General features: G+C 64.7%; 416 protein-coding genes, 1 tRNA gene, 1 pseudogene and 1 riboswitch (2 of these 419 running past the window's edge). Of the genes and pseudogenes, 196 read left to right on the top strand and 222 right to left on the bottom strand.

The window, feature by feature from the left end; translation table 11 throughout:
- The 7 genes in view from L0962_RS06725 to napF are tightly spaced (at most 29 nt apart) and all read right to left on the bottom strand, a layout consistent with a single transcriptional unit that may run on beyond the window.
- Positions 1 to 73, bottom strand: the 5' portion of a protein-coding gene (locus L0962_RS06725; RefSeq protein ID WP_234085586.1) for a NapC/NirT family cytochrome c. It extends 587 nt beyond the left edge of the window; only the first 73 of its 660 coding nucleotides appear in the window; its start codon is at positions 71 to 73; its stop codon lies beyond the left edge, outside the window.
- A gap of 25 nt (positions 74 to 98) precedes the next feature.
- The gene (locus tag L0962_RS06730) at positions 99 to 560 is read right to left on the bottom strand and encodes a nitrate reductase cytochrome c-type subunit (RefSeq protein WP_234085587.1); all 462 of its coding nucleotides are present in this window, start codon (positions 558 to 560) and stop codon (positions 99 to 101) included.
- Positions 557 to 1414, bottom strand: coding sequence for a quinol dehydrogenase ferredoxin subunit NapH (gene napH / locus L0962_RS06735; protein ID WP_234085588.1), 858 nt, complete (start codon positions 1412 to 1414; stop codon positions 557 to 559). The genes L0962_RS06730 and napH overlap by 4 nt, the downstream gene beginning before the upstream one ends.
- Positions 1411 to 2274 carry a ferredoxin-type protein NapG gene (gene napG / locus L0962_RS06740; protein WP_234085589.1) on the bottom strand — a complete coding sequence of 288 codons (864 nt, stop codon included), beginning with the start codon at positions 2272 to 2274 and terminating at the stop codon, positions 1411 to 1413. Before napG ends, napH begins: the two co-directional genes overlap by 4 nt.
- Before the next feature lie 29 nt (positions 2275 to 2303).
- The gene (gene napA / locus L0962_RS06745) at positions 2304 to 4874 is read right to left on the bottom strand and encodes a nitrate reductase catalytic subunit NapA (protein ID WP_234085590.1); all 2571 of its coding nucleotides are present in this window, start codon (positions 4872 to 4874) and stop codon (positions 2304 to 2306) included.
- A 2-nt stretch (positions 4875 to 4876) separates the two neighbouring features.
- Positions 4877 to 5137, bottom strand: coding sequence for a chaperone NapD (locus L0962_RS06750; protein WP_234085591.1), 261 nt, complete (start codon positions 5135 to 5137; stop codon positions 4877 to 4879).
- The gene (gene napF, locus L0962_RS06755; RefSeq protein WP_234085592.1) at positions 5134 to 5655 is read right to left on the bottom strand and encodes a ferredoxin-type protein NapF; all 522 of its coding nucleotides are present in this window, start codon (positions 5653 to 5655) and stop codon (positions 5134 to 5136) included. Before napF ends, L0962_RS06750 begins: the two co-directional genes overlap by 4 nt.
- Before the next feature lie 219 nt (positions 5656 to 5874).
- Between napF and L0962_RS06760 the strand changes: the two genes are divergently transcribed.
- The 3 genes from L0962_RS06760 (at position 5875) to L0962_RS06770 (ending at position 9159) form a co-directional block, all read left to right on the top strand.
- A complete protein-coding gene (locus tag L0962_RS06760) occupies positions 5875 to 7740 on the top strand; it encodes a histidine kinase (protein ID WP_234085593.1) in 1866 nt (621 codons plus the stop codon).
- Complete coding sequence (gene narL / locus L0962_RS06765; RefSeq protein ID WP_234085594.1) at positions 7737 to 8381, top strand: two-component system response regulator NarL; 645 nt, start codon at positions 7737 to 7739, stop codon at positions 8379 to 8381. The genes L0962_RS06760 and narL overlap by 4 nt, the downstream gene beginning before the upstream one ends.
- 79 nt (positions 8382 to 8460) lie before the next feature.
- Positions 8461 to 9159 (top strand): hypothetical protein, encoded by a 699-nt coding sequence (locus tag L0962_RS06770; RefSeq protein ID WP_234085595.1) that lies wholly within the window; start codon positions 8461 to 8463, stop codon positions 9157 to 9159.
- Positions 9160 to 9217: 58 nt separating this feature from the next.
- Here the strand turns inward: L0962_RS06770 and L0962_RS06775 are convergent, their stop codons facing one another.
- The 4 genes from L0962_RS06775 to clpB all read right to left on the bottom strand — a co-directional run bounded on the left by L0962_RS06775 (position 9218) and on the right by clpB (position 13861).
- Positions 9218 to 9637 carry a DUF4395 family protein gene (locus tag L0962_RS06775; protein WP_234085596.1) on the bottom strand — a complete coding sequence of 140 codons (420 nt, stop codon included), beginning with the start codon at positions 9635 to 9637 and terminating at the stop codon, positions 9218 to 9220.
- Positions 9638 to 9709: 72 nt separating this feature from the next.
- On the bottom strand, positions 9710 to 10399 hold the full coding sequence (locus tag L0962_RS06780; protein ID WP_234085597.1) for an MgtC/SapB family protein: 690 nt from the start codon (positions 10397 to 10399) through the stop codon (positions 9710 to 9712).
- A 110-nt stretch (positions 10400 to 10509) separates the two neighbouring features.
- On the bottom strand, positions 10510 to 11292 hold the full coding sequence (locus L0962_RS06785) for a DUF1684 domain-containing protein (protein WP_234085598.1): 783 nt from the start codon (positions 11290 to 11292) through the stop codon (positions 10510 to 10512).
- Complete coding sequence (gene clpB, locus L0962_RS06790; RefSeq protein WP_234085599.1) at positions 11282 to 13861, bottom strand: ATP-dependent chaperone ClpB; 2580 nt, start codon at positions 13859 to 13861, stop codon at positions 11282 to 11284. The genes L0962_RS06785 and clpB overlap by 11 nt, the downstream gene beginning before the upstream one ends.
- A 169-nt stretch (positions 13862 to 14030) precedes the next feature.
- On the opposite strand from clpB, the gene L0962_RS06795 reads away from it, so the two are divergent.
- Positions 14031 to 15659 carry a methyl-accepting chemotaxis protein gene (locus L0962_RS06795; RefSeq protein WP_301332251.1) on the top strand — a complete coding sequence of 543 codons (1629 nt, stop codon included), beginning with the start codon at positions 14031 to 14033 and terminating at the stop codon, positions 15657 to 15659.
- Between the two features lie 73 nt (positions 15660 to 15732).
- Here L0962_RS06795 and moaE read toward each other — a convergent pair whose 3' ends face one another.
- The 16 genes from moaE to L0962_RS06875 form a co-directional block, all read right to left on the bottom strand.
- Positions 15733 to 16185 (bottom strand): molybdopterin synthase catalytic subunit MoaE, encoded by a 453-nt coding sequence (gene moaE, locus L0962_RS06800; protein WP_234085600.1) that lies wholly within the window; start codon positions 16183 to 16185, stop codon positions 15733 to 15735.
- Positions 16186 to 16198: 13 nt separating this feature from the next.
- Positions 16199 to 17773 carry a peptide chain release factor 3 gene (locus tag L0962_RS06805; RefSeq protein ID WP_234085601.1) on the bottom strand — a complete coding sequence of 525 codons (1575 nt, stop codon included), beginning with the start codon at positions 17771 to 17773 and terminating at the stop codon, positions 16199 to 16201.
- A gap of 70 nt (positions 17774 to 17843) precedes the next feature.
- A complete protein-coding gene (locus L0962_RS06810; RefSeq protein WP_234086219.1) occupies positions 17844 to 18269 on the bottom strand; it encodes a DUF411 domain-containing protein in 426 nt (141 codons plus the stop codon).
- A 64-nt stretch (positions 18270 to 18333) separates the two neighbouring features.
- Positions 18334 to 18708, bottom strand: a complete 375-nt coding sequence (locus L0962_RS06815) for a hypothetical protein (protein ID WP_234085602.1) — start codon at positions 18706 to 18708, stop codon at positions 18334 to 18336.
- 20 nt (positions 18709 to 18728) lie between these two features.
- On the bottom strand, positions 18729 to 21830 hold the full coding sequence (locus tag L0962_RS06820; RefSeq protein ID WP_234085603.1) for an efflux RND transporter permease subunit: 3102 nt from the start codon (positions 21828 to 21830) through the stop codon (positions 18729 to 18731).
- A 10-nt stretch (positions 21831 to 21840) separates the two neighbouring features.
- Positions 21841 to 22968: an efflux RND transporter periplasmic adaptor subunit gene (locus tag L0962_RS06825; protein ID WP_234085604.1), complete on the bottom strand. Its 1128-nt coding sequence runs from the start codon at positions 22966 to 22968 to the stop codon at positions 21841 to 21843.
- Positions 22965 to 23513 carry a hypothetical protein gene (locus L0962_RS06830; RefSeq protein WP_234085605.1) on the bottom strand — a complete coding sequence of 183 codons (549 nt, stop codon included), beginning with the start codon at positions 23511 to 23513 and terminating at the stop codon, positions 22965 to 22967. The genes L0962_RS06825 and L0962_RS06830 overlap by 4 nt, the downstream gene beginning before the upstream one ends.
- Before the next feature lie 11 nt (positions 23514 to 23524).
- A complete protein-coding gene (locus L0962_RS06835) occupies positions 23525 to 24874 on the bottom strand; it encodes a TolC family protein (RefSeq protein WP_234085606.1) in 1350 nt (449 codons plus the stop codon).
- A gap of 101 nt (positions 24875 to 24975) precedes the next feature.
- On the bottom strand, positions 24976 to 25371 hold the full coding sequence (locus L0962_RS06840; protein WP_234085607.1) for a hypothetical protein: 396 nt from the start codon (positions 25369 to 25371) through the stop codon (positions 24976 to 24978).
- Between the two features lie 56 nt (positions 25372 to 25427).
- Complete coding sequence (locus L0962_RS06845) at positions 25428 to 29360, bottom strand: cobaltochelatase subunit CobN (protein WP_234085608.1); 3933 nt, start codon at positions 29358 to 29360, stop codon at positions 25428 to 25430.
- Positions 29347 to 29685, bottom strand: coding sequence for a DUF2149 domain-containing protein (locus L0962_RS06850; RefSeq protein ID WP_234085609.1), 339 nt, complete (start codon positions 29683 to 29685; stop codon positions 29347 to 29349). Before L0962_RS06850 ends, L0962_RS06845 begins: the two co-directional genes overlap by 14 nt.
- The gene (locus L0962_RS06855) at positions 29663 to 30244 is read right to left on the bottom strand and encodes a MotA/TolQ/ExbB proton channel family protein (RefSeq protein ID WP_234085610.1); all 582 of its coding nucleotides are present in this window, start codon (positions 30242 to 30244) and stop codon (positions 29663 to 29665) included. The genes L0962_RS06850 and L0962_RS06855 overlap by 23 nt, the downstream gene beginning before the upstream one ends.
- Entirely contained in the window at positions 30244 to 32397 is a 2154-nt protein-coding gene (locus L0962_RS06860) for a TonB-dependent receptor (protein WP_234085611.1), read from the bottom strand. The genes L0962_RS06855 and L0962_RS06860 overlap by 1 nt, the downstream gene beginning before the upstream one ends.
- Positions 32398 to 32861: 464 nt before the next feature.
- Positions 32862 to 34514 carry an ABC-F family ATP-binding cassette domain-containing protein gene (locus tag L0962_RS06865; RefSeq protein ID WP_234085612.1) on the bottom strand — a complete coding sequence of 551 codons (1653 nt, stop codon included), beginning with the start codon at positions 34512 to 34514 and terminating at the stop codon, positions 32862 to 32864.
- 73 nt (positions 34515 to 34587) lie between these two features.
- On the bottom strand, positions 34588 to 35085 hold the full coding sequence (locus L0962_RS06870) for a hypothetical protein (RefSeq protein WP_234085613.1): 498 nt from the start codon (positions 35083 to 35085) through the stop codon (positions 34588 to 34590).
- Positions 35086 to 35249: 164 nt separating this feature from the next.
- On the bottom strand, positions 35250 to 36266 hold the full coding sequence (locus tag L0962_RS06875) for a LysR family transcriptional regulator (RefSeq protein ID WP_234085614.1): 1017 nt from the start codon (positions 36264 to 36266) through the stop codon (positions 35250 to 35252).
- 138 nt (positions 36267 to 36404) lie between these two features.
- Here L0962_RS06875 and L0962_RS06880 point away from each other — a divergent pair, with 138 nt between their 5' ends.
- Genes L0962_RS06880 through L0962_RS06895 form a run of 4 tightly spaced genes read left to right on the top strand, consistent with a single transcriptional unit; the run spans position 36405 to position 43153 of the window.
- Positions 36405 to 37241 (top strand): alpha/beta hydrolase, encoded by an 837-nt coding sequence (locus tag L0962_RS06880; protein WP_234085615.1) that lies wholly within the window; start codon positions 36405 to 36407, stop codon positions 37239 to 37241.
- A gap of 11 nt (positions 37242 to 37252) precedes the next feature.
- Positions 37253 to 38473 carry an efflux RND transporter periplasmic adaptor subunit gene (locus tag L0962_RS06885; protein ID WP_301332254.1) on the top strand — a complete coding sequence of 407 codons (1221 nt, stop codon included), beginning with the start codon at positions 37253 to 37255 and terminating at the stop codon, positions 38471 to 38473.
- Positions 38474 to 38499: 26 nt separating this feature from the next.
- Positions 38500 to 41703 carry an efflux RND transporter permease subunit gene (locus L0962_RS06890; protein WP_234085616.1) on the top strand — a complete coding sequence of 1068 codons (3204 nt, stop codon included), beginning with the start codon at positions 38500 to 38502 and terminating at the stop codon, positions 41701 to 41703.
- Positions 41704 to 41707: 4 nt separating this feature from the next.
- The gene (locus L0962_RS06895; RefSeq protein WP_234085617.1) at positions 41708 to 43153 is read left to right on the top strand and encodes an efflux transporter outer membrane subunit; all 1446 of its coding nucleotides are present in this window, start codon (positions 41708 to 41710) and stop codon (positions 43151 to 43153) included.
- 54 nt (positions 43154 to 43207) lie between these two features.
- Here L0962_RS06895 and L0962_RS06900 read toward each other — a convergent pair whose 3' ends face one another.
- On the bottom strand, positions 43208 to 43777 hold the full coding sequence (locus L0962_RS06900) for a DNA-3-methyladenine glycosylase I (protein ID WP_234085618.1): 570 nt from the start codon (positions 43775 to 43777) through the stop codon (positions 43208 to 43210).
- Positions 43778 to 44141: 364 nt separating this feature from the next.
- On the opposite strand from L0962_RS06900, the gene L0962_RS06905 reads away from it, so the two are divergent.
- The 3 genes from L0962_RS06905 (at position 44142) to L0962_RS06915 (ending at position 45659) form a co-directional block, all read left to right on the top strand.
- Positions 44142 to 44528: a hypothetical protein gene (locus L0962_RS06905; RefSeq protein ID WP_234085619.1), complete on the top strand. Its 387-nt coding sequence runs from the start codon at positions 44142 to 44144 to the stop codon at positions 44526 to 44528.
- A gap of 91 nt (positions 44529 to 44619) precedes the next feature.
- The gene (locus L0962_RS06910; protein ID WP_234085620.1) at positions 44620 to 45030 is read left to right on the top strand and encodes a hypothetical protein; all 411 of its coding nucleotides are present in this window, start codon (positions 44620 to 44622) and stop codon (positions 45028 to 45030) included.
- A 116-nt stretch (positions 45031 to 45146) separates the two neighbouring features.
- The gene (locus tag L0962_RS06915) at positions 45147 to 45659 is read left to right on the top strand and encodes a hypothetical protein (protein WP_234085621.1); all 513 of its coding nucleotides are present in this window, start codon (positions 45147 to 45149) and stop codon (positions 45657 to 45659) included.
- 173 nt (positions 45660 to 45832) lie between these two features.
- On the opposite strand, the gene L0962_RS06920 is transcribed toward L0962_RS06915, so the two are convergent.
- The 5 genes from L0962_RS06920 to L0962_RS06940 form a co-directional block, all read right to left on the bottom strand.
- Positions 45833 to 46276: a YaiI/YqxD family protein gene (locus tag L0962_RS06920; protein ID WP_234085622.1), complete on the bottom strand. Its 444-nt coding sequence runs from the start codon at positions 46274 to 46276 to the stop codon at positions 45833 to 45835.
- Positions 46277 to 46339: 63 nt separating this feature from the next.
- Positions 46340 to 46918 carry an NTP transferase domain-containing protein gene (locus L0962_RS06925; RefSeq protein WP_234085623.1) on the bottom strand — a complete coding sequence of 193 codons (579 nt, stop codon included), beginning with the start codon at positions 46916 to 46918 and terminating at the stop codon, positions 46340 to 46342.
- Positions 46915 to 47916 (bottom strand): XdhC family protein, encoded by a 1002-nt coding sequence (locus tag L0962_RS06930; protein WP_234085624.1) that lies wholly within the window; start codon positions 47914 to 47916, stop codon positions 46915 to 46917. Before L0962_RS06930 ends, L0962_RS06925 begins: the two co-directional genes overlap by 4 nt.
- A 1-nt stretch (position 47917) precedes the next feature.
- On the bottom strand, positions 47918 to 50173 hold the full coding sequence (locus L0962_RS06935; RefSeq protein WP_234085625.1) for a xanthine dehydrogenase family protein molybdopterin-binding subunit: 2256 nt from the start codon (positions 50171 to 50173) through the stop codon (positions 47918 to 47920).
- 10 nt (positions 50174 to 50183) lie between these two features.
- Positions 50184 to 50642 carry a (2Fe-2S)-binding protein gene (locus L0962_RS06940; RefSeq protein ID WP_234085626.1) on the bottom strand — a complete coding sequence of 153 codons (459 nt, stop codon included), beginning with the start codon at positions 50640 to 50642 and terminating at the stop codon, positions 50184 to 50186.
- 120 nt (positions 50643 to 50762) lie between these two features.
- Here L0962_RS06940 and L0962_RS06945 point away from each other — a divergent pair, with 120 nt between their 5' ends.
- A complete protein-coding gene (locus L0962_RS06945) occupies positions 50763 to 51830 on the top strand; it encodes an AraC family transcriptional regulator (protein ID WP_234085627.1) in 1068 nt (355 codons plus the stop codon).
- Between the two features lie 12 nt (positions 51831 to 51842).
- Here L0962_RS06945 and L0962_RS06950 read toward each other — a convergent pair whose 3' ends face one another.
- Positions 51843 to 52739 carry a LysR family transcriptional regulator gene (locus tag L0962_RS06950; protein ID WP_234085628.1) on the bottom strand — a complete coding sequence of 299 codons (897 nt, stop codon included), beginning with the start codon at positions 52737 to 52739 and terminating at the stop codon, positions 51843 to 51845.
- A gap of 107 nt (positions 52740 to 52846) precedes the next feature.
- On the opposite strand from L0962_RS06950, the gene L0962_RS06955 reads away from it, so the two are divergent.
- Complete coding sequence (locus L0962_RS06955) at positions 52847 to 54013, top strand: mandelate racemase/muconate lactonizing enzyme family protein (protein WP_234085629.1); 1167 nt, start codon at positions 52847 to 52849, stop codon at positions 54011 to 54013.
- A 72-nt stretch (positions 54014 to 54085) separates the two neighbouring features.
- Here the strand turns inward: L0962_RS06955 and msrA are convergent, their stop codons facing one another.
- The 9 genes from msrA to L0962_RS07000 form a co-directional block, all read right to left on the bottom strand.
- Positions 54086 to 55399, bottom strand: a complete 1314-nt coding sequence (msrA, locus tag L0962_RS06960) for a peptide-methionine (S)-S-oxide reductase MsrA (RefSeq protein WP_234085630.1) — start codon at positions 55397 to 55399, stop codon at positions 54086 to 54088.
- Between the two features lie 267 nt (positions 55400 to 55666).
- Positions 55667 to 55927 (bottom strand): hypothetical protein, encoded by a 261-nt coding sequence (locus L0962_RS18290; protein WP_367398021.1) that lies wholly within the window; start codon positions 55925 to 55927, stop codon positions 55667 to 55669.
- A 548-nt stretch (positions 55928 to 56475) separates the two neighbouring features.
- Positions 56476 to 58110, bottom strand: a complete 1635-nt coding sequence (locus L0962_RS06970) for a phosphoethanolamine transferase (RefSeq protein WP_234085632.1) — start codon at positions 58108 to 58110, stop codon at positions 56476 to 56478.
- 17 nt (positions 58111 to 58127) lie between these two features.
- The gene (flgB, locus tag L0962_RS06975) at positions 58128 to 58658 is read right to left on the bottom strand and encodes a flagellar basal body rod protein FlgB (protein ID WP_234085633.1); all 531 of its coding nucleotides are present in this window, start codon (positions 58656 to 58658) and stop codon (positions 58128 to 58130) included.
- A 62-nt stretch (positions 58659 to 58720) separates the two neighbouring features.
- Positions 58721 to 61885: a CusA/CzcA family heavy metal efflux RND transporter gene (locus tag L0962_RS06980; RefSeq protein WP_234085634.1), complete on the bottom strand. Its 3165-nt coding sequence runs from the start codon at positions 61883 to 61885 to the stop codon at positions 58721 to 58723.
- A 16-nt stretch (positions 61886 to 61901) separates the two neighbouring features.
- Positions 61902 to 63506, bottom strand: a complete 1605-nt coding sequence (locus L0962_RS06985; RefSeq protein ID WP_234085635.1) for an efflux RND transporter periplasmic adaptor subunit — start codon at positions 63504 to 63506, stop codon at positions 61902 to 61904.
- Positions 63507 to 63515: 9 nt separating this feature from the next.
- Complete coding sequence (locus L0962_RS06990; protein WP_234085636.1) at positions 63516 to 64838, bottom strand: TolC family protein; 1323 nt, start codon at positions 64836 to 64838, stop codon at positions 63516 to 63518.
- A 131-nt stretch (positions 64839 to 64969) separates the two neighbouring features.
- On the bottom strand, positions 64970 to 65314 hold the full coding sequence (gene czcI / locus L0962_RS06995) for a cation efflux protein, CzcI family (protein WP_234086233.1): 345 nt from the start codon (positions 65312 to 65314) through the stop codon (positions 64970 to 64972).
- Positions 65315 to 65358: 44 nt separating this feature from the next.
- The gene (locus tag L0962_RS07000) at positions 65359 to 67599 is read right to left on the bottom strand and encodes a cation-translocating P-type ATPase (RefSeq protein WP_234085637.1); all 2241 of its coding nucleotides are present in this window, start codon (positions 67597 to 67599) and stop codon (positions 65359 to 65361) included.
- 84 nt (positions 67600 to 67683) lie between these two features.
- Between L0962_RS07000 and cadR the strand changes: the two genes are divergently transcribed.
- Positions 67684 to 68106 carry a Cd(II)/Pb(II)-responsive transcriptional regulator gene (gene cadR, locus L0962_RS07005; protein ID WP_234085638.1) on the top strand — a complete coding sequence of 141 codons (423 nt, stop codon included), beginning with the start codon at positions 67684 to 67686 and terminating at the stop codon, positions 68104 to 68106.
- A 113-nt stretch (positions 68107 to 68219) separates the two neighbouring features.
- On the opposite strand, the gene L0962_RS07010 is transcribed toward cadR, so the two are convergent.
- The 9 genes from L0962_RS07010 to L0962_RS07055 form a co-directional block, all read right to left on the bottom strand.
- Positions 68220 to 68693 carry a GNAT family N-acetyltransferase gene (locus tag L0962_RS07010; protein WP_234085639.1) on the bottom strand — a complete coding sequence of 158 codons (474 nt, stop codon included), beginning with the start codon at positions 68691 to 68693 and terminating at the stop codon, positions 68220 to 68222.
- Positions 68684 to 69817: a ribonucleotide-diphosphate reductase subunit beta gene (locus L0962_RS07015; protein WP_234085640.1), complete on the bottom strand. Its 1134-nt coding sequence runs from the start codon at positions 69815 to 69817 to the stop codon at positions 68684 to 68686. Before L0962_RS07015 ends, L0962_RS07010 begins: the two co-directional genes overlap by 10 nt.
- Positions 69814 to 71001, bottom strand: a complete 1188-nt coding sequence (locus L0962_RS07020; RefSeq protein WP_234085641.1) for a PepSY domain-containing protein — start codon at positions 70999 to 71001, stop codon at positions 69814 to 69816. Before L0962_RS07020 ends, L0962_RS07015 begins: the two co-directional genes overlap by 4 nt.
- Entirely contained in the window at positions 70998 to 72641 is a 1644-nt protein-coding gene (locus tag L0962_RS07025; RefSeq protein ID WP_234085642.1) for an adenosylcobinamide amidohydrolase, read from the bottom strand. Before L0962_RS07025 ends, L0962_RS07020 begins: the two co-directional genes overlap by 4 nt.
- A complete protein-coding gene (locus tag L0962_RS07035; protein ID WP_301332255.1) occupies positions 72638 to 76597 on the bottom strand; it encodes a cobaltochelatase subunit CobN in 3960 nt (1319 codons plus the stop codon). The genes L0962_RS07025 and L0962_RS07035 overlap by 4 nt, the downstream gene beginning before the upstream one ends.
- A gap of 4 nt (positions 76598 to 76601) precedes the next feature.
- On the bottom strand, positions 76602 to 76943 hold the full coding sequence (locus tag L0962_RS07040) for a DUF2149 domain-containing protein (protein WP_234085643.1): 342 nt from the start codon (positions 76941 to 76943) through the stop codon (positions 76602 to 76604).
- Entirely contained in the window at positions 76921 to 77520 is a 600-nt protein-coding gene (locus L0962_RS07045; RefSeq protein WP_234085644.1) for a MotA/TolQ/ExbB proton channel family protein, read from the bottom strand. The genes L0962_RS07040 and L0962_RS07045 overlap by 23 nt, the downstream gene beginning before the upstream one ends.
- Positions 77521 to 77532: 12 nt before the next feature.
- Positions 77533 to 79548: a TonB-dependent siderophore receptor gene (locus L0962_RS07050; protein WP_234085645.1), complete on the bottom strand. Its 2016-nt coding sequence runs from the start codon at positions 79546 to 79548 to the stop codon at positions 77533 to 77535.
- Positions 79549 to 79816: 268 nt separating this feature from the next.
- Positions 79817 to 82594 (bottom strand): ribonucleoside-diphosphate reductase subunit alpha, encoded by a 2778-nt coding sequence (locus L0962_RS07055; RefSeq protein WP_234085646.1) that lies wholly within the window; start codon positions 82592 to 82594, stop codon positions 79817 to 79819.
- A gap of 153 nt (positions 82595 to 82747) precedes the next feature.
- A riboswitch (cobalamin riboswitch) is annotated at positions 82748 to 82949 on the bottom strand.
- A gap of 280 nt (positions 82950 to 83229) precedes the next feature.
- On the opposite strand from L0962_RS07055, the gene L0962_RS07060 reads away from it, so the two are divergent.
- The 5 genes from L0962_RS07060 to ilvN all read left to right on the top strand — a co-directional run bounded on the left by L0962_RS07060 (position 83230) and on the right by ilvN (position 87677).
- Complete coding sequence (locus tag L0962_RS07060) at positions 83230 to 83751, top strand: flavodoxin (RefSeq protein WP_234085647.1); 522 nt, start codon at positions 83230 to 83232, stop codon at positions 83749 to 83751.
- Positions 83752 to 83845: 94 nt separating this feature from the next.
- A complete protein-coding gene (locus L0962_RS07065; RefSeq protein ID WP_234085648.1) occupies positions 83846 to 84898 on the top strand; it encodes a 3'-5' exonuclease family protein in 1053 nt (350 codons plus the stop codon).
- Positions 84899 to 84911: 13 nt separating this feature from the next.
- Positions 84912 to 85373: a CreA family protein gene (locus L0962_RS07070; protein WP_234085649.1), complete on the top strand. Its 462-nt coding sequence runs from the start codon at positions 84912 to 84914 to the stop codon at positions 85371 to 85373.
- Between the two features lie 294 nt (positions 85374 to 85667).
- A complete protein-coding gene (ilvB, locus tag L0962_RS07075) occupies positions 85668 to 87362 on the top strand; it encodes an acetolactate synthase large subunit (protein ID WP_234085650.1) in 1695 nt (564 codons plus the stop codon).
- 3 nt (positions 87363 to 87365) lie between these two features.
- Positions 87366 to 87677 (top strand): acetolactate synthase small subunit, encoded by a 312-nt coding sequence (gene ilvN / locus L0962_RS07080; RefSeq protein ID WP_234085651.1) that lies wholly within the window; start codon positions 87366 to 87368, stop codon positions 87675 to 87677.
- Between the two features lie 45 nt (positions 87678 to 87722).
- Here ilvN and L0962_RS18235 read toward each other — a convergent pair whose 3' ends face one another.
- Together L0962_RS18235 and L0962_RS07095 are read right to left on the bottom strand one after the other, a co-directional pair.
- The gene (locus L0962_RS18235; RefSeq protein ID WP_301332256.1) at positions 87723 to 88844 is read right to left on the bottom strand and encodes a methyl-accepting chemotaxis protein; all 1122 of its coding nucleotides are present in this window, start codon (positions 88842 to 88844) and stop codon (positions 87723 to 87725) included.
- A 123-nt stretch (positions 88845 to 88967) separates the two neighbouring features.
- Positions 88968 to 89300, bottom strand: a complete 333-nt coding sequence (locus tag L0962_RS07095) for a PilZ domain-containing protein (protein WP_234085652.1) — start codon at positions 89298 to 89300, stop codon at positions 88968 to 88970.
- Positions 89301 to 89505: 205 nt separating this feature from the next.
- Here L0962_RS07095 and nifN point away from each other — a divergent pair, with 205 nt between their 5' ends.
- The 7 genes from nifN to L0962_RS07130 are packed head-to-tail and all read left to right on the top strand — an operon-like array spanning position 89506 to position 93308.
- Entirely contained in the window at positions 89506 to 90909 is a 1404-nt protein-coding gene (nifN, locus tag L0962_RS07100; protein WP_234085653.1) for a nitrogenase iron-molybdenum cofactor biosynthesis protein NifN, read from the top strand.
- Positions 90872 to 91351, top strand: a complete 480-nt coding sequence (locus tag L0962_RS07105) for a NifB/NifX family molybdenum-iron cluster-binding protein (protein WP_234085654.1) — start codon at positions 90872 to 90874, stop codon at positions 91349 to 91351. The genes nifN and L0962_RS07105 overlap by 38 nt, the downstream gene beginning before the upstream one ends.
- Complete coding sequence (locus L0962_RS07110; protein ID WP_234085655.1) at positions 91351 to 91806, top strand: SoxR reducing system RseC family protein; 456 nt, start codon at positions 91351 to 91353, stop codon at positions 91804 to 91806. The genes L0962_RS07105 and L0962_RS07110 overlap by 1 nt, the downstream gene beginning before the upstream one ends.
- A 3-nt stretch (positions 91807 to 91809) precedes the next feature.
- Positions 91810 to 92268 (top strand): NifX-associated nitrogen fixation protein, encoded by a 459-nt coding sequence (locus tag L0962_RS07115; protein ID WP_234085656.1) that lies wholly within the window; start codon positions 91810 to 91812, stop codon positions 92266 to 92268.
- Between the two features lie 31 nt (positions 92269 to 92299).
- The gene (locus tag L0962_RS07120) at positions 92300 to 92509 is read left to right on the top strand and encodes a CCE_0567 family metalloprotein (RefSeq protein WP_234085657.1); all 210 of its coding nucleotides are present in this window, start codon (positions 92300 to 92302) and stop codon (positions 92507 to 92509) included.
- Between the two features lie 9 nt (positions 92510 to 92518).
- Positions 92519 to 92866, top strand: a complete 348-nt coding sequence (locus L0962_RS07125; protein ID WP_234085658.1) for a hypothetical protein — start codon at positions 92519 to 92521, stop codon at positions 92864 to 92866.
- 7 nt (positions 92867 to 92873) lie between these two features.
- A complete protein-coding gene (locus tag L0962_RS07130) occupies positions 92874 to 93308 on the top strand; it encodes a hypothetical protein (RefSeq protein ID WP_234085659.1) in 435 nt (144 codons plus the stop codon).
- Here L0962_RS07130 and L0962_RS07135 read toward each other — a convergent pair whose 3' ends face one another.
- A complete protein-coding gene (locus L0962_RS07135; RefSeq protein WP_234085660.1) occupies positions 93309 to 93902 on the bottom strand; it encodes a glutathione S-transferase family protein in 594 nt (197 codons plus the stop codon).
- Positions 93903 to 93919: 17 nt separating this feature from the next.
- Positions 93920 to 94468 carry a pyridoxamine 5'-phosphate oxidase family protein gene (locus L0962_RS07140; RefSeq protein WP_234085661.1) on the bottom strand — a complete coding sequence of 183 codons (549 nt, stop codon included), beginning with the start codon at positions 94466 to 94468 and terminating at the stop codon, positions 93920 to 93922.
- A 105-nt stretch (positions 94469 to 94573) separates the two neighbouring features.
- Between L0962_RS07140 and L0962_RS07145 the strand changes: the two genes are divergently transcribed.
- The 4 genes from L0962_RS07145 (at position 94574) to nifS (ending at position 98135) form a co-directional block, all read left to right on the top strand.
- Positions 94574 to 95470, top strand: a complete 897-nt coding sequence (locus tag L0962_RS07145; RefSeq protein WP_234085662.1) for a LysR family transcriptional regulator — start codon at positions 94574 to 94576, stop codon at positions 95468 to 95470.
- 139 nt (positions 95471 to 95609) lie between these two features.
- Complete coding sequence (locus L0962_RS07150; protein ID WP_234085663.1) at positions 95610 to 95933, top strand: iron-sulfur cluster assembly accessory protein; 324 nt, start codon at positions 95610 to 95612, stop codon at positions 95931 to 95933.
- A gap of 11 nt (positions 95934 to 95944) precedes the next feature.
- Positions 95945 to 96841 carry a Fe-S cluster assembly protein NifU gene (nifU, locus tag L0962_RS07155; protein WP_234085664.1) on the top strand — a complete coding sequence of 299 codons (897 nt, stop codon included), beginning with the start codon at positions 95945 to 95947 and terminating at the stop codon, positions 96839 to 96841.
- Positions 96842 to 96929: 88 nt separating this feature from the next.
- Entirely contained in the window at positions 96930 to 98135 is a 1206-nt protein-coding gene (nifS, locus tag L0962_RS07160) for a cysteine desulfurase NifS (RefSeq protein WP_234085665.1), read from the top strand.
- Positions 98136 to 98390: 255 nt separating this feature from the next.
- On the opposite strand, the gene L0962_RS07165 is transcribed toward nifS, so the two are convergent.
- The 5 genes from L0962_RS07165 to L0962_RS07185 form a co-directional block, all read right to left on the bottom strand.
- A complete protein-coding gene (locus L0962_RS07165) occupies positions 98391 to 99029 on the bottom strand; it encodes an SMI1/KNR4 family protein (protein ID WP_234085666.1) in 639 nt (212 codons plus the stop codon).
- A gap of 71 nt (positions 99030 to 99100) precedes the next feature.
- Positions 99101 to 99379, bottom strand: a complete 279-nt coding sequence (locus tag L0962_RS07170) for a hypothetical protein (protein ID WP_234085667.1) — start codon at positions 99377 to 99379, stop codon at positions 99101 to 99103.
- Positions 99380 to 99610: 231 nt separating this feature from the next.
- Positions 99611 to 100456, bottom strand: a complete 846-nt coding sequence (locus L0962_RS07175) for an alpha/beta fold hydrolase (protein WP_234085668.1) — start codon at positions 100454 to 100456, stop codon at positions 99611 to 99613.
- Positions 100453 to 101307 carry an alpha/beta fold hydrolase gene (locus L0962_RS07180; protein ID WP_234085669.1) on the bottom strand — a complete coding sequence of 285 codons (855 nt, stop codon included), beginning with the start codon at positions 101305 to 101307 and terminating at the stop codon, positions 100453 to 100455. The genes L0962_RS07175 and L0962_RS07180 overlap by 4 nt, the downstream gene beginning before the upstream one ends.
- Before the next feature lie 39 nt (positions 101308 to 101346).
- Complete coding sequence (locus L0962_RS07185; RefSeq protein WP_234085670.1) at positions 101347 to 103698, bottom strand: DNA internalization-related competence protein ComEC/Rec2; 2352 nt, start codon at positions 103696 to 103698, stop codon at positions 101347 to 101349.
- Between the two features lie 65 nt (positions 103699 to 103763).
- Here L0962_RS07185 and L0962_RS07190 point away from each other — a divergent pair, with 65 nt between their 5' ends.
- Positions 103764 to 104294, top strand: coding sequence for a DUF2062 domain-containing protein (locus tag L0962_RS07190; RefSeq protein WP_234085671.1), 531 nt, complete (start codon positions 103764 to 103766; stop codon positions 104292 to 104294).
- 6 nt (positions 104295 to 104300) lie between these two features.
- Here L0962_RS07190 and L0962_RS07195 read toward each other — a convergent pair whose 3' ends face one another.
- The 6 genes from L0962_RS07195 to L0962_RS07220 all read right to left on the bottom strand — a co-directional run bounded on the left by L0962_RS07195 (position 104301) and on the right by L0962_RS07220 (position 112011).
- Positions 104301 to 104981 carry an ABC transporter ATP-binding protein gene (locus L0962_RS07195; protein ID WP_234085672.1) on the bottom strand — a complete coding sequence of 227 codons (681 nt, stop codon included), beginning with the start codon at positions 104979 to 104981 and terminating at the stop codon, positions 104301 to 104303.
- Positions 104974 to 106221 (bottom strand): lipoprotein-releasing ABC transporter permease subunit, encoded by a 1248-nt coding sequence (locus L0962_RS07200; protein ID WP_234085673.1) that lies wholly within the window; start codon positions 106219 to 106221, stop codon positions 104974 to 104976. Before L0962_RS07200 ends, L0962_RS07195 begins: the two co-directional genes overlap by 8 nt.
- Positions 106222 to 106300: 79 nt before the next feature.
- The gene (locus L0962_RS07205; RefSeq protein WP_234085674.1) at positions 106301 to 107554 is read right to left on the bottom strand and encodes a TolC family protein; all 1254 of its coding nucleotides are present in this window, start codon (positions 107552 to 107554) and stop codon (positions 106301 to 106303) included.
- The gene (locus L0962_RS07210; protein WP_234085675.1) at positions 107551 to 107853 is read right to left on the bottom strand and encodes a DUF3240 family protein; all 303 of its coding nucleotides are present in this window, start codon (positions 107851 to 107853) and stop codon (positions 107551 to 107553) included. The genes L0962_RS07205 and L0962_RS07210 overlap by 4 nt, the downstream gene beginning before the upstream one ends.
- Positions 107846 to 110941 (bottom strand): efflux RND transporter permease subunit, encoded by a 3096-nt coding sequence (locus L0962_RS07215; RefSeq protein WP_234086221.1) that lies wholly within the window; start codon positions 110939 to 110941, stop codon positions 107846 to 107848. The genes L0962_RS07210 and L0962_RS07215 overlap by 8 nt, the downstream gene beginning before the upstream one ends.
- Entirely contained in the window at positions 110941 to 112011 is a 1071-nt protein-coding gene (locus tag L0962_RS07220; protein WP_234085676.1) for an efflux RND transporter periplasmic adaptor subunit, read from the bottom strand. The genes L0962_RS07215 and L0962_RS07220 overlap by 1 nt, the downstream gene beginning before the upstream one ends.
- 167 nt (positions 112012 to 112178) lie before the next feature.
- On the opposite strand from L0962_RS07220, the gene L0962_RS07225 reads away from it, so the two are divergent.
- Together L0962_RS07225 and L0962_RS07230 are read left to right on the top strand one after the other, a co-directional pair.
- The gene (locus L0962_RS07225; RefSeq protein WP_234085677.1) at positions 112179 to 113867 is read left to right on the top strand and encodes a phosphoethanolamine transferase; all 1689 of its coding nucleotides are present in this window, start codon (positions 112179 to 112181) and stop codon (positions 113865 to 113867) included.
- Positions 113860 to 114588 (top strand): phosphatase PAP2 family protein, encoded by a 729-nt coding sequence (locus L0962_RS07230; protein ID WP_234085678.1) that lies wholly within the window; start codon positions 113860 to 113862, stop codon positions 114586 to 114588. The genes L0962_RS07225 and L0962_RS07230 overlap by 8 nt, the downstream gene beginning before the upstream one ends.
- Here the strand turns inward: L0962_RS07230 and L0962_RS07235 are convergent.
- From L0962_RS07235 to L0962_RS07265, 7 genes are read right to left on the bottom strand one after another with little or no spacing between them, the layout of a single operon-like run.
- Entirely contained in the window at positions 114554 to 115927 is a 1374-nt protein-coding gene (locus tag L0962_RS07235; RefSeq protein ID WP_234085679.1) for an ATP-binding protein, read from the bottom strand. The two genes, L0962_RS07230 and L0962_RS07235, sit on opposite strands and share 35 nt — an antisense overlap.
- Entirely contained in the window at positions 115924 to 116586 is a 663-nt protein-coding gene (locus L0962_RS07240) for a response regulator (protein WP_234085681.1), read from the bottom strand. Before L0962_RS07240 ends, L0962_RS07235 begins: the two co-directional genes overlap by 4 nt.
- 2 nt (positions 116587 to 116588) lie before the next feature.
- Entirely contained in the window at positions 116589 to 117224 is a 636-nt protein-coding gene (locus L0962_RS07245; protein WP_234085682.1) for a hypothetical protein, read from the bottom strand.
- 16 nt (positions 117225 to 117240) lie between these two features.
- Positions 117241 to 118029 carry an SDR family oxidoreductase gene (locus L0962_RS07250; RefSeq protein WP_234085683.1) on the bottom strand — a complete coding sequence of 263 codons (789 nt, stop codon included), beginning with the start codon at positions 118027 to 118029 and terminating at the stop codon, positions 117241 to 117243.
- Entirely contained in the window at positions 118020 to 118685 is a 666-nt protein-coding gene (locus L0962_RS07255) for a TenA family transcriptional regulator (RefSeq protein WP_234085684.1), read from the bottom strand. Before L0962_RS07255 ends, L0962_RS07250 begins: the two co-directional genes overlap by 10 nt.
- Positions 118672 to 120150, bottom strand: coding sequence for an AMP-binding protein (locus L0962_RS07260; protein ID WP_234085685.1), 1479 nt, complete (start codon positions 120148 to 120150; stop codon positions 118672 to 118674). The genes L0962_RS07255 and L0962_RS07260 overlap by 14 nt, the downstream gene beginning before the upstream one ends.
- Positions 120143 to 120745: a thermostable hemolysin gene (locus L0962_RS07265; protein WP_234085686.1), complete on the bottom strand. Its 603-nt coding sequence runs from the start codon at positions 120743 to 120745 to the stop codon at positions 120143 to 120145. Before L0962_RS07265 ends, L0962_RS07260 begins: the two co-directional genes overlap by 8 nt.
- A gap of 120 nt (positions 120746 to 120865) precedes the next feature.
- On the opposite strand from L0962_RS07265, the gene L0962_RS07270 reads away from it, so the two are divergent.
- Together L0962_RS07270 and recJ are read left to right on the top strand one after the other, a co-directional pair.
- Positions 120866 to 121891 carry a hypothetical protein gene (locus L0962_RS07270; protein WP_234085687.1) on the top strand — a complete coding sequence of 342 codons (1026 nt, stop codon included), beginning with the start codon at positions 120866 to 120868 and terminating at the stop codon, positions 121889 to 121891.
- Entirely contained in the window at positions 121888 to 123576 is a 1689-nt protein-coding gene (recJ, locus tag L0962_RS07275; RefSeq protein ID WP_234085688.1) for a single-stranded-DNA-specific exonuclease RecJ, read from the top strand. The genes L0962_RS07270 and recJ overlap by 4 nt, the downstream gene beginning before the upstream one ends.
- Positions 123577 to 123664: 88 nt before the next feature.
- On the opposite strand, the gene L0962_RS07280 is transcribed toward recJ, so the two are convergent.
- Complete coding sequence (locus L0962_RS07280; protein WP_234085689.1) at positions 123665 to 124759, bottom strand: NAD(P)-dependent alcohol dehydrogenase; 1095 nt, start codon at positions 124757 to 124759, stop codon at positions 123665 to 123667.
- A gap of 209 nt (positions 124760 to 124968) precedes the next feature.
- Between L0962_RS07280 and L0962_RS07285 the strand changes: the two genes are divergently transcribed.
- Positions 124969 to 126129 carry a GGDEF domain-containing protein gene (locus L0962_RS07285; protein ID WP_234085690.1) on the top strand — a complete coding sequence of 387 codons (1161 nt, stop codon included), beginning with the start codon at positions 124969 to 124971 and terminating at the stop codon, positions 126127 to 126129.
- Here the strand turns inward: L0962_RS07285 and L0962_RS07290 are convergent.
- Entirely contained in the window at positions 126126 to 128276 is a 2151-nt protein-coding gene (locus L0962_RS07290) for a GGDEF domain-containing phosphodiesterase (RefSeq protein WP_234085691.1), read from the bottom strand. The two genes, L0962_RS07285 and L0962_RS07290, sit on opposite strands and share 4 nt — an antisense overlap.
- Before the next feature lie 227 nt (positions 128277 to 128503).
- On the opposite strand from L0962_RS07290, the gene prfB reads away from it, so the two are divergent.
- Positions 128504 to 129608 (top strand): peptide chain release factor 2 gene (gene prfB, locus L0962_RS07295; protein ID WP_234085692.1). Its coding sequence is split into 2 segments (ribosomal slippage): positions 128504 to 128584 and positions 128586 to 129608, totalling 1104 coding nucleotides; the frame shifts between segments, so codons are not numbered across the junction.
- A gap of 18 nt (positions 129609 to 129626) precedes the next feature.
- Here prfB and L0962_RS07300 read toward each other — a convergent pair.
- Positions 129627 to 131897: a response regulator gene (locus tag L0962_RS07300; RefSeq protein WP_234085693.1), complete on the bottom strand. Its 2271-nt coding sequence runs from the start codon at positions 131895 to 131897 to the stop codon at positions 129627 to 129629.
- Between the two features lie 135 nt (positions 131898 to 132032).
- Here L0962_RS07300 and lysS point away from each other — a divergent pair, with 135 nt between their 5' ends.
- The 6 genes from lysS (at position 132033) to L0962_RS07330 (ending at position 138844) form a co-directional block, all read left to right on the top strand.
- Complete coding sequence (lysS, locus tag L0962_RS07305) at positions 132033 to 133538, top strand: lysine--tRNA ligase (protein ID WP_234085694.1); 1506 nt, start codon at positions 132033 to 132035, stop codon at positions 133536 to 133538.
- A 124-nt stretch (positions 133539 to 133662) separates the two neighbouring features.
- Positions 133663 to 134463 (top strand): hypothetical protein, encoded by an 801-nt coding sequence (locus L0962_RS07310; protein ID WP_234085695.1) that lies wholly within the window; start codon positions 133663 to 133665, stop codon positions 134461 to 134463.
- A 3-nt stretch (positions 134464 to 134466) separates the two neighbouring features.
- On the top strand, positions 134467 to 134976 hold the full coding sequence (locus tag L0962_RS07315) for a hypothetical protein (protein WP_234085696.1): 510 nt from the start codon (positions 134467 to 134469) through the stop codon (positions 134974 to 134976).
- Positions 134977 to 135001: 25 nt separating this feature from the next.
- Entirely contained in the window at positions 135002 to 136924 is a 1923-nt protein-coding gene (gene mnmC, locus L0962_RS07320; RefSeq protein ID WP_234085697.1) for a bifunctional tRNA (5-methylaminomethyl-2-thiouridine)(34)-methyltransferase MnmD/FAD-dependent 5-carboxymethylaminomethyl-2-thiouridine(34) oxidoreductase MnmC, read from the top strand.
- Between the two features lie 44 nt (positions 136925 to 136968).
- Positions 136969 to 137439, top strand: a complete 471-nt coding sequence (gene eco / locus L0962_RS07325; protein WP_234085698.1) for a serine protease inhibitor ecotin — start codon at positions 136969 to 136971, stop codon at positions 137437 to 137439.
- Positions 137440 to 137560: 121 nt separating this feature from the next.
- Positions 137561 to 138844: an O-acetylhomoserine aminocarboxypropyltransferase/cysteine synthase family protein gene (locus L0962_RS07330; RefSeq protein WP_234085699.1), complete on the top strand. Its 1284-nt coding sequence runs from the start codon at positions 137561 to 137563 to the stop codon at positions 138842 to 138844.
- 48 nt (positions 138845 to 138892) lie between these two features.
- Here the strand turns inward: L0962_RS07330 and L0962_RS07335 are convergent, their stop codons facing one another.
- From L0962_RS07335 to L0962_RS07350, 4 genes are read right to left on the bottom strand one after another with little or no spacing between them, the layout of a single operon-like run.
- Positions 138893 to 139192 carry a putative DNA-binding domain-containing protein gene (locus L0962_RS07335; protein WP_234085700.1) on the bottom strand — a complete coding sequence of 100 codons (300 nt, stop codon included), beginning with the start codon at positions 139190 to 139192 and terminating at the stop codon, positions 138893 to 138895.
- On the bottom strand, positions 139165 to 139953 hold the full coding sequence (locus L0962_RS07340; RefSeq protein ID WP_234085701.1) for a DUF692 domain-containing protein: 789 nt from the start codon (positions 139951 to 139953) through the stop codon (positions 139165 to 139167). The genes L0962_RS07335 and L0962_RS07340 overlap by 28 nt, the downstream gene beginning before the upstream one ends.
- Positions 139954 to 139984: 31 nt before the next feature.
- Positions 139985 to 140242, bottom strand: a complete 258-nt coding sequence (locus tag L0962_RS07345; protein ID WP_234085702.1) for a hypothetical protein — start codon at positions 140240 to 140242, stop codon at positions 139985 to 139987.
- A 41-nt stretch (positions 140243 to 140283) separates the two neighbouring features.
- Positions 140284 to 140811 carry a DUF3455 domain-containing protein gene (locus L0962_RS07350; protein WP_234085703.1) on the bottom strand — a complete coding sequence of 176 codons (528 nt, stop codon included), beginning with the start codon at positions 140809 to 140811 and terminating at the stop codon, positions 140284 to 140286.
- A gap of 201 nt (positions 140812 to 141012) precedes the next feature.
- Between L0962_RS07350 and L0962_RS07355 the strand changes: the two genes are divergently transcribed.
- The gene (locus L0962_RS07355) at positions 141013 to 141669 is read left to right on the top strand and encodes a sigma-70 family RNA polymerase sigma factor (protein ID WP_234085704.1); all 657 of its coding nucleotides are present in this window, start codon (positions 141013 to 141015) and stop codon (positions 141667 to 141669) included.
- Positions 141666 to 142469 (top strand): cupin domain-containing protein, encoded by an 804-nt coding sequence (locus L0962_RS07360; protein WP_234085705.1) that lies wholly within the window; start codon positions 141666 to 141668, stop codon positions 142467 to 142469. Before L0962_RS07355 ends, L0962_RS07360 begins: the two co-directional genes overlap by 4 nt.
- A gap of 55 nt (positions 142470 to 142524) precedes the next feature.
- Here the strand turns inward: L0962_RS07360 and L0962_RS07365 are convergent, their stop codons facing one another.
- From L0962_RS07365 to L0962_RS07420, 12 genes are all read right to left on the bottom strand, one after another.
- The gene (locus L0962_RS07365; protein ID WP_234085706.1) at positions 142525 to 143322 is read right to left on the bottom strand and encodes a secretin N-terminal domain-containing protein; all 798 of its coding nucleotides are present in this window, start codon (positions 143320 to 143322) and stop codon (positions 142525 to 142527) included.
- A gap of 10 nt (positions 143323 to 143332) precedes the next feature.
- The gene (zapE, locus tag L0962_RS07370) at positions 143333 to 144451 is read right to left on the bottom strand and encodes a cell division protein ZapE (protein WP_234085707.1); all 1119 of its coding nucleotides are present in this window, start codon (positions 144449 to 144451) and stop codon (positions 143333 to 143335) included.
- A 202-nt stretch (positions 144452 to 144653) separates the two neighbouring features.
- Positions 144654 to 146075, bottom strand: a complete 1422-nt coding sequence (gene lpdA / locus L0962_RS07375; protein WP_234085708.1) for a dihydrolipoyl dehydrogenase — start codon at positions 146073 to 146075, stop codon at positions 144654 to 144656.
- A 77-nt stretch (positions 146076 to 146152) separates the two neighbouring features.
- Positions 146153 to 147397, bottom strand: a complete 1245-nt coding sequence (gene odhB / locus L0962_RS07380) for a 2-oxoglutarate dehydrogenase complex dihydrolipoyllysine-residue succinyltransferase (protein ID WP_234085709.1) — start codon at positions 147395 to 147397, stop codon at positions 146153 to 146155.
- Positions 147398 to 147421: 24 nt separating this feature from the next.
- Positions 147422 to 150262 (bottom strand): 2-oxoglutarate dehydrogenase E1 component, encoded by a 2841-nt coding sequence (locus tag L0962_RS07385; RefSeq protein WP_234085710.1) that lies wholly within the window; start codon positions 150260 to 150262, stop codon positions 147422 to 147424.
- A gap of 112 nt (positions 150263 to 150374) precedes the next feature.
- A complete protein-coding gene (gltA, locus tag L0962_RS07390) occupies positions 150375 to 151673 on the bottom strand; it encodes a citrate synthase (RefSeq protein WP_234085711.1) in 1299 nt (432 codons plus the stop codon).
- Between the two features lie 83 nt (positions 151674 to 151756).
- A complete protein-coding gene (locus L0962_RS07395; RefSeq protein WP_234085712.1) occupies positions 151757 to 151999 on the bottom strand; it encodes a succinate dehydrogenase assembly factor 2 in 243 nt (80 codons plus the stop codon).
- Positions 151999 to 152709, bottom strand: coding sequence for a succinate dehydrogenase iron-sulfur subunit (locus L0962_RS07400; RefSeq protein WP_234085713.1), 711 nt, complete (start codon positions 152707 to 152709; stop codon positions 151999 to 152001). The genes L0962_RS07395 and L0962_RS07400 overlap by 1 nt, the downstream gene beginning before the upstream one ends.
- Before the next feature lie 12 nt (positions 152710 to 152721).
- Entirely contained in the window at positions 152722 to 154506 is a 1785-nt protein-coding gene (sdhA, locus tag L0962_RS07405; protein ID WP_234085714.1) for a succinate dehydrogenase flavoprotein subunit, read from the bottom strand.
- Between the two features lie 2 nt (positions 154507 to 154508).
- Entirely contained in the window at positions 154509 to 154856 is a 348-nt protein-coding gene (gene sdhD, locus L0962_RS07410; protein ID WP_234085715.1) for a succinate dehydrogenase, hydrophobic membrane anchor protein, read from the bottom strand.
- Positions 154853 to 155239 (bottom strand): succinate dehydrogenase, cytochrome b556 subunit, encoded by a 387-nt coding sequence (sdhC, locus tag L0962_RS07415; protein WP_234085716.1) that lies wholly within the window; start codon positions 155237 to 155239, stop codon positions 154853 to 154855. Before sdhC ends, sdhD begins: the two co-directional genes overlap by 4 nt.
- 133 nt (positions 155240 to 155372) lie before the next feature.
- A complete protein-coding gene (locus L0962_RS07420) occupies positions 155373 to 156128 on the bottom strand; it encodes a GntR family transcriptional regulator (protein WP_234085717.1) in 756 nt (251 codons plus the stop codon).
- 195 nt (positions 156129 to 156323) lie between these two features.
- On the opposite strand from L0962_RS07420, the gene L0962_RS07425 reads away from it, so the two are divergent.
- The 3 genes from L0962_RS07425 (at position 156324) to L0962_RS07435 (ending at position 159175) form a co-directional block, all read left to right on the top strand.
- Positions 156324 to 157319 carry a malate dehydrogenase gene (locus L0962_RS07425; RefSeq protein ID WP_234085718.1) on the top strand — a complete coding sequence of 332 codons (996 nt, stop codon included), beginning with the start codon at positions 156324 to 156326 and terminating at the stop codon, positions 157317 to 157319.
- Between the two features lie 103 nt (positions 157320 to 157422).
- Positions 157423 to 158406: a CoA ester lyase gene (locus L0962_RS07430; RefSeq protein ID WP_234085719.1), complete on the top strand. Its 984-nt coding sequence runs from the start codon at positions 157423 to 157425 to the stop codon at positions 158404 to 158406.
- Positions 158399 to 159175, top strand: a complete 777-nt coding sequence (locus L0962_RS07435) for a pseudouridine synthase (protein WP_234085720.1) — start codon at positions 158399 to 158401, stop codon at positions 159173 to 159175. The genes L0962_RS07430 and L0962_RS07435 overlap by 8 nt, the downstream gene beginning before the upstream one ends.
- Here L0962_RS07435 and L0962_RS07440 read toward each other — a convergent pair.
- From L0962_RS07440 to L0962_RS07455, 4 genes are all read right to left on the bottom strand, one after another.
- Entirely contained in the window at positions 159169 to 159609 is a 441-nt protein-coding gene (locus tag L0962_RS07440; protein ID WP_234085721.1) for a cyclic nucleotide-binding/CBS domain-containing protein, read from the bottom strand. The genes L0962_RS07435 and L0962_RS07440 overlap by 7 nt on opposite strands.
- Before the next feature lie 174 nt (positions 159610 to 159783).
- The gene (locus tag L0962_RS07445; protein ID WP_234085722.1) at positions 159784 to 160218 is read right to left on the bottom strand and encodes a hypothetical protein; all 435 of its coding nucleotides are present in this window, start codon (positions 160216 to 160218) and stop codon (positions 159784 to 159786) included.
- Between the two features lie 3 nt (positions 160219 to 160221).
- Complete coding sequence (locus tag L0962_RS07450) at positions 160222 to 161433, bottom strand: hypothetical protein (protein WP_234085723.1); 1212 nt, start codon at positions 161431 to 161433, stop codon at positions 160222 to 160224.
- Positions 161434 to 161523: 90 nt separating this feature from the next.
- Positions 161524 to 162780 carry a nitronate monooxygenase gene (locus L0962_RS07455; protein ID WP_234085724.1) on the bottom strand — a complete coding sequence of 419 codons (1257 nt, stop codon included), beginning with the start codon at positions 162778 to 162780 and terminating at the stop codon, positions 161524 to 161526.
- Between the two features lie 163 nt (positions 162781 to 162943).
- Here L0962_RS07455 and L0962_RS07460 point away from each other — a divergent pair, with 163 nt between their 5' ends.
- Positions 162944 to 164101, top strand: coding sequence for an NnrS family protein (locus tag L0962_RS07460; protein ID WP_234085725.1), 1158 nt, complete (start codon positions 162944 to 162946; stop codon positions 164099 to 164101).
- Between the two features lie 10 nt (positions 164102 to 164111).
- Here L0962_RS07460 and L0962_RS07465 read toward each other — a convergent pair whose 3' ends face one another.
- Positions 164112 to 164417: an antibiotic biosynthesis monooxygenase gene (locus L0962_RS07465; protein WP_234085726.1), complete on the bottom strand. Its 306-nt coding sequence runs from the start codon at positions 164415 to 164417 to the stop codon at positions 164112 to 164114.
- Positions 164418 to 164496: 79 nt separating this feature from the next.
- Between L0962_RS07465 and L0962_RS07470 the strand changes: the two genes are divergently transcribed.
- Positions 164497 to 164955, top strand: coding sequence for a hypothetical protein (locus tag L0962_RS07470; protein WP_234085727.1), 459 nt, complete (start codon positions 164497 to 164499; stop codon positions 164953 to 164955).
- Positions 164956 to 165043: 88 nt separating this feature from the next.
- On the opposite strand, the gene L0962_RS07475 is transcribed toward L0962_RS07470, so the two are convergent.
- From L0962_RS07475 to L0962_RS07485, 3 genes are all read right to left on the bottom strand, one after another.
- Positions 165044 to 167125 (bottom strand): c-type cytochrome, encoded by a 2082-nt coding sequence (locus tag L0962_RS07475; RefSeq protein ID WP_234085728.1) that lies wholly within the window; start codon positions 167123 to 167125, stop codon positions 165044 to 165046.
- Between the two features lie 96 nt (positions 167126 to 167221).
- Complete coding sequence (locus L0962_RS07480; RefSeq protein ID WP_234085729.1) at positions 167222 to 168637, bottom strand: tetratricopeptide repeat protein; 1416 nt, start codon at positions 168635 to 168637, stop codon at positions 167222 to 167224.
- 55 nt (positions 168638 to 168692) lie between these two features.
- Positions 168693 to 170405, bottom strand: coding sequence for an ATP-binding protein (locus tag L0962_RS07485; RefSeq protein WP_234085730.1), 1713 nt, complete (start codon positions 170403 to 170405; stop codon positions 168693 to 168695).
- A 157-nt stretch (positions 170406 to 170562) separates the two neighbouring features.
- On the opposite strand from L0962_RS07485, the gene rlmF reads away from it, so the two are divergent.
- The gene (gene rlmF, locus L0962_RS07490) at positions 170563 to 171519 is read left to right on the top strand and encodes a 23S rRNA (adenine(1618)-N(6))-methyltransferase RlmF (protein WP_234085731.1); all 957 of its coding nucleotides are present in this window, start codon (positions 170563 to 170565) and stop codon (positions 171517 to 171519) included.
- Between the two features lie 122 nt (positions 171520 to 171641).
- On the opposite strand, the gene L0962_RS07495 is transcribed toward rlmF, so the two are convergent.
- Complete coding sequence (locus L0962_RS07495; protein WP_234085732.1) at positions 171642 to 171911, bottom strand: amine oxidase; 270 nt, start codon at positions 171909 to 171911, stop codon at positions 171642 to 171644.
- Between the two features lie 247 nt (positions 171912 to 172158).
- On the opposite strand from L0962_RS07495, the gene asd reads away from it, so the two are divergent.
- Genes asd through L0962_RS07510 form a run of 3 tightly spaced genes read left to right on the top strand, consistent with a single transcriptional unit; the run spans position 172159 to position 174329 of the window.
- A complete protein-coding gene (gene asd / locus L0962_RS07500) occupies positions 172159 to 173019 on the top strand; it encodes an archaetidylserine decarboxylase (RefSeq protein ID WP_234085733.1) in 861 nt (286 codons plus the stop codon).
- Positions 173016 to 173309 carry a hypothetical protein gene (locus L0962_RS07505; protein WP_234085734.1) on the top strand — a complete coding sequence of 98 codons (294 nt, stop codon included), beginning with the start codon at positions 173016 to 173018 and terminating at the stop codon, positions 173307 to 173309. The genes asd and L0962_RS07505 overlap by 4 nt, the downstream gene beginning before the upstream one ends.
- 57 nt (positions 173310 to 173366) lie before the next feature.
- Entirely contained in the window at positions 173367 to 174329 is a 963-nt protein-coding gene (locus L0962_RS07510; RefSeq protein ID WP_234085735.1) for an MBL fold metallo-hydrolase, read from the top strand.
- 27 nt (positions 174330 to 174356) lie between these two features.
- Here the strand turns inward: L0962_RS07510 and L0962_RS07515 are convergent, their stop codons facing one another.
- Together L0962_RS07515 and L0962_RS07520 are read right to left on the bottom strand one after the other, a co-directional pair.
- Positions 174357 to 174773, bottom strand: coding sequence for a hypothetical protein (locus tag L0962_RS07515; protein WP_234085736.1), 417 nt, complete (start codon positions 174771 to 174773; stop codon positions 174357 to 174359).
- 210 nt (positions 174774 to 174983) lie between these two features.
- The gene (locus tag L0962_RS07520; protein ID WP_234085737.1) at positions 174984 to 177581 is read right to left on the bottom strand and encodes a bifunctional aconitate hydratase 2/2-methylisocitrate dehydratase; all 2598 of its coding nucleotides are present in this window, start codon (positions 177579 to 177581) and stop codon (positions 174984 to 174986) included.
- 333 nt (positions 177582 to 177914) lie between these two features.
- On the opposite strand from L0962_RS07520, the gene tal reads away from it, so the two are divergent.
- From tal to L0962_RS07535, 3 genes are all read left to right on the top strand, one after another.
- Positions 177915 to 178952, top strand: a complete 1038-nt coding sequence (gene tal / locus L0962_RS07525) for a transaldolase (RefSeq protein WP_234085738.1) — start codon at positions 177915 to 177917, stop codon at positions 178950 to 178952.
- A gap of 7 nt (positions 178953 to 178959) precedes the next feature.
- On the top strand, positions 178960 to 182190 hold the full coding sequence (locus tag L0962_RS07530; RefSeq protein WP_234085739.1) for an ABC transporter substrate-binding protein: 3231 nt from the start codon (positions 178960 to 178962) through the stop codon (positions 182188 to 182190).
- A gap of 69 nt (positions 182191 to 182259) precedes the next feature.
- Complete coding sequence (locus tag L0962_RS07535; RefSeq protein ID WP_234085740.1) at positions 182260 to 183912, top strand: diguanylate cyclase; 1653 nt, start codon at positions 182260 to 182262, stop codon at positions 183910 to 183912.
- On the opposite strand, the gene L0962_RS07540 is transcribed toward L0962_RS07535, so the two are convergent.
- Genes L0962_RS07540 through L0962_RS07550 form a run of 3 tightly spaced genes read right to left on the bottom strand, consistent with a single transcriptional unit; the run spans position 183909 to position 185910 of the window.
- Positions 183909 to 184223: a YkgJ family cysteine cluster protein gene (locus tag L0962_RS07540; RefSeq protein ID WP_234085741.1), complete on the bottom strand. Its 315-nt coding sequence runs from the start codon at positions 184221 to 184223 to the stop codon at positions 183909 to 183911. The genes L0962_RS07535 and L0962_RS07540 overlap by 4 nt on opposite strands.
- Positions 184224 to 184233: 10 nt before the next feature.
- Positions 184234 to 184899, bottom strand: coding sequence for a tRNA (guanosine(46)-N(7))-methyltransferase TrmB (locus L0962_RS07545; RefSeq protein WP_234085742.1), 666 nt, complete (start codon positions 184897 to 184899; stop codon positions 184234 to 184236).
- A gap of 3 nt (positions 184900 to 184902) precedes the next feature.
- On the bottom strand, positions 184903 to 185910 hold the full coding sequence (locus L0962_RS07550) for a tRNA-dihydrouridine synthase (RefSeq protein ID WP_234085743.1): 1008 nt from the start codon (positions 185908 to 185910) through the stop codon (positions 184903 to 184905).
- A 149-nt stretch (positions 185911 to 186059) separates the two neighbouring features.
- Here L0962_RS07550 and L0962_RS07555 point away from each other — a divergent pair, with 149 nt between their 5' ends.
- From L0962_RS07555 to L0962_RS07600, 10 genes are all read left to right on the top strand, one after another.
- Positions 186060 to 186782, top strand: a complete 723-nt coding sequence (locus tag L0962_RS07555; RefSeq protein WP_234085744.1) for a hypothetical protein — start codon at positions 186060 to 186062, stop codon at positions 186780 to 186782.
- A 4-nt stretch (positions 186783 to 186786) separates the two neighbouring features.
- Complete coding sequence (locus tag L0962_RS07560; RefSeq protein WP_234085745.1) at positions 186787 to 187218, top strand: putative toxin-antitoxin system toxin component, PIN family; 432 nt, start codon at positions 186787 to 186789, stop codon at positions 187216 to 187218.
- Between the two features lie 263 nt (positions 187219 to 187481).
- Positions 187482 to 187955 (top strand): Dps family protein, encoded by a 474-nt coding sequence (locus tag L0962_RS07565; protein WP_234086222.1) that lies wholly within the window; start codon positions 187482 to 187484, stop codon positions 187953 to 187955.
- Positions 187956 to 188043: 88 nt separating this feature from the next.
- Positions 188044 to 188529, top strand: coding sequence for an acyl-CoA thioesterase (locus tag L0962_RS07570; RefSeq protein WP_234085746.1), 486 nt, complete (start codon positions 188044 to 188046; stop codon positions 188527 to 188529).
- Positions 188530 to 188594: 65 nt separating this feature from the next.
- Entirely contained in the window at positions 188595 to 189131 is a 537-nt protein-coding gene (locus L0962_RS07575) for a GbsR/MarR family transcriptional regulator (protein WP_234085747.1), read from the top strand.
- Positions 189132 to 189222: 91 nt separating this feature from the next.
- Positions 189223 to 189609 (top strand): hypothetical protein, encoded by a 387-nt coding sequence (locus tag L0962_RS07580; RefSeq protein ID WP_234085748.1) that lies wholly within the window; start codon positions 189223 to 189225, stop codon positions 189607 to 189609.
- Complete coding sequence (locus L0962_RS07585; RefSeq protein WP_234085749.1) at positions 189597 to 190838, top strand: SDR family oxidoreductase; 1242 nt, start codon at positions 189597 to 189599, stop codon at positions 190836 to 190838. Before L0962_RS07580 ends, L0962_RS07585 begins: the two co-directional genes overlap by 13 nt.
- On the top strand, positions 190835 to 191305 hold the full coding sequence (locus tag L0962_RS07590) for a DUF2269 domain-containing protein (RefSeq protein WP_234085750.1): 471 nt from the start codon (positions 190835 to 190837) through the stop codon (positions 191303 to 191305). Before L0962_RS07585 ends, L0962_RS07590 begins: the two co-directional genes overlap by 4 nt.
- 30 nt (positions 191306 to 191335) lie before the next feature.
- Positions 191336 to 191536: a PIN domain-containing protein gene (locus L0962_RS07595; RefSeq protein ID WP_234085751.1), complete on the top strand. Its 201-nt coding sequence runs from the start codon at positions 191336 to 191338 to the stop codon at positions 191534 to 191536.
- 7 nt (positions 191537 to 191543) lie between these two features.
- Entirely contained in the window at positions 191544 to 192182 is a 639-nt protein-coding gene (locus L0962_RS07600; protein WP_234085752.1) for a YceH family protein, read from the top strand.
- Between the two features lie 78 nt (positions 192183 to 192260).
- Here L0962_RS07600 and L0962_RS07605 read toward each other — a convergent pair whose 3' ends face one another.
- The 4 genes from L0962_RS07605 to L0962_RS07620 all read right to left on the bottom strand — a co-directional run bounded on the left by L0962_RS07605 (position 192261) and on the right by L0962_RS07620 (position 197193).
- Entirely contained in the window at positions 192261 to 193310 is a 1050-nt protein-coding gene (locus tag L0962_RS07605) for a bifunctional nicotinamide-nucleotide adenylyltransferase/Nudix hydroxylase (protein ID WP_234085753.1), read from the bottom strand.
- A 10-nt stretch (positions 193311 to 193320) separates the two neighbouring features.
- The gene (locus tag L0962_RS07610; protein WP_234085754.1) at positions 193321 to 195027 is read right to left on the bottom strand and encodes an NAD+ synthase; all 1707 of its coding nucleotides are present in this window, start codon (positions 195025 to 195027) and stop codon (positions 193321 to 193323) included.
- Positions 195024 to 196241, bottom strand: coding sequence for a nicotinate phosphoribosyltransferase (gene pncB / locus L0962_RS07615; protein ID WP_234085755.1), 1218 nt, complete (start codon positions 196239 to 196241; stop codon positions 195024 to 195026). The genes L0962_RS07610 and pncB overlap by 4 nt, the downstream gene beginning before the upstream one ends.
- A 91-nt stretch (positions 196242 to 196332) precedes the next feature.
- A complete protein-coding gene (locus L0962_RS07620; RefSeq protein WP_234085756.1) occupies positions 196333 to 197193 on the bottom strand; it encodes a cysteine hydrolase in 861 nt (286 codons plus the stop codon).
- Between the two features lie 292 nt (positions 197194 to 197485).
- Between L0962_RS07620 and L0962_RS07625 the strand changes: the two genes are divergently transcribed.
- Entirely contained in the window at positions 197486 to 198175 is a 690-nt protein-coding gene (locus tag L0962_RS07625; RefSeq protein WP_234085757.1) for a hypothetical protein, read from the top strand.
- Positions 198176 to 198365: 190 nt separating this feature from the next.
- On the opposite strand, the gene L0962_RS07630 is transcribed toward L0962_RS07625, so the two are convergent.
- Together L0962_RS07630 and L0962_RS07635 are read right to left on the bottom strand one after the other, a co-directional pair.
- Entirely contained in the window at positions 198366 to 198632 is a 267-nt protein-coding gene (locus tag L0962_RS07630; protein WP_234085758.1) for a DNA-binding transcriptional regulator, read from the bottom strand.
- A 4-nt stretch (positions 198633 to 198636) separates the two neighbouring features.
- On the bottom strand, positions 198637 to 198954 hold the full coding sequence (locus L0962_RS07635) for a transcriptional regulator (protein WP_234085759.1): 318 nt from the start codon (positions 198952 to 198954) through the stop codon (positions 198637 to 198639).
- 95 nt (positions 198955 to 199049) lie between these two features.
- Here L0962_RS07635 and L0962_RS07640 point away from each other — a divergent pair, with 95 nt between their 5' ends.
- Genes L0962_RS07640 through L0962_RS07650 form a run of 3 tightly spaced genes read left to right on the top strand, consistent with a single transcriptional unit; the run spans position 199050 to position 200811 of the window.
- Positions 199050 to 199796, top strand: coding sequence for a cyclopropane-fatty-acyl-phospholipid synthase family protein (locus tag L0962_RS07640; RefSeq protein WP_234085760.1), 747 nt, complete (start codon positions 199050 to 199052; stop codon positions 199794 to 199796).
- Between the two features lie 16 nt (positions 199797 to 199812).
- Positions 199813 to 200205: a VOC family protein gene (locus tag L0962_RS07645; protein ID WP_234085761.1), complete on the top strand. Its 393-nt coding sequence runs from the start codon at positions 199813 to 199815 to the stop codon at positions 200203 to 200205.
- 12 nt (positions 200206 to 200217) lie between these two features.
- Entirely contained in the window at positions 200218 to 200811 is a 594-nt protein-coding gene (locus tag L0962_RS07650; protein WP_234085762.1) for an NAD(P)H-dependent oxidoreductase, read from the top strand.
- On the opposite strand, the gene L0962_RS07655 is transcribed toward L0962_RS07650, so the two are convergent.
- Both L0962_RS07655 and L0962_RS07660 read right to left on the bottom strand, forming a co-directional pair.
- On the bottom strand, positions 200808 to 201518 hold the full coding sequence (locus L0962_RS07655) for a nucleotidyl transferase AbiEii/AbiGii toxin family protein (protein WP_234085763.1): 711 nt from the start codon (positions 201516 to 201518) through the stop codon (positions 200808 to 200810). The two genes, L0962_RS07650 and L0962_RS07655, sit on opposite strands and share 4 nt — an antisense overlap.
- Complete coding sequence (locus tag L0962_RS07660) at positions 201511 to 202002, bottom strand: helix-turn-helix domain-containing protein (RefSeq protein WP_234085764.1); 492 nt, start codon at positions 202000 to 202002, stop codon at positions 201511 to 201513. The genes L0962_RS07655 and L0962_RS07660 overlap by 8 nt, the downstream gene beginning before the upstream one ends.
- Before the next feature lie 169 nt (positions 202003 to 202171).
- Between L0962_RS07660 and L0962_RS07665 the strand changes: the two genes are divergently transcribed.
- Positions 202172 to 202849, top strand: coding sequence for an NUDIX domain-containing protein (locus L0962_RS07665; RefSeq protein WP_234085765.1), 678 nt, complete (start codon positions 202172 to 202174; stop codon positions 202847 to 202849).
- Positions 202850 to 202940: 91 nt separating this feature from the next.
- Here the strand turns inward: L0962_RS07665 and yaaA are convergent, their stop codons facing one another.
- A complete protein-coding gene (gene yaaA / locus L0962_RS07670) occupies positions 202941 to 203714 on the bottom strand; it encodes a peroxide stress protein YaaA (protein ID WP_234085766.1) in 774 nt (257 codons plus the stop codon).
- Positions 203715 to 203878: 164 nt separating this feature from the next.
- On the opposite strand from yaaA, the gene L0962_RS07675 reads away from it, so the two are divergent.
- Genes L0962_RS07675 through L0962_RS07690 form a run of 4 tightly spaced genes read left to right on the top strand, consistent with a single transcriptional unit; the run spans position 203879 to position 208510 of the window.
- A complete protein-coding gene (locus L0962_RS07675; RefSeq protein WP_234085767.1) occupies positions 203879 to 204862 on the top strand; it encodes an AAA family ATPase in 984 nt (327 codons plus the stop codon).
- Positions 204863 to 204904: 42 nt separating this feature from the next.
- Positions 204905 to 206077: a DUF2863 family protein gene (locus L0962_RS07680; RefSeq protein WP_234085768.1), complete on the top strand. Its 1173-nt coding sequence runs from the start codon at positions 204905 to 204907 to the stop codon at positions 206075 to 206077.
- 10 nt (positions 206078 to 206087) lie between these two features.
- A complete protein-coding gene (gene bioA / locus L0962_RS07685; protein ID WP_234085769.1) occupies positions 206088 to 207431 on the top strand; it encodes an adenosylmethionine--8-amino-7-oxononanoate transaminase in 1344 nt (447 codons plus the stop codon).
- A complete protein-coding gene (locus L0962_RS07690) occupies positions 207428 to 208510 on the top strand; it encodes an FUSC family protein (protein WP_234085770.1) in 1083 nt (360 codons plus the stop codon). Before bioA ends, L0962_RS07690 begins: the two co-directional genes overlap by 4 nt.
- Position 208511: 1 nt before the next feature.
- Here L0962_RS07690 and L0962_RS07695 read toward each other — a convergent pair whose 3' ends face one another.
- The gene (locus L0962_RS07695) at positions 208512 to 209939 is read right to left on the bottom strand and encodes a DHA2 family efflux MFS transporter permease subunit (protein WP_234085771.1); all 1428 of its coding nucleotides are present in this window, start codon (positions 209937 to 209939) and stop codon (positions 208512 to 208514) included.
- 64 nt (positions 209940 to 210003) lie between these two features.
- On the opposite strand from L0962_RS07695, the gene L0962_RS07700 reads away from it, so the two are divergent.
- From L0962_RS07700 to bioD, 5 genes are all read left to right on the top strand, one after another.
- Positions 210004 to 210441: a MarR family winged helix-turn-helix transcriptional regulator gene (locus L0962_RS07700; protein WP_234085772.1), complete on the top strand. Its 438-nt coding sequence runs from the start codon at positions 210004 to 210006 to the stop codon at positions 210439 to 210441.
- A 73-nt stretch (positions 210442 to 210514) separates the two neighbouring features.
- Positions 210515 to 211687, top strand: coding sequence for an 8-amino-7-oxononanoate synthase (gene bioF / locus L0962_RS07705; protein WP_234085773.1), 1173 nt, complete (start codon positions 210515 to 210517; stop codon positions 211685 to 211687).
- On the top strand, positions 211684 to 212391 hold the full coding sequence (locus L0962_RS07710; RefSeq protein ID WP_234085774.1) for an alpha/beta fold hydrolase: 708 nt from the start codon (positions 211684 to 211686) through the stop codon (positions 212389 to 212391). The genes bioF and L0962_RS07710 overlap by 4 nt, the downstream gene beginning before the upstream one ends.
- Positions 212388 to 213149 carry a methyltransferase domain-containing protein gene (locus L0962_RS07715; protein WP_234085775.1) on the top strand — a complete coding sequence of 254 codons (762 nt, stop codon included), beginning with the start codon at positions 212388 to 212390 and terminating at the stop codon, positions 213147 to 213149. Before L0962_RS07710 ends, L0962_RS07715 begins: the two co-directional genes overlap by 4 nt.
- Positions 213146 to 213805, top strand: coding sequence for a dethiobiotin synthase (gene bioD, locus L0962_RS07720; RefSeq protein ID WP_234085776.1), 660 nt, complete (start codon positions 213146 to 213148; stop codon positions 213803 to 213805). The genes L0962_RS07715 and bioD overlap by 4 nt, the downstream gene beginning before the upstream one ends.
- Here bioD and L0962_RS07725 read toward each other — a convergent pair.
- Positions 213794 to 214138 (bottom strand): Hpt domain-containing protein, encoded by a 345-nt coding sequence (locus L0962_RS07725; protein ID WP_234085777.1) that lies wholly within the window; start codon positions 214136 to 214138, stop codon positions 213794 to 213796. The two genes, bioD and L0962_RS07725, sit on opposite strands and share 12 nt — an antisense overlap.
- Before the next feature lie 2 nt (positions 214139 to 214140).
- Positions 214141 to 215193: an HD domain-containing phosphohydrolase gene (locus L0962_RS07730; RefSeq protein WP_234085778.1), complete on the bottom strand. Its 1053-nt coding sequence runs from the start codon at positions 215191 to 215193 to the stop codon at positions 214141 to 214143.
- A 47-nt stretch (positions 215194 to 215240) separates the two neighbouring features.
- Here L0962_RS07730 and L0962_RS07735 point away from each other — a divergent pair, with 47 nt between their 5' ends.
- From L0962_RS07735 to L0962_RS07770, 8 genes are all read left to right on the top strand, one after another.
- Positions 215241 to 215849, top strand: coding sequence for a septation protein A (locus L0962_RS07735; RefSeq protein WP_234085779.1), 609 nt, complete (start codon positions 215241 to 215243; stop codon positions 215847 to 215849).
- On the top strand, positions 215849 to 216151 hold the full coding sequence (locus tag L0962_RS07740) for a YciI family protein (RefSeq protein WP_234085780.1): 303 nt from the start codon (positions 215849 to 215851) through the stop codon (positions 216149 to 216151). The genes L0962_RS07735 and L0962_RS07740 overlap by 1 nt, the downstream gene beginning before the upstream one ends.
- Complete coding sequence (locus L0962_RS07745) at positions 216151 to 216420, top strand: BolA family transcriptional regulator (protein WP_234085781.1); 270 nt, start codon at positions 216151 to 216153, stop codon at positions 216418 to 216420. Before L0962_RS07740 ends, L0962_RS07745 begins: the two co-directional genes overlap by 1 nt.
- 35 nt (positions 216421 to 216455) lie before the next feature.
- Positions 216456 to 217238, top strand: coding sequence for a peptidyl-prolyl cis-trans isomerase (locus L0962_RS07750; protein WP_234085782.1), 783 nt, complete (start codon positions 216456 to 216458; stop codon positions 217236 to 217238).
- A 103-nt stretch (positions 217239 to 217341) separates the two neighbouring features.
- The gene (locus tag L0962_RS18295) at positions 217342 to 218640 is read left to right on the top strand and encodes an HDOD domain-containing protein (protein WP_234085783.1); all 1299 of its coding nucleotides are present in this window, start codon (positions 217342 to 217344) and stop codon (positions 218638 to 218640) included.
- Positions 218637 to 220454 carry an adenylate/guanylate cyclase domain-containing protein gene (locus tag L0962_RS07760; protein ID WP_234085784.1) on the top strand — a complete coding sequence of 606 codons (1818 nt, stop codon included), beginning with the start codon at positions 218637 to 218639 and terminating at the stop codon, positions 220452 to 220454. The genes L0962_RS18295 and L0962_RS07760 overlap by 4 nt, the downstream gene beginning before the upstream one ends.
- Positions 220451 to 220948, top strand: coding sequence for an SH3 domain-containing protein (locus L0962_RS07765; protein WP_234085785.1), 498 nt, complete (start codon positions 220451 to 220453; stop codon positions 220946 to 220948). The genes L0962_RS07760 and L0962_RS07765 overlap by 4 nt, the downstream gene beginning before the upstream one ends.
- Positions 220945 to 221844: a M48 family metallopeptidase gene (locus L0962_RS07770; protein WP_234085786.1), complete on the top strand. Its 900-nt coding sequence runs from the start codon at positions 220945 to 220947 to the stop codon at positions 221842 to 221844. The genes L0962_RS07765 and L0962_RS07770 overlap by 4 nt, the downstream gene beginning before the upstream one ends.
- Positions 221845 to 221868: 24 nt before the next feature.
- On the opposite strand, the gene L0962_RS07775 is transcribed toward L0962_RS07770, so the two are convergent.
- Positions 221869 to 222810, bottom strand: a complete 942-nt coding sequence (locus tag L0962_RS07775; protein WP_234085787.1) for a CysB family HTH-type transcriptional regulator — start codon at positions 222808 to 222810, stop codon at positions 221869 to 221871.
- Positions 222811 to 222892: 82 nt separating this feature from the next.
- On the opposite strand from L0962_RS07775, the gene L0962_RS07780 reads away from it, so the two are divergent.
- The 10 genes from L0962_RS07780 to cysN all read left to right on the top strand — a co-directional run bounded on the left by L0962_RS07780 (position 222893) and on the right by cysN (position 235464).
- Positions 222893 to 223669 (top strand): sulfite exporter TauE/SafE family protein, encoded by a 777-nt coding sequence (locus tag L0962_RS07780; RefSeq protein ID WP_234085788.1) that lies wholly within the window; start codon positions 222893 to 222895, stop codon positions 223667 to 223669.
- 20 nt (positions 223670 to 223689) lie between these two features.
- Positions 223690 to 225375, top strand: a complete 1686-nt coding sequence (locus tag L0962_RS07785; protein ID WP_234085789.1) for a nitrite/sulfite reductase — start codon at positions 223690 to 223692, stop codon at positions 225373 to 225375.
- Entirely contained in the window at positions 225376 to 225888 is a 513-nt protein-coding gene (locus L0962_RS07790; RefSeq protein WP_234085790.1) for a DUF934 domain-containing protein, read from the top strand.
- A gap of 14 nt (positions 225889 to 225902) precedes the next feature.
- Positions 225903 to 226622: a phosphoadenylyl-sulfate reductase gene (locus L0962_RS07795; protein ID WP_234085791.1), complete on the top strand. Its 720-nt coding sequence runs from the start codon at positions 225903 to 225905 to the stop codon at positions 226620 to 226622.
- A 78-nt stretch (positions 226623 to 226700) separates the two neighbouring features.
- On the top strand, positions 226701 to 229031 hold the full coding sequence (locus tag L0962_RS07800) for an acetate/propionate family kinase (RefSeq protein ID WP_234085792.1): 2331 nt from the start codon (positions 226701 to 226703) through the stop codon (positions 229029 to 229031).
- Positions 229032 to 229182: 151 nt separating this feature from the next.
- A complete protein-coding gene (locus L0962_RS07805) occupies positions 229183 to 231084 on the top strand; it encodes a bifunctional diguanylate cyclase/phosphodiesterase (RefSeq protein WP_234085793.1) in 1902 nt (633 codons plus the stop codon).
- Positions 231085 to 231111: 27 nt separating this feature from the next.
- Positions 231112 to 232200 carry a tRNA (uridine(54)-C5)-methyltransferase TrmA gene (gene trmA, locus L0962_RS07810; protein ID WP_234085794.1) on the top strand — a complete coding sequence of 363 codons (1089 nt, stop codon included), beginning with the start codon at positions 231112 to 231114 and terminating at the stop codon, positions 232198 to 232200.
- A gap of 40 nt (positions 232201 to 232240) precedes the next feature.
- Positions 232241 to 233116: a universal stress protein gene (locus L0962_RS07815; RefSeq protein ID WP_234085795.1), complete on the top strand. Its 876-nt coding sequence runs from the start codon at positions 232241 to 232243 to the stop codon at positions 233114 to 233116.
- Positions 233117 to 233236: 120 nt separating this feature from the next.
- Positions 233237 to 234190, top strand: a complete 954-nt coding sequence (gene cysD, locus L0962_RS07820) for a sulfate adenylyltransferase subunit CysD (protein WP_234085796.1) — start codon at positions 233237 to 233239, stop codon at positions 234188 to 234190.
- Positions 234190 to 235464 carry a sulfate adenylyltransferase subunit CysN gene (cysN, locus tag L0962_RS07825; RefSeq protein WP_234085797.1) on the top strand — a complete coding sequence of 425 codons (1275 nt, stop codon included), beginning with the start codon at positions 234190 to 234192 and terminating at the stop codon, positions 235462 to 235464. The genes cysD and cysN overlap by 1 nt, the downstream gene beginning before the upstream one ends.
- Positions 235465 to 235655: 191 nt before the next feature.
- Here cysN and L0962_RS07830 read toward each other — a convergent pair whose 3' ends face one another.
- Positions 235656 to 236618, bottom strand: a complete 963-nt coding sequence (locus tag L0962_RS07830; RefSeq protein WP_234085798.1) for a helix-turn-helix transcriptional regulator — start codon at positions 236616 to 236618, stop codon at positions 235656 to 235658.
- A 160-nt stretch (positions 236619 to 236778) separates the two neighbouring features.
- Between L0962_RS07830 and L0962_RS07835 the strand changes: the two genes are divergently transcribed.
- Together L0962_RS07835 and L0962_RS07840 are read left to right on the top strand one after the other, a co-directional pair.
- Positions 236779 to 237951 (top strand): lipase family protein, encoded by a 1173-nt coding sequence (locus tag L0962_RS07835; protein ID WP_234085799.1) that lies wholly within the window; start codon positions 236779 to 236781, stop codon positions 237949 to 237951.
- 42 nt (positions 237952 to 237993) lie between these two features.
- The gene (locus L0962_RS07840) at positions 237994 to 238968 is read left to right on the top strand and encodes a hypothetical protein (protein ID WP_234085800.1); all 975 of its coding nucleotides are present in this window, start codon (positions 237994 to 237996) and stop codon (positions 238966 to 238968) included.
- Positions 238969 to 239142: 174 nt separating this feature from the next.
- Here the strand turns inward: L0962_RS07840 and L0962_RS07845 are convergent, their stop codons facing one another.
- A complete protein-coding gene (locus L0962_RS07845; RefSeq protein ID WP_234085801.1) occupies positions 239143 to 240462 on the bottom strand; it encodes an MFS transporter in 1320 nt (439 codons plus the stop codon).
- A 141-nt stretch (positions 240463 to 240603) separates the two neighbouring features.
- Between L0962_RS07845 and L0962_RS07850 the strand changes: the two genes are divergently transcribed.
- The 3 genes from L0962_RS07850 to pbpC all read left to right on the top strand — a co-directional run bounded on the left by L0962_RS07850 (position 240604) and on the right by pbpC (position 249414).
- Entirely contained in the window at positions 240604 to 241167 is a 564-nt protein-coding gene (locus L0962_RS07850; protein ID WP_234085802.1) for a DUF4124 domain-containing protein, read from the top strand.
- A 76-nt stretch (positions 241168 to 241243) separates the two neighbouring features.
- Positions 241244 to 246928, top strand: a complete 5685-nt coding sequence (locus L0962_RS07855; protein WP_234085803.1) for an alpha-2-macroglobulin — start codon at positions 241244 to 241246, stop codon at positions 246926 to 246928.
- A complete protein-coding gene (gene pbpC / locus L0962_RS07860; RefSeq protein ID WP_234085804.1) occupies positions 246925 to 249414 on the top strand; it encodes a penicillin-binding protein 1C in 2490 nt (829 codons plus the stop codon). The genes L0962_RS07855 and pbpC overlap by 4 nt, the downstream gene beginning before the upstream one ends.
- A 43-nt stretch (positions 249415 to 249457) precedes the next feature.
- Here the strand turns inward: pbpC and L0962_RS07865 are convergent, their stop codons facing one another.
- Entirely contained in the window at positions 249458 to 249973 is a 516-nt protein-coding gene (locus L0962_RS07865; RefSeq protein ID WP_234085805.1) for a YfiR family protein, read from the bottom strand.
- Between the two features lie 6 nt (positions 249974 to 249979).
- Positions 249980 to 251944 carry a TonB-dependent siderophore receptor gene (locus tag L0962_RS07870; RefSeq protein ID WP_234085807.1) on the bottom strand — a complete coding sequence of 655 codons (1965 nt, stop codon included), beginning with the start codon at positions 251942 to 251944 and terminating at the stop codon, positions 249980 to 249982.
- A gap of 96 nt (positions 251945 to 252040) precedes the next feature.
- Between L0962_RS07870 and L0962_RS07875 the strand changes: the two genes are divergently transcribed.
- The 3 genes from L0962_RS07875 (at position 252041) to L0962_RS18300 (ending at position 256636) form a co-directional block, all read left to right on the top strand.
- On the top strand, positions 252041 to 253693 hold the full coding sequence (locus L0962_RS07875; protein ID WP_234085808.1) for a CorA family divalent cation transporter: 1653 nt from the start codon (positions 252041 to 252043) through the stop codon (positions 253691 to 253693).
- A gap of 79 nt (positions 253694 to 253772) precedes the next feature.
- On the top strand, positions 253773 to 254564 hold the full coding sequence (locus L0962_RS07880) for a transporter substrate-binding domain-containing protein (RefSeq protein WP_234085809.1): 792 nt from the start codon (positions 253773 to 253775) through the stop codon (positions 254562 to 254564).
- 8 nt (positions 254565 to 254572) lie between these two features.
- Positions 254573 to 256636 (top strand): ATP-binding protein, encoded by a 2064-nt coding sequence (locus L0962_RS18300; RefSeq protein ID WP_234085811.1) that lies wholly within the window; start codon positions 254573 to 254575, stop codon positions 256634 to 256636.
- A gap of 12 nt (positions 256637 to 256648) precedes the next feature.
- Here L0962_RS18300 and L0962_RS07890 read toward each other — a convergent pair whose 3' ends face one another.
- Positions 256649 to 257266 (bottom strand): TetR family transcriptional regulator, encoded by a 618-nt coding sequence (locus tag L0962_RS07890; RefSeq protein ID WP_234085813.1) that lies wholly within the window; start codon positions 257264 to 257266, stop codon positions 256649 to 256651.
- Positions 257267 to 257390: 124 nt separating this feature from the next.
- Between L0962_RS07890 and L0962_RS07895 the strand changes: the two genes are divergently transcribed.
- The 3 genes from L0962_RS07895 to L0962_RS07905 are packed head-to-tail and all read left to right on the top strand — an operon-like array spanning position 257391 to position 263149.
- Positions 257391 to 258596 carry an efflux RND transporter periplasmic adaptor subunit gene (locus tag L0962_RS07895; RefSeq protein WP_234085815.1) on the top strand — a complete coding sequence of 402 codons (1206 nt, stop codon included), beginning with the start codon at positions 257391 to 257393 and terminating at the stop codon, positions 258594 to 258596.
- Between the two features lie 9 nt (positions 258597 to 258605).
- Entirely contained in the window at positions 258606 to 261728 is a 3123-nt protein-coding gene (locus L0962_RS07900) for an efflux RND transporter permease subunit (RefSeq protein WP_234085816.1), read from the top strand.
- Positions 261725 to 263149, top strand: coding sequence for an efflux transporter outer membrane subunit (locus L0962_RS07905; RefSeq protein ID WP_234085817.1), 1425 nt, complete (start codon positions 261725 to 261727; stop codon positions 263147 to 263149). The genes L0962_RS07900 and L0962_RS07905 overlap by 4 nt, the downstream gene beginning before the upstream one ends.
- A gap of 154 nt (positions 263150 to 263303) precedes the next feature.
- Here L0962_RS07905 and rlmB read toward each other — a convergent pair whose 3' ends face one another.
- The 3 genes from rlmB to rnr form a co-directional block, all read right to left on the bottom strand.
- Positions 263304 to 264035: a 23S rRNA (guanosine(2251)-2'-O)-methyltransferase RlmB gene (rlmB, locus tag L0962_RS07910; protein ID WP_234085818.1), complete on the bottom strand. Its 732-nt coding sequence runs from the start codon at positions 264033 to 264035 to the stop codon at positions 263304 to 263306.
- A gap of 66 nt (positions 264036 to 264101) precedes the next feature.
- The gene (locus L0962_RS07915) at positions 264102 to 264644 is read right to left on the bottom strand and encodes a bacteriohemerythrin (protein ID WP_234085819.1); all 543 of its coding nucleotides are present in this window, start codon (positions 264642 to 264644) and stop codon (positions 264102 to 264104) included.
- Between the two features lie 81 nt (positions 264645 to 264725).
- Positions 264726 to 266972, bottom strand: coding sequence for a ribonuclease R (rnr, locus tag L0962_RS07920; protein ID WP_234085820.1), 2247 nt, complete (start codon positions 266970 to 266972; stop codon positions 264726 to 264728).
- Positions 266973 to 267012: 40 nt separating this feature from the next.
- Here rnr and L0962_RS07925 point away from each other — a divergent pair.
- Both L0962_RS07925 and L0962_RS07930 read left to right on the top strand, forming a co-directional pair.
- Positions 267013 to 267097 (top strand) — tRNA-Leu (locus L0962_RS07925).
- Positions 267098 to 267311: 214 nt separating this feature from the next.
- Complete coding sequence (locus L0962_RS07930) at positions 267312 to 267698, top strand: hypothetical protein (protein ID WP_234085821.1); 387 nt, start codon at positions 267312 to 267314, stop codon at positions 267696 to 267698.
- Positions 267699 to 267746: 48 nt separating this feature from the next.
- Here the strand turns inward: L0962_RS07930 and L0962_RS07935 are convergent, their stop codons facing one another.
- The 20 genes from L0962_RS07935 to L0962_RS08030 form a co-directional block, all read right to left on the bottom strand.
- Positions 267747 to 269054, bottom strand: coding sequence for an adenylosuccinate synthase (locus tag L0962_RS07935; protein WP_234085822.1), 1308 nt, complete (start codon positions 269052 to 269054; stop codon positions 267747 to 267749).
- Between the two features lie 5 nt (positions 269055 to 269059).
- On the bottom strand, positions 269060 to 270214 hold the full coding sequence (locus L0962_RS07940) for an ATP phosphoribosyltransferase regulatory subunit (protein ID WP_234085823.1): 1155 nt from the start codon (positions 270212 to 270214) through the stop codon (positions 269060 to 269062).
- Complete coding sequence (locus L0962_RS07945) at positions 270211 to 270396, bottom strand: DUF2065 domain-containing protein (RefSeq protein WP_234085824.1); 186 nt, start codon at positions 270394 to 270396, stop codon at positions 270211 to 270213. The genes L0962_RS07940 and L0962_RS07945 overlap by 4 nt, the downstream gene beginning before the upstream one ends.
- Positions 270397 to 270408: 12 nt before the next feature.
- A complete protein-coding gene (hflC, locus tag L0962_RS07950; RefSeq protein WP_234085825.1) occupies positions 270409 to 271278 on the bottom strand; it encodes a protease modulator HflC in 870 nt (289 codons plus the stop codon).
- The gene (hflK, locus tag L0962_RS07955) at positions 271278 to 272570 is read right to left on the bottom strand and encodes an FtsH protease activity modulator HflK (protein WP_234085826.1); all 1293 of its coding nucleotides are present in this window, start codon (positions 272568 to 272570) and stop codon (positions 271278 to 271280) included. Before hflK ends, hflC begins: the two co-directional genes overlap by 1 nt.
- A 20-nt stretch (positions 272571 to 272590) precedes the next feature.
- Complete coding sequence (gene hflX, locus L0962_RS07960; RefSeq protein WP_234085827.1) at positions 272591 to 273760, bottom strand: GTPase HflX; 1170 nt, start codon at positions 273758 to 273760, stop codon at positions 272591 to 272593.
- A gap of 60 nt (positions 273761 to 273820) precedes the next feature.
- Positions 273821 to 274057: an RNA chaperone Hfq gene (gene hfq / locus L0962_RS07965; protein ID WP_121458428.1), complete on the bottom strand. Its 237-nt coding sequence runs from the start codon at positions 274055 to 274057 to the stop codon at positions 273821 to 273823.
- A gap of 73 nt (positions 274058 to 274130) precedes the next feature.
- Positions 274131 to 275462, bottom strand: coding sequence for a ribosome biogenesis GTPase Der (gene der / locus L0962_RS07970; RefSeq protein WP_234085828.1), 1332 nt, complete (start codon positions 275460 to 275462; stop codon positions 274131 to 274133).
- On the bottom strand, positions 275459 to 276622 hold the full coding sequence (bamB, locus tag L0962_RS07975) for an outer membrane protein assembly factor BamB (protein ID WP_234085829.1): 1164 nt from the start codon (positions 276620 to 276622) through the stop codon (positions 275459 to 275461). The genes der and bamB overlap by 4 nt, the downstream gene beginning before the upstream one ends.
- Positions 276622 to 277263, bottom strand: a complete 642-nt coding sequence (locus L0962_RS07980; protein ID WP_234085830.1) for a tetratricopeptide repeat protein — start codon at positions 277261 to 277263, stop codon at positions 276622 to 276624. The genes bamB and L0962_RS07980 overlap by 1 nt, the downstream gene beginning before the upstream one ends.
- 5 nt (positions 277264 to 277268) lie before the next feature.
- Positions 277269 to 278558: a histidine--tRNA ligase gene (hisS, locus tag L0962_RS07985; protein ID WP_234085831.1), complete on the bottom strand. Its 1290-nt coding sequence runs from the start codon at positions 278556 to 278558 to the stop codon at positions 277269 to 277271.
- Positions 278555 to 279787, bottom strand: a complete 1233-nt coding sequence (ispG, locus tag L0962_RS07990) for a flavodoxin-dependent (E)-4-hydroxy-3-methylbut-2-enyl-diphosphate synthase (RefSeq protein WP_234085832.1) — start codon at positions 279785 to 279787, stop codon at positions 278555 to 278557. Before ispG ends, hisS begins: the two co-directional genes overlap by 4 nt.
- Positions 279788 to 280696, bottom strand: a complete 909-nt coding sequence (locus L0962_RS07995) for a RodZ domain-containing protein (RefSeq protein ID WP_234085833.1) — start codon at positions 280694 to 280696, stop codon at positions 279788 to 279790.
- Positions 280693 to 281526 carry a type IV pilus biogenesis/stability protein PilW gene (gene pilW, locus L0962_RS08000; RefSeq protein WP_234085834.1) on the bottom strand — a complete coding sequence of 278 codons (834 nt, stop codon included), beginning with the start codon at positions 281524 to 281526 and terminating at the stop codon, positions 280693 to 280695. The genes L0962_RS07995 and pilW overlap by 4 nt, the downstream gene beginning before the upstream one ends.
- The gene (gene rlmN / locus L0962_RS08005) at positions 281523 to 282617 is read right to left on the bottom strand and encodes a 23S rRNA (adenine(2503)-C(2))-methyltransferase RlmN (RefSeq protein ID WP_234085835.1); all 1095 of its coding nucleotides are present in this window, start codon (positions 282615 to 282617) and stop codon (positions 281523 to 281525) included. The genes pilW and rlmN overlap by 4 nt, the downstream gene beginning before the upstream one ends.
- Before the next feature lie 9 nt (positions 282618 to 282626).
- Complete coding sequence (ndk, locus tag L0962_RS08010) at positions 282627 to 283055, bottom strand: nucleoside-diphosphate kinase (protein WP_234085836.1); 429 nt, start codon at positions 283053 to 283055, stop codon at positions 282627 to 282629.
- A gap of 72 nt (positions 283056 to 283127) precedes the next feature.
- Positions 283128 to 283802: a hypothetical protein gene (locus tag L0962_RS08015; RefSeq protein WP_234085837.1), complete on the bottom strand. Its 675-nt coding sequence runs from the start codon at positions 283800 to 283802 to the stop codon at positions 283128 to 283130.
- A 103-nt stretch (positions 283803 to 283905) separates the two neighbouring features.
- Positions 283906 to 285189: a TRAP transporter large permease gene (locus L0962_RS08020; RefSeq protein ID WP_234085838.1), complete on the bottom strand. Its 1284-nt coding sequence runs from the start codon at positions 285187 to 285189 to the stop codon at positions 283906 to 283908.
- A complete protein-coding gene (locus tag L0962_RS08025) occupies positions 285186 to 285887 on the bottom strand; it encodes a TRAP transporter small permease (protein WP_234085839.1) in 702 nt (233 codons plus the stop codon). Before L0962_RS08025 ends, L0962_RS08020 begins: the two co-directional genes overlap by 4 nt.
- A 68-nt stretch (positions 285888 to 285955) precedes the next feature.
- A complete protein-coding gene (locus L0962_RS08030; RefSeq protein WP_234085840.1) occupies positions 285956 to 286960 on the bottom strand; it encodes a TRAP transporter substrate-binding protein in 1005 nt (334 codons plus the stop codon).
- A 99-nt stretch (positions 286961 to 287059) separates the two neighbouring features.
- On the opposite strand from L0962_RS08030, the gene L0962_RS08035 reads away from it, so the two are divergent.
- The 6 genes from L0962_RS08035 to L0962_RS08060 all read left to right on the top strand — a co-directional run bounded on the left by L0962_RS08035 (position 287060) and on the right by L0962_RS08060 (position 293566).
- On the top strand, positions 287060 to 289063 hold the full coding sequence (locus tag L0962_RS08035) for a PAS domain S-box protein (RefSeq protein WP_234085841.1): 2004 nt from the start codon (positions 287060 to 287062) through the stop codon (positions 289061 to 289063).
- Positions 289060 to 289662, top strand: a complete 603-nt coding sequence (locus L0962_RS08040; protein WP_234085842.1) for a response regulator transcription factor — start codon at positions 289060 to 289062, stop codon at positions 289660 to 289662. The genes L0962_RS08035 and L0962_RS08040 overlap by 4 nt, the downstream gene beginning before the upstream one ends.
- Positions 289663 to 289760: 98 nt before the next feature.
- On the top strand, positions 289761 to 290087 hold the full coding sequence (gene trxA / locus L0962_RS08045) for a thioredoxin TrxA (protein WP_234085843.1): 327 nt from the start codon (positions 289761 to 289763) through the stop codon (positions 290085 to 290087).
- Between the two features lie 161 nt (positions 290088 to 290248).
- Positions 290249 to 291508 carry a transcription termination factor Rho gene (gene rho, locus L0962_RS08050; RefSeq protein ID WP_234085844.1) on the top strand — a complete coding sequence of 420 codons (1260 nt, stop codon included), beginning with the start codon at positions 290249 to 290251 and terminating at the stop codon, positions 291506 to 291508.
- Between the two features lie 155 nt (positions 291509 to 291663).
- The gene (gene rpmE, locus L0962_RS08055) at positions 291664 to 291885 is read left to right on the top strand and encodes a 50S ribosomal protein L31 (RefSeq protein WP_234085845.1); all 222 of its coding nucleotides are present in this window, start codon (positions 291664 to 291666) and stop codon (positions 291883 to 291885) included.
- A gap of 61 nt (positions 291886 to 291946) precedes the next feature.
- Complete coding sequence (locus tag L0962_RS08060; protein WP_234085846.1) at positions 291947 to 293566, top strand: glycosyltransferase family 39 protein; 1620 nt, start codon at positions 291947 to 291949, stop codon at positions 293564 to 293566.
- Positions 293567 to 293598: 32 nt separating this feature from the next.
- Here the strand turns inward: L0962_RS08060 and orn are convergent, their stop codons facing one another.
- Positions 293599 to 294144 (bottom strand): oligoribonuclease, encoded by a 546-nt coding sequence (orn, locus tag L0962_RS08065; RefSeq protein ID WP_234085847.1) that lies wholly within the window; start codon positions 294142 to 294144, stop codon positions 293599 to 293601.
- A gap of 53 nt (positions 294145 to 294197) precedes the next feature.
- Between orn and L0962_RS08070 the strand changes: the two genes are divergently transcribed.
- The 6 genes from L0962_RS08070 to L0962_RS08095 are packed head-to-tail and all read left to right on the top strand — an operon-like array spanning position 294198 to position 303071.
- Positions 294198 to 295448 carry a M48 family metallopeptidase gene (locus tag L0962_RS08070; RefSeq protein WP_234085848.1) on the top strand — a complete coding sequence of 417 codons (1251 nt, stop codon included), beginning with the start codon at positions 294198 to 294200 and terminating at the stop codon, positions 295446 to 295448.
- Positions 295445 to 295759: a cytochrome c gene (locus L0962_RS08075; protein ID WP_234085849.1), complete on the top strand. Its 315-nt coding sequence runs from the start codon at positions 295445 to 295447 to the stop codon at positions 295757 to 295759. Before L0962_RS08070 ends, L0962_RS08075 begins: the two co-directional genes overlap by 4 nt.
- Positions 295759 to 296619 carry a ribosome small subunit-dependent GTPase A gene (rsgA, locus tag L0962_RS08080; protein WP_234085850.1) on the top strand — a complete coding sequence of 287 codons (861 nt, stop codon included), beginning with the start codon at positions 295759 to 295761 and terminating at the stop codon, positions 296617 to 296619. Before L0962_RS08075 ends, rsgA begins: the two co-directional genes overlap by 1 nt.
- Positions 296620 to 296668: 49 nt before the next feature.
- Positions 296669 to 297790 (top strand): HD-GYP domain-containing protein, encoded by a 1122-nt coding sequence (locus tag L0962_RS08085; RefSeq protein WP_234085851.1) that lies wholly within the window; start codon positions 296669 to 296671, stop codon positions 297788 to 297790.
- 7 nt (positions 297791 to 297797) lie between these two features.
- Positions 297798 to 300860, top strand: a complete 3063-nt coding sequence (locus L0962_RS08090; RefSeq protein ID WP_234085852.1) for a PAS domain S-box protein — start codon at positions 297798 to 297800, stop codon at positions 300858 to 300860.
- Between the two features lie 6 nt (positions 300861 to 300866).
- Positions 300867 to 303071, top strand: a complete 2205-nt coding sequence (locus L0962_RS08095; protein WP_234085853.1) for an ATP-binding protein — start codon at positions 300867 to 300869, stop codon at positions 303069 to 303071.
- Here L0962_RS08095 and L0962_RS08100 read toward each other — a convergent pair whose 3' ends face one another.
- The 4 genes from L0962_RS08100 to L0962_RS08115 form a co-directional block, all read right to left on the bottom strand.
- Positions 303072 to 304289, bottom strand: a complete 1218-nt coding sequence (locus L0962_RS08100) for a TIGR03862 family flavoprotein (RefSeq protein WP_234085854.1) — start codon at positions 304287 to 304289, stop codon at positions 303072 to 303074.
- A gap of 2 nt (positions 304290 to 304291) precedes the next feature.
- The gene (locus L0962_RS08105) at positions 304292 to 305251 is read right to left on the bottom strand and encodes a transglutaminase family protein (protein WP_234085855.1); all 960 of its coding nucleotides are present in this window, start codon (positions 305249 to 305251) and stop codon (positions 304292 to 304294) included.
- Position 305252: 1 nt separating this feature from the next.
- Positions 305253 to 307775 (bottom strand): circularly permuted type 2 ATP-grasp protein, encoded by a 2523-nt coding sequence (locus tag L0962_RS08110; protein ID WP_234085856.1) that lies wholly within the window; start codon positions 307773 to 307775, stop codon positions 305253 to 305255.
- An 81-nt stretch (positions 307776 to 307856) separates the two neighbouring features.
- Positions 307857 to 311240, bottom strand: a complete 3384-nt coding sequence (locus L0962_RS08115; protein WP_234085857.1) for a transglutaminase family protein — start codon at positions 311238 to 311240, stop codon at positions 307857 to 307859.
- A 1003-nt stretch (positions 311241 to 312243) separates the two neighbouring features.
- On the opposite strand from L0962_RS08115, the gene L0962_RS08120 reads away from it, so the two are divergent.
- The 3 genes from L0962_RS08120 (at position 312244) to L0962_RS08130 (ending at position 321377) form a co-directional block, all read left to right on the top strand.
- Positions 312244 to 315624, top strand: a complete 3381-nt coding sequence (locus L0962_RS08120; protein ID WP_234085858.1) for an ATP-binding protein — start codon at positions 312244 to 312246, stop codon at positions 315622 to 315624.
- The gene (locus L0962_RS08125) at positions 315611 to 316534 is read left to right on the top strand and encodes a response regulator transcription factor (protein WP_234085859.1); all 924 of its coding nucleotides are present in this window, start codon (positions 315611 to 315613) and stop codon (positions 316532 to 316534) included. The genes L0962_RS08120 and L0962_RS08125 overlap by 14 nt, the downstream gene beginning before the upstream one ends.
- 232 nt (positions 316535 to 316766) lie before the next feature.
- Positions 316767 to 321377, top strand: a complete 4611-nt coding sequence (locus L0962_RS08130; protein WP_234085860.1) for an EAL domain-containing protein — start codon at positions 316767 to 316769, stop codon at positions 321375 to 321377.
- 24 nt (positions 321378 to 321401) lie between these two features.
- Here the strand turns inward: L0962_RS08130 and L0962_RS08135 are convergent, their stop codons facing one another.
- Positions 321402 to 322124, bottom strand: coding sequence for a uracil-DNA glycosylase family protein (locus L0962_RS08135; protein ID WP_234085861.1), 723 nt, complete (start codon positions 322122 to 322124; stop codon positions 321402 to 321404).
- A 194-nt stretch (positions 322125 to 322318) separates the two neighbouring features.
- On the opposite strand from L0962_RS08135, the gene L0962_RS08140 reads away from it, so the two are divergent.
- Together L0962_RS08140 and L0962_RS08145 are read left to right on the top strand one after the other, a co-directional pair.
- Positions 322319 to 322993 carry a thiopurine S-methyltransferase gene (locus L0962_RS08140; RefSeq protein WP_234085862.1) on the top strand — a complete coding sequence of 225 codons (675 nt, stop codon included), beginning with the start codon at positions 322319 to 322321 and terminating at the stop codon, positions 322991 to 322993.
- Positions 322994 to 323046: 53 nt separating this feature from the next.
- On the top strand, positions 323047 to 323922 hold the full coding sequence (locus L0962_RS08145; protein ID WP_234085863.1) for a transglutaminase family protein: 876 nt from the start codon (positions 323047 to 323049) through the stop codon (positions 323920 to 323922).
- A 22-nt stretch (positions 323923 to 323944) separates the two neighbouring features.
- Here L0962_RS08145 and L0962_RS08150 read toward each other — a convergent pair whose 3' ends face one another.
- The 3 genes from L0962_RS08150 to L0962_RS08160 all read right to left on the bottom strand — a co-directional run bounded on the left by L0962_RS08150 (position 323945) and on the right by L0962_RS08160 (position 326844).
- Positions 323945 to 324673 (bottom strand): SDR family oxidoreductase, encoded by a 729-nt coding sequence (locus tag L0962_RS08150; protein WP_234085864.1) that lies wholly within the window; start codon positions 324671 to 324673, stop codon positions 323945 to 323947.
- 58 nt (positions 324674 to 324731) lie between these two features.
- Positions 324732 to 326012 (bottom strand): HD-GYP domain-containing protein, encoded by a 1281-nt coding sequence (locus L0962_RS08155; protein WP_234085865.1) that lies wholly within the window; start codon positions 326010 to 326012, stop codon positions 324732 to 324734.
- 133 nt (positions 326013 to 326145) lie between these two features.
- A complete protein-coding gene (locus L0962_RS08160) occupies positions 326146 to 326844 on the bottom strand; it encodes a 2-phosphosulfolactate phosphatase (protein WP_234085866.1) in 699 nt (232 codons plus the stop codon).
- Positions 326845 to 326942: 98 nt separating this feature from the next.
- On the opposite strand from L0962_RS08160, the gene L0962_RS08165 reads away from it, so the two are divergent.
- The 3 genes from L0962_RS08165 (at position 326943) to urtA (ending at position 330467) form a co-directional block, all read left to right on the top strand.
- A complete protein-coding gene (locus tag L0962_RS08165) occupies positions 326943 to 327398 on the top strand; it encodes a cytochrome c (RefSeq protein WP_234085867.1) in 456 nt (151 codons plus the stop codon).
- Between the two features lie 10 nt (positions 327399 to 327408).
- Positions 327409 to 329040 carry an NAD(P)/FAD-dependent oxidoreductase gene (locus tag L0962_RS08170; RefSeq protein WP_234085868.1) on the top strand — a complete coding sequence of 544 codons (1632 nt, stop codon included), beginning with the start codon at positions 327409 to 327411 and terminating at the stop codon, positions 329038 to 329040.
- A 164-nt stretch (positions 329041 to 329204) separates the two neighbouring features.
- Complete coding sequence (gene urtA, locus L0962_RS08175) at positions 329205 to 330467, top strand: urea ABC transporter substrate-binding protein (protein ID WP_255680731.1); 1263 nt, start codon at positions 329205 to 329207, stop codon at positions 330465 to 330467.
- Between the two features lie 108 nt (positions 330468 to 330575).
- Here urtA and L0962_RS08180 read toward each other — a convergent pair whose 3' ends face one another.
- From L0962_RS08180 to dctP, 15 genes are all read right to left on the bottom strand, one after another.
- Positions 330576 to 331262, bottom strand: coding sequence for a DUF799 domain-containing protein (locus tag L0962_RS08180; RefSeq protein ID WP_234085869.1), 687 nt, complete (start codon positions 331260 to 331262; stop codon positions 330576 to 330578).
- Positions 331259 to 331633 (bottom strand): DUF4810 domain-containing protein, encoded by a 375-nt coding sequence (locus L0962_RS08185; RefSeq protein ID WP_234085870.1) that lies wholly within the window; start codon positions 331631 to 331633, stop codon positions 331259 to 331261. The genes L0962_RS08180 and L0962_RS08185 overlap by 4 nt, the downstream gene beginning before the upstream one ends.
- A 12-nt stretch (positions 331634 to 331645) precedes the next feature.
- On the bottom strand, positions 331646 to 332323 hold the full coding sequence (locus L0962_RS08190; RefSeq protein ID WP_234085871.1) for a CsgG/HfaB family protein: 678 nt from the start codon (positions 332321 to 332323) through the stop codon (positions 331646 to 331648).
- A 106-nt stretch (positions 332324 to 332429) separates the two neighbouring features.
- On the bottom strand, positions 332430 to 333263 hold the full coding sequence (locus tag L0962_RS08195) for an alpha/beta fold hydrolase (RefSeq protein WP_234085872.1): 834 nt from the start codon (positions 333261 to 333263) through the stop codon (positions 332430 to 332432).
- A gap of 113 nt (positions 333264 to 333376) precedes the next feature.
- The gene (locus tag L0962_RS08200) at positions 333377 to 334363 is read right to left on the bottom strand and encodes a bile acid:sodium symporter family protein (RefSeq protein ID WP_234085873.1); all 987 of its coding nucleotides are present in this window, start codon (positions 334361 to 334363) and stop codon (positions 333377 to 333379) included.
- A gap of 17 nt (positions 334364 to 334380) precedes the next feature.
- The gene (locus L0962_RS08205; protein ID WP_234085874.1) at positions 334381 to 335301 is read right to left on the bottom strand and encodes an acyltransferase domain-containing protein; all 921 of its coding nucleotides are present in this window, start codon (positions 335299 to 335301) and stop codon (positions 334381 to 334383) included.
- A complete protein-coding gene (mdcB, locus tag L0962_RS08210) occupies positions 335298 to 336197 on the bottom strand; it encodes a triphosphoribosyl-dephospho-CoA synthase MdcB (protein ID WP_234085875.1) in 900 nt (299 codons plus the stop codon). The genes L0962_RS08205 and mdcB overlap by 4 nt, the downstream gene beginning before the upstream one ends.
- 10 nt (positions 336198 to 336207) lie before the next feature.
- Positions 336208 to 336867 (bottom strand): malonate decarboxylase holo-[acyl-carrier-protein] synthase, encoded by a 660-nt coding sequence (gene mdcG, locus L0962_RS08215; protein ID WP_234085876.1) that lies wholly within the window; start codon positions 336865 to 336867, stop codon positions 336208 to 336210.
- A 2-nt stretch (positions 336868 to 336869) separates the two neighbouring features.
- The gene (gene mdcE / locus L0962_RS08220) at positions 336870 to 337580 is read right to left on the bottom strand and encodes a biotin-independent malonate decarboxylase subunit gamma (RefSeq protein WP_234085877.1); all 711 of its coding nucleotides are present in this window, start codon (positions 337578 to 337580) and stop codon (positions 336870 to 336872) included.
- Positions 337577 to 338479, bottom strand: coding sequence for a biotin-independent malonate decarboxylase subunit beta (locus L0962_RS08225; protein ID WP_234085878.1), 903 nt, complete (start codon positions 338477 to 338479; stop codon positions 337577 to 337579). Before L0962_RS08225 ends, mdcE begins: the two co-directional genes overlap by 4 nt.
- Positions 338476 to 338790, bottom strand: a complete 315-nt coding sequence (mdcC, locus tag L0962_RS08230) for a malonate decarboxylase acyl carrier protein (protein WP_234085879.1) — start codon at positions 338788 to 338790, stop codon at positions 338476 to 338478. The genes L0962_RS08225 and mdcC overlap by 4 nt, the downstream gene beginning before the upstream one ends.
- A gap of 5 nt (positions 338791 to 338795) precedes the next feature.
- A complete protein-coding gene (gene mdcA, locus L0962_RS08235; RefSeq protein ID WP_234085880.1) occupies positions 338796 to 340448 on the bottom strand; it encodes a malonate decarboxylase subunit alpha in 1653 nt (550 codons plus the stop codon).
- 18 nt (positions 340449 to 340466) lie between these two features.
- On the bottom strand, positions 340467 to 341807 hold the full coding sequence (locus L0962_RS08240) for a TRAP transporter large permease (protein WP_234085881.1): 1341 nt from the start codon (positions 341805 to 341807) through the stop codon (positions 340467 to 340469).
- The gene (locus tag L0962_RS08245) at positions 341804 to 342388 is read right to left on the bottom strand and encodes a TRAP transporter small permease subunit (RefSeq protein WP_234085882.1); all 585 of its coding nucleotides are present in this window, start codon (positions 342386 to 342388) and stop codon (positions 341804 to 341806) included. Before L0962_RS08245 ends, L0962_RS08240 begins: the two co-directional genes overlap by 4 nt.
- Positions 342389 to 342436: 48 nt before the next feature.
- Positions 342437 to 343462, bottom strand: coding sequence for a TRAP transporter substrate-binding protein DctP (gene dctP / locus L0962_RS08250; protein WP_234085883.1), 1026 nt, complete (start codon positions 343460 to 343462; stop codon positions 342437 to 342439).
- 189 nt (positions 343463 to 343651) lie between these two features.
- Here dctP and L0962_RS08255 point away from each other — a divergent pair, with 189 nt between their 5' ends.
- Positions 343652 to 344332: a GntR family transcriptional regulator gene (locus L0962_RS08255; protein WP_234085884.1), complete on the top strand. Its 681-nt coding sequence runs from the start codon at positions 343652 to 343654 to the stop codon at positions 344330 to 344332.
- 39 nt (positions 344333 to 344371) lie between these two features.
- Here the strand turns inward: L0962_RS08255 and L0962_RS08260 are convergent, their stop codons facing one another.
- The 4 genes from L0962_RS08260 to L0962_RS08275 all read right to left on the bottom strand — a co-directional run bounded on the left by L0962_RS08260 (position 344372) and on the right by L0962_RS08275 (position 351534).
- Positions 344372 to 346429, bottom strand: a complete 2058-nt coding sequence (locus L0962_RS08260) for a bifunctional diguanylate cyclase/phosphodiesterase (RefSeq protein ID WP_234085885.1) — start codon at positions 346427 to 346429, stop codon at positions 344372 to 344374.
- A 4-nt stretch (positions 346430 to 346433) separates the two neighbouring features.
- Positions 346434 to 349229 carry an ATP-binding protein gene (locus tag L0962_RS08265; RefSeq protein WP_234085886.1) on the bottom strand — a complete coding sequence of 932 codons (2796 nt, stop codon included), beginning with the start codon at positions 349227 to 349229 and terminating at the stop codon, positions 346434 to 346436.
- A 328-nt stretch (positions 349230 to 349557) separates the two neighbouring features.
- Positions 349558 to 350784: a spore maturation protein gene (locus L0962_RS08270; RefSeq protein ID WP_234085887.1), complete on the bottom strand. Its 1227-nt coding sequence runs from the start codon at positions 350782 to 350784 to the stop codon at positions 349558 to 349560.
- Positions 350785 to 350856: 72 nt separating this feature from the next.
- Positions 350857 to 351534, bottom strand: coding sequence for a L,D-transpeptidase (locus tag L0962_RS08275; RefSeq protein ID WP_234085888.1), 678 nt, complete (start codon positions 351532 to 351534; stop codon positions 350857 to 350859).
- 205 nt (positions 351535 to 351739) lie between these two features.
- Here L0962_RS08275 and L0962_RS08280 point away from each other — a divergent pair, with 205 nt between their 5' ends.
- The 5 genes from L0962_RS08280 to L0962_RS08300 all read left to right on the top strand — a co-directional run bounded on the left by L0962_RS08280 (position 351740) and on the right by L0962_RS08300 (position 360124).
- Positions 351740 to 352267: a sigma-70 family RNA polymerase sigma factor gene (locus L0962_RS08280; RefSeq protein ID WP_234085889.1), complete on the top strand. Its 528-nt coding sequence runs from the start codon at positions 351740 to 351742 to the stop codon at positions 352265 to 352267.
- The gene (locus tag L0962_RS08285) at positions 352264 to 353262 is read left to right on the top strand and encodes a FecR family protein (RefSeq protein ID WP_234085890.1); all 999 of its coding nucleotides are present in this window, start codon (positions 352264 to 352266) and stop codon (positions 353260 to 353262) included. Before L0962_RS08280 ends, L0962_RS08285 begins: the two co-directional genes overlap by 4 nt.
- Before the next feature lie 154 nt (positions 353263 to 353416).
- Positions 353417 to 356260 carry a TonB-dependent siderophore receptor gene (locus L0962_RS08290; protein ID WP_234085891.1) on the top strand — a complete coding sequence of 948 codons (2844 nt, stop codon included), beginning with the start codon at positions 353417 to 353419 and terminating at the stop codon, positions 356258 to 356260.
- A gap of 48 nt (positions 356261 to 356308) precedes the next feature.
- Positions 356309 to 357409 carry a cytochrome-c peroxidase gene (locus L0962_RS08295; protein ID WP_234085892.1) on the top strand — a complete coding sequence of 367 codons (1101 nt, stop codon included), beginning with the start codon at positions 356309 to 356311 and terminating at the stop codon, positions 357407 to 357409.
- Between the two features lie 3 nt (positions 357410 to 357412).
- Positions 357413 to 360124 carry a pitrilysin family protein gene (locus tag L0962_RS08300; protein WP_234085893.1) on the top strand — a complete coding sequence of 904 codons (2712 nt, stop codon included), beginning with the start codon at positions 357413 to 357415 and terminating at the stop codon, positions 360122 to 360124.
- A gap of 127 nt (positions 360125 to 360251) precedes the next feature.
- Here L0962_RS08300 and katG read toward each other — a convergent pair whose 3' ends face one another.
- Both katG and L0962_RS08310 read right to left on the bottom strand, forming a co-directional pair.
- Entirely contained in the window at positions 360252 to 362432 is a 2181-nt protein-coding gene (gene katG, locus L0962_RS08305) for a catalase/peroxidase HPI (protein WP_234085894.1), read from the bottom strand.
- A gap of 126 nt (positions 362433 to 362558) precedes the next feature.
- Positions 362559 to 363443, bottom strand: a complete 885-nt coding sequence (locus tag L0962_RS08310) for a LysR family transcriptional regulator (RefSeq protein ID WP_234085895.1) — start codon at positions 363441 to 363443, stop codon at positions 362559 to 362561.
- 92 nt (positions 363444 to 363535) lie between these two features.
- Here L0962_RS08310 and L0962_RS08315 point away from each other — a divergent pair, with 92 nt between their 5' ends.
- Positions 363536 to 364300, top strand: a complete 765-nt coding sequence (locus L0962_RS08315; RefSeq protein ID WP_234085896.1) for a sulfite exporter TauE/SafE family protein — start codon at positions 363536 to 363538, stop codon at positions 364298 to 364300.
- A 1-nt stretch (position 364301) separates the two neighbouring features.
- Here L0962_RS08315 and L0962_RS08320 read toward each other — a convergent pair whose 3' ends face one another.
- The 6 genes from L0962_RS08320 to L0962_RS08345 are packed head-to-tail and all read right to left on the bottom strand — an operon-like array spanning position 364302 to position 370408.
- A complete protein-coding gene (locus L0962_RS08320; RefSeq protein WP_234085897.1) occupies positions 364302 to 365630 on the bottom strand; it encodes a sigma-54 dependent transcriptional regulator in 1329 nt (442 codons plus the stop codon).
- Entirely contained in the window at positions 365623 to 365985 is a 363-nt protein-coding gene (locus L0962_RS08325) for a 5-carboxymethyl-2-hydroxymuconate Delta-isomerase (RefSeq protein WP_234085898.1), read from the bottom strand. Before L0962_RS08325 ends, L0962_RS08320 begins: the two co-directional genes overlap by 8 nt.
- The gene (locus tag L0962_RS08330) at positions 365966 to 367786 is read right to left on the bottom strand and encodes an ATP-binding protein (protein ID WP_234085899.1); all 1821 of its coding nucleotides are present in this window, start codon (positions 367784 to 367786) and stop codon (positions 365966 to 365968) included. Before L0962_RS08330 ends, L0962_RS08325 begins: the two co-directional genes overlap by 20 nt.
- Before the next feature lie 31 nt (positions 367787 to 367817).
- Positions 367818 to 368612, bottom strand: a complete 795-nt coding sequence (locus tag L0962_RS08335) for an ABC transporter ATP-binding protein (protein ID WP_234085900.1) — start codon at positions 368610 to 368612, stop codon at positions 367818 to 367820.
- 1 nt (position 368613) lies between these two features.
- Complete coding sequence (locus tag L0962_RS08340) at positions 368614 to 369426, bottom strand: ABC transporter permease (RefSeq protein ID WP_234085902.1); 813 nt, start codon at positions 369424 to 369426, stop codon at positions 368614 to 368616.
- 7 nt (positions 369427 to 369433) lie between these two features.
- A complete protein-coding gene (locus L0962_RS08345) occupies positions 369434 to 370408 on the bottom strand; it encodes an ABC transporter substrate-binding protein (RefSeq protein ID WP_234085903.1) in 975 nt (324 codons plus the stop codon).
- A 315-nt stretch (positions 370409 to 370723) separates the two neighbouring features.
- Between L0962_RS08345 and ccoN the strand changes: the two genes are divergently transcribed.
- The 3 genes from ccoN (at position 370724) to L0962_RS08360 (ending at position 373174) form a co-directional block, all read left to right on the top strand.
- Positions 370724 to 372145 (top strand): cytochrome-c oxidase, cbb3-type subunit I, encoded by a 1422-nt coding sequence (gene ccoN, locus L0962_RS08350; RefSeq protein ID WP_234085904.1) that lies wholly within the window; start codon positions 370724 to 370726, stop codon positions 372143 to 372145.
- Between the two features lie 8 nt (positions 372146 to 372153).
- The gene (locus tag L0962_RS08355) at positions 372154 to 372333 is read left to right on the top strand and encodes a CcoQ/FixQ family Cbb3-type cytochrome c oxidase assembly chaperone (RefSeq protein ID WP_234085905.1); all 180 of its coding nucleotides are present in this window, start codon (positions 372154 to 372156) and stop codon (positions 372331 to 372333) included.
- 133 nt (positions 372334 to 372466) lie between these two features.
- Positions 372467 to 373174 (top strand): superoxide dismutase, encoded by a 708-nt coding sequence (locus L0962_RS08360; RefSeq protein ID WP_301332259.1) that lies wholly within the window; start codon positions 372467 to 372469, stop codon positions 373172 to 373174.
- A gap of 50 nt (positions 373175 to 373224) precedes the next feature.
- Here the strand turns inward: L0962_RS08360 and L0962_RS08365 are convergent, their stop codons facing one another.
- A complete protein-coding gene (locus L0962_RS08365) occupies positions 373225 to 374106 on the bottom strand; it encodes a LysR family transcriptional regulator (RefSeq protein ID WP_234085907.1) in 882 nt (293 codons plus the stop codon).
- 105 nt (positions 374107 to 374211) lie between these two features.
- On the opposite strand from L0962_RS08365, the gene L0962_RS08370 reads away from it, so the two are divergent.
- The 4 genes from L0962_RS08370 to L0962_RS08385 are packed head-to-tail and all read left to right on the top strand — an operon-like array spanning position 374212 to position 376743.
- Positions 374212 to 375003 carry a class III extradiol ring-cleavage dioxygenase gene (locus L0962_RS08370; protein WP_234085908.1) on the top strand — a complete coding sequence of 264 codons (792 nt, stop codon included), beginning with the start codon at positions 374212 to 374214 and terminating at the stop codon, positions 375001 to 375003.
- An 11-nt stretch (positions 375004 to 375014) separates the two neighbouring features.
- The gene (locus L0962_RS08375) at positions 375015 to 375551 is read left to right on the top strand and encodes a cytochrome b (RefSeq protein WP_234085911.1); all 537 of its coding nucleotides are present in this window, start codon (positions 375015 to 375017) and stop codon (positions 375549 to 375551) included.
- Positions 375552 to 375579: 28 nt separating this feature from the next.
- Entirely contained in the window at positions 375580 to 376149 is a 570-nt protein-coding gene (locus L0962_RS08380) for a YceI family protein (protein WP_234085912.1), read from the top strand.
- A 24-nt stretch (positions 376150 to 376173) separates the two neighbouring features.
- On the top strand, positions 376174 to 376743 hold the full coding sequence (locus L0962_RS08385; RefSeq protein ID WP_234085913.1) for a YceI family protein: 570 nt from the start codon (positions 376174 to 376176) through the stop codon (positions 376741 to 376743).
- A 112-nt stretch (positions 376744 to 376855) separates the two neighbouring features.
- Here L0962_RS08385 and L0962_RS08390 read toward each other — a convergent pair whose 3' ends face one another.
- The 8 genes from L0962_RS08390 to kdpA are packed head-to-tail and all read right to left on the bottom strand — an operon-like array spanning position 376856 to position 385806.
- A complete protein-coding gene (locus L0962_RS08390) occupies positions 376856 to 377587 on the bottom strand; it encodes a response regulator (protein WP_234085914.1) in 732 nt (243 codons plus the stop codon).
- A gap of 19 nt (positions 377588 to 377606) precedes the next feature.
- Complete coding sequence (locus L0962_RS08395) at positions 377607 to 380300, bottom strand: sensor histidine kinase KdpD (protein WP_234085915.1); 2694 nt, start codon at positions 380298 to 380300, stop codon at positions 377607 to 377609.
- Positions 380290 to 380577, bottom strand: a complete 288-nt coding sequence (locus L0962_RS08400) for a hypothetical protein (protein ID WP_234085916.1) — start codon at positions 380575 to 380577, stop codon at positions 380290 to 380292. The genes L0962_RS08395 and L0962_RS08400 overlap by 11 nt, the downstream gene beginning before the upstream one ends.
- Before the next feature lie 7 nt (positions 380578 to 380584).
- On the bottom strand, positions 380585 to 380887 hold the full coding sequence (locus L0962_RS08405) for a hypothetical protein (protein ID WP_234085917.1): 303 nt from the start codon (positions 380885 to 380887) through the stop codon (positions 380585 to 380587).
- A 19-nt stretch (positions 380888 to 380906) separates the two neighbouring features.
- Complete coding sequence (locus tag L0962_RS08410; RefSeq protein ID WP_234085918.1) at positions 380907 to 381383, bottom strand: PTS sugar transporter subunit IIA; 477 nt, start codon at positions 381381 to 381383, stop codon at positions 380907 to 380909.
- Positions 381380 to 382036: a potassium-transporting ATPase subunit KdpC gene (gene kdpC, locus L0962_RS08415; RefSeq protein WP_234085919.1), complete on the bottom strand. Its 657-nt coding sequence runs from the start codon at positions 382034 to 382036 to the stop codon at positions 381380 to 381382. Before kdpC ends, L0962_RS08410 begins: the two co-directional genes overlap by 4 nt.
- 10 nt (positions 382037 to 382046) lie before the next feature.
- The gene (gene kdpB, locus L0962_RS08420) at positions 382047 to 384086 is read right to left on the bottom strand and encodes a potassium-transporting ATPase subunit KdpB (RefSeq protein WP_234085920.1); all 2040 of its coding nucleotides are present in this window, start codon (positions 384084 to 384086) and stop codon (positions 382047 to 382049) included.
- A gap of 10 nt (positions 384087 to 384096) precedes the next feature.
- The gene (kdpA, locus tag L0962_RS08425) at positions 384097 to 385806 is read right to left on the bottom strand and encodes a potassium-transporting ATPase subunit KdpA (RefSeq protein WP_234085921.1); all 1710 of its coding nucleotides are present in this window, start codon (positions 385804 to 385806) and stop codon (positions 384097 to 384099) included.
- A 274-nt stretch (positions 385807 to 386080) separates the two neighbouring features.
- Between kdpA and L0962_RS08430 the strand changes: the two are divergent.
- Positions 386081 to 386200, top strand: a pseudogene (locus tag L0962_RS08430) (polyisoprenoid-binding protein); the annotation flags it as partial.
- A 766-nt stretch (positions 386201 to 386966) separates the two neighbouring features.
- Here L0962_RS08430 and L0962_RS08435 read toward each other — a convergent pair.
- The 8 genes from L0962_RS08435 to L0962_RS08470 all read right to left on the bottom strand — a co-directional run bounded on the left by L0962_RS08435 (position 386967) and on the right by L0962_RS08470 (position 392796).
- Positions 386967 to 388352 carry an ATP-binding protein gene (locus L0962_RS08435; RefSeq protein WP_234085922.1) on the bottom strand — a complete coding sequence of 462 codons (1386 nt, stop codon included), beginning with the start codon at positions 388350 to 388352 and terminating at the stop codon, positions 386967 to 386969.
- A gap of 369 nt (positions 388353 to 388721) precedes the next feature.
- Complete coding sequence (locus L0962_RS08440; RefSeq protein WP_234085923.1) at positions 388722 to 388937, bottom strand: zf-HC2 domain-containing protein; 216 nt, start codon at positions 388935 to 388937, stop codon at positions 388722 to 388724.
- Entirely contained in the window at positions 388931 to 389524 is a 594-nt protein-coding gene (locus L0962_RS08445; protein WP_234085924.1) for a sigma-70 family RNA polymerase sigma factor, read from the bottom strand. Before L0962_RS08445 ends, L0962_RS08440 begins: the two co-directional genes overlap by 7 nt.
- Complete coding sequence (locus tag L0962_RS08450; RefSeq protein WP_234085925.1) at positions 389506 to 390036, bottom strand: DoxX family protein; 531 nt, start codon at positions 390034 to 390036, stop codon at positions 389506 to 389508. Before L0962_RS08450 ends, L0962_RS08445 begins: the two co-directional genes overlap by 19 nt.
- Positions 390033 to 390773 carry a DUF2063 domain-containing protein gene (locus tag L0962_RS08455; RefSeq protein ID WP_234085926.1) on the bottom strand — a complete coding sequence of 247 codons (741 nt, stop codon included), beginning with the start codon at positions 390771 to 390773 and terminating at the stop codon, positions 390033 to 390035. Before L0962_RS08455 ends, L0962_RS08450 begins: the two co-directional genes overlap by 4 nt.
- On the bottom strand, positions 390773 to 391618 hold the full coding sequence (locus L0962_RS08460) for a DUF692 domain-containing protein (RefSeq protein WP_234085927.1): 846 nt from the start codon (positions 391616 to 391618) through the stop codon (positions 390773 to 390775). The genes L0962_RS08455 and L0962_RS08460 overlap by 1 nt, the downstream gene beginning before the upstream one ends.
- Before the next feature lie 61 nt (positions 391619 to 391679).
- Entirely contained in the window at positions 391680 to 392000 is a 321-nt protein-coding gene (locus tag L0962_RS08465) for a hypothetical protein (protein ID WP_234085928.1), read from the bottom strand.
- A gap of 121 nt (positions 392001 to 392121) precedes the next feature.
- Positions 392122 to 392796, bottom strand: coding sequence for a carboxylesterase (locus L0962_RS08470; protein WP_234085929.1), 675 nt, complete (start codon positions 392794 to 392796; stop codon positions 392122 to 392124).
- Positions 392797 to 392993: 197 nt separating this feature from the next.
- On the opposite strand from L0962_RS08470, the gene L0962_RS08475 reads away from it, so the two are divergent.
- From L0962_RS08475 to L0962_RS08505, 7 genes are all read left to right on the top strand, one after another.
- Positions 392994 to 393953, top strand: a complete 960-nt coding sequence (locus L0962_RS08475) for a TerC family protein (RefSeq protein ID WP_255680733.1) — start codon at positions 392994 to 392996, stop codon at positions 393951 to 393953.
- Positions 393954 to 394082: 129 nt separating this feature from the next.
- On the top strand, positions 394083 to 395675 hold the full coding sequence (gene urtB / locus L0962_RS08480; protein ID WP_234085930.1) for an urea ABC transporter permease subunit UrtB: 1593 nt from the start codon (positions 394083 to 394085) through the stop codon (positions 395673 to 395675).
- 10 nt (positions 395676 to 395685) lie between these two features.
- Positions 395686 to 396837 carry an urea ABC transporter permease subunit UrtC gene (gene urtC, locus L0962_RS08485; RefSeq protein ID WP_234085931.1) on the top strand — a complete coding sequence of 384 codons (1152 nt, stop codon included), beginning with the start codon at positions 395686 to 395688 and terminating at the stop codon, positions 396835 to 396837.
- Entirely contained in the window at positions 396834 to 397664 is an 831-nt protein-coding gene (urtD, locus tag L0962_RS08490) for an urea ABC transporter ATP-binding protein UrtD (RefSeq protein WP_234085932.1), read from the top strand. Before urtC ends, urtD begins: the two co-directional genes overlap by 4 nt.
- A gap of 614 nt (positions 397665 to 398278) precedes the next feature.
- The gene (gene urtE / locus L0962_RS08495; protein ID WP_234085933.1) at positions 398279 to 398971 is read left to right on the top strand and encodes an urea ABC transporter ATP-binding subunit UrtE; all 693 of its coding nucleotides are present in this window, start codon (positions 398279 to 398281) and stop codon (positions 398969 to 398971) included.
- Positions 398972 to 399134: 163 nt separating this feature from the next.
- Positions 399135 to 400121, top strand: a complete 987-nt coding sequence (locus L0962_RS08500; RefSeq protein WP_234085934.1) for a LysR substrate-binding domain-containing protein — start codon at positions 399135 to 399137, stop codon at positions 400119 to 400121.
- Positions 400122 to 400336: 215 nt separating this feature from the next.
- Positions 400337 to 401257, top strand: coding sequence for a polysaccharide deacetylase family protein (locus tag L0962_RS08505; protein WP_234085935.1), 921 nt, complete (start codon positions 400337 to 400339; stop codon positions 401255 to 401257).
- A 76-nt stretch (positions 401258 to 401333) separates the two neighbouring features.
- On the opposite strand, the gene uraD is transcribed toward L0962_RS08505, so the two are convergent.
- On the bottom strand, positions 401334 to 401867 hold the full coding sequence (uraD, locus tag L0962_RS08510; protein WP_234085936.1) for a 2-oxo-4-hydroxy-4-carboxy-5-ureidoimidazoline decarboxylase: 534 nt from the start codon (positions 401865 to 401867) through the stop codon (positions 401334 to 401336).
- Positions 401868 to 402075: 208 nt separating this feature from the next.
- Here uraD and uraH point away from each other — a divergent pair, with 208 nt between their 5' ends.
- Together uraH and L0962_RS08520 are read left to right on the top strand one after the other, a co-directional pair.
- A complete protein-coding gene (gene uraH / locus L0962_RS08515) occupies positions 402076 to 402429 on the top strand; it encodes a hydroxyisourate hydrolase (protein ID WP_234085937.1) in 354 nt (117 codons plus the stop codon).
- Positions 402429 to 403628: a urate hydroxylase PuuD gene (locus L0962_RS08520; protein ID WP_234085938.1), complete on the top strand. Its 1200-nt coding sequence runs from the start codon at positions 402429 to 402431 to the stop codon at positions 403626 to 403628. Before uraH ends, L0962_RS08520 begins: the two co-directional genes overlap by 1 nt.
- Before the next feature lies 1 nt (position 403629).
- Here the strand turns inward: L0962_RS08520 and gpt are convergent, their stop codons facing one another.
- Positions 403630 to 404151, bottom strand: coding sequence for a xanthine phosphoribosyltransferase (gene gpt, locus L0962_RS08525; protein ID WP_234085939.1), 522 nt, complete (start codon positions 404149 to 404151; stop codon positions 403630 to 403632).
- A 59-nt stretch (positions 404152 to 404210) separates the two neighbouring features.
- Between gpt and puuE the strand changes: the two genes are divergently transcribed.
- The 6 genes from puuE to L0962_RS08555 all read left to right on the top strand — a co-directional run bounded on the left by puuE (position 404211) and on the right by L0962_RS08555 (position 409143).
- Positions 404211 to 405137, top strand: a complete 927-nt coding sequence (puuE, locus tag L0962_RS08530; protein ID WP_234085940.1) for an allantoinase PuuE — start codon at positions 404211 to 404213, stop codon at positions 405135 to 405137.
- A 9-nt stretch (positions 405138 to 405146) separates the two neighbouring features.
- Complete coding sequence (gene alc, locus L0962_RS08535; protein WP_234085941.1) at positions 405147 to 406178, top strand: allantoicase; 1032 nt, start codon at positions 405147 to 405149, stop codon at positions 406176 to 406178.
- Positions 406175 to 406669, top strand: a complete 495-nt coding sequence (locus L0962_RS08540; protein WP_234085942.1) for an ureidoglycolate lyase — start codon at positions 406175 to 406177, stop codon at positions 406667 to 406669. Before alc ends, L0962_RS08540 begins: the two co-directional genes overlap by 4 nt.
- Before the next feature lie 101 nt (positions 406670 to 406770).
- Positions 406771 to 407403, top strand: coding sequence for a uracil phosphoribosyltransferase (gene upp / locus L0962_RS08545; RefSeq protein WP_234085943.1), 633 nt, complete (start codon positions 406771 to 406773; stop codon positions 407401 to 407403).
- The gene (locus L0962_RS08550; RefSeq protein ID WP_234085944.1) at positions 407400 to 408629 is read left to right on the top strand and encodes a uracil-xanthine permease family protein; all 1230 of its coding nucleotides are present in this window, start codon (positions 407400 to 407402) and stop codon (positions 408627 to 408629) included. Before upp ends, L0962_RS08550 begins: the two co-directional genes overlap by 4 nt.
- A gap of 70 nt (positions 408630 to 408699) precedes the next feature.
- Positions 408700 to 409143 carry a PACE efflux transporter gene (locus L0962_RS08555; RefSeq protein WP_234085945.1) on the top strand — a complete coding sequence of 148 codons (444 nt, stop codon included), beginning with the start codon at positions 408700 to 408702 and terminating at the stop codon, positions 409141 to 409143.
- A gap of 18 nt (positions 409144 to 409161) precedes the next feature.
- On the opposite strand, the gene ccoG is transcribed toward L0962_RS08555, so the two are convergent.
- Positions 409162 to 410568: a cytochrome c oxidase accessory protein CcoG gene (ccoG, locus tag L0962_RS08560; protein WP_234085946.1), complete on the bottom strand. Its 1407-nt coding sequence runs from the start codon at positions 410566 to 410568 to the stop codon at positions 409162 to 409164.
- 92 nt (positions 410569 to 410660) lie between these two features.
- On the opposite strand from ccoG, the gene L0962_RS08565 reads away from it, so the two are divergent.
- The 4 genes from L0962_RS08565 (at position 410661) to L0962_RS08580 (ending at position 413069) form a co-directional block, all read left to right on the top strand.
- A complete protein-coding gene (locus L0962_RS08565; RefSeq protein ID WP_234085947.1) occupies positions 410661 to 411110 on the top strand; it encodes an Rrf2 family transcriptional regulator in 450 nt (149 codons plus the stop codon).
- Positions 411103 to 411300 (top strand): hypothetical protein, encoded by a 198-nt coding sequence (locus tag L0962_RS08570; RefSeq protein WP_234085948.1) that lies wholly within the window; start codon positions 411103 to 411105, stop codon positions 411298 to 411300. The genes L0962_RS08565 and L0962_RS08570 overlap by 8 nt, the downstream gene beginning before the upstream one ends.
- Complete coding sequence (locus L0962_RS08575; protein ID WP_234085949.1) at positions 411297 to 411860, top strand: HPP family protein; 564 nt, start codon at positions 411297 to 411299, stop codon at positions 411858 to 411860. The genes L0962_RS08570 and L0962_RS08575 overlap by 4 nt, the downstream gene beginning before the upstream one ends.
- A gap of 81 nt (positions 411861 to 411941) precedes the next feature.
- Entirely contained in the window at positions 411942 to 413069 is a 1128-nt protein-coding gene (locus L0962_RS08580; protein WP_234085950.1) for a VIT1/CCC1 transporter family protein, read from the top strand.
- A gap of 164 nt (positions 413070 to 413233) precedes the next feature.
- On the opposite strand, the gene L0962_RS08585 is transcribed toward L0962_RS08580, so the two are convergent.
- On the bottom strand, positions 413234 to 414259 hold the full coding sequence (locus L0962_RS08585) for an adenosine deaminase (protein ID WP_234085951.1): 1026 nt from the start codon (positions 414257 to 414259) through the stop codon (positions 413234 to 413236).
- A 208-nt stretch (positions 414260 to 414467) separates the two neighbouring features.
- Between L0962_RS08585 and L0962_RS08590 the strand changes: the two genes are divergently transcribed.
- Together L0962_RS08590 and L0962_RS08595 are read left to right on the top strand one after the other, a co-directional pair.
- Positions 414468 to 415019, top strand: a complete 552-nt coding sequence (locus L0962_RS08590; RefSeq protein ID WP_234085952.1) for a DUF4124 domain-containing protein — start codon at positions 414468 to 414470, stop codon at positions 415017 to 415019.
- A gap of 4 nt (positions 415020 to 415023) precedes the next feature.
- A complete protein-coding gene (locus tag L0962_RS08595) occupies positions 415024 to 415725 on the top strand; it encodes a nuclease-related domain-containing protein (RefSeq protein ID WP_234085953.1) in 702 nt (233 codons plus the stop codon).
- 266 nt (positions 415726 to 415991) lie between these two features.
- On the opposite strand, the gene L0962_RS08600 is transcribed toward L0962_RS08595, so the two are convergent.
- Complete coding sequence (locus tag L0962_RS08600; protein ID WP_234085954.1) at positions 415992 to 418361, bottom strand: hypothetical protein; 2370 nt, start codon at positions 418359 to 418361, stop codon at positions 415992 to 415994.
- Positions 418362 to 418463: 102 nt separating this feature from the next.
- Between L0962_RS08600 and L0962_RS08605 the strand changes: the two genes are divergently transcribed.
- Positions 418464 to 419678, top strand: coding sequence for a hypothetical protein (locus L0962_RS08605; protein WP_234085955.1), 1215 nt, complete (start codon positions 418464 to 418466; stop codon positions 419676 to 419678).
- Positions 419679 to 419881: 203 nt separating this feature from the next.
- Here the strand turns inward: L0962_RS08605 and L0962_RS08610 are convergent, their stop codons facing one another.
- Positions 419882 to 420955, bottom strand: coding sequence for a BMP family ABC transporter substrate-binding protein (locus L0962_RS08610; RefSeq protein WP_234085956.1), 1074 nt, complete (start codon positions 420953 to 420955; stop codon positions 419882 to 419884).
- Positions 420956 to 421120: 165 nt separating this feature from the next.
- On the opposite strand from L0962_RS08610, the gene L0962_RS08615 reads away from it, so the two are divergent.
- From L0962_RS08615 to L0962_RS08660, 10 genes are all read left to right on the top strand, one after another.
- Complete coding sequence (locus tag L0962_RS08615) at positions 421121 to 421615, top strand: nucleoside deaminase (RefSeq protein ID WP_234085957.1); 495 nt, start codon at positions 421121 to 421123, stop codon at positions 421613 to 421615.
- Between the two features lie 93 nt (positions 421616 to 421708).
- The gene (xdhA, locus tag L0962_RS08620; protein WP_234085958.1) at positions 421709 to 423202 is read left to right on the top strand and encodes a xanthine dehydrogenase small subunit; all 1494 of its coding nucleotides are present in this window, start codon (positions 421709 to 421711) and stop codon (positions 423200 to 423202) included.
- On the top strand, positions 423199 to 425556 hold the full coding sequence (xdhB, locus tag L0962_RS08625) for a xanthine dehydrogenase molybdopterin binding subunit (protein ID WP_234085959.1): 2358 nt from the start codon (positions 423199 to 423201) through the stop codon (positions 425554 to 425556). The genes xdhA and xdhB overlap by 4 nt, the downstream gene beginning before the upstream one ends.
- Position 425557: 1 nt before the next feature.
- Complete coding sequence (gene xdhC / locus L0962_RS08630) at positions 425558 to 426571, top strand: xanthine dehydrogenase accessory protein XdhC (protein ID WP_234085960.1); 1014 nt, start codon at positions 425558 to 425560, stop codon at positions 426569 to 426571.
- A gap of 3 nt (positions 426572 to 426574) precedes the next feature.
- Positions 426575 to 428113: an ABC transporter ATP-binding protein gene (locus L0962_RS08635; protein ID WP_234085961.1), complete on the top strand. Its 1539-nt coding sequence runs from the start codon at positions 426575 to 426577 to the stop codon at positions 428111 to 428113.
- Positions 428100 to 429164 carry an ABC transporter permease gene (locus L0962_RS08640; RefSeq protein ID WP_234085962.1) on the top strand — a complete coding sequence of 355 codons (1065 nt, stop codon included), beginning with the start codon at positions 428100 to 428102 and terminating at the stop codon, positions 429162 to 429164. The genes L0962_RS08635 and L0962_RS08640 overlap by 14 nt, the downstream gene beginning before the upstream one ends.
- Positions 429165 to 429167: 3 nt before the next feature.
- Positions 429168 to 430088: an ABC transporter permease gene (locus tag L0962_RS08645; protein ID WP_234085963.1), complete on the top strand. Its 921-nt coding sequence runs from the start codon at positions 429168 to 429170 to the stop codon at positions 430086 to 430088.
- Between the two features lie 7 nt (positions 430089 to 430095).
- Positions 430096 to 431469 (top strand): 8-oxoguanine deaminase, encoded by a 1374-nt coding sequence (locus tag L0962_RS08650; protein WP_234085964.1) that lies wholly within the window; start codon positions 430096 to 430098, stop codon positions 431467 to 431469.
- A gap of 23 nt (positions 431470 to 431492) precedes the next feature.
- Positions 431493 to 432827: a guanine deaminase gene (guaD, locus tag L0962_RS08655; protein ID WP_234085965.1), complete on the top strand. Its 1335-nt coding sequence runs from the start codon at positions 431493 to 431495 to the stop codon at positions 432825 to 432827.
- A 180-nt stretch (positions 432828 to 433007) separates the two neighbouring features.
- Positions 433008 to 433397: an HNH endonuclease gene (locus L0962_RS08660; RefSeq protein ID WP_234085966.1), complete on the top strand. Its 390-nt coding sequence runs from the start codon at positions 433008 to 433010 to the stop codon at positions 433395 to 433397.
- Positions 433398 to 433408: 11 nt separating this feature from the next.
- On the opposite strand, the gene L0962_RS08665 is transcribed toward L0962_RS08660, so the two are convergent.
- From L0962_RS08665 to L0962_RS08680, 4 genes are read right to left on the bottom strand one after another with little or no spacing between them, the layout of a single operon-like run.
- Positions 433409 to 436687: a type I restriction endonuclease subunit R gene (locus L0962_RS08665; RefSeq protein ID WP_234085967.1), complete on the bottom strand. Its 3279-nt coding sequence runs from the start codon at positions 436685 to 436687 to the stop codon at positions 433409 to 433411.
- A 32-nt stretch (positions 436688 to 436719) separates the two neighbouring features.
- A complete protein-coding gene (locus tag L0962_RS08670) occupies positions 436720 to 438033 on the bottom strand; it encodes a restriction endonuclease subunit S (protein ID WP_234085968.1) in 1314 nt (437 codons plus the stop codon).
- Positions 438030 to 439040 (bottom strand): YhcG family protein, encoded by a 1011-nt coding sequence (locus L0962_RS08675; protein WP_234085969.1) that lies wholly within the window; start codon positions 439038 to 439040, stop codon positions 438030 to 438032. Before L0962_RS08675 ends, L0962_RS08670 begins: the two co-directional genes overlap by 4 nt.
- Complete coding sequence (locus L0962_RS08680) at positions 439037 to 441361, bottom strand: class I SAM-dependent DNA methyltransferase (RefSeq protein ID WP_234085970.1); 2325 nt, start codon at positions 441359 to 441361, stop codon at positions 439037 to 439039. The genes L0962_RS08675 and L0962_RS08680 overlap by 4 nt, the downstream gene beginning before the upstream one ends.
- Before the next feature lie 137 nt (positions 441362 to 441498).
- On the opposite strand from L0962_RS08680, the gene L0962_RS08685 reads away from it, so the two are divergent.
- Entirely contained in the window at positions 441499 to 441936 is a 438-nt protein-coding gene (locus L0962_RS08685; RefSeq protein WP_234085971.1) for a nucleoside deaminase, read from the top strand.
- Between the two features lie 84 nt (positions 441937 to 442020).
- On the opposite strand, the gene arsB is transcribed toward L0962_RS08685, so the two are convergent.
- Genes arsB through L0962_RS08700 form a run of 3 tightly spaced genes read right to left on the bottom strand, consistent with a single transcriptional unit; the run spans position 442021 to position 443840 of the window.
- Positions 442021 to 443097 carry an ACR3 family arsenite efflux transporter gene (arsB, locus tag L0962_RS08690; protein WP_234085972.1) on the bottom strand — a complete coding sequence of 359 codons (1077 nt, stop codon included), beginning with the start codon at positions 443095 to 443097 and terminating at the stop codon, positions 442021 to 442023.
- 3 nt (positions 443098 to 443100) lie between these two features.
- Positions 443101 to 443511 (bottom strand): arsenate reductase ArsC, encoded by a 411-nt coding sequence (locus L0962_RS08695; protein WP_234085973.1) that lies wholly within the window; start codon positions 443509 to 443511, stop codon positions 443101 to 443103.
- Complete coding sequence (locus L0962_RS08700; protein WP_234085974.1) at positions 443508 to 443840, bottom strand: helix-turn-helix transcriptional regulator; 333 nt, start codon at positions 443838 to 443840, stop codon at positions 443508 to 443510. Before L0962_RS08700 ends, L0962_RS08695 begins: the two co-directional genes overlap by 4 nt.
- A gap of 265 nt (positions 443841 to 444105) precedes the next feature.
- Here L0962_RS08700 and L0962_RS08705 point away from each other — a divergent pair, with 265 nt between their 5' ends.
- The 4 genes from L0962_RS08705 (at position 444106) to L0962_RS08720 (ending at position 445446) form a co-directional block, all read left to right on the top strand.
- Positions 444106 to 444309, top strand: coding sequence for a cold-shock protein (locus L0962_RS08705; RefSeq protein WP_234085975.1), 204 nt, complete (start codon positions 444106 to 444108; stop codon positions 444307 to 444309).
- A 155-nt stretch (positions 444310 to 444464) separates the two neighbouring features.
- Positions 444465 to 444827 carry a hypothetical protein gene (locus L0962_RS08710; protein ID WP_234085976.1) on the top strand — a complete coding sequence of 121 codons (363 nt, stop codon included), beginning with the start codon at positions 444465 to 444467 and terminating at the stop codon, positions 444825 to 444827.
- A gap of 32 nt (positions 444828 to 444859) precedes the next feature.
- Entirely contained in the window at positions 444860 to 445114 is a 255-nt protein-coding gene (infA, locus tag L0962_RS08715; RefSeq protein WP_234085977.1) for a translation initiation factor IF-1, read from the top strand.
- Positions 445115 to 445197: 83 nt separating this feature from the next.
- A complete protein-coding gene (locus L0962_RS08720; protein ID WP_234085978.1) occupies positions 445198 to 445446 on the top strand; it encodes a VF530 family DNA-binding protein in 249 nt (82 codons plus the stop codon).
- Positions 445447 to 445510: 64 nt separating this feature from the next.
- Here the strand turns inward: L0962_RS08720 and L0962_RS08725 are convergent, their stop codons facing one another.
- Positions 445511 to 446704, bottom strand: a complete 1194-nt coding sequence (locus L0962_RS08725) for an MFS transporter (protein WP_234085979.1) — start codon at positions 446702 to 446704, stop codon at positions 445511 to 445513.
- Between the two features lie 97 nt (positions 446705 to 446801).
- Here L0962_RS08725 and L0962_RS08730 point away from each other — a divergent pair, with 97 nt between their 5' ends.
- Positions 446802 to 447776, top strand: coding sequence for a LysR family transcriptional regulator (locus L0962_RS08730; RefSeq protein WP_234085980.1), 975 nt, complete (start codon positions 446802 to 446804; stop codon positions 447774 to 447776).
- Positions 447777 to 447823: 47 nt separating this feature from the next.
- On the opposite strand, the gene L0962_RS08735 is transcribed toward L0962_RS08730, so the two are convergent.
- From L0962_RS08735 to L0962_RS08750, 4 genes are all read right to left on the bottom strand, one after another.
- Entirely contained in the window at positions 447824 to 448600 is a 777-nt protein-coding gene (locus L0962_RS08735; RefSeq protein ID WP_234085981.1) for an ABC transporter permease, read from the bottom strand.
- A 10-nt stretch (positions 448601 to 448610) separates the two neighbouring features.
- Positions 448611 to 449390, bottom strand: a complete 780-nt coding sequence (locus L0962_RS08740) for an ABC transporter ATP-binding protein (protein ID WP_234085982.1) — start codon at positions 449388 to 449390, stop codon at positions 448611 to 448613.
- An 81-nt stretch (positions 449391 to 449471) separates the two neighbouring features.
- A complete protein-coding gene (locus tag L0962_RS08745; protein ID WP_234085983.1) occupies positions 449472 to 450500 on the bottom strand; it encodes an ABC transporter substrate-binding protein in 1029 nt (342 codons plus the stop codon).
- A gap of 34 nt (positions 450501 to 450534) precedes the next feature.
- Complete coding sequence (locus L0962_RS08750; protein ID WP_234085984.1) at positions 450535 to 450861, bottom strand: hypothetical protein; 327 nt, start codon at positions 450859 to 450861, stop codon at positions 450535 to 450537.
- Between the two features lie 34 nt (positions 450862 to 450895).
- On the opposite strand from L0962_RS08750, the gene L0962_RS08755 reads away from it, so the two are divergent.
- Positions 450896 to 451759 carry a hypothetical protein gene (locus L0962_RS08755; protein WP_234085985.1) on the top strand — a complete coding sequence of 288 codons (864 nt, stop codon included), beginning with the start codon at positions 450896 to 450898 and terminating at the stop codon, positions 451757 to 451759.
- A gap of 121 nt (positions 451760 to 451880) precedes the next feature.
- Entirely contained in the window at positions 451881 to 452720 is an 840-nt protein-coding gene (gene queF / locus L0962_RS08760) for an NADPH-dependent 7-cyano-7-deazaguanine reductase QueF (protein WP_234085986.1), read from the top strand.
- Between the two features lie 5 nt (positions 452721 to 452725).
- Here queF and L0962_RS08765 read toward each other — a convergent pair whose 3' ends face one another.
- Positions 452726 to 453367 (bottom strand): GDSL-type esterase/lipase family protein, encoded by a 642-nt coding sequence (locus L0962_RS08765; protein ID WP_234085987.1) that lies wholly within the window; start codon positions 453365 to 453367, stop codon positions 452726 to 452728.
- A gap of 94 nt (positions 453368 to 453461) precedes the next feature.
- On the opposite strand from L0962_RS08765, the gene L0962_RS08770 reads away from it, so the two are divergent.
- The 6 genes from L0962_RS08770 to ureE are packed head-to-tail and all read left to right on the top strand — an operon-like array spanning position 453462 to position 457542.
- A complete protein-coding gene (locus L0962_RS08770) occupies positions 453462 to 454325 on the top strand; it encodes an urease accessory protein UreD (protein WP_234085988.1) in 864 nt (287 codons plus the stop codon).
- Positions 454326 to 454334: 9 nt separating this feature from the next.
- Positions 454335 to 454637 (top strand): urease subunit gamma, encoded by a 303-nt coding sequence (gene ureA, locus L0962_RS08775; protein ID WP_234085989.1) that lies wholly within the window; start codon positions 454335 to 454337, stop codon positions 454635 to 454637.
- 10 nt (positions 454638 to 454647) lie between these two features.
- Complete coding sequence (locus L0962_RS08780) at positions 454648 to 454953, top strand: urease subunit beta (RefSeq protein WP_234085990.1); 306 nt, start codon at positions 454648 to 454650, stop codon at positions 454951 to 454953.
- Entirely contained in the window at positions 454953 to 456659 is a 1707-nt protein-coding gene (gene ureC / locus L0962_RS08785) for an urease subunit alpha (RefSeq protein WP_234085991.1), read from the top strand. The genes L0962_RS08780 and ureC overlap by 1 nt, the downstream gene beginning before the upstream one ends.
- A gap of 5 nt (positions 456660 to 456664) precedes the next feature.
- Positions 456665 to 456997 (top strand): multidrug efflux SMR transporter, encoded by a 333-nt coding sequence (locus L0962_RS08790; protein WP_234085992.1) that lies wholly within the window; start codon positions 456665 to 456667, stop codon positions 456995 to 456997.
- Between the two features lie 5 nt (positions 456998 to 457002).
- The gene (ureE, locus tag L0962_RS08795) at positions 457003 to 457542 is read left to right on the top strand and encodes an urease accessory protein UreE (RefSeq protein WP_234085993.1); all 540 of its coding nucleotides are present in this window, start codon (positions 457003 to 457005) and stop codon (positions 457540 to 457542) included.
- Positions 457543 to 457557: 15 nt separating this feature from the next.
- Here ureE and fliL read toward each other — a convergent pair whose 3' ends face one another.
- Entirely contained in the window at positions 457558 to 457914 is a 357-nt protein-coding gene (gene fliL / locus L0962_RS08800; protein ID WP_234085994.1) for a flagellar basal body-associated protein FliL, read from the bottom strand.
- A 194-nt stretch (positions 457915 to 458108) separates the two neighbouring features.
- On the opposite strand from fliL, the gene L0962_RS08805 reads away from it, so the two are divergent.
- The 3 genes from L0962_RS08805 to L0962_RS08815 are packed head-to-tail and all read left to right on the top strand — an operon-like array spanning position 458109 to position 459673.
- A complete protein-coding gene (locus tag L0962_RS08805; protein ID WP_234085995.1) occupies positions 458109 to 458801 on the top strand; it encodes an urease accessory protein UreF in 693 nt (230 codons plus the stop codon).
- 7 nt (positions 458802 to 458808) lie between these two features.
- A complete protein-coding gene (ureG, locus tag L0962_RS08810) occupies positions 458809 to 459414 on the top strand; it encodes an urease accessory protein UreG (protein ID WP_234085996.1) in 606 nt (201 codons plus the stop codon).
- Positions 459415 to 459469: 55 nt separating this feature from the next.
- Positions 459470 to 459673: a hypothetical protein gene (locus L0962_RS08815; protein ID WP_234085997.1), complete on the top strand. Its 204-nt coding sequence runs from the start codon at positions 459470 to 459472 to the stop codon at positions 459671 to 459673.
- Here the strand turns inward: L0962_RS08815 and L0962_RS08820 are convergent.
- Positions 459670 to 460284, bottom strand: partial view of an MFS transporter gene (locus L0962_RS08820; protein ID WP_234085998.1) — the 3' portion only. The gene runs 555 nt beyond the window's last position; only the last 615 of its 1170 coding nucleotides appear in the window; its start codon lies off the right edge, out of view — the gene reads right to left on this strand; it ends in the stop codon at positions 459670 to 459672. The genes L0962_RS08815 and L0962_RS08820 overlap by 4 nt on opposite strands.

Genomic DNA, 460284 nt, shown 5'->3' on the forward strand with positions numbered 1-460284 from the left:
CGATACCCTTGAGCCAGGCCCAGGCGCGTGCGGTCAACCCGCGCTTGCCGGCGTTTTTGTTGTCGTTTTCCATGATTTTTCTCCGTTGACCGCAGGAATCAGCGCATGCCCTGCGCCGGTTTGAACTGATTGCCGACCAGCGGCTTGGCGTCGACCTGCGGTACGTGGCATTGCTGGCAGAAATAGCGGCGCGGCGAGATGTTCGACAGTTCCTGGCCGTCGCGCGTCTTGAAGTGGGTCAGCGAGACCTTGGTCGCACCGGTTTCCTTGTAGCGGTTCCAGGCGTGGCAATCCATGCACTTGTTGTATTTCATGGTCACCGTGTAGCCATCGACCTTGTGCGGGATCAGCGGCGGCTGCTGCACGTAGTTGCGTTCGATCGGCGTGCTGTCCTTCATGTTCTTGAAGGGATCGGCCGCTTCGGTTTCCGGCGCCTGGATGGCGGCGCCGCGCAGCGACTGCAGTCCGCCGTCGGCCGCCCGGACGGGCGACGCAAGCAGGCAGAGGACGGTAAGCGCCGCGCCCAGGGCGGCAGGGAACAGGCGGCTCGGGTTTTTCATGAATCGCTCCTTTGATCGAACCGATGAGTAAAACGGAAGACATCCTTGTCGCAGACATCGATGCAGCGGCCGCAGGCCGTGCAGTCGCGATCAAGGATCAGCGGACTGTCCTGCCCCGCCCGCTTGAGTGCCGGGCGGATGACCTGCGGCTCGGGGCAGACGGCAAAACAATCCAGACAATCGTCGCAGCGGCCGCGGGCGGCCGCGCTGACGCGCACCAGCGACGCCTGGCCGAGCAGCCCGTAGAAGGCGCCCATCGGGCACAGGTGGCCGCACCAGCCGCGGCTGGCGACCAGCAAATCGTAGGCAAAGAGGGCCAGCACCACGGCAAGGCTGCCGGACAGGCCGAAAATCAGGCTGCGCTGCACGATGCTGACCGGATTGACCCATTCCCAGACCAGCGTGCCGGACAGCGCGGCGGCGAGCAGCGAACCGGCCAGCACCCAGTAACGCGTCGCGGCAGCCGGCGCGCGGCCGGATTTCAGGCCAAGCCGGCGGCGCAGCCAGGCGGCGGCATCGGTCAGCGGGTTGACCGGGCAGACCCAGGCGCAATACAAGCGGCCACCGAACGCGGCATAGAAGGCGACGACGATGGCCGCACCGAGCAGCGCCGAGGCACCGGGCAGGAAACCGGCGGCCAGGCTCTGCAGGAAAAGATAGGGATCGGTCAGCGGCAGCACGCCCAGGGTCAGCGACGAGGCCAGGTTGCCCTTGGCGATCCACAGCCCGAACCACGGGCCGCTGACGAACAGCGCGAGTACGGTCAACTGGCTCAAACGGCGCAAAATCAGCCAGCGATGCGCAGCCAGCCAGCCCTTGCCGGCGCCCCGGGAGACAGACGCGGGCGCGTTCATGGCTGCCACCGCGAATTCATGCCGGACGGTGCCGACGGCGCGTCGAGCGGCGGCGCAGCGACGCGAACATCGCCGTAGGCCTTGTCTTCCAGACCGCGTACCGGCAGTTCGAGTTGCTCGCCGATCAGCGAGCCGCCATGTTTTTCCTTTTCTTCCCAGCCCTTGCGGTAATGCTCGGGCAAGGCGCCGCGGGCCAGTTTGACCGGCATCACCTTGATCGCCGCTTCGGGCAGCACGCAGGCTTTCTCGCACTTGCCGCAACCGGTGCAGTGCTCCGAATGCACGGTCGGCAGCAGCAGCGCGTGACGGTCGGAACGCGGGTTGTGCAGTTTTTCCAGCGTGATCGCCTTGTCGATCACCGGGCAGACGCGATAGCAGACATCGCAGCGCAGGCCGAGGAAGTTCAGGCAGCTTTCGTGATCGGAGAGCACGGCAAGCCCCATTTCGGCCTGCTGGATGTCGGTCAGCTTCGGGTTCAGCGCGCCGGTCGGGCAGGCCTTGACGCAGGGAATGTCGTCGCACATCTCGCACGGCACGTCGCGCGCCGTGAAGAACGGCGTACCGGGCGCCACGCCGTCACCTTGCGGCGCCAGCTTCAGCGTGTCGTAGGGGCAGTCGCGCACGCACAAGCCGCAGCGTACGCAGGCCGACAGGAACGCCGCCTCGCCCAGTGCGCCGGGCGGGCGCAGCGCCAGCGCCGGATTGGCCGAGGCCGGCCGCACCGCCAGCCACGACGCGGCGGTCAGCAAGACGCCGCCGCCGGCCGCCGCGGCGATGCCGTTGAGGAACTTCCGGCGCGCCGCCGAAGCAGGCGACGCACCGGCGGTTTCCGGCGGCTGGGCGGTGGGTTTCCGGGCCATTGCGGTCGACGTCCGTATTTACCGGAAAATCAGGCGCGGGCGACCTTGACGGCGCACTTCTTGAAGTCCGTTTCCTTGGAAATCGGACAAGTGGCGTCGAGTGTCAGCTTGTTGACCAGCTTGCCTTCGTCGAAGAAGGGAATGAACACCAGGCCGATTGGCGGCTTGTTGCGCCCCTTGGTCTCGACACGCAACTGGATCTCGCCGCGCCGTGAATTGACCTTGACCTTCATGCCGCGCTGGATGCCGCGCTTGCGGGCGTCTTCCGGATGCATGTAGATCAGCGCTTCCGGGACTGCGCGGTGCAGTTCCGGCACCCGCCGGGTCATCGAGCCGGTATGCCAGTGTTCGAGCACGCGACCGGTGCACAACCACAGGTCGAACTCGGCGTCGGGCTTTTCCGGCGGGTCCTGGTAGGGCAGCGCGAAGATCACCGCCTTCTTGTCCTTGTGGCCGTAGAAGGCGAAGTCCTCGCCGGCCTTGACGTAGGGATCGTAGCCTTCGCGGAAGCGCCACAGCGTTTCCTTGCCGTCGACCACCGGCCAGCGCAGGCCGCGCGCCTTGTGATAGGTATCGAACGGCGCCAGGTCGTGGCCGTGGCCGCGGCCGAACATCGCGTATTCCTCGAACAGGCCCTTGTGCAGGTAGAAGCCGAGTTCCTTCGATTCGTCGTTGGTGTAGCCCTTGATCGCGTGGCCGTTGGCCTTCTCCAGGTCGGCCAGCGGGAACTTGTTCACCTGGCCGTTCTTGTAGAGCACGTCGAACAGCGTCTTGCCCTTGAGCTCCGGCTTCTTGGCGATCAGCTCGGCCGGCCAGACCTCCTCGACCTTGAAGCGCTTGGAGAATTCGATGTACTGCCACAGGTCGGACTTGGCCTCGCCCGGCGCCGCCACCTGCTGGCGCCAGAACTGGGTGCGCCGCTCGGCGTTGCCGAAGGCGCCCTCCTTCTCGGTCCACATCGCCGACGGCAGCACCAGGTCGGCGGCCATCGCCGAGACCGTCGGGTAGGCATCCGACACCACTACGAAGGCCGCCGGATTGCGCCAGCCGGGATAGATTTCCTCGTTGACGTTGGGACCGGCCTGCATGTTGTTGGTCGTCGTCGTCCAGTAGACCTTGAGCTTGCCGTCCTTCAGCGCCCGGCTCTGGGCCACGGCGTGGAAACCGATCTTGCCGCTCAGCGTACCTTCCGGCAGCTTCCAGATTTCCTCGGTGTGCTTGCGATGCTCGGCATTGGTCACCACCATGTCGGCCGGCAGGCGATGGGCGAAGGTGCCCACCTCGCGCGCCGTACCGCAGGCCGACGGCTGGCCGGTCAGCGAGAACGGACCGCTGCCCGGCGTCGAAATCTTGCCGGTCAGCAGGTGCACGTTGTAGATCATGTTGTTCACCCAGGTGCCGCGGGTGTGCTGGTTGAAGCCCATGGTCCAGAAGGAGACGATCTTCTTCTTCGGATCGGCGTACAGCTCGGCCAGCTTCTTCAGCCGCTCGGCCGGCACGCCGGACAGCTTGGCGGTCTTTTCCAGCGTGTATTCGGAAACGAACTTCTTGAAATCCTCGAAGGCGATCGGCTTGGCGGCACCGGTGTCGCCCTTCGGCTTGCCGTCGGTGCCGGGATAGCCGTTCGACTTGGCATCCTTTTCCAGCGCGTGGTTCGGGCGCAGGCCGAAGCCGATGTCGGTTTCGCCCATCTTGAAATTGACGTGTTTCTTGACGAAGTCCTGGTTGACCTTGCCGCTCTGGATGATGTGGTTGCAGATGTAGTTGAGGATCGCCAGGTCGGTTTGCGGCACGAAGATCATGCCGTTGTCGGCCAGTTCGAAACTGCGATGCTCGAAGGTGGACAGCACGTGCACCTGGGCGTCGGTATGGGTCAGCCGGCGGTCGGTGATGCGCGACCACAGGATCGGGTGCATTTCCGCCATGTTCGAACCCCACAGCACGAAGGCGTCGGCGTTCTCGATGTCGTCGTAGCAGCCCATCGGCTCGTCGATGCCGAAGGTACGCATGAAACCGGCGACGGCCGAGGCCATGCAGTGGCGGGCGTTGGGGTCGAGGTTGTTGGAGCGGAAACCGGCCTTCCACAGCTTGCTGGCGGCGTAGCCCTCGAAGATGGTCCATTGGCCGGAGCCGAACATGCCGATCGACGAGGTCATTTCGGTGACTGGCTTGCCGGCGTTGGCCTTCATGTCGGCGGCCAGCGCTTCCTTCCACTTCACTTCCATGATGTCGAAGGCCTGCTTCCAGGAAATCGGCTGGAATTCGCCGTCCTTGTCGTACTTGCCGTTCTTCATGCGCAGCAGCGGCTTGGTCAGGCGGTCGGCGCCGTACTGGATCTTCGACAGGAAGTAGCCCTTGATGCAGTTCAGGCCGCGGTTGACCGGCGCATCCGGATCGCCCTGGGTGGCGACGATGCGACCGTTCTGGACGCCGACCAGCACCGAGCAGCCGGTGCCGCAAAAGCGGCAGGCCGCCTTGTCCCAGCGGATGTCGGTGCTGCTGCCGCCCTTCGCCGCCTCAGCGGCGAACGGGATACCGGCGGTTGCGGCGGCGGCGGCCACCGCCTGGGTCTTCAGGAAATCACGGCGATTCATGGTCATGGTCAAACCTCCTCGAGTTCTAGTGCTTCAAGCGCTTCGTCGCAGTATTCGTAAGCCAGCGTCACCGACATCAGGTGCGGCGCACGATGGACCTGGATGATCGAATCGGACACGGCGTAGCCGTCACCGTCCTCGATCAGCACCAGCATCCGGCCGTCGCCGTGGTCGTGGGCGACACTGGTGCCGGGCACCGCCTCGACGGCGGCGCGGATTTCGGCGGCATGCGCCGGCGGAAACTTCAGGACGAGACTGACGATCTTCATGACGCGACTCCGGAAGAAACGGCCGCCGCCGGATCGGCGACGATACGGATGGCCCGCGTCGGGCAATCGGCCAGACAGGCGCCGCAGCCGTTGCAGGCGGCGGCGTCGAGCAACGGTCGAGCAACGCCGCCGAGACGCGGGGGAAAATGGATGGCATCGACCGGACAGCGTTCGCCGCAGGTCCGGCAGACGACGCCGCGACTGGCCAGGCAGTCGTCGCCGAAACCGGCGACGCGCCGCCACGGCGGATCGATCGCGGCGCTCAGCGCACCGCTGGGACAGGCCGCGCGGCAGGCGCCGCAGAAGGTGCAACCGTCCGGCGCATGGCCGGGCGTGAAATCGGTTTGCGGATAACCGCCGTCGCCGCGGACCAGCAAGCCCGTCGGGCAGGCAGCGACACAGTCGCTGCAGCGCGTACAGGCGGCGGTGAAGTCCGCTTCCGGAACGGCCCAGGGCGGCCGCAGGCTGCTGCGGTCGACGCGGGAAAATCCGAAAAAAGCACGACGGGAAGGATTCACGACGAAACTCGAAATACACTTGATGCAGCGCATCCTAGCCAGCCCGAGGGCAGGAAAACAGGCCCGCCGCCAGCCCATCACTCTACGGTTCTACCTCCAAATAGGTAGAGAGACATCGACAATAAATCCATTAAAATCAGTCCCATGCAAAAACATTCGCCCATCCGGGACAACACCGCCGGCTACGCCGAACGGTCGGCCGGCTAATCCGGAATACCCGTGAAAATACGGACCGCCGATACCCTCCTGCAGACGCTGCGCAACTCGCTGCTGGTCCAGCTCGGGCTGGCGGTCGGGCTGCTTGCCACGCTGTCCTTCCTGTCCATCGTCATTTCGGCCGTCGTGGCCGAGAACATCAGCGGCAAGGCCAACGCCATCAACATCGCCGGCTCGTTGCGGATGATGAGCTTCCGCATGCTCAGCGAAACGGCACAGCCGGAAAAACGCCCGCAGGTGGCCGACAGTGCTGCCCAATTCGAACGGCGCCTGCTCGGCCTGGACCATTTCCTGGCCACCAAATCGGCGGGCGACACGGCATCGCAACGCGCGGTGTCGCAGATCGTCGACCGCTGGAGCGCCTACATCCGGCCGCTGCTGCTGGCCGCGGCGACCGGCGAAGTCGACGCCTTCGCCCAGGCGGCGCGCGACATCCCGGTCTTCGTCGGCCAGATCGATCAACTGGTGCTGGCCATCGAGGAAGACCTGGAAAACAAGGTGCGCTGGCTGCGCATCACCCAACTCGTGCTGCTGGCGGTGATCATCGCCGTGTGCCTGCTGACCAGCTGGATTCTTCGCCAGCGCCTGGCACAGCCGCTGGCGCACCTGCTCAAGGCGGCCAACACGGTGGCCGGCGGTTCGTTCTCGACGCGCGTCAGCCATGTCTCCGACGATGAACTGGGACGTCTCGGCCAGGCCTTCAACACGATGGTCGGGGAAATCGCCAACATGTACGCCCACCTGGCGGACAAGGTCGACGAGAAGACCCGCGAACTGACCCGCTCCAACCAGTCGCTCGAACTGCTGTACCGGACCAGCCAGCGACTGTCGGCCAGCGACCTGACGCTGGACCAGATCGAGGCGGTGCTGCGCGATATCGAACAGGCGCTGGAGCTCGGCCACAGCATGATCTGCATCAGCGAACACGGCCAGTTGCCGGCCCAGCCGGTGATCGGGGACCTCGACGAAGCCGAGCGCCGGGCCTGGTGCGGTCAACACGACTGCGCGACCTGTTTTGCCCATGCCGGCCGCGATCTTGCCGAGCAGCACGGCGACATGCTGATCCTGCCGATCGGCGACAGCATGCCGCTGCAGGGCACGCTGCCGATCCGTCTGCGCGGCGACGCGCCGTTGCCGCGCGAAAAGCTGCGGCTGATCGAAACGGTCGGCCACCATGTCTCGAACGCCCTGGCCAACATGCGGCGGGCCGAGGAAAAACACCGGCTGGCGGTGCTCGAGGAACGCTCGGCGATCGCCCGCGAACTGCACGACTCGATCGCCCAGTCGCTGTCCTATCTGAAAATCCAGGTCACCCGGCTGGAGAAAACCATCGAGAGCGGCGGCGATGCGCGCACCATCACCGACGAACTGAAACGCGGCCTGAACGCGGCCTACCGCGAACTGCGCGAACTGATCACCACCTTCCGGCTGCGCATCGACGAGCGCGGTTTTGCCGTCGCGCTGCAGGAAACCGTCGTCGAGTTCTCGGCCAAGCTGGGCTTTCCGGTCGGCCTGAACAATCCGCTGGCCGGCATCGCGCTGTCGGCCAACGAGGAGATGCACGTCATCCGCATCGTCCGCGAGGCGCTGTCGAACATCGAACGCCACGCCGACGCGAGCTCGGCCGAGGTCGATATCGAGATCGGTCCGGAACGTCGGGTCCGCGTGCGCGTGCGCGACGACGGCCGCGGCTTCGACCCGGCCGACACGCCGGCCAACCATTTCGGCACCAGCATCATGCGCGACCGCGCGCAACTGCTCGGCGGCCGGCTCGACATCGCCAGCCGGCCGGGCGCCGGCACCGTCATCGAACTCCAGTTCCTGCCGCTGCAATACCGGCAGACCGCTCCCGAAAGAAACCCCGCATGACCGACCCGACCCGCGTCCTCGTCATCGACGATCACCCGCTGTTCCGCCGCGGCGTCTGCCAGTTGCTCGAACTGGCGCCCGGCTTCTGCATCGTCGGCGAAGCCGCCGGCGGCCAGGAAGGCATCGCCCGCGCCCACGAACTGGACCCCGACCTGATCCTGCTCGACCTCAACATGAAGGGCATGAACGGGCTGGAAACATTGCGCGTGCTGCGCGATCTGGAGATCGACGCACGCATCATCATCCTGACCGTCTCCAACGCGCCCGACGACCTGATCGCCGCCATCCGCGCCGGCGCCGACGGCTACGTGCTGAAGGACAACGATCCGGACGACATCCTGCAGTTGATCGACAGCGCGATGCACGGCCGCACCGCGATCAGCCCGGAACTGACCAGCCTGCTGGCCAGCGCGCTGCGCCAGGAAACGGTGATCGAAAATCGCCACCAGGCCAGTCTGACCGAGCGCGAAACGACGATTCTCAAATGCCTGGCCGCCGGCATGTCGAACAAGCTGATCGCCCGCGAACTGGACATCATGGAAAGCACGGTCAAGGTGCACATCCGCAACCTGCTGAAGAAACTCAAGTTCCGCTCGCGGGTCGAAGCCGCCGTCTGGGCCGTCGCCAACCATCTCGCCTGAACGGCGCCGTCATCGAACGGTAACGAAGCGGTCATAGCATGCCGCTTTTCCGCGTTCGCCACCATCAAGCCGCCCATCCATGTTGCGCACCGCCACCCGACTGCTGCCCCTGTTGCTCGCTTCCCTCGCCTTCGACGCGCTGGCCGCCCGGCCGATGGCGACCGACGACGCACGCCTGACCACCGCCGGCAGCTGCCAGTTGGAAAGCTGGGGCAAGTTCGCGCCCGGCCTGCGCGAATACTGGGTGGCACCGGCCTGCAATCCGTTCGGCAATCTCGAACTGACGCTGGCCGCCAACCGCATCCGCCAGGACGAGCAAGCGACCTCGCACGACACCCAGTTCCAGTTCAAGACGCTGTTCCGCGAACTGGATGGCGACGGCTGGGGCTGGGGCATGGCGCTCGGCACGCTGCGCCACCCGACCGGTGCGCCGGACGACCGCGGCTACCATTACGCCTACCTGCCGCTGTCCGTGGCGCTGGCCGAGCAGCGCGTCGTGCTGCACCTCAATCTCGGCTGGCAGCGCGACAAGCACGGCCGCCAGTTGACGACGACCTGGGGCGCCGGCAGCGAGATCAAGCTGCACGAACGCCTGCTGGCCATCGCCGAGGTCTACGGCGACGATCGGCAATCGGCCGCCTGGCAGGTCGGCGCGCGTTTCGCCATCGTCCCGGAACGTTTCCAGATCGATGCAACGCTGGGCCGGCACGTCGACCAGCCGTGGGCGAACCACTGGTTCTCGCTCGGTCTGCGCCTGACGCCGGACCAGTTTTTCTGAAAAAAAGGCGGTTGACCGCAGGCTTGCGGTCAACCACCCCGACCGAGGTTTTTCCGGCTCAGGCCTGGCGCAGCTTGTACCAGGCGCCGTAGGCCCAGCAGGCGGCGCAGAAACCGGTGGCCAGGTCGATGAAGGCGAAGATCAGGATGGCGTAGGCCGGCACCGCACCGATGCCGGAGCCGAGCAGCCAGGTCACGAACATCGCCGTGCCGGCGATGCCGGCGATCTTGTCGGCAAACATCTTGGAGCCGGCATTCTGCGACCGGACCAGCCCGAAGCGCTGCATCGCGCCGGCAAAAGCCTTGTAGGAGAGGCATTTGTGCGGCGACACGAAGCCGCGCAGCAGACCGCCCACCGCCAGCAGCAGCGACACCCACTGGTAGGGCGTATACAGATAGATCGCAGCGATGGTGAAGCTCATCGCCGCCTGCAGGCGATAGGCATTGGCACAGACCGGGGGAATGTCGAAACGCAGCATCGGGGAAACTCCGAAAGAATTAACAATTTCTAATATTCTAACAAAATTTCCCGGTGCCCTCACCGGCCGGCATCAATCCCCGGTCGGCGAGATGCGGAAGGCACGCACCTCGGCATGGCCGCGCAAGGCTTCGGCGTAGCGCGAAATATTGGCCGGATCGATCGTGCGCAGGATCATCTTGTAGTCGAACCAGGCGCCGTCGTCGGACAGCCGGTAGCTCATGTTGGCGATGGTGAAGCCGGCATCGGTGACGAAACGGCGCAGCTCGGCCTCCGGCATCGGCGCCGCGCGGTCGAAGCGGATCGAGTGATGGGCGTAGAAATGCGACGGCAGCCGGGCCTCGATCCAGCGGAACAGCGACAGCGTGCCGATGGTCAGCACGGTGCCGACCGCCGCCGGAAAATAGAAACCGACGCCGATCAGCACGCCGATCGCCGCGGTGATCCAGATCGACGCCGCGGTAGTCAGCCCGCGCACGCTGAGCCCTTCCTTGAAGATCACGCCGGCACCGAGAAAGCCGATGCCGGTCATGATGCCCTGCGCCATCCGCGTCGGATCGGTGCGCACGGTATCCATCGGCACGCCGGGCAGCCATTTCCACTGGTACAGCGTGACCAGCATCAACAGACTGGACGCCAGACAGACCAGCGCATGCGTCCGGAAACCGGCCGGTCGCCCGTGGTAGCTGCGTTCCAGGCCGATGACGCCGCCGGCGACCAGGGCGCCGAGCAAGTGGATGCTGATGGTTTCGAGATCGTCCATGGCGCACTCCTTTTCGGGCAGGAAACGTTGAAACGGTATATACGGTTTAAAAACCATATATACCGTTTTATGCCGGGAATGCAAGCGGCGATGGCCGCCGGTTCAAACGATCAGTGAGCGCCCTGCCATTTCCGCTCACCGGCCGGCACCGCGAAGGGCAGCCAGTTCTCCGGCGGCGGCAGCGGACAGGTGGCGAACGGCGTGAACGCGCAGGGCGGGTTGAAAGCGCGGTTGAAATCGAGGCGGATACGGCCGTCGACCGCCGGTTTCGCCTTCAGGAAACGGCCGGCACCATAGGTCTCGCGGCCGCTCGTGCGGTCGCGGAAGACGAAGAAGACCTCGCGCTCGCCGACCGCCATCGGCAAAAGTTCGACCTTTTGCCCGTCGACCGCAAACACCGCCTTGAAGGCAACCGTCACCGGCTTCAGTTCGCCGGTGACGTTGGGCACCTCCATGCTCACCGGCGGCGCCAGCGGCAACCACTCGGCGTCGACGACCCAGGCCGGATCTTCGGGAAAATGCTCGATGCCGGCGAACGGCTGGCGCATCGCCCAGGCGCGGTCGCGCACGCGGGCGGCGAAACGGCCGTCACGGTCGACGATGAAAAACGACAGATTTTCGTGGTCGACCGTAGACGGCTGGCCGTCGCGGTCGGTCGCCAGCGGCCTCGCCTCGCCGCCGGCCGGCTGCCAGAAGACCTCGCCGTCGCGGCACAGCAGGTCGCCGAGATGCGCCGGCCCGGACGGCAGGCGGACGACGCAATTGTCGCCGCTGCCGACCTTGCTGATTGCATCCTCCAGCCAGAACAGGCCGACCAGGCCGAGCCAGCTGTCCGGCCCGGCCAGTTCGGCGTGGCGGGCCTGCCGCCACTGATCGAGGGTCTTACTTGGCAAAACGCAGCACTCCGTTCTCGGCACTGACCCGAATCGTGTCCTTGGCGGCGAACTTGCCTTCGAGGATGGACTTGGCCAGCGGATTCTCGATCTGCTGCTGGATCGCCCGCTTGAGCGGCCGCGCCCCGAACACCGGATCGAAGCCGGCCTGGGCGATTTCGCTCAGCGCCGAATCCTCGACGACAATGCCCATTTCCAGTTGCGCCAGCCGCTTTTCCAGATAGCCGAGCTGAATCCTGGCGATGCCGGCGATGTTCTTCTCGTCGAGCGCGTGGAAGACCACCACCTCGTCGATGCGGTTGATGAATTCCGGGCGGAAATAGGTTTTCACCTCGCCCATCACCGCCAGCTTGATCAACTGGTAATCGTCGCCCTGCATCTGCTGGATCATCTGGCTGCCGAGGTTCGACGTCATGACAATCACCGTATTCTTGAAGTCGACCGTGCGACCCTGGCCGTCGGTCATGCGGCCGTCGTCGAGCACCTGCAGCAGCACGTTGAAGACGTCCGGGTGCGCCTTCTCGACCTCGTCGAGCAGGATCACGCTGTACGGCTTCCTGCGCACCGCCTCGGTCAGGTAGCCGCCTTCCTCGTAGCCGACGTAACCCGGCGGCGCGCCAATCAGGCGGGCGACCGAGTGCTTCTCCATGAACTCGCTCATGTCGATGCGGATCAGGTGTTCCTCGCTATCGAACATGAACTCGGCCAGCGCCTTGCACAGTTCGGTCTTGCCGACGCCGGTCGGGCCGAGGAAGAGGAATGAGCCGTAGGGCTTGTTCGGGTCGGCGAGGCCGGCACGCGAACGGCGGATGGCGTCGGCAACCAGCGTCACCGCTTCGTTCTGGCCGACGACGCGCTGGTGCAGCTTGTCTTCCATGTGCAGCAGCTTGTCGCGCTCGCCCTGCATCATCTTGCTGACCGGGATGCCGGTGGCGCGGCTGACCACCTCGGCGATTTCCTCGGCGCCGACCTGGGTGCGCAACAGCTGGTTTTTCGGCTTTTCAGCCCCGTCGACCGCATCCGCTGCCTTCAGCTGGGCTTCCAGTTGCGGCAGCTTGCCGTACTGCAGCTCGGCCACCTTGTCGAGCTTGCCTTCGCGCTGGAAGCGGGCGATATCGGCCTTCAGATGGTCGATTTCCTCCTTGATCTGCGCCGAACCGAGCACGGCCGACTTCTCGGCCTTCCAGATTTCCTCGAGATCGGAATATTCCTTGGTCAACCGGGCGATTTCGTCCTCGATCAGCGCCAGACGCTTCTGCGAGGCTTCGTCCTTTTCCTTCTTGACCGCCTCGCGCTCGATCTTCAACTGAATGATGCGGCGGTCGAGCTTGTCCATGACTTCCGGCTTGGAGTCGATTTCCATCTTGATGCGGGCGGCGGCCTCGTCGATCAGGTCGATGGCCTTGTCCGGCAGGAAGCGGTCGGTGATGTAGCGGTGCGACAGTTCGGCGGCGGCGACGATGGCCGGGTCGGTGATGTCCACGCCGTGGTGCAGCTCGTACTTCTCCTGCAGGCCGCGCAGGATGGCGATGGTCGATTCGACGCTCGGCTCGTCGACCAGCACCTTCTGGAAGCGGCGTTCGAGCGCGGCGTCCTTCTCGATGTACTTGCGGTATTCGTCCAGCGTCGTCGCGCCGATGCAGTGCAGTTCGCCACGCGCCAGGGCGGGCTTCAACATGTTGCCGGCGTCGATGGCGCCTTCGGCCTTGCCGGCGCCGACCATGGTGTGGATTTCGTCGATGAACAGGATGATGCGGCCTTCGTCCTGCGCCACTTCCTTGAGCACCGCCTTCAGGCGCTCCTCGAACTCGCCGCGGTACTTGGCACCAGCCAGCAGGCCGGCCATGTCGAGGACCAGCACCTTCTTGCCCTTCAGCGTCTCCGGCACCTCGCCATTGACGATGCGCTGCGCCAGGCCTTCGACGATGGCCGTCTTGCCGACACCCGGCTCGCCGATCAGTACCGGGTTGTTCTTGGTGCGCCGTTGCAGGATCTGGATGGCGCGGCGGATTTCGTCGTCGCGGCCGATCACCGGGTCAAGCTTGCCCATGGCGGCGCGCTCGGTCAGGTCGATGCAGAACTTCTTCAGCGACTCGCGCTGGCCCTCGGCTTCCTGCGAATCGACATTCTGGCCGCCGCGCACGGCCATGATCGCCGCTTCCAGCGCCTTTTTCTGCAGGCCGTGCTGCCTGGCGATGCGACCACATTCACCTTTGTCGTCACAGAGGACGAGCAGGAACATTTCGCTGGCGATGAACTGGTCGCCACGCTTCTGCGCTTCCTTGTCGGTGAGATTCAACAGATTGCCGAGATCGCGGCCGACCTGCACGTCGCCGCCGTGGCCTTCGACCTTGGGCAGGCGGGTCAGCGCCCCTTCGATGTCGCGCTTGAGGGCCGGCACATTGACGCCGGCACGCGCCAGCAGCGAAGCGGTGCCGCCATCGTCCTGGCCGAGCAACGCCAGCAACAGGTGCTGTGGCTCGATGAATTGCTGGTCGTTGCCGTTGGCCAGACTCTGGGCGTCGCCCAGGGCCTGCTGGAATTTGGTGGTCAGTTTGTCGAGTCGCATGGTGTTCTCCAATCGCGCTGAATGCCGAATGTTTCAGAAATGAGGGTCGACCCGGAATTTTCAAGACGCACCCTGGCGAATACGCGTATATCCCTATTGCTCCGCGGGAATTTGCGGGTAAGCTACGCCCACCAAAAAAACCATATTCGCAATGCAAGGGGAAGCTCTCATGACGGGAATGAGCCTGCGCGGCAAGTTGACCGCGATGACATTGACCACCATCGGTGCCTTGATCGTATTGTTCGTCGTTCTGCTGATCGACGGCAAGAACAGCATGATGGAAGACCGCAAGAACAAGGTGCGCAACCTGGTCGAGGTCGCCGAAGCCACGGTCGCCCACTTCGAGGCCATGGCCAAGGCCGGCAAGATCGGCGAGGACGAAGCCAAGCAACTGGCCGCCGAAGCCCTGCGCGACATGCGCTACGACAAGGTCGAATATTTCTGGATCAACGACCTGAGCGACACCATGGTCATGCATCCGATCAAGCCCGAACTGCAGGGCCAGAAGCTCGACAAGATCAAGGACAAGAACGGCAAGCTGCTGTTCCTTGAGTTCAACCGCACGGTCAACGAAAGTGGTTCCGGCTTCGTCGACTATCTATGGCCGAAACCGGGGGCCGAGGAAGGCGTGCCGAAGATTTCCTACGTCACCGGCTTCAAGCCCTGGGGCTGGGTGATCGGTTCCGGCATCTACATCGACGACGTCGAGGCCAGGTTCCGCCACAATGCCCTGTGGCTGCTTGCCTGGGGCATCGGCCTGGGCGGTTTCATCGCCGTGTCGCTGTCGCTGCTGTCGCGCAACATCATCCGCACGCTGGGCGGCGACCCGGCCGTCGCCTCGGCGATCACCCGGCGCATCGCCGCCGGCGACCTGTCGACGCCGGTCGAATGCGCCGCCGACGACAAGGGCAGCCTGCTCGTCGACATCCGCAGCATGCAGGACACGCTGCGCACGATGATCGCCACCATCACCGGCAATGCCGAACAGGTGGCGAGCGCCGCCGAACAACTGCTGACCGCCTCCGAGGAAGTGGCCAGCCGGGCTCGCCAGCAGAGCGATGCCGCGTCGTCGATGGCCGCCTCGGTCGAGGAAATGGCAGTCAGCATCGACCAGGTCAAGGAAAACGCCGGCGAGGCGCACGGCATCTCCCGCGAATCCGGTACCTTGTCCGAGGAAGGCGCGGCGGTCATCCACAGCGCGGCCACCGAGATGCGCAAGATTTCCGAAGCGGTGCAGGCCTCGTCCGGCATCATCGAGGACCTCGGCAAGCAGTCCGACCAGATCACCTCCATCGTCAATACCATCCGCGACATCGCCGACCAGACCAACCTGCTGGCGCTGAATGCCGCCATCGAGGCGGCTCGCGCCGGCGAACAGGGCCGGGGCTTCGCGGTGGTGGCCGACGAAGTGCGCAAACTGGCCGAGCGGACCAGCCTGTCGACCACCGAGATCGCCGACATGGTCGGCAAGATCCAGAACGGTACCCGCAGCGCCGTGACCAGCATGCAGGCCGGCGTCGTCCAGGTCGGCAACGGTGTCGAGCTGGCCAACCAGGCCGGCGACTCGATCAACCGCATCCGCGACGGCGCGCTGCGCGTCACGCACGTGGTCAACGGCATTTCCGATTCGATCGCCGAGCAGAGCATCGCCAGCAACGACATCGCGCAGAAGCTGGAGACCATCGCCCAGATGTCCGAGGAAAGCGCCATCGCCGTGCGCCACACGGCCGACGCGGCGCGCCGGCTGCAAAGCCTGTCGCACGAACTGCACGAGGCGGTGGCCCGCTTCCGCACCTGATCGGGAAGCATCCCGGGAAAAACGAAGGGACGCCGCGGCGTCCCTTTTTCGTGGCTGCGGCCGGTCGACCGCGCTAGTCCTGCCAGCGCGCCGCGGCGCTGTCGTCGGACTCGCGGGCGTCGACCCAGCGACCGCCGTCGGCCGTCGCTTCCTTCTTCCAGAACGGCGCCTTCGTCTTCAGGTAGTCCATGATGAACTCGCAGGCGGCGAAGGCCTCGCCGCGGTGCGCCGAGCTCACCGCGACCAGCACGATCTGGTCGCACGGCGCGAGCGGACCGACGCGGTGGATGACCAGCGCGTCGAAGATGTCCCAGCGCCCTTGCGCGTCGGCGACGATGGCCTCGAGCGCTTTCTCGGTCATGCCCGGGTAGTGTTCCAGCGTCATGCCGGACACGCTGGCGCCGTCGTTGATGTCGCGCACCAGGCCGACGAAGCTGGCCAGCGCGCCGATGCGCGGGTCGTTGGCGCGCAGTGCGGTCAACTCGGCACCGACGTCGAAATCCGCTGTCTGCACGCGCACGCTCATCGCCGGGCCTCCGTCACGCCACTTCGCGCGCTTCGAGGAAGCGCAGGTTCGGGTACTTTTCCTGGACCATGTTCAGGTAAACGTTGTTCGGCGCCAGATAGACCGGATCGTCCGCGCCGTCGAGCGCGACGTTGGCGCTGTAGCGGTCGGACAACTGGCGCAGTTCGCCGGCATCGCCGGTGATCCAGCGCGCCGTCGCGCAGTTGTAGTGCTCGAAGATCACCTGCACGCCGTATTCATGTTCCAGACGGTGCGCCACCACGTCGAACTGCAGCGAACCGACCGCGCCGAGGATCATGTCCGAACCGGACACCGGCCGGAACAGCTGCGTCGCGCCCTCTTCCGCCAGCTGCTGCAAGCCCTTCTGCAACTGCTTGATCTTCAGCGGATTGGCGATGCGCGCCAGCTTGAAGATTTCCGGCGCAAACGACGGGATGCCGGTGAAACGCAGGTCCTCGCCTTCGGTGAAGGTTTCGCCGAGACGGATCGTGCCGTGGTTGGGGATGCCGATGATGTCGCCCGACCAGGCCTCGTCGGCGGTCGACCGGTCGCGCGCCATGAAGGTAATGGCGTTGTTGATCGCCAGCGTCTTGCCGGTGGCCACCTGCCTGACCTTCATGCCGCGGTCGAAGCGGCCCGAGCAGACGCGCAGGAAGGCGATGCGGTCGCGGTGCTTGGGGTCCATGTTGGCCTGGATCTTGAACACGAAACCGGAAAACTTCGGCTCGAACGCGTCGACCGTACGACTCACCGCCGGCCGCGCCTTGGGCGCCGGCGACAGGTCGACGACGGCGTCGAGCAGGCTCTGCACGCCGAAGTTGTTGACCGCCGAACCGAAGAACACAGGGCACTGCTTGCCGGACAGATAGGCCTCGGCATCGAAGGCGTGCGACGCGCCGCGCACCAGTTCGATGTCGCTGCGCAGTTCGTCGGCCTGGGCGCCGATCAGTTCGTCGAGGCGCGGGTTGTCCAGGCCCTGGATCATTTCCGCCGTGCCCTTCTCGGCCTGCGGGTCGAAGAAGGCGACGGTGTCGTCGTACAGGTGATAGACGCCGCGGAAACGCTTGCCCATGCCGATCGGCCAGGTCATCGGCGCGCACTGGATGCCGAGCACCGACTCGATTTCGTCGAGCAGGTCGATCGGCTCCTTGCCTTCGCGGTCGAGCTTGTTGATGAAGGTCAGGATCGGCGTGTCGCGCATGCGGCAGACGTTGAGCAGCTTGATCGTCTGCGCTTCGACGCCGTTGACCGAGTCGATGACCATGGTCGCCGAATCGACGGCAGTCAGCGTACGGTAGGTGTCTTCCGAGAAATCCTCGTGGCCCGGCGTGTCGAGCAGGTTGATCATGCACTCGCGGTAGGGGAACTGCATCACCGACGAGGTCACCGAGATGCCGCGCTGCTTTTCCAGTTCCATCCAGTCCGACGTGGCGTGGCGCGAGGCCTTGCGGGCGCGGACTTCGCCGGCCACCTGAATGGCGCCGCCGAACCACAGCAGCTTTTCGGTCAGCGTCGTTTTACCGGCGTCGGGGTGGGAAATGATCGCAAAGGTGCGACGGCGGGAGATTTCTTCGTCGAGCTGGCTCACGGCGGGAAAATGGAAAGCGGGGAAAGGGCGCGATTATACCCGCAGCCCCCGCCCGCCCCCCTCGCCTCGCTCAGCGATTCGACGCAAAAACCGTGGCCCGGCCGTCGCGCCGGACCAGCAGCACGTCGTAAGGATCGCGCCGGCCGCGGTAGGCCGGCCCGTCCATGCCCGGCGAACCGACCGGCATGCCGGGCACGGCCAGGCCGATGGCCGCCGGCCGTTCGGCCAGCAGGCGATGGATGTCGCTCGCCGGCACATGGCCTTCCAGCAGGTAGCCGTCGATCTGTGCGGTATGGCACGACGCGTAGCGCGCCGGCATGCCGAGCCGGCGCCGGGCACCGTCGAGGTCATCGACCTCGTGCACGCGCACCGCGAAACCCGAGGCCTCGAGATGCGCCACCCAGTCCTTGCAACAACCGCAGTACGGACTTTTCCAGACCTCGACGAGCGCGCGCCGCGGCGCCGCGGCCAGCTGCCCGGCCAGACCGCCGGCCAGCGCCGCCAGGGCGAATTTCAGCCAGCCGCGCCGGCCGGCGTTCAAGGGATTCACGCGGCGCTCCTCACGGCGCCACGGCCCGAGCCTGCATCAGCTTCTGGCCCGGGAACTGGACGCTGATCAGCAGACGGGCGCCGGCCGCGACCTCGCCCTTGCCTTCCAGGCGGTCGCCACCGGCCGGCTTCAGGTCGATTTCGCGCTTGTCGGTACCGGCCAGCACCGTCAGTTTGCCGCTGGCGCCGGCGGTGTCGAGCGCCTCACCGTGCTGGCTGGCATGGACGACGACCTGGCCGCCGCGGGCGACGATCTCGAACTGCGCGTGGCCGGCTTCGGCGACGACGCCGCCGAACTGCGGCTGACCGTGGGTTTCGTGGGCCAGCGCGGCGGGTGCTGCGGTCAACGTCAATGCGAGGCAAAAAATGGAAGCGAAGGTTTTCATCGGTTTCTCCTGGATTGAAATCAAAGGGCTTCGACGGAAGCGTCGTGACACAGCCGCTCGGCCGAGCGGCGGCCGAATAGCAGGAACAGGGCGGGCGTGACGAAGGTGTCGAGCAGCGTCGCGCCGATCAGCCCGGAAAAGATCACCACCGCCACCGGATGCAGGATCTCGGTACCCGGCCGGCCGGCTTCGAATAGCAGCGGCGCCAGCGCGAAAGCGGCAACCAGCGCGGTCATCAGCACCGGCGTCAGCCGCTCCAGCGAGCCGCGCACGATCATCGGCACGCCAAAGGCTTGGCCTTCCAGGCGCATCAGGTTCAACCAGTGGCTGAGCTTGAGGATGCCGTTGCGCGTGGCGATGCCGGCCAGCGTGATGAAGCCGATCAGCGCGGCGATCGACAGCGGCTGGCCGGACAGCCACAGGCCGACGACGGCGCCGACCAGCGCCAGCGGGATGTTGACCATCACCAGCCCGGCCAGCAGTGCCGAGCGGTAACGCCCGTACAGCACCAGAAAAACCAGCGCCGCCGACACCAGCGCTAGCCCCCCGATCAGCCGGGCCGCCTCTTCCTGCGCCTGGAACTGCCCGCCGAGCGTGACGAAGTAACCGGCCGGCAGCGGGAAATCGGCAATTGCCGCCCGCAGGTCGGCGACCACCGCCGACAGTGCCCGGTCCTGCGCGTTCAGCGAGATGACGATGCGCCGTCGGCCGTCGTCGCGGGCGATCTGGTTCGGCCCGTCGGCATCCTCGATGCTGGCCAGTTTTTCCAGCGGCACCGGGCCGAGCGGCGTCTCGATCAGCAGGCCGCGCAGCCCGTCCACCGCCCGGCCGCGCTCCGGCAGCCGCAGCAACAGGTCGAAGCGGCGGTTGCCGTCGATGATCTGGGCGACCTTTTCGCCGTCGACCAGCCGTTGCAGCCGGTCGAGCAAGGCCGCCGGCGACAGCCCGTAGGCGGCCAGCGCATCGAAATCGACATGCACCTTGATCTGCGGCGCCAGCACCTGCTTCTCGACCTCCAGATCGGCAACGCCGGGAATGCCGGCCAGCCGGGCGCGCAGCGCGTGCGCCTGGCCGCGCAGCACGTCGAGGTCGTCGCCGAAGATCTTGATCGCCACCTGGGCACGCACGCCGGACATCATATGATCGATGCGGTGCGAAATCGGCTGGCCGAGGTTCAGGCTGCCCGGCAGGTCCTTCAGCCGGCGGCGGATGTCGGCCAGGATTTCCTCCTTGTCGCGACCGTCGCGCAGGCGCAGCTCCAGTTCGGAGACGTGCACGCCTTCGGCATGTTCGTCGAGTTCGGCACGCCCCGAGCGGCGGCCGATGTGCACGATCTCCGGCACGCCGAGCAGCTTCGTTTCGGCCTGGGCGGCCAGACGAACCGACTCGGCCAGCGTCACGCCCGGGTCGAGGCGCAGGCCGACGGTGATCGACCCCTCGTTGAACGGCGGCAGGAAAGTGGTCGGGAACAGCGGCACGCTGGCCGCCGCCAGCAGTACGGCGACGGCCGCGACGATGGCCGGCCGGCGCGGCGCAGCAAGCACCGTTTCGAGCGCCCGCCGATAACGCGCCTTGAGCCAGGCGACCAGCCGCGTATCGGCATGGCCGGCGCGCGCCAGCGGCGGCAGCAGCCAGGCGGCGAGGACCGGCGTGACGGTCACCGAGACCAGCAACGAGGCCAGGATGGAAACGATGTAGGCGATGCCGAGCGGCACGAACAGCCGCCCCTCGATGCCGGGCAGCGCGAACAGCGGCACGAAGACCAGGGCGATGATCGCCGTCGCGTAGACGATGGCCGAACGCACCTCCAGCGAAGCGCGCACGACCAGTTCCCGGATCTCGAAGGCGACGCCGTCGCGTGCCGCCTCGCGCAGCCGGCGCAGGATGTTCTCGACGTCGACCACCGCATCGTCGACCAGCTCGCCGATGGCGATCGCCAGCCCGCCCAGCGTCATGGTGTTGATCGACAGGCCGAAGGCCTTGAAGACCAGCACGGCGATCAGGATGGACAGCGGGATCGCGGTCAGCGAGATCAGCATGGTGCGCAGGTTGCCGAGGAAGCAGAACAGCACGCCGGCGACCAGGCAGGCGGCGAGCAGCAGCTTGACCTGCAGGTTGTGCAGCGAGGCTTCGATGAAATCGGCCTGGCGGAAGATCACCTGCGGCTCGCCGACGCCGTCGGGACGGCCGCGGGCGATGTCGTGCAGCGCGCTTTCCAGGCGCCGGGTCAGGTCGACCGTATCGGCCGTCGGCTGTTTCTGGATGCTCAGGATCACCGCCGGCTCGCCGTTGAAACCGGCATCGCCGCGTTTGACGGCGGCCGCAAAGGCCACCTCGGCAACCTGGCGGAGCAGCACCGGCTGGCCGTTTCTTGCGGTCAACGCCAGGTTTTGCAGGTTTTCCAGCCGGGCGCTGCGGCCCAGATGGCGGATCAGGTATTCGCGCCCGTTCACTTCCAGGAAGCCGCCCGAGGTATTCGCCGAATAGCCGCGCAGCGCCGTTTCCAGCGTATCGAGCGAAATGCCCAGTTCGGCCATCCGGCGCGGATCAGGCTGCACCTGGAACTGCCGCACCTGGCCGCCGATCGGGATCACCTGGGCGACGCCGCTGACCGCCATCAGCCGCGGCCGCAGCACCCAGTCGGCGTACTCGCGGGCGCGCATCGCGTCGCCCTGCGCCGCATCGAGCGGAATCGCCAGCATCATGATCTCGCCCATGATCGACGACACCGGCCCCATGCGCGGCACGATGCCGGCCGGCAATTCGCCGGGCAAGGCGGCCAACCGCTCCGAGACCATCTGCCGGGCGCGGAACAACTCGGTATCCCAGGCAAAGGAAACGTAGACGAAAGACAGCCCGGCCGACGACACCGAACGCACGCCGGTCACGCCGGGCAGTCCGTTGAGCGCCGTCTCGATCGGGAAGGTCACCAGTTGCTCGACCTCCTCCGGCGCCATGCCGCCGGTTTCGGTCATCACCGTCACGGTCGACTTGTTCAGATCGGGAAAAACGTCCACCGGCAGCCGGTTCGCTTCGAACGCGCCCCAGGCCACCAGCAAGGCCGCCGAGACGAGCACGAACAGGCGGCTCGCCAGACTCTTGGTCACCAGCCATTGAAACATCGCGGCCTCCTCAGCGGATCTGGTTGACCAGCGCCGCGCCGTCGACGACGACACGGTCGCCCGGCTGCAGCCCGTCGACGATCAGCACCCGCGCGCCGTCCAGCGGCTGCGTGCGAACCAGGCGCGGCACGAAATGCTCGGGCGACTGCTTGACCCAGACGGTCGGCGCGTTGGCCGGACTGCGCACCAGCGCCCGGCTGGGCAGCGCAAAACCGGGTTTTTCGCCGACGGCTGCGGTCGACCGCAGCTGCAGCCGGATTTTCACCGGCTGGCCGAGCGGCAGCGCCAGCCCGGCCTGCTCGCCGCGATGCGCGAACAGCAAGGGCAGCGCCTGCTCGCGCAACTGGCGGGCGGCACCGAGCAACTGCATCGGCCAGGTTCGCTCGCCGACCGCCAGCGTCGCGCCGACGATGTCATCCACCGCCAGCGTCTCGTAGGCCAGCGCCTCGACCACCAGGCTGTCCGGATCGACGATCTCGAACAGCGTCGCGCGCGCCTCGACCACTTCGCCGAGCCGCACATTGCTCGCCGCGACGACGCCAGCGACCGGCGCCCGCAACAGTTCGCGCCCGTTCAGCCCCTGGCCGAGCGCGGCGACCCGGCCGGTCAGCGCCTTGAGCTCGCTTTCCGCCGCCTCGATTTCCTTGCCCGGCACCGTGTCGGCCAGTTCGCGCAGCCGCGCCAGCCGCTTCTCGGCCAGCCCGCGCGCCGCCTGCAGTTCGGCCAGTTGCGCCGCCGAACCGCCGGCATCGAGCGGCGCCGCCGCCGGCACCACCTCGGCCAGCACCTGGCCGCGTTTGACCCGCATGCCGGCCATCGGCAGACCGCCAGCACCGGCCGCCTCGATGCGCCCGCCGAGTTGCGTCTGCACCCGCCCGCCGCGCTGCGGATCGCCGACCACGCGTGCCGCCAGTTCGACGCTCGGCGCCGCATCGCCGGCCAGCGCCGGCTGCGTGCGCACGCCGATCAGCCGTTGCGCCGGCTTGGGCAGGAACACCGAACCGTCGGCCCGGCGCTGCGGCGTATCGCCGGATTCCGCCAGCGCCTTTTTCTCGTCGCCATGGTCGTGGCCTTCATGCGCCAGCACCGGGCCTGCGGTCAACACCGTCAGCAGCAGAAAAACCGGTAGCGCGTTCATGCGGCACCTCCGCGACGGCGGCGAACGATGGCAAAGGCACCCAGTCCGAGCAGCGCCGCGCCGCCGGCCAGCGGCCAGACAAAACGGCCGGCACGGTCGCCGGCCTGCGCCGCCTCGCCGTCGACGACCAGCTCGCCACTCAACAGATCGCCGTCGTCGCCGGCAACCAGCGTGAAAGCCAGCGGATGTTCGCCGGCCGCCCGCAGCGGCGCCAGCCAGTCGGCATCGGCCACCAGATAATCGCCGCGTTCGCTGCGGAACGCCGCATTGGCGCTGCGTCCGGCAGCCTCCACCTGGAGCGTGGCGCCGAGCACCGGCGCGTTGTCCGGCGCGCGGTCGACATGCAGCACCAGGCCTTCGGGATAGAGCCGGCCGACGATCTCGAACGCGTCGCTGTCGGCGACGACGGCCGGAATCGCCACGACCGGGCCTTCCGCCGCCAACGCGGCCGAACCGACGAATGCTGCGGTCGACAGACCGATCAGCGCTTTTTTCAGCCACCCGGAGGGATGGCGGGAACGATCATGGGAAAGATTCAGGAACACGGGGTTCTCCTTCATTCGGGCAACAGGCCGAGTGCCTGGCGCTGCGCCGAAACGGCGGCGGCCAGCTGGATGCGGGCGCGGATCAGCGCCCGCTCGGCGGTAAAGGCTTCCTGCGCGATGCGCAGCCGGGTCGGCAGGTCGGCCTCGCCGAGCCGGAAGGCCTTGTCGTAGAAAACGGCGGTTTCGCGCGCCAGCCGGGCACGGGTTTCGGCGGCGGTCAGGCGCTCGCCGGCGGCCAGCCGCTGGCGCCGGGCCAGTTCGGCGGCCTCGGCCAGCCGTTCGCGCTCGCGCTGCAGCAGCGCCTCGCTTTCCATGCGCACGGCAGCCGCCTCGGCCTGTGCCGCGACGTGCCGGTCGGACGACGACAGCGGAATGCGCACGCCGAGCGCCCAGGTCTGCTCGATGGCGTCGCCGCGTGCGCCGCGTTCGCGCCGCGTGCCGACGGTGATCTCCGGGTTGGCACGGCTGCGCACGCGCGCCAGCGTTTCGCCCTGGCGTGCCGCTTCGCCGAGCGCGGCGAGTTCGCGCAACTGCGGGTGAGCCTCCAGCCAGCCGGCATCGGCCGGCAGCGGCGTTTCCGGCTCGCCGGCAGCTTCCGTGGTGCCGGCGGCGAGCACGGCGGAATCGCCGGCTGGTGCGGTCGGCGCGCCTGCACCGCGCACCGCCGCGCCATCGGCACCTGCGTCGCCCGGCAATCTCCCGGCCACCGGCAAGGAGGCCGGCGCTTCGCCGGTCAGCATGCGCAGTTGGAAACGCGCTTCGTCGCGCCGTTGTTGCGCCATCGCCAGTTCCTCGCGCAACGCCGCCCAGGCGCCTTCGGCCTGATGGCGGTCGGCACGCGCCAGATCGCCGGCGGCAACGCGCCGGGCGACGTCGTCGCGCAGGCGGCCGGCACTCGCCACATTGCCTTCGGCAGCCTGCCATTCGGCCTCGGCCAGCTGCCAATCCCACCACGCATTGCGCAGCCGGCCGGCCAGGTCGAGACGCAGCAGGGCCGCCCGCGCCGCCTGGGCATCGGCTTCGGCGGCGGCCTGGGCGCGCGCGCCGCCGCGTTCGCCGGGCAGCCACAGCGGAATGGCGAGGCCGGCCTCGCCTTCGTCGGCGCCCTGATTGCGGTTCAGACGGTCGCTACGGGCGCCGAATTCGACGGCCGGCGGTTGCGGCGTCCACGCCGCGGCGGCGGCGTTGCGGGCGGCTGCCGCGCGTTCGCGCTCGGGCAGGCCTTGGGCCGCCGGCAGACGGGCCCAGGCGGCGGCGAAGGCCTCGCCGAGGCGTTTGGTGCCGACCCCGGGGTCGGCATGGGCAACCGGTTGAACGGCGGCCAGCAAGACAGAAAGTGCAATCCGGATCGAGGGATGCATGAACGGTACTCCAGTGGCATTGATCTCCAGCCGGCGTATCGTCCACACGGACCGCTGCGGTCCACGATGGAAAAATGGGAAAAATCAGGCGACGCCGGCGCTCAGGCGACGGCGGCTCTGGGCGGGCGTTCGAGCCCTTCGGGAATGCGCGAGGAAAAACGCGGATCGACGCCGTCGACCGCAACATCGGCCGCCGCTTGCGGCAGGCTCAGACCGCCGTTGAGGCAGCCCGACAGATGGCCGAGTACATGGCCCGGACAACAGTGATGCGACACGTCCTGGCAATCGGCGGCAGCGGCATCGGCCTGGTGCGACGGATGTCCGTCGTGCGTCGCATGCCCGTCGTGGCCGTCGTGCGCATCGGCCATCGCCACCAGTGCCGACAGGTCGTGCGCTTCCGCCCCGCCGGCGGCTTCCCAGCCGAAACCGGGCGCCAGCACGGTGGCCAGCATGATGGCCAGCAGCAGTCGAGCAAGAGGACGGAAAAGCGATCGCATGGGCCGGACTATAGCCGAGAAGGCAAACGACGCAAAATCATCGGGCCGGCAGCAGGTCAGCGAACCCCCCGGTTTTCCGAGCTCCGCTGCCGGATGAACCAGCCTGCCGCCATCAAAGCGAACAACAGCAGTGCGAGCCAGACCGAAGCCTGATGCTCTTGCGGCTCGGACTTTGCCAATGTCCGCTCCTCCATCTGATACCCCTCAACCGTATCGTTGTTCACAACGCTTGCGGCAGTATTGGCCGGTCGCGCATCCCGGATACCGTCGCCGGAATGATCCGCCCGGGCCCGCCCCGCCGGCGGCTGGCCGCCAGCAGGAGTACCGGCAGACTTCGCCTGCGCAGCAAGCCGGGCATCCTGCTGGCGGGCAATATCAGCAATCTCGGGGCTCGAACAGGTATCCCGGTAGCAGGCCACGCCCGCCTCGGCGATGGTCTCCCGATTGGCCTGCTGCAGGGCCGCCACGGTTTCGGCCGAAGCCTTCCAGTAACCCTTGTTCACCGCCGTCAGCATGCGGTCGACCATGGCCTGGTAGGCCAGCAGGTTCTTGGCCTCGCGGAACTTGTCCTTGATGCCCAGATGATGGCGGTCGGCCACATAGGTCTCGTACATTTCCTGCCACTTGGCATCGTCGATCTTGTCCGGCGTAGTCACCGTCCAGCCCCACAGGTTCTCGACCACCTTGTTGACGAAACGTGCGCCGGCATAACCTTCCTGCAGCATGGCCTCGATCCAGCGCGGATTCAGGTAGCGGCTCCGCATCTCGCGCCCCATGTATTTCTCCAGGGTTTCCGTCCGGGCCTCTTTGGGGTTGGCCATGTTGGTCACCAGCACTTCCGGTGTCGCCCCGTTGACCTGCCGCACGGCCATCGCCGTGCCGCCCAGATACTGGTAGAAATCGTCGTTGTCCAGCGTCGCGTAAATATTCGACGAACGGCTGTGGATGGCGCCTTCGGCGCCCTTCATGGCCATTTTCAGCAGATCAACGCCAAGGTGCGGCGCGACTTCCTGAGTGACCTTGCCGTCCTTGATCAGCCGGCCGCCCCACAGGCCCTGACCGTAGGGATGCCCCATGCGCATGAAGTAAACATCGGCAACCTGCTTCTCGCTGTCCCAGGTATTGGACAGCGGCACCACCTTGTCGAGGTTAGTGCCATAGGCGCCCGACGGCACCGAGAACAGGCGCACACCGGCCAGGCGCTCGGCTTCGTCCTCGGGCACGCCCTTGGCGAGCAGCGCGGCCTTGGCCTGGCGTACGTGCTCGCGCATCGGGTTGTCGGTCTCGGGCGCGTTGCGCGCGGCGGTGGCGGACTCGTCGAGCAATTTCATCAGCGGCGCGAAGAGATCGCGATAGAGCCCGGAAGGCACCACCGTGACATCGACACGGGGACGTTTCATCTCGGCGCGCGGCACGGCCGTCACACCGATCACCCGCCCGCGCCCGTCCCAACTCGGCCGGATGCCCCATAGCGCCATGATCTGCGCCTCCATGACGCCCTCGTGGCGCGAGGATTCGACGCCCCAGAGATTGAAGACCAGCCGGCGCGGCCATTGTCCATGACGCTTCTTCCAGTCAGCGACCAGTTCCTCGGCCAGCCTGGCGCCGGCCGCATAGGTCGCCGGCGTCGGCAGACGCGAGGGATCGAAGCCGTAGAGATTGCGCCCGGTCGGCAGGGAATCGGGATTGCGCATCGGATCGTTGCCCGGCCCGGCCGCCACGTAGCGCCCGGACAAACCGGCCACCAGTGCCGACAGTTCGGCCTCGCCGCTGCGCAGCAAAGCTTCGTCCAGTTGCCGCAGGCGCTCGGCGCGCACTTCCGGATTCAGTTGCGGCTCCAGCGACAGCACCGCCTCGGCCGTGCCACGCCGTCGTTCTGGCGACTGGGCGACGCCGAAGGTATGCATCCCGAAGGGGCTGCGCTTCTCTTCGATTTCCTTGATGTAATGCTCAATGGCGTCGATGCCGTGATCGTCCAGCTCGTTCAGGCCGATATCCTTGAGCAGGCCCATCCTGGCCGCCCGCGCGGCGATATCGGCACGAATCGCTGCCGGTGCCAGATCGCCCTTTTCCTTGGCGACCGCGTAGTCGGAAATCAGCCCGACCAGTTCATTCAACTCGGGATTGAGGCCGCCCTTGTCGAGCGGCGGCGTCTGGTGCGAGATCAGCGTCGCCATACCGCGCCGCTTGGCCTGCAGCCCCTCGCCGATGTCGTCGACGATGTAGGGATAGAGCTGCGGCACCGCCCCGACGAAAAGTTCGCCAGGATCGCTGGCCGTATAGCCGACCTCCTTGCCGCTGTGCCATTCGTGTGTCGCGTGCGTGCCGACGTGCACCATGGCGTTGACACCTTGTTCATGCTGCAGCCAGAAGTAGAAAGCCAGGTACTGGTGATGCGGCGGCACGGTAACGTCGTGGTAGAGCTTCTTGACGTCCTGCTCCCAGCCGCGCGTCGGTTGGGGCGCGAAGATCAGGTTGCCCCAGCGCTGGGCGGGAAAGAGGAAATACGGCACGCCCTGCGCATCGCGCCAGATCGAGACGGCGGACTGTTCCGGACGGCCCCAGGCTTTTTCCATGTTTTCCCGGAACCCGGCAGGCAGCCGTTCGTAATGCTTGCGATACTCGGCGACCGGCCACAACACCGCCCTGCCGCTGCGCACCAGTGCGGCAATGGCCCCCGGCTGCCAGTTTCCAAGATTGGCCCCGTGTTCCCGGATGGCCTCGAACAGCCCGTCCTCGCTGGTCGGTGCGCCCTTGGCCCAATAACCCTCGCGGCGCAAACGCTCGAGAATCTGCCAGAGCGAACGCGGCAGCACATTGAGGTAAGAGGCACCGATATTTTCCTTACCCGGCGGATAGTTGTAATAGATGACGGCGACCTTCTTGCCCGGCAGCGGCGTACGACGGAGATCGAGCCAACGGCGGGCCCGCTCGGCGAGTCGCTCGACCCGCTCCGGAATCGGCGTTTCGACAACCAGAGGCAAGCCTGTCGCCGCATCCGTGACTTTTTCCTTGGAGGACACCACCGTCGGCGCAACGGCCCCGGCAAACTCGGCCGAAGCAACCTGCCAGGCCCGTTCGGTGATATCGAGACCGACCGGCGAAGCTTCCCATTGGGCACGGCTCTGCCCATACAGCGAAATGGCGTTGAGCACCGGCACATCCAAGTGCTGCAGTACCGGAACGGTCTTGTCCGGCGTCGTTCCGATCTTCAACCCGAGCGCCACCAGTGCGGCGATCCGCGGCTTGCCTTGCGGATCGAACATGAACCGCTCCAGAGCCTGTTCGTTCGGATAGCCGTAAACGGGCAGCGCATTCAGGCCCCGCTTCTCAAGTTCCCGGGCAATTGCCGCAACCGTGCCGATCTGGCCGGACATTGCGTTGCCTCGATAGAAGAGGATACCCACCCAGGGAGCGCCTTCGCGAGCCCGATAAAGGCGGCGAAACTCGTCGTAGCTTTCCGTGACCCGACCGCTAACGGGATCCATGAACGCCATTTCGGGGATCGCCACGGGACGGGACGGCCGCTTGCCTATTTTCAAGTCCCGGGCCAATGCAAAACGAACCATGTTGGCCACATTGCCGACCCCGCCTGCCTGCATGTATTCCCGCATCGTTTCGTCGCGAATCAGGCCAAGGCCGGCAAAATCCTCGTCCCAGGTCGTACCCACCGCATAAGCCCGCTGCCCTTGCCGGGCCTGCATCTGCAAGATCGGCCCGAGGCGCGTTGCCAGCGTTCGCCCCTGGGTCAGCACGAATACCAGACGGGAAGCACGCAAAGGCTCAAGGTCGCTGGCCGGCAGGTCGATGGTCGGGAAAATCGCAAACTTCACGTCGCGCAAGGCCGGATCGGCATGCAGTTGCCGCACCGCGGCCACCGCTGTCTGCGAGTCGAGGTCACCAAGCACCAGGCTGACCGTGGTCGGCGCGCCCCAGGCCAGTAAACTCCAGCCGCAGAACAACAGGACAAGCAGTTTATTCCGGTACATAGATCGTTCGACCATCGTTGAGGCGGTAGGCCGTGCCAAGTTTCTCGCCCTGGCCGGACAACTTCCGGTCAGTCACCTTCTGTGCCTTGATCTCGCTCCCCCGCTTGGTGATCACTTCGATCTGTCCATCGGCGCTCTGCTTGGTAATGGTCACCTCGGCTTCCGGATTGAGCAGATCAATCATGTTGTAGGCCATGAATAGCGCAATCATCATCGAGACGATGAACACGATCGAAGCGTCGAACAGGTTGGCCACCCCGGAAATCGGATCTTCCAGCGCCTCCTGTCCGTAATCCGTACGCCTACGCCGCTTCAGATAGCGCATGACCGCCCTCCGCCGAAATGCAGCCATGCTCGCGGGCCGCCACCTCGGTCAGGAACTCCATGCGGCGAATGTCGTCACGCAGCCATTTCTCGCGCACCAGAGCAACCAGATAAGCCACCACGCCGCACCCCAGACCGGCAACGGTAGCGGTAAATGCAGTAACCATGCTGCCGGCCATCTTCGGAATGTTTCCCTCGGCCAACGCAGCAAGTGAGATGCCCATCGGGATCAGCGTCCCCATCAGACCAAGCGCCGGCCCGACCTTGATAACGAAACGCACCCGGTCGAGGCTACGCGCGACGTCCAGCTCAGCCCCCTGCAGCAAGGTTTCCAGACGCGCATCAAGATGCGGCGTCGCAGCAGCCAGTTCCAGTGCCAGCCTAGCCTCGTAGGTTGCCACCGACCGGGCGAGCCGACGACGTTCCCAAGCTTCGTGTGCCAGCGCGCCCAGCGTCAGGGCGATATAGATGACCAGCGCGGAGACCGCGGCGATTACCGGCAGATAAAGCACGTTCGATACCTCGAACAGAAATTGCTCAAGCATTTGCAGTATGGGCATCAAAAATCTCCCGACAGTTCAAGGAACCAGCTGCGTCCCGGCGCCCGGTAAGACGCGTAATAGTCCCTGTTGGTCAGGTTATCGATCGATAACGAAGCCTTCAGGTGACGGCTGATCCGGTAACTACCGCGCAGATCAACCAGGGTGTAAGGGTCATAAGCGCTGGGAACGCCATTGACCGTATCGGTATTGGCGTCGGTGTTATAGCGCCTGGCCACATGACGTACGTTTCCCGACGCCGACCAGTCACCCATCTGCCATTCCAATCCCAGGGATGCCATCTGGCGGGGAACCTGCGTGAAGGCCTTGCCGGTCGACGCCGGATTCACCGGGTTTTCCCTGATTTCGGTGTCGTTAAAGGTATATCCCCCAAATACCGTCCAGTTGGCATTGATGACCTGGCGCGCCGAAACCTCGACACCGCGGCTGCTTGCCTTGGCGGCATTGCTCCAGACCTGGCACGCCAGCGCTGCCGAGCCACAGACCGAGAGTTTCTCGGCATTGTCGGTCACGGTCCGGCGATAGATCATGTCGTCGAAATCGTTATGGAAATAGGTCAGCTTCCACTCTGCTCCGCGCCATGGCTTGAAATCGCCGCCGATGTCATAGCTGGTCATGGTCTCCGGATCGACCTGGGGATTACCGGCATAAACCGTGGTCGAGGATTTCCAGGTCCGGTACAAATCGTAGATGCTCGGGGCCCGGAACGCCTTGCCGGCGCTGGCCCGCAAGGTAACCGCGGGGATCAGGTTCCAGGCTACGCCGACACGCGGGGAGAACGCCTTAGCCGTCTTGCCTGCATAGGTTTGCGAAAAGCCCCCCGGTGCGTAGTTATGCGCATAACCATCACTGGCTTCCCAACTGTCATAGCGGGCACCGATGAAGGCATGCAGCCCACTCACCAATTCGAGGTCGAGTTGGGAAAAGAGACCGAGGGTTTCGGCTTTGCCTCCGGAATCGGCGACCAGTGCCGTACGCGATTCGGGCGATCGCCAGTCGGCCAGATCGTATTCGCTGGTATCGGCTTTCTCGCCACGCCAGGAGGTTCCCAGGACCAACAGATGACGATCGCTCAACGGCATATTCAACGTTGCCTCGAACAGGGCTGTGCGCGAAGGTGTCTGCGAATATCCCGAACTGACCGGGCCGCCAGCGCGGGTTGCCGTCGTCGAACTTGAACTGATGCTCGTATACCAGTTGGTTCCGACATTGATGATGCCGCCCTGCAAACGGAGCGTCGCCCCACTGATCCGGGTCTCCAGACCCATGTTGTAGATGTCGCGAACGTACTCGCCTTGCCCGGGCAAAAAACTCGCCTCCCGCACCGTTCCATAACTCCATACTTCGGCACCAGCCGGATTGCGCAGATAGGTTCGGTAATGACTGTAATCGTAGCGGTAGGCTGCGCGCGTATAGCTGGCGCTCAATGCTGTGCTGTCGGTCACGCGGAACCTGCCGCGCAAGGAAAACTGCTGGTCGCGCCAGCCATTCTCACCCCGGTCGCCGAGAATGTAGGTAGTGCCTCCGGAAGTCGTCTGCGTCGGCTGTGCGCCTGTGATACCGGCAGTCGGCGCGGTCGTGGACGTTACCTGATCGGAGACATATCCGTCAGTCATGGTCCCGGCAATCGATGCAATCAGCGAAAGCCCGTTTTCCCACGCATTGCCTGCCGAAAAGTAGGCACGCATCAGATTCGCCGGTGCCCGATCGGTTCCCAGGCCATCACCGTAACCGATCTTGAAACGGTACTCCTCGGCCTTCGGCATGCGGGAGGTGAAACTGACAACGCCACCCATTGCACTGGAGCCGTAGAGACTGGACGCCGGCCCCAGAGCGACTTCGATACGCTCGATATCATCCGGAGCAAAGCCGCCCAGTTTTACCGAATTATCGTAGGCATCGTTGAGGGGCAAACCATCGAGCATGATCAGCGAGCGCTTTCCACCCGGCACGCCGCGAAGACTGATTTCACTCAAGGTATCCATGTATCCCTTGCCACGCCGCTGGAAAACACCAGGTATCAGATTGACCGCTTCATCGAGCGTCTTGATGTTGCGCCTCGCCATCTCAGCCGAAGTCACCAGATAGGTAGCAACCGGCGTTTCATCCACAGCCTTGGCAGATCTCGTTGCGCTGACGACCACTTCCGGCATGCTATCGATTTCCGCGGCTTCACTTCCGAGGGAGATCAGGCTGAAAGCCAGTAATGAAAACCCGGGCCAGAAATGTGTGCCGACACCAAAATATGAATCTAATTTTTTTCTTCTTACCATGAGATCCTAAAAAAGCCGGTCTCCCGGCCTCCTCCTGTTTCATTCAGCCGCAGCCTGAGCCGCCCCCAACTCATCCTGGCATCATGGTCCGCGACCTCAAACCGGCCAATCACAAAAGCACGAACCCAAAATGTGATGAATTTTAAAAATCATCATACAAACTTCGTGCCAAGCCTATAAGTCATTGTTCGTATTGCCGAACAAAAAAAATTGCACCTTAAAACGGAAAGATATCTACCAGACAGGCGAAAAACGAGTTTCCAGGCCGTGAAAACCGCCCCAACAACCGGCGCCGCGGTATCTCGCCCAACCCGGCTTCCACACCGGGCCGATCCCTCGCCGACTCAGCCGGCTTCGCGGGCCCGCCGGGCTTCTTCGAGCAGGTAGCGCTGGTAGTCGTCGAGGTCGCCGTCGAAGGGGCCGACGCCGCCGCGCGAGACCAGCCAGAATTCGTCGCACACCGAACGCAGCAGCGCCCGGTCGTGGCTGACCAGCATCACGGTCCCTTCGAATTCGTTGAGCGCGACGCCGAGCGCCTCGCGGGTCGCCAGGTCGAGGTGGTTGGTCGGCTCGTCGAGCAGCAGCAGGTTGGGCCGCTGCCAGACCAGCATGCACAGCACCAGGCGCGCCTTTTCGCCGCCGCTCATCGTGCCGACGGCCTGCTTGACCATGTCGCCGCCGAAATTGAAGGTACCGAGGAAGTTGCGCAATTCCTGCTCGCGGCCCGGCACGTTGCTGCGGCCGGCGGCAATCGCTTCCTTGGCCAGCCGGACCATGTGTTCGAGCGGCGTGTCCTGCGGCCGCAGCACGTCGAGTTCCTGCTGCGCAAAGTAGCCGATGTTCAGGCCCTTGCCCTCGGTGACTTCGCCGGCAATCGCCCCGAGGTCGCCGGCGATGGTCTTGACCAGCGTGGACTTGCCCTGGCCGTTGGCGCCGAGGATGCCGATGCGCTGGCCGGCCATCACCGAGCGGTTGATGCCGCGCACGATGACGGTCGGCGGCGAGCCTTCCGGCGCTTCTTCAGGCGGCGGATAGCCGATGGCGACATCCACCATCGAGAGCATCGGGTTGGGCAGGTTCTGCGGTTCCTGGAACTCGAAGGTGAATTCAGCGTCGGCCAGTACCGGCGCGATCTTTTCCATACGGTCGAGCGCCTTGACCCGGCTCTGCGCCTGCTTGGCCTTGCTCGCCTTGGCCTTGAAGCGGTTGATGAAGGACTGCAGGTGGGCGATCTTCTCGGCCTGACGCGCGGCAGTCGCCTGCTGCAGCACGATCTGCTCGGCGCGCATGTCCTCGAACTTGCTGTAGTTGCCGCCGTAGCGGACCAGCTTGGCATTGTCGATGTGCAGCGTGACGCCGGTAATCGCATCGAGGAATTCGCGGTCGTGGCTGATCATCACCAGCGTGCCCTGGTAACGCTTCAGCCAGGCTTCGAGCCAGACCAGTGCGTCCATGTCCAGGTGATTGGTCGGTTCGTCGAGCAGCAGGATGTCGGACGGGCACATCAGCGCACGCGCCAGTTGCAGGCGCATGCGCCAGCCGCCGGAGAAGCTGTTGACCGGGTTGTGCAGCTCGGACACCTTGAAGCCGAGGCCGAGGATCAGCGACTGGGCACGGGCCTCGGCGTCGTGTTCGCCGGCGTCGTTGAGCGCCATGTAGGCTTCGGCCATGCGCATGCCGTCGTCGCTGGCCTCGGCAGCGGCGACCTCGTTACGCGCGGCGAGCAGCGGCGTGTCGCCGTCGATGACGAAGTCGGTGGCCGATTGCTCGGTTTCCGGCATGTCCTGGGCCACCTGGCCCATGCGCCATTGCTTGGGGATGCTGTAATCGCCGCCATCTTCGTGCAGCGTACCGTTCAACAGCGCGAACAGCGTCGACTTGCCGGCGCCGTTGCGCCCGACCAGGCCGACCTTCTCGCCGGGATTGATGGTGACCGAGGCCTTGTCGAGCAGGACCTTCGAGCTGCGACGCAGCGTGACGTTCTTGAGCGTGATCATGGAGAGAGCTTTCCGGCACCCGGCCGCCGGCGACGCCAGCCTGGCCCGGGCGCCTCATGGCGCGAAGAAGGACTCAGCGCTTGCGCGCCTTGGCCGGCGAACGACCCAGCGGCTTGCGCTGACGCTGGCCGGGACGGGCCTGGCCGGCCTCCGGTTTCGGTTTGTCGACCAGCAGGTTGCGGGCGCCGCTGGCGGCGACAGCCCGATGGGCCAGGATCGCCGCCCGCAAGGTTTCTGCAAGCAGCACGACGGGAACGCCATCGGCCGCCGGTCGGGCATTGGCCAGCAAACCCTTCAGTTCGAACAGACGCTCGGCAGGCGCGGCCTTGCGCGGCAGGCTTTCGATCAACGCTTCGGCGGCTGCGGTCAACGCCACGCCGGCCGGATTTCCCTGCAGCAGACCGTGACTGCCGAGCCGGACAAAGGCCTCGCTGAGCTTTTCCTCACCGGGAACGTTGCCCTGGATCAGGTCGATGGCGGCGACGATCTCGCCGGGTTCGGCCGGACGCCGCTTGGCCGCCAGCGAAGTGGCGAGCAGCAGGAGAACGTCGACATCATGGACGGAGGACATGGATGACCTTTGCAGAGAAATACGCCTGGGCGGCAGGGCCGGCAGTGTAGTGCCGAAATGCCCGGCGTGTCCGCCCGGCGCAACAATAAATCCCGCCGCGGCCGGCCGTTGCCCTGCCGAAAAACGCCGGAAGCCGCCCCCCGGCGGCAATCCGGCCGACGCCACTAAAACGCGCTTTCGGCCAGGTTGCGCTGCTCGATCAGGTCGCGCACGCTGGCGTTGGCCGGCGGATCGATACCCAGCGTACAGACGCCCGGCACATATTCCTCGTCACGCCCGCTGAGCAGCGGGCATTGGGCGAACAGTTCGGCGGCCCAATCGGAAAACGCCCGCACCTTGGGCGACAGGTGGCGGTTCTGCGGATAGAGCACCGAGATCGGCAAGGGTTCGGGCCGCCACTGCGGCAGGATTTCAACCAGTTCGCCGCGCTCCAGGTAAGGCAGTGCCATGAAGCGCGCCGCCTGGACCAGGCCGAAGCCCTGCAGCGCCAGCGCCATGTAGGCTTCGGCGTCGTTGACGGCGATCGAACCGGGCACCTTGACGTGCTGCAACTGGCCGTCGACCACGTGGTCCCAGTCGATGATGCGGCCGGTCCGGGCCGAGAAGTAATGGACCGCCTGGTGGGCGTCCAGGTCTTCCAGCGTCTGCGGCGTGCCGCAGCGTTCGAAATAAGCGGGCGCCCCGCAGGTGACGAAGTTGATGCTGCCGATGCGCCGGGCGACCAGCGTGGAATCGATCAGCTCGCCGCCGCGGATCACGCAATCGACCGCCTCCTGCACCAGATCGACCGGCCGGTCGCTCATGCCGATGACCAGGTCGATGTCAGGATAGCGCTGGCGGAACTCGCACAGCTTGGGAATCAGGATCAGCCGCCCGATGATCGTCGGCACGTCGATGCGCAGCCGTCCCTGAGGTCGTTGTGCAACGTCGCGGAAGGCGGCCTCCATTTCTTCCAGGTCGCCGAGCAGGCGCGCGCAACGCTCGTAGTAGGCGGCGCCGTCCGGCGTCAGGCTGACGCTGCGCGTGGTGCGGTTGAGCAGGCGCACGCGCAGCAGGTTCTCCAGCCCCTGGATGGTCGTCGTCACCGTGGCGCGCGGCAGACCGAGATTGTCGGCGGCACGGCTGAAGCTGCGCGCATCGACAACGGCCAGATACACCTTCATGGCTTGAAAACGGTCCATCGCGGGTTTCCTTTCCGGAGAAAAACATCACGGGAAACATTATTCGCCCAAACCGAATAGTGTTGTCAAACTGCGTGTATTTATTCATATCAATATAACACCCAGAATGCATCCACCCCAACCGCCCCTGCGCTTGCCATGGATGCCACCCCCACCAACAACGACCGGAATGCTGCGGTCCACGTCGAAGACCGGCTGATTTCCGGCTACCTCGACAGCCTGTCGGCCCGCCTCTACCGGCCGGCCGGCGACGAAAGCCTGCTGCCGGCCGTGCTCTACCTGCACGGCGGCGGCTTCGTCGCCGGCTCGCTCGACGAGGCCGACGTCACCGCCCGCGCCCTCGCCGCGCAAGCCCGGATCGCCGTGCTCTCGCTCGACTACTCGCTGGCCCCGCGCCACCCCTTCCCTGCTGCGCCGGAAGACGCCCACGCCGCGCTGCGCTGGCTGGCCCGCCACGCCGCCGACCTGCGCCTCGACGCGCAGCGGCTGGCCGTGGCCGGCGACGATGCTGGCGGCAACATCGCCGCCGCCGCTGCGCTGATCGCCCGCGACCGCAACGGCCCGGCGCTGGCCGCCCAGGTGCTGATCGGCCCGATGCTCGACCCGAGCATGACGCTGCTCGGCGACGCCGAGCGCCTGCGCTCCGACCTCAAGCCGCAGACCTGCGCCCAGCGTTACGCGCAATACCTGCCACGCACCCAGGAACGCCTGCACCCCTACGCCTCGCCGCTGACCTCGCGCCGCCTGCACGAGTTGCCGCCGACCTACCTGGCGACCGCCAAGTGCGACGTGCTGCATTGCGAGGCCGAGCACTACGCCACAGCGCTGATCGCCGCCGGCGTGCCGACCCAGATCACCCGCTTCGACGTCCGTCACGAAGAACTGGCACAGCACCCGCCGCTGCTCGTCGAAGCCGCCGGCTTCCTGCGCCAGCGCCTGCACACCGCTTCTGTCTCTCCCTTATCCCAGCCCTGAAGGAAAACAAAATGTCCCTCCCCAACTTCTCCCGCCATCATCCCAAGTCCAGAAGGACGACCATCTGCCTGGCACTGGCCGGCATCGTCGCCGTCACGGCCGCCGCCTGGGGCCTCTCCGGCGGCAACGAGGCGCACGCCAACGCCCCGGCCGCCGCCCAGGCCACGCCGGTCGACGTCGCCAGCGTGGTCAGCCGCAACCTCGTCGACTGGCAGTATTTCTCCGGCCGTCTGGAAGCTGTGGATCGCGTCGAGATCCGCCCGCAGGTCTCCGGCATCCTGACCGCCGTGCATTTCAAGGACGGCGCCATCGTCAAGAAGGGCGACCTGCTGTTTACCATCGACCAGCGCCCCTACGCCGCCGAGGTCGCCCGCGCCCAGGCCCAGGCCAGCGCCGCCGAGGCGCGCGCCACCTACACCGCCTCCGAACTGGCGCGCGCCGAGCGCCTGCTGGCCGACAACGCCATCGCCAAGCGCGACTTCGAGGAAAAACAGAACGCCGCGCGCGACGGCGCCGCCAGCCTGCAAGCCGCCCAGGCCGCGCTGCGCGTGGCCAAGCTGAACCTCGAATACACGCAGATCGTCGCGCCCATCGGCGGGCGCATGTCGCGTGCCGAAATCACCGTCGGCAATCTGGTCACCGCCAACGGCGGCCCGGCGCTGAGCACCGTCGTCTCGTCGGACCGCATCTACGCCGCCTTCGACGTCGACGAGCAGAGCTTCCTGCGCTACGTCAATCCGGCCCGCACGGCAAAGGGCACTGCCCTGCCGGTCGGGCTCGGCCTGGCCAACGAGGACGGCTACCCGCTGGAAGGCCAGATCCACTCGGTCGACAACCGCCTGGACACCACCTCCGGCACGATCCGCGTGCGCGCCGTCTTCGACAACGCCGACGGCCGCCTGGTGCCCGGCCTCTACGCCCGCATCCGCCTGGGCGGCGGCCAGGAACGGCAGGCCCTGCTGATCAACGAGAAGGCCGTCGGCACCGACCAGGACAAGCGCTTCGTGCTGGTCGTCGGCCCGGACAACAAGACCGAGTACCGCGAAGTGCACACCGGCGCCACGCAGAACGGCCTGCTCATCGTCGACCGCGGCCTGCAGGCCGGCGAACGCATCGTGGTCAACGGCCTGCAGCGCGTGCGCCCCGGCGACGCCGTCAGCCCCAACGCCGCCGAGATGAGCGGCGGCGCGGCCAAGGCCGCGGCTGACGGCACGGCAAAACAAGCCGGCTGAACCATGCATAAAAACGAAAGCAAGCCATGAACATCTCAAAATTCTTCATCGACCGGCCGATCTTTGCCGGCGTGATCTCGATCCTGATCCTGCTGGCCGGCATCCTTGCTGCCTTCAAGCTGCCGATCTCGGAATACCCCGAGGTCGTGCCGCCCTCGGTGGTCGTCCGCGCCCAGTACCCGGGCGCCAACCCCAAGGTGATCGCCGAAACGGTGGCGGCGCCGCTGGAAGAGTCGATCAACGGCGTCGAGAACATGCTCTACATGCAGTCGCAGGCCAACAGCGACGGCAACCTGACTGTCACGGTCAACTTCCAGTTGGGCGTCGATCCCGACAAGGCCCAGCAACTGGTGCAGAACCGCGTCTCGCAGGCCCTGCCGCGCCTGCCCGAGGACGTGCAGCGCCTGGGCGTGACGACGATCAAGAGCTCGCCGACGCTGACCATGGTGGTGCACCTGACCTCGCCGGACGACCGTTACGACATGACCTACCTGCGCAACTACGCGGTGCTCAACGTCAAGGACCGGCTGGCGCGCATCCAGGGCGTCGGCGAGGTCGGCCTGTTCGGCTCCGGCAACTACGCCATGCGCGTCTGGCTCGATCCGGGCAAGGTGGCCCAACGCAACCTGAGCGCCGCCGAGGTGGTACGCGCCATCCGCGAGCAGAACGTGCAGGTCGCCGCCGGCACCCTCGGCGCTTCGCCGACCCTCGCCGACGTGCCGCTGCAACTGAACGTCAATGCCCAGGGCCGGTTGAAGAGCGCCGAGGAATTCGCCGACATCATCCTGAAGTCTTCGTCCGACGGCGGCATCACCCGCCTCGGCGACGTCGCCCGCGTCGAACTGGCGGCGGCCGAATACGGCCTGCGCGCACTGCTCGACAACAAGCAGGCGGTGGCCATCCCGATCTTCCAGGCACCCGGCGCCAACGCGCTGCAAGTCTCCAGCGGCGTGCGCGAGGCGATGAAGGAGCTGGCCAAGGATTTCCCGGATTCGGTCAAATACGACATCGTCTACGACCCGACGCAGTTCGTGCGTGCCTCCATCGAAGCCGTCGTGCATACGCTGCTCGAAGCCATCGCCCTGGTCGTGCTGGTAGTCATCGTCTTCCTGCAGACCTGGCGGGCCTCGATCATCCCGCTGCTGGCCGTGCCGGTGTCCATCGTCGGCACCTTCTCGCTGATGCTCGGCTTCGGCTACTCGATCAACGCGCTGTCGCTGTTCGGCATGGTGCTGGCCATCGGCATCGTCGTCGATGACGCCATCGTCGTCGTCGAAAACGTCGAGCGCAACATCGAGGCCGGGCTGACGCCGCGCGAGGCCACCTACCGGGCCATGCGTGAAGTGTCCGGACCCATCGTCGCCATCGCCCTGACGCTGGTCGCGGTGTTCGTGCCGCTGGCCTTCATGACCGGCCTGACCGGCCAGTTCTACAAGCAGTTCGCCATGACCATCGCCATCTCGACGGTGATCTCGGCGGTCAATTCGCTGACCCTGTCGCCGGCCTTGGCCGCGCTGCTGTTGAAGGGCCACGGCGAGAAGCCGGACTGGCTGACGGTGCAGATGGACCGCTACCTCGGCGGTTTCTTCGGTGCCTTCAACCGCTTCTTCAACCGTTCCTCGGAGCGCTACGGTCACGGCGTCACCGGCATCATCTCGCACAAGGCCGGGGCCATCGGCGTCTACCTGGTGCTGATCGCCGGGGCCATCGGCCTGTCCTACGTCGTGCCCGGCGGCTTCGTGCCCGGCCAGGACAAGCAGTACCTGGTCAGCTTCACGCAACTGCCGAATGGCGCCTCGCTGGACCGCACCGAAGCCGTCATCCGCAAGATGAGCGAGATCGCCCTCGAACAGCCCGGCGTCGAGCACGCCATCGCCTTCCCCGGCCTGTCGATCAACGGCTTCACCAACAGCTCCAGCGCCGGCATCGTCTTCGTCGGACTGAAGCCCTTCGACGAGCGCAAAGGCAAGGAACTGTCGGCCGGCGCCATCGCCGGGGCGCTGAACCAGAAATTCTCGGCCATCCAGGAAGGCTTCATCGCCACCTTCCCGCCCCCGCCGGTGATGGGCCTGGGCACGGTCGGCGGTTTCAAGATGCAGATCGAGGATCGCGGTTCGGTCGGCTACGCCGAGCTGAACGAAGCGGCCAACGCCTTCATGGCGGCCGCCGCCAAGGAACCGGCGCTCGGCCCGATGTTCTCCAGCTACCAGATCAACGTGCCGCAGATCGACGTCGATCTCGACCGCACCAAGGCCAAGCAGCTAGGCATCTCGGTCACCGACGTCTTCGACACCATGCAGATCTACCTCGGCTCGCAGTACGTCAACGACTTCAACCGCTTCGGCCGCGTCTATCAGGTGCGCGCCCAGGCCGACGCGCCCTTCCGCGCCCATCCGGAAGACATCGGCCAGTTGAAGGTCCGCAACGCGGCCGGCGAAATGGTGCCGCTGTCCTCGCTGGTGCAGGTGAAGAAGACCTTCGGGCCGGAAATGGTCGTGCGCTACAACGGCTACACGGCGGCCGACATCAACGGCGGCCCGGCCCCCGGCTATTCCTCGTCACAGGCCGAGGCGGCGGCCGAGCGGGTGGCGGCGGCGACGCTGCCGCGCGGCGTCAAGTTCGAATGGACCGACCTGACCTACCAGAAAATCCTGGCAGGCAACGCCGGCATCTGGGTGTTCCCGATCAGCGTGCTGCTGGTCTTCCTGGTGCTCGCCGCGCAATACGAGAGCCTGACGCTGCCGCTGGCCGTCATCCTGATCGTGCCGACCAGCCTGTTCGCGGCGCTGACCGGCGTCTGGCTGACCGGCGGCGACAACAACATCTTCACCCAGATCGGGCTGATGGTGCTGGTCGGGCTGGCCTGCAAGAACGCCATCCTCATCGTCGAATTCGCCCGCGAGCTGGAAATGCAGGGCAGCACGCCGGTGCAGGCGGCGATCAACGCCAGCCGCCTGCGGCTGCGCCCGATCCTGATGACTTCCATCGCCTTCATCATGGGTGTCGTGCCGCTCGTGCTGTCCTCCGGCGCCGGTGCCGAGATGCGCCACGCCATGGGCATCGCCGTGTTCTTCGGCATGCTCGGCGTGACGCTGTTCGGCCTCTTCCTGACGCCGGTGTTCTACGTGCTGCTGCGCACGCTGGACAAGAAGCACAAGCTGCATTCCGCCGCCCATCACGACGCCCCGCTGGTGGCCGGCCCGTCCGCCTACCACGCGCCCCAGGAGTAAGACCATGAACCAGAAACCCATCCTGACGAGCGCCCTGCTGGCCAGCCTGCTGATCCTCGCCGGCTGCTCGCTGGCCCCGACCTACCAGCGCCCCGAAACGGCCGTTCCCGCCGCGTACAAGGAAGCCCCGGCGGCCGACGCCACCGTCGGCGAGCAGTGGAAGCTGGCCCAGCCGTCCGATGCCGCCGCGCGCGGCGAGTGGTGGCAGGTGTTCGGCGACGCCACGCTGAACGACCTTGAACAGCAGGCGCTGGCCGCCAACCAGAGCCTCAAGGCCGCCGCCGCCCGCCTCGGCCAGGCGCGTGCGCTGGAACGAAACGCCCGCGCCGCGCTGTTCCCGCAGGTCGGCGTCGGCTTCGGGCCGACCCGCCAGCAAGCTTCGCCGGCCTCGCAAGGCCTGCCGGCCGACGCCGATACCAGCGCCACCACGCTGTGGCGCGGCCAGGCGACCTTCGCCTGGGAAGCCGACCTGTTCGGCCGCCTGGGCAGCGCCGCCGACGCCGCGCGGCTCGACGCCGAGCGCGACGAGGCGCTGTTCCGCTCGACGCTGCTGAGCCTGCAGGCCGACGTGGCACAGGCCTATTTCCTGGTGCGCGAACTGGACGGCCTGCGCGCGCTCTACGCCGACACCGTCAAATTGCGCCAGGAAACGCTGCAATTGTTCCAGCGCCGCTACGACGCCGGCGACATCGGCGAGCTGGAGCTGGCGCGCGCCCGCACCGAACTGGCCTCGGCCGAGGCCGAAGCCGACGGCGTGGCACGCCAGCGGGCGGTCGCCGAACACGCGCTGGCCATCCTGCTGGGCAAGACGCCGGCCGAGTTCAGCCTGCCGCCGCAAGCCATCGTCCGCCTCAAGGTCGGCGTGCCGGCCGGCCTGCCCTCGGCCCTGCTCGAACGGCGTCCGGACATCGCCGCCGCCGAGCGCAGCATGGCCGCCGCCAACGAACGCATCGGCGCCGCCCGTGCCGCCTACTTCCCGCGCATCAGCCTGACCGGCAGCTACGGTTACGAGTCGGCCGGCCTCGGCGACCTGTTCAAGACAGCCAGCCAGGCCTATGTGCTCGGGCCGCTGGTCGGCACCCTGCTCAGCCTGCCGATCTTCGACGGCGGCGCCCGCGCGGCCGGTGTCGAGCGGGCCAATGCGGCGCACCAGGAAGCGGTCGCCAATTACCGCCAGTCCATCCTGCAGGCCTTCAAGGAAGTCGAGGACAACCTCGCCCACCTGCGCATCCTGGACGGCCAGAACGCCGCGCAGGACCGCGCGGTCAGCGCCGCCGGACGGGCCGCCCAGCTATCGCACATCCAGTATCGCGAAGGGGCGATCAGCTACCTGAGCGTGATCGATGCCGACCGCAGCGTGCTGCAGCAGCAACGCGCCGCGGTAACGCTGGACGGCGAACGGGCGCGCGCCACGGTCAATCTGGTCCGGGCGCTCGGCGGCGGCTGGTAGCGCGCGAGGAAAACCGGCGGTGCGGGCACCGGCGCCCCACCGCCGCAGGCGGCGTCAGGCCGCGCCGGCTGCCAGTCCGCGATGCAGGAAACAGCCGGGAAGATGATCGTCGATCATGCCGACCGCCTGCATCCAGGCATAAACGATGGTCGGCCCGACAAACTTGAAGCCACGCCGCTTCAGATCCTTTGAAATCCGCTCCGACAACGCCGTCTGGGTGGCCTTGCCATCCCCGCGCAAGGTCTCGCCACCGGTGAAGGACCAGCAGTAATCGGCAAAATCCTCGCCGCGCGCCTGCATCTCGTTGAATATCCGCGCTCCGCCGATGGTCGCCACGATCTTGGCGCGCGCCCGGACAATCCCCGGATTGCCCATCAAACGCTCGACATCGCACTCATCGAAAGCCGCCACGCGCAGCGGATCGAACCCGGCAAAGGCCTCACGAAACGCCTCCCGCTTGCGCAGGATCACCTGCCACGACAGCCCCGCCTGAAAGCCCTCCAGCATCAAGGTCTCCCACAACATCCGCGCATCGCGCACCGGCACGCCCCACTCGGTATCGTGATAGTGGCGCATCAAGGGATCGCTCTCGGCCCAGCGGCAACGGGCTTGGGTAGGGGTCATGGGGGTTCCTGACGGGAGATGGACAGGGGCGTATGGTAGCGAGGAACAAAGGAGAACGAAGGGAAAATCCACGGCCCGCTAATCGGCCATCCCTGCCCGTCATGCTGTTGATAACTGGCAGTTACCGGCCAACTGCCGCTGTTCAAAAAATTCTGCAAGGCAGACGCTCGACGAGATGTCTATTGCATGAATGGCATCAGTACAATGACAAGCTGTCCGGTTTCAGTCTCTCGCCAACATGCTGCATAAAACACATTTTTCTGAAAAGCCCAACGGGCAAAGACTACGGCCTGTCTCGTGTTCCAGCTTATTGGACAGGGGTCCAGCTTATTGGACACTCCTGTCGTCTACTAGTTAGGCTCATATGGCCGGATACGCTTGGGTTTGTCACTCGTGCAAAGCGGTAAATAATCCCGGCGAAAGCACTTGCCAGTATTGCGGCTTTGCTTCCGTAGCAACCGGTGCTGAGATTGAAGAAGCTGTTACCGGTATCAAGCAACCACCGGCACTCAGCAAAAAGGAGTTGCAGCATCAACGGCATGCGGAATTTTCAGCCCTCCCTCTCTGGAAAAAACCTTTTGCATATTCCCTGCGCATGGTCCAATTTATCGGCAGCGTCGTCTTTGGGTTAGGCATATTCAGCCTATCTCTGCAACAGATACTATTCGGCCTTGCGTTAGCTTTTTTTGCTGAGGTGTTTTTCCAAATTCTGAAGGGCAAGTCAGGTGCTCAGCAACACATTCCACAGTAGCCACTTCCCGTTGCCTAACATTCCGATCCACCGGACCTCCGGCAAGCTACGCTTGCCTGCGTCCGGTGATTTTCAACGGTAGGGTCATACAGTGACCATCGTCAGTCGTATTGTCGGTTCCGCCGTGCGTGCAAGCGCCTTGCTTATTGTTGCCACTCTCACTGCCTGCTCCAATAACTGTAGTGACGACGATCCCGCGCTGACGGCAGTGGCGAATAAGGCATCTCAAGGTGACATCACCGCTATCGCGACGCTTTACGAAAGGTACGCCACATACGAGAAGATTCCGCCACTTGCCGACTACTGGCTATTTCGTGGCGCCGTAGCGGGAGATCCTGAGCTTCGACGCAAACACATCGCCGCCTATCGCGCAAACTATTCGCCGGAACGACAAGCCAGAGAACTGGAGGTGCTTAAGACCGAACCACAGACTCCAGCAGTTTTGTGTCTCATCTCAGCACTGAAAAACCCCGAAGGTAACCCAAATGCGTGCCGGTCCTAACTGCGCCATGATGCTGCTCAGAAGAACAATGTCACTTCCAATCATGGCATTCCGTTTGGTTATAGATACGATCCTGGCATGAAGACAATTTTTATACAGCATCATTAGAAATCATCATGCACTCAGCATTCAAAATCCTACTTTTTGCATCTTTCATTGCACCTGCGTTAGCCGGAGCAGCTACTTCTGAAATCTCTCCGCAAACTGAGAAACCTGCGCTAGCAATGAACGCATATTCCGAGGAAGCGCGAATTCGTAGCAGCCTATTTGAATCTATAGCGCATCGTTACGGATTCAGCGTGATTGAGGGACGGTTTGGCGGTGAGTACAACAACGACCAGTTGGCGCTTAAAGAGCAGAACGGAAGAACCCTCCTACTACTGGGCTTGAAAGCCACCGGCCCGAAGGGTGACTTACAACTTGATCAAATGTCGATGGGGCCTTTTTTGCAGTTCTCCTCGGAATGGCTTTCAGCGGTAATACAGAGCTTAAAACTCAGCCGGTCGCAATACGCTAATGCAGCGGCTATCGAGCAAGCACGCAACTCAAAAAGCCTCGACTTGGTTGTCCTACTATTTACCAAAGGCACCGAAGACGTAAAGTTCTTGGGAATAACTACCCCAGAATGATGATTTCTAAGCTCTACTCCAGCCGATCGTCAGCCAGCTACGCTGCCTGCCGTCGGCTGAGCTTGCTCGTTCCGAACGACCGCTTCTCCAAACTAGCTACGCCTGCTTTGTCGATAGCCGCACCCATCAAATCAGTGCGACATCGGCATTGAACGGCAGTTACAAGCGCCCCCTCACCCCCTCGCCAGCCAACGATCCAGCTGATTCGCAAAAGCCTGCCGGTCGGCGGCCGAGTGGGCGCTTGGGCCGCCGGTTTCGACGCCGCTGCTGCGCAGGCTTTCCATGAAGTTGCGCATGCTCAGGCGTTCCTGGATGTTCCTCTGGTCGATCCGTTCGCCGCGCGGGTCGATCACCGTGGCGCCCTTGGCAATGACCAGGGCGGCGAGCGGGATGTCGGCGGTGATGACCAGGTCGCCGGGCGCGGCTTCATCGACGATGCGCCGGTCGGCCACGTCGAAGCCGGCGGGCACCTGCAGCGCCTTGATCCACGGCGATGGCGGTACGCGCAGCATCTGGTTGGCGATCAGCGTGAGCGGGATCTGGGCGCGGTTGGCGGCGCGGTAGAGGATTTCCTTGATCGCGACGGGGCAGGCATCGGCATCGACCCAGAGGTTCATGGCGGTATTCGGCGAGTGGTGGCGGTGCGCATCTTAACCGGCATGCGGCGTTCTCGCCGGAGTTCAGCCGCCGGCCGGGTTTTCGTCGAGGTCGAGCAGGATGCCGGGGTCGTCCACCGGGCACAGTTGCAGCGCATCGCGCTGCGCGGCGAGGATGCCGCGCCCGCCTTCGTCGCCGGATAGCGCGAGCAGCGCTGCACGGTGAGTGGCGGCAAAGCCGACCGGGTGACCGGGGCGCCCGGCGTATTGCGGGCGGGCGATGCCGGCGCCGGCGGCCAGCGCGGCGAGGACGGCACGGTAGCTGGCCGGGGCGATGTCGGGCATGTCGGCCAGCGCGACCAGCCAGCCGGCAGCCTCGCGGCAGGCGGCAACGCCGGCGGCCAGCGTGTGGCCCATGCCGAGCCGGGCGTCGGCGCAATGCACCACGTCCAGCCCGAGTTGTCGAAACGCGGCGGCGAGTTCGTCGTCTTCGGGGCGGACGACGGCAATGCTGTGCGGACAGGCGGCCAGCAGCCGGGCGCCGGCAGCCAGCGCCATCGGCGTGCCGTCGGCCAGCCGGTGCCAGCGCTTGTCGCTACCGAAACGCCGCCCGTAGCCGGCGGCCAGCAGGATGCCGCTCACCGCCGGCGTGTCGTCGCTCATGCCACGCTGCAGGCGTAGGGATCAGACACCGCTGCTGCGGTCGACCGGCCGGCCTGGCCATTTTTGACAGCGGTCATCTGGGCCAGGATGGAGACGGCGATTTCCGGCGGCGTGCGGCTGCCGATCGGCAGGCCGACCGGGCCGTGCAGACGGTCGACTTCGGCCGGCGTCAGGTCGAAATACTGCAGCAGCCGTTCGCGCCGCTTGCCGTTGTTCACCCGCGAACCGAGCGCGCCGACGTAGAAGGCGGGCGACTTGAGCGCTTCGAGCAGCGCCAGGTCGTCGAGCTTGGGATCGTGGGTCAGCGCCACCACCGCGCTGCGCGGATCGAGCGCCAGTTCGGTCACGGCATCGTCGGGCATGGCCGCCACCTTGATCGTGCCGGGCACGTTCCAGCCGTCGGCATATTCGCTGCGCGGGTCGCAGAGATAGACGCGGTAGCCGAGGGCCTGGGCCATGCTCGCCAGGTAATGCGACACCTGGCCGGCACCTATGATCAGCAGCCGCCAGGCCGGGCCGTGCAGCGTGATCAGGGTTTCGCCGTCCCAGAACAGGCTGTCGGTGGCGCTGCCGGGCAACAGGTCGACCTGGCCGCTGGCCAGCGCCACCCGCCGTTGCGCCAGCTGGCCGCCGGCCAGTCGCGCCGCCAGATCGGCGAGCAGCGCCGGGTCGGGGGCCGGTTCCAGCAGCAGTTCGAGCGTGCCGCCGCACGGCAGGCCGAAGCGGTGCGCCTCGTCCGCAGTCACGCCATAGCGCAGCGCGCGCGGCCGGGTTTGGCCGGCGAATTCGCCGGCCGTCACACGGCGTACCAGATCGTCCTCGATACAGCCGCCGGAGACCGAGCCGACCACCGCGCCGTCGTCGCGCACGGCCATCCAGGCGCCGGTCGGACGCGGCGCCGAACCCCAGGTGCGGGCCACGGTGACCAGCACGTAGGCTCGCCCGGCCGCCGCCCAGTTGCGGGCGGCGTCGAGTACCTGCATGTCGAGATCGTCCATGTCACACCGCCAGGCTGCGGGTATCGAACGGCAGGTTGCGCAGGTGCTTGCCGGTGGCGGCGGCAATGGCGTTGGCCACCGCCGGCAGCACCGGCGGCACACCCGGTTCGCCGACGCCGGTCGGCGCCGCCTGCGACGGCACGATATGCACTTCGACGGCCGGCATGTCGGCGATGCGCAAGGGGGCGAAGCCGTCGAAATTGCCCTGCTCGACCACGCCGTCCTTGAGGGTGATCGCCAAACTCATCGCGCCCAGGCCGAAACCGATGCCGCCTTCGATCTGCGCCCGGATGTTGTCCGGGTTGATCGGCGTGCCGCAATCGACGGCGCTGACGATGCGGTCGACCTTGACCGAACCGTCTTTTGCCACCGTCACTTCGACGACGTGGGCAACATAGGAATTGAACGATTCATGCACCGCCACGCCGCGCCCGCGCCGTTCGCCCGGCTTGGCCGGCAGCGGCGTGTGCCAGCCGGCCTTGTCGGCGGCCAGGCGCAGCACGCCGGCGTGGCGCGGATGCTTGTCGAGCAACTGCAGGCGCAGCGCCACCGGATCCTGGCCGGTCGCCGTGGCGACTTCGTCGAGAAAGGCTTCGGTCGAAAAGGCGGTGTGCGACGAGCCGACCGAACGCCACCACAAGACCGGCACGCCGATATCGGTCGGCGTATGCAGGTCGACCGTAAGATTGGGAATCGCATACGGCAGGTTGGCGGCACCTTCGACCGAGACGCCGTCGATGCCGTCCTTGACCAAAAAGGCCTCGAACGGCGAACCGATCAGGATCGACTGGCCGACCAGCCGGTGACGCCAGCCGGTCAGCTTGCCGTCGGCATCGATGGCGGCCTGCAGCGCGTGGTGGAACAGCGGCCGGTAGTAGCCGGCGCGCATGTCGTCCTCGCGCAGCCAGACCAGCTTGACCGGCGCCCGGCCGCCGATCGCCTTGGCGATGTGCGCCGCTTCGATCAGGTAATCGGCATCCTTGCAGGCACGGCGGCCGAAGCTGCCGCCGGCGTACAGCATGTTCAGCCTGACCTGTTCCGGCTTCAGGCCGAGCACAGCCGCCACCTTGATCTGGTCGATGGTCTGGAACTGTTCGCCGTTCCACACCTCGGCGCCGTCGGCATCGAGCCGGATGACGCAGTTCATCGGCTCCATCGCGGCATGCGCCAGATAGGGGAAGTCGTAGCTCGCCTCGATGACGCGGGCGGCACCGGCAAAGGCGGCATCGGCATTGCCTTCCTGACGCGCCACCTTGCCCGGCGTCCTGGCCAGCGCCTTGTAGCGGGCGAGGATTTCGTCGCTGCCCAGCTTGAAGGCGGCGCTGTCGTCCCAGACCACGCTCAACGCGTCGCGCCCCTTCTTGGCGCTCCAGGTATCGCGGGCCAGCACGGCCACGCCCTGCGGAATCTGCACCACGTCGACCACGCCCTTGACCTTGCGCGCCCGGCTCGCGTCGAAGGATTTGACCTGACCGCCGAAACGCGGCGGATGGGCAACCACGGCAACCAGCATGCCCGGCAGATGGACGTCCTGCGTGAATTGCGCGCTGCCGTCGGTCTTCGCCGCGCTGTCCTTGCGGTTGGCACGCTTGCCGACCAGTTTGAAGTCCTTCGGGTCTTTCAATCGCGGTTCGGCCGGCACCGTCTCGTTGGCGGCATCGGCGGCCAGTTCGCCGAAGGTGGCGCGACGGCCGCTGCCCGCGTGGCTGACCACGCCGCCGGCCACCGCGATCTCGCCGGCCGGCACCTGCCAGCGGCGGGCGGCGGCGGCAACCAGCATGGCGCGACCGGCGGCGCCGGCCTTGCGCAATTGTTCCCAGGAATTGGCCATCGCCGTACTGCCGCCGGTGCCCTGCGTCGGCCCCCAGAACAGGTTGTTGTAGCGCTTGGCGTCGGCCGGCGCGCCCTCGACGCGGACCTGCGCCCAGTCGGCGTCCAGTTCCTCGGCGAGGATGGTGGCCAGGCCGGTATAGGTGCCCTGCCCCATCTCCAGATGCTTGGAAAACACCGTGACGCTGTTGTCGGCGCCGATGCGCAGGAAAGCGTTGGGCTCGAAGGTGACTGCGGCGGCCAGGCCTTCGCCGGCCTTGCCCGGCCCGGCGGCAGGCAGCTTGCCGGCGGCCAGCGCGGCGCCGGCCGGCAGCATGAAGCCCAGGGTCAACGCCGTTCCACCCTGCAAAAAGCGGCGGCGGCTGACGTTCTCGAGGCGGATTTCGGCAACGCCTTCGACGGCGGACGGATTCAGTTTGGCGTTCATCGGGGACTCCTCAGGCCAGCGTCTGCGCGGCTTCGTGGATGGCGGCGCGGATGCGCACGTAGGTGGCGCAGCGGCACAGGTTGCCGGACATCGCGGTATCGATGTCGGCATCGCTCGGCGCCTTGTTGTCGCGCAACAGCGCAATGGCGCTCATCATCTGGCCGGACTGGCAGTAACCGCACTGGACGACGTCGAGCTTGCGCCAGGCATCCTGCACGGCCTTGCCGACCTTTTCGGCGTCGGCGGCTTCGATGGTGGTGACCTTCTGGCCAACCGCCGCCGACACCGGCAGCGAACAGGAGCGTACCGGCTGGCCGTCGAGATGCACGGTACAGGCGCCGCACAGCGCCTGGCCACAGCCGAACTTGGTGCCGGTCAGTTGCAGGGTGTCGCGCAAGACCCAGAGCAGAGGCGTGTCGGGATCGACATCGACCTTGACCTGCTTGCCGTTTACGTTGAGTTTGATCATCTGCTGCTTCCTCGCTGAAAAGGGGCGGCAAACGCTGCCGCCGCCCGAGTGGCCTGTCTTTTACGCTGCCCAGTGTCGGCGAACGCGGTGCCGGTCCGATAACCCAAAAGTTCTAACTTATTGCCTGATCGTCCAAATCTGCGCGAACCCCGCTCGCCGGCCGCGGTCGAAAACGCTACCCTGCCGGACCACGACGATTTTCCCGAACCCTGCGCCATGGACGCCTCCGCTCAGACCTTGCCCCGCGCCGAAAATTCCGCCGACGCCACCTTCGCCGCCCAGCGCAGCGAAATGGCCCGGCTGATCGACCGCCATTGCCCGACGCTCGGCCGGCGCGAAACGCCGCTGCCCGGCCTGGTCCTGTTCCGCGGTTGCGTCGCCGACAAACCGAGCTGCACCGTGGTCACCTCGGCCTTCGCGATGATCGCCCAGGGCGCCAAGCGCATCCTGGTCGGCAACGAAACCTACGAGTACGACGCCGAGCACTACATGCTGGCCACCGTCGACCTGCCGATCTCGTCGAGCGTGATCACTGCCAGCCAGAAGGAACCCTACCTCGGCGTGGCGGTCGAGCTGGACCCGCTGAAGATCGCCGAGCTGGCCGCCGGGCTGCGCAGAAATCCGCCTTCCGGCGCGGTCGACCGCAGCTTCGGCATCGGCCGCGTCGATGTGGATCTCCAGAACACCGTGTTACGGCTGTTGCGGCTGCTCGACACGCCGGACGATTTCCCGGTGCTCGGGCCGATCATCGAACGCGAACTGCTCTACCGCCTGCTGACCGGCGAGCTCGGCTCGCGGCTGCAGCAGGCGACCACCGCCGGCAGCCACAGCCAGCAGATCGTGCGCGTCATCCAGTGGATGCGCAGCCATCTCGAACAGCCGGCCAGCATCGACGACCTGGCCGAACTGGCCAACATGAGCCGCTCGTCGCTGCACCACCATTTCAAGGCGCTGACGTCGATGACGCCGGTGCAGTACCAGAAGCAGTTGCGCCTGCACGAAGCCCGCCGGCTGATGCTGACCTGCCGGCACGACGCGGCCAGCGCCGCGCATCGCGTCGGCTACGAAAGCCCTTCGCAGTTCAGCCGCGAATACCGGCGGCTGTTCGGCGCCCCGCCGGCCAGCGACGTCGCCGGCCTGATCGCCGCCTCGGGCGGCGTGTACAACGCCAATGCCGAAGCCCGCTGAGGGCGGGCTCGCTCAGCGCGCGGCCAGTTCCTCGACCAGGAAATCGATGAACACGCGCACCCGGGCCGGCAGGTGCTGGCGCCCCGGGTAGTAGGCGTAAAGATCGGCGGCCGGCAGCGTGTAGTCCGGCAGGATGCGGCGCAGGTGGCCGCTGTCCAGATAGCGGGCAACATCCCATTCCGAGCGGATGACGATGCCCTGCCCGTCGAGCGCCCAGCCCTGGACGATGTCGCCGTCGTTGCTCGACAGCACGCCGTGCACCTTGACGATCTCGCTGCGGCCGTCGGCAATGAAGCGCCAGACGCCCCAGGCATCCTCGTTCTGGCGATGGACGATGCAGCGGTGGCCGGCCAGGTCGGCCACCGTCTTCGGCGTGCCGTGCTTTTCCAGGTAGGCCGGCGAAGCGCAGATGAAGCGCCGGTTGGACATGATGCGCCGGGCGTTGATGCGCGTGTCGGGCAACTCGCCGAAGCGCACGGCGAGATCGAAGCCACTGTCGATCAGGTCGAGCGGCCGGTCGCTGACTTCCAGCTGCACCTCGAGCTCGGGATGGCGGGCGGCGAAGACCGAGAGCAGCGGCGCGATCACCGTGCGGCCGAAACCGAGCGGCGCATTGACACGCAACTGGCCGCGCGGCGCCTGGCGGTTGCCGCTGACCAGTTCGTCCATCTCGCGCAGTTCGGCAAGCAGCCGGGCGGCGTGTTCGAGATAGGTCTCGCCCTCCGGGGTCAGGCTGATCTTGCGCGTGCTGCGGTTGAGCAGGCGCACGCCGAGCCGTTTTTCCATCGCCGCCAGGCGCATGGTCGCCGCCGGCGGCGTGATGTCCAGCGCCCGCGCCGCCGCCGACAGGCTGCCGAGACGGACGAGCAGGACGAAGAATTCCAGTTCGGCAAAGGTCGAAGTTTTCAATTTATTTGAATAATGAAGTCAATTTTCGCTGAAACACGCGGTTCAAATTTAACCATATTCTGGCGGCGTTCCGGCAGAAAGCCCTGCCGACCCACCAGGAGACCCAGATGAAAATCGTCGAAATCCGCGAAAAGACCGTTCCGATCAGCTCGCCCATCCGCAATGCCTACATCGATTTCAGCAAGATGACGCTGAGCGTCGTCGCCGTCATCACCGACGTCGTGCGCAACGGCAAGCCGGTGATCGGCTACGGTTTCAACTCGAACGGCCGCTATGGCCAGGGCACGCTGATGCGCGAACGCTTCATTCCGCGCATCATGGCCGCCGACCCGGACAGCCTGCTCGACGCCAGCGGCAACAACCTCGATCCGCACAAGATCTGGAACTGCATGTTCACCAACGAAAAACCGGGCGGCCACGGCGAACGTTCGGTGGCCATCGGCACCATCGACATGGCGATCTGGGATGCGGTCGCCAAGATCGAGGACAAGCCGCTGTACCAGCTGCTCGCCGACCGCTACGGCAACGGCCGGGCCGACACGAAGATCTTCGTTTATGCCGCCGGCGGTTACTACTACCCGGGCCAGGACCACGGCAAGCTCAAGGACGAGATGAAAAGCTACATCGACCGCGGCTACACCGTGGTCAAGAAGAAGATTGGCGGCGCCTCGCTCGACGAGGACCTGCGCCGCATCGATTCCATCCTCAGCGTGCTGCAGGACGGCCAGAAGCTGGCGGTGGACGCCAACGGCCGCTTCGATCTCGATACCGCCATCCAGTACGCCAAGGCCTTATCCCAGTACGACCTGTTCTGGTACGAAGAACCGGGCGACCCGCTCGACTACGAACTGCAGGCGACGCTGCGCAACTACTACGACAAGCCGATGGCCACCGGCGAAGACCTGTTCTCGATGCAGGACGCGCGCAACCTGATCCGGCACGGCGGCATGCGCCCGGACCGCGACTGGCTGCAGTTCGACTGCGCGCTCAGCTACGGCCTGGTCGAATACCTGCGCACACTGGACATGCTCAAGCAGCACGGCTGGTCGGCCAAGCGCTGCATCCCGCACGGCGGCCACCAGATGTCGCTGAACATCGCCGCCGGCCTGGGCCTGGGCGGCAACGAGTCCTACCCGGACCTGTTCCAGCCCTATGGCGGCTTCCCGGACGGCGTCAAGGTCGTCGACGGCCACGTCGACCTGCCGGCGCTGCCGGGCATCGGCTTCGAAGGCAAGGCCGACCTGATCGCCGAAATGCGCAAGATCGCCGGGTAAACCCGTCGGCAACGCAAAAAAACGGCCGGGGGTTTGTCGCCCCCGGCCGTTTTTTTTCAACCTCGCACCGCTTCACTTGCCCTGGTCGGGCACGAACTGGAGGACATTGCCGTTGATGCAGTAGCGCTTGCCGCTCGGCGGCGGGCCGTCGTCGAAGACGTGGCCGAGATGGATGCCGGAACTGGCGCTGCGCACCTCGACCCGGCGCATGCCGTGGCTGACATCCTCGTGCAGCGTGATCGAACCGGGCAGCGGGTTGAAGAAGCTGGGCCAGCCGGTGCCGCTGTCGAACTTGGTGTCGGAGCGGAACAAGGCGGCGCCGGTGATCGGGTCGACGAAGGTGCCGGGGCGTTTTTCGTCGAGGTGCGAGCCGGTGCCGGGACGTTCGGTGCCCTGCTCGAAGGCGATCTTCTGCTGCGCCGGCGTCAGCAGGTGGAAACCCAGCCATTTCCAGAAACGCGCCTGGTCGCCGTTGTAGCCGGTGTAGCGCGAGACTTCCTTGCCTTTCTCGAAGAGGACAATGGTCGGCGTCGCGAACAGCGGCTTCTCCAGCGTCCAGCCGGTCGGCGCTTCGGGCGCCAGCGTACGCACGACCGGCACCGGCGACTTCCAGCGGTCGAGCACCTCGGCCTTGAACTGGCGGCAATAGGCGCAATCCTCGGCTTCGAAGACGACCAGCTGGCGCTGCTGGTTGAGCCGGGCGCCGTCGAGCGGGCGAACCCTGGCCGGCGCCTTGGCCATCGGTGTCGCGTCGCTGCCCGGATATTTGACGCCGGTGCCGCCGAGGCCGCAGTAGCCGTCGGGATTCTTCACCAGGTAATCCTGGTGATAGTCCTCGGCGCGGAAATAGGCTTTCAGCGGCGCGATCTCGGTGGTGATGCGGCCGCGGCCGGCGGCGCTCAAGGCCTTCTGGTAGGCGTCTCGGGTCTTCAGCGCGAGCGCCTGCTGCGCCTCGCCGGCGGTGTAGATGGCGCTGCGGTAGTTGCTGCCGACGTCATTGCCCTGGCGGTCGCCCTGGGTCGGATCGTGGTTTTCCCAGAACTGGATCAGCACCTTTTCCAGCGTCGTCTTTGCCGGATCGAAGGTCACCTTGACCACTTCGGCGTGATTGCGCTTGTTGCTCTGTCCGGCGCGGATCGCCTTCTCCTGCGCGAGGATGGCGTTGTAGCCGCCCTGGATGTCGCCGTTGGCGTAGCCGCTTTCGACGTCGAGCACGCCGGGCACCGCCGCCATGCGTTTCTCGGCACCCCAGAAACAGCCCATGCCGAGCACGATGCTTTCGCTGCCGCTGCGAGCGGCCGGCGGCTTGTCGGCCGCGCCGGCAGCGACGGCGGATACGGTGAGGATGGCGCAGACAGCGCTGCGCAGGATGTGACGCAGGTTCATGAATCGGTTCTCCGGGCTTGGCGCCGACGAGGATAAGGGATGCACCGGTCGGCTGCGGGTAGACCGCGCAGCATCGGCCGGGTTTCCATTGGTCGGCGAGCGCAGGAATTTCTTACACTTTTTCGGTAAAACCTGCGGTCGACCGCAAGAATTCGCGATTTTCGCTGCGAAATATCGACGGCGTTGCCCCAAAGCGCAATCGCCTCATGTCCGCTAAAGGTCGGCTGTCGTTCGGCTTTGACTAGTCAAGTTGACGATTTCGTATGCTCAGGTCGAATGCGATTCAGCGGCCAACACCGCGCGATTACGCATTTCGCCAGCGCGACGCGTACCCGCTGATATGGTGGCGGATTCGCGCATCGCGTAGCCGAGCGTCCGGCAGATGTCACGGGCGGCGTCGTGCAGGTCCTGCCGCTGCGCCTCGGCCAGCGCGGCCCGGAACAGTTGCCGCGCCCGCCCCTGGCAGCGGCAACCGGCGCTGACGCTGGCACCCAGTTCGGCGAAGTCGTCGAAGCGTGCCAGGTGGATGAAGCCGGACAGTTCACCGTCAGCTTTGACACTGCCGAAGCAAAATGGCTATTTACCGCCCATTACTTCACTTGCCACAACGCCCTCGACATATTCTTCTGGTCAACAATTTTGAATACGAAAGTCGATTTTTTCGATAGCTTAGATGGCGCTCCAGAAGCCAGAATCCGAAAAAAACCACAACAATCAACCCCCAGACAACTAAAACCTTAGTCGACACCGGTAGCCCAATAATTAAATTCATCTGCATTTAAACCACCTAAAAAAAGCAACAAATTAAAACAAAACAATACATAAAACACATTTAAAAAATAAACTTCACTGTATTTTACATATATCCTTTAAACCCTTAAAAAACTTAAATTTCGAAAACATTTTTAACGGATTAGAAAACAACCACATAACAATATTAAATTATTCAAAATTTACAACTTCGCACGCCACCACTCGCTATAAAAAACCGCCGCAATGCAGGAAAACACATCGCAAACACATGAAATATAAACAAAACGCTGAAATTAAAAACACCGACACTCACGCCTTAAAAATCAATCACAATTTCTCGCAAGATCAAAGACTGGATCATAGATGTGACTCTTGACATCGAACAAACCGAGCAGGGTGTGCACTAAACTATCGTGATTAGCAGCTTGTTTTGCCCGCTGCGTCACACAGGCCAAACTCACATCATGACTTCGCTGAAACTCATCGGAAAACCACATAAAAAATGGAACCTTGATTTGTTCCCTAGGCGCCATCGAATATGGAAGCCCGTGCAAGTAAAATCCTTTTTCACCCAAAGACTCACCATGATCGGATACATAGGCCATTGCCGAATCATGGGTTTTGACGCTCAAAAGCTCATCAATCAAACCATCGAGAACCGAATCGGCATATAAAATTGTATTATCGTAAGTATTTACCAATGAAGTTCTTGAACACTTGGAAAGATCAGTTGTATCGCATGTCGGAACGAATTTTCGGAAGCCATCAGGATATCTTTGATAATAGGCAGGACCATGCGAACCCAGCATGTGCAGAACAATCAATACGTCTTTCTCCGTTTTCTCAATCGTATTTCTGATATCCCTTATCAGTATTTCATCAAAACATCGGCCGCCTTTACACAATAAATCGTCTTTGACATTCTGAAAGTTTTCGAATGACAGACCCGAGCAGGTTCCCTTGCAGCCTGACTGATTATCCCGCCAAATAACAGAAACCCCGGATCGATCCAGAACATGCAGCACGGATTCTGTTGTCCGGATGTCTCCTTCGTCATAGTTTCTCCGCCCCTGAAATGAGAGCATGCAAGGCAAAGAAGTCGCAGTATCGGTACCGCAACTCGAGAAATCGGTGAAATTAATGACATTCCGTTGCGCCAGCTTGGGCGTGGTCTGCCTAGCGTAACCACTTAACCCCCAATTTTCGGCACGAACAGTTTCACCGATTACAAGTACAAAAGCTTGCGGTTTACTGTGGGTCGAGTGGATTAATCGTCGCGCATCCTGCCCGACTATTGTCTTGACTATCAATCCATCGGTTTTTTCTTTAGCCAAAAAAAGTCGGGCTGTCGAGAATAAAAAATTACTCGGCGTTACCAGATAGCGAATCTCTTTATGCGCCCTCATCATCGGAACGAGACTGCTGCTCGTCATCCAAAAACTTCCGGCAATTAGTAACAGTGCAAAACCAACACACGTTCCACGTACATAAAAAGCCTTGCGAAAACCGAACCTTTCAACCTTTATTAGACAAACCAGTAGCGAAGGAACCAATCCATACGCCAAAACGTAATACAGCAAGCGCCAATCGAGAAGCTCTATGCTTTCCCTGAAATCCGTTTCAAACACATTGCGAATCATGGACCTGTCAAAATATACGCCATAACTATCCATGAAATAAACAGCCAATGCCGTAATAATAAACATCCCCGTAAATACTGGCTTGAATGTCCACCTATTAATGATCAACAACAAAAAAAGCCATTGAACAGAAAACACCATCAGACCGTAAAAAAACACATCGACCCACATGGAGACGATCGGCCTTGAGGCCAACAACGAAAAAACAGAGTTCCAGAACGATTTATTGCAGAAAAACAGAAAAAACAAACTTGCCAGAAAAGTCAAAACCTCCGTTCCAGGAATTTTTTTACCCAAGGCAGATTTCAAACCAATCATCTCAAATTCCCCGAACCTTATTTGATCGAACTGAACAGTTCTTTCATATCTCTAAATTCACCACCAACCCGGTCCAATGAAAACTGATACATCAGAGAATTGTCAGCGTACTTTTGCCGCTCAATATCCATTTCCACGGTATTTCCATCCACACTGCTCTGATACGGAATCTGATACTTCAAACGGAAAATCTGACTTTTATCCTCCACTCCACTCAGATGTCCCTGAGCGGAAGTTTTCATTGAAAGAGAATTCATTGCTAGCTGATTGGCAATTTCGGCAATATCAACATCTACCGATTTATACCCCGGTGTATCAGCATTCGCTATATTTGATGCAATCAACTGCTGCCGATAAGCACGCACTCCCAGCATCTTTTGTTGCAGATCAATTTTTGTTTTTTCAGCCTCTGTGCGCGTCGAGGCTTCATTAACTTTCATCTCCAAGATTTTGGAAAAACCACTCGCGGAAGTGGTTTTTCCATCGTTTTTTGAATCGCGGTTTTTAATAACAGACTGCATACGGTCAATTTTTGGAAAATCGCTCATCTTGAAACCTCTGAAATTCAGAAACTCATGTTGGTCATTTCAGTATTTTCAAAACCTGCGACCTACTGGTTATCCGATTTTTCCAGCGTTTTTTCCCTGCCATGAACCATGCGGTACAGCAAAGGCAATACGAGCAGCGTTAACGCAGTCGACGACAAAATCCCACCGATCACCACCGTGGCAAGTGGGCGCTGGACTTCAGCACCGGTTCCCGTGGCAATGGCCATGGGAACGAAGCCGAGAGACGCCACCAACGCGGTCATCAGCACGGGACGCAGGCGTGTCAGCGCCCCTTCGTGAATGGCATCGTCGACGGAACGTCCTTCTTCACGCAAATTGCGGATGAAGGAAATCATCACCAGACCATTCAGTACGGCCACGCCGGACAAGGCAATGAAGCCGATACCGGCTGAAATCGAGAGCGGAATACCTCTCAGCCAAAGTGCAACGACACCACCTGTGAGGGCAAACGGAATACCGGTAAACACCAGCAACCCGTCCTTCACGTTGCCGAACATTGCAAACAGCAGCGTGAATACCAGTAGCAAGGCCACAGGCACAACGATCTTGAGGCGTTTGGAAGCAGACTCCAGTTGTTCGAAAGTTCCGCCCCAGGCAGTCCAGTAACCGCTCGGAATCTTGACCTCGGCCAGACGAATCTGCGCCTCGCCAACGAAGGAACCGATGTCCCGGCCACGGACGTTGGCGCTGACGACGACTCGACGCTTGCCATTTTCCCGGCTGACCTGATTCGGCCCCGGTGCGGTTTCTAGACTGGCGACCTCACTCAAAGGAATGTAGGCCGTACGCGCGTCGCCCGCATTGCCAACAATTGCCGCTTTTGGCAAAGCGATTGGCAAACGCCTCAGCGATTCGAGATCCGAGCGCAAGTTCTCCGGTAGACGCACGACAATATCGAAACGACGGTCTCCCTCGAACATCGTTCCAGCTTCCCTGCCACCGATCGCGGTCGAAATCGCATCCTGCACATCGCCGATGTTGAGTCCGTAGCGAGCAGTCTTCTCGCGGTCGATGTTGACGGTCAGCATGGGCAACCCCGTCGTCTGCTCGATCTTGACTTCGGAAGCGCCAGGAATTGTCTCCAGTACCGCCGAAATCTTGCTGGCCGTATCATTCATCACGTCCATGTCATCGCCGAATATTTTGATGGCCACATCGCTGCGGACCCCGGAGATCAACTCATTGAAGCGCAACTGGATCGGCTGGGAAAACTCATAGCTGTTCCCCGGCAGCTTGGAAACCGTCTCCTGGATAGACGCCAGCAGTTCGTCGCGTGACCTTTTCGGTTCCGGCCATTCTTCCTCAGGTTTCAGCATGATGTAACCATCGGAAATGTTGGGTGGCATCGGGTCCGAGGCAATCTCGGCCGTACCGGTTCTGGCAAAAACCCTTTCGATCTCCGGATACTCATCCTTGAGATGTCTCTCCAATTGCTGTTGCATGGCCAGCGATTGAGAAAGACTGGTTCCCGGAATACGTAGCGCCTGGATCGCCAAATCTCCCTCATTCAGACTCGGAACGAATTCGCTTCCCATGCGCGTTGCAAGCAAACCGGAGAGAAGAACCATCACGGTCGTGAAAACCAGTACCACCGGTTTGTTTGCCATAACGCAAGCCAGTACCGGCTCATACCAGTGCTTGGCTGCCCGCATCAGGAAATTTTCTTTTTCATCCACCTTGTCCCCGATGAACAATGCGATGGCCGCAGGGATGAAGGTAACGGAGAGGATCATGGCACCGACGAGCGCGGTGACCACGGTGAAAGCCATGGGGTGGAACATCTTGCCTTCGACGCCAGTGAGCGCAAAGATCGGCAGATAGACGATCATGATGATGAGTTGACCGAACAACAGCGCTCGGCGAGCCTCTCTGGAAGCGGCAAAGACTTCGTGGAACCGCTCGTTCCGGGTCAACGGTCGTCCGGATTGCGCTTGGGCATGGGCTAATCGGCGAACACAGTTTTCGACGATGACGACAGCGCCGTCGATGATGATCCCGAAGTCGAGGGCCCCAAGGCTCATCAAGTTGGCGCTGACACGATAATTGACCATGCCAGAGAAGGTAAACAGCATGGAAAGCGGGATCACCAGGGCGGTAACGATGGCCGCCCTGATGTTGCCGAGAAACAGGAAAAGAATGACGATCACCAACACGGCACCTTCAAGAAGGTTCTTCTTGACGGTATTGATCGCCTTATCCACCAAGACAGTCCGGTCATAAACGGTAACCGCCCTGATACCGTCCGGCAGATTGCGGTTTATTTCAGCCATTCGCTGGTCGACCGCACGAGAAACAGTACGACTGTTCTCGCCGATCAACATGAATACCGTACCCAGCACAACTTCCCGTCCGTTATCGGTCGCAGCACCGGTGCGAAGTTCACGACCGATGCCGACATCCGCCACATCGCGGACGCGAATCGCCACCCCCTGGACATTGGCCAGAATAACGTTCCGGATATCCTCAATGCCGCGCACCTGGCCCGGCGCGCGAATCAGGTACTGTTCTCCACGCTTCTCGATGTAACCTGCGCCGACGTTGCTGTTATTGCGGTCGATGGCAACAACCACATCCTGAAGCGTCAGGCCATAAGAGGCCAGTTTTTCCGGACTGGGTGCGACCTGGTATTCCTTGGCAAAACCACCGATCGAATTGATCTCGGTGACGCCTGTCACGTTACGCAATTGCGGCTTGATGATCCAATCCTGAATCTCACGCAAATCGGTTGGTGTATAGGGCGTACCGTCTGCTTTTCTCGCGTTATCCTCGGCTTCGACGGTCCACAAGTAGATTTCACCCAGACCGGTGGAAATCGGTCCCATGGCTGGCGCAATTCCGGCCGGGAGTTTCTCCTTGGCTTCCTGGATACGCTGATTGACCAGTTGACGGGCAAAATAAATGTCCGTTCCGTCCTTGAAAATCACCGTAACCTGCGACAAGCCGTAGCGCGAAAGCGAGCGGGTCTGTTCCAGGTGCGGCAATCCAGCCATAACGGTCTCAACCGGATAAGTCACCCGTTGCTCGACTTCCAGCGGCGAATAGCCGGGTGCTGCCGTGTTGATCTGGACTTGAACATTGGTGATATCCGGTACGGCATCGATCGGTAAGCGCTGGTAGTTATAGATACCCAACGCGGCCATGCCGAACACGGCCAACATAACCAGCCACCGATGCTCGATGGCGAGACGAATGATGCGTTCAAACATGTCGTGCTCCCTCGCCTTAGTGGCTATGCTCGGCGCTACCCTTGCCGAGTTCCGACTTCAGAATGAAGCTGCCTGAGGCGGCATAAGCGGTTCCGGCCTTCATTCCGCTAAGCACTTCGATGTATTTGCCATCGGAACGTCCCAGAATCACCGGCTGTGCGACAAAGCCATCCGCCACCCTGGTAAAAACGATGCTTTTGTTGTCAATTGTCTGGACAGCCTCAGAAAGCACGCTGACGGGAACCTCGGCTTCGCTGGAAATAAGTTCGATGCTCACGAACAGACCGGGGCGCCACGCCATCTTGGGATTAGCTAAAGTAACTCGGGCCTTGGCGGTGCGAGTGTCCTGGCCGAGCAACGCTCCAACATAGGAAATGCTGCCTTCGGCTCGAGAATCGAAGGCGGTGGCCTTGACAACGACTTTTTCACCGACCCGGACGATATTGAGATCCTTGGCCGACACAACGATCTCCGCCCAGACGGAAGACAAATCGGAAATCGTGAAAATATTGGCATCTTCCTTGACGGCTTCGCCCAACGCGATATGTTTCTCAACCACCATGCCGTCGAACGGAGCACGGATTTCATAGCGATTTAGACTGCCTGAAACCGTGGCACTCGCGCCAAGCGCAACCAATTTCTGCTGACCGTTGGCAACAGCAATTTCAGCCTCCCTGAAAGCTTGCTGGGCTTGCAGGTAATCTTGTTCAGCAGAGATTTTTTCTTCCCAGAGCTTTTTTTCGCGCTCGTAGGTCGATTTGGCCAGCGAAAGGCGCTTTTGCGCCGCCAGCAGTTCGCTGCGTTGCTCGGAAAGGCTGCTGCTGGCGATCACCGCCAGTACCTGGCCTCGTTTGACCATCTGCCCGAGATTAGCGGGAACGCTTTCGACAACACCGGCTAAACGAGGGACAACATGCGCTGTACGGTCTTCGTTAAAGCGAATTTCACCAGGGAGTTGGCTCGCTGTCTTGATTTTGGCAGGAGCAGACTTTTGAATGTCGATGGCGGCAGCCTTGAGTTGCTCATCCGTCAGTTCGACCTTTCCCTCCTCCCGTGAATCGATGAACATGAAAGAGCGCTCGCCCAGACGTGCCGTGATCGCTACTTCGAATACGTGGGGTTCAGCAATTGGAGCGGTACTTTTCAGGTACTCCTTCTCGGCGACAAACGGAATTTCCTGCTTTTCTCCATCCGGCCGCGTCAGCGTGATCGATACTTTGCCTGCACCGGGTGTGAGCGGCATGTCTTTCTGGAACAGCCAGACACGGAAACTCGGTTCACCACCCTCCTCGAATAACAGCAACTCCAGGCCGAAACCACCTTCGGAAAAAACCTTCCCGCCATGTGGCCCCGATCTCGGGGCATCCTCATGATGCTCAGAATCATCATGTTCCTTTGCATGGTCGTGTCCATCGCCGCCCTTGCTACCGTGATGCTCGGCATCGCCATGCTCCCCGGCCTCTGCATGGCTGGCATGCGCATGCGGTTCTGCCCCCGGCTTCGCGGCACTGCTTCCCATTATCCAGGCGCCAGCAACGACTCCGAGCAACAGGATCGCGGCAATGGCACTCGCTTGTTTTTTAGTTAGATTGAAAACCGATTTAGTGAATTTAATTTTCACGACGAGCTCCTAAGGACGGCTGAGTACGTTGGAGGGTGTTGAATCGACAGAGCCCAGAATGCGCTCCAACTCGGCAGCGGTCCGATGCGCATCGGACAGGCTTCTCAGGTATTGAGCTCTCGCTTGAAAAAAGGTCCGCTGGGCATCCAGAACCTCCAGAAAACTGAATTTCCCCAGTTCGAATCCTTTGCTGGCGGCTTCATAGGCACTGCGTGCCCCCGGTACGATTTCGTCTTGCAGGGTTTGCGCTTCGACGACCAGTGCCCTCAAGCGCTCTTGGTTCTGTGCCACTTCGGTTCCTAGGCGAAGCTCGGCTGCAACAAGTTCGTCGCGCGCCTTGTCGGCACGTCGCTGTGCTTCAAGCACGTTGCCCCGGTTTCGATCAAAGATCGGAAAAGGCATCGAGAGTCCGACAGTGGTTTGATTACGCCCAATCTCTTCAGCCTTTTTTGAGCCCAGGCTGACGGTCACGTCTGGAATCCGTCGCGCACGCTCCAGGTCGGCAAGCGCAGAAAAACGCTCCATTTCATGGCGGGCACGGAGCAACGCGGGGGAGCTATTCAAGCTGCTATCGATATCTTCAGCAGAGCGAAGCGCCGGCAAAATTTCGGTACGTCCTTCTGCCTTGTCGAATCTTGGCATCGAGCTTCCCCAACTGGCCGCCAAACGTTTACGGGTTGTCAACAGCTCCCGTTGCGCTTGGTTTAATTCGACCCGTGCGGAAGCTTCTGCTACACGAGCCTTGGTTTCTTCCACTGGAGAAATTTTTCCCGCGACGACACGTCTTGAAGTTGCCTGACTGACACGCTGAGCAAGACGCAACAAGTCCTCTGCTTGCTGAACCCGCTCCTGTGCAACGAGGACATCAAAGAAGGCAGCCGTCACGGTTGCGCGTACATCCAGGCGTTTTGCAGCAAGATCTGCGGTTGCGACGTCACGCCACCGCTCTGCAGAGGCAATTCGGGCGGAACGTTTACCACCTAACTCGATCCGTTGGCTGAGCTGGATGCTCGTAGTCCGAGTCGCTTTGTTCTGTGTATCTTCGACGGAAGTGGAAATTTCCGGATTGGGCAAAGCCCCCGCCTGAAGCACAACGCCTTCGATAGCACGCAGCTCATTGTCGGCCGCGGACAATTCCGGATTAGAAGCCAGCGCGAAATCGATAGCCGCTGACAGCGTCAATGAGCCTGCCGGTTCCTTGCCGAGCACGGACGAAAATGTCGTTGCGGACAGCGCGTCGGGCATCTGCGCTGAAAGATTACTGCAGGCAAAAAGGCTGACTCCGAAAAGGCTCCGGAGCAGCAACGAGGCTACTATTTTTTTGGGGTACATCCGATTCTCCAATGATGAAACACACGTTGGGGAATCGGCGGGGCGCTATCCGTTAACGAATGGCACGGTACGCATGCGACTCTCAGGCCGCAGCAAACAGAAGTTGGGAGAAAAACGCCCAGCCCCGCCGATCAGGCGGAGATCAGCCAATTGGGGCGTTCAGGTTCCTCACCTGGCGGTGAGGCAAGGAAGCGTACGAGCAGCGTGCTCGCATCGATTGCTTCAACCCTGGGCAGAGCACAACCGACGGCGGTTAATGCAGCAACACAACCCGCATGGCAGACGGCGCAATCGTTGTCCACGCTAAGGCTGGGGCTTTTTCCTGACGACTCGCCATCCCCGGCCTGGTGTTTGTGATCGTGATGACCGAAGTGCTGTCCAGTCCCTGCTTCATGCTGGCAATAGACGGCAGCAGCTGCCCACGAAACCTGGAGCGGCAGAATGATCAACAGGAAAATAGAAACCCAGCGACGCATGCGACGAATGGTAACAGAACAAAAGTGATTCAAAAAAACAGGTTTCAATCCCCCGAGCGCGGAGTAGCGACTCTCGACATCCGCAACCCGTTGACGACGACCAGCAGGCTGGCGCCCATATCGGCAAAAACAGCCATCCACATCGTTGCGCTGCCGAAAAGTGCCAATCCCAGAAAGACGATCTTGATACCCAATGCCAAGGCAATGTTCTGCCACAGAACAGCGTGCGTACGTTGCGACAAGCGAATCGTTTCAGGAATCCGCCGCAGGTTGTCGTTCATGATGACAATATCCGCCGCCTCCATCGCCGTATCCGTTCCGGCCGCTCCCATGGCCACCCCGATATCGGCTCGTGCCAAAGCAGGTGCATCGTTGATTCCATCGCCGGTCATGGCCGTCGAGCCATAGCGTTCTCGCAATTCCTCGATGGCCGCCAGTTTGTCCTCCGGCAAAAGATTTCCGCGGGCATCGTCAATGCCGGCCGCCTGCGCGATGGCCATTGCCGTAGCCGTGTTGTCGCCCGTCAGCATTACGGACACGACACCCAGTCGACGCAGTTCGGCAACCGCCGTGCGCGAGCTTTCCTTGATGGTATCGGCAACCGCAAAAATGGCCAGCACCTCACTCTCCGAAGCAAGCAGCGTCACGGTCCGCCCTTGGTTTTCGTGCTCGCTGAGCCGAGCTTCGATCGCCGGTGTGCATAGCTGGCGTTCCTCGATCAGGCGATGATTTCCCAACATCAGCAATTGCCCGCCCGCAGTGCCCTCGATGCCGCGGCCCGGTAAAGCCCGGAAATTCTGCAAGTCATCATCCGAAGGAGGTAAGGCAGCAGCAATGGCCCTGGAGACAGGGTGATCGGAATGTCCGGACAAACTGGCGGCCCAGGATAGAATTTTCGCTTGCGCGATGGTCGACGGCATGATTTCTCGAGCCACCAATTCGGGCTTACCGGCGGTAATGGTTCCTGTCTTGTCGAGGGCGACGGCGCGCAACTTTCGAGCTTCTTCCAGATAAACCCCACCCTTGATCAGCACACCTCGACGGGCTGCCGCGGCCAAACCACTAACCACGGTTACCGGCGTTGCGATGACCAAAGCGCAAGGACATGCGATGACCAGTAGGACAAGCGCCTTGTAGATAGCCTGTAAAACACTCCAGTCAAACAGCCACGGTCCCAGCAAAGCAACGGTCAGGGCTACAACGAAAACAGCCGGGGTGTAGATTTCGGCGAATCGGTCAACAAAACGCTGCGTCGGTGCCCGGGCGCCTTGAGCTTGCTCGACCGCGGAGATGATGCGGGACAAGGTCGTATTGCCGGAAAGGGCAGTGACTTCGAAAACCAGCATCCCGGTCTCGTTGATGGTGCCGGCGAACAGAAAATCCCCCATCGACTTGTCGACCGGGATGCTCTCGCCGGTAACCGGTGCTTGATTGACCGCACTGTTTCCGGCAATGACGCGACCATCCAAGGGAATGCGTTCCCCCGGTTTAACCCTGACCTGGGCACCAAGAAAAACCTGGTCTGCGGGCATTTCACGCCATGCACCATCCATCTGACGAACTTCTGCCGTATCCGGCGCCAGGGCCAGCAAGCCCTGAATGGCATTGCGCGCCCGGTCCACCGAACGCGCCTCGATGAGTTCGGCGATTGCATAGAGCGCCATGACCATCGCCGCTTCCGGCCATTGGCCGATCAGGAAGGCACCGGTCACGGCAACCCCCATCAAGGCATTCATGTTCAACTGACCGCGCCGCAAGGCCACCAAGCCCTTGCGGTAAGTCGAAAATCCGGAGAAGGCAATCGCCACAGCCGCCAGCACCATACCCAACCCCTTGAACGGCAAGGTGTCGGGTGCAAAGTAATCCAGCGCCTCGGCGGCGACGGCGAGACACAGGGCAAACACCGCCTTGCCGATTTCGCCGAACCCCGATGGTATTTCGGCGACGGCCTCTTCCACCACGAACTCGGCCTCGAAACCAAGTTCGCGAATGGCCAGCAAGGCTTGATCCTGAGCGGATTGCGCAGCATCGAACGATAGATTTCGGGCTGTCAGTTCAAAACGCAGCCCACGGATGCCATCGATACCCACCAACGCCTGGCGAATGAGGTTTTCTTCATTCTGGCAATCCATCGCGGGAATGCGCAATGTGCATCGCTTGCCCTGCCGAGTCGATTGGGTTGCCAAACCAGAGGTCGCACCTGCCGCCGCGACAGCGGCCTCCTCTCGATGACCTCCTGACTCAAGATTCTCCGTGGAAGGAGGCTGTTCATTGATTGGTTGCATAACGATCTCCAAGTGATGGCACTATTTGAAACCTTAAAGTCACTTCAAGGTCAACTTCCTCATCACCCGTACCAGGAAAAGTCCATGAAAATCGGAGAAATCGCCAGACAAGCGGGCACGACTACGGAAACGATCCGTTACTACGAGCAGATCGGACTACTCCCGAAAGCCGTTCGCAGCGAAAGCAACTACCGCGTCTACACCTCGACACATCTCGAACGCATGACTTTCATTCGCCATTGCCGCAGTCTGGACATGACACTCGACGAGATTCGCATTCTGCTGCACTTCAAGGCTTCGCCGGATGAAAACTGCCGCGGTGTGAATCGCTTGCTCGACGAGCATATCGGACATGTCGGACGACGTATCGCCGAACTGCAGGAGTTGGAACGACAACTCCGGGCATTAAGGCAGTGCTGCCCCGAGGAGAATCTGACGCAACACTGCGGCATCCTTGCCGGACTGTCACAGACAAACGATGGTGAGCCAGCACCGCACAGGATGTAACGCTGTTGGCGGTATATCGCCGCTCCCGGCTTGACGCCGGCGATAGCAAGGATGCACCGGCCGGCAACGGCGAAGATGTCATGGATTTTCCGCAAAACCTGCGGTCGACCGCGCTAATCCGCGATTTTCGCCAGCGCGACGCGTACCCGCGGATAGGTGGCAGATTCGCGCATCGAGTAGCCGAGCGTCCGGCAGATGTGGCGGGCGGCGGGGTGGCCGGCGGCGAGATGTATCTCGCGCAGGCCCTGCCGCTGCGCCTCGGCCAGCGCGGCCCGGAACAGTTGCCGCGCCCGCCCCTGGCAGCGGCAACCGGCGCTGACGCTGGCACCCAGTTCGGCGAAGTCGTCGAAGCGTGCCAGGTGGATGAAGCCGGACAGTTCACCATCGGCTTCGACGCTGCCGAAACAGAGGTCCTGCGCGAAGTCGATGCAATCGACGTAGGCGGCAATCGCGGCGTCGGCGAGCGGCGTTGCGAAACGGCCGAAGCGGTCGTCGCCGTCGAGCGCCAGCAGGTGACGCAGCACCTTGCGGCGTTGTCGGCCGTCGAGGCGCAGCGGCTGTTGCCAGGCGCGCTCGATCAATCCCATGCCAGCGCCCCGCCGGTCTGGTACTCGGTGACGCGGGTTTCGAAGAAGTTCTTTTCCTTGCGCAGATTGGCTTGTTCATCGAGCCACGGCAGTCCATTCTCCGCGCCTGGGAACGGTTCTTCCACACCCACCTGCCGCGCCCGCCGGTTGGCGATGAAGCGGAACTGCTGCACGTGCAGGTCGGCGTTGTAGCCGAGGATGGGGTCGCGCAGGATGTAGCTGGCGTAGGCGCGTTCGGCGGCTTCGGCTTCGTCCCATAGCTCGCGCAACGCCTGCGGGTCGAGTTCCAGGCCCTCTTCCTTCAACAGTTCGCGCACGACGCGGATGCCAAAGGCGCAGTGCAGGACTTCGTCGCGCATGATGTATTGCAGTTGTTCGGCGGCGCCCTTCATCAGGCCGCGCCGTTGCAGCGCGAAGATCGGGGTGAAGCCGTTGTAGAACCAGCAGCCTTCGAAGATCACCGCGAAGAAGAAGTAGGAGAGCGCGAATTCGTGCAGGTTGGCGCGGTCGGTGAGGTCGAAGTCGGCGCGCATGACGCGCTCCAGGCGCCGGTTGGCGAGCGCGATCTTGCCGTGGATCTGCGGCACGACGCGGTAGCGGTTGTAGATTTCCTGCTGGTCGAGGCCGATGCTTTCGATGCAGTGCTGGTAGGTCCAGGTGTGCAGCGCTTCTTCATAGACCTGGCGGGCCTGGTAGATCTGCAGTTCGGGCGCGCTCATCTTTTCCATCACCGCCAGGCCGATGTTGCGCATGGCCAGGATGTCGGAGGTGGTCAGGTAGGCGAGCACGTTTTCGAAGACGTGGCGCTCGGCCGGGCTGAGCTTGTGGTGGTAGTCGTGCACGTCCTGCGCCATGCTGATTTCTAGCGGCGTCCAGTGGTTGCGGTTGGCCTTGAGGAAGAACTCCCAGGCCCACGGATACTTGAACGGCGCGAGCTGGTTGATGTCGGCCTGGCCGTTGACGATGCGCTTGTCGGCGGCGTTGATCGGCGCCAGCGACGGCGTTGCGGGAATGTTGCGGTCGACCGCGGTTTTTGCCGAATTTCCGGCGTCGACCGCAGGCATGGCCGGCCGGGCGGCGGTTGCCGGCGTATCCCAGTCGTCGAAGTGGTGTGCGCTGTTCATCGTGGGGCCTTTCGGGTTCGAGGGAAGAATTCGGAAGCGGGACGACGGCCGGCCGACGAGCGCCGGCGCCAGACGAGAAAACCGCTGACGCAGCTGAGCACCGCGGCCAGCCCGCCGAGCGCGACCGCGATGCGGCCGGGCAGGCCGAAGGCGCTGCCGGTGTGCAGCGGCGTCTGCCAGTCGAGATAGGTGTCGCCGGCGGCGGCGCGGGTCGCGTCGTAGACCTTCAGCGGCCGGCCATCGCGGCTGTCGACCCAGACCGTGCTGCGCGCCGTCGATGGCCGGCGGACTTCGCCGGGCAGCCGGATCGACACCGCGTAGGCATCGCCCGGCCGGCGCGGCAGGCCGATCCGGCGCAGTTCGCCGTCGGGAAAGACATCGCGGGCAACCTGCAGCGCCGCATCGGCGTCGATCTGCGCCGGCCCGTCGGCGCGCGGTATTTTTGGCGCGACGTTGCCGTCGACCGCAAGAACCGTCCCGACCAGTTGCCGGACCTCGCCCGGCCAGGCCATGTAGATGCCGCTCAGCGTCACGGCGGCGATCACCGGCGCGCTGTAGAAACCGGCGACGCGGTGCAGGTCGAAATTGCGCCGGGCCGGGCCGAGGTCGCGGCGAACGGTCAGCCCCAGGCGCAGCTTGCCGCGGCCGGGCCACCACAGGAACAGGCCGAGCGGCAGGCTGAGCAGCCAGACGATGGCGACGATGCCGAAGCAGCGGCGCCCGGCATCGCCGAGCAGCAGCTTGCCGTGCACTTCGCTGATCAGGTTCATCAGGCCGGGACGGTCGGCGCTCAGCCGGGTCCGTTCGCGCTGGCCGAGGACGCGGGCGGTGTAGGGATCGACCAGCACCTGGCGCCAGAAGAAGCCGTCGGTGCGCGTCGGATCGTGGTGGCGAAAGAGCACGCCGGTGGCGCCGTCGACGTGGCGTCCGGGAATCAGCGACACCGGCTGCCAGGCTTCGGGCTCGTCGGCCTGGCTGGCGACCGCCGCCGCCAGTTGTTCGGTGTAGGGCCGGGAACGGCCGTCGGCCGGCACTGCGACGCGCAGCAGGCCGGGATTGAGCCAGCGGTCGATCTCGTGCGAGAACACCAGCAGGCTGCCGGTCGACGCCGAAATCAGCACGAAAACCAGCAGCAGCAAGCCGCTGTAGCGATGGACCAGGGCCAGCGAGCGACGCAGCGTCAAGGCTTCACCTCGCGGAAGCGTCGGGCGCGGTCCCAATCGACGAAGAAGATGCCGCCGGCCGGCGCATTGAAGCTGAACAGCCGCCGGCCATCGACCGACACGGCGCTGACGCCGGTCGAGAAATCGAGTTCGGGTTCCGTGCCGCCGCGATTGACAGCGATCAGCGGCAGCCCGGTTTCCCGGCTGCGCTGCTCCCAGACGTCGCCCGGGCCCATGCCGTCAACCGGCGGCCAGTTGGCCGGCGAGAGCAGGATCTGCGCACCGCGCCCGGCGAGCCTGGCGGCAGTGTCGGGCCGCCAGGCGTCGGCGCAGATCAGCGTGCCGACCTGGATGCCGTCGACGGTGAACGGCTTGCCGTCGATGCCGGCCACCGACCACGCCTCGGCGCGGCCGACCGGGCGCTGCTTGCGATAGGCGCCGAGGATGTTGCCGGCGCGGTCGATGGCGGCGACGCTGTTGTGCAGCGTGCCGCTGCCCTTCTCGCGCTCGGCGAAGCCGACGAAGAGCGCGATGCCGTTGTCGCGGGCGATCGCCGCCAGCGTGTGCATCCAGGCATCGGGGAAAGGCGCGATCCAGCCGGTGCCGACGCGCTTGGCGAAGTTGTAGCCGGTTTCGGCCAGCTCCGGCGTCACCACCCAGTCGGCACCCTGCCGTGCCGCGGCACGGATGCCGGCCTCGATGCGGGCGCGGTTGCCGGCGATGTCGCCGGGCGCCGGGTCGAGATGGAGCAAGGCGATGCGCAGGTCGCCAGCGGCCTTGGCCGGGCCGGCGGCGGCATCGGGGAAGCGTTTGGCGCCGGGCAGGAAGTAGCCGTTCTGCTTGCCCAGCGCCTCGATCACCGCGGCGTGGGTGGCCTTGCCGATCAACTCGCCGATGCGGCTGTGGCCGCCGGTGTAGGTGGCACGCGGCGCCGCCGTGCCGGAGACGACGATGATGCTGTCGGTACCGGTGCCGGTCGCCTGCACGCCCGGCGTGTAGGTGCTGGCCACCTTGAGGTCTTCGAGCGCCGCCGTCTTGCCTTCGGTGACGGTGATCAGCGCGCGCGCCAGCGCCGCGTCGCTGAGTTCGATGTTGCTCAGCACCAGGATATTGATCGTGCCGGCCGGCTTGTCGTCATCGTCGAGTCCTTCGATATGGCTGCCGCTATCGACGCCGGTACGGATCGCGTTGCTGCGCGCGCCGGCGGTGGCCAGCACGGTCACCGTCAGCGGCCCGTGGCTGCGCGTGACGACGGCCAGATTGTCCATGTCGGCGGCGGTCGCCATCTGCGCCACCGCCGCGCGGGCGAGGCCCAGGCGGTCGGCCAGCGCATCGCGCACGCCCTCGCTGTAGGCCTTGCCGGCGGCGCCGAGCTTGCCCCAGAGCAGCGGATGCGCCGCGTGGTTGAGCGCGGCGCGGGCATCGACCAGGCCGTCACTGGTCGACAACGCGCGGCGCACGGTCGGGAAGCGGACCAGCAGCGTCTTTTCCCAGAAGCCGTCGCGTTCGCCGTTAACCAGCTCGGCGCTGGCCGCCAGCGACTCGGGCAGGACCGGCGCCGGCGGCGCGGCGGCCGAGGCCGACGCGGCGAGCAGCAACCCGGCCAGGCCGGACAGGAAGTGGCGCCGGGCAAGCGCGGCGAATCGGGCGAACGGGGTCATGCTTTTCTCCGGAAACGGGCCCGCGACAACACGCCGAGGGCGACCAGCAGCAAAAACCCGAACAATGCCGCGTAACGGGCGCTTTGTGGCAACGGCGATGGACGATTGTCCTGTTCCTTGACCTCGAAGCCTTCGACGACGTCGCTGTTCGCGCTCGACGGCGTGGCCTCGGCAGCGGCTTCCGCTTGCCGTACAGCGGCCTGCGCCGGGCCGGGCTGGGCCGCCTGCGCCGCCCGGGCAGTTTGCGCCGGGCGCGCCGCGGCCGGCGGCAGCGCCGACTGACGGCCCATGTCCGGCGCCGACATCGCCAGCGCCTCGGCCATCGCCTGGCGGTCCTGCGCCTGCGCCAGTTCGCTGACCTCGCGGCTGCTGCACGACGCCGCGTTGCAGGCGACGCCGGCTTCGGCGATCACTTGGCGATTGACCTGCTCGAGCTCGGCCTTGACCTTGGGATCGGCCTGCCAGTAGCCCTTGTTGATCGCCACCAGCATCTTGTCGACGATGGCCTGGTAGGCCAGCAGGTTCTTCGCCTGGCGGAATTTCTCCTTGACGCCGATCCGGTTGCGGTCGACCACGTAGGTTTCGTACATTTCCTGCCACTTGGCCCCGTCGACCGCCTCGGGCACGGTGACTTGCCAGCCCCACAGGTGCTCGGTGACCTTCATCACGAAGCGGGCGCCGGCGTAGCCTTCGTCGAGCATCGCCCTGACCCATTGCGGATTGGTGTAGCGGGTGCGCATTTCGCGGCCCATGAACTGGTCGAGCGTCTCGTGCTTGCCACCCTTGGCATCGGCCAGGTTGAGGATGTAGGTCTCCGGCGTCTTGCCGTTGACCTGGCGGATGGCCATCGCCGTCGCCCCCAGGTACTGGAAGACGTCGTCGTTGTCGAGCGTGCCGAAGACGTTGCTCGAACGCGAGTGGATCGCCGCCTTGGCATCCTTCAGCGCCATCTTGAACAGGTCGACGGCAAGCGCCGCGCCGCCCGGCCGGTCGCCCCAGTAACCCTGGCCGAACAAGTGGCCGACACGGTTGAAATAGACATCGGCGATCTGGCTTTCCTTGTCCCAGGTATTGCTCGCCTGGACCACGTTGTCCACGCCGGTGCCGTAGGCGCCGGACGGTTCGGTGAAGATGCGCACCGCCGCCAGGCGCTCGGCCTCGGCCGCCGGGATGCCGCGCGCTTCGAGCGCCTGGCGGGTCCGGCGGACGTTGGCGCGGATCGGGTTGTCGGCTTCGTCGAGGTCCTTGACCGCGCTGACCGCCTGGTCGAGCAGCAGCATCAGCGTCGGCAGCGCATCACGGTAAAGGCCGGAGGGCACGATGGTGACGTCCACGCGCGGCCGTCCGAGCTCGCCGCGCGGGATGACCTGCAGCCCGTCGACCCGGCCGCGCTCGTCCCAGGTCGGCCGGACGCCGATCAGCGCCAGGATTTCCGCCTCGGTGACGCCCTCGTGGCGCATCGCCTCGGTGCTCCACAGGTTGAACACGACGCGGTCGGGAAACTGGCCGTGACGCTGCCGGTAGTCGGCGATGAACTTGTCGGCCAGCGCCCTGCCCTGCTCCCAGGTACCGGGCGTCGGCAGGCGCGACGGATCGAAGCCGTAGAGATTGCGGCCGCTCGGCAGCGCGGCCGGGTTGCGCAGCGGATCGTTGCCCGGCCCGGCGGCGACGTGGCGGCCGGCCAGGCCGGCGACCAGCGCGTCGAGTTCGGCGCGGCCGCTGGTTTCGAGCAAGGCCATCAGTTCGTCGACGCGGCGCGCCCGCTCGGTCGGCGACAGCTTGCCGTCGAGCGCGACGATCGCCTCGGCGGTGGACCGGCGCAGCTTTTCCGGCGGTGCCACGCCGAAGGTATGCAGGCCGTAGGGCGTCTGCGTCTCGCCGATTTCCTTCAGGTAATGCTCGATCAGTTCGACGTCCTCGCCGTCGACCAGCGCGCTCTTGCCGATGTCCTTGAGCACGCCGAGCTTGCCGGCCTGTGCATTGATTTCGGCGAGGCGGGCGGCGGCAGCCGATTCGCTCTTCTGCGCGGCGACCAGGTAATCGTCGATCAGCCCCTTGAGCATCACCAGTTCGCTGTTCAGCGTCGCCTTGTCGAACGGCGGCGTCAGGTGCGAGATGATCGTCGCCATGCCGCGCCGCTTGGCCTGCAGCGCTTCGCCGATGTCGTCGACGATGTAGGGGTAGAGCTGCGGCACGTCACCGACCATCGCTTCGCCGGGATCGGCGGCGGTGAAGCCGACTTCCTTGCCGGACAGCCATTCGTGCGTCGCATGCGTGCCGACGTGCACCATCGCCTGCGCCTGGAAGCCCTGCTGCAGCCACAGGTAGAAAGCCAGATACTGGTGATGCGGCGGCAGCGCCACGTCGTGATACATCTTCTTCGGATCGCCTTCCCAGCCGCGCGACGGCTGCGGCGCGAAAACCAGGTTGCCGAAGCGCTGCGCCGGGAAAACGAAGTGCGGCTTGCCTTTGGCGTCTTTCCACAGCATCACCGTCGACTGCTCCGGCTCGCCCCAGGCCTTGACCATCGCCTCGCGCAACGCCTTCGGCTGCTGGTCGAACCACTTGCGGTAGTCGGCCACCGGCAGCAGCATCGCGCCACCGCCGCGCACCAGCTTCTCGAGCGCGCCGGGCGCCCAGTTGCCGATGTTGGTGCCGTGCTCGCGCAGGCGGTCGAACAGCGCTTCCTCGGTCGCCGGCCGGCCCTGCGTCGCGTAGCCCTCGCCTTCCAGGCGGCCGAGGATCTGCCACAGCGAACGCGGCAGTACGTTGAGGTAGGCGGCGCCGATGTTCTCCTTGCCCGGCGGATAGTTGTAGTAGATCACCGCGACGCGCTTGTTGCGGTTCAGTTCGTAGCGCAGCGCCACCCACTTCCGGATGCGGTCGGCCAGGCGCTCGATGCGCTCGGCAATCGGCGCCTCGTTGACGTATTCGAGCCCGGTCGCCGGGTCGCGCAGGCGCTCCTTGCTGGCGACCACGGTCGGCGCGATGGCGCCGGCGAACTCGGCGCCGGAAATCTGCCAGGCGCGCTCCATCAGCGTCAGCCCGAGCGGCGACGCCTCCCACTCGGCGCGCGACTGGCTGTACAGCGAGATCGCATTGATCGTCGGTACGTCGAGCTTCTGCATCACCGGGATGGTCTTTTCCGGGACGTTGCCCATTTTCAGCGCCAGGCCGACGACGGCGACGACGCGCGACTTGCCGCCGGCGTCGATCAGGTATTTCTCGACGGCCAGTTCGGACGGATAGCCGAAGGCCGGCAGCACGTTGAAACCGCGCGCCTCGAGTGCCTCGACCATCGCCAGCAACAGCGGCGAGCGGCCGGACTGGGCGGTCACCCGGTTGAACAGCAGGCCGACCCACAGCCGCCCTTCGCGGTCGGGACGGCCCTGCAGGTAGTCGCTGCGGAACGCGTCGAAATCCTCGAAGGTCCGGCCGTTGCGCGGATTCCACAAGGCCGTCTGGGGATAGGCGCGGGCCGGCGCGGCGGTGACGCGCAAGCCGAAATCGCGGGCCAGCACGCGCCGCACCATCGCCGCGTAGTTGTCGACGCCGCCGGCCTGCGCGTACTCGCGCAACATCTCGTCGCGCGTCAGGCCAGCCTGCTTCTCGCCCTCCTCGAACGGCGCGCCGACCGCGTAGGCCTTGGCGCCGCGCGCCTGCAGCCGGGCCACCGCCGGGGTGATCGCGTTGGCCAGTTCGCGGCCCATGTTGTAGATCAGACCGAGATCGGCACTGCCCAGCGCCGCCAGATCCTCGGCCGACGGCCGCGACGACGAGGCGATGCGGAAACTCACGTCCTTCAGCGCCGGATCGCGGCGCAACTGCTGCACCGCGTTGACCGCCGTCAGCGTCGCCGGGTCGCCGGGAAAGAGCACGACCGACAAGGGCCTGGCCTGGACCGATGTCACGGTCGACCACAGAAAAAGCAGAAAAACCGCTCGCAGCCAGACCATAAAGTTACTCCGCCGGCACATAGACCACCTTGCCGTCCGGCAGCTTGTAGGCCGTGCCCAGGCGCTCGCCCTTGCCCGACAATTTCTGGTCGGTCACTTTCGAGGCTTTGATCTCCTTGCCCTTCTTGGTGATGATCTCCATCTCGCCGTTGGCGTTCTTCTTGACCATCGTCACCTCGGAGCTCGGGTCGAGCAGGTCCATCATGTTGTAGGCCATGAACAGCGCGATCATCATCGAGACGATGAAGACAATGCTCGCGTCGAACAGGTTGGCGACCCCGGCGATCGGGTCTTCGAGGGCTTCGCCGTCGAGGGCAAAGCGCCTACGCCGCTGCAGCAATCGCATCGTCGGCCTCCGCCTGCAGGTGATGTTCAACGGCGCCGTGACCGACGCCGGCAATTGCCAGTTCGGCGGCATGCGCCATCTCGCGCACGTCCTCGCGCGCCCAGCGCTCGCGCGACAGCGCGATCAGGTAGGCGAGCACGCCGGCGCCCAGGCCGGCCACCGTCGCCGTAAACGCGGTGACCATGCTGCCGGCCATCTTCGGGATGTTGCCCTCGGCCAGCGCGGCCAGCGAGATGCCCATCGGGATCAGCGTGCCCATCAGGCCGAGCGCCGGACCGACCTTGATCACGAAACGGATGCGGTCGAGCCGGTGCGACAGCGCCAGTTCATGCGCCTGCAACAGGCGCTCGACCTCGATCGGCAAGGTTCCGGCGGCCGGCCGGATCCGCGCCAGCGCGGCGAAGAACGCCGCCCGCTCGGGGAAACGGCCGCGCCAGCGCTGCCAGGCGTCGAACAGCGTGATCCCGAGCTGCACCGGCGTGTAGGCGACAAGCAAGGCGCAGCCGCCGATCACCGGCAGGTAGAGCGCGGTGGAAACCTCGTAGAGCAGGTGCTCGATCAGTTGAATCAGGTCCATGACGCTTCTCCGTCAGAAATCGTAGCGATAGGCCAGTCGGCCGTTACGGCCGGGCAGCGGGTAACCCGCCTTTTCCCAATAGAACCGGTCGAACAGGTTCTCGACCTGCAGCGACACCGACTGATGGCGGTCGATGCGGTAGCGCACGGCCAGGTCGGCGACGGTGAACGGTTCGTAGGTCACGATGTTGGCGCTGTTGCCGTTCCAGTCGTTGTCGTTCATCCGGCCGACATAGCGGGCGCCAAGGCGGCCGCTCCAGGCACCGTGCTGGACATCGGCCGCGACCCGCCAGACGTTGCGGGCGACGTTGCGGATGTTCGACGTGGCGCCGGCGATGTCCTCGACACGCTTGAAGTAATGCGTGCCGGACACCGACAGGGTCAGGAATTCCGCCGCCTGCCAGCGGCCGTCCCACTCCAGGCCTTCCATGCGCGCGCTGTCGGCGTTGGTGTAGGAGAAGTAGCGGTTGTCGACATCCTCGCCGACCTGCACGCGGGTGATCTTGTCCTTGACCCGCGTCCGGAACACGGTCAGATCGGCGAACAGCTTGCCGGCCGACCATTCCAGGCCGAGGTCCCAGGTCATGCTGGATTCCGGCCGCAGGCCCGGGTTGCCCGACAGCACGTCGTCCTTGCCGGCCTTGACGGTCACTGCCGAGCCGGTCAGTTCGGTCGCCGACGGCGGCACGAAGCCCTTGCCGGCGGTGGCATGCAGGCGCAGGCCGTCGATCAGCCGCTGCTTGAAGCCGATGCTCGGATTGGTCGTGGTGAACGCCGCCTCGCCCGGCGTGAAGGTGGTCATCAACGGCGTCGAGAAGGTTTCGGTAGTGATCCGGTCATGCCGCAGGCCGAAATCGATACTCGTCGCACCATCGTTGAGGAACAGCGAGTTCTGCGCGTATAAGCCCAGCGAGCGGCGCTCGTTGTTGGCGCTCGACGGCGCCTTGCCGGTTCCGTTGGCGTTGTAGCTGCGCGTTTTCTGGCGGGCATTCTCCTGATCGACGCCGAACACCGTCATGCCCCAGTCACTCCACGCCCACTGGTCCTGCAGTTGCCAGCCGTGGAAGCGGAGTTCCTCGTCGAAACTGCGGAACGGCAGGTAGGGCTGGTCGGCCAGCGTGGTGCTGCTCTTCTTGTACAGCTGGTAGGACTGCTCGCCGGCAAAGGCGCGCGCGGTCAGGCGATGGGCGCCGAGACGGCCGGTCAGCTTCAGGTCGTGGCTGTTGCGATCCATGTCCTTGTTGCTCTGCGCATTGGTGCCGTTGGCCAGATCGCCCGGCGTGGCAATGTTGCGACCGCGGTACAGGTCGCTGTTGAGCACCAGGCGCCAGTCCTCGGTCAGGTTGAAACCCAGGCGCAGCGCGTGGTTCTGCTGCGTGTAAGCGGTATTCGGGCGGTCGACGCCGTTACCCATGCGAAAATCGTCGTTCTGGTCGAAATAGGAACCGCTGTAGTCGAAGTCGAACCACTTCGACAGCGCGCCGCCGACACCGCCGCGCAGTTCGCGCGTGTCGAAACTGCCGTAGCCGAGTTGGGCGAAACCGCCCAGCGCGCCGCGGCTTTCCCGGGTGATCAGATTGACCACGCCGCCCATCGCCGACGAACCGTAAAGCGCCGACGCCGGCCCTTTCAGCACTTCGACACGCTCCAGCCGGTCGATGTTGACCAGGCTGAGGTTGGTGGCCATCGCCGGCCGGCCATCGACCAGCAGCAGCGAACGCTTGTTGATGCCGGAAAACTCGGGCCGGAAACCGCGGATGCCGATCCCCGACGAATTGCCCGGATACTGGATGATGTCGACGCTGCTGTTCTTCTTCAGCAGATCGCTCAGTTCGCGGGCCGGCGTGCGCTCGATGTCGGTCTTGCCGATCACCTCGATACGCTGCGGCGTATCCTCCAGCCGCGCCTCGGCACGGCGGCCGGTCACCACCACCGTTTCCAGGTTGGTGACGTCGTCGGCCAGGGCGCCGATCGGCAATGCCGCCAGCGTGACGGCCCAGAAACTGCGTTTGCGTAAGAATCGATTCATGAAAAACTCGAAAAGGCGGGGAAAAGTGACGCAAGAAGGTGGAGCGGCCGATCATCAAAGGCCGGTGCCGCTTCCGTCACGTGAATTACGGTTATCGATCGCCGGGTAACGTTAAAAACCGGGCAATAACGTCTTGCAGATCAAGGGGATGGCGATCACTGGCAGGCCTCGCACTCCGGATTGTGGCTACGGCCGCTCGCCGTCGCTCGCTTGACCCGGCAAGCCGGGTCAGCCTGCACCGCAATCCGTCGAACGAGCTTGGCGGGTTTCACTGACATGCCTCGCACTCCGGATTGTCGATCGAGCAGAACTTCGGCGCTTCCTCCTGCGTCACGGCATCGTCGCGACCGCCGGCCTTCTCGGCCTGACTGGCGCCCAGCGTGCGCAGGTAGTAGGTGGTCTTGAGACCGCGTTTCCAGGCCAGCTTGTAGATTTCGTCGAGTTTCTTGCCGGAGGGCAGCGCCAGGTAGAGGTTCAACGATTGCGCCTGGTCGATCCATTTCTGGCGGCGAGCGGCGGCTTCGATCAGCCATACCGGGTCGATCTCGAAGGCGGTGGCGTAGCGGGCCTTGAGTTCGTCGGGCACGCGCTCGATGCGGGCGAGCGAGCCGTCGAAGTACTTGAGGTCGGAGACCATCACCTCGTCCCACAGGTCGAGCGCCTTGAGGTCGCGAACCAGCGCCTCGTTGACCACGGTGAATTCGCCGGACAGGTTGGATTTGACGTAGAGGTTCTGGTAGGCCGGCTCGATGCTGGCCGAGACGCCGACGATGTTGGAGATGGTCGCCGTCGGCGCGATGGCGACGCAGTTGGAGTTGCGCATGCCGTACTGCGCGATGCGCGCTTTCAACGCCGGCCAATCCAGCGCCACCTGGCGGTCGACCGCCACCACCTCGCCACGGCCGGCTTCGAGCAGTTCGATGCTTTCGTGCGGCAGAATGCCGCGATCCCACAGGCTGCCGGTGAAGCTGGAATAGCGGCCGCGTTCCTTGGCCAGCTCGGTCGACGCCCAGTAGGCCTGGTAGCAGACGGCTTCCATGCTGCGGTCGGCGAATTCGACGGCTTCCGGCGAGGCGTAGGCGATACCCAACTGGTACAGGCAATCGGCAAAACCCATGATGCCCATGCCGACCGGGCGGTGGCGCAGGTTGGCGTTGCGCGCCTTGGGCGTCGCGTAGAAGTTGATGTCGACGACGTTGTCGAGCATGCGCATGGCGGTCGACACCGTTCTGGCAAGCTTTTCCCGATCCAGCGCCCCATCCTTCAGATGCGCCGGCAGATTGACCGAACCAAGGTTGCAGACGGCCGTTTCATCGTCCGAGGTATTCAGCGTGATTTCGGTGCACAGATTGCTCGAATGGACGACGCCGACGTGCTGCTGCGGCGAGCGCAGGTTGCAGGCGTCCTTGAAGGTGATCCACGGATGCCCGGTCTCGAACAGCATGGTCAGCATCTTGCGCCACAGCTGCACCGCCGGCACTTTCTTGTGCAGCTTCAACTGGCCGGCGGCGGCCCTGGCTTCGTAGGCTTCATACGCCTCGACGAAGGCGCGGCCGGATTTCTCGTGCAGGTCCGGGACGTCGACCGGCGAGAACAGCGTCCAGTCGGTCCCGGCGATCACCCGTTGCATGAACAGGTCGGGAATCCAGTTGGCGGTGTTCATGTCGTGCGTGCGGCGACGCTCGTCGCCGGTGTTCTTGCGCAGTTCGAGGAATTCCTCGATGTCCAGGTGCCAGGTTTCCAGGTAGGCACAGACGGCGCCTTTGCGCTTGCCGCCCTGGTTCACCGCCACCGCCGTGTCGTTGACCACCTTGAGGAAGGGAATGACGCCCTGGCTCTGGCCGTTGGTGCCCTTGATGCGGCTGCCCAGCGCGCGCACCGGCGTCCAGTCGTTGCCGAGGCCGCCGGCGTACTTCTGCAGCAGCGCGTTTTCCTTGATCGATTGGTAGATGCCATCGAGGTCGTCGGCCACCGTGGTCAGATAGCACGACGACAGTTGCGAATGCAGCGTGCCGCTGTTGAACAAGGTCGGCGTCGAGCACATGAAATCGAAGCTGGAAATCAGGTCGTAGAACTCGATGGCGCGCGCTTCACGGTCGATTTCGTTCAAGGCCAGACCCATCGCCACGCGCATGAAGAAAAGCTGCGGCGTCTCGATGCGGCGGCCGTCGATGTGCAGGAAATAGCGGTCGTACAGCGTCTGCAGGCCGAGGTAGCCGAACAACTGGTTGCGCTCGGGCTTCAAAGCGCCGGCCAGGCGCTCCAGGTCGTAATCGGCCAGGCGCGGGTCGAGCAGTTCGGCGGCGATGCCGCGGGCGATGAATTTTGCGAAATAAGCGGCGTCGACCGCAGCATCCTGCGCCGCGCCAACCCCCGCCGCTTCCTCGTTCAGGCTGGCCAGCAGCAGGCGGGCGGTGGCGTAGTCGTAGCCCGGTTCGCGCTCGATCAGCGTGCGCGCGGCGAGAATCAGCGCCTGATAGACATCGCTCAGCGCGACGCCGTCGTACAGGTTCTTCAACGCGTGATCGAGGATCACCCGCGCCGAAACGCCGTCGCCCAGGCCGTTGCAGGCCGCTTCGCAGCGCTGCAGCAAGGCGGCGACGTCGAGCGGACGGCGTTCGCCATCGACCGTCACGTGCAGTTGCGGCACGCCCTGCACTTCCGCCAACCGGGCCGCCTGCTCGGCGCGTTCTGCGGCGCGACGCTCGCGGTAGAGCACGTAGGCGCGGGCGACGTCGTGTTCGCCGGCACGCATCAAGGCCAGCTCGACCTGATCCTGGATGTCCTCGATATGCACCGTGCCGCCGTCGGGCAGGCGGCGGGTCAGCGAGCGGACAACGACCTCGGTCAGCCGCGCAACGATCTCGCGCACCCGCGACGACACCGCGCTCTGGCTGCCTTCGACGGCGAGGAAGGCCTTGGTCAGCGCGACCGAAATCTTCTCGGGATGAAAATCGACGACGGCGCCGTTACGGCGGATCACCTGCAGGGCGGCGGTGCTGTGGGCGGAAAGATCGGCGAGGCTGCTCAGGGCGTTCGAGGACACGACGTTGCTCCGTATCGGGGGGCGGAGCAAAGCCGGCGCGTGCCGCACGCGAACGGACGCACGCCGGCCACGGCCGGTTGCGGTCGACGATCACGAACGAGCAAAAATGCGGTCACGCAAACACCTTTCGCCAGGGACACCCCGCCCCATCGTTGGTTGGAAGGACGTTGCGGCAGGTCTCCTGGCTCTCGGCTCGACGCGCTCCGTCCGCCTTCCCGGTACAAACCAGTGGCCAGATTGGCGAAGCGCTCGCCGATTACAGTTGCGGGGGCAGCCCCGGGATTCGCGTCGTGCAACGCGTCACCGGATTCCCGTTTTAATCCCCGGGCGGGGAACCATCAACGGGGCGCAGTGTAGGCGGGCCGGGATTCGCCTGTCAAGAAGCGGACACAATCGGTAGTAAGCGAACCCATCCCGACGACTATATCTAGTTGGCCGCGGCAAATGCAGCCGTCCGCCGAAGCTTGTCGCAAAGCCGACAGACGACCGACACGCCAGCCCCGGACGACCGGTTTTCAAGGCTTTCCGCCTTGGCGTTTTTCTTGCTTACCCACACTTCGGGCAGGGTCTTGCCCGACCGCGGCCGCATGGGAGGTGGCCGACGGAACAACACTCTCGGACAGAAAGGAAACCTCATGGCCAGCATCGGCATCTTCTACGGCAGCAGTTCCGGCGTCACCAAGGCGGTGGCCGAGCAAATCGCCGAAGCCTTCGACGTCGAGGACTTCAACGTCTTCAACATGGAAGAGGACTTCACCGACTTCGACGACATGCTGGCTTTCGACGTCCTGATCTTCGGCTGCTCGACCTGGGGCTCGGGCGAAGTGCAGAACGACTGGCGCGATCCGCTGCTTGACCTCGACAACGACAAGCCGTCCTTCGCTGGCAAGACCATCGCCGTGTTCGGCGCCGGCGACTACAAGGCGCACGGCGAACAGTTCGTCAGCGCGCTGGGCATCCTGCACGACAAGTTCAAGGCACGCGGCGCCACGCTGGTCGGCAGCTTCCCGACCGACGGCTACACCTACACCTACTCCTTCGCCGAGCGCGACGGCAAGTTCGTCGGCTTCCCGTTCGACAACATCAACGAGGAAGACAAGACGCCGGCCCGCCTGGCCGCCTGGATCGACAGCCTGAAGGGCGAACTCGACCTGTAAACCGACTGCGGCGCGCCCGGCCGGACAGCCCGGCGCGCCGCGTTTTTGCCCGCCATCTGCGGTCGACCGCGGCAATCGTGAGAAAATGCCGGGCATGCAGCCCATCGCCTTCGTCGACCTCGAAACCACCGGCGCCACCGCCAGCATCGACCGCATCACCGAAATCGGCATCGTCGAAGTCGACGCCGACGGCAGCGTTCGCGAATGGCAGCAGCTGGTCAATCCGCAGATCCGCATCCCGCCCTTCATCGAAAACCTGACCGGCATCAGCAACGCGATGGTGGCCACCGCGCCGACCTTCGCCAGCGTTGCCGACGATACCCTGCAACGCCTGCGCGGCCGCACCTTCATCGCCCACAACGCGCGTTTCGACTACGGCTTCCTGAAGAACGAATTCAAGCGCATCGGCATCGATTTCCGCGCGCCGGTACTGTGCACCGTCAAGCTGTCGCGCGCGCTCTACCCGAGCCACACGCGGCACAGCCTGGATGCCTTGATCGAGCGCCACGCGCTGCACGCCGAAGCCCGTCACCGGGCGCTGGCCGACGCGCAGCTGATCCATCAATTCTGGGAAAAACTGCACGTCGACCGCGACAGCGCCGAGATCGCCGACGCCATCGCCGAACAGAACCCGCCGCGCACCCTGCCGCCGCAGCTCGATCCCGGCCTGGCCGACGAACTGCCGGAAACCCCGGGGGTTTTCGTGCTGCACGATGGCGACGACCGCGTGCTGTGGATTAGCAAGGCCGGCAACATCGCCCGCCAGGTGTTCCAGCACTTTGCCGCCAAGCCGCGCACGACGCGTGACCGCGACGCGCATGCCCGGGTACGCCGGATCAGCTGGATCGAGACCGCCGGCGAACTCGGCGCCCGCCTGCAGGAAGCCCGCCTGCGCCGCGCCTCGCCACCGGCGCTGCAGCGGCCGCGTCGCCCGGCCGACGTCGGCCCGCCGCCGCGCTGGCCGTTCGCCGGCCCGGCCGCCCTGCGCGAACTGTCGACGCTGCACCTGATCGATCAGTGGCGCTATCTCGGCACCGCCGAAACGCCGGATGCGGTGCCGGTGCTGCTGGCGGCCGAACGCCCGCCCTTCGACGCCGACATCTATGCCATCCTGAGCAAATACGCCGACCAGCTGACGCCGCTCTAACCGGAAGAAGACCATGACCAGACTGCTGCCCCTGCTCCTCGCCTTGCTCGCCCTGCCCGCCGCCGCCGAGGAAATCGGCTGCGTGACCACGGCCTGGAAGCTGCTCGGCGCCAATCACCGCGTCTGCATCTACGCTTTCGACGATCCGGACATCCCCGGCGTCACCTGCCACGTCAGCCAGGCACGCACCGGCGGCATCAAGGGCAGCCTGGGGCTGGCCGAAGACCCGTCGCAGTTTTCGCTGGCCTGCCGCCAGGTCGGGCCGATCGTGCTGCCGGCCAAACTCGCCGACAAGGACACCGTGTTCAGCGACAGCACCTCGCTGATCTTCAAGGAAACCAAGGTCAGCCGGCTGATCGACCGCAAGCGCAACGTGCTGGTCTATCTGGCGATCAGTCGCCGGGTGATCGACGGCGCGCCGACCAACGCGATCTCCAGCGTGCCGGTCCAGCCCTGGCAAACGACGACGAAATAACCCCACAACGCAAGGTGTTGATATTCGCCGGAAATTCGGCGATATTGGCGAACCCGTTTTTTTCCGGACCCGATTCCATCATGACCGAACGCCATACGATCCGTGCTGCTGCCGCGCTGCTGGCCGCCATCGTATCCGTCGTACGCGTCATTGTCGTAGGCGTCGTTGTACCCGCGCCGTCGCGGATCGGATAAAGGCAGCAGCAAGCAGATTTCCGAAAACCCCGCCGGCGCAACCGGCGGGGTTTTTTCTTGGGCCCCGCCGGCAAAACCGGAAACCGAAAGGAGTGCCCAGATGTCAGACCAACCCAATTCAACCGCCAACGAAGCCTTGACCGGTGCCCAGATCACCGTGCGCCTGCTGGAACGCCAGGGCGTACGCCTGGTCACCGGTTATCCCGGCGGCGCGATCCTGCCGATCTACGACGCACTCGGCCAGTCGACCGCGATCCGCCACGTGCTCGCCCGCCACGAACAGGGCGCCGGTTTCATCGCCCAGGGCATGGCCCGCGTTTCCGGCGAAGTCGCCGTCTGCATGGCCTCCTCCGGCCCCGGCGCGACCAACCTGCTGACCGCCATCGCCGACGCCAAGCTCGATTCGATCCCGCTGGTCGCCATCACCGGCCAGGTGCCGAAGGCGATGATCGGCACCGACGCCTTCCAGGAAGTCGACACCTACGGCCTGTCGCTGCCGATCACCAAGCACAACTTCCTGGTCGGCTCGACCGAGGAATTGCTGGAAATCATCCCGCGCGCCTTCGAGATCGCCGCCTCCGGCCGCCCCGGCCCGGTGCTGATCGACATCCCGAAGGACGTGCAAAGCCGCGCCATCGAGGTCGCCGCCTGGCCCGAGCCGGGCCGCCGCGTCATGCCACCGCCGGCCGACGGCCCGGCGCTGGCCGAAGCCGCATCGCTGATCGCCGGCGCCCAGCGCCCGCTGCTCTACCTGGGCGGCGGCGTGATCCACTCGGGCGCCGCCGACCTTGCGGTCGACCTCGCCGAAAAGGCCAATTTGCCGACCGTGATGACGCTGATGGCGCTCGGCGCGATGCCGGTCGACCATCCGCTGTCGCTCGGCATGCTCGGCATGCACGGGGCGCCCTACACCAACCTGGCGCTCGACGAATGCGACCTGCTGATCGCCGTCGGCGCCCGCTTCGACGACCGCGCCACCGGCAAGGTCGCCGCCTTCTGCCCGCAGGCGAAGATCATCCACATCGACATCGATGCCGCCGAACTGGACAAGATCAAGGCCGCCCACGTCGGCATCGTCGCCGATGTCGCCGAAGCGCTCGGCCGGCTGCTGCCGGCTGTGCCGCAAAATCCGCGCAAGACCTGGGTCGACCGCATCAATGCACTGAAGGCGGCCCACCCGCAACCGCTGCCCGGCCTCGACGACCCACGCTCGCACTTCGGCCTGATCCAGGCGGTCGCCGCCTGTCTCGACGACGACGCCATCGTCGCCACCGACGTCGGCCAGCACCAGATGTGGGCAGCGCAGGCCTACCCGCTGCGCCGGCCGCGCCAGTGGCTGACCTCCGGCGGCCTCGGCACGATGGGCTTCGGCGTGCCGGCGGCGATCGGCGCTGCCCTCGCGGCACCGGAACGCACCGTCGTCTGCTTCACCGGCGACGGCTCGATCCTGATGAACATCCAGGAACTGGTCACCGCCGCCGAGCAGCGCGCCAACGTCAAGATCGTGCTGATGAACAACGCCGTGCTCGGCCTGGTGCACCAGCAGCAGACGCTGTTCTACGGTCAACGGCTGTTTGCGTCGGAATTCCAGGCCATGCCCGATTTCGTCGCCGCCGCCCGCGCGCTGGGCATTGCTGCGGTCGACCTCGATCAGGCGGCAAATCCCTGCGCTGCGCTGGCCGACGCCTTCGCCCGCCCCGGTCCGTGCCTGATCCACGCCGGCATCGACGCCGAACAGAAGGTCTATCCCATGGTGCCGCCCGGCGCCGCCAACCGCGACATGATCGGAGCCTGAACGATGAACGCCATCAACCGCAACGAACAACGCGCGCTGTCGCGCGCCGTGCTGGAAATCGACGTCGCCAACCACGCCGGCGTGATGTCGCACGTCGTCGGCCTGTTTTCGCGTCGCGCCTACAACGTCGAAGGCATCGCCTGCCTGCCGGTCGGCGACGGCACGCACAGCCGGATCTGGCTGCTGGTCAACGAAGACCAGCGGCTGCCGCAGATGATCCGCCAGCTGGAAAAGCTCGAAGACGTCGCCGCAGTCCGCCGGCACCACGCGGATCACGCGGTGTTCGGTCAGCTGGAAGCGTTTTTCCAGCCCTGAAAAAAAACCGGCCTCGGCCGGTTTTTTTTCAACGCCCGCGGCGGATCAATGCGAGATGCAGAGCACCCGCGGATCGTCGTGAGCGCTGTCGGCCATTCGCTGCAGATTGTCGAGCACCAGGAAACTGGCGCGCTCCATCGCCTCGACATGCCGCAGCATCTGGTCAAAATCGCCGCCCTGCTGGCACTTGAGCGCTTCGATGCCGTAGCGATGCACGTCGACATGCGGCGGTTCGATCTCGCGATAGCCATCCAGCCGACTGAAGCAATCGCGTCCTTCGCCTTCGTAGTACCACTTGCCGAGCCGGCAAGTGGTGTGCGATGCGACATTCGCCGGATCAATACTCTCCAGGCCGAACAAGCCCATGTAGATGCGGAACTTGAAGACCAGGTGGTCGACCTTGGCGACTTCGACGAAGCTCTTCAGCGCACTGCCGGCGATGACCTGCTCCATCTTGTGTGACAGGCCGATCAGGCGATTCATGTCGTCGGTCGCCCGGTTGCCGCGCTCGCTGTATTCGTCGGCGGTCTGCGCCAGGGTTTCCATGGCGGTCTTGGCCTGCGTCGAATCCTGCCGGATGCCGGTGACCAGCGCGTCGATGTCCTTGGTCGCCTTGGCCGTGCGCTCGGCCAGCTTGCGCACTTCGTCGGCCACCACCGCGAAACCGCGCCCGGCCTCGCCGGCCCGTGCTGCCTCGATCGCCGCATTGAGGGCCAGGAGGTTGGTCTGGTCGGCGATTTCGTGGATCAACTGGACGATGGCGCCGATCTGCGTCGCCTGCTCGGCGAGCACTTCGACATCGCGCGCGGCGCGCGCCGAATCCTCGGCCAGTCGATGCAGGTTGGCGGCGATCTCGGTTGTCGTCTGCCCGCTGCTGGTCGATACTTCGGCCGCTTCCACCGCCTGCTGCTTTTCTTCCTTCAACAGATTGGCCATATCCCCCAGGCTGCCCTGGGAACTGCCCAGCGACTGGCTGAACAACGCCAGATTGCGCAACGTGGCGCGCAGGATTTCACACTCCCGTTCCTTGTCGCGCGCTGCTTGCTCGATCGCGCCGGCATCCCGGCGCAGGTTGTCCAGTTCGTTGGCCAGCGCCGTCTCGCGTTCGCGTGCCTGCTGCAGCGCCGCTTCCAGTTGCGCGAGCTGCCTGCCATTACCAAAAATCATCCCGAAACTCTCCGCTTTTTCGACTGTGCGACGTTGGGATTCTCACAGCCGGTCTCTTTTGGCACGCCGACACCGGCAATGCCTTTTTGTTTATATTAATTTTATTATTTTTGCCGGTTTAACTCAAGCCACCCCGCTCAACTGGTAACGCCGGATCAACTCAAGCTGCTCGTCATCGATCGATTCGAAGCGCAACCCAAGCAGGTATTGCTGCCCGACGTGGCGGATACGCATCACGCTGACGTAGGCTTCGATGGCTTGCGGCAAGTCCGGCGACTCGATCCGGCACAGGCCAACTTCGCCGGCCGGCTTGGGGCCGAAAACCGCCACGTCGAGTTGTACGCCGACCCCTGAAACGGAGATGTCGGCAGCCGGGAATTCATGAAGTTTCTGCCCCAGTTGCAGGGTGACCTTGCCGCTCAGATGACGGCGAAGGGCGCGGCGGCGTTCTCTCACGGTGTGCGGTCGACAATGATGAAGCGGCCATTTTCACATGCCGCCGAAACCTTTTGCAAAACATCCCGACGACAACGCGAAAGCCCCTGCAATTTGTCGGACAACCGACAAAACAGGATTTTCCAACCCATTGATTCATTAACAGTTTATCAATGGCGCGGTCCTTGCTAAGACATGAACACAGTCACTCTCCTGTCCACGCAAAATGGCCGAGATCATCCAAAGCAAGAAGGCACTGGCGGTCAATCCGCTGAAGGTCAGCCAGCCGATCGGCGCATCGCTCGCCTTTCTCGGGCTCGGCCGCAGCATGCCGCTGATGCATGGCTCGCAAGGCTGCACGGCCTTCGGCAAGGTGTTCTTCGTCCGCCATTTCCGCGAACCCATCCCGCTGCAGACGACGGCGATGGACCAGGTGTCGACGATCATGGGCGCCGACGAGAACATCATCGAAGCGCTGCGCACGCTGTCCGACAAGAACAAGCCGGACATCATCGGCCTGGTCACCACCGGGCTGTCGGAAACGCAGGGCACCGACATCCACCGTGCGGTCAAGGATTTCCGCACGCAGTACCCGCAATACGACAACGTCGCCGTGGTGCCGGTCAACACGCCGGACTACCTCGGCTGCCTGGAAAGCGGCTACGCGCTGGCCATCGAAGCCATCGTCGATACGCTGGTGCCGCGTTCGCAGAGCGCCGGCAAACGGCCGAAACAGGTCAACGTACTGGCCTCCGGCATGCTGACGCCGGGCGACATCGAGGCGATCAAGGACTGGATCGAGCTGTTCGGACTGCGCCCGGTGGTCTTGCCGGACATCGGCGATTCGCTGGACGGCCACCTGACCGATGCCGAAACTTCGGCGCTGACCATCGGCGGCACGCCACGCGGCGAAATCGAGAGCATGGGCGAGTCGACCGCAACCCTGGTCGTCGGCCCCTCGCTGTACAAGGCCGCCGACAAGCTCAAGGAACGCACCGGCGTGCCCGACTGGCGTTTCGAAGGCCTGATGGGGCTCGACGACTGCGACGCCTTCACGCAAGCGCTGGCCGACATCTCCGGCAAGCCGGTTCCGGCAAAGGTCGAGCGTCACCGTGCCCAGTTGCAGGACGCCATGGTCGACAGCCACTTCATGATCGGCTTCGCCCGCGTGGCGCTGGCCGCCGACCCTGACCTGCTCGGCATGCAGGTGCGCTTCCTGAGCGGCATGGGCGCCGAGATCGTCGCCGCCGTCTGCCCGCACAAGCACGACAGCCTGAACGGGCTGGCCATTCCGCAAGTCATCGTCGGCGACCTCGAGGACCTCGAAAAGCAGGCACGCGCCAACGATGCGCAGTTCCTGATCGCCAATTCGCACGCCGCGGAGACCGCCCAGCGGCTCGCGCTGCCGCTGCTGCGCGCCGGTTTTCCGCAGTACGACCACGTGGGCGGTTATGCCCGCACCTGGGTGGGCTACCGGGGATCCCGGCAAGCCCTGTTCGATCTCGCCAACCTGATGCTGGGACAACACCATGAACTCGAAGCCTATCGATCAATTTACTGGGCAGACGACCGCGACAGCCACGGCAACCAACATGTCATCTCGACGTCTGCGCCTGGTCTGGTCCATTAAGCAGGAGCCGGAAGCCGTGCTCAAGGTGGCCTTCGCCTCGACGGACCGCACGCGGGTCAATCAGCACTTCGGCGCCGCCGAAGGTTTCGTTGTTTATGAAGTGACGCCGGACAAGGCCACGCTGGTCGGCGTCGCCGAATTCCCCGAAGAGGCGATGGACGGCAACGAGGACAAACTGGCCAGCAAGGTCGATTTCCTCGAAGGCTGCGCCGCTGTCTATGTCATGGCGATCGGCGCCTCGGCGATCAAGAAGCTGATGGCCAAGGGCATCCAGCCGATCCGCATCAACGAAGTCGATGCGGTCGACGACCTGCTGATCGAAATTTCCAGGGCGATGACCGAAGGCGGCGTGGCCTGGATCGACCGGGCCGTCGCGCTGCAGCAGAAGGCCGTTTCGGTGGACCGCTTCGCGGCGATGGAAGAGGAAGGCTGGGAAGGCTGATGGCCACCGGCATGATCGAACATCGCGGCATCGTCCAGCGCATCGACGGCGAACGCGCCGTGGTCGCCATGGAAACCGGCGGCTGCAGTTCCTGCGGCCACGGCAGCAGTTGCAGCATCGGCAAGATGGCCGAAGGCCGGCCGGCGACGCTGCTGGTCGTGCCCGCCACGCCGGAGCTCAAGGTCGGCGAGATGGTGCGCGTCGGCCTGCCGGAAAGCCGCCTGACCTTCTCCGCCCTGCTCGGCTACCTGTTTCCCGCCTTTGCCATGCTGCTCGGTGCCGGCATCGGCAACGAATTCAGCGGCAACGATGCCGCCACCGCGCTAGGCGCGATCTGCGGCTTCGTCGGCGCATTGATCGTCGCCCGCATCGCCATTGCCGTCGCACCGCATCTACTGCCGGCGCCGCGCCTGCTCACCGACGCCGCCCGGCCCACCCTTTCCCAACAGGAGTAAATCATGACCACCGTCGCCGCCGATCCGATCCTCGAAACCGACTTCATCAAGGAAATGTCGCGCCAGATGCGCGCCCTCGACACCTACGGCACCTATCAGGGCTGGACCGTCGAACAGATCCTCGACCCGTTCATCATGACCAAGGAACGCAAGGCCGAAATCCCGCTGGTCGGCGATCCGGACGACATCACGATCTCGCGCGTCAAGGCCTTCTACAACGCCATCGCCGTGCTGATCGAAAAGGAATGCAACCTGCTGGCCGTGCCGCTGATCCACCTGACGCACGAAGGTTTCGGCCGCGCGCTGATCTCCGTCGGCAAGCTGATCGTCGTCGACAAGACGCTGCGCGACGTGCATCGCTTCGGCTTCGCCAGCCTGTCCAAGATGAAGGACGAAGCCGACAAGCTGCTGTCCGTCGCCCTCGAGCGCATCGGCCAGCATCCGGAAGTCGCCGGCCTCTGAGCCGCCTGGTCGCAGCCCAAGGGAGAAAACCATGAGCGAAGAAGAAATCGCCGTCCTCGACAAGGAAGTCAAAAAGCTCAAGCGCATTGCGTCGGAGTGGGCATCGCAGCTGCACGATCTCGTCGAAGACCGCCTGCCGGCGGGTTACCACGAGATTCCGGGCATCTCGCAATCGACCTACGACGCCTGCAAGGCCTGGGCCGACGCCACCGCCCGCCTGAACGCCGCCCAGAAGGGCTGACCGGCGCTCATGGCAGCACCCTTGCCCGATGCCGCGACCGGTGCCGCGGTTTGTGCCGCGCTCCGGTCGCAGGTCGAGAAACTCGGCCTGTCGATCGGCGACGAACCGGTCTGGTCCGACGTCACGTTCAGCGAAACCACCGACCCCTTCTCGCAGGAGGTCAGCGTCATCGCGACCTGGCGCGGCAAGGCCCGCTACGGCAAGGCAACGTTTTTCCCGGATGGCCGCGTTTTCGCGGAATACCAGGTGCTGCAGCCCAACCCGGCCGACGCCGGGCAATACGTGGATTACGTGCAGATCTGGGGGCGTCCGGAACAGTTGCGGGGCGAAGCGGTCATGGCCGAGTACGCGAAGTAGTCGGCTGATGAGCTTCGTCCCGCCCCCGCACCTGCCGCCGCGGCTGATCCTGTTGCACAAGCACCGGACCAGCGGCCGCGTACGCTATCTGTGCCTGAGCTCGGGCGTCGTCGCCTTTGCGCCGCTGCCCGAACTGGCGGCGATCCGCGACGAGGATTATTCGCCGAAAATCCAGGTTCACCCTACCGCCGTGATCCGCGAAGCCGAACTGCAACTCGGCCTGCCGGAAGGCGCCATCGAACCCGAGGCCGAATTTCAGGCCTGGGTCGATACGCCGGCCGGCGACGTGCCCGTGCTGCTCGGCGTGTTCACCAGCATGGACCCACCGTTCGACGCCGCCGAGCGGACCCGCAGCCGTTTCATCGCGATCACCGAAGCGCGCCAGCTGACCGATGTCGAACGCCAGCTGATGCGACGCGCTTACGAACAGGTTCTCGGCTGATCAGACGCCGGGCATCGACAGGAAACCGGGCAAGCCCTTGACCCGCTCGATCCAGGCCAGAATCGCCGGATACGGCGTCAGGTCGACACCGCCTTCCGGCGCCAGCGCGACATAGGGGAAAACCGCGCAATCGGCAATGCTCGGCCGGCCAAGCGCCAGCCACGGGTGGCGAGCCAGGCGGCCTTCGAGCAACGGCAGAATCCGGGCCGCCCGGCGCAGCGTGTCGGCCTTGTCCAGCGAATAGCCGAATTTGTCGATCAGTCGCGCCGAAGCCGGCCCGTTCTGGACCTCGTTGGCCGCGGTGGACAACCACTGGACGACTTCCGCCATGCCGGCCGGATCGCCGGGCAACCAGCTTTCCCCGGCATATTTGCGGGCCAGATAGACGAGGATCGCCTGCGAGTCGCGCAGCACCACATCGCCGTCGACTAGCACGGGAATCTCGCCCCAGGGATTGAGATCGATCAACGGCGGCCGCTTGTGTTCGCCGCCGAGGAAATCGACATCGACGATGTCGACATCGATGCCGGCCAGCGCGGCAAACAGCCGGACCTTGTAGCAGTTGCCGGACAACGAGAGGTTGTAGAGTTTCATGCTTGTCTCCTTGGGTTTTACGTCTGGGAAAAATCGATGCCGGCCCGCCACTCGTCGGCGGTGTAGCGCGGTGTGATGTGTTGCGAACAATTCCAGTCGAAGGCGGCCACCCTGATCCACAGGATGCGCTCCGGCCGCGGCGCATCGGCCATGGCGACCAACTCGAGCGTGGCCGGGGTCGGCGCCTGCACCTCGATTTCGGCAAGCATCTTCAGTCGCCGGCGTTGTGCGTAGTCGACCAGGATCAGCGCTGCCCGGGGCTGACCGGCCAGGTTGCCGACGCTGACGAACTGGCGATTGCCGGCATAGTCGCCAAACGCCAGGGTTTGCGGATCGACGACACGCAGGAAACCGGCCGGTCCGCCGCGATGCTGGACATGCGGCCAGCCGCCCTCGCCGACCGTGGCCAGGAAGAAACTGTCGCGGGCGGCGATGAACCGGGTTTCGCGCTCGCCCAGCCGGGCCACCGGATCGCCGGCCGGCGTCGGCAATGCCGCGCCGAGGCGCTGGCGCTGTTCGGCGCGAACCCGGGCGGTATAGGCAAGATCGGCAAAGTGACGGGACATGGCGAAAATCTCCGAAGAATGACGCCATGTTGAGCCATCCGTCGATCGCAACAAATAGCCAAAACCGGTTTATATTGAACCGAAAAACGGATTGATACTTTTGCCATGGACAAACTGAAGGCGATGACCGTGCTGGTCAACATCGTCGATGCAGGCAGCCTGACCGGCGCGGCCGAACGCCTCGACATGTCGCTGACCGCCGTCGTGCGCACGCTGGCCGGCCTGGAGGAAACGCTGGGCGTCCGCCTGCTCAACCGGACCACGCGCCGGCTGTCGGTCACCGACGAAGGACGCGACTACGTCGAGCGTTGCCGGCGTCTGCTCGGCGACCTCAACGACATGGAAAGCGCGCTGACCGATCGCCGCATGCGGCCCAGCGGCCGGCTGGCGATCACCGCACCGGTGATGTTCGGCCGCCTGCACGTGGCGCCGCTGGTCACCGATTTTCTGGTCGGTCATCCCGAAATGCGCATCGAACTGCTGCTGCTCGACCGGGTCATCGACCTGCTCGAAGAAGGCATCGACCTCGCCATCCGGATCGGCCCGCTGCCCGATTCGTCGCTGATCGGCATCCCGCTCGGCACAACGCAGCGCGTCGTCTGCGCCAGCCCGGCGTTTCTCGAACGCCACGGACGGCCGCAGCAACCGGAGGCGCTCACCGCAGCGCCGGCCGTCCGCTTCGCCGGATTGCCGGATGGCAACGACTGGATTTTCGAACACGCCGGCGAGCGTCGGCATGTTCAGGTCCGGGAAACTTTCGCCGCCAACCAGGTCGACGTCGCCCTCGAAGCCTGCAGCAAAGGCTTGGGTTACGGGCGTTTCCTGGCCTATCAGGTCAGCGCTGCCGTGGCCGCCGGCGAACTGGTCCGTGTGCTCGACGACTGGGCGCCGCCGCCGGTGCCGGTGACCCTGGTGCATGCCCAGAACCGGCTGCTGTCGCCACGCATCCGAGCCTTCACCGACTGGGCGGTTCCCCGCTTGCGCGGGCGTTTGTCCGCCTGACGACGGCTTTGTCGCAAATGCGACAGGCACACGACGGCCGACAAATTCGGTAAAACGTCGATTAAACAAGCAAATACAAGGCGGCAGCGGTGTGGCACGGCCCTTGCAGGAGTAGGCCATCAACCGTTGGGAGACCGCCATGATCCACCTCACACCCGCTGCCACCAAGGCCGTTCAACGCTTCATCCGTGGTTCCGAAACGCCGGTCGCCGGCCTGCGCCTGATGATCTCGGGTGGTGGCTGCTCCGGCCTGCAGTACGGCATGAAACTGGAAGCCGAGAAAGCCGAAGACGACTGGGAACTCGAAATCGAAGGCGTCAAGCTGCTGGTCGATCCGATGACCATGCCGATGATCGACAACGTCACCATCGACTTCGTCGACACGCTGACCCACACCGGTTTCAAATTCGACAACCCGAATGCCAGCTCGCAGTGCTCCTGCGGCTCTTCCTTCTCGGTCTGAGGGCAAAAATCATGTGGGAATATTCCGACAAGGTCCGCGAACACTTCTTCAACCCGCGCAACTCCGGCCCGCTGGAAGAAGCCAACGGCATCGGCGATGTTGGTTCGATCCAGTGCGGCGACGCGCTGCGCCTGATGCTCAAGGTCGAGCCGGAAACCGAGATCATTCTCGACGCACACTTCCAGACCTTCGGCTGCGGCTCCGCCATCGCCTCCTCCTCGGCGCTGACCGAGATGGTCAAGGGGAAGACACTGGACGAGGCGCTGAAGGTGTCCAACCAGGACATCGCCGACTTCCTCGACGGCCTGCCGCCGGAAAAGATGCACTGCTCGGTCATGGGCCGCGAAGCGCTGCAGGCTGCCATCGCCAACTACCGCGGCGAGGAATGGCATGACGATCATGAAGAAGGCGCGCTGATCTGCAAGTGCTTCGCCATCGACGCCGTGATGATCGAAGACGTGGTCAAGGCCAACAACCTCAACACCGTCGAAGAAGTCACCTTCTACACCAAGGCCGGCGGCGGTTGCGCCTCCTGCCACGAAGGCATCGAGGAAATCCTCGCCAAGGTCAAAGCCGAGCGTCCGGGCATGGGCGAAACCTCACCGCCGGCGGCCTGCCCGGCCACCCCGGAAGCGCCGAAGCCGCCGACCAAGAAACTGTCGATCGTCGAGAAGATCGCCAAGATCCAGGAAGTGCTCGAATCGGTCCGCCCGATGCTGCAGCGGGACCACGGCGATGTCGAACTGGCCGACGTCCAGGGCAAGAAAATCTACGTGCATCTGAAGGGCGCCTGCTCGGGCTGCATGATGGAAGCGGCAACCCTGGGCGGCATCCAGCAGAAGATGATCGAAACGCTGGGCGAACTGGTGCAGGTGCTGCCGGCCTCGCACATGCCGGTCGAAGCCTGAGCGCAAACGTCGACAAGAAAAGGCTGCCGGCCGACCCCAAGCGACCGGCAGCCACCCCAACCCCAACAGAGAAACCGAGGACCGCGCCATGAACCCGATCTACCTGGACAACAACGCGACGACCCGTGTCTATCCGAGCGTCGTCGAGGCCATGCTGCCGTTCTTCACCGAACATTTCGGCAATGCTTCATCGATCCACGCCTTCGGCAGCGAAGTCGGCAAGGCGCTGAAAAAGGCCCGCACGCAGGTGCAAACCCTGCTCGGCGCCGAACACGACTCGGAAATCATCTTCACCTCCTGCGGCACCGAATCCGATTCCACCGCCATCCTGTCGGCACTCAAGGCCCAGCCCGAGCGCAACACGGTGATCACCACCGTCGTCGAGCACCCGGCCATCCTGACCCTGTGCGACTGGCTGGAAAAGGAAGGCTACATCGTCCACAAGCTCAAGGTGGACAAGAAGGGCCGCCTCGACATCGACGAATACAAGTCGCTGCTGCATGACCGCGTCGCCATCGTCTCGGTGATGTGGGCCAACAACGAAACCGGCACCATCTTCCCGGTCGAGGAAATGGCCGCGCTGGCCGCCGAAAAGGGCATCATGTTCCACACCGACGCCGTGCAGGCCGTCGGCAAGCTGCCCATCGACCTCAAGAACACCAAGATCGACATGCTCTCGCTGTCCGGTCACAAGCTGCACGCCCCCAAGGGCATCGGCGTCCTCTACCTGCGCCGCGGCTGCCGCTTCCGCCCGCTGCTGCGCGGCGGCCACCAGGAGCGCGGTCGACGCGCCGGAACGGAGAATTCCGCCTCCATCGTCGCCCTCGGCGCCGCCTGCGAACTGGCCATGCAGAACATGGCGAAGGAAAACACCGAAGTGAAGCGTCTGCGCGACAAGCTGGAAAAAGGCATCCTCGCCCAGGTCACGCACGCCTTCCCCACCGGCAACCCTGAAAACCGCCTGCCCAACACCAGCAACATCGCGTTCGAATACGTCGAAGGCGAGGCCATCCTGCTGCTGCTCAACAAGATGGGCATCGCCTGCAGCTCCGGCTCGGCCTGCACCTCCGGCTCGCTCGAACCCTCGCACGTGATGCGTGCCATGGGCATCCCCTACACCGCCGCCCACGGCACCATCCGCTTCTCGCTGTCGGTCGACAACACCGAAGCGGAAATCGACCGCGTCATCGAAGCCGTGCCGCCGATCATCGCCCAGCTGCGCAAGCTCTCGCCCTACTGGCGCGACGGCGGCCCGGTCTCGGCCGAAGAAGCCTTCGCCCCGACCTACGCGTAAGCGACCGCTTTCAGCAACACCTTTTCATCAGTCTCTCTCTGTAGCAACCTCGGTTAGGCCCCGGAAGAAATTCCGGGGCCCTTTTTTTCGTTTTGCTGCGGTCGACCGTGGGAAAGGGGAAAAAACGGATTCAGACGGCGTAGTGCGACAGGATGCTTTCCAGATCGTGAGCATTCCAGGCACTATTGAGAGGCTCAACGTTTAAGTCACCGGCCTTGCGCGGCTTTTCGCGCAAGGTCCGTGTGGTCTGGAGGGTTAGGATTCAGGAAAGAGTACTGCCAGGGCATCAAGGAAATGGTACTTCTCGGGACGCAACGTATTGAAGCTTCGCCCACCATCGCTTTCCTCCTTGATGTTGAAGTTTCCAGAACCAAGTTCGCTCACCATCCAGTCTATGAACGTACCAATGCTTGGTGACACTGCGATTTTTCGCTCTTCATCGCGACCGAAGTTGATGACTTGGCCATACGAGCCATATTCATCGGGACTCAGATCAATTCCCAAGTAGTTTCCACTCCAGTCATACGCGAACGGAATCCAACAGTCGTTGGCGTATTGCTTTTTAACATAGCCAGGAGGTGTTGATTTCATGCGACTGGCAAGGCTCGTGAGCGATTCTTGGCTGGATTCCTTGAGCACTTGCCTCCACATCTCGCACTCTTGCTGGATGCGATCGAGAGGTAAGAAACCGAGGCCATACCAAGGCCCGGCATTTGTTCGCCTTCCTTGGCCATTATGCCAAGCGTAAAGCCGCATGAAGTCATCTGGCAGTGTGACACCGAGGGTAATAGAAAAGCGCTCCAACTCCTCTTCCGTAGCCCCAGCATTCAAATCAGCAGCTACTTCCGGAAGATGACTCTTTAGCCAGACTTCAAATTCATTGAGGGACTGCATATAAATCCTAGCGTGCAAGCTCAGCCGACGGTAAAAAGCGCAGCTTTTTGACGGTCGGCTGGAGCGGAATGTTAAAGGCGCCGAGGTGATTGTTGGGTGTTGGTTTCACTTGGAGCCTCTATGAAAAAGCCAAGGAGCCAGTAAGACAAAGCCGTCAAAATTATTGCGCCGACTGTGGCAACGAGTAGGCCGATAAAAGGCCCTGCGAAAATGAATGCACCTCCAATTAGTGATGTGGGAAAGGCAAGCCAATTCAGCCAACTTGGCAGATGGGGACCGATAAGTTCTGTTCCAATCAATTGTCCAAAGGTCACCGCTATTGCGATATTGAGCCGGTTCTTTTTAGTCATGGAAAAAAGCCCCTAACTAGTGGTGGACGACAAAACTGTCCAATAAGCTGGCAAACGCGAAACCCGAAGCCCCATGTACAAACCGCAACTCGGCGCTTCCCCGCATTATTCCCCCCTGAAAAGCCAGCCAGATCAGACAGCAGAAAACCCGAAAAGCATATACAAAATACCCGCCTGTCTTCAGCACAACTTGCACCCGCCATATCCAACGCCGGAACTTGATGAAACCCTTCAGCGCGCCAGCCGGTCGACGAAGCCGGCAATCGCTTCGACCACCTTCGTTGCCTGATCACGGTGCGGGGAATGGCCGCAGTCGGGCAGGACGAGGCGTTGGCAGTCTGCCGATTTTTCGGCGATGACGTCGATCTGGCGCAGCGTGGCGTATTCGTCGTCGGCGCCCTGGATGGCGAGGATGGGGCAGCGGATGGCGGGCAGGCAGTCTTCGATGTTCCAGTTGCGGAAAGCGGCCGACAGCCAGGTGTCGTTCCAGTCGGCGAAGACCTGCGCGGCGTCGCGGTGGTAGCGCGCCAGACGTTGCGGCCAGTCGGTGGTCTGCCAGGCTTGACGGGCGCGGCGGATGCCGGCCAGGGTTTCCGGCTCGACGAATTCGTGCGGGGCCATGACGACCAGGCCGAGCGGCGTTTGCGGGTGGGCGGCGGCATGAATCAGGGCGATGCTGCCGCCGTCGCTGTGGCCGATCAGGATCGGGCGGTCGACGCCGGTTGCGGCAAGAAAAGCGGGCAGCATTTCCTGCCCTTCGCGGTGCATGTAGCGCGGCGTGCGGGCGTCCGGCCAGGGGTCGGAATCGCCGTAGCCGGGGCGCGACCAGACAAGAACGCGGCAGCCGGTGGCGGCGGCCAGGCGCTGCGGAAAATCGCGCCACAGGGCGATGCAGCCCAGCCCTTCGTGCAGCAGCACCAGCGGCGGGCGGCCCGGGCGGCTGGCCGGGATGTCGAGCACTTCGAGGCGCAGGCCGCGGACGGTGACGTGGCTCGCCGAAGGTACCGCCTGGGCTTGCGCGAGCGCGTCGTCGGCGGAGGATTTCTCCCCGGCGGGAGGCCGGGCCGGGGTGCTCATGCGGCGAGCAGGAAGTCGCGGACGATGGCGATCTGCGTGTCGTCCTGGAACATCGGCGCATGGCCGACACCGGGGATTTCCGCCAGTCTGGCGCGTGGACCGCGCCCGGCCATGGCTTGCCAGACGTCGCGCGACAGCAGGTCGGATTCGCCGCCGCGGATCGCCAGCGTCGGGCAGGCGATGGCGTCGTACACCGGCCACAGGTTGATGTCGCCGCCGGCGTAGGCGGTGCGGAAAGGTTCGGCGATGCGCGGGTCGTAGCGGAAGGCCCAGCGGCCGTCCGGGCGCTGCGTCACGCTGTGTTCGGTGAGTGCCCGCCACTGCGCGTCGGTGAGCGGACCGAACGGTGCGCTGATCGTGCGGACGCAGGCCAGCGCTTCGTCGAAGCTGGCCCAGTCGGGGTCGAGGCCGACGTATTCGCTGATCCGCACGAGCGCCGCTTCCTCGATCACCGGCCCGACGTCGTTGAGGATCAAACGGCGGATCGGCGAGCCTTCCTGCGCCGCCAGCGCCATGCCGATCAGGCCACCCATCGAGCTGCCCAGCCAGTGCACGCTGTCCACGTTCAGGCGGGCGATCAGCGTGACCATGTCGGCCACGTACTGCGGGATCGCGTAGTGCGCCGGATCGCGCAGCCGGCCGCTGAGGCCGCGGCCGACGATGTCCGGACAGATCACGCGGTAATGGACGGCCAGGGCTTCGGCCAGGGCATCGAAATCGTGGGCATTGCGGGTCAGCCCATGCACGCAGACCAGGACCCGCGGGTTGTCGCAAGCCCCCCATTCGAGGTAGGACATCCGGTGCAGACCGGCCGGGCTGAGGCACTGGACGGTATGTTGCTTGGCGCTCATGTCTCGTCTCCTTTTGTTCTGGCTTATGACTGCAATGTATCACCGTCCATGCCAGTAGCGCCGCTGCACCTCGCGCCGGGCGGCGACCTGCAGGCCGTCGGGGCGCATCGCCAGTTGCAGCGCACCGTCGCGATCGGTACGCCAGAGCCGGGCGCCGACGGCCTCATAACGGTCGACGACGCCGGGATGCGGATGCCCGAAACGGTTGCGGTAGCCGACGGAAAACACCGCATGCGCCGGGTCGACCGCAAGCACGAAAGGTACCGACGACGAGGTGCGCGCGCCGTGGTGCGGCACCAGCAGCAGGTCAGCCTTCAGATCGTCGCCGCGCGCTGCCAGCCGGGCTTCGGCCGCCGCTTCGATGTCGCCGACCAGCAGTACCCGCTGGCCGCTGCTGCGCACCGACAGCACGCAGGAGCGGTCGTTTTTTCCCAGATCGGCATCGTCGACCGCAGGATGCAGCAACGCGAACTCGACGCCATCCCAGCGCCAGCCTTCGCCGGCCAAGCAGGCGCGGCCGATGCCGGCCTCCGACGACAACAGGTCGCCCACCGGCAGCGCCGACTGCAAGGCGGCCAGCCCGCCGGCGTGATCGGCGTCGGCATGCGAGACGATCAGCCGGTCGATGCGGTCGACACCCTGGGCACGCAAAAAAGGCAGCAGCACCCGCTGGCCGGCATCGGCATCCGGGCTGTAGCGCGGCCCGGGATCGTAGACCAACACGCGATTCGCGGTGCGCACCACCACCGCCTGCCCTTGCCCGACATCGAGCACATCGATGCGCGCCTCGCCGAAAGGCACACCTTCCCCCGGCCAAAACAGCAAGGGCAGGAGCAGCGCGAAACCGAGCCCCTTGACCGGTACCCCGCTGGGCGCCAGCGCCAGCACGACGCCGGCCAGCGCCGGCAGCAGGCTCCAGACGGGCGGCGGCGCGGCCTGCCACAGCGGCCAGTCGGCACACCAGAACAGGAAGTGCATCAGGAGATCGAGCAGCCAGTGCGCGGCGATCAGCACGCCGTCCCACGGGATCACCGCGCCGAGCAGGGCCAGTGGTGTCACGACGAAACTGACCAGCGGCACGGCCAGCGCATTGGCCAGCGGCGACACCAGCGAAAACTGCTGGAACACGAACAGCAGCACCGGCAGCGTGACCAGCGTCGCCGCCCACTGCACGGCGCCGAAAGCCCGCAACTGGCGCCGCCAGCCACCGGTCTCGCGCTGCGCCTTGCCGATGTAGAGCAAGGCACCGACCGCCAGGAAGGACAACCAGAACCCCGGCGCCAGCACGCTCCACGGATCGAACACCAGCACCACGCCGAGGGCCAGCGCCCAGACCCGGTCGGCGGCGACATTGCGCGCCGCCAGCAGTGCGGCCAGCGCCACCCACAGCATGTACAGCGTGCGTTGCGCCGGTACGCCGAAGCCGGCGAGCAGCGAATAGCACAAGGCCATCGCGCCGGCGGCCAGCAAACCGGCCTTCTGCGCCGGCCAGCGCAGGACCAGCGCCGGCACGCGGCGCCACAAGCCGCCGACGGCCGCGCCGAACAACCCGGCGACCAGCGTCACATGGAGCCCGGACACCGAGAGAAGGTGCGTCACGCCGGTTTTGTTGAACACCGTCCACAAGCCGCCGTCGATCGCCCGTTGATCGCCGATCGCCAGGGCGACCAGGATGCCCCGCCAGGGATGATCGGCGGCCGGCAGCGCCCGCTCGAAATGGGCGCGAACCGCGGCACGCGAGCGGGCGATCAGCGCCTCCGGCTGCCAGACGGTCGCCGCCAGCAGCGCCGCCGGCCCCGGCCGGACGTAACCCGTGGCCCGGATGCCGCGCCCGAGCAGCCAGGCCTCGTAATCGAAACCGCCGACATTGACACCACCGTGCGGCCGCTTCAGGCGGACGGTGAATTGCCAGCGCTGGCCGGGCTGCAGTTCGGGCAGGACGTCGGCCCGAGCGGCCGGGCGATACCAGTTCAGCTGCAGGCGGCGCGGGACCACGGCACCTGCGGTCGACACCGTGTCGACGGCAAATTCGAAGCCTTCGCCGCGGCCGAAATCGTTGGGCAGCCCGACGACGACACCACTGACGACGACATCGCGCCCCTCCCAGGCCTCATCCAGGCGGTCGGCAAGTCGCTGCTCGGCACGCCATGCCGACCAGGCGACGCCGGCACAGAACGCTGCCAGCAACAGCAGGACCGACACAAAGCGATGTGCCGGCAGGGCGCCCGGTTGCCGGATGTCCCCGGTCGATCCGGCGAGCGCGGCGATGGTCGCTCCGGCCACCACGGACACGGTCAGCCACAGCGGCCAGGCAGGCAATTGCGCCGACTGCTGAACCCAGAGAATGCCGGCGGCAAACGGCAGCACGGCAAGATGGACCCGATGAACCATGCCAATATCATGACACGATTTTGCGGTCGACCGGGATTTCGGAACATTTTTGCGATAATCGGCCGATGCGTCAGTTTCTGAAAAAATACCTGCCGGACCGCAGCACCGTCGAAAACAACCGCTGGCTGCGGCCGTTCGCCAATTCGCTGCTGCATCCGGACCTGTGGCACCTGAACCGGCGCTCGGCGGCCGGCGGCGTCGCGGCCGGGCTGTTCTGCGGGCTGATTCCCGGGCCGCTGCAGATGATCGGCGCCGCAGCCTGCGCCTTGTTCTTCCGCGTCAACCTGCCGCTAGCCCTGCTGACCACGCTGTACACCAATCCGCTGACCATCGTTCCGCTCTACCTGCTGGCTTACCAGATCGGCCGGCTGCTGCTCGGCGACGGCAACGGTTTCCTGGCCCCGCCGGCGTTCGCGCCAACCGATTTCGTCGGCTGGACGCAGGCCATGCAGCAGTGGATGCTGCAGGTGGCCGAACCGCTCGCTCTCGGCCTGATCGTGCTGGCCAGCGGACTGGCCCTGAGCGGTTGGCTGCTGACGCGGCTGGCCTGGCGGATCTGGGTGACGCTGGCCCGGCGTCGCCGCGGCCAGCGCTGATTCCGCTCAGTCGGCCGGCAACACGCCGCTGCGCAATTCGGCCACCCGGTCGGCGCGCGCCGCCAGCTCGCGGTCGTGGGTCACCATGACCAGGCTGGCCCCCTGCTGACGCACATGATCGAGCAGCAGTTCGAACACCGTTGCCGCCGTCTGGCCATCCAGGTTGCCGGTCGGCTCGTCGGCCAGGATGCACGACGGCCGGCTGACCAGTGCCCGGGCGATGGCGGCGCGTTGCCGCTCGCCGCCGGACAGTTCGCCCGGCCGGTGCTCCAGCCGGTGGCCAAGACCGACCGCTTGCAGCATGTCGGCCGCCGCGGCCAGCGCCTCGGCCTTGCTGGCGCGGCGGATGAGCAACGGCATGGCGACGTTCTCGACGGCGGAGAACTCGGGCAGCAGGTGGTGAAACTGGTAGACGAAGCCGAGGTGGCGGTTGCGCCAGTCGCCGCGGTCGACCTCGCCGAGCGTCGAAAAATCGCGCCCCATCAGGCTGACCTTGCCGGCCGACGGCGTATCCAGACCACCGAGCAAATGCAGCAGCGTGCTCTTGCCGGAGCCGGAGGCGCCGACCACGGCCAGCGTCTGGCCGGCCTCGACCGCCAGATCGACGCCGCTCAGCACCGGGACTTCCAGTCCGCCGCCGGTAAAGGTCTTGGACAGGCCAGCCGCCTGCAGGATGATCTCACTCATAGCGCAGCGCCTCCGCCGGATTGACCCGCGCCGCCCGCCAGCTCGGATAGAGCGTGGCGACCAGCGACAGCGCGAAGGCGATCGCCGTGACGCGCCAGACGTCGTCCCATTGCAGGTCGGACGGCAGGTCGGAAATGTAATAGACCTCCTTGGACAGGAACTGGATGCCCAGCAGCCGTTCGATGGCCGGCACCACGACGTCGATGTTGAGCGCCAGCGCGACGCCGCCGACGACGCCGAGCAGCAGCCCGATGCCGCCGACCAGCGCCCCCTGCACGACGAAGATCGCCATGATCGAGCGCGGCCGGGCGCCGAGCGTGCGCAGGATGGCAATGTCGGCCTGCTTGTCGGTCACCGCCATGACCAGCGTCGACACCAGATTGAAGGCCGCGACGGCGACGATCAGCGACAGGATGATGAACATCATCGTCTTCTCGATCTGCACCGCCCGGAAGAAATTGGCGTGGCTCTTGGTCCAGTCGTGCAGATAGGCATCGGCGTTGATGTAACCGACCAGTTCGCGGGCGATGCGCGGCGCCTGGAACAGGTCGTCCACCTTCAGGCGCACGCCGCTCACCATGTCGCCCATCTGATACAGGCGCTGGGCATCCTGCAAGTGGATCAACGCCAGCCCCGAATCGTATTCGTACATGCCGACTTCGAAGATGCCGACGACGCGGAAGGAACGCACGCGCGGCACCACGCCGGCCGGCGTCACCGTGCCTTGCGGTGCGATCAGGGTCACCTTGTCGCCGGTAAACACCCGCAGCGAGCGCGCCAGATCGGCACCGAGCACGACACCGAATTCGCCCGGTTTCAGATCGTCCAGGCTGCCGCTCTTGATCGTCCGGCGGAAATCGGCGACCTTGTCTTCCATGTCGGGCAGGATGCCGCGCACCAGTGCGCCCTTGACCCCGCCATCGACCGAAAACATCGCCTGCGACTGCACGAAAGGCGCCGCCGCCTTCACCTCGGGATGGGCCAGCGCCTGCTGCGCGATGGCCGGCCAGTCGGCCAGCTCGCCGCTGACGCCGGTGATCTGGATATGCGAGGCGACACCGAGAATGCGCGTGCGCAATTCCTTCTGGAACCCGTTCATCACCGACAGCACGACGATCAGGGCGGCGACGCCGAGCCCGATGCCGGCCATCGAGATCAGCGAGATGAAGGAGATGAAATGGTTGCGGCGCTTGGCGCGGGTATAGCGCAAGCCGATCAGCAACTCGTAGAAAAATGCCATTGCGGTCCGCCGAAAAACGGAAAGCCGCTATGGTACATGCTCCGCCGCCCGACAGCCTGCGCCGGCGACGACGCGGCGCTCAGCCGGCCGTCTCCGCCGGCGCCTCGTCGGCCCACAATTGTTCGGCGTCGAGCCTTACCCGATAGGCTTGATGCAATGCATCGGCCTGCAAGCGCACCGCCTGCTGGGCGGCTTCGCCGGCCTGCCGACGGGCCAGCAGCAGATCGCTCAGGCTGCCCTCGCCCAGCCGATAGGCACGCTGCGCCATGTCGGCTGCCGCTCCCTGCCGGCGTGCGGCGAGCTCGGCGGCCTCCCAGGCGAGCAATGCCGCCCGCGCACGACGCAGCTGATTGACCGCGGCCAGTTCGACTTCGCGGCGCACCGCCAGCAGGCGCTGGTTTGCCGCATCGGCACTGGCGGCCGCCGCGCGTTCGCCGGCCCGTCGGGCACCACCGGGCAGCGGAATGCTGATGAAGGCGCCGAGCACCTGCTCCTCGCCGCCCCGCTCGCGGGAAAAGGCGACCCCCAGCGCCGGGTCGGGCAGCCGCTCGGCGCGCTGCCGCGCCGCGCCCAGTTCGGCAATCCGGCGCTCGCCCTGAGCCAGCGCCAGTTCATGGCTGCGGTCGACCAGCGTCGCCACCCATTTTTCATCGTCGCCGGGCAAGGCCTGCGGCACCGGCAAGGCCTCGTCGTCGACCAGCGGCAGGCCGGGATAGCGGCGCGCCAACTGTTCGCGCTGACGCGCTGCCTCCGCCCCCAGCAATTGCGCCTGGGCCTCCGACTGGGCATGTGCCGCCTGGGCCAGCGTCAGTTCCAGCCGCGAAGCGTCGCCCAGCGCCAGCCGCCGTTCGACGATGGCGAGCTGACGGGCGAAACTGTCGCGAGCCGCCAGCGCTTGCCGCCAGGCTGCCGTTTCGGCGCGCCAGGCGAACCAGTCGACCAGCAACTGGCGACGGGCCTCATGCTGGTTGTCGCCATAGGCCGACCGGGCACGGGCCAGCGTCGCGTCGCCCAGTTCGCCGTCGAGGCCGGCCTTGCCGGGCAGGCGGAACGGGCGTTCGAGCGCACTGTTCCACTCGCCGAAACGCTGGCGTTCGGCCTCCGGCGGCGCACTGCGCCGCTGCTGGCCGCCCAGTCGCAAGGTCCATTCGTAGGGACCGGCAAGCAAGCGTTCGCGCTGCGCCGAGCCGACCGCCAGTTCGCTGGCCGCCGCCCGGGTTTCCGGACGCTCGTCGAACATGCGCCGTACCGTTTCGTCCGGCGGCAGGCCGGGCCAGTCGGCGGCGGCCGCCGTGCTGACCAGCCACAGGGCGAGGCACAGGCGGGTTTTCATAGCCGCCCCCGCTCGAGCACCGGCACGATCCAGTAAAACAGGCCGGCACCGGCCAGTTCGCTGCGCAGCACGGCGAGCAAGGCCTGCATGTCGCTCGCCCGACCGAGCGTGCGGATCGTCGTGCGCGGTGCATGACCGGCGACCAGATCGGCATCGGCCTGCAGATCGACCAGCGGGCCGTGCCCCTCGCCGTGATTGGCGGTGAACCCGGCGACCAGATCGGGATGGGAAAGCAGCAGATCTTCGACGGTCTGCGCCAGATCGGCGGGCATGACCAGGGTGAGCAGGACATCAGACATCGATTTTCTCCCGACGGGTAACGACGGCCGGCAGGCCGAAGCGACGGAACAGGATGGGCAGCAGGACCAGGGTCAGCACCGTCGAACTCAACAGACCGCCAATCACCACGACGGCGAGCGGCCGTTGCACCTCGGCACCGGGGCCGCTGGCGAACAGCATCGGCACCAGGCCGAAGGCGGCGATGCAGGCCGTCATCATCACCGGCCGCAGGCGACGCCGGGCGCCTTCGGCAACGGCCTGGCCGAGCGCCATGCCACGGGCCAGCAACTGATTGAAATGGCTGACCATGACCACCCCGTTGAGCACGGCGACGCCGAGCAGCGCGATGAAGCCGATCGACGCCGGCACCGACAGGTATTCGCCGGAAATCAGCAGACCGAAGACACCGCCGATCAACGCGAAAGGAATGTTGGACAGGACCAGCAGCGCCTGGCGCACCGAGCCGAAGGTGGAAAACAGCAGGAAGAAGATCAGGGCCAGCGCGATCGGCACGACCAGCGCCAGCCGTGCGGCGGCCCGCTGCTGGTTCTCGAACTGGCCGCCCCAGACCAGCCGGTAGCCGGTCGGCAGCGGAACCTCGCGGGCCACCGCCGCCCGGGCCTCATCGACGAAGCCGACCAGATCGCGGCCACGCACGTTGGACTGGATGACGACGTAGCGCTGGGCGTTTTCGCGATCCACCTTGACCGGCCCATCGACCCGTTCGATGCGCGCCACCTCGGCCAAGGGCACGCTGCCGCCGTCGGGCAGGGTCAGCCGCAAGGCGGCGAATTCGGCCGGTGCGTCGCGCAGCCGGGCCGGCCCGCGCAGGACCAACGGCACCCGGCGGCCGTCCTCGATGACCACGCCGGCCCGCTGCCCTTCGAGCAGGCTTTTCAGCACCTGCTGCACCTCGTTGACCGGCAGCCCGAGACGGCCGGCGGCCAGACGGTCGATGCGCACCTGCAGGTATTGCACGCCGTCGTTCTGCAAGGTGAAGGTATCTTCGGCACCGCGCACCTTTTTCACCGTATTTTCGATGTCGACCGCAAGACGGTTCAGGGTCGGCAGATCGGGGCCAAAAACCTTGATCGCCAGATCGCCGCGCACGCCCGTCAGCATTTCGGAAACCCGCATGTCGATCGGCTGGGTGAACGAAAAACCGACGCCCGGGAAATCGCCCATCACCTCGCGCAGCCGGTCGGCCAGCCAGGCCGGGTCGGACTGTCGCCAGGTATCGCGCGGCTGCAGCACGAGGAAGCTGTCGCTCTGATTGAGGCCCATCGGGTCCAGCCCGAGTTCATCGGCGCCGGCGCGGGCAACGATCGAGCGGACCTCGGGCACGCGCTCGAGAATCGCCTGCTGGATGCGCTGGTCGAGCGCCAGCGTCTGCTCCAGCGAAATCGACGGCAGCTTTTCCAGTTGCATGATCATGTCGCCCTCGTCCATCGTCGGCATGAAGCTCTTGCCGAGCAGCGGGAAGGCGGCGGCGGCGCCGGCCAGGGCGAGCAGCGCGGCAATCACGTAGCGCCGGGAATGGCGCAGCGCCGAATCGAGCACCCGGTCGTAGATCGCCGCCAGGCGGGCGACCAGCCAGGGCGTATGGTGGCTGCCGCGGCGGATCAGCCACGAGGCAAGCACCGGCACCACGGTCAGCGACAGCAGCAGCGACGCCGACAGCGCGAACACGATGGTCAGCGCCACCGGGCCGAACATCTTGCCTTCCAGCCCCTGCAGCGTCAGCAGCGGCAGGAAGACGATGATGATGATGGCAATGCCGGAAGCCACCGGCGCCGCCACCTCGCGTGTCGCCCGGAACACCAGGTGCAGCGCCGGCAGCCGCCGGCTGGCCGGATCGTCGGCCGCCAGCTGGCTCTCGACGTTCTCGACGACGACCACCGCGGCGTCGACCAGCATGCCGATGGCGATGGCCAGCCCGCCCAGGCTCATCAGGTTGGCCGACAGGCCGGCCAGCCGCATCATGATGAAAGCGGCCAGCGCCGACAGCGGCAGCATCAGCGCCACCACCAGCGCCGCCCGCAGATTGCCGAGGAAGGCCAGCAACAGCAGCACGACCAGTACGCTGGCTTCGAGCAAGGCGCGGGCGACGGTGCCGACCGCCCGGTCCACCAGCCGGCTGCGGTCATAAAACACGTCGACCTGCACGCCGGCCGGCAGAGTGGGCGCGATCTCGGCCAGCCGCGCCTTGACCCCGTCGACGACCTTACGGGCATTCGCCCCGCGCAGGCCGAGCACCAGGCCCTCGACCGCCTCGCCCCGGCCGTCGCGGCTCACCGCGCCATAGCGGGTCAAGGCACCGTAACCGACCTCGGCAACGTCGCCGACGCGCACGACACGTCCGTCGCGGGTGCGCAAAACGATGGCCCGCACGTCGTCGACCGTGGCAATCGCACCTTCGGCCCGGACCAGCAGCGACTCCTCGCCGTCGTTCAGGCGGCCGGCGCCGTCGTTGCGGTTATTGGCTTCGAGGGCCGCCTGCAGTTCGCCCAGCGACAAACCGCGCGCCGCCAGTTCCAGCGGATCCGGCCGCACATCGAACGTCCGCACCTCACCGCCCAGGCTGTTGACCTCGGCGACGCCGGGGATCGTGCGCAACTGCGGGCGGATCACCCAGTCGAGCAGCGTCCGCTTGTCGGCCAGCGGCAGATCGCCTTCGATGGTGAACATGAACATTTCGCCGAGCGGCGTGGTGATCGGCGCCAACCCGCCGCTGACGCCCGGCGGCAGGCTGTCCATGGCGATCGCCAGGCGTTCGCCGACCTGCTGGCGGGCCCAGTAGATGTCGGTGCCGTCTTCGAAATCGATGGTGATGTCGGTCAGTGCGTATTTCGACGTCGAGCGCAGCAGGCGCTGCTTCGGAATGCCCAGCATTTCCTGCTCGATCGGCACGACCAGCCGGGTTTCGACCTCTTCCGGCGTCATGCCGGGCGCCTTCAGGATGATCTTGACCTGGGTCGTCGACACCTCGGGAAAGGCATCGATCGGCAAGCCCATGAAAGCGGCGACGCCAGCCGCCACCAGCAACACGCTCAACACCAGCACGAACAGGCGCTGGGTCAGCGCAAAACGGATCAGGCGTTCGAGCATCACGGCGCCCTGTGTCCGCCGAGCATCGCTTTCAGCCCGGAGACGCCGGTAACGACCAGCTTTTCTCCGCCAGCCAGGCCGTCGACCGTAACCGTGCCGGCACTTTCAGCCAGCACACGCACCGGGCGGGCGATGTAGCCGCCGCCCGCGGCGGCAACGAAGACCAGCGTCTGGCCGGCCTGGCGAACCAGCGCCGCAGCGGGAATCGCCTTGCCGCCGGACAGCGGCCGGACCAGCTCGACTTCGACGCTTTGTCCCGGCGCCAGTTGCGCGGCACCGTCGCCAACCTCGGCGCGCACGCTCAGGCTCTGACTGCCGGCATCGATCGCCCGACCGACCGCGACGATCCGACCGTTGACCGCCGGTCGCAGCACCCTGACCGCATCGCCGTTGCGCAAGCCGGCCGCCATCGCCTGCGGCACCTGGATTTCCAGCCACAGCGGCGACAGCCAGCCGATCCGGTAGATCGCCGCCCCGGCTTCCAGCCGCTGGCCGAGCTGGGCATCCTGAGAAAGCACCGTGCCATCGATCGGCGCCCGCAATTCCAGTTCTCCGGCCAACCGGCCGGCCGCCGCCCCGATCATGGCCAGGCCGCGCGAGCGCTCGCCGGACTGGGCGGCAGCCTGGCGGGCAGCAGCCCGCGTGGCCTGCAGCCGCGCTTCGGGAATCAGGCCTTCGGCAAACAACAGCTCGTCGCGTTGCAGCGACTGCCGGGCCAGTTCGGCCTGCGCCCCCGCCTGCAGCGCATCGCGCTGGATTTCCAGCGCCTGCGGGCTGCTCAGGCGGGCCAGCAACTGCCCCTTGCGCACACTCATGCCGGGCACCGCCGTCAGCGTATCGACCACCGCGCCGATCGGCGCGGCCAGCACGCGCATCTGCGCCAGCGGCACTTCGACCCGGGCCGGCAAGCGCACGCTGCCGGCAACACCGCCGGCATCGACATCGATCAGCGTAATGCCCAGCGCGCGCACCTGGGATTCGTTCAGCGTCAGGCGGCTGGTGGACGGCGGAGTTTCGGCCAGCGCCTGGACGGCGCAGGCGGCAAGCAGCAGCAGGCAGGTTCTTTTCATGACGTCGAGTTTTTTCGGACAAGCTCCGATTGAACCACGCAAACATGAAAGGAAGCTGAAAGTCTTCATTGCAGTAAGGTCTTTCCCGGGCAGCCATTTCAGCTTGCTTTAATCCAGCTTCCCGACAATGCGCCCGGTTCATCTTCATCGACTGGGAATTTGCCCTCATGCCCTGCCTGCGTTGCACCCTTTCCCGCGCCTTCCAGAAAGTCCTGCTGGTCCCCGTCCAGCGCCCGGCCCGCACGCCGGAACAAGCAATCCTGCTGGTCGCCGTCTGGATCGCGCTGACCGGCAACCACGCGTTCTGGCGCGCCATCCTGCAGGGCCGCGACGGGCTGTCGCCGAGCACCTGGGGACTGGTCCTTGCCGTCGGTGCGGCGCTGGTCGCCGTGCATTTCCTGCTGCCGGCGCTGATCGCACCCCGCCGCTTGCTGCGGCCGGTGCTCGGGCTGTGGTTGCTCGTCTCGGCACTGGCCGGTTTCTACATCGACAAGTTCGGCATTTACATCGATGCCAGCATGATCCGCAACGTGCTGCACACCGATGTCGCCGAAGCCCGCGAATTGCTGACGCCCGACCTTTTCTGGCATCTGGCGATCTTCGCCGGGGTGCCCGGCTGGCTGCTCTGGCGCAATGTCTTTCCGGCAACGGACGGCTGGCGTGCCGGCTGGCTGCGGCGCGGCTTGTGGATTGTCGGCGTCGGCCTGATCGGTGTTGCCGGACTGGCACTGGCGTTCAAGGATCTGGCACCGCTGATGCGCAACCACAAGGAGATTCGCTATCTGGTGGTGCCGGAAAACGCCATTTACGGGATCGCCCGCAACCTGCAGCCGAACAAGGTCGGCACCCCGCTGCGCAAACTGCCGGTCGGCCCCGACGCAAAACTCGGCGCCGCCTGGCAGCAACGGCAGCGGCCGGCACTGTTCGTATTCGTGCTCGGCGAAACGGCCCGGGCCGCCAACTGGGGGACGCATCCGGGACCGGACGGCCAGCCGCGCGACACCACGCCGGAACTGGACCGGAAACCGCTGATCCGCTTCGCCGACGTCACCAGTTGCGGCACCAACACCGAAACCTCGGTGCCCTGTATCTTTTCCCCCCAGGGTCGCCGGCATTACGACGAGGACGCCATCCGCAACAGCGAATCGCTGCTCCACGTGCTGAACCGGGCCGGCTTCCACATCGTCTGGCGGGACAACCAGTCCGGCTGCAAGGGCGTCTGCTCCGATCTCGACAGCCAGGCGCCGGACCGGCAGAGCCTGCCGCAGCTGTGTCCGGACGACCATTGCCTCGACGAAGCGATGCTGGCCGGCATGGACAAGCTGCTCGCCGACGACAAGGGCAACCTGGTCGTCGTCCTGCACCAGATCGGCAACCACGGCCCGGCCTACTTCCGCCGTTATCCGGAAAGCTTCCGCCGTTTTGCGCCGACCTGCGACACCGCCGACCTGAGCCAATGTACGCAAGCGCAGATCGTTAACAGCTACGACAACGCCCTGCTCTATACCGATCATTTCCTGGCCCGCACCATCGATTTCCTCGAACGGCAGAGCGACCGTTTCGACACGGCGATGCTCTATGTGTCGGATCACGGCGAATCGCTGGGCGAGCACGGTCTGTTCCTGCACGGCATGCCCTACGCCATCGCCCCGCGCGAGCAGACTCAGGTCCCGATGGTGCTGTGGCTGTCCGACCGGTTTTCGCAGAATTTCGGCGTCGACCGCAACTGTCTGGCCCAACGCGCCCAACAGCCGGCCAGCCACGACAACATTTTCCATTCGCTATTAGGCCTGCTCGACGTCAGCACGCAGGTTTACGATGCCTCGCTCGACCTTTCGGCGGCTTGCCGTGGCTGAGCGGCAGATCGACCGGCACTGGCTGTACCGCCAGCTCCTGCTGCTGACGGCGATGGCGGCCGGGCTGCTGGCGCTGTTCCAGTTCACCGAACTCGACATGCGGCTGGCCGCGCTGGCCTTCGATCCGGTTCAGCAACGCTTCCCGCTGCAGACGCACTGGTTCCTGTCGACCGTACTGCACCACGGCATGAAGCAGTTTTCGTATCTGGCAACGGCGGCGGCGCTGGTCGTCTGCTGGCTCGGCCACCGCGGCCGCCTGAACTGGCTACCGCAACGCAGTGCCTGGCTGGCAGCCAGCGGAATGATCCTGATCCCGCTGTGCACGACCTTGCTGAAAATGCTGACCAACCGCCACTGTCCGTGGGATATCGTCGAATTCGGCGGCTTCGCGCCGCATCTCGGGCTGTTCGACACGGCACCGGCCGGGCTCAAACGCGGCCAGTGCTTTCCCGCCGGCCATGCTTCGGCCGGTTTCCTGTGGCTGGTCTGGGGCGTGGCGCTGGCCGGCGCCGGGCGCCGGATCGCCCGTCTGGCGTTGGTCGGCGGCCTGCTGCTGGGGGCCGTGATGGGAGCCGGACGGATGTTGCAGGGCGCCCACTTCCTGTCGCACACGCTGTGGTCGGCCTGGCTGGCCTGGGCGATCAGCGTCGGGCTGAGCGCGCTGTTCGGCGCAACGCCCTCGCCAGTCAGGCCGGCGCCAGACCGATCAGACCGATCCTGAAGCCGTCGGGCAGGTTTTCCGCCTGCAGACGCGCCCCGTGCAGTTCGGCAATGCGCGTGACGATGGCCAGGCCGAGCCCGTTGCCCTCGAGCACGTTGTCGCGATCACGGAAGAAACGTTCGCCGAGACGCTGCAGGGCCTCGTCCGACATGCCCTGGCCGCTGTCGCTGACAAACAGGTCGATCCCGCCAGCGGCACTTCGGCCGGCATCGACGCGCACCGGCGCATCGGCCGGCGAATAACGCAGGGCGTTGTCGAGCAGGTTGCGCAACACGATGCGCAGCAGGTCGACGTCGCCGATCACGCCCAACTCGGCCACCCCCTCGCCGACCTGGATACGCGCCGAGGCCTCACCGCCGGCGCGATCGATGCTCTCCACCACGTCGACCAGCAGATCGCCCAGGGCCAGCGTGCGCGAGCAAGGCAGCGTGGTCAGCGGGTCCAGCCTGGCCAGTCGCAGCAATTGCTCGACCAGGTGCGTGGCACGATCGACGCCCGACTCGATCTGCGCCAGCGCCCGTGCGCGAACGGCATCGTCGTCGCTGAGCCGGGCAACCTGGGTATGCACCTTGAGTGCGGCCAGCGGCGTGCGCAGTTCGTGTGCCGCATCGGCGGTGAACCGGCGTTCGTTGTCCAGCGTCCGGCCGAGTCGACCGAACAGGCGGTTGATTGCCTGGAGCAGCGGGCGCGCTTCGCCGGGAATGCCCGAGCGCGACAAGGGCGCCAGGTTGTCGGCATTGCGGGCAGTGACGTCGGCGGCGAGTTTTTCGAGCGGCCGCAGGCCGCTGCGCACCGACAGGTAGAGCATGAGCAGCAGGAAAGGGACGATCAGCGCCAGCGGAAACACCGTCTGCGAGGCCACTTCGAGCGAAGCGCGGTCACGCACGGCGATCGCGTGCGACACCTGGACGCGGAAACGGCCATCCTCCGATTCGGCATTGAGCACCCGCCAGCCACCGCCGTCGCGTTCGATATCGCTGTAACCGAGCAGGCCGAGCACCGGCACATCCGGCGCGTTGGCCGAACGCACGAAGACCGTGCCGTCGCTGCGACCGACCTGGAATTCGAGCGGCGGCTGGTACACGTCGCTGCTGTCGGCGCTGGCGGTCGCCAGACGCTCGGCCAGCACGTTGAGGTGGGAGGCGTTTTCTTCTTCGAGCAGCGCCAGCAGCAAGCGGCTGCTCTGCGCCAGGCTGCCGTCCATCAGTTCTTCGGCCTCGTGCTGCGCCTGTTCATAGCTGAACCAGCCGGCCAGCACCCAGATCAGCAGCACGGCGATGCCGAGCGCGGCGAGCAGACGCCAGCGCAGCGTGTTCAGCCACTCCGGCAGCCGGATCACGCTTCGCCGCCCAACTGGTAGCCCAGGCCGCGGACCGTCCGGATGAAATCGCTGCCGAATTTCTTGCGCAGGTGGTGGACATAGACTTCCACCGTGTTGCTGCCGGCCTCCTCGCCCCAGGCGTAGAGGCTTTCTTCGAGTTGCGCCCGGCTGCGGATATGTTTCGGATGCTGTAGGAATTCCTGCAGCAGCGCGTACTCCCGGGCCGACAGCGTGATTTCCTCGCCCTTGCAGGTCACCCGGCGGGCGGCCGGATCGAGGGTGACGTCGCGATGCCGCAACAGCGGACTGGCCTGCCCGCCGGCACGACGCAGCAGCGCCCGCAAGCGGGCCTGCATCTCGCCGAGATCGAAGGGCTTGGTCAGGTAATCGTCGGCGCCGCTGTCGAGACCGGCGATCTTGTCGTCGGGCGTATCACGCGCGGTCAACACCAAGACCGGCGTCGATTTGCCGGCACCGCGCAGGGCCTGCAGCACACCGATGCCGTCCCGGCGCGGCAAGCCGAGATCGAGGATGCACGCGTCGTAATCGTGATCGAGCAAGGCGCGCAGCGCGGTTTCTCCGTCGCGCACCCAGTCGACCGCATAAGCGGCGATGCCCAGCCCGGCACGGATGCCGTCGCCGAGCAGCGCATCGTCTTCAACCAGCAGGATTCTCAATACTAGCGTCCGATCTTGTTCAACAGGGCCTGCACTTCCTGGCGCCGGCCCTGATCGGCCAGTTCCCGGCCCGGCCGCGGCGACGCCTTGAGCGCACGTTCGAGGTAGTGACGCGCTTCGGCGATCCGATCCTCGTCGACCAGATACTCCCCGTAAAAGAAATTCGGGTCAATCCCGTCCGGATTGATGGTCAGCGCCTTGCGCAGCATCGCCTCGGCCTGCTTCTTGTCGCCGAAACCGACCGGCCAGCGCGGCACTTTGGCATACAGCGTGCCCAGGCTGGTATAGGCCGAGCCCTGCAGGGATTTCTCGTCGAGCTTGAGGCTTTCCTCGAGCAGGCGACGGGCCTCCTTGGCCATCGACAGGGCACCGAGACCGCCGCGGGCGCCAGCCTCGCTGGAGACGACGATGCCTTCCCAGATCAGCGCCGCCGCCAGATTGGGATTGGCCGCGCTGAGCTGGTGTGCCTTGTCGGCCAGCGCATGGTACTGGTCGGCCTGCTCCTTGGCCGGCAGCTTGTACTTGATCTCGGCCCAGCGATCCTGGATCGGCTTGACCAGTTCGTCGCCGGGCGCCGCCAGACAGGCTGCGGTCGACGCGGCAAACAAGGAAAAAATCAGGATGGAACGACGCAACATGGAACATCTCCTCGATTCAAATTTTTTTTGCGGCATGCCGCTTGATGACTGCCAGCTTGCCCTTGACGCCGCCATCGACCAGCGCCGGCGCCAGGCCGTTCAGCCAGGCGAACAGTCGCTCGGGGAAACCCAGCACGCGCTCCCGGGCGCAGCAAGCGAGCAGATCGACGATCGCTGCAGCGACTTTCTCCGGCGAATCGCTGGCATTGCCGAGCGCCTGGTTGAGGGCATTCACCGCCGGCGAGTTGAGCGGCGTGTCGATGGCCCGCGGCGCGATGTGGAAGACCTCGACCCGGCTGTCCGCCAGTTCGCGGCGCAGGGCCTGCGAAAAACCGCGCAACCCGGCCTTGGCCGCGGAATAGGCGGCAAAGCCGGCGAACGGGATGCTGCCGAAGGCCGAGCCGATATTGACCACCGCCGCGGCCGGCCGCATCCGCAACTGCGGCAGCAGGCTGCGGGTCAGCTGGATCGGTGCTTCGAGATTGGTACGCAGGATGCGCTCGATCTCCTTGCCATCCTGTTCGTCGAGCAGGCCGAAGCCGCCGACGCCGGCATTGTTGATCAGCATGTCGGCCTCGAACTGCTGCGCCGCAGCGACGATTTCGTCGATCCCGACGGAGGTGCCGAGATCGGCCTGGAGCAGTCGATAGTCGCTGCCGGCCGGCATCTGCAGACGGGCCAGCTTGTCGGGATCGCGTCCGGTCAACAGCAGGACGGCGCCTTTTTTCGCCAGCGCCCGGGCCAGGGCTTCGCCGAGGCCGCCGGTGGCGCCGGTCAGGACGATACGGGCACCGGTCAGTTGCATGTCGCCGTCCCCGCCACCGGCAACGAGCGGAAGACGTCGCCGTAAAGCTTGAAGAAGACACGGGCGGCATGCGCCACATCGGCCTGGTCGGCGGGGGTCATCGCGTCGACCAGACGGGCCAGGTGCTGGGTGTGCTCCTGGTCCAGCGTACCGTGCGAACGGAGGTAGGAAAACGCCTTGTCGGGCAGGCCGAGCACCTGCTGGATACGGTCGGCGGCAGTCAGCGCCAGCGCCACGCTGGTGCCTTCCAGCACATAGACCATGCCGAAGAAAGCGGCCGGATTGCCGCGCTGGATGGTGTCGTAGGCGTAGGCGACCATCACCTCGGCAGCCAGGCCGGGCCGGCTGTTGCGCACGGCCTGCGCATCGCCGCCGGCGGCGGCGATGTCGTCGAGAATCCATTCCTCGTGGCCGATTTCTTCCTCGATGTATTCGGCAACGGCACGCCGCATCCAGCCCAGACGTTCAGGCAGCCGGCCGCCCAGCGTCATCAGCAGCGGCGTGGTGTGACGGACGTGATGGTAGGCCTGGCCGAGGAAGGCCCGATAGGACTCGAGCGTGACCCGGCCCTGCAGGCAGTCGTCGATGATCGGGGCGCCGAGCAGCCAGGCGCGGGCTTCCGCGGTCGACGCTTGCAGACTTTCATAAAAGGACATGGGGCGTTTCCTTGTTCGCGTAAATCGCCGCGATGGCGGCGGCATGATGGTCGATGATCCGTTCGCGAACCGGCCGGCCGTTGCCGGTGGCCAGTCCGTTGACCGGGGTAAACGGCGGAACGGCTTGCCAGCCGGCCAGCCGCGCATAATCGGGAAGCTGCGCGTTGACCGCAGCCAGCAGCGCGTCGACCTGGGCCGTTGCAAGACCGGGCATGGTCACCAGCAACGCGACCGGTGCCGGTTTGCCGTCGCCGACCACCACCGCCTGGAGGATGCGGGGATCGCCGAGCAGCAGCGCTTCCGGCCATTCCGGCGAAATGTTGCGACCGAAGGAGGTGATCAGCAGGTTCTTGCGCCGGCCGGCCAGATGGACGTGGCCGCGATTGTCGATGTCGCCCAGATCGCCGGTCGGAAAAGCGGCCGGCGGTGGTGCCGGCTGCCCGGCATAGCCCAGGAAGGCGCGCGTCTCGACGTACAGTTCGCGGGCGTCGGCAACAACGCGGGCGTGACCGAGCGGCCGGCCGACGCCGTCGCCGTCATCGCCCGGACGATTCAGGCAAGTCACCGAACCGGCTTCGGTCAGGCCATAGCCCTGATAGGCCGGAATCCCCGCCGCCCGCGCCTGGGTCAGCAGCTCGGCGGCCACCCGGGCACCGCCGACGGCGGCAAAAACCAGCGATGCCGGCGGTCGACCGCCGGATTGGCGCAAAAATGCGGTCCATGCCTTGAGCAGTTCCGGCACCAGGATGACACTCGCCGGCTGCACGCGATCCGCCGCCGCATTCAGCGCCGCCGGATCGAAACCCTGCCGGCCCGCCCAGCCGAGTTCGGCGAGCGGCGGCAGATGTACCGGCATGCCGCGCAGCAAGGGCGCGTAGACGCCGGCAACGTTTTCCAGCAGCAAGGCCAGCGGCAGCACGCACAGATGGCGGGTCAGCGGCAGATCGTGCAAGCGGTCGCGCACCGCCAGCGCCGTGTCGTGCAGGCCTTCGGCGCTCAGACAGACGCCCTTCGGCGCACCGGTACTGCCGGAAGTGAAGGAAATCTTGGCCGTTCCCGGCGGCAACTCGACCGCCGGCGTGACGCGCCGCATCCAGGTCAGTCCCTGCCACTCGCCGAGCAGACAGAAACCGAGATCGAGCCGGCCGATGCGTTCCGGCTGATCGGTCAGCAGGCTGTCGGCAGCCGACTGGCTCAGCGCGTGCGCCATCTGCGCATCGCTGAAGAAGGCCGGCAACGGCAGATGCACCACGCCGGCCTGCTGGGCCGCCAGATCGGCGACCACCCAGGCCGGGCTGTTGTCGGCCAGCACCGCCAGCACACGGCTGCCGGCCAGACGCGCGCCCAGCACATCGACTGCCGCGGTGACGCGCGCCACATCCCAGGTCTCGCCGGCGCCGCCGACCAGCATGATCTCCTCGGCCGGCCGGCTATCCAGCAGACTACGCCAATTCACGTCAGTCACCGGTGATCTCCCGATCCACAGCCAGCCGGATGCGCCCGGCGACGACGACCGGATCGGTCTCGTAGTAGCTGCCCCACGAACTCGCCTGCTCGCCCAACCGGGCCGGATCGGCAGCGGCGAGCGCCAGCGGGGCCAGGCCGAGCTTGCGGAAGATGCCGATCAGTTCGCGGGTGGCGGTGAAACAGACCCATTCGAAACCCAGGCGATCGAGATGCGCCGCCAGCCGCAGGATCACGTCGACGCTGCTGCCGGCACGCTCGGCAGCCAGATTGCCGACCTCGACGATGCGCTCGCGCGCCACCGGCTGACCGGCCAGCCGGCTGACCGCCTGATCGACCGGCTCATCCAGATACTGTTCGAGCATCAGCCGCCGGTCGGCGGCGCTGCGCCAGCCGGCCGCGGCACGGATCACGCCGTCGCGTTCGACAAGCATCAGGTTGGGCGCGAATCCCGGCACTTCGGCAGCGTAGCGCTTGCGGAACACCGCACGCACGAAGGCCTCGGCCGCGTCGCGCTGCGGCCCGCCGGGCACGACGTGGCGGATGATCGGCGGCTGCCGACGACTCGGAGAAAGCTGGCGCATGGCTTCCGGCATGGGGACCTCGCACGAATGGCAATGTCGGCATGCTGCCGGCCCTCCCTTAAGACGACCTTAAAGCATCGCCAAGCGGCGCCGATGGTAGACTTGGTCGTTTTTCGCCCCCTCCCGAACGCCGTGCATCTGACCCTGCTCGTCCCCGAACTGATCTGGCCCGAACCGGGCGACGACCAGACGCTGGCACACTGCCGCGCCCCCGGTCTGGCCTGGCTGGCAGCGCGGGCGCAGGCAACACGCCAGCCGCGCCAGCCCTGGGAGGAAGCCCTGTTCGCCTGCTGCGCCCGACCGCCGCTCGGCCTGGCCACGCTGCGCCGGCTGGGCGAGGCCGACCGCCCCGACGACGTCGCCGGCGACTGGCTGTGCGCCGACCCGGTACACCTGCGTTTCCACCACGAGCGCATCGTGCTCGCCGACGCCGGCGCCTTCGCGATCGATGCCGCGCAGGCGGCGGCGCTGGTCGATGGCCTGAATGCGCAGTTTTCCGATCTCGGCCATTTCGAAGCGGCCACGCCGCGACGCTGGTACGTGCGCCTGAATGCTGCGGTCGACCATGTCGCCGCACCGCTTTCCCAAGTGGCCGGTCGCCGCGTCGATAGCGAACTGGCGGACAAGACCGGCCCGCTGCACCGCTGGCTCAACGAAGCGCAGATGGTGCTGCACGCGCTGCCGACCAATGCCGCGCGCCAGGCCAGCGGCGAACCGGCGGTCAACAGCCTGTGGCTATGGGGTGCCGGCCGACCGGTCGACATGCCGCTGCCTTTCGACGCGGTGTTCGGCAACGATCCGCTGGTCGCCGGACTGGCCCGCCACGCCGGCCGCGAGGCCCGCTCCTGTCCGGCCGGACTGGCCGATCTGCCGGCCTCGTCCTCGCCGCTGGTCGTGCTCGACACGCTGCTGCCCAAGGTCGTCTATGAAGACCCGGAAGGCTGGCTGCAGGCCCTGGCGGCACTCGACGCGGACTGGTTCACCCCCTTGCGCGGTCGACTCGGCCGCGACATCAAAAAACTCGACATCGTCGCCCCGACCGTTTACGGCCTGCTGCGCTGGACGCTGGGTGCCGGCGCTCGCTGGCAATTCTGGCGCGGCCAGCGCGACGTAGCCACGCTGGCCGGCGAACTGGCCAGGGAAGGAAGCCCCGCTTGACCCGCATCGTCACCCGCAGCGCGCCGCCGCGCACCGTCTGGCAACTCGAACAGCAGGGCCTGCACCCCCTGCTCGCCCGCCTCTACGCCGCGCGTGGCGTCACCGACAAGGCCGAGCTCGACTACGAACTGAAATCGCTGCTGCCACCGGCCGCGCTGACCCACGCGACCGACGCCGCCAGCCTGCTCGCCGACGCCATCGAGGCCGAGGCAAGAATGCTGATCATCGGCGACTACGACTGCGACGGCGCCACCGCCACCGCCGTCGGCATGCGCGCCCTGAAGGCGCTCGGCGCCGACGTCGATTTCCTGCTGCCCGACCGCTTCAAGCTCGGCTACGGGCTGTCGCCGGAGATCGTCGACGTCGCCGCGCAGCAATCGCCCGACCTGATCATCACCGTCGACAACGGCATCGCCAGCCTCGAAGGCGTCGCCCGCGCCCAGCAGCACGGCATCGCCACGCTGATCACCGACCACCACCTGCCGGCCGAAACACTCCCTGCGGCCGATTGCATCGTCAATCCCAACCAGCCGGGTTGCGACTTCCCGTCGAAGTGCATTGCCGGCGTCGGCGTGATGTTCTACGTGATGCTGGCGCTGCGCGCCGAACTGCGCGAACGCGGCTTTTTCGCCGAGCGCCCGGAACCCAACTTCGCCGACCTGCTCGATCTGGTCGCCCTCGGCACCGTCGCCGACGTCGTCAAGCTCGACCGCAACAACCGCATCCTGGTCAGCCAGGGCTTGAAGCGCATGCGCGCCGGCCGCCTGCAGCCGGGCATCGCGGCGCTGTTCAAGGCGACCGGCCGCGATCCGCGCAAGGCCACGGCCTTCGATCTCGGCTTCCTGATCGGACCGCGCCTGAACGCCGCCGGCCGGTTGGCCGACATGCGCCTGGGCGTCGAATGCCTGCTCACCGACGATCCGTCGCGTGCGCTGCAGATCGCCCAGCAACTGGACACGCTGAACCGCGAACGGCGCGAAATCGAGGCCGGCATGCAGGAACAGGCGCTGCTGTTGCTGGAAACGATGGACGTCGAGGATGCCGCGCCGGGCATCGCGCTGTTCGACGCCAGCTGGCACGAAGGCGTGGTCGGCATTCTCGCCTCGCGGATCAAGGATCGCCTGCACCGGCCGGTATTTGCCTTCGCGCCCAGCGAAGGCGGCATCGTCAAGGGCTCCGGCCGTTCGATTCCCGGCCTGCATCTGCGCGACGCGCTGGACCTCGTCGCCAAGCGCGCCCCCGGCCTGTTGCTGCGCTTCGGCGGCCACGCGATGGCTGCCGGCGCAACGCTGCGCGCCGAGGACTTCACGCGGTTCCAGACCTTGTTCGCCGACATCGCCGGCGAACTGCTGGCACCGTCCGACCTGACCCGCACGCTGGAAACCGACGGCGCGCTCGAAAGCGGCTACATCTCGCTGGAAATCGCCCGCCTGCTGGAAAACGAGATCTGGGGCCAGGGTTTCCCGGCACCGCTGTTCGTCGACGAATTCGACGTCGAACAGCAGCGCGTGCTCAAGGAAAAGCACCTGAAACTGCGCCTGAAGAAAGGCAACGCACGGATCGACGCCATCCAGTTCAATTTCAGCGCCCAGCCCGGCGCCCGCACGCGCGCGGCTTTCCGGCTGTCGATCAACGAATACCAGGGCGTCGAGAACCCTCAACTGATGATCGAACACCTGGAGTAAGGCGGCATGCGCCGGAAAAAAGCCCCGATTCTGCGGTCGACCGCAGGATCGGGGCTTTTTTCTGCCGGCGGTCGGAGGGCCGCCAGCCTTACGGCTTGATCGCCACCTTCAGCACGCCGTCGCGCTGGTTGGCGAACAGATCGTAGGCGGCGACGATGTCGTCGAGCTTGTACTGGTGGGTGACCAGCACGCCGAGATCGAGGCGTTCGGCGGCCAGCACGTTCATCAGCCGGCGCATGCGTTCCTTGCCGCCCGGACACAACGCGGTATTGATCCGGTGATCGCCGAGGCCGGCAGCGAAGGCGGACAGCGGAATGGTCAGGTCGCTCGAATAGACGCCCAGGCTGGACAGCGTGCCGCCCGGCTTCAACACGCGCAGCGCCGATTCGAAGGTGCCCTGCGTGCCGAGCGCTTCGATGGCCGAATCGACGCCGCGCCCGCCGGTCAGCTTCATGATTTCGTCGACCACGTCGCAATGGTGGAAATTCAGCGTCACGTCGGCGCCCATCACCCGGGAAATGCCCAGCCGGTGGTCGTTGCCGTCGACGGCGATGATCGTCGTCGCGCCGAGCAGACGGGCGCCGGCCGTGGCGCACAGGCCGATCGGTCCTTGGGCGAACACCGCGACGGTATCGCCGAGCCGGATATTGGCGTTCTCGGCGCCCTTGAAACCGGTGGACATGATGTCCGGGCACATCAGCACCTGTTCGTCGGTCAGGCCATCGGGAATCGGCGCCAGATTGCCCTGCGCGTCGGGCACCAGCACATATTCGGCCTGCGTGCCGTCGATCAGGTTGCCGAAGCGCCAGCCGGCGGTCGCCTTGTAGCCGTGACAGCCGCATTTGCCGGCGCCGACCAGGTAGCTGCCATCCTGCGACGGCACACCGTCCTGCGCCGCGTAGGAGGCGAAGCTCGGGCAGATGGCACCGGCGATCACCCGCTGGCCCTCGCGATAGCCCTGCACCGCACTGCCCAGCTTCTCGATGACGCCGACCGGCTCGTGCCCGACGGTGAGGCCCGGCGCGACCGGGTACTCGCCTTTCAGGATATGCACGTCGGTACCGCAGATGGTAGTGGTGGTGATGCGCACCAGCGCATCGTTCGGCCCGATCTCCGGCAGTTTCTTGTCGGCCAGTTCAATCCGGCCGGGGGCCACGAAAACTGCAGCTTTCATCATGCTCATGGAAAGTCTCCCGAATTGTGAAAGAAGCAGTTTCATTATAGGCCTGCCCGGTGTCCGGCATCGCCGGCCAACCGGAAGCGGCCGGAATTTCTCCGAAAATGCGCGGTCGACCGCAGCAAGCGGCGTTTTTTGTCGGCAAAACATCCCCATGTACTGGCGATGGGCCGGCCGGAACGGTATGCTTCGCCGTCCCTTCCTTTGCTTCCGTGATGAATTCGGAAACCGCGTACGTGATCGGTGCCTTGATGATGCTCGCCAACGGCGGCGTCCTCGGTCTCGTGCACCGGGATCTGCTGCCCAGCCTGCGTCCGAGCGCCGTTTCGTGGCGCATCGGCACCTTGCTGATCGCCGGCGGTTGCCTGATCATCCTCGGCCAGAAACAGTTGCCGGCGCACATCATCCTGCCGCTGGCCAACGGCATGATCATGCTCGGTTTCACCGGTTACTGGCGCGCCATACGGCAGTTTTACGACCTTCCCGACCGGTTCTGGATGCTGCTGCCGTTCGCTGCCGGCACCTTGTCGACTTTCTGGTTCACCGCCATCGTGCCGGCCATCGGAGCGCGCGTCCTGGCCGTGACGCTGTGCTGGCTGGCGCTGTTCTCGTTCTGTTCGGCCACGCTGCTGTCGCCGCGCCTGCAGGACAATGCGCTGAGCCGCCGGGTGCTGGCCTGGATCTTCGTTGGCGCGGCGGGCTTTGCGCTGCTCCGGCTGATGCTCTTCGTGCTGCCCGGCATGCCGCCAATCGACAACGTCGTCGATTCGAGCAACTGGATCAACATCGCCACGCCGATGGTCGCCGGCATCATGCCGGTGGTCGGCACCACCGCCTTCCTGCTGATGTGTTCCGAACGCCTGCGCCGGCAGTGGGAGCATGCGGCGTCGACCGATTACCTGACCGGCCTGGCCAACCGCCGGACCCTGGCCGAGGCCGGCGAACGCCGTTTCCGCGAGATGCGGCGCGGCGACCAGCGTCTGGCAGTGGCGGTCATCGACATCGATCATTTCAAGTCGATCAACGACCGCCACGGCCACGACACCGGCGATCAGGCGTTGCGCCATGTCGCCGGGACGCTGGAGCGGCATTGCCGCAACGACGAGCTACCCGGTCGCCAGGGCGGCGAGGAGTTCGTCGTGGTGCTGTCGGTATCCGGCCCGGAAGAAGCCAGCCAGGCCGGCGAACGTCTGCGCCAGGCCGTCGAAAGCCAGCCTTTTCGCGTCGGCGACATCACCATGCCGGTCACCGTATCGATTGGCATCGCCTGCCAGACGCCGTCCGACGCCAGTTTCGACCAGTTGCTCGGACGGGCCGATTCGGCGCTCTACACCGCCAAGGACAGCGGCCGGAACCGTGTGGAAAGCGCCAACTAGCGCTGCGGCTGCCCGCGCAGGTAGTCGGCCAGCTGAACCTCGGCCAGCGGCTTGGCAAACAGGTAGCCCTGAAACTCCTGGCAGCCGAGCGCGTTGAGCACCGCCAGTTGGGTCTGCTTCTCGACCCCTTCGGCGACGACCCGCAGGTTGAGGCTGTGGGCCAGCGACACGATGGCGCGGGTGATCGCCAGCCCCTCGTTGCCGGCATCGCATTCAATGACGAAGGAACGATCGACCTTGAGGATGTCGATCGGGAAACGCTTCAGGTAGGCCAGCGACGAATAGCCGGTACCGAAATCGTCGATTGCGATGAATACGCCCATCGCCTTCAGTTCGTTGAGCACGCCCAGCGCCCGCTGTACGTCGCCCATCAGCACACCTTCGGTGATTTCGAGTTCGAGGGCCTCCGGCGGCAGACCGGCTTCATCGAGAACGACCCGGACCAGGGCCGCCAGATCCTTTTCGCGGAACAGGCTCGGCGAGATATTCACGGCCACCCGCAGATCGCGGAAGCCCTGCGCCCGCCAATGCGCCGCCTGGCGGCAGGCCTGACGCAACACGAACCAGGTCAATTGACCGATCAGGCCGTTTTCCTCGGCCAGCGGGATGAAGCGGACCGGCGAGACCGAACCGAACTCGGCGCTGTCCCAGCGGACCAGCGCCTCGAAGCCGAAAGGCCGGCCACGGGTGTCCACCTTGGGTTGATAGACCACGAACAGCTCTTCCTGCTCGACCGCCCTGCGCAATGCGGAATCGAGCGCCAGCCGGTCGCGCGCCGCGACGTTGAGCGCTTCGGTATAGAACTGGAACTGCCCCTTGCCGAGCTTCTTGGCATGATGCATCGCCGCGTCGGCATGGCGCAGCAGCGCTTCGAGATCGATGCCGTCGTCGGGAAAGACGCTGACGCCGATGCTGCAATCGACGCGCAGTTCGTGCCCGTCGAGCATGATCGGATCGGCAATCGCATCGCGCACCCGATGCAGGATGTGCAGGGTATCGGTCAGGCTGCCGTAATCGCCGAGGATCAGTACGAACTCATCGCCACCGTAACGGGCAACGGTATCCGATTCCCGCAGGCAGGCCTGCAGACGCTTCGCCACCTCGACCAGCAAGCGGTCGCCGGTGCCGTGGCCAAGGCTGTCATTGACGAACTTGAAGTTGTCGAGATCAACGAAGGCCAGCACGCCGCGCCCGCCGCGCCGCTGGGCCATGCGCAATGCCTGCTGCAGACGGTCCTGGAGCAGGTTGCGATTGGGCAGACCGGTCAACGGATCGTGCGTCGCCTGATATTCGAGTTGCTGCCGGTAACGGTGCTGGGCGGTGATGTCCTCGACCGTGCCCTCGTAATACAGCGCCTCGCCTTGCGGGCTGTAGACCACGTGGGCATGTTCCGAAATCCAGATCCGGCTGCCATCGCGGCGATAGACCTCGGATTCGAATTCGGTGACGCGGCCGTGTTCGCGGATCAGCTGCTTGAATGCCTCGCGGCGCTCCGGATCGACGTACAGATTGCCGGCGATGTCGGACAGGCCGGCCATCAGTTCGGAGGGCGACTCGTAGCCATAGAGCTGGGCCAGCGCCAGGTTGGCCGCCAGGTAATGCCCGTCGATCGAGGTCTGGAACATGCCGACGACGGAATCCTCGAAGATGCTGCGGTAACGCAATTCGGCATCGGCCAGTTGGCGCTGCCCCAGCACCTGTTCGGTGATGTCCTCGATGAAGCCCTCGAGCACGCGCTTGCCATTTTCGTCGAGCACCACCGAGCCGCGCTCGAATACCCAGCGTTCGCGGCCGTCGCGATGGGTGATCCGGTATTGCAGACGATAACGCCCGCTGCCGGCCATCGCGTTGACGATCACCTGACGCGCCCGCGCCCGATCGTCGGGATGCGTGATCGCATCGAGCGAAGTCACCTTGTTGTACTCCAGTTCGTCCGGACAGTAACCGGTCAGTTCACGGCTGCCGTCGCTGACGAAATGCATGGTCCACTGTTCGTCGATCGCACAGCGGAAAACCATGCCATCGAGATTGCGCACCAGAACCTGCAGCACCCGCTCGCTGTCGATGCCGGCCCATGCCGAATCGCGACGCTTGCGCAGCACCGGCAGAAAACCTTTGGGAGGGACGATATCGTTCACGTCGGACATGGATGGAGTCAGCAGAAACAATGTTGATACAGCAAGTTCCTTGCCTGAATGAAACAAAGGACAAACTTGCCAAAATCCGAACAAAAACAACAAGAACGTCGATGTCGAATCGGCACCAACGCACCAGACAGGTGCAAACTTTCTGCTGCATTGCACCAAACACCGACAGATCGCGTCAACCGCGCGTTGTATAATTCGCCGTTTGAATTCAATCGGTTGACATGACAATGGAAGCAGAACAGCTCAACAGCATCGCCAACAAACTCGACGACCTGGCGCAGCGCGCCGATGAGTTACGGAGGTATCTTTGACTACGATAACAAGCGCGAACGCCTGACCCTCCTCAACAAGGAGATGGAAGACCCGAAGATCTGGGATGACCCGAAACGGGCCCAGGAACTCGGGCGCGAGAAGAAATCGCTGGAAGACATCGTGCTGGTGCTGGAAGCCGTCGATGCCGGCATCCGCGATGGTCGCGAACTGTTCGCGATGGGGCGCGACGACGGCGACGACGATACGCTGCTGGCGGTGGCCGCCGACAACGAGGAACTGGAAAAGAAGGTCGGCAATCTCGAATTCCGCCGGATGTTCAACAACCCCTCCGATCCGATGCCCTGCTTCCTGGAAATCCAGGCCGGCGCCGGCGGTACCGAAGCCCAGGACTGGGCGTCCATGCTCCTGCGCATGTACCTGAAATACGGCGAAAAGAAGGGGTTTACCGTCGAGGTCATGGAAGAGTCGGAAGGCGACGTCGCCGGCATCAAGAGTGCTACCGTCAAGTTCAGCGGCGACTACGCCTACGGCACGCTGCGCACGGAAACCGGCATCCACCGCCTGGTGCGCAAGTCGCCGTTCGACTCGAACGCGCGCCGCCATACCAGCTTCACCTCGGTCTTCGTCTTCCCGGAAGTCGATGATTCCATCGAAATCGCCATCAACCCGGCCGACGTGCGCACCGACACCTACCGCGCCTCCGGCGCCGGCGGTCAGCACATCAACAAGACCGACTCCGCCGTGCGTCTGACGCACGTGCCGACCGGCATCGTCGTGCAGTGCCAGAACGACCGTTCGCAGCACCGCAACCGCGACGAAGCCTGGTCGATGCTGCGTGCCCGTCTGTACGAGCACGAACTGCGCAAGCAGCAGGCCGAGCAGCAGAAGCTGGAAGACGCCAAGTCCGACATCGGCTGGGGTCACCAGATCCGTTCCTACGTGCTCGACCAGAGCCGGATCAAGGATCTGCGCACCAACTACGAAGTCGGCAACACCCAGGGCGTGCTCGACGGCGACCTCGACGGCTTCATCGAAGCCAGCCTGAAACAGGGCGTCTGACGACGCCGGCCGGCAGGTCTAGACCGACCAGCCGGCCGCGCGGTCCAGCCACAGCAGCACCGTCTCGTAGAGTCGCTCCGGCACCACGGGCTTGGCGATGAAATCGTCCATGCCCGCGTGCAGGCAACGTTCGCGGTCCTCGGCGAAGGCGTTGGCGGTCATCGCCACGATGGGCATGTCGCCGCCCAGCTCGCGGATTCGCCCTGCCGCTTCGAGACCGTCCATGCGCGGCATCTGCATGTCCATCAACACCAGTGCCGGCGGTTCGCGATCGATCTCGGCCAGCGCCGCCAGACCGTCCACCGCGCAACGTACGGTCAACAGCGCATCGCGCAGCAATTCGCCGGCCACCTCCCGGTTGATCTCGTCGTCTTCGACGAGCAGCACGCACCGGCCGGCGTGCCTTTCACGCAGTTGGCGCTCGGCCGCCAGGACTTCCGGCGCATCGGCGGCGGTCGCCGGCGCCCGCGAAAGGCGCACGGTAAACCAGAACCGGCTGCCCTCGCCGAGGCAGCTGTCGACACCGGTCTCGCCCCCCATCAGGCCGACCAGCCGGCGGGTGATTGCCAACCCGAGTCCGGAGCCGCCATAACGGCGTGCGGTCGACGTGTCGGCCTGCTGGAAATCGTCGAAGACCCGCTCGCAGTCCGCGTCGGCCAGACCGATGCCGGTATCACTCACCGAAAAGCGCAGCGTGACGGCAGCGGCATCGTCGGCCAAGCGTTCCAGCGTGATCGTGACGCTGCCGCTGTCGGTGAACTTGATGGCGTTGGCGACGTAATTGATCAGGGCCTGCGTCAAGCGTGTGGCATCGCCCAGCAAGACCTCGTCCGCTCCGGCTGCGACATCGACGAACAGTGCCAGTCCCTTGCCGGCTGCCTTGCCCTTGAGCATGGCAGCCACGTTGGCGACGATCGCCCCCGGCGTCAGCGGCAGCGATTCCAGCGTCAGCCGGCCCGCCTCGATTCGCGACAGGTCGAGTACATCGTTGATGACCCCGAGCAGCAGTTTGCCGGCCGCATCGATGCGCTCGGCACGTTCGGCCTGCGCCGGGGGCAGGTTGTCGCGGCGCATCAGGTGGGCCAGCCCGATGATGGCGTTGAGCGGCGTCCGGATTTCGTGACTCATGCTGGCCAGAAATGCCGATTTGCTGCGACCGGCCTGCTCGGCCGAATCCCGAGCCGCGGCGAGGTGCTCGGTCAGCGCACGCTCGCGGCTGACGTCACGGACCAGCAGCGCGAACTGGAGTTGCCCCTCGACCGGGTCGAGCGCCATCGACGACACCTCGACCGGACACCGCAAGCCGTCCGTCCGGATCGCCGTCATCGCCACATGCTCGATCCGGCCGCCGCCGGCCAGCAAGGCCAGGTCGCCCTGATCGACCAGCGCCGGCAGAAAGCGTCCGACCGTGCAACCGGCCATCGCCAGCTCGCCGATGCCGAACAACTGCCGGGCGTTGGCATCGAAGGATTGCAGGTTGCCGTGCCCGTCGATCACCAGTACGCCGAGCGCCGTTGCGCTGAGCAGTTGCCGGTTGCGCATGTCGCTGCGCTGGCGGGCCAGCAGATTGTGCAGACGGGCGCGCAATTCGGGCGGTGAAATCGGTTTCGGCACGTAGTCGTCGATGCCGAGATGGAACAGTTCGACGCGCCGCCGCGGATCGTCAAACGCGGTTACCGCCAGCACCGGCGTCGCGCCCTTGGGCAACGACAGGCGACGGATGCGGTTGATCAGCCGGCTGCCGCTCATCCGGCCGCCGAGCATGACATCGCACAGGACCAGTTCGTAATCGGTTTCCAGAAAGCTCGGCCAGGCGGCATCGGCCGAATCGAAGGCATCGACGACCATGCCCCATTCTCGCAACTGTTCGGCCAGCAACTCGCGCTGCTCGCGCGCATCCTCGACATACAGGACGCGGCAACGCAAGGGCTGGTGCGCCTCGAGGAAATGGCGCATGAAACTGAGCAATTCCTCGACATCCTGCCGCCGGAACAATTCGGTGATGCCCATGCGCGCCGCCTGATCGGCCAGCGCCGCGCTCGGCGTGCCGGTGAGCAGCACGACCGGCGCCTGCTGGCCGGCCTGGCGCAGGGCACAGCCGAGCTCGATACCGTCACCGTCAGGCAACTGGCCGGCCAGCACGAAGAAGTGGAAGTTTCGGGCGGCCGCTTGCGCCAAGGCATCGCGCCGCGTCGCCGCGAGGTGGAAATTCAGGTCCCGGTAGCACGCCAGATGCTGCTGCAGAATGTCGCGATAAAGCGGCGTGCCGTCCACGATCAGGATATCCACAACCATCCCCCCCAGAATTTTGTGGTTTTCCGGATGTTAGCCGAGAAGCTTTCCCTACGGACGGTAATCGGCGAAAATTCATGGTTTCATGCGGTCGACCGCAGAAACACGACGATTTCCGAGGATTGCTTTCCCATGACCGACCATAACGACAACGCCGCCCCGTCCACCGACGACAACCACATCATCGCCGAGCGCCGCGCCAAGCTGGCCGAGTTGCGCCAGGGCGGGGTCGCCTTCCCGAACGACTTCCAGCGCGAGAACACCGCGCAGAAGCTGCACGACGGCTACGGCGAGAAATCGGCGGAAGAACTCGAAGGCCTGCCGGTCGAGGTCAAGGTCGCCGGCCGCATGATGCTGAAGCGGGTCATGGGCAAGGCCTCGTTCGCCACGCTGCAGGACGTTTCCGGCCGCATCCAGGTTTATGTCGCCCGCGACAAGGTCGGCGAGGAAAGCTACGCCGCCTTCAAGGGCTGGGACCTCGGCGACATCCTCGGCGTCGTCGGCACGCTGATGAAGACCAAGACCGGCGAGCTGACCATTGCCGCCACTGAAATCCGCCTGCTGACCAAGTCGCTGCGCCCGCTGCCGGACAAGTTCCACGGCCTGGCCGACCAGGAAATGAAGTATCGCCAGCGTTACGTCGACCTGATCATGAACGAGGAAACGCGCGCCACCTTCCGCGCCCGCTCGGCCATCGTCGGCGCCATCCGCAACTACATGAGCGGCCACGGCTTCATGGAAGTCGAGACGCCGATGATGCACCCGATCCCCGGCGGCGCCGCGGCCAAGCCCTTCATCACCCATCACAACGCGCTCGACATGCAGCAGTTCCTGCGCATCGCGCCCGAGCTCTACCTCAAGCGCCTGGTCGTCGGCGGCTTCGAGAAGGTCTTCGAGATCAACCGCAACTTCCGCAACGAAGGCCTTTCGCCGCGGCACAATCCCGAATTCACGATGATGGAGTTCTACGAGGCGTACGCGAACTACCACACGCTGATGGACTTCACCGAGGGCCTGCTCCGCCACGCCGCGCGCGAGGCGCTGGGCAAGGAAGTCTTCGAATACCAGGGGCGCGAACTCGACCTGTCCAAGCCCTTCCACCGCCTGACCATCACCCAGGCGATCCAGCGCGAGCAGCCGTCGTTCACCGACGCGCAACTGGCCGATGCCGAATTCCTCAAGGCCAAGATCGTCGCCTTCGGCGAGAAGGTCAAGCCGGGCGGCCTCGGCAGCCTGCAGCTGCAGCTGTTCGAAGCCTGTGCCGAAGCGCAGTGCTGGGAGCCGACCTTCATCATCGACTACCCGGTCGAAGTCAGCCCGCTGGCCCGCGCCTCCGACAGCAACCCGGAAATCACCGAGCGCTTCGAGCTGTTCATCGTCGGCCGCGAGATCGCCAACGGCTTCTCGGAGTTGAACGACGCCGAGGACCAGGCCGCCCGCTTCCAGGAACAGGCCAAGGCCAAGGACGCCGGCGACGAGGAAGCGATGTACTACGACGCCGACTACATCCGCGCGCTCGAGTACGGCCTGCCGCCGACCGGCGGCTGCGGCATCGGCATCGACCGGCTGATCATGCTGCTCACCGACAGCCCGGCGATCCGCGACGTCATCCTCTTCCCCTCCATGCGTCCCGAATGATGGGCGGCTGCGCTTGCCATAACGGCGTTGGCGACGAGCTTGCATAGCGCTGCCATGCGGCACTCGTCCGCGCCTTGCTCTGGCTGCGCTCGCTCGCCCATCGCTCAGTTGTCGCATCCGCAACATGACTGACGAAACGTCGCCAACCCTCGAACAAGCCGCCCGCGCATCGCTGGCGGCCGGCAAGGCGCGGGCGCGGCTGTTCGAATTCGACGGTCGGCGTTATGTCGTCAAGCGGCTCGCCGAGCAGTCGCGCGGCTTGCTGCAGATCCTGTTCATGCGCTGGGTGGTGCGCTATGTCACCGGCCAGCCTTTGCCCCTGCGAACGCTGGCGCTGAACCAGAAGGCCGGCGGCATGGATTACGAGGCCAAGCGGCTGATCAACCTGGCCGCAGCCGGCGTCCGCGTACCCGAAGTGGTGCTGGTCCTGCCCGAACTCTTCGTGCTCGAATATTGCGGCACCGTGGTGTCGACGCTGCTCGAGAAATGGACGCCCGAGGTCTGGCGACCGCAGTTGCTAACCCTCGCCCGCGAACTCGGCGAATTCCACCGGGCCGGCCACTGGCACGGTGGCGCGCAGATCAAGAACCTCACGCAGTTCGACGGACACAACTGGCGCATCGACTTCGAGGAAAACTTCGGCGAATTCCTGCCGCTGGCCGCCAGCCAGGCCAACGATCTGGTGATCTTCCTCAATTCGGTGTCGCTGGCCGGGCCGATCGACGAAGCCGAGGCCCGACAACTGCTGCCGCAACTGATCGACGCCTATTTCGCCGCCCATCCGTCGCTGATGGTCCGCACCGTGATCCGCCGTGCCAAGCCGCTGCTGCGGCTGGCCGCGGGTGTCGCCAGCCCGTTCCAGCGCTGGTCGCGCAAGGGCATCCGGCGCATCATCGTGCTTGCCGACATTCTCCGCGAGGTGTGAACCATGCAGATCCGCCAGCTCCAGGTCGTTCAGGACACCGTGCAGGACCGGCTGATGCTGCGCGTCGCCACCCAGGGCAACGAGGAATTGCGCGTCTGGTTCACCCGCCGCTTCCTGCGCGAAATCTGGCCGCATCTGGCGACCATGCTGGCGACTCACCTCAAACCGCCGGCGCAACCGGCCGGCAAGGCTGACAATCCGGCGCAGCAGCCCTCCTTCGAACAGCCCTTCCGCGACGACAACGTCACCTATCCGCTCGGCGCCAACCCCCTGCTGGCCAGCGAAAGCCGCCTGAGCGCAACGACCGAGGGCAGCGCCCAGCTGACGCTCAAGGAAGGTCGCGAACGCAGCTTCAATCTCAACCTGAACGGCGAACTGCTGCAGGCCCTGTGCGCGATGCTGCGCGTATCGGCGCAGAAGGCCGGCTGGGATCTGCCGCTCGAGTACGGCACGCCGGCTGCGGTCGACATGCCGGCCGGCGAAAATCTCCCGCGCCCCGGCATCCTGCACTGAGCCACCGGCGCCCTTCGGCCAGACAATGGAAAGACTGACCCCGGCCCGGCTCGAATTCGCCGACGACGGCAGTACGCCCTGGTCGTCCGGCTACGGCGATGTCTATCATTCGGCGCACGGCGGCCCCGAACAGGCCCGCCACGTTTTCCTGGCCGGCAACGACCTGCCGCAGCGCTGGCAGGGGCGCGACCGCTTCGTCATTCTCGAAACCGGCTTCGGCCTCGGCCTCAACTTCCTCGCCACCTGGCAGGCCTGGCGCGCCGATCCGCAACGCTGCCGACGACTGCATTTCGTCTCCGTCGAGAAGCACCCGTTTGCCGCCGCCGACCTTGCCGTCGCCCAGCGCGCCTGGCCGGCATTCGGCGAACTCGCCGCGGCGTTACAGGCGCAGTGGCCGGCGCTGACGCCGGGCATGCACCGCCTGTTCCTCGACGACGACCAGGTCGTGCTGACGCTGATCTTCGGCGACGCCACGCGCTGCCTGCGTACGGTCGACGCCTCGGTCGACGCTTTTTTCCTCGACGGTTTCTCGCCGGCGAAGAATCCCGAACTGTGGTCGCCCGAACTGTGCAGGGCGCTCACCCGACTGGCCGCCAACGGCGCCACGCTGGCCACCTGGTCGGTCGCCGGCCAGGTCCGTCAGGCGCTCGCCGATGCCGGCTTCGAGCTGGAAAAACGCCCCGGTTTCGCCGGCAAGCGGCAGATGCTGAGCGGCCGTTTCCGCCAGCGCCGGCCGGACCGCCATCCCTCGCCCGAGGAGCGCCGCGCGGTCATCGTCGGCGCCGGCATCGCCGGCTGCGCCAGCGCCTTCGCCCTGGCCCGCGCCGGCTGGCAGGTGACGCTACTGGAAGCCGGGCCGACACCGGCCGGCGGCGCATCGAGCAATCTGGCCGGCGTACTGCGCCCGCTGCCCAGCGCCGACGACAACCCCCTGTCGCGGCTGACGCGCGCCGGCTACCTGGCCACCCGCACCCTGCTGCAAGCGCTGCCCGAGGCCCGCTGGTCGCCCTGCGGCGTCTTCCATCTCGGCCGCGACGCGGCGCATGAAAACCAGCAGAAAAAGGCCGTCAACCGCCTCGGCTGGCCGCCCGAACTGCTGCGCTACGTCAGCCGCGACGAGGCCACCGCGCAGATCGGCTGGCCGGTCGCGCACGGCGGCTGGTACTTTCCGCAGGGCGGCTGGGTACAGCCGCCGTCGGTCTGCCGGGCGGCGCTGGCCGCCTTTCCCGAGCGCATTGCTTTTCGCCCGGATTGCGCGGTCGACCGCATCGAACGCACGAAAACCGGTTGGCGCCTGCTGGCCGCCGACGGCAGCGAACTGGCCGCCGCGCCGGTCGTCGTACTGGCGGCCGGCGCCGGCACGACGCGTTTCGCGCCGTTCGCCGGCATCCCGCAAAGGGCTGCCCGCGGCCAGGTCAGCCATCTGCCGGGCGGCAACGGCGCGGGCTTGCGTCACGTCGTCTGCCAGCACGGCTACGCGATGCCCGACGTCGACGGACTGCGCCTGATCGGCGCCACGCTGCAACTCGGCGACGACGACCCACTGCCACGCACCGCCGACCATGCGGAAAACCTCGAACGCCTGCAGCGCAGCCTGCCCGGCTTCGCCGACGGCATCGATCCGGCAACGCTGAGCGGTCGCGTCGGCTTCCGCCCGATGTCGCCGGACCGCCTGCCGATCGTCGGCCAGTTGCCGGACACCGCCGCCATCCGCGGCCAGCCGCGCCTCGTCGCGCAGCCCCGCTTGCCCGGCCTGTGGTGCGTGCAGGGATTCGGCGCACGCGGCATCGTGTGGTCGGCGCTGATGGCCGAACTGCTGGTTTCCCGCCTCGAAGGCGCGCCGCTGCCGATCGAAAGGGATCTGGTCGATGCCGTCGATCCCGGCCGCTTTTTGCTCAAATCCTGCGGTCGACCGCAGGAAGACGACGGTTTTGACGATCGCACCTGAACACGCGACAACCGATGCCTTTTTCCACCCGACGGAGCCATGCCATGATTTTCGCCCGCCCCGCAATTGCCGCCCTGGCGCTCTCGCTGCCGCTCCTCGCCGCCGCCGGCGATGCACTCAAGCCTTTCCCACCGGCCGCCGACGGCGAACAACGCTACGCCATCGACCTGCCACCGCTGGCCGACGAGGCCGCCCACAAGGTTGAACTGATCGCCGGCCGGACGATGGAAATCGACTGCAACCAGTACCGCATGGGCGGCCAATGGAAAGAAAAGACCGTCCAGGGCTGGGGTTACACCTATCACCGGCTGATCAAGGTCGGGCCGGTCGTCGGCACGCTGATGGCCTGTCCGCCCGGTAGCCGCCGCCAAGCCTTCGTCGCGGTCGGCGGCGAACCGGTGCTGGTCCGCTACAACAGCAAGCTGCCGCTGGTGATCCATGCGCCGGCCGACGTCGAGGTTCGTTACCGGATCTGGTCGGCCGCGCCGGAAAGCAAACCGGCACCGCGCCGCTGAGCCTTATATCGATCCTGCAGCGGCTTAATTACCCGATCTGATTGGCGTTCGGCCAACGGCACGGGTAAGCTTGGCCGGCTAAGCATTCCCTTTCCACACAACACGACCAGAGAGACATCCGATGAAACTGGAAACCCTCGCCGTTCATGGCGGCTACAGCCCGGACCCGACGACCAAGGCAGTCGCCGTGCCGATCTACCAGACCACGTCGTACGCCTTCGACAGCACCCAGCACGGCGCCGACCTGTTCGACCTCAAGGTCGCCGGCAACATCTACACGCGGATCATGAACCCGACCCAGGACGTGCTCGAAAAGCGCGTCGCCGCGATGGAAGGCGGCGTCGCCGCACTGGCCATGGCCTCGGGCATGGCCGCGATCACCGCCTCGATCCAGACGATCGCCGAAGCCGGCGACAACATCGTCACCTCGTCCACGCTGTACGGCGGCACCTACAACCTGTTCGCCCACACCCTGCCGCAATACGGCATCGAAGTCCGCTTCGCCGACTACCGCGACCCGGATGCCTTCGAGAAGCTGATCGACGCGAAGACCAAAGCCGTCTTCTGCGAATCGGTCGGCAACCCGCTCGGCAACATCACCGACTTCGAAAAGCTCGCCGAAATCGCCCACAAGCACGGCGTGCCGGTCATCGTCGACAACACCGTGCCCTCGCCCTACCTGTGCCGCCCCTTCGAGCACGGCGCCGACATCGTCGTGCACGCCCTGACCAAGTACCTTGGCGGCCACGGCAACAGCATCGGCGGCATCATCGTCGATAGCGGCAAGTTCCCGTGGGCCGAGCACAAGGCCAAGTTCAAGCGCCTCAACGAGCCGGACGTGTCCTACCACGGTGTCGTCTATACCGAAGCCCTCGGTGCCGCCGCCTACATCGGCCGCGCCCGCGTCGTGCCGCTGCGCAACATGGGCGCCGCGATCAGCCCGTTCAACGCCTTCCTGATCCTGCAAGGCATCGAGACGCTGGCGCTGCGCATGGACCGCATCTGCGACAACTCGCTGAAGATCGCCCGCTTCCTGCAGAACCACCCGAAGGTCAGCTGGGTCAACTACGCCGGCCTGCCCGAGCACAAGGACCACGCGCTGGTGCAGAAGTACATGGGCGGCCGCGCTTCTGGCATCCTCAACTTCGGCGTGAAAGGAACGAACTGCGGCGGCCGCGAAGGCGGCGGCAAGTTCCAGGATGCGCTCAAGCTGGTTACCCGCCTGGTCAACATCGGCGACTGCAAGACCCTGGCCTGCCACCCGGCCTCGACCACGCACCGCCAGCTGTCGCCGGAAGAACTGGCCAAGGCCGGCGTCTCCGAAGACATGATCCGTCTGTCGGTCGGCATCGAGCACGTCGACGACCTGATCGCCGACCTCAACCAGGCGCTCAACGCCGCCTGATCGACGATTGCGGATGGAACAAGGAACCCGGCCGAGCGCCGGGTTTTTTCATGCCGTGTCGGCGGCTTCGCCGTCCGCGGTCGCCACGCGTGCCAGGTACTCGACGAAGGCAGGCGCCAGGTCGGCATAGTAGTTCGAATCCCAGCGGGAATCGCGAATGAAGTCGGTGAGCAGGAAGTGCCACTGCTCGTCCGACAAGCCCTCGCGCAAGGCGGGGTAATGCGCCGCCAGCAGTTGCGAAACGCCGAGAAAGACGAGATGCCGGTAGGCACGCAGCCCGGGCAGCGCGTAGCCGGCCGGCAAGGTCTCGCTGCGCCCCCTCACGTAGTCGTAAAAGTCCGCAGACATGCGAGCTCCCGGTTGATCGTTGCCAGGTCGGGGATGTCGTTGTCCCATTCGAGCAGGATGTCCTTGCCGTGCCTGCCGGCCCAGGCGCCGGCCGCCCGGGCGGTGGCAGGCTCGACCGGCTGGCTGTGGGTGTCGATGTAGAGTCCGAAACGGGCGTCGAATTCATGGCCGGCGACGTGCAGGTAACTGACGCGTGCGGCGGGAAGGCGCGCAATGAAATCGGCGATGTCGTCCGTGCCGTGATTCTTCCGGTTCACGCTGATGTTGTTGAAATCGAGCAGGATGTCGCAGTCGGCGCGTTCGGCGACGCGACACAGGAAGGCCGCTTCGTCGAGCGTACCGATGTTGGTGTAGTAGGTCGTGTTTTCGATGCCGATGCGCTGGCCGAGCACGTCCTGGACTTCGCAAATCCGGTCGCTGACCCGGCGCACTTCGGTCTCGGTGAACGGCACCGGAAACAGGTCGTAGAGTTGATGCGCATCGCCGCTGGCCGCCAGATGATCCGAATAGTGCTGCGCACCGATATCGTCGATCAAGCCGCGCAATTCCCGGAGAAACGGCCGGTTCATCCGGCCGCTGCCGCCGAGGTTCAGCGAAACACCGTGCAACTGGACCGGATAGCCGGCATCGCGCAGGCGATACAGCGGCGTCCGGTCACGCCGTATCCAGTTCTCGGGCGCAACCTCGAAGAAATCGGCATCGATGGCCGCGGGCGACCAATCGAACATCTCGCTGCGAAAACCGATGCCGATCCGCGTCATGGATGACGTCCGTTGCACGATATCGGGTTGCTTACTTCTTCGCGCAGGAAGCTTCCTTCTTGCTGCACGAAGCCTCCTTCTTGGCGCAGGATGCCTCCTTTTTTGCGCACGAAGCTTCCTTTTTGGCACAGGACGCTTCCTTCTTGGCGCACTTGGCCTCGGCGGAACTCGCTTGTTCCTTCTTCGCGCACTTGCTGTTCGCGGCGCAGGTTTTGGCAGCTTCGCCGGCGTAGGCAGTGCTGGTGGCGACGAGGGTGGCAGCCAGGGCGGCAACGGTCTTCAGGTTCATGGTGATCTCCTTGTGGATTGGGGGTGGGGTAAGACGATGAATCAGCGGGCGCCGTAGAAAACGTAGTCGGCCTGATAGGCGACCTTCACTTCCTTGCCGACAGCGGCCATGTCGCAGCCCTGGGCCGGTGCCGCACCGCCGACGGTATTCAGACGCTGGATGTAGGTCGTGCCGCTCATCCGCCCGTCACCGACGGCCGGATTGGCCTTGACCAGTTGCAGCGGCAGGTTGCCGGCCGAGGTCGGTGCGACGGCGACCTGCTTGCCGGTGACCTTGGAGCCGTCCCGGGCTTCCCAGGTCGGACCGCCGTAATACGTGCCGACGACATTCTTCGCAGCGTCGTACAACGTGGCCGCCGGCACCACGAAGGTCCAGGCGTGGCTGCCAGGCTGATCGGCCTTTTCACGGCAGGCGTAGGTCACTTCGCCGATGCCGACGGTCCAGGCTTTCTGGACATGCCCGTCGGGCACCCGGACGGCTTCCGGCAGCGTGGCGTTGTCGACATTGGCCATCGCCGAGGTGGCAGCCAGCAGCGCGCTGGCGGAAACGAGGAAACGCAGTGCTTTCATGAATCTCTCCTTTGAGCAGGGTATCGGGTGGTGTGCGAAATCGCCGGCACCTGTCCCCTTTACGCAGCGCCCTGCAATCCGGATGCAGAAATCGCAAAAAAATTTTTTGCATCCGTTCCCCCGCCGCTTGCGTAGACCGGTTGTCTCTTTCGACCAAAACCAAAGACAATTGTGAGGACAGCATGTTTGGGAGCGATGACCTTGGAGGATGCGTTTCACGTCGATCCGCTCACCGCGGAAGCGGCCGGGAGCGACGGCATCGAGCCGGCCTATGCCCGGGCCTGGCGCGAAGCGGATCTGGTCGCCTGGGTCGGCCGCGTGGTCGACCAGGACGAACGTGCGCTGGCCAGCCTGTACGAGGCGCTGGCAGCCCGGGTCCAGACCTTCGTCCTGCGCCTGACGCGGCAGCGGGCGCTGGCCGAGGAGGTGACTGAAGATGTTTTCTGGCAACTCTGGCGGCAGGCGCCGCGCTTCGATCCGGAAAAAGGCAGCGTCATGGCGTGGATCATGAACATGGCCCGCAGCCGCGCCCTCGACGCATTGCGTCAGGTGGAAACGCGCGAAGTGCAGGACGAGATGGCACTCGAGGCCGCTGCCGACGAAGCCGGCGACGAGACGCCGCTGGATCTGCTGACGGCGATCGACGAACGGCATCGCTTGCACCAGGCCGTTGGCCAACTGGAACCCCTGCCCCGGCAATTGCTTGCCCTGGCTTTTTTCCGTGGCATGACCCACGACGAGATCGCCCAGCATTGCGATCTTCCGCTTGGCACGGTCAAATCGCAGATTCGCCGCAGCCTGACCCGCTTACAGGACTGCCTGGCGCGACAGGGCCTGGCCCCAAGGATAGTGACATGAAGCCCGACCTCCCAGACGACCTCGACAGCCTGCTCGCCCCGGCCTTGCGCCCGGCCGCCGGAAACCGCGACGAGCGCCTGCAGAAACTCCTGCAACGGGCCGGCGCAAGCCGCCTCCGCCACCAGGCGTTCACGACGGTTCGCCGCAACGCCACGCCGTGGCGCGATCTGATGAAGGGGCTGCGCGGGCGCGACCTGCACAGCACCGCCGACGGCAGTTCGGTGCTGCTGATGCTGGCGCCGGGCGCGGTACTGCCGATGCATCGCCATCGCCACCTGGAAGAAGGCATCGTGCTCGCTGGCCGCATGCAGATGGGCGAACTCGATCTCGGCCCCGGCGATTACCACGTCTCCTTTCCCGGCAGCCGGCACGACCGGATCACGTCGGCCGACGGTTGCGTGACCTATCTGCGAGGCACCTCGCTGGGCAACCTGTTCGGGCTGGCGGTGGAACTGCTGGGTGGCCTGACGCCGGGCAGCGGCGCCGAACCGCTGACCCTCCGCGAAGCGGACGGTGAATGGCAGCCGCTCGCCGCAGGCGTTGTCGAGAAACGGCTGTGGCAGGCCGACGGTAGCCAGTCCCGTTTCCTCCGCCTGGCTGCCGGCAGCCGCTACCGGCCGGCCACCTACCGCGGCGAATGCGAATTCATGATGATCGCCGGCGAGGCTTTTTTCGGCGACATCCTGCTGCGCCAGGAAGAATGGCAACTGGCCCCGGCCGGTACGCAGCACGACGAAATCAGCAGCGACTGCGGTGCCACCATCTTCGTCCACGAACGGACAACGGCGAGCGCGCGCTGAGCGCCGTACCGGTTTTCAGCCGATTGCTGCGGTCGACCGCAGCAATCGGCAAAAATCAGTCGGCTTCCTCGACCATCAGCCAGATCGAACGCGCATCGCGCACTTCGCTGGTGCCGACGCTGAACGCGCCGCCCTGCTGGCCGCTGGCCCGACCGCCGCTGCCGCCGATCTCGATCCATTCGCCGAGCCGGCCGCTGACCGTGGTCGACAGACGCTGCGACGCCACGTTGCCGCGCCCGCCGGCAAACTGTTCGGCCTGCTGGCTGATTTCCACCGTGACGCGCTGGCCGTTGACCCGCGGCATGGCGTAGAAGCCGCTGCCGACATCGCGGTACACAGTCGTTTCATTGACCACCGCCCCGCCCGGGCCGACGACGATCTGCCGCATCGGCAGCGCCAGCGAACGGCCGACCTGGATGAAAGCCTGGCCGCCTTCAACCGTCTGCACCATCTGCGCGGCATTCTCGCCGCGTACGCTTCTGGTGTCCCAGACCCGCGCCTCGACATTGGAACGCCGCGTGCTGCCCAGAGTGACCTGCCCGCCGACCTCGCCGCCGCGCGCGCTGTTCTCGGCCTGGCGGTCGTGGGCAACGCGGATGATCAGCCGGCGCATCGGCTTGTCGAGCGCCGCCAGCGCGCGCTTGATGTCGGCCCGGTTCTGCGGCGACGCCTTGAGGAACAGCTGGTTGTTGACGCCGGTCAGCGTGCCGCCCGGCTCGACCAGCGGCAACAGGGTCGGCAGCACCTGATCGGCCGTCTTGCTCTTCAGTTCGATGACTTCGAGCTGCGCCGCGGCAAGCCCGGCCCACAGCACGAAGATTGCGGTCAACAGGACTTTCACGGCGTTTTTCATCAGGCTCTCCTCAAGGGGCGACGATGTGCGGCTCGGCCAGGTATTCGCGCGAGTTCATCTCGGTCAGGCGGCTCACCGTGCGCTTGAACTCGCTGGCCTGGGTACCTTCGGTATACAGTTCGTCGGCGGCGCAATCGGCGGTGGCGATCAGTTTGACCTTGTTGTCGTAGAAAACATCCACCAGCCAGGTGAAACGACGCGCTTCCGAGGCCTGGTGCTGGGTCATCTTCGGAATGCCCGACAACAGCACGGTATGGTAGGCACGCGAGATTTCCAGGTAGTCGTTCTGCGAACGCGGGCCGCCGCACAGCGTGCGGAAATCGAACCAGATGACGCCGTTGCCGCGGCGCACGGTCGGAATGTCGCGGCCGAGCACTTCGATGCTGCCGCCCTTCTTTCCATCTTCGCCGGCAACCATGCGGAAGTAGTCGAGCATCTTCTTCTCGGCCGCATCGTCGGCCGGATGGTGATAGATCTCGACCTGCTCCAGCGCGCGCAACCGGTAATCGATACCGGCCTCGACTTCGTACACGTCGAGATGCTTTTCGAGCAGCGCGATGGTCGGCAGGAAGCTCTCGCGGTGCAGGCCGTTCGGATAAAGCATGGAGGGCGGGTAGTTGGAGGTCATCACCAGGATCACGCCCTGTGCGAACAGGCCTTCCATCAGGCGGCCGAGGATCATCGCGTCGGCGATGTCGGAAACGTGGAATTCGTCGAAACAGAGCAGGCGGACTTCGCGAGCGATCTGCTCGGCGAGACGCAGCATCGGGTCCGGCTCACCCTTGTATTTTTCCAGGTCGCGGTGGATCTGCTGCATGAAGCCGTGGAAATGCATGCGCTTCTTGCGCCGGTAAGGCACCGAGGCGTAGAAGCAGTCCATCAAAAAGCTTTTGCCGCGCCCGACGCCGCCCCAGAAATACACGCCCTTCGGCGGTTTCGGCGGGCTGATCAGACGTTTGAGCGTGCTGCCGCGATTGACCTTGAACTGCAACAGTTGCGTATACAGGTTCTGCAGCGCATTGGCGGCGGCCAGTTGCGCCGCGTCCGCGGTATAGCCGCGTTCGGCGAGCAGCGCGTTGTAGGCGTCGAGCATGCCGTTCTCGGCGACCTTGAGTTTCGTATGGGGCATCGTCGTGTTCTTGTTGTCGGGAAAACCGTATTTTCGCAAATTCGCGCGCCACATGATGCAGCGAACGCGATTCTGCGGTCGACTGCCGGTTGGCAGGAAAATTCCCTGCCGGCTGCGGTCGACCGCAGGAAACTGCAAAAAAGGACAATAAAAAAGCGGCTGCGTTTCCGCAACCGCTTTTCCTGTCGTCCGGCGAACCGGCTTAGAAGTGCAGCGAGCGCTTGTCGCAGGCCAGCGCGGCTTCGTGCACGATTTCCGACAGCGTCGGGTGGGCATGGCAGATGCGGCCGAGGTCTTCGGAAGCACCGGCAAATTCCATCGTGACGACGGCTTCGGCGATCAGCTCGGAAGCGTTGTTGCCGATGATGTGCACGCCGAGGATGCGGTCGGTCTTGGCATCGGCCAGGACCTTGACGAAGCCGCTGGCGTCGCCGTGACCGAGGGCCCGGCCGCTGGCCATGAACGGCACCTTGCCCGGCTTGTAGGCGATGCCTTCAGCCTTGAGCTGCTGTTCGGTCTTGCCGACCCAGGCGATTTCCGGATGGGTATAGACCACGCCCGGAATCGTGTCGAAGTTGCAGTGACCGGCCTGACCGGCGATCAGTTCGGCAACCATGACGCCCTCTTCCGACGCCTTGTGCGCCAGCATCGGGCCGCGCACGACGTCGCCGACCGCCCAGACGTTGGGCAGGTTGCTGTGGCAATGGCCATCGACCTCGATCTGACCGCGCTCGTTGAGCTTCAGGCCGACCGCTTCGGCGTTCAGGCCGTCAGTGTTCGGGATGCGGCCGACCGAGACGATCAGCTTGTCGCATTCGAGCTTCTTGGCGCCGTCCTTGTCTTCGTATTCGACGGTGACGCCCTTCTTGGCCACCGACACCTTGCCGATCTTGACGCCGGTCGTGATCTTCAGGCCCTGCTTGGTGAACAGCTTGAGCGCTTCCTTGGCGACATCCTGGTCGGCGAACGGCATGAAATCAGGCGCCGCTTCGAGGACGGTCACGTCGGTGCCGAGACGGCGCCAGACCGAGCCCATTTCCAGGCCGATGACGCCGGCGCCGATCACGCCCAGGCGCTTCGGCGCGGCGTCGAAATCGAGCGCGCCGACGTTGTCGCAGATGACCTTGTTGTCGACCGGGATGCCATCCAGGTGGCGCGGCTTGGAGCCGGTGGCGATGATCACGTGCTTGGCCAGCACTTCCTCGGCGCCGACTTTCAGCTTCCACAGGTCGCCTTCCTTGCCGACAAAGCTGGCGTGGCCGTTCAGGCCGGTGACCTTGTTCTTCTTGAACAGGCCGCGGATACCGCCGGTCAGCTGGGTGACGATGGTGTTCTTGCGACCGACCATGGTCTTGACGTCGATGCTGACGCCCTTGGCCGAGATGCCGTGCATCTCGAAGGAGTGATTGGCTTCCTCGAACAGCTCGGAGGAGCGCAGCAGCGCCTTGGACGGAATGCAGCCGACGTTCAGGCAGGTGCCACCGAGACGCGGTTCGCCCTTGGGATCGGCATAGGCATTGGATTCGGCGCAGGCGGTATTGAAACCGAGCTGGGCGGCGCGGATTGCAGCGACATAACCACCAGGACCGCCGCCGACGACGAGCACGTCGAATTGCTTGGACATGTTCTTACCTTTCGTTGTTCAGATGTGCAAAAGCGCCAGCGCTCCGTGACGGAACGCTGGCGCCGGGCAAGCGTCGCTTAGACGGCGAGCAGCAGGCGGGCCGGATCTTCCAGCGCTTCCTTCATGGTCACCAGACCGAGGACGGCTTCGCGGCCGTCGATGATGCGGTGATCGTAGGACATCGCCAGATAGTTCATCGGACGCACGACAACCTGGCCGTTTTCAACGACCGCACGGTCCTTGGTGGCATGGATGCCGAGGATCGCGGATTGCGGCGGGTTGATGATCGGGGTGGACATCATCGAACCGAAGATGCCGCCGTTCGAGATCGAGAAGGTGCCACCGGTCAGATCTTCGATGGTGATCTTGCCGTCCTTGGCCTTGACGCCGAATTCGGCGATCTTCTTCTCGATGTCGGCGATCGACATCTGGTCGGCGTTGCGCAGGATCGGCACGACCAGGCCGCGCGGCGAGCCAACGGCGATGCCGATGTCGATGTAGCCGTGATAGACGATGTCGTTACCGTCGACCGAGGCGTTCAGGATCGGGAACTTCTGCAGCGCGGCAACGGCGGCCTTGACGAAGAAGCCCATGAAGCCCAGACGGACGCCGTGGGTCTTCTCGAACTTTTCGCCGTACTGCTTGCGCAGCGCCATCACCGGCGCCATGTTCACTTCGTTGAACGTGGTCAGGATCGCGTTGGTCTGTTGCGATTGCAGCAGACGCTCGGCGATGCGGGCACGCAGACGGGTCATCGGCACGCGCTCTTCCGGACGGTCGCCCAGAGCAACGTTGGATGCCGGGACCGGCAGCGATGCGGCAGCAGAGCTCGCCGCGGCAACCGGGCCGGACGGTGCAGCAGCCTTCGGCTGGGCAGCCAGGGCATCTTCCTTGGTCACACGACCGCCGCGGCCGGAGCCGGCGACGTCGGCAGCGGCAATACCCTTCTCGTCGAGGATCTTGCGGGCAGCCGGGCTGGCCGTACCGGCCGGGGCAGCGGCGGCAGGTGCCGGAGCGGCAGCCGGGGCTGCGGCGACTGCCTTCGGGGCTTCGGCAGCCGGGGCAACGGCGCCGGCGGTTGCGGCGGTATCGATCTTGGCGATCAGTTCGCCGGAAACGACGGTCTCGCCATCGCCCTTGACGACTTCGACCAGCACACCGGCGGCCGGCGACGGGACTTCGAGGACGACCTTGTCGGTTTCGATGTCGATCAGGATTTCGTCACGGGCGACGGCTTCGCCGACCTTCTTCTTCCAGGAAGCCAGCGTGCCTTCGGAAACGGACTCGGACAGTTGCGGAACTTGAACTTCAATAATGCTCATGGTGACTCCACTCTGCTTTCGTTATTAGTAGTCGATCTTGCCCAGCGCGGACTCGATCAGTGCCTTTTGCTGCTCGTTGTGCTTGGCCAGATAGCCGACGGCCGGCGACGGCGAAGCCGGACGCGCAACCAGCAGCAATTTCTGCTTGGGATCCAGACCGCTGTCCAGATGATGACGCGAGGCAAACCAGTACCAGGCCCCCTGATTGCGAGGCTCTTCCTGCGCCCAGACGATCTCCGCCGCCTTCGGATACTTGGCCAGTTCCTTGGCCAGGGAATCCTTCGGGAACGGATAAAGCTGTTCGATCCGGACGATGGCAATGTCCTTGATCTGCTTCTCGCGACGTGCATTGACCAGATCGTAGTAGACCTTGCCGGAGCACAGCACAACACGTTTGACCTTCTTGGCGTCGATCGGGTCGACTTCGCCGATGACGCGCTGGAATTCGCCGTTGGCCAGTTCGTCGATCGACGAGCCGGCGTCCTTGTGGCGCAGCAGCGATTTGGGCGACATGACGACGAGCGGCTTGCGCTGCATGCGCACGGCCTGACGACGCAACATGTGGAAGACCTGGGCCGCGGTGGTCGGCACGCAGACTTCGATATTCATTTCGGCACACTGGTTCATGAAACGTTCCAGGCGGGCCGACGAGTGTTCCGGACCCTGACCTTCGTAACCGTGCGGCAACAGCATGACCAGACCGCAGGCACGACCCCACTTGGCTTCACCGGAAGTGATGAACTGGTCGATGACGACCTGGGCGCCGTTGGCGAAGTCGCCGAACTGGGCTTCCCAGACGACCAGCTCGTACGGGTTGGCCGAGGCATAACCGTAGTCGAAGGCGAGAACGGCTTCTTCCGACAGTACAGAATCGAAGCACTGGAAGCCGGCCTGCTTTTCCTGCAGGTTCTTCAGCGGATGGTAGGTACCGACATCCCAGCTGGTACGGTTCTGGTCGTGGAAGGCAGCATGGCGGTGGAAGAAGGTGCCGCGGCCGACGTCTTCGCCGGAGATGCGCACACCGTAGCCGGACACCAGCAGCGAGGCGTAGGCCAGATTTTCGGCCATGCCCCAGTCGACCGGCAACTTGCCCTCGCCCATCGCCGCACGATCCTCGACGATCTTCTTGACGCGCGAATGCAGCGTGAAACCTTCCGGCATCGTCGTCAGGCGTTGCGCCAGACGCTGCAGTTCCGGCATCGGCACGCTCGTATCGCAGGTCTCGATGTACTTCTTGGTCAGGAACGGCGTCCAGTCGATGGTCATCGGGTGCTTGTAACCCGCCAGCACCGGGTTGTAGAGCAGCTCGCCCTTGTCGAGGTGAGCGCGGTACTCGGCAATCATCTGGTCGGGACCGTCGGCAGCCAGCACGCCTTCGGCGATCAGCTTGTCGCCGTAGAGCTTGCGGGTACCCGGGTGCTTGGCGATGATCTTGTACATCAGCGGCTGCGTCACCATCGGCTCGTCCTGCTCGTTGTGGCCGAGCTTGCGGTAGCAGATGATGTCGACGACGACATCCTTCTGGAACTTCTGACGATATTCGATGGCCAGCTGGGTAGCCAGCGCGACGGCTTCCGGATCGTCGCCATTGACGTGGAAGATCGGCGCATCGACCATCTTGAAGATGTCGGTGCAGTAGTGGCCGGAACGATAGTCACGCGGATCGGAGGTGGTGAAGCCGACCTGGTTGTTAACCACGAAGTGCAGCGTGCCGCCGACACCGTAGCCGCGAGTTTGCGCGAAGTTCAGCATTTCCTGGTTGACGCCCTGACCGGCAACGGCCGCGTCGCCATGCACCAGGATCGGCAGAACCTTGGACTTGCTGCCTTCGCCGCGCCGGACCTGGCGGGCATAGACCGAACCGGCAACCACCGGGTTGACGATTTCCAGGTGCGACGGGTTGAAAGCCAGCGTCAGGTGGCAGGCGCCGCCCGGGGTCGATACGTCGGACGAGAAACCGAGGTGGTACTTGACGTCACCGGCCGACAGATCGCTCTTCTTCTTGCCTTCGAATTCGGCGAAGAGCATCGACGGGGCCTTGCCCAGGGTATTGACCAGCACGTTCAGACGACCGCGGTGGGCCATGCCGACAACGACTTCGTCGACGCCCAGCGCGCCACCGGAACGCACGGCCTCGTCCATCGCGACGATCAGCGATTCGCCGCCTTCCAGCGAGAAGCGCTTCTGGCCGACATACTTGGTATGCAGGTAGCGTTCCAGCGTCTCGGCTGCGGTCAACCGTTCGAGAAGGCGCTTTTTCTGATCAGCGTTGTAGCTCGGACGCGAACGGATGCCCTCCAGCCGCTCCTGCAGCCAGCGCTTCTCGTTGTAGTCCATCATGTACATGTACTCGACGCCGATGGTGCCGCAGTAGGTCTGCTTCAGCGTTTCGAGGATTTCGCTCAGCTTGGCGTTTTCCGGCAGGCCCTTGAGCGAACCGACGTTGAAGGTCTGGTTCAGGTCGGCATCGGTGAAGCCGTAGAACGACGGCTCCAGTTCTTCCAGCTTCGGACGCGGCAAGCGCTTGAGCGGGTCGAGATCGGCCCAGCGGGTACCGAGCGAACGGTAGGCGGTGACCAGTTGGCCGACTGCCGACTGCTTCTTGTGCTCGCTGGCCGGAGAAGCCGCGGCAACCGGCTTGAAACCGCCGGTCCTGGCCAGCTCGGCAAAAGCGGAAACGACCGGGGCGTGCGCCACATCGCGCGCGACGAAGCCCGGCATCTGGGCCAGGCGATCGAAGTATTCGCGCCACTCGGCCGAAACCGAGGTCGGATCCTGCAGATAGTTTTCGTAGATTTCTTCGACGAACGGCGCGTTGCCACCGAAGTACAGCGTGCTGTCGAACTTTTGATTCATCGTAGTCATAGGCGTCCCCTCTAGGGTGTTGTCTTTTTACGGTACTGCTCGTCTTACTTTGCGTGGGTACTGCTGGGCGCTGCTGAAAAAAAGGGCGGCCAAGGCCGCCCTGATTTTCCAATCAGCCGCGCTGGGCCAGCGGTACGACGTCGCGCTTGGCGGCGCCGATGTACAGCTGACGCGGACGGCCAATCTTGTACTCCGGATCGGAGATCATTTCTTCCCACTGCGTCATCCAGCCGACCGTGCGGGCCAGCGCGAAGATGCAGGTAAACATTTCGGTCGGGATACCGATCGCCTTCTGGACGATGCCAGAGTAGAAGTCGACGTTCGGGTAGAGCTTCTTCTCGACGAAGTACGGATCTTCCAGCGCGATCTTCTCCAGTTCCATGGCCAGCTTGAACAGGCGATCGTTTTCCAGACCCAGTTCGCCGAGAACTTCATTGCAGACCTTGCGCATCAGCTTGGCGCGCGGATCGAAGTTCTTGTAGACGCGGTGACCGAAGCCCATCAGCTTGAACGAGTCGTTCTTGTCCTTGGCGCGCTTGATGTACTCGCCAACGCGGGAAACGTCGCCGATTTCTTCCAGCATCTGCAGGCAGGCTTCGTTCGCACCGCCGTGCGCCGGTCCCCACAGGCAGGCGATACCGGCCGAGATACAGGCAAACGGGTTGGCGCCCGACGAACCGGCCAGACGGACGGTCGAGGTCGAAGCATTCTGCTCGTGGTCGGCGTGCAACGTGAAGATGGTGTCCAGTGCGTTGACCAGCACCGGGTTCGGCACGTACTTCTCGCACGGATTGCCAAACATCATGCGCATGAAGTTGGCGGTGTAGTCCAGGTCGTTGTCCGGGTACAGGAACGGTGCGCCGGTGTTGTACTTGTAGGCCATGGCGACGATGGTCGGCAGCTTGGCCACGATACGGTTGAAGCTGATGTTGCGGTGCTCGGCATCCGAGTAGTCCATCGCTTCGTGGTAGAAAGCGGACAGCGCGCCGACGACACCGACCATGACGGCCATCGGGTGCGCGTCACGACGGAAACCATTGTAGAAACGGGTCAGCTGGTCATGCACCATCGTGTGCTTCTTGATGGTGTTTTCGAAATCGGTCTTCTGGCCGCCATTCGGCAATTCGCCGTTCTTCAGCAGGTAGGCGACTTCGAGGAAGTTGCAGTTTTCAGCAAGTTGTTCGATCGGATAGCCGCGATACAGCAGCTCACCCTTGTCGCCATCGATGAACGTGATTTTGGACTTGCAGCTGGCGGTCGACAGGAACCCGGAGTCATAAGTGAACAGACCGGTCTTGCCACCCAGGGTACGAATATCGACACAATCGTTGCCGTGCGTCGGGGACATGATCGGGAATTCGACGGGGGATTGTCCGTCGATACTCAGGGTTGCCTTGCGTTCGGTCGTCATGGTGTTTTCCCTTGTCAGGTGTTGGTTATCACTGCATTGCCAAAAAAGTGGTCAACATGCTGAAGTTAGCCTGTCAACCTTACTCAACTCTTACGTAGCAACGCCACGATGGGCGCGTAGCGGGGATCGGTGCATTCTTCCTGACCACTGATCAAATACCAGAGGTCGTGATCCTCCATATCGGCCATTTCCACGAACACCTGCTTCTGCTCCTCGCTCAGCGACTCGAAATCCTCGTCGAGGAAACGGGTCAACGAGATATCCAGCTCGAGCAGGGCGCGGCGGATGCAACGCCAGCGCAGGCGTTCGTAGTCGGCTCTCTCCATCAGACTGCGCGGCGAACCATCATGTCCTTGATCTTGCCGATGGCCTTGGTCGGGTTCAAACCCTTCGGGCACACGTCAACACAGTTCATGATGGTATGGCAACGGAACAGGCGATACGGATCCTCGAGGTTGTCGAGACGCTCGTTGGTCGCCTGGTCGCGCGTGTCGGCGATGAAGCGGTAGGCAGCCAGCAGGCCGGCCGGGCCGACGAACTTGTCCGGGTTCCACCAGAACGACGGGCAGGAGGTCGAGCAGCAGGCGCAGAGGATGCACTCATAGAGGCCGTTCAGCTCTTCACGATCTTCCGGCGATTGCAGACGTTCGCGTTCCGGCGGCGGATCGTTGTTGATCAGGTAAGGCTTGATCGAGTGGTACTGCTTGAAGAACTGGGTCATGTCGACGATCAGGTCGCGAATGACCGGTAGGCCGGGCAGCGGACGCAGCACGATCGGCTGCTTCAGTTCGTCGATGTCGGTCAGACAGGCCAAGCCGTTCTTGCCGTTGATGTTCATCGCATCGGAACCGCAGACGCCTTCGCGGCAGGAACGACGATAGGACAGCGTGTCGTCCTTGGCCTTCAACTTGGTCAGGGCATCCAGCAGCTTGCGGTCGGTCGGCTCGAGCTCGACCGAGATATCCTGCATGTAGGGCGCGTCGTCCTTGTCCGGATCGTAGCGGTAGATGCTGAATTGAACCGTACGTTTGCTCATCTTCTTCTCCGATTAGTACGAACGCGTCTTCAGCGCGATCGGTTCAACGGTCAGCGGCTGCATGTTGACCGGCTTGTACGAGATGCTGTTGTCGACCGGGTTGAACAGCGTGTGCTTGAGCCACTCGGCGTCGTTGCGACCGTTCGGGAATTCCGGGGTATCCGGGGCATCGTCGCGGACGTGGGCACCACGCGATTCCTTGCGGGCCTCGGCCGAAATCATCGTTGCCTTGGCGACCTCGATCAGGTTTTCCATTTCGAGGGCTTCGGTACGGGCCGTGTTCCAGGCCATCGACTTGTCCTTGATCTCGAGTTCGCGAGCAGCCTTCTCGACTTCAAGAATCTTCTCGACGCCAGACTTGAGCAGATCACCGAAACGGAACACGCCGGCGTGGTTCTGCATCGTGCGCTGCATGGCCAGACGGGTTTCATGCACATTGGCACCGCCCTTGCGGCTATCCAGCGCGGCGATGCGGGCCAGCGACTTCTCGGCAGCATCCTTCGGCAGTTCGCGATGGGCCTTGCCGGCCTTCAGATCTTCGACCGCCGAATCACCGGCCGACTTGCCGAAGACCAGCAGGTCGAGCAGCGAGTTGGTACCGAGGCGGTTGGCGCCGTGCACCGAAGCGCAGGCACATTCGCCGGCGGCGTAGAAGCCCGGCACGATGGTGTTGTAGTCGCCGTTCTGCGGCGTCACGACACGACCGGAGTAATGCGTTGGAATGCCGCCCATCTGGTAGTGGCAGGTCGGCACGACCGGCAGCGGTTCCTTGATGCAATCGACACCGGCGAACTGCAGGCCGATTTCGCGAATCCCCGGCAGGCGCTTCATGATGGTGTTCGGATCGAGGTGGGTGATGTCGAGCAGGACGTAGTCCTTGTTGACGCCACAACCGCGGCCTTCGTTGATTTCGGTGGTCATGGCGCGGGAAACCACGTCACGCGACGCCAGATCCTTGGCGTTCGGGGCGTAGCGCTCCATGAAGCGTTCCTTGTTGGCGTTGCGCAGAATGCCGCCTTCGCCACGCACACCTTCGGTAATCAGCACACCGGCACCGGCGACGCCGGTCGGGTGGAACTGCCAGAACTCCATGTCTTCGAGCGGGATGCCGGCGCGCGCCGCCATGCCCAGGCCGTCACCGGTGTTGATGAAGGCATTGGTGGAAGAGTAGAAGATGCGGCCGGCACCGCCGGTGGCGAAGATGGTGGCGCGGGTGTGGAAAATCACGACCTGGCCGGTTTCCATTTCCATCGCCGTAACGCCCAGCACATGGCCTTCGCTGTCGCGGATCAGATCCAGGGCCATCCATTCGACGAAGAACTGGGTGTTGGCCTTGACGTTGCGCTGATACATCGCGTGCAGCATGGCGTGACCGGTACGGTCAGCGGCGGCACAGGAACGACGCACCGGCTTTTCGCCGAAGTTGGACATGTGACCGCCGAACGGACGCTGGTAGATCTTGCCGTTGTCGGTCCGGTCGAAAGGCATGCCGTAGTGCTCGAGTTCGACGACGCACTCGTTGGCCTTGCGCACCATGAACTCGATCGCGTCCTGGTCGCCGAGCCAGTCGGAGCCCTTGACGGTGTCGTACATGTGCCAGTGCCAGTGATCTTCCTCGGAGTTACCCAGGGAAGCGGCCACCCCACCCTGCGCTGCGACCGTGTGGGAGCGCGTCGGGAAGACTTTGGACAGCACGGCCGTCTTCAGGCCGGCTTCGGACAGTTGGATTGCGGAACGCAGACCGGCGCCGCCGGCACCGACGATGACCGCATCGAATTTCAGAACGGGAATACTCACGCTTACAGCCTCCAGAGAATCGCAGCAGCCCACGCGGTGTAGCCCACCAGCGCGGCAATGGTCAGGACGTGCAGGGTCAGGCGCAGGCCGACCGGCTTGACGTAGTCCATCCAGATGTCACGCACGCCGATCCAGGCGTGGTAGAACAGGCTGACGAAGAACAGGAAGGTGGCGAATTTCACGACACCGCAGGCAAACAACTCGCGCCAGGCCTCGTAGGTCGATGGCTGCAGGACAACCAGGACAAGCGCCATCACCACGGAATACACGGCCATGATGACAGCCGTGGCACGCTGGGCGATCCAGTCCTTCAGACCGTAATGCGCGCCGACAACAATACGATTGATCACAGCAGAACCCCCCACAGGACCAGGGTCAGCGGAATGCTGACAGCGAAGACCACGGCGGCCGACTTGCGTGCGGCTTCCTTTTCGATGCCGACATGGACGTCAAGCAGCAGGAACCGAATACCGGCACAGAAGTGGTGCACAAAGGCCCAGAGCAGGCCCGCCAAAATCACCTTGACCGGCAGCAGACCGGCAATCGACTTGAGGCTGGAGAAGCTTTCAGGGGACCCCAGGCTGGCACCGAAGAGCCAGAGCAGCAGCGGAAAACAAAGGAACAAGCCAACACCGCTGACACGGTGCAGAATTGAAACCTTGCCCGGCAACGGCAGCCTGATGGTGGTCAAGTCCAAATTTTTTGGACGTTTCTTGATGGTCTGTTCTGCCATGAACGTCATCCCTCGCGAAGAGTGCGGATTTCCCGCTTGTACGTGGTTTGAAAAGAGCCGTAATTATACATTCAAAAATCGCCCGGAAAGCGCCAATTGGCGCCCTTTCTAGACATAAATTCCGACCCCGGGCTCACCCCAGATCGTTCCGGTAATAATGCCGGTGGGTGCAATACAGGCCACGCCGCCATTCGACCGGCTTGTTGCCATAGGTATAGGCCGTGCGCTCCACCAGCAGCAGTGGCTCGCCGGCAGCGACATTCAGCAGGGAAGCACTTTCAGCATCCGCCGCCACGGCGCGCAGATGCTCTTCCGCCTGGATCATGCGAACCCCGAAATCGCTCTCGAACACGCTGTACAAGGAACGATTCCGGCCGCGGAGGGCATCAAGCGTCAAACCGGCAAACAACTCGCCAACCAGATAGAGCTGATCGAACACCACCGTCTCGCCGGAAAAACGCAGCAGGCGCTTGATATGCACCACCGGACTTCCGGCCTTCAGACCGAGCGCTGCCGCCACATCGGGCGACGCCGAGACGGTTTCGCAATAGAACGGTTCGCTGGCCGCGGGCACCGCAACCCCGTCATCGGGAACCAGGCGCAGGAAACGATAGAAGGAGCGCGGGTCGCTGTGCGTGGCAACGAAGGTCCCCTTGCCTTGGCGGCGGACCAGCATGTTTTCGGCGGCCATCTCGTCGATGGCTTTGCGCACGGTACCCTGACTGACATTGAAGCGGGAGGCGAGTTCACCCTCGCTGGGAATCGCATCGCCAGGCCCCCATTCGCCACGCTCCAGGCTGGCCACCAGGAAATCCTTGATCTGCCGGTACAGAGGGCTGAAGGTAGGTGCCGCAGTGCGCGCGGCCGGACGGGAGACATCGCGAGTCATGGCCGGGGATTTCAGCACATTTCAGGCGCAGCGTCCACGAAAAGTTGTCTTATATAAGACACATGATGAATTGACACCAAAACGCCGAACTTCTAACATCAACAGTCTCTAGTGCCGACTGACGCAAGGTAAAGAACAAGGCCGGCATACGAGCAAGCGAAAAACTCAACCACGCACTCAATTCAGGAGCGATACATGTCCAAAGCCCCCATGCGCGTTGCCGTGACCGGCGCCGCCGGCCAGATCGGTTATAGCCTGCTGTTCCGCATTGCCTCGGGCGAAATGCTCGGCAAGGACCAGCCGGTCATTCTGCAACTGCTCGACCTGCCGCAGGCCCAGAAGGCCGTTCAGGGCGTGATGATGGAACTCGACGACTGCGCTTTCCCGCTGCTCGCCGGCATGGTCGCCACCGATGATCCGAACGTCGCCTTCAAGGATGCCGACGTCTGCCTGCTGGTCGGCGCCCGTCCGCGCGGCCCGGGCATGGAGCGTGCCGACCTGCTGCAAGCCAACGGCGCGATCTTCACCGTCCAGGGCAAGGCCATCGCCGAGAACGCCAAGGAAGACGTCAAGGTCCTGGTCGTCGGCAACCCGTGCAACACCAACGCCTACATCGCCCGCGCCGCGGCGATCAAGGTCGGCCGCACCAACCCGAACAACTACCACGGCATGCTGCGCCTCGATCACAACCGCGCGCTGACCCAACTGGCCCAGAAGGCCGGCCGTCCGGTCTCGTCGCTGAAGCAACTGGTCGTCTGGGGCAACCACTCGCCGTCGATGTACGCCGACTACCGCTTCGTCACCTCGAACGGCGACAGCGTCAAGAACATCATCAACGACGCCGCCTGGAACAACGACGTCTTCCTGCCGACCGTCGGCAAGCGCGGCGCCGCGATCATCGACGCCCGTGGCCTGTCGTCGGCCGCCTCCGCTGCCAACGCCGCCATCGACCACGTCCGCGACTGGGTCCTCGGCTCCAGCGAATGGGTCACGATGGGCATCCCGGCACCGGCCGACAACGGCTACGGCATCCCGGAAGGCCTGGTCTTCGGTCTGCCGTGCGAGTGCAAGAACGGTTCCTTCACCCTGATCAAGGGCCTGGAAATCGACGAATACTCGAAGGGGAAGATCGCCATCACCCTGAAGGAACTGGAAGACGAGCGCGCAGCCGTCGCCGACATGCTGAAGTAATCGGCATTTCATCCGGAAAAAGCCGCGGTTCGCCGCGGCTTTTTTGTTTTCCGGCGCCGTGGACCGTAGAATTCGCGCTCTGTCGATTTCCCGAAAGTCACCGATGCGCCACCCGAAAGACGTCCTCTTCGCCGGCGAAAAGCCCTTCCCCATCCTGCCTGCGGTCGACCATTACGCCGGCTCGGAAAAGCTGATGAAGAAGGCGCTGCAACTGCAGAACGAACTCGGCCCGATCTTCGACATCACCTGCGACTGCGAGGATGGCGCCCACGCCGGCGCCGAACGCGAGCACGCCGAAATGGCCGCCGCACTGATCATGTCGGACGACAACCGCTTCAACCGCGTCGGCGCGCGCATCCACGATGTGACGCATGCGCACTGGCGGCAGGACCTCGACATTCTGGTCGGCATCGCCGGCAGCCGCCTGCCTTTCATCACCTTGCCCAAGCCCTGCAGCGCCGCCGATGTGGCGGCGCAAATCGCCGCATTGCGCGAAATCGAAGCCAAACACGGCGTCGACCGCAGGATTCCGGTACACGTGCTGATCGAAACCCACGGTGCGCTGCGCGAAGTCTGGCAGATCGCCGCGCTGGACGGTGTCGAATCGCTCGATTTCGGCCTGATGGATTTCGTCTCCGGCCACCACGGCGCGATTCCCGGCAGCGCCATGAAGAGCCCCGGCCAGTTCGACCATCCGCTGATCGCCCGCGCCAAGTGCGAGATTGCCGCCGCCGCGCTGGCCAACGGCGTCGTGCCGTCGCACAACGTCACCACCGAACTGAAGGACATCGACACCATCCGCAACGATGCGCTGCGCGCCCGCCGCGAATTCGGCTATCTGCGCATGTGGAGCATTCACCCGAACCAGATCGTCGCCATTGTCGAAGCGATGCGTCCGGACTTCTCCGAAGTCCAGGCCGCCACGGAAATCCTGATCGCCGCCCAGGACACCGACTGGGGCCCGATCCAGCATGCCGGCAAGCTGCACGACCGCGCCTCCTACCGCTACTACTGGGAACTGCTCGACCGCGCCCAAGTCACCGGCATGGACATTCCGCTCGCCGCCAAGGAACGCTTTTTTGCCTGATCCTGCGGTCGACCGCAGGGAAAGCGCGATTTTCCCCGACACAGCGCCGTTGACCGTGCTGTATCGCGACGAACACATCGTCGCCATCGACAAGCCGGCCAACCTGCTCGTCCATCGCTCGGAAATCGACCGCCACGAAACGCGCTTCGCGATCCAGATCCTGCGCGACCAGATCGGCCATAAGGTCTGGCCGGCGCACCGCCTCGACCGCGGCACCTCGGGGGTCCTGCTGTTCGGGCTGAGCCCGGAAATCGCCAGTACGCTCGGCCGGCAGTTCGAGGCCGGCACGGTGACCAAGCGCTACCTTGCGGTCGTCCGCGGCCATCCGCCGGCACAGGGCGAAATCGACCATCCGCTAAGCCGTCAGCGCGACGATTACGAATTTCGCGGCGAACGCAGCAGCGACGAGGCACAGCCGGCGCTGACCCGCTATCGCCGGCTGGCGACCATCGAACTGCCGGTCGCCATCGACCGCTATCCGACCAGCCGCTACGCCCTGCTCGAGCTCGAACCGGTGACCGGCCGCCGCCACCAGCTGCGCCGCCACCTCAAGCACATCGCCCATCCGATCATCGGCGATTCGACCTACGGTAAGGGACGGCACAACCGCCATTTCGTGGCCGAACTGGCCTGCGGGCGCCTGCTGCTGGCCTGCACCCGTCTCGGTTTCCGGCATCCGGCTGACAGCCGGGAAATCGCGGTCGACGCGCCGCTGACCGGCGAATTCGCCGATCTGCTGGCACGTTTCGGGTGGTCGGCGGCTCAGTAACCGATCGCGCTCTCCAGCTCCTCCATCCGCTCCATGTCGCGCTCCAGCTCGACCATGTCACTGCCCAGCGCATCGCGCGCCGAGACCATGCCGAGCGGCAGGCCGTCATCGTCGACCACCGGCACATGGCGGAAGCCGCCCTCGGCCATCATGTGCAGCGCGTAGGCCAGCGGCCGGTCGGCACGGATGGTCTGCGGATTGCCGACCATGACCTCGCTGAGCAAGGTCGTATCCGGGTCGAGGCCGCGGGCCAGCACCTTGTTCAGGGCATCGCGCTCGGTGAAGATGCCGGCGATCTGGCGGCCATCGACCACCAGCAGCGCGCCAATACGTTTCTCCGCCATCAGGCGGCTGGCGGCCCGCACCGTCATATTGCGCGTGGCGGTGATCAGGCTGCGGCCATCGATGACATGGCTGATCATTCGTTTCTGCATGGTTTTGTCTCCTGTGGTTATCGTCGTGGATAAAGCGAACCTTGCGTACACGCAGACAAGCATGTGCGCCAAATGTTCTGACTTTATGACGTCGACCGCAAGCACCCTCGCCAAACGCCGCCGACACGGGCAATGTCACGGCGGCCGGCAGCCGGATTCGACGACAAAACGGAATCAGGGCTTGAGTTCGTAGACCACGCGGACGCGGGCATCGGCCTTGGAAATCTCGACGAAACCGATCCCGCCCGGGTGGCTGGCCACCCATCGGACGACCTCATCGGACGACGACAACCGCGGCAGCGCCTGCTGACGACCGGTAAACACCAGGCGCGACCAGTAGGCGTCGACTTCGGACAACTCCTTGCCGACCAGCAGGCGGTAGAAATAGGCGCGATTCGGATGGCTGTCGGCAACATCCACCGGCTCGGCCTCGATCCCGTTGAAAAACTGCCGGTTGCGCCCGAAAAACAGGTTGATGACATCGCTGCGCGACATCGCCGCGACACCATTGCGGGCGTTGACGATGACCACCAGGTCGGCCTGCGCCCAGCCCGCCGGCAGCAGGCACAGCGCAACGACGACGAGAAGGCGGCGCAGCGCGGGCTTCATCGGCTAGAACACGAAATCCAGCGCCAGCGAAAAGACGTTCATGTCTCCCTGCCAGGTGGCGCGATTTTCCCGACGATAAGGAAAGATCGATGTCGGATCGCCGCGGATTCCGTCCCATTGCGCGGTCAACGCCACATTGCGCACGACGTCCCAGCGCAGGCCGGCGTACCAGGTACGCTGATTGGTCCGCGAATCGGCAACGATATAAGCAATCACCGGATCGGCCGGCAACGCCCGCCCCTTCGAATAAACCCGCGAATAGCCGACGAAGGGCGTCAGCTTGCCGACGCGGTAACCGACCTGGGCATAGCCGCCCTCGGAGCTTTCCAGCGACTTGCTGCCCTGTTCGATACGATTCAGCATCAGCTGCGCCTGCCACGGACCGCTGTCGTAAACCAGACCCAGCGAATAGTAATGCGAGCGCTTGTCGCGGACCGACAGATAGTCCAGCTGCTGCGCGTTCAACAGCAATCCGCTCTTGGCCATCGCCGGACCGTAAGGCAGGTCGCGTTCGAAGCGGATGTTGGCGTAACTGGCCCGCAGTTGCCAGGGGCCATGCTGATATTCGAGGTAAGCACCGGCCATCGGCGAACCGCCGATATCCCATTGCTCCTCGGCGAGCGGAATCTTGCCCTGCGAAATGCCGTAAAACAGCTTGCCGCGCAGCAGATGCTCGCCGACCGGCACGGTCAGCGCCGCATCACCCCCGTGAATGCTGTAGAACGGCAGATACCAGAAGAAATCGCCGGGTGGCCGCACGGTCAGGAAGGAGTACCCGACCCAGCGCGAATCGGCCATCATGAAGAATTCGGTACCCAGACGCCCGACGCGCAGGCTCAGGTTGGGCATCGGCTCGTACTTGACGAAGGCCCAGGCGATTTCGGGCCGGAAACTGTCATCGTAACGATAGCGGCTGATGCCCTGAACCACCGCCTGCCACTGCGGCAGGAACTGCCAGTTGGCCTGCAGACCGAGGACGCTGTCCACCTTGCCCGTCCATTCATTGCGGGCACCCAGCGGCTGCGACAGGTCGCGCACGAATTCGGCATCGTCGCTGTTCGTGCGAACGACACCCAGCGTACCGAAACCGTTGATCGAGAAGCGCCGATCGTCGGTGACATCGGCCCGGGCCGGGCCACCGCCCAGCAGCGCGACCGTCGCGACGGCCAGCAGGCGGCGCCAGTCCGGCCGGGTTTTCAGAAGATTCGACAACATGCGACGCATGACATCCAGAAATCGAAAGACCGGACTATAGCGCATGCCCCCGGGATCATTCCCTGGCGCATGCGTCGACCGCAACAGGACTCAGCGCGACTGCGCCTGGGGCAGTGCGACCTGGTGGTCGGTACTGAACTGGTAATCCCTGAACACGTGTTCGGCACTCAGCAGCTGATAGCTGCCGTCGGCCTGCTGCACGGTGGTGTCCTTCAGACGCGACGTGGTCTGGCCGCAGGTCCAGATGTCGAAATTGCGCATGTGCGTACACAGGCAGGTCTTGTCCCACACCTTGACCTTGCGCGCTTCCGGGTGGGCCGCCACTTCGCGGTTGTACGAAGTGATGTAGGAGCACTTGCCGTTGGCGTCGAGCAGGTAGCCGTAGGCCTCGCAGTTCGGGCGAATGCCGTCGCCGATGCCGGGACTGCCCTTGATCATGCGCATCGGATAGCCGGTCGGCGAAATCTGGTTGACCTCGATGTCCTCGTCGCGCGCCTTGAAGTATTCCTGCTTGACCTCGGCCGGCAGGCCGCATTCGTCGGTTACCGTGAAGCGGGTCGCGACCTGCACCGCGCCGGCGCCCTGTTCGAGGAAGGCAGCGGCGTCGGAACCGGTGAAGATGCCGCCGGCCGGAATCACCGGAATGGCCAGTTGTTCGTCGTGCAGGAACTGCAGCACTTCGGCGACGATGGTTGCCAGGTCGTACTGCGACCAGTCCATGCCGAAACCCAGGTGGCCGCCCGCCAGCGGGCCTTCGACGACGACGTAGTCAGGCAGCCGATTGAGCTTGGCGTTCTTCTTCAGGAACAGCTGCAGCGCGCGGACCGACGACACGATGATGCCCAGCTTGGCATCGCGGAACCGCGGGTGATCCTCGATCAGCGCAAAGGAACCGAGATGCAGGCCGGCGGCCAGCGTGATGCCGTCGATGCCGGCGTCGAGCGCGGCGGACATGCGGACCTTCAGCGTCTCCTTCGGCGCGTTCATGGTCAGCTTTTCCATGCAGTTGATGAACACCATGCCGTCGCCACGCTTGCGCGTCATCGTCGCTTCGACGTGCAGACGGGTCGCTTCAACCAGGCGGCCGAGATCGAACTTGACCGAAGACTTGTCCTCGTTATTCACGTTGTACTTGAACAACGCGAGCTTTTCCTTGACGTGCTTGGTGTCGTAGCGGCGATCGGAAACCGTGTTGATCATCGCGTCGGAAATGTGGCCGATACCGCCCAGCCGGGCGGCTTCCAGCGCCAGATCGGCGGTCGAGATATCGACGCCCATGCCGCCGATCATGATCGGAACCAGTTCATGCTTGCCGAGACGCAAGCGGAAATCGTCAACGCGCTTCATTGTCATCCTTATGAATCTGGCCACCCGGCGCCTCCCGCCCCGTCGGCCAAGACCGCAATTTTACGCTATCGCGCCGCTTCCTGCGCGAAACCCGGGGACAGATCAAAGTTTTTGCCGTGGCAAACGACTAAATTGCGACGCTTCCGACCCCTATTTTCGCCTTATGTTCCGCACATCGCATCCGCTCTGGCTGGCCGGTTTCCGGCCCTTCTTCCTGCTCGCCGCGCTGGCCGGGCTGGTTCTGCCGCCGCTCTGGGCGATGATTTTCACCGGCTGGACGGCGTCGACCGCAAGTCCGCTCGATCCGCTGCGCTGGCACGCCCACGAAATGTATTACGGCTTCGGCTGGGCGGTACTCGGCGGTTTCCTGCTCACCGCCAGCAAGAACTGGGTCGGCATCCGCGGCTATCACGGCGGCGTGCTGATCGCCCTGAGCTTCGCCTGGCTGCTCGAACGCCTGGCGTTGTCGGCCGGCGCCGGCTGGCCGCCGGTCTGGCTGGCGATCGCCGCTTTCGCCTTCCTCGGCAGCATCGCCATGCTGCTGGTGTGGACGCTGCTGCGTTACCGCCGGCAGGACAGCTACCGCGACAATCTGTTGTTCGTCGTTGCCCTGCCCGCCTTCCTGTTTGCCAAGTATCAACTGTTGTACGGCGATTTCGCCGGCGGTGCGGCGATGACGCTGGCCCTGTTCCGGCTGGCTTTCCTGGTCATGCTCGAACGCACGCTGACCCAGTTCATGAAAGCTGCCTGCCAGACCGACATCCTGCGCACGCCCTGGCTGGACCTGCCGATCAAGCTGCTCGGCCTGAGCCTGGCCGGCGTTTTCTGGCTGCCGGCGACGTGGACCGCAGGCCTGTCGCTGCTGCTCGCCGGCCTGTTGCTGATCCGCCTGCCGTTCTGGCGCCCCGACCGGGCCTGCCGCCGGCTCGACGTCGGCATCATGTTCGTCGGCTATCTGGCGATTGTCGGCCAGTTGCTGCTCGAGGCCTGGACGACGCTGGCCGGCCCGGCCTGGATCGGCGCGCTGCCGACGCACGTATTCAGCTTCGGCGCGATGGGCTGCGTGATTCCGGCGATGATCGTGCGCATCGCCAACGGTCATACCGGGCGAAAAGTCGTGTTTTCATCGGTCGACCGCAGCGTGCTGTGGCTGATGCTGGGCGCGCTGCTGATCCGCGTCGGCTTGACCCAGCTGGCGCCGGCCCGCTATGCGTGGTGGATCGGCCTGGCCGCCCTGTGCTGGCTGGCCGCCTTCGGCCTGCTGCTGGTGCGTTACGCGCCGGTGCTGATGCAGCCGCGCATCGACGGCCGCGAACACTGAAGGTCGCGGATCAGAGCACCGCTTCGAACAGTTCGAGTTGCGGCGGGCCGAGGTAGAAATCGCGCGGCGACTGGCCGGCCTGCATGTGCGCCTTGCGGAAGGCGTCGGACTTAGTCCAGTCGGCGAAGGCCTGCTCGGATTCCCACACCGTGTGCGAGGCGAACAGCGTGCGTACCTCGTCGGTATCGCCGCGCAGCAGGTTGAAGGAGACGAAACCGGGCACTTCGCTCAGATAGCTGTTGCGGTTGCGCCAGTGGGCGACGAAATCGTCCTCCTTGCCGGGGACGATGCGGAAACGGTTCATGGCGAGAAACATGTGAACTCCCGGAGATATCGACTGTGCATGCTTGTTGCTTGACAGGCGGATCATCCCCTCGTCAGCGCTCACACACAACATGTTCGATGAAGACGACAAGATCGACTTCGGCGCCCTGCCGGCCGAAGTCGATCACCTGCTCCAGGAAGGCGTTGCCGCCCATTTCAGCGACCGGGCGCTGGCCGAGCGCCTGTTTCTCGCCGCACTCTCGCTGGCGCCGGACGCCCTGCCGGCACACCGCTGCCTGGTCAAACACTACAACCGTTGTCGACAATTCGACAGGGCGTTGACCGCCGCGCGCGCCTGGGTCGGCGCTGCCGCCCGCCAGGCCGGTTTGTCCGACAACTGGCTGCAATGGAAGGCCGCGCCGGGCTATGCGCTGGCCGCGCTGAAGGGGCTGGCCTTCATCCATTTACGGGCCGGCGAACCGGACAAGGCCGACGCGATGATCGCCCGCGTCGTCGCGATGGACCCCGAGGATGCCGTCGGCGCTTCGGTGGTGCTGGCGCTGCTCGACGAAACCCGGCTGGCGATCTGAAAAAAGGCGGATTGCTGCGGTCGACCGCAGCTGCACAAGAAAAACCGCCCCGTTGCCGGGGCGGAAAGCTGCTACGAGGGGGAGAGGCTCAGTAACGGGCGTCGGACGGCTTCGGATCCTTCGGCCAGTCCTTGACCTTGTCCGGGAAGTCCGGCCGCGGCTGGTGGCTGAAGTATTCGGCCACATCGACCGATTCCTGGTCGCTGAGGCCGCCCTGGCCGAGCGGGAACTTGCCGTGGAAGCCGATCGGCATGTTGCGCTTGACGAAGGCCGCGGCGGTGTAGGTGCGGGCCATGCCGGCGCCGATGTTGAACGATTCGTCGCCCCACAGCGGCGGATAGACCATCTTGCCGGCGGCATTGCGCAGGCCTTCGCCGTTGTCGCCGTGGCAGACCGCGCACTGGTCGGCGTAAATCTTCTTGCCGTTTTCCGGATCGGGCACGATGCTGCGGTCGATCTTGCCGATGCCGCGCCCGGCCACCTTGTCTTCCGGCTTGGTCTCGCGCTTCATCCAGTCGAAGTAGGCAACCATCGCCTTCAGGTCCGGCGAATCCTTGGCCAGCGGCTTGCCGTTCATCGAGCGGCGGAAACAGCCGTTGATCCGGTCTTCCAGCGTGATCACCTTGCCCGCCCGCGCGCCGTAGCTGGGGAAGAAGGCGGAGACGCCGACATACGGCGAGCCATCGGCAACGGTGCCGGCGTTCAGGTGGCAACTGCTGCAGTTGAGCTGATCGCCAACGTGTTCCGGCAGCAGGTCCTTGGTTTCCAGGTTCAGGCGCATGCCGCGCACCAGTTGATCGGCGTTGGCTTCCTTCAGCATGTCGGCCAGGCGCGGCGTGTCGAACTTGCTCGAATCGGTGGTCTGCGGATCGAGTGCGGCACGCATTTTTGCCACCAGCGCGGCGTCGACCGCAGGTGCGCCGTCGCCCCAGCTGGCGCGGACGAAGCTCAGGATTTCAGCCAGTTCCTGATCGCTCAGGCGGGCGAAGGCCGGCATCGTGAAGACGCGCGGATGGGCGGCGGTGGCCGCGGTCTGGCCGCCGGTCAGCATGATGTGCACCAGCGTCGAGGCGTCCTTCGACAATACCGTCGGATTGCCGGCCAGCGTCGGGAAGATTTTCGCCACACCGCCACCGTCGGCGCGGTGACAGTCGCCGCAGAACTGGATGTAACCGAGACCGCCGCGGCTGCTGAACAGCGTGTCCGGCACGTGGGCAACCACCGCCGGCTGCGGTGCACCGGCCGGCAGCGGCTTGTCGTACGGCCCCGGCGGCAGCGACTTGAGGTAGGTGGCGACGGCGACCAGATCGGCATCGCTGAAATGCTGCGTGCTGTGCATGATTACTTCGGTCATGTTGCCGGAGGCGGTGGCAAAGCGGTTCTGCCCGGTCTTCAGGAACAGCGCCGTGTCGTCGACCGTCCACAGGTTGCGCAGACTGAGTGCGCGCCAGTGCTCGACCGTCTCGCCGGCCAGGAAATAGTCGCCCTTGCTGCCGGCGTCGCTCATCGCCTTCTCCTGGAATAGCAGGCCGCGCGGCGTATGGCAGGCGCCGCAGTGGCCGAGGCCCTGCACCAGATAGGCGCCGCGGTTCCAGGTTTCGTCCTTGCCGGTGTTCGGCTGATAAGGCGTGTCGTCGAGGAACAGCCAATTCCAGATCGCCAGGCCCCAGCGCATGCTGAACGGCCACTTCATTTCATCCGGCTTGTTCGACTGCTTGACCGCTTCGAGGCCCTGCATCAGGTAGGCGTAGAGCGCCTGCATGTCTTCGCCGGTCATCTTGGCGTAGGACGGATAAGGCATCGCCGGATACAGGTTGTGCCCGTCGGCGGCGACGCCCTTGCGCATCGCGCGGTCGAACTGCTCGAAGCTGTAGTTGCCGATGCCGGTTTCCTTGTCCGGCGTGATGTTGGTCGAGTAAAGCTTGCCGAACGGCGTTTCCAGCGCCCGGCCGCCGGCCATCGGCGTGCCTTTTTCGGTCGTGTGGCAGGCCACGCAGTCGCCCAGCTGGGCGAGGTAGCGACCGCGTTCGATGGTCGACGCATCGGCCGTCGTCGCCGCGGCCGTGCCGCCCAACAACGACAGGCCGAGCAGCGCGCCGCCGGCCAGCCGGCGCACGATGGCGCCGACCGTCGGCCAGTCGCGCCGATTTCCCTTGATTTGGTATTGCATGCTGTTTCTCCCTTTTCATCTGGTTCGCACCGAGTCTAGGAGAAGCCGCTGCCGGCGCCCATTCGGTCGTCCGGCTAGGGAAATAATCGAAACCGATTAGTCGACCGCAGCAGCGGATGCCGCCGAGCGCTGGGCCAGGGCCGTCCGCAAGGCCGCCACCACCGCCGCCCAGCCGCCGCCGGCCGGCTGGCGGAACAGGCGCATGGCGCCCGGGTACCACGGGCTGTCGTCGCGCCCGGTGAGCCAGCGCCAGTCGGTCTTGTAGTCCGGCAGCAGCAGCCAGACCGGCTTGCCGAGCGCGCCGGCGAGATGGGCGACCGCGGTATCGACGGCGATCAGCAGATCGAGCTGGCTGACGACGGCCGCGGTATCGGCGAAATCGCCGACCCGGGTGCCGAGATCGAGCAAGGGGAACGGCGGATCGGCCAGTTCGTCCTCGCCCTGACCTTTCTGCAGGCTGACGAAGCGCACCCCCGGCACGTCGCCGAGAGGCGCCAGCACGGTAAGCGACGGCAATGAGCGCTCGCCATCGTTCTCGAAACCGCGACTGCCTTTCCAGGCCAGACCGACGCGCAGCCGGCCGTCGGCCGGGCCGAGCGCCGCCGACCATTGCGCGATGCGTGCGGCATCGGCCTGCAGATAGGGCAATTCGGCCGGCACGCGGTCGACGCGCGTGGCGAAGTGAAATGGCAGGCTGAGCGGCGGCGCCCAGTAATCCCAGACGACACCGTCCGGTACGGGATCGCCGGGCGCCAGCGCGTCGTCGACGCCGTCCAGACCGGCCGCGAACAGGGTTTTCAGCGCCGGATGGCAAAGCACCGAGACACGCGCCGCACCGGCCTGTTTCAACTGCGCGGCGTAGCGGCAGAACTGGATCATGTCGCCGTGCCCCGCTTCCAGGCCGATCAGCAGCGACTTGCCGGCCAGCGCCTCGCCACGCCAGCGCGGCAGGCCGAGCTCGGCATCGAGCCGGGCGTACCAGTCGCGCGCTTCGAGCCGCCGCCAGCCCTCCTCCCATCGGCCCTGACGCAGCAGCAGGTAGGCCAGGTTGAAGCTGGCGCCGGCGTGACCGGGGTCGAGTTCGAGGGCGGTCCGGTAGCAGCGTTCGGCCTCGTCTTCGCGCTGCTGGCAGGTCAGCAACGCCCCGTAGTTGGACCACAGGCCGGGCACCTGCGGGTGACGCTGCAGGCTGTCGCGGTACACCGCCTCGGCCTCGGCAAATTGCCGCCGGTCGACCAGAAAAGCGCCGAAGTTGATCGCGATCTGGGCGATTTCCGGCGCCAGCGCCCGCGCCTGCCGGTAGGCCGCCGCCGCCTCGTCCGACGCGCCCGAGGCTTCCAGCGCGAAAGCCAGGTTGGCATGCAGTTCGGGCTGCATCGGCGCCCATTCGAGCGCGGCGCGGAAAGCTGCCGCGGCGCCCGGCGCGTCGCCGATGCCTAAACGCCGGTTGCCCTCGGCGAACAGTTCGTTCAGCGCGGTGGCGGCGTCAAGGGAATCGTCGGTGGTGGACATGGCGGCATTTTAGGCCGCCTGCCGCGGTCGACCGCAGGCATTGCCGAAAAACCGCTCAGGCCGACAATTCCGCCTGGTCGAGCGCGCGGAACATCGAGCAGCGACGGAAAACCTCTTCGCTCGGCGGCACCGCCTTCTGGCTGCAGTATTTCGACACCAGCTTGGCCAGGCCCTTGATGTCGCGCCCGGAAGCCTGCGGGAAGATATCCGGCAACCGGTCGAGCAGCGCCGGTTCAACCGCCAGCCCGAACTGCTGCGCCATGACGCCCCAGATTTTCAGGCGGTCGGCGCGTTCCGGCGGATGGAAGCGGATCAGCGCGATGCAGCGCGAGACGATGGCCTCGTCGATATCATCCACTCGGTTGGTCGTCAGGAACAGCAGACCGTTGAAATACTCCAGCACACGCAGGAAGACGCCGACCACCGCGTTCATCGTGATGTTGTCGTCGCGCCGCTTGATGTACACGTCGGCCTCGTCGATCAGCATCACCGCGCCCCAGCGCTGGGCGCGCGTCAGCACTTCCTTCAAGGCCGTCTCCATCGCCGCGACGTTCAGCCCGAGCTGGCCGGAATGCACGCGGTACAGCGGCCGGCGGATGATCTCGGCGTACACCTCGGCGGTCAGCGTCTTGCCGACCCCCGGCGGGCCGGCGCAGAGCACCGTCGTGCCGCCCGACTTGCCGGCCACGATGTCGTCCATCAGCACGTCCATCTCGGCGGTCAGGATGTCGATCAGGTCGGTCTGCTCGGGCGGCAGCACCAGCTTGTCCTTCAGCTCCGGCTGGTAGGCGTAGGGCTGCAGGTCGTCGACGTGCACCCAGACGTAGTGGTGCAGGTCGAGGTGGAACATCAGGATGAAGAAATGCACCGGCAGTTCGGTGAACAGGTTCTTCTCCTTGCCCAGCTCGGCCTGGGTTTCCTCAACCTCGGCCTCTTCCTTGCCGGACAGGCGCGAGTTGCGCTGCACGCGGCGCACGAACTTGGCCAGGATGTCGCCGGTCGCATCCATCGTCAGCACGCGGTCGCCGAGGATGCTCTCGTCGTTGACCAGGCGCGCCGCGCCACCGGTGGAGGACAGGATGATCTGGTCCTTCCGGGCGAAATCGGTGTCGCGGTGCGTCGCCGTCGGATTCTCCGAAAACCAGCCGGTGCCGGTGCCGGAAAACTGCCCGCCATACTGCGCCCGCCAGTCGAAATAACGCACGGCGCCTTCCTCGTAGGCGGCGATCAGGGCCGGCGTTTCCTTGACGTAGCCCTTGGCGGCGAGGATTTCGGCGACCGTGCGACCGGCGATGTCGGGGCCGGAGATGCGCAGCGTGTGCACCGCCATCTTGGCCCGCGAATTGGCCTTCAGCTCGACGTAGATCTTGCCGCTCTCCTCTTCCGACGGCGGCGTGTAGTCGAGGCGGGCGACCACCCAGGCCAGCGGCTTGCCGGTGACGGCGGCGGAAAACACCCAGCCGCGCTCGGCGTCCTCGGCCAGATAACGGGCGATGGCCGGCACGGCCATTTCCAGCTCCTCCGGCTCGAAACGCTTGCCGGTGAAGGCCAGCGCGTTGCGCAGCGTCTCGATCTGCGCGGCCTGCGCCCGCAGTTCGCGGTCGGCGGCGCGATAGCGGTCGAGCAGCAGGTCGAGTTCGGCCGGCTCGATCTGGTTGAAGGGGATCTCGACGCGATTGCCGAAACGCAACTGCTCGCGCAGATACACCAGACGCGGAAACGCCAGCATCATCGGTTCGATGTGCCGGCGGTCGATGGAGAGCTTCATCGGCTGCCTCCCGGGCAATGGATACCGGCCTCTCCCAGCCAGTTTCATGCCATGCGGTCGACGCCGGAAAAATGCGGAAAATCAGCCGGTTGACCGCAAATGCCTTTGTCGCGCTTGCGACACGTGGGACAATCGCGGCCCCTTTCCGGAAAACGCCATGCATCCGCGCAACCAGCACGCCGACGGCTACGATTTCACTGCCCTGTGCGCCAGTTCGGCCGGCCTCGCCAAATATCTGAAGACCACGCCGGCCGGCACGCCAAGCATCGATTTCGCCAACCCGGCCGCCGTCAAGGCGCTCAACCGCGCGCTGCTGATCCATCACTACGGCGTGCATGGCTGGGACATTCCGGCCGGCTACCTGTGCCCGCCGATTCCCGGCCGCGCCGATTACCTGCACGCGCTGGCCGACCTGCTGGCCGAGGAATACGACGGTGTTTTCCCGCGCGGCCCGCAGATGCGCGTGCTCGACATCGGCACCGGCGCCAGCCTGGTCTATCCGCTGCTCGGCCTGGCCGAATACGACTGGTCCTTCCTCGGCGCCGATACCGACCAAGCGGCGCTGGCCAACGCCGCGCGCATCCTGACCAAGAATCCGGCCAGCGGCAAACGCATCGAACTGCGCCACCAGCCGGTCGCTGCCAACGTCTTCGACGGCCTGCTGCGCAGCGGCGAAACCTTCACACTGGCGATGTGCAATCCGCCCTTCCACGGCTCGCCGGGCGAAGCGGCCAGCGCCAACCGGCGCAAGTGGAACCAGCTCGGCAAACCCGGCGCCAAGGGACAACTGAACTTCGGCGGCGGCGATCTCGAACTGTGGTGCCCGGGCGGCGAACGCCAGTTCGTGCAGACGATGATCGAACAGAGTGCCCGCATTCCGAAGCGCGTGCTGTGGTTTACCACGCTGCTGTCGAAGGCCGACAACCTGCCGGCCGTCCAGGCCGCGCTGCAACGCGCCCACGTCATCGACACCAAGGTGCTGCCGATGGCCCAGGGCCAGAAGCAGAGCCGCATCGTCGCCTGGACCTTCTGCCCGCGCCGCATCCGCCGCGCCTGGCTGCGCGACCTGGTCGCCGGCAATCCGCTCGAGCCGGCCGGCGAACCGGCGGCGTGAAAATCTGAAAAATCCGCCGATCGCTGCGGTCGACCGCAGGATTCGCCGGATTTCCGGGCAACAAAAAGCCCCGGTGGCAAACCCCGGGGCCCGGTCTGGCGGGCAACGCGCCCGCCGGCGAATTACTTGGCCGGTGCCGGCGCGATGGTATTGGCGACTTCCGCCTTGCCCTCATCCTTGGCGGCTTCCTTCTTGGCCTTGGCTTCGTGATGCTTCTTTTCCTTCTTGGCCTTGACGTCATGCTTGGCGTGATCGGCCTTCTTGTCGGCCGCGGCCTTCTGCTCGGCAACCGCCGGCGCAACGGTCTCGGCCGGCGTGGCGTTCTGGGCGAAGGCGGCGGAAGCGAAACCGGCGGCAACGGTCAGGGCGATCAGGGTCTTGGTCACTTGCATGGTATTTCTCCTTGAGAAAACGAGGGTTCGATGTTCGGTGCTGCGTTCGGTGCAGCGCCTTGTGCAGAATAACGACCGACTGCCGCACCCGATGTCACGAGGATCGTAGCATCGTGTATCCGTCGGTGACCAAAATGTCATGAAACGTAGCCCGCCGGCCCGGCAGACCGCAATTCCGACGCGGCAACTGGGGCTTCGCCGCAGCAGCCCGTATAATTGCCGGTCCCTCTCAAGAAACGTGAATGCCTTGTCCGATCTTCTCGACCGTCTCGCCGTCCTGCCCCAATACCTGCTGCCGAAACAGGCGCTGACCGTCCTCGCCGGACGGCTGGCCTCGGCGCATGCCGGGGCGCTGACCACCTCGGTCATCCGCTGGTTCATCGGCCGTTACGGCGTGGACATGAGCGAAGCGGCCAATCCGGACCCGGCCGCCTACGCCAGTTTCAACGATTTCTTCACGCGGGCGCTGAAGGCCGATGCCCGGCCTTTCGCCGACAGCGATTTGCTGTGTCCGGTAGACGGCGCGATCAGCCAGTTCGGCAACATCGAACGCGACCAGATTTTCCAGGCCAAGGGCCACCGCTACTCGACTGCCGCACTGCTCGGCGGCGACCGTGAGCTTGCCGCGCAATTCGATAACGGCAGCTTCGCCACGCTCTATCTCAGCCCGCGCGACTACCACCGCATCCACATGCCCTGCGCCGGCCGGCTGACCCGGATGATTCACGTGCCCGGCGCCCTGTTCTCGGTCAATCCGACCACCGCCCGCGGCGTTCCCGGCCTGTTCGCGCGCAACGAACGCGTCGTCTGCGTGTTCGACACCGAGGACGGGCCGTTCGCGCTGGTCCTGGTCGGCGCGACGATCGTCGGCAGCATGGCCACCGTCTGGCAGGGCACGATCAATCCGCCGCGCCCCGGCGTCGTTCGCGAATGGCGTTACGCCGGCGATACTGCGGTCGACCTGGCCAAGGGGCAGGAAATGGGCCGTTTCCTGCTCGGTTCGACGGTCGTCCTGCTGTTCCCGAAGGATCGCCTGGCCTTCAACCCGGCGTGGGCGCCGGCCCGGCCGGTCCGCATGGGCGAAGCGATGGGATCGCGGCCGGCATGAACCTGCACCGCCTGATCCGCGGCATCACCGTCTTCGCGCTGGCGCTGGCCGGTTTCTGGCTGGCCGATGCCGGCCGGCCGGTACCGCTGCTGATCCTGCTCGGGGTGGCGGCTGCACTGTACGCAATCCGCGTCGGCGAACAGGGCGAGGCCCGCTACGGTCGACGCGTACCGGTCACCGAAATGCTGGCGCTCGGCCGTCAGGGCGACCGCCGCATGCTGGCCGGTGGACTGGCCGGCTACCTGATGCTGGCCTGCTTCGTCGCTGCCGGCTGGTTCGCCTTTCACTGATCCCCGCGGCCCGGCCGCATGGGATACTCGCTTCCCCGACCCACGGAGAAAAACGACATGATCCGATTCCTGCGCCAACTCGCCCTTGCCTCGCTACTCGCGCTGCCCTTTGCCGCCCGCGCCGAAGCGCCGCTGCAACACCAGCAAGTTCCCGGTTACTACCGTCTGGCGCTCGGCCAGTTCGAAGTCACCGCGCTCTACGATGGCAGCATCGCCCTCGACGAAAAGCTGCTCAAGGGCGTGGCCAAGCGCGACCTGCAACGTCTGCTTGCCCGCGAGTTCCTGCAGGGACCTGCCGTCCAGACGGCGGTCAACGCCTATCTGGTCAATACCGGCCAGCGGCTGATCCTGGTCGATGCCGGCGCCGCCAAACTGTTCGGGCCGACGCTCGGCAACATCGTGGACAACCTGAAAGCCGCCGGCTATCGCCCGGAACAGGTCGACACGGTACTGCTCACCCACCTGCACGGCGACCACGTCAACGGTCTGGTCACACCGGACGGCCAGCGCGTTTTCGTCAATGCCGAGGTCTGGTCGGCCAAAGCCGACAACGACTTCTGGCTCAGCGAGACGATCGCCGCACAAGCGCCGCAGGAAGCCCAGGGCTTTTTCAAGATGTCGCGCGACGCCGCAGCGCCGTATCTGGCGGCCGGCCGCTGGAAGACTTTCGACGGCGAGCGGGAACTGGCGCCCGGGGTCAGCAGCGTCAATACGCACGGCCATACGCCGGGCCATGCCAGCTACCTGTTCCGCAGTGGCGAGCAGCGCCTGCTGGTGCTCGGCGACATCGTGCACAACCACGCCGTGCAATTCACCAGACCGGAAGTTTCGCTGGAATTCGACGTTGATCAGAAACAGGCGATCGCCACGCGCAAGCGCATCTTTGCGCAGGTCGCCCGGGAACGTCTGATGGTGGCCGGCATGCACCTGCCCTTCCCCGGCATCGGTCACGTACGCAAGGAAGCCAAGGGCGGCTATGCCTGGGTTCCCGCCGAATTCACCCTGCTGCCGGCCAAGTAAACGAAAGTTTCCCTGGCGCGGCCAGACTCAGCGAATAAGGAAGCCCATCACGTCGCTCATCGCATGCAGCGCCGGCTGGCTTGCCAGCCAGTCGCGCGCCGCCGCTTCGCTGGGCATGATCTCGACCTCGTAGGACTTGTCGTCCGAGGTTTTCAACACGCGTTCGATCAATAGCGCCAGCAGCCGGTCGACGGTGACGAAGACCATGCGACAGTTGGGATGGGAGGCGTGCGCACCGTACAGATGCGCGAGCAGTTCGGTAAGGACGATGGGCGTCATGCTGTGCCCTTCGATGGCGGAAAGATCGGCGATCACGTAGCGTGCGTGATCGTAACGGGGATCGCAGTGCACCCGCTTGGTCGCACCCAGCAATGAATCGGCCGTCAGCATGCCGGTGTAGCGCTGGACGACGCCTTCCGGCTCCCAGATCAGTTCATAGCTCATCGACGATATCCACTCCTGCCCGCGTACGGAATGACGACCGGGCATGCGGGGATTATATTCCCGACCGTTCGCCAGGGTACCTAGGACATCCCACAGGTATACAGCAACCGTGGGCGTCCCCGAATGTCCAGAACAAAGCCCCCGCCGGTTTCCCGACAGGGGCTTTCATGTTGCTGCGGTCGACCGGCAAAACCGGCCGATTTTCGCAAATTACATCTCGACCGTCTCTGCCACTTCCACGAACTCCGGAATCTGGTCGAAGTTCATGTAGCGATAGACTTCACCGGCCTTGGCATTGACCAGCTTGATCTGCTCCATGTACTCCGGCACCGTCACGATCCGGCCGGCCAGGGCGCACATCGCCGCCAGTTCGGCGGAGCCGAGGTAGACGCGGGTGTCGATGCCGAGACGGTTCGGGAAGTTGCGGGTCGAGGTGGAAATCGCCGTCGAGCCCTTGCGGATCTGTGCCTGGTTACCCATGCACAGCGAGCAGCCCGGCATTTCCATGCGGGCGCCGGACTTGCCGAGCACGCCGTAGTAGCCTTCTTCGGTCAGGATCAGCGCGTCCATCTTGGTCGGCGGGGCGATCCACAGGCGGGTCGGGATGTCGGCCTTGCCTTCGAGGACCTTGCCGGCGGCACGGAAGTGGCCGATGTTGGTCATGCACGAACCGATGAAGACTTCGTCGATCTTGTCGCCGGCGACTTCGGACAGCAGCTTGACGTCGTCCGGGTCGTTCGGGCAGGCCAGGATCGGCTCGGTGACTTCGGCCAGGTCGATCTCGATGACAGCAGCGTACTGGGCGCCGGCGTCACCCTTGAGCAGCGTGCCGTTGGCGATCCAGTCTTCCATCGACTTGATGCGGCGCTTCAGCGTACGGGCATCCTGATAGCCTTCGGCGATCATCCACTTCATCAGCGTGATGTTCGAACGCATGTACTCGACGATCGGCTCCTTGTTCAGGGCGACCGTACAGGCGGCGGCGGAACGCTCGGCGGCAGCGTCGGAGAGCTCGAAGGCTTGCTCGACCTTGAGGTCCGGCAGGCCTTCGATTTCCAGGATGCGGCCGGAGAAGACGTTCTTCTTGCCCTTCTTCTCGACGGTCAGCAGGCCGGCCTTGATCGCGTAGTACGGGATGGCATTGACCAGGTCGCGCAGGGTGATGCCGTCCTGCATCTTGCCCTTGAAGCGGACCAGCACGGATTCCGGCATGTCCAGCGGCATGACGCCGGTGGCGGCGGCAAAGGCGACCAGACCGGAACCGGCGGGGAAGGAGATGCCGATCGGGAAACGGGTGTGCGAGTCACCGCCGGTACCGACGGTATCCGGCAGCAGCAGGCGGTTCAGCCAGGAGTGGATGACGCCGTCGCCCGGACGCAGCGAGACGCCGCCACGGGTGCTGATGAAGGACGGCAGTTCGCGGTGCATGCGCACGTCGACCAGCTTCGGATAGGCGGCGGTGTGGCAGAAGGACTGCATGACCAGGTCGGCGGAGAAGCCGAGGCAGGCCAGATCCTTCAGTTCGTCGCGGGTCATCGGGCCGGTGGTGTCTTGCGAGCCGACGGTGGTCATCTTCGGTTCGCAGTAGGTGCCCGGCAGAATGCCCTTGCCTTCCGGCAGGCCACAGGCGCGACCAACCATCTTCTGGGCCAGCGAGTAGCCGGTGCCCGGATCATTCGGCTGCTGCGGCAGACGGAACAGGGTCGAGGCCGGCAGGCCGAGGGCTTCACGCGCCTTGGTCGTCAGGCCGCGGCCGATGATCAGCGGAATGCGGCCGCCCGCGCGGACTTCGTCGAGGATGACCAGGGTCTTCAGTTGCGATTCGGCGATCACGGTACCGTTCTTGAGGGCGGTGACCTTGCCGGTGGCGCCATCGACCTTCAGTTCGATCTCGTCGCCCATGTCCATCTGGCCGGCGTCGATTTCGATCGGCAGGGCGCCGGCATCTTCCATCGTGTTGAAGAAGATCGGCGCGATCTTGGAACCGAGGCAGACGCCGCCGAAGCGCTTGTTCGGCACGTAGGGAATGTCTTCGCCGGTGAACCACAGCACGGAGTTGGTGGCGGACTTGCGGGAAGAACCGGTACCGACCACGTCACCGACGTAGGCGATCAGGTTGCCCTTGGCGGCCAGCTTTTCCAGTTGCTTGATCGGGCCGCGCGAACCCGGCTCGTCGGCTTCGATACCCGGACGCGGGTTCTTCAGCATGGCCAGCGCGTGCAGCGGGATGTCGGGACGCGACCAGGCGTCCGGTGCGGGCGACAGGTCGTCGGTGTTGGTTTCGCCGGTGACCTTGAAGACGGTCAGCTTTTGCGAAGCCGGCACTTCCGGACGCGAGGTGAACCACTCGGCGTCGGCCCACGACTGCATGACCGCCTTGGCGTTGGCGTTGCCGCCCTTGGCCAGCTCGGCGACGTCGTGGAAATAATCGAACACCAGCAGGGTCTTCTTCAGGCCTTCGGCGGCGACGGTGCCGCAGGTCGGGCAGGCGAGCAGGTCGATCAGCGGCTTGACGTTGTAACCGCCGAGCATGGTGCCGAGCAGTTCGGTGGCCTTTTCCTTGGAAATCAGCGCACAGGCTTGTTCACCCTTGGCCACCTTGGCCAGGAATTCGGCCTTGACCTTGGCGGCATCATCGACACCGGCCGGCACACGGAAGGTCAGCAGTTCGACCAGAAAGGCTTCTTCGCCGGCGGGCGGATTCTTCAACAGGGCGACCAGTTCGGTGGTCTGTTGCTTGGACAGCGGCAGCGGGGGGATACCGAGGGCTGCACGCTCGGCAACGTGTGCGCGGTAGGCTTCAAGCACGGCGACTTCCTTTCGTAAAGGGTTGCTCTAGGGGATAAAACGGTATTTTACGACAACGGCGACGGCCGGATGGTTCGGAAAATCGCCGATCCGCTCCGGCTCGCGCAAGTCTTATATATTTTATATGTTAGTTCACTGCAGCGCCACCGCTGCCTGCGGTCGACGAGGCAATTTGCCCAAAAATTGAGCGTCGACCGCAAAACCCTTACCGGACAGACCTTTGGCACCGCTGTCCCGAGCTTATCCACAGGCTTGTCCGACCGAAACGGGGATAAATGTCCTTTATGCACACAGGCTGCTAGACTGAGGGTTTCGTCCTAACTTTCCAAAAGCATGTCCCGAATTTCCGCCATTGCCGCCCTGGGCCAGCAGATCTGGCTCGACAATCTGTCCCGCCAGCTGATCGATTCGGGCGAACTTGCACACTGGATCGCCGACGACGCCATCGCCGGCGTCACCTCGAACCCGGCGATCTTCTTCAATGCGATCCGCAACGATCCGGCCTACCAGACGGCAACAGCCGCGCTCAAGGACAGTCCGCTCGATGCCGAACGCCGCTTCGAGGCACTCGCGCTGCCCGATGTCCGACGGGCCTGTGACCTGTTCCTGCCGCAATACGAGCGCAGCGAAGGTCGTGCCGGTTTCGTCAGCTTCGAAGTCTCGCCGACGCTGGCCAGCGATGCCGCCGGCACCCTTGCCGCGGCCCGCCGCCTGTGGGCGGAAATCGGCCGGCCGAACGCGATGATCAAGATTCCGGCGACCGCCGCCGGTTTGGAGGCAATCGCCGGCGCGATCGCCGACGGCATCAACGTCAATGTCACGCTGATTTTTTCGCCAGCGCAGCTGGCGGACGTTCAGGCGGCCTATCGCCGCGGCATCGAACAGCGTTTTTCGGCCGGCAAGCCGGTCGACCGCATCGCCTCGGTGGCCAGCGTCTTCATCAGCCGGCTGGATAGCCTGCTCGACCCGCGGCTGCCGGCCGAACTGCAGGGGAAGACGGCAATCGCCATGGCCCGCCGGGCCTACGCCGACTGGCAGATGCTGCCGCCGCTGCCCGGCAGTGCCCGCCAGCAGATGCTGCTGTGGGCGTCGACATCGTCGAAGAACCCGGCCTACCGCGACGTCGTCTATGTCGAACAATTGATCGGCGACGGCACGGTCAATACCGTTCCCGACGCCACGCTGGCAGCCTTCCGCGACCACGGCGAAGCGGCAGCCACGCTCGGCCTCGGCCCGGCTGACACCGAAGCCCAACTGGCCGGCATTGCCGCACTCGGCATCGAGCTCGACAGCGTCGGCGACGAGCTCCAGGCAGCCGGACTCCGGCAGTTCGACGAAGCCTTCGCCAAGCTGCTCGAACTCGTCCGCTGAACGCATCGTGACCGCCACCGTCCGCCACCGCATTGCCAGCCGCCTGCAGGGGCTCGTGCTGGCCATGCTGCTGGCGCCGACGCTGGTCATGGCGGCGGACAAGATCGCGCTGCAGCTCAAATGGACGCACGCCTTCCAGTTCGCCGGTTATTACGCCGCCCAGGCCCAGGGTTACTACGCGCAGGCCGGCCTCGACGTGGACATCGTCGAAGCCGCTCCCGAAACCGATGTGGTGAGGCGCGTCGTGCACGGCGAGGCGAATTTTGGCGTCGGCGCCAGCAGCCTGATCCTGGATCGCCATGCCGGCCAACCGGTGGTCGTGCTGGCGGCCATCTTCCAGCATTCGCCACAGGTCATCGTCGCCCGCCGCGGCGCAGACCTGCAAAGCATCCACGATCTGGCCGGCAAGCGCCTGATGCTGGAAAAGCAGACGGAAGAGCTGAGCGCCTATCTCAAGCGAGAGGGCGTTCCCCCCGCGTCGCTGCAACGTCTGCCGCACAGCTTCAACCCGCAGGACATGATCGACGGCAAGGTCGACGCGATGTCGGCTTATCAGACCAACGAACCCTTCGTGCTTGACCGCCAGGGTTTTTCCTATCTGCTGCTGACGCCGCGCTCGGTCGGCATCGATTTTTACGGCGACAACCTATTCACCAGCGAACGGGAGTTGCGCGACCATCCGCAACGGACCCAGGCCTTCGTGCAGGCCAGCCTGCGCGGCTGGGAATACGCATTGGCCCACCCGGACGAAATCATCGAACTGATCCGGCAACGCAAACCGGCCGGCCCCAGCCGCGAACATCTGGCCTTCGAAGCGGAACAGAGCCTGCCGCTGATCCGGCCCGACCTCGTGCCGATCGGTTACATGCATCCCGGGCGCTGGCGGCATATTGCCAACGTCTATGCCGAACTCGGCATGCTGCCGGCGGACGTATCGCTGGAAGGCTTTCTCCCGGAAGAGAGCGAAACGCACGACTGGGATCGCTATCTGATGCCGCTCGCACTGGCACTGATCGCGCTGGTCGCCCTGGCCGGTATTGCCTTCAACACGCACCGCCTGAATACCCGCCTGCGTCGGAGTCAGAGTGAACTGGCCGAACGCGGCCGGGAACTGCTGTTGCAGAACCGCGTGCTGCACCTGTTGAACCGGGGCGCCTCGCTGCCCGAAGTGCTGGACAACCTGGCACGCGAAGTCGAGCAGCAGCGATCCGGCGTGCTGTGCTCCATCCTGCTGCTCGATCCGACGGGAAGATTCGTCCGCCACGGCGCCGCACCGAGCCTCCCGGATTTCTACATCGAGGCGATCGACGGCCTTGCCATCGGCGATCAGGTCGGCTCCTGCGGCACCGCCGCCTGGCGCGACGAACGGGTCGTCGTCGAAGACATCCGCAGCCATCCCTACTGGCAGAATTTCATTGAACTGGCCGAGCGGGCCGGCCTTCGGGCCTGCTGGTCGCAGCCCTTCCACGGACGCGATGGCAAGGTCATCGGCACCTTTGCGCTTTATCACCGTAGCCCGGCCACACCCAGTCCGCGGGAAATCGAACAGATCGAAAGCTACGCCCGACTGGCCGAACTGGCCGTCGAACGCTCGCGCTCCGACGATGCCCTGCGACTTGCCGAAGCCCGCTACCGGCTGATTTCCGAAAACAGCAACGACGTGATCTGGGTGCTCGAACTGCCGGCATTGCGTTTCAGCTACCTCAGCCCGTCGGTGGCCAGGCTGCGCGGCTGGACTGCGCAAGAAATCATGGATCGGCCGATGAGCGAGTCGCTGACGCCGGAGTCGGCGGAGAAGGTGGGACAGATGCTGCGCGAAACGCTCGCCGAGATCGCTGCCGGCGCCCCGGGGCCTCATACCCGGACACTGGAGGTCGAGCAGCCCTGCCGGGACGGCAGCATCGTTCCCACCGAAGTCGTCGCCAGTGTCCTGCTCGATGGCGACGGCAAACCCGCTCACGTTCTCGGCATCACCCGCGACATCTCCGAACGCCGGCGCAACGAAGAGGAACTGGCCCGCTACCGGGGCGAACTGGAACGGCGCGTCGACGAACGCACCCGCGAACTCTCGGTGGCCAAGGAAGCCGCGGAAACGGCAAGCCGGGCGAAAAGCACCTTCCTGGCGACGATGAGCCACGAACTGCGTACGCCGATGAACGCCATCCTCGGCATGACCGACCTCGCCCTGCGCCGCGCCACCGACCGCAAGCAACAGGACCAGCTCGGCAAGGCCGCCGATGCCGCCCGCCACCTGCTGGCGATCATCAACGACATTCTCGACCTGTCGCGGATCGAAGCCGAAAAGATGACGCTCAGCCATGCCGACTTCACGATCGGCGACATGGTCGATGGCCTGCAGCGCCTGATCGAGCAGCTTGCGGTCGACAAGGGACTGCGCCTGAAATTCGACATTGCCGGCGAAACCCGCGCCAGACGCGTACGCGGCGACGCACAGCGGATTGCGCAGATCCTGCTCAACCTGTGCGGCAACGCCATCAAGTTCACCGAACAGGGCTGCGTCACGCTGGCCCTGACACTGGCCGAAGACGACGGGGCAACGATCCTGCGCGGCGAAGTCAGCGACACCGGCATCGGCATTTCGCCGGGCATGCAGCAGCAGCTGTTCCAGCCCTTCGTACAGGCCGACGGTTCGCTGACCCGTCAGCACGGCGGCAGCGGCCTCGGGCTGGCGATCAGCAAACGCCTGATCGAACTGATGGACGGCCACATCACACTGGACAGCGAACCCGGTCGCGGCAGCCGGTTCACCTTCGAAATCCGATTGCAGGCCCCGCAGTCTGCCGCGGCCCCCGAAAACGCCATCGACCACGAGGCCGAAATCCAGCGCCGCTTTGCCGGCCGACGCATTCTGCTGGCCGAAGACGAACCGGTGAACCGCGAAGTGTTCCGCGAACTGCTGTCCGAAACCGGGCTGATCGTCGATACCGCCGAAGACGGCCGGCAGGCCGTCGACATGGCGAGCACCGGTGGCTACTCGCTGATCCTGATGGACATGCAGATGCCGAACCTCAACGGGCTCGAAGCGACGCGCGCGATCCGCGCCCTGCCGGGCCTGGCCGAGCTGCCGATCGTTGCGATGACCGCCAACGCCTTCGCCGAAGATCGCCAGCGCTGCCTCGACGCCGGCATGGACGACCATATCGGCAAACCGGTCGCGCCGGACAAACTGTTCGCCAGCATCCATCACTGGCTGGCGCACCGGCACCGTAGAGGCTGACCGGCGGCCGACTGTATCATTTTTGTTATTTCCCTATAATGGCAGCAAGTTCCCGCCGGAAGCGCCGCCATGCCCCTGACCTCTGACAGTTTCCGCCTTCGCCTGGTCCTGCTCTTCGGCGGCCTGTCGATCGCCTTCATGCTCGGCATCACGCTGTACATCAATCGCGTCGCGACGGCGCACATCATCGAGGATGGCGAAGAGCGCCTGCGCAATCTGGCTTTCAACGTCGCGCTCGTCGTCGAAAACAACCTCGAGGAACGGCAGCGGGAAATTCACCTGCTCAGCCACAGCTTGCCGAAACCGGGGCAGCGCCTCGAAAACGACAACATCCGCCGCATGCTGGCGCTGGCCAAGAAAGCCTACCGACACTACGCCTGGATCGGCCTGACCGATGCCGACGGCGTCGTTCGGGTGGCTGCCGACGGCATGCTCGAAGGCGTCGATGCCTCCCGGCGTGACTGGTTCGCGCAGAGCCGGACAGGCGACTTCATCGGTGACGTGCACGAAGCCGTACTGCTGGCCAAGAAACTGCCGGCCCCGGCACCCGGCGAACCGCTGCGCTTCGTCGACTTCGCCTCGCCGGTACATGACGAGGCCGGACGTTTCCTCGGCGTCGTGGCATCGCATGCCCATTGGCGCTGGGTAGACGAGGTCATCCACCAGATTCTGCCGGCCGATGCCGAACAGAACGGAATCGAAGTGCTGATCGCCAATCCGCAGGGCAAGATCCTCTATCCGTTCAAGGCGGTAAATGAAGCGCACCTGCCGGACCCGCTGCGCCAGGATCCCCGGCTGACGCGCTTCCACTGGCCCGAAAACGGCGATTACATGATCGGCATGCAGCGCATCGACAGCGAACCGGGCTGGTTGATCATCGTCCGCCAATCGGCCGATCTGGCGCTCGCCCCGGTCACCCGGCTGCACTACAGCCTGCTGATCATCGGGGTGGCCGTCGCCTTGCTGTTCATGATCCTCGCCTACTGGATCGCCATCACCTTGAGCCGACCGCTCGAACGCCTGGCCCAGGTCGCCCAGGCCATCGAGCATGACGACGAAAGCGGCAGTTTTGCGGTCGACTGCCGTTTACGTGAAATTCGCACGCTGGCCGATTCGCTGCGCGACATGTTCTCCCACTTGCGGGCATCGAAAAAAGCACTGCAGGAAGCCAACGCCTCGCTGGAAGAAAAGGTCGACCGGCGGACGCGCGAACTGCGCGAAGCCAACCTGGCGCTCGAACAACTGGCCCGCCACGACACGCTGACCGGCCTGCACAACCGGCTGGCCGCCAACGAGCGCCTGCGCAGCGAGTTCCAGCGCAGCCGTCGGAGCCAGCAGGAAGAAGCCCTGCTGGTCATCGACGTGGACCATTTCAAGCGGGTCAACGATACCTGGGGACACGAAACCGGCGATCAGGTGCTGATCCACATCGCCGATCAGCTGAAAGCCTCGGCACGGCAGACTGATTTCGTCGCCCGGCTGGGCGGCGAGGAGTTTCTGGCGATCCTGCCGGACACTTCGCCGGCAGGGGCGATGATCGTCGCCGAAAAAATCCGCGCCGGCATTGCCGATTCGACGGCACCGACCGTCGGCCGGGTCACCGTCAGCATCGGGGTCGGCATCGTCGAAGCGGACGACAAGGACGAGGACGATGCGCTACGCCGCGCCGATCAGGCGCTTTACCGGGCCAAGGGCGGCGGCCGCAACTGCGTGATGCGCTAGCAGGGCGGCAGGCCGCACTGCCGGCGGGCCCGGTTGCAGGCCGGATGTTCGACATCGAATTCCCGGCATGGCGACGGTCGACCGTCGTAGATCGTGCATTTCACTGCCACGCCGACTTCGCCGTCGAGCGCAGCGCAACGCGGCGTCGGGCTGTCGGTGCCGCGCATGCGGACGATGGCCGGCGTCACCGGCACGGTCAGTGCGACCGGCACGCCGTCGCCCCAGGCAAAAGCGCCGCCGGCCAGTTCGGCCGGGTGAAAATCGACGCGCAGGCTGGCACAGCAGGCGCCGCAGGTCTGGCAAACGCTCATCGGCCGGCCGTCATCCCAGATCGACCCGGCAGCGCCACAGCTCGTGCCCGGAAGCCAGATACTTTTTCTCGAACGGGGTCAGCGGATCGTCGGTGACATAAGCTTCGGCGCAGACTTCGCGAGCGCTCAGCCAGCCGAGCGCCAAAGCCATTTCCTCGATATAGATGCGCCAGTTGCTGCGACATTCGACGATGCCGCCCAGTTCGCGCCAGACCGGAAATACCGCATGCCCATGCCAGCGCCGCGCCAGATGGCCGATCTTCGGCCACGGATTCGGATACAGGTTGTAATGGCGCGCCAGCCGGATGCCCTGGGCGGCCAGCAGACGCCAGACATCGACCAGATCGGCGCGGATCAGCACGGCGTTGGCCGGCAGCGCCGCCGGTTTGCCGCGTTCGATGCGGTCGACCGACTGATCGACGCCAAAAACGAAATGCTCGGGAAAAGCGGCGGCCAGCCGCAGCGTGCTCCAGCCGACGCCGCAACCGGCGTCGAGAATCAGCGGCGCGGCCGGATTCCACGCATCGCGCGCCGCCAGCGCCTGGGCCACGGCAAGCCGGTTGTAATCGAGCAGCGGCTTGCGGAAGGGATGCGCCAGATGGCGCTGGAACAAGATCGCCAGATCGGCATGCGGACCGTCCTGGGCGCTGTGGATGAAGCGCGAATTGCCGTCCATCGTTCAGGCGGCCAGCGGCAGCCGGGCCAGCACCCCGGCATCGAGCAGCAAGCGGTCGATGTCCTCGGCTCCCTTGACCGGCCGCAAGCGCTGGTACAGCACCTCGGCCTCGGCGTAATGACGGCGCAGCAGCATCAGCCACTGCTTCAGCCGGCCGCCGGCATGCACCGGCAACACGCGCTGACGCACGCCCAGCCAGAAGATCTCCAGCCACGGCAGCAATTGCCGCCAGCCGGCCGCCCGATCGTCATCGGCTTCGCCGCGGATTCGGCGCGGCAGCAGCGGATCGGCCAGCGCACCGCGGCCGAACATCACGTCGGCACAACCGCTCTCGTCGCGGATGCGCCGCCAGTCGTCGACAGTCCACACCTCGCCGTTGGCGATCACCGGAATGTCGATCGCCGACCGCACGCGGTCGATCTGCGCCCAGCGCGCCGGCGGCCGGTAACCGTCGGCCTTGGTCCGGCCATGCACGATCAGTTCTTCCGCACCGCCCGCCGCGATGGCCTGCGCACAATCGACGGCCAGGCAGACGTCGTCGATGCCCAGCCGCATTTTTGCGGTCAACGGGATGTCGACCGGAATTTCCGCGCGCACCGCAGCGACGATGTCGTGCAGCAGTTGCGGTTCGCCGAGCAGCGCCGAACCGCCGCGATGCTTGAACACCGTCGGCGCCGGACAACCGAAGTTGATGTCTACGCCGGCCGGCCGGTGTTTGACCAGACGGCGCGCGTTGGCCGCCATGAAATGCGGATCGGAACCGAGCAGTTGCACGCGCATCGGTGTCCCGGCCGGCGTCCGGCTAGCGTTGGACAGTTCCGGGCAGGTGCGCAGGAAAGTCCGGTTCGGCAGCACGCTCTCGGTCACCCGGATGAACTCGCAGATGCCCCAGTCGTAACCGCCGATCGCCGTCAGCACGTCGCGCATCAGCGGATCGGCAAGGCCCTCCATCGGCGCGAGCAGCAGGCGGCCGGCAGGCAATGGCGGGGGAAAGGAACGGGAATCGGACATCGAAACGCGGCAAATCGCTGAAAAGGCGCGCATTATCGCGCGCTTTGCCATGGATTGCGCGACACCGCGCGAGCCGCGACAATCACGCCTCACCGCCCTTGCCGCCCCGCCCCGCCGAAATGCCCGCCAGCCCGCACGATTCCGCCCCGATGCCCGATACCTTCCACCGCCTGTTCGCGCTGCCCGGCGAAACCGACCGCGGCGACACGCTGCCCCGCTACGACGCGGCCGGCAACGTCCGCACCCTGCAGATCGTGCTGCATGACAGTCGCCACTGGCCGGAGATCGCCGCGCTGCTCGCCGGCCTCGCCCAACTCGACCTGCCGCTGCCCGCCGTCTCGGTCGAGGCGGAAGGCGGTTACGCCCTGTGGTTCGCGCTGGCCGACCCGGTTCCCGCCGAACGCGCCGGGCATTTTCTCCATGCCCTGCGGCGCCGTTTTCTTGCTGAAATTCCGGTCGACCGCATCGAGCTACTGCCCGGCAACGCCGCCACGCCAACCCTCCGGCGCCTGCCGCGGCAGGTCGGCGAACGCTGGTCGGCCTTCATCGATCCGACGCTCGGCAGCCTGTTCGCCGATGGCGACGGCCTCGACTTCCCGCCCGACCCGGAACGTCAGGCCGGCCTGCTGGCTGCGGTCGACCTCATTTCCAGCGAAAAATTCGAGCGCGCGCTGAATCGTCTGGGGCAACCCGTCAGCCCGATCGCCGATCCGGCCGTCAGCACCGGCGACCTGTTGCCCACCGGCGGCGACTACCGCGATCCGAAAACTTTCCTGTTCGCCGTGATGAACGACCCGCGAGCCGCCGCCGCCCACCGCCTGGCCGCCGCCAGCGCACTGCTCCCCTACTGCCATAAGCCGGCCGGCGACTGACCGCATGCAACGTCTCGTTCTCGACACCAACGTCGTGCTCGACCTGTTCCACTGGGCCAACGTCGATGCCGTACCGATCATGGCCGCCCTCGAAGCCGGCCATATCCGCTGCCTGGTCGATGCCCGCACGCTGGACGAACTGCAACGCGTACTGACCTACCCGCAACTGAAGTTGACGCCGGCGATGATCGAAGAACGCTGGACGCGCTACCGTGCGCTGGTCGAAGTGATCGCCGATGGCGAAGCGCCGCCGCTGCCGCGCTGCAAGGACCCGGACGACCAGAAATTCCTCGAACTCGCCGCACGCAGCGGCGCCGACCTGCTGGTCAGCAAGGACAAGGCCCTGCTCAAGCTGACCGGGCGAACCCGGCTGGCGTTCCGCATCGTGCCGCCGAAAGTCGCCTGTTCGCTGCTCGAAACGCCCATCCCGCGCTGAATTGCGCTATATTTTCGGACGCGACGTACGCGGGCGGCCCTGAGCGGCAGCCCGATCCCGGAACGGCCAGCCGAAGCACGCCAGTGCCGCCCCGCCGACAACTTTCAGGAGAACCGTTGATGACCACCAAGAAGACCAAAGCCGCCAGCACCGTCAAAGCCCCCGTTGCCAAGGCCGTGAAGCCGGCCGCCAAGCCTGCCGCCGCCAAGCCGGCGGTCAAACCGGCAAGCAAGCCCGCCGCCACGAAGACCGTCGCCGCCAAGCTGCCGGCCATCGACATCGGCATTTCCGAAGCCGACCGCAAGAAGATCGTCGCCGGTCTCTCCGCGCTGCTGGCCGACAGCTACACGCTGTACCTGATGACCCACAACTTCCACTGGAACGTGAAGGGCCCGCAGTTCAACAGCCTGCACCTGATGTTCATGGGTCAATACACCGAACAGTGGAACGCCCTCGACCTGATCGCCGAACGCATCCGCGCGCTGGGCTACCCGGCACCGGGCACCTACAAGGAATTCGTCAAACTCGCCTCGATCGCCGAAGTCGAAGGCGTGCCGAGCGCCGACGACATGGTCCGCTACCTGGTCGGCGCCCAGGAAGCCACCGCCCGCACCGCGCGCAAGCTGCTGCCGGTGGTCGATGCAGCCAACGACCAGCCGACCATCGACCTGCTGACCCAACGCCTGGACGTTCACGAAAAGACCGCCTGGATGCTGCGCAGCGTGCTGGATAACTGAGGTTTTCCACGGTCGACCGTAAAACAGGGCGGGAAATCATCCCGCCCTTTTCTTTTCCACCGCTTTTTTCCCGCCAGCCGAAACCGCCATGCACCTTCCCCACCACCAACTCGCCATGACCGTGCTGATGACGCCCGACATGGCCAACTTCTCCGGCAACGTCCACGGCGGCGCCATCCTCAAGCTGCTCGACCAGGTCGCCTACGCCTGCGCCGCCCGCTACGCCGGCCAGTACGTGGTCACCCTGTCGGTCGACCAGGTGATGTTCCGCCAGGCCATCCACGTCGGCGAACTGGTGTCTTTCCTGGCCTCGGTCAACTACACCGGCAATACCTCGATGGAAATCGGCATCAAGGTGATCACCGAGGACATCCAGGGCAAGATCATCCGCCATGCCAATTCGTGTTTCTTCACCATGGTCGCCGTCGACGGCGAAGGCAAGCCAACCGCCGTGCCGCCGCTGATACCGGAAACGCCGGACGAAATCCGCCGCTACCGGGCGGCGCAACTCAGGCGCGAGGTGCGCAAGGAGTTCGAGGCGAAGATGCGGGCGCCGACGCCAGAGGGCACTTGACCAGCCGGTGCAACTTCTAAAATTTCTGCGTTGACAGAAATTACAGACATCACTACATTGCGGTCATGGAACTCAAACCGATCTCCGAACGATTCATCCTCCACTGGGGCGAAATGGGCTCGCGCTGGGGCGTCAACCGCACCGTCGCGCAGATTCATGCCCTGCTCTATCTGGCCGGGCGGCCGATGGAAGCCGAGGAAATCGCCAGCACGCTGGGCGTCGCCCGCTCCAATGTCAGCACCAGCATCAAGGAGCTGCAATCCTGGAAGCTCGTGCGCACGGTGCATCTGAAGGGCGACCGGCGCGACCATTTCGAGACCTCGACCGATGTCTGGGAGCTGTTCCGGCTGATCGTCGAAGGCCGTCGCCAACGCGAGATCGACCCGACCATCGATGTACTCAACGGCTTCCTCAGCAACCCGGACCTGGCCAACGAGGACGAAGGCGCGCAGCAGCGCATCCGCGAGACGCTGGAGTTCATCCAGATCCTCACCACCTGGTCCGACGAAATGCTGCGCCTGAAGCCGGAAACGCTGATGAAGATGCTCGGCATCGGCGCCAAGTTGAGCCAGACCTTCCGCAAGGGCAGCAGCAGCGAATAAACCGCTTTCACCCGGCATGGGCCGTTCTGGCCCATTTTTTTGAAGCATCAATTTCTGTACTTACAGAAATATTCGTAAGAAAGAAAACACCATGGACTCGACCCTGATCTTCCTGCTGCAAGTCTGTCTCGCCCTGCTCGCTGGTGGCCTCGCCGCCTACTACCTGAAAACCGCCCTCACCGGCATCCTGGTCGACCTCTGCGGCACCGTCGGCCGGGCCGATTTCTGGTGGCGGACCAGCGCGATTCTGTTGCTCGGGCTACCCTTGCTGCTCGTCCTCTTTTTCGCCGCCAATCCCGTCTTCAGCGACCCGGCGCTGGCCTTGCGCGACGCCTTCCGGCTCAGCCTGATCGGCGTCCTCGTCGCGGTCGGCCTGCTCTCGCGCCGTATCTGGAAGCACATCCCGACCCCGGTCGCGCTGCCGCAACACGCGACCGGCGTGGAAAGCAACGAAGAGGTGACGCCATGCGCATCCTGATCGCCGGTGCCAGCGGCTTCATCGGCAGCGCGCTGGGCCGGGCGTTGAGCGCCGCCGGCCACCAGGTGCTGCGCGGCGTGCGCCGGCCGCAGGCTGCCAACGAGGTCGCCATCGACTTCGGCCGTCCCGACCCCGCCGCCTGGCAGCAGGCCTTGCGCGGCTGCGACGCCGCCGTCAACGCCGTCGGCATCCTGCGCGAACAGGGCGAGCAGACTTTTTGGGCCCTGCATACGCGTGGACCGCAGGATTTCTTCAGCGCCTGCGTCTCCGCCGGCGTACGCCGCGTCGTGCAGGTTTCGGCGCAGGGCGCGGACCGTGGCGAAGCGCCCTTCCTCGCCAGCAAACGCGCCACCGACGATTTCCTGCGCGAGCTGCCGCTGGAATGGCAGATCGTCCGCCCGGCGCTGGTCTATGGCCAAGCCGGCGCCTCGGCCCGCGCCTTCCGCCTGCTAGCCAGCCTGCCGCTGACGCCGCTGCCACTGGGCGGTAAGCAGCACCTGCACAGTATCCACATCGACGACCTGTGCGCTGAAGTTCTCCGCCTGCTCGACCCGGCGACGCCGGCCGGCCAGTGCCTTGATTTGCGCGGCGGCGAAGCGCTGACACTGCGCGAACTGATCGCCAGCTACCGCCGCAGCCTGGGCTTTGCGCCGGCACCGGTGTTGCCGCTGCCGGGCTGGCTGATGAATGTCGCCGCCCGCGTTGGCGAACATCTGCCCGGCGGCCTGCTCGACACGCAAACCTGGCGCATGCTGCAAAGCGCCGATGCCTACGTCGGCACGCCCTACCCGCCCGACGCCCACCGCCCGGCCCAATTCATCACGCCCGCCGAAGCGCCTCACCTGCGCCAGCAAGCCCTGGCCGGCTGGCGCGCGCCGCTGCTGCGCCTGGCGCTCGCCGCCGTCTGGCTGATCACCGCCTGGGTCAGCCTGTTCGCTTATCCAATCCCCGATAGTCTGGCGCTGCTCGCCCGCACCGGCCTCAGCGGCGCGCCGGCCATGGTCGCGCTGATCGGCGCCGCGCTGCTCGACGCTGCTTTCGGCCTGGCCACGCTGTTCGCCCCTGGCCGCCGCCTGTGGCTGGCGCAGATGGCTTTGATCGCCGGCTATTCGGCTTTGATCGCCGTCTGCCTGCCGGAATTCCTGATCCATCCCTACGGCCCACTCAGCAAGAACCTGCCGATCCTGGCCGTGCTCATCCTGTTGTTTGCCGAGGAGGAAAGACCATGACCACCTACTTCGTTCTCAAGGCCCTGCACATCCTGTCTTCCGTGCTGCTCGTCGGCACCGGCTTCGGCTCGGCCTTCTACCTGTTCTTCACCAACCGCCGCGGCCCGGTCGCCGCCATCGCCACCACCGCCCGCCTGGTGGTCCGCGCCGACTGGTGGTTCACCACGCCAACCGTGCTCTTCCAGCCGATCTCTGGCCTCTGGCTCGCCCACCTCGCCGGCTGGGAATGGACGACACCGTGGATCGTCGCAACGCTGGTGCTCTACGTCATTGCCGGCCTGTGCTGGTTGCCGGTGGTCTGGCTGCAGCTGCGCATGGCCGACATGGCCGAAGCTGCCGCGGCCGCCAACGAGGAACTGCCGCCGCGCTACTGGCGCTACGCCCGGCTCTGGGAACGCCTTGGCTACCCCGCCTTCGTCGCCATGCTCGCCGTTTTCTTCCTGATGGTCCTCAAGCCAGCGCTGTGAACCGCAAGCCGGCCCGTTTATAATCCGCCCATGCTGCGCTTCGTCCTCGACACCAACGTCGTCCTCGATTTCTGCCACTGGGCCAATGTCGAGGCGGTGCCGATCATGGCCGAGCACTACGCCCGCTACCGTGCGCTGGTCAGCTGCGTTCCCGAAGGCGACGCGCCGCCGCTGCCGCGCTGCAAGGACTGCGGCGACCAGAAGTTCCTCGAACTCGCCACCCACGGCTGAAGCGAACATGACCGATACCCTGCCCCACCTTTCCCTGGCCGAAACCCGCGTCCTCGGCACGCTGGTCGAAAAGCAGCGCACCGTGCCCGACACCTACCCGCTGTCGCTCAACGCGCTGGCCGCCGGCTGCAACCAGAAGACCAGCCGCCAGCCGGTGCTCGAACTCGGCGAAGCGGAAATCCTGCAAGCGCTTGACGGCCTCAAGGACGCGGGGCTGGCGGTCGAAGTCAGCGGCAGCCGCGTCGTCCGTTTCGAGCATCGGCTGGAAAAGGTGCTCGGCGTGCCGACCCAGGCCTCGGCGCTGCTCACCGTGCTGATGCTGCGCGGCCCGCAAACCGCCGGCGAACTGCGCCTGAACTGCGAACGCCTGCACCGCTTCGCCGACATCTCCGCGGTCGAAGCCTTCCTCGAAGAACTCGCCGGCAAGGGGCTGGTCGTCGAACTGCCGCGCCTGCCCGGATCGCGTGAGAATCGCTGGAGCCACCTGTTGAGCGGTCAGCCGACCGTGGAAGCGGCGCCAGCAAGCGGCGGACGCGTCGGCAATCAGGAAATCGACGAACTGAAAAACCGCGTCAGCGCACTGGAAAACGAAGTCGGCGAACTGCGCGCCGAGCTTGCCGCATTGCGGAACGAGCTTGGCGGCTGAACGGAATCTGCATCGCGCCAGCGCCCGCCCCTGATCGAAGCCCCGCCATGCAGCGGGCCGGCAGCGGCGGGACAGACGTCAATCGCTACCCTCACGGTCAACCGGCAAAACCTGCAAAAAATGATTGAGGATCATGAAGTGGTCCTCGAACAACTCGCCTTCCATCGCTGCCAGTTCGCTGACCGGCACCCATTTCGCCGCTGCCGCGTCGTCGGCGCCGGCGACTTCCGGTAGCCGGCTGTCGCCGAGGTCGAACCAGTGGGCGTGGGTGATGGTGCGGCCGCGCTGGCTGCGGTCGGGGTGGTCGAAGACTGCCGTGCCGCGCAGCAGGCCTTCCAGCGTTGCCGGCAGCAGCGCGAAGCCGGTTTCTTCCTGCAGTTCGCGCATCGCCCCCTGCAGGACCCGCTCGCGCGGCTCCAGGAAGCCGCCGGGCAGTGCCCACTGGCCCTTGCCGGGCGGCTGGCCGCGTTCGATCAGCAGCACGTGGCCGGCGGCGGTGACCACCGCGTCGACGGTGATGAACGGCCCGGTGCCCCAGGTTTTTTTGCCCGCTTCAACGCGCGCATGTTCCTCGCGCAGGCCGGCAACAAACGGCAGGTTCAGCCAGCCGGCCAGGTAGTGCACAACGGCGGCCGGCGCCTGTCCGGCGAGCAGCGCCTGCGTCGCGGCGCGGTCCTCGCCCTCGAACAGGATGCGGCGCAGGCTGGTGGCGTTGATTGCGCCGTAGGCCGGCGCCGGCAGCAGCGTCCAGCCGGGGAAGCCGTGCAGGTATTCGCTGGTCGCGTCCTTGGCGTGGCCGATCAGCGCGATGCGCACACCCGGCGCTGCCTGCGCCTGTACCGCGGCGAGCGCCGCCGCCCGCCAGCGGCGTTCGTCGTAGTAGTCGCGCAGCGGCAGGAAGGAAACGCGCGCCTTGCTCGCCTCGTCGAGCGTCAGCGCGATCATGCTCGCCCGTTCTTCCCAACTGAACGGGTTCTTGGCGCTGCGTGCGGCGTGCGCCGAACCGAGCAGGACGATGACCTTCTCCGCGCAGCCCAACGCCTGCGCCAGCAGCGCCGCATGGCCGTTGTGGAAGGGCTGGAAGCGGCCGATGACGACGGCGATGTCGAATTTCTCTTTACTGTTCATGCGCGTTTCCTCAATCGTATTTCGCGGCAATCGGCATCTGCCGGCCGCTGCCGAAGGCGCGGCCGCGCAGGCGCAGGATCGGTGGCGCCTGGCGGCGCTTGTACTCGTTGCGGGCGATCAGCCGGCGGACGCGGGCGATCAGCGCCGGGCCGTCGGGGCCGGCGGCAAGCGTGGCGTAGTCGGCCTGCACGGCGGCACGCTCGGTCGCGCCCAGGCGCTCGCCCTCGATCAGCACTTTCAGGATGGTGTCGAGCACCGGGTAAGGCGGCAGGCTGTCGCTGTCACGCTGGTCGGGCGCCAGTTCGGCCGACGGTTCCTTGGCTATGATCGCCAGCGGGATCAACTCTCGCCCGGCTTCGGCATTGAGGTGGCGGCACAGCTCGAAAACCTCGGTCTTGTAGAGGTCGCCGATCAGGCCGAGGCCGCCGTTGGTGTCGCCGTAGAGCGTGCAGTAGCCGACCGAAATCTCGCTCTTGTTGCCGGTGGTCAGCAGCAGGTGGCCGTAGCGGTTGGAGTACGCCATGAGCACGGTGCCGCGCACGCGCGCCTGCAGGTTTTCCAGCGCCAGGCCGTGCAACGGCTCGCCGAAGGCGGCGGCGAAATCGGCCTCGTACTGGCCGACCAAGGCCTTGATCGGGTGCGTGTACAGCTTGATGCCCAGGTTTTCACACAGCGTCACCGAGTCATCGACGCTGCCGCTGCTGGAAAAGCGCGAGGGCAGCGTCACCGCGACGACGTTCTCCGGCCCCAGCGCCTCGGCGGCGAGCGCCAGGGTCAGCGCCGAGTCGATGCCGCCGGAGGAGCCGACCACCACCTGCTTGAAGCCGCAGCGGCGGGCGTAGTCGCGCAGGCCGAGGACGATCTGCCGGCGGTAAAACTCCATCACCGGCAACCCGGCCGCAACAACCGGCGCCAGCGGCGCGCCGGCGCCGGCGCGGAAGGCGGCGCCGTCCCATTGCAGCGTGACTTGTGCCGCGATGAAACGCGGCGCTTCGAAGACCACGCCCTCGTCCGGCGTCACCGCGAAGGAGGCGCCGTCGTAGACCAGCTGGTCGTGGCCGCCGATCTGGTTCACATAAACCAGCGGCAGCTTGTGGCGGCGGCTGGCGGCGGCGAACAGCGCGTGCCGCTGCTCGCGCTTGCCGATGTTGGACGGGCTGGCGTTGATCGACACGACCAGGTCCGGCGCCGCGTCGGCGAGGCGGCGGAAGGGATTGACCGCGTAATCGGCGCCGTCGTCGTTCCAGCCGTCCTCGCAGATCAGGAAGCCGACCTGGGCACCGCCGACGCGCAGCACGCGGGCGACATCCGGCCCCGGCGCAAAGTGGCGCGATTCGTCGAAGACGTTGTAGGTCGGCAGCAATTGCTTGGCGTAGCTCAGCACCACCGCGCCGTCGCGCAGCACCAGCAGACTGTTGTGCAGACGCTTGCCCGGCCCCGCGCGCCGGGTCGGCGCGCCGACCACCCAGCACAGGCCGGGCGTGGCGCGGCTGGCGGCGGCGAGTTGTTCAAGGCCGGCGTCGACGCGGGCGAGGAAATCCGCTTCGTCGAGCAGGTCGCCCGGCCAGTAGCCGGTCAGCGACAGCTCCGGAAAAATCACCATGCTGGCGCCGTCGACCGCAGCATTTTGCGCAGCGGCGCGCATCAGCGCGACATTGCCGGCGATGTCGCCGACCGTCGGGTTGATCTGGGCCAGCGACAGACGCAGCGCGCTCATGATCCACCGTCCTTTCGTCCGAACACCTGGCGCAGGTAGGCCAGGAAGGTCTGGTCGTCGCACAGCGTCTTGCCCGGCGAGTCGGAGAGCTTGGCCACCGGCTGGCCGTTGCAGGCGACGATCTTCATGACCACGTTGAGCGCGGCAAAGGGCGTGTCGTTGGACAGGTTGGTACCAATGCCGTAGGAGGTCATGACGCGGCCGCGATAACGCCGGAACAGCGCCACGGCGCGCGGCAGATCGAGGCCGTCGGAGAAGACCAGACGCTTGCTGCGCGGGTCGATATGCAGCTTGCGATAGTGCGCCAGCGCCTTCTCCGCCCACTCGACCGGATCGCCGGAATCGTGGCGCAGGCCGTCGAACAGCTTGGCGAAGTAGAGGTCGAAGTCGCCGAGGAAGGCGTCCATGCCGACCACGTCGGTCAGCGCCACGCCGAGGTCGCCGCGGAATTCCTGCACCCAGCCTTCGAGCGCCGCCTTCTGGAAATCGCGCAGGCGGAAGCCGAAGGACTGGTAGGCCTGCAGGTATTCGTGCGCCATGGTGCCGATCGGGGTCAGGCCCATTTCCTTGGCGAAGAGCACGTTCGAGGTGCCGCGGAAATTGACCGGCAGCTCGGCCGCCAGCGTGCGCACCACTTCCTCGTGCCAGGCACCGGAGTAGCGGCGACGCAGGCCGAAATCGAAGAAGACGAAAGGCTCGTCGGCCGAGCACAGCTCCTCGCCCAGGCCGCGGATGAAGTCAATCTTCTCGCGCAGGCGCTGGCGCGCCACCGTCAGCAGGTTTTCATCCACCGGCAGGCGGCGGAAGTACAGCTCATTGACGATGTAGAGCACGAAAATCTCGAAAGCCATCACATGCACCAGCGGCCCGCGCGCGACGATCTCCAGCTTGTCGCCATTGACGCGGGTTTCGATGAAACGGCGCTGGAAGCGGAAGACGGTGAGGAAATCGACGAAATCGCTCTTGATGAAACGCAGGCCGCGCAGATAGGCCAGCTCGTCGTCGGCGAAAGTCAGCGAACAGAGCCGGTCCAGCTCGGCATCCACCGCCGGCTTCAGCTCGGCCAGCGGGAACAGCGGCGTGTTGCGGCAGACGAAGGCGTACTCGGCCTGGGCGCCGGGATGACTGTGCAGCAGCGCCTGCCACATGGTGAACTTGTAGAGGTCGTTTTCCAGCAGGCTGCGGACGACGGGTTGCTGTGCCATGGTGCTCATCTTCCTTCTCCTTCTTCCTGCCGTTGCCGGCCGCCGCAGGTGCGGCTTTCAGCAAAATCCTGCGGTCAACGCCGAAAACGGCACAAATTTTTCAGCAGTTCGCCAACAACTCCGGCAACACCGCCTGCGCCGTACTCAGGCGCAAGCCCCGCTGCCGCATGCTGTCAAGAAATTCGGCGTACTGCGCTTCAAACCCGCCCACCGCGCTCATGCAGTCGGTGAGCAACACCAGCCGCCCAAGTTCGCCGGCTGGCCAGTTCTCCACCACGTGCTCAACGGTGGCCCGCACGCAGTGGCTGCCCGCCTCGCCGGTGAACAACACCACATCGGCCGTCACCAGGCTGGCCAGGAAACCGGCGTTCAACTGGGTATCGGCATCGTCGGCATCCGGCACCTCGGCCTGGATGGCGCTGAAGTGCTCGGTCCACGGATTGCTGCCCTTGAACACCTTGGTCACCACAGCGGCGTTCGCCTCCTCCCAATCGTTGTAGGCGGCGCGCACGGCAGCATGGACGCTGTGGCCCCAGGTGCCGATCTCGCAGTGCACCGGCCAGACCATGTGCACATACCGCCCGGCCGCCTCCAGCGCCTCCAGATAAGCCAGCACGCGCGGCAGCGCCTCAGCCCGGCGCGGCAGGAAACGCCCGGCACGCACATCGGCCGCGCGAATCTGCGTAAATGCCCCGACCGCACTGCCATCGCCCTGCCGCCAGAAGGTCGGATGCGCGATATCGACGCGCTGGTGGGCATCGAGCGTCACCGAAATGTCGCTCAAACCGGCACCGCCGGCACGAATCAACTCCGCCACCCGCCACAAATCCGCATCCGCCCCCGCCACCGGCAAAGCCGGCGCCTGCTGCACGCCGCCAATGACCGGACAATCCTCAGCCGGCAGATCGCAGAAATCGTTCTGCGGATCGATGATGACCAGATGAATACGCTGCTTTGGCATGATCGTTCTCCTTGAGTGCAAGCGCTGGAACGTGCGCTTGGGGGTACTGTAGAGTTGTTAGTTTAATTTTGCAACTAATTAACAAGGGAAAGTTTGGAAGCATCGAGGAGACGTGAAAACGAGAGAGGTTTCGATAGAAGGCACAGACTGTTATGCTGATGAACTGAAGTTGAGCAAAACACATCTTTCGATCTGTAGTACTACCTCCTACCAAAAACGAATCAACAAATTGATATCAAGAGACATTTGTTCTTGTACAGCAAGGTCCCTCTCTTCCCATCAGGTCTTAGCGATGCATTCGACAGAACAGTCCATTGAAGAAGTTGACGACAAAACACTTTCTGCGTTTAGAAATCTTGCAGCTCTCGTAATTGCGCGGTTAATCGGTACCAAGCAGATCAATCCGTCCAAGGTTCGTAGCAAAAAGAAGTTCCGTGAATTAATCAACCAACTCGGCCGTACCGACGATTGGGCCTTTGAAATACATATTGATCATGTTGCGCAAAAGATAAACAGCATTCACATATGCACGGAGAACGGTGATTCGCAGTCAGCCGTAGTGCTTCTACACACCTTGATTGAGAGAGAAGTTAATACAGTAGTGCGCCTATTCCTTCGAATTCGTGGGTTCTCTCACACAGCCATTACTGAATCCATTGGGGGCGTAGATCTGAAGTCAAAGCTTGACGTATTACTTCCTCTTATAGGGGTACAACCTAGCGCCCGTATTCGTCAGTTGGCGTTTGAATCCCAGCGAATACGCAACGCGCTCGTCCACTTCAAGGCAAATCCAATCATCGCTACAGATTTAGGCGAGCGTAAAGGTGATCACGACGTCACGCAGGAAAAGGCTACAGAGTTCTTTCGTCGCAACACCATTTCTGCAATCCGTAAGGAGTTGGAGCCCTTCGTAGACATCTGCGCTTCCCAATGCCCTGAACTGCAAGCTGCACATACATTAATTGAGCGCTTTAAATCCTAGCGAAAAAGGGCGCAAGTCTCCAAAAGCGGCGCAGTGTCGGGGTCAGGTCTTGCAAAAACACATTTCAAATGAACCGCAACAACTGTTTTGAACTTGCAGAATAGGCGTCAACCAGCGATGCCACGGGAATCATAGACATTTGATTTCCCAATTCACTGCGACCATTTGACTGTTCAGACCAACGTTAAATTCACGCAGCCGCCTTGACCGCCTCAGGGTTCTGCGCGGCGATGCGCAGTAGGGTTTTTGCCGCGCCGGATGGTTGCCGCCGGCCCTGTTCCCAATCCTGCAAAGTGCGCACGGAAACCCCAAGTAGCTTGGCGAATTCACTTTGCGACATATTCACCCGGTTGCGCGCTTCGGTTGCGGCCGAGACTTCAACCGTGCAGACCCTGGCGGCCTTGCCGCTTTTCATCTGCCGTACCGATTCCAGCAGATCGTTCTGAAACTGTTCCATGTCCTTATCCATGTTCCACCTCGACTTTCAATTTGGCCAGAAACTCGGCCGGCAGCTTATCGAACTTGGCTTTCGCATAAACGATCAGCAGCCAGATGCGGCCATCCAGCACACTGAAATAAATGACCCGCGCACCGCCGCGCTTGCCCATCCCTATCCCTGCCCGGCTCCATCTCACCTTGCGGCAACCGCCCGAGCCGGGAATCTCATCGCCCGCCGGTGGGTTGGCGGCGATCCACTCGATGAATTCGAGACGCTCGCTTTCCGACCAGATGGCCGCAGCGTAACGCTGGGAAATTTCGGTTTCGGCAACGGTATGCATGGGCAAATCATACGGCAATGCCGTATTTTTTGAAGGTAGAATCGGCGAATAACCCTGCCTCATCTTTTCACCATCCAATCCCATAAGGGCTCCCCTTGGACATCCCCCGAATATTCAACATCACCGAAAGCGCCCACCGCATTCACAATCCGATGACCCCGGACAAGCTCGCCACGCTCGGCGCGGCCTTGCGGCTGGAGGCCGGGGCGCGGGTGCTTGATCTGGGCAGCGGTTCGGGCGAGATGCTGTGCACCTGGGCGCGCGATCATGGCGTCGTCGGCACCGGCGTCGATCTGAGCCAGTTGTTTACCGAGCAGGCGCAGCGCCGGGCGGTGGAACTCGGCGTTGCCGACCGGGTCCGCTTTATCCATGGCGACGCGGCCGGTTTTGTCGCCGACGAACCGGTCGATGTCGCCGCCTGCGTCGGTGCCACCTGGATCGGTGGCGGCGTCGCCGGCACGCTGGAATTGCTGGCGCGCAGCCTGCGACCGGACGGCCTTTTCCTGATCGGCGAGCCCTACTGGCGGCAGTTGCCGCCGACAGAGGCGGTGGCGCTGGGTTGCCTGGCGCATGCGGTGGCCGACTTTCTCACCCTGCCGCAACTGCTCGCGTCCTTCGGCGAACTGGGTTACGACGTGGTCGAAATGGTGTTGGCCGATCAGGACGGCTGGGACCGCTACGAGGCAGCCAAGTGGCTGACCATGCGCCGCTGGCTGGCGGCCAACCCGGACGACGAACTGGCCGGCGAGGTGCGCGCCCAGCTAACGAGCGAACCCGTGCGCTACGCCACCTACACCCGCGAATACCTGGGCTGGGGTGTGTTCGCGCTGATGCAACGCTGAGCGGGATCAATTGACCATGAAATTCGGCTACACCATCGTCTACGTACAGGACGTCAAGGCATCGCTGGCCTTCTTCGAGCGGGCGTTCGGGCTGAAGACGAGCTTCCTCGACGAAGTCGCCGGCTACGGCGAGCTGGACACCGGTGCGACCGCGCTGGCCTTTGCCTCGCACGCGCTGATGGCCGATTTGCTGCCCGGCGGCTATGTTGCCGGCCAGGAAAGCGCGCGGCCGCTGGGCGTCGAGATCGGCCTCTTCGTCGATGACGTGGCGGCCGTGCACCGGCAAGCCCTGGCCTGTGGCGCCATCGAGCTAGCGGCACCGAAACGGACGCCCTGGGGGCAACTGGTTGCCTTCGTCCGCTGCCCGGACGGCACGCTCGTCGAAATCTGCACGCCCACCCAGCGCTGAGCTTTTGCCGCCATGAAATGCCTCGTCGTCATCGCCCATCCCGTCACCGACAGCCTCTGCCACACGCTGGCGCAGTCCGCCATCCAGGCGCTGAGCGAAGCCGGCCACACGGTCGAGATTGAAGACCTCTACGCGACGGCATTCCCGCCCGCGCTGACGACCGCCGAGCGGCAGAGCTACTACGCGCCGTCCTTTGACGCCGCCGCCGTGCAAGCGCAGATCGGACGGCTGCTGGCGGCCGACGCGCTGGTACTGGTCTTCCCCACCTGGTGGTTCGGTTTTCCCGCCATCCTGAAGGGCTGGTTCGACCGCGTCTGGGCACCCGGCGTGGCCTACGACCACGCCGGCGACCTCGGCCCGATCCGCCCCCGGCTGCACAATCTGCGCCACGCGCTGGCGATCACCTCGCTCGGCTCGCCCTGGTGGGTGGATCGCCTGCTGCTGCGCCAGCCGGTCAAACGGGTGCTGAAAACCGCCCTCCTCGGCACCTGCGCGCCAGCCTGCCGCTTTGAAATGCTGTCGCTGTACCAGGCCGAGAAGCTGTCCACCGGGCAGGTCGAGGCTTTTCGCGGACGCATCCGGCGGGTGCTGGGCAAGTGGGTTTAGCGGCGTTCGCTACGCTTCCCCAAGCTGCGTATCCGCTGCCACACCAGGGCTTTCGGCTGATTCATCGCCATCGCCTGCAGGCAACGCTCCAGCCAGCCGTGGCGATCCTTCATGCTGGCGATGGCCTTGCCCAGGTCCTGTTCGATGGCCGGGCCGTAGGCGGTAGCAGCCTTGTCGATGGCCGCCAGGAGCGGTTTGCGCCCAGGCTGCATCATGGCAAGGTCGATCAGGTCGCGGCTGAATACCCCGTCGTCCCGCCAGCGGTCGGAATTGGCCAGCAGCTTGCTGGCCATCATGTCCAGCGGCGTCAATGTAGCGATGCCGCATATTTCGTCTTCCGCCTGCGGAGGCGCCAGGGAAATGCGTGCTTCCAGGACAATCTCAAACTTGATCGGCTGGCCTTCAACCAGCACCTGCGTGCGGATGCCGTACTGGTCCGCCCGGATCTCGCGGGTCTGCATCAGCGGCTGGGCGCCGGGTCGCAGCAGCGCCTGGATGCCGGCCGGGCCATTCAGCAGTTGCCGGAGTTCACGGTAGCTGGCGACATCGGACACCAGAAAGTCGATATCGACCGACTCCCGGTATTCGCCATAACGCAGCGCCATCGCCGTGCCGCCGCCAAACAGGCAATGCCTGTCGCGCAGTAGTTGCGCGTCGAGCGCCGCCAAAATTTGCGCAATGCGCCGGTGATGCGGCCGCTCAAACATTGCGGCGCGCTCCTCCCAAAGCCAGGCGCAGGGCGTCGAGCAGCTGTTGTTCGCGTGGTTCCAGCGCGTCGCTGTCGAGGTGGCGGGCGTTGCGCTCGTAGATGTCGAAAGCCTCCAGCGGCGTCAGTTCGTCAGTGCCCTGCACTTGCCAGGCGAGCAGTTTGAGCTGCGGGTAATCGGCAAGGCGGATGCGTGCCGGAATCCAACCCTGATGATCGGCCTCGACAGCCGTCTTGTTCGCTGTGGCGGGATCGAGCAGCGCCGGCGTCAGGCCGAGGGCGAGCATGGCGTTGAGGTAGGCGCCCATGGTGACTGAGGGTTCGCCGTTCTCGATCCGGTGCAGCGTCACCCGCGACATGCCGGCCGCCTCGGCAGCGGCGGTGGCATTGACGCCCAAGGCTTTGCGCCGGGCGCGAATCTGCTTGCCGAGTTCGGCAAGTCTGGCCTGGGCGGCAAGCGTGAGTTTTGGCGCAGTAGCTGGCATAGTGTTTCCCATTATTTGCAAAATAGACGTTTTGTCAACAATAGGAAACATATTTAGCCTTCCGGTGGATACTGGAATGCTGGCTTGCCTTCTGACACGAGCGCAGCACACGCCTTGCCATCCCCTTTCGCGTTAACATGCGCTTTCTCTTTCCATCCCCCGCCACCCCATGAACGACATCATCTGCACCGTCGACGTCGTCCTGATGACGCTGAAGGACAGCCGCCTGCATGTGGCGCTGTTGAAGCGCGACCATGCGCCGTTTGCCGGCTTGCCGGCGCTGCCGGGCGGTTACATCCGGGCGGCCGAGGATGACGATACGCAGGCGGCGGCGGCGCGCATGTTGCGGGAGAAGACGGGCATCGATAGCCCTTACCTGGAGCAGCTGGCGACCTTTTCCGGGCGCGAACGCGATCCGCGCGGCTGGTCGCTGTCGGTGGCCTATTACGCGCTGGTGCCGCATGCGCTGATCGAGCGCGCCGGCCATCCGGCGGTGACGCTGCTGCCGGTCGACCGGGCGGGCGAGCTGCCTTTCGACCACGCGCGCATCGTCGCGGCGGCGGTGCAGCGGGTGCGCAACAAGAGCAGCTATTCGTCGCTGCCGGTTTACCTGTGCGGCGACAGCTTCACGCTGCCGCAGTTGCAGGCGGTCTATGAGGCCATTCTCGGCGAGCCGATCAACAAGGTCAGCTTCCGCCGCAAGATGGAGGAGCTGGACATGGTCGAGCCGCTGGCCGGCGCCATGGAAACCGGCAAGGCGCACCGACCGGCGCAGTTGTACCGGCTGCGCGACTGTTACAGCGGCAATCTGTCGCTGACCGACCGGGCGCTGAACGCCAAGGGCTGAACGGCCGGTTTTTGGCCGAATCCTGCGGTCGACCGTGAAAATCGGGCAATTCTGCGGTCGACCGCAGAATTCCGGCAATTTCCGGGCAGCCTCAGTCCTGGCGGCGGCGGAACACCCAGCAGGCGTCGTCGGAGGCTTCCGGCGCGAAGGCGTAGCCGTCGCTGTCGAAGGCTTTTAGGCCATCCGGGTCGGTCAGCCGGTTGAGCACGGCGTAGCGCGTCATCAGGCCGCGGGCACGCTTGGCGAAGAAGCTGATGATCTTGTAGCGGCCGTTCTTCCAGTCCTCGAACACCGGCTGGATCAGCCGGCCCTTGAACTTGCGGCCGATGGCGGCCTTGAAATATTCCTCGGAAGCGAGGTTGACCGCGACCGGCTGCGGCATGACGTCGAGTTCGGCGTTGATCGCCTCGAGCAGGGTTTCGCCCCAGAAGGCGTAAAGGTCCTTGCCGGCGCGGTTCTTGAACTTCGTCCCCATTTCCAGCCGGTAGGGCTGCATCAGGTCGAGCGGCTTGAGGATGCCGTAAAGGCCGGACAGGATGCGCACGTGCTGCTGGGCGAAGTCGAGGTCGGCGGCGGAGAGTGTCTTCGCCGACAGGCCATCGTAGACGTCGCCGTCGAAGGCCAGCACGGCCTGCTTGGCGTTGTCCGGGGTGAACGGCAGCGACCAGTCGGCGTAACGGTTGAAGTTGAGCAGCGCCAGCGGATCGGAGAGGTCCATCAGCTGGGCGATGTCGGCTGGCGACAGCGCACGCAACTGCTCGATCAGCGTCTGCGAGCGGTCGAGGAAAGCGGGCTGGGTGCAGGTCGCAACATGCGGCGGCGTCTTGTAGTCGAGCGATTTGGCCGGGGAAAGGAAGATCAGCATGGGCGGATGGCGGAATGGGCGATGCCGGCCATTTTAGCGGAGGCGCCGCCGCTTCGCCGCGCGCCAGGATCGTCCCGCTCCGATCAACCGGAAAAATGCGGCAAACCCACGGTCGACCGCAGCATCTGCTACATTTTCAGGCTGCCACTGCCCGGAGAATCCGCATGAAACCCCGCGACATCGTCCGTTTCCTCGACCAGCACGTCGTCGGCCAGGACGACGCCAAGCGTACGCTGGCCGTTGCCATCTACAGCCACTACCGGCGCCTGACGCTGCCCGAGATGCTGGCGCCGAACAAGGCCAACGTGCTGTTGATCGGCCCGACCGGCACCGGCAAGACGCTGCTGTGCACGACGCTGGCGCGCGCCCTCGACCTGCCGCAGGTGATGGCCGACGCCACGGCGCTGGCCCAGTCGCGCTATGTCGGGGAGGAACTCGACGCGCTGATGGTGCGGCTGATCGAGCGGGCCGGCGGCGATCTGGAAAAGGCCGGACGCGGCATCGTCTTCATCGACGAGATCGACAAGCTGGCGGCCGAGCCGGAACGCGCCGGCGCCGGCCGCGCGGTACAGCATGCGCTGCTCAAGATCATGGAAGGCAGCCTGATCCGGCTGGCCGACGGGCGCACGGTCGATACCCGGCAGATGCTGTTCATCTGCGGCGGCGCCTTCGTCGGCATCGAACGCATCAGGCAGGAACGTCGCGCCTACGGCTTCATCGGCACCTCGCCGGACGACGACCCGCGCATCATCGAACGCCTGAACACCCGGATCAAGCCGACCGACCTCTTCGAATACGGCCTGATTCCCGAATTCACCGGCCGCCTGCCGATCGTCGCACAACTGCACGGCCTCGACCGCACGGCCTTGATCCGCATCATGCAGGAACCGCAGGACAGCCTGTACCGGCAGTTCCAGGCCTTGTTCGCGCTGGACGGCGCAGCGCTCTCGATCGCCCCGCCGGTGTTCGCCCAACTGGCCGACCTGGCGCTCGAATTCAAGGTCGGCGCACGCAGCCTGCGCGGCCTGTTCGAGGAACTGCTCGGCCCGGTGCTGTATGCCTTGCCGGACGAGGCGCCGGGCACGCATTTCCATTTCGATTCCCTGTTCGCCGCGCCAAAAAAGACGAATGCCGGTCAAGCCGGTTAAAATCCGCCTTTCGCCCATTCGATTTTTTCCGGGAAACCATTCATGAAACGTACCCGCTTCGGCTCGCGCGACCGTCTTTCTCGCGACGCGGCAGAACTGCAACGCCTGGCCACCGGCCTGTCGGAATCCGGCGGCAAGCTGGAAGATGCCCACTGGGAAGGCCGCCTCGCCGAAACGGTCGACAGCCTGCTCAAGAACGGCGCCGAAGACGACATCAACATCGCCCTCGACCGGCTGTTCGAAGCCAATCCGCGCGCCCACGACGAACTCGCCGACATGGTCGAATCGCGCGCCGAAACGCAGCGCATCGAGGTCGAGGGCCAGGTCTTCGACATCCTGCTGTTCGCCGCGCCGGTACTGTGCTGGTCGCGCTTCTCGATCGCCGCCTGCCCGCTGCCCAAGAGCACGCTGCAAACGCTGGGCGTGCAACTGGGCGCCCACGTCTTCGGCAGCGAATGCCGGCTGGCGATGGCCGATTTCCTGTTCAGCCCGGACCAGCTGCCGCGCAGCTTCTGCGACACCTGGCAACTGACCCGCGAACTCGGCGAAGCGGCACTGGCCGGCAAGCCGCTGGCGGTCGACACGCGCAATCTGGCGGAAACCAACCGTTTCCTGTCCGACGTGCGCTACCTGATCGGCGCCGTCGCCGTACCGCAAGGCGCCGCCGTCTTCCGCTGGAACGAGAAGGACGGCGACAAGGAAGGCGCGCTGCGCGAATGGACCAAGCAGGGCAACCCCAGCCTCGAACCGCTGCTCGCCGGCTGCGCCTGGGAACCGCTGCTGCCGGACGCCTACCACACCGCCTGCCGCAACGCCGACCGCGCCTCGCGCCCGTACTCGATCAAGGCCTCGGTGGCCTTCCTGCAGACCGCCCTCAGCCTGATGCCGGCCGACATCCGCGCCGTCATCGGCCCGTGCTACGACCGGCGCATGGAGGAATACCGCGTCAGCCTCGGCCCCAAGGACGGCGATGCGGTCTACCACGGCATCGTCTGGCCGCTGCTCGGTGCCGAGGACGAATCGACCGACGCCGCCGGCGAAATCGAAAGCGCGCTGCGTGAAACCGGCGTCAAGGACGTGCGCTTCCTCGACCATCATTTCCCGATGGAATTCTGCGACGACTGCGGCGCGCCGATGTTCCCCAATCCGGACGGCGAACTGGTGCATGCCGAAATGCCGGAACAGGCGGCGCCGACCTCGATGCACCTGCACTGAGGCCGGCACGATGAGCGGCAACGCCGACTGGCTGGCCCGCAGTCAGGCTGCGGTCTGGCATCCCTGCACGCAGATGCGGCATCACGCCGATGCCGCATCGCCGGCCCACCTGCCGCTGATCCCGATCGCCCGCGGCGAAGGGCCGTGGCTGTACGATTTCGACGGCCGGCGCTACCTCGACGGCATCAGTTCGTGGTGGACCAACCTGTTCGGCCACGCCAATCCGCAGATCAATGCCGCCCTGCGCGACCAGCTGGACAGCCTCGAACACGCGATGCTGGCCGGTTTCACGCACCGGCCGGTGGTCGAGCTTTCCGAGCGTCTGTCGGCGTTGACCGCAGGATCGCTCGGCCACGCCTTCTACGCCTCCGACGGCGCCTCGGCCACCGAGATCGCGCTGAAGATGAGCTTCCACTACTGGCGCAACGTCGGCCGCCCGGAAAAGGCGGAATTCCTCTGCCTGGCCGGCAGCTACCACGGCGAAACGGTCGGCGCGCTGGCGGTCACCGACGTGGCCATCTTCAAGGATGCCTACGCGCCGCTGGTTCGCCACGCCGCACAGGTGCTGCCGTCGCCCGATTTCCGCCTGGCCGAGCCGGGCGAACCCCCGGCCGACGTCGCCCGCCGCGCCGCCGCCGGTCTTGCCGACTGGCTGGAGAAGAACGGCGAACGCACTGCCGCGCTGATCGTCGAGCCGCTGGTCCAGGGCGCCGCCGGCATGGCCATGTACGATCCGGAATACCTGCGTCTGGCCCGCCAGCTGTGCGACCAGTACGAGGTGCATCTGATCTGCGACGAAATCGCCGTCGGCTTCGGCCGTACCGGCAGCTTCTTCGCGCACGAGCAAGCGGCCATCCGGCCCGACCTGATGTGCCTGTCGAAAGGCATTTCCGGCGGCTACCTGCCGCTGTCGGTGGTACTGAGCAGCGACACCATCTACGCCGCTTTCCTCGACGATTCGGTGGCCCGCGCCTTCCTGCATTCGCATTCCTACACCGGCAATCCGCTGGCCTGCCGGGCGGCGCTGGCGACGCTGGACATTTTCGAGCGCAACGACGTTATTGCGGTCAACCGGCCCAAAGCGCAAAAAATCGCCGAGCGGCTGGCGCCGCTGGCCGGACATCCGCAAGTCCGCCACCTGCGCCAGCGCGGCATGATCGCCGCCTTCGACGTGGCCACCGACGACCCATACTTCTCCCGCCGCTTCTACCGTGCCGCGCTCGACGCCGGCGCGCTGCTCCGGCCGATCGGCAACACCGTCTACCTGATGCCGCCCTACGTCATCGACGAGGCCGGCATCGAGCACCTGGCAATGGCCATCGAACGCGGCCTGGACGCCGCCCTGGCAGCATGAAACCGACGGCCGGCCAGCGGCTACGGCAACGTCTGGCGGAAGAATACCGGCACCTGACCCGGCTTACCGCCAGCGACCGCCGCTGGCCGATGCCGTTCGCGGCAGCATTGTCTTCCGGCCTGCCGCTGCTCGTCGGCGCCGGCTTCGGACACCTCGACTACGGCCTGATCTCGTCGCTCGGCGGCATGGTCTTCCTGTCGCTGCCGGAAACCGCGCTGCACCACCGCATGCTGACGCTGATGGCCTGCGTCTTTGCGATGATCGCCAGCTTCACGCTGGGTGTGATCAGCCATCTCTTTCCGCCGGCGATGGTGCCGGCCCTGAGTTTCGTCGCCATCGTCGTGACGATGACCTGCCGCTATTACCACCTCGGCCCGCCCGGCGGCTTCTTTTTCATTCTGGCGGCTTCGGTTGGCGCGCACATGCCGGGCGATGTGCTCGGCATACCGCTCAAGGTCGGCCTGCTGACCATGGGCTGCCTGCTCGCCGCGCTGATCGCCTTCGCCTACAGTTTACTGGTCCTGCGCACCGGGCCGGCGCGCCCGATTCCGCCGCGACCGGCGCCGGATTTCGATTTCGTGGTCGTCGACGCGGTGATCATCGGCAGTTTCGTCGGCCTGTCGCTGGCCCTCGCCCAGTTGCTGCAACTGGATCAACCCTACTGGGTACCGATCTCCTGCCTGGCGGTCATCCAGGGCATGTCGCTGCGCGCCGTGTGGACCAAGCAGATCCACCGCATCGCCGGCACGACGGTCGGCCTGCTGCTGGCCTGGGCGCTGCTCAGCCTGCCGCTCGACGCGTGGCGCATCGCCTTCGTGATGATCGTGCTGGCCTTTGTCATCGAAACCCTGGTCGTCCGCCATTACGCGCTCGCCGCCATTTTCATCACGCCGCTGACGCTGCTGCTGGCCGAAGCCGCCCGCCTCGGCGAAACACCGGTTGCCATGCTGATCCACGCCCGTTTCTGGGACACCGTGCTGGGCAGCCTGGTCGGGCTGGCCGGCGGCATCTGCCTGCACAGCCCGCACCTTCACGCCTTGCTCGGCACCCCTTTGCGCCGACTGCTGACCGGCCGCTGAATCACGCCACCGGCAGCGTATCGCGGCGCATGGCCAGTGCGGCGACCAGCGCCAGCACGAAGATCGCGGCGAGCAGCGCAAAGCCTTCTGCATAAGCTGCCGAGCTGCCGCTGGCCAGCCCCTGGTAAACGCTCAGCCGCCACTCGACGAAAACTGCGGCGATGGCGATGCCGAGCACGCCGCCGACCTGGCGCGTGTAGCTGAACACGGTCGACGACTGACCGAGTTGATGCGCCGGCAGATTGCGTAGGCTGGCCAGGCTGAGCGCCGGCAGGATCATGCCGAGGCCGACCCGCCCGAGGATGGTGACGGCAATCAGCATGGCGTAGCTCACCCCGGCGCCGAACACTGCCAGCAGCGCAAAGGACAGCCCGAACAGCAACAGGCCGCTTGCCGTCACCCATTGCGCCGGCAAGCGGTCGGCCAGCCGACCGGCAATCGGAATGGTCGCCGCCAGCGCGATGCCGGACGGCAACAGCGTGGCCCCGGCCTGTCCGGCGCCGTAACCCAGCGCATCCTGCAGGAAGACCGGAATCAGGTAGGTCGACGCGTACAGGCCGAAACCGTAGGAAAAGGAAACGACGCAGCCGAGCGAGAAATTGCGCTGACCGAACACCTGCAGGCTGATGATTGGCGCCGCATTGCGCCGCGCATGGCGAACGAACAGCAGCAAGGCTGCGGCGGCAATGGCAAAGCTCGCCCAGGTTCGCAGCGAACCCAGCCCGCTGTGGTGCAGGGCCGCCGTGGATTCGACCAGCAGCAGCGTCGCACCGGTCAGCAGGCACAGGCCGATCCAGTCGAAAGATTGCCGCGCCTTTGGCGCGGCGGCCGGCAACAGACGCAAGCCGAGCAGGCCAGCGCCCAGGCAGACCGGCAGGCTGACCAGGAACACCGCCGGCCAGCCGAAATGATCGAGCAGGCTGCCCGACAGCGCCGGGGCGACCGCCGGCGCCAGCACGATACCGAAACCGAGCATGCCCGACGCCTTGCCCTGCTGGCCGGCCGGGAACAGACGCATCACCGCCAGCGGCCCGAGCGGCTGCAGGCAGCCGGCAGCCGCCCCCTGGACGATGCGCGCGGCAACCAGTTGGGAAAAACTTTCCGTCAGGCTGCCGGCCAGGCTGGCCAGCGCCAGCAGCGTCACCGCCCCGAGAAACAGCCGGCGGAAGCCGAGCCGGTCGAGCAACCACGGTGTCGGCAACATGGCCACGGTCATCGCCCCCATGAACCCGGTGATCGCCCACTGCACCTGATCCTGGCCGAGCGCGAAATGACGCCCGAGCGCCGGAATGGCGACATTGAAGCTGGTCGTCGACAAGACCCCGGCGATCGTGCCGAGACCGACCACCAGCAGCACCAGCGATTTATAGCGCTCGCCATGCCGGGCAAGCAGTTCGTCGGACGAGCGGGCGCGGAAGAAATGGGACATATGGACAAAAGGGAGACTTGGCGCGATCATGTTAGCAACAAAATAATTAGCATGCTAATAATTAATGAACGCAGATCATCATCAATTCGCCGCCCTGCTGCACCGCGCCGCGGCCCTGTGGCGCATCCGCCTCGACGAGCGACTTCGTCCCTGGGGCATGACGCAATCCACCTGGCGCGCGCTATGGGCCTTGCACCAGGCCGAGGAACGCTACGATCAGAGCCGGCTGGCAGTCCGCCTGGGCATCGAGACGCCGACGCTGGTCGGCCTGCTCGACCGCATGGAAAAGCGCGGCCTGGTACGCCGCGAAGCCGATCCGCAGGACCGGCGCCGCAAGTATCTGGCGATCACGCCGCAAGGCCTGGCGCTGGCCGAGGAAATCGAAGGCGAAGTCCTGGCCACCCGCGCCCGGATGCTCGAAGGCGTCGATCCGGCCGACCTCGATGCCGGCATCCGGCTGTGCCGACAGTTGCTGAGCAACGCCGGGAATAGCGGCGAATGAGGGCCGGCTTGCCAATCCGCCGCCATCGCCCTAGCATGCCGCTCCCGCCCGACTGCCTTTTGCGCTCCGGATCATGACTCCCTCTCTCGAATCGTCGCTCGCCGCCGAACTGGCCGAGCTCAGTGCCGCCGGCCTGCGCCGCCGCCGGCGGGTGCTCGACGCCCCCTGCGGGCGGATGGCTGCGGTCGACGGCCGCCAGCGGCTAAATTTCGCCAGCAACGACTATCTCGGCCTGGCCGGCGATTCGGCGCTGGCCCGTGCAATGGCCGATGGCGCCCTCGCCTGGGGGGCCGGCAGCGGCGCCGCCCACCTGGTCAGCGGCCACTTGGCGCCGCATGACGCACTGGAACGGGAGATCGCGGCATTCACCGGCTTTGCCCGGGCGCTCACCTTCTCGACCGGCTACCTGGCCAATCTGGCGGTGACGCCGACGCTGGCCGGCCGTGGCGACGCGGTGTTCGCCGACAAGCTCAACCACGCCTCGCTGATCGACGCGATGCAACTGGCCAAGGCCGGCGGCGCCGACACCCAGCGTTATCCGCACAACGACGTCGCCGCGCTCGACCGGCTGCTTGCCGCCAGCCGCGCCCGACGCAAGCTGATCGTCACCGACACGGTGTTCAGCATGGACGGCGATCTGGCCCCGCTGCCGCTGCTCCTCGAACTGGCCGAACGCCACGATGCCTGGCTGGTCATCGACGACGCCCACGGCTTCGGCGTGCTCGGCCCGCAGGGACGCGGCAACCTGGCGCATTTCGGCCTGCCGGCATCGCCGCGCATCGTCCTGATGGGCACGCTGGGCAAGGCCGCCGGCGTCGGTGGCGCCTTTGTTGCCGGCTCGGAAACCGTCATCGACTATCTGCTCAACCGCGGCCGCAGCTATATCTTCACCACGGCCGCACCGCCGGCGGTAGCCTGCGCGCTGTCGGCCAGCCTCCGACTGATCGGCGACGGCGACGCACGCCGCCGCCAGCTGTTCGCCAACATCGCCCGCCTGCGCGACGGCGCCGCCGGCCTGCCGTGGACGCTGCCGGCCTCGCCGACCGCCATCCAGCCGCTGATCGTCGGCGACAATGCGGCCACCCTGGCGCTGTCGCAGGCGCTCTGGGAACGCGACCTGTGGGTGCCGGCGATCCGCCCGCCGACAGTGCCCAAGGGCACGGCCCGCTTGCGCATCTCGCTGTCCGCGGCGCATACGGCCGACGACATCGACCGGCTGCTGGCCGCGCTGAAGGAATTGACATGAGTCGCCCGATCTTCCTGCCCGGCTGGTGCCTCGGCCGCGGCCCGCTGCAGCCTGCGGTCGACGCCCTTGGCGGTACGTTTTTCGATCTGCCCGGCTATCGCGACACACCACCGCAAAGCAGCTTCGACGCCGCCGTGGCCGACTTCGCCCGGCGCCTGCCGGTGGGCAGCACGCTGGCCGGCTGGTCGCTCGGCGCACAACTGGCGCTGGCCGTCGCCGCACGCCATCCGGACAAGGTCGGCCGCCTGCTGCTGATCGCCGGTACCGCCTCCTTCGTCCAGCGCGACGGCTGGCCGGATGCCATGCCGCCGGCGACGCTCGCCGAATTCACGCAGCACATGCTGGCCGATCCGGAAGCCTTGCTGCCGCGCTTCGTCGGCGGCTTCAACCGAGGCGACGCCCAGGCCCGGACGGTCACCCGCAGCCTGCTGGAAATGGCCGATCCGCGACCGTCGACCGCAACTCTCGGCGACGGCCTGAGCTGGTTGCGCGAGGTCGACCTGCGCCCCGAACTGGCCGCGGTCACCGCGCCCGTATTGCTGGTCCACGGCGCCGCCGATCCGCTGATGCCGCTCGCCGCCGCCGAAGCGCTGGCGGCGGCGCTGCCGACCGCCCGCCTGGCGCCCCTGGCCGACTGCGCACACGCTCCTTTCCTGTCGCGCCCCGACGACTTCCTCGCCGTCGTGCGTCCCTTCCTGGCATGAGCAGACCGGCCAAGACCCGCATCCGCCAGTCCTTCGAGCGTGCCGCGCCAAGCTACGACGCGGCCGCCGAGGTACAGCGGCGGATCTGCGCGCAACTGGCCGGCGGCCTGCCGGCGCAAGCCCCGGCACGCTGGCTCGATGCCGGTTGCGGCACCGGTCATGCGCTTGGCCTGCTCGGCCACCGCTATCCGGACAGTTGCGCCATCGCCCTCGACCTGGCCGGCGCCATGCTCGCCCGCATCGCGCCGCCCTGCGTGCGCATCGCCGGCGATCTGGAAGCCCTGCCGCTGGCCGATGCCAGCCTCGACCTGTACTGGTCCAGCCTGGCCGTCCAGTGGTGCGATCTGCCGCGCGCGCTCGCCGAGGCGGCACGCGTCCTGCGCGGCGGCGGCGCCTTGCGGCTGGCCAGCCTGGGGCCGGCCACCTTCCATGAACTGCGCACGGCCTTTGCCGGCATCGACGACTATCGCCATACGCTGGCCTTCCACGACGCTGCGCAGATCGCCCGGCTGGCCGGCGAGGCCGGGTTTTCCGGCGTGCGGCTGCGGTCGACCGTGGAAATCGCCCATTTTCCCGATCTGCACGCCCTGTTGCGCTCGGTCAAGGCCGTCGGCGCCAACCAGCTCGGTGCCGGCCGGCGCACCGGCCTGATGGGCCGCCGCGCGCTGGCCCGCGTCGAAGCGGCCTACGAGGCATTGCGCACGCCGGCCGGCCTGCCGCTGAGTTACGACGTGATCCTTCTGGAGGCGACGCGATGAACCGCGCCTATTTCATCACCGGCACCGATACCGAAGTCGGCAAGACCTTCGTCACCTGCGCGCTGCTGCACCGCGCCCGCGCCGCCGGCCTGCGCGCCGCCGGCATCAAGGCGCTGGCGGCCGGCACCGACGAAAACGGCATCAACGACGATGTCGACCGCATCCGTCGCGCCGCCGACGTGGCGCTGCCCGACAACATCCTGAATCCCTACTGCTTCGCGCCCGCCATCGCGCCGCACATCGCCGCCGCCGAAGCCGGCGTGCACATCGACTTCGCACGCATCGCCGACGCCGTGGCCGTGGCCCGGCCGCAGGCCGATCTGCTGCTGGTCGAAGGTGCCGGCGGTTTTCGCATTCCGCTGGGCGTCGACCGCGACAGCGCCGATCTTGCGGTCCACCTGGGTTTGCCGGTGATTCTGGTCGTCGGCATGCGCCTGGGTTGCCTCAACCACGCGCTGCTCACCGCCGAGGCCATCCTGGCGCGGCAACTGCCGCTGGCCGGCTGGGTGGCCAACACGATCGATCCCGGGATGTCGCGTTTTGCCGAGAATCTGGCCAGCCTGCGACAGTCGCTGCCGGCCCCCTGCCTCGGCGTCGCTCCCCACCGGCCGGACGATCCGGCAGCAGCGGCGGATGCGCTCGTGCTACCGGCCTAACTCGCGTTCGAGTACCACCGCCACGTCGCGCAGGCGCTCGACCAGATGCGCTGCCGCATCGACCGCGCCGTCCACCCGGCCTTCCTTGGCGCGACGTTCCAGCACCAGCGCTTCGGCACTGCCGGCGTCGTCGGATACCGTGGCGAACAGGCTCTTCAGGGTATGCGCCTCGCGCTGCAGGCGAACCGGATCGCCGCTGGCGGCGGCGGCCTCGATCGCCGCACAGTTGTTGTCGATGTCCTGCAGGAAAACGTCGAGCATCATCAGATAGATATCCTCGTCGCCCCCCAGGCGTTCGAGAATGGCCGGCTTGTCGATGGCGAATGGCGTCATGGTCAGATATCCGGAATTTCTTCGTCGCGGAACTGCTGGCGGATGTCCAGAACATCCTCCCAGCCGGCCAGGAAAGCCTCGACGCACAACGGATCGAAATGCCGGCCGCGCCCTTCTTCGAGCAATCGGCAGGCATCGTCGAGCGACCAGGCTTTCTTGTAGGGGCGTTCCGAAGTCAGCGCATCGAACACGTCGGCCACCGCGACGATCCGGCCGAACAGCGGAATGGCCGTGCCTTTGAGACCTTTCGGGTAACCGCTGCCGTCGTACTTCTCGTGATGGGTCAGCGCCACCTCGGCACCCGCCTGCATGATCTCGGAACCGCTGTCCTTGAGCAGTTCGTGGCCGATCACTGCGTGCCGTTTCATGACCTCGAATTCCTCGGGATTCAGGCGTCCGGGCTTGAGCAGTATGTAGTCGGGAATGCCGATCTTGCCGACATCGTGCATCGGCGCCGCCTGCAGGATCAGCTTGCATTTCTCGTCGTCCAGCCCGAGGCCACGGGCAATGATCAGCGAATAATGCGCCATGCGCTGGATGTGGGCGCCGGTTTCCGGATCGCGGAACTCGGCCGCCCGCGAGATGCGGAAGATCAGCTCACGTTCGCGTTCGCGGATTTCGCGCGTCCGCTCGTCGACCATCTCGGCCAGGTAGGCGGCGCGGTCGGCGAGGAACTTCTGACCGACGCGCAGGCTCAGCATGTTGCGCACGCGGGCGGAAAACTCGACGCGGTCGATCGGTTTGGTCAGGAAATCGTTGGCGCCGCCGAGCAGCGCCTCGTAGCGGATGTCCTTCTGGTCGTTGGCGGTGATCATCAGCACCGGCAGTTCGTCGCGCCCGTGCAGCGCACGGAAGGCGGCGATGAACTTCAGCCCGTCCATGTCCGGCATCATGTAATCGACGATGACCAGATCGGGCTCGTGATCGCGGCACCAGGCCAGCGCCTTGACCGGATTCTCGAAGAGGACGGGTTCGCAATCACCGAGCTTGAGCACCAGCGCCTTGATCAGGGTCAGGTTGATGTCGCTGTCGTCGATGATCAGGACTTGATGCATGGCGGTGAAAACGGTGTTGGACAGTGCCGAGTATATAATGCGCCGCCATGAAACTCCTGTTCGACCTTTTCCCGGTCATCCTCTTCTTCGCCGCGTTCAAGTATGCCGAACGCGCCCCCGAAACCGCCGCCGACTGGGTTGCCTCGCTGCTCGGCGGCGCCAGCGTCGCCACCGCCCAGGCGCCGATCCTGCTGGCGACGATCGTCGTCATCGTCGCCACCGTCGCCCAGATCGTCTGGGTTCGGCTGCGCCACGGCCGGGTGGACAAGATGCTGTGGATCAGCCTGGTCCTCGTTGTCGTCTTCGGCGGCATGACGCTGATCTTCCAGAACGAAGCCTTCATCAAATGGAAGCCGACCATCCTCTACTGGGTGTTCGCCGGCAGCCTGGCCTTCGCCTCGCTGGTGCTGAAGAAAAATCCGATCCGCTCGATGCTCGGTGAGCAGCTCAAGCTGCCCGAGCCAGTCTGGTCCCGCGTGAACCTGTCCTGGATCGGCTTCTTCGCCGTCATGGGCATCATCAACCTGATCGTCGCCTTCAATTTCTCGACCGACGCCTGGGTCAATTTCAAACTGTTCGGCGGCATGGGCCTGATGCTCGCCTTCGTGCTGGCGCAAGGTGCGCTGCTGTCGAAGTACGTGGAGGAAGACAAGTAATGCTGTACATCATCATCGGCGAAGACCGTGCCGGTTCGCTCGACCAGCGCCTGGCCACCCGCCCGGCCCATCTCGAACGTCTGCACGCATTGCAGGCCGAAGGCCGCCTGCTGCTGGCCGGTCCCTGCCCGGCCATCGATTCGCCCGATCCCGGCCCGGCCGGTTTCAGCGGCAGCCTGATCGTCGCCGAATTCGCCTCGCTGGCGGCCGCCCGCGCCTGGGCCGATGCCGACCCCTACGTGGCGGCCGGCGTTTACGAAAAAGTCACAGTCAAGCCGTTCAAGAAAGCCTTGCCCGCCTGATGCCGGACACCACCGTCGCCCTGCTCGAAGCCCGTCTGCTGGCGCTCGACCCGCTGACCCTGATCATCGAGGACGATTCGCACCTGCATGCCGGCCATGCCGGCGCCCGGGGCGGCGGTCACTATCGCGTCGATATCGTGGCGCAGGCTTTCGCCGGCAAGAATACCGTCACCCGGCACCGCATGGTCTATGCCGCCGCCGGCGATCTGATGCGCGAACGCGTGCATGCGTTGAGCATTCGTGCCTGGGCGCCCGGCGAAGACGTATAATTTTCTTTCGTTTCCCCCTCAACAGGACATCGCACATGCGTAATCTTTCCCGTCTGGCCGCCCTGCTCGTCGCAGGCGCCGTGGTTTCCGCTCCGGCCTTCGCCCAGAAGGCTTTCGTCACGGTCAACGGCCAGGGCATCCCGCAAAACGTATACAACGTCTTCATCGGCCAGCAAAAGGCCCAGGGCGCGCAGGACACGCCGGAACTGAAGAACGCCGTCAAGGAAGAACTGATCCGCCGCGAACTGCTCGCCCAGGAAGCCAAGAAGAAAGGCCTCGACAAGCAGGCAGACATCCAGGGACAGATCGAGCTGGCCAAGCAGGCCGTGCTGATCTCTGCCTTCATCGGCGATTACATGAAGACGCACCCGATCAGCGAGGCCCAGCTCAAGGCCGAATACGAAGGCATCAAGGCCGGGCTCGGCAGCACCGAATTCAAGGCCCGCCACGTGCTGGTCGAAAAGGAAGAAGACGCCAAGGCGATCATCGCCAAGCTCGACAAGGGCGAAAAGATCGCCGACCTGGCCAAGCAATCCAAGGATCCGGGCTCCAAGGACAAGGGCGGCGACCTCGGCTGGAATTCCCCGACCACCTACGTCAAGCCGTTCTCCGAAGCGCTGACCAAGCTGAAGAAGGGCGAATACACCAAGACCCCGGTGAAGACCGACTTCGGTTACCACGTGATCCTGCTCGAGGACACCCGTCCGCTGTCGGCTCCGCCGTTCGAACAGGTCAAACCGCAATTGCAGCAACGCGCGGCCCAGGCCCAGCTGGAAAAGATGGTCGCCGAACTGCGCGCCAAGGCCAAGGTGAACTGATCCGTACCGTCGCCGGCCGGCGACGGAAGCTGCACAAGCCGGTTTACCGTGCGACAATGCCCGCCTTTCGGCGGGCTTTGTCTTTGCGGAGGGGAAAACGGCAGTGTTCGGCAGTCTCAAGACCTGGTTGACGGGAAACGCCGGCGCACCGGAAACCGCAGCGGCCGGCGAAACGACGCCACCGCCACGCAGCGAGTTCCTGGCCGGCGAAACCATTCACGACCGGAACGGCCGCCCGCAAGCCCACCTGTTCCGGCTGCGCGGCCAACCCGCGCGGGACGGCACGTCGGCCGCCCGCCTGCGCGATTTCGACCGCATCCTGCTCGACACGCTGAACGCCGCACCGGAAACCTGGCAACAGACCCCCGCCTATATTCCAATCCAGGCCGCCAGCCTGGACCTGCCTGCGGTCGACGCCCTGCGCGGTGAAAAAATCACGCTGTTGTTGCACCTGACAGCGGACGACCGGCCGGATACGGCCCGCCTCCGCGAACTGCGCGAACGCGGCATGCGGATCGGCTTGTTCCGCCAGCCGGACAACGCCGACTTCGCTGCACTAATGCAGGATTGCGACTGCGCAGCAATCGACGCCGCCGACTGCGAACCGGTCAGCATCCGCGATTTCTCGGCTGCCGTTCGTGCGACCCGCAGCGACCCGCCCAGCCTGCTGATCTGCAACCTGGACAGCCTCGACGAGTACCGGCTCGGCCATCAATGGCATTACGACCTGCTACACGGGCATTTTGCGGTCAACCTGCCGCCGCGGCCGGAAACCGTCGGCGATCCGCACCGCATGATCCTGCTCGAACTGATCCGGCTGGCCCAGGGCGACGCCGACAACGCCAGCATCGCCGATGCGATGAAACAGGACCCGATGCTCGGTTTCCGGCTGCTGCGCTATCTGAACTCCCCGCTGCTCGGCCTCGACCGCCAGATCGACTCGCTGAATCAGGCGCTGACCGTGCTCGGCCGGCAACAACTAACGCGCTGGCTGGCCGTGCTGCTGTTCTCGGTACGCGAACCGGATTTCGCCGACTGGTGGCTGGTCGAAAGCGCACTCACCCGCGGCCGGATGATGGAACTGCTCGGGCAAAACAACGGTAGCAGGCACTGCGACGCGCTGTTCCTGACCGGCATCTTCTCGCGCCTCGACCGACTGCTGCGCCAGCCGCTGGCTGCCGCACTCAAGGCCATGCCGCTGACCGTCCCCATCCGCGCCGCGCTGCTCGCCCGCAGCGGCCCGTACGCCAAGCTGCTCGCGCTGGCCGAAACCGCCGAAAGTTTCGACACCGAGCGCATCGACACCGCAGCCCGGGAAGCCGGTCTGGATGCCGCCCAGGTCAACCGCGCCTTGCTCGCCGCCACCGCCTGGACCAGCGACGTGACGGAGCACTGGACGTGATTCGGCGGGCAGACCGCCTGCTCAACCCGCTGCTGCTCGTGCTGTTGCTCGCACTGTTCGCGCTCGCCGAACGCGAAACGCTGTTCTCCGACATCGACGCCCGCGGCGGCGACATCCTGTTGCGCTGGCAGGTACGCGACCGCACACCACCACCGGACATCGTGCTGATCGACATCGACCAGGCTTCGCTCGACGATCCGCGCATGCTCGAGCTGACCGGCAATTGGCCCTGGCCACGGGCAATTCATGGCGAACTGCTCGAACTGCTGGCAACACTCAAACCGGCTGCCATCGCCTTCGATATCATCTTCAGCGAACCCGACGTCTTCCGCCCGGGCAGCGACCGCCTGCTCGGCGACGCAATCCGGGAAACCAGCGCCTTCCTGCCGCTGATCATCGCAGCCGATGGCGAAGGCTCCCTGCTCGCCGACCTGCCGGCCGGACTGGGCGCCACCCCGGGGCCGCAGGCCGATCCCGAGGCACGATTGCCGCTGATCGCCCCCAAGGCGATCGCTCCGGACGCCTGGCAGACCGGACTGATCAATTTCCTTGCCGACCCCGACCAGATCGGCCGCCGTTACTGGATCAGCTACCCGCACGCCGGCTGGACCCTGCCTTCGCTGCCCCGCCGCATCGCCGAACACACCGGCTGGCCGGTACCGGCTGCCGACAGCATCGCACTGCACTGGTACGGCCATTCTTTCGAGCGCCATTCGTATCGCGATCTGCTGCTCGAGGCCCAGAAGCGCCAGCCACGACTCCCCGATCTCAACGGCAAGGTAATCATCATCGGTGCGGCCGCCCCCGGCCTGCACGACCTGCGTCCGACGACACTCGGCGCGACCACGTCGGGACCCGAAATTCTGGCCACCGCTGTCGCCAACCTGCGCGACGACGACTGGCTGCGGCCCGCACCCGCGCACTGGAATCTGCTGCTCGGCCTGATCGGCATGACCTTGGTCGGCGTGGCTTTCTCGCGCCGCCCCAACCCGTTCGGCATCGCCGGCCTGCTCGGCATGATCAGTCTGGGCGTGCTGCTCGCCGCCTGGCTGCTGCTGGCCCGCAACATCCAGTGGACGCCTTTCGGCGCGCTGTTCGCCGTCTGGCTGACCTTCGCACTGGGTGCCGTATCGTCCTACCTGCGCGAACGCAAGCAGCGTGACCTGGCAGTACAGATGTTCTCCCGCTTCCTCGACCCCAACGTCGTCCGTTCGCTGACCGACGAAGGCAAGTTGGCCAAGGCCGAAGCCAGCACCAGCCGGGAAATCACCGTGCTGTTCTCCGATATCCGCGGCTTCACCACCCTCTCGGAAAGCCGCAGTCCGGAAGATGTGGTCCGTTTGCTGAACCGCTATTTCGACCTTCAGGTCGCCAGCATCTTCGAACAGGGCGGCACGCTCGACAAGTTCATCGGCGACGCCATCATGGCGTTCTGGAACGCTCCGCTTGATGTCCCCGACCACGCCGTTCGTGCCGTACGCGCGGCGCTGGGTATGCAGCAGGCGCTGACGGCGTTCCGCAACGAACTCGGCGAACTCGGCGAGCATTTCGACATCGGTATCGGCGTACACACCGGTCCCGCCGTGGTCGGTTTCCTGGGCTCCAGCCAGCGCCTCGATTACACGGCGATCGGCGACACGGTCAACCTGTCGAGCCGCATCGAAGGGCACACCAAGGGGGTAGCCCGCATTCTCGTCTCGGAATCGACACGTCATGCCTGTGGTAATGTGTTCGACTTCATCGACCACGGCGAAGTGACGGTCAAGGGGCGTCATCGTCCGGTCAGACTCTTTGAACCCAGGGAGCGTACATGAGGATATTTCAGAATCCATTTCGCCTGCTGCCAGCCGCACTGATCGTCGTCAGTTGCCTGGCACAGGCCCAGAGCGCCGGAACACTGATCCGCGCCGCCGAATTGAAAGCCGAACCTTTCGCCGATGCAGCAGCGCTGGTCAATCTGCCCGGCGATGCCGCGCTGACCGTCGTTGACAGCAAGGGCGGCTGGTCCAAGGTAAAGACCCAGGACGGCAAGACCGGCTGGGTACGCCTGCTCAACGTACGTCTGGCCGCCGGCGCTTCCGATACCTCGGCGCTGGCCAGCATCGGCGGCGTGATCCGTACCGGCACGACGAAAAGTGCCGCCACCACCGGGGTCAAGGGACTGTCCAAGGAAGACCTGGCCCGCGCCAAACCCAACCCGGCCGAAGTGCGCAAGCTCGATGCCTGGCGAGCCAAGGACGGTGAGATCAACAGATTTGCCGCTGCTCGCAAGTTGACCGCACGCGACGTACCGGAGCTGAAACCATGACCCTGTCCAACCAACCCAAGTTTCGTCATGCTGCCACGCTGGCTGCCATCGTGTTGCTGGCCGGCTGCACCGAACAACTGCGCAAGGCCGGCATCGACGAAAACAGCCTGAAAGCGGCCGGCGCCGTTGCCACCTCGATGTCCAAGAGCGAAGCCACTCCGGCCGAGGAAAGCCAGATCGGCCAGGCATCCGCATCGATCCTGCTCGGTGCCGCCCCGCTGGTCCAGGACCGCGAAATCCAGACCTACGTGAACCAGTTGGGCGGGCTGCTGGCCCGTCAGACCGGCCGCAAGGACATCAATTGGCGCTTTGGCGTGATCAACAGCAGCAATGTCAATGCGTTCGCTGCACCGGATGGCTATGTCTTCATCACTAAAGGGCTGCTGCGTACGGTCAACGACGAAGCCGAACTGGCCGGCGTGCTGGCTCACGAAATCGCCCACGTCGTCAAACGGCACTACCTGATCGCCATGCGCAAGAAGGACACCACCGGCGCGCTGACCAATCTCGCAGCCACGTCGGCGAAGACCGCCGGCGTCAAAGGCTCCGAGCTGGCAGCCGATCCGCTGGCCAACGTCGCCCAGAACATGTACTCGTCCGGCCTGGACAAGGGTGACGAGTACGAAGCCGACCGGCTCGGCGTAGTCTATGCCACGCGCGCCGGCTACGACCCCTACGGCCTGCCGCGGGTGCTGAACCTCTATGCCACCAAGGCCGGGAGCAACGGCTTCGAACTGCTGTTCTCGACCCACCCCTCGCCGCAGGATCGGCTCGCCGAACTGGACAAGGCAATGGGCGACAAACTGACCGCCTACGAAGCTCGTTCGGTCAGCGACAGCAAAGCCTTCCAGCAGATTCGCAACAAGGCTGGCAGAGTACCCGACCCACGTCGCTGAACCGGCCAGATACCCGCCCAGCCGTCAAAGCTGCCAGGCCTGACCGCCTCCTTGCAGGGTCAGGTCGACGACCCGGCGATCCAGGTGGGGCGCAAACAGTTCGATGAAGTCGTAATCGAAGCGGCGCAGGTAGCTGCCGCGCCGGATGGCCAGCCGGGTCGTGTTCGAATCGAACAGGTGCCCGGCATCCAGGGCCACCAGCCCGGTATCGCGCTGGGCGTCGAAGGCCAGTCCGGCGATGATGCCCAGCCCCAGCCCCAGGCCGACGTAAGTTTTGATCACGTCGGCATCGAGCGCGGTCAACACGATGTTCGGTTCGATTTCCAGGCGCTCGAAGGCGCGGTTGATCCGCGAACGCCCGGTAAACGCCGCGTCGTAAGTGATCAACGGCCAGCGCGCCAGTTCCTGCAGGCTGATCGGCGACGAGGCGGTGACCGGATGCCCGGCCGGGGCGATCACGCAATGCGTCCATTGCTGGACGGGAAACGACACCAATTGCGGATGCTGATCGAGCGATTCGGTGGCGATGCCGATGTCGGCCTCGCCACCGGCAATCCAGTCGGCAATCTGCAACGGATTGCCCTGGTGCATCTCGAGCTTGATGTTGGGATGTCGGGCAACGAAATCGCGGACCACGGTCGGCAACGCGTAACGCGCCTGGGTATGGGTCGCCGCCAGCACCAGCTTGCCGGATTCGCCCCCGGAAAAATCGGCGGCCGCACGCTTGAGGTTTTCCGACTCGCGCAAGATGCGTCGCGCAATGTCGAGGACGACACGGCCGGGCTCGGTGATCGCCGTGAAGCGCTTGCCGCTGCGCTCGAAGATCGCGATGCCGAGTTCGTCCTCGAGCAGGCGGATCTGCTTGGAGACGCCGGGCTGCGAGGTATACAGTGCCTCGGCCGCCTCCGAGACGTTGAGTCCCTGACGTTCGATCTCGACAATGTAGCGCAACTGCTGGAGTTTCATCGGGCTTTTAATAACAAAATGAGATAACAATCTAACCCAATATTCTTTTTGATTCAATTCACAGCCAGTAGGATGCCGTCCCATGGATTATCTCTATACCCTCTCCGGCTTCGCGGTCGGCGCCATCGTCGGTCTGACGGGCGTCGGCGGCGGTTCGCTGATGACGCCGCTGCTGGTCCTGCTGTTCGGCGTCCATCCGGCCACCGCGGTCGGCACCGACCTGCTCTACGCCGCCATGACCAAGGCCGGCGGCACCGTCGCCCACGGCCGCAAGGGGCACATCGACTGGCAGGTGACCGGCCGCCTGGCCGCCGGCAGCATCCCGGCGGCGGCGCTGACCATCTGGGTGCTTTCGATGCTCCCCGAGGGCAGCAACACGATCGGCAAGGTCGTCTCGCACGGCCTCGGCTTCGCCCTGCTGCTCACCGCCATCGCCATCCTGTTCGGCCGCAAGCTGCGCGAATACGCCAGTCAGCATGACGAATCGCCGCTGCGCCAGCGCCATCTGGCACACATCACCGTCGCCGTCGGCGCGCTGCTCGGCGTGCTGGTGACGATTTCGTCGGTCGGCGCCGGTGCCCTCGGCGTCGCCGCGCTGTTCTTCCTCTATCCGAAACTGTCGCCGGTGCGCATCGTCGGTTCCGACGTCGCCCACGCCGTGCCGCTGACGCTGGTCGCCGGCCTCGGCCACTGGCTGCTCGGCAGCGTCGACTGGTCGCTGCTCGGCGCCCTGCTGCTTGGCTCGCTGCCCGGCATCTGGCTCGGCAGCCATCTTTCCGCCAAGGTGCCGGAACACATCCTGCGCCGTATCCTCGCCTCCATGCTCGTGCTGATCGGCAGCAAGCTGGTCTTCGCCTGATTCACCCCCAAGAGAACGCCATGTACAAATACGACGCCATCGACCGCCAGCTGATCCTCGACCGGGTCGAGCAGTTCCGCGACCAGGTCCGCCGCTGGCAGGCCGGCGAGCTGACCGACGACGAATTCCGCCCGCTGCGCCTGCAGAACGGCCTCTACATCCAGCGCCACGCGCCGATGTTCCGCATCGCCGTCCCCTACGGGATGATGAATTCGGCACAGCTGCGCAAGCTGGCCCACGTCGCCCGCCAGTACGACCGCGGCTACGGCCACTTCACCACGCGCCACAACCTGCAATTGAACTGGCCGAAGCTGACCGATGTGCCCGACATCCTGGCCGAACTGGCCGAGGTCGACCTGCACGCCATCCAGACCTCGGGCAACTGCCTGCGCAACATCACCACCGACCAGTTCGCCGGCGTCGCTGCTGACGAGGTGATCGACCCGCGTCCGCTGGCCGAGATCCTCCGCCAGTGGACCACCTTCCACCCGGAATTCGCCTTCCTGCCGCGCAAGTTCAAGATCGCCATCTCCGGCAGCCAGGAAGATCGCGCGGTCACCTGGTTCCACGACATCGGCCTGCATCTCAAGGTGGTCGACGGCGTCACCGGCTTCACCGTGATCGTCGGCGGCGGCCTCGGCCGCACGCCGATCCGCGGCCAGGTGGTGCGCGACTTCCTGCCCTGGCAGCATATCCTCACCTATTGCGAGGCGATCCTCCGCGTCTATAACCGCTTCGGCCGCCGCGACAACGCCTACAAGGCGCGCATCAAGATTCTCGTCCAGGCGCTCGGCGTCGAGGAGTTCGGCCAGCTGGTCGAAGCCGAATGGGCGCACGCCAAGGACGGCCCGGCGACCATCACCCAGGCTGAATACGACCGCGTCGCCGCACATTTCGGCGCCCCGGCCTACGCAACGATTGCTGCGGTCAACACTGCTTTCGAGGAAAAAAAGGCGGCCGAAAAAGCCTTCGCCCGCTGGGTCGACCGCAACACGCATGCCCACAAGGTTCCCGGCTATGCGGCGGTGACGCTGTCGCTGAAACCGCACGGCGTCGCACCGGGCGACATCACGTCCGAGCAGATGGAAGTCGTCGCCGATCTGGCCGACCGGTACAGCTTCGGCGAACTGCGCATCAGCCACGAACAGAACGTCATCCTCGCCGACGTCAGGCTGGCCGATCTCCACGCCGTCTGGCAACAGGCCAAGGCGGCCGGCCTGGCGACGCCGAACATCGGCCTGCTGACCAGCATGATCTGCTGCCCCGGCGGCGATTTCTGCGATCTCGCCAACGCCAAGTCGATCCCCATCGCCACCGCCATCCAGCAGCGCTTCGACGACCTCGACTACCTGTTCGACATCGGCGACATCGACCTCAACATCTCGGGCTGCATGAACGCCTGCGGCCACCATCACGTCGGCCACATCGGCGTGCTCGGCGTCGACAAGAACAACGACGAGTTCTACCAGGTCACGCTGGGCGGCCGCCAGGGTTACGAAGCCCGGCTCGGCAAGGTCATCGGCCCGTCGTTCTCGGCCGGCGAAATGCCCGACGTGGTGGAAAAGATCATCCAGGTTTACCTGGAAAACCGTCACCCCGACGAACGCTTCCTCGACACCCTCGACCGGATCGGCGTCGATCCGTTCAAGAACCGCGTTTACGAAGGCCGTGCCCATGGCAAGGCCAAGCAGAAGGAGACCGCATAAATGGCACAACTGATCCAGCAGAACAATGTCACGGTCGACGCCTGGACAACCCTGGAAATCGGCGAGGGGGAAACGCCCGACAGCGTCGCCCTGCCGGCCGGCAAGGTCATCTTCCCGCTCGCCGTCTGGCAGGCGCGCAAGGCCGAAATCATCCCCGGCCGCGAGCACATCGGCCTGCTGCTGCTGCCCGACGACAAGGTCGAGGACGTTGCCGCCGACCTCGCGCACTTCGCCGTCGTCGCCGTGCATTTCCCGAAATTCGTCGACGGCCGCGGCTACTCGACCGCCGCCCTGCTCCGCCAGCGCTACCATTACCAGCGCGAACTGCGCGCCGTCGGCGACGTGCTGCACGACCAGCTGTTCTTCATGCAGCGCGTCGGCTTCGACAGCTACGCGCTGAAGGACGGCAAGGACGCCATCCACGCCATCGGCAAGGGCTTCGCGCCGTTCTCCGAGACCTACCAGGCCTCGACCGACCAGCCCGCACCGCACTTCCGCCGCCGTACCGCCTGAAAGCCCAGCCAGCCATGACGCCAGCCCTGCTCAACATCACCCCCGAACTCGCCGCCAGCACCGCCGCCAAGGCCGACGCCGCGCGCGCGCTGCTCGCCGACATCGCCGGCTCATGGTCGCCGGCCACCTTTGCCAACAGCCTCGGTGCCGAAGACATGGTCCTCACCGACCTGATCGTCAAGGCCAAACTGCCGATCGAGATCTTCAGCCTGGACACCGGCCGCCTGCCGGCCGAGACCTACGACCTGATGGCCACGGTCGACCGCCATTTCGGGCTGAAATTGAAGGTCTATTTCCCGCAGGCCGAGGAAGTCGAAAGCTACGTCCGCCAGCACGGCATCAACGCCTTCTACGACTCGGTGACGCTGAGGAAGGCCTGCTGCTACGCGCGCAAGGTCGAACCGCTGAAGCGCGCGCTGGCCGGCAAGCGTGCCTGGATCACCGGCATGCGCGCCGAACAGGCGGCCACCCGCGGCCAGCTGGCGACGCAGGAATACGACGAAGGCAATGGCCTGGAGAAATTCAACCCGCTCGCTGCCTGGAGCGAGAAGGAAGTCTGGACCTACATCAAGCAGAACGCCGTGCCCTACAACGCCCTGCACGACAAGTTCTACCCCAGCATCGGCTGCGCCCCGTGCACCCGCGCCGTCTCGCTCGGCGAAGACATCCGCGCCGGCCGGTGGTGGTGGGAAAATGCCGACACCAAAGAATGTGGCCTTCATGTGAAAGCGTAATAGCCCCACTTTGCTGCGCCGCAACAAAATGGTAGTCTGTCCGCTATAAAATCAATGGATTGAAAGCGGAGCGCAGCCATGAGTGAAATCGACCTCAAACGTTTCTTCCTCGAACAGGTTCCCTTGTTCGCGACTTTCCCGGCCGACCAGGTCGAGGAAATCGTCATCAAGTCACGCCTGGCCACCTTCGAGGGCAACGAGGCGATGCTCGAAACCGGCGATGAAGGCCGCCTGTTCGGGGTTCTGATCAGCGGCCACGCCGAAATCTCGACGGCCGACAACACCGGCACGCGCACGGTGATCGCCCAGCTCGAAGCCGGCGACGTGTTCGGCGTCATGGCCCTGCTCACCGGCGAAAAGGTCGCCGCCGACGTGATCGCCGGCAACCGCTGCTTCGTGCTGATGGTGCCGCAAGAAGTTTTCAACTCGCACATCCTGATCAACCCCAAGGCGGTCGCCTACCTGTCCCGGCAACTGGCCGAGCGCACGCGCGCGATCAGCGCCGGGCAGCTTGCGGTCGACGGCCGTTATTCGCCGAAAACGGCAAAGACCGAGACCTCCGACCTGCTGTCGCTGAACACCCGCCAGCCCGGCAAGGTGGTTGCGCTCAACGTCGGCATCAGCCAGATCCACTTCGGCATCTACGACACCGAGGAGAGCGGCGCCGACATCCACGGCATCATCGACAACGCCGACAGGCAACATGCCCGCATCACGGTCACCGTCGGGCCGCGCAGCGAAACGCTGGAGCATGCGCCGTTCAAGCTGTCCGACCTGTTCAAGGTGATGACCGAGGCCACTGCCCTGCTCGGTCCGGCCTTCGCCTTCCATCCGGAAGACGTGGTCGCCATTGGCCACCGCGTGGTGCATGGCGGCAACAAGTTCTCCAGTTCGGCGGTGATCAATCCGGCGGTGATTGCCGACATCGAGGAACTGGCGGTGTTCGCACCGCTGCACAACCCGGCCAACGTGGCCGGCATCCGCGTCGCCCAGAAGCACTTCCCGAACGTGCCGCAGGTCGCCGTGTTCGACACCGCCTTCCACCAGACGCTGGCGCCCTACGCCTATCTTTACGGCCTGCCCTACGACCTCTACAAGCAGCACGGCATCCGCCGCTACGGCTTTCATGGCACCTCGCACCGCTACGTCTCGCTGAAGGCGGCGGAAGTGCTGCAGCGCCCGCTCGGCGAGCTGGAAATCGTCTCCTGCCACCTCGGCATCGGCGCCTCGCTGTGCGCCATCGACCACGGCCGCTCGGTCGATACGTCAATGGGCATGACGCCGACCGACGGCCTGATCATGCCCAGTCGTTCCGGCAGCATCGATCCGGCGGTGATGATCCACCTGCTCGAGCAGCACCACATGACGCCCGAACAGCTGTCCGCGCTGATCAATACCGAAAGCGGCCTGAAGGGCATCTCCGGCATCTCGAACGACATCGCCGAGATCGAGGCCGCCGCCGCCGAGGGGCATCACCGCGCCCTGCTGGCGCACAAGGCCTTCTGCTACCAGGTGCGCAAAAACATCGGCGCCTACGCCGCGGCGATGGGCGGCATCGACGTCCTCGCCTTCACCGGCGACATCGGTGAAAGCAGCGCGACGGTACGCAGCCTGGCCTGCCAGGGCCTCGGCTACATGGGCATCCGGCTCGACGAGGACAAGAACCGCAGCCTCGGCAAGTTCGAATCGCACGCGGTGATCTCGGCCGACGATTCGCCGGTGCGGATCATCGTCGTCGCCAACGACGACGAGCGCCTGGTCGCCTGGGAAACGCTGCGCGCGATCGAGCGCAATACCCTGCTGCTGGAAGCCAGGGCCGAGGAAACGCCGGCCATTCCGGTGGAAATCTCGGCCCACCACGCACACCTGTCGCAGGCCGACGTCGAGGCCCTGTTCGGTCCCGGCCACCAGCTGACACCGATGCACGAACTGTCGCAACCGGGCCAGTACGCCTGCGAGGAACAGGTCCATCTGGTCGGCCCGAAGGGACGCATCGCCAAGGTGCGCGTGCTCGGCCCGACGCGCAAGGAAACCCAGGTCGAGATCGCGATGACCGAGCAGTTCAAGCTCGGCGTACAGCCGCCGATCCGCCAGTCCGGCGACCTCGCCGGCACGCCGGGGATCACGCTGGAAGGCCCCTACGGCAGCACGACCATCGAGCGTGGCGTGATCTGCGCCCAGCGCCACATCCACATGTCGCCGGAAGACGCCATGCGCTTCCGTGTGCGCGACAACTACGTCGTGCGCGTGCGCGTCGAGGGCGAGCGCGAGCTGATCTTCGGCGACGTCGTGGTGCGCGTGAATCCGGCTTTCCGCCTGGCCATGCACATCGACACCGACGAAGGCAACGCCGGCAACATCCGCACCGGCATGCTCGGCTACATCGAGGAAATCCAGAGCCGCGCCTGAAATCCCGCACCGGCTGCGGCTTTGCAAATCATTGATGACGAATGATTTTTGGCAAAAACGCAGGTTGACCGCAGAATCCCGGGCCGGGATACTCATGGGGTCGTCCAGCGCCGCTTCACCCGTGGCAAGGAAGCCCTGACCATTCGGAGCAATGCCCGGCCTGTTATCCCGGACCCCACGAAGCAGCCCTGACCGGCGCGCCCTCCGCCTGCAGCAATGGCTGCTTGCGCTGCTCGCCGTCCTGATCGGTGTCCTGTGGTGGTCGGAAACCTCGCAGGCGCTGCGTGTGCTGCTCGGGCTGGTCCTGCTGGCCTGTGCCTACGTCCTGTTGCGGGAACTGCAGACGCTGTGGGCCACCCAGCGCGCCTACCGGCTGGCGATGGAAGCGGCGCACGATGGTTTCTGGGAATGGAATCCGCGCAACAAGCGGCTCAACGTCGGCAACCGGCTGCTCGAAATTCTCGGCTACCGCGACAATTTCCTCGGCGACACGCATGCCTGGCTGGAACTGGTGCACCCCGACGATCGCGCCCATTACAACCGGACGGTCGGCGACCACCTGAAAGGCCGCACGCCCTTTTTCTACTGCGAATACCGCGTCCGCGCCAGCGACGGCCAGTATCGCTGGATCGCCTCGCGCGGCATCGCGGTACGCAACCGGGTCGGCATCGCCTACCAGATGGCCGGCTCGGTCACCGACATCACCGAACGCAAGCAGCACGAGGAGGAAGTCGCCTTCCTCGCCCGTCACGACCCGCTCACCGGCTTGCCCAACCGCTTCCTGCTGGCCGAACGGCTGATCGAGACGATGACCGGCGACGGCAAGCGCGTCGGCCTGTTGTTCATCGATCTCGACCGCTTCAAGGACATCAACGACTCGCTCGGCCACCGGCTCGGCGACCATCTGTTGCAGGACGTCGCCCGGCGGCTGGCGGAAGTGGTCAGCCGCCACGAAACGCTGATCCGTCAGGGCGGCGACGAATTCATCGTGCTGATGCCTGCGGTCGACGACGCCGGCGTTGCCGAAAAGCGTGCTGCGGCAATTCTCGCGGCGCTCGAGAAACCGTTCGAGACCGACGGCCAGTTGCTGCACGTCGGCGCCAGCATCGGCCTGAGCCTGCATCCGGACGACGCCGAGGACGCCGAACAACTGCTGCGCAACGCCGACACCGCGATGTACGTCGCCAAGCGCCAGGGCGGCGGGCAGGTGGCACGACATACGCCGGACATGAAAGCGCGCGTGCTCGAACGGGCGACGATCGAGGCGCGCCTGCGCCGGGCCATCGACCGGCGCGCCTTCGTCCTGCATTACCAGCCGCAATTCGACACCCTCGACGGCCGCCTGGTCGGCGCCGAAGCACTGCTGCGCTGGCCGGAAGGCGATAGCTGGACGCCTCCCGACCGTTTCATCCCGATCGCCGAGGAAACCGGCCTGATCGTCGCCATCGGCGACTGGGTGCTCGACACGGCGATCCGCCAGCTGGCCGAATGGCAGCGCCAGCATCCGCAGCCGCTGCGCATGGCGATCAACCTGTCGGCACGCCAGTTCTGGCAGGCCGACCTGCCGGAGCGCATCGCCGTCCGTTGCGGCCGTTACGGCCTGGCGGCCGAGCGCATCGAACTGGAAGTCACCGAATCGATGATGCTGCAGGCCGACGGGAAGCACGTCGATCTGCTCTATACCTTGCGCGGCCTCGGCTTTCGGCTGGCGCTGGACGATTTCGGCACCGGCTACTCCTCGCTGTCCTACCTGCACCGGCTGCCCTTCACCAGCCTCAAGATCGACCGCAGCTTCGTCTCCGCGCTGGCCGACGACGGCGGCCACGAAGGGAGTAGCACGCTGGTGCCGACCATCATCGCCATGGCCCACAGCCTGGGGCTGGAAGTGGTCGCCGAAGGCGTCGAGAACGCCGCCCAGCGCCAGGCCCTGCGCCAGCTCGGTTGCGATGTGCACCAGGGCTTTCTCGACGGTCGACCGGTCGGTGCGGAGGAATTTCAACAGCGCTGGCTGTCGACCGCAGGCGATTGTCCGGCCCCGTCGGCGCAGGTATAGTCCGCCCCTTTGCTTCGCCCTGCCGTCATGCCGCTGCCCGATTCCGACCCCGCCCGCTACGCCGCCCAACTTGCCGACAAGGCGGACTGGTTCGTCGCGCACTTCGCCGGCCTTGGCGCGCCGCCGCCCGAGGTCTTCGCATCGGCGCCGCTGCATTACCGGCTGCGGGCCGAATTCCGCGTCTGGCACCATGACGACGGTTTCGACTTCGCGATGTTCGACCCGGACAATCCGAAACGCCCGATCCTGATGCGCGATTTCGCACCGGCCGCCGAACCGATCAACCGGGCGATGCATGCGATGCACCCGCTGATCCTGGCCAATACCACGCTCAAGCACCGCCTCTACGCCGTCGAATTTCTGGCCACCTTGTCCGGCGACCTGCTGCTGACCCTGATTTACCACCGCAAGCTGGACGAGGCCTGGGAAACCGAGGCCCGCGCGCTGGCCGCCGCACTGGGCTGTGCGGTGATCGGCCGCAGCAAGGGCCAGAAACAGGTGCTCGAGCGCGACTGGGTCGACGAATCCTTCGAACTCGACGGCCGGACCCTGCATTACCGGCAGATCGAAGGCGCCTTCAGCCAGCCCAACGGCGGCGTCAACCGACAGATGCTCGGCTGGGCCCGCGCCCGGGCCGCCGGCCTCGGGGGCGACCTGCTCGAACTCTACTGCGGCAACGGCAATTTCACGCTGGCCCTGGCGCCGTTATTCGACCGGGTGCTGGCCACCGAGATGAGCAAGACCTCGATCCGCGCCGCACTACACAACCAGGCGCGCAACGGCATCGACAACCTGGCGCTGGTGCGCATGGCCAGCGAGGAAATCTCGGCCGCGCTGGCCGGCGACGAGCAGTTCCAGCGGCTCAAGGAAATCGACCTGGCCAGCTACCGCTTCACCACGCTGTTCGTCGATCCGCCGCGCAGCGGGCTCGATCCGGCGACACTGGCGCTGGCCGCCGGTTTCGACAACATCCTGTACATCTCCTGCAACCCGCTGAGCCTGCTCGACAACGTCGCCGCGCTGGCGGCCACGCACCGCATCGCCGCCTCGGCCGTGTTCGACCAGTTTCCCTACACGCACCACATGGAGTGCGGCCTGCTGCTGCAGAAACGCTGACCGCCGGGCTGTGATAAGGTCCGGCCGAGGAGGAAGAGCGATGACCCTGCGCATCCTGGTCGCCACCGACCTGTCCGCCCCGTCGCGGCACGCGGTGGATCGGGCCTGCCGTCTGGCGGCCGAACATGCGGCGACCCCCTGTTTCGTCCATGCCATCAACCCGGGCCTGCTCGACAGCCTGCAACGCATGCTCGGCGGCGATGCGCCGGCACTCGTCGACCAGCTGACCGCCGATGCCCGACAACAACTGACGGCACTGGCCGCCGACCCGCAGCATGCGCTGGGCCTGACGACCGAATGTGCCGTCGTCGAAGGCTCGCCGGTCATCGCCATCGCCCGCCACGCCGAAGAGATCGACGCCGGGCTGCTGGTCGTCGGTTCGCGCGGGGAAGGTTTCCTGCGTCAGAGCACGCTGGGCACCACGGCCTCCCGCCTGCTGCGCAAGACGCCGCGGCCGACGCTGGTCGTCCGCCAGCCGCCGCACGAAAGCTACCGCCGGGCGCTGGTCGCGATGGATTTCTCACCGGCGGCGCTGCTCGCACTGGCCCAGACCCGGCGCTGGGCACCGCAGGCCGAACTGGTCCTGCTGCATGCGGTCGACCTGCCCTTCGAGGGAAAATTGCTGCACGCCAACGTCGACCCCGACCTGATCCAGCGCTACCGGATCCAGGCCCAGCTCGACGGCATGAACCGGCTGCGCGCGCTGGCCCGGGAACAGGAACTGCCGGCATCGACCCGCCTGCTCGCCCTGCACGGCGACGCACCGCGGCTGATCCTCGAACAGGAACAGGAAAACGACTGCGACCTGATCGCCCTCGGCAAACGCGGTTTCAACGCGCTGGAAGACCTGCTGCTCGGCTCGACGACCAAGCATGTGCTTGGCGAAACCCTGGCGGATGTGCTGCTGACACGCTGAAATCCCGGCATCAAAAATTACTTATAAGAATAACAAGATGCCCATATGTTCTTAATTGGATATTAAGCCCGCGTTAGAATGCCGGCAATCGACCAACGCATTCCCTATTTCCTACATTCCATGAGCCAGACCTCACAACAACAAAGCCACAGCCGCCGGACACTCTCCCACCTTGACTGGCTCGAAGCCGAGGCCATCCACATCATGCGCGAAGTGGCCGGCCAGTGTGCCAACCCGGTGCTGCTCTTCTCCGGCGGCAAGGACTCGATCTGCATGCTGCGCATCGCCGAGAAGGCTTTCCGCCCCGGCAAGTTCCCCTTCCCGCTGATGCACATCGACACCGGCCACAACTATCAGGAAGTGGTCGCCTTCCGCGACAAGCGCGCCGCTGAACTGGGCGAGCGCCTGATCGTCCGCTCCGTCGAAGACTCGATGAAGCGCGGCACGGTCGTCCTCAAGCACGAAGGCGAATCGCGCAACAAGCACCAGTCGGTGACGCTGCTCGAAGCCATCGAGGAATTCGGCTTCGACGCCTGCATCGGCGGCGCCCGCCGCGACGAGGAAAAGGCCCGCGCCAAGGAACGCATCATGAGCTTCCGCGACGAGTTCGGCCAATGGGACCCGAAGAACCAGCGCCCGGAACTGTGGAACCTCTACAACGCCCGCAGCCACAAGGGCGAGAACATCCGCGCCTTCCCGATCTCGAACTGGACGGAAATGGACGTCTGGCAATACATCGAGCGCGAAAAGCTGGAACTGCCGAGCATTTATTTCGCCCACACCCGCCCGGTGGTCATCCGCCAGGGCGCCATCGTGCCGGTCAATGTGCCGCTCGTTTCCGGCGAGCTGACCAACCTGCCGAAGGCCGGTGAAGAGATTATCGACAAGCTGGTGCGCTTCCGCACCGTCGGCGACATCTCCTGCACGGCGCCGGTCGAATCGGATGCCGACACGGTCGAGAAGATCGTCGTCGAAACCGCCACCACCACCATCACCGAGCGCGGCGCCACGCGTCTGGACGACCAGACCAGCGAAGCCTCCATGGAACAACGCAAGAAAGAGGGTTACTTCTAATGTCCGCCCGCGATCAAATCGAAGACCACGGCCTGCTGCGCTTCCTCACCTGCGGCAGCGTCGACGACGGCAAGAGCACACTGATCGGCCGCCTGCTGTTCGACACCAAGACCATCCTCGCCGACACGCTGAACGCCATCGAGAAGACCTCGCAGAAGCGCGGCCTCGGCGCAGTCGATCTGTCGCTGCTCACCGACGGCCTGCAAGCCGAGCGCGAGCAAGGCATCACCATCGACGTCGCCTACCGCTACTTCTCCACCGGCACCCGCAAGTACATCATCGCCGACGCGCCGGGCCACGAGCAGTACACCCGCAACATGGTCACCGCCGCGTCCACGGCCAACCTCGCCATCATCCTGATCGATGCGCGCAAGGGCGTGCTGACCCAGACCCGCCGCCATTCCAAGCTGGCTTCGCTGGTCGGCATCCCGCACCTGGTCGTCGCCATCAACAAGATGGACCTGGTCGATTACTCGCAGGACACCTACGAGAAGATCAAGGCTGATTACCTCGAATTTGCCGCCAAGGTCGGCATCGACGACGTGCGCTTCATCCCGCTCTCCGCGCTGAACGGCGACATGATCGTCGAGCGCGGCGAGGCGCTGAGCTGGTACGACGGCCCGACGCTGATGGAAATCCTCGAAGCCGTGCCGGCCGCGCATACCGAACACGCCGAGAAGTTCCGCTTCCCGGTCCAGTACGTCTGCCGCCCGCAGGATTCCGCCAACCCGGAACTGCACGACTACCGCGGCTTCATGGGCCGCGTCGAATCCGGCAGCATCAAGGTCGGCGACGCCGTGACGGTTTTGCCCAACGGATTGCAGTCGACCGTGAAAGCCGTGCAACTGGGCGGCGTCGACATCGGCGAAGCCTCGACCGAGCAGTCGGTGACGCTGCTGCTCGCCGACGAGATCGATACCTCGCGCGGCGACATGATCGTCAAGACCGACGAAGCGCCGGCCGCCGTCAAGGAAATCCGCGCCACCGTCTGCTGGCTCGCCGAAGCCCCGCTCGACCGCGCCCGCACCTACCTGATCCGCCACACGACGCGCGATTCCAAGGCCAAGCTGACCGGCATCGACCATCGTCTCGACGTGAACACGCTGGACAAGGTCGCCGCCGACAAGCTGGCCATGAATGACATCGCCGAAGTCAGCTTCAAGCTGGCCCAGCCGCTGTTCGTCGACCCCTACGCCGAGAACCGCGCCACCGGCGCCTTCATCGTCATCGACGAGAGCAGCAACAACACCGTCGGCGCCGGGATGATCCTGTAGGGGTTTTCCGGCCATTTCTACGGTCGACCGTGGAAATCCAGTAAAAACGCCTCCGTCACGGAGGCATTTTCAATTGGTCGCGCAACAAGGAACAGCGCCCCGACTGCCGCAACTCGATCCTGGTTTTCTCGATAGGCAGCGGTTCGCGAGACGACATCGCCCTTTTGGAACGCGCGGTTTGCATACCGGGTTCAGCCAACGCGGCGCAATTCCTCGATCAGCGCTGCGATGCTGCCGACACCGAGCTTGGCATGGATGGCCTGGATGTGGTTGCGTACGGTGGCCGGCGCACGTGCCAGCAGTTGCGCGATCTCCTTGTACGAGTGGCCCTTGGCAACCAGTTGGGCAATGGCGTACTCGCGCGCGGTCAGTTCGTCTACCCGACAGCGTTCGCGGCAGTGGAGGAACAGCAGGCCATGTTCGGCGCGTTGCGTGATCACGATATGGTCCCCAAGGAAACGCTTCCGCCCGGCCAGAAAAGCCTGCATCACGCACGCCGGTAATCGGCCGCCGCACCAGGCTTCCCACTCGCGCCGCAGTAGCGCGCCGAACACTGGATCGCTGTGATAGACCATGCCGCACAGATCAGCGATGGCAGCGCCCTTGTCCGGCACACCGTCCGACAGCCGCTGCAAATGGATCACCCGGTTCATGGCCAGCGCCTGCATCAGGTGCGGCGCCAGCAAATCCAGCAGACGCTCCTCGCCCGGCAGGCAATACGCGTCCTCGTCGGCGCGAAACAGCGAAATCCAGTGCATGAAGCGGGTCTGCACATCATGTCGCGTGGTAATGAAGATGTTGTTCTGTTCGTAGCGCCGCAGATACTCCAGGAACTCGCGTTCGTGTGGCGCCCGCCACCAACTGGTCGAGTGAAACCCCTTGGTGGCCTGCGGTGCGGCGTACAGGCTGGCGGCGGCGGTATCGAAGTGCTTCAGCGGCACGTAATCCACCATCATCTGCGGTGTCTTCTGGTGCAAGTGCAGCGTATGCACGTCGATGCCATCAGCAGCGGTCGTCGCCGTTCCCCACATCGAGGCGTCGAAAGGCAGCACCCGCTTGACCAGCGCAAGCGCCGCATTCTGGAAGGATTCGATGGGAAGTTCGTTGCTGAGACCATATAGGGCAAGCAGCAACTCACTGAAATCGGCATGCATGCTATTCGTTTGATTCACTGTTTCTGCAGTCTGTATCTACAAGGACGGCGATCGGATTTCCACAATGATGCAAATGCACTATATCGAGAGATGCATTTGTTGCCTAACATTTGCACCGCACTTCATGAAACAAGTTCGAGATTTACAGCCATGAAGAAAGATGATGCTTTATCAGAAATATGGGGGGAATGAAATGCGGCGATGGACATCAAGCTGGACACACGCGGCCATCGCCGCCGCTGTGTTTGCGGGACTTTCCGGTTGCGGCACGTTCAAGATGCTGGAGGCAAGCCGCAGCGACTACGATGCCAAAGAAAAACCCAGGAAACCCGGCAAAAACGACGTTACCGAACCCGACGCCAAGGCCGACTGGTTTCTCGTGGATATGTCCAACAGATTTGGTCTCATGGCGCTCTTTGCCTTGACGGTCTATCGCTATGACCTCTCCCCGGAAGACCGCGACCAACACGCTTGCGACTACCTGGACAAACAGGTCTCCGGCGACAAAGACTTTGGAATGCCCCGAAGCGCTGACAGCAAAATGAAGTGGGAGCGGTGGGTACCCCAAAAGAAGAAAGCGCCAATGGCCGAACCCTGCTACAACGCGCACGGCCTGTTCTACGAGACCTACGTGCGCCGTGACGAACATGACCACATCCGCGAAGCCGTGATTGCCTACCGGGGCACCGAAAACCGGGCCGGCCAGTGGTGGCCGGACTGGAGCGCCAACCTGTCGAATGCCCTGGGCTTTGAACCCGAGGAATACGTCCTTGCTCGGGAACGCCTCGCGAATCTGGTAGAACACCTGCGCGACGAGGCTGGCCCCAACGTACCGCCGCCCGCCATCTATGCCGTCGGACATTCGCTGGGCGGCGGCCTGGCCCAGCAAGCGGGTTATCTTTCCGAGCACATCAAGGAGGTTTACACCTTCGACACTTCACCCGTCACCAACTGGACGCACTTGCGCCTGCTCGGGTTGGTGGACAGGGGCTACCCCGTCATTCATCGCGTCTACAACGGCGGCGAAGCGCTTGCGGGTATCCGTGCCCTTGCCACCGCCGCTACGGCCACCCGGTACGGACGGCACGATGTTGGAATCCAGTTCGGGGAAAAAGCACCGGTGAAGGGGCACTCGATGGCCGTGCTGGCCTGCGGCTTCGCCAAGATTCTGAGCGAAAGCGATATTCGGATAGCAGACCATGGCTATCCCATTAGCTACATCAAGCAACACGTGCTGAGGCGCGACGCTCCCAGCAAATGCGATGTCCGCGTCTGCGATGAAGAAAACGAGGGCGAGCAGGCAGACGGCAATCGGGCGTCGGTGGCACATTGAGTCTGAATTGTTTTTCAATGGTTCATGAGGAAGGTCTTCAAAATGGAACAAAAGGAAAGTCGTGTATCGGCATCAGTGTTCACTGCTGCCTGCGTCTTGCTGTCTGCCAGCACTGCCGTGATGGCCGCAAAGCCGCAGCAGAAGGTTTGTTATACCGGCGGCTGGGTTGTCTGTGACAGCGACAAGCGAGTCAATTACTACACCGAGGTGGGACAGATTCCACTGAATCCCGAATGGCCTTATTCCAGCGCAGAAAAAGTGCAGTCCCACGATCCCGATGTCCCCTTTGCTTTCTACAAGATTCCCGATGACGTCCGGGAATCCCTCGCCCCCGCAATTCTGGCAGCCATCAAGAAAGGAACTCCGGACCCCTATAACAAATTGACGCAGGGCAATGTCAACACCGAATGCTATGAGACCAGGGACGGCGCCGAGGCCAACCGGGCACGACGCATCAGCAACCATCTGAATTACTACCGCGGGAATGAGCGCCGGAATTATTGCAGTGGAAATAATGGCGCCGAGGCCAATGAAGTGGCCGGGGCGTGGGAACGGGACCCCAGCATGCCCAAAGAAATGATGGTCGCCACGACGGTACAGGAAAAACCCAAGTTGACGGCGGATGGTAACAAAACCGCTAAAAAGTCAGCGCCCCAGTCGACGGCCGCGAAGCACCCCAATGGGGACGACCGGACGCCATCCGTTGCAGTACTCAGCAAGCAGGAGGAGCGTGTACCGGCGATGCCGACGCGAACGGAACCCGATGCCATGTATGCGCCGTCCAAAGACTATGCGAATTTCCAAAGCTATGCCTCCGAGGCCGCCGCAAGAAATCTGGCGCAGCAGTACATCGACCAGGGCAAAGTCAAGCCTTACGGCCCCGTGACGTGCAATAAGAAGGAGAGCCCGACCGGGGCCTACGGCAAATACCTGTATACATGCAGCGTGCGCGACACCCCGGAAGCCGCCCCCGTGAAACCCGCCGGTTCCGCCAAGGGCCTCAGTGTTACGAAATAGCGGAGGCCATGCACGAACCGCGAAGGTCATGGTCGGACTGATACGCTGGCAGGCCTTCGCCGCTGCTGCGGCCTGTGCCTTGCTGCCGTGAAGGCCGTGCAACTCGAGCGGATCGAATCACCCAAACTACCGGCATAGCGGCCGGCCGAAAACCCTGTCCGTGCAGAAAGCCGCTCAGCCCGGCCGCGCCGCCGCCCCGCGCCGGCCATGCACGGCCAGCGGATGGGCGGCCAGCAGGATGCCGAGCAGCGCGGTGGCGGCGACGTAATAGGCCGGCGCCAGCACGTCGCGCTGCAGCCAGAGTTGGGTCAGCACCGGCGTCAGGCCGCCGAACAATGCATAGGCCAGGTTGTAGGAAAAGCTCAGCCCCGAGAAACGGATGGCCGGCGGGAAAGCGCGCACGGCCAGGATCGGCGTCAGCACGATGGCGCCGCAGAACAGGCCGATCACCGCGTAGCGCAGCATCAGCGCCTCGCGCCCGATGCCGGGCAGCCCGGTGTAGAACCAGCCGGCGGCGACGGCCAGGCCACCGAGGCCGATCCACGCCGTGGCGCGCGCGCCGATGCGGTCGAACAGCCAGCCGAACAGCACGCAGCCGACGCTCAGCGCGAAGGTGCCGACGCTGTTGGCCTCCAGTGCGCTCGACGCGGCGATACCGTGGATTTTCTGCAGCAGCGTCGGCGTCATCAGGATCAGCACGACCACCGTGGTGGACAGCGTCCAGGTCAGGCCGGCGGTCATCAGGCAGGCGGTCCGGTGTTCGCGGAGCACGGTGCGGACCGGCAACTCGTCGGCGATCTGGCGCTGCTCGCGAAGCTCCCGGAAAACCGGGGTTTCGTCGAGAAAGCGCCGCAGATAGACCGAGATGAAACCGAACACGCCGCCCAGCAGGAAAGGAATGCGCCAGGCAAAATCGCTGACTTCTTCCGGGCTGTAGGCGCGGTTGATGAATATGGCCATGAACGAGCCGAGCAGGATGCCGCCGGTGATGCCGGCCGTCAGCACGCCGATGCCGAAACCGTAGCGGCCGCGCGGCACGTGCTCGGCGACGAAAACCCAGGCCCCCGGCATTTCGCCGCCGATCGCCGCCCCCTGAAGCATGCGCATCAACAGCAGCAACAGCGGCGCGGCGATGCCAATGCTGGCGTAGGTCGGCAAAATGCCGATCACGAAGGTGGGCAGCGACATCAGGAAAACCGACAGCGCGAACATCTTTTTGCGCCCCAGACGGTCGCCGAAATGGGCAATGACGATGCCGCCGACCGGCCGCGCCAGATAACCGGCGGCGAAGATGCCCAGCGTCTGCAATTGCGACATCCATTCCGGCATGCCGGGCGGAAAGAACAGATGGCTGATGGTCACCGTGAAGAACACGAAGATCACGAAATCGTAGAACTCCAGCGTCCCACCGAGAGCGGACAGGCCGAGCGTCTTGTAATCCTCGCGGTTGAGCGGGCGGGGTGCCGGGCCGGGGTGCATCGGGATGGCGGTCATCGGAATCCAGGAAAAACAGGCGGCTGTCCGCCGGGAGGGCGCATTTTACCGAGCCCTCCGCCTGCTGTCCCGATCGCCGGGGCAATTGGCGCGCCCCCGCCCCCGTTTTGCACGAAACCGACTTTACGTTATAACTGGGACATGTTCCGTCTGTTCCCCCTGCTCCTCGTTCTCGTCGTTCCGGCCGCTTCGGCGCAGGTCTACAAGTGCCGCCTGCCGAACGGCCAGACCGAAATCACCAACAAGCCCTGCCAGGGCAGCGCCACCGTGGAAGTGCGGCCGGAAGAGAAGATTTCCGAAAGCGAACGACTGGCCACCGAACGCGAACTGGCGCGGGCCCGCGCCTTCATCGAGCAACGCGAGGCGCTGGCCGAAAGGGAAAGGGCCGCCGAATCCGCCCGGCAACGCCAGCTGGCCAGCGAGCGGCCGGTCGCCGAGGCACCGCGCATCTACACCGGCCAGGAAGACTGCCTGCGCGACATCGCCGCGCGCACCGAGGACGGCGACGAACGCCGCCGGCTGGAAGCGGAATGCCGCCGCCTGCCCACCGTACCGGTGACCACTTACGTCCCCTACCCGGTCGCCGTGCCGATGCATCGCCACCCGGCAGGCATCGAAACACCGCCGCCGACACCGCAACCGCGGCCGCCCAAGGTCGTCGAACCCAAGGTGCCGTCGATCGTTTTCGAGCCGATCAAGCGCTGATCGACGTCTGCCGCGCATGGCCGGGACGGCCTTGACGTGGCAATATGCCGGCATTCTCGGCAGTCCGGATTTCACCATGCAACACACCCGCTTCATCCTGCGTTCCGCCTTGTGCGCCCTGCTTTCCGCCAGCCTGCCGGCGTTCGCCGCCGGCGTCGCGCAATTCCAGCCGCAAGGCAAGGTCACCGACCAGACACGGGTGACCGTGCGCTTCACCGCCGACATGACGCGCCTCGGCGATACGACGGCCGCCGCGCCGTTTGCCGTCGATTGCGCAAAGATCGCCGGCGAGGGTCGCTGGATCGACGGCCGGACCTGGGCCTGGCAGATGAGCCGGGCGCTGCAGCCGGGCGAGCGCTGCATTTTCACGCTGCACGACGGGTCGACCGCGCTGAACGGCGACAAGCTCGACGGCAAGCGCCGCTTCGAATTCTTCGGCGCCGCGCCGCGGCCATGGCGCATCGAACCGTCGGCCAATTCGCGGATCGAGGAAGACGCCGCCTTCGCCATCGCGCCGGGCGCCGATCTCGATCCGGCCTCGCTGGAACAGAACCTGTGGTGCGAAGCCGATGGCGTCGGCCACCGCATCCCGGCCCGTCCGGTCGACCGCAAGATCCGCCAGGAAGTGCTGGAACACACCGGCTTCGCCGCCAACGCGCTGGTCGTCGCCTGCAGCGAGAAGCTGCCGGCCGGTGCCCGCGCCAAGCTGGTCTGGGGCGCCGGCATCCGTGCCGCCAACGGCACGCCGACCGAAAAGGCGGAAAGCTTCGTCTACAAGGTCCGCGAACCCTTCCGCGCAACGCTGTCCTGCGAACGCGAGAAGGCCGATGCGCCGTGTTCGCCGCTGTCGGCGATCACATTGCAGTTCAGCGCGCCGTTCGACGCGGCGCTTTTGGGCAAATTCCGCCTGTCGACCGCAGAAGGCCCGCGGGCACCGAGAAACCCGGCCGATAGCGAAGGCGCTTCGCGCGAAAAGCAGATCGACAGCCTGACCTTCCCCGGCCCCTTCCCGCAGAACGCCGACCTCAGGGTCGAACTGCCGGCCGCGCTGAAGGACGATGCCGGCCGCCCGCTGGCCAACGCCGCCAGCTTCCCGCTGACCGTCAAGACCGGCGCGCTGCCGCCGCTGGCCAAGTTTCCCGGCCGTTTCGGCATTCTCGAACTGAAGGAGGGCGGCCTGCTGCCGGTGACGCTGCGCAACGTCGAAGCGGCGTTGAAGACGGCCCGCCTGGCATTGCCCGGCAGCCACCGTTTCAGCGACCAGAAGCTGACCGAGGACGGCGACGTGATCGCCGCGATGCGCGCGCTGGAAAAGTTCGAATACCAGACGCGCGAAGTGACGCTGAAGATCGACGGCGAAAGCCGCCGCGTCACCGACCCCTACTACGCCCGCGAACTGTCCTTCCTGAACGGCCGCCCCGGCGTCGCCCGGCAGGAACTGCCGAAACCCGGCGGAACGGCGGAGTTCGAGGTGGTCGGCATCCCGCTCGCCCAGCCCGGCTACCACATCGTCGAAATCGAAAGCCGGCTGCTCGGCAACGCGCTGCTGGCGACGCCGAAGCCGATGTACGTGCGCAGCGCGGTGCTGGTCACCAACCTCGCCGTGCATCTGAAGACCGGCCGCGACAACGCGCTGGTCTGGGTCACCGCGCTCGATTCCGGCAAGCCGGTCGGCGGCGCCGAAGTGCGCGTCTCCGACTGCAACGGCCGTTCGCTGTGGCAGGGAAAAACCGACGCCCAGGGCCGGGCGGCGATCGACCAGCGGCTGGACAAGGCCAACTGCCGCGGCGACAACTTCCTGTTCGCCAGCGCCCGGCTGAACGGCGACTACAGTTTCGTCCGTTCGGACTGGAACGAAGGCATCGAGCCCTGGCGCTTCGGCGTGCAGACCTGGAGCGGCGGCAGCGATTTCCGCCTGCACACGGTACTCGACCGCAGCCTGTTCCGGCTCGGCCAGACGGTGTCGATGAAGCACCTGGCGCGCGAGCGCACGACGCGCGGCTTCGCCTTCCCCGACCCGGCACGGCTGCCCGGCAAGCTGGTCATCCGCCACCGCGAGAGCGGCGCCGAATTCACCCAGCCGCTGAGCTGGGACAAGCAGGCTTCTGCGGTCAACGACTGGAAAGTGCCGGAATCGGCCCGGCTCGGCAGCTACGACATCGTGCTCATCGGCCGCGACGGCGAATACTACAGCGGCGAATTCCGCGTCGCCGACTTCCGCCTGCCGGTGTTCACCGGCAGCGTGCAGGGCGTGCCCGGCCGCCAGGTGGCGCCGGCCCGCGTGCCGCTGGCGCTCGGCCTGTCCTTCCTGAACGGCGGCGCGGCGAAGCATGCCGACGTCCAGGTATCGGCCACGCTGCGCCCGCGCTGGCCGACCTGGCGCAACTACGAAAACTACAACTTCCAGATCGATTTCGACGACAGCGCCCGTGCCGCTTTCCAGGTCGATACCGGCCGCGAGGACGAAACGCTGGTGCTCGACAAGCAGCCGGTCAAGCTCGACGCGCAGGGCGCCGGCAAGCTGGAGGTCGCGCTGCCGGACAAGGTCAAGGGGCCGAGCGAGCTGTACGCCGAAATGCAGTTCGCCGATCCGAACGGCGAAATCCAGACGCTGCGCGGTCTGGTCGAACTGTGGCCGGCGGCGTTGACGGTCGGCATCAAGGTCGCCGACTGGGCGTCGGGCGAAGGCAGCAACCGGGTCGAAGTCGTCGTCCTCGACACCGCCGGCAAGCCGCTGGCCGGCCAGAAGGTGTCGGTCAAGGGCAAGCGGCGCATCGATTCCAGCCACCGCCGGCGCATCGTCGGCGGCTTCTACGCCTACGAAAACGACACCGAATACCAGGATCTCGGCGAGCTGTGCGCCGGCACCACCGACAGCCGCGGTCTGCTGCACTGCGAGCCGAAAACCCGCGGCAACGGCAGCATCTACCTGCTCGCCGAAACCCGCGACGCACAGGGCAATCCGGCCCGCGCCTCGGCCAGCTACTGGGTGAGCGGCGGCGGCGACCTGTGGTTCACCGCCGGCAACCAGGACCGCATCGACGTGATCCCCGAAAAGAAGGCCTACCAGCCCGGCGAAACCGCCCGCTTCCAGGTGCGCACGCCGTTCCGCGAGGCCAGCGCGCTGATCGCCGTCGAAGCCGCCGGCATTATCGAGACCTTCGTCCAGCCGCTGTCGCGCTTCAAGCCGACGGTCGACATTCCGGTGCGCGCCGAATGGGGGCCGAACGTCTTCGTTTCGGTGCTCGCCGTGCGCGGCCGGGTCGAGCCGTTGAACTGGGTTTCCTTCTTCCAGTGGGGCTGGCGCGAGCCGCTGGCCTGGTTCCGCGAATGGTGGAACCCGGACCAGCCGACGGCCATGGTCGACCTGGCCAAACCGGCCTGGCGCATGGGACTCGGCGAAATCGCCGTCGGCACCGAAGGCTTCGCGCTGAAGGTCGAGGTGAGCACCGACAAGACCGACTACCGGCCGCGCGAGGAAGCCACCGTCAAACTGCGCGTGACGACGCCGGACGGCAAGCCGGCGCCGGCCGGCAGCGAGGTCGCCTTCGCGGCGATCGACCAGGCGCTGCTCGAACTGCGGCCGAACGACAGCTGGCAGCTGCTCGACGCCTTCCTGCAGGCGCGCGGCTACGAAGTCGAAACCGCGACCGCGCAATCGCAGGTGATCGGCAAGCGCCACTTCGGCAAGAAAGCGCTGCCGCCGGGCGGCGGCGGCGGCCGGGCGCCGGCCCGCGAGCTGTTCGACACGCGCCTGCAATGGCTGCCGCGCGTCACGCTCGACGCCGACGGCCGGGCCACGCTGAAAGTGACGATGAACGACTCGCTGTCCGAATTCCGGCTGGTCGGCGTTGCCACGGCCGGCGCCGGGCTGTTCGGCACCGGCAGCGCCAGCGTGCGCACCAGGCAGGACCTGCAGATGATCTCCGGCCTGCCGCCGCTGGTCCGCGAAGGCGACAGCTATCAGGCGATGCTGACCCTGCGCAACGGCACGGCGAAGACCATGAAAGTCACGGTCGACGCGAAATCCGGCGATAAATCGCTGCCCTCCCGACAGATCGAACTGGCGCCGGAAAGCGCCGCCGAACTGCGCTGGGACGCCCAGGCGCCGGAAGGCGTCAACGGCCTGAGCTGGCAGTTCGACGCCAAAAGCGACGACGGCAAGGCGCGCGACAGCCTGCGCATCGAACAGCAGGTGGCGCCGGCGGTGCCGGTCACCGTGCAGCAGGCGAGCTTCCAGCGCGTCGACGGCAGCCTGAGCCTGCCCGTCGTGCAACCGGCCGGCGCGCTGTCCGGCAAGGGTGGGCTGGACGTTTCGCTGTCGCCGAAGATGGCCGTCGTACCGCCCGGCCTGCTGCGCTTCTTCAACGAATACCCGTTCGGCTGCCTGGAGCAGAAGGCGTCGATCGCCGTCGGCCTGCACGACGACAAGCGCTGGCGCGAGGTCACCGACGCCCTGCCCGGTCTGCTCGACGAGCGCGGCCTGGCCCGCTATTTCCCGAGCGGCGGCCCGGGCAGCGCGACGCTGACCGCCTACCTGCTCGACATCGCCGATGCCGCCGGCTTCGCGCTGCCCGAGGACAGCCGCCAGCGCATGCTGCGCGGCCTCAACGGCTACGTCGAAGGCCGTTACGCGCAGGACGACTGGGCACCGGGCGACGCCCGGCTCTACCGCCGGATCAATGCGCTCGCCGCGCTGGCCCGCGCCGGCCAGCAGCCGACCCGCGCCGCCGCTGCGCTCGACATTGACCCGCTGCGTCTGCCGACCGCCGCCCTGATCGACTGGGTGCAGATCGCGCAACGCCTGTCCGACCTGCCGCAACGCGACAAGAAGCTCGCCGAAGCCCGCCAGGAACTGCGCAACCGCTTGTCCTATGCCGGCTCGCGGCTGGTGTTCACCAGCGAACGCGACGACTACTGGTGGTGGATGATGCTCAACGCCGACGCCAACGCCTTCCGGCTGATCGACGCGGTGCTCGATGCGCCAGACTGGCAGGACGACCTGCCGCGCCTGATGCAGGGCGCGCTCGAACGCCAGGTGCGCGGCCGCTGGCTGACCACCACCGCCAACGCCTGGGCGCGCGTCGCCATCGACCGCTTCGCCCGCAAGTTCGAGCGCACGCCGGTCGCCGGCAAGACACTCGCCACGCTGGCCGGCGCCCAGGCCGAAACCGACTGGAAGACGGCCGGCGAAGCGCCGCCGACGCTGCACCTGCCGTGGCCGGCCAAACCGGCCAGGGACGACGCGCTGACGCTGCGCCACGACGGCAGCGGCAAACCGTGGGCCAACATCCAGGTACTGGCGGCGATTCCCGACGGCCCGGCACGCGCCGCCGGCTACCGCGTCGTCCGCGAAGTCCGGCCGCTCGAGGAAAAGACACCGGGCAAGGTCAGCCGCGGCGACCTCTGGCGCGTCAAGCTGAGCATCGACGCCGAGATGGACATGAGCTGGGTCGCCGTCAGCGATCCGATCCCGGCCGGCGGGCGCATCCTCGGCGACGGCGACGGCCGCGACTCGGCCATCGCCACCCGCGAGGAGAATCGCAGCGGCCACGGCTGGCAACCGACCTGGGTCGAACGCAGCTTTGCCGCCTGGCGCGGCTACTACGCCTACCTGCCGAAGGGCCGCACCACCGTCGAATACACGCTGCGCCTGAACAACGCCGGCCGCTTCGCGCTGCCGCCGACACGCGTCGAAGCGCTGTATGCACCGGACGTGTTCGGCGAAACGCCCAACGGCAAACTGACGGTCGGCGAATGACGGTTGCGGTCGACGGCGGAAAAACCGCAATTTTCGCGGTCGACCGTGGAAACGGCGGGAAAACCGCCGCGCTTGCGGTCAACCGCGACGCTTCGGCAAAAACCGCCAACCCGCCGCTGCCGCACCGGGCCGCCGACGGGAAAGCGGCGGTTTCCACGGTCGACCGCCAGCAGCAAGGATTTTTGCCGCCCCCGCGGCCGCCCCGCCCGGCGCATTCACCACCTTACCGAAACGCCGCCGCGCGCCCGGCGCTGCCGGCCACCTTCCGGCGCATCACCCGCGCGCTGGCCGCGGCCGTCTGCTGCTATGCCCTGCTCGCCCCGGCCGCCGAGGCGTTGGCCTTGCCCGAATTCGCCGAACTGCGCGCCGCCTGGCAGCCGTCCGACGCGCAACTGCTCGACCGCGACGGCCGGCCGCTGCACACGCTGCGCGTCGATCCGACGGTACGCCGACTGGCCTGGACGCCGCTCGCCGACATCTCGCCGGCACTGGTCAGGGCCGTCGTGCTGTCCGAAGACAAGCGCTTCTTCGAACACGGCGGCGTGGACTGGCTGGCCGCCGGCAAGGCGGCGTGGAACAACCTGCGTGGCCGGCCGACGCGCGGCGCCAGCACGCTGAGCATGCAACTCGCCGGCCTGCTCGACGAAGACGAGCAACGGCGCGGTCGACGCAGCATTTTCGGCAAAATCACCCAGTCGACCGTGGCCCTGCGCCTGGAAAACCGATGGACCAAGGGCCAGATCGTCGAGGCCTATCTCAACCTGGTGCCCTTCCGCGGGGAACTGCAGGGCGTCGCGGCGATGAGCCGGCAGCTGTTCGGCAAATGGCCGGCCGGCCTCGACGAGCGCGAATCGGCGATCGCCGCCGTCCTGCTGCGGGCGCCGAACGCCCGGCCGGAACAGGTCGCCCGCCGCGCCTGCCAGTTGCTGACCGAACAGGACCGCGCCGGCGAATGCCAGGGCCTCGAAGGCTTCGTGCTGCAGACACTGGGCGGCGGCCAGCGGCCGCCGACGCTGGGCGAACGCGACGGCGGCACAGCGCCGCAACTGGCCGGCCACCTGGCGCGCAAGCTGCTGGACGCCGGCAGCGGCGACCGGCGCTCGACGCTGGACGGCGAACTGCAACGCTTCGCCGCGACCTCGCTGCGCCAGCACCTGGCGGCCTTGCGCCACCGCCAGGTCGGCGACGGCGCGGTGCTGGTCGTCGACAACGCCAGCGGCGACGTGCTGGCCTGGGTCGGCTCGAGCGGCGACCTGTCGGAAGCGCCCGAGGTCGATGGCGTCACCGCGCTGCGCCAGGCCGGCTCGACGCTGAAACCGCTGCTCTACGCGCAGGCCTTCGAAGCCCGCCAGCTGACGCCGGCCTCGCTGATCGAGGACGCGCCGCTGGCGCTCGACACCGGCAACGGCCTGTACGCGCCGCAGAACTACGAGCCGAACTACCGTGGCTGGGTGTCGGCACGCATGGCGCTCGGCGGCTCGCTCAATGTGCCGGCGGTGAAGACGCTGGTCCGCCTGGGTCCTGACACCTTTCACGCGCGGCTGAAGAAAAACGGTTTCGCCAGCCTGACGCAGGACGGCGACTGGTACGGCTACAGCCTGGCGCTGGGCTCGGCCGACGTATCGCTGGCCATGCTGGCCAATGCCTACCGCACGCTGGCCAACGGCGGCCGCTGGACGCCGCTGCGCGTGCGTGCCGACGGCCAGCCGCCGAACTGCGCGCAAGCCGGCTGCGACGGCCTGTTCGGCGGCGCGCCGCGCGCCGTCTATCCGCCGGCGGTCAGTTTCATGATCGGCGACATCCTGGCCGACGCCAGCGCCCGCGCCGGCACCTTCGGTCTCGAATCCTGGCTCGCCACGCCCTACTGGGCGGCGGTCAAGACCGGCACCAGCAAGGACATGCGCGACAACTGGTGCATCGGCTTCTCGCGCCGCTACACGGTCGCCGTCTGGGTCGGCAACGCCGGCGGCGAGCCGATGCGCGACGTCTCCGGCATCAGCGGCGCGGCGCCGGTCTGGCGCGAGGTGATGGACTGGCTGCAGCGTGGCGATCCGCAGCATGGCCGGCCGGCCGTGCGCAGCCGGCCGCCGTCCGCGCCGGCCGGCGTCGTGCGCACGACAATCCGTTTCGAACCGGCGCTCGAGCCGCCACGCAGCGAATGGTTCCTGGCCGGCACCCAGCTGAACGTCATCCGCCGCGCCGGCGGCGAAGCGCTGGCGCGCATCGCCTATCCGGCCGACGGCAGCGTGATCGCCCTCGACCCGGACATCCCGCCGCCCTTGCAGCGCCTGCCGCTGCGCCTGTCGGCAGCGGCAGGCAAAGGCTGGCAATGGCAACTCGACGGCCGCCCGCTCGGCCGCGCCGACCGCCCGCAACGCTGGCTGCCGCAACCGGGAAAGCACCGGCTGGAACTGCTCGACGCCAACCGGAAGACGCTCGATGCGGTCGCCTTCGAGGTACGCGCGCTGCGCGGCAAGGCGCGTTGATGCGGTCAACGGCAGAAAACCGGAAAAAACGCCTCGGACTAGCTCACTTGCGCACGTTGCGCGCCAGACGGACCAGGGTTTCCTGCGGTTTCAGACCGGCCCGCTGAAAAGCCGCCAGGTTGAGATCGAACACCAGGCGCGCGCCTTCCAGGCGCGCGCCTTCCAGGCGCAACACCACGCCCACTTCGGCCTCGCTGCCCGCTTCGCCGACCGTCAACACCGGCAATTCGCCCAACTCGCTCTGAATACGGCGCAGATTCGCATGCTGCTTGCCTGGCAGATAAAGCACTTGGCACTGACGGATGGCGACCAGCGAGGTCAGACGCGCGACCACCACGCGCATGCCGTTGATCTTCTTGCTCTCCAGGCGGCTCAGCGCATTGCCGAGTTCATCGTCGCCCAGCACGCAGAAATTGAAATTGGCGCGCCCCCAGAACGGCCATTCGGTATAACTGGCGAAGTTGTACAGATAGATCGCCTTCATGTCGTACTCGGACACCGGCTCCGCCCTCAGATTCAGGGCGAGACAGCAGGCGAGGAGAACGAACAGGCGGCGCATGGCGTATCAGAGATCCAGCGACAGTTGCAGCCAGTAGGTCCGGCCATCCATGCGCAACACATCCTTGCCGGTCCCCGGATCCCACGTGAAAGGCGAGACCGCGTCGTAGTCGCGGCCAAACAGGTTGCGGATGCTGAACACGGCCGACAGGCCGTGCCACTTGCGCTCGCCGGAGAAGGTCAGGTTGGTCAGCGTATAGCTGCCCAGCGGCCGTCGCTCCAGCGTCAGCCGCGGGCCGACATACTGCACCTCGAGACCGCCACGCACGGCCGGCAGGCCGGGCAGCAAGGCGGTCAGGTTGAGCTTGCCGAGCCAGTCCGGAGAATTCGCCAGATCCTGGCCGGCGGTATCGCGCGCCTTCTGCCAGGCGGCACTGCTGCGCAATCGCGTGCCGTTGTGCCAGTTGTGTTCGTATTCCAGTTCGGCGCCGTGCGTCCGGGCGCTTCCCCAGGTCATCTCGGAGACATAGACGTCCTTCTGCTGGTAACGGTAGAGCGATGCGGTCAACCGGCCATTCGGCGAATATTCGTGACGCAGCGTGAGTTCGGTCGCCTCGACGTATTCCGGGCGAGCCTGGTTGCCGTCGCGCCAGCGTTCATTGGCGTTCGGCATGCGGAAAGCCTCGCTGTACGAGGCTTTCCAGACGGTCATCGGCGACTGCCTGAAAATCGCCGCCAGCCGAGGACTCCAGTTGCCGGAAAGATCGCTCGCGTCGTCATAACGCACGCCGATATTGAGCGACCAATCTTCATTGACCCGGAATTCGTCGGTCAGATAGACGCTCGCCGTGCGCCGTTCGAACGATTGCGTGTGCTTCGGCGAAACACCGCCCACCGGCAGCAGATAACGGGTTTCGAAAAGCTGCCTGGCATCGTCCTTGAACTCGAAGCCCAGCAACACCGCGTGGCGCTCGAACCAGTGCCCGACGAATTTCTGGTCAAGCCCCCACCAGCGCGCACTGTGCTCGCGGTTGCCGATGTCACCGTCGGTGAAGGCTCGTTGGTCGCTGTAGGCATAGTGACCGAAATACAAACTGGACGAGGTGCTCAGGCTGAGTCCGAGATCGGTTTCGTAACGGGCGTTCAGGAAGGCGTTTTCGTCTTCGTTGATGAACGGCTGATTGAACGACATCAGTTCGCGCATCGGCACCGGCACCGCCTTGCGCCGCTGCGCGTAGGCGCCTTCGATGGTCCAGCCCTCGAAGGAAAACTTGCCGAAAATTCGCTTGTTGCGCTCGCTATCCTGATCCTGGGCGATGCCGCGGTTGTTGGCCGGCGTGTCGTAGGCCGGAAAGTAGAGATCCTGGCCGGCCGATGCCAGCACCGACGCCGACAGCAGCAGGTCGGCGCCGTTGTCGAAGCGCCGTCCGACGGTCACCCGCTGCTTGCGTCCGCCATGACTGGCGAACTCCGTCGCCAGCTGGGTACTGCCGACATCGCTGCCGCGACGGGTGACGATGTTGATGATGCCGAGCATGGCATTGTTGCCATAGGTCACCGATCCCGTCCCCGGCACATATTCCACCCGCTCGACCAGTTCCAGATCGAGCAGGCCGGATTCGTCGATATAGGCCTGATTGAACAGGCTGTCCTGGGTCGGATAGCCGTCGATCAGCACCATGATCCGGCCGGCGTAGTCACCCGGCACGCCAAACCCGCGGCCGCCCATGTACTGGTAGCGGCGGTCGTAGGTCGTGTACAGGCCCCGCATGCTGTTGATGACGTCGGCCAGCGTGCGATAACCGTAGGCGCGGATATCGTCGGCAGTGACGATGGCCACCGCCGACGGCGACTGGCTGATCTGCCGGGCCAGCGTGGATGCCGGCACCACCTCGCGTTGCAGCAGTTGCTCGAAAGGCAGGTTGCTCAGCGCGCTGTCATCGCTGGCCCACAGCGATGACGACAGCGCGGCCCATGCCAGGAAGGTGAGACAGGATGGCGCAAAGGCGCGCATGATCGAAAATGTTGTCATGAAAGTGTCGACCGCCGAGATTAGCATGGCACAGGCCGCTTTGGCTGTCCGAAAGCCTGCTTTAGACTGCAGGCATCCGTCGTCGAATTGCCCGCCATGAACGAAGTGCACACCGTCCGTCTGTTCCACGCCAGCCTGGTCTGGCCACTGCAGCTCGAACCGCTGTCGGCCAATATCGATGACAGTCGACACTGGGAGCGCTTCGAGGCGATGCAGACCGAACATCCCTGGCGACGCATTGACGATGAATTCACCGAGGATCCGGCACAATTCGCCGAGCGGCATTACCGTGAGTTCGTTTCCTTTCTGCCCTATGTGCAGCGCTTCCTTTACGGCGAGGGCCGCTCCCGTCGCCGCGATCCGGGCGATCCCCCCGGTGCCTCGCCGATCCACGTTTTCCGGCGCAAGGACATTGCCGCGCTGCGCCTGACGCTGCGCGACGGACAGCCCCCTGTCGTGCTGGAAATCGCCCACATCGATCTCTATTTCTTCCACGATCTCGACCTGGTCCAGCTCAATGTCGAAGTACGCGCCCGCGACCTGCCGCTGGACACCGTGCGTGAATTGCTGTTCCGCTTCGGCCGCGCCTATCCGTCCGGCTGGGAGGAAAGCGGCGAAGGCCTGCACAACGTCAGCCTAGCCGAATGGCTGGATGCCGCCGGCCATGTCGTCGCCCGCTCCGACACGCAGCGCCGCGAAAAATACCTGCGCTACGTCTGCGAACATCGCAGCCCCTGCATTTCGGAACACTGGGCCGGCCTGCTGCGCCCGCTGGTGCTGGCGCATGCCGACGAGCCCGGCGAGTTGCGCTACCGGCTGATCGAATACCAGCGCATGCCGCTCACCGCCTATCTTGCGGTCGACCGGCCGCGCGAACTGAATCGCGAACAATGGGTGCGCATCGGCCTGGCCACCACGCTCCATCCGGGCGAAGCCCTGCCGATCAACGATCCGGCGGTGATCGAATTCGAAAAGCGTTATTGCCAGGATCGCTACTGGTCGGACAGCACCCAGGGACCGAACACCCGCTTCATGTGCACCGGCAATGCGCTGACCGTGGTCGGTGATGCCGCTTCACCGTTTTTCATCGATGGCGAACGCGGCCTGCTGGCCCAGTTCCGTCACCAGTACTTCATCGTCTTCCTGATTGCCCACCTGCATCGCGCCGCCCTGCTCGTTTTTTCGGAAACGCTGGTCGATGCGGTCAACGACCTCGAGATTCGCGACGAGAACTCGGTCCGCCGTTTCAAACGCCGGATTCGGGCCAATTTCGAGACCTTCCTGCGGTTCACCCACCGCTACTGGTTTCATGAACTGTCGGAACGCGTGCACATCCAGGCCATCTATCGCCTGTGTTCCAACCATCTGCACAACGACGAAATCTACGCCGACGTCCGCGACGAAATCCGCGAGATGAGCAATTATCTCGACAGCGATGCTCAGCGCCGCCAGTCGAACACGGTGGTCAGGCTCACGGTGATCACCATTCTCGGCCTGATCGCCACGGTGACCACCGGCTATTTCGGCATGAACATCATTGCCTTCGGCGAAGGCTCGGTCACCGAACGCGTGATCCACGGCAGCGTCGCCAGCATCGCGTTCGTACTGCTGGTGTTCTTTGCAGTTGCCCGCTCCCGGCAGCTGTCGGATTTCCTCGAAGCGCTGGCCGACGGAAAATCCACGCTGCGTAGCCGCCTGCGGATGCTGCTCAACGTCTTTCGCCGCCACGAAGAGCCTCCGCCCCGCTAGCAGGCAACACCGGCGGGCATGACGGGTGACTGCTTTCGGCGTAGACTGAAGGCATATCTTCAAAAACCGCGTGCCCGCCGTGAAACGTTTCGCGACCTGCCTGACCCTGCTGTTCGTCCTGCTCGGCAACGCCCACGCCAGAACGGAGGAAGGACGCCTGCAGAAAATCGCCCAGACGGGTGTCCTGCGCGTCTGCATCTGGCCGGATTACTATGGCATTTCCTGGCGCAATCCGAAAACCCAGCAACTGTTCGGCATCGACATCGACAACGCCAGACTGCTCGCCCGGGAACTCGGCGTCCGTCCGCAATTCATCAACAGTTCCTTCGCCAGCGTGATCGACGACCTGTTGCAGGACCGCTGCGATATCGCCATGTTTGCCATCGGCATCACCCCGGCCCGCCAGGAACACATCCGGTTCTCCAGCCCCTATCTGAGCAGCGACATCTACGCGATCACCACGCGCACCAACCGGCGCATCCAGTCCTGGCAGGATATCGACCGCCCCGGGACGGTGGTTGCCGTCGCCCGCGGCACCATACACGAGGGGATCATGCGCGAAAGACTCAAGTCCGCGGAACTGCATGTCCTGGATACCCCGCATGCCCGCGAATACGAAGTCCAGAGCGGCCGGGCCGACGTTTTCATGACCGACTATCCGTACAGCCGGCGAATGCTGGACAACAGCGACTGGGCCCGTCTCGTCTATCCGCCGCAGCGCTTTCACCCGACCCCCTATGCCTGGGCGATGGCACCGGGCGACGACGCCTTCCACCGCGAAATCGAACGCTTCCTGCAACGCATCAAGCTGAACGGCCAGTTGATGGAAAACGCCGTCCGGCATCGTCTCGAAACCATCGTCGTCCGCTGAGGCATACCGTGCCGCTCCGCCGTCGCCGCACCCTGTTTTTTTCGCTGACCATCGTCATCGGCTCATGGATGGCAGCCTATGCGCTAACGCTGTTCCACCTGCGCAACGAAACGCTGGGCGATGGCTTGAAACAGGCGGAAGCACTGGCGCATAACTTCGAGGCCGAACTGACACGCACCCTGGACATGGTCGACTTGCTGTCCCTGAGTGTCGAACCCAGGGACAGCGCAACACCCGCTTCACTGCATTTCTCGCACAACCTGAACGACGCCCTGCGCCAGGCCCCCTATCTCCGCTCGATATCGGTGTTGACGCCCGAAGGCAGGGTACTGGCCAGTTCGACGCCGGCCAACGTCGGCAAGCAGGTCTCCTTGCAGGATTTCTTTCCCGAGATCGACCCGGCAGCGGCAAACTTCCGCATCGGTACGCCATGGCAGGGGCGCGACCTGAACGAGGCCCGCCCAAGCACTCCCGAAGCACCGGTGGTTGTCGGCGCCCCTTATTTCCTGCCGGTCATCCGGAAAATCGGCCAGCAGAATCAGACGCTGGTGGTATTGGCTGCGCTCAATCCGGATTATTTCCTGCTCCATTTCACCAAAATGCTGTCCGCCCATGACGGCCGGGTGCAGATCGTCCGGCTGGATGGCCGACTGCTCGCATCGACCGCCGGCAACGATCTGCCCGGCAGCGAGCGCCGGGCCGGCGATGTGGAAATCCTGTTCGCGCAAACTGAATTCGGCCGTATGGAACAGACATTGCCGGACAGCCAACGCTATCTGTCGGCCTTTCACGTATCGAGTCACTATCCGGCGGCGATTGTCGTTCACCTCGACCGTGACGGCGTACTCGACCGCTGGCGCGACAACGTCCGGGGTCTGTCGGCCATCGTTTTTCCCATTCTGGCCGCGTTGACCGCAGCCATGCTGATGTACTGGCGCCGCCAGCAACGACTGATCGAACGCGAACGCGAACTCGATGCCCAGCGGCGACTGACCGCCAGCCTGTTCGAAGCGACCAGCGATGCCGTGTTCATGACCGCGCCGGACGGTGCGATCCTGGCCGCCAATCCCGCCTTCGAGCGTATCTCCGGTTACGATGGCAGCGAGGTGTTGGGCAGCAATCCGCGCCTGCTGTCTTCCGGGCTGCACGACCGGAATTTCTATCAGACGATGTGGCACAGCATCGTGACCACCGGCCACTGGCAGGGAGAAATCACCAATCGGCGCCGGGATGGCAGTCTCTATCTTGGCCTGCTGACGATCAACGCCGTCCGCGACGAGACCGGTCGACTTGCCCACTACGTCGGCGTCACCGCCGACATCGGCGAACGCAAGCGCCAGGAAGCCGAAATCCTTGCCGCCCGAGACAAGGCAGAAGCCGCGTCGCGCGCCAAAAGCACATTCCTGGCAACGATGAGCCACGAACTGCGTACGCCGCTGAACGGCATGCTCGGCATGACCGAACTGCTGTTACGCTCATCGCTCGACCATCGTCAGCGCCACCGGCTGGAAGTCGTACGCAGTTCCGCCGAATCGCTGCTCGGCATTCTCAACCAGATACTCGACTACGCGCATCTCGAAACGCACGGCATCGACATCGAGCGAGCACCGTTCGATCCCGTTGCGCTGATCAACGATGTCGTCCGCTTATTCGCGCCCCAGGCGTTGGCAAAATCACTCGCGCTGGCGGCGTCGACCGCAGGAACGCTGCCGCCAGCCGTCATCGGCGACACGTTGCGCCTGCAGCAAATCCTGATGCATCTGCTGGGCAATGCCATCAAATTTACGGAAGAAGGCCGGATCGAAGTTCAACTCTCGCTGAACGATACCGGCGACAGACTGCGCATTTCCGTATCCGACACGGGAATCGGCATTGCGGAAGCGGTATTGCCGACGCTATTCACCGCCTTCATGCAAGGCGACGGCTCGCTGAGCCGCCAGCACGGCGGAACCGGACTCGGTCTGGCAATCAGTCGACGGCTGGCGGAAGCCATGGGCGGCGACCTGACTGCGCACAGCCAGGTCGGCCACGGCAGTTGCTTCGTGCTGGAACTTCCGCTCGAATGTCCCTGATGGAAACCGGGCTCAACGCCGGCGCATGGCGATATGGCGAACAATCATTGCCGGAATTTCCTGTTCGAGCCCGGCACCTTTATTGCACCCGAAGGTCAGATGCAGCAGGCCACTGGTGAAAGCCCAGGTGTCCAGTGCGGCAGCGCCCGGTTCGATCCCCTCGCGCAAGCTTCCCTTGTCGCTGGCCGCCCGGTACATGCGCTCGATCTTGGCAACGAAATCACGTGCAGGACGCCCCACTTCCTGCTGAATACTGGCAAACTCATCGACATATTCGCAACGGGAAATCATGATTTCAAAGACTTCGCGAGCCACCGAACAACTCTCCAGTGCGCGGAAAAATTCCTGGATCGAAGCCTGGATGGCATCGAGCGGGTCGGCGAAAGCCGGATCGTAGAGAATGGCATCGGTCCGTTCGAGCATCGGCGCAAAGACATCCTCGCGCATGGCGAAGAACAGTTCCGCCTTGTCCTTGAAATGCCAGTAGATCGCCCCGCGCGTCACGCCGGCTTCCTTGGCGACCTTGTCCAGCGAGGAGCGGCTGACGCCGCACGAATGAAACACGCTGCGCGCAGCCTCGATGATGTCCTTGCGCGTTTTCTCCGCTTCTTCCTTCGTTTTCCTGACCATCTCGCTTCTCCGGTCGCCGCTCTCGAAACAGGGCGAGGCAATGTCCGAGTTTTTCTCTCGGGCTTATTTACATACATCCTTGTCTGTATATAATAGACCAAAATTTCCCTTTTGGAGTCCCAACATGACATCGCAACCACGTTTCCGTCATACCGCCCTCGCGCTGCTCGTCGGTGCCGCGCTGCTCGCCGGCTGTTCCGACAAGCAGGCCCCCGCCCAGGCAATGGGACCGTTGCCGGTGACCACGCTGGAAATGCAACCGCAATCGGTGCCAAGCTCGATCGAAGTGATGGCGCAGACCGAAGGGGCTCGCGAAACGGAAGTTCGCGCCCGCGTCGGCGGCATCCTGGTCAAACGCTTCTATCAGGAAGGCGATACGGTCAAGGCAGGCCAGCCGCTGTTCCAGATCGACCGTGCACCGTATGAAATCGCTCTGGCCGAAGCCAAGGCCAGGGCCGAGCAGACCGAACGCGAAATGAACCGCCTGCACAAGCTGGCCGACGCCAAGGCGATCAGCCAGAAGGATTACGACGATGCCCGTTCGAACAATGCCATGGCCCAGGCCGCGCTGCGCCAGGCTGAACTGAATCTGTCCTGGACGACCGTCACCGCACCGGTCTCCGGGGTCAGCGCCCGGGCGGTACGCTCCGAAGGCAACCTGATCGGCACGGCCAACGACAATTCCCTGCTCACCTCGATCTACCAGACCAACCCGATGTGGGTCCGCTTCTCGCTGGGCGAAAGCGATCTCGCGAAATTGCCGGGCGGCCGGGTCACCGAGAAACAAATCAGCGGCGTCGAACTCGTGCTGCCCAACGGCCAGATCTACGACCAGCCGGGCAAATTGAATTTCGTGGCATCGAACATCGACACCACGCTGGGCACCCAGGCGCTGCGCGCCGAGTTCGCCAACCCGACCCAGCAGTTGCTGCCGGGCCAGTTCGTGCGCGTGCGCTTGCTGACCGGCATGCGCGACGGCGTCTTCCTGGTGCCGCAGTCGGCCGTGCTGCAGACGGAGCAAGGCACCCTGCTGATGACCGCAACGCCCGACAACAAGGTCGCACCGCGCCCGGTCCAGGCCGGCGAATGGCGTGGCAAGGACTGGGTCATCCTCGGCGGCCTGCAGGCCGGCGACCGGGTCATCGTGGACAATCTGATGAAACTCAAGCCCGGCGCCCCGATCGCACCGCATGCGCCGGGCCAGCCGCCTGCCGGCGCACCGGCGCAGGGCGGCGCCCCCGCAGCCAAGGCCGAAGCACCGAAGGCCGACACCGCCGCCACGGACAAGCCGGCCGCTCAGGACAGCGCAGCGCCCGCCAAGAAGGACTGAGGACCAACCATGTCTAGATTCTTCATCAATCGACCGATCTTTGCATCGGTCATATCGATCATCATCGTCATCGCCGGCCTGGTTGCCGCCCAGGTGCTGCCGATCGCACAGTACCCGCAGATCGCACCACCGACCGTGCTGATTTCCGCGACCTACCCCGGCGCATCGGCCGAAACCCTGGCCAAGACGGTTGCCGCGCCGATCGAGGAACAGTTGAACGGTGTCGAGAACATGGTGTACTTCACCTCCTCGGCAACGGCCAACGGGACGGTGACGATCACCGCCACCTTCGAAGTCGGCACCAACGTCGATATGGCTGCGGTCAACGTCAACAACCGGGTCAAAGCGGCTGAAGCGCGCCTGCCGGAAGCTGTCCGACGCAACGGCGTGATCGTGCAGAAACGCTCCAACGACATCCTGCAGGTCGTTGCGCTGAAATCCGACCAAGGGCGTTACAACACGCTCTATCTGTCGAACTACGCAACGCTGAACATCGTCGACGAACTGAAGCGCCTGAAGGGCGTCGGCGACGTTACCGTGTTCGGTGCCCAGGATTACTCCATGCGTGTCTGGCTCAAGCCCGACCGCATGGCGCAACTGGGAGTCACGACGGCAGAAGTGGCCGCCGCGATCAGCGCCCAGAACGCCCAGAACGCGGCCGGCAAGATCGGCCAGGAACCGGCGCCGGATGATCAGCAACTGATCTACACCGTCACCGCCAAGGGACGTCTGCTGACCGAAGAGGAATTCGGCAATATCGTCGTGCGCGCCAGCGGCCCCGGCGGCCTGCTGCGCGTCAAGGACATCGCGCGCATCGAACTGGGCGCCTACAGCTACGACCAGCGCGTTACGCTGGACGGTCAGCCGACCATTGCCATGGGGGTTTTCCTGCAGACCGGCGCCAACGCGCTGGAAGTGGCCGAAGAGGTCCGCCAGAAGATGGCTGAACTGAAACAGCTGCGCTTCCCCGACGGCATGGACTACGTGATCCCCTTCGACACCACGCGTTTCGTCTCCGCCTCGATCAACGAGGTGGTGCATACCCTGATCGAAGCGATGATCCTCGTGCTGGCGGTGGTTTACATCTTCCTGCAGAGCTGGCGCGCCACGCTGATTCCGATGGTCGCCGTGCCGATCTCGCTGATCGGTACCTTCGCCGGTCTCTGGCTGTTCGGCTTCTCGATCAACACGCTGACGCTGTTCGCCATGGTGCTGGCCATCGGTATCGTCGTGGACGATGCGATCGTCGTGCTCGAGAACGTCGAGCGGATCATGGCCGAGGAAAAGCTGCCGCCGAAACAGGCCGCCATCAAGGCCATGCACGAGGTGACCAGCGCCCTGATCGCCATCGTCCTGGTGCTGTGCGCGGTATTCGTCCCGGTCGCCTTCCTGGGCGGCATCGCCGGCCAGCTGTACAAGCAGTTCGCCGTCACCGTGGCGGTGGCCGTGGTGCTTTCCGGTGTCGTCGCATTGACCTTGACGCCGGCACTCTGCGCGCTGCTGCTCAAGGCCCAGCACACGGAAAACAAGCTGTTTGCACCGTTCAACCGGATGTTCGAGCGGCTGACCGACAATTACACCAAGGCCGTCGGCTTCACGCTCAAGCACGGGATCGTCGGCACCCTCGTCTTCATCGCGGTGATTGCCGTCACAGCATTCTTCTTCCGCATCGTACCGGGCAGTTTCGTGCCGGCCGAAGACCAGGGCTACCTGATCTCCGCACTGATGCTGCCCGACGGCGCGACGCTCAAGCGGACCGAAAAGACCGGCGAAAACATGCGCCAGATGATCGCCCAGGACGAGGCCGTCAAGCACACCTTCGTCGTCTCCGGTTTCGACCTGATCGGCGGCGGCAACAAGCCGAACGCGGGCACCATGTTCATTCCGCTCAAGGACTGGTCCGAACGTCAGGGCAAGGCTCAGGATCTGGCCGGCAAGTTCATGGGCATCGGCATGATGCAGAGCGACGGCCTCGGCCTCGTCTTCAACCCGCCGCCGATCATGGGCCTTGGTACGGCGGGCGGTTTCGAGGTGTACGTACAGAACCGTGTCGATGGCGACGCCAAGAAGCTCAACGAAATCGTTCAGGCATTCATGGCCGAACTGCAGAAGCACCCGGAATTCACCCGCATTTCGACGTTCTTCCGGCCGACCATCCCGCAACTCTTCATCGAAGTCGATGAACAGAAGGCATTGGCGCTGGGCATTCCGGTTGCCAACATCTATTCGACGCTGCAAAGCACGATGGGCGCCCTCTACGTCAACGACTTCAACAAGGCCGGTCGCGTCTATCGCGTTCAGTTGCAGGCCGAGGCGCCCTATCGGATGAAGCCGGAAGACATCGGCAAGGTCTATGTGAAGAGCGAAAGCACCGGTGCGATGATCCCGCTGTCCGCCGTCAGCCGTGTCAAGAACGTGGTCGGTCCGGAACAGGTCGAACGCTTCAACGGCTTCATCGCCGCCAAGGTGATGGGCGACTCGAAGCCCGGCGTCAGTTCCGGCGAAGCGATCAAGATCGTCGAGGACGTCGCTGCCGCGACGCTGCCCGACGGTTACGGCATCGCCTGGACCGGCCAGGCCTTCCAGGAAAAGCGGACCTCGGGTTCGTCGATCCAGGCCTTTGCATTCGCCATCATCATGGTCTTCCTGATCCTGGCGGCGCAATATGAAAAGTGGTCGCTGCCGCTGGCTGTCGTGATGGCCGTGCCGTTTGCCTTGATGGGCGCGCTCACCGCAGTCTGGCTGCGCGGCATGCCGAACGACATCTACTTCCAGATCGGTCTGGTGGTGTTGATCGGCCTGGCCTCGAAGAACGCCATCCTGATCGTCGAGTTCGCCGCCCAGAAATACGCCGAGGGGATGAGCGTCGCCGATGCGGCGATCGCCGCGGCGCGCCTGCGCCTGCGCCCGATCATCATGACCTCGCTGGCCTTCGTGCTGGGCGTGTTCCCGCTGGTCAAGGCAAGCGGCGCCGGTGCCGCCGCCCGTCAGTCGATGGGGACCGGCGTGTTCGGCGGCATGCTCGCCGCCACCTTCATCGCCACGCTGTTCGTGCCGCTGTTCTTCAAGTGGCTGGAGCGCGGCAAGCAGATCGACCATCGTCACGTGACGGTCGAGGAGGACAAAGAATGATCTCGCATTCCCTGAAAGCCCTGGCCCCGATCGCGCTGGCCGCCGCCCTGTCGGGCTGCGCGGTGGGTCCGGACTACCTGCGTCCCGATGCCTGGCTGCCGGCCGCGTTCCGCGATGCCCCCAGCGCCGAGGCCAAAGCCGACGTCGAAAATCCTGCGGTCGACGCCCGCTGGTGGACACTTTTCGGCGATGCCAAGCTGACCGAACTGGTCGATACCGCGCTGACCAACAATGCCGACCTGCGCCAGGCCATCGCCCGCGTATCGCAGGCCGAAGCAGCCGCCCGCGAAGCCGGCGCCTCGTTGTTCCCGGCCCTCGATGCCCAAGGCTCGATCAGCAACAACAAGCTGAGCGAAAAGACCGCGACCTGGTCGGTCAATTCGCCGGACATCCTGCGCGCCCGCAGTGCCAGCCTGGTGCTGTCGTACGAACTCGATGTCTGGGGACGCGTGCGACGGCTCAACGAATCGGCACGCGCCAGTTTCGTGGCCAGCCGTTACGGACGTGACAGCATCCGGTTGTCGGTTGCCGGACTGGTGGCCAGCAGCTATCTCAACCTGCGTTCACTCGATGCTCAGTTGGCGGTCGTCGCCGACTCGCTGAAGAGCCGCACGGAAAGTGCCGAGCTGGTCCGTACCCGCGTCGGTGCCGGGCTGGTTTCGCCGCTCGACCAGTACCAGGCCGACGGCGCGGTCGCCGCGCTGAAAGCCCAGCAGGCCGAACTGCGCCGGGCCCGCAGCCTGGCCGAACATCAGCTGGCCCTGCTGACCGCCCAGCCCGACCTGCAGATCGAAGCGGGTGATCTGCGTCAGCTGCCGCTGCCGCCGGTTCCGCCGGCCGGCCTGCCGGCCGATCTGATCGAGGCCCGGCCGGACGTCCGCCAGGCCGAACAACAGCTGATTGCCGCCAACGCCAACATCGGCGTCGCCAAGGCCGGTTATTACCCGAAGTTCTCGTTGACCGGCAGCGTCGGCAGCGAGAGCAAGACGCTGTCCGATCTGTTCACCGGCGGCGCGTCGACCTGGGGCACCGGCCTCGGGCTGCTGATGCCGATCATCGACTTCGGACGCACCTCGGCCCGCGTCGATCAGGCCAGGGCGCTCAACGAGCAGTCGCTGGTCGCCTGGCAGAACAGCCTGCAGGTCGCTTACAAGGAAGTCCGCGACGCGCTGGTCAACCTGCGCGAATATGGCGAGATCGAAACGGCGCGCGACGCCCAGGTGAGCAACGCCGATCAGGCGCTGAAGCTGGCCCGCACGCGTTACGACGCCGGCTACTCGGGTTATCTGGAAGTGCTCGATGCCCAGCGCACCGCCAACGACGTACTGCTGGCGCAGATCGCTACCCGCCAGGCCCGCCTGGGCGCTGCCGTCGATCTGTTCAAGGCCCTCGGCGGCGGCTGGAAGCCGGACGCGTCGTAAGCCTGCTGCGGTCGACACCGGAAATCCCGGATTTCCGCGGTCGACCGCAACTTTCCCGGGAATTTGCCGTGCTTCGGCCGAGCCGTGCAGCACGCATCATGGCACTCCCCGATATTCACGGAATCCTGCGGTCGACCGCAGGATTCCGCATTTTTCAGCCCAGGCGGCGACGCGCCTCGAACAGGCAGACGCCGGCGGCGACCGAGACGTTCAGGCTCTCGACGCTGCCGTGCATCGGGATACGCACCAGCTGGTCGCAGGTATCGCGCGTCAGCCGACGCATTCCCTCGCCTTCGGCACCGAGCACCCAGGCCGTCGCCGGCGGCCAGTCCGAGGTATATAAATCGCCGTCGGCTTCACCGGCGGTGCCGACCACCCAGATTTCACGCTCCTTGAGTTCGCGCAGCGTGCGTGCCAGATTGGTCACCGTCACGTAAGGCACCGTCTCGGCAGCGCCACAGGCGGTCTTGACGGCAACGTCGGTCAGGCCGACCGAGCGGTCCTTCGGCGCGATCACCGCATCGACCCCGGCGGCATCGGCAACCCGCAGGCAGGCACCGAGATTGCGCGGGTCGGTGACGCCATCGAGCACCAGCAGGAAAGCCGGCGTTTCGAGCGTATCCAGTACATCGTCCAGATGCAGGGTCTTGCGCCCGCCTTCCAGGCGCGCCACAACGCCCTGGTGACGCGCCCCCGGCGCCATCCCGTCGAGCCGCTTGCCGTCGCAGGCAACGATCTTGACCCCCTGGAGTTCGGCATGACGCAGCAGGTCGCGGGCCCGGCCATCCTGGCGCGTCGCATCGATCAGAATCTCGCGGACCGACTCCGGGTCGTGGCGCAGCTTGGCAGTGATGGCGTGAAAGCCGTAGATCAGGCGGGAACTCATGGTTGGCTCGGCAAAGGTGAAGGGGACGGATTTTACCGCCAGCGACCGGTTGACCGCAGCAATCGCTCAAACCGGATCGGCAGAAAGCGTCTGACGCGCCATCCAGCGCGCCAGCAGCACGTCGTGCAGGGCGATGTGATTGTCGACCCAGGTTTGCAGCAAGGCGTCGAGTTCGCGGATCAGGACCACCGTCTGCAGGCGGTCCAGGCGGGCAATGATCTGCTGAACCTTGCCGGAGATCGCCGCATGGTCTTCCATGTGGGCAGTGCATTGCTCGCGGTCGAGCATCAGCAGCAACGAGGTGCGCATGACTTCTTCCTCGTGGCGGAAATGCTCGAGGATGAAAGCCAGCAGATCGCCCAGCATGCCGACCAGATCACTGTCGCAACGACGCTGCTCGGCACTGGAGCAGGTCGCGCAATTGCGGTGCGAAGCCTGTACCGTGCAGATGTCGCGCAAGGTACGCATCATGCCGAGCAGCATCGCATGCTCGGCATCCAGCTCGCGGTGCCCGGTGAGCAGCGCCGGCGGCAAGCTTGCCAGTCCATCGTCCGCATCAGCGGCACGTGGATCAGGCTTCAGCTGCGCACGGTCATCCCGCTGGTTCATGCCGCTACCCGTATCGACGAAACCGAATATTCTAGCGGCAAACCTCCATGAACGGCAGGAAAATTATGCCGAAAGGCATAATCAGCGTCGGGACTTGGCTTTTTTCCTCGCGCGCGGCACATCGGACGGCTTCTCTGCCGATGCAGCCCTGACCTCGCGAACCAGGACGAAGTCGATCTTGTTGGTCTCCAGATCGGCCCGCACCAGTTTGACGCGGACCCGGTCACCCAGGCGGAAACGCTCGCCGGTCCGTTCGCCGAGCATCTGGTGCTTGATGTTGTCGAACTGGAAGTAGTCCTGCCCCAGTTCGGACACATGCACCAGGCCCTCGACATAGACCTGGTCGAGCGCAACGAAGATACCGAAGGCAGTCACCGCCGAAATGGTGCCGTCGAAGACTTCACCGATACGCTCCTTCATGAAGAAGGTCTTCAGCCAGTGCTCGACATCGCGCGTCGCCTCATCGGCCCGTCGCTCGGTCGCCGAGCACTGCAGGCCGATGTCGTCCCAGGGCTGGCCCGGGTCGTATTTCTCGCCGGCCAGCACGGCCTTGATCGCCCGATGCACCAGCAAGTCGGGATAGCGCCGGATCGGCGAGGTGAAGTGCGTGTAATGCTCGTAAGCCAGACCGAAATGGCCGACGTTGTCAGGGCTGTACATCGCCTGCTTGAGCGAGCGCAGCATCACCGTCTGCAGCAACTGGAAATCGGGCCGCGGCTTGATCTTCTCGAGCAGCAAGGCGTAATCCTTGGCACGCGGATCGTCGCCGCCGCCGAGCGTCAGCCCGAACTCGCCGAGGAAACTGCGCAGGTTCTTCAGTTTGTCCTCCGAAGGCGCCTCGTGGATGCGATACAGGCAGGTCTGCTCGTGGCTGGCGAGGAAATCCGAGGCGCAGACGTTGGCCGCCAGCATGCATTCCTCGATGATCCGATGCGCATCGTTGCGCACCACCGGCACGATGTTGTCGATCTTGCCTTGATCGTTGAACAGCATCATCGTCTCGGTCGTCTCGAAATCGATCGCGCCACGCTGAGCGCGCGCCTTGTGCAGGGCCTGATAGAGCTTGTACAGATTCTGCACCTGCGGCAGCACGCTGCGGTCGACCTCGGTTTCCGGCTTCTTTTCGCCGGCTAGCCACGACCATACCTGGTTATAGGTCAGCCGTGCGTGCGAGCGGAATACCGCCGGATAGAAGCGGTAATTGCCGATCTTGCCGGCAGCGCTGATCGCCACATCGCAGACCATGGCCAGCCGCTCGACATCGGGGTTCAGCGAGCAGATGCCATTGGACAGCTTTTCCGGCAGCATCGGAATCACCCGGCGCGGGAAATACACCGAATTGCCACGCGTCAGCGCTTCCTTGTCGAGCGCCATGCCCGGCTTGACGTAATGCGAGACGTCGGCGATCGCCACCACCAGCCGCCAGCCCCGGCCCTGCTTCTCGCAATAGACGGCGTCATCGAAATCGCGCGCGGTTTCGCCGTCGATCGTCACCAGCGGCAGGCTGCGCAAATCCTCGCGCCCCTTGTGATCGGCCTTGCGCACCTTGTCCGGCATCTTCTTGTTCTCGTCGAGTGCAGCCGGCGGAAACTCGAAGGGCAGATCGTGCTTGCGCAAGGCAATCTCGATTTCCATGCCGGGATCGGCATAGTTGCCCAGCACGTCGACGATACGCCCGATCGGTTGCGAATGCTTGCTGGGCTGCTCGATGATTTCGACCATCACCACCTGACCGGATTGCGGCCGGACTTTTGCCTTCGTCTCGGGGGGCACCAGAATGTCCTGTGCAATGCGCTTGTTTTCCGGCACGACGAAGACCACCCCGTGCTCGACGAAAACTCGACCGACCACCTTGCTGTTGGCCCGTTCGGTGACTTCGACGATGCTGCCTTCCGGACGCCCCTTGCGATCCACGCCGGTCACCCGAACCAGCGCCCGATCACCGTGCAGCACCTTGCCCATCTGCCGCTGGTCGAGAAAGATGTCGGCGCTGCCGTCATCGGGAATCAGGAAGCCGTAGCCGTCCGGATGCCCCTGGATACGCCCCGCCGTCAGACTGGCCCGTTCAGGCAGGATGTAATCGCCCTTGCGGTTGCGCATCAACTGTCCTTCGCGCTCCATCGCGCCCAGTCGGCGCAGGAACATGTCCTGCTCGGCCTTGACGATATCCAGGCGCTCGGCCAGCTCGCCGAATGTCAGCGGCCGACCTTCGTCGGCCAGGATCTGTGCGATGTACTCGCGCGACGGCAGCGGAAATTCGTAGTGTTTGGCTTCGCGCTCGAAGAAAGGATCGGCGCGACGAATCTTTGTTAACTTTTTTCTTGACATCTGTTTTTCTTTCTCTATAATGACGGTCTTTCGCATCTGTGCCCAGGTGGCGGAATTGGTAGACGCACTAGTTTCAGGTACTAGCGCTGAGAGGCGTGGAGGTTCGAGTCCTCTCCTGGGCACCAGCGATTCTTGTTAAAGGGTCTTGCTTCGGCAAGGCCTTTTTTCATTTTGTGCTTCGTTTTCGGCAATACGTCCTGAGGCATGGGCGGCATTGTCTCACAACGTAGGCCATTCCCCCGCCTGCAACATTTGCTCACAGCTGATTACAAGGCGGAGTCATCCTTCGGGTCGGCACCGCGTTATTGTCTCTACGAACACCGCATCGCGAGGCAAGTCATGAAGCAACTCACCCGATTCACCCTGCCGCTCCTGCTGGCCAGCCTGTTGGCCGGCAACGCAATTGCCGGCCCCGGATACCACGGCGAACATCGGGGTTACGGCCCGGGGCCGTACTACGGACCGCCGTCGTACCAGCGCCACTACGCCCCCCCGCCTCACCATCACAATCGCTGGATCGGCCCGGCCGCCGTACTGGCCATTGGCGGCCTGGCGCTCGGCGCGGCAATCGCCGCCTCGCCACCACCACCTGCACCGCAGGTCATCTACACCGCACCGCCGCCACCGCAGCCGCTTGGCAGTTGGTATTTCTGCCGCTCGTCGGGACAGTACTATCCGTACACCCAAGCTTGTCCGGAAGGCTGGGTCGCTGTCGCTCCCCGCTGAAACGAAAACGGGCCCCTAGGGCCCGTTGACCGCAGCAGCGCCCGGCGCTTACTTGAAGGGGTGCTGCTTGAGAATGGTCTCGTCGCGCTCCGGGCCGGTCGACACAATGGCGATCGGTACTTCGCACAGTTGCTCCAGACGGTTCAGATAGGCCTGCGCATTGACCGGCAGGTCTTCCCAGCGCTTGACCCGGAAAGTGCTACCTTCCCAGCCCGGCATGGTTTCGTAGATCGGTTCGCAACGCGCCACATCGTCGGCACCGATCGGCAACAGATCGATCTCCTTGCCGTCCAGCCTGTAGCCGGTGCAAATCTGGATTTCCCCGAGACCATCGAGCACGTCCAGCTTGGTGATGCACAACCCGGTCAATCCGTTGATCCGCGCCGAGCGGCGAAGCAGTGCGGCATCGAACCAACCACAGCGACGCTTTCGTCCGGTCACCGTGCCGAATTCCTTACCGACAGAGAACATCTGATGGCCCGGCGTACCTTCGGTATCGATATCCAGTTCGCTCGGGAACGGACCGCCGCCCACCCGTGTGCAATAGGCCTTGGTGATGCCCAATACGTAATGCAGCATGCTCGGACCGATGCCCGACCCGGCTGCCGCCTGACCGGCGACACAATTGGACGAAGTGACGAACGGATAGGTGCCGTGATCGATATCCAGAAGGGTCCCCTGGGCACCTTCGAAGAGCATGTTGTGACCGGCCTTGTGTGCATCGTACAGGGCAGCCGAAACATCCACGACGAGCGGCTTGATGAATTCCGCGTCGGCCATGGCCTGGTCGTAGACGGTCTGGAAATCGACTGGCTCGGCCTTGAAATACTGGGTCAGCACGAAGTTGTGGTACTCCAGCACTTCCTTGAGCTTCTCGGCAAAGCGCTCGGGATAGAACAGATCATAGACGCGCAAACCGCGACGGGCGACCTTGTCTTCATAGGTCGGACCGATACCCTTGCCGGTCGTGCCGATTTTCTTGTCGGCACACTTGGCGCTTTCACGTGCCTTGTCGATGGCCGAATGATAGGGAAGGATGATCGGGCATCCCGGGCTGATCTTCAGGCGCGAGCGAACGTCAATGCCACCCTTTTCCAGTTCCGCGATCTCGGTGATCAGGTGATGGATATCCAGCACCACGCCGTTACCGATATAGCAGTCGACACCTTCGCGCACGATACCGGACGGTACCAGGTTCAGCTTGTAGACATTCTCCCCGACCACCAGCGTGTGACCGGCGTTGTGCCCCCCCTGGAAACGCACCACACCCCTGGCGTGATCCGTCAGCCAGTCGACAATCTTGCCTTTCCCTTCGTCGCCCCATTGCGTTCCGACGACGATGACATTCTTGGCCATTTTGTTCAATCCTCTTGTATCGCTTCAATAACCCAATGCTCGCCAACATTGGCCAGCTTCCGGTCGCAATAAGGCCCTTCGCAGGCCGCCTCGCCCGGCAACAATTCAACCACGGTCTCGCCACGCTCGCGCAGGGTGCGGATACACTGCGCCAACACCGGGTCACCTCCAGCATGCGGCGAAAGAATGCCGCCCTTTTGTGCGGCCCGATCGACCAGGCGTGCAACTTCGCGCAAATCCATCGAAAAGCCAGTGGCCGGGCGGGCACGGCCGAAAGCACTGCCCACACCGTCATAACGCCCCCCCACGGCAATTGCCGAGGGATAGCCGGACAGATAAGCGGCAAACACCACGCCGTTGTGATAGTGATAACCTCGCAAATCAGCCAGATCGATCGAGAACGGCAATTCTCCGGCCTGATCGACGAGATGATTGAGCTGAGCAAGGGCGGCCCGGACTTCCGGAAGATCCGGCAGACGTAACGCCGCTTCGGCCAGCACACCACGGCCTCCGTAGAGTGCCGGCAAGGCAAGCATCGCTTCGCGATACGGCGAAGCCATCGCAGCACAGGCTTCGGTCAGGCCGGGAATGTCCTTGCCGCGCAACAACTCGAGCAAACAGGCCTCGGCTTCGGCGGGCAGTCCCGCTGCTTCAACCAGCGCCCGGAAAATACCAACGTGACCAAGATCAATGCGTTGCAGTGGCTGACCAATGCCAACGAAGGCGGCAGCCATCAGGCGAATCACTTCCAAATCGGCTTCGATCCCTGCATGTCCGTACAATTCCGCACCGACCTGCAAGGCTTCGCGCCCCGCCGAAATGCTGGCCGGCAGCGTATGCAGAACGCTACCGCAGTAGCACAGCCGGGTTACTCCTTGGTGATTCAACAAATGCGCATCGATACGCGCTGCTTGCGGCGTGATATCGGCACGCACGCCCAGCGTTCGCCCGGAAATCTGATCGACCAGCTTGAAGGTGCGCAACTTCAGATCTTGTCCAGCACCAGTCAGCAGCGATTCAAGATATTCCAGCATCGGCGGCATGACGAACTCATAGCCATGAACCCTGAACTGATCCAGAAGATTGCGACGCAGCGATTCGAGATGGGCCGCCTCCGCGGGGAGGGCATCGGCCAGGTATTCGGGGAGCAGCCAGTTCATGACAGGAAAATCATCAAAAAAAGTCCGATCAGCATCGAAGTCAGACCGACGAAACGAATCTGACCATCGGAAAACTGAATCAGCCGCCGGAAGGTTTCACGCCAGGCGGTTGGCGCGACGAAGGGCATCAGCCCTTCGAGTACGAGCATCAGGGCAAATGCCAGCAACAGCGAGGAAGTCATGGCAAGGCGACCTTAGCGGCCGACGTTCTTCATGTATTTGAAAAAGTCGGAATTCGGTTCAACAACCAGAATGTCGCTCTTGTGACCGAAACTGTTCCGGTAGGCTTCCAGGCTGCGATAGAAGGCATAAAACTCGGGGCTCTTGCCAAACGCATCGCCATAAATGGCCGCCGCCTTGGCATCGCCCTCGCCCTTGATCTTCTGGGCATCGCGGTAAGCCTCGGCAACCAGCACTTCGCGTTGCCGATCGGCGTCAGCACGAATCTTCTCCGCCTCGGCAGCGCCCTCCGAACGGAGTTCATTCGCCACTCGCTTGCGCTCGGCTTCCATCCGGCGATAGACCGCGTCGCTGACCTCTTCCGGCAGTTCGACCCGCTTCAGACGGACGTCGACGATCTGCACGCCGATCTTGCGTGCATCGACATCGGCTTTTTCGCGCATCTGATCCATGATCTTGTCGCGCTCACCGGAAATCACGTCATGCACCAGACGCTTGCCGAACTCTTCACGCAGGCCGGCATTCACCGTCTGCGTCAGCCGCGTGCGCGCCCGAGCCTCATCGCCACTCACCGAAATGTAGTAGAGCTTGGAATCGACGATACGCCACTTGATGAACGAATCGACCAGCACGTTCTTTTTTTCCGACGTGATGAAACGTTCCGGGTCGGAACTTTCAAGCGTCAAAATACGGCGATCGAAGTAACGAACGTTCTGCACGAAGGGAACCTTGAAATGCAGACCTGGCTCGACGATTTCGCGCTTGACTTCACCCAGTTGGAAAACCAACGCGTACTGACGCTGATCGACAGTGAACAGCGACATCGCCAGAACAACCAGAACGAAGGCGACAACGCCCCCCAGCAGATTCATGCGCGCGTTCATCAGCGGGCCTCCCGATCACGCGAACTGAGCGAACCCGAACGCGAGCCGACGTTGAAATTCTTGTCCGACTGCGGCGCAGCCTCCAACTGAGGCGGAACGCCACCACTGAAATTGCTGCCGGCGGCACGCGGCGATACTGCCGCCGCTTCACCGGTCGCGGCCTGGATGGCCGGCGCAGTTGCTGCCTGCATCAGCTTGTCGAGCGGCAGGTAGAGCAAGTTGCCCTGTCCCTTGGCATCAACCATGACCTTGGTGGTATTGGCATAGATCTGCTGCATCGTTTCAAGATACATGCGCTGACGTGTGACTTCCGGCGCCCTGGCGTACTCCACCTGAATCTGCTTGAAGCGCGACGCATCACCCTCAGCCGTCGAAATCACACGCTGGCGATAACCCTGGGCCTCTTCGAGCAAACGCGCCGAGGTACCCTTGGCCCGCGGAATGACATCATTGGCATATGCCTGCCCTTCGTTCTTCTGACGTTCGCGATCCTGGCCGGCCTTGACGGCATCATCGAACGCGGCCTGCACCTGCTCCGGCGGCTGGGCATTCTGCATCGTCACCTTGGAGATCAGGATTCCGGACTGATAGCGATCCAGAATTTCCTGCATCAGCTTGGCTGCTTCGGTAGCAATCTGTTCCCGCCCTTCGTAAAGCACGAAATCCATCTTGCTCTTGCCAACGATTTCGCGAACCGCAGTTTCCGCCGCACCGATCACCGCGTCGTCTGGATGGCGGTTGTTGAACAGGTATTCGACCGGGTCCTTGAGGATGTATTGAACGGCAAACTGGATGTTCACGATGTTCTCATCGTCCGTCAGCATCAGGGCTTCCTTCAGCACCTTATTGCGTTCGCTGCCCCGATAACCGATTTCCACGGTACGCACACCGGTCAGATTGACCAATTCGTGCGACTGGATCGGATAAGGCAAGCGCCAGCGCAGGCCGGGCTCGGTCGTTTCCTTCAAACTGCCGAACTGAAGGACAACACCTCGCTGCGACGCGTCGACGATATAAAAACCGGAAGCCAGCCAGACGACAGCAACCAGACCGACCAGCAGACCAAGGCCTCCCCCCAGAAATTTGGGGTTGAAATCGACCTGGGGCATGCGCGGACCATCGCCGCCATCGCCGCCACCCCGACCTTTCTTGCCGAGCACACCGGAAAGCTTGCGGTTGAAATCCCGCCAGAGTTCTTCCAGATCGGGCGGACCATCGCTCGGGCGACGCGAGCCACCCGGCTTGTCGTCATTGCCGCCCCGGTTGCCCCATTGAGGGTCGTTCAGCGACATGAGAATACCTAGCGTCGGGATCATGTTTGTCGGGAATCCAAGGTTGAATCGTATGGGTTCAAAGGCGCGGGGCCATCCTGCGCCTTGCGACGGGCATCGGATTTAGCCCGGGCGTATTCGGCCAGTGTTTCGCGCAGAAGTTCAAGCCCCTGCCCCGAACGCGCGCTGATCCGAACCCGGCGGATATTACCATATTCATCCCGCTCGACCCCGGGCCCAGCCTCGGTCAGGTCGATCTTGTTCCAGACCACAACCTGCGGAACCGTGCCAGCGCCGATTTCATCGAGAACCTTGTCCACCTCGAGCATCTGCTCATCACGGGCATGACTGGCGCTGTCGACGACGTGCAGCAGGATATCTGCATCCCCTGCCGCTTCCAGCGTGGCATGAAAGGCATCGACCAGCGAATGAGGAAGATCGCGAATGAAGCCGACGGTGTCGGAGAGAACAATATTGCCGCCCCCCTCGACCCACAATTTCCGGGAAGTGGTATCCAGCGTGGCAAACAGGCGATCTGCCGCATAGACGCCGGCATGCGTCAAGGCGTTGAACAGGGTCGACTTGCCGGCGTTTGTGTAACCAACCAGGGAAACGTTCAGCACATCGCCGCGCATCCGGGCCTTGCGCTGCACGCCCCGCTGCCGGTTCAGCCTTGCCAGACGCTCCTTGAGCAACTTCACCCGATTGCCAAGCAGACGGCGATCGGTTTCAAGCTGCGTTTCACCAGGACCACGCATACCGATCCCGCCGCGCTGCCGCTCAAGGTGGGTCCAGCCCCGAACCAGACGGGTGGACAGGTGCTCAAGCTGCGCGAGTTCGACCTGCAACTTGCCTTCGGCGCTCGCGGCACGCAATGCGAAGATATCGAGAATCAGGCTGGTGCGGTCGACAACCCGGCATTTCAATTCCCGTTCGAGATTGCGCTGCTGAGCCGGCGAAAGTTCATGATTGAAGATCACCAGTTGACCATCGGTTGCCGCCAGCATCGCCGCCACCTCGTCGACCTTGCCTTTGCCGGCATAGGTCTTGGGATCGGGACTGTGGCGACGGCCACGCACCTCGGCAACGACGATTCCGCCTGCCGATTCAGTCAGCAAACGAACTTCCTCGATACGGTCCTCGATATCGGCATCGCCAAAATCGAGTTGAACGATGACGGCGCGCTCGCCAGAAGCGGGACGCTCAAACATACCGGAAAAATCTTCGGAAAAAGCGGACCCCGCCGTGACGGGGCCCTGCTGGGGAGCGGCTTATTCTGCGGCCTGCTCTTGCTGGATATTGACCGGCCGTGCGGGAACGACGGTCGAGATGGCATGCTTGTACACCATCTGGGTCACGGTGTTCTTCAATAGAACGACGTACTGGTCGAAAGATTCGACCTGTCCCTGCAGCTTGATGCCGTTGACCAGGTAGATAGAAACGGGAACATGCTCGCGACGCAAAGCATTGAGGAAGGGGTCTTGTAAAAGTTGCCCTTTGTTGCTCATGGTGTGGACTCCATGTGTGTTGTTTTATTGAGGGTCCTAATGTACCCAAAATTGTTGGGGGATGCCAAAGATTTTACTTCTTGTCCTTGTCGGCGAAAGGATTCTTGGCCGCGACGAACTGGATGCGCAAAGGGGTTCCCTGAAGCTTGAACGCCTCCCGGAAGGTATGCTCGAGATAGCGCCGGTAGCTGTCCGCGATCTGGTCGACGGCATTGCCGTGAACGACGATGATCGGCGGGTTCGAGCCCCCCTGGTGGGCATAACGCGGCTTGGGCCGGAACAGACCATGCTTGGGCGGCGCCTGCTTGGCAATCGCATCGGACAGCACACGTGTCAGGCGCGGCGTAGACAGCTTGGTCATCGCCGCCGCATAGGCCGAATCGACTGACTTGAACAGGTTGTTCAGGCCAACGTTTTCGCGCGCCGAGATGAAATGGAATTTGGCGAAATCGAGGAACTTCAGCTTTCGTTGAAGGGTCTGGCGTGTCTGTTCGCGGACGTAAGCATCCAGACCATCCCATTTGTTCACCGCAACCACCAGCGCGCGGCCGGATTGCACGACGAAGTCCGCGATGTGGGCATCCTGGTCGGAAACATCCGCCTGGGCGTCGACCATCAGGATCACCACGTTGGCATCCTCAACCGCTTTCAGGGTCTTCACGACCGAGAATTTCTCGATCGCCTCGAACACCTTGCCGCGCTTGCGCATACCAGCCGTATCGACGAGCACGTAATGACGGCCGGCCCGCTCGAAATCGATTTCGATCGAATCCCGGGTAGTGCCCGGCGCATCGAAGGCGATCACCCGCTCTTCGCCGAGCAACGTATTGATCAGCGTGGACTTGCCGACATTCGGGCGACCGACGATCGCCACGCGGACCGCTTCGGTCGCGACCTCCTCATCCTCCGGCTCGGGGAATTCCTCAAGCGCCAGATCGACCAGATTGCGCACGCCGTCGCCGTGGGCGGCCGAAATGGCATACGGCTCGCCCAGCCCCAACTCGTGGAAATCGGCCTCGACCATGCCACGATTCAGCCCTTCGGCCTTGTTGACCGCAACAAGGACCGGGCGCTCCAGACGCCGCAGCTTGTTGGCGATTTCCTTGTCGTGCGGCGTGATTCCCGTCCGACCATCGACCACGAAGATAACGGCATCCGCCTCGGCGATAGCCTGCTCGGTCTGGCGCGCCATTTCGTGCAGGATGCCATCCTTGACCAGCGGCTCGAAGCCGCCGGTATCGACCACCAGATAGGGCTTCCGGCCAAGTCGGCCATGCCCGTAGTGGCGGTCTCGCGTCAGCCCCGGCAGATCGGCAACAATCGCGTCGCGCGAGCGGGTCAGGCGGTTGAACAGGGTGGATTTGCCGACATTGGGTCGGCCTACCAGAACGATGGTCGGTTTCATTTCGGCTCGATCAGGCGAAGTTCGCCACCGCTGGTCTGAACCAGGAAGGCCGAATCGAACACTTTCACCGGTGCCTTGATCGGCTCGCCGTCCGTTTTCTGGCGCCCGACGAAAGCCCCCTCGTCACGCGACAGGAAGTGCACATAACCCTCGGCATCACCCACCGCGACATACCCGAGACGTACCGCGGGTGCCGAAACGCGTCGGTTCTTCAACTTGTCCTGCTTCCACAGGCTGCTGCCCGAAAGTCGGTCGAGGCCGTAGACGACGCCCTGATCGTCCGTGACGAACAGGTAGCGACCATCCAGCGCCAGGCCGACCGAAGACGAAATGTCACGCGACCAGATCAGGCTGCCGCCCTGCGCCATGTCGAAGCAGGCCACCCGCCCTTGAAAGGCCACGGCACACAGTTGCGAGCCTTCCATCACCGGCGGCGCCACGACATCAGCCACCCGGTCGAGTTCGGTCGCCCCCTTCGGCAACGCGACGGCACCCTCCCAGACCGGTGCGCCGTTCTGCAGGGACATGGCAACGATCTTGCCGCCCGGGAAGCCGGCAAAGACGAAACGATCGGCAAAAACCGGAGCACTTGTCGTACGGACCGACAGCGCCGGCGTCGAACGCTGATAGACCCATTTTCGGGCACCATCCTCAAGACCGAACAGGAAGATGCTGTTGTCACCGCTGCGCACGGCGACGCCTTCGTCACCGACGGTCGGCGGGGCCAGCACCTCGCTGTTCACCCGTGCCTGCCAGCGCGGCTTGCCATCCTCTGCCGAAAAAGCCAGCACCTCGCCTTTTGGCGTACCGACCACCACCAGACGGTCATTGGCACCGACGCCGGCCGACAGCGGCTGGCCGACATCGATCTTCCAGACACGCTTGCCCCCCTCGAACTTCTCCAGTACGCCCTTGCCGGCGGCGGCGTAAACGGCGTCACCGACCGTTGCCGGCACGAAAACCATATCGTTGCCGGCCTTGGGCACGCTGACCGACCAGCGGGTCGTGAATTCGGTTCCTGCGGTCAACGGCGGCAAGGGCGACATTTTGGGGCCCGACGAACCGAAGGGATTGATGGCATCCAGCGCATTCGACATCGTGCTGCAGCCACCAGCCGCCAGCACCGACAATACGGCAAGCGTGATCAGACGACTACGCATCAGGCGGCCTCGCCCATACTGTCGAGTTTCTGTTGCAACAACTCGCGCGAAGCGGCGTTCGCCGGTTCGCCCATTTTTTCCAGCGCCGTCCGGTAAGCGTCACGCGCATCGTTCCTTTTCCCTTGTGCTGCCAGCACATCGCCCTTCGCTTCGAGGAAACGGGCATCAAAAGCGGCCGCGTGACCGCCATCGAGCTGCTTCAACGCCTCGTCATACGCCTTTTCGTCGAGCAACACGGCAGCCAGACGCAGACGGGCGACATCCCGAACCTCATCCTTGGCATTGTCCGCCGCCCAACTCAGCTGCGCCCGCGCAGTCTTCAAGTCACCGCTGTCAAAGGATTGCCGGGCGGCCAGCAAGGCGCCCATGCCAGCATAGCTGCTGCGACCGTATTTCTCGGTCAACTCGCCCGCCAGCGACTTGATTTTCTGCGCATCGCGCGCGTCGACCGCATGTTCGAGCGCGTCGAACACCGCCGCCGCCTTGCCCGACTCGCCATCCTGATACCAGTTCCAGCCACGCCAGCCGACGACGGCAACGGCAACGGCCAGCAGCAGGCTGGTCACCAGATTGCCATACGCGTTCCACCAGGCCTTGATGGAGTCGATCTGTTCCTGCTCTTCGAGGTCGTAATGCGCCATGCGACTTATTCCTCTTCATCCGAATCAATGAGTTGTCCGATGATCGCTTCCGCCAGATCATCAACCTTCAATTTGCGCTGCTCGATCCCTTCCTCGCGCAACGCCTTCAACTGCGCTTCACCGGTCGCGGCCTCGTCGTCGCCGATCACGACGGCAAAGGTTGCACCGCTGGCATCCGCCTTCTTCATCTGCGACTTGAAGGAACCGCCCCCGCAATGCAACAGCACGTTCAGCCCCTGATCGCGCAAGCCTTCGGCCACGCGGAAAGCCAGACGCGACGCCGCATCGCCCTGGTGCACGAGATACACATCCGGCGCCGCTGCCTGCGGCTCGCCGCCGGATTCGCGAATCAGCGCAACCAGCCGCTCGACGCCCATTGCAAATCCGCAGGCGGGCGTGGATTTCCCCCCCAATTGCCCGACCAGGCCATCGTATCGACCGCCGGCGCAAACCGTACCCTGGGCGCCAAGCTTGTCGGTCACCCATTCGAAAACGGTCAGGTTGTAGTAATCGAGACCGCGGACCAGACGCGGGTTGATCGTAAACGGCACGCCGGCATCCTTGAGCACGCGCTGCACGCCCTCGAAATGCGCCAGCGACTCGGCACCCAGATAATCGATCAGCTTCGGCGCTGCGGCGCACATCGCCTGCAAGGCCGGATTCTTGGTATCCAGGATGCGCAGCGGATTGGTGTGCAGGCGACGCTTTGCATCGTCATCGAGGATGTCGACATGGCCCTCGAAATAGGCGATCAACGCGGCACGATGCTGGGCACGCTCGTCAGGCTGCCCCAGGCTGTTGATTTGCAGTTCGATGCCGTCAAGCCCGAGGTCAGCCCACAGACGGGCCCCCATCAGGATCATTTCGGCATCGACATCCGGACCGGCAAAACCGAAGGCTTCGACCCCGACCTGATGGAACTGCCGGTAACGCCCTTTTTGTGGCCGCTCGTGCCGGAACATCGGCCCCATGTAATACAAGCGACGGGGTTGCTGGGCCGCCAGGCTGTGCTGGATGAGCGCGCGGACGCAGCCGGCTGTACCCTCCGGACGCAAGGTCAGCTGTTCGCCATTGAGGCTGTCTTCAAAGGAATACATTTCCTTCTCAACGATATCGGTGACTTCGCCGATGGCGCGCTTGAACAGCGGCGTCGGTTCGACGATCGGCATGCGGATCGGCCGGTAGCCGTAAGCCTTCAGCCAGGAACGGACGGTATCCTCGAACAGTTCCCAGAATTCGGCTTCGTCCGGCAGGATGTCGTTCATCCCGCGCACGGACTGTAAGGTCTGACTCATGCTTGCAACTTCTTCTTGTAAGTGCGCTCAACGTAGCGCTCGATGATTTCCTTGAACTCGCCGGTAACGTTCTCGCCCTTCAGCGTGACCGTCTTTTCGCCGTCTTCGTAGACCGGCATCGATGGCGCTTCGCCGGTCCCCGGCAACGAGATGCCGATATTGGCATGTTTCGATTCGCCGGGACCGTTGACGATGCACCCCATCACGGCAAGCGTCATGTTTTCCGCGCCATCGTAGCGCAGTTTCCATTCCGGCATGCGGGCACGCACGAAATCCTGGACTTCACCGGCCAGTTCCTGGAACAGCGTCGATGTCGTCCGGCCGCAACCCGGGCAAGCCGCAACCATCGGCGTGAACGCGCGCAACCCCATGGTCTGCAGGATTTCCTGGGCAACCACGACCTCCTGCGTACGCGCACCGCCGGGCTCCGGCGTCAACGACACGCGTATCGTATCGCCGATCCCCTCCTGGAGCAGAACGGACAATGCTGCGGTCGACGCGACGATCCCCTTGGATCCCATCCCGGCCTCGGTCAGGCCAAGATGCAGCGCGTAATCGGCACGACGGGACAGTTCACGGTAAATGGCAATCAGATCCTGCACGCTGGACACCTTGCAGGAGAGAATGATGCGCTCGCCCGCCAAACCGACCTCTTCGGCCTTGGCGGCAGATTCGAGCGCGGAAGTCACCATTGCGTGGCGCATCATTTCAGTGGCGTCGAGCGGCTGCGCAAGACGGGAGTTTTCGTCCATGACGCGGGCCAGCAGATCCTGATCGAGGCTCCCCCAATTGACGCCAATGCGCACCGGCTTGTCGTAACGGCAAGCCAGTTCGACCATCTGCGCGAACTGCTCGTCCTTCTTCTTGCCGAAACCGACATTGCCCGGATTGATCCGGTACTTGGCCAGCGCCTCGGCGCAGGCCGGATGCTCGGTCAACAGACGATGGCCGTTGTAATGGAAATCGCCAATCAACGGGACATCGCAATTCATCTTGTCCAGATGGTCGCGGATCAGCGGAACCGCCGCCGCCGCCTCTGGGGTATTCACCGTGATGCGGACCAGTTCCGAGCCGGCCCGGGCCAGTTCGGCGCATTGAATCGCGGTTTTCAGATAATCCGCGGTATCGGTATTGGTCATCGACTGAACGACCACCGGCGCATCGCCGCCGAGACGAACATGGCCAATACTGCAGGCACGCGTCGCCCGCTTGCTGATCAGACTCAACATTTACTCCAGAACCAGTCGGGCAACATCGCCGCGCGTGTACGACGCCAGATCCACCGGCTGCCCGCGCAGAAAGAGTTTGACGCCCGGCGCATAACCGATGGCGACGGACAAGGGCCCCTTGCCGCTCTGCAGCACCGGCTCGCCCCCCGCAGCCACCCGCTGGGACAACAGCACGGCACCATCGCCATCCTTGACTTCAAGCCACGATTCCTGCGTCACCACGAAGCGCAGTTGCGGCACGGCATTTGCTGCGACGGCGGCAGGCTCCTGGGCAGGAAGCGACGGCGTTTCACCAAGCGAACCACCCGATACGGCAGCCGTATCGCCAACCGCCTGCGGCATCATCGTCTGCTCGGCACTGCTGCCAGGAGGAAATGCCGGTTCGACAGGGGAAGTCTGTGCCACCTGTTCAACGGGAGCCTCCTTCCGCGACAGGCTGTCGACCAGGGATTGCGCACCTTCGCGCAAGGCGGCCAGGTCGTTCGGCAACAGGAAATAAGCCAGCACCGCCAGGATCACCAGCACGCCGCCGAACAGCACGACCGCCCTGTCGCGAGGACGGGAACTGACCGGTACGGTGTCGAGCGAAGACTCGGGAACCGCCAGTGTGTCGACCGGCTTGCTCAGCACGACGTCGAGCTCGGCCATCAGCGGCGCCGGGTCCACGTGCATCAGCCGCGCATAGTTGCGTACGAAACCCCGGGTGAACGTATGTCCCGGCAAGGCATCCCACTCGCCGCGTTCGACCGATTCAACCTGGCGCTGCCCCAGCTTGAGGGTCTGCGCGATGTCCGCCACCTGAAGGCCGGCGGCTTCACGCGCCTTACGCAGGATCTCGCCGACCGATATCCTGACGACGGCGGGGATCGACTCGGGCTGTTCGGGCGCGTCTTCGATCTGCTCGCTCATTCAAACTGTCCCTTGAGGAATTCCTGATACTCGGGCGAAGTCGGATACCGTGTCCGCAACTGGGAGATGTAACTGCTCTCGACCAGCCGGTCGCCCAACTTGTGTTCGAGACGGATACCCAGCCACAACGCCTCGGCCGTCGGCGGCTCCATCATGCGCAACGCATCGCTGAGATAAATCTTGGCTTCGCCGAGAATCCCGCGTTGATAGAAAAGGCGGGCCAACTGGTAACGCGCCTGCATCGCACCGTCGCGCGACAACTGCACGGCCTGAAGCAGATAGCGCTGGGCGCCGTCCAGATCACCGGCCTTCAACGCGCAGGTACCGGCATTGGCATAGGCACGATCGGGCGTTTCGTACAACGGGTTCTTCAAGGCGTTCAGGAAATAGCTGATCGATTGCGACTCCTTGCCGATGCTGCAAAGGAACCAGCCATAGTTGTTATTGACTTCCGGGTCATCGGGCGAACGGTCCAGCGCGCGCCTGAAATCGGCTTCCGCCTTGGCCTGCTCCCTTAACGAGGCATAGACCAGGCCACGTACGCTATAAGCCGGAAAATATTCGGGATCGATTTCCAGTGCGCTCGTCAGATGGTCAAGCGCCGCGGCAGGATTGCCGGCCTGGTAATACAACGAGCCCAATTCGGTATGAATTTTGGCGCGACTGCGCGGATCGGCCTTGGAAGGTCCTTGCTGCCCCGCTTCCGACTGGCCGAAATTGGCCGGCAATTGTCCCTGCTGATTGCCGGACTGGGGCGCATTGCTCGAACAGGCGGCCAATCCGGCAACGACGATTGCTGCGGTCAACCGGCCAAGGAAGGAAAATTTCATGTCCTGATCTCCTGCAAGGGTATCGTCCGGCCAGCCGTCCGTCGGGTCTTGTCCCGGACCTGTCCAGCCAACTGGCCGCAAGCGGCATCGATGTCGTCACCGCGCGTCTTGCGCGTCGTCGTGACAATGCCCGCCTGTATCAGAATGTCGGCAAAGCGCCGCACCCGATCCGCCGGCGAACGCCGGAACGGCGATCCCGGAAACGGGTTGAAGGGAATCAGATTGAACTTGCACGGCACATCGCGCACCAGCGCGAGCAATTCGCGGGCATGAGCATCGGCATCATTGATGCCGGCCATCATCGTGTATTCGAAAGTAATGAAGTCGCGCGGCGCTTTTTCCAGATAGCGCCGACACGCGGCCATCAGGTCTTTCAGCGGATATTTCTGGTTGATCGGCACCAACTGGTCGCGCAAGGCATCGTTCGGCGCGTGCAGGGATACCGCCAGTGCGACCGGACACGCTTCGCGCAAACGGTCCATCACCGGCACCAGACCGGAAGTGGAGACCGTGACGCGGCGCCGGGACAACCCGTAGGCATTGTCGTCGAGCATCAGGCGCAGCGCTGCGACCGTGTTGTCGAAATTGGCGAGCGGCTCGCCCATGCCCATCATGACGACATTGGAAATTACCCGTTCGTCGCCGTGGACCGCACCAAGGGCCGCATTGGCCTGCCACAGCTGACCGATGATCTCGGCCACCGTCAGGTTGCGGTTGAAGCCCTGCTTGCCGGTCGAACAGAAAGCGCAATCGAGGGCGCAGCCAGCCTGCGTGGAAATGCACAGGGTGCCCCGGTCGTCTTCGGGAATGAACACCGTCTCGACCGCATTGCCGTTGCCGACATCGATCAGGAACTTGCGCGTACCGTCGTCGGACAACTTGTCCGACACGACGGCAGGCGGCACCACGACCGCCCGCGCCCTGAGCTTTTCGCGCAGGCTCTTGGCGAGGTCGGTCATGGCATCGAAATCCGCCACGCCGGAACGATGCATCCAGCGCAATACCTGGCGTGCCCGGAAGGGCTTTTCGCCCTGCTCGGCAAACCAGGCAGTCAGGCTTTCGGCATCGAAATCCAGCAGATTGACGGACATCGTATCTTCTTAGCGGCCAGCGTAAATGTTATGACCCGGGAAGAAGAAGGCGGTTTCGACAGCGGCCGTTTCCGGGGCATCGGAACCGTGCACGGCATTGGCGTCGATCGACTCGGCGAAATCGGCGCGGATGGTGCCCGGCGCGGCCTTCTTCGGATCGGTGGCGCCCATCAGTTCGCGGTTCTTGGCGATGGCATCTTCACCTTCCAGAATCTGCACCATGACCGGACCGGAGATCATGAAGGAAACCAGATCCTTGAAGAAGGGACGCTCCTTATGCACGGCGTAGAACTGACCGGCTTCCTGCTCGGACAGCCAGATCATCTTGGAAGCGATGACCTTCAGGCCGGCCGCTTCGAAACGGGCGTAAATCTGGCCGATGACGTTCTTCTTGACGGCATCCGGCTTGATGATGGAAAGGGTGCGTTCGATAGCCATGTGTTTGCTCCGAAAAAGCTAGTCGGTTGAAAAACGGGGAATTTTAGCAGACAAGTCCCCCGGACGTCCGCCTCACTGCGCCATCGCCGCCCGACGAACCGGACCGGCGAGCAATTCGAAGTCCTTGGGCGCGACGTATTGCAGCAGTTCCTTGCCGTCGCCATCGACCACCACATCGAGTCCTTTCGCCGGGTACAGCAGATGCACCCGCTTCTCGCCCAGCGGAAGGCGCTCGGCCGGCGCGCCGAAGCGTGCTACCACGGCCGCTTCGTCAAGATTGACGGTTGGAATGACACTGATCGCGCGCAGCGGCATGCCTCGCGCCGTAGCCAGATCGCCCTGGCTGAGGCGAATCTTGCGTGTCGTGCTCTCCATGTGTTCGGCCTTCAGCGCCCGCTCGCGCATCGCCGCCACCGTATCCGGAGATGCATCGACCGTCAGGATGACCTTGGCCAGCACGAAACCGAGCTTGGCCTGATTGGCGTAGGCCTCCAGCGTTCCGACCTCGTCGGGCGCGGCAATGATCGCGACTTCCAGATCGTCGCCATGCAGGCGCACGAAATCGTCCAGCGTACTCGTGCCAGGCACCAGACCAAAAACGCGCGAACCGCCCTGGCCGTCGGTTTCGATTTGCCAGGGCAGATTGCTCTCCGGATCGAAACCGGCCTGCTCACCACTACCGGGAATCAGAAAGGGAATCAACAGCGCGGCGATGATCAGTGCGACGATGGACAGGGCGAATTTCATGGATGCGGCGCTCGAAAAATGGGCCATTCTGCCACCCATCCCACAAATGAAAAAGCCGCGCCCGGCCGATTGGCGGGGCGCGGCGGCTTGCATGGGGCCTCGGTCAGAGCATGCCCAGCGTTCGCGGCAGCCAGAGCGAGATCGCCGGCACGTAGGTCACCAGGATCAGGAAAATCAGCATCGACAGCAGCCACGGCCAGACGGCAACGGTCAGTTCGGTGATCCCCATCTTGGTGATGCCGGAGGCAACGTAGAGGTTCAGACCAACCGGCGGGTGGCAAAGACCGACTTCCATGTTCACCACCATGATGATGCCGAAGTGCACCGGATCGATACCGAGCGCGATGGCGATCGGGAACAGGATCGGTGCCAAGATCAGCACGATCGATGACGGCTCCATGAAATTGCCCATGATCAGCATCAGGATGTTGGCCATGATCAGGAAGCCGATCATGCCGATCCCCGAACCCATCATGAAATCAGCCATCGTCTGCGGAATGTTCTCGTGCGTCAGCAGGAAGGAGAACAGCACCGCGTTGGTGATGATGTAGAGCAGCATCGCGCTCATGTTGGCCGAATTCAGCAACACCTTGGGCACGTCCTTCAGGCTCAGGTCCTTGTAGACGAAAACCGCGACGATGAAGGCGTAGACCGCGCTCATCGCCGCCGCCTCGGTCGGCGTGAACAGACCGGTGTAGATACCGCCCATGACCACGACGATCAGGAACAGACCCCAGGCCGAATCCTTGAACGCCTTGGCACGCTCCATCCAGGTCGCCTTCGGCATGCGCGGGTAACCGAACTTGCGGGCCCGGTTCCAGGTCACGAAGCCGAGAAAGCCGGCCAGCATCAGCCCCGGCACGACGCCGGCCATGAACAGCGCGCCGACCGAAGTATTGGTCGACACCGAGTACATGACCATGACGATCGACGGCGGAATCAGGATGCCGAGTGCGCCGGACGTCGTGATGACGCCCGCCCCGAAACTCTTCGGAAAACCCTGCTTGACCATCGCCGGCAGGATGATGGCACCGATCGCCACCACGGTCGCCGGACTCGAGCCCGAGACCGCCGCAAACAACGCGCAGGCCAGCACGCCGCCGAGACCGAGACCGCCGTGCCAGTGGCCGACCATCGACGTGGCGAAGTTGATCATTCGCCGGGCGACGCCACCATGGGTCAGGAAGTTGCCGGCCAGGATGAAGAACGGGATGGCCATGATCTCGAACTTCTCGATGCCGGTAAACAGCTTGAGCGCGACCGACTCGATCGGCACCTGCGTCATCGTGAACAGGAAGGTGAGAACGGTCAGGCCGAGCGAAATCGAGATCGGCATGCCCGTCAGCATCAGGACGAGCAGGATGATGAAGATGATGGCGGCGCTCATTGCTTGTCTCCCTTGCCGGCGTCGCTGTCTTCGCCCATTTGCTTGTGTTTCAGATCGTGCGGATGGAGATCGTCACCCATGTCGTACGGATTGACATCCACCGGCAACACTTCCTCTTCGATACCGTCGACGTGACCATGATCGTGGTGCGGCAGTTCGCCGGTACGCACGAACGACACGATGACCTGCAGGAAACGGAAGCACATCAGGTAGGAACCCAGCGGAATCGCCGAATAGACGATCCAGGTAGGCCACTCCAGGTCGGGCGTGATCGGCCCTTCGTAGAGATCCCCGAGATCCATGCCCAGCCAGGTCTTGAACTGGTAATTGGCACCGTTCTCCCAAACGAAGGTCGCGCCCAGCGAACCGACGATGAAGGTGAACAAGGCTCCGGCCGCCAGGCCGAAGATGATGAATTTGCCGCGATTGGCCGGCGACAAGCGGTTGATCAGCACGTCGACCCCGACGTGGATACCGGTACGCACACCGTAAGCCGCACCGAACTTGGCCATCCAGACGAACATGATGATGGTCAGTTCCTGGGCCCAGCCCATGTTGATTTCGAGCAGGAAATCCTGCACTGCCGGGACATCGATCCCGGTGCCATAGCGATGGACGACCGACGCGAAGATGATCAGCGTCGCAGCCCCCATCAGGAAGGCAATCAGCCATTCCTCGATGTAATTCAGAAATTTCATGTTGTCCCCCGTGGCGCCGGCGATTCGTCCGTTACCGGACGAATCGCTTCAGCCTAGTCGATCAAGTCTTACAGCTTGGCCGGATCGAAACCGGTCGCCTTGTAGACCGCGTCGATGGTTTCCTTGCCGATACGGCTTTCCATCTTCTTATGCACCGGCACCAGCACCTTCTTGAAGGCAGCGCGCTCCTGGGTCGTCGGCACATGAACTTCGGTCTTGCCGCTCTTCTTGACCATATCCAGCGCTCCGTCGTTCTCGACCTTGGCGATCTGGTTGGCGTAGCGGGTGGACTCTTCCATCGCCTTTTCCAGCTGACCGCGGACATCAGCCGGCAAGCCGTCCCAGAACTTCTTGTTGACGATCACCGCGTAGCCCAGATAACCGTGCTCGGTCAGCGTCAGATGCTTCTGCACTTCGTGCATCTTCTGGGTATAGAGGTTGGAAATCGGGTTTTCCGTACCGTCGACCACACCAGTCTGCAAAGCCTGGTAGACCTCGGAGAAGGCCATCACTTGCGGCAATGCCTTCAGTGCACGAACTTCTTCCTCAAGCACCTTGGACGACTGGATACGCAGCTTCTTGCCGCGCAGATCATCCGGCGTCCGGATCGGCGTATTTGCCGAGAAGGACTTGAAGCCGTTGTCCCAGAAAGCCAGGCCGCTGATGCCCTTGGGCTCGAGCTTGGAGAGCAGTTTCTTGCCGACCGGACCATTGGTCACTTTATGCAGATCGTCGTAATTGTCGAAAATGTACGGCAGATCGAAAACCTCGAACTCCTTGACACCCAGCGGGCCGAACTTGGCCAGCGACGGTGCCAGCATCTGGACCGCGCCGAGCTGCAGGGCTTCCATTTCTTCCTTGTCCTTGTACAGCGTCGAGTTGGCATACACCTCGACCTTGACCTTGCCCTTGGTCAATTCGCCGGCCTTCTTGGCGAACATTTCGGCAGCCTTGCCCTTTGGCGTATCGGCCGCCACGACGTGGCTGAACTTGATCACGATGGGTTGTTGTGCGTAAGCTCCGAACGAAACGGCGCAGGCAAAAAGACCTGCCAGCAGCTTGGATACTTGCATATCGGTATCTCCTCCTGAAATTTGATTGGGCACACAAAGTATTGCACCCTATTCAAATTATTATGAAAGGCATAATCCACACATATTGTGGATTTCCACATGATCCCCAACTCCTCGCCCTCCGGCTTGGCCGACACGCCCCCCGCCGGACAATCCCACCGGCTTCGCTGGTTGCTCGCCCTGCCCAAACTGGGCATCGTCCTGCTCGTCATGGCGCTGATTTCGCTGCTGGTTCTGCTGCACCGCTCGGAAACCGAAGAACAACGGACAACGCTGATCAAGGATGTCCTGTGGCTGGAACAGAGCCTGCGCTTCCACTTGAACGGCAACCAGGAACAATTGCAGCAACTGGCGATCGAACTCCCGGAAGGCGGCGGCGAAAAACTGTTCAGGCTGCGCGCAACCCATATGCTGAAAAATTCGCCGGAGATAGCCCAGATTCTCTGGCTTGACGCACACGGCCATATCGTCGACGCCCTCCCTACCGAACAGATGCCAGACACCGGCGGCGGACCGTCTGCGCGCCAGATCAGCGCGCGCGCCATGGAGCTGGCGGACAAGCTCAGCAAGCCGGTCTACAGCGAAACCTTCACCCCGCCGGGCAAAGGGGCCTTCGTCGAAGTCCTCGTACCGATCCGCCACCAGCGCAAGCCGGCCGGCGTACTGATCGCCGTTTATCCACTGGCGTCGCTGCTGTCGACGCAGATTCCCTGGTGGTTCACCGAAAAATACCGCGTCGAGATCGTCAATGACGAAAACACCCTGGTCGCCACGCAGACCGCGATCACCGGCGACAGCGGACAGATGTACCAGATCCCGTTCGACCCGCCGGGCTACGGACTGGTCCTGCGCGTCACCAGTTATGCCACGCCGGACAATACGCTGCCGCGAATCCTGATTGCCGCCATCATCCTGCTCGCCATCGGTGTCTTCTGGAGCCTGTGGCTGATCCGCGACCTGATGCGCAAGCGCAGCCGGGCCGAGGAAGCGCTGCGTTCGGAACACGCCTTCCGCGCAGCAATGGAAGATTCGCTGACGGTCGGCATGCGCGCCCGCGACCTGAAGGGCAAGATCATTTATGTGAACCCGGCGTTCTGCAAGATGACGGGCTTTGCGGCCACCGACCTGGTCGGCACGACCCCGCCGATGCCCTACTGGGCACCGGAAAATCTCGCGGAAAGCTATGCCATGCACGAAGCGGTGATGGCCGGCGAAGCACCGCCGGAGGGATTCGAAATGACCTTCATGCGCAAGAGCGGCGAGCGCTTCCAGGCCCTGGTCTATGAAGCAAAGCTGATCGATGGCCACGGCGAGCACACCGGCTGGATGGCATCGGTACTCGACATCACCGAGCGCAAGGAAGCTGAAGAAATGGCCCGGCAACAGCAGGAGCAACTGCAATTCACCGCCCGCCTGGTGACCTTGGGTGAAATGGCCTCGACGCTGGCCCACGAACTTAACCAGCCGCTGGCTGCAATCGCCAGCTACAACACCGGCTGCCTCAATCTGCTGGCCGATGGCCGCGCCAGCAACAGCGAACTGCAGCCGGCCCTCGAAAAAATCGGGCTGCAAGCCCAGCGTGCCGGCAAGATCGTCCGCCGGGTCTACGACTTCGTCCGGCGCAGCGAGCCCAAGCGCGCGCCCTGCGACCTGCGCGGCGTCATCGAGGACTGCGTCGGTTTCGTCGAAACCGATGCCCGGCGGCGCCAGATCCGCATCGAAACCAGCCTGCCGGCACTGCCGCCGGTGCCGGCCGACCGCTTGATGCTTGAACAGGTATTGCTCAACCTGATCCGCAACGCGATGGATTCGATGGGTGACACGCCGGAGCACGACCGGCTGCTCGGCATCGCTGCCTGCATTGAAGGAAACGAAGTGCGCATCAGCGTCAGCGACCGCGGCTGCGGCATCTCTCCCGAAATCAGCGACAAGCTCTATACCGCCTTTTTCACCACCAAGCCGGAAGGGATGGGCGTCGGCCTGTCGATCTGCCGGTCGATCATCGAGTTCCATCGCGGTCGACTGTGGGCCGAAGACAATTTCGAAACCGGGTCGCCCCGCGGTACCATTTTCCTTTTCACCCTGCCCCTGGAAAGCACATGAGCGAAGCCCGCGCCCACCTGGTCGACGACGACGAAGCCATCCGCGACGCGCTGTCCTGGCTGCTCGGCACGCGCGGCATTCCGTGCTCGACCTACGCGTCGGCAGAAGAGTTCCTGGCCGCCTGGTCGGCCCAGACCGCCGGCTGTGTCGTAATCGACATGCGCATGTCCGGCATGAGCGGGCTGGACTGCTTCGAAACGCTCAGCGGCCGCGGCTCGCGCCTGCCGGTGATCATTCTGACCGGCCACGGCGACGTGCCGCTGGCGGTTGCCTCGCTCAAGCGCGGCGCCTTCGACTTCTTCGAAAAGCCGTTCAACGACAACGAGCTGGCCACCCGGATCGCCGAAGCGATGGCGCTCGACGCCCGGCAACGGGCGGAAAATGCCACGGTCGACTCGATCAACGCGCTACTTTCCCGACTGACCACCCGCGAGCGGCAGATCATGGATCACGTGCTGGCCGGCAAGTACAACAAGGTCATCGCCGACGAACTGAACATCAGCATGCGGACGGTCGAAGTGCACCGCGCCAACCTGTTCGACAAGATGGGCGTCAAAACCGCCGTCGAACTGGCCAACCTGCTCCAGCGGGGACACTGACGCGCTTCCCATGCCCGGCGTTTTTCGTTAGCATTTCGGCAAATTCCTCCGGGCAAACAGGCCCCGATTCACTCCCCACCCATCCCATTGAGGACACCATGAGCGAGCACATCCATTACGTCACCGACGACACCTTCGAAGCCGAAGTGCTGCAGGCGCAGCAGCCGGTTCTCGTCGACTACTGGGCCGAATGGTGCGGTCCGTGCAAGATGATCGCGCCGATCCTCGACGAAATCGCCGCCGAATACGCCGGCAAGCTCAAGGTGACCAAGGTCAACATCGACGATAACCAGCAGACCCCGGCCAAATATGGCATCCGCGGCATCCCGACGCTGATGATCTTCAAGAACGGCAATGTCGAGGCCACCAAGGTCGGCGCCCTCTCGAAGTCGCAGCTCGCCGCGTTTATTGACAGCACGCTGTAATCACCGTAGTCTCCCTGCCTGAAAGTGCGTTCTGCGCTTTCAGGCGACGCTGGCGAATGCTTTCGCAGCGCGTCATCATCCACTCCCAAGCACACTAGCTTCCGCGCCCCGCCAACGGGCTGACGCCCGCGCTTACCTTCAGGCGCCCAACTCCCATTCCCATGCAACTCTCAGAACTCAAGACACTGCACGTCAGCAAACTGCTCGACATGGCGACCGAACTCGCCATCGAAAACGCCAACCGCATGCGCAAGCAGGAGTTGATCTACGCAGTCCTCAAGGCCAAGGCCAAGAACGGCGAAACGATCTACGGCGATGGCACGCTGGAAGTGCTGCCCGACGGTTTCGGCTTTCTCCGCTCGGCTGACACCTCCTACCTGGCCAACCCGGACGACATCTACGTTTCGCCGTCGCAGGTCCGCCGCTTCAACCTGCGCACCGGCGACACCGTCGAGGGCGAGATCCGCACGCCGAAGGACGGCGAGCGCTACGTTGCCCTGACCAAGCTCGAATCGATCAACGGTTTCCCGCCGGAAGCCAACAAGAACAAGATCATGTTCGAGAACCTGACGCCGCTGCATCCGACGCGTCACCTCAAGCTCGAACGCGAGATCAAGTCCGACGAGAACATCACCAGCCGCGTCATCGACATGATCGCGCCGATCGGCTGCGGCCAGCGCGGTCTGCTCGTCGCGCCGCCGAAGACCGGCAAGACCGTGATGCTGCAGAACATCGCGCATGCCATCACCGCCAACCACCCGGAAGTCGTGCTGATCGTGCTGCTGATCGACGAACGGCCGGAAGAAGTCACCGAAATGACCCGCACGGTCAAGGGCGAGGTCGTCGCCTCGACCTTCGACGAACCGGCCACCCGCCACGTCGCCGTCGCCGAAATGGTCATCGAGAAGGCCAAGCGCCTGGTCGAGCACAAGAAGGACGTGGTCATCCTGCTCGACTCGATCACCCGTCTTGCCCGCGCCTACAACACCGTCCAGCCGGCCTCCGGCAAGGTGCTCACCGGCGGTGTCGACGCCAACGCCCTGCAGAAGCCCAAGCGCTTCTTCGGCGCTGCGCGCAACATCGAGGAAGGCGGCTCGCTGACCATCCTCGCCACCGCGCTGATCGACACCGGCTCGCGCATGGACGAAGTGATCTACGAAGAATTCAAGGGCACCGGCAACTCGGAAATCCACCTCGACCGCCGCATGGCCGAGAAGCGCATGTACCCGGCGGTCAACGTCAACCGCTCCGGCACCCGCCGCGAAGAGCTGCTGCTCAAGCCGGACGTGCTGCAGAAGATGTGGGTGCTGCGCAAGCTGTGCTACCCGATGGACGACCTCGAAGCGATGGAATTCCTGCTCGACAAGGTCAAGTCCACCAAGGGCAATGCCGAATTCTTCGACGCCATGCGTCGCGGCTGATCCGGCAAACGCAAGGACCTTGCGGTCGACCACGGAATTCTGCAAAAAACCGTGTCGACCGCAAAAAAGCCATTGCGCTCAACTCGTTATTCAAAGATAATCGCGGGCTTCCCAGGCTGGTCACATCCGCCGGTCGCTCGCTTAAAGGAAAAAAGATGAAAGCCGATATCCACCCGAACTATCACGACATCCAGGTGACCTGCTCCTGCGGCAACACCTTCACGACCAAGTCCACGATGAGCAAGGACGCCTTCCACGTTGAAGTCTGCTCCGCCTGCCACCCGTTCTACACCGGCAAGCAGAAGATCGTCGACACCGCCGGCCGCGTCGAGAAGTTCAACCAGAAGTTCGGTGGTCTGCGCAAGAAGGCCGCCTGATTGACGATCGGCTTGACCGTTTCGCAGAAGGCAGCCCGTGGGCTGCCTTTTTATTTTGCGCATGACTGAACCTTTCGCCTTCCTGCGCCGCGGCATCCGTCTGCCTCCCGGCGGCTGGGTGCTCGCCGCCATGCTCGCCTTCTACGTCCTGGCCGGTCTGTTCGGGCGCGATCCGTGGAAGGGCGAGGACGCCATTCACATCAACACCGCCTGGCAGATGCTGCAAGGCGGCGACTGGCTGCGCCCGATGCTCGCCGGCCGACCTTTCCACGAGCCGCCGCTGTTCTACTGGAGTGGCGCAGTCACCGGCTTCCTGTTCGGCGGCCTCATTCCGGCCCACGAAGCAATCCGGCTGGCCAGCGGCATCTGGATCACGCTGACCCTGATCGGCTTGTATTACGCCGGCCGCGAGTTGTACGGCAACGACAGCGCAGCCGCCAGCCCGCTGCTGCTGGCCGGCTGCGTCGGACTACTCCTGCATGCCCACGACGCCCAGCCGATGCTGATCGCCCTGGCCGCTTACACCTGCGGTCTCGGCGGTCTGGCGACCATTGGCCGGAAGCCGCGGCTGACCGGCATTTTCTATGGCCTGTCGCTGGCCGCCTGCCTGCTCGGCGCCGGCATCGCACCGACGCTGCCGCTGCTGGCAATGGCGCCGGTCGCCTGGTGGCTCGCCCCCGATCGGCGCAAGGGCCTGCAGACCCTGCTCATCGGCCTCGGCATCGGCGCCCTGCTGGCGTTACCCTGGCCACTGCTGCTGTACATCCAGTATCCGGCACGTTTTCATGCCTGGCTGGCAACCGAACTGGCACCGTTGCTGACCCCCTTCTCGCTGTTCGGCCTCGGTCGCTTCTCGGCGATGCTGCCCTGGTTCGCCTTTCCGGCGCTGCCGCTGGCCCTGTGGACCCTGTGGTCGAAACGCCGCCAGTTGCGTGCCCCGTCGCTGGCGCTGCCGCTGGCCATGTTGCTGGCGACCTTGCTGCTGCTGGCCTGGGCCTTCCGTCCGCGGGAACTCCCTGCCCTGTTGCTGCTCCCGTCGATCGCACTGCTGGCCACCCCTGGCGTGCTGGCCCTGCGTCGCGGTGCGGCCAGCGCCTTCGACTGGTTTGCGATGATGTTCTTCAGTCTGTTCGTCACCCTGCTCTGGGTCGCCTGGTCGGCCATGGCGCTGGGTGTGCCGGAACGACTGGCCAAGCGTGTCACGGTCCTGCGCCCCGGGTTCGTTGGCCAGGTAGATCTGATCGACGTGAGCATCGGCGTGGCAGCAACCTTGTGGTGGATCTGGCTGATTGCCACGGCACCGCGTTCGCCCTATCGCAGCCTGACGCACTGGACCATGGGTTTCACCACCGCCTGGCTCGCTGCCACGGCGCTGATCCTGCCCTGGTTCGATTACGGCAAGAGCTATCGGCCGGTGGCCGAGGCGGTCGCCCGGGCACTGCCCTCGGACGAACTGCAGCACTGCCTGGCCGAGCGCGGATTGACGGAAACCCAGCGCGCGTCCTTCGATTATTTCGTCAATATCGAACCCGTCGAATACGGCAGCAAACGTTGCGACTGGCTGATCGTCGGCGGCAACTCGATGGCCGACCTGCGGGCGCCGGACGGTGGCTGGCAGAAGGTCTGGGAAGGCAACCGGCCCGGCGAGCGCAAGGAAAAATTCCGTCTTTACCGGCGCTGACCGCAGGCGGCAGCCCAGCCGCCGCGGTCTGCTCACTTGATCAGGAAATGCTCGCGGTAGTAACGCAATTCGCCGATCGACTCGTGTACATCGGCCAGCGCGGTGTGCGGGCTCTTCTTCTTGAACCCCTTGTAAATCTCGGGCTGCCACCGCCGGCAAAGCTCTTTCAGGGTACTGACGTCGAGATTGCGGTAATGGAAGTGCGCTTCCAGCGTCGGCATGTAGCGGGCCATGAAACGCCGATCCTGACCGATCGAATTGCCGCACATCGGCGACTCGCCCTTGGCCGAATACTGACGCATGAACGCCAGCGCCTCGGCTTCAACCGCCGCGTCGTCCAGCGTCGAGGCGCGAACCCGGTCGATCAGGCCGGAACGCCCGTGGGTCTTCTGGTTCCACTCGTCCATCAGGGCCAGCGTGGCGTCGGATTGATGCACCGCCCACGACGGCGACTCGGCAACGATCTGCAGTTCGGAGTCGGTGACCACCATCGCCATTTCGATGATGTGGTCACGCGCCGGATCGAGTCCGGTCATTTCCATGTCCAGCCAGATCAGGTTGTTCGCAGTGCCTGCCATATAATCGCCCAACAATTCAAAACGACGATTTTCTCACAGCTTACGCCCCGACCGTGCCCAACACCTTCAGCTTGCTCTTCCTCGGCGTTTTCTGCCTGACCCTGGGCCTTCGCCTGTGGCTCAAATGGCGGCAGATTCGCCACGTTCTGGCCCACCGCACGGCGGTTCCCGCCGATTTCATCGATCGCATTCCGCTCGCTTCACACCAGAAAGCCGCCGATTACGCGGTCGACCGCAGCAAGCTGGCGATTTTCTCGATTGTCGCCGATGCCGCCCTGCTGCTCGCCCTGACGCTCGGCGGCGGGCTGGCCGGGCTGCACGCTTTCTGGTCGCCCCGCCTCGACGGCGTCGGCTACGGGCTGGCAATGATCTTCAGCGTGATGGCGATATCCGGCCTGGTTGATCTGCCACAGACGCTGTACAGCCAGTTCGTCGTCGAGGCGAAGCACGGTTTCAACCGGATGACCCCGGCACTGTTCCTCTCCGACTTCGTCAAGCAATTGTTGCTCGGCATCGTCATCGGCGCCCCGGTGATCGCCGCCGTGCTCTGGCTGATGGGCGCCATGGGCGACTACTGGTGGTTCTGGGTATGGCTGTTCTGGAGCGCCTTCAACCTGCTGCTGATGTTCATCTATCCGACCTGGATCGCTCCGCTGTTCAACAAGTTTTCGCCGCTGCCCGACGGCGACATGAAAACGCGTATCGAAGCGCTGCTCGCCCGCTGCGGTTTCCGTAGTTCCGGCCTTCATGTCATGGACGGCTCGAAGCGCTCAGGCCACGGCAATGCCTATTTCACCGGTTTCGGCGACAACAAGCGCATCGTCTTCTATGACACCCTGCTCGAACGCCTGTCGCCGGCAGAAGTCGAGGCCGTACTGGCGCACGAACTGGGCCATTTCCGCAAACGCCACATCGTCCAGCGGATGACGCTGATGTTCTCCGCTTCGCTGGCCTTCCTGTGGCTGCTCGGTCAATTGATCGACGCCCCCTGGTTCTACGCCGGACTGGGCGTGACGCAGGCCAGCACGGCCCTGGCGCTGATCCTGTTCTTCCTGGTCGTTCCGGTCTTCCTGTTTCCGCTGGCGCCACTGACCAGCCGCCTGTCGCGACGCCACGAATTCGAAGCCGACGCCTACGCGGCCACCCATGCCTCGGCCGACGATCTCGTCAGCGCCCTGGTTCGGCTGTACGATGACAACGCGGCGACGCTGACGCCCGATCCGCTGCACTCGCTGTTCCACGATTCGCATCCGGCAGCGGCGCAACGCATCGCCCACCTACAACAACAGGAGACAAGCGCATGAAAACGATGAACGCCCTGCTCGCCGGTTCGCTGGTATCGCTTCCCGTCCTTGCCGCCGATCCCTGGGGCGATGCCGACCCGCATGCCGGCAAACTGAAACACGAAGAGAAATGCGTGGCCTGCCACGTCAGACTGTACGGTGGCGACGGCAGCAAGATGTACACCCGCGACGGCCGCCTGATGTCCACCAAGCTGGACATTCTGCAACGTACCGCCGCCTGCAATTCCCAGGTCAAGGCCGGCTGGTTTCCGGATGAAGAGGCCGAAGTCGCGGCCTACCTGAACCAGATCTACTACAAGTTCAAGGACTGATGCGCGGCCGCGTCGTCGCCGCCCACGGTCGGCAATATTTCGTTGAAGTGGACGATGGTCGACGCTTGCCCTGCTTTCCGCGTGGCAAGAAAAGCGATATCGCCTGCGGCGACGAGGTCGAGGTCGGACAAAGCTCCGCCGACCAGGGTGTGATCGAGGCGATTCTGCCTCGACGCAGCCTGCTCTACCGCTCGAACGAGATCCGCCAGAAGCTGATCGCCGCCAACGTCGACCAGATGATCGTCGTGGTCGCCGTCGAACCGGCGTTTTCCGACGACCTCGTGACACGCGCGCTGATTGCTGCGGAAAGCCAGGGCATCGAAGTACTGATCGTGCTCAACAAGGCCGACCTGAGCGACCGCCTGCCGCTGGCCCGGCAGCAGACCGAGATTTTTCGCCAGCTTGCTTACCCGGTCATCGAACTCTCGGCACGACACGGGGCCGACATCCTCAGGGACCAACTGGCCACCAGGACCAGCGTGCTTGTCGGCCAGTCCGGCATGGGTAAATCGACGCTGATCAACGCCCTGATTCCGGACGCCGGCGCGGCCACCCGGGAAATTTCTCAGGCTCTCGATTCCGGCAAACACACGACAACCCATGCCACGCTGTATCGACTGGCGGACGACAGTTTCCTGATCGACTCCCCGGGACTGCAGGAATTCGGTCTCGGCCACCTGACGCTGGACGAACTCGAACTAGCTTTCCGCGAATTCCGCCCCTTCCTTGGCCAATGCCGTTTCCGCAACTGCCGTCACGACCGCGAACCGGACTGCGCATTGCAGGCTGCCCTTGCCAGCGGCGAAATCACGGCCGGGCGTTTCGCCAGCTACCGCCGGCTAGCCGGACTCGACCGGTAAAACCCTTGAAACACGGCCGGCTAGCCAGAAAACGATGCAAGGCAGATAATTGCCCGACAGATCCCTCATCTGGGAAACGGAGAAAGCCATCAAGACGCAGCCCAACATCCTGATCGTCGACGACATCCCGGAAAACCTGAGTGTGCTCGGCGAACTTCTGCAGCCCACCTACCGGGTGCTGGCGGCAAATTCCGGGCGCCGGGCGCTGCAGATCGCCCGCGGCGTCCCGGCCCCCGATCTCATCCTGCTCGACGTGATGATGCCCGACATGGACGGCTACGACGTGCTCGCCGAGTTGCGCGACGACCCTGCGACGCGCGGCATTCCGGTGATCTTCGTGACGGCGATGGACGCCACCGAGGACGAGGAACGCGGCCTCGACTGTGGTGCGGTCGACTACATCACCAAGCCGATTCGTCCGGCCATCGTCATGGCGCGCGTCCGCGCCCAGCTCGAACTGAAGAACGCCCGGGACATCCTCAGCGACCAGAATGCCTATCTGGAAAAGGAAGTCTCGCGCCGGATGGCGGAAAACCAGTTGATCCAGGAAGTCAGCATCCATGCCCTGGCCCGCCTGGCCGAAACCCGCGATCCGGAAACCGGCAACCACCTGCGCCGGACCCAGGAATACGTCCGGACGCTGGCCACCAGCCTGCAACATCACTCGCGTTTCGCGGCCTACCTCGACGATCGGACGATCGCCGCGCTCGCTCAGTCGGCGCCGCTGCACGACATCGGCAAGGTCGGCATTCCCGACCACATTCTGCTCAAACCCGGCAAGCTGACGCCGGACGAGTGGGAAATCATGAAAACGCACGCCGAACTCGGTGCCCACGCCATCGCCCAGGCCGAAGCCGATGCCTTGCAGCCGGTCGAGTTTCTCGGCATTGCCAAGGAAATTGCCCACCATCACCATGAAAAATGGGATGGCAGCGGCTACCCGGATCATCTCAGCGGCGACGACATTCCGATCTCCGCCCGCCTGATGGCACTGGCCGATGTGTTCGATGCGCTGATCTGCGCCCGGGTCTACAAACCGCCGATGCCTTTCGACGAAGCGCACGAGATCATCGTCAAGGGCAGCGGCAGTCATTTCGACCCGGACATCGTCGCCGCCTTCGAATCGGAATTCGAAAACTTCAAGCGCATCGCCAATACCTGGGGTGAATGAAGGCCACATGAGCATCGCGACCGAGGACTCCGGCCACTCGCTGCGCAAGGCCTTGCTTCGCGTCGTGCTGCCCTATGTGGTGCTGTCGACGCTGTGGATCCTGTTTTCCGACCGCCTGCTTCACCTGTTCGTCCTCGACGCCGGACAACTGATGCAATGGAGCATGTACAAGGGCTGGGGCTTCATCGCCGTCACCGCGCTGCTGCTCGGCGCCCTGCTGCATCGCTTGCTGCGCAGTCTCGAGGATCAGCGGCGTGAAGCCGCCCAGGCTGGCAGCACGGTCCGGCAGCTGGCCGACGATCTCAGCCTGCAGCACGAACTGCAGCAACGCTACGCCGCCGCCTTTGTCGCCAGCCCGGCGGCGATCTCACTATCGTCGGTGGCCCGCGGCGTGTTTCTCGATGTCAACCCGCGTTATTCCGAGATGCTCGGGTACAGCCGCGACGAACTGATCGGACGCAGCGCCCTGGACATGGCCATCTGGGAAAGCGAAAACGCCCGCCAGATCTGGGTAGCACAGCTTCTCGCCAGCCGCCGGCTGCACGACTATCAGACCACCTGGCGCCGTCGCGACGGCAGCCCGATAGAACTCAGCATCTCATCGGAAATCATCGAACTGAACGGTGAAACCTGCATCCTTGGCTTCATTCTCGACATTTCCGAACGCCGGCATGCCGAGGCCGAAATACAACGGCTCCAGCAACGCCTGACCGCAGCCTTCCACGCTGCGCCGGTCGCTGCCTGCATCACCCGCATGAGCGACGGGCAACTGGTCGAAGTCAACGAACGCCTGCTGTCCGAATACGCCTGGAAACGTGAGGAACTGCTCGGCCAGACGACACTCTCCTCCGGTCTCTGGGGCAGCGGGGAAGAGCGGGCCCGGATGATCGAACTGATCCGCCGCGACGGTCAGGTGACCGATTTCGAGAGCATCGGCGTCGGGCGCGACGGGCGCCGTCGCGAAATCAGCCTGTCGGCCCGGATCATCGACGTTTCCGGCCTGCCGCATCTGGTCGTCTACATCGACGACATTTCCCAGCGCGTCGCCGCCGAGCGTCGCCTGCGTGAAAGCGAGGAGCTTTATCGGAACATCTTCAGCAATGCCCAGGACGGCATCTGCATGGTCGATCCGGAGAGCCTCGCGTTCGTCGAAATCAACGACGCCGGCATCAACGGCCTGGGCTATACGCGGGGCGAAATCGCCTCGCTGGGATTGCACGACCTGCAGTTCGATCTCGATGAAGCCGGCGTGCGCGCCGCAGTCGAGGGAATCATCCAGAATGGCAGCGTCACCTTCGAGAACCGCCACCGGCGCAAGGACGGCAGCATTCAATACGCCCGCGTCTCCGCCACCGCCGTGACCACCAGCGGACGCACGTTGATCAGCAGCATCTGGCAGGACATCACCGACCAGAAAAAAGCCGCCGGTGAACTCGAACGTTACCGGCTGCATCTCGAGGAACTCGTCGCCGAGCGAACCGCCGAACTGGCCGCCGCCCGCGACGCGGCAGAGGAGGCCAGCCGGGCGAAGAGCGCATTTCTGGCCAACATGAGCCACGAAATACGCACACCGATGAACGCCATCATCGGCCTGACCCACATGGCCGAGCGTCACACCGACGACCCCGCCCAGCTGACCCGGCTGAAAAAGGTCGACGCGGCGGCGCTGCATCTGCTCGCGCTGATCAATCAGATTCTCGATATCTCCAAGATCGAAGCCGGCAAACTCGAACTCTCCCCGGTCGATTTCAATCTCCGGGACATGGTCGAAAAAGCCGTGGCATTGGTGGTCGACCGCATCCATGCCCAGAACCTGAGCCTGTCGGTGAATATTGACCCGGCGCTGCCTGCCGAACTGCACGGCGACCCTTTGCGACTCGGCCAGGTCCTGCTCAATTACCTGTCGAATGCGGTCAAATTCACCGAGCACGGTGGCATTTCCATCGACATCGCGCCGTTGACCGTGGCAGCGGATCACTTGACCGTCCGCTTCGCGGTCACCGACACCGGGATCGGCATCGAACCGGAGGAACAGCAGCGTCTGTTCAGAATCTTCGAGCAGGCCGACAGCTCGCCGACCCGCCGCTTCGGCGGTACCGGCCTGGGCCTGGCGATCGCCCGCCATCTGGCCCAGATCATGGGCGGACAGGCGGGCGTGGACAGCCAGCCGGGACACGGCAGCACCTTCTGGTTCACCGTGCGCCTGCAGCCGGCCGATCAGCCGGCTGTTGCCGAAGCGCTCCGCTCCACCCAGGCGGAATCCAGGCTGACCGCCCGCACTCGCCCCGCTCACGTTTTGCTGGCCGAAGACAACCCGATCAATCAGGAAGTTGCGGTCGACCTGCTGCGCAGCGCAGGAATGACCGTGGACATTGCCAGCAACGGCGCCCAGGCATTGGAACTCAGCCGGCAGCACTGCTACGACCTGATCCTGATGGACATCCAGATGCCGATCCTGGATGGTCTGGCGGCCACCCGGAAAATGCGGGCGGACAACGTCCGGACGCCGATCCTGGCAATGACCGCGAATGCCTTCGGCGAAGACCGCAAACGCTGCCTGGAAGCCGGCATGAACGATCACATCGCCAAACCGGTGAACCCCGACAACCTCTACGCGGCCATCCTGAAATGGCTGCCCGAGGAATCCGGGCCTCTCGTCGCCCCCGCTCCCGTCGCGCCACCGCCAATCGACGACGACAGCTGCCTGCGTGCGCTGTCCAGCCTGCCGCAGATCGATACCGCCATCGGTCTGCATGCCGTCCGCAACCGCCTGCCGAGCTATCTTCATCTGTTGTCCAGCTTCCTGGACTCGCATGGCAACGATGCCGAACTGCTGCGCCGGGCCCGTCAGGATAACCAGCGCGAGAACGCACACCGGCTGGCACACAATCTCAAGGGCGTTGCCGGCACCCTGGGACTGACCGACATCGCCAGGGCGGCCGCAGCGCTGAATGCCTCGCTGCACGACGCCGAGCCCGCTGCCAATGCCTTGCCACTGTTCGTCGCGCTGGAAAACGCCATCGACGATACCTGTACGGCCCTTCGCCCCCACCTGGCGGAAAGACACTGAACGACCATGCCCCTGTTTTCCGAACCAGCGCCCACCCCGAATCACGACCGGGAGCATGGCCTCAATCCGCCATCGCGAGCGCTGCAGCTCCTCGGCTCGGTGACCCAGGTCATCGTCTCGGAAACCGACGAAGCACGCATGCTGGACGAGATCTGTCGGCGGATCTGCACGATCGGCGGCTACCTGGCGGCCGAATGGCGTGGCGAGGCCGGGCAAGGGAACTGGATTTTGCTGCCGCTCGAGGTCGAAGGACAAAGCCGGCCAGCCTTGCGACTGTTAGCCGCATCGCCGTCGGCCGATGCCGCGGAACAGACCTTGCTCGACGAGCTCGCCAAGGCGATCGCGCTGGGCATCGGCCGGCTGCGTTCGCAACAGACGCTGGCCCAGCGGGAGGACAGCCTGCGCAAGCTGTCGCTGGCCATCGAGCAGAGTCCGCACAGCATCGTCATCACCGACCTCAACGGCCGGATCGAATATGTCAATCGGGCCTTCGTCGCCAATACCGGCTACGGGCAACAGGAGGCGGTCGGCGAGAACCCCCGGTTGCTGCACTCCGGCCTGACGCCCGACCAGAACTACCGCGAGCTCTGGGAAACCCTGAAACGGGGTGAGGTCTGGCGCGGCGAATTCGTCAACCAGCGCAAGGATCACAGCATCTACGAAGAGTTCGCGATCATCTCGCCGGTCCGACAGGCTGACGGCACGATCACGCACTATCTGGCGATCAAGGAAGACATCACCGAGAAAAAAAAGACCCAGCTAGAACTGGAGAACTACCGGCAACGCCTGGAAAACCTGGTGACCGAGCGGACCGCCGAACTCCGCCAGGCCAAGGAAGAAGCGGAAACGGCCAACCGCGCGAAAAGCATCTTCCTGAGCAACATGAGTCACGAGATTCGTACGCCGATGAATGCGATCCTCGGCCTGACCCACCTGCTGCAACGCGACCTCGATCCCGGCGAGGTGCGCGACCGGGTGCTGCGCATCGGCGAATCCGCCCAGCATCTGATGGCCATCTTCAACGACATCCTGGATATCTCGAAGATCGAGGCCGGCCGCATGCCGATCAATGTCGCCGATTTTTCGTTGCCGGAAATCGTCCTGTCGGCTTCGCGCAGCTACGGAGAGGAAGCCAGGGCCAAAGGGGTCGGTTTCGAATGCAACCTCGATCCCCGGATACCCAGCGTGCTGCGCGGTGACTCACTGCGCGTCCGCCAGATCCTGATCAACTACCTGTCGAACGCGGTCAAATTCACCGACCGCGGCCGGATCACCCTCAACCTGTCGATCACGGCCGACGACGGTCAGTCGGTCACCCTGCACGGCACGGTCAGCGACACCGGCATCGGCATTTCGCCGGACATTCTGGAGCGTCTGTTCCGTCCTTTCGAGCAGGCCGACAACTCGACGACGCGCCGTTACGGCGGTACCGGCCTCGGTCTGGCGATCAGCCGCCGGCTGGCCGAAGCCATGGGGGGTACGACAGGCGCCGACAGCACCCCCGGTGGCGGCAGCACGTTCTGGTTCACGATCCGTCTGGCTCATGCCGCCGCCAGCCCGGTCAGTGCACCAATACCGATCCCCGAACCGATCGTCGACGGTGAACGGCTCAGCGCCCAACTGAACAGCCTGCGCGGCATCGATCTGGCCGCCGGCCTGCGTGCGGTACGCGGCAAGATGCCGACCTACCGACGCCTGCTCGGCCAGTTTTCCGAAAATCACGTACGGGATTTCGAACGCATGCATGAACTGATCGCCGGCGGCCAGCCCGAAGAGGCGAGACGGCTGGTCCATGCGCTGAAAGGCGCGGCCGGCACGCTGGGCGCCAACGACATCTACCGGCTGGCGACCGGCCTCGATCTGGCCATTCGCCAGAACGAGGCGATGGCCGACTGGCCAGCCATGATCGATCGCTGCGCCGCCGCTTACGACGATCTGCGCCGACAGTTGAACACGCCGCTCGACGAACCGCCGACCAGCGCCCCGGATGCCTCGCAAACGAACGAACCGGCCGCCATCCCCTTGCTGCAGACCCTTCGCCGCCAGTTGCTGACGGGCGATTTCTCGGCGCTGGGCGAAGTCCAGCGCAATGCCGAACGCTTGAAGGATTATCTCGGCGATCGCTACGGCAATTTCGAACACGAGGTTGCCGATTTCAACTTCGAGAGCGCCATCGCGCTGCTCGACAGCGTACTCGAACAGCGCAGCTGATCAACCGGCCTCGCGCAACCAGGCCGCCATCCCGCGGCCGGCGACGTAACCGCTGGCCAGGCAGGCGGTCAACAGATAGCCGCCGGTCGGCGCTTCCCAGTCCAGCATTTCGCCGGCGAAGAACAGACCGGGGTGCTGGCGGGCCATCAGCCGCTCGTCCACCGCCTCGAATGCAACGCCGCCGGCGCTGCTGATCGCTTCGTCGATCGGCCGCGGCGACACCACCGGCACCGGCAGCGACTTGATCGCCGCCGCCAGCGAGTCGATCGCGGTCAACGCGTCCGGCGGGCAAAATTCGCGCAGCAGGCCGGCCTTGACGCCATCGATGCCGACCCGTCGCCGCAGGTGGTTGGCCAGCGAATCGCGCCCGCGCGGCTGGGCGAGCTCCTGTCGCAGACGCGCCAGGCTGCGGCCGGGCGCCAGATCGAGACAGAGCTGCGCCCGGCCATCGCGCGCGAGACTGTCGCGCAGTTCGGCCGACAGGGCATAAACCAGGCCGCCTTCGATACCGGCAGCGGTAATGTTGAATTCCCCTTGACGGGACAGTCGACCGCAAGCGCCGGTCACCGCCTTGACCGGCGCCCCGGCGAAGCGCTCACGAAAATGCGGCGACCAGGCGACGTTGAAACCGCAGTTGGCCGGTTGCAGCGGCCGCACCGGCAAACCGCGCGCACCGAGCAGGCTGACCCAGGCCCCATCCGAACCGAGCCGGGCCCAGCTGCCGCCGCCCAGGGCCAGCAGGACGGCAGCCGGGTCGAGCGTCTGCTCGCCATCCGGTGCGGCGAAGCGCAATGCCCCGTCGTCGCGCCAGCCGAGCCAGCGATGACGCACGCGAAACTGCACCCCGGCCCCGCGCAGGCGGTGCAGCCAGGCGCGCAGCAGCGGCGCCGCTTTCATTTCCCTGGGAAAGACCCGTCCCGAGGTGCCGACGAAGGTATCCACGCCCAGGCCGTGTATCCATTCGCGCAAGGCCTGCGGGCCGAACGCATCGAGCAGCGGCGCAATGAACGGAGAACGCTCGCCGTAGCGATCGACGAATGCCGGCAGCGGTTCGGCATGCGTGATGTTCAAGCCGCCCCGGCCAGCCATCAGGAACTTGCGGCCCGGCGACGGCATTGCGTCGAAAACCGTCACCTGCAGCCCGTCGACCGCAGCCAGTTGCTCGGCTGCCATCAGCCCGGCCGGTCCGCCGCCGACGATGGCGACCTGGCGCTTCATCGTCAGGCCTCGGCCTCGCCGGCTTCCGGCTCGTCGAGCAGGCCGGCGGGGATTTCCTCCTCGTCGAGCGGCACGACGGTGACCGCCACTTCCGGCTCGGCACCGCCGCCGCCCAGGATGATGCCGCGCAACGGCGAGATGTCGGAAAAGTCGCGGCCGATGGCCAGCGTGATGTGTTCGGTATCCGGCAACAGGTTGTTGGTCGGATCGAAATCGACCCACTCGCCACTGCCCGGCGCATAAACCGAAACCCAGGCATGCGAGGCATCGGCACCGATCAGGCGCGGCCGGCCCGGCGGCGGCCGGGTCAACAGGTAGCCGCTGACGTAGCGCGCCGCCAGACCGAGCGCCCGCAGGCTGGCGATCATCAGGTGGGCGAAGTCCTGACAGACGCCGCGCTTGTTGACCAGCACTTCGAGCACCGGCGTCGACACCGTCGTCGCTTCCGGGTCGAATTCGAATTCGTCGAAGATCTTGGCCATCAGGTTGCGCGCACCGACCAGCACCGGCGTCTCCGGCGGAAAGCAGTCGGCCGCGAAATCGGCCAGTTCATGCTTGACCCGCACATGCGGGCTCTCGAAAAGATAGCGCACTGCCTCCAGGTCGCCCGGCTCGGGGGCCGTGGCGTCGTAGGCCAGCCGGTCGCGGACGATCTCCCAGGGCAGCGAGGCGGCAAGCAGTGCATCGTCGGCCGGGTGCGGCAGCACCGAGATGTTCATCGCCGAGCGGATGCGCAGGCTGTCGTGCGGTGCGTGGAAGGCAATCCAGCTGACCGGATTGCCGAAGGCATCGACACCGTCGCGGCGCCAGGTCGGCGACGGCTCGATGTCGATCCGCTGTTCGTGCACCAGTTGCCAGGGCAGGAAGCGCGGCGACAGGTGCAACTGCTGATGCGACAAGGAAATCGCCCCGCCGTAGTCGTAACGCGTTTCGTGCAGGACGTGATAACGAACCGGTTGCATCTCAGACCGCCATCGTCTGCCGGCTGACATCGCCGACATGGGTGAAGTAACGCATCGCCAGCCACTCGGACAATGCACCGGCCGCCGCATTGAGGGCTTCCAGACGATCGGCGAGTTCATCGCAGGGCGCGCAGTGGCGGCACTGGCTGAACTGCAGGTGTTCCAGTTGCTCCAGATTGAAGCTGCGCAGGTTTTCGGTCGCCGCCGACAGTTGACCGTCGTGATCGGCGCCCAGTTCGCGCGCCATGCGCTCCAGGTAACGGCCGAGCAGATCGGCCTGGAACATCACGCCGTGCGGGTTCGAATCGTCGAAAACCAGCAGGTCGATGACCGGCAGCAACTCCGGCGAACGCGAGTAGCGCGAACGGTAGGTGATGATCGAATCGGCCAGTTCGAGCAGCCAGTCCAGGCAGCCGGCCGCCCGCGTGGACGGCATGCGCAGGAAACTGGCGATGGTCTGGGCGAGGAAGGACAGACGCTCCAGACGACGGCCGATGATCAGGAAGCGCCAGCCGTCGTCGCGCGTCATGTTGTCCATCGCAAAGCCGTTGAGCGATGACGAAACGAGCAGCACGCGATCGAGGAAGGCGATCGCCTCGGTCAGCGTCGGATGCTTCTTCTGTGCGGCCTGCTGCTCCCGCTGCAGACTGTTCAGCGAATGCCAGTGATCGAGCGACAGGCGCTCGCGAACGTGCGTCGCCGACCACATCAGGCTGCGGATGCTGCCGGCCAGGCTGCCCGGCTGGTTCGGGTCGTAGATCGCCTCGAGCAGCGCATGTTCGCCGCCTTCGACCACTTCGTTGTCTTCTTCCGGCGACGGCAGCACGCCGAGACGTTCGGCCAGTTCGAGAATGGAGGCGACGGCCGGCGTCTTCTCGCCGCCGGCATCGACGACGCGGGCCAGGGCAACGCGCAGCAACCGGGCGCTGTCGTCGAAACGTTCCGAATAACGCCCGAGCCAGAACAGGTTCTCGACCACGCGCGACGACAGATTCGAACCGGAGCGCACCAGATCGCGCACGCCGACCGACGGCTTGAGCAGTGTGAACTGGCTGACCGGACCGTCGGTCAGTACCCAGGTATCCTTCGACGCCCCGCCGCGCTGCATCGAGATGATGCGCGCCGTGGCGCCCTGGGCGACGCGGGTCAGGCCGCCCGGCATCACCGAGTAGCCACCGTCGGCATTGGCTACCGCGTAGGCGCGCAGGCCGACCGGCCGGGCAATCAGCCGGCGCTCGTGCGAACGGCTCCAGGTGGGCGCCTGCGACAGGTTGACCATTTCCTGGGCAACATAGGCATGCGGCCGGGCCTCGATGCGGCGCAGCATCTCGGCCCGCGCGTCGCCTTCCAGCTCGAAGCCGAACACCGGGTCCATGCGCTGCGTCGGATAGGCCGGCTTGATGACCAGTTCGTCGAAATGCTTCTTGACATAGTCGAGCGCCGGCTTCTCGCCGCACCACCAGGTGGCGACCGACGGCATCGCCAGACGCTCGCCGAGCAGCCGTTCGCAGACGCCGGGCAGGAAGCCCATCAAGGCGCCGGAAGTCAGCAGGCCGCTGCCCAGCGCATTGGCGACGACCACCCGGCCGGCCCGCACGACATTCAGCAGACCGGGCACACCGAGCGCCGAATCGCCGCGCAGTTCGAGCGGATCGCAATAGTCGTCGTCCTGCCGGCGGAGGATCACATGCACCCGCTTGAGGCCGCGCAGGGTCTTCAGGAAGACGCTGTCGCCGCGCACCGTCAGGTCCTGCCCTTCGACCAGCGGATAACCGAGGTAACGGGCCAGGTAGGCGTGCTCGAAATAGGTTTCGTTGTACGGACCGGGCGTCAGCAGCACGATGTGCGGCGTCTCGTCGCCTTCGGTCGGCGCCAGAGAGGACAGCCCGTCCTGCTGGTCGCGGAAGAAATCGGCCAGATGCTGCACGTTCAGATCGCGGAACATTTCCGGGAAGACGCGCGACACGATCAGCCGGTTTTCCAGCGCATAACCGGCACCGGACGGCGCCTGCGTGCGGTCGGCGATCACCCACCAGCGGCCGTTCGGCGAGCGCGCCAGATCGACCGCGTAGTGATGCAGCCAGGTACCGCCCGGCGGCTTGATCCCCTGGCAGGGCCACAGGTAGCCGTGCTGACCATAGACCAGCGCCGGTGGCAGCAAGCCCTCGGCCAGCAGGCGCTGCTCGCCGTAGAGATCGGCCAGCATCGCGTTGAGCAGCGCGGCGCGCTGGGCCACCGCAGCCGACACCTCGGCCCATTCGTCAGGCGGAATGATCAACGGCACCGGGTCGAGCGCCCACGGCCGGTCGGCGCCATTGGGATCGGCGTAGACGTTGTAGGTCACGCCGTTCTCGAGGATGCGTCGGTCGACGAATTCGAGGCGCTGGTGCATTTCCTCGGGCGCCACCGAATCGAGGTGGATGAAGAATTGCCGCCAGTGTGCGCGTACGTTGCCGTCGCCGGTCAACATTTCGTCGTAGCGGCGGGCACTGTGCGGGTAGATGGCGAGGAGCGTTCGGGCCATGGCAGGAAAAGAAACAGGCCGTTCCCGGCCTGTCTGCGGTCAACCGCGATTTTTCGCGGTTTTCCGTCTCGGTTTTCGCGATTAGAAACGGCGCAAGTCTAGCGTAAACGGGTGTTCGGCGCTGACTTCCGGCGCCGCCACGGTCATCCGTCCCGGCGTGTGACCGAAGCGGAAGAAGCGCGCCAGGCGGCGGCTTTCGGCTTCGAAGGAGTTCACCGGGAAGACATCGTAGTTGCGACCGCCCGGGTGCGCGACGTGGTACTGGCAACCGCCCAGCGAACGCTGCATCCAGGTATCGACGATGTCGAACACCAGCGGCGCATGCACGCCGATCGTCGGATGCAGGCAGGACGGTGGCTGCCAGGCGCGGTAGCGCACGCCGGCGACGAATTCGCCGTTCTTGCCGGTGTTCTGCAGCGGCACCGGCACGCCATTGCAGGTCAGCACGTAGCGGTCCGGCGCCATGCCGGTGACCTTGACCTGAACCCGCTCGACCGAGGAGTCGACGAAGCGGACCGTGCCGCCGACCGCCCCTTCCTCGCCCATGACGTGCCAGGGTTCGAGCGCGTGGCGCAGTTCGAATTCGATGCCCTTGACCGAAAAATCGCCGTATTTCGGGAAGCGGAACTCGAAGTGCGGTGCAAACCATTCGGTCTTGAAAGCGAAACCGGCGAGGTTCATTTCCTCGATCACGTCGGCAAAATCCTGCTCGACGAAATGCGGCAGCATGAAGCGGTCGTGCAGTTCGGTGCCCCAGCGCGCCAGCTTCTGCGGGCTGTACGGCGTGTTCCAGAAACGCGCCAGCAGGCCGCGCAGCAGCAGTTGCTGGGCGAGCGACATGCGGGCATGCGGCGGCATTTCGAAGGCACGCAGTTCGAGCAGACCGAGGCGACCGGTCGGGCCGTCCGGCGAATACAGCTTGTCGATGCAGAACTCGGCGCGGTGCGTGTTGCCGGTGACGTCGATCAGCAGGTTGCGCAGGATGCGGTCGACCAGCCAGGGCGGCACATTTCCGCCCGGATTGGGAATCTGCTTGAAGGCGATTTCCATCTCGTACAGGCTGTCGTTGCGCGCTTCGTCGACGCGCGGCGCCTGGCTGGTCGGGCCGATGAACAGGCCGGAGAACAGGTAGGACAGGCTGGGATGGTTGTGCCAGTAGGCGATCAGGCTCTTCAGCAGGTCCGGCCGACGGAGGAAGGGTGAATCGTTCGGCGTCGCGCCGCCGAGCACGAAGTGGTTGCCGCCGCCGGTACCGGTGTGGCGCCCGTCGAGCATGAACTTCTCGGTGGTCAGGCGCGAGTAATAGGCCGATTCATAGAGATGCGTCGTCTGGTCGACCAGTTGGTCCCAGCTCTTGGCCGGATGGATGTTCACTTCGATCACGCCGGGGTCGGGGGTGACGCGGAAGTGCGTCATCCGCGGATCGGACGGCGGCTCGTAACCTTCGAGGATGACCGGCAGGCGCATTTCCTCGGCGGTCGCCTCGACGGCGGCGACGACTTCCAGATAGTCGTCCAGCGTCTGGGTCGGCGGCATGAAGATGTACAGCTTGCCGTCGCGCGGTTCGGCGCACATCGCCAGGCGGGTGATCCAGGCGGCGGATTCCTTGAAGCCGGGCACGGTGTCGGTCGGCTTTTCCCACGGATGGCCGAGACCGTCCGGGCCGCCCCGGCCCTGCCCCGGTCCGCCCTTGCCGTACGCCGGCTGCTGCACACGCAACTGGGCGAAAGCCTGCCGCGCACCCGGCTCGCCGGAAACGCGGCCGCGCAGTTCGGCCCAGCTGGCCAGCGGATCGGTCGCCGTCTCGGCATCCGGCGCGTTGACGTAGGGGAAATCGCTCTTGGATGTCCAGGGCTGCGAATCGAGCGGCAGGCGGTAACCGAGCGGCGAATCGCCGGGAATCAGGTAGCAGCGTTCGGAACGCAGGAACCACGGGCCGGTCTGCCACTGGTTCCAGACATTCTTCATGATCGGCAGCGTGTGACCGACGACGTGGGTCATGCCCTGCGTGAACACCTTCATCAGGCGGGCGCGCTCGAGCGGATCGTCGACGCGCGAATCGAAGGGATCGACGTTGCCCGGCAGACGGCGTTCGCGCCACATGTAGTAATAGACGTCCTCATACGCCGGGAAGACATGTTCCGACGTGACGCCCAGACGTTCGGCAACGCGCTTCAGGAAGCGCTCGGCATGCTCGGCGGTGACGTCGTAGTTCCTGCGCTCGTCGGCATACAGCGCCGGCGAATTCCAGATCGGCTCGCCGTCCTTGCGCCAGAAGCAGTTGAGCGACCAGCGCGGCAGCTGCTCGCCGGGATACCACTTGCCCTGGCCGAAATGCATCAGGCCGTTCGGCGCGTATTTCTCGCGCAGACGATGGAACAGGTCGGCCGCCAGCAGGCGCTTGGTCGGGCCGAGGGCAGCGGTGTTCCATTCCTCGCCGTCCGGATCGTCGGCCGAGACGAAGGTCGGCTCGCCGCCCTGGGTCAGGCGCACGTCCATGCGCAGCAACTCTTCGTCGATCTGCTGGCCGAGACCCTCGATCTCGACCCACTGCTCGTCGGAATACGGCTTGGTGACGCGCGGCGCTTCCCAGATGCGGGTCACCGACATGTGGTGTTCGAACTCCGTCTCGCATTCGTCGATGGCGCCGGTCACCGGCGCGGCCGAGGCCGGCTCCGGCGTGCAGGCCACCGGAATGTGCCCCTCGCCGGCAAACAGCCCGGAGGTCGGATCGAGGCCGACCCAGCCGGCGCCCGGCAGATAGACTTCGGCCCAGGCGTGCAGGTCGGTGAAGTCGGCCTCCGGCCCGGACGGGCCGTCGAGCGATTTGACGTCTGCGGTCAACTGGATCAGGTAGCCGGAAACGAAGCGCGCGGCCAGCCCCAGGTGACGCAGGATCTGCACCAGCAGCCAGGCCGAATCGCGGCACGAACCAGTCTTCTTGGTCAGCGTTTCCTCCGGCGTCTGCACGCCCGGCTCCATGCGGATCGTGTAGCCGACATCGCGCTGCACCTGCGCGTTCAGCGCGACCAGGAAATCGACGCTGCGCTTCTTTTCCAGCGGAATCGCCGCCACGTACCTGTCGAACAGCTCGCCGCCGGCCACCTTGTACAGATAGGGCGTCAGCTCATGGCGCTGCCAGTCCTCGTAGGTAAACGGAAAATTCTCGGCATGCTCCTCGAGGAAGAAGTCGAACGGGTTGATCACCGACATCTCGGCCACCAGATCGACCTCGAAACTGAACTCGCGGGTCTTCTCCGGGAACACCAGGCGGGCCAGGTAATTGCCCTGCGGATCCTGCTGCCAGTTGATGAAATGCTTGTCCGGACCGACCTTCAGCGAATAGGACAGGATGCGCGTCCGCGAATGCGGGCAGGGACGCAGGCGGATGACCTGCGGGCCGAGATTGATCAGGCGATCGTACTTGTATTTGGTGACGTGACTCAGCGCGACGTGTTTGGACACAACTTTGCTCCGGGCAAAATGACTTCGGGCTTAAAAGCAAGAGCCGAACCAGCCCGCAAGCCCTTGTTTTTGCTAGCGGGGTATTTTCTCATGCACTCGATGAACGCCCGATGACATGGGTTTTGCACCGACGCGGTGCATTGACAGTTTTCGGGAATGCCCTGTTTGGGGGCATGTCTTTTTGGGAAATCGAGCGGGGGTTTCTGCCCATTGCTGTGACGTGGGGCTCCGCGCCTGACGCGCGGGTTGGGTTTTCTGAACGGATGTTTTCCGCCGTTGACCGGCGGGCGTCGTTGTTACGGAAGCGCCGGGTTCCGCGCCTGAGGCGCGGGCTTGCTCCTTTTTATCGCTGTGTTCCGCGTTGACCGCGGGCTTACTTTCTTTTGCTTCGCCAAAAGAAAGTAGCCAAAGAAAAGGCGACCCTGACTTTCGCGGTCGGCGTGCCGCCGACTCCCCTGCGCGACTCGAAGGACCGGGCGGCTGGCTAAACTCGGCCCTGCGGGCCTCAGACAACGCCAGCCGAAATCCCCCGGCCCTTCTGCGTTGCTCGGCGCGAAAGACAGGGAACCGGGAAAACGTCACGGCGGAAACCCTGGTGGAAAAAATGGCTTTTGGGCCGTCGACCGCAAGATTCTCTTTTTTGCGCTTCTTGTGCGGTCGACCGGCTTTTTCGCCCATTTTCCCCGTTGACCGCAGCAAGCCATCGGCGTTGGGCCCCTTGAGAGGCGCCGAGCAACGCAGGGCGGTCGGGGGCCGTCGGCTGGCGTTGTCTGAGCCGCGCAGCAGCGAGTTTAGCCAGCCGCCCGACCGCCCGAGTCGCGCAGGGAACCGGGCAACGCCCGGCGCCGACCCTGGGTCGCCTTCTTCTTTGGCTACTTTCTTCTTGGCGACGCAAGAAGAAAATACGCCCGCCGGTCAACGGCGGAAACCAGCCTTTCAGAAAACCCCACCCCAAAAAAACATCCCCCGTTAAACTCCCCCCCCAAAAAGCCCGCCCAAAACCATGCCCTCACCCACCCCCACCCAGCGCATCGTCAAAATCCGCCGCGACTACAACGCCTGGGTCGCCCGCGAAACGCTGGAGGATTACGCGCTGCGCTTCACGCCGCGCAGTTTCCGCAAATGGTCCGAATTGCGCGTCGCCAACACCGCCTTCGGCGCGGCGTCCTTTCTGGTGCTCGAAGCGGTCGGCGCGACGATGCTGGTCAACGCCGGCTTCATCAACGCTTTCTGGGCGATCCTGGCGACCGGGCTGATCATCTTCCTGCTCGGCCTGCCGATCTCGCACACCGCCGCCAAGCACGGGCTGGACATGGACCTGCTGACGCGCGGCGCCGGTTTCGGCTACATCGGCTCGACCATCACCTCGCTGATCTACGCCTCCTTCACCTTCATCTTCTTCGCGCTCGAAGCGGCGATCATGGCTTACGCGCTGGAGCTGGCCTTCGGCATTCCGCCGGCCTGGGGCTATCTGATCTGCGCGCTGGTGGTGATCCCGATGGTCACCCACGGCGTCACCGCGATCAGCCGTTTCCAGGCGTGGACGCAGCCCTTGTGGATCGTGCTGCTGGTTTTGCCCTATCTGTTCGTGTTGACCGAAGAGCCCGAGGCCTTCCGCGGCCTGCTCGGCTATGCCGGACAACACGGCAATGGCGCCGGCTTCGATCCGCACCTGTTCGGCGCGGCGCTGACCGTCGGCATCGCGATGGTCACGCAGATGGGCGAACAGGTCGATTACCTGCGTTTCATGCCGGAAAAGACCGCCGCCAACCGCGGCCGCTGGTGGTTCGGTGTGATCGTCGGCGGGCCGGGCTGGGTCGTCCCCGGCATCCTGAAGATGCTGGGCGGCGCGCTGCTCGCCTGGCTGGTGCTGCGCAACGGTTTTCCGCCCGACAAGGCGGTCGACCCCAACCAGATGTACCTGATCGGCTTTTCGCACGTGTTCGACAACACGACGCTGGCGATCGCCGTCACCGCCCTCTTCGTCATCGTCTCGCAGCTGAAGATCAACGTCACCAACGCCTACGCCGGCTCGCTCGCCTGGTCCAACTTCTTCGCCCGGCTGACCCACAGCCATCCGGGACGCGTCGTCTGGGTGGTGTTCAACACAGCCATCGCGCTGCTGCTGATGGAACTCAACGTCTTCCAGGCGCTCGGCCAGGTGCTCGGGCTGTATTCGAACATCGCCATTTCGTGGATGACCGCGGTAGTCGCCGATCTGGTGATCAACAAGCCGCTCGGCCTGTCGCCGAAGGGCATGGAGTTCAAGCGCAGCCACCTGTACGACATCAATCCGGTCGGCGTCGGCGCGATGGCGGTCGCCTCGCTGCTGTCGGTGCTCAGCTTCGCCGGTGCCTTCGGCAGCGTGTTGCAACCCTACGCGCCCTTCGTGGCGATCGCCACGGCCTTCGTCGTGTCGCCGCTGATCGCCTGGTGGACCGGCGGCCGCTACTATCTGGCCCGGCCGCAGGAGGCTGCGGTCAACGCCGGCAAATGCGCGATTTGCGAGCGCGAGTACGAAGCCGAGGACATGGCGCACTGCCCGGCCTACCAGGGGCCGATCTGTTCGCTGTGCTGCTCGCTCGATGCCCGCTGCCACGACCTGTGCAAGCCGCAGGCCAGCCTGGTCGCGCAATGGCATGCGCTGCTCGCCCGCTTGCTGCCGAAAGCCGCGCTGCCCTACCTGGAAACCGGCCTCGGCCATTACCTGCTGCTGATGGCCGGCATCGTGCCGGTGCTGTCGCTGGTCCTTGGCGTTTTGTACACCCACGAACTGCTGGTCCTCGGCGACGCCGCACCGGAAATGACCGCCACGCTGCGCGAAACCTTCTTCAAGACCTTCGCCGCCTTGCTGCTGCTCTCCGGCGTCGGCGCCTGGTGGATGGTGCTGACCCAGGAAAGCCGGCGCGTCGCGCAGGAAGAGTCGAACCGCCAGACGCAGTTGCTGATGCAGGAAATCGAATCGCACCAGCGCACCGACGAGGCGCTGCAAAAGGCCAAGCAAGTGGCCGACGCCGCCAACCAGGCGAAAAGCCGCTACATCACGGCGATCAGCCACGAACTGCGCACGCCGCTCAACAGCATCCTCGGCTACGCGCAGATTCTCGACGCCGACGAAAGCGTGCCGCCGCACCGCAAGCAGGCAGTCAGCGTGATCCGCAAATCCGGCGATCACCTGCTGTCGGTCATCGAAGGCACGCTGGACATCGCCCGCATCGAAGGCGGCAAGCTGACGCTGGACGTGCGCGCCTTCGACTTCCCCGACTTCATGCAGCAGATCGTCGGCATGTTCGAGCTGCAGGCGCGCAACAAGGGCTTGTCCTTCGACTACCGGCCGGCCGGCGAACTGCCCGCCGTGGTCCGTGCCGACGAAAAGCGGCTGCGCCAGATCCTGATCAACATCCTCGGCAACGCGGTCAAGTTCACCGTGCGCGGCGGCGTCGAATTCAAGGTCGAATGCCGGCGCGAGATGGCCGTCTTCGACATCCGCGACTCCGGCCCCGGCATCCCGGCCGCGGACATGGAACGCATCTTCGAACCCTTCGTCCGCGGCAGCACGGTGCAGGCCGGCGGCAGCGGCGTCGGCCTGACCATCGCCCGCATGCTGACCGACCTGATGGGCGGCGAAATGCAGGTCTCGAGCACACCCGGCGAAGGCACGCTGTTCCGCATCCGCCTCTTCCTGCCGCAGGTCCATTCGGCGCAGGCCGAGCAGGAACTGCCGCGACGCAACCGCGTCGGCTACGTCGGCGTACGCCGGCGCATCCTGGTCGTCGATAACGAAAAGGTGGACCGCGACCTGCTGCAGACCGTGCTCGAACCGCTCGGCTTCATCGTCGACCAGGCAGCCAGCGGCTACGAAGCGCTGCAGGTCATCCCGCGCTTTGCGCCGCATCTGGTGTTCATGGACCTCGGCATGCCCGGCATCGACGGCTGGGAAACGATCCGCCGCATCCGCCAGCAGCAACTGACCGACGCCCAGATCGCCATCCTGTCGGCCAACGCCTTCGACCGCGGGCTGGACAACGATGTCGGGATCGGGCCGGACGATTTCATCGTCAAGCCGCTGCGGGTCAACGAACTGCTCGACTGGCTGGGCCGCAAGCTCGACCTCGACTGGGTCACCGCCGACGCGCCGCCGCCCGCCCCCGCCGCGCCGCCCGAACCGCCGCCGCTGGTGGCGCCGGCCGGCGACCACCTGCGCGGGCTGGAAGAAGTGATCAACCTCGGCTACCTGCGCGGCATCCTTGCCAAGCTGGCCGACATCGAAAAACTCGACCCGATCCACGGCGAATTCGTCCGCGTGCTGCGCGAACAGGCGCGGCAATTCCAGTTCGATGCGATGAAGGAAATCCTGAGAAAATCCGCCCATGAGCCCCGTTGACCGCAACATTTCCGACATCGTCCTGATCGTCGACGACATCCCGGAAAACCTCTCGCTGCTGCACGACGCGCTGGATGAAGCCGGCTACGCCGTGCTCGTCGCGACCAACGGCGAAAGTGCGCTGCAACGCGCCCGCCAGAGCCTGCCCGACGTCATCCTGCTCGACGCGCTGATGCCCGGCATGGACGGTTTCGAGGTCGCCCGCCGGCTGAAAGCCGACTTCACGACGCAGCACATCCCCATCGTCTTCATGACCGGGCTGACCGAAACCGAGCACGTCGTCGCCGCCTTCAGCGCCGGCGGCGCCGACTACGTGACAAAGCCGATCCGCCCGGCCGAGGTGCTGGCGCGCATCGCCGCGCACATGCAGAACGCCCGCCAGATGAAACAGGCACGCAACGCGCTCGACGCCTTCGGCCAGGCCACCGTCGCCGTGCGCGCCGCCGACGGGCGCATCGTCTGGCAGACGCCGCTCGCCCGCGACCTGCTCAACGCCTACTTCGCCAACCCGGAAACCGTCGCGCCGGAAGAACTGCTGGCCTGGATCGCCGCCGCCAACACGGCCCGCGCCGAGCGCCGCGAACCGACCTCGCTGCTGATCGCCGACGGCAACAAACGCCTGCTCGCCTCCTTCCACGACCAGACCGGCGACGACGAATGGCTGGTCGTCCTGCGCGAGGAAAACGACGCCTCCGCCGTCGAATCCCTGATCGCCGCCTTCCGCCTCACCCAGCGCGAAGCCGAAGTGCTCTACTGGGTCGTCCAGGGCAAGACCAGCAAGGACATCGGCGACATCCTCGGCAGCAGCCCGCGCACGGTCAACAAGCACCTCGAGCACGTTTACGAAAAGCTCGGCGTCGAAACCCGTACCGCCGCCGCCAACCTGGCGCTCGGCAAGATGCGCGGCTAGGCCGCTCGGGCCTTTCCGCCATTGCCCCGCCCGCCGGACGATTGACCAGCCTACCGCTGCCGGCTGAAGGTATTGCGCATGGAAAAACCCTTTGACCATTATGGAAAAGCCCGTAGGATGCCGAACAGCTAACGAAAGGCGTCGCATCAGTCGCCACCGAATCGCACCGTGACCGCCGTATCGCCGCCAAGCACGGTTCCTTTTGCATCCAACAGAATAAGGTGGCACCGGTATGGGGACGTCCGAAGAAAACCTGCGCGCAACATCGCAAGACGGTGAAGCGATCGAGCAGGAGAATCACCGCACAAGGAATTTCGTACCGACCTCGCCCCGCTACGTGGTGGGCATCGGCGCCTCGGCCGGCGGCCTCGAGGCGCTCACCGCGCTGATCTCGCATCTGCCGGTCGATCTCGGCATCTGCTACGTCGTCATCCAGCATCTCTCGCCAACCTACCGCAGCATGATGGCCCAGTTGCTCGGCCGCGACACCGAGATGGCCGTGCGCGAAGCGGAAGACGGCGGCTTGCTCGAAGCCAACACCATCTTCATCGCACCGGCCAACCATAACCTGACGCTTGAGGGCGACACCTTCGTGCTCATCGAGACGCCACCCCGGGTAGCGCCCAAGCCATCGGTCAACGTCTTCCTCGCCTCGCTTGCCGAAGCCCGCGGCGGCGATGCGATCGGCGTCATCCTTTCCGGCACCGGCAGTGACGGCGCCCAGGCCATTGGCAGCATCAAGGCGGCCGGCGGTTTCACCTTTGCCCAGGAACCGGCCAGCGCCAAGTATTCCGGCATGCCGCAGGCGGCCATCGACAGCGGCACCATCGACTGGGTTCTGCCTCCCGACGAAATCGCCCGGCGCATCGCCGAAATCGCCCGTTCGCGCGAACACCTGGCCCCGCCGGAAGACAATCTGGGCAGCGCCTCAACGCTGAAGAAGCTGTTGGCCAAGGTCCGCCAGCACACCAAGGTCGACCTCAACGGCTACAAGGAAAACACCATCTGGCGGCGGATCGAGCGGCGCATGGCGGCCAATCGCATGATTTCCCTCGAGGAATATCTCGCCCATGTCGATGCGGTCCCCGATGAACTGGATCTGCTCTACAAGGACGTCCTGATTTCGGTGACCTCCTTCTTCCGCGACACGGCTGCCTTCGAGGCACTGGGACAGGTGCTCGACGGCGTATTGCTGGAGAAGCGTCCCGGCGACGAACTACGCATCTGGGTCGCCGGTTGCGCCACCGGCGAGGAAGCCTATTCGATCGCCATCCTGCTCTGCGAACACGGCGGCCCGGCGCTGGCCAACCTGCGCGTCCAGATCTTCGCCACCGATCTCGATCTCAATGCCATGGCGATCGCCCGCAAGGGCGTCTATTCCGCATCGGCCATCGGCTCCCTGGATGCCGAGCTGGTTGCCCGCTACTTCGTGCCGCGCAACGATGCTTACGAGGTTTCGAAAACCCTGCGCGAAATGGTCGTCTTCGCCCGCCAGGATCTCGTCCAGGACCCACCGTTCCTGCGTCTCGACCTGATCACCTGCCGCAATGTGCTGATCTATTTCCAGTCGGAACTGCAGGCACGCATCCTCTCCGTCTTCCACTACGCCCTGCGCCCGGAAGGCCTGCTCTTTCTCGGCAAGTCGGAGAACGTTTACCAGCAGGAAAGCCTGTTCGGGCCGGTACACAAGGATGCCCGCATCTTCCGCCGGGAAAACGTGCTGACCCGACCCAACCTTTCCGGCGGAGCCTTTGTCCTGTCGCCGGCCGAGAAGGCCGGCGCCGAAGCCGAAAAGATCATCGAGAAAAGTGCCGCCACGCTCTATCAGGAAGCCGCCGCCCGCTACTATCAGCCGCCCGGCATCCTGATCAACGGCAATTTCGACATATTGCACTTGCAGGGCAATGTCGGCGACTTCCTCAACGTCGGCGATGGCCGGCCAAATTTCGACCTGCCGCACCTGATCCGCCGCGAGTTCGCCTCCGATCTGCAAACCCTGGTGCACCAGGCCAAGCACAAACAAGGCACGGCCTATGGCCGGCCGCGCGCGCTCAAGCTGGCGGACGGCAAGCGCTCGGTACGGATGGTCATCCATGTGCTCGAACCGGGTAGCGCCGGCACCCCCTTCCTGGTCGTCTTCGAGTCCGTCGCCAGGAATCGCAGCACGGTCGGCACGGCCACCGGCGAAGCCGGCACGACGGTACGCGCGCTGGAAGACGAAATCGTCGCCATGCGCGAACACCTGCAGGCGGTCATCGAGGAACTGGAAACCTCGAACGAGGAAATGCAGGCGCTGAACGAGGAAGTCCAGGCCGCCAATGAAGAGCTGCAGTCATCCAACGAGGAACTCGAAGCCTCCAACGAGGAACTGCAGGCGACCAACGAGGAACTGACCACGGTCAACGAGGAATTGCAGATCAAAAGCGCGCAATTGCTCGAATTCAATTACGACCTCGAAAGCATCCAGAACTGCATCGGTTTTCCGCTGATCTCGGTCAATCGCGGCCTCGAGATCGAGCGCTTCAACCAGTTGGCGGCCGCCTTGTTCACGCTGGGTGCGCCGGCCGTCGGCATGTCGCTGAACCGCATCAAGCTACCGCACGGCATGCAGGATTTCAGCCATCTGGTCCATCAGGTGATCATCGACGGCCAACCGGTCGAACAAGCGATCAGCTCGATCAGCCGCCATTACGCCCTGCATATCGCACCCAACGTCTCGCCGCGCGGCATCCGCGGCGCCATCATCCTGCTGATCGACGACACCGAACTGCATACCTCGGAACAGATCCTGCGCACCAACCAGCAGAAGCTGATGGCCATCATGAACGCCTCGCCCACCCTTTCCAGCCTCAAGGACACGGCCGGGCGCTACATCTTCATCAACCAGAAATTCGAAGCGCATTTCGGGATCGAGTCGGGCAGCGTTCTCGGCAAGACCGACCGCCAGGTGTTCGGCGGGCGCATTGCCGACGAATTCCGCCAGCGCGACCTCGAGGTGCTGCGCAACAACGAAGCGCAGGAAATCGAGGAGCGCGTTCCGACGGTGCATGGCGAACGCATCCTGCATTCGGTCCGCTTTCCGCTGCACGGCGACGACGGCGTGGTCTACGCCGTATGCACCCAATCGACCGATGTCACCGAACGCAAGCATGCCGAGGATCAACTGCGCCTCGCCGCCCGCGTGTTCGACCATTCCGGCGAAGGGATCGTGGTCACCGATGCCAATGCCCGCATTCTCACCGTCAACGACGCCTTCAAGCGGGTCACCGGCTACAACGAGCGCGAAGCGATCGGGCGCACCCCGGCCATGCTCAGCTCGGGCAAGCACAGCACTGAATTCTTCGAGGAAATGTGGAAATCGATCGCCAGTAACGGCTGGTGGCAGGGCGAAGTCTGGAACCGGCGCAAGAACGGTGACCTCTATCCCGAATGGCTGACCATCAACTGCGTCAAGGATGCGAATGACAGCGTCGTCAACTATGTCGGCATCTTCAGCGACATCAGCGTCGTCAAGCAGTCACAGAAACGCATCGAATACCTGGCTACGCACGACGAACTGACCGGTCTGCCCAATCGCATGCTGTTCAACGACCGGCTGAAAATGGCAATCAGCAAATGCGAACGCAATCAGATGCAACTGGCCGTGCTGTTCGTTGACGTCGACAACTTCAAGCTGATCAACGACACCATGGGCCACGACATCGGCGACATCCTGATCAAGCAGGTAGCCGAGCTGCTCAAGCTCTGCATCCGCGCTGGCGACACCGTTTCGCGCTTCGGCGGCGACGAATTCACGATCATTTTCGAGATCGAGAGCCCCAGCGAAGTGGTCGTCGCCGCCCAGCGCATCGTCGACAGCCTGTCGCAACCGCATCAGCTCGACGGCAAGCAGGTGTTCACCACGGCCAGCATCGGCATCAGCCTCTATCCCGACGACGGCAACGACTGCCAGACGCTGCTCAAGAACGCCGACATTGCGATGTACCGTGCCAAGGAACGCGGCAAGAACAATTTCCAGTTCTTTACCGGCGAACTGCGCACCCTGTCGCACGACCGCATGTACCTGATCAACGACCTGCGGCAAGCCCTGGCCAGCAAGGCCTTCCATCTCGTCTATCAGCCGCAGCTCGACATGCAGACCGGCCAGCTGACCGGCCTCGAGGCATTGCTGCGCTGGGATCACGCCGAACGCGGCCTGGTACCGCCCAACAAGTTCATCCCGCTGGCCGAGGAAATCGGCCTGATCGACGCCATCGGCGAATGGGTGCTCAAGGCCGTGTGCGCCCAGATCGTCGCCTGGCGCCAGGCCGGGCTGCAGGCGCCGAGGGTGGCGATCAACCTGTCGCCCAAGCAGTTCCGCAAGGCCCACGTGCCAAGCCTGATCGCGCGCACCCTCAACGAATACCGCCTCGAGCCGTGCCATCTGAAAGTAGAACTGACCGAGCATGCCCTGATGGACGATACCGACTACACCCTGCAGATGCTCAGCGAGCTGCAGCAACTCGGCGTCCATCTGTCGGTGGATGATTTCGGCACAGGCTATTCATCGCTGAGCTACCTGAAGCGTTACCCGATCAACGAAATCAAGATCGATCACAGCTTCGTCGACGGTATCGCCGATGATGCCAACGATCGCGCCATTGCCCGCGCCATCATCGCCATGGCCGACGTCATGGGTATGGATGTCATTGCCGAAGGCGTCGAAACGCAGGAGCAGCGGGAAGCCCTGCTCGCCAACGGCTGCCGGATCGCCCAGGGCTATCTGTTCGCCCGGCCAATGCCGGTCGGCACCGTCGAAAAATACTTCAGCAAGGATTTCCAGGTGGCGCTCAGTACGGGCTGATCGCCAAGGCATCGCTCGGAAACGCTACGCCCACAACCCCAGTTCGACCAATTGCCGGCTCGCCACCGGCGCCCAGCCGCGGTTCGCCGCCGGGCTGGCCGGGCTGGGGTGCAGGATGCGCCCGAAGCGGACCGGCAAGCCGTCCAGCGCGATCATCGCCCGCTTTTCCGCCCAGGCGCCGACGCCGATCACCCACTCGGCCTGCACCGCCTCGACCAGTCGCCGCAGATGTGCGTCGCAGGCCTCCTGCAGCGGCCCGGCCTCGCGTACCGGCAGCTTGTCCGGCGTCAGGTTGCGGCCCTCGTCGAAGAACACCAGCGGACAATAATTGGCGACGAAATGTTCGGCAAAGAATGCTTCCGGCGTCCCGAAACGCTCGCGGAACAAGCCCCACAGGCGCTGTCCGCTGACCTCGCCGCGCTTGCAGGCGAAGCCTTCGACCGGCTTCTTCGGATTTTCCGTCGCCGGCTTGTCGACCGCACCGGACAGCCCCAACCAGTCGCGCACCGCGGCAATCTCGCCGAACGGCACGCCGGTCTGCGCCATGCCGAACGGCCCCGGATTCATGCCCAGGAAAACCACCTTCTTCGGCCCGTCGCCAAAACGCTCGAGATAAGCGCGATGTACCGCCCAGGCGTAGTCGAGCGGGTTGTAAACGTGACTGACCGGCGCCGCGAAGCGCATGGCGTCAACCTCGCGGGACAGCGTTCGGGCAGCATCGACGAGACGGGAAGCAATGGAGGACATGACGGGACGGGTTGGCGGTAAAAGGCCCGATTATCCCAGATCGGGCCCGCCCGACAGCGCGACGGAAATTGCTTCTTGCCGGATAAGGGCGCATAGTGGTCGGCGCTTGAACAAGCCCGACGAGTCTTGAAAAGCCCACGCACCCGCGGTTCTGCCGGACGGCGGCTCCCCCGACATGCAGCGAAGGCAACTTAATGGCTCACCCGGATCACGCGCTCTGGAAAGAGGGTTGGCGCGCCAATCACATTCCCTTTCACCTGACGCACGTTCACCCCTTGCTGACACGCTTCTGGGCGCAACTGGACCTCGACACGACGCAACGGGTCTTCGTCCCGCTGTGCGGCAAGAGCCTGGACGTCATGTGGCTTCACGACCGGGGGCATCAGGTCGTCGGCGTCGAACTGAGCCCGGTCGCGGTGAAAGCACTGTTCAAGGCGGCGCACCTGAGCCCGCAGCGCGAAAGCCACGGCGACCTGGCCCGCTGGACCCAGCAACAGCTGACCATCTTCTGCGGCGACTTCTTCGCCATGACCGAAGCCGACCTACTCGGCGTCCAGGCCGTCTATGACCGAGCCGCGCTGACCGCGCTGCCGGAAAACCTGCGCGAATACTACGTGGCTCACCTGCACGCGATTCTGCCGGCGGACTGCCAGATCCTGCTGCTGACCGTGGAAGATCTCGACGACGAGGATGACGCGGACGACAGCATGTGCCAGTCGTCCGAAATCGCCGCGCTGTATTCGGTATATTTCTCGGTCGAACTGCTGCACGCCGAATATCATGCAGCCCGTACCGTCGCCCCCGGCGAGGAAATCGAAACGCGCTGCATCCACAAGGCTTACCGACTGCGCCGCGCGCCCCGCAACTGAGCGCGACCATCGGGCATCACCCTCCGGGGCACGCACAACGTGTCCGCCACATCATGGTTCATCTGAAATTTTCCATCCGCCTGACCTATGAAATCCTCGGCACTCCCGCCGATTTCATCTTCAACATTCACGCCGCGGCAACCGTCCGGCAAACCGTTCTCGGCGAAAACCTGCAGGTCAGCCAGCCTGTGGCGCTCGTCCTCCGACCCGCCCCGGCGGCCAACCATCGGCTGCTGCGATTGCGCGCCCAGCCCGGAACCTTGCGCATCGATTACCGGGCCGAAGTCCTGATCGATCACTGCATCGCAGCCCCGGAAAACATCGCCGAAAGCGCGGTTGCCGACCTGCCGGCGGAAGTTCTCCCCTATCTCTATCCGAGTCGCTACTGCGAATCGGACAAGCTGCAGGCCCTGGCCATCCAGTCCTTCGGCCATCTGCCCAAGGGCTACGGCCGCGTCGAGCAGATTCGCCGCTGGGTCAATCAGCGGACGAAATTCGTCTCGGGCAGCACTACCGCGAGCACCTCCGCGATCGACACGCTGCAGCAGCAGTTTGGTGTCTGTCGCGATTTCGCGCACTTGATGATCGCACTCTGCCGCGCCCTGAACATTCCCGCCCGCTTCGTCTCCGGCCTGGATTACGGCGCCGACCCGATGCTCGGCCCGACCGATTTCCACGCCTACGTCGAGGTCTATCTCGACGGCAACTGGTACATGTTCGATCCGTCCGGCACCGCGATGCCGATGGGCTTCGTGCGCATCGGCACCGGCCGCGACGCCGCAGACGTCGCCTTTGCCACCATTTTTGGCCAGATCCGTTCGGAAATCCCCTTGCTCGCCATCGAGCCGGTCATCGATCCGCAGCGTCGCTGCGAATTGCCGCGGCATCGCGGCGAAGCCTTATCCACCGATACGGCAGACCGCCCGTGACACGCCACTCAGCCGCACCGGCTCAGGCGATTTCCCGCAAATCCGCCACCGGCTGGCTGCCGAATTTTTCGCTCAGCAGGTAGTCGACCGCAGCACGCGCCGCCGCTTGCGGGGTACTCAGGCGGCCTTCGTCTTTCAGCGCGACGAACTTGTCCTTGAGCGGAAAATGTTCGTCGGCCGTGGCCCGGATACGGGTCTGCATGTCGGTATCGACGACGCCGGGGGCCAATGCGCAGATGCGCAGGTTGGCGCGGCCGTCGGCGGCGACGCCGCGGGCATGGTGGTCGAGCGCGGCCTTGCTGGCGCCGTAGATGCTCCAGCCCGGGTAGGCGCTGCGCGCCGCACCGCTGGAGACGTGCAGGATGCGCAGTTCGCCGGCATGGCGGCGGGCGAGCGCGGCGCTGAGCAACAGCGGCGCCGTCACGTTGATGGCGACCGCGGTGGCAATCTCGCGGGCATCCTGTGCGTCGAGCGCGGCCATCGGCCCGAGTACGCCGGCGTTGTTGATCAGCAGCAACGGGCCATCGTCGCCGCCCAGGAAATCGTCGATCCGGCCACTGTCCAGCCAGGCGCGCAGCGCGACGGCATCGGCCAGGTCCAGACTGGCTTCGAACAGCAATCCGGGGTAGGCGGCGGCCAGCGCGGGATTGCGCTGGCGGGCCAGGCCGAGCAGCGGAATGCCGCGGCCGAGCAGTTCACTGGCAAGCGCGGCACCGAGGCCGCGGCTATGTCCGGTAAGCAGGGCTTTCATGGTTATGTCTCCGGCGTTTTTTCCGTTTTATTGCGGTCGACCGCAGCCAGCGCCCAAATCAGGCGGCAGCGGGCCGGGATTCGTCCGGCGCACCGTCGAGCAGTTCGATGGCACGCTGGATTTCGCTCATGGCGCAATCATCGTTCCAGGCATCGACGCGCAGGAACAGATTGCGCGCCAGATTGCGCATGCGCCAGGTCACTTCGCTAACGATCACCTGCATTTCGGCAAGCAAGCCGTCGTCGCGCAGATCCTCGCCGCTGAGTACGTCAACATCGATCAGACCGGTCGCGCGCACCGACTTGATGAAGCCGTCGAGCAGTTCCAGCGCCTTGTCGCACAGTTGATGCAGCAGGTCGCCGCGCTGCCGGTCGACGATGTTGCGCAGTTCGCCGCTGGCCGCTTCCAGGCGGCCGAGCATGGCCTGCGGCGTCTCGTCGCCTTCGCGGGCATCGCGGGAAACACGATGGCCGAGCGGCTGCATCGCGCGGATCAGCACGTCGCTGGTCTGCCGGTCGAACTCTTCCGGCACGATGCGCAGGGCCAGCGAAATGCGCTCGCCGCTTTCCTCGCCGCGGTCGATCAGCGCGGCAGCGGCATCGGCCACCGCCAGCCAGGCGGACAACCGGTGCTGCTCGCTGCGCGGCAACTGCCCCGGATAACCGCTGCCGTCCTCGCGCTCATGGTGCTGGGCGACGCAGGCGCCGACGCCGACCGGCAGGTTGGTCAGGTCGCGGATCAGCAACTGGCCAACATGCGGATGCGTCGCCACGTGCTTCCATTCGCGCGGCAGCAGATGGCGCTGCGGGTGCAGGAATTCGGGATTGACGTAGATTTCGCCGATGTCGTGCAAGGCCGAGGCAACCAGCGTCAGCTGGGCGTCGTGGCTGGAAGCGTCGAGCTGCCCGGCGATGCCGGCGCAGATCGCAGCAACGATCTGCGCCCGCCGGAAGCTTTCGGGATCGCCGTTGCGCACGCAGGTGAGCAGCAGGCAGAGCGGCGGCGGAATGTGCAGCGACTTGCCGTCGCGCAGGATGCCGCGCGCGATCCGCCCGCCGGCGATGTGCGCCAACGCGGGATATTCCTCGATCAGGGCCAGCGCGCCCTGCATCAGTTCGCCGACGGTCACGCCGTCGTGCACCGACAGCGAACTTTCCAGCGGCGCCTTCAGCTTGCGCAGCAGCAGGCGATCCTGCATTTCGCGGGAAATCTGTGCCCCGCGCGCCAGCAGTTTGAAGCCGCTCTCGTCGTAGATGTCCTCGGTGGCGACGATCGCATGCGTCTCGGAAAGATCGAGCAGCTTTTCGACGCAGTGCTGGTTGGATGAATACGCGGCCATGGCAATACGCGACGTGCGCGGCGGGACTCCGACAAAATCTCCAAGGACGCCATTAGACCACAAATAAAACACGGTTTTAACACTAATCGAACATTGTTTCCGCATAAGGCTGCATGCGGAAACAATATCGAAATCAGCGAAATACCGGCTGAATCAGCATCCCGCTCTCAAGACGCCGAACCGGCATCGCGAAATCGACGCTATCGACCTGCGCACACAATGTCAGATCTGCCATCGGCAGGTTCGGCCAGGCCGGCTGGCCGAAGCGGCGGCCGAAATCCGATTCGCGCACGCGCCGGGCAAAAACCGCCGGATCGGCCGGTCGACCGCACAACAGGGCTTCGATGCAGTCGGCGCAGGCGATATCTTCGTCGCCATCGCGATCGACCCATTCCCCGGTGATCACGAAACAGACATGGCCGGCACCGCTGCGCCGGATCAGTTCGGCGGTCGCCCCGGCACAGGCCAGGCTGGCCGCGTACAGATGGCGGGCGCGGTGAAAACGCTGCAGCCCGCGCACGCCGGCGGCCGTGCTCATCACCACGGCCTTGCCGGCCAACTCGGCCTGCAGCAGTTCGCTCGGACTGTTGCCCCAGGCAAAACCGGGCGCCGGATCGCCGCCGGCAATGGCACCGACCGTCACGCTGTCGTCCAGTTGCGCCGCCAGTTCGATGGCGGCACTGACCGCAGCCACCGGGTACACCGCCCGGGCACCGCGCGACAGCGCGACGGCAGCCGTCGTGAAGGAGCGCAGCACATCGATGACGACCACCGTGTCGGTCGCTTCCGGCTGGTCTTGCAGGCGATTCAGGAAAAGTCTGGAAAAGCGCATGGGCAGAGGCAAAGCGGGCAATCGACGGGGCCATTCTAACGCCGCCCGCGCGACAGCCCGTATAATTCGCTCCCCGACCCGCCAGCCCGCCCCGAATCATGCGCAAGTCACTGAAAAACTGCTTTCTGCTGCTGTCGACCGCACTATTGCTCGCCGCCTGCGGCACCCCCGAGGACACTCGCCCCGGCCAGCCGGTGAAAACCCGCCAGGAAGCCTTCAAGGACATCCTGCGCAGCTTCGAGCCGATGGGCAAGATGCTGCGCGAGGACCGTTACGATGCCGAGCGTTTCCTCGGCTTCGCCGAAGCCGTGGTCGCCAAGCGCGATGGCCCGTGGTCGCATTTCGGGCCGGACACCGACTACCCGCCGACCAAGGCGACGCCGGCCGTCTGGCAGCAGCCGGAAAAGTTCGAGGCCGAACGTCAGGCCTTCTTCAAGGCCACCGACGCGCTGCTCGAAGCGGCGCGCAGCAAGGACGCCAAGCAGGTCGACGCCCCCTACAAGGCGGCCTACGACACCTGCAAATCCTGCCATTCGACCTTCAAGGCCCGCTGATTCCACCGCCATGCTGCGCCTGACCGAACTCAAGCTGCCCCTCGACCACGCGCCGGACGCGCTGCGCCCGGCCGTCTGCGAACGTCTCCGGCTGGCAGCCGACGCATTGCTCGACCTGTCGATCTACCGGCGTGGCTACGACGCGCGCAACAAGCGCAACATCCAGCTGATCTACACGCTGGACCTGACACTGCGCGACGAAGCGGCCGTCCTGGCCCGTTTTGCCGACGACCGCAACGTCGGCCCGACCCCGGATTTCGCCTACCAGTACGTCGCCCATGCGCCGGCCGGGCTGAGCGAACGACCGGTGGTCATCGGCATGGGCCCCTGCGGTTTCATGGCCGGCCTGCTGCTGGCCCAGATGGGGCTGCGGCCGATCGTCCTCGAACGCGGCAAGGTGGTGCGCGAACGCACGCGCGACACCTGGGACCTATGGCGCAAGAACACGCTGCATCCCGAATCGAACGTCCAGTTCGGTGAAGGCGGCGCCGGCACCTTCTCGGACGGCAAGCTGTACAGCCAGATCAGCGATCCGCAGTTCCGCGGCCGCAAGGTGCTGGAAGAATTCGTCGCGGCCGGCGCACCGGAAGAAATCCTCTACGTCAGCAAGCCGCACGTCGGCACCTTCCGGCTGGTCAAGATGGTCGAGAACATCCGCGCCAAGATCGTCGAGCTGGGCGGTGAAATCCGCTTCAATGCCAGGGTCGACCGCCTGGATCTGGAAAAAACCGCCGACGGCGTGCAGCAGGTGCGCGGCCTGTTCCTCGCCGACGGCGAGCATATCGCCAGCCGGCACGTCGTGCTGGCCGTCGGCCACAGCGCCCGCGACACCTTCCGCACGCTGCACGAACAGGGCGTCTATGTCGAAGCCAAGCCCTTCGCCATCGGCTTCCGCATCGAGCATCCGCAAACGCTGATCGACCACGCCCGTTTCGGCCCGAACGCCGGCAACCCGATTCTCGGCGCCGCCGACTACAAGCTGGTGCATCACGCCAGCAACGGCCGCGCCGCCTACAGTTTCTGCATGTGTCCGGGCGGTCAGGTGGTGGCCGCCACGTCGGAGCCCGGTCGCGTGGTGACCAACGGCATGAGCCAGTATTCGCGCGCCGAGCGCAACGCCAATTCGGCGCTGGTGGTCAATGTGAATCCGGAAGACTTCCCCGGCGACGCCAGGGTCGATCCGCTGATCGGCATGGAATTCCAGCGCCACTGGGAAAGCCAGGCTTTCATCGCCGGCGGCAGCGATTACCGGGCGCCGGCCCAGCGGGTCGGGGATTTTCTCGCCGGCCGGCCGTCGACCGCGCTCGGCCAGGTCGAACCGTCCTACCAGCCCGGCGTGCGCCTGACCGATCTGGCAAGCTGCGCGCCGGACTACGTGATCCAGGCGCTGCGCGAGGCGATTCCGGCCTTCGAGCGGCAGATCCGCGGCTATGCGATGGCCGACGCGATCCTGACCGGCGTCGAGACACGCACTTCGTCGCCGATCCGCATCAAGCGCGGCGACGACCTGCAGAGCCTGAACACGCGCGGCCTCTACCCGGCCGGCGAAGGCGCCGGTTACGCCGGCGGCATCCTGTCGGCCGGCGTGGACGGCATCAAGGTGGCCGAGGCGCTGGCCCTCGACCTGCTCGCCGAACACTGATCCGGAACGACGCGCCGGCCGCGGCCGGCGCTACGCCCTTCCCCGCTGCGTACCCCTACGCAATCTGACGTATTTCCCGCGACTCCCCGGCTCCTTAATCTGACGCTGCACCGCAACAAACGGTCTTCGACAGGATTCAAAACCATCACCCGAGGAGCTTTTCCATGAGCAATCGTCGTACCTTCATCAAGGCCACCGTACTGGCCGCCGCGCTGTCCACCATCGGCATGAGCGCCCATGCCGCCGACACCATCAAGGTCGGCATCCTGCACTCGCTGTCCGGCACCATGGCCATCTCCGAAACGGCGCTCAAGGAAACGGCGCTGATGACCATCGACGAGATCAACAAGGCCGGCGGCGTGCTCGGCAAGAAACTGGAGCCGGTGGTCGTCGATCCGGCTTCCAACTGGCCGCTGTTCGCCGAAAAGGCCCGCCAGTTGCTGGCCCAGGACAAGGTTGCCGTGACCTTCGGCTGCTGGACCTCGGTGTCGCGCAAGTCGGTGCTGCCGGTGTACAAGGAACTCAACGGCCTGCTCTTCTATCCGGTGCAGTACGAAGGCGAAGAGCTGGAAAAGAACGTCTTCTACACCGGCGCCGCGCCCAACCAGCAAGCCATCCCGGCGGTCGAATACCTGATGTCCAAGGACGGCGGCTCGGCCAAGCGCTTCGTGCTGCTCGGCACCGACTACGTCTATCCGCGCACCACCAACAAGATCCTGCGCGCCTTCCTGAAGTCGAAGGGCGTCGCCGACGCCGACATCATGGAGGAATACACCCCGTTCGGTCATAGCGATTACCAGACCATCATCGCCAAGATCAAGAAGTTCGCTTCCGAAGGCAAGAAGACCGCCGTCGTGTCGACCATCAACGGCGACTCCAACGTGCCCTTCTACAAGGAACTGGGCAACGCCGGCCTGAAGGCCACCGACGTGCCGGTCGTCGCCTTCTCGGTCGGCGAGGAAGAACTGCGCGGCGTCGATACCAAGCCGCTGGTCGGCCACCTGGCGTCGTGGAACTACTTCATGTCGATCAAGAACCCGGAAAACGCCAAGTTCGTGAAGATGTACAAGGAGTGGGCGAAGAAGCAGAAGCTGCCGAACGCCGACAAGGTCGTCACCAACGATCCGATGGAAGCCACCTACATCGGCATCCACATGTGGAAGCAGGCCGTCGAGAAGGCCAAGTCCACCGATGTCGACAAGGTCATCGCCGCGATGGGCGGCCAGAGCTTCAAGGCACCGTCCGGTTTCACGGTGAAGATGGACGAAAAGAACCACCATCTGCACAAGCCGGTGTTCATCGGCGAAGTGAAGGCCGACGGCCAGTTCAACGTCGTCTGGAAGACGCCGGGCCCGGTCAAGGCCGCCCCGTGGTCGCCGTACATCCCGGGCAACGACAAGAAGAAGGACGAGCCGGAAGGCAAGTGATCGCCGCATCTCTCTCCTGCGGTCAACGGGGCTTCGGCCCCGTTTTTTTGCACATGAAAAACGGGCATCCCGCGCGGGATGCCCGTTGTCCTTTCGGCCGGCGCGAACTCAGCGGCTGGCCGGCATGCCTTCCTTCAGGTACATCGGCGAGCGCGGCCCGTAGAGGATGCCGTTCGGCATCCCGGCACTGAGCAGCCGGCCGCTCGTCCGGGCGGCGATGATATGGCCCTGGCTGCTGATCGTCTCGACGATCTGGCGGATCGCCGCCTTGACCAGCATGCCGACCAGACCGCCGCCACCGTTATCGCCCTCGGCGCTGGAAGCCGTCGCACTGCCGTTCCACAGGATGGCGCCGCTGCGCAGATCGACCAAGCGGGCATCCGCCGTCACCCGGGTCTCGCTGGCCAGGATCGCGTAAGAAGTCCCGTACTGCTTGACCGTGATGTACAGCGCGGCGTCGGCGCCGAAGATCTCGCGCAACTTGGCCGGCGCCACCGCGTGGATGTCCGGCGGGCTGGTCAAGCCGTTGTGCTTGAAGGTTTCATCGACCAGGGTGACCGGGAAGACGTAATAGCCCGACTCGGCAAGCGGCACGGTGGCTTGCGACATCATGCTGTAGGTCGCCGCGATATCGGGCGAGTTGTTGACCGGCGGCAACACCAGGATCGAGGCCGGGCGGGCTGCCTTGAAGGCCGTGTAGTCGGCGGCCGGACGGTTCGTCGCGCAGGCGCCGAGCGCCAGGGTGGAAAGCGCGATGACGACGGCGCGCAGCACGGAAAGGGTCGGCTTTTTCATGGTTTGCTCCCGTCGACCGGACGCTTGGTCTTCAACAGGAAATCGACATAGGTCGCGCTTTCCGGATACTGCTCGCGTTCGGCCAGCAGATTGCGCTCGAACAGGTCGGTGCGGCCGGTCTGCCCATAGAGCAGGGCGAGATGCGCCTGCAGGCCCGGCGGCAATGCGCGGCCTGCCGAACGCGCTTCCTCGCGGACCTGCTCCAGCGCCTGGATAGCCTCTTCCGGCCCGACGGCACCCTTGAAATAGGCGTACTGCTGATCGGAGAAATTTCCCCAGTAATACAAGGGCTGCGGCCGCGATACGCAGGCAGTGAGCGATACGGCAAGCGCCACGGCGAGCGGCAGGCCCTTCGTGAATCCGGTTTTCATGAATGCCACCGGTCAGTTGCCAGGCCGCCAGGCGCCCCGCTCGATACCATCGACCAAGGCATCGACGGCTTGCCGGATCGCCAGGTCGAGCACCTTGCCATTCAAGGTCGAATCGTAGCTGGCGGTGCCGCCGAAGCCGATCACCTCGCGATTCGACAGCGTGTATTCACCGGCACCGGCTGCCGAGAAAACCACTTCGGAGGTCTGCACATCGACCACATTGACCATCACCTTGGCGTAGGCCACCTGTTGCTTGCCGCGGCCGAGAATCCCGAACAGCTGGTGGTCGCCGACTTCCTTGCGGCCGAATTCGGTGACGTCGCCGGTCAACACGTAGCGGGCGCCCTTGAGGGTCTGTGCCTTGCCGCTGATCCCTGCCTCCTGCTTGATCTCGGCCATATTCTCGCGATCGAGGACGGAGAAGCGGTTGGTCTGCTGCAGATGGGCGACCAGGATGGTCTTGGCCTGGCTGCCGAGGCGGTCGACGCCGTCGGAGAAGACGCCGCGCATGAAACTCGAGCGATTGTCGAACTTGCCGACCGAAATCGGCTGGCGCTGACCGGCGTAGGGACGCGATGCCGCAACCGTCTGCTGCGTACCCAGGGCGCGGGATTCTTCGGTCGCGCAACCGGCCAGCGCGGCAAGCAGGGCGACGGCGCCGAGCGCCGCGGCATTCTTGACAGGGGACATGATTTTCTCCGGGAAAGTGTTTGGCCAACCCGGCGGAAATCACCGGAAGCCGGGTCGAAAGCATGCGATTGTAGTTTTTAAACCCGACCGTGGGAATGCCTGCGTGCTAGCAGGCAAGCCCCTCGCCGGCTTCGACGAAGGCCCGGATGCCGTCCACCAGCGCTTCCGGTGCCGTCAGATGCGGCAAGTGGCCGATCGCGTCGATGATCGCCATCCGGCTGCCCGGAATCTGCGCGTGCAGGTAATCGGCGGTTTCGCGCGGCACGAAATAGTCGGCCGACGACTGGGCAATCAGCACCGGCACGCGGACCAGGGGCAGTGCGGCGCGATGGTCGGTCTGCAACACCGAACAGACGATCGTCAGCATCAGTTCCTTCGGGACACGGCCCATGGTCCCGGCAAAACGCTCGGCCAGATTGGGCGGCGAAGATTCGCCCAGCGCAGCGCGGCTGAAGGCGCTGACCCAGGCGGGATAATCACCGTCCAGGGCCGCGTAGGTGGCGTGGATGTCGGCCGTGGTGAAACCGCCGCGATAGCCCGCCGCATCCAGATAACGCGGCGAGGTGCCGATCAGCACCAGACGGGCGAAGGCTTCGGCTTGCCTGACGCTGGCCAGCAGCAGCGCCAGCCCGCCGATCGAATGTCCAACCGCCACCGGCGGCTGCGGCAGTCCCAGCGCGGCGACGATCTGCAGCAGGTCCTCGGCATAACCGCTGGCGTTCAGGTAGTGCGACTGCCGGGCACGGAAATCCTCGAAATTCGAGTCGACCGATCCGACGTGGTCGAACAGCACGATCCGCCAGTCCCGCGCGAAGGCCGGCACGACCTGCGACCAGATCGTCTGATCGGCGCCCAGGCCATTGACGAACAGCAGGGTGTTCCGGGCATCGGTACGGCCAGTGACGTTAACGTTGTTCCGGCGCAGCGGGTCGCTTTCCATGGCACACCTCCCAATGTCATTGTCACTTCATTTATAGCCCAACGACATCGGCCGGACAAACCCCGGCGAGAATTGCGCCGCTCTTGCGGTCGACCGCAGGAATCGAAGGAAATTCAGCGGCCGTCGTCGGCACGAGCCGCATAGCGGCTGGCCATCCAGGCGCAGACGAACAGTTGCAACTGGTGGTAGAGCATGACCGGCAGCAGGATCAGCCCCATCGACGGATGCAGGCCGAACAGCAGACGCGCCATCGGCACGCCGGACGCCATCGTCTTCTTGGAAGCGCAGAACACCGCGGCGATCTCCTCCTCCACCGAAAAGCCGAGGCGCCGCACCACCCGGGTCGTCAGCCAGAGGACCAGCGCCAGGATCAACGCCGCGCCGAGCAGCGCCGTGAGCAGCACATCGGGCCCGTTGTCACGCCACAAACCGGAAGCGGTCGAATCGCAGAAAGCGGTATAGACCAGCAACAGGATCGCCCAGCGGTCGAGCCGATGGACCAGATGTTTGTGCCGGGCATGCCAGCCGTGCAGCACCGGCCGCAGGAGCTGGCCGAGCAGCAGCGGCAGGAGCAGCAGGCGGGCGATGCCGACGACGGCATCCCACATCGACCAGCCATGCCCCTGCACGCCGGTGAAGGCCGCCACCAGCAGCGGCGTGGCGACAATGCCGAGCAGGCTGGACAAGGTGGCGTTGAAGATCGCCACCGGCACGTCGCCGCGCGCCATGGCGGTCATCGCCACCGACGACGAAATGGTCGACGGCAGCACACACAGATAGCAGAAGCCGAGCGCCAGCCCCGGCGGCAGCCAGCGCCCGACCAGCGCGTAGGCGACCACCCAGATCAGCGGAAAGACGACGAAGGTGCAGGACTGCACGAACAGATGCACGCGCCAGCGCAGCATGCCGTTGCGCAACGCCCGGGTCGAAATCCCCAGCCCGTGCAGGAAAAAGACCAGGGCGATGGCCGCATCGGCCAGCAGATCGCCATGCAGCGGCCCGCCGCCGCGTCCCCATTCGGCAGTGAATGCGGCCAGCACGACGGCGCCGATCATGCCGCCGAGAAACCATTCCTTCTTCAGGAAACGAAAAACCGCCATGCCCGCGCCTCGCATGCTCAGGCCGCCAACACCCGGTTCAGCCAGCCGAGCAACCCGTCGAGCGTGCGAAAATCGTCGCTGGCCCGGGCCGGAATGCCGCTGTCGAGCTCCTCCCACATGCGGGCCAGGGCGTTGCCCGGCCCGATTTCCAGCACGGCGTCCGGTTGCAATTCGCGCACTGCATTCAGGCAACCGGCCCAGTCGAGGCGGGACGAAAGCTGGCGGGCCAGGGCCGGGAAAGCCCGGTCAGTATGACGATGAGCCACGGCATCGACGGCACTGAGCACCGGAAAACTCAGCGGTTTTGCCGGCAATCCGGCGAGTTGGGCGGCAAACGCCGGGGTTGCCGCAGCCAGGCGCGACGTATGCGACGGCGTCCTGACGGCGAGCCGGCTGACCCGGCTCGCCCCCCGTGCGGCAAACGCCGCTTCCGCCACCGGCAGTCCAGCCAGCGGCCCGGCCAGCACGAAGTGCGCGGGGCCGTTGCGAATTGCCATTTCCAGGCCGAGGATGGCGGCCGCTTCGACGACCGTCGATTCGCTCAGGCCGAGAACGGCGATCATGCCGTAGTCGCCGGGCGCCGCGGCATCCATCAGGCGTGCCCGCTCGGCCGCCAGCGCGATGGCCGTGGCCGGCGCCAGGCCGGCGGCAGCGGCACAGGCGCTCAGTTCGCCCAGCGAATAGCCGGCCAGGCAGACCGGCTTCGGCAAGCGCCCGGCCAGCCGTGACCAGAGCAGCATCTGCTGCGCAACGATCAGCGGTTGGGCCAGCGCGTTGCCGGCCAATTGTTCTGCCGTCGGCGGGCATCCGGCGGACCAGCCGGGCAGGCAGCGAACCAGCGCCTCGGCGATCTCGGCATCGGCCTGCTCGTGCAGGAAGGTCCAGTGCCCCGCCGCCTGACCGCCCTGGCCGGAAAACAGGATGGCCAGCCGGTTCACCGCAAGACTCCGGCCTCGGCCAGGAACAAGGTGACGCCGAGCAGGTCGGCACTGCCGCCGGGACTCAGGCGACGGGCAACGAATTCGCGGTCGATGGCAGCCGCCCGGCCTGACCAGTCGTCGGCCAGTACCCCACCGGCCGCCAGGAAGCCACGCGCCAGGCGCTGCCCGAACGCCAGCCCGGGCGGCCCGCCGCGGTACAGCAGATTACTGTCCTCCACCTCGGCAATCAGGCTGAACAGTGCCTGGGTCGCGGCCAGCGCCGGATCGCCGGTCGCCAGCAGCGCCGCCCGGTAAGCCGGCAGGCCGATATCGCGCACCGACGGAAAACCGGCCGCCGCCTCCTGCCGGGCCCCCCCGGCACCGTAACGGCGGGCCACCTGCAAGCCGTGGCTGCCGTCGTCCGCCAGCGGCGACGCAGCCGAGGCCAGGATGCCCTCGCCCCAACGCTCGCGGACGACGGCGCACATCGAGGCCGGTCGCGGCAGCTCGCCGCTGGCGGTCAACAGACCGGCGGCGGCACAAAGCAGGCCGAGGTTGAAAATTGCCCCGCGATGCGTGTTGACCCCAGCAGTCGCCTGCAGCATGCGCCTTTCGGCGGCGACGCCCAGCCCCTGCAAGGCCGGGAATTCCGGGCTTTCCAGCCCGAGCGCGGCAATCGCCGGAAAGTAGCTGCGCAGCGCATGCAGGCTGCGCGTGAAGGTGTGGAAATCCATGTCGCGGTGGCTGCCGCAACTGGCCGGCGTAACCAGCCCGGGTTTGTGGTTCAGCGCCACCTCGCGGTACAGCCCGCGCACCGCCAGGCATCCGATGCGGCGCGCGGCATCGCCACCGGACAGCGCGCCGCCGGCGGGCTGGGCGGCACCGGCCAGCGGGGATGGTCCGTTCTGCCTCATCGCATCCGCCTCAGGCCGGACTCAGCCGAGCCAGCAGTTCGCCGATGGCGAACAGGCCGACCTGTCGTTCGCCCTTGGCCAGGACCTTGCCCGCCACATCCCCGACCAGCATCGGCAGCAATTCGCGCCAGGCGACCGCCAGATCGCCGGCAAAACGCAACTCGCCGTCGATCCGCGACGCAGCCCGGCGATCGGCCTCGAGCAACGCACCGAGCGCGGCAGCGCATTGGTCGCGCCGGTCGACATCGACGATCAGGTCGATGTCCGAACCGGCCCGGCGATAGGCTTCACCGGACGAGGTCTGCCAGGCCAGCGAACCGTAGACGCCGACCCGCACCCCGCATCGTGCCAGGGTTTCCTGCAAGCTTTGCAAGGCGCTGCGGTCGACCGCGTCGAGGCTGTCCAGACAATCGTCGATGCCCAGCGGCGGCAGCACGGCGGCGATGTCGCCGGCCACCACCTGCAACGACAGGCGCCGGCGTTCCTGCGCCAGCGGCAGGCACAGGCCGAGCGCCAAACGGTCGCCGGAAGCCGCCTGGCGGGCGGCGACAAAAGGGCGATTCGCCCCGAGCCAGGCATCGAGCGCCGCTTGAGCCGGCGAATCGGGCGCCGCGCAAGGCGACGCGACAACCGCCTGCGGTCGCAGGTAAACCCGGTCGTGACGCAACATGCTCAATCCCCGGCGACCCGTTCGGCGATGGTCGCCGCCAGCTGCCGTCCGCCGCGCACCCGGCCGATCGCCATCCGCGGGTCGCCGGCCCGGCACCGCCCGACCGCTTCGTCCAGTGCGGCGGCCAGCAGGCTCGGCGACGGCGACGGCCAGATCGCCTCGATGCCGCCCATGCGCTGGTAATTCTCGGCCCCCGGCGCAAAGATCGGCGAATTGCCGGCCAGTTCGCCCAGTTGCTCGAGCGGAATCTTGGTCACCCGCGACATCGCCCGCAGGTCCATCACACGCACCTGCGCGTCCTGCAAGGCATAGGCGACATCGGCCATCAGTCCGAAAGACAGGAAACCGCCGCTGACCGCGTTGGCGGTGACCAAGGCCACCGACGGATGTCCGCGCCGACGCGCCAGATCGACGCATTCGGCCAGGTGCGCCAGCGAGCCGTTGAGGCAGAGCAGTTCCTGGCTGCGCGACAGGGCCTGGCCGCTGGTATCGACCAGGAAGAGCAGCGGTCGGCCGGGATGCTTTTCGATCGTCGCCAGCACGGCAGCGGCCAAAGACAAGGCGATCGCGTGGTCGACCGCCGCCGCGTCGGTGGTGCCAAGCACGGCGATGCTCTGTCCGCCCAGCGTGGCTTCGCCGATCAGCACCTTGTCGTTGCGGTCAACCCGATGTCCTTCGGGAAACAGCGCGTCGAGAATGTCGTTGAGCTTCATGCGGAGAGTCCTTCCTTGAGCGAAACGAGCGCCCGGGCGTCGAGCATCGGGACGTTTTCCGGTGCCGCAACGCCGAGCGCCTGCCAGACCTCGAGACCATCGCGACATTGGCCGAAGACGGCTAGCCGCTGCGTCAGGGCGGCCTGCTGCCGGCGCAGCTGGGCCAGTTCATCTACATCCACCGGCGATTCGGCCAGCAGGGCTTCGACCGCCGCGCGGAAGGCCGCCGGATCGTCGTCGACGAAAGCCTGGCAATCGCCCATCAGGAAACGGTGCTTGCCGCCGGTGACACGCCAGACCAGGGCCCGGTCGCGCGCATCGAATTCCTCGACACCGGCCACCGTTTCGATGACTTCCGGGCCGGACAGGGCCAGCCGCCCCTCTTCCGAAATGACCAGGTGCGAGCACAGCTTGGCGACGATCCCCATGCCGCCGAAAGCGCCGCAGCTGCCGCCGATCAGGCCGATCACCGGGATGCCGGCGGCTCGCACCGCGAGCACGGCCCGCATGATTTCCGAAATGGCGATCAGGCCGGCGTTGGCTTCGTGCAACCGGACACCGCCAGAGTCGAGCAGCAACAGTACGGCATCCGGTCCCTCGCGCAAGGCACGGCGCAGCAGGCCGACGATCTTGGCACCGTGAATCTCGCCGACGCCGCCACCCATGAACTGGCCTTCCTGTGCGGCAAACAGCACCGGCCGGCCAGCCAGCCGGCCGCTGCCGACGACAACGCCGTCGTCGAAGGCACCGGGCAAACCGAGCGCCGCCAGATGCGGACTGGGCTCGGCCGCCGCCGGCGGCAACAGTTCCTTGCCGCTGCCGGCATCGAGCAAACCGGCCAGACGGGCACGGGCCGAGGCCTCGAACCAGCTGCGCCGCAAATTGAAGTCACGCTTCATTGCCGCTCTCCTGCATATTCGGCCAGGGTCTGCACCAGCCGGAGCGAAACGATGGCCGGCGTCGCCCCCATGTCATTGATGGCGATCTCGGTTCCGCCGGCAGCATTGCCGGCGGCGAATTCACCGATCACCGCCTGCCAGATCTCGCCAAAGCCGCGGGCCGAGGTGTGGATGCGTATCCGGCAATAATCTGGCCGCTCGCCGGCACGGATCAGGATTTCCAGGTTGCCCGAACCGACGACGCCGCACAGTGCCGGCTGGCCGGCCAGGGCCAGCGGTGCCGAGGGATATTCGAAAGTCAGTATTTCCATAGCGCTCACCAATTGCGGAAACGGGCCGGCGGCGCGTACAGGCCGTCCGACCAGCGAACCAGATCCTTGACCGAGCGGGCCGCCAGCAGATCGCGGCTGGCCATCCGCGGGTCGATACCGAGATCCTGCGGGCGACGGATGATGCCGCGGTCGCGCAGGTTCTCCACCGTCCGCCGGTCTCGCCCGAGGCCGACCGCGGTATAGCCGGCGACCCCGCGAATCGCCTGTTCCCGCTCTTCCGGCGTCCGGCAGAGCAGCAGGTTGGCGATCCCTTCCTCGGTCACCACATGGCTGACGTCGTCGCCGTAGATCATGATCGGCGGCAACTCGGCACCCATCGCGGCCTGCAGCTTCCAGGCGTCGAGTTCCTCGACGAAGACCGGCGCCATGTGTTCGCGGAAGGTTTCGACCATCTGCACGACCAGTTTGCGGCCGCGCACCGCATTCGCACCGCCGGCCTCGCGACCGGCCTTCAACCAGGCCGGACTGACGTGGCGTCGGCCATGCGGGTCGGAGCCCATGTTCGGCGCCCCGCCGAAACCGGCGATCCGGCCCAGCGTCGCCGTCGAACTGTTGCCGGCCAGGTCCATCTGCAGCGTCGAACCGATGAACATGTCGCAGGCATAGAGCCCCGCCGTCTGGCAGAAGGCGCGATTGGAACGCATGCTGCCGTCGGCACCGGTGAAGAAGACATCGGAACGGGCTGCGACATAGGCTTCCATGCCGACCTCCGAACCGAAACTGTGCACCGACTCGACGAAACCCGATTCGATCGCCGGAATCAGCGTCGGATGCGGGTTCAACGCCCAATGCGTGCAGATCTTGCCTTTCAGCCCGAGCTCGGCAGCATAGGTCGGCAGCAGCAACTCGATCGCCGCCGTATCGAAGCCGATACCGTGGTTCAGCCGGGTGACGCCGTACTCGGCATAAATGCCCTTGATCGCCATCATCGCCATCAACACCTGGACCTCGGTGATCTGCGCCGGGTCGCGGGTGAACAAGGGCTCGATGTAATTCGGGTGCGGCGCCTGGACGGTGAAATCGACCCAATCGGCCGGTATGTCGACGCGTGGCAGCTTGTCGAGGCGTTCGTTGACCTGGGCGATGACGATGCCGCCCTTGAACGCAGTCGCTTCGACGATGGCCGGCGTATCCTCGGTGTTCGGCCCGAGGTAGAGATTGCCTTCGGCATCGGCCGCCTGGGCCGCGATCAGCGCGACATTGGGCGTCAGATCCATGAAGTAGCGCCCGAACAGTTCGAGGTAGGTATGGATCGCCCCGATCTCGATGCGCCGCTCCTGGACCAGTTTGGCCAGCCGCCCGCCTTGCGGGCCGGAGAAGGAAAAATCGAGGCGGCTTGCCAGGCCGCGCTCGAAAAGGTCCACATGACTGGGCAAGGCCAGCACGGACTGGACCATCTGGAGGTTATTCAGACGCGCCGGATCGCAGTCGGCCAGCGACTCGGCCAGGAAATCCGCCTGTTTCTGGTTGTTGCCTTCCAGGCAGACACGATCGCCGGGCAGGATCACGGCTTCCAGCAGATCGACGATGCGATCGGCAGGAACGGCCCTGGCAAAATCCTGACTGGCAGCCCGCGCCAGGCGGTCGCGCCGGCTCTGCCGCAGGCTGTCCCAGTTGCGGGAAAGTGGTGCATTCATGAGAACCGTCTCCTCGGATCAGGAACCGCTGTACTGCGCAGGCAGCCAGGTGGCGATTTCCGGGAAAATGCACAGCAGCACGATGCCCAGCGCCATCAGCAGCAGGAAGGGAACGGTGCCCCACATGATTTCCTTGAGCTTGATGTCCGGCGCGATGCCGCTGATCACGAACAGGTTCAGGCCGACCGGCGGGTGAATCAGGCCCATTTCCATCAGGATGGTCATGATCACGCCGAACCAGATCAGGTCGATGCCCAATGCATTGAGCGCCGGCAGGATGATCGGCGTGACCATCAGGATGATGGCGACCGGCGGCAGGAAGAAACCGAGCACGATGAGCAGCACGTTGACCCAGAGGAAGAACTCCCACTTGCCGAGGTTGAGCGAGATCATCCAGGCGGCGGCCGACTGGGTGATGTGCAGATAGCTCATCACATAGGTGTACAGGAAGGACATGGCGATGATCATCATGATCATCGACGACTCGCGGGCGGTGCCGGAGAGGATCACCTTGAGGTCGGCCCAGCGCCAGCAGCCGTAGATGCTCATGACCATCAGCAGGGCACCGAAGGCACCGATCCCGGCCACTTCGGACGGCGTCGCCCAACCGCCATAGAGCGCGACCATGACGATCAGGATCAGGCCCAGGAAAGGCATCAGCCGCGGCAAGGTTTCAAGCCGTTCGCGCCAGTTGTAGGATTCGACGGCAGGCAACCCGGCACCGCTGGCTTTGCTCGCCGTGATCTTCTCGTTCTTCTCGGCCCAGGACTTGTACATCACCCAGATCGAAAACAGCGCGGTCAGCAGCAGCCCCGGACCGACACCGGCCATGAACAACTTGCCGATCGATTGCTCGGTCGCCAGCCCATAGAGGATCAGGGTCAGCGACGGCGGAATCAGGATGCCCAGCGTGCCGCCCGCGGCGATCAGGCCGGTCGCCAGACGCTCCGAATAGCCCCGCTTGCGCATTTCCGGGATGCCGGACGAACCGATGGCCGAACAGGTTGCCGGCGACGAACCGCACATTGCCGCAAACACCGAGCAAGCCAGGGTATTGGCCAGCCCGAGCCCGCCGGGCACCTTGTAGAGCCAGCGGTTCAGCGAGTTGTAAAGATCGGCGCCGGCCCGTGATTTGCCGATCGCGGCACCCATCATGATGAACAACGGAATGGTCAGCAGCGTGAAGCTGTTCAGTTCCGAGAAGATGGTCTCGGCAACGATCGACAACTGGGCGGCCGGCATGAAGAAATACATGAAGATCAACGCGACCGAGCCAACGGCAAAGGCGATCGGCATGCCCGAGAAAAGAAAGAGGAAAGTGGCTGCCGCGTAGAGCAGGCCCAGGGTTCCCGTGCTCATTTGCCGGCTCCTTCCACGTCGTGTTGAATACGTTCGATGGCGACCTGGATGGCCGCGTTATGCTGTGCCGGCGCCTGGTGGGAGCGCATCGCTTCCGGCAACGAATCCTCGATGAACTGGACGAAGATCTGCAGCGACAGCGAGGTCATGCCGATTGCCATGGTGGCGAATACCGGCCACATCTCCGGTGCCCACGAGGTATCGCTCATCCGCCCCTCGCTCCAGGCTTCGTAGAACAGATGCCAGCTGTTCCAGGCAATGAACACGCAAAACAGCAGGGACAGCAGATCGGACAGGGCCATCCGCCACTGGGTCCAGCTATGCGGTGTGACTTCGTCGAGAATTTCGATCGTCACATGACCGCGGTTCAGCTGGGTATGGGCGGCCGCCAGGAAACTGGAGGCGACCAGCAGCATCACGCTGAACTCGATTTCCCAGTCGGTGGGCCAGGCAAAGAAATATCGGACTGCCACCTCGAAGACGAGAACGCAGGTCGCCAGTACGATCAGAAAGGCCGAGAGATAGCCCGTCGCGATATTGAAGGCCTTGATCGCGCGGCTGATGAAGTATCCGGGGCTCATGATTCACCTTGAATTCGGTTGTCGGCCGGGACAAGCCCGGCCATGGGATCACTTGACCGACAAGGCCATGTCGAGCAGATTGCGGCCGTCCTTGATCTTCTCTGCGAAGTCCTGGAACGCCGTCTGTTCGGCCACCTGACGCCAGGCCATGAAGGCCTTTTCGTCCATGTCCACCACCTTGGCCCCGGCCTTGGCATAGACCTCGGCCATGCGCTGGTCGTCCTTCTTGGCCTCATCGACGCCGAACTGTTCGAGACTGGCTCCGACTTCACTGATGATCTTCTGCTGCTCGGGCGTCAGCGAGTCATACAGCGACTTGGAAATGAGCAGCGGTTCGAACATGAACCAGAAGCTCTTGTTGCGAGCCGTCGTCACCGACTTGGCAAACTCGTGCAGACGGAAACTGATCAGCGAGGTGCTCGAGGTCAGCGCCGCATCGAGCACGCCGGACTGCATGGCGCTGTAGATTTCGGACGAGGGCATGCCGGTCACGGCCGCCCCGGCCCCTTTCAGCATCTGGTCCATTTCCTTGCTGCCGCCGCGGAACTTGAGCCCCTTGGCATCGGCGGGAACGACCACCGGCTGTTTGGCCGAAGCGATACCGCCAGCCTGCCAGATCCAGGTGACGATCTTGATGTTCTTGTCGGCCAGGATGCGATCCAGTTCCTTGCCGACCGGCGCGGTCTTCCAGCGCATACCCTGCTCGTAGCTGTTGACCAGCGTCGGCATCAGGGTCAGGTTGACCGCCGGAATTTCACCGCCACCGTAGGCCAGCGGGACCAGCGACATGTCCAGCGCGCTCTTGCGCAGGGCGCCGACCTGCGTCGTCGCCTTCATCAGCGAGCTGCCCGGATAGATTTCGAATTTCAGGCTGCCCTGACTGCGCTTTTCCACTTCTGCCGCGAAGCGGCGTACGAGCCGATCGCGAAAATCACCGTCTTCGGTCGTTGCCGCCGGGAACTGGTGGGAAATCTTGATCACCTTCGGGGCCTGGGCATGCGCGGCAGGCAGGGCAAAGCTCAATGCAGAAACGGCTAGGGCAATCGTGAAATGTCGCTTGGTCTTGCTGATCATGGATGTCTCCTCCGTGGTTGATGACCTTTGGACAACGAGTCCTCCTGTCGTGTCGGCTTGTCCTGGAAATCTCGACCGCCGTTCTTGTGTTCAAAACTCGTTGTTGTGTATACATTACACATTGAATTGAATACTAGTCAACAAGTTACGTATAATTTAATCCATCGCAGTTGATCGGAGACTTTTGTCGTGAACAGCCCCGCCACTACCCGCCAGTCGGAACGACTGGGCGAACAGATCGAAGAACGCATCGTCACCGGCTTTTACCCGCCGGGCACGCGGCTCGACGAACAGGAACTGGCCAACGCCTTCGGCGTGTCCCGGACGCCGGTACGCGAAGCGCTGATCCAGTTGTCGTCGGCCGGATTGATCGAGATTCGGCCGCGGCGCGGCGCAACGGTTCCCGAGATCGGTGCCGATCGCGTCTGCGAAATGTTCGAAGTGATGGCCGAACTGGAATCGATGTGCGGTCGTCTGGCCGCCCGGCGCATCACGCCGGCCGAGCAGATGGCGCTGATCGAGGCACACATGGCCTGCCGCTCGGCGCGCGACGCCAACGCACCGGATACCTACTATCAGTTGAACGAGGTATTCCACCTGCGCATCTACGAGGCTTCGCACAACACCTTCCTGCTCGAACAGACCTCGGCGCTGCATCGCCGCCTGCGCCCCTACCGCCGCCTGCAGTTACGGGTGCGCAACCGGATGAGCAATTCCTTCGACGAGCATCAGGCGATCGTCGACGCGATCGGCAAGGGCGACAGCGACCTGGCGGCAGCCCTGCTGCGCTCGCACGTGATGGTCCAGGGCGAGCGCTTCACCGACCTGGTGGCGACGATGAAGGACCTGGCGGCAGCAAAAACGGAATAATGTCGTTTGCTGCGGTCGACCGCAGCAAACGACCGTTTTTCAGGCGGCGAAGAAAACCCCGGCATCGGCCGCCGGTACCGGCCTGCCCAACAGATAGCCTTGCAGGATGTCGCAACCGTGGCCCACCAGGAAGGCCTTCTGTTCCTCGGTTTCGACCCCCTCCGCCACCACCTGCAGGCCCAGACTGTGGGCCAGGCTGATCGCCGCGGCACAGATCACCTCGTCGTTGTGGTCGCGGCCGATGTCATTGACGAAGGACTTGTCCAGTTTCAGGGTATGGACCGGCATCTTCTTCAAATAGGCCAGCGATGAATAGCCAGTGCCGAAATCATCGATGGCCAGGTGCACGCCCATGATCCGCAGGGCATTCAGCTGACCGATACAGGCATCGGGATCGCGCATGGCGACCGACTCGGTGACCTCCAGCTCGATATATTGACCGGCCAGCCCATGGCGTTCGATCGTGGCATGGACGTCCGACAGCAGCGCGGCGGAGCGCAACTGGTAGGCCGACAGGTTGATCGCCACCGATACCATCGCGCCATGTTCGGCATGCCAGGCCTTCAACTGCTTGCAAGCCGCCTCGATGACCCACTGTCCGATCGGCCCGATCATGCCGTTTTCCTCGGCGACCGGAATGAACTCGTTCGGCGGCACCATGCCGAGTGCCGGATGACGCCAGCGGATCAGCGCTTCGAAACCGAGCAGCGCCAGGGTATTGGCATCGAACTTGGGCTGGTAATACAGCTCGAATTGCCCGAAATCCAGGGCATTGCGCATCTCGCGCTCAAGTTGCAGACGCTGCAGTGCCGCCTGATTCATCTCGCTGGTGAAGAACTGGAAGTTGTTCCGGCCTTCGGCCTTGGCGTGATACATGGCGATATCGGCATTGCGCATCAACATGCCGCCGTCCATCCCGTCTTCGGGATAAATGGCGACACCGATACTCGGCGTGCTGCTCAGTTCATTGCCTTCATACAGATAAGGCGTGTCGTTCAGGCTGCTCAGTATTTTGCTGGCGACCCGGGTCACCGCCTGAACGGTATCGACGCCGTTGAGCACGACCACGAACTCGTCGCCCCCCCAGCGGGCCACCTGATCGCTGTCCCTGACATTCGCGCTCAGGCGTTGCGCCACTTCGACCAGCAAGGCGTCGCCCGCATCGTGGCCCAGCGTGTCATTGATGACCTTGAAGCGGTCCATGTCGATGAACAGTACCGCCATTTTTTCCCGCAGCCGACGCGACTGGGCCATCGCCTGCTCGATCCCCTCCATCAGACTGAAGCGGTTGAGCAAACCGGTCAGACTGTCGTGACGCGCCAGGCGGTGAATATGCTCTTCCGCCACCTTGCGCTCGGTCACGTCGGTGAAGCTGGCGATATGGAAATCGATGTCCTGATAGTCGTTGCGCACGACCGAGATCGATAGGTATTTCGGATAGATCCGGCCATCCTTGTCGCGATCCCACAATTCGCCCTGCCAGAACCCCTCCTCCTTGATCGCCGACCACATCCTGCGGTAGACCTCGGGGTCGGTACGCCCGGCCGACAGGAACTTGGGATCGCGCCCGCGGACTTCGTCCAGTTCGTAACCGGTCAATTTGCTGAACGCCTTGTTGATTTCGACGATGCAGTTGTTCTTGTCGGTGATCATGATGGCTTCACCGCTCGACTCGAACACGTGCGCCGCCAGACGGAGCTGGCTTTCGGCCCGTTTGCGCTGCAACAGATTGCGCACCCGCACCTTCAGCACGCTGCTGACCACCGGCTTGGTCAGGTAATCGTCCGCCCCCAGTTCGAGGCCGGCCAGCTGCGTCTGCTCGGAGGTATCGGCGCTGACGAAGATCACGGCGATATCGCGGGTTTCCTGCCTGTCGCGCAACTGGCGCATGACATCGATTCCGCTCATCCCCGGCATCATCACATCGAGCAGGATCAGGTCGGGCGCCTCCTGAGCGATCGACTTGAGCGCCGCCTCGCCGCTGGTTGCCGTCTTCAGCCGGTACAGGTCTTTCAGCGCCGACACCAGAAGATGCAGGTTGGCCGGTATGTCGTCGACAAGCAGCAGCGTCGCCTTGTTGTCATTCAGATGGTTCATGCCTTCATGCTCCTTCGTTGATCGCCACACCGGCGTCGCGCAGCACCGCCAGTGCACCGGCATGATCGAATGCGTCGATGCACTGGACCAGGCGCCCGGCCAACGCATCGGCAGGATGTACCCGACAGTACGCCTGCAACTCGTTCATCACATCGTCCGGGATCACTTCGCCGGCCGCCAGATAGGGCGCGAGAGCCGCCAGCAGGTCGGCCAGCGAACGGGCCGGAATGACCTCGCCGGCACTGCCTTGATTGGCGCCCTGAATCAGGCTGCAGGACAGTTCGCCCAGGGTCTGGTCGAACGCCAGCCAGAAGGCGCTCAGCGCCGCCTCGCCGGGAATCTGCTCCGCCTTCAGCGCCCCTTCGAGCAACAGCGCCGGCATGACCAGGCGCTGAACGCCCATGTTGCTGAACACACCGCGCAGGGAATGCAGCGCCATGGCCGCTTCGGCACAGCGTTTGCGGGCGAGCAACGCGGTGAAGTCGTCCTTGAAGCGGGCATAGGTCGACACGGTGTTTTCCACCAGACGACGAGCCAGACTACGATTGCCGTCGAGGCGCTGCACGAAGTCCTCGAACAGGAAAGCGCCGTCGGCCGCCGCGATGCTCCGCGCGCGCTCGACGCTTTCCGTGCCGTCGGCCTTGTCGAGCACACGCGCAAAACAGGCGGCGACCTCGGTCGGCATGACCGGCTTGGCAATGAAATCCACCATGCCCGCCTCGCGGCAACGCCGACGGTCCTCTTCAAGCACCGCCGCCGACATCGCCACCATCGGCGGACAGGCCGCGCCCAGCCGCTTGCGCAACTGACGGGCCGCCGACAGGCCGTCGAGAACCGGCATGTGCAGATCGAGCACGATCACGTCGAAAGACTCCTGCTGCGCCCGATCGACTGCCTGCTGACCGTTATCGACCACGACGATCGTTGCCCCCAGGCGTTCGATGAAGGCAACGGCGATCTCCTGATTGACCTCCTGATCCTCGGCCAGCAGGACATGAATGCCGCTGAAACGTCGGGCAGCGATCTGCCCGCTCGGCTTCTCGGACTCGCGCAATGACGGCGCAGCTTGCAGGACGTCGACACGCCCCACCCGGACGGTAAAGCAGAACGTCGAGCCGATCCCGAAGCGCGATGTCGCGGAAATCTCGCCGCCCATCAACGCCACCAGATCGTGGCAGATGGCCAGGCCCAGGCCAGTTCCGCCGTATTTCCGGGTCACCGAACTGTCGGCCTGGACGAAGGGTTTGAAAAGCTGCGCGGACTGGGCCGGCGTCATGCCGATCCCGGTATCGTTGATGCGGAACTGCAGCACGAAATCGTCGGCCGTCTCGGCCAGCTTGCTCACCTCGACCTGGATGCTCCCTTCCTCGGTGAATTTCAGCGCATTGCCCAGCAGGTTGTGCAGGACTTGCGACAGACGCATCGGGTCGCCAAGCACCTGTGCCGGCACATCGGGGGCTATCGTCAGCCCCAGCGCCAAGCCCTTTTTTTCGATTTCGGCCGCGAACAAATCGAATCCCTGGCGCAACACCTCGCCAAGCTCGAACGAAATCTGCTCGACCTCCATGCGCCCCGCCTCGATCTTCGAATAATCGAGAATGTCGTTGAGCAGACGAAGCATGGCCCTGGACGACGCCGAGACCTTGCGCAGATACTTTTCCTGGGTCGGGGCCAGTTCGCTTTCCAGCACCAGTTCGGTCATGCCGATGATGGCGTTCATCGGCGTACGGATTTCATGGCTCATGTTGGCCAGAAAATCCGATTTGGCCTGATTGGCCAGTTCGGCCTCGTGCTTGGCCTGCCGCAAGGCTTCCTCGGCCAGCTTGGCCTTGGTGATGTTGCGGGCGATCTTGGATGCGCCGATGATCTTGCCGGATTCATCGAGAATCGGCGAAACGCTGACCGAGACGTGGATGTGCTCGCCATTCTTGCGCACCCGGACCGTCTCGAAATGTTCGATACGCCCGCCGTCGCGGATACGCGCCTGGATTTCCGGCTCCTCATGCAGCCGCTCGGGCGGGATCAGCATGGTGATCGATTGGCCAATCGCTTCCTGGGCGGTATAGCCGAATACCTGCTCCGCCCCCAGGTTCCAGCTGGTGATCGTGCCGTCCAGCGCCTTCGACACGATGGCGTCTTCCGAGGTATCGACGATGGCGGCAATGTGCCGGGTCTTCAGGCTGTTGCGGATCTGGAAGATCAGCATGCCGATCACGGCGATACTGAACAGCGCAAAGCCGATCGATATCAGCGCCGCCTGCCGGGTGGTAGCCAGCGCCTCGGCGGACGCCGCCTGGCCCATCGCCACATTGAACTTGATGTGCTTTTCCAGTTTCGCCTGCGTCGCCAGGCCGGCCGGCAAGGTGTTCATCAAGGCCGTTTTCGCCTCGTCACGCCTCCCGGCATCAACCAGTTCAACGATCCCCCGCTGCGAAGCGAGGTAATCCTCGACCATCTGGCGCTCGTCCTCGAAATAACGGCGATCCTCGTCGTTGCTGATGTGCGCCTCGTACTGAGTCAGAAACCAGTCGATGTCCTGCCGGGCTCGCTCAATCGATTTGTCGATTTCAACGACCGCGGCCTCATCGGTGTTGATCACGCTGCGATAAATCCGCAAACGCAGTTTCAGGAAACTGCTCAGCACGCCGTTGAGCGCGTCCAGGCTGGGCACGGTATCGCGATTGGCATAGTTGGCCATGTCGTAGACCCGGTTCATGTAGAACAGATTGCCGCCGGCGATCAGGACCAGCGCCAGCACGACGACCGACATCAGGCCCAGCAGATGTCTAGGAATATTCATGGCCCCTCCGGAAGGACACACCACAAACCAATCCCGATGTAATTGCACTCACTGTAGAAAAATTTTTACCTGTCATCAATGCGGGCAACTATAAAACAAAATAACAAAAACGCAAAATACTTTAAATATGAAATTCTAGCTTCAAAAAAACGGCGCACCGCACACCCGGTCGACATGGACAAGGCAGTCCGGCGAGGCGTTTTTTCGGACGAACGCGAACGCCCGCCGATGGGCGGGCACTGCACAAGGGGGCCGATCAGCGACCGGAAAAGGGAATGCGCCGCCGCGTCAGCGGAATGGCGCCGGGAGGACGGCGGCGGCCGGCGTTTCAGCCGTAGAACGCGTAGGCGATGAAGATCGCGGCGACCAACCCGACCGCATCGGCGATCAGGCCGCCGGCCAGCGCATAGCGGGTGCGGGTGATGTTCACGCTGCCGAAGTAGACAGCCAGCACGTAGAAGGTGGTTTCGGTGGAACCCTGGATGATCGCCGCCAGCCGGCCCTGGAAGGAATCGACGCCGTAGGTCGTCATCACGTCGACCATCAGGCCGCGCGCGCCGGAACCGGACAGCGTCTTCATCAAGCCGACCGGCAAGGCCGGCACGAAGGCGTCGTCGAGGCCGAGCGCCAGCACGCCGGCGCGGATGCCGCCGATCAGATAATCCATGCAACCGGTGGTGCGAAACACCGAAATGGCCACCAGCATGGCAATCAGGTAAGGCACGATCTGGATCGCCACACCGAAGCCTTCCTTGGCGCCGTCGACGAAGCTTTCATAAACGTCGATGCGCCGCCAGGCAGCAACGCCGACGAACAGTGCGATCAGCGAGACGATGACGGCGCTGCCGAGAAAACCGATGGTGTGGGCCATCTGCTCGGGCGGCATGCCGCGCAGCCAGAGGTAGAGTCCTGCGGTCAACGCCGCGAAACCGGCAAAAAAGCCGAGCACCGGCCGGCAGAACAGGTTGATGCGCTGCCACCAGGCGACGGCAACCAGCCCGGCACAGAACGACACGAAGGTGCCGAGCAGCGTCGGCAGGAAGATGTCGGCCGCGTTGAAATTCGTCAGCCCCTGCTGGATCGCCAGACTCTGCCGGATGGCGATGACCGAGGTCGGAATCAGCGTGATGCCGGCTGTGTTGAGCACCAGGAACATGATCATCGGATTGCTGGCGACGTCCTGGCGCGGATTGATTTCCTGCAGCTCGCGCATCGCCTTGAGGCCGAGCGGCGTCGCCGCATTGTCGAGGCCCAGCAGGTTGGCGGAAAAATTCATCACGATGCTGCCGCCGGCCGGGTGGCCGGGCGGAATGTCGGGAAAGATGCGCCGGAAGAACGGCGCCACCAGCCGGCCGAAGACGGCGATCAAGCCGCCCCGCTCGCCGATCTTCATGATCCCCAGCCACAGGCTCATGATGCCGACCAGGCCGAGCGCGATGTCGAAGCCGGTTTTCGCGGTATCGAACAGGCCGCTCAGCACGCGCCCGAAGACCTCGAGATCGCCCTGCAGCGCCTGGCCGACGGCGGCGGCAAAGCCGATCAGTATGAAACCCACCCAGATTCGATTCAGCACCCTGCGCCCCGCCCGTGTTTTGGCCGGCAGTTTACGCCATGGCCGTACCCGGCGTCATGCCGGCAACTGCCAGGCGGCCGCCCGGCGCACAGACTCGGCACGCGGCAACTGCACCAGCACCGGCCGCGCCGCCGCGTCGAGCCAGGCGCAGACGTCCTGCACGGCCAGCGGATCGCCCGCCGTGCAACCAGCCGTCGGCACGCCCGGCGCCTCGTGCACATGCAGGAAGATGCACGAACCGGCACCGGCGATCCCGGCCGGGTTGTGGGCAATCACCGCGCCGATCGCGTAGCGCCCGTCGCTGCGCCGCATTTCTTCGGCCGACACCCAGTCGACCGCAACATCGCGGCGATCGACGAGCCGGTTGTAATGGCGCGAGGCCGGATCGTCCACACACCTCAGATCGCCCGTCGCGCAACGGTAAGGCAAGCGCAGCGACTGCGCGACGGCACTGTCCGGCCCGGCCTCGCCGAACAGCCCGGTCAGCGCGAAGAGACCGGCCGGCGCCCGCCCATCGCCCTCGGTTTTATGCGGATTTCCGTCGTCGACCGCAGCATGCAGGCCGATTCCCCAGGCCAGCCCGGCCCGCCCCAGACTGACGGCAACCGGCTCGCCGCAGGCCTGCCAGGGCGCCGCTGCGGTCGACCGGGAGAAACGCTGAAGCATGCCGCCCGTCGACGACCAGTCGTCGGCCAGGACGCACAGCAATTGGCGGGAATTCGTCAGCGGCAAGGCAGGCTCCAACGCCGGATTCACCCGGCCTGTTTGAAAACGCGCAGTGTAGCCGGGCGCGGCGACTGCTTGCGGTCGACCTGCCGGTTTCCGGAAAAACGACCTTGACCAGAGGCCTTTCGGCCGACAAAATAAGAACCATTCTTGATTGCCAGCCAAGCCAGCCACCGTCGCACGGCCCAGCCAGCCTCCCGGAGAAGCCCGCTTGAGCTCTGTCACCCGAGATTCCGATCCGCTCGTCGACCTGTACGCCGGCCACCACGGCTGGCTGGTCGGCTGGCTGCGCCGCAAGCTCGGCTGCCCGGACCGGGCCGCCGACATCGCCCAAGACACCTTCCTGCGCATCCTGCTGTCGCGTGATGCACTGTTCGCCATGCGCGAACCGCGCGCCTTCCTGACCACCACCGCCAACCGCCTGCTGATCGACCAGACCCGGCGGCAGGCCGTCGAACAGGCCTACCTGGCCGAACTGATGCAGGCCGGCGAGCAACAGGCCGGTGCGCCGTCGCCGGAAGAGCTGCTGATCGCCGCGCAAGCGCTCGGCCAGATCGCCGTTGCCCTGGAAAAAGTTTCGACCAAGGCGGCCGAAGCCTTCCTGCTGCATTATCTCGACGGTCTCGGCCACGCCGAGATTGCCGAGCGACAAGGCGTCAGCACGCGGATGGTGCGCAAATACCTGGTCCAGTGCCTGCTGCATTGCGCCGACCTGCTGCCGGCACGGCACGGATCATGAACGACCGCCTGCAGGCCGTACCGGAAGATCTGGTCGAACAGGCGGCCGAATGGCTCGTCCGCCAGGGGGTCGACGATCCGGCCGAGGCCCGGGCGGCGGCCGATGCCTTCGCCGCCTGGAAAGCTGCCGACCCGCGCCACGCCGCGGCTGCCGCCCGGCTGGAAAACGTGATCGACGGCCTGCGCGAAATCCGCCAGAGCAGTACGCAAAGCAGTGCCCGCAAGGCCTTGCGGCTATCGCAGCGGCCCCGCTGGTCGGCCGGCGCCCGCGCCCTCAGCATCCTGCTGATCATTGCCGCCGGCCTGTTCCCGGCCGTCTGGATCAGCGGCACGCAACCGACCCACCTGATGGCCGACCTGCGTACGCTACGCGGCGAATGGACCGCCCGGACGCTCGACGACGGCAGCCGGCTGGCCTTGAGCGGCGGTACTGCGGTCAACCTCGAATTCACCCCGGAAAAGCGCATCGTCCGGCTGCTCGACGGCGAGATCATGGTCGACGTCGCCCCCGACGCGAACCGGCCGTTCGTCGTCGAAACCGAATACGGCACGATCCGCGCGCTGGGCACCCGCTTCCTGGTCACCGCGATCGACGGCGCGACCCGCCTGAGCATGCTGGAATCGCGCGTCGAGGTCCGCACCGCACCGGATGCCCCGCCGCGCCTGCTGCGCGCCGGCGAAAGCCTGACCTTCGGCCCGAACCGCGAGGAATCGCCGGAAGCGGTCGACAGCAGCCTGCTCGATACCGCCTGGAACGCCCGTCAGATGGTGGTTCGCGACCGGCCGCTCGGCGAAGTGCTGGACGAGATCGCCCGCCACCGTAGCGGCTATCTGCGCTACGACCGCAAGGCGCTGGCCGGCATCCACGTGTCCGCCGTGCTGCCGCTCGACGATACGGATCGCGCCTTGCAGTTGCTGCTCAACAGTTTCCCCGAGCTACACATCCGCCGGATCACCCCCTACCTGGTGATGGTCGGCCGCGCGGAAAAACCCTGACTTTTTTGTTTCCCGGTTCCGCTTGACGCCGCTCGTGCGTCAACCAGGCAAGACGATGCCGGGCAGCCACGCCGAACCCCACGACCTGCGCCAGCCAGTTCCCTGATTCGTCGGTATCGCGAGCGATCGCCAACCCCGATGGAGCCTGCCGAACATGAAATCCCCGAACACCCGCCCCGCCCGCCAGCGAAAACCGCTGGCCCTGATCCTGCCGCTGGCCCTGGCCAGCCAGTTGGCCATCGTCCAGCCCGCCGCCGCCCAGGCAGCCACCCGCCACTACCAGATTCCGGCCGGACCGCTCGACGCCACGCTCAACCGCTTCGCGCTGCTGGCCGGCGTTTCGCTGGTGATCGACGCCGAGAAGCTGAAAGGCCTGAACAGCAACGGCCTGAAAGGCAATCACGACGTCGACAGCGGTTTCCGGACGCTGCTGCACAACACCGGATTCGGCGTTGCCCGGACGGCGTCGGGGTACATCCTGGTCGAATTGCCGAAGTCGGGGACAGACACCGGACAGCGCATGCCAGGCCATCATGGCGAAACCTCGCTGGCACCGGTGCTCGTCGTCGAGCAGCGCGAATGGCAGGGCACCACCCTCGTCGACCGCCACACGATCGAGGCCATGCCGGCCGGCAACGGCGACATCACCAGTCTGCTGAAGATTCATCCGAGCGTGCAGTTCGACAACCTGCAGCTAAGCAGCAAGACACCGGGCGAAATCTCGCCGGCCAACATCAGCATCAACGGCGCCAAGTTCTACCAGAACGCCTTTCTGATCGATGGCCTCAACATGAACAACGATATCGATCCGGCGCAAAGCAATCCGAACCTGGCCGCCGATGTGCCCGGCAAGAGCCAGGGCCTGGCGCTCGATACCGACCTCCTGGAAAGCATCGCCGTCTATGACAGCAACGTGCCCGCCGCTTACGGACGATTCAACGGCGGCGTGATCGAAGCGATCACGCGCAAACCGAGCAAGGAACTACACGGCAAGTTGTCTTACCAGACCTCGCGTTCCTCGTGGACCCGCTACAAGATCGACGAAACGCAGCGCGAATCGTTTGAAAACTCGGCCAACTACGACGAGCAACCCAATTTCACCAAAACCGTCATCCGCGCCACGCTGGAAGGCCATCTGACCGAGGACTTCGGCTTGATGGCCAATTTCAGCCAGAAGCGCTCGACGATGCCGACCAGCTTCTACTCGTCCAACAACGTTGGCACGATGGGAATGGAAAAACGCGATCAGGAACGCCAGATCGACAACTATTTCATCAAGGCCTTCTGGCGCCCGATCCGTCGGCTCGACATCGAATCCAGCCTGACCTACGCGCCGGAAAACAACACCTACTGGCGGGGCAATACGGCCAATTCGACCTTCGAAACCCAGTCCGGCGGGACCCAGTTCAACCTGAAAGCGCGTTGGGACGGCGATCTGGCCAAGGTCGAGCAAAACCTGGCCTACGGTCGGCTGCACCAGTCGCGCGATTCGGATTACGACGACTGGTACACCTGGCGCAAATCCACCACCAAGAACTGGGGCGTCGGCAATTCCACCGGCGCCAACAGCCTGGAGGGCGGCTACGGCGACGTCGAGCAAGCGCAGAACACCTGGCAATACCGCCTGAACGCCGACTGGCGCCCGTTCGAGGCGCTCGGCACCCGGCATCGGCTGCAAAGCGGCCTGGAAATCTCCCAGCAATATGTGCGCTACGCGAGACTTACCGAAAACAGCACCTATGTCATCCCGGCGTCGACCAACACCTGCACCAACAGCAGCGGCATCACCGACGACATCACCTGCTCGATCGGCCAGACGAACAACGGTTGGCCCGGCCAGTATTTCACGCAACGCACCCGCTTCACCACCGGTGAATTCGATTTCACCACGACCCAGTGGGCGCTCTGGCTGCAGGACGAAATCAGCGTCGGCAGATTCAACCTTCGCCCCGGTGTACGCGTCGATAACGACGACTACATGAACAAGACGACGCTGGCACCGCGCTTTGCGGCGCAGTACGACATTTTCGGCGATTACCGTACGGTACTGAGCGCCGGCGCCAACCGCTACTACGGGCGCAACATTACCAGCTGGCGCCTGCAGGAAGGACGTAACCGGCTGCGCTACAACACCGAACGGCGGCCCACGCTGGATGACGACTGGACCGTCGGCACCCAGGCCACCAATCTGGTCAAGTTCAGCGAGCTGGAGGTTCCCTACGACGACGAGTTGATGCTTGGATTGAGCCAGCGCTGGCGCGGACTGAAGTTCGACCTGAAGTACGTCAACCGCAAGGGTCGCGACCAGATTCTCGAAGTCAGCGGTACCAGCATCGGACAACCATCGACCGATCCGACCCTGTCCAACAGCTATACGACTTACACCAACGGCGGCCGCAGCGAGACCGACATCGTCACCCTGACCGTAACCCCGCTGCAGGACCTGCGCTGGCTGGGCACTTACACGACCGGACTGCTGGCCCTCGACTGGCGCGACAGCAAGCAGAACGCGCCCAACTATCTTTACGACAGCACGGAAAGCGAGGCCTACGTCCGCAATCCATGGATTCAATACGACGGTCAGATCATCCGCTACGCCGACCGTCCGGCCAACAACTACAGCCGCCCGTGGACCTTGCGCCTGTCGACGATCACCAAGATTCCGGCCTGGCACCTGACCTGGACCAACTTCCTGCGCTATCGGGCAGCCTTCTCGAAGATGGCGCAAACGGTTTCCGCCAGCACCTCGACGGTCTATCACGATGGACAGCAGGTCGCCATCTGGGAGAAGCGCACCTTCAATCGCAGCCTGACCTGGGACATCCGCCTCGGCTGGGAACTGCCGATCGCCAACAGTCACGCCTTCTTCGTCAACGTCGACGTGTTCAACGTGCTCGACAAGGCCACCGTCGCCGACAGCACCACGGCCACCAGCACCGGCGTACCGATTTATGAAGTCGGCCGGCAGTTCTGGCTGGAGGTCGGTTACCGCTTCTGATCCCCGCAACCCGCAACGGACGCCGGCCAAGCGGCGTCCTTTCAAACCATGATGAACCCCCTGACCCTGCTTTTCCTGCTCACCCTGCCCCTGCTCTCCCATGCGGACGAGCGCTGCGGTCAACGCCTTGCCGAAGGCAAAAACGACCCCGTCTGTCTGCGCGACAGTTACCGCCAGCCGATCGCGCAATGGCCCAGGCCACAGGTCGAAGGCCAGGTCGCCTGGCAGGAAATGGCGCCGGCCAGGCCGGTCGATCTGCCGGCCAGTCTGCCCTATCCGCTGCTCAAGCTCGGCATCCGGCTGTTCTTCGACCCGGCCCTGTCCGCCTCCGGCAAGATCGCCTGCGCCTCCTGCCACCGGCCGGAACATGCCTACGCCGACACGCTGCCGGTGACGCCGGGCCATCAGGGACGCATGGGGCGGCGCAACGCGCCGGCGCTGATCGGCGTGCGCGACGTGCACGAACTGTTCTGGGACGGCCGGGCGGGAAGCCTGGAGCAACAGGCGCTCGGCCCGCTGGCCGACCCGGCGGAAATGGCCACCGACCTCGCCGCCCTGCCCGCCCGGCTGGCCGCCATTCCCGGCTACGCGGCCGAATTCGCGGCCGCCTGGGGCGACGCCGAAATCACGCTGGCCCGCATCCAGGCCACGCTGGCCGCCTACCAGCGCACGCTGACGCCGGAAAGAACCGCCTTCGACGCCTTTCTCGAAGGCGATACCGCGGCACTCGACGACCAACAATTGCTCGGCCTGCACCTGTTCCGCACCAAGGCCCGCTGCATGACCTGCCACAGCGGCCCGGCGCTCAGCGACAACCAGTTCCACAACCTCGGGCTGACCTATTTCGGGCGCCGCAAGTACGAGGACCTGGGCCGTTACGAAGTGACCGGCAAGCACGAGGATGTCGGCAAGTTCAAGACGCCGACTCTGCGCAACGTGGCGCGTAGCGGCCCGTGGATGCACAACGGCCTGTTCCCGTCGCTGCGCGGCATTCTCAACGCCTACAACGCCGGCATGTTCCGGCCGAAACCGGCGAATGCCGCCCAGGCCGCCGATCCCCGCTTTCCGGTCAGTTCGCCGTTGCTCAAGCCGCTCGACCTGAGCGCCGATGAAATCGCGGCGCTCGAAGCCTTCCTGAAGACCCTGTAAGCCATGTTCGCATTCCGATCCGGCCGGCGGCTGGCCGCCGTCCTCATCCCGCTCGCGCTGAGCGCGCCGCTCGCCGTCGCCGCCCCTGTCCTCGACGGCGAGGCCGGCGGCTTCTCGTCGTACCGCCTGGACAATGGCTTCCGCATCATCCTGGTCCCCTTTCCCGAGGCGGCGACCGCCCGCGTCGAACTGCTGGTCCGCAGCGGCAGCAAGCGCGAAGGCTACGGCGAAACCGGCATGGCCCACCTGCTCGAACACATGCTGTTCAAGCAGGCCGGCACGCAAGGCGACCTCAAGCAGGCCTTGACTGCGCTGGGTGCCCGCTGGAACGGCACGACCAACGCCGACCGCACCAACTACTTCTCGACCATCGTCGGCGAACCCGACAAAGTCGACGCGCTGATCCGCATCGAGGCCGACCGTTTCATCCGGCCCGCCTTCACCGCCGCCGACCTGGCCCGCGAGATGAGCGTCGTGCGCAACGAACTCGAGCGCAAGGACAACGATCCGGCGAGCCTGGCGCGGCGCGCCCTGCTGCGCCAGAGCTTCTTCTGGCACGGCTACGGACGGCCGACCATCGGCGCCCGCAGCGACATCGAGCAAGCCCCCTTCGCAGCACTGCAGGCCTTTCATCGCCGCCATTACCGGCCGGACAACGCCGCCCTGATCGTCTCCGGCAAGTTCGACGCGGATCGCGTGCTGGCCTTGTCCGGTCAACTGTTCGGCAAGGCCAAAAACCCGCCGACGCCGGCGCTCGCCGACCGGACGCGCGACGAGCCGGCGCACGGCCCGCAGCGCAGCGAAATCCATCGCGACAGCGGACAGAGCATGGCCCTCGTCGGCTGGCGCCTGCCCGGCATGAGCGACCGGCAGACCGTGCTGCTGACACTGGGCAGCCGGGCCTTGTGCACCGACAGTTGGGGCCGCCTGCGCAAAACCCTGGTCGATGAACGCCAACTGGCGCTCGGCGCCGCCTGCGGCATCCAGACGCAAACCGACTACAGCCTGCTGATCGCCAGCGCCGGCGCCGGTCCTGACGGCGACCCGGCAGCCCTGGCCGACGCGCTGGCCGAGACTGTCGACGGCTTCGCCCGGCGCGGACTGAGCGCCGAACAACTGGCCCGCGCCCGCCGGGCCGAACTCGACGCCTACGCCCGCCGCGGCGAATCCCACGAAGCGCTGGCCGGCCAGTTGTCGGATGCCGAAACCGCCGGCGACTGGCGGCTGTATTTCCGCGCCCGCGACATCGTCGCCACGGCGACGCTCGACGAGGTCAACGCCGCGCTCGTCCGCTGGCTGGCCGACACCTACCGTAACGAGGTCCTGCTGCGCAACCTGTCGCCGCGCCGCGTCGAGGCGCCGGCCCCGGCGGCCGCCCCGGCCGAATTGCTGGCCGGCGGACAATGGCCGCCGCTGGCCCGCGAAGCCGATCCACTGCCGGCTTCGTTCGCCGAACTGGCCGCGCAAAGCGTCGCCGTCGACCTCGGCGATCCGTCGGCCAGTGCCCTGCTGCTGCCGGGACGGCGGCGCGGCGGCCGGGCCTGGCTGCTGCTGGCCAACGACTACGGCAACCCGGACACGCTGCGCGGGCGCGGCGCCGCCTGTTCGCTGGCCGGCGCACTGCTCGCCCAGGGCTCGCCGGAACGGGACCGCAACCGCCTGGCCGCCGCCCTCGAAACGCTGCAGGCGAAAACCTCGTTCGGACTCGGACAGCTGCGGATCGAAGCGCCGGAGGCCAACCTGGCGGCGGCGCTCGATCTGCTGCTGGCGGTGCGCCGCGCCCCGGCGCTACCGGAGAAGGAATTCGTCCGCCTGCGTGCCGCCGCCCTCGCCGAGCTGGAAGCCACCCGTCGCCATCCCGGACAACTGGCCGCCAATGCGGCCGCGTTGCGTTTCGACAACTACCCGGCCGATCACCCGGCGCGCCCGCGCCCGCTGGCCGAACGGATCGCCGAATTGCATGCCGTGACTTACGCCGACGTGCGTCGCTGCGTCGCCGATTTTGGCGGCCGTTCGCGTATCCGCCTGGCCGTCGTCGGCAACTTCGACGAAGACGCCGTGCGCGGCTTCTGGCGGCAGATCGCCACGCTGCCGGCGGCGCCGCACGCCTACCGGCGGATCGATCCGCCGGCCGCGCCGGACCGCGTCGATGGCAGCCCGATCGTTGTCGCGCTGCCGGCCAAACCGAACGCCGACGTGTTCGGCATCGCGCAGTTGCCGCTGCGCCTGACCGACGCCGATTACCCGGCCCTGATGCTGGCCGTCCGCCTGCTTGGCGGCGACAACGACAGCCGCATCCGCCAGCGCCTGCGCGAGCGCGAAGGGTTGGCCTACAGCGCCGGCGCGTCGCTCAGCGCCAGCCCCTTCGTCGCCCGCGGCACATTGTCGATCTCGGCCAGCGCCGCCAGCCCGCAGGCCGAGCGGGCGCGCGAACTGCTGCGCGAGGAACTGGCCCGGGCCCTGGCCGACGGCTTTTCCGAAGCGGAAGTCGCGCGCGCCAAGGCCGCCTGGAAAAACGGCCGCCAACTGGCGTTGACCGCAGAATCGACGATTGCCGGCCATTTGCTGCAAGCCCAGCGCAGCGGTCTCGATGCCCGTTGGGAAGCCGGGCTGGAACATCTCGTCGACGAACTCGACGCGGCTGCGGTCAACGCCGCGCTGCGCAAATTTCTGGCGCCGGCGACTGTCGTCTGGGGCATTGGCAAGGGCGAGTGACGGCATTTTTCCGGCAATCCTGCGGTCGACCGCAGGATTCAGCCATTTTTCCACGGTGCGCCGCCGCGATGAAAAAACCGCCCGACCGGGCAGGTCGGGCGGTTCGTCGTGACAACCGGCCGCAGGTTCAGCGCAGATCGAAGCGGTCGGCGTTCATCACCTTGCACCAGGCAGCGACGAAGTCATGGACGAACTTCTCGCGGTTGTCGTCCTGGGCGTACACCTCGGCGTAGGCCCGCAGGATCGAGTTCGAACCGAACACCAGATCGACGCGGCTCGCCGTCCACTTCGTCGCACCGCTCTGCCGGTCGACGATGGCGTAGCTGTTGCGGCCGGTCGGCTGCCAGGTGTAGGCCATGTCGGTCAGATTGACGAAGAAGTCGTTGGTCAGCGCACCGACGCGGTCGGTGAACACGCCGTGACGGGTGCCGCCGTGGTTGGTGCCGAGCACGCGCATGCCGCCGACCAGCACGGTCATCTCGTGCGCGGTCAGGCCCATCAGCTGGGCGCGGTCGAGCAGCATTTCCTCGGGCTGGACGACGTAGTCCTTCTTCTGCCAGTTGCGGAAACCGTCGTGCAGCGGCTCGAGCACGTCGAAGGATTCGACGTCGGTCTGTTCCTGCGTGGCGTCGCCACGGCCCGGGGCGAAAGGCACCACGACCTCGACGCCGGCCGCCTTCGCCGCCTGTTCGATGCCGACATTGCCGGCCAGCACGATGACATCGGCGATGCTCGCGCCGCTGCGCGCGGCGATGCCTTCAAGCACCGCCAGCACCTTGGCCAGCCGGGCCGGTTCGTTACCTTCCCAGTCCTTCTGCGGGGCCAGCCGGATGCGGGCGCCGTTGGCACCGCCGCGCTTGTCGGAGCCGCGGAAGGTGCGGGCGCTGTCCCAGGCGGTGGCCACCATGTCGGCCACCGAAAGCCCGCTGGCGGCGATCATCGCCTTGACCGCGGCAACGTCGTAATCGGCATTGCCGACCGGCACGGGATCCTGCCAGATCAGGTCTTCGGCCGGCACGTCCGGGCCGAAATAACGCGCCTTCGGCCCCATGTCGCGGTGCGTCAGCTTGAACCAGGCACGGGCGAAGGTTTCCGAGAAATAAGCCTGGTCGTCGCGGAAGCGCTCGGCGATCCTGCGGTATTCGGGGTCGAACTTCAGCGCCATGTCGGCGTCGGTCATCATCGGCATGCAGCGGATCGTCGGGTCCTCGACATCGACCGGCATGTCTGCCTCGGCGATGTTGATCGGCGCCCACTGGTGGGCACCGGCCGGCGACTTCTGCAGCCACCAGTCGTACTTGAACAGCAGCGTGAAGTAGCCGTTGTCCCACTGCGTCGGATGCGTCGTCCAGGCGCCTTCGATGCCGCTGGTCACCGCATCGCGGCCGATGCCGCGGCCGCTGTGGTTGATCCAGCCCAGGCCCTGTTCGGCAATGTCGGCCCCTTCCGGCGCCGGGCCGAGATTGGCCGCATTGCCGTTGCCGTGCGCCTTGCCGACCGTGTGGCCGCCGGCGGTCAGGGCGACCGTTTCCTCATCGTTCATCGCCATGCGGGCAAAGGTGACGCGCATGTCGTGGGCCGTCTTCAGCGGATCGGGCTTGCCGTCGACGCCTTCCGGATTGACGTAGATCAGGCCCATCATCACCGCAGCCAACGGGTTTTCCAGATCGCGCTCGCCGGAATAGCGGCTGCCTTCGGCCCCGGTCGGCGCCAGCCACTCCTTCTCGGAGCCCCAGTAGATGTCCTTTTCCGGATGCCAGATGTCCTCGCGACCGAAAGCGAAGCCGAAGGTCTTCAGGCCCATCGATTCGTAAGCCATCGTCCCGGCCAGTAGGATCAGGTCGGCCCAGCTGAGCTTGTTGCCGTACTTCTTCTTGATCGGCCAGAGCAGACGGCGCGCCTTGTCCAGATTGCCGTTGTCCGGCCAGGAATTGAGCGGCGCGAAGCGCTGGTTGCCGGTGCCGCCGCCACCACGACCGTCGGCGATGCGGTAGGTGCCGGCCGAGTGCCAGGCCATGCGGATCATCAACCCGCCGTAGTGCCCCCAGTCGGCCGGCCACCAGGGCTGGCTGTCGGTCATCAGGGCCTTGACGTCGCGTTTGAGCGCCTCGACGTCGAGCGTTTTCAGGGCTTCGCGATAGTCGAAGCCGGTGCCCAGCGGGTTGGTCTTGGTATCGTGCTGATGCAGGATGTCGAGGTTCAGCGCCTTCGGCCACCAGGCCATGTTCGAAGTGCCGGCAGACGTAGCGCCGCCATGCATGACCGGGCATTTGCCCTGTTGATGATTCGTGTCCATAGCTTCCTCCATGATTGGTTTTTGCGGGAACCTTGCGAACCGGGAACCGGGGTTCGCAGTGCCAATTCAAGATAGCAAAGAAGCCCGAAAATCTCGTGAAATCATTCCCAATACGGGAGATTGAGGATCGCTATCGCGCTACATTCCCCCGGCGACCAGTTCGGCGAAGCGGCGGGCCAGTGGCGTCGGTTCGAGGGGCAGCAACAGCGCACTGCCGGCGCGGGCATCGGCATCGCGCAGGGCCCGCCAGACGACGCCATGTGCCGCCAGCGATTTCATCCGCTCGGGCACGACGGTGATGCCGTGCCCGGCAGCGACCAGTTCGAGCTGGCTGGTCTTGCGCGAGATCACCCGGGCCTGCGTCGGCACGAAACCGCGGCTCAGGCAAAGATCGGTGACCCGGCGGGCCAGGCCGCCGCGCTCGCGATGCACCGCCGATACGAAAAATTCGTCCCGCAGGTCGTCGACCGCAAGAAAGTCGCGAGCGGCCAGCCGATGGCCGTCGGGCAGCGCCACCCATAGCGGCTCGTCGGGCAAGGCGGCGAGTCGCACGGCGGGATCGCGGCGCAGCAAGGGCAGCCGAACGACGCCCAGATCGGCGCGTCCGGCGGCGACTTCCGTCACCTGGATTTCCGATGCGACGCGATCGAGATCGATGCGCGCACCTGGGCTGGCGTCGAGAAAGCGGGCGATGAACGGCAACAGGCTGCTCGCCGGAAATGAACTGGAATGCAGCAAGCGGAGCACGCCGCCCTCGCCGCGCGCCAGTTGGGCGCTTTCCTCGGCGGCGGTGGCCAACTCGCGCTGAATCCCCGAGACACGTTCGCGGTACAACTCGCCGGCCGGCGTCAGCCGGGCACCGCGGGCTTCGCGGACGAACAGCGTGAAGCCGAGTTCGGCCTCCAGTTGCGCCACCTGCCGGCTCAGTGCCGGCTGCGCGACGAACAGTGCGGCGGCGGCCTGGGTGAAGCCGCCCAGATCGGCGACGGCCAGGAAATAACGGATTTGTTTCAGCGTAGCCATGCCATCCCAGCATCGATTAGCGACGAATTTGATATTTGTTTTATACCTTGCGCGTTCGCAGAATCCAAGCATCGCTTTCCCGGAAACGCCTCATGAACGATCTGCTGTTCACCCTCTCTCCCCTCGAACATCCGCTGCGCTTTGCGCTGGCCTTCGCCACCCTGGTGCTCGCCTACGGCGTGTTCACACTGGTCGGCTTCGGCTCGGGGCTGATCGCCGGCGCGCCGCTGGCGCTGGTGATGCCGGTGGCGCGGGTCATTCCCTTGCTGGCGGTACTCGATTTCGCCGGTTCGGCGACGCGCGGCTGGCAGCATCGGCAACGCGTCGCCTGGTCGGCTTTCCGCCGGCTGCTGCCGGGCATGCTGGCCGGCCAGGCGCTCGGCGTGCTGCTCCTGGCCCGGCTGCCGTTACGCGCGACGGCGCTGACGCTCGGCTTGTTCGTCGTCTGGCAGGGGCTGCGCGGCTTGCTCAAGCGGCACGAGCCGGCCGCTCGACCGGCCGGACCGGCACTGCTGCACGGATTGATCGGCGGCATATTCGGCGGCTTGTTCGGCAGCGGCGGCTTCGTCTACGCCGCCTGGCTGGAACGCAGCCTGCCGTCGCGCGAGGCATTTCGCGCCACGCAGGCGGTGATCGTCGCCCTGTCCACCGGCTGGCGCATCGTGCTGTGCGCCGGACTCGGCCTGCTCGACGGCGCCCTGCTGCTGACTGCACTGGCCTGCGTGCCGGCCATGCTGATCGGCGTCAAGGGCGGCCAGCGCATCGATCTGCGGCTCAGCCGCGAGCGCCTGTTCCTGCTGCTCAACGGCCTGCTGGTGGCCAGCGGCGGCGGCCTGCTGCTGCGCCACCTGGCCTGAATCAGCGGAAACGTTCGGCGACGATGCCCAGCCGGGTCAACTTGTCGTACAGGGTCTTTTTCGGCACCGCCAGCAGGTCGGCCGCCTTCGCCACCTGGCCGCCGCAGGCGCGCAGGGCATCTTCGATGATGCGGGTTTCCGCCGCGTCGACCTGGGCTGCCAGCGACTGCCCGGGCCCGGCCGCTGCGCCGGCGTCGCCCAGCGCATCGGGCAGGCCGAGCGCCCAGCGTTCGGCGACGTTCTTCAGTTCGCGCACGTTGCCCGGCCAGTCGTGCGCCGACCAGCGGGCCAGATCGGCCGGCGTCCAGTCGGCGGCCGGACGCTGGAAGCGCTGCGCCGCCTCGCCGAGGAAATGCGCCATCAGCAGCGCGATGTCTTCGCGCCGCTCGCGCAACGGCGGCAGGTCGAGGCTGACCACGTTGAGCCGGTAGTAGAGGTCGGCGCGGAACTGGCCGATGTCGGACAGCGCCTTGAGGTCGGCCTTGCTGGCGGCGACCAGCCGGCAGTCGACGGGGATCGCGGCATTGCCGCCGAGGCGCTCGACGCTGCGCTCCTGCAGCACGCGCAGCAGCTTGACCTGCAGGTTGAGCGGCATCGATTCGATCTCGTCGAGGAACAGCGTGCCGCCGCTGGCGTGTTCGATGCGCCCGATGCGCCGCTTGCCGGCGCCGGTGAAAGCGCCTGCCTCGTGGCCGAACAATTCGCTCTCGAACACCGTTTCCGGCAACGCGCCGCAGTTGATCGCGACAAAGGCGCCGCGCCGGCCGCTGGCTTCGTGCACGGCGCGGGCAACGACTTCCTTGCCGGCACCGGTTTCGCCGTTGATCAGCAGGTCGACCCCGGTCGGTGCCAGCGTGCCGACCAGTTGGCGGATGCGCTGGACGGCCGGCGACTGGCCGATGATCGCGGCGACGCCGCCGGCACCGGCACGCGCCTTCAGCTGGCGGTTCTCGACGATCAACGCGCGCTTTTCCAGGGCGCTGCGCACGGCGGCGACCAGGCGTTCGGACGGGAAGGGTTTTTCGATGAAATCGTAGGCACCGTGGCGCATCGCTTCGACCGCCATGGCCACGTCGCCGTGGCCGGTCATCAGCAGCACCGGCAGGTCGCGGTCGAACTGGCGGACCTCGCGCAGCAGCGCCAGGCCGTCGCGGCCGGGCAGCCGCACGTCGCTGACGATCAGCGCCGGGTTGCCGTGGGCCAGCGCGGCAAGCAGCGCCTCGGCGTCGGCGAAGCCGCGCACCGGGATGTCGGCCAGCGCCAGCGCCTGCTCGCAGCCCTTGCGCACGGCCGCATCGTCCTCGACCAGGAAGACCGCCGGCTCAGCCATGGCGCACCACCTTGGCGTAGCTCGGCCGGTCCAGTTCGACGGTCTCGACGCTCAGTTGCAATTCCGTGCCGGACGGCGCGTCGACCGCAGCATTGAGCGCCATCAGCACCAGATCGGACAACATCCGCCGTTCCTCGGACGAGCGCCCCGAGAGCAGACCGATCCGGACGTGGATGAAGGCGCGCGCCTTGTCCTCCAGCCCGATGCGGAAATGCGGCGCGGCATAGGCCCGGCTCTTGACGTCGGCCTCGTCGAACAGCCCGCTCTTCAGCGCGGCGTAATTGACGGCGGTCAGCCAGGCCGCCGGGTCGGCGCCGGCGAGGTTGTCGGTATATTCAAGCGTCAGGTGCGGCATGATCGTCTCCGGCGGTCGGCAGGTCGATGCTGAACACGGCGCCGCCGTCCGGCGCATTATGCGCGCCCAGGGTGCCGCCGTAGCTCTCGACAATGGTCCGCGAGATGGCGAGCCCGAGGCCCAGCCCCTCGCCGACCGGTTTGGTGGTGTAGAAGGCTTCGAACAGGTGGCCGAGCGCCTCGTCGGCCAGCCCCGGTCCGTGATCGCGGACCTGCAGCACGACGCGCCCGTCGCTGCGACGCGCAGCGATGTCCAGGCGCGGCGCCGGAAAACCGTGCATCGCGTCGAGACCGTTGCGCAGCAGGTTGACCAGCACCTGTTCCAGGCGCCCGGCCTCGGCGGTCACCGCCAGCCCGGGTTCGAGATCGCCGACGACGATGCGCGCGTCGAGTTCGCGACGGCGCGGTTCGACGATGGTCAGCGCGTGCTCGACCGCGGCGGCCACCGGCACCGGCCCCGGCGTCGGCGCCTCCTTGCGGGCGAAGGCCTTGAGCTGGCGAACGATACGCCCGGCGCGGGCGACCAGTTCGCTGATCGTCTGCAGGTTTTCGACCGCTTCGGCCTGTCGACCGCGCTCGAGCAGCGCCCGGGCGTTGTCGGCAAAGGTCTGCAGCGCGGCCAGCGGCTGGTTCAGTTCGTGGCTGATGCCGGCCGACATCTGGCCCAGCGTCGCCAGCTTGCCGGCCTGGACGGCGGCATCGCGCGTTTCGCGCAGGATCGCTTCGGTGCGTTCGAGGTCGGCGATCTTGTCGGTCAGGTCGGCGGTGCGTTCGGCGATGCGCTGTTCCAGCTCGTCGTAGACCCGACGCAATTCCTCGCGCCGCCGGGCCCGATGGCGGACATGGGCGGCCAGCCCGAGCAGGAAAGCGGTGGCAAAACCGGCAGCGTTGCCGGCTGCCAGGGCGGTTGCGCGCAATTCGGTGGTGTCGCGCAACTGCACCACCTGCCAGCCGAGGGAACCGACCGGCCGGCGCTGGATCAGGCGCTCGCGCACCGTCTCGCCGGCCAGTGCGAAGCGCAGCGGATAAGCCGCTTCGCTCGGCAACGGCCGGTCGGCCAGCAGGGGAATCCGTTGGCCGCCGTACTGTCGCGTCTGCGCGTTGCGTTCGGCCGCCACGGCATCGAGCGGCGCCAGCGTGCGGTAGCGCAGGCGGCGTTCGGCGGCCAGGAAGACGACGCCGTCGGCATCGGCCAGCAACATGTCGCCGCTGCCGGCCAGCGCCTGTTCGATGCTGTCCAGGCTGACCTTGAGCACGACGACGCCGAGCACCCGGCCGCCGTCGCGCACCGGGCCGGCGATGAAGTAGCCGGGCTCGCCGGTAGTCACGCCGACGCCGTAGAAACGGCCCAATCCGCCGTCCAGCGCGTCGCGGAAATACGGCCGGAAAGCGTAGCTGTGCCCGACGAAACCGCGCGGCAGGCGCCAGTTGCTGGCGGCCAGCGTGACGCCGTCGGCGCCGATCAGGTAGGCGACGGAAACCGCCGCCCCCTGTTGCGCTGCTTCCAGATAGGCGTTGGCGGCGGCAACCCGACGACCATCGTCGGGATGCCACAGCAGGTCGAGCAGCGACGGATGCAGGGCGAGCAGCCCGGGCAGCGCCTCGTGGCGGGCCAGCGTTGCCTCCAGCGACAGGGCGAAACCGTCCAGCCGCTGCGCCGCCAGCCCGCGCTCGTGATCGAGCGCGATGCCGAAGGCGATGCGGTAGGCCAGCCAGCCGGCGAACAGGCACAGCCCGGTGGCGGCGCCGACCAGGACGAACGCATGACGCGCCAGCGACAGGATGCGGTTGAACGGAATCACGCCGCCATCCTACCGATTTTGCCGGTTTTTCTCAGTCGACCGCAGCCAGCTTCAGTTCGGCATCGGCATGGCGTTGCTGCTCTTCCATGACCAGCCGGCCGAGCTCGCGTTTGAGGTCGTTGAAATCGGCCGACGACGGATCGCGCGGCCGCGGCATGTCCACCTTCTGGTCGCGCTTGACCGTACCCGGCCGGTAGGTCATGACGATGATCCGGTCGGCCAGGTAGATCGATTCCTCGATCGAGTGGGTGACGAACAGGATGGTCTTGCCGAGCTTTTCCCAGATGCGCAGCAGTTCGTCTTGCAGGTTGCGCCGGGTCAGCGCATCGAGCGCGCCGAACGGCTCGTCCATCAGCATGATCGGCGAGTCGAGGGCCAGCACGCGGGCGATCGCCACCCGCTGGCGCATGCCGCCGGACAGATCCTTCGGGAAGCGGTCGCGGAAATCCTTCAGGTGCAGCAGGTCGAGCAGCTGGTTCACCGTCAGGTCGATCTCGGCCTTGTCCTTTTTCTGGATCTCCAGGCCGAAAGCGATGTTCTGCGCCACCGTCATCCACGGAAACAGCGCGTACTCCTGGAACACCATGCCGCGATCCGGACCGGGCGCCAGGATGGTCTTGCGCTCAATCAGGATCTCGCCGGCCGATGGCGGCTGGAAACCGGCCACCGCGTTGAGCAGCGTGGACTTGCCGCAACCCGAGGGGCCGAGCAGACAGACGAATTCACCCGGCTGGATGCCGAGGTTGATGTCCTTGAGGGCGACCACGTCGCCGCCCGGCGTCTTGAACACCTTGTGGACGTTGTTGATCAGGATGGGGCTGCTCATGTCAGTGCTCCAGGCCGCGGTGCCAGCGCAGCAGGTGGTTGTTCAGGCGGCTGACCGCGGTGTCGATGGCCAGGCCGAGCAGGCCGATGGTGATCATGCCGGCGATGATCTTGTCGGACCACATGAATTCGCGCGCTTCGAGGATTCTGAAGCCGAGACCGTCGTTGACCGCAATCATTTCGGAAACGATCACCACGATGAAGGCGGTACCGATGCCGATCCGCACGCCGGCCAGGATGTACGGCGTGGCGGCCGGCAGCATGACGCGGGTGAACATCGACCAGGCGCCGACCCCGAGGTTCTTCGCCGCACGGATGTAGATGCCGTCCACCTGCCGCACGCCGGCGATGGTGTTCATCAGCACCGGGAAGAAGGCGCCGATGGCGATCAGGAAGAAGGATGGCGGATTGCCCAGGCCGAACCACAGGATCGCCAGCGGAATGTAGGCGATCGGCGGAATCGGCCGCAGGATCTGGACCAGCGGGTTGAACAGCGTGTACATGCGGGCGTTGGCCCCCATCAGCAAGCCGAGCGGCAGGGCCAGCCCGGCGCCGATCAGGAAGCCGACCACCACGCGATACAGGCTGGACCAGGTATCGTGCGGCAGTTCGCCCGACAGCGCCCAGGCCAGCCAGGACTGGCCGGCCTCCTGCGGCTGGGCCGGCAGCAGGTAATGCCACCATTTGATCGCCACCGCCGAGGGCGCCGGCAAGACCACTTCCGAGAACAGGCCGGCCCGCGAACAGGCCTCCCAGACGATCAGCACCAGCACCGGTACCAGCGTGCCCTGCGCGAAGGATTGCAGTTTCTTCATGCCGGCCTCACTTGACCTTCAGATCGGCCTTGGCCTTCTGCAGCAGATCGAGCTTGACCCACTCGGCCGCCTTCGGCGGCTTGGCCATGCGACCGACGCCGTACTTGTTCATGTACTCGGTGGAGATGTCGATGTGTTCGGGCGACACGTCGTAGGTGTAGTCGGCATTGTCCATCGCATCGCGGAAATCCTGCGACGAAATCTGCCCCTTGAACATCTGCTCGCGCACGTACTTCTCGGCCAGCGCCATGTCCTTGTTGAACAGCGCCGTACTCTCGACGAAGCACTTCATCAGCCGTTGCGCGACGTCCTTCTTCTCGTTGTACATCTTCTCGGTCATCACCAAGAGGCGCACCGGCTCGCCCATCCGGGTGTTGTACGGCTTCATGATCTCGACGCCGAACTTCTTGTTGATCGCCTGCGAGGATTGCGGCTCGGACTGGCACATCGCATCGATCTGCTTGGCGGCCAGCGCCTGGTTCAGGTCGGCAAAGGCCAGGAAGACGATCTGCACGTCCTTGCCCGGCTTGTCGGACCAGGTCAGCCCGGCCTGTTCGAGCTCGGCATAGAGCAGCAGTTCGTGGGCGCCGCCGCGGGTGACGCCGACCTTCTTGCCCTTCAGGCCCTGGATGTCCTTGATGCCGGTATCGATGCCGGCGACCAGCCGGGCGCCGCCCTTGGCGAAGCCGGCCACGGTGTAGATCGGCACGCCGTTGGCACGGCCCGAGATGGCGCCGTCGGAAGCCAGCGCGGCGATGTCGATCTCGCCGGCGACGATCGCCGGCATGATGTCCGGGCCCTTCGGGAACATGCGTTCCTCGACCTTCAGGTTGTACTTGCCGCAGTATTCCTTCATGTAGGAGACAGCGCCGTAGTGCGCAAACTTCAGGTTGCCGAGGCGGACGACGTCCGGCGTCTGGGCGACGGCGGCGGTCGAACAGATGGCCAGCGCGGCCAGCGAAAGACGGATGATCTGTTTCATGAATGACTCCTCCAGTTGTTGTCGCGGACCGCGAAGTGCGGCCTCGGCCAATGAATTGCAGGAGGCGTGCCATCCCGGACAAATCTCCAAACCGTTGATTCAATTAACGAATAGTCGCGACACCGGCCACGACGCATGCGGCTTTCCGGAATCCGGCGGAACCCTCGTGCGAAAACCCGCACAGGGGTTCCATCGAAAAAGCGAAATATTTCTGCAAAAAAACGGAACTTATTACCGGAGAAACCGCCAAAGCGGCCGCCTGGACTGCGTCTACGCGCCGCCGGGCGAGCATTTCAACCAACGGGGAACGGGTTCATGGCACAAGCAACAACCTATAACGACAAGGTCGTCCGGCAATTCGCCGTGATGACCGTCATCTGGGGCATCGTCGGCATGCTGGTCGGCGTCGTCATCGCGGCACAGCTGGTCTGGCCGGAGTTGAACGTAGCGCCCTACTTCCATTTCGGACGACTGCGTCCGTTGCATACCAACGCAGTGATCTTCGCTTTCGGCGGCTGTGCGCTGTTCGCCACGTCGTACTACGTCGTCCAGCGCACCTGTCATGCGCGCCTGTGGGGCGGCCCGCTGATCCCACTGACCTTCTGGGGCTGGCAGCTGGTCATCGTGCTGGCGGCGATCACGCTGCCGCTGGGCATCACCACCAGCAAGGAATACGCTGAACTGGAATGGCCGATCGACCTGTTGATCGCGGTCGTCTGGGTCGCCTACGCGGTGGTCTTCTTCGGCACCATCGCCAAGCGCCAGGTCTCGCACATCTACGTCGCCAACTGGTTCTACGGCGCCTTCATCATCGCCGTCGCGCTGCTGCACATCGTCAACAGCATGGAAACGCCGGTATCGCTGACCAAGTCCTACTCGATGTACGCCGGCGCCCAGGATGCGATGGTGCAGTGGTGGTACGGCCACAACGCGGTCGGCTTCTTCCTGACCGCCGGCTTCCTCGGCATGATGTACTACTTCGTGCCCAAGCAGGCCGGCCGGCCGGTCTATTCGTACCGGCTGTCGATCGTGCACTTCTGGGCGCTGATCTTCACCTACATGTGGGCCGGCCCGCACCACCTGCACTACACCGCGCTGCCGGACTGGACGCAATCGGTCGGCATGGTCTTCTCGGTGATCCTGCTGGCACCGTCGTGGGGCGGCATGATCAACGGCATCATGACCCTGTCGGGCGCCTGGCACAAACTGCGCACCGACCCGATCCTGAAGTTCCTGGTCACCTCGCTGTCGTTCTACGGCATGTCCACCTTCGAAGGTCCGATGATGGCGATCAAGTCGGTCAACGCGCTGTCGCACTACACCGACTGGACCATCGGCCACGTCCACTCCGGCGCCCTCGGCTGGGTCGCGATGGTGTCGATCGGCTCGATCTACTTCCTGTTGCCGCGCCTGTTCGGCCGCAAGGAAATGTACTCGCCGGAACTGGTCACCATCCACTTCTGGATGGCCACCATTGGCACCGTGCTGTACATCGCCTCGATGTGGATTTCCGGCGTCATGCAGGGCCTGATGTGGCGTGCGATCAACGCCGACGGCTCGCTGGCCTATGCCTTCGTCGAAGGCGTCAAGGGCTCCTACCCGTTCTGGGCGGTGCGCTGGCTGGGCGGCGTGTTCTTCCTGTCCGGCATGATCCTGATGGCGTACAACATGTTCCGTACCATCGCCGTCGGCAAGACCGACGCGGTACCGGTGCTTGCGCCGGCCGGCCACCACTGAGGCGCCTCATGGATTTCACGTTGATCGCCCAGATCCATACCGTCGCGGCCTTCTTCGGATTCCTGTCGATCTGCGCCTGGGCCTTCGGCCAGGCGCCGAAGCAGGCCTTCGCGGAAGCCGAGCAACTGCCTTTCACCGACCCGGAAGCCGAGGCGGAAAAGCGCAAGGCCCTGCTGCTCGGCCGCTGAACCGTCACGTCGGGGTGGCCGCCGGGCCGCCTCGACACAACAGCCGCCGGACGGCATTCCATGGGTATAGAATTCCCGGACCCGGCACACCGCCGGGCTCGAACAAGATGAATTCACCAAAGGAGCCTCCGACATGATCTTCCATTGCGCACTGAAGTCCGTTGCCCCGGCCCGCCTGCTGTCCGGGATCGCCGCCGCCATGCTGCCGGCGCTCGCCGCCGCCCAGTTCTCCCTCGCCCCGCTGCCCTATCCAGCCGACGCGCTGGAACCCCACATCGACAAGCAGACGATGGAGATTCACCACGACCGCCATCACCAGGCTTACGTCAACAACCTCAACGCCCAGGTCAAGAACACCCCGGAACTGGCCAATCTGTCGCTGGAAGCCATCCAGGGCCAGATTTCCAAATACGGCCCGGCGGTGCGTAACAACGGCGGCGGCCACTACAACCACGACCTGTTCTGGAAGCTGATGGCCCCCGAAGGCCAGCGCGGCAAGCCGTCGCCGGCGCTGGAAGCGGCCATCGCGGCCAGCTTCGGTTCGCTCGAGGAAATGAAGAAGCGCTTCGACCAGGCGGCGCTCAGCCGCTTCGGTTCGGGCTGGGCCTGGCTGATCGTGACGCCGGAGCGCAAGCTGGCGGTGACCTCGACCGCCAACCAGGACAACCCGCTGATGGACTTGCCCGACATCCAGCGCGGTACGCCGGTGCTCGCGCTCGACGTCTGGGAACACGCCTACTACCTGAAGTACCAGAACAAGCGCGCCGACTACGCCACGCAATGGTGGAACGTCGTGAACTGGAACGAGGTCAACCGGCGCTACGAGGCCGCCCTCAAGTAAGGGACGCCAGCCACCGGGGCCGGGGCCGCGACATGCGGCCCTTTTTCATTTCAGCCGCCGAGGCGTGCCGCCAGATAGTCCATCAGCACGCGCACCCGGTGCGGCACCTGCCGGTTGCCCGGCAGCATCGCATAGATGCCCAGTTCCGGTTGGGCAAACTCGGCCAGCACCTCGACCAGTCTTCCATCGGCAAGATAGGCATCGACCAGGAAATCCGGGTGGCTGGTCACCCCCAGCCCGCGCGCGGCGGCATCGAGCAGCACGTCGCCGTTGTTGGCGGTCAGCCGGCTGTGCACGTGTACGGCCTGCGACTGGCCGGCCACGTCGAACAGCAGTGTCGCCGGCCCGGACAGCGTGTAACCCAGGTATTCATGGTGCGTCAGATCGGCCGGCTTCTGCGGTCGACCGTGGCGGGCGAGATATTCCGGCGCCGCCACCACTTTCAGCCGAGCCGCCCCCAGCCTGCGTGCGACGTCGCCCGGCGCCAGCTGACGGGTGATGCGCAGCGACAGGTCGATACCTTCCTCGATCAGGTTCTGCCGGCGATCGCTGTAATCCATGTCGAGCGCGACCTCCGGGTAATCGCGGGCGAAATCGAGCAACAGCGGCGCCGCCCGTTTCAGGCCGAAGCTGAGCGGCAGGCTGATGCGGATGTTGCCGCGCGGCGTCTGCCGTTCGGCGGCGATATCGGTCTCGGCCGCCTCGACCAGGTTGAGGATGACCCGGCATTTTTCCAGATAGCCGGTACCGGCCGAGGTCAGCGTCAGCCGGCGCGTCGAACGCGCCATCAACTGGCAGCCGAGGTGCTGCTCCAGCGCGGCGACCTGCCGCGTCACCACCGAGCGGGCGACGCCCATCTGCTGGGCGACGGCGGAAAAACTACCGAGTTCGGCAACACGCACGAAGATGCGCATGGCGTCCAGTCTGTCCATATTGTTGTCATTAAAGCAACAGTAATTTGCATATTGTGACCTATTTCGCAGCAATCAAAGCACTTAAAGTACGTCCAACGCAATAACGCCAACCCGGCCATCATCATGAACCTGCTGCCCAGCCTCTTCGTTCCGCACGGTGCCCCGACCTTCTCGCTACGCCCCGGCGCTGCCGGCGCCGCGCTGCGCCGCGAAGCCGACAGCCTGCCGCGACCGCGTGCCGTGATCATCGCCAGCCCGCACTGGGACAGCGCCGTCCCCACCGTCGGCAGCGCCCGCCAGCTGGAAACCATCCACGACTTCTGGGGCTTCCCGGACGAGTTGTACGCCATCCGCTACCCGGCGACCGGCTGCCCGGAGGCCGCCGCCGAAGTCATCGCCGCGATCAGCGCCGCCGGTCTGCCGGTCGCGCGCGACGAGCAGCGCGGCCTCGATCACGGTGCCTGGGTGCCGCTGCGCCTGATGTATCCCGACGCCGATGTGCCGGTCGTACCGATTTCGGTCGCCAGCCGCGGTGGACCGCAGCTGGCCTGGGACATCGGTCGCGCGCTGGCCCCGCTGCGCGAACGCGGCTTTTTGATCGTCGGCTCCGGCAGCATCACGCACAACCTGCGCGACTTTCAGCAGGCCTGGCGCAACGGCGGCCAGACACCGGACTACATCCGCGTCTTTGCCGACTGGCTGAACGACCGGGCGCTGGCCGGCGACCACGCGGCACTGCTCGACTACCGCCGGCAGGCGCCGCACGCCGCCCAGGCCCATCCCAGCGAGGAACACCTGCTGCCCTTCCACTTCGCGCTCGGCGCCGGCGGCGAAAACGCCCGCGCCGTCCGCTTCCACGCCGGCATCGACGACTACGTGATCGCGATGGACGGTTACCGCTTTTTACCGCAATGAGGAGGTCGACCGTGACCGCGTCCTACACGACAACCGCCAAGGGCCTGCACTGGATCATGGCCGTCCTGCTGATCGGCCTGCTGGCCCTCGGCTTCACCATGCACGACCTGCCGCTATCGCCGCAGAAGCTGCAGCTGTACTCGTACCACAAGTGGGCCGGCGTCAGCGTCTTCCTGCTGGTGCTGTTCCGGCTGGCCTGGCGTGCCGGGCATCCGCCGCCGCCGTTGCCGGACAGCATGGCGAAGCCGCTGCAGTTCGCCGCCCACGCCGGTCACGCGCTGCTCTACCTGCTGATGCTGGCGATTCCGCTGAGCGGCTGGCTGATGAGTTCGGCCAAGGGCTTCCAGACCGTCTGGTTCGGCGTGCTGCCGATCCCCGACCTGATCGGCAAGGACAAGGAGACCGGCGACCTGCTGGCAAACGTACACCTCGCGCTGAACCTGCTGTTCGTCGCCGTCCTGGCCGGCCATGTCGGCGCCGCGCTGAAGCACCACTTCATCGACAAGGACGACATCCTGCGCCGGATGCTGCCGCAACGCCGCCGCTGAAACCGCCCCAACCCCAAGGAGAAAAATCATGAAAAAACAACTTTTCGTCGCGTTGACCGCAAGCCTGGCCGGCCTGGCCTTCACCGCCCCCGCCCAAGCCGTCGACTATGCGACGGTGCAGCCGGCACAGAGCAACATCGCCTTCAGCTATCAGCAGATGGGCGTCAAGATGGACGGCCGCTTCCGCAAATTCAGCGCGCAACTGGCCTTCGACCCGGCCCGCCCGGCCAGCGCCAGCGCCGCCTTCGACGTCGATCTGGCCAGCATCGACACCGGCGGCGCCGAATCCGACCAGGAAGTCGCCGGCAAGGCCTGGTTCGACAGCAAGAACTTCCCGACCGCACGTTTCGTGTCCACCGGCGTCAAACCGCTCGGCGGCAACCGCTACGAAGTCGCCGGCAAACTGAGCATCAAAGGTCGCACGCAGGACATCGTCGTGCCGGCCACCTTCACCGCACAAGGCAAGGTCGGCAGTTTCGACGGCGCCTTCACCCTCCGCCGCGGCGATTTCGCCATCGGCGAAGGCGCCTGGGCCAAGTTCGACATCGTCGCCAACGACGTCCAGGTCAAGTTCCACATCGTTGCAGCACAGAAGTAACCCCCACCCTCAAGGAGAAACCTCATGAAAAAATCCATCGCCCTGATCGCCCTCGCCGCTGCTTTCGCCGCCCCGGCCTTCGCCGCCCCGGAAACCTACGTGCTCGACAGCACGCACAGCTTCCCGCGCTTCTCGTACAGCCACTTCGGCTATTCGACGCAGCTCTCGCGCTTCGACAAGACCACCGGCACCGTCGTCTTCGACAAGGCCGCCAAGACCGGCGCGGTCGACGTGGTCATCGACACGAAATCGGTCAACACCGGCTACCCGACCTTCAACGAGCACATCCAGGGCGAGGATTTCCTCGACACCGCCAAGTACCCCACCGCCACCTTCAAGTCCACCAAGGTGATCTTCGAAGGCGACAAGCCGGCCAAGGTCGAAGGCAACCTGACGCTGAAGGGCGTCACCAAGCCGGTCGTCCTCACCGTCACCTCCTTCCAGGCCATGCCGCACCCGATGATGAAGAAGGATGCGATCGGCGCCAACGCCTACACCATCGTCAAGCGCTCGGAATTCAACGCCGGCAAGTACGCGCCCTACGTCGGCGACGAAGTGCGCATCGACATCGCGCTGGAAGCGATCAAGCAGTAAGCCCCGGCGAGCGGCCCGCTACGAAAAACGGGGTTTCTTGCGGTCGACCGCAAGAAACCCCGTTTTTCGATTCTTCAGCCGGCCGCAATGGCGGCAAGGAACCCGGCCGTGACTAGGAATTTCGCCGCTCGCCGGTGATCAAGCGCAGTCCAACGCCCGGTTCGGTCAGCAGGAAACGTGGTGCCGACGCGTCATCGCCGAGCTTGTAGCGCAGTTTGCCAACCAGCACCCGCAGGTAGTGGGTGTCCCCTTCATGGATCGGCCCCCACATTTCGCGCAGTATCTGAGTCTGCGTCACCAGCCTTCCGGGCTGCCGGGCCAACAGGGCGAGCAGCGAAAACTCCTTGCGACTCAGCACGACAACTTCTCCGTCGAGCCTCACCTGGTGTTCGACAAAATCGATGCGCAAGGAGCCGTCGTCGTACACAGGATTACCTCCGCCCGACACCGGCATCGCCCGCAAGAGCGCGCGAATGCGCGCCATCAGTTCCTCCACGCCGAACGGCTTGGTCACGTAATCGTTGGCCCCGGCGTCGAGCAGGGCAACCTTCTCCTCCTCGCCCGAACGGACAGTCAGCACGATGACGGGCACCTTCGACCATTGCCGCAATTCCTTGAGTACCTCCCGACCGTCCATGTCGGGTAGGCCGAGATCGAGGATAAGCAGATCCGCCCCCCGACTGGCCAGCAGCGTCAGGCCTTCCTGGCCCGTCCCCGCCAGCAACGTGGCATAGCCCTGCGAACGCAGGCTGATATCGACGAATTTGCGGATTTGCGCTTCGTCGTCGACGATGAGAATCTGCGCCGCTGACGCGGCGGCCCCCTTGTCGCCGGATTGCATCATGAACGGTCTCCCAAATCGGCTAGGCGCTCCAGGGCAATGTCAGACAGATGGTGGTTCCCCGGCCGTCCGGGCCGGAAAACGCTGCGACGCTCCCCATGTGAGCGCCCACGATACCCTGAACGATGGTCAATCCCAAGCCGGTCCCCTGGCGCCCCCGGTCGCCCCGCTCGACACTGTAGAACATATCGAAGATGCGCCGCCGCTCGTCCTCCGGAATCCCCGGTCCACGGTCCGAAACGCGAATTTCCAATCGATCGTCCTCCAACCGCCGGGCTTGCACGCGGATGGATTCGCCCGGCGGCGAAAACTTCGCCGCGTTTTCCATCACGTTGAACAGGGCTTGTTCGATCAGCGCCGGATGAACGTGGATTGGCGACAGATCCATCGGAATATCGTGCTCAATCCTGACCCCCGGCTCATAGCGTTGCAGGCGTCGGGATGCCGAGCCGACCAGTTCGTCCACGCCGATCCAGTCGCGCGTCAGGGTCAGGCCCTGCTGGCCGAGCCGCGTCATATCAAGCAGGTTCTGGATATAGCGATCAAGACGCTCCCCCTCGACGCGAATGGTGTCGAGCAGGCTATGCCGGTCATCCGCTTTCATGTCATTGCCGTAGCTCGCCAGGCTGTCGGCCGCACCAATCATCGACGACAGCGGCGAACGAAGGTCGTGCGACACCGAGGAAAGCAGCGCGGAACGAAGCCGTTCGGTCTCCCCGGTGACGCGTGCCGCTTCCAGCTCCGATACCAGGCGCGTCCGCAAGGCCGCCTGGCCGATATCTTCGACCATGCTTTCGGCCAGCCGTCGCTGCTCGAAGGAAAGACGCCCCATCTCCGGCGCAAAGCGCAAGCCGACCACTCCCAGGGTGTCCTTATCAGAAGCAACGGGCAGGAACCACCACTGCGTATTACCCAGCGTGTCCGTGTAGCGGCCGCTCACCTGGCCGTGGCGCTCGGTCCAGTCGGCCGCTGCCAGATCCTTCTCGCTCAAGTGTCCGGCGGCCGTGACCGGCCCGGACTCGCCGCCAATCCTTATCCAGGCCTCAGCCCGCAAGGTTTTTTGCAGCACGGCGGAGCCGGCGGCGACGACCTGCCCCAAATCGGCCGCCTTGGCCAGGCGGCGCCCCAGGCTCTGCATCGCCGTGGCATGGGTATTTGCCGTACGCAACGCCACCACTTGCATGCGCAAACGCGAAGCCAGGCGCCCAGCGATCAGCGCCGCTGCGAGGAACAACAGTACGGTCGCCACACCGCGATGAGCGCTGATGAAGAAGGTGTAGCGCGGTTCGATGAAGAAAAAATCATAGGACAGGAAACACAAGCCGGCGGTAATCACCGCTGCAACCATGCGCGTCCGCGAAGCGACCAGCATGACAGCCACCAGGAATACCATCGACAGGTCCTGCAGACCCAAAACGCGCTCGGCCAGCGCCGCCATGCCGGTAGCGCCGAGGCTGGCCAGCGGGATGAGCAGCGGCTCCCGCCGGGTCAGGCTCTCGCCGGCGATGTCCGGCAAGCGCAGGCCGCGTTGCCTAGCCTGGGGCGTACTGACAATGGTCAGTTCATAGCGGCTGCCACGTTGCAGCAACTGCTGCGTCAAACTGCGGTTGAAAATGCGGGCGACCGGCCGATCGTGCGTGCGACCAATCACGAGCGACTTCGCGCCACGCGCCGCGGCGGCGTCGAGCAGGGCCTGGGCGATGTCGGTATTGTGCAGGACCTCGGTTTCACCGCCGAGGTTGCGCGCCAGCGCAAACGCCCGATCCATTTCCATCTGGCGCTGCTGCTCCGCCCGTTCGCGCCGACCCGAGCGCCCGATAGCGTTATCCGCACCGTCAACTGACAGGGCCGCCCCCGCCGAGCGGCCGGTATCCACCGTCACCACCGACCACGGTGCGCCGCGCCGCTCGGCGATCCGCGCACCGGCCCGTACCAGGTATTCCGATTGGCCCAGCCCGTCGATCGCGATCAGCACATGGCGCTGGATGGAAATTCCCTCCAGGCCACGCGCTGCCCGTTTCTCGCGCAGATCGGTATCGACGTGCTCGGCCACCGTCTGCATTGCCAACTCCCGCAAGGCGGTGAGATTCGACGGCGAGAAAAAGGCCTGCAGCGCCTGGGCAGCCTGTTCCGGCAAATACACCTTGCCCTGGTTCAGCCGTTCGATCAGCTCGGGCGCCGGCAGGTCGACCAGTCGGATGTCGCGCAGGCGCTCGAACACGGCGTCGGGTACGGTTTCGCTGACGCGTATACCGGTGATCTGATAGACGACGTCGTTGACACTTTCCAGGTGCTGGATATTGACCGTGGTGTAGACGTCCACACCGGCATCGAGCAATTCTTCCACATCCTGCCAGCGACGTTCGTGACGGCTCCCGGGGACATTGCGGTGCGCCAGTTCGTCAACCAGGGCGATTGCCGGACGCCGCGTCAACAAGCCGTCGAGGTCCATTTCCTCCAGTTGCCGCCCCCGGTATTCCACCTTCTTGCGCGGCAGCAACGGCAATCCGTCGGCCATGGCCAGCGTTTCGCTGCGCCCATGCGTTTCAACGATGCCAATGACGACGTCCACATCCTGGCGCTGCAGTTCGCGCGCCCGTGCCAACATGGCGTAGGTCTTGCCGACGCCCGGCGCCGCGCCGAGAAACACGGTCAGCCGACCGGCAGCCTGGCGCTTAAGTTCGCCCATCAGGGCATCGGCCCGTTCAGTTCCCATGCTGCATTTCCCATTCCCGGCCTTGCGCCGCGTTGTCAGATCGGTCATCCAATATCTGCGCCTTCCCGGCGACTCCCGCGTTCGCCGCATTGCCCGACGACGGCACGACAAGCCGGCGGAGGGCGGCGATCTCGGCCAGCACCCGCTGGCGAACCATTCCAGGGAAAATCGTCTTGCAGCGGGGCGAACAAGTCAATTGCCGGCCGTAAGCCAACCGGTCCAATACAGGATGGACATCATGCAACGTCCCGCACACGGGGCAATGGTGAACCGACATCGACGTCTCAAAGCACGCGCGTCGCGTAACGCACCAGGTCGGCCGCTTCCTTGCCGGTCTCCGCCGCGACGACGAAAGCCTCGCCGCCCGGCACGTTGCCCAGGGTCAAAGCAAGATCAATCGCGTTCTTGCCGCTAGCCACCACCCGCGTGTGGCCGACCGCGTAATCGGCAAGGATGATCCTGATGGCGGCGATGCCCATCGAACTGCCGGGCAGCAAAAACACCGCGATATTGCCGCTGCCCTCGCGGGCTGCGACTTCGAGTACCTCATCCCGGGAAGCAATACCGATGCATAGGGATGGATTCATGGTTTCACCTCGTGATCGATCAGCGTGACAGGCAGACATCGGGCACCACCGCCCGCCGGAAATGCGTGGCAACCAGTTCCGAGGTGTCGCAACGATGCAGCATCTCCCTGAATGGGCGATCGGCGAAGCGGGAGACCATCTCGGCCAGGGCCTCCAGGTGTTCCTGGGTCGTCGGATGAGGAACCAGCAGTACCACGATGTCGACGACCGGCCGACGGTCCGGCGCGTCGAAGGCGAGCGGCACACGCGGCCGGGCGTAGAAAACCCGAATCCGGTCCAGCGTTCGTACCTGCGCATGCGGGATCGCGACGCCGTCGCCCAATCCGGTCGAACCCAGTTGCTCTCGCCTCAGCAGAGCCGAAGCCACGCTTTCCGTCGACGGACCGCCACCGCGTTCGACATGCCGGCCGATGACTTCGAACAATTGGCACCGATTTTCGACCGGCAGATCGAGCAGCACATCGCCAGCCTGCAGATGAACGGCCGGCACATTCATCGCGACGTCTTCCCGGCCGGGCCGGCGGCACTCGCCGCATCCAGCGCCAGATTCAGTTCGAGCACGTTCACGCGCGGCTGACCCAGCCAGCCGAGTTGCCGGCCCTCCGTGTGCCTGGCGACCAGTTCGGCGACGACAGCGCTCGGCAAACCGCGTGCCTGTGCCACGCGATCGACCTGGATCGCCGCCGCCGACGGGCTGACGTGGGGATCGATGCCACCGCCGGACTGTGTCAGCAAATCGCCTGGCACTGCTGCCGGCGCAATACCGGCGTGCTGCGCAATCGCCTTCCGGGCCTCGTCGATGCGAGCGCTCAAATCCGGGTTGGTCCTCGACTGGTTGCTGCCGGCCAGGGCCATCGGATCGAAATTCGCCGCCGACGGCCGCGACAGGAAATAACGTGAGTCGGAAAACGGCTGCGCGACCAAGGTCGACCCCAGAACCCTACCGTCGCGCCCGACCAGGCTGCCGTTGGCCTGCTCGGGAAAAAGTGCCTGCCCCAGACCGACGCCGGTCAGCGAATAGAGCAGGCCGAAACCGATCAGCGAAACGCCGGCCAACCCGAGGGAGCCGCGCAACAGGCCGCGATCGGAGACGCCCGGTGGAACGGAGTTTTCCCGATTACAGGAAGAAATGGCATTGGAAATTGACATGATCGTATTCTCAGAGGGAGAACGTCGCGGAGATCACGACGTCGATCGCCTTGATGGCGAGGAAGGGCAGCACGACGCCGCCGACGCCGTAGATAAGCATGTTGTTGCGCAATAGTTGCGTCGCGCTCGACGGCTTGAAACGGACGCCGCGCAGCGCCAGCGGGATAAGTAGCGGAATGATGACTGCGTTGAAGATCAGCGCCGACAGCACGGCACTGGCCGGGCTGCTCAACTGCATCACATTGAGCGCGGCCATCTGCGGGATCGCCGCTGCGAACAGCGCCGGCAGGATAGCGAAGTACTTCGACACATCGTTGGCCAGCGAGAAGGTGGTCAGCGCGCCGCGCGTGATCAGTTGCTGCTTGCCGATCTCGACCACGGCGAGCAATTTGGCCGGATCGCTGTCGAGATCGACCATGTTGCCGGCCTCCTTGGCCGCCTGAGTACCCGAGTTCATGGCCAAGCCAACGTCGGCCTGGGCTAGCGCGGGCGCGTCGTTGGTACCGTCGCCAACCATAGCAACCAATCGGCCGGCGCTCTGCTCGGCACGGATGCGCGCCAGCTTATCTTCCGGGCGCGCCTCGGCGATGTAATCGTCGACACCTGCCTCAGCAGCGATGTTGGCGGCAGTCAGTGGGTTGTCGCCGGTGATCATCACGGTTTTCACCCCCATCTCGCGCAGGCGGGCGAAGCGCTCCTTGATGCCGTGCTTGATCACATCGGACAGTTCGATGACGCCCAGCACATGGTGGCCGTCGCTGACCACCAGCGGCGTCGCCCCCTTGCGTGCCACGTCGGCGACCCGGGCCTCGATTTCGGCCGGAACAGCACCGCCCTGGGCCTGCACGTGCCTCACGATGGCATCCAGCGCGCCCTTGCGGATGATCCGTTCGTCGGGCAGATCGACCCCCGACATGCGCGATTGCGCGGAGAAAGGCACGAAATGCGCGCCCTCCGGGTCGACCAGCTTCTCGTCCTTGCCGCGGGCCAACCGGACGATGGATTTGCCTTCCGGGGTCGGGTCGGCCAGAGAAGCCAGCAGCGCGGCCTGGCGCAGTTGCGCGGCATCGACGCCGGCCAAGGCATGAAAAGCAGTCGCCTGGCGGTCGCCGTGGGTGATCGTGCCGGTCTTGTCGAGCAGCAGCACGTCCACGTCGCCCGCCACTTCGACCGCCTTGCCGGATTTAGCCAGCACGTTGGCACGCAGTGCCCGATTCATGCCAGCAATGCCGATCGCCGGCAGCAGCCCGCCGATGGTGGTCGGGATCAAGCAGACGAGCAAAGCCACCAGAAGCACGACATCGACCTTGACGCCGACGAAGGCCGCGATGAAAGGCAAGGTCAGCACGACAATCAAAAACGTCAACGTCATAACACCCAGCAGGATACCGAGCGCAATTTCGTTGGGCGTCTTCTGGCGATTAGAACCTTCGACCAGCGCAATCATGCGATCGAGAAAGCTGTTGCCAGGTTCGGCCGTGACCCTCAGGACGATGCGGTCCGACAGCACCTTGGTACCGCCGATCACGCCGGAACGGTCGGTACCGGCCTCACGTAGGACCGGCGCCGATTCGCCGGTCACCGCCGCCTCGTTAATGGTAGCCAGGCCCTCGACGATCTCACCATCGGCAGGTACCAGTTGACCAGCCTCGACTACAACGAGATCGCCGGGCCGTAATTCAGCGGCTGCGACCATCTGCTCGCCGCCCGTTTTGTCCAGACGGCGGGCCATCAGATCCTTGCGCGCCCGGCGCAGCGAAGCCGCCTGACCGCGGCCGCGGGATTCGGCGATCGCCTCGGCGAAATTGCCGAACAGCACGGTAATCAGCAGGATTGCCGTGACCGACCAGCCGAAGGCGGGCCCTGCCCAACCGGCCAGCGTCGCGACGGCGGTGACCAGGGTGCCGAACCAGACCACGGCCATGACCGGATTCTTGACGATGTGCAGCGGCGACAGCTTGACGCAGGCGTTGATCAGCGCTGCGCCCAGGCCATGTCCTTCCAGCTGCGAAGTACGGCCGGCGGGTTCGGTGATAGAGAGATGACTCATGATGTTTTCCTCAACGCGCAAGCAGGCTCAGATGTTCGGCTATCGGGCCGAGCACCAGGACAGGCATGAACTGGAGCAAGGTCAGGATGACGATCACCGCGATCAGCGTCAGCGCGAAAGTTGGCGTCTCGATCTGCAGACTGCCAGCGCTTTCCGGCGCCTGGCGCTTGCGGGCCAGCATGGCGGCGATTGCCAGCGGAACGATCAGTGCCGGATAGCGGCCGGCGATCAGCAGGACGGTCGCCGAGACGTTCCACCACACGGTGGCATCGCCCAGCCCTTCGAAACCGGAACCGTTGTTGGCAAAGGCCGAGGCGTATTCGTAGAAGACCTGGCTGATCGCATGGAAGCCGGGGTTGGAATTTCCGGCAAGTTCGGGAACGGACAGCGTGACAGCGGTCAGGCTGAGCAAGGCGAGCGGCTGCAGCAGCACCAGCACGGCGAGCAATTTCACTTCGGGCGCTTCGATCTTGCGCCCGAACAATTCCGGCGTGCGCCCGGTCATCAGACCGGCCAGGAAGACACCGAGCAGGAGGTAGGTCAGGAATTGCTGCAGGCCGCAGCCGATACCGCCCCAGATCGCGTTGATCAGCATGTCGGAAATCGTCACTAGGCCGGTCAACGGCGCCAGCGAATCGTGCATGGCGTTGACCGAACCATTCGAGGTCTGCGTCGTCAAGGCCGCCCATAGTGCCGACGGCGCGGCGCCGAAGCGTACTTCCTTGCCTTCCATCAACGCGCTGTCCTGCGCGGTCGAAGAATAAGCTTCGGACCAGACCGCCAGCCCTGCCGAAATAACCGACATGGTCAGCATCGTGCTGAACACCAGCGCGCCAAACCTGCGGCGTCCGGTAAGGCTGCCGACCATGAACACCACCGCGACGGGAACCAGCACGATAGCCAGGGTTTCCAACAAATTCGACAATGGCGTGGGATTCTCGAGCGGTACCGAGCTGTTCGGGCCATACCAACCACCGCCATTGGTCCCCAGTTGCTTGATCGCCACCATCGGGGACACCGGGCCGAGCGGTATCTTCTGCTCTTTCAATTCCACCGTCGCATCAAGCGGTTCCACCACAGGACCGCCAGCCAATGTGGCCGGTACCCCCTGGCTGGTCAGCAGGAGCGACCAGACCAGGCACAAGGGCAGCATGAAGCGTAGCGTCGGACGGATCACGTCGGCCCAGTAGTTGCCGACGTCTACCGGCACCCGATCCATGCCGTCGACCAAGCGCTCCTGGACGTTACGACCGCCGAACAGGCCGCGCAAGGTTGCTACGACAACGGCCAGCCCCATCATTGGGGTGATCACCTGCAGGCCGACAATTCCCATCATGTGCGCCAGATAGGAAATCTGCGCCTGGCCGGAATAATGCTGCTGGTTGGTATTGGTTACGAACGAGACGGCAGTGTGCAGAGCCAGATCCCAGCTCATATTCGGTGCACCATTGGGATTGAGCGGCAGCCAGCCCTGAGTCATCAACAATATCCACACGATGCCGAATAGCACCAGATTGCTGAGCAGGAAAGCAGCAGCGTAACCGCGCCAGCTCATACCGCAGGCCGGATTAGTGCCAAGCAGGGCGTAAAGCGGGCGCTCCAGCCACAGGAAGACACGATCGCCAGGCATCGACGCACCGCGCATCAGCGTGGCCAGGTAGCGACCGAGCGGCCAGCCAAGGCCGATAGCCAGTGAGAATACGAGAAGAAATTCTGTCACGACCGACCTCCTTCCCGCACAAGTCGGGGCAGGTAAAGGCGATCCAGCGTATTTGGTGCTAGCCCGTAGAAAGCCGTTGACACGGGCTTCCCGGTCGATTGAGTGAAGTTAAGAGGCATGATCCCGTTTCGCGAACAAATGGCGAAATAGCCATGCCGAAGTATTTCGCGAAGCCCCGTAAACTCTCTATTCTCGAACCGGCATCACGCGTTAATTCTGCGTAAATCTCAAGTCGGTCGTGCGATCGGACGGATCCCACGCCCTATAACCCAGTGCTAACGGCGCCAACGCCTACACCGTCGTCAAACGCTCGGAATTCAATGCCGGCAAGTACGCGCCCTACGTCGGCGACGAAGTGCGCATCGACATCGCGCTGGAAGCGATCAAGCAGTAAGCAGCGCACACGCTCCGCGTCAGGACTCGTAAGCCTGACGACGCGGAGTTGGCTGGATGGGCGATGGATGTATCAGTACATCTCATCCATGCAAACGTAACGGCCGGAGCTTGCTCCGGCCGTTTTCGTTGCGGCATTCACTTCTTCAAAAACCGGGAGTAAGGCAAGGTCTTGAACCAACCCTGAGCGGTAGTTGGCTGCTTATGAAAGCGGATGCTCAACGTAGAAAATCAACGGATTTCGGCTTTTTGCGCAGGCCGAACGACTGCCGGGTTGGGCATCGCGGATACGCAATGCAGTGCAAACGCTTAGGGAAAACCGCCACCTGAGGTATTAGTGCCATTTGCCGAAGTAGGACACACAACGGCCAAGTTGATAACCCATGTACTGAAGCACGCTTACTTGCTGCATGCGGGCACGACACATGCAGAAGATTGCCAAAGCGTTAACCGACGACATAGCTGATACGAGCGATAACGTAAGTTGAGTATCGGGAGTTACATCAATTAGCAATGGAAGAACAAGCCACCAAGGAAAACAGCCGATTAGCCACCAAATACCCATGATCCAGCCGCGCGAGTCGCTGTGGCTTGGATATGAGAAAGCCCACAGGAGTGCCAAGGATGCAAGACCTACATAGAGCCAAAATTTAGTCATAACTCCCCGTGCGTGTAACTGACTGCAAAGGTGGGCAACGACGAAAGTAACCGGACAGGCAAAAAGCACAGCTTTTTGCCTGTCCGGTTGACCGCCGGGTTAGCCCCGGTCATTTTGGAAGAAGCCGCCATGCCGCCTTGTTGCCTTTCAGTTCAGGAATCATCTCAATGAGACCGGCCTCTTTCAATTTGTAGAATTCGGACTTCACCGCGTTCTCGCTCTTGATTCCCGTTATGTCGCGAGCCTGCCTATTCGTGATCGTGCCTTGCTTGTTCAGGAACTCCATGATCGCCTCCTGAGGTGTAGCAAGAGGGGTATGAGGGATGACGACGCGAACATAGTTGCCTTCATCCACGATCTCTGGGCTGCGTAAGCGCCATTCCTTCATTTTTTGGAATGCAGTGTTCAAGCCTTCGCCGATGTCCTTGTTGGGTGGGGACTTGTACCGGGAGAGCATCCCAACGATGCGTGGATTCCGCGCATAGCGGACATCGAGAATGTTCTCCTTGGTTACAAACGCTGGCAGGCGGCCGGGGCTTAGGACTTCAATTCGATTGTCGAAAATTAGAACCTGAACGTCATCTGACATCGAGTAATCGCGATGGATGATGGCATTCACGACAATCTCCCAAAGTGTTTCGGGGGGGTACGCCATTGCCTTTGGTCCATCGGTCGTCCAGACGTTGATCGCCGACATGATCGCTGTGACTCGCTCTACCGTCTTGTGTATCACTCCATAAAGCGATCCCTCAACCGACTCTATTGGGCCGAGGTGGTCGCGTTCAGGGTCTTCTTCCTTTGTTTCGTACCGAATGATGCGAACGGAGCATTTCTTTGGCATCAGACTCGCTGGCTCTGTCGAAAAGAGCAGTACTCCAGCGACCTTTGGCTTAAAGGACTTGCGATCTATCAGATTCTTATTCAAAGCAAGTTCGAGGGGGTCTGTAGTAGGGGAATAGCCAGCCAGAAACTCACTCAAACGAGGGGAATCAACAACGTCTTCCGCCATCGCATTGTCGAGTGAATAGTCCTCGTAGGAAACAGCCCCCTTTGCAAACGAAAGAGCCGTTATGCGCGATGGATCACTCACTGGGAGAGACTGTGCTCCTTTGCGTTCATAAACGGTGCCATCGGATGTCTTGTGGACTGCTTGACTCTTCTCAATCTGGATTCGCAGGACGTATCCGTGCTTCCCTTCCGCCTTGAGCAAAGCCAAGTCCATCGGCAAGGCTGGCTGGATTTCCGTAAGCGCCTGTATGTGCTGGTTGTAATCTTCAATATTCGGCGCACCAGTCCACCGTTTTGCGGGATCGGGTTCATCCTTCTCGTCGGCGACGCCTACATAGGCTTCACCTCCATCTGCATTGGCAAAGGCCACCGCGATCTTCTGTAGCTTGGCGCCCTTAATCGCCGCCGCTTTTCTGTCAAAGAAGTGATCTTCCTGCTTTGTTGAGAGCAGCAAAGCGTCGGCGGCAGTTATGGTCTTAGTTTCCATTCAGCATGCTCCGATTGAAGGGGCTAACTAGTAGTAGACGACAGAAGTGTCCAATAAGCTGGGCCTCTGTCCGATAAGCTGGAATACGCGACAGGCCGAAGTCCTTGCCTGCTGGGCTTTTTCAGAAAAATGGATTTTATGCAGCATGTAGGCGGGAGGCTGAAACCGGTCAGCTTGCCATTGTACTGATGTCATTCATGCAAGGGACATCTCGTCGAGCGTCTGCTTTGCAGAATTTTTTGCACAGCAGCCGTTGGCCGATAGCCGCCCTGGCGTGGCCAAAACCCCGCATTCGATCAGGCGAATCGGTTTGCAAACAAGCTCGGGAAGCCTGCCCCATGTATTCCCAGTCAGGGGGAATCAAAGGGATCAGCGGGCTTTGCCGCTTTCCTCGTCGCCCGCCGCCTCGTCCGGCTTGCCGGGAAATGCCCGGCAGGCGGCGCGCAGGAAATCCATCTGCCGGCGGTAGGCGCGGCAGCCGCGACAGGTCATCAGATGCAGGCGCAGGCTCAGGTGCTCGCCGGATTCCAGTTCGCGGTCCTGCGCTTCGGACATCAGGCGGGTCGCTTCGCGGCATTTCAGCATGGTCTTTCTCCCGGAGCGAACCAGCTCGTTTCCAGGCAGCGGCGCAGGCCGTTGCGGGCGCGGTGCAGGATCACGTTGCAGTTGCTGACGCTCAGGCCAAGCTCGTTGCAGACTTCAGCCGTCTCGAATTCGAGGAATTCGCGCATCATGAACACGCGGGCGGTGTTTTCCGGCAAATGGTTGAGGCAGATTTCGAAGACATCCCAGAAGCGGCTTTCGCGCAGGGTTTCCGCCGGATCGCCCCAGCCGTGCGGCCGGCTGTCCGGGCGCCAGTGGGCGTTGGCCTTGAACAGCGATTCGAAGGCGGCGTCGAGCGCCATCTCGTCGTCGGCGATGGCCGATACGTTGACGGTGCGCGTCCGCTGCCGGATCAGGTCCACGATCTTGTTGCGCAGGATCGCGAACACCCAGGTCTTCAATGCCGAACGCCCGGCAAAACGGCGCTCGCCGTCGAACGCGGCGAGCATCGCTTCCTGCACCGCATCCTCGGCCGCCGCCGCGTCGCGCAGTTGCAATTGGGCGAAGCGCAGCATGTCGCGGCGCAATTCGCCGACGCAGGCCTCGTCGATCAGCAGGTTTTCGGACATCGTTGGGTGGGCTCCCGCTCGGTGGGCTGACAGCGCCGGCGCAAGCAGGCGTCGACCGACAGCTTACCGGGGCCGAGCAGGATCAGGGGCAACAACATGCCGAGGAAGATCACCGGCAGCTTGAAATTGCCGTAGCCGTGGTCGGTGAAGCCGTAGCCCATCATCAGTTCGGCAAAGGTCTGCCATTCGCCCGGCCAATGCACGGCGGCGATGGCGACGACGGTCAGCACGCCCAGCGACACGGAAAAGAAGCGCGTGCCGAAGCCGATCAGCAGCGCGACGCCGCCAGCCAGTTCGAACCAGGTCGCCATCTGCCAGCTGACGGCCGGTGGCAGCAGGTTGAACGGGAAGGGAAAGGCGTCCTGGATGTCGGCAAACCAGTTGTCGCCGTGCAGTTTTTCCAGGCCGGATTCGAAGAAATCCCAGGCCAGCAGCAGGCGCAGGCTGAGCAGGCCGAGCCATTCGCCGGCCCCGTCGAGGCGGCGCAGGGTGCCGAAGATGAAGGTTTTCATGGGGTTGTCCCGAGCAGGATGCCCTGCTCGCGCAGGTCGTTCAGTGTCGCTGCGCCGAAGCCCAGCCAGGCGCCCGGATCGGGCTGGCCGGCAGCGGTGGCCAGCGCCAACAAGGCATCGCGCCCGCAAGTCGGCGCGGCGCGCAGGTGGTCGAGAAGGTCTGCGGTCAACGCGCTGATTTCGCAAAAAAGCACGGTGTCTTCGGCATCGCGATAGACCGCCAGATGCGTCGGCTGCGGCCGGCGCGGTCGCCAGTCCGGCCCGATCCGGTGCACCGGCCAGGCGCAGGCCTGCGTCAGCAGCGCCGGATTGACGACCACCGGCTGCGTCATCAGATCGCCGGCCGGATCGTGCGGCGGCGGGGCGACGTCCATCACGTCCACCGCCAGTTCGGCCCATTCGTAACGCGCCAGTTCCGGTAGCCAGCGCGGCAAGCTGCGGTCGACGGCGATTTCCGACAAAAAAGCGGCGAACTCGCCGGGAATCTCGCGGAACCACGGCGTTTGCAGCGGATGGCGGCGCAGGAAGGCGCGACACAGGCGGCGCCAGCGCAATTCGCCGAGCAACGCGCGGCAGACCGGAAAACAGGCATCGACGAAGCCGCACAGGTTGTTGAACACCAGTTCGGCATAGACGCCGGCCCGCCGTGCCGGCAAACTGGCCGGCCGGGCGACGCGGCGCGGATCGCGCAGATGCGCGCCGAAAGCCCGCTGAAAATCCTGGAAGGCGGCGCGCATCAGGCAGCCCGCCTTTCGCGCGCGGCGTTGCGTTGCAGCCGGGCGATGGTGTCGACTTCTGCGGTCAACCGCGCGAAATCGGCAAAATCGAAATCGCGTTCGAGGCAGGTCGGCACGTCCGGCCCGATCGTCGCGTAGGTTTCGGCAAGCAGTTGCCAGACCGGGTCGATCACGTCGGCGCCGTGGGTGTCGATCAACAGGCCGTCCGGCTCGACGTAATGGCCGGCAACGTGGATGTAGCAGGTGCGGTCGAGCGGCAGCGCATGCAGGAAATCGCTGGCATCGAAGCCGAAGTTGCGGCTGTTCACGTAAATGTTGTTGACGTCGAGGTGCAGCAGGCAATCGGCCTCGGCAACGACGGCGGCAATGAATTCGGCCTCGCTCATCTCGGCGCCCGGCGGCGCGATGTAGGTCGAGGCGTTTTCGATGCCGATGCGCCGGCCGAGCAGGTCCTGCGCCTGACGGATGCGCGCGGCGGTCCAGTTCACCGCCTCGGCGGTCTGCGGAATCGGCAGCAGTTCGTACAGTTGATGGTCGTCGGCGCACCAGGACAGATGTTCGGTGTACAGCGTCATGCCGTGCTCGTCCATGAAGCGGCGGATGCGTTTCAGCAGGTCGACGTCGAGCGGCGCCGGGCCGCCGAGCGACAGCGACAGGCCGTGGCAGACGAAAGGATGGCGCTCGGTGAAGGCGCGCAGCCGGCGGGCCGAGGCGCCGCCCATGCCGGCCCAGTTCTCCGGCGCGAGTTCGAAGAATTCGATGGCGGCGGGCACGCCGGCGGTCAGTTCGCCGAGCAGTTCGCGGCGAAAGCCGAGACCGGCGCCTTGCGGATGACGAGGATGCATGCGGTTCTCCCGGCAGCGGGCGGCGACACGGGACAGCCCGCGCCGCCCGCCGCTTGCACATTTATTTTTTGGCGCCGCAGCCGGCATCCTTCTTCTTGTCGGCGCCGCAGCTGCCGTCTGCCTTCTTGTCCGCTTTCTTGTCGGCACCGCACTTGGCTTCGCCGCACTTGCCGTCGCGCTTTTTCTCGGCCGCCTTCTTGTCGGCGCCGCACTTGGCCTCGCCGCATTTGCCATCGGCTTTCTTGTCGGCCTGCGCCAGCTGGTAGCCGGCAGTCAGCGGCTTGACCGCGAACGGGTTGTCGGCGGCCTGGGCCAGCGGGGCGAACGCGGCGGCGGCGACGGCGGAACCGATGGCCAGGGAAACGATTTGACGGGTCTTCATGGTTTTTTCTCCGTAAGGATGATCAAGGGGCGAACGTCCGGGCCGGACGTCCGCAAGCTTGGTCGGCGGCAGCGCCGATTTCTTACAGGTAACGGAAAAAAAACCGGAAAACCGGCCGCTGTCAGCCGGCGATGCGCTCGCGCAGCCAGGCGCCCACGGCGCGGAATTCGCTGATGCTGACCGAATGGTCGATCGGGAATTCGCGCCAGGTCAGCGGATGTTCGTGGGCCAGCAGCCAGTCGCGGGCTTGCTGGCCGAGCGCCGGCGCCACCACGTCGTCGGCCGTGCCGTGGGCGACGAAGCAAGGCAAGGACGCGTTCTCCAGCCGCCGCTCGCCGTCGACCAGGTCGAAATCGGGAATATAGGTCGACAGCGCGATCACGCCACCCAGGCGCTGCGGATGCGTCAGCGCCGTTGTGTAGGCGACGGCGCCGCCCTGGGAAAAACCGGCCAGAAAGACGTGTTCCGGCGGGATGCCGCGCTCGCCCTCGCGCGCGATCAGCTGCCGTACCGCGTCGCACGAGGCGCGCAGGCCGTCGACGTCGATCACCCGGCGATCGCGGTGCATCGCCAGGATGTCGTACCAGGCCGGCATCCGCCAGCCGCCGTTGCAGGTGACGGCGATTTCCGGGGCATTCGGAAAAACGAAGCGGACGCCGGGCGTCGCGGCCAGGCCGAGCGCCGGTACCGCCGGCGCGAAATCGGCCCCGTCGGCGCCCAGGCCGTGCAGCCAGATGACGGCATGGCTCGCGGCCTGACCATGGTCGATTTCAAGGGTGGGCAACAGCGCGGACACGGTTTTTCTCCGAAAGGACGAAGGCGTCTTTTACCGCAAGCCGGGGGTGGCGCGCCAGTCGCCGAGCGGACTTCCGCTTTTCCCGAAATTTCCCCTCGGCTTTTCCGATGCCCGGTGCATTGACCGCACCGACAGCCGCCCACTATCGTCCACCCCGTTCGTCCCGGCCATCGCCGGGCATCGCATTGGAGCCTGGATTGGAAACCGTCGGTAATTTCGGCCTGTGGGCCAGCTTCTTCGCAGTCGTGCTGGTCATGCTGGCCATCGACCTGTTCGCCGTCGGCGGCGGCCGGCAACATCGCGTGTCGGTCCGCGAGGCCGGCACCTGGACGGTGATCTGGATCACCGTCTCGGCACTGTTCGCCGCCGGCCTGTGGTTCTACCTGGAGCAGACCGCCGGCCGCGCAGTGGCCGACCGGAAAGTGCTCGAATTCGTCACCGGCTACCTGATCGAGAAATCGCTGGCAGTCGACAACCTGTTCGTCTGGCTGATGCTGTTCAACTTCTTCGCCATCCCGATGGAACTGCAGAAACGCGTGCTGATCTTCGGCGTGCTCGGCGCCATCGTGTTGCGCACCGTGATGATCTTCGCCGGCGTCTGGCTGGTCGCCCAGTTCCACTGGCTGCTCTACGTGTTCGGCGCCTTCCTGCTGATCACCGGGATCAAGATGTGGTGGTTCGCCGATCAGGAACCGGATCTCGACAACAATCCGCTGCTGCGCTGGCTGCGCCGGCACATGAAGGTCACCGAGCAGTTGCACGGCGAGCGCTTCTCGGTCGTCCGCCAGGAAGGCGGCAAGCTGGTGCGCTACGTCACGCCGCTGTTCCTGGTGCTGGTGCTGGTCGAGTTCTCCGACATCATCTTCGCCGTCGATTCGATCCCGGCCATCTTCGCCATCACCACCGATCCGTTCATCGTGCTGACTTCGAACATCTTCGCCATCCTCGGCCTGCGCGCCATGTACTTCCTGCTGGCCGACATGGCCGACCGCTTCGCGCTGCTCAAGTACGGCCTCTCGCTGGTGCTCATCTTCATCGGCGCCAAGATGCTGCTGCTCGATATCTACAAGATTCCGGTGCTGTTCTCGCTCGGCGTCGTTGCGGCGATCATCGCCACCTCGGTGATCCTGTCGCTGCGCCAGACGCGGCAGCGCTGACCGTCCCCCGGCCGCGTCCGCAACGGACGCGGCCCGCCCTGCGCACAGGGCTACGCAATTCATCGTATTCCGGGTCTGTCTTGACCTCCGTAAGCTGGCGCTGCACTGCACAAATTGCGGACGGAAACGATGAAAAAACCCCTTCTCCCTGCCCTGCTTCCCTTCCTGCTCTGGCTGACCAGCCTGAGCGCCCTGGCCGCGCCCGATCCGGCGCTGGTCCGTCAGCTGGCGGCTGACGACAACGCCGACAAAATCGCTGCCATCCAGCAGTTGACCGCAGCCGCCGAGCCCGGCACGGCCAGGCTGCTGCAGGCAATGGCCGACGACAGCCTGTTCGTTGCCGGCGACCGGCTGTTCATCTTCGACGGCGAGCACGGCTTCGACGCGGTCAGCGGCAGCGCCGCCGACCTGCCGGAAGGCGCCGATTCGGTCACGGTCAACAACCGTCTGCGCGGTGAATTGAGCAACGCCCTGGCCGCGCTCAAGCTGTTCGACGCCGACCGCAACGCCCGCCTGAACGCCACCCGCGAACTGCAGAGCAATGTCGGGCCGGAACTGGCCGACGTGCTGGGCAAGGCCCGCGCTCAGGAACAGGACGCCGAAATCAAGCTCCTGCTCGATCTGGCCTATGCCCAGGCGACGCTGCAGGACAGCGACCCGGCGGTGCGGCTGGCCGCCGTACAGACGCTGGCCGACGCTCCGACGCCGGCCATCCGCAGCCTGCTTCTGCCGCTGACCGAGGCGTCGGCGGAAAGCGACGACAAGGTCCGCGCTGCCGCGGTCGACGCGATCAAGCACATCGAACGCAGCCTGGCCTGGGGCGACACGCTGGCCGGCATCTTCTCCGGCCTGTCGCTCGGTTCCATCCTGCTGCTGGCGGCGCTCGGCCTGGCCATCACCTACGGCGTCATGGGCATCATCAACATGGCCCACGGCGAACTGCTGATGATCGGCGCCTACTCGGCCTACGCCGTCCAGAGCCTGTTCCGCGCCTGGGCACCGGACTACGTCGACTGGTACCTGCCGGCGGCGATCCCGGTCGCCTTCTTCGCCGCCGCACTGGTCGGCGTGGTGATGGAACGCACGGTGATCCGCTGGCTGTACGGACGCACGCTGGAAACCCTGCTCGCCACCTGGGGCCTGTCGCTGATCCTGATCCAGGCGGCGCGCGTGCTGTTCGGCGCGCAGAACGTCGAGGTCGCCAACCCGAGCTGGATGTCCGGCGGCGTCGAACTGCTGCCCAACCTGATCCTGCCGTGGAACCGCGTGATCATCATCGGCTTCGCGCTGTTCGTGCTGTTCCTGGTCTGGGTGCTGATGAACAAGACGCGGCTCGGCATGTTCGTCCGCGCCGTCACGCAGAACCGCGCCATGGCCGGCTGCGTCGGCGTGCCGACGGCGCGCATCGACACCATGGCCTTCGCCCTCGGCGCCGGCATCGCCGGCCTTGGCGGCGTGGCGCTGTCGCAGATCTCCAACGTCGGCCCGGACATGGGCCAGGGCTACATCGTCGATTCCTTCATGGTCGTCGTCGTCGGCGGCGTCGGGCAACTGGCCGGCGCGGTCTGGGCGGCGCTCGGCCTCGGCATCTTCTCCAAGCTGCTCGAAGGCTGGGCCGGCGCGGTGATCGCCAAGATCATGATCCTCGTCGCCATCATCGTTTTTATCCAGAAGCGTCCGCAGGGCATTTTCGCCCTCAAGGGCCGCTTTGCCGACCAGTAAGGAGCGACGCATGTCTGCCACTTCTTCCGCGTTTCCCCTGCCCGCTTCCGGCCGCGTGCCGCTGACCCTGCGCGTCTTCGCCGCGCTCGACCGCAAGGCCTGGATCGCGCTCGCCGTCTTCCTTGCCCTGGCGCTGGTCGTCGTTCCCGTGCTGCACCTGACGGTGCCCGAGAGCAGCACCTTTCACGTCTCGGCCTACGCGATCACGCTGATTGGCAAGATCATGTGCTACGCGCTGGTCGCCGTCGCCATGGACCTGATCTGGGGCTACGGCGGCATCCTGTCGCTCGGCCACGGGCTGTTCTTCGCGCTCGGCGGCTACGCCTTCGGTATGTACCTGATGCGCCAGATCGGCCGCGACGGCAGCTACGGCGCCGACCTGCCCGACTTCATGGTCTTCCTCGACTGGAAGGAACTACCGTGGTTCTGGCTGGGCAGCGACCACTTCGGCTGGGCGGCCTTGCTGGCGCTCGCCGTGCCGGCCGTCGTCGCTTTCGTCTTCGGTTACTTCGCCTTCCGTTCGCGGATCAAGGGCGTCTATTTCTCGATCATCACCCAGGCGCTGACCTACGCCGCCATGTTGCTGTTCTTCCGCAATGAAACCGGCTTCGGCGGCAACAACGGTTTCACCGACTTCAAGCGCATCCTCGGCCACGGCATCACCTCGCCGGAAATGCGGCTGGTGCTGTTCGGCCTGACCGCGCTGACGCTGGCCGCGACGCTGGTGTTCGCCGCCTGGCTGGTCAAATCCAAGTTCGGCCGGGTGTTGACCGCAATCCGCGATGCCGAGAGCCGGGTCATGTTCATCGGCTACAACCCGCTCTGGTACAAGCTGACCATCTGGGTGATCTCGGCCGTGCTGTGCGGCATCGCCGGCGCGCTCTACGTACCGCAGGTCGGCATCATCAACCCGAGCGAAATGAGCCCGGCGAATTCAATCGAAATCGCCATCTGGGTGGCGGTCGGCGGGCGCGGCACGCTGATCGGGCCGGTCATCGGCGCCTTCGTGGTCAACCTCGCCAAGAGCTGGTTTACCGTCAGCTTCCCCGAATACTGGCTGTTCTTCCTCGGCCTGCTGTTCATTGTCGTCACGCTGATGCTGCCGCAAGGCCTGGTCGGCCTGTGGAAAAAGATCATCGCCCGCAAAGGAGCCGCCGCATGAACGCCGCCACCCTCACCGCCCCGCACAACGAAGGCCCTGACGGCAGCGCCGCGCTCGGCCACGTCGTCACCGGCGAGCTCGACCTGTCGCACGGCGTCGCGCTCTACCTCGAAGACATCACCGTCAGCTTCGACGGCTTCAAGGCGCTGAACAACCTCAACCTGGCCATCGACGCCGGCGAACTGCGCTGCATCATCGGCCCCAACGGCGCCGGCAAGACGACGATGATGGACGTCATCACCGGCAAGACCCGGCCCGACTCGGGCAAGGCCTTCTTCGGCCAGACCATCGACCTGACCCGCCTGACCGAACCGGAAATCGCCCACGTCGGGATCGGCCGCAAGTTCCAGAAACCGACCATCTTCGAGCAGCACACCGCGTTCGAGAACCTCGAACTGGCGATGAAGACCGACAAGCGCGTGTGGAAGAGCCTGATGGCCTGGCTCTCCGGCGACGACCGCGACCGCATCGCCGACACCCTGAAACTGATCCGCCTCGACGGCGAAGCCGACCGCCCGGCCGGCCTCTTGTCGCACGGCCAGAAGCAGTGGCTGGAAATCGGCATGCTGCTGATGCAGGAACCAAAGCTGCTACTGCTCGACGAACCGGTCGCCGGCATGACCGACGACGAGACGATGCGCACGGCGGAGCTGTTCGTCTCGCTCGCCGGCAAGCATTCGCTGGTCGTCGTCGAGCACGACATGGCCTTCGTCGAAAAACTCGGCGGCAAGGTCACCGTGCTGCATGAAGGGTCGGTACTGGCCGAGGGTGACCTGGCCACGGTGCAGAATGATCAGCGGGTGATTGAGGTTTATCTTGGAAGATGAGCTGCTGTATTCCGCGCCTGACGCGCGGGCGTACTTTCTTTTGCTTCGCCAAAAGAAAGTAGCCAAAGAAAAGGCGACCCCCAGGTCGGCGCCGGGCGGCGCCCGGTCCCTTGCGCTACTCGGCAGTCCGGGCGGCTGGCTAAACTCGCCGCTACGCGGCTCGGACAACGCCAGCCGACTGCCCCCGGACCGCCTGCGTTGCTCAGCGCCTCTCAGGGGGACCCCAAAACCGGCGGTTTACGAAAGTTTGCGGTCGACACCCCTTTTTGCCAAAAAACCAATCGCTGCGATCGGTGTCCTGGGCCCCTTGGGAGGCGCCGAGCAACGCAGGGTAGTCGGGGGCCTTCGGCTGGCGTTGTCTGAGGCCCGCAGGGCCGAGTTTAGCCAGCCGCCCGACTGCCCGAGTCGCGCAGGGAACCCCGCGCAGCGGGGCGCCGACCTAGGGTGTCCTTTTTCTTTGGCTACTTTCTTTTTGGACAAGCAAAAAGAAAGTACGCCCGCCGGTCAACGGCGGAACCCAGCGGTTCAGCAACGACAAACGCCCGCCCGTCCGTCAGGCGCGGAACACAGCGGTTCAGCAACACAACATCGCCCAATAACCAGGAGCCCGGAACATGCTCAAAGTCGATAACCTCCACCAAGCCTATGGCGGCTCCCACATCCTCCGTGGCCTCAGTTTCGAGCTGCAGAAAGGCGAAGTCACCACGCTGCTCGGCCGCAACGGCGTCGGCAAGACCACCTTGCTCAAATCGCTGATGGGCCTGGTCAAGACCAAGGAAGGCAGCGTCACTTTCGACGGCAAGACGATCACCCACCTGCCGCCGCACGAGCGCGTCAGGGCCGGCATCGGCTACGTGCCGCAGGGACGCGAGATCTTCCCGCGCCTGACCGTCGAGGAAAACCTGCTGATGGGCCTGGCGACCCAGCCGGGCAGCACGAAGATTCCCGAACGCATCTTCGCGATGTTCCCGGTCCTCAAGCAGATGATGCACCGCCGCGGCGGCGACCTCTCCGGCGGCCAGCAGCAGCAACTGGCCATCGGCCGCGCGCTGGCGATGGGGCCGTCGCTGCTGATCCTCGACGAACCGACCGAAGGCATCCAGCCGTCGATCATCAAGGACATCGAGCGCGCCATCCGGATGCTCGCCGAAACCGGCGAAATGGCCATCCTGCTGGTCGAGCAGTACTACGACTTCGCCGAGTCGCTGGCCGACCAGTATCTGCTGATGGAGCGCGGCGAGTTCATCATGCGCGGGCGCGGTGAAACCATGCCGCAGGACGGCGTGCGCGAAGCGCTGGCGGTCTAGCGAACAGGCCTCCTGGCAGTGCGTCGACCGCAAATCTGCGCGAAAACGGTGCGCAGACTTTTGCGGTCGACAGCGGAATCCCCCGTATTTCCGTGCTGCCGACCCCGGGCGCGCTTATTGCTAATCAGAAGAAATAATTCGTTGTTTATCTGAGGGGAATGGCATGGCCGCGACGTGTTCCTGGGAATCGATCGACGTACATCTGCTGCGCGTGCTGCATGCACTGCTCACCGAATGCAGCGTGTCCAATGCCGCCCGCCGGCTCAACCAGTCGCAGCCGGCGGTCAGTACCGCGCTGCGCCGCCTGCGCGACATCACCGGCGACCAGCTGCTGGTCCGCAGCCGCAACGGCATGACGCCGACCGAACGCGGCCAGTCGCTGCTCGAGCCGGTCAAGATCGCGCTGGCGCAGATCGAGGCCATCGGTCTGCAGCAGGTCCGCTTCGACCCGATGAAGTCGAAGCGCGTGTTCAACATCGCCACGCCGGATTACCTGAACGCCCTGTTGATCGGCAACATCGTCGCCCACCTGCGCCAGCACGCGCCGCATTCGCAGGTCGTGCTGCATTCCTTCGGACCGGATTTCGACTATTCGAAGGCGCTCGAATCGGGCGAACTGGACATCGTCATCGGCAACTGGCCGCAACCGCCCGAGCATCTGCGTCTGGCGCCGCTGTTCGAGGACGACGTGGTCTGCCTGATGCGCAAGGCGCACCCGCTGGCCGGCCACCGGCTGACCCAGGACGATTACCTGAACGCCGAACATCTGGTGCCGACGCCCTATGCCGTCGGCCAGCGCGGCGTCATCGACATGCAACTGGCGCGCGACCGGATCAAGCGCAACGTCGTCGCCAGCGTCCCCTATTTCAACCTGGTGCCCTATGTGCTGCAGCAGGCCGACCTGATCTTCTCGGCACCGCGCATCTTCGCCGAACACTGCTGCACGCTGGGCGACCTGTGCTATGCCGAATCGCCGCTCGATTTCCCGAAGATGCGCTTCTACCTGCTGTGGCACGACCGCGCGCACCATTCCGAGGAATGCCGCTGGTTCCGCGAGCAGATCATCGATGTCGTCAAGCATCGCGTCGATGCCAAGCGCGACACCGCGCCGCCGGCGACGGTCGCAGCCCGCGCCCGCCTGCGGGCCTGAATCCTTTCCTGTCTGTCCTTGAGAGTCCTCGCGCCGGCCATCTGGCCGGCGTCTTTTTGCCCGCGCAATGCCGCTGCGCCCCATCTCGCGCAGCATAGCCGGCCGACGAACCGGCCGCACACCGGAATCCCGGCCGGCAACTGTTATCCTGCCAGCCGATGCGAGGTCCCAACCTCCCGTCGTTTCGCTTCCTTTGCTGCAGGAACCCACCGTCGATGTTTTTTCGCCCCAACCCGCGCCGGACGCTTGTCGCCGCGCTCCTCTGTCTGTTCTCGCACCTCTGCTTCGCGCAACAACTCGCACTGAGTTTCGATGACGGCTTCAATCCGGAAGCACACCCCGGGGCCAGACAGTGGAACGCCCAACTGCTGGCCACCCTCGAGGCACGAGGCATCCAGGCCGCACTCTTTCCTTCCCTGGCCCGACTGGGCAATGGCGCAGGCCTTGAACTGCTTGGCGCATGGGCACAGGCTGGACACATGATCGGCAACCATACCGCCAGCCATCGCAGCCTGGCCGCCCCGGAAGTCTCGCTGGACGGGTTCATTTCCGACGTCGAAACGGCGGACGAGGCCCTTCGGGGTCTGTCGACCTTTGTGCCGATGCTGCGTTTCCCTTACCTGAAGGAAGGCGACACGCTTGCCAAGCGCGACGGCATGCGGGCGTGGATGAAACGCCGCGGCTATCGCCCCGCACCGGTATCGATCGACGCCAGCGACTGGTACTACAACCGCGTTTATGCCGGACACCTGGCCGCCGGGGAAACCGGCAAGGCCGGACAGGTCAAGCAACGCTACATCGACCATCTGCTCGACCGCGCGGCCTATTACGACGGCCTTGCCCGCCGCGTTCTCGGCCGAAGTCCGACTCACGTCATGCTGCTGCACACCAATCAACTCAACGCCGATGCCCTGGGCGACGTCATCGATGCGCTCAACGCGAAGGGGTGGCGGGTCGTCCCGGCGCGCAGCGCGTTCGCCGACCGCTTGTACGACAGTCCTCCCGACACGCTGCCAGCCGGGGAAAGCATCATCTGGGCGCAGGCCAGGGCGGCCGGGATTCCCTGTCTGCGCTATCCGGCGGAAGATGCCGTTTACGAGGCGCCGCGCTTGCGCGAAGCAGGCTTGATCCCGTGATCCCGCCTGCGCAATGCGGCACCTCGCGCCGGACGCCGGAAAATTCCGGACAGCCCGCCGGCTGCCCCCTTCCCGCCTAGCCGCCGAGCAGCGGATCGAGCCGCAGGTCGGCGATCCGCTGGATCTGCGCCAGCGCCTCGGCGAACTCCTGCGCCGACGTGGCCGCCAGGCGGCGACGCATCTGGCCGATGATGTCCTGCCGGCTCAAGCCCTTGACGGCGACGATGAACGGCCAGCCGAAAGTACGCCGGTAGGCATCGTTCAACTGGCGAATCTCGGCCAGCTCTTCCGGCGAACAGGCGTTCAGGCCGGCGCCGGCCTGTTCGCGGGCGGAATCCTCGGTCAGGTCGCCGCGCAGCGCCGCCTTGCTGGCCAGCTCCGGGTGCGCCAGGATCAGCGCGAGCAGTTCGTCGCGGCCGGCCTCGGCGATCACCGCCGCCATCGCGGCGCGCAGCGCGGCGCGGTCGGCGAAGGGGCGGCGCGCCCAGACCCGCTGCATCACCCAGGGCGAATGCTCGAAGACGGCACCGACCTCGGCGACGAAGGCGTCGCGATCAAGTTGGCTGAGGCGCTGGAGCGCGGTCGTACTTGCGGTCAACAGTCCGGGCATGGCAAAAACACCGTAATCATCGTCGGGCCAAGCTTACGGATTCCGGCCGGGGCCAGGCAAGCTGCCGGCCGATATAAGGAAGTTGCGCGCTTTCATATAGTCCCGGTCGACCGGCCCGACATCCGGAAAATCCGATAGCCTTTATAAACCCCGCGCGCCCCCGCCCTTCCTATAATCGGCATATCGCCAATGTCTTCCGGGAAAGCCCATGGGACGCCTCTCCACGCACGTACTCGACACCGCCAGTGGCCGCCCCGCCGCCGGCATAGCCTACACGCTGGTCCGCATCGACGGCGACCGCCAGGTCGCGCTGGCGGCCGGCACGACCAACGCCGACGGTCGCACTGACGCCCCGCTGTTGAGCGGTGCCGACCTGCGCGCGGGCATCTACGAACTGGTTTTCGAAGCCGCCGCCTATTTCCGCGCCGCCGGCGTCGAACTGCCCGAACCGCCCTTCCTCGACCGCATCACGCTGCGCTTCGGCGTCGCCGATCCAGAGGGCCACTACCACGTGCCGCTGCTGGTGTCGCCGTGGTCCTACTCGACCTACCGGGGCAGCTGATGGATGCGCATTACCTGATCGAAGTCGGCTCGCTGCTGCTGCGCTGGCTGCACCTGATCGTCGGCATCGCCTGGATCGGCTCGTCCTTCTACTTCGTCTGGCTGGACAATACGCTGAAACCCCCGGTCGACCCCGCGCTGAAGGAAAAAGGCGTCGGCGGCGAGCTGTGGGCGGTGCATGGCGGTGGTTTCTACAATCCGCAGAAATACCTGGTGGCGCCCAAGAATCTGCCGGACGACCTGCACTGGTTCAAGTGGGAATCGTATTCGACCTGGATCACCGGCTTCTTCCTGCTCGGCGTGTTGTACTACTCGCAGGCCGCGACCTACATGGTCGATCCGGCCAAGGCCGACCTGTCGCCCGGTGCCGCCATCGGTATCGGCCTGACCACGCTGATCGTCGGCTGGCTGGTGTACGACACGCTGTGCCGGGTGTTGATGCGGCGCAGCCTGCTGCTGTTCGCGGCGCTGTATTTCGTCTTTGTGGTTGCGGTGGCCTACCTGCTGAGCCACCTGCTGTCGGGCCGCGCGGCCTTCCTGCACGTCGGCGCGATGATCGCCACGACGATGAGCGCCAACGTCTTCTTCTGGATCATTCCCGGCCAGAAGACCACCGTCGCGGCGATGCAGCGCGGCGAGACGCCGGACCCGATCCACGGCCAGCGGGCCAAGCAGCGCAGCGTGCACAACAACTACCTGACGCTGCCGGTGCTGTTCTGCATGATCTCCAACCACTACGCCTTCACCTACAACCATCCGCAGGCCTGGCTGGTGCTGGCGCTGATCCTGCTCGCCGCGGTGCTGATCCGCCACTTCTTTAACCTGCGCCACAAGGGCGTTTTCGCGTGGCAGTACCCGGCCGTCGGCGGACTCATTCTGGCTGGCGTCTTCGCCTGGCTGGCCCCCGCGCCGATTTCACGGTCGACCGGCGAAAATGGCCAAAATCCGGCGTTGACCGTGCAAGACATCCAGCCGGTGCTGGCCGCCCGCTGCACCGGCTGCCACTCGGCGACGCCGACGCTGATGCCGGCCGCGCCGGCCGGCGTGCTGCTCGACACGCCGGAACAGATCCGCGCCAACGGCCCGCGCCTGCTGACCCAGACGGTTCAGTTGAAGGCCATGCCGCTCGGCAACGTCACGCAGATGACCGAGGCCGAACGGCAGAAGATCGCCGACTGGGCCGCCGGCGGTTATCGCTGAATCAGGACGAGGACGCGGCGCGATGTTTCTTGATCGGCGGCACGAACTGGTAGTCGATGTCCCAGGGGAAGTAGATCCACTTGTCCTGGGCAAACTGCTTGACGCACAGATCGACCACCTCGCGGCCCAGCGGCTTGGCGTAGAGCGTCGCGAAGTAGGCCTTGGGCAGCAGTTTGCGGATATAGCGGGCGGTGTTGCCGGTATCGACCAGGTCGTCGATCAGCAGATAGCCCTCGCCGTCGTGCTCGACGCCCTTGAGCAGTCGGACTTCCTTGCGCACGGTCGAGGCGCTGTCGTCGTCGGCGGCTTCGTAGCTCGACGCGCAGATGGTGTCGACCAGGCGGATTTCCAGCTCGCGGGCGACCAGCGCGGCCGGGATCAGGCCGCCACGGGCGATGGCGATGATGCCCTTGAACGGTCCCTTGTCGACCAACTGGTGGCACAAGAGGCGCGTGTCGCGGTGCAATTCCGGCCAGGAAATCACGATATCGTCACGGTAAGGGCTGGTAGGGGCGTTTTCCATGGTGCAATCCCGAGGGTGAAGAATGGGCGGCAGTATAGAGGGAGCTTGAGTTGAGCCATATGTCTGGAAACGAATATCCGCGCGATCTGGCCGGTTATGGCCGTAACCCGCCGCACGCGCAATGGCCGGGCCAGGCCCGCATCGCCGTGCAGTTCGTGCTCAATTACGAGGAAGGCGGCGAGAACTGCGTGCTGCATGGCGACGCCGGTTCCGAGCAGTTCCTCTCCGAGATGTTCAACCCGGCCAGCTACCCGGACCGCCATCTGTCGATGGAGTCGATCTACGAGTACGGCTCGCGCGTCGGCGTCTGGCGCATCCTCCGCGAATTCGAGAAGCGCGGCCTGCCGCTGACCGTCTTCGGCGTCGGCATGGCGCTGCAGCGCTGCCCGGAGGTCACCGCCGCCTTCGTCGAGCTGGGCCACGAGATCGCCTGCCACGGCTGGCGCTGGATTCACTACCAGAACGTCGACGAGGCCACCGAGCGCGAGCACATGCGCCTGGCGCTCGACACCATCGAGAAAATGACCGGCACGCGCCCGCTCGGCTGGTACACCGGTCGCGATTCGCCGAACACGCGCCGGCTGGTCGCCGACGACGGTCGGCTGCTCTACGACAGCGACTACTACGGCGACGACCTGCCCTTCTGGACCGAGGTCACGAAAAGCGACGGCACGACCGTGCCGCACCTGATCGTGCCCTACACGCTGGACACCAACGACATGCGCTTCTCGCTGCCGCAGGGTTTCAGCCACGCCGATCCCTTCTTCCAGTACCTGAAGGACAGCTTCGACGCGCTCTACGAAGAGGGCAAGGAATCGCCGAAGATGCTGTCCATCGGCATGCACTGCCGCCTGCTCGGCAGGCCCGGCCGCATCCGGGCGCTGCAGCGCTTTCTCGACCATCTCGAAAAACACGACCACGTCTGGGTCTGCCGCCGGCTGGACATCGCCCGCCACTGGCAGGCCACGCACCCGTTCAAGAAATAAGGAATCCCCATGAGCACTCCCGGCAACCCCATCGTCTCCGCCCCGGCCGACCTGCCCGACTGGGCCAAACGCTCGGTCAACCTGGCCGACGCCCGCATCGGCGCGCGCGCCATCGTCGCCAGCGACGAATTCTTCGCGCCGCTCGAACGCCTGCTCAACCCGGAGCCCGCCGTCTTCGTGCCCGGCAAGTACGACGCCAACGGCAAGTGGATGGACGGCTGGGAAACCCGCCGCAAGCGCACCACCGGCTACGACTGGAGTATCGTCAAGCTCGGCCGGCGCGGCATCCTGCGCGGCTTCGACGTCGATACCAGCCACTTCACCGGCAACTTCGCGCCGGCCATCTCCATCGACGCCACCGATTGCGAATCGGACGATCCGGCCGTGCTGGCCCAGGCCCGCTGGACGCGCATCCTGCCGTCCACGACCCTGTCGGGCAACAGCCACCACCTGCTGGAAATCGACAGCATCGACACCTGGAGCCACCTGCGCCTGAACATCTACCCGGACGGCGGCGTCGCCCGCCTGCGCGCCTACGGCCAGCCGGTCGGCGTGTTCGACGCCAACGATCCGGACCGCATCTACGACCTCGTCGCGCTGGAAAACGGCGGCCGCGCCGTGGCCTGGAACGACGCGCACTTCGGCTCGGCCTCCAACCTGATCGCGCCGGGCCGCGGCATCAACATGGGCGACGGCTGGGAAACCCGCCGCCGCCGCGAGCCGGGCAACGACTGGTGCATCCTGCAACTGGGCGCGCCGGGCATCGTCGAGCGCGTCGAGATCGACACCGCGCACTTCAAGGGCAATTACCCCGACCGTTTCTCACTGCAGGCGGCGCGCATGGACGGCGGCACCGACCAGTCGGTGATCACCCAGAGCATGTTCTGGCCGGTGCTGCTCGGCGAGCAGAAGCTGTCGATGGACGCCATCCACAGCTTCGAGGGCCTGGCCGAACTCGGCCCGGTGACGCACGTGCGCCTGAACATCATCCCGGACGGCGGTGTCTCGCGGCTGCGCCTGTGGGGCAAGGTGGCCCGGTGAAAATCCTCGTTCCGGCGCCGTTGACCGCAAGCGCCTTCGCGCCTTTCGGCCAGGTCATTGCGGTCGACGCCGCCAAAAGGCATTTTTCCATCAACGGCGGCAACACCGAGCGCTACCACGACCTCGCCGAACTCGACCCCGGCCCGGACGGCAAGCTGATCGTCAGCATCTTCCGCGGTCAGCCGCGCACGCTGCCCTTCGCCGTCGAAATGATGGAACGCCATCCGCTCGCCTCGCAGGCCTTCATGCCGCTGGCCGACGAGCCGTACCTGGTCGTCGTTGCCAAACCGGGCCCTGCGCCCGGCCCGGACGATCTGGTGGCCTTCCTCGCGCAGCCGGGCCAGGGCGTCAATTACGCCGCCGGCGTGTGGCATCACCCGCTGCTCGCGCTCAACCGAATTTGCGATTTTCTGGTGGTCGACCGCAGCGGTCCGGGCGACAACTGCGACGAGGTGAGCCTCTCGACGCCGGCCATGCTTCATTTGCCCTGACGCCGGATGCGACGAAACGCGCAAATTCTCGCCATCGCATGCGCTTTCCCGTGGCCGATGAATTACCCTTCACCCTTTTACCGAAAGCACGCGAGGATCTCATGCCGGTGATCGAAGTCCGCCACCCTCTGGTCAAACACAAGATCGGCCTGATGCGCGAAGGCGACATCAGCACCAAGAAATTCCGCGAACTGGCGGCAGAACTGGCCCGCCTGCTGACCTACGAGGCCTGCGCCGATTTCGAGCTGGAGAAGGTCGTCATCGAAGGCTGGGCCGGCCCGGTCGAGATCGACCAGATCAAGGGCAAGAAAGTCACCGTGGTGCCCATCCTGCGCGCCGGCATCGGCATGCTGGACGGCGTGCTCGACCTGATCCCCAACGCCAAGGTCAGCGTCGTCGGCATCGCCCGCAACCACGAGACGCTGATGCCGGAGCCCTATTTCGAGCGCTTCGTCGGCCAGTTGGACGAGCGGCTGGCGATGATCATCGACCCGATGCTGGCCACCGGCGGCTCGCTGGTCGCCACCGTGGACATGTTGAAGCGCAAGGGCTGCAAGCACATCAAGGCGCTGGTGCTGGTCGCCGCGCCGGAAGGCATCGCGGCGATGACGGCGGCCCACCCGGACGTCGAGGTCTACACCGCCGCCGTCGACAGCCATCTCAACGAACTCGGCTACATCATCCCGGGCCTCGGCGACGCCGGGGACAAAATCTTCGGAACCAAGGAAGCATGACCACCACCACCGCCCCCACCTGGCGCACCGCCCTGTCCGGCGCGCAAATCCTCTTCGTCGCCTTCGGCGCCACCGTGCTGGTGCCGCTGCTGACCGGCCTCAACCCCAGTCTGGCGCTGCTCGGCGCGGGCGTCGGCACGCTGATCTTCCAGCTCTGCACGAAGCGCCAGGTGCCGATCTACCTCGGCTCCAGCTTCGCCTTCATCGCGCCGGTGATCTACTCGGTGCAGACCTGGGGCATGCCGGCGACGCTGGGCGCGCTGGCCTCGGCGAGCTTCTTCTACTACGTCGCCGCCGGGCTGGTGAAATGGCGCGGCGTCGGGTTGATCCACAAGCTGCTGCCGCCGGTCGTCATCGGTCCGGTGGTCATGGTCATTGGTCTGGGCCTGGCCCAGGTCGCCGTCTCGATGGCCACCGGCAAGGCCGGCGACGCGCAGGTCGTGCCCTACGAAACGGCCATCGCCGTCGCCGCCATTTCCCTGCTGGCAACGATGTTGACCGCAATCCGCGCGCGCGGCCTGCTGAAACTGGTGCCGATCCTGGTCGGCGTCGCCGTCGGCTACGTTGTCTCGCTGTTCCTTGGCATCGTCGATTTCGGCAAGGTCAGCAACGCCGCCTGGATCGCCCTGCCGGAATTCGGCACGCCGGAATTCAACCTCGCCGCCATCCTGTTCATGATCCCGGTGGCCATCGCGCCCATCGTCGAGCACGTCGGCGGCATCCTGGCCATCGGCTCGGTGGCCGGCAAGGATTTCACCGAAAGCCCCGGCCTGCATCGCACGCTGCTCGGCGACGGTCTGGCGGTCAACGTCGTCGGCCTGTTCGGCGGCCCGCCGGTGACCACCTACGGCGAAGTGACCGGCGCGGTGATGCTGACCAAGAACTACAACCCGGTGGTGATGACCTGGGCGGCCGGCTTCGCCATCCTGATGGCCTTCGTCGGCAAGTTCGGCGCGCTGCTGCAGACCATCCCGATGCCGGTGATGGGCGGCATCATGGTGCTGCTCTTCGGCTCCATTGCCGGCATCGGCCTGAAGACGCTGCTCGACGCCAAGGTGAACCTGTCCAGCGCGCGCAACCTGTGCATCGTCTCGGTGACGCTGGTCACCGGCATCGGCGGCCTGGGCGTGACCATCGGCAGCTTCTCGCTGCAGGGCATCAGCCTGTGCGGCGTGCTCGCCGTGCTGCTCAACCTGCTGCTGCCCAAGGAAGCGGCCGAAGCCTGACCCATCCGAGGAAACACGACACCGGGGCCGGTGCGCGACAAGGTCGCCGCCGGCCCCGGCCTGCCTGACCATGAGCCATAAACCCAAATTGAGAAGCCTGCCGGATCGCATCCGGCAGATCGCCCTGTTCGAGGTCGGCGGCCTGCTGCTGATCACCCCGCCCTTCGTCTGGCTGAGCGGCGTGCCGCTGACCGACTCGCTCGGCCTGCTGGCCATCATCGCGGCCATCGCCGCGCTGTGGAACGCCGCCTACAACACCGGCTTCGACTGGATCGAGGGCCGTCTGACCGGCCGTACCGCCGACCGCCGGCCGGCCCTGCTGCGCGTGGTGCACGCGCTCGGCTTCGAGACCGGCCTGCTGCTGGTCAGCCTGCCGATCATCATGGCCTGGACCGGCATGGGCTGGCTGGAAGCGCTGATCGCCGACATCGGGCTGGCGCTGTCCTACGTCGCCTACGCCTACGTCTTCAACCTGATCTACGACCGCTTCTTCCCGATCGCCGACGAATCCTGAAACGCTACCGGGGCGCGTTCACGGCATCCAGAACTTGGATTTCTCGTGCGCCTCGATGGCAGGGTCGACGGCATCGCGGACCGTAAAATCGATGGCGTTCGAGCCGGCCGGCAGACTGCCCGGCTCGGCCCGGACGACGACGGTGGTCGATGCCGATTCGCCGGCCGGCACCGTCAGCTCGACTGCGCCGCCGAGCGCCAGTTCCTGACGGCCGTCCAGCGTCACCTGCAGCGAGCGGGCGACATGCCCGGCATTGAGAATCTGCAACTGATAGCTGTTTTCGATGCGCCCGTCGTCGGCCTCACGCGACAGCACGTTACGGTCCTTCTGGACGTTGATGCGCAATTGCGGCCGGGTCGCCAGCGACCAGGCGGTAGCCAGCGTCAGGCCGATCAGCAGCGCGGCATAAACCAGCACCCGCGGCCGCAGCGCCCGACGCAGCACGGTGCCCAGCGTATAGCGCTGGGCGATGGCGTTCTCCGTCGAATAGCGGATCAGGCCGCGCGGGTAGTTCATCTTGTCCATCACCTGATCGCAGGCGTCGATGCAGGCGGCGCAGCCGATGCACTCGTTCTGCAGGCCGTTGCGGATGTCGATGCCGGTCGGGCAAACCTGCACGCAGATGCCGCAATCGACGCAGTCGCCCAGGCCCAGCGTCTGCGGATCGACGCCCTTCGGGCGCGCCCCGCGCGCATCGCCACGCTGACTGTCGTAAGCGATGATCAGCGTATCCGGATCGAGCATGACGAACTGGAAGCGGGCGTACGGGCAGATCTGCCGGCACATCTGGTCGCGCAGGAAACCGGCATTGCCGTAAGTGGCAAAGGCATAGAACACCGCCCAGAAACTGGCCCACGGCCCGGCCGAAAAGGCGAGCAGATCGCCGACCAGCTCGCGGATCGGCACGAAGTAACCGACGAAGGTGATGCCGGTCCATAAGGCGAACACGCCCCAGGCCAGGTGCTTGGCGCCCTTGATGGCAAGCTTGCGGGCGCTCCACGGCTGGCCGTCCAGCTTGATGCGCTGCGGCCGCTCACCCTCGATACGCTTCTCGATCCACAGGAAGATTTCGGTGTAGACCGTCTGCGGGCAACTGTAACCGCACCACAGGCGGCCGGCGACGGCGGTGAACAGGAACAGCGCCAGCGCGCCGACGATCATCAGCATCACCAGATAGATGGTGTCCTGCGGCCACAGCACCAGATCGAACAGGTAGAACTTGCGCGCATCCAGATCGAACAGCACGGCCTGCCGGCCATCCCAGGGAATCCAGCACAGGCCGTAGAAGACCAGCTGCGTCAGCCACACGAAAACCCAGCGCCAGCGCGTGAAAGGGCCGTCTACGGACCGCGGATAGACCTTGCCTTCGGCATCGCCGACGGCCTTGATGTCGATGACTTTTCGTTGCTTCGGGGGATGAGCCATGAAAATGCTTTAAGTGGAATTAAAAATTCCGCTTTATGGTAACGGGCCGCCTGCCTATAATCAACATATCAAATGTCACTTATCGATCCGCCATGCGCCTGAGCACCTTTTCCGACTACAGCCTGCGCGTCCTGCTCTACCTCGGCGCGCAGCCGGACCGCCTGGCCAGCACGGCCGAGATCGCGCAGGGCCACGGCATTTCGGAAAGCCATCTAATGAAGGTGGTGTTGCACCTCGGGCGCTGCGGCTACGTGCAGACGGTGCGCGGCAAAGGCGGCGGCCTGCGCCTCGGCATGGCGCCGCGGGAAATCGTGCTGGGCGACGTGCTACGCCAGACGGAAAGCGATTTCGCGCTGGCCGACTGCTTCGGCAAGGACTACCCCTGCCGCATCGACGGCGCCTGCCGGCTCAAGGGCGTGCTCGGCGAAGCCCTGCAGGCGATGTTCCTGGTGCTCGACAGCTACACCCTGGCCGACCTGCTGCTCGACCCGGCCGCGTTGATCCCCGTCGCCCCGCCCCTGGAGAACGCCGACCATGACTGACGACACCATCGACCCGGCGGCCATCGACGCCGACCACGAACCCGAGCTGTCCGACGAGGACATCCTCGACGCCATGCAGCACATGCCCGGCTACATCGACATCAGCACCGAGGATTTCCGGCTGATCTACCACCTGGCCTGGCAGCACGCCGTGGCCCGCCTGCGCGGCCGTCGGGACGGCAACGCATGAGCGGGGAAGAACGCGGCTGGCGCGCCTATTTCCGCAAATGGCGCGGCACCACGGCGGGCGGCCCGCCGCGCGTCAGCAACTCGGAAATCTTCTGGTCCTGGCTCGGCGCGCTGCTCGGCATCGGCTTGCTGGCCGGCCTCGGCGAGCTGTTTTTCCAGACCTACGCACTGCATCTGCTGATCGGCTCGTTCGGCGCCTCGGCGGTGCTGCTCTTCGGCGCGCCGCGCAGCCCGCTGGCCCAGCCGCGCAACCTGCTCGGCGGCCACATCGTCTCGGCCGCCGTCGGCGTGCTCTGCTGGCAGTTGCTGCATGCCGTACCGATGCTCGCCCAGGCGCTCGCCGTGGCCAGCGCCATCGCCCTGATGCACCTGAGCAAGACCCTGCACCCACCGGGCGGCGCGACGGCGCTGATCGCCACGCTGGGCAGCGCCGAGATCGAGCGTCTCGGCTATTGGTACATAGTGTGGCCGGCCACCGTCGGCCCTTTGCTGCTGATGCTGGTGGCCCTGCTGGTCAACAATCTGCCGGCCTCGCGGCGTTACCCGCTGGTCTGGTGGTAGGCATCGTTTCCCGGCGCCGGGCGATTTCTCGAAATCCGGCGCAAAATGGGCCGAATACGCGCCAGACGACGGGAACAAGAGATGCCGCACAAACAGGATGTTGCACGCTTCATCGCCAATTTTCGCGACGAAACCGACAGCGCGGCGTTGTACCGGGCGATGGCCGAGCACGAGCCGAAAACGGAAATCGCCGAAGTCTACCGGCGCCTGGCCCAGGTCGAGGAAAGCCACGCCGATTTCTGGCGCCGACGCATCGAGCAGGCCGGCGGCCGGGTGCCCACCGGCATCGGCTGGCGAGCGCGGCTCCTGATCGCGGCCAGCCGGCGCTTCGGCGCACAAAGCGTGCTGCCGCTGGTGGCCGACGACGAAACGCGCAACCGCAGCGTCTACGACCGCCAAGGGGAAGCCGCCGGCACCTCGCTGCCGGCCCAGGAACGCTCGCATGCCCGCCTGCTGTCGCTGCTCGCCAGCCGCTCCAGCCAGGGCTGGAACGGTAGCGCTTACTCCCGCCTGGAAGGCCGGCACGGCGCGGGTGCCGCCAACAATCTGCGGGCCATGGTGCTCGGCGCCAACGACGGGCTGGTATCCACCTTCTGCCTGCTGATGGGCGTTGCCGGTTCGGCCGCCGGGCCGCAAGTGCTACTCGCCACGGCCCTGGCCGGCACGCTGGCCGGCGCCTGTTCGATGGCGATGGGCGAGTGGATTTCGGTGCAAAGCGCCCGCGAACTGCAGGAAAGGCAGATCGCCAGCGAAGCCGAAGAACTGGCCGAGGTACCAGCCGAAGAGCAGGAAGAACTACGCCTGATCTATCAGGCCAAGGGCTTTGCGCCGGAAGAGGCGAAACAGATCGCGGCGCGGGTGATCGGCGACAAGGACACGGCGCTCGACACGCTGGTTCGCGAGGAACTCGGCATCAACCCGGACGATCTGGGCGGCTCGCCGATGGGCGCCGCGCTGTCGTCCTTCCTCGTCTTCCTGGTCGGCGCGCTGGTGCCGGCCCTGCCGATGTTCCTGGTTGCCCGCGAACAGATCGTGCCGGCCAGCCTGATTGCTTCCGCCGCCGGCCTGTTCGCGCTGGGCGCGGCGATTGCGGTCTTCACCGGCAAGCACCCGCTGTTCTCCGGCCTGCGCCAGTTGACCATCGGCCTGGCGGCAGCCGGCGTGACCTTCGGCATCGGCCGGCTGTTCGGCGTGGCGGTCGGCGGGTGAAAGCCTGTTCCGGAGGCGCCTGGGCGTAACGACTAGTAACGACTAATTTATCAAACGATTAGTAGACATTGACAGGCAAGCAAGCGCGCGGAGCCGCCACCATCGGGTTCGGCATCGGCCGCCAGACGTATCCCACTGCGGTCGACACCGAAAATTCGCGATTTTTACCCGTCGACCGCAAAAGCCGCATCCAGCTGCGCAATCCACGCTGCCTTCTGCGCCGGCTCGGCGAAGCTTGCCTCGAAACTGTTGCGCGCCATCCGGTACCAGGCGGCCGCATTGAAGTGGAAAGCAGCCTGCACGGCGCGGATGTTGTCGTTCATGTAACCGCCGAAATAGGCCGGATCGTCGCTGTTGATCGTCACCTTCGCCCCGTCGGCCAGCAGGTCGGCCAGCGTGTGCTGTTCCATTTTGTCGAACACGCACAGCCGGATGTTGGACAGCGGGCAGACGGTCAGCGGAATGCCGTCGCGCACCAGCCGCGCGACCAGCGCCGGATCCTCGACCGAGCGCACACCGTGGTCGATGCGCTGCGAACCGAGCAGATCGAGCGCCTCGCGGATGTACTCGGGCGGCCCTTCCTCGCCGGCATGCGCGACCACCGGCTTGCCGAGTTCGCGGCAACGGGCGAACAGGCGCTGGAACTTGCGCGGCGGATGGCCCTTCTCCGACGAATCGAGGCCGAAGCCGACGATGTGTTCAAGATAAGGCTCGGCCTCGGCCAGCGTCGCCAGGCCATCCTCTTCCGACAGGTGACGCAAAAAGCACAGGATCAGGCTGGCATCGACACCCCAGCGCGCCCGGCCCGCCTCGATGCCGGCGACGAAGCCGCCGATCACGTCGCCAATCGGCACACCGCGCGCCGTGTGCGTCTGCGGATCGAAAAAGATTTCTGCGTGAATCACGTTGTCGACCGCAGCACGCTCCAGGTAGGCCAGCATCAGATCGCGGAAATCGTCGGCAGTGCGCAACACGTCGGCGCAGGCGTAATAGAGGTCGAGGAAGGACTGCAGGCAGTCGAAGTCGTAAGCCGCCGCCAGCGCGGCCTCGTCGGCGTAAGGCAGCGTGATGCCGTTGCGCCGGGCCAGTTTGAAGGCGAGATCCGGTTCCAGCGTGCCTTCGATATGCACGTGCAGTTCGGCCTTGGGCATGCGGCAGGCGAGATCGAGAACGGGGTCGTGGGTAGTCATCGCTGAAGAATCCCTGAATGGCACGGTAATCGCCCGATTCTACGAGAAGCGGCGGTGCGCCGGACGTATAGTCGGCATCTGGGAATGGGGATGAACAAGCCGCAAGTTTCCGTGCATCAAAGCCCTGAGCATTTGCGAAGCTTCCACAAACGGGCTAGCCGGACGTCATCCGGGATACCATTACCCATCCCGGATAGATACCTGCATCATGAAACGCCCGATTGCCGCGCTCCTTGGATTGTTGCCCTTTTCCTTTGCCATCGCGCAGTACCGCTGCGTCGAAAACGGCAAAACCTTGTTTACCGACAAGCCCTGCACCACGCTGGAAAGTGCAGCCCCGCCACGGGGTAGCAGCCCGAAAATCATTGGCGATCCAGCCAACAGCGCCTACTCAAGCGCATATGGCGACTGGCGGGGACAGATACAGTATCAAGCAAGCTTCAAAGGGCAACCGGTATCGGAAGCCCACGCAGTCGTTCAGACAACGATTTCCATCGACCCACAGGGAAAAATTCTGGGGTCGTCGCCCGAAAACGGTTGCCGCATGAAAGGCATCGCCAGCCCGAGCCTCGCCGCCAATGTCCTGCAACTGGACGTCACCCTCAGCGGCTGCAATTTCTCCAGACTCAATCGCCGACTGACCGGAACGCTGGCCTTGTTCCCGAAAGATAAGCGGACCCAATTCTGGGTCTATGCCCACCCCGTCGATTTCCTCAATCCTGGTTGGAGTTACGACCTCAAAGGCACGCTACGGCGCTAACGACATGTCACTGCAATCATTCATCAAGGGCTGGATCGGCGAAACCCTCGGCGCGATTTCCCAGAAGCTGCTGCTCGACCCGAAGATTTATTTCCCGCTGAACAACATCACGCTGCAGACCGCTAACGGAACCACCCAGATCGACCACATCATCGTCTCGAAATACGGCATCTTCGTCATTGAGGCCAAGAACATGGGAGGCTGGATTTTCGGCGACGCGAAAAGCGCCCAATGGACGCAAAGCCTGTTCGGCAAGAAATACCGTTTCCAGAACCCGCTGCACCAGAACTACCGCCATACCAAAGCATTACAGGAATTTCTGGGCGTAGACGAATCGAAACTGATCTCGCTGGTAATGTTCTGGGGCGAATGCGAATTCAAGACCCCGATGCCGGACAACGTTCGCTGCTCCGGCTACATCAGCTTCATCAAACGCTACACGGCCACGCTGCTCACCGACGCCGAAGTCCAACAATTCGTGGCAGCCATCCAGTCCGGGAAAATGCCCAAGGGGCTCGTGAAGTCCTTTGAAACCAGATCGGCGCATCTGGCATCGCTGAATCAGCGACACAGTAGCACCACCCACTGCCCAAAATGCGCCAGCGAACTGGTGGTGAGAACGGTGAAAACCGGCCCCAAGGCTGGATCAGAGTTTTACGGTTGCAGCGGGTTTCCGAAATGCCGTTATACGAGGCCGGTGGAGTGAGTAGTGTGTATAGAACACCGGCCAGGCGGAGGTGCAGCGATCTGAAAAGGAATACAGGCTGCTTGTCGGCCAGAACGGTCATTGAGACCCAGTGCCACTAACGGCCGCAAAGTGCACATCAACGGTCACAGGAGCTTATTCTCATCGAATGCCCTGCTGGCACCTCGGTGCTACTAAGGTCCCTAATTCTGAGAATATATTTGTCATTATTCTCTGCTGCGACTGAATCGTGGATAAACGAGGCCGCCCAACGCCCTATGCTGTCGCTACACATACGCGGTCGCCGAATTTGGTCCTCGCTCAGCAAGGACCTGTTCGGGACTTTTCCCGACGATGATAATGCTCTCAGGAGCACCAAGCTGTATGTGTTTCATTGCTTCGGTCATCCCCGCCCACCTTTCGACATCCTCTTTCAGGGAAACCAAAGTCCTTCCCGAGCAAGTCGCTAGCTCCTCCAAGAACGCCTCAAACCAGTGAGCTTTGCGACCATTGATTGCGACGTTTGCTGTGAGTAAAACGTTATGGAATTCGTCTTTGCTTAGGGACAAGCGAGCATGGCTCATTAGCCTGCGAAGCACCTCTGTGCAGTGAGACATTCGCAACATTCCAGATACAACTTCGCGCCAAGTGAGCAACGTCCTGTACTTAAGCGCCTCGGGAACAAACTCTGCGAGTCGTAAACTCATCCTCCCGCTGAATACTGCTGCTTCCAGCGCTCGTATTGGGAGAATCGTGGCGAGGACAGCACGTGCCCCAAGCGCAAAAGCCGCAGTGGCGACAGAACTATGTGATCCATCTATGGGCTGGGTGTCGCACGCGCTGAACATAACAATCGGTGGCATTTGAATTCGGTTTTTGAGATCCCATGGATTCAAGGAGGCACCACCGATAACCAGCGTGCCCATCCCCAAGGTCTCGTCAAATCTACCGTGACAATCAAAAACGACAATCGCGCCCTCGTAATCGTTCAAAGCTGCAACGAATTCACCCTCATTTTCAACGTCAACGATCCGATACCGTATCCTCTGAGTTGGCTCGTTCGTTGTGACAATGCTGGTCGCTCGCTCAAATAGAGGTTTGAGCCGATCGTCCGGCGCAAATGAACGAATGACGAGAATTTCCTCGAAGCTCTCTTGTGGCAACACTATTGGAGGGAGGGAACACTGCTGCAGGAACATGTTCCCAGGAAGTGGATTAAGGCGCGATGTGTCGTAACGAAGGCCCAACGGAAGACCGTAGGTGGGTAACAGCTCAAGCGGTAGATCGCTTACGAGTTTCATGCCTTCGATTTGCCCGCTCCTTGCCGGCGCATCGATACGCTGGAGAAAGGATGGGGCGATTAGTGACCGCATCTTTTGTCCTAACCTTGTCATGAGACGGGAAGTCTTCCACTCGATCCTTATCTGCGCTTCAGCTCTTGTGCAGTCTGCGAGCATCTTCAGGTCACCTCGAATCGAATGGAGCCTCGGTTCAAGACGTAACACTGGAACAAGAGAAGCTGCCGCAAGCAGTGACAAGCCGGCGGTAAAGGCGCGCATGTCATTCCCCCGCAGCTGGTTTATGGCCAAGTAAAGCTTCCCGACTGCAGGTTTGCCGAACTCGTTTACCTTGATCCAGTCGAAGTATGTCTTCGCCTGTACGACTGAGGCATAAGCGAGCTTGAGGTCTTCGCGTAGTTCTGGTGCCATCTCTTGGACTCGTGCCCGCCAGTCCTTGTAGTGCCCCCAGTAGACGCTTGCTAAAGCTAATACGTAGCGGTGGTCTTGTGGCGCATTTGGCATGCCTTTGAGTAAGCGTTCGCGCTCCTCAGCTACTGCGTCGGCGCTTTCGCAAATTCGACTTATGTAGGTCTCGGAGCTATTGTCGGTCATAAAAGGCTGGCTTATGGGCTTGCTTCGGTGAAACTTCCAGCCAAATGCCATTAACGCGATCTCGTTGGGCATCACAACGTTGTGTTGTCCAGCCTGAAGATGGTGTTTTCTCGGACGAACCTGCGGTTCGGCCGATATGAGTTGTCTTGCTTGGCGCACGAATACTTTCCACTCATCTCGACTGGCTAGCGCATCCAGCACTTCTCTCGTGTACTTGGAGATACCGTCTGTGAGTAGATCTCTTATGCTAATGCGGCCACTACCCGGGATTGATGACGCATGAAGAACCGGCGCCTCGGCATCCTTAATAACCAAGTCAACCGCTTCCGCCACCGTCTCATCGTTGGTCAAGAAGACCTGAAACGGTGTGCCAACAATCCGATGGACTTCAGCAACCGCGTCGATGCTGATTGGAGTAACAAATGGCCAGATTCCCCGAAAAAGGCGCTGAACCAGCACAGAACTTCGATCCGTGTGCGGTTCTCGAATGTCGGCGGGAAGCGTTGCCGCCACCATTAGGGGGTCCGCTGCGGCATGAAGCCCTGGGGTGTACCAACCCAGCGGGCTCGCTTCCTCTATTTTCTGGGGCAAATGAGGAACAAAGTAGAACACCTTGAACTTACGTTCCATCGCAGTTGTTAGCGCGTAGGCTCGTCCCTCTTCGGGGGACAGCCCACCGAAGGGCTGTTCGGACGGCCGATCGACTGAAGATTCAATACTGCGTTTTCGTTTATTTCTTCTTTTCGCCAAGACGATCTCCGTCACTGAATTTCCGTATTGATCTCAACCGTGACATAAGTTACTCCGTGTATGCTACTGGGTTATATACCGAAGCTCGACGTTATCAGCGACCATCGCGGGACTCCAATGGATCGAATCCTCAAAGTACACATTGACAGAACAACCTGGCCCAATCCAGGCATACCCCCCTTGTTCCCCAAGTCGTTCAAAGCCGGCCTAAGTTCTTACAACTTGAACATTCCGGCGATGCTGATGATGATCGGGTACTTAACGACTCCGACCTCGTCTACGGGCGTCTCGCTAAGCGAGTTTTGGGCATGGGTACGATATCTTGCGGCCATTTCAAACCAAGCGGATTTGAGTCTGACGCAGACCTATTCAGAACTTGATGCGCATCAGAAGACTATTCTGAGCGACGACTTTGGAATGGGCGTGCCTATTCTTTGGTTATGCGACAAGCTTTCGCTCGTACAGATTGTCGACGGCAGATACTTCATGGAGAGGATTGCTCCCATGGTTGGAGTGACTCAACGGCGAACTGCGAAGCGCGGGCCGAACAAAACACCAGATTTCCTCGCACGCGATGCAGCAGGAAAGTGGCACATCATTGAGTGCAAGGGTACGCAATCCGGTTCCGAATTTAGCGAGAAACAACTCGGGACTAAGGGACCACCGCCTACCGGCGGGATTGCTCAAAAATGCTCGATCAGATTTCCACCAAGCCATACTGGGCAACGGTTGGTTTGCGGCCTAAGCATTGGTGTTGAGGGGCGTACAGGAAGTGTTCTCAAAATTATTGACCCTGAACCAGAGGATCCATTTGAAGTTGAAACCGATCAACTTATATATGCTGAAGATGCTGCGAATCGCGGCGTAATATCCAGGGTTCTTCGCATGTCCGGATTTGAAGTAACCGCCGAGTCAGTTGCCTCACCATTCGGAAGTAGGCCTGATGCGACACGCGCTGCGTCGGCAAGGGCAGAGAGTGCGCGCAAAAAAATGGTGGAGGAGCGGGACCAGAAATCGCGTAGAGAAATTCGTAGCATAGTTGGCCAAAGATTAGTTTTCGACGGAAATTTCCGTGGTCGGGAGATTCCTATTGAACTTCCACGCGAGATCTGGGTGAATGAAGAACCGGTAAGGAAGGTCATCCTTAGGCAAGGAGTCTGCCGCGAGGCGCTAGAGGAACTGGAGCAAAAGCCGAGTGTTGAGGATCTTGCTGACAATAAACACGTATCTTGGACGCAGCTTATTGGTAGAAACGTGGTGGAGACTGACAGGCTTTCCGCGACGATGCGCATCGGCGACATCTTCCGCTCTGAAATTATCCTGGCGCCGTAATAATTGCCGAGCCCAATTCATAGAAATGCAGCGAGCCGTCTGAGGGAGCATCCGCTATCCGTCACGGAACGGACGTTTTAGCAGCGATGGGCCAATGACAGCTTCGGCCGACCAGCAGCCTCCAAAACAACAAAGCCCCCGACCAAGGCCGGGGGCTTCCCTTTCTTCCGCCGGCTTTTCACCGGCACTAACCATCCCGCTACTTACTTCGGAATCGTCCCTTCCACGCCTTCGACGTAGAAGTTCATCTTCTTCAGATCGCCATCGGCGTAGGTCTTGCCGGCAGCCAGGAATTCCTTGCCGGACTGGTCCTTGAGCGGGCCGGTGAAGGGGTGCAGCTTGCCGGCCTTGATCGCGTCGCGGCGTTCTTCGGCAATCTTCTTGACCGGGGCCGGGACGGCCGCGCCGAAGCTCTCGATGTTGACCGCGCCTTCCTTGACGCCGTACCAGAGGTCGCCGCTCTTCCAGGTGCCGGCCTTCACTTCTTCCAGCGTCTTGGTGTAGATGGTTTCCCAGTGCAGCACGGATGCGGCCAGGTGGGCCTTGCCGCCGAACTTGCTCATGTCGGAATCCCAGCCGAAGGCGAGCACGCCCTTCTCCTGTGCGGCCTGGACGACGGCCGGGGAGTCGGTGTTCTGCATCAGCACGTCGCAGCCCTGGGCGATCAGCGCCAGCGCGGCTTCGCGTTCCTTGCCCGGATCGAACCAGGAGTTCACCCAGATGGCGCGGGTGGTGATGGCCGGGTTGACGCTGCGCGCGCCGAGGGTGAAGGCGTTGATGTTGCGGATGACTTCCGGGATGGGGATGGAGGCGACGACGCCGAGCTTGTTGCCCTTGCTCATCTTGCCGGCGACGACGCCGAGCATGTAGGCACCTTCATAGGTGCGCACGTCGTAGACGCCCAGGTTGGCGGCCGTCTTGTAGCCGGTGGCGTGCATGAAGACGGTGTTCGGGAAGGCCTTGGCGACCTTGACCATCTGGTTCATGTAGCCGAAGGAGGTGGCGAAGACGACCTTGTTGCCTTTCTGTGCGAGGTCGCGGAAAACGCGTTCGGCGTCGGCCGTTTCCGGCACGTTTTCGACGAAGGCGGTTTTGACGCCGGTGGCGGCTTCGGCCTTCTTGCGGCCTTCGTCGTGGGCGTAGGTCCAGCCGTGGTCGCCGGTCGGGCCGATGTAGACGAAGCCGGCCTTGATCGGCTCGGCGGCCTGGACACCGGAGATTCCGGCGATGGCGATGGCGGCGGCAGCCGTCAACAACTTGAGTCGGGACAGGAACATGCGCGAATCTCCTTTACGGTTCAGTGGGGTTGGTTGCCGTACTCTAACAACGCAGCCGGGGCCAGCCCATCTCGAAAATCTTATGACCGGTATCGCTCAACGCTGTCATGACGACATGGCGGCGCATCGCATAATGCGGTGCACCATTCTACGGACTTGCCCAGCATGAGCGATACCCCGAATCCGCAGGACGAAGGCTTCCTGCGCCATTGCATCGAACTGTCGCGCCGCGTGCGCGACGGCGGCAAACATCCCTTTGCCGCCATCGTCGTGGACGAGCACGGCAACATCGTCGCCGAGGCCGGCAACGATTCGCTGCCGCCGGAAGGCGACCCGACCCGCCACGCCGAACTGGTCGCCGCCGGCCTGGCCGCCCGCCGGCTGAGCCCGGAACAGCTGGCGCGCAGCACGCTGTACACCAGCGCCGAGCCTTGCGCGATGTGCGCCGGCGCGATCTATTGGTGCGGCATCGGTCGTGTGGTCTACGCGCTGTCCGAGCATAAATTGCTCGGCCTGACCGGCGACCATCCGGAAAATCCGACCTTCGCCCTGCCCTGCCGCGAGGTTTTTGCGCGCGGCCAGCGCCGCATCGAGGTCACCGGCCCTTGCCTGGAGGACGAAGCGGCCGAACCGCACCGGGGTTTCTGGCACAGACCATAAGCATTCGCACATACCGCTTATCGGCCTACGCGTCTCAACCGGCCGCCGCCGCTGTGCTAACTTGAAGGCAATGTCCGACTGATTTACTAAGCCATGTCCGAACGTCCCATCCAGTTCTACTTCCGCGGTGCCATCCAGACGATCCAGGGTCCGGCGCCGACCCGTACGGTGCTCCAGTATCTGCGCGAGGACCTGCAGCAGACCGGTACCAAGGAAGGCTGCGCCGAAGGCGACTGCGGCGCGTGCACCGTGGTCATCGGCGAGCTGACCGGCGATGACGGTAACGAAGCGCTGCGTCTGCGCGCGGTCAATGCCTGCATCCAGTTCCTGCCGGCGCTCGACGGCAAGGCCTTGTTTACCGTCGAGGACCTGGCGTCGGGCGAACAGTTGCATCCGGTGCAGCAGGCGCTGGTCGACCGCCACGGTTCGCAGTGCGGCTTCTGCACGCCGGGTTTTGCGATGTCGCTGTTTGCGCTGTACGAAAACCAGGATACCTGCCCGGAGCGCGACGAGATCGATCACACGCTGTCCGGCAACCTGTGCCGCTGCACCGGTTACCGGCCCATCGTCGATGCCGCGCGCGACGCCTACGCGCTGCCGCGCCAGCCCATCGACCGCCTGCCGGTGATCGCCGCGCTGAAGGAACTGCGCAAACTGCCGCCGCTCGATTACGCCGGCGCCGGCCGTCAGAGCCACAGCCCGCGCACGCTGGTCGAACTGGCCGAACTGCGCGCCCGGCTGCCGGAGGCGCGGATCGTCGCCGGCGGCACCGATGTCGGCCTGTGGGTCACCAAGCTCGGCCGCGACCTCGGCGAGATCATCCAGATCGGCGCCGTCGCCGAACTCAAGCGCATCCAGATCGGCCCGAAGCGGCTGGAAATCGGTGCCGGGGCGACGTTGACCGACGCCTTCGCGGCGCTCGTCGCCTTCGAGCCGCAATGGGGCGAACTGGCCCGCCGTTTCGCCTCGACACCGGTCAAGAACGCCGGCACGCTCGGCGGCAATGTCGCCAACGGTTCGCCGATCGGCGATTCGATGCCGGCGCTGATCGCGCTCGGCGCCCGTGTCGTGCTGCACAGGCTGGGCACGGAACGCGAAATGCCGCTCGAAGACTTTTATCTCGATTACCAGAAGACGGCGCTGCAGCCCGGCGAATTCGTCCGCGGGCTGCTGCTCGACGCGCCGGCCGATGCGCTGATCCGCCATTTCCGCGCCTACAAGGTGGCCAAGCGGCTCGACCAGGATATTTCGGCGGTCGCCGCCGGGCTGGCCGTGCATGTCGATAACGAAGGCATCGTCCGCCGCGCCCGGCTCGCTTTCGGCGGCATGGCCGGCACGCCGAAGCGCGCCGAGTCGGCGGAAGCCGCCCTGCTCGGCCGTCCGTGGTCGCCGGACAGCGTGCGTCTGGCAATGACCGCGCTGCGCGAGGATTTCTCGCCGTTCAGCGATGTCCGCGCGACCCAGGCCTACCGGCTCAGCGTCGCCGCCAACCTGCTGCAGCGTTTCTGGCTGGAAACCTCGCCGGACGGCGGCCAAGCGGTCCGCCTCGGCGCGCTGGCGCCGATCTCGCCGGAGGGCCGGGCATGAACGCGCCGCACGCTCCCGTCGTCCACGGTCCGCAGATCGGCCGGCCGGTCGCCCACGAAAGCGCCCACCTGCACGTCAGCGGCAAGGCCACCTACATCGACGACATCCCGGAAGCCGCCGGCACGCTGCACGCGGCGCCCGGCTTGTCGACCATCGCCCGCGGCCGCATCAAGTCCATCGACCTGTCGGCGGTGCGCGCCCATCCCGGCGTGCGCGCCGTGCTGACGGCGGTCGACATCCCCGGCGAGAACAATTGCGGGCCGATCCTGCACGACGATCCGATCCTCACCGCCGACGCCATCCAGTTCTACGGCCAGGCGATCTTCGTCGTCGCCGCCGAGACCCGCGACGCCGCGCGTCAGGCAGCACGGCTGGCAAAGATCGAGTACGAGGCCGAAGCGCCGATCCTCGACATCGACGCCGCGATTGCCGCCGAATCCTGGGTGCTACCGCCCTTCGCCATGCAGCGCGGGCCGGTGGACGAGGCCTTTGCCGGCGCGCCGCACCATCTCGAAGGCAGCGCCGTGCTCGGCGGCCAGGAGCATTTCTACCTCGAAGGCCAGATTTCCTACGCGCTGCCCAAGGAAGACGCGACGCTGCACGTCATCTGCTCGACGCAGCACCCGACCGAAATGCAGCAGATGGTCGCCCACTGCCTGCACTGGCGCTCGCATCAGGTGATCGTCGAATGCCGCCGGATGGGCGGCGGTTTCGGCGGCAAGGAATCGCAGTCGGCGCAATGGGCCTGCCTGGCCGCGCTGCTTGCGGTCCACACCGGCAAACCGGTAAAAATGCGCCTCGACCGCGACGACGACATGGTCGCCACCGGCAAGCGCCATCCCTTCCAGTACCGCTGGCAGAGCGCCTTCGACGACACCGGGCGGATTCTCGGCCTGCGCCTCGAATTCGCGTCGAACTGCGGCTATTCGGCCGATCTGTCCGGGCCGGTCAACGACCGCACGATCTGCCATATCGACAACGCCTACTACCTCGACGCGGTGGCGCTGAAAAGCCTGCGCTGCAAGACCAACCGCGTGTCGAACACTGCCTTCCGCGGTTTCGGCGGGCCGCAGGGGATGTTCGTCATCGAGAACGTCATCGACGACATCGCCCGCCACCTCAAGCGCGATCCGCTGGCCGTGCGGCAGGTCAATTTCTACGATGTCGAACCGGGCGCACGCAGCACCACGCCCTACGGCATGACCGTCGAAGACAACGTTGCGCCGGCGCTGGTCGGCCAACTGGCGGCCGATTGCGATTACGCCGCCCGGCGCGCCGCGATTGCCGAGTTCAACGCCAGCAGCAATGTGCTGAAACGCGGCATCGCGCTGACCCCGATCAAGTTCGGCATCTCGTTCAATGCCACGCACTACAACCAGGCCGGCGCGCTGGTCCATGTTTATACCGACGGCAGCGTGCTGGTCTCGCACGGCGGCACCGAGATGGGCCAGGGCCTGTACACCAAGATCAAGCAGATCGTCGCCCACGAATTCGGCCTCACGCTCGACGACGTACGGCTCTCCTCGACCGACACCAGCCGCGTCGCCAACACCTCGGCCACCGCCGCTTCCAGCGGCGCCGACCTCAACGGCAAGGCGGCGCAGGCGGCCTGCCTCAACATCAAGGCGCGCCTGGCGGCCTTCGTCGTCGAACTGACGAATGCTGCGGTCGACGCCGCCGACGTGCGTTTTTCCTGCGGCCGCGTACAGGCCGGCAGTGTGTTCGACGAAGCCTTCGCCGAGTTGGTGATGCGCGCCTACCGCGCCCGCATCCAGCTGTGGGACGCCGGTTTCTACAAGACGCCAAAGCTCCATTTCGACCCGGTGACCAAGCTCGGCCGGCCCTTCTTCTACTTCGCCTACGGCGCCGCCTGCAGCGAGGTGGCGATCGACACGCTGACCGGCGAGACGCGCGTGCTGCGCGTGGACATCCTCCACGACGTCGGCCGCTCGATCAATCCGGCGCTCGACATCGGCCAGATCGAAGGCGGCTTCATCCAGGGCATGGGCTGGCTGACCAGCGAGGAACTGTGGTGGCGGCCGGACGGTCCGCAAGCCGGCCGGCTGATGAGCCACGCGCCGTCGACCTACAAGATTCCGACCGCCAGCGATCTGCCGGAAGTGTTCAACGTGCACCTCTTCGACAACGCCAACGTCGAGGACAGCATCCACCGCTCGAAGGCCGTCGGCGAGCCGCCGTTCATGCTCGGGCTATCGGTCTTCCAGGCCCTGCGCGATGCCGTCGCGGCAACGCTGCCGGCCGGGCAGCCGGTGCAGCTCGACGCGCCGGCGACACCGGAAGCGATCCTGCGGGCGCTCGGCGATTGCTGCGGTCAACCGGTCGGCGGGGGCTGAAATGCGCACCGACTGGCTGACCGCCCTGCACCAGCGCCTGGCCGCCGGCCGCGATGCGGTACTGATCACCGTCGCCGGTACGCAGGGTTCGGCACCGCGCGACGGCGGTGCGACGATGGTCGTCGACCGCGACGGCCAGGCCGAAACCATCGGTGGCGGTCATCTCGAATGGCAGGCCGTGGCTCACGCCCGCCGCCTGCTGGAAACCGGCTCGACCCGCCCCGAGGTCCGCCGCTACAACCTCGGCGCCCGACTCGGCCAGTGCTGCGGCGGCGTCGTCTGGCTGCTGTTCGAGGTGGTGCCGGCCAGCGCCCATGTCGATTGGCAACAACGCTGCGAGCAGATCGCCGCCGGTCACGGTCTACTGCGCAAAACGAGCATTTTTGCCCGGGCATCGACGTGGACCGCAAGTGCCGCCGGCGAAGCCGCCTGCCAGTTGCTCGGCGGCCCGGACGACTGGCTTTTCGAGCAGGCCATCGCCGCCCAGCGCTTTCCGGTATGGGTGTTCGGCGCCGGCCACGTCGCGCAGGCGCTGGTCCGCCAGCTGCAACCGCTGGGTGCGTCGATCACCTGGATCGACAGCCGCGACGAAGCTTTCGCCGGGATCGACACCGCCGGCCTGAACTGTCTGGTCACCGACCTGCCCGAGGCGGAAATCGCGCGCGCGCCGGCCGGTTCCTACTTCGTCGTCATGACGCACAGCCATGCGCTCGACTTCGCGCTCTGCGAGGCCATCTACCAGCGCCACGATTTCGCCTATTTCGGGCTGATCGGCTCGCGCAGCAAGCGCATGTCGTTCGAGCACCGCCTGCTCGAACGCGGCGTGATTCCCGACCGGCTGGCCGAAATGACCTGTCCGATCGGCGTGCCCGGCATCGTCGGCAAGGAACCGGCGGTCATCGCGCTGGCCGTCGCCGCCCAATTGATGCAGATTCACGATACCCGACAACTGCTCGCCCAGGCCGCCCGCCCGCGCCTGGCCGAGCTGCCCGTCCGCCCCCTTCAGCCGGAGTAAACCATGTCACCGCCCGACCCCCGACTGCAACTGCTCAACATCACCAAGCGCTATCCCAGCGTGGTCGCCAATTCGGATGTTTCGCTGACCGTCATGCCGGGCGAGATCCACGCCATCCTCGGCGAGAACGGCGCCGGCAAGAGCACGCTGATGAAGATCATCTACGGCGCGGTCAAGGCCGACGAAGGCGAGGTGATGTGGAACGGCCGCCAGGTTGCCGTCGCCAACCCGGCGCAGGCGCGCAAGCTGGGCATCGGCATGGTGTTCCAGCATTTTTCGCTGTTCGAGACGTTGACCGTGGTCGAGAACATCGCACTGGTGCTCGACGAGCCTTTCGACCTCGCCGCGCTGGCCAAGCGGGTGACCGAGGTTTCCGAACGCTACGGCCTGCCGCTCGATCCGTTCCGGCTGGTGCACAGCCTGTCGGTCGGCGAACGGCAGCGCGTCGAGATCGTCCGCTGCCTGCTGCAGGACCCGAAACTGCTGATCCTCGACGAGCCGACCTCGGTGCTGACGCCGCAGGCCGTGCTCAAGCTGTTCGAGACGCTGCGCCAGTTGTCGGCGGAAGGCGTGTCCATCCTCTACATCAGCCACAAGCTGCACGAGATCCAGGCGCTGTGCGATTCGGCAACGATCATGCGCGGCGGCAAGGTGACCGGCAACGCGATCCCCAAGGACGAAACCCCGGCCAGTCTGGCGCGCCTGATGATCGGCCGCGAACTGCCGGTCTGCGAGGCGCCGCTCTACACCGGCGACAGCCGGCCGGTGCTGGAAATCGCCGGTCTCAGCCAGGTTTCCGACGATCCTTTCGGCACCACGCTGCACGACATCTCGCTGACCGTGCAGGCCGGCGAGATCGTCGGCATCGCCGGCATCTCGGGCAACGGTCAGGCCGAACTGCTGGCCGCGCTGTCCGGCGAGAGCACGACGGCCCGTGAGACGGTCAGGCTCGATGGCGAGGCGATCGGCCATCTCGACGCCGGCCGCCGGCGCGACCGCGGCCTGGTCTTCGTGCCGGAAGAACGCCTCGGCCGTGGCGCGGTGCCGGCGCTGCCGCTGTCGCGCAACGCGCTGCTCACCGCCCACCGTCAGGGCATGAAGCGCTGGGGGCTGGTCGATTACGCCAAGGCGCGGGCCTTTGCCGAACAGTGCATCGCCCGTTTCGACGTGCGCTGCGGCGGCGCCGGTTCGGCCGCCCGTTCGCTGTCCGGCGGCAACCTGCAGAAATTCATCGTCGGCCGCGAGATCATGCTGGCGCCCAAGCTGATGATCGTCGCCCAGCCGACCTGGGGCGTCGACGTCGGCGCCGCCGCCTTCCTGCGCCAGACGCTGCTCGACCTGTCGCGCACCGGCGTGGCCATCCTGGTGGTCTCGGAAGAACTGGAGGAACTGTTCGAGATCAGCGACCGCATCGCCGTGCTGGCCGCCGGTCGCCTGTCGGAAGCCAAGCCCAAGGCCGACACCGACGCCGAATCGATCGGCCTGCAGATGTCGGGCCTGTCCAACGAAAAAACCCCGGAGTCCGGCCATGCACATCCTTGAACCCCGCGCCCAGCCGTCGCAACTGATGCGCTGGACGGCGCCGCTGATCGCCATCCTGGCCACGCTGACCGCCGGCTCCTTCCTGTTCTGGCTGCTCGACAAGTCGCCGCTGGAATCCTTCCACGTCTTCTTCGTCGAACCGCTGACCACCAGCTACGGCTGGAGCGAGCTGCTGATCAAGGCCTCACCGCTGATCCTCATCGCCCAGGGTCTGGCGATCGGCTTCAAGGCACGCATCTACAACATCGGCGCCGAAGGCCAGTTGATCATCGGCGCACTGTTCGGCGGCGGCATCGCCATCCACTTCGACGGCGTCGATGCGACCTGGCTGATTCCGGCGATGGTCGTCGCCGGTGCCCTCGGCGGCGCGCTGTGGGGCGCCCTGCCGGCGCTGCTGAAGACCCGCTTCAACGCCGAGGAAACGCTGACCACGCTGATGCTGACCTATGTTGCCGGCTTCATCATGGCCTACATGGTGAACGGCCCGTGGCGCGATCCGGAAGGCATGAACTTCCCGCAATCGATCATGTTCGGCGACGGTGCGCTGTTCGGCATCCTGTTCGACGGCTCGCGGGTCAATACCTCGATCTTCATCACGCTGGCCGTGGTGCTTGCCTTCTGGCTGTTCAACGCCAGGAGCTTCCTCGCCTACCAGATCGAAGTCGGCGGCCAGGCGCCGGCCGCCTCGCGCTACGCCGGCTTTTCGGCAAAGCAGACGGTGTGGTTCAGCCTGGTGATGTCCGGGTTGACCGCCGGCCTGGCCGGCGTCGGTGAAGTGGCCGGCCCGGTCGGCCAGTTGAACCTGAACATTTCTCCGGGCTACGGCTTCGCGGCGATCATCGTCGCCTACCTCGGCCGCCTGCACGCGCTCGGCATCGTGCTCGCCGGTTTCCTGATGGCGCTGATCTACCTCGGCGGCGAAGCGGCGCAGGTCAGCCTGCAGTTGCCGGCCGCCATCACCGGCATTTTCCAGGGCATGCTGCTGTTCTTCCTGCTCGGCGCCGACGCCTTCATCGACAACAAGCTGCGCCGTCCGGCGTTCGGGAGCTGAGCCATGATCGATCACCTGATTCCCATCCTGGCCGGCGCCATCGCCGCCGCCACGCCGCTGATCTTCGCCGGCCTCGGCGAACTGGTGTCGGAACGTACCGGCGTCATCAACCTGGGGGTCGAGGGCATGATGCTGACCGGCGCCATCGCCGGCTTTGCCGCCGCCGCGACCACCGGCTACGGTGCCGCCATCGGCCTGCCGGCCGGCGCGCTGGCCGGTGCCGCGATTGCCATGGTCTTCGCCTTTTTCGCGCTGTCGCTGGCCGCCAACCAGGCCGCCTGCGGGCTGGCCCTGACCATCTTCGGCATCGGCCTGTCGGCCTTCATCGGCCAGCACTACGTCAGCTACAGCCTGCCCGGCCTGCAGCCGGTCGCGATCCCGCTGCTCGCCGACATCCCGGTACTCGGGCCGATCCTGTTCAAGCACGACATGGTGGTTTACCTGTCCTTCATCGCCTTCGCGCTGGTCGCCTGGACCCTGGCCAAAACCCGCCTCGGCCTGCTGCTCAAGGCGGTCGGCGAATCGCCGGAAGCGGCGCACGCCATCGGCTACCCGGTGCTCGGCATCCGTTACGGCGCGGTGGCTTTCGGCGGCGCGATGGCCGGGATCGCCGGTGCTTATTTGTCGACGGTCTATACGCCGCTGTGGGTCCAGAACATGAGCGCCGGGCGCGGCTGGATCGCCGTCGCGCTGGTCGTTTTCGCCACCTGGAAACCGGCCCGGCTGATGCTCGGCGCCTACCTGTTCGGCGGCGTCACCATCCTGCAGTTCCATGCCCAGGGGCTGGGCATCGAGCTGCCGGTGCAACTGCTGGCTGCCTTGCCCTACGTGGCGACGGTTGTCGTCCTGGTGCTGATCTCGCGCGACCGCAAACTGCTGCAACTGAACCTGCCGGCCTCGCTCGGCAAGCCTTTCCTGCCCTGATTCCTAAATGCCTACCCTGTTACTGAAAGACGCCGACGTCCTCGTCACCATGGACGCTGCCCGCCGCGAAATCCCCGGTGGCGGCGTCTTCATCCGCGACGGCGTGATCGAGGCGGTCGGCACCACGGCCGAGCTGCCGGCCACCGCCGACCAGGTCATTTCGCTGGCCGGCACGGTCGCCCTGCCCGGCCTGGTGAACACGCACCACCACATGTACCAGAGCCTGACCCGCGCCATCCCCGGCGCGCAGGACGCCGAACTGTTCGGCTGGCTGCGCCGGCTCTACCCGATCTGGGCCGGGCTGACGCCGGAAATGATCAGGATTTCGACGTTGACCGCAATGGCCGAGCTGATCCTCTCCGGCTGCACCACATCGAGCGATCATCTTTACCTCTACCCGAACGGCAGCCGCCTCGACGACAGCATCGAAGCCGCCGCGACCCTCGGCATGCGTTTTCACGCCGCACGCGGCAGCATGAGCGTCGGCGAAAGCCAGGGCGGCCTGCCGCCGGATCGTCTCGTCGAAAACGAAGCGGCGATCCTCAAGGACACGCAGCGCCTGATCGAAACCTGGCACGACCCCAAGCGCCACGCCATGCAGCGCATCGTCGTCGCCCCCTGCTCGCCGTTCTCGGTCAGCCGCGAGCTGATGCGCGACGCCGCCGAACTGGCGCGCAGCTACGGGCGCAGTTATGGTATTTCGCTGCACACGCATCTCGCCGAGAACGACAACGACGTCGCCTACAGCCGCGAGAAATTCGGCATGACGCCGGCCGAATACGCCGAATCGCTCGGCTGGGTCGGTCACGACGTCTGGCACGCCCACTGCGTCAAGCTCGACACGCCGGGCATCGATCTTTTTGCCCGCAGCGGCACCGGCGTCGCCCACTGCCCGTGTTCGAACATGCGCCTGGCTTCCGGCATCGCGCCGATTCCGGCGATGCGCGCCGCCGGCGTCAACGTCGGCCTCGGCGTCGACGGCTGCGCCTCGAATGACGCCGCCCACCTGCTCGGCGAAGCGCGGCAGGCGATGCTGCTGGCCCGCGTCGGCCATGGCCCGGCGGCGATGAACGCCCGCCAGGCGCTGGAACTGGCGACGCTGGGCGGTGCCAAAGTGCTCAACCGCGACGACATCGGTGCGCTCGCCCCGGGCATGAGCGCCGACCTCGTCGCCTTCCCGACCGGCGGCCTCGACCTGGCCGGCGCTGCGGTGCACGACCCGGTGGCGGCGCTGGTTTTCTGTACGCCGCAATCGGTGCGCCATTCGATCATCAACGGCAAGCCGGTAGTTAGCGACGGCCACTTGCTGCCGCTCGACCTGCCGCCGCTGGTTGCCGAACACAACCGGCTGGCGCGGCAACTGGCCAACACCGCGCACTGAGCGCGCCCCCAGGACAAAACGCCATGACCGCTCCGTCAACCGCCCCGGCCGACAGCCGCAACACGCTGGTCCTCGGCCGCGTCCTCCACTTCCTCGCCGACCCCGGCGAGCAGGACGCCGCCGACAGCTACGAATACTTTCCCGACGGCGCGCTGTGGATCGTCGGCGGCCGCATCGCCGCCGCCGGCCCGCGCGCCACGGTCGAAGCCGGCATCGCGCCGGCCGAACGCGCCGCCGCCGAAGTCATCGATTACGGCGACCAGCTGATCCTGCCCGGCCTGGTCGACACCCACTGCCATTACCCGCAGTCGGCGGTGATCGCCTCCTTCGGCCGGCAACTGCTCGACTGGCTGAACGACTACACCTTCCCGGCCGAAACCGCCTTCGCCAAACCGGAAGTCGCCGCACGCACCGCCGATTACTTCCTCGACCGCCTGCTCGCCCACGGCACGACCACCGCCGCCGTCTTCTCGACGGTACATGCCGGCTCGGTCGATGCCTTCATGGCCGGCGCCGAAAAACGCCAGCTGCGCATGTTGACCGGCAAGGTCATGATGGACCGCCACGCGCCGCCGGCGCTGTGCGACACCGTCGCCGACGCCGAGCGCGACTGCCTGGCGCTGATCGAACGCTGGCACGGCAAGGGCCGCTTGCGCTACTGTGTGACGCCGCGCTTCGCGCCGACCTCGACCCCGGCGCAACTGACGCTGGCCGGCGAGCTTTACCAGAGCAAACCCGACCTGCACGTGCAGTCGCACCTGGCCGAGAACCTCGACGAGATCGCCTGGGTCAAGTCGCTATTCCCGGAAGCGCGCGACTACCTCGACGTCTACGACCGCCACGGCCTGCTCGGCCCGCGCAGCATCTACGGCCACTGCATCCACCTGTCGCCGGCCGAAGCCGCGCGCATGGCCGAAACCGGCACCGCCGCGGCCTTCTGCCCGACTTCCAACCTCTTCCTCGGCAGCGGTTTCTTCAACCACGCCGCCGCCGTCGACGCCGGCATCCGCGTCGGCCTGGCCACCGACGTCGGTGGCGGCACCTCGTTCAGCATGCTGCGCACGCTCGACGAAGCCTACAAGGTCTCGCAAGTCCACCGCCGCCCGCTGCCGCCTCTGCGCGCCTGGTTCCTCGCCACGCTGGGCGGCGCGCAGGCACTCTACCTCGACGAGTTCATCGGCAACTTCGCGCTCGGCAAGGAAGCCGACTTCATCGTCCTCGACCCGCGCGCGACGCCGGAACTCGACTTCCGCCTGGAGAAAACCGACGAACTGGCGGCAACGCTGTTCGCGCTGATGATCCTCGGCGACGAACGCTGCGTGACGGCGACGCATGTGCTCGGGGAAAAGGTGTTGTAAGCGCAGCAGGTCCTGATTGGTGTCACAGCAATCAATATTGACAGTCCCATAGCGGGCTGCCGTATTATTCAGCCGTGCTGCCCGCTATGGGCGCATGTAGTGCTAGTCCGAGGTATTCGGCTAGTGCCCGTTTTAGGCGATATTGCACAGCGGGGTTCAACGTTTTCATGGACCTCTGTCATGTGCAAAGCCAGCAAACTTTCCAAACTCCGCCACCACGCCTTTCTCAACCAGAATGGCCGCTGCTATTACTGCGGCTATCCGATGTGGGAAGGCAATCCCGAAGCATTCGCCCGCCTGGCGGGGCTCTCCCTGGAGCAGGCAAAACGCTTTCAGTGCACCGCCGAGCATTTACAGGCCCGCCAGGATGGCGGTCGCGACGTTGAGGAAAACATCGTTGCCGCCTGTGTGTGCTGCAATCAACGACGACACTATTTACGACCGGCGCCCGACCCAGCGCGTTATCGATCCATTGTCCAGAAGCATCTGGCTATCGGTAGCTGGCATCGAAAGGTCATGCGAAAGCTGCTCGATGCGATCGCATTTCCGCAGCCCGGAACAAGCAGCTAAAAAAGTTGGGGCTACGCCCCCGCATTCCCTTTCCCCGCCAGCAGCAGATCGAACACCACCCGCGCGAAGCCGGCGGCTTTCTGCGGGTCGGCGAGGAGTTGCAGCATCTGGTTCTGGTGGGCGGCGCTGCTGTCCATGATGGCGTCGTCGACCGCCTTGGAAAAATCGCCGAGTAGCGCCTGCTCCGGCGAATTGTTGGCAATCTGCTGCATCACCGCGGCGTTCTCGCCGACCTTGTCGCGGATGGTGTAGGCGTAATTGACCATGTCCTTGTCCGTCAGTTGATCGGCGACAAAGATTTCGTTGAGGCGGCTGATGATCTGCGACAGGAATTCTTCCTTCTTGTCGTTCGGCTTCGCCGTGCCCAGGCCTTCGCCCGGTTCCAGCTTGTACTCGGCGCTGTCCTGCTTGAGCAGCAGGTCCTGCTGGCGGATTCTGGCAACGCGGTAGTGGCTGAGGACGATGTTGCTCAAATCGACGTCGTCCTCGTCGAGCAGGCTTTCGCGCAGCAGCGGGCGCAGGTTGCGGGCGTAGAGGGCGAGCTTTTCCAGGCCGGTGTCGTCGTAATCGACGATCTGCGACATGAATTCGTAAAAGCGCACGAAGGTGCCGAGGTCCTTCTTGAAAATCTCCAGCGCGTCCTTTTCCTTCTGGCAATCCTTCAGGCAGTTTTCCGCGTTGGCGATGAGCACCGCATCTGCGGTCTTCTTCGTGCGCTCGAACATCATTTTTGCCTGTTTGAAGGCGTCGACCGCCGACTTGTAGCGCTGCTGCCAGCGTTGCACCGCCGGCTTGCAGATGTTGGCGATGGCGGCGTTGCTCTTGTTCTTCACGTAGTAGGCGGCGCAGAACTGCTCGACTTCCTGGCCGGTGAAGATGCCGGCCGCGCGCAGCTTGTCGTGCAGCGTGAAGATCAGGTTGGGGTCGGAGACGTCGGCCAGTTCAGCCGTCCGGTAATAGGGCTGGAAGGCACCGAGGATGTCCTCCGGTTCGTTGAAGAAATCGAGCACGAAGGTGCCGCTCTCGGCCTTGTTCGGGTAGGTGCGGTTCAGGCGCGACAGGGTCTGCACGCATTCGACGCCGGCCAGCTTCTTGTCCACGTACATGGCGCACAGCTTGGGCTGGTCGAAACCGGTCTGGAACTTGTTGGCGACGATCATCACCTGGTAATCGTCGGAATCGAAGGCAACACGCATGTCGCGCTTCTTCAGCGCCGGATTCATGTTGCTCTCGGTGAATTGCTGGCCGACCAGGCCGGCAGCATTCGGGTCCTTGTCGGTAAAGGTCACCTCACCCGAGAAGGCGACCATGGCGTGAATTTTCTGGTAGCCCCTGGATTCGATATAGCTGTCGAAACCCCGCTTGTAGCGCACCGCCTCCTTGCGCGAGCTGGTCACCACCATCGCCTTGGCCTGGCCGCCGAGCAGGCCGAAGACGTGCTCGCGGTAGTGTTCGACGATCAGCTTCACTTTCTGGGCAATGTTGTGGTCGTGCAGGCGCACCCACTGGTTGAGTTTGACCCGCGCCCGCTTGCTATCCACTTCCCGGTCGGCTTCCTGGAGCTTCAGCGCCAGCTTGTAGGCCACCTTGTAGTTGGTGTAATTCCTCAGCACGTCGAGGATGAACCCCTCCTCGATGGCCTGGCGCATGCTGTAGACGTGGAAGGCGGCCGGCTTGTTGTGGATCGACGCCACTTCGTCCGGGCGCGGCTTGCGGCCGAACAGTTCCAGCGTCTTGGCCTTGGGCGTCGCCGTGAAGGCGAAAAAGCTCAGGTTGCCGGAAGCGCGGCGCGGCGCCACGGTGGCGGCGATGATGTCGTCGCTATCCAGCTCGGCCTCATCCTCCTCGCCCGCCTCCTTCATCAGCACTTCCTTCAACTGCCGGGCCGTCGAACCACTCTGCGAGGAATGCGCCTCGTCGGCGATGATCGCGTAGCAGCGCTCCTTCAAGCTGACGCTGTTCTCGATGGCCTTGAGCACGAAGGGAAAGGTCTGGATGGTGACGATGATGATCGGCTGCGCGTTTTCCAGCGCGCTGGCTAGCTTTTCCGACTTCGAGCCCTCGCCTTCCTTGTTGTTGATGCGCCCGACCACGCCATCGGTGTGCTCGAACTGGTAGATGGTGTCCTGCAACTGGTCATCGAGCACGGTGCGGTCGGTGACGACGATCACCGACTGGAACTGCTTGCCGCCGTCGGCCTTGTACAGCGCCGACAACTGGTGCGCCACCCAAGCAATCGAGTTGGACTTGCCCGAACCGGCACTGTGCTGGATCAGGTAACGCTGCCCCGGCCCCTCGCGGCGGGCGGCGTCGAGCAGCTTGTTCACCACGTCCCACTGGTGATAGCGCGGGAAGATCAGGCTTTCCTTCTTGTACTTGCGGCCTTCCCAGTCTTCCTTGTCGTCGATCTGCAAATGCACGAAGCGGGCGAGGATGTTGAGCAGGTTGTCCGGCAGCAGCACCTCGTTCCACAGGTAGTCGGTGGCGTAGCGGCTCACGTCTTCCGGCACGTCGTTGCCGGCGCCGCCCTCCGCCGAGCCCTTGTTGAAAGGCAGGAAAACCGTCTCCACGCCCTCCAGCCGCGTCGCCATGTGCACCTCGTACTGGCTCACCGCGAAATGCACCAGCGCGCCGCGCTTGAAGCTCAGCAACGGCTCCGCCTTCTTCGCCACCGGGTCCACCGGCAGCCGGGTCGTCTTGTACTGGCGGATGGCGCGGTCCACCGACTGCTTGAACTCGGATTTCAGTTCCAGCGTCGCCACCGGCAGGCCATTGACGAACAACACCAGGTCGATGCGCCAGGCCTTGGCTTTGCTGCCCCCGCTTTGTCCATCCTCGGCCAACTGCGCTGCCGACGCCCACGGGCTATAGACCAGCTCCGGCACCACGCGCAGACGGTTCTTCGCATAGCGGGCCAGGGTATCCGGGTTCAGATCGTGTTCCGGCTTGAACTGGCACAGCGACAGGCGCGCATTGCGGTCGCGCAGTTCATGACGCAACACGCCCAAGGTGCCGAAACGGCGGCTGTCGGCGTTGGTCGCGTTCGGATCGGCCTTGGCCAACTGGCCGGCGATCAGTTCGAGGAATTTCTCTTCGCTGTCCTTCGGATGATTGGCGCAGAAACGCTGCCACTGGGCCGGCTGCGTCTCCTGCACGAAGGCCAGCGCATCCTCCGGATAAAGCGCCAGCTCGCGGTTGTACTTATCGGAAGAACCGAGCAACCAGCCGTTCGCCTGCAATTGCCGGAGGATGTCGTCCTGGAAGATGCGTTCGCTGGCTTGGTCGCTCATGGCTGGGTTCGGGGCTGTGGGTGGAAGGAAGCTCAGGCAGCAGCGTGCTGCCAGTCGCGGACGTCGATCTTGCCGGTGACGGCGGCGGAAATCAGGGCGGTGCGGCGCTCTTGGAGTAGTTCAACTGTCCGGTTAGCCCTATCGCTCAGCGCGTCAAATTCTGAAAGCGTATTTTCCAAGTATTGGGCAATTTTGATCTGCTCAGCTTCGGGAGGCTGCGCAACAACAAGCCGGCGAATTTCCTCAACGTTTGCCCGCCGAATAGTTGCTCCAACCAAGAAGGCCTCGATTTGCTCCCTGACGTGACATGACGTAATTTGAAAGTGCATATATCGATTGGCCTTGCCCGTTCTGATCAGGCAAACGTCCTGTCCCATGCAGAATTCAGCGTCGCCTTCTACGTAGCCGGCCGCACCAACACTGGCATTGCGACAGAAAACAATGTCACCCTTTCGAGGAACCCTGCCCTCACGAAGGAAATCCCACTCTGCACGAGAAGTCATTTTTGCATTCGCTAGATCAATTGAATCGTCCCTTAACTCCCGAATGCTCACGATAGGCAAACCTTCATCCAGAAACTGAACGGTGTAGTGCTTGCAGTCGATTACCTCGGCAAATCGTTTCAGCGGCGCCACCAACCAATGCGCCGGCACTTCGCCCAGCCATTCCACCCCGGAATCCTTCATCGGAGCGTTGGGGTTGAGGCCTTTGGTCACGGCATGGCTGATGACCGCCTGGCGCTTTTCCTTGAGCAGTTCAATCAGCCGCTGCTGCTTCTCGATCAGCGCGTCGATCTTCGCGGTTTCGTAGTCGAGGAAGGCAACGATTTTCTCCTGTTCGCCCGTCGGTGGAAGAATGACCGAAACATCGCCGAAGCTCTCGGGATAAAGCCGCAGCCGGGAATCGATAACACCGGTTGAGCGCGTTTTGAAGTGTCCGGTATAGGTTTCCGTCCGCAGCAAGTAATGCATGTAATCGGGAACCGCATTGCCGTTGAAGCGAAAAACCGAATAAGCTGGACTGACAATCCCGTCGTATTTGGAAACGCCAAGACCACACTTCCATGCGAGCATGATATTCATCACCAGATCATTCTTTTGGCACTTCTTGTAGCCCACCAGCGATTCGGCACGGGATAGAAAATCGCCTTCTTCGATAACCTCACCACGCGGCTTAACGCCGTAATACTCGGAAACCGACAGCAGTTGCTCCTCGCCTGCCTCGGAGCGCTCCGAGTACTCTGAGAAAACATATTTTCCGCGCAGCATTCGCCAGCCGATGGGCAACTCATACACCAGCCCGGCGTCCGACGGAAGGTACTCCGGATAAGCCTTGTACCGACTCATTCCGCCTCCCCCTCGCCCAGATTGGCCAGATAAAACTCATGCAGTTTCGCCTGCAGCAGCTTCCTGTCCGGCAACTGGGTCTGGTATTGCGCGACCAGGGCCGGCGACAGGCTGCGGCTGAGGGCGTATTCGACCACTTCGTCGTCCTTGCTGGCGCAGAGCAGCAGGCCGATGGCCGGGTTTTCGTGGGGCTTCTTGTGGTCGCGGTCGAGGGCTTCGAGGTAGAAGTTGAGTTGCCCGAGGTGTTCGGGCGAGAAACGGGTGGTCTTCAATTCGATGGCGACCAGGCAGTTGAGGCCACGGTGGAAGAAGAGCAGGTCGAGCGCGAAATCCTGCTGACCGACTTGCAGCGGGTATTGGCTGCCGACGAAGCAGAAATCGCGGCCGAGTTCGAGCAGGAATTGGCGCAGTTGCGCCAGCAGGCCGCGCTGCAGTTCGCTTTCGAGGTGGGCGGCGGGCAGGTCGAGGAATTCGACGAGGTAGCTGTCCTTGAACACGCTGGCTGCGTCGGGGTGAATTTGTCGCACCAGTGGTGAGACTTTTGCCGGACTAAGGACGACGCGCTCGAAGAGTGAGGTGTCGAACTGCCGCTCCAGCTCACGGCTGGACCATTTTTCCTGCACCGCCATTTTCAGGTAGAACTCGCGTTCCTCCGGGCGCTTGCTGCGACTGAGGATGATCAGGTTATGTGTCCAGGGCAATTGTGTCAGCAGTGCTGTCACTAATTGCGGGTCGGGATAGGCCTCGTAAAACTGCCGCATGCGGAACAGGTTCCGTCGTGTGAAGCCTTTCAGCCCCGGCTGCGTGCTGGCCAGGTGCTGCGCCAGTTGTTCGACGACGCCCTCGCCCCATTCGGCGGCCTTGATCTTGCCGCTGAGGTAGGCGCCGACCTGCCAGTAGAGGTCGATCAGCGCGGTGTTGACGGCCTGGTAGGCGCGCTGGCGGGCGCTGGCGATGAGCCGGGTGATTTCGGCGAAGTCGGGCGTCGCCGGCGTCAGGTCGCTCATGAATGCACCTCGCGCAGCAGGGCCATGATTTCGGCGCTGACGGCGTCGAGGTCGGCGTCGATTTCTGCCAGCGGGCGCGGCGGCTGGTACTGGTAGAAGTGGCGGTTGAAGGGGATTTCGTAGCCGACGATGCCGATTTCGCCGTCCTTGGCGTCGCGCTTGTCGGCGGCGATCCAGGCATCCGGCACGTGCGGCTGCACTTCCTTGATGAAATATGCCTCGTTTTGGGCGTTGACCGTCAAAGCCGGATTGAGGGCGATGTTCTCGAAGTCGCGCAGGTCACCGTCGGCCTGGTATTCGACGATTTCCTTACCGACCGGGAAGAGGCCGTAGAGCGGCGCCGGCTTGCCCTTGTGCAGCTTCTTGACGACCTTCTCTGCGGCCGGGTTCTTCCAGCTGACGGCATCGGCGATCTGCTTTTTCTCTTTCGTGTCGAGGCTGATGCCAGCTTGCTTGGCAGCGGCCTTGAGGGCGTCGTCCCAGGTGTTGAAATCGTCGTGCCGGGCCGTGCCGATCACTTGCTGCAATTGCCGGGCCTTGAGCAGGACGCGCTTCTGGGCAAGCCAGGTGTCGGCATCGAGCAGGTCCTTGACCTGCTTTTCCTTGAGGTCGGCGAAGTGGCGCTTGAAGTGGGCGCGGATTTCCTGGGCGTAGTCGGCGAGCTGGCCGTAGTCCTCGCAATCGGCGTCATCGCGCCAGTAGTCGCGGCCGTACTCGGTGTAGATCCATTGCATGGCGGCGTTGAGCGCGCCGGGCGGGAAGCGCAGCGTGGCGATGCGCTCGTTGCTGAACTGCCAGGAGAGGCGCAGCGGCCGTTCGACGGTGATACGGCGGTAGCCGAATTCGTGGGTGGCGAAAATCTTGGCGGCGAAGGTCTTGGGCGCTTCGGCCTTCGGGTTGGCGGACTGGCGGCCGCGATTGCTTTTTGGCTCGCTGGGCTTGTCGACCGTGCGCGCGTCGACAACCTCGAAATTGCCGAAGCAGCGGGTGATGGTGGCGATGTCGCTTTCGTCCATCACGTTGCGCTTGCTGCCCAGGGATTTGCGCATCTTGCCGCAGAGGTTCACGCCGTTGATCAGCTGCACCTTGCCCTTGCGTTCGGCGGTTTTCTTGTTGGACAGCACCCAGACGTAGGTGGCGATGCCGGTGTTGTAGAACATGTCGGTGGGCAGCGCGACGATGGCTTCGAGCAGGTCGGCTTCGAGGATGTAGCGGCGGATTTCCGATTCGCCGGAGCCGGCGCCGCCGGTGAACAGCGGCGAGCCGTTGAGGATGATGCCGATGCGCGAGCCGCCCTCCTTGACGTCGCGCAGTTTGCTGAGCAGGTGCAGCAGGAAGAGCAGCGAGCCGTCGGAGACGCGCGGCAGGCCGGGACCGAAGCGGCCGTCGTAGCCCTTGAGGGTGTGCTCGTCGACGATGTCGCCTTCGATCTTTTTCCAGTCCACGCCGAAGGGCGGGTTGGACAGCATGTAGTCGAACTTGTCGGCGTACAGGTGATCGTTGGACAGGGTGTTGCCGAGCTTGATGTTGCCGACTTCCTGGCCCTTGATGAGCATGTCGGCCTTACAGATGGCGTAACTTTCCGGGTTGAGTTCCTGGCCGTAGGCGCGGATCACCGCTTGCGGGTTCAGCTCATGCACGTATTCCATACCCGCAGAAAGAAATCCGCCGGTACCGGCGGTCGGGTCGTAGATGGTGCGGATGATGCCGGGCTTGGTCAGCACTGCATCGTCTTCCATGAACACCAGCGAGGTGGTCAGGCGGACGATGTCGCGCGGGGTGAAGTGTTCGCCGGCGGTTTCGTTCGAGCTTTCGGCGAAGCGCCGGATCAGCTCCTCGAAAACCAGGCCCATCTCGTAGTTGGAAACGGCCTGCGGGCTGATGTCCATGGTGCGGACCTTCTGCACGACCTTGTAGAGCAGGTTGGCGTCGTTGAGGAGACCGATGAATTCGGCGAACTTGAAGTGATCGAAGATTTCGCGGGCGTCCTTCGAGAAGCACTGGATGTAGCGCTCCAGGTTGGCCTTGATGCCGGCTTCGCCGAGGCTGCCGAGGTCCATCGGCGAGGTGTTGAAGAACTTGAGGTCCTTGGTGGCGCGCAGCAGCATCTTTTCCTGCGCTTCTTCCGGCAGCTTCATCGCCTCGACTACCGGCAACTGCTTGAGCACGGCGGCCTTGCTCGCGGCGAAAACGCATTCGAGCCGGCGCAGCAAGGTGAAGGGCAGGATGATGCGACCGTACTGGCTTTGCTTGAAATCGCCGCGCAGCAGGTCGGCGAGGGTCCAGAGGTCGGCGGCGAGGTTGTTGGTTTCCTGGGTCATGGGCGAATCGCTGGGCGTCGGTGCTGGAACACGAAAAGCGGTATTTTGACCGATTGCAGTGGATTTGCCTTGGGCAATGTCAATGCCATTCGCTGCTACGATTAAAGGATTGATCAGCACATACGAGGAGCCCCACCATGGACGAATTCATGCAAGCCGCCATCGCCGAAGCGCAACAGGGTCTGGCCGAGGGCGGCATTCCCATCGGCTCGGTGATCGTGCACAACGGCCGCATCATCGGGCGCGGTCACAACCGGCGGGTGCAGCAGGGCAGCGCCATTCTGCACGGCGAGATGGACGCCTTCGAGAACGCCGGCCGCCAGCCGGCCTCGGTCTATCGGGAGGCCATGCTGTACACGACCCTGTCGCCGTGCGCGATGTGCAGCGGCGCGATCCTGCTCTACGGCATCACCAAGGTGATCGTCGGCGAAAACCGGACCTTCATGGGCGAGGAAGCATTGCTGCGCTCGCGCGGCGTCAGCGTCGAAGTGCTGCAGGACGCGACCTGCATCGGCCTGATGCGCGACTTCATCGCCGCGCGGCCGACGCTGTGGAACGAGGACATCGGGGTTTGAACCCGCGCCGGATTTCCTGCCTTTGCTGCGGTCGACCGCAGCAAACAGGCGAAATCCGGCCCCCGGGCACGCCGATGGCCACAGTCAACGACGCAGCCCCGCCTCGTACCACCCGCGCGTCCCATTGACCACGCGCACCACCAGCAACATCGCCGGCACCTCGATCAGCACGCCGACCACGGTCGCCAGCGCCGCCCCCGACTCGAAGCCGAACAGGCTGATCGCCGCAGCGACCGCCAGTTCGAAGAAGTTGGATGCACCGATCAGCGCCGACGGACAGGCGATGGCGTGCTTCTCGCCGACGGCGCGGTTCAGCCAGTAAGCCAGCGCCGAGTTGAAGAACACCTGGATCAGGATGGGCACGGCAAGCAACGCGATGACCAGCGGCTGCCCGATGATGGCCTCGCCCTGGAAGGCGAAGAGCAGCACCAGCGTCAGCAGCAGCGCGCCGATGGACCACGGCCCGATCCGCGCCATGGCCGCCTCGAAGACCGCCTGGCCGCGCGCCAGCAGGCGGCGCCGCCACAATTGCGCGAAACCCACCGGCAGCACGATGTAGAGCACCACCGAGGTCAACAGCGTGTCCCAGGGCACCGTGATCGCCGACATGCCGAGCAGCAGCGCCACCAGCGGCGCGAAGGCGAAGACCATGATGCTGTCGTTCAGCGCGACTTGCGACAGCGTGAACAGCGGATCGCCGCCGGACAGCCGGCTCCACACGAAGACCATCGCCGTGCACGGCGCGGCGGCCAGCAGGATCAAGCCGGCGATGTAGCTGTCCAGTTGATCCGCCGGCAACAGCGGCGCGAACAACTGGCGCACGAACAGCCAGCCGAGAAAAGCCATCGAAAACGGCTTGACCAGCCAGTTCACGAACAGCGTCACGCCGATGCCGCGCACGTGCTGACGCACCTCGTGCAGCGCGCCGAAATCGACCTTGACCAGCATCGGCACGATCATCACCCAGATCAACAACCCGACCGGCAGATTGACCTGCGCCACCTCCAAAGCGCCGATGGCCCGGAACAGCCCCGGCGCGACCTGCCCGGCGACGATGCCGGCGACGATGCACAGGCCGACCCACAAACTCAGATAACGCTCGAACACCGACATCGGCGCCCCGCTCGCGGCGCGCACGCCGACTTCACACTGGACCGACATGGCTCAATCCCACAGCAGCAAGGCGGCGCGCACGGCCGGCACCAGCCGCGCACGGATGTCGTCGCGTACCGCGATGAAACTCGCCAGCGGCTCGCCATGCGGATCGTGGAACCCGACATGGATGCGCTGCACCGGCCGCGGGAAGATCGGGCAGCTCTCTTTCGCGTTGTCGCAGACGCTGACCACCAGATCGATGGGCTGGTCGAGCACGGCGTCGATGGTCTTCGGGTACAGGCCGTCGGTCGGCAGGCCGGCCATGCGCAGCGCCGCAATGGCGCCCTCGGCAACGGCCGGCTGCGGCTCGGTGCCGGCGGAAATGGCGCGGACCTGCCCGGCCAGCGCGTCGTTGAGGATCACTTCGCCCATCTGCGAGCGACAGGAGTTTCCGGTGCACAGCACCAATACGGTTTTCATGCGGGCTCCTTGTCGGCGCACAGGCTGTTGGGGAAACAGCCGCCCTCGCCCTGGCAGCAATTCTGCGTCAGGAAGGCGAGCAGTTCGTCCATCGCCGGAAAGACCGCCGAGTAGCGGATGAAACGGCTCTCGCGCTGGCCCTGGATCAGCCCGACGCGGCTCAGATGGCCGAGGTGGAAAGACAGCGTGGCCGGCGCCAGGCCGGTCGCCTCGCCAATCGGCCCGACACACAGGCCCTCCGGCCCCGCCTCGACCAGCAGGCGGTAGATGCTCAGGCGGGATTCATGGCCCAGCGCGGCAAGGCGCTCGGCGGCGATCAGGGTGTCCATGGGACCGTGCTCCGTTCATTACGATAATTCGAGTATTATCGAATTATCAGCAGCAGTCGAGTGAAAGTTTTGTGACGAATGCCAGATTTTGTTTGCCTTATGACGCCAAGCCACGTATTGTGCACCGCAGCGATTTCTGGTTGTGTAGTTATTTTGTTGGTCTAGTACCCGCAGTTCTGCGGCGCCATTCCCCCATTTTTACCTCGCCCTCTTGATCTCGCCCCACCCTGGGGCCCAGCCCCGTCAATTTTCGGAGATTCAAGACATGGCAGCAGGTACCGTCAAATGGTTTAACGATTCCAAGGGCTTCGGCTTCATCACGCCCGATGGCGGCGGCGAAGATCTCTTCGCGCACTTTTCCGCAATTCAATCCAACGGCTTCAAGACCCTGGCCGAAGGTCAGCGCGTCAACTTCGACGTGACCACCGGCCCCAAGGGCAAGCAGGCGAGCAACATCCAGATCGCCTGATCGGCATATTGCATGCCCACGGCGGCCGCAGCAAACGGCCGCCGCCCGTGCCATTCCTGCAAGACAAGCAAGCAACCGCGCGCTCGGGAAACCGGTCGGGCCGTCGCGTTCCGACCCACGTTGCCCTCGGGCGACACAACGATGAAGGGCAGCGCATGAGCCAGGCCATCCAGCGTACCGAACTGAAAACCTATTACTACACCCCGGTCCATTGCCCGTTCTGCGGCACCCGGGTGATGGGTGCCGATCCGCAGGACGAAACGCGCATCACCGCCTGTCCGCACACGCTGTTCATCGCCCACGACACGGCCTTCGAATACCGTTCCGAGCGCCTCAACAGCAATCTGAAGCTGAACGGCCTGAGCGATAAGGAAGTCGAGGAACGCTGGCTCGGCGAAGCGGGTGGCGTGGACGGCTTGACCGACCAGGTCACGCTGGCCGATGCGATCAAGGTCGCTGCCTATGCCCCGGCCCCGTCGGCCTACGGCTCTTACTACGGCTTTGCGCCGACCGAATAATCAGCCCGCCGGCTTACTCTGGAGAAATCGCCATGGCCAAGGAAGATCTGATCGAAATGCAAGGCGTCGTGATGGAAGTGCTGCCGGACTCGCGCTTCCGCGTGACGCTGGACAACGGCCACATGCTGGTCGCCTACAGCGGCGGCAAGATGCGCAAGAATCACATCCGCGTGCTGGCCGGCGACAAGGTATCCCTCGAACTGTCGCCCTACGACTTGTCCAAGGGGCGGATCACCTTCCGCCACATCGAGGGCCGCACGCCCCCCGCCGCCCGGACACGCCGCTAAGGCGATTCATTTTCCGCGGTAAGTAAGGCACGCGAGGTCAGATCAACCGACCCCGTCGAAAACGCCGGCACGACCCGACCTGCATGAACAGCCAAGCCCGCAACCCGCTGCACGGCCTGACGCTCGAACGCATTCTCAACGAACTCGTCGACGAATGCGGTTGGGACACGCTCGGCCGCGAGATCGAGATCCGCTGCTTCACGCACGACCCGAGCATCGCCTCCAGCCTGAAATTCCTGCGCCGCACCCCCTGGGCGCGCGAGAAGGTCGAATCCTTCTATCTCTACGTTCAGCGCCGGAAGATGCGCGCGGACAAGACCAGCGGCGGTTAAAAACGCGGCAATCCTGCGGTCGACCGCAGGATTTCGCCAAAAAAGCGGCTGGCAGGCAGCGTTTTCAGGCCGCGCGCAGACGCACCCACAGCGCGGCGGCGGCGCTCAGCGTCGCCATGCCCATCACCGCGCCCCAGCCCCAGGCGGCCAGCAGCAGACTGCCGAGCACCGCCCCGCTCGCCATGCCGGAGAACATCCCGACAAAGAGCACCGCGTTGAGCCGGCTGCGGGCGCCGGGATCGATCTGGTAAACCAGCGTCTGATGAGCGATCAGCGTCGCCTGCACACCGAGGTCGAAAAGCACCGTACCGACGGCCAGCAGGGTCAGTTGCGCCGTTGTCGGCGCCCACCACCAGGCTGCCGCCAGGCCGGCGAAGGCCAGTGCCGTCAGCCCCGCCCCCAAACGCGTCACCAGCCCGGGACCGCGACGATCGGCCAGATGGCCGGCCAGCGGCGCTGCCAGTGCACCGGCCGCACCGGCCAGGCCGAAAGCCCCGGCTGCCGCGCTGCCGAGATGAAAAGGCGCATCGTGCAACATCACCGCCAGCGTCGACCAGAAGGCACTGAAGCTGACCGCCAGCAGGCCCTGCGCCAACGCCGCGCGGCGCAACGACGGATGGGCGCGCCACAGACCGAGCAGCGATGCGAGCAAGGCGACATAGCTCAGGTTGGTGGATGGCCGCGACGGCTGCATGTGGCGCCAGGCCGTGTAGCCGACGGCCAGGATGCTCAGCGCGGCGATCACGAACATGCTGCGCCAGCCGAGCAATTCGGCGACCAGGCCGCTGACCACGCGCGACAGCAGGATACCGAGCAGCAGCCCGGTCATCACCGTGCCGACGACGCGACCGCGCTGTTCGGCCGAAGCCAGCGTCGCGGCGGCGGGCACGATGTCCTGGGCCAGCGTGGCGGCCAGGCCGACCACCAGGCTGGCCAACAGCAACAGGTGGATCGACGGCGCCAGCCCGGCCGCCAGCAGCGCCAGCAACAGCACGCCGCTCTTGACCAGGATGATATTCCGCCGGTCGTGGCGGTCGCCCAGCGGGGCCAGCAGCAGGATGCCGAGGGCGTAGCCGAGCTGGGTCAGCGTCGGCACCAGGCCGATGCTCCGGCTGGAAGCGCCGATGTCGGCACCAAGCACCCCCAGCATCGGCTGGCTGTAGTACAGCGAGGCGACCGACAGGCCGGCGCTCATCGCCAGCAGCAGGATCAGCAGCGGCGACAGGCCGCCGGCAGGAGTGTTCACGGAAGGGGACATGATGGATGGGGTCCGATGGTTGACGAGAACGCATGTTGATCATTCGCAACACGATTGTGTAGTACGCATTAACGAAGATTTGTTATACATTCAACGCATGAAAAATCCCGTTTCCTCCTCGTCGACCGCAAGCCCGCCCGCCAGCGGCGACCGCATCGAACTGATGCAGACCTTCGTCCGCATCGTCGAAGCCGGCAGCCTGTCGGCCGCCGCCGAGCAGATGGGCACCACGCAACCGACGATCAGCCGCCGGCTGCAGGCGCTCGAGCGCTCGCTCGGCCTGCGCCTGCTGCAACGGACGACGCACCACATGGGCCTGACACTCGACGGCGAACGCTGCTACGAACGGGCGCGCGAACTGCTCAGCAGTTGGGCTTCGTTCGAGTCCGAATTACGCGGGGCCGGCGACGAACCGACCGGCACGCTGCGCGTGATCGTCCCGCACGCCTTCGGCCAGGACCGCCTGATCGATCCGCTGGCCGAGTATCTGGCGCGCTATCCGGGGATGACCGTCGAATGGCTGCTGCACGATGATCGGGCAATCCAGGATTACATCGCCGCCGGCATCGACTGCGCAATCCAGGTCGGCGAAATCACCGATCCCGGGCTGGTCGCCGTCCGGCTCAGCGAGGTGCCGCGCATCGTCGCCGCCGCGCCGTCGCTGCTCGATGGCGGCCCGCTGCCGGACGATGCGGGACAACTGGCCGAACTGCCATGGCTGGCGCTGCGCACTTTCTACCGCAACGAGGTCACGCTGACGCACGGCAGCAGCGGTCGCAAGCGCCGTTTCCCGATCGCCCCCCGCTTCAGTACCGACAGCCTCTATGCACTGCGCAACGCCATGCTGCGCGGCATCGGTGTCGGCATCGCGTCGGCCTGGGTGATCGAGGAAGACCTGGCGCGCGGCGATCTGGTGCGTCTGGCCCCGGACTGGCAGGCGCCGTCGCTGCCGGTCAGCCTGGTCTATCCCTACGCCCGCTTCTACCCGGCCCGGTTGCGCCGCTTCGCCGAAATCGTCCGCCAGGGAGCCGCCGGGATTTTCGGGGATGTCGCCCGGGCAGCGGAGCCCTGAATGAAAAACGGCGCCCGCCGGCGCCGTCGACCGGAAAGCCCGAAAGCTCAGCCCGGCGCGTTCGGGTTGCGGTGCGCCCAGCCGGTCAGCCGCTTCTCGAGCAGCGCGAACAACTCGTACATCACGACGCCCATGACGCCGATGACGATCAGCCCGGCAAACACCAGCGGCATGTTCATCGACGAGCTGGCCGACATCATCAGGTAACCGATGCCGAGGTTGGAGGCGACGGTTTCCGAGATCACCGAACCGACGAAGGCCAGCGTGATGGCCACCTTCAGCGAGGCGAAGAAATACGGCAGCGAGCGCGGCAGGCCGACCTTGATCATGATGTCCCAGCGCTTGGCGCCGAGCGAGCGCAGCACGTCCTCCAGTTCGGGCTCCAGCGTCGCCAGGCCGGTGGCGACGTTGACCACGACCGGGAAGAAGGAGATCAGGAAGGCGGTCAGGATGGCCGGGATCGTACCGATCCCGAACCAGACCACCAGCACCGGCACGAAGGCGACCTTGGGAATGCTGTTGAAACCGACCAGCAGCGGATAGCAGGCCTTGTAAACCAGTGGCGAGGCACCGACGGCCAGGCCGAGCAGCATGCCGACGACGACGGCGATGGCAAAGCCGGCCAGCGTCGTCCACAAGGTCTGCGTCGCGTGCATCATGATCGGCCCGGCATACTCGTGGCCGGAGACCCAGATCGCACTGGGCGCCGGCATCAGGTAATCGGGAATCGACAAGCCGGTGCAGATGGCTTCCCAGATCAGGAACAGCGCAATCGTCAGCACCCACGGGGCGCTCTTGATCACGGTGGTTTGCTTGATGGCCATGACGGGCTCCTCAGGATTCGCGGATGCGGCCGATGTGCTCGCGCAGTTCATGCACGTAGCCGGCGAAGGCATCGGTATAGGTCACGTCGAGCGGGCGCGGACGCGGCAGGTCGATTTCCTTGCGCACCAGGATGCGGCCCGGACGCTTGCTCATCACGTAGACGGTGTCGGCGAGAAAGACCGCCTCGCGCAGGTCGTGGGTGACCAGCACGATGGTGAACGGCTTTTCCTGCCAAAGATCGCGCAGCATGCACCACAGCTCCTCGCGGGTGAAAGCGTCGAGCGCGCCGAACGGCTCGTCGAGCATCAACAGGCGCGGCTGGTGGATCAGCGCGCGGCAGATCGACGCGCGCTGCTGCATGCCGCCGGACAATTCCCACGGGAACTTGTCGCCGTAGCCGGCCAGGCCGACGCGGGCGAGCAGCGCCTCGGCGTCGGCACGGAACTTTTCCTTCTCCTGGCGCAGTCGACCGCGATAAGGCTCGACGATCTCCAGCGGCAGCATCACGTTGTCCAGCGTGGTGCGCCAGGGCAGCAGGTTGGCGGCCTGGAAGGCCATGCCGACGATCTTCAACGGCCCGCCGACCTCGCGGCCATCGACGAAGACGTTGCCGACGCTGGGCGGCTTCAGGCCGGAAACCAGCTTCATCAGCGTGGATTTGCCGCAGCCGGAAGGACCGACGACGGCGACGAATTCACCCTCGCGGATGTCCAGGCTGACATCCTCGATGGCATTGGCGCCACCCGGCGCATAGGCCAGGCTGACGTTCTCGAATTTGACGAAAGACATGCGTTTTTCCTGTCGGAGCAAGGCGGCCGGGAGGCCGCCGACGACGGATCGCGGCCGGCAACGACCGGCCGCGGGCGGAACTTATTTGACCGTGCGCTCGGCCTTGGCCGGCAGGAAGCCGGCATTGAACAGTTCGGCACCGTTGGCCAGCTTGGGCAGACCGAAGGCCTCGACCGTTTCGGCCAGCGAACGTTGCAGGCGCTCGGCGGTCACCGCGCCCAGGCCGTTGGCCTTGCTTTCAGCGGTCACCACGCTGCTGTCCAGCGCCAGCTTCAGGCGACGGGTCTCCAGCGCAACGTTGATCAGCGGATCGCGTTCCTTGACGTAGGCGATGGCGGCATCCGGGTTGGCGATGGTTTCCTTGAGCGCCTTGTTAAAGGCGCGCAGCAGGCCGGCAACGGCCTTCGGATTTTCGGCAATCATCTTCGGGCTGGCGATGATCGCGTTGCCGTACAGTTCGACGCCGTAATCCGGGTACTTCAGCGCGACGATGTCTTCGGTCTTGACGCCGCGGGCTTCCAGATTGAGCAGGCTGGTGAAGTAGAAACCGGTGATGCCGTCCACGTCGCCGCGGGCCAGCAGGGTTTCGCGCAGCGCCGGCTCGACGGTCTGCCACTTCACGGCATCGACCGCCAGCTTGTTCGACTTGGCAAAGGCCGGCCAGGCCTTGCGGCCGCCGTCGAAGATCGGCGCCGCCAGCGTCTTGCCGGCAAGATCGGCCGGCTTGGTGATGCCCGACTTCTTGAGCACGAAGACGGCGGCCGGCGTTGCGTTGTAAACCATGTAGACCGCCTGGATCTTCGAACCCGGCGTCTTGGCATCATGCTCGACCAGTGCGTTGAAGTCGGCAAAACCCATGTCGTAGGCGCCGGTGGCGACGCGGGTGACAGCACCGGCCGAGCCGGAACCGGAATCGATTTCGACATCCAGGCCTTCGGCCGCAAAGTAACCCTTGGACTTGGCCATCAGGAACGGGGCCGACGGACCTTCGAAACGCCAGTCCAGCGTGAACTTGATCTTGGTCTGTGCGCTCGCCAGCGTGGGAGCGGCAAGCATCGCCACACCGGCGGCAAGAAGAAGGCGGCGACAGGCGCTGAACGGAACGGACATGAAAGATCTCCTGAACGGTTGAAATGTCACCCCTTCAGCAATCGCCATGCCAATACATAAACACATGTTTATAAACGCATTTCCAAAGAGCAAACTTTCCGTGCACGAAAAAGGGAAGGGCTACCCCCTGTTTTTCGTCCATTTTTCCCGGAAAATGCGCCCACCAATGGTGCATGGGCGGTAAAAACGCCCCTGCGGGGTGCATGGTTTTTTCATATTTCGATTCAAGCAATGCCATTATATTCAATGAGATATACGGATCGCGATATACGATTTCTGCAATACTGTGTATTCCGCAACTAACCGGCGCTTCCTGATAAATTTTGCCCATCGGTTCGATATTGCACCGCAGCATCGGCACGAAAAATCCAAATCAAACCCAGGAGGTCTCACCCATGTTCACCAAGAAGTCTTCCCTGATCGGCTGCGCCCTGCTCGCGGCCGGCATTTCCGGCGCCTTCGCCGCCGACTGGAGCGATACCTACATCGGCTATCGCTACGGCACCAAGTTCGCCGAGCCGTTCAACAAGAACGATATCGCCAAGAACATCGTAAACCTGGGCCATGCCAGCGGCTACAAGTACGGAACCAACTTCCTGAACGTCGATTTGCTGATGGCGGACAACAAGGATCCGGCCTCCCCCGGCTCGAGCAACGGCTCGCAGGAAATCTACGTGGTTTATCGCCACACCCTGGACTTCGGCAAGATCATCGGCAGTCCGGAGACCTTCAAATGGGGCCCGATCCGCGGGGTTGGCTTCACTGCCGGATTCGACGTCAATACCAAGAACGACGCCGGTTACAACTCGCGCAAGCGCATGCTGGTTGCCGGTCCGACGGTGATGATGGACGTACCGGGTTTCCTGAACATCAGCGTACTGCAGTTGTGGGAAAGCAACGCACCGTACAACAAGTACACCAACACCAGCACCGAACGCTACAGCTACGATCCGCACCCGATGCTGACCGCCGCCTGGGGCATTCCCATCGGTTCGCTGCCGCTGTCCTTCGAAGGCTACCTGAACTACATCGCCGCCAAGGGACAGAATGAATTCGGCGGTGGCACCAAGCCGGAAACCAACATCGACGCGATGGTCATGTACGACGCCAGCTCGCTGGTCGGCGCCAAGGCCAAGACCTTCCGCGTCGGTCTGGAATACCAGTACTGGCGCAACAAGTTCGGTAACGACCACAAGGGTGCAGCCGGCGATGGTGCCTTCGCCAAGACCCCGATGATCCGCGCCGAATATCACTTCTAAGCATCCCGGTCTCTCCTGCGCGGCGCAGTCGGCTTCGGCCGCTGCGCCGCGTTTTCGCAGGCGCCTGCCTGTCTTCTCTTTCCAACCTGCACCACGCGGTGCAGCGGGTAAAATCGGCCCCATGAATTCCTGTGTCGATCCCAGTAGCCAATCCCCGCTCGGCAAGGCCACCGAGTACCGCGATACCTATGCGCCGGAACTGCTGTTCCCGATCGCCCGCCAGATCAAGCGCGACGAAATCGGCGTCGCCGCCAATGCGCTGCCCTTCGTCGGCGAGGATCTGTGGAACGCCTACGAAATCTCGTGGCTGAACCCGAAAGGCAAGCCGGTGGTCGCTCTTGGCGAATTCCGCGTGCCTGCCGCCAGCCCGAACCTGATCGAATCGAAATCCTTCAAGCTTTACCTGAATTCGCTGAACCAGTCGGTTTTTGCCGGCACCAGCGAGGTCGAAACGGCGCTGACGCGCGATCTGTCAGCCGCCGCCGGTGCGCCAGTCAGCGTGAAAATCGCCGATTTGCGCGGTCGACCGCAGGTTTCACTCGATTATCCGGCCGGCGTGCTGCTCGACGAACTCGACATCGCCTGCGACACCTATCAGCCGACGCCGGCGTTGCTGGCCACGGTCGACGGCCCGGAAACCGAAGAAACGCTGATCTCGCACCTGCTCAAGTCGAACTGCCTGGTCACCGGCCAGCCGGACTGGGGCATGGTCGTCGTCCGCTACCGCGGCCGGCCGATCGATCGCGCCGGCCTGTTGCGCTACATCGTGTCGTTCCGCCAGCACAACGAATTCCACGAACAGTGCGTCGAACGCATCTTCTGCGACATCACGCGCCGCTGCGCGCCGGCCGCGCTGGCGGTCTACGCGCGTTACACGCGGCGCGGCGGACTGGACATCAACCCGTTCCGCAGCAGCGGCGAATTCACCGCCCCGGCCAACCTCCGCGAGGTGCGCCAATAAACCGGTCAGCGCGCCGCCAGCCCGAGCTGCTGCAAGCGGGCGTGGATGCCGGCGGTCATCTGCCGGTAGCCCTCGGCATTCGGATGGATGGCGTCGGCACGCCATTCGCTCCGGCCGAGCACGTCGGCGAAGACATCGGGCACCAGCGGAATGCCCTCCTCGTCGGCGAGCGCCGCGTAAATCGGCGCATCGGACGGACGCCCGGCCATCGCCATCAGCGACAAGGCCGGCACCGCGATCAACACGACCTGCGTGCCATTCGCCCGGATTTCGCGCACGATCCGGCGCAAGTCCTCCTTGACCGCCTCGGCCGGCCGGCGCCGCAGGAAATCGTTGCCGCCCAGTTCGAGCAGCACCAGTTGCGGCCGGTGTTCCGCCAGCAATGGCCCGATGCGGCCGACCGCCGCCTGCGCCGTATCGCCCGGTACACCGGCATTGACGATGCGCCAGCCGGTACGCGCGGCCAGCAGGCCGGGCCAGTCTTCGCCCGCCGCCGCACCGGTGCCGAAGGTGACGCTGTCGCCGAATGCCAGCACGACACTGTCGGCCGGCAGTGCGGCCAGTCGGGGCGGCTTCCTGTTGCAGCCGGCCAGCAAGGCGGCCAGGCCGGAACCGGCCAAGGTGGCGAGAAATGCTCTGCGCTGCATGGCGACGCTCCGTCATCGAACAGCCGGCAGCTTAGCGCAGGCTGCGCATTCTTGCGTATGGCCCGCCCGGCAGCGGCGCGCGGATAATCGCCCGATGACTTCCCGTCTGCCCGCGACATCCCCGGCCGCCAGCACCTGGCAGGCCGAATTGCACCTTGCCTTCACCCGGCAGGGGGCGCGCAGCGTGCTCAGTCAAAACCGCCACCGCGGCCCGCTGCGCGTGCAGAAAGCGCTCTACCCGGAAGGCGATGCGGTCTGTCAGGCGCTGCTGCTGCATCCGCCGTCGGGGATCGCCGGCGGCGACCATTTATCGATCGATATTGCGGTCGACCGCGACAGCCACGCACAAATCACCACGCCGGGCGCCGGCAAGTGGTACCGCTCGGGCGGCGCCGAGGCATCGCAGACGGTGCGGCTGGAGGTCGGCCCCGGCGCGACGCTGGAGTGGCTGCCGCAGGAAGCCATCGTCTTCGACGGCGCAATCGCCCGCATGGACAGCCGCATCACGCTCGCCGCCGACGCCCGCTACCTCGGCTGGGACATCCTCTGCCTCGGTCGCACCGCCGCCGGCGAACGTTTCGCGAACGGGCATTTTTCGCTGTTCTGCCGGGTCGACCGCGCCGGTCAGCCGATCTGGCTGGAACGCGGCGCTTTCGCCGGCAACGACGGCATGTTCGCCAGCCCGGCCGGCTGGGCCGGCACAACCGTCTGCGGCACGCTGCTGTGCAGTTTCCCGGAACTGCCGCAACAGGCCACTGCCCTGCTCGAAGCCCTGCGCGCGGTGACGCCCGCCGACGGCGCCCGACACGGCATCACCGCCCCGCCCGGCCTGCTGATCGCCCGTTACCTCGGCGACAACAGCGAAGCCGCCCGGCAGTGGTTCGCCGAACTGTGGAAAATCCTGCGTCCGGCCTGCTGCGGTCGACCGGCCGTTTTGCCCCGAATCTGGAATACCTGAGGAGTCGTCATGGAACTGACACCGCGCGAAAAAGACAAGCTGCTGATCTTCACCGCCGGCCTGCTCGCCGAGCGGCGCAAGGCCAAGGGCCTGAAGCTCAACTACCCGGAAGCCGTGGCGCTGATCACCTGCGCGATCATGGAAGGCGCCCGCGAAGGCAAGACGGTGGCCGAGCTGATGCACGCAGGCACGCAGGTCTTGAGCCGCGCCGACGTGATGGACGGCATCGCCGAGCTGATCCCGGAAATCCAGGTCGAAGCCACCTTCCCGGACGGCACCAAGCTGGTCACGGTCCATAACCCGATTGTTTGAGGAGCACACGATGATTCCCGGAGAACTCCTCGCCGAAGCCGGCGAACTCGAACTCAACGCCGGCCGCCCGACGATCACGCTGGTCGTCGCCAATACCGGCGACCGGCCGATCCAGGTCGGCTCGCACTACCACTTCTTCGAAACCAACGCCGGCCTGAGCTTCGACCGTGAAGCCGCCCGTGGCTTCCGCCTCGACATCGCCGCCGGCACCGCCGTGCGCTTCGAGCCGGGCCAGACGCGCACCGTGCAACTGGTCGCGCTGGCCGGCGAGCGCAAGGTCTACGGTTTCCGCGGCCTCGTTCAGGGAGCACTGTGATGGCGAACAAGATCACCCGTCAGGCCTATGCCGAAATGTTCGGCCCGACCACAGGCGACCGCCTGCGCCTGGCCGATACCGACCTCATCATCGAGGTCGAGAAGGACTACACGATCTACGGCGAGGAAGTGAAATTCGGCGGCGGCAAGGTCATCCGCGACGGCATGGGCCAGAGCCAGCGCGTGTCGGCTGAAACCGTCGATACCGTCATCACCAACGCGCTGATCGTCGATGCCGTCACCGGCATCGTCAAGGCCGACATCGGCCTCAAGGACGGCCGCATCGCTGCCATCGGCAAGGCCGGCAACCCGGACATCCAGCCCGGCGTGACCATCGTCGTCGGCCCCGGCACCGAAGTCATCGCTGGCGAAGGCATGATCGTCACCGCCGGCGGCATCGACAGCCACATCCATTTCATCTGCCCGCAGCAGATCGACGAGGCGCTGTATTCCGGCGTGACGACCATGATCGGCGGCGGCACCGGCCCGGCCACCGGCACCTACGCCACGACCTGCACGCCCGGCCCCTGGCACATCCATCGCATGCTCGAAGCGGCCGACGCCTTGCCGATGAACCTCGGTTTCCTCGGCAAGGGCAACGCCAGCCTGCCGGAAGCCTTGCGCGAGCAGGTCGAGGCCGGCGTCATCGGGCTGAAACTGCATGAAGACTGGGGCACGACGCCGGCCGCCATCGACTGCTGCCTGTCGGTCGCCGACGAGATGGACGTGCAGGTCGCCATCCACACCGACACGCTCAACGAATCCGGTTTTGTCGAAGCGACGATTGGCGCCTTCAAGGGCCGCACCATCCACACCTTCCACACGGAAGGTGCCGGCGGCGGCCACGCGCCGGACATCATCAAGGCGACCAGCCTGCCCAATGTCCTGCCCAGTTCGACCAACCCGACCATGCCGTACACGGTGAACACCATCGACGAGCACCTCGACATGCTGATGGTTTGCCACCACCTCGACCCGAGCATCGCCGAGGACGTCGCCTTCGCCGAATCGCGCATCCGCCGCGAGACGATTGCCGCCGAAGACATCCTGCACGACATGGGCGTCTTCTCGATGATGTCCTCCGACTCGCAAGCCATGGGTCGCGTCGGCGAAGTCATCATCCGCACCTGGCAGGCGGCGCACAAGATGAAGCTGCAACGCGGCACGCTGCCGGAAGACAATGCGCGCCACGACAACTTCCGCGTCAAGCGCTACATCGCCAAATACACCATCAACCCGGCGCTGACGCACGGTATCGCGCATACGGTGGGCTCGATCGAAGTCGGCAAGCTGGCCGACCTGGTGCTGTGGAAACCGGCCTTCTTCGGCGTCAAGCCGAGCCTGATCCTGAAGGGCGGCATGATCGCCGCCGCCGCGATGGGCGACCCGAATGCCTCGATCCCGACGCCGCAGCCGGTGCACTACCGGCCGATGTTCGGCAGCTTCGGCAAGGCGCTGAAAACCTCGGTCACCTTCGTCTCGCAGGCCGCGCTGGAAAATACTGCGGTCAACGCGCTGAATCTGCAAAAACCGCTGGTTGCCGTCTCCGGCTGCCGCGGGGTGCAAAAGTCCGACATGGTGCACAACGGCGCCACGCCGGAAATCACCGTCGATCCCGAAACCTACGTGGTCAAGGCCGACGGCGTGCACCTGGTCTGCGAGCCGGCCACCGAATTGCCGCTGGCCCAGCGCTACTTCCTGTTCTGAGCGGCATGCAGCACTGGCTCTACCTCGGCGTGGCGATCGTCAGCGAAGTCGTCGCCACCTCGGCGCTGAAGGCGGCGGAAGGCTTCACCCGGCCGCTGCCGTCGCTGGTCGTCGCGGTCGGCTACGGCATCGCCTTCTACTGCCTGTCGGTGGTGCTGCGCACGCTGCCGGTCGGCGTCACCTACGCCATCTGGTCCGGCATCGGCGTCGCGCTGGTCGCCCTGGTCGGCTGGCTGGTCTATGGCCAGTCGCTCGATCTGGCGGCCGTGCTCGGCCTGACGCTGATCGTCGCCGGCGTCATCGTTCTCAACGTCTTCTCGAAAACCGTCGCTCACTGACCCTCATGCTCATCCTCACCCAACGCAGCACCGCCGCCGCCACCGACTCGGTGGCGCTGGCCTACGACGAACGCAAGCGCAGCCGGCTGAAAGTCAAGCTCGCTTCCGGCGCGGAAGCCGGCATCTTTCTCGAACGCGGCGACCACCTGCACGGCGGCGACAAGCTGGCGGCGGAAGACGGCTCGGCCGTCGTCGAAATCCTCACCGCGCCGGAAAAGCTGATCGAGGCCGTCGCCGACAGCCCGCTACTGTTCGCCCGCGCCGCCTACCATCTCGGCAACCGGCACGTGCCGGTGCAGATCCTGCCGACCGACAACGGCGGCAAGCTGCGCTTCCAGACCGACCACGTGCTGGCCGACATGGCGAAGGGCCTCGGCTGCACGATCAGCGAAACGGAAGCGCCCTTTCAGCCGGAATCCGGGGCGTATGGTGCCCATGGCGGCCACCATCACCACGGCGACGAACCCGAGCATGGCGACCTGCACAATCCCGGTCACGGTCCACATCGCTCGGTGCCGAAAATCCACGAGTTCAAGCCGCGTTGAGCGCGGCGGACGGGCTTACTGAATGATGAAGGACGGAAACAGGACTTCCTTGACACCGGTCTTGGGGTCGCCGTGAATCACGTGATTGACCGCATCGACGATGTCGTCGGCAAGTTCCTTCTTGCCGGCCAGCGTGCGCAATTTATCTTCGCTGCGTTCGGACAGCAGCAGGATGATCGCGTGCTGGATTTTCGGGCGGAACATGTCGAATTCGTGGGCGGCTTCAGGTGCCGCCGCTTCGAGCACGACTTCGAGGCGCAGATAACGGGTCGCCCCCAGGTTGACCGTGAATATCATCGGCTGCGGCCCACCGCCGCCACCGCCATGACCGCCGCTGTTGGCCCAGGCGAACGGCGACAGCAGTGCTGCCATGAGAAAAATCGAAATAAACCGGATACGCATTGACCGAGCCGCCAGCAAAATGAACGTCGAATCAGCCGCTTCCCCGTTTTTCGTCTGCCCGGCGAATGCGACCTCCCTGGCCGGATTTTCCTTGGCATGGGAGCAAATTGCAATTCGCCCGTGTGTCCCCGGCAGCCGGCGGGCGCACTTTCCGGAGAAGGCCCGTGGCTGCTGACGGCCTGCTGCAACAGGCCCGCCTGCTGCAACTGGCCAGCCCGGCGCTGCCGGTCGGCGCCTACACCTATTCGCAAGGCCTGGAATGGGCGGTCGAATCCGGCCTCATCCGCGACGAGGCGAGCGCCGGTCGCTGGATCGCCGACCTGCTGGCGCACGGCATCGGCCGCTACGAGGCGCCGCTGGTTTTTGCCCTGATGACGGCGTGGACCGCAGCAGAGCCGACCACCATCCGGCGCTTGAACGACGAGTTCCTGGCCAGCCGGGAAACCGCCGAGCTGCGCGCCGAAACCGCCCAGATGGGCTTTTCGCTGCGCCGACTGGTGCGCGACCTGCGCGACGCCTCGTTGAACGGCGTCGGCGAAACCGTCGAGACACTGCCCGAAGTCGCCTTTCCCGTCGTCTGGGCCGGCATCGCCGCCGCCTGGAAAATCGATCCGTCGGCCGCGTTGACCGCCTACCTCTGGGCCTGGGCCGAAAACCAGGTGATGGCCGCGCTGAAGGCAGTGCCGCTCGGCCAGGCCAGCGGCCAGCGCCTGCTCGCCGAACTCGGCGGGCGCATCCCCGATATTGCGGTCGACGCGCTGAATCTGCCGGAAAGCGAATGGTCGAACTTCACGCCGGCCTTCGCCATCGCCTGCGCCCGCCACGAAACCCAATACTCCCGTCTCTTCAGATCCTAGGAAAAACATGAGCAAACAAGCATTGCGCGTCGGCATCGGCGGCCCCGTCGGTTCCGGCAAAACCGCCCTGACGCTGGCGCTGTGCCAGGCCCTGCGCGACAAGATCGACATGGCCGTGGTCACCAACGACATCTACACCGCCGAGGATGCCAAGTTCCTGGTCAATCACTCGGCGCTGGCACCGGAGCGGATCATCGGCGTCGAGACCGGCGGCTGTCCGCACACCGCCATCCGCGAGGACGCCTCGATCAACCTCGAAGCGGTCGACCGCCTGCAGCGCGCCTTTCCCGGCGTCGAGCTGATCCTCGTCGAATCCGGCGGCGACAACCTGGCAGCAACCTTCTCGCCGGAGCTTTCCGACCTGACCATCTACGTCATCGACGTCGCCGCCGGCGAGAAGATCCCGCGCAAGGGCGGCCCGGGCATCACCAAGTCCGACCTGCTGGTGATCAACAAGATCGACCTGGCGCCGCTGGTCGGCGCCTCGCTCGAGGTCATGGCGACCGACGCCAAGGCGCAGCGCGGCGAACGGCCTTTCGTGTTTTCCAACCTGAAGACCGGCGAAGGGCTGGCGACGATCATCGCCTTCATCCGCGAGCGCGGCATGCTCTGACTTGCCGCGGCGGCGGCGATCGGCCGATACTCCATCCTTCAAGGAGGAGAACACGATGACCGATGCCCAGATTCGCGACGCCATTCGCTCCGGCTGGCCATTTTTCGGCGTCACCGGGCGTGGCGACGTCCTCGCCCGCTACCTGCCCTACGGCCCGATCTACCGCTGGAAGCAGAACCAGATGGTTCCGACCCCGTTACAGGGCGAAGACCTGCTGTGGTGGTTGCGGGCAGCCGACGAGAACGACGCCGACGGCTAGGCCGGGCGCCGCCACAGCGGCGCCAGTCCGAGCAGCCCGAGCAACGGCCCGGGCAGCAGCAACCAGGCGACCTGTCCGCCCAGATCGCCGACCCAGCGTGTGGAAAGCTGGATCGACACCATCGTCACGGCAAAACCGATGGCGTTCTGGAAAGCCAGCGCGCTGCCGACGATTTCCGGCGGACAGGCGCGCGCCGACAGCGCCGAGAAATGCGGCGAATCGGCGACCACGCAAAAGCCCCAGCACAGCAGCACGGCCAGCTTCCAGGCCAGCGGCACGGCATCGAGGAACGGAAACAGCGCGCAGCAGATAGCCGAAGCGGCCAGCGCCAGCGCCGCCACGCGGGCACTGCCGATGCGCCGGCTCAGCCAGCCGCCGCTCACGCAACCCAGCGCGCCGATGCCGACCACCGCAAACGCCAACCCGGCTGCCTGCGCGCTGCCGCCGGAGGCCAGACCGCCAACGACCAGCAACGACGGCACCAAGGTCCAGAACGCATACAACTCCCACTGGTGGCCGAAATAGCCGAAGGCGGAAGCCCGGAAGGCGGGTAGCGAAAACGCCTGCAGCACGCGCCCCAGGCGCAACGGCGGCGCCCCGTGACGCAGTTT

Origin of the sequence: Azonexus sp. R2A61 (genome assembly GCF_021401135.1) — a bacterium.
Taxonomy (GTDB): Bacteria; Pseudomonadota; Gammaproteobacteria; order Burkholderiales; family Rhodocyclaceae; genus Azonexus.

Excerpts from the sequence above, each read along its gene's own strand:
- L0962_RS07775 (WP_234085787.1), bottom strand. The coding sequence starts at position 222,810 with ATGAAACTCCAGCAGTTGCGCTACATTGTCGAGATCGAACGTCAGGGA.
- L0962_RS08395 (WP_234085915.1), bottom strand. The coding sequence starts at position 380,300 with ATGGGAACTGAACGGGCCGATGCCCTGATGGGCGAACTTAAGCGCCAG.
- L0962_RS08310 (WP_234085895.1), bottom strand. The coding sequence starts at position 363,443 with ATGGCTACGCTGAAACAAATCCGTTATTTCCTGGCCGTCGCCGATCTG.
- L0962_RS06930 (WP_234085624.1), bottom strand. The coding sequence starts at position 47,916 with ATGGACGATCTCGACATGCAGGTACTCGACGCCGCCCGCAACTGGGCG.
- L0962_RS08035 (WP_234085841.1), top strand. The coding sequence starts at position 287,060 with ATGATCCCCAACTCCTCGCCCTCCGGCTTGGCCGACACGCCCCCCGCC.
- L0962_RS07900 (WP_234085816.1), top strand. The coding sequence starts at position 258,606 with ATGTCTAGATTCTTCATCAATCGACCGATCTTTGCATCGGTCATATCG.
- L0962_RS06815 (WP_234085602.1), bottom strand. The coding sequence starts at position 18,708 with ATGAAAACCTTCGCTTCCATTTTTTGCCTCGCATTGACGTTGACCGCA.
- L0962_RS08685 (WP_234085971.1), top strand. The coding sequence starts at position 441,499 with ATGGACGAATTCATGCAAGCCGCCATCGCCGAAGCGCAACAGGGTCTG.
- L0962_RS08130 (WP_234085860.1), top strand. The coding sequence starts at position 316,767 with ATGGGGACGTCCGAAGAAAACCTGCGCGCAACATCGCAAGACGGTGAA.
- L0962_RS08200 (WP_234085873.1), bottom strand. The coding sequence starts at position 334,363 with ATGGCGGTTTTTCGTTTCCTGAAGAAGGAATGGTTTCTCGGCGGCATG.
- L0962_RS08635 (WP_234085961.1), top strand. The coding sequence starts at position 426,575 with ATGTCACCGCCCGACCCCCGACTGCAACTGCTCAACATCACCAAGCGC.
- L0962_RS07385 (WP_234085710.1), bottom strand. The coding sequence starts at position 150,262 with ATGACTACGATGAATCAAAAGTTCGACAGCACGCTGTACTTCGGTGGC.
- arsB (WP_234085972.1), bottom strand. The coding sequence starts at position 443,097 with ATGTCGGTCCAGTGTGAAGTCGGCGTGCGCGCCGCGAGCGGGGCGCCG.
- L0962_RS07000 (WP_234085637.1), bottom strand. The coding sequence starts at position 67,599 with ATGCAACCAATCAATGAACAGCCTCCTTCCACGGAGAATCTTGAGTCA.
- L0962_RS07515 (WP_234085736.1), bottom strand. The coding sequence starts at position 174,773 with ATGAGCTATGAACTGATCTGGGAGCCGGAAGGCGTCGTCCAGCGCTAC.
- upp (WP_234085943.1), top strand. The coding sequence starts at position 406,771 with ATGCCGGTGATCGAAGTCCGCCACCCTCTGGTCAAACACAAGATCGGC.
- zapE (WP_234085707.1), bottom strand. The coding sequence starts at position 144,451 with ATGCCCCATACGAAACTCAAGGTCGCCGAGAACGGCATGCTCGACGCC.
- L0962_RS08555 (WP_234085945.1), top strand. The coding sequence starts at position 408,700 with ATGAGCCATAAACCCAAATTGAGAAGCCTGCCGGATCGCATCCGGCAG.
- ureG (WP_234085996.1), top strand. The coding sequence starts at position 458,809 with ATGAGCAAACAAGCATTGCGCGTCGGCATCGGCGGCCCCGTCGGTTCC.
- L0962_RS07470 (WP_234085727.1), top strand. The coding sequence starts at position 164,497 with ATGTTCGATGAAGACGACAAGATCGACTTCGGCGCCCTGCCGGCCGAA.
- L0962_RS06900 (WP_234085618.1), bottom strand. The coding sequence starts at position 43,777 with ATGACCCCTACCCAAGCCCGTTGCCGCTGGGCCGAGAGCGATCCCTTG.
- gpt (WP_234085939.1), bottom strand. The coding sequence starts at position 404,151 with ATGGAAAACGCCCCTACCAGCCCTTACCGTGACGATATCGTGATTTCC.
- mdcE (WP_234085877.1), bottom strand. The coding sequence starts at position 337,580 with ATGAAGCTCAACGACATTCTCGACGCGCTGTTTCCCGAAGGACATCGG.
- L0962_RS08780 (WP_234085990.1), top strand. The coding sequence starts at position 454,648 with ATGATTCCCGGAGAACTCCTCGCCGAAGCCGGCGAACTCGAACTCAAC.
- L0962_RS07735 (WP_234085779.1), top strand. The coding sequence starts at position 215,241 with ATGAAACTCCTGTTCGACCTTTTCCCGGTCATCCTCTTCTTCGCCGCG.
- L0962_RS06820 (WP_234085603.1), bottom strand. The coding sequence starts at position 21,830 with ATGTTTCAATGGCTGGTGACCAAGAGTCTGGCGAGCCGCCTGTTCGTG.
- L0962_RS08150 (WP_234085864.1), bottom strand. The coding sequence starts at position 324,673 with ATGAAAGCCCTGCTTACCGGACATAGCCGCGGCCTCGGTGCCGCGCTT.
- L0962_RS07350 (WP_234085703.1), bottom strand. The coding sequence starts at position 140,811 with ATGAAAGCACTGCGTTTCCTCGTTTCCGCCAGCGCGCTGCTGGCTGCC.
- ilvN (WP_234085651.1), top strand. The coding sequence starts at position 87,366 with ATGAACGCCATCAACCGCAACGAACAACGCGCGCTGTCGCGCGCCGTG.
- L0962_RS07830 (WP_234085798.1), bottom strand. The coding sequence starts at position 236,618 with ATGCATGCCGATTTCAGTGAGTTGCTGCTTGCCCTATATGGTCTCAGC.
- L0962_RS06845 (WP_234085608.1), bottom strand. The coding sequence starts at position 29,360 with ATGTACCGGAATAAACTGCTTGTCCTGTTGTTCTGCGGCTGGAGTTTA.
- L0962_RS06935 (WP_234085625.1), bottom strand. The coding sequence starts at position 50,173 with ATGAACGCCAAACTGAATCCGTCCGCCGTCGAAGGCGTTGCCGAAATC.
- L0962_RS07450 (WP_234085723.1), bottom strand. The coding sequence starts at position 161,433 with ATGTTGTCGAATCTTCTGAAAACCCGGCCGGACTGGCGCCGCCTGCTG.
- lpdA (WP_234085708.1), bottom strand. The coding sequence starts at position 146,075 with ATGTCCAAGCAATTCGACGTGCTCGTCGTCGGCGGCGGTCCTGGTGGT.
- odhB (WP_234085709.1), bottom strand. The coding sequence starts at position 147,397 with ATGAGCATTATTGAAGTTCAAGTTCCGCAACTGTCCGAGTCCGTTTCC.
- L0962_RS07890 (WP_234085813.1), bottom strand. The coding sequence starts at position 257,266 with ATGGTCAGGAAAACGAAGGAAGAAGCGGAGAAAACGCGCAAGGACATC.
- dctP (WP_234085883.1), bottom strand. The coding sequence starts at position 343,462 with ATGATCAGCAAGACCAAGCGACATTTCACGATTGCCCTAGCCGTTTCT.
- L0962_RS07575 (WP_234085747.1), top strand. The coding sequence starts at position 188,595 with ATGGAACTCAAACCGATCTCCGAACGATTCATCCTCCACTGGGGCGAA.
- urtE (WP_234085933.1), top strand. The coding sequence starts at position 398,279 with ATGCTCAAAGTCGATAACCTCCACCAAGCCTATGGCGGCTCCCACATC.
- yaaA (WP_234085766.1), bottom strand. The coding sequence starts at position 203,714 with ATGCTGATCTTCCTTTCCCCGGCCAAATCGCTCGACTACAAGACGCCG.
- trxA (WP_234085843.1), top strand. The coding sequence starts at position 289,761 with ATGAGCGAGCACATCCATTACGTCACCGACGACACCTTCGAAGCCGAA.
- tal (WP_234085738.1), top strand. The coding sequence starts at position 177,915 with ATGTCCCGAATTTCCGCCATTGCCGCCCTGGGCCAGCAGATCTGGCTC.
- L0962_RS08365 (WP_234085907.1), bottom strand. The coding sequence starts at position 374,106 with ATGGACAGACTGGACGCCATGCGCATCTTCGTGCGTGTTGCCGAACTC.
- ccoG (WP_234085946.1), bottom strand. The coding sequence starts at position 410,568 with ATGGCTCATCCCCCGAAGCAACGAAAAGTCATCGACATCAAGGCCGTC.
- L0962_RS08370 (WP_234085908.1), top strand. The coding sequence starts at position 374,212 with ATGAACCTGCTGCCCAGCCTCTTCGTTCCGCACGGTGCCCCGACCTTC.
- L0962_RS07630 (WP_234085758.1), bottom strand. The coding sequence starts at position 198,632 with ATGGAACAGTTTCAGAACGATCTGCTGGAATCGGTACGGCAGATGAAA.
- L0962_RS06825 (WP_234085604.1), bottom strand. The coding sequence starts at position 22,968 with ATGAACGCGCTACCGGTTTTTCTGCTGCTGACGGTGTTGACCGCAGGC.
- L0962_RS07205 (WP_234085674.1), bottom strand. The coding sequence starts at position 107,554 with ATGAAAACCCGCCTGTGCCTCGCCCTGTGGCTGGTCAGCACGGCGGCC.
- narL (WP_234085594.1), top strand. The coding sequence starts at position 7,737 with ATGACCGACCCGACCCGCGTCCTCGTCATCGACGATCACCCGCTGTTC.
- L0962_RS07170 (WP_234085667.1), bottom strand. The coding sequence starts at position 99,379 with ATGACTAAAAAGAACCGGCTCAATATCGCAATAGCGGTGACCTTTGGA.
- L0962_RS07595 (WP_234085751.1), top strand. The coding sequence starts at position 191,336 with ATGCTGCGCTTCGTCCTCGACACCAACGTCGTCCTCGATTTCTGCCAC.
- L0962_RS07730 (WP_234085778.1), bottom strand. The coding sequence starts at position 215,193 with ATGCATCAAGTCCTGATCATCGACGACAGCGACATCAACCTGACCCTG.
- L0962_RS08195 (WP_234085872.1), bottom strand. The coding sequence starts at position 333,263 with ATGGAAAGCGACCCGCTGCGCCGGAACAACGTTAACGTCACTGGCCGT.
- L0962_RS08265 (WP_234085886.1), bottom strand. The coding sequence starts at position 349,229 with ATGAATATTCCTAGACATCTGCTGGGCCTGATGTCGGTCGTCGTGCTG.
- L0962_RS08325 (WP_234085898.1), bottom strand. The coding sequence starts at position 365,985 with ATGCCGCACCTGACGCTTGAATATACCGACAACCTCGCCGGCGCCGAC.
- L0962_RS08140 (WP_234085862.1), top strand. The coding sequence starts at position 322,319 with ATGGCTCACCCGGATCACGCGCTCTGGAAAGAGGGTTGGCGCGCCAAT.
- L0962_RS08335 (WP_234085900.1), bottom strand. The coding sequence starts at position 368,612 with ATGAGCAGCCCCATCCTGATCAACAACGTCCACAAGGTGTTCAAGACG.
- L0962_RS07845 (WP_234085801.1), bottom strand. The coding sequence starts at position 240,462 with ATGACCGCCATCCCGATGCACCCCGGCCCGGCACCCCGCCCGCTCAAC.
- ilvB (WP_234085650.1), top strand. The coding sequence starts at position 85,668 with ATGTCAGACCAACCCAATTCAACCGCCAACGAAGCCTTGACCGGTGCC.
- L0962_RS07475 (WP_234085728.1), bottom strand. The coding sequence starts at position 167,125 with ATGCAATACCAAATCAAGGGAAATCGGCGCGACTGGCCGACGGTCGGC.
- L0962_RS07185 (WP_234085670.1), bottom strand. The coding sequence starts at position 103,698 with ATGGTTCATCGGGTCCATCTTGCCGTGCTGCCGTTTGCCGCCGGCATT.
- L0962_RS08595 (WP_234085953.1), top strand. The coding sequence starts at position 415,024 with ATGTCACTGCAATCATTCATCAAGGGCTGGATCGGCGAAACCCTCGGC.
- L0962_RS08025 (WP_234085839.1), bottom strand. The coding sequence starts at position 285,887 with ATGAAATTTCTGAATTACATCGAGGAATGGCTGATTGCCTTCCTGATG.
- L0962_RS07025 (WP_234085642.1), bottom strand. The coding sequence starts at position 72,641 with ATGACCCCGTTCGCCCGATTCGCCGCGCTTGCCCGGCGCCACTTCCTG.
- L0962_RS08710 (WP_234085976.1), top strand. The coding sequence starts at position 444,465 with ATGAGCCAGGCCATCCAGCGTACCGAACTGAAAACCTATTACTACACC.
- fliL (WP_234085994.1), bottom strand. The coding sequence starts at position 457,914 with ATGGCAGCACTGCTGTCGCCGTTCGCCTGGGCCAACAGCGGCGGTCAT.
- L0962_RS07485 (WP_234085730.1), bottom strand. The coding sequence starts at position 170,405 with ATGAAGCTCTCCATCGACCGCCGGCACATCGAACCGATGATGCTGGCG.
- L0962_RS07430 (WP_234085719.1), top strand. The coding sequence starts at position 157,423 with ATGCGCCACCCGAAAGACGTCCTCTTCGCCGGCGAAAAGCCCTTCCCC.
- L0962_RS07610 (WP_234085754.1), bottom strand. The coding sequence starts at position 195,027 with ATGAGCGCGCTGCGTCTGTCGCTGGCCCAGATCAACCCGACGGTCGGC.
- hflK (WP_234085826.1), bottom strand. The coding sequence starts at position 272,570 with ATGTCGCTGAACGACCCTCAATGGGGCAACCGGGGCGGCAATGACGAC.
- L0962_RS07715 (WP_234085775.1), top strand. The coding sequence starts at position 212,388 with ATGAGCAGACCGGCCAAGACCCGCATCCGCCAGTCCTTCGAGCGTGCC.
- L0962_RS06915 (WP_234085621.1), top strand. The coding sequence starts at position 45,147 with ATGCACTCAGCATTCAAAATCCTACTTTTTGCATCTTTCATTGCACCT.
- L0962_RS08770 (WP_234085988.1), top strand. The coding sequence starts at position 453,462 with ATGACTTCCCGTCTGCCCGCGACATCCCCGGCCGCCAGCACCTGGCAG.
- L0962_RS08360 (WP_301332259.1), top strand. The coding sequence starts at position 372,467 with ATGATCTTCCATTGCGCACTGAAGTCCGTTGCCCCGGCCCGCCTGCTG.
- L0962_RS07585 (WP_234085749.1), top strand. The coding sequence starts at position 189,597 with ATGCGCATCCTGATCGCCGGTGCCAGCGGCTTCATCGGCAGCGCGCTG.
- L0962_RS07165 (WP_234085666.1), bottom strand. The coding sequence starts at position 99,029 with ATGCAGTCCCTCAATGAATTTGAAGTCTGGCTAAAGAGTCATCTTCCG.
- hflC (WP_234085825.1), bottom strand. The coding sequence starts at position 271,278 with ATGAACGCGCGCATGAATCTGCTGGGGGGCGTTGTCGCCTTCGTTCTG.
- L0962_RS08355 (WP_234085905.1), top strand. The coding sequence starts at position 372,154 with ATGGATTTCACGTTGATCGCCCAGATCCATACCGTCGCGGCCTTCTTC.
- L0962_RS06730 (WP_234085587.1), bottom strand. The coding sequence starts at position 560 with ATGAAAAACCCGAGCCGCCTGTTCCCTGCCGCCCTGGGCGCGGCGCTT.
- cysD (WP_234085796.1), top strand. The coding sequence starts at position 233,237 with ATGAGCCAGACCTCACAACAACAAAGCCACAGCCGCCGGACACTCTCC.
- rlmF (WP_234085731.1), top strand. The coding sequence starts at position 170,563 with ATGCATCCGCGCAACCAGCACGCCGACGGCTACGATTTCACTGCCCTG.
- L0962_RS07315 (WP_234085696.1), top strand. The coding sequence starts at position 134,467 with ATGCAGATCCGCCAGCTCCAGGTCGTTCAGGACACCGTGCAGGACCGG.
- L0962_RS07745 (WP_234085781.1), top strand. The coding sequence starts at position 216,151 with ATGCCGGACACCACCGTCGCCCTGCTCGAAGCCCGTCTGCTGGCGCTC.
- L0962_RS08435 (WP_234085922.1), bottom strand. The coding sequence starts at position 388,352 with ATGGAAACTAAGACCATAACTGCCGCCGACGCTTTGCTGCTCTCAACA.
- L0962_RS07660 (WP_234085764.1), bottom strand. The coding sequence starts at position 202,002 with ATGCCAGCTACTGCGCCAAAACTCACGCTTGCCGCCCAGGCCAGACTT.
- xdhA (WP_234085958.1), top strand. The coding sequence starts at position 421,709 with ATGTCCGAACGTCCCATCCAGTTCTACTTCCGCGGTGCCATCCAGACG.
- mdcA (WP_234085880.1), bottom strand. The coding sequence starts at position 340,448 with ATGAATGCACCACTTTCCCGCAACTGGGACAGCCTGCGGCAGAGCCGG.
- L0962_RS07645 (WP_234085761.1), top strand. The coding sequence starts at position 199,813 with ATGAAATTCGGCTACACCATCGTCTACGTACAGGACGTCAAGGCATCG.
- L0962_RS07700 (WP_234085772.1), top strand. The coding sequence starts at position 210,004 with ATGAACGCAGATCATCATCAATTCGCCGCCCTGCTGCACCGCGCCGCG.
- kdpB (WP_234085920.1), bottom strand. The coding sequence starts at position 384,086 with ATGAGTCATCTCTCTATCACCGAACCCGCCGGCCGTACTTCGCAGCTG.
- L0962_RS08160 (WP_234085866.1), bottom strand. The coding sequence starts at position 326,844 with ATGCGCTTTTCCAGACTTTTCCTGAATCGCCTGCAAGACCAGCCGGAA.
- L0962_RS07280 (WP_234085689.1), bottom strand. The coding sequence starts at position 124,759 with ATGAGCATGATGAAAGCTGCAGTTTTCGTGGCCCCCGGCCGGATTGAA.
- L0962_RS07255 (WP_234085684.1), bottom strand. The coding sequence starts at position 118,685 with ATGTCCTTTTATGAAAGTCTGCAAGCGTCGACCGCGGAAGCCCGCGCC.
- urtA (WP_255680731.1), top strand. The coding sequence starts at position 329,205 with ATGAGCAATCGTCGTACCTTCATCAAGGCCACCGTACTGGCCGCCGCG.
- L0962_RS07360 (WP_234085705.1), top strand. The coding sequence starts at position 141,666 with ATGAAGCCCGACCTCCCAGACGACCTCGACAGCCTGCTCGCCCCGGCC.
- sdhC (WP_234085716.1), bottom strand. The coding sequence starts at position 155,239 with ATGGCAGAACAGACCATCAAGAAACGTCCAAAAAATTTGGACTTGACC.
- L0962_RS07625 (WP_234085757.1), top strand. The coding sequence starts at position 197,486 with ATGCATTCGACAGAACAGTCCATTGAAGAAGTTGACGACAAAACACTT.
- hisS (WP_234085831.1), bottom strand. The coding sequence starts at position 278,558 with ATGAGTCAGACCTTACAGTCCGTGCGCGGGATGAACGACATCCTGCCG.
- L0962_RS08565 (WP_234085947.1), top strand. The coding sequence starts at position 410,661 with ATGCGCCTGAGCACCTTTTCCGACTACAGCCTGCGCGTCCTGCTCTAC.
- alc (WP_234085941.1), top strand. The coding sequence starts at position 405,147 with ATGAGCACTCCCGGCAACCCCATCGTCTCCGCCCCGGCCGACCTGCCC.
- nifN (WP_234085653.1), top strand. The coding sequence starts at position 89,506 with ATGGCCGAGATCATCCAAAGCAAGAAGGCACTGGCGGTCAATCCGCTG.
- L0962_RS08465 (WP_234085928.1), bottom strand. The coding sequence starts at position 392,000 with ATGAAGACCCGTCAAATCGTTTCCCTGGCCATCGGTTCCGCCGTCGCC.
- L0962_RS07340 (WP_234085701.1), bottom strand. The coding sequence starts at position 139,953 with ATGACGCGGATCGGCATCGGTTTTCGCAGCGAGATGTTCGATTGGTCG.
- L0962_RS07070 (WP_234085649.1), top strand. The coding sequence starts at position 84,912 with ATGACCAGACTGCTGCCCCTGCTCCTCGCCTTGCTCGCCCTGCCCGCC.
- L0962_RS07265 (WP_234085686.1), bottom strand. The coding sequence starts at position 120,745 with ATGCCGGAAGCCATGCGCCAGCTTTCTCCGAGTCGTCGGCAGCCGCCG.
- L0962_RS18235 (WP_301332256.1), bottom strand. The coding sequence starts at position 88,844 with ATGATTTTTGGTAATGGCAGGCAGCTCGCGCAACTGGAAGCGGCGCTG.
- rlmN (WP_234085835.1), bottom strand. The coding sequence starts at position 282,617 with ATGTCCGTCAATCTGCTGGATTTCGATGCCGAAAGCCTGACTGCCTGG.
- ureA (WP_234085989.1), top strand. The coding sequence starts at position 454,335 with ATGGAACTGACACCGCGCGAAAAAGACAAGCTGCTGATCTTCACCGCC.
- bioD (WP_234085776.1), top strand. The coding sequence starts at position 213,146 with ATGAACCGCGCCTATTTCATCACCGGCACCGATACCGAAGTCGGCAAG.
- L0962_RS07675 (WP_234085767.1), top strand. The coding sequence starts at position 203,879 with ATGAAACCCCGCGACATCGTCCGTTTCCTCGACCAGCACGTCGTCGGC.
- L0962_RS08550 (WP_234085944.1), top strand. The coding sequence starts at position 407,400 with ATGACCACCACCACCGCCCCCACCTGGCGCACCGCCCTGTCCGGCGCG.
- L0962_RS08400 (WP_234085916.1), bottom strand. The coding sequence starts at position 380,577 with ATGTCGGTTCACCATTGCCCCGTGTGCGGGACGTTGCATGATGTCCAT.
- L0962_RS06775 (WP_234085596.1), bottom strand. The coding sequence starts at position 9,637 with ATGCTGCGTTTCGACATTCCCCCGGTCTGTGCCAATGCCTATCGCCTG.
- L0962_RS07285 (WP_234085690.1), top strand. The coding sequence starts at position 124,969 with ATGAATTCGGAAACCGCGTACGTGATCGGTGCCTTGATGATGCTCGCC.
- napA (WP_234085590.1), bottom strand. The coding sequence starts at position 4,874 with ATGACCATGAATCGCCGTGATTTCCTGAAGACCCAGGCGGTGGCCGCC.
- L0962_RS07665 (WP_234085765.1), top strand. The coding sequence starts at position 202,172 with ATGAACGACATCATCTGCACCGTCGACGTCGTCCTGATGACGCTGAAG.
- czcI (WP_234086233.1), bottom strand. The coding sequence starts at position 65,314 with ATGCGTCGCTGGGTTTCTATTTTCCTGTTGATCATTCTGCCGCTCCAG.
- L0962_RS07505 (WP_234085734.1), top strand. The coding sequence starts at position 173,016 with ATGAACCTGCACCGCCTGATCCGCGGCATCACCGTCTTCGCGCTGGCG.
- pncB (WP_234085755.1), bottom strand. The coding sequence starts at position 196,241 with ATGAGCACCATGGCACAGCAACCCGTCGTCCGCAGCCTGCTGGAAAAC.
- L0962_RS06940 (WP_234085626.1), bottom strand. The coding sequence starts at position 50,642 with ATGATCAAACTCAACGTAAACGGCAAGCAGGTCAAGGTCGATGTCGAT.
- L0962_RS06885 (WP_301332254.1), top strand. The coding sequence starts at position 37,253 with ATGTCCCTCCCCAACTTCTCCCGCCATCATCCCAAGTCCAGAAGGACG.
- mnmC (WP_234085697.1), top strand. The coding sequence starts at position 135,002 with ATGGAAAGACTGACCCCGGCCCGGCTCGAATTCGCCGACGACGGCAGT.
- rlmB (WP_234085818.1), bottom strand. The coding sequence starts at position 264,035 with ATGAGTTCCCGCCTGATCTACGGCTTTCACGCCATCACTGCCAAGCTG.
- L0962_RS08120 (WP_234085858.1), top strand. The coding sequence starts at position 312,244 with ATGCCCTCACCCACCCCCACCCAGCGCATCGTCAAAATCCGCCGCGAC.
- L0962_RS08720 (WP_234085978.1), top strand. The coding sequence starts at position 445,198 with ATGAACAGCCAAGCCCGCAACCCGCTGCACGGCCTGACGCTCGAACGC.
- L0962_RS07870 (WP_234085807.1), bottom strand. The coding sequence starts at position 251,944 with ATGACAACATTTTCGATCATGCGCGCCTTTGCGCCATCCTGTCTCACC.
- nifS (WP_234085665.1), top strand. The coding sequence starts at position 96,930 with ATGAACCCGATCTACCTGGACAACAACGCGACGACCCGTGTCTATCCG.
- cadR (WP_234085638.1), top strand. The coding sequence starts at position 67,684 with ATGAAAATCGGAGAAATCGCCAGACAAGCGGGCACGACTACGGAAACG.
- L0962_RS06855 (WP_234085610.1), bottom strand. The coding sequence starts at position 30,244 with ATGCCCATACTGCAAATGCTTGAGCAATTTCTGTTCGAGGTATCGAAC.
- L0962_RS07540 (WP_234085741.1), bottom strand. The coding sequence starts at position 184,223 with ATGAGCGTTTGCCAGACCTGCGGCGCCTGCTGTGCCAGCCTGCGCGTC.
- L0962_RS07995 (WP_234085833.1), bottom strand. The coding sequence starts at position 280,696 with ATGAGCGAGCAGATCGAAGACGCGCCCGAACAGCCCGAGTCGATCCCC.
- L0962_RS08450 (WP_234085925.1), bottom strand. The coding sequence starts at position 390,036 with ATGAAAACCTTCATCTTCGGCACCCTGCGCCGCCTCGACGGGGCCGGC.
- L0962_RS07200 (WP_234085673.1), bottom strand. The coding sequence starts at position 106,221 with ATGGCATTTTTCTACGAGTTGCTGATCGGCTTGCGCTATACCCGCGCC.
- L0962_RS06990 (WP_234085636.1), bottom strand. The coding sequence starts at position 64,838 with ATGTACCCCAAAAAAATAGTAGCCTCGTTGCTGCTCCGGAGCCTTTTC.
- pilW (WP_234085834.1), bottom strand. The coding sequence starts at position 281,526 with ATGAAATTTTCCTTCCTTGGCCGGTTGACCGCAGCAATCGTCGTTGCC.
- L0962_RS08165 (WP_234085867.1), top strand. The coding sequence starts at position 326,943 with ATGCGCAAGTCACTGAAAAACTGCTTTCTGCTGCTGTCGACCGCACTA.
- L0962_RS07875 (WP_234085808.1), top strand. The coding sequence starts at position 252,041 with ATGAACGAAGTGCACACCGTCCGTCTGTTCCACGCCAGCCTGGTCTGG.
- L0962_RS08340 (WP_234085902.1), bottom strand. The coding sequence starts at position 369,426 with ATGAAGAAACTGCAATCCTTCGCGCAGGGCACGCTGGTACCGGTGCTG.
- L0962_RS07690 (WP_234085770.1), top strand. The coding sequence starts at position 207,428 with ATGAAACCGACGGCCGGCCAGCGGCTACGGCAACGTCTGGCGGAAGAA.
- L0962_RS07215 (WP_234086221.1), bottom strand. The coding sequence starts at position 110,941 with ATGCTCGAACGCCTGATCCGTTTTGCGCTGACCCAGCGCCTGTTCGTG.
- L0962_RS08345 (WP_234085903.1), bottom strand. The coding sequence starts at position 370,408 with ATGAAACAGATCATCCGTCTTTCGCTGGCCGCGCTGGCCATCTGTTCG.
- L0962_RS08520 (WP_234085938.1), top strand. The coding sequence starts at position 402,429 with ATGGATGCGCATTACCTGATCGAAGTCGGCTCGCTGCTGCTGCGCTGG.
- L0962_RS07220 (WP_234085676.1), bottom strand. The coding sequence starts at position 112,011 with ATGAAAAGAACCTGCCTGCTGCTGCTTGCCGCCTGCGCCGTCCAGGCG.
- L0962_RS07635 (WP_234085759.1), bottom strand. The coding sequence starts at position 198,954 with ATGCATACCGTTGCCGAAACCGAAATTTCCCAGCGTTACGCTGCGGCC.
- L0962_RS07895 (WP_234085815.1), top strand. The coding sequence starts at position 257,391 with ATGACATCGCAACCACGTTTCCGTCATACCGCCCTCGCGCTGCTCGTC.
- L0962_RS08680 (WP_234085970.1), bottom strand. The coding sequence starts at position 441,361 with ATGACCCAGGAAACCAACAACCTCGCCGCCGACCTCTGGACCCTCGCC.
- L0962_RS08675 (WP_234085969.1), bottom strand. The coding sequence starts at position 439,040 with ATGAGCGACCTGACGCCGGCGACGCCCGACTTCGCCGAAATCACCCGG.
- L0962_RS06860 (WP_234085611.1), bottom strand. The coding sequence starts at position 32,397 with ATGCCGGAAGTGGTCGTCAGCGCAACGAGATCTGCCAAGGCTGTGGAT.
- L0962_RS08225 (WP_234085878.1), bottom strand. The coding sequence starts at position 338,479 with ATGAAGCGTGACTTCAATTTGCGGCGCAGCTGGTTCGAGGCCTCGGCC.
- L0962_RS07555 (WP_234085744.1), top strand. The coding sequence starts at position 186,060 with ATGCCCGATACCTTCCACCGCCTGTTCGCGCTGCCCGGCGAAACCGAC.
- L0962_RS07850 (WP_234085802.1), top strand. The coding sequence starts at position 240,604 with ATGTTCCGTCTGTTCCCCCTGCTCCTCGTTCTCGTCGTTCCGGCCGCT.
- L0962_RS07345 (WP_234085702.1), bottom strand. The coding sequence starts at position 140,242 with ATGAACCTGAAGACCGTTGCCGCCCTGGCTGCCACCCTCGTCGCCACC.
- L0962_RS07795 (WP_234085791.1), top strand. The coding sequence starts at position 225,903 with ATGACGCCAGCCCTGCTCAACATCACCCCCGAACTCGCCGCCAGCACC.
- puuE (WP_234085940.1), top strand. The coding sequence starts at position 404,211 with ATGTCTGGAAACGAATATCCGCGCGATCTGGCCGGTTATGGCCGTAAC.
- L0962_RS07785 (WP_234085789.1), top strand. The coding sequence starts at position 223,690 with ATGTACAAATACGACGCCATCGACCGCCAGCTGATCCTCGACCGGGTC.
- L0962_RS08610 (WP_234085956.1), bottom strand. The coding sequence starts at position 420,955 with ATGTTCCTGTCCCGACTCAAGTTGTTGACGGCTGCCGCCGCCATCGCC.
- L0962_RS08385 (WP_234085913.1), top strand. The coding sequence starts at position 376,174 with ATGAAAAAATCCATCGCCCTGATCGCCCTCGCCGCTGCTTTCGCCGCC.
- L0962_RS06955 (WP_234085629.1), top strand. The coding sequence starts at position 52,847 with ATGAAAATCGTCGAAATCCGCGAAAAGACCGTTCCGATCAGCTCGCCC.
- L0962_RS08745 (WP_234085983.1), bottom strand. The coding sequence starts at position 450,500 with ATGTCCGTTCCGTTCAGCGCCTGTCGCCGCCTTCTTCTTGCCGCCGGT.
- L0962_RS06890 (WP_234085616.1), top strand. The coding sequence starts at position 38,500 with ATGAACATCTCAAAATTCTTCATCGACCGGCCGATCTTTGCCGGCGTG.
- L0962_RS08145 (WP_234085863.1), top strand. The coding sequence starts at position 323,047 with ATGGTTCATCTGAAATTTTCCATCCGCCTGACCTATGAAATCCTCGGC.
- hflX (WP_234085827.1), bottom strand. The coding sequence starts at position 273,760 with ATGTTTGAGCGTCCCGCTTCTGGCGAGCGCGCCGTCATCGTTCAACTC.
- L0962_RS07550 (WP_234085743.1), bottom strand. The coding sequence starts at position 185,910 with ATGTCCGATTCCCGTTCCTTTCCCCCGCCATTGCCTGCCGGCCGCCTG.
- L0962_RS07600 (WP_234085752.1), top strand. The coding sequence starts at position 191,544 with ATGACCGATACCCTGCCCCACCTTTCCCTGGCCGAAACCCGCGTCCTC.
- L0962_RS07035 (WP_301332255.1), bottom strand. The coding sequence starts at position 76,597 with ATGGTCTGGCTGCGAGCGGTTTTTCTGCTTTTTCTGTGGTCGACCGTG.
- L0962_RS08110 (WP_234085856.1), bottom strand. The coding sequence starts at position 307,775 with ATGGCCCGAACGCTCCTCGCCATCTACCCGCACAGTGCCCGCCGCTAC.
- queF (WP_234085986.1), top strand. The coding sequence starts at position 451,881 with ATGAATTCCTGTGTCGATCCCAGTAGCCAATCCCCGCTCGGCAAGGCC.
- L0962_RS07120 (WP_234085657.1), top strand. The coding sequence starts at position 92,300 with ATGAGCGAAGAAGAAATCGCCGTCCTCGACAAGGAAGTCAAAAAGCTC.
- L0962_RS06795 (WP_301332251.1), top strand. The coding sequence starts at position 14,031 with ATGACGGGAATGAGCCTGCGCGGCAAGTTGACCGCGATGACATTGACC.
- L0962_RS07445 (WP_234085722.1), bottom strand. The coding sequence starts at position 160,218 with ATGAAGCCCGCGCTGCGCCGCCTTCTCGTCGTCGTTGCGCTGTGCCTG.
- L0962_RS07915 (WP_234085819.1), bottom strand. The coding sequence starts at position 264,644 with ATGAACCAGCGGGATGACCGTGCGCAGCTGAAGCCTGATCCACGTGCC.
- orn (WP_234085847.1), bottom strand. The coding sequence starts at position 294,144 with ATGGCAGGCACTGCGAACAACCTGATCTGGCTGGACATGGAAATGACC.
- L0962_RS06780 (WP_234085597.1), bottom strand. The coding sequence starts at position 10,399 with ATGGACGATCTCGAAACCATCAGCATCCACTTGCTCGGCGCCCTGGTC.
- xdhB (WP_234085959.1), top strand. The coding sequence starts at position 423,199 with ATGAACGCGCCGCACGCTCCCGTCGTCCACGGTCCGCAGATCGGCCGG.
- kdpC (WP_234085919.1), bottom strand. The coding sequence starts at position 382,036 with ATGTCAATTTCCAATGCCATTTCTTCCTGTAATCGGGAAAACTCCGTT.
- gltA (WP_234085711.1), bottom strand. The coding sequence starts at position 151,673 with ATGACGACCGAACGCAAGGCAACCCTGAGTATCGACGGACAATCCCCC.
- rnr (WP_234085820.1), bottom strand. The coding sequence starts at position 266,972 with ATGTCAAGAAAAAAGTTAACAAAGATTCGTCGCGCCGATCCTTTCTTC.
- L0962_RS08320 (WP_234085897.1), bottom strand. The coding sequence starts at position 365,630 with ATGGCTGAGCCGGCGGTCTTCCTGGTCGAGGACGATGCGGCCGTGCGC.
- bioA (WP_234085769.1), top strand. The coding sequence starts at position 206,088 with ATGAGCGGCAACGCCGACTGGCTGGCCCGCAGTCAGGCTGCGGTCTGG.
- L0962_RS07330 (WP_234085699.1), top strand. The coding sequence starts at position 137,561 with ATGAAACTGGAAACCCTCGCCGTTCATGGCGGCTACAGCCCGGACCCG.
- L0962_RS07605 (WP_234085753.1), bottom strand. The coding sequence starts at position 193,310 with ATGAACAGTAAAGAGAAATTCGACATCGCCGTCGTCATCGGCCGCTTC.
- L0962_RS07180 (WP_234085669.1), bottom strand. The coding sequence starts at position 101,307 with ATGAGCGCCAAGCAACATACCGTCCAGTGCCTCAGCCCGGCCGGTCTG.
- L0962_RS08735 (WP_234085981.1), bottom strand. The coding sequence starts at position 448,600 with ATGGCCATCAAGCAAACCACCGTGATCAAGAGCGCCCCGTGGGTGCTG.
- L0962_RS07115 (WP_234085656.1), top strand. The coding sequence starts at position 91,810 with ATGACCACCGTCGCCGCCGATCCGATCCTCGAAACCGACTTCATCAAG.
- L0962_RS07150 (WP_234085663.1), top strand. The coding sequence starts at position 95,610 with ATGATCCACCTCACACCCGCTGCCACCAAGGCCGTTCAACGCTTCATC.
- L0962_RS07980 (WP_234085830.1), bottom strand. The coding sequence starts at position 277,263 with ATGGCGCATTACGACCTCGAAGAGCAGGAACAGATCGACTCCATCAAG.
- L0962_RS06875 (WP_234085614.1), bottom strand. The coding sequence starts at position 36,266 with ATGGACCGTTTTCAAGCCATGAAGGTGTATCTGGCCGTTGTCGATGCG.
- L0962_RS06980 (WP_234085634.1), bottom strand. The coding sequence starts at position 61,885 with ATGTTTGAACGCATCATTCGTCTCGCCATCGAGCATCGGTGGCTGGTT.
- L0962_RS08015 (WP_234085837.1), bottom strand. The coding sequence starts at position 283,802 with ATGAAATTCGCCCTGTCCATCGTCGCACTGATCATCGCCGCGCTGTTG.
- L0962_RS07805 (WP_234085793.1), top strand. The coding sequence starts at position 229,183 with ATGCCCGGCCTGTTATCCCGGACCCCACGAAGCAGCCCTGACCGGCGC.
- L0962_RS08440 (WP_234085923.1), bottom strand. The coding sequence starts at position 388,937 with ATGCTGAAATGCCGCGAAGCGACCCGCCTGATGTCCGAAGCGCAGGAC.
- L0962_RS07545 (WP_234085742.1), bottom strand. The coding sequence starts at position 184,899 with ATGGACGGCAATTCGCGCTTCATCCACAGCGCCCAGGACGGTCCGCAT.
- napH (WP_234085588.1), bottom strand. The coding sequence starts at position 1,414 with ATGAACGCGCCCGCGTCTGTCTCCCGGGGCGCCGGCAAGGGCTGGCTG.
- L0962_RS08755 (WP_234085985.1), top strand. The coding sequence starts at position 450,896 with ATGTTCACCAAGAAGTCTTCCCTGATCGGCTGCGCCCTGCTCGCGGCC.
- L0962_RS08100 (WP_234085854.1), bottom strand. The coding sequence starts at position 304,289 with ATGAAGCGCCAGGTCGCCATCGTCGGCGGCGGACCGGCCGGGCTGATG.
- L0962_RS07125 (WP_234085658.1), top strand. The coding sequence starts at position 92,519 with ATGGCAGCACCCTTGCCCGATGCCGCGACCGGTGCCGCGGTTTGTGCC.
- L0962_RS08315 (WP_234085896.1), top strand. The coding sequence starts at position 363,536 with ATGAACGATCTGCTGTTCACCCTCTCTCCCCTCGAACATCCGCTGCGC.
- L0962_RS07465 (WP_234085726.1), bottom strand. The coding sequence starts at position 164,417 with ATGTTTCTCGCCATGAACCGTTTCCGCATCGTCCCCGGCAAGGAGGAC.
- guaD (WP_234085965.1), top strand. The coding sequence starts at position 431,493 with ATGACCGCTCCGTCAACCGCCCCGGCCGACAGCCGCAACACGCTGGTC.
- L0962_RS07580 (WP_234085748.1), top strand. The coding sequence starts at position 189,223 with ATGGACTCGACCCTGATCTTCCTGCTGCAAGTCTGTCTCGCCCTGCTC.
- L0962_RS08380 (WP_234085912.1), top strand. The coding sequence starts at position 375,580 with ATGAAAAAACAACTTTTCGTCGCGTTGACCGCAAGCCTGGCCGGCCTG.
- L0962_RS07815 (WP_234085795.1), top strand. The coding sequence starts at position 232,241 with ATGACCCTGCGCATCCTGGTCGCCACCGACCTGTCCGCCCCGTCGCGG.
- nifU (WP_234085664.1), top strand. The coding sequence starts at position 95,945 with ATGTGGGAATATTCCGACAAGGTCCGCGAACACTTCTTCAACCCGCGC.
- L0962_RS08725 (WP_234085979.1), bottom strand. The coding sequence starts at position 446,704 with ATGTCCCCTTCCGTGAACACTCCTGCCGGCGGCCTGTCGCCGCTGCTG.
- ureE (WP_234085993.1), top strand. The coding sequence starts at position 457,003 with ATGCTCATCCTCACCCAACGCAGCACCGCCGCCGCCACCGACTCGGTG.
- L0962_RS07395 (WP_234085712.1), bottom strand. The coding sequence starts at position 151,999 with ATGGAGAGAGCCGACTACGAACGCCTGCGCTGGCGTTGCATCCGCCGC.
- L0962_RS07040 (WP_234085643.1), bottom strand. The coding sequence starts at position 76,943 with ATGCGATTGCTGCAGCGGCGTAGGCGCTTTGCCCTCGACGGCGAAGCC.
- L0962_RS06850 (WP_234085609.1), bottom strand. The coding sequence starts at position 29,685 with ATGCGCTATCTGAAGCGGCGTAGGCGTACGGATTACGGACAGGAGGCG.
- L0962_RS06835 (WP_234085606.1), bottom strand. The coding sequence starts at position 24,874 with ATGCATCCCTCGATCCGGATTGCACTTTCTGTCTTGCTGGCCGCCGTT.
- L0962_RS06865 (WP_234085612.1), bottom strand. The coding sequence starts at position 34,514 with ATGATCACGCTCAAGAACGTCACGCTGCGTCGCAGCTCGAAGGTCCTG.
- L0962_RS08505 (WP_234085935.1), top strand. The coding sequence starts at position 400,337 with ATGTTTTTTCGCCCCAACCCGCGCCGGACGCTTGTCGCCGCGCTCCTC.
- L0962_RS08020 (WP_234085838.1), bottom strand. The coding sequence starts at position 285,189 with ATGAGCGCCGCCATCATCTTCATCATCCTGCTCGTCCTGATGCTGACG.
- mdcC (WP_234085879.1), bottom strand. The coding sequence starts at position 338,790 with ATGGAAATACTGACTTTCGAATATCCCTCGGCACCGCTGGCCCTGGCC.
- L0962_RS07935 (WP_234085822.1), bottom strand. The coding sequence starts at position 269,054 with ATGGCCAAGAATGTCATCGTCGTCGGAACGCAATGGGGCGACGAAGGG.
- L0962_RS07570 (WP_234085746.1), top strand. The coding sequence starts at position 188,044 with ATGCACCTTCCCCACCACCAACTCGCCATGACCGTGCTGATGACGCCC.
- L0962_RS08730 (WP_234085980.1), top strand. The coding sequence starts at position 446,802 with ATGAAAAATCCCGTTTCCTCCTCGTCGACCGCAAGCCCGCCCGCCAGC.
- rsgA (WP_234085850.1), top strand. The coding sequence starts at position 295,759 with ATGCGCGGCCGCGTCGTCGCCGCCCACGGTCGGCAATATTTCGTTGAA.
- L0962_RS08240 (WP_234085881.1), bottom strand. The coding sequence starts at position 341,807 with ATGAGCACGGGAACCCTGGGCCTGCTCTACGCGGCAGCCACTTTCCTC.
- infA (WP_234085977.1), top strand. The coding sequence starts at position 444,860 with ATGGCCAAGGAAGATCTGATCGAAATGCAAGGCGTCGTGATGGAAGTG.
- L0962_RS08645 (WP_234085963.1), top strand. The coding sequence starts at position 429,168 with ATGATCGATCACCTGATTCCCATCCTGGCCGGCGCCATCGCCGCCGCC.
- L0962_RS07045 (WP_234085644.1), bottom strand. The coding sequence starts at position 77,520 with ATGGACCTGATTCAACTGATCGAGCACCTGCTCTACGAGGTTTCCACC.
- L0962_RS08405 (WP_234085917.1), bottom strand. The coding sequence starts at position 380,887 with ATGAATCCATCCCTATGCATCGGTATTGCTTCCCGGGATGAGGTACTC.
- L0962_RS08030 (WP_234085840.1), bottom strand. The coding sequence starts at position 286,960 with ATGCAAGTATCCAAGCTGCTGGCAGGTCTTTTTGCCTGCGCCGTTTCG.
- L0962_RS07050 (WP_234085645.1), bottom strand. The coding sequence starts at position 79,548 with ATGAATCGATTCTTACGCAAACGCAGTTTCTGGGCCGTCACGCTGGCG.
- lysS (WP_234085694.1), top strand. The coding sequence starts at position 132,033 with ATGACCGACCATAACGACAACGCCGCCCCGTCCACCGACGACAACCAC.
- L0962_RS08460 (WP_234085927.1), bottom strand. The coding sequence starts at position 391,618 with ATGCATCCTCGTCATCCGCAAGGCGCCGGTCTCGGCTTTCGCCGCGAA.
- L0962_RS07800 (WP_234085792.1), top strand. The coding sequence starts at position 226,701 with ATGAGTGAAATCGACCTCAAACGTTTCTTCCTCGAACAGGTTCCCTTG.
- L0962_RS07710 (WP_234085774.1), top strand. The coding sequence starts at position 211,684 with ATGAGTCGCCCGATCTTCCTGCCCGGCTGGTGCCTCGGCCGCGGCCCG.
- rho (WP_234085844.1), top strand. The coding sequence starts at position 290,249 with ATGCAACTCTCAGAACTCAAGACACTGCACGTCAGCAAACTGCTCGAC.
- L0962_RS08040 (WP_234085842.1), top strand. The coding sequence starts at position 289,060 with ATGAGCGAAGCCCGCGCCCACCTGGTCGACGACGACGAAGCCATCCGC.
- L0962_RS07335 (WP_234085700.1), bottom strand. The coding sequence starts at position 139,192 with ATGTCTGCGGACTTTTACGACTACGTGAGGGGGCGCAGCGAGACCTTG.
- L0962_RS08585 (WP_234085951.1), bottom strand. The coding sequence starts at position 414,259 with ATGACTACCCACGACCCCGTTCTCGATCTCGCCTGCCGCATGCCCAAG.
- L0962_RS06905 (WP_234085619.1), top strand. The coding sequence starts at position 44,142 with ATGGCCGGATACGCTTGGGTTTGTCACTCGTGCAAAGCGGTAAATAAT.
- L0962_RS06750 (WP_234085591.1), bottom strand. The coding sequence starts at position 5,137 with ATGAAGATCGTCAGTCTCGTCCTGAAGTTTCCGCCGGCGCATGCCGCC.
- L0962_RS08300 (WP_234085893.1), top strand. The coding sequence starts at position 357,413 with ATGTTCGCATTCCGATCCGGCCGGCGGCTGGCCGCCGTCCTCATCCCG.
- ccoN (WP_234085904.1), top strand. The coding sequence starts at position 370,724 with ATGGCACAAGCAACAACCTATAACGACAAGGTCGTCCGGCAATTCGCC.
- ispG (WP_234085832.1), bottom strand. The coding sequence starts at position 279,787 with ATGTTGAGTCTGATCAGCAAGCGGGCGACGCGTGCCTGCAGTATTGGC.
- L0962_RS07905 (WP_234085817.1), top strand. The coding sequence starts at position 261,725 with ATGATCTCGCATTCCCTGAAAGCCCTGGCCCCGATCGCGCTGGCCGCC.
- clpB (WP_234085599.1), bottom strand. The coding sequence starts at position 13,861 with ATGCGACTCGACAAACTGACCACCAAATTCCAGCAGGCCCTGGGCGAC.
- L0962_RS08575 (WP_234085949.1), top strand. The coding sequence starts at position 411,297 with ATGAGCGGGGAAGAACGCGGCTGGCGCGCCTATTTCCGCAAATGGCGC.
- L0962_RS07740 (WP_234085780.1), top strand. The coding sequence starts at position 215,849 with ATGCTGTACATCATCATCGGCGAAGACCGTGCCGGTTCGCTCGACCAG.
- urtD (WP_234085932.1), top strand. The coding sequence starts at position 396,834 with ATGAACGCCGCCACCCTCACCGCCCCGCACAACGAAGGCCCTGACGGC.
- L0962_RS08455 (WP_234085926.1), bottom strand. The coding sequence starts at position 390,773 with ATGCGCGCCGCCTTCCAGGATTTTCAGCGGGCTTTCGGCGCGCATCTG.
- L0962_RS07190 (WP_234085671.1), top strand. The coding sequence starts at position 103,764 with ATGCGTCAGTTTCTGAAAAAATACCTGCCGGACCGCAGCACCGTCGAA.
- L0962_RS07560 (WP_234085745.1), top strand. The coding sequence starts at position 186,787 with ATGCAACGTCTCGTTCTCGACACCAACGTCGTGCTCGACCTGTTCCAC.
- L0962_RS07140 (WP_234085661.1), bottom strand. The coding sequence starts at position 94,468 with ATGTCCCGTCACTTTGCCGATCTTGCCTATACCGCCCGGGTTCGCGCC.
- xdhC (WP_234085960.1), top strand. The coding sequence starts at position 425,558 with ATGCGCACCGACTGGCTGACCGCCCTGCACCAGCGCCTGGCCGCCGGC.
- L0962_RS07455 (WP_234085724.1), bottom strand. The coding sequence starts at position 162,780 with ATGAAGCGCGTTGACGATTTCCGCTTGCGTCTCGGCAAGCATGAACTG.
- mdcB (WP_234085875.1), bottom strand. The coding sequence starts at position 336,197 with ATGAGGCAGAACGGACCATCCCCGCTGGCCGGTGCCGCCCAGCCCGCC.
- napG (WP_234085589.1), bottom strand. The coding sequence starts at position 2,274 with ATGGCCCGGAAACCCACCGCCCAGCCGCCGGAAACCGCCGGTGCGTCG.
- bioF (WP_234085773.1), top strand. The coding sequence starts at position 210,515 with ATGACTCCCTCTCTCGAATCGTCGCTCGCCGCCGAACTGGCCGAGCTC.
- L0962_RS07440 (WP_234085721.1), bottom strand. The coding sequence starts at position 159,609 with ATGCAGAAACGAATGATCAGCCATGTCATCGATGGCCGCAGCCTGATC.
- L0962_RS08665 (WP_234085967.1), bottom strand. The coding sequence starts at position 436,687 with ATGAGCGACCAAGCCAGCGAACGCATCTTCCAGGACGACATCCTCCGG.
- L0962_RS08295 (WP_234085892.1), top strand. The coding sequence starts at position 356,309 with ATGATGAACCCCCTGACCCTGCTTTTCCTGCTCACCCTGCCCCTGCTC.
- L0962_RS07480 (WP_234085729.1), bottom strand. The coding sequence starts at position 168,637 with ATGTCCACCACCGACGATTCCCTTGACGCCGCCACCGCGCTGAACGAA.
- L0962_RS07695 (WP_234085771.1), bottom strand. The coding sequence starts at position 209,939 with ATGTCCCATTTCTTCCGCGCCCGCTCGTCCGACGAACTGCTTGCCCGG.
- L0962_RS08170 (WP_234085868.1), top strand. The coding sequence starts at position 327,409 with ATGCTGCGCCTGACCGAACTCAAGCTGCCCCTCGACCACGCGCCGGAC.
- L0962_RS08580 (WP_234085950.1), top strand. The coding sequence starts at position 411,942 with ATGCCGCACAAACAGGATGTTGCACGCTTCATCGCCAATTTTCGCGAC.
- L0962_RS07590 (WP_234085750.1), top strand. The coding sequence starts at position 190,835 with ATGACCACCTACTTCGTTCTCAAGGCCCTGCACATCCTGTCTTCCGTG.
- L0962_RS06880 (WP_234085615.1), top strand. The coding sequence starts at position 36,405 with ATGGATGCCACCCCCACCAACAACGACCGGAATGCTGCGGTCCACGTC.
- L0962_RS07835 (WP_234085799.1), top strand. The coding sequence starts at position 236,779 with ATGATGCTTTATCAGAAATATGGGGGGAATGAAATGCGGCGATGGACA.
- mdcG (WP_234085876.1), bottom strand. The coding sequence starts at position 336,867 with ATGTTGCGTCACGACCGGGTTTACCTGCGACCGCAGGCGGTTGTCGCG.
- L0962_RS08445 (WP_234085924.1), bottom strand. The coding sequence starts at position 389,524 with ATGTCCGAAAACCTGCTGATCGACGAGGCCTGCGTCGGCGAATTGCGC.
- L0962_RS07130 (WP_234085659.1), top strand. The coding sequence starts at position 92,874 with ATGAGCTTCGTCCCGCCCCCGCACCTGCCGCCGCGGCTGATCCTGTTG.
- L0962_RS08095 (WP_234085853.1), top strand. The coding sequence starts at position 300,867 with ATGCCCCTGTTTTCCGAACCAGCGCCCACCCCGAATCACGACCGGGAG.
- L0962_RS07015 (WP_234085640.1), bottom strand. The coding sequence starts at position 69,817 with ATGAACAGCGCACACCACTTCGACGACTGGGATACGCCGGCAACCGCC.
- L0962_RS08135 (WP_234085861.1), bottom strand. The coding sequence starts at position 322,124 with ATGTCCTCCATTGCTTCCCGTCTCGTCGATGCTGCCCGAACGCTGTCC.
- uraD (WP_234085936.1), bottom strand. The coding sequence starts at position 401,867 with ATGCCCGGACTGTTGACCGCAAGTACGACCGCGCTCCAGCGCCTCAGC.
- L0962_RS07940 (WP_234085823.1), bottom strand. The coding sequence starts at position 270,214 with ATGAACTGGCTGCTCCCCGAATACCTGGCCGATGCCCTCCCCGCGGAG.
- L0962_RS07655 (WP_234085763.1), bottom strand. The coding sequence starts at position 201,518 with ATGTTTGAGCGGCCGCATCACCGGCGCATTGCGCAAATTTTGGCGGCG.
- L0962_RS08390 (WP_234085914.1), bottom strand. The coding sequence starts at position 377,587 with ATGATGCAATCCGGCGACAAGGGGGCCGCCGCGTCAGCGGCGCAGATT.
- L0962_RS07245 (WP_234085682.1), bottom strand. The coding sequence starts at position 117,224 with ATGTTGCGTCGTTCCATCCTGATTTTTTCCTTGTTTGCCGCGTCGACC.
- L0962_RS08650 (WP_234085964.1), top strand. The coding sequence starts at position 430,096 with ATGCCTACCCTGTTACTGAAAGACGCCGACGTCCTCGTCACCATGGAC.
- L0962_RS07400 (WP_234085713.1), bottom strand. The coding sequence starts at position 152,709 with ATGAGCAAACGTACGGTTCAATTCAGCATCTACCGCTACGATCCGGAC.
- L0962_RS08260 (WP_234085885.1), bottom strand. The coding sequence starts at position 346,429 with ATGAACCATCTGAATGACAACAAGGCGACGCTGCTGCTTGTCGACGAC.
- L0962_RS07495 (WP_234085732.1), bottom strand. The coding sequence starts at position 171,911 with ATGCAAGTGACCAAGACCCTGATCGCCCTGACCGTTGCCGCCGGTTTC.
- urtC (WP_234085931.1), top strand. The coding sequence starts at position 395,686 with ATGTCTGCCACTTCTTCCGCGTTTCCCCTGCCCGCTTCCGGCCGCGTG.
- L0962_RS07175 (WP_234085668.1), bottom strand. The coding sequence starts at position 100,456 with ATGAGCACCCCGGCCCGGCCTCCCGCCGGGGAGAAATCCTCCGCCGAC.
- L0962_RS08125 (WP_234085859.1), top strand. The coding sequence starts at position 315,611 with ATGAGCCCCGTTGACCGCAACATTTCCGACATCGTCCTGATCGTCGAC.
- L0962_RS08815 (WP_234085997.1), top strand. The coding sequence starts at position 459,470 with ATGACCGATGCCCAGATTCGCGACGCCATTCGCTCCGGCTGGCCATTT.
- flgB (WP_234085633.1), bottom strand. The coding sequence starts at position 58,658 with ATGAGCGATTTTCCAAAAATTGACCGTATGCAGTCTGTTATTAAAAAC.
- L0962_RS08290 (WP_234085891.1), top strand. The coding sequence starts at position 353,417 with ATGAAATCCCCGAACACCCGCCCCGCCCGCCAGCGAAAACCGCTGGCC.
- L0962_RS06925 (WP_234085623.1), bottom strand. The coding sequence starts at position 46,918 with ATGAGCGACGACACGCCGGCGGTGAGCGGCATCCTGCTGGCCGCCGGC.
- L0962_RS08615 (WP_234085957.1), top strand. The coding sequence starts at position 421,121 with ATGAGCGATACCCCGAATCCGCAGGACGAAGGCTTCCTGCGCCATTGC.
- L0962_RS08590 (WP_234085952.1), top strand. The coding sequence starts at position 414,468 with ATGAAACGCCCGATTGCCGCGCTCCTTGGATTGTTGCCCTTTTCCTTT.
- L0962_RS07250 (WP_234085683.1), bottom strand. The coding sequence starts at position 118,029 with ATGCAACTGACCGGTGCCCGTATCGTCCTGACCGGCGCCACCGGCGGC.
- L0962_RS07105 (WP_234085654.1), top strand. The coding sequence starts at position 90,872 with ATGTCATCTCGACGTCTGCGCCTGGTCTGGTCCATTAAGCAGGAGCCG.
- L0962_RS08640 (WP_234085962.1), top strand. The coding sequence starts at position 428,100 with ATGCACATCCTTGAACCCCGCGCCCAGCCGTCGCAACTGATGCGCTGG.
- L0962_RS08090 (WP_234085852.1), top strand. The coding sequence starts at position 297,798 with ATGAGCATCGCGACCGAGGACTCCGGCCACTCGCTGCGCAAGGCCTTG.
- L0962_RS08285 (WP_234085890.1), top strand. The coding sequence starts at position 352,264 with ATGAACGACCGCCTGCAGGCCGTACCGGAAGATCTGGTCGAACAGGCG.
- L0962_RS07750 (WP_234085782.1), top strand. The coding sequence starts at position 216,456 with ATGCGTAATCTTTCCCGTCTGGCCGCCCTGCTCGTCGCAGGCGCCGTG.
- L0962_RS07945 (WP_234085824.1), bottom strand. The coding sequence starts at position 270,396 with ATGACTTCCTCGCTGTTGCTGGCATTTGCCCTGATGCTCGTACTCGAA.
- L0962_RS07765 (WP_234085785.1), top strand. The coding sequence starts at position 220,451 with ATGAGGATATTTCAGAATCCATTTCGCCTGCTGCCAGCCGCACTGATC.
- L0962_RS06840 (WP_234085607.1), bottom strand. The coding sequence starts at position 25,371 with ATGCGATCGCTTTTCCGTCCTCTTGCTCGACTGCTGCTGGCCATCATG.
- L0962_RS08075 (WP_234085849.1), top strand. The coding sequence starts at position 295,445 with ATGAAAACGATGAACGCCCTGCTCGCCGGTTCGCTGGTATCGCTTCCC.
- L0962_RS07780 (WP_234085788.1), top strand. The coding sequence starts at position 222,893 with ATGGATTATCTCTATACCCTCTCCGGCTTCGCGGTCGGCGCCATCGTC.
- L0962_RS08605 (WP_234085955.1), top strand. The coding sequence starts at position 418,464 with ATGGATCGAATCCTCAAAGTACACATTGACAGAACAACCTGGCCCAAT.
- L0962_RS07010 (WP_234085639.1), bottom strand. The coding sequence starts at position 68,693 with ATGGGATTGATCGAGCGCGCCTGGCAACAGCCGCTGCGCCTCGACGGC.
- ureC (WP_234085991.1), top strand. The coding sequence starts at position 454,953 with ATGGCGAACAAGATCACCCGTCAGGCCTATGCCGAAATGTTCGGCCCG.
- uraH (WP_234085937.1), top strand. The coding sequence starts at position 402,076 with ATGGGACGCCTCTCCACGCACGTACTCGACACCGCCAGTGGCCGCCCC.
- L0962_RS07145 (WP_234085662.1), top strand. The coding sequence starts at position 94,574 with ATGGACAAACTGAAGGCGATGACCGTGCTGGTCAACATCGTCGATGCA.
- L0962_RS08670 (WP_234085968.1), bottom strand. The coding sequence starts at position 438,033 with ATGAGTCGGTACAAGGCTTATCCGGAGTACCTTCCGTCGGACGCCGGG.
- L0962_RS07650 (WP_234085762.1), top strand. The coding sequence starts at position 200,218 with ATGAAATGCCTCGTCGTCATCGCCCATCCCGTCACCGACAGCCTCTGC.
- L0962_RS08105 (WP_234085855.1), bottom strand. The coding sequence starts at position 305,251 with ATGCAACCGGTTCGTTATCACGTCCTGCACGAAACGCGTTACGACTAC.
- L0962_RS07460 (WP_234085725.1), top strand. The coding sequence starts at position 162,944 with ATGTTCCGCACATCGCATCCGCTCTGGCTGGCCGGTTTCCGGCCCTTC.
- L0962_RS08765 (WP_234085987.1), bottom strand. The coding sequence starts at position 453,367 with ATGCAGCGCAGAGCATTTCTCGCCACCTTGGCCGGTTCCGGCCTGGCC.
- pbpC (WP_234085804.1), top strand. The coding sequence starts at position 246,925 with ATGACGGTTGCGGTCGACGGCGGAAAAACCGCAATTTTCGCGGTCGAC.
- L0962_RS08190 (WP_234085871.1), bottom strand. The coding sequence starts at position 332,323 with ATGTCCCCTGTCAAGAATGCCGCGGCGCTCGGCGCCGTCGCCCTGCTT.
- L0962_RS08060 (WP_234085846.1), top strand. The coding sequence starts at position 291,947 with ATGACTGAACCTTTCGCCTTCCTGCGCCGCGGCATCCGTCTGCCTCCC.
- L0962_RS08500 (WP_234085934.1), top strand. The coding sequence starts at position 399,135 with ATGGCCGCGACGTGTTCCTGGGAATCGATCGACGTACATCTGCTGCGC.
- L0962_RS07855 (WP_234085803.1), top strand. The coding sequence starts at position 241,244 with ATGCAACACACCCGCTTCATCCTGCGTTCCGCCTTGTGCGCCCTGCTT.
- L0962_RS06770 (WP_234085595.1), top strand. The coding sequence starts at position 8,461 with ATGTTGCGCACCGCCACCCGACTGCTGCCCCTGTTGCTCGCTTCCCTC.
- L0962_RS07135 (WP_234085660.1), bottom strand. The coding sequence starts at position 93,902 with ATGAAACTCTACAACCTCTCGTTGTCCGGCAACTGCTACAAGGTCCGG.
- L0962_RS08660 (WP_234085966.1), top strand. The coding sequence starts at position 433,008 with ATGTGCAAAGCCAGCAAACTTTCCAAACTCCGCCACCACGCCTTTCTC.
- L0962_RS07930 (WP_234085821.1), top strand. The coding sequence starts at position 267,312 with ATGAAGCAACTCACCCGATTCACCCTGCCGCTCCTGCTGGCCAGCCTG.
- L0962_RS07510 (WP_234085735.1), top strand. The coding sequence starts at position 173,367 with ATGATCCGATTCCTGCGCCAACTCGCCCTTGCCTCGCTACTCGCGCTG.
- katG (WP_234085894.1), bottom strand. The coding sequence starts at position 362,432 with ATGGAGGAAGCTATGGACACGAATCATCAACAGGGCAAATGCCCGGTC.
- L0962_RS07790 (WP_234085790.1), top strand. The coding sequence starts at position 225,376 with ATGGCACAACTGATCCAGCAGAACAATGTCACGGTCGACGCCTGGACA.
- L0962_RS06970 (WP_234085632.1), bottom strand. The coding sequence starts at position 58,110 with ATGATTGGTTTGAAATCTGCCTTGGGTAAAAAAATTCCTGGAACGGAG.
- msrA (WP_234085630.1), bottom strand. The coding sequence starts at position 55,399 with ATGAACCTGCGTCACATCCTGCGCAGCGCTGTCTGCGCCATCCTCACC.
- L0962_RS06895 (WP_234085617.1), top strand. The coding sequence starts at position 41,708 with ATGAACCAGAAACCCATCCTGACGAGCGCCCTGCTGGCCAGCCTGCTG.
- L0962_RS07365 (WP_234085706.1), bottom strand. The coding sequence starts at position 143,322 with ATGAAAAACGCCGTGAAAGTCCTGTTGACCGCAATCTTCGTGCTGTGG.
- L0962_RS07680 (WP_234085768.1), top strand. The coding sequence starts at position 204,905 with ATGAAACGTACCCGCTTCGGCTCGCGCGACCGTCTTTCTCGCGACGCG.
- cysN (WP_234085797.1), top strand. The coding sequence starts at position 234,190 with ATGTCCGCCCGCGATCAAATCGAAGACCACGGCCTGCTGCGCTTCCTC.
- L0962_RS08740 (WP_234085982.1), bottom strand. The coding sequence starts at position 449,390 with ATGTCTTTCGTCAAATTCGAGAACGTCAGCCTGGCCTATGCGCCGGGT.
- L0962_RS07420 (WP_234085717.1), bottom strand. The coding sequence starts at position 156,128 with ATGACTCGCGATGTCTCCCGTCCGGCCGCGCGCACTGCGGCACCTACC.
- L0962_RS08180 (WP_234085869.1), bottom strand. The coding sequence starts at position 331,262 with ATGAAAAAGCCGACCCTTTCCGTGCTGCGCGCCGTCGTCATCGCGCTT.
- rpmE (WP_234085845.1), top strand. The coding sequence starts at position 291,664 with ATGAAAGCCGATATCCACCCGAACTATCACGACATCCAGGTGACCTGC.
- eco (WP_234085698.1), top strand. The coding sequence starts at position 136,969 with ATGATTTTCGCCCGCCCCGCAATTGCCGCCCTGGCGCTCTCGCTGCCG.
- L0962_RS07620 (WP_234085756.1), bottom strand. The coding sequence starts at position 197,193 with ATGCCAAAGCAGCGTATTCATCTGGTCATCATCGATCCGCAGAACGAT.
- ndk (WP_234085836.1), bottom strand. The coding sequence starts at position 283,055 with ATGGCTATCGAACGCACCCTTTCCATCATCAAGCCGGATGCCGTCAAG.
- L0962_RS07110 (WP_234085655.1), top strand. The coding sequence starts at position 91,351 with ATGGCCACCGGCATGATCGAACATCGCGGCATCGTCCAGCGCATCGAC.
- L0962_RS08245 (WP_234085882.1), bottom strand. The coding sequence starts at position 342,388 with ATGAGCCCCGGATACTTCATCAGCCGCGCGATCAAGGCCTTCAATATC.
- L0962_RS07770 (WP_234085786.1), top strand. The coding sequence starts at position 220,945 with ATGACCCTGTCCAACCAACCCAAGTTTCGTCATGCTGCCACGCTGGCT.
- L0962_RS08155 (WP_234085865.1), bottom strand. The coding sequence starts at position 326,012 with ATGGCCGCGTATTCATCCAACCAGCACTGCGTCGAAAAGCTGCTCGAT.
- L0962_RS07060 (WP_234085647.1), top strand. The coding sequence starts at position 83,230 with ATGGCCAGCATCGGCATCTTCTACGGCAGCAGTTCCGGCGTCACCAAG.
- L0962_RS08700 (WP_234085974.1), bottom strand. The coding sequence starts at position 443,840 with ATGGACACCCTGATCGCCGCCGAGCGCCTTGCCGCGCTGGGCCATGAA.
- L0962_RS07290 (WP_234085691.1), bottom strand. The coding sequence starts at position 128,276 with ATGTCCGACGTGAACGATATCGTCCCTCCCAAAGGTTTTCTGCCGGTG.
- hfq (WP_121458428.1), bottom strand. The coding sequence starts at position 274,057 with ATGAGCAACAAAGGGCAACTTTTACAAGACCCCTTCCTCAATGCTTTG.
- L0962_RS06870 (WP_234085613.1), bottom strand. The coding sequence starts at position 35,085 with ATGTCCTCCGTCCATGATGTCGACGTTCTCCTGCTGCTCGCCACTTCG.
- L0962_RS07425 (WP_234085718.1), top strand. The coding sequence starts at position 156,324 with ATGTCCAAAGCCCCCATGCGCGTTGCCGTGACCGGCGCCGCCGGCCAG.
- L0962_RS07310 (WP_234085695.1), top strand. The coding sequence starts at position 133,663 with ATGACTGACGAAACGTCGCCAACCCTCGAACAAGCCGCCCGCGCATCG.
- L0962_RS06920 (WP_234085622.1), bottom strand. The coding sequence starts at position 46,276 with ATGAACCTCTGGGTCGATGCCGATGCCTGCCCCGTCGCGATCAAGGAA.
- L0962_RS08410 (WP_234085918.1), bottom strand. The coding sequence starts at position 381,383 with ATGAATGTGCCGGCCGTTCATCTGCAGGCTGGCGATGTGCTGCTCGAT.
- L0962_RS07225 (WP_234085677.1), top strand. The coding sequence starts at position 112,179 with ATGCCCTGCCTGCGTTGCACCCTTTCCCGCGCCTTCCAGAAAGTCCTG.
- L0962_RS07210 (WP_234085675.1), bottom strand. The coding sequence starts at position 107,853 with ATGTCTGATGTCCTGCTCACCCTGGTCATGCCCGCCGATCTGGCGCAG.
- L0962_RS08185 (WP_234085870.1), bottom strand. The coding sequence starts at position 331,633 with ATGAAAACCGGATTCACGAAGGGCCTGCCGCTCGCCGTGGCGCTTGCC.
- L0962_RS08705 (WP_234085975.1), top strand. The coding sequence starts at position 444,106 with ATGGCAGCAGGTACCGTCAAATGGTTTAACGATTCCAAGGGCTTCGGC.
- moaE (WP_234085600.1), bottom strand. The coding sequence starts at position 16,185 with ATGAGCGTGCGCGTGCAGACAGCGGATTTCGACGTCGGTGCCGAGTTG.
- L0962_RS07865 (WP_234085805.1), bottom strand. The coding sequence starts at position 249,973 with ATGCGCCGCCTGTTCGTTCTCCTCGCCTGCTGTCTCGCCCTGAATCTG.
- L0962_RS07725 (WP_234085777.1), bottom strand. The coding sequence starts at position 214,138 with ATGACGCCATTCGCCATCGACAAGCCGGCCATTCTCGAACGCCTGGGG.
- L0962_RS08570 (WP_234085948.1), top strand. The coding sequence starts at position 411,103 with ATGACTGACGACACCATCGACCCGGCGGCCATCGACGCCGACCACGAA.
- bamB (WP_234085829.1), bottom strand. The coding sequence starts at position 276,622 with ATGCGTAGTCGTCTGATCACGCTTGCCGTATTGTCGGTGCTGGCGGCT.
- L0962_RS07195 (WP_234085672.1), bottom strand. The coding sequence starts at position 104,981 with ATGAGTGAGATCATCCTGCAGGCGGCTGGCCTGTCCAAGACCTTTACC.
- L0962_RS07840 (WP_234085800.1), top strand. The coding sequence starts at position 237,994 with ATGGAACAAAAGGAAAGTCGTGTATCGGCATCAGTGTTCACTGCTGCC.
- der (WP_234085828.1), bottom strand. The coding sequence starts at position 275,462 with ATGAAACCGACCATCGTTCTGGTAGGCCGACCCAATGTCGGCAAATCC.
- urtB (WP_234085930.1), top strand. The coding sequence starts at position 394,083 with ATGAAAAAACCCCTTCTCCCTGCCCTGCTTCCCTTCCTGCTCTGGCTG.
- L0962_RS07065 (WP_234085648.1), top strand. The coding sequence starts at position 83,846 with ATGCAGCCCATCGCCTTCGTCGACCTCGAAACCACCGGCGCCACCGCC.
- L0962_RS08695 (WP_234085973.1), bottom strand. The coding sequence starts at position 443,511 with ATGAAAACCGTATTGGTGCTGTGCACCGGAAACTCCTGTCGCTCGCAG.
- L0962_RS08790 (WP_234085992.1), top strand. The coding sequence starts at position 456,665 with ATGCAGCACTGGCTCTACCTCGGCGTGGCGATCGTCAGCGAAGTCGTC.
- L0962_RS07535 (WP_234085740.1), top strand. The coding sequence starts at position 182,260 with ATGCCCCTGACCTCTGACAGTTTCCGCCTTCGCCTGGTCCTGCTCTTC.
- trmA (WP_234085794.1), top strand. The coding sequence starts at position 231,112 with ATGCCGCTGCCCGATTCCGACCCCGCCCGCTACGCCGCCCAACTTGCC.